The organism is Brevibacillus sedimenti (genome assembly GCF_020923495.1).
GTDB lineage: Bacteria > Bacillota > Bacilli > Brevibacillales > Brevibacillaceae > Brevibacillus > Brevibacillus aydinogluensis.
The window spans coordinates 3,233,871-3,695,243 of record NZ_CP064048.1 but is presented as its reverse complement, the minus strand read 5'-3'; the positions used below and the strand labels follow the sequence as shown (position 1 = coordinate 3,695,243).

The following is a 461,373-nucleotide window of genomic DNA, read 5'->3' as shown; positions in this document are numbered from 1 at the left end:
TTCCTGTTCCAACTGGTGGACGGCCATGCGATCGAGACGGTGATCATGCGGCACAACTACGGCAACAGCGTCTGCGTCACCACTCAGGTGGGCTGCCGCATCGGCTGTACGTTTTGCGCCTCCACTCTGGGCGGTCTGAAGCGCAATCTGGACGCCGGCGAGATCGTCGCCCAGGTGCTGATGGCCCAGCGGAAGCTGGACGAAGAAGGAGAGCGCGCCAGCCACGTCGTCGTCATGGGCATTGGCGAGCCATTCGAGAATTTTGACAACCTGATCGCCTTCCTGCGGATTATCAACGACAACCGCGGACTGAACATCGGGGCCCGTCACATCACCGTATCAACCAGCGGCATCGTGCCCAAGATCTACGAATTTGCGGACAAGGGAGGTCAGGTGAATCTGGCAATCTCCCTGCATGCCCCGAATACGGAACTGCGCTCCAAGCTCATGCCGATCAACCGGGGCTTTCCGCTGGAGAAACTGCTGGAGGCCTGCCGCTACTACATTGCCAAGACAGGCCGCCGCATCAGTTTTGAGTACGGTTTGTTCGGAGGGAAAAACGACCAGCCCGAGCACGCGGAAGAACTGGCCGACCTGATCGGCGACATGCTCTGCCACGTCAACCTGATCCCGGTCAACTACGTGCCGGAACGCGATTACGTGCGTACCCCGCGCAACGAAATCTTCCGCTTCAAACGCATTTTGGAGGAGCGAGGGATCAATGTGACGATCCGCCGCGAGCACGGCAGCGACATTGCAGCTGCATGCGGCCAGCTCCGGGCTCAATACGCAAAGGAAACCGCGGGGTGATCTCATGGAAATTGCGATGAAATCACATGTCGGCCGCGTCCGTCAGGTCAACGAGGACTACTTTGCCTGCATCGCCGACCTGAACGGGCGCGTGCTGGCCGTGGTCGCCGACGGCATGGGCGGCCACCAGGCTGGAGATATTGCCAGCCGTCTCGCCGTTGAGCGAATTGTAAAAGAACTGCGTCATCTGGACGGCGAACTGAGCGATGAAGACGCTCGCGAGCGCTTGATGGACGCGCTCCTCATGGCCAACGAGGAAGTGTACCAATACGCCCAGCAGCATCCGGAGTGCAGCGGCATGGGGACGACGATCGTGGCCGCGCTGTTGGGAGAGACTGGAGGCGTGACGGCGCACATCGGCGACAGCCGCCTGTATCATTTCAACGCGGATGGTCTGCAGTTGAAGACGGAAGACCACTCGCTCGTGCACGAACTGATGAAAAGCGGCCAAATCACCGCCGAGGAAGCCTCGGTTCACCCTCAGCGCAACGTGTTGATGCGCGCCCTCGGCACCGAGCCGGATGTGCGCATCGATCTGGGGCAGTTCAACTGGTCGGAGGGCGACGTGGTGTTGCTGTGCTCTGACGGGTTGAGCAACAAAGTAGATCATTCGGTGATGGTGGAGTGGTTGAAGCGTCCCGTATCGCTGCAGGCACAGGTGGACGGTCTGGTCGAACACGCGCTGGACGCTGGCGGCGAGGACAACATCACATTGGTAGCCGTTCGCAACAAACCCAAGCCCGTCACCGGCAATAGAGAGGGGTGAGCGAGATGGAAGGTCAACGACTGGGGGGACGATACCAACTGGAAGCCCGCATCGGCGGGGGTGGAATGGCTATTGTATACAAGGCGAAGGATCTGGTCCTGAACCGTCAGGTAGCGGTGAAAGTGCTGCGGTCACAGTTCGGAACGGACGAAGATTTCGTCACCCGTTTCCGGCGGGAAGCGCAGGCCGTAGCCAGCTTGTCTCACCCCAATGTGGTCGGCGTGTACGACGTGGGACAGGACGGGGACACCCACTACATGGTGATGGAGTACGTGGAAGGCTCGACGCTGAAAGATCTGATCAACCGCCACGGAGCGCTTCCGGTGGAAGAGGCCGTGCGGATTGCTGCGGAAATTTGCGACGCGCTGGACCACGCCCACCAAAACCAGATCATCCACCGCGATATTAAGCCGCACAACATTCTGATCGGGAAAAACGGACGGGTGAAGGTGACCGACTTTGGCATCGCCCGTGCGGTGACGTCCACCACCATCACGCACACCAACGCCGTGCTCGGTTCGGTCCACTACTTTTCGCCGGAGCAGGCGCGCGGTGGCGTGACGGCGGAAAAGTCGGACATTTACTCACTGGGCATTGTGCTCTACGAAATGGTTACCGGCCAACTGCCGTTTTCCGGCGATTCACCGATTTCCGTCGCTTTGAAGCATTTGCAGGAACCCCTGCCCGAACCGCGTCAGGTCAATCCGAACATTCCGCAAAGCGTGGAAAACGTAATTCTCAAAGCGCTGGTCAAGGACCCGCAAATGCGCTACGCTTCCGCACGGGAAATGATGGAGGACCTGAAGACCTGCCTTCTGCCGGAGCGGCTTAACGAGGAGAAGATTCAGTTCCCGGTAGACGACGAGCAGACGAAGGTGTATCCGGCCATTACACCGGAGATGCTGGAAGCCCAGGGACGTCAGGGGCAGGCCGGGCAGCAGGAGGAGGAAAGCCCGCAGCCGCGCCGATGGTGGGTCAAACCAGCGATGTGGGTCGGGGCAATCGGCTTGTTCATGGTTCTGGCCTTTCTCGGGTTCAACCTGGTGGTAAACCTCTTCCCGTCTGTGCCCGAAGTGCAGGTGCCGCACGTGGAGGGGACGCACCGCACACTGGCAGAGGAGCGCATCCGCGAGTTCAAACTGGTTCCCAAGGTGGTCTACGAGGAGAACGACAGCGTCGAGAAGGACATCGTGATCCGGCAGGACCCGGCGCCGCCGATGCGGTTGAAGGAAAACGGCATTGTGACGATTTACGTCAGCAAAGGACAGGAAGCCATAGAGATGCCCAATCTCGCCAACCTTAGCCGGGAGGATGCGGAAAAGGCTTTGAGGGATAAAGGGTTTGCCATTACGGACAATACCTTTGTGGAAAAAGAGGACGACAAGGTGCCGGCCGGCCATGTGATCGACCAGTCCCCGGCGGCGGGCGAGAAGGTCGTTCCCAACAAGACGGACGTGCGGGTGGAGATCAGCTCGGGACCGCCGCAGGTAACCATTCCGGACGTGCGCGGCTATAACCTGGAACAGGCCCAGATCGAGCTGTTCAAGAAGGGACTTCTGGTCGACCAGCAAAACATCAGGTATGAACCGGCCTATACGGACAAACAGGGCATCGTCATCGGCATGCCTTCGCCGTACGAGCCGAATACCCGGGTGACAAAGGGTACGGCGATTCCGCTGATCGCCAGCAACGGTCAATATCCGGCGGAAGCCCGGTTCGCCTCCCAGCCGATCTACATGGAAGTGCTGGACGGCGAGGGCGAAGTGTCGGTCAGGATTACGGTGAACGACGCGCGCGGCGACAATCAGATTGTCATCGATGAGAAGATCACCGAGAGCAAGGGTTATGACGTGCCGGTAGTGCTGTCGCCGCAGAAAAACGCCGTAATCCGAGTGCACCGCAACGGAATACCGGATTATCAGAAAATCACCATCACCTACGACAGTGTGCCATAAGCAGTTGGGGGGACATGGATGCCAGAAGGACGGATCGTGAAAGCATTAAGCGGATTCTACTACGTGGCCGACGGGGATCGCGTCTACCAGTGCCGGGCCCGGGGACTGTTCAAGAAAAAAGGGGCGAAAGTACATCCGCTCGTCGGCGACTGGGTCGTGTACGACGTCATCAGCGACAGCGAGGGGTACGTGATGGAAGTGGGCGAACGGACGAGCGAGCTGGTTCGCCCGCCCATTGCCAACGTCGATCAGGCTGTGCTCGTCTTTTCCATGGCAGAGCCGGCGTTTAGCCCGTTTTTGCTGGATAAGTTTCTCGTGCATACGGAGCACGCCGGGATCGATGCGGTGATCGTGCTGTCCAAATCGGACATCGCGGCGGACGACGACGTGGAAGCGGTCGTGCGCAAATACGAGAAGATCGGCTACCGCGTCATCCCCACGTCCACCGTGGACATGCGCGGTGTCGAGGCGCTCCGCGAAGCGCTGCGCGACTCCATCTCCGTCTTTGCCGGCCAGTCGGGCGTGGGCAAATCCTCGCTGATCAACGCCTTGTTTCCCGGCATCAGCCTGCAGACTGGCGACGTCAGCCAGAAACTGGGGCGCGGCCGGCATACGACCCGCCACGTGGAGCTGATTCCGCTGCCTGGCGGGGGGTATGTGGCGGACACCCCAGGTTTCAGTTCCCTGGAGTTTATCGGCATCGACGAGCTCGACCTGGCGGAGGCTTTCCGCGACTTTGGCGAACTCAGTGCCTCGTGCAAGTTTCGCGGCTGTCTGCACGTAAGCGAACCCGGCTGCGCCGTCCTCGCGGCACTAGATGCGGGTGAACTGGACACCGAGCGCTACCAGCACTACAAGCAATTTCGCGAGGAACTGAAAGAATACCAACGGAGGAACAAGCCATGGTAAAAATTGCACCCTCTATTCTGTCCGCTGACTTTGCCCGCCTGGGCGAAGAGATTCGGGACGTCGAACGGGGCGGCGCCGACTGGATTCACGTCGACGTGATGGACGGCCGCTTTGTTCCCAACATCACGATCGGACCGCTGATCGTGGAGGCGATTCGCCCCGTGACCAAGCTGCCGCTGGACGTGCATCTGATGATTGAAGAGCCGGACCGCTATATTCCGCAGTTTGCCAAGAGCGGCGCGGACTGGATCACTGTTCACCAGGAGGCATGTCGCCATCTGCACCGCACGCTGTACCTGATCAAGGAACAGGGGGTAAAGGCAGGGGTTGTGCTCAACCCGGCCACCCCGCTGGTGACCATCGAATCGGTGCTGGAAGATCTGGATATGGTGCTGCTGATGACCGTCAACCCCGGTTTTGGCGGCCAGAAGTTCATTCACAGCGTCGTGCCGAAAATCAAAGAACTGCGCCGGATGCTCGACGAGCGCGGACTGAATCATGTTGAAATTGAAGTAGACGGCGGTGTCAACGAACAGACAGCCCGCCTCTGTGAGGAAGCAGGGGCCACGGTGCTCGTCGCCGGAAGCGCCGTCTTCAATCAGTCGGACCGCGCACAAGCCATCGCGGCGATTCGCGGCTGACCCATAACAGCAAAAAGCCATCCTCTTTGTGAGGATGGCTTTTGACGTTGTTGGCTACTGGCCAATGATTACCCGTTCTTTTGGATAATGGTAGCGAATCTGCCGCTCGTCCTTTTTCAGCAGGAGCAGCAGGCTGATGATTCCGATCCGGCCGATTAACATCGTGATGATCAGAATCACCCTGCCGGACGTGCTCAGTTCGGATGTAATCCCCATGGACATCCCCGTCGTTCCGAACGCCGAGCACACTTCAAAGAAGACCTGCTGGATGGGCTGCCCCTCGATCCAGACGAGCAGGACGATTGCGGCAAAGACCAGGCTGACGGCCACAAAGAAGACGAGGAAGGAGCGCATGATGTCGTCTTCCTCCAGCTCCCGGCCAAACACCTTGACGTCTTTCCGACCGCGCATGTAGGCGATGACCGTGGCGATCATGACAAAAAACGTGGTCGTCCGAATCCCGCCCCCACACTGTTGGGAGAGGCCCCGATGAACATCAGGGCAGACAGCATGACCAGTGTGGGTGTGGACAGCACGCTGACATCCATCGTCGTCAGACCGGCGCTGCGTGTGGACAGCGATTGAAACAGCGCAAAAAAGAGCGATTCGTCCCAGCTTTTGTGCGCCAGGAATCCGTCCCATTCAAACAGCAGGAAAAACAGGGCGCCCGCCACGCTCAGGATCAGGTACGTCAGCGTGGTGATCTTGGTAAACAGCGAAAAGGTAAACCGCCGGTTGAGCCGCCGATGCGCGATGTAGTCCTTTACCTCGACCAGCACAGGAAAGCCGATCGCCCCCAGCACCATCAAGACCATGTGGATCAGCTGGAATACGTAGTCGTGGGAAAAGCCGATCAGCGAGTTTCCGTAGATGTCAAACCCGGCGTTGGTGAAGGCGCTGACCGACGCAAAAAAACCGTGAAAATAGGCCGTATACCAATCGGCGTGGTACCCTGCCGCCAGGAAGTAGCTGCCCAGCATGATGGTTCCAGCCAGCTCGATGAAGATGGCGAGCAGGAGGATGCTGCGCATCAGGGAGACGAGTCCGGCAAGCGTGGGGCGGTTGTGGTCGGTCGCGATCCATTTGCGCTGTTCCAGCCCGATTCGCTGCCGCAGAACCAGCCAGAAAAACGTTCCCAGCGTCATGATGCCAATGCCGCCGATCTGAAAAAGCAGCGTGAGCAGGAGAAGCCCCCACTGATTAAACACCTCGTGAATCGCGATCACCGTCAAGCCCGTCACGCTGATGGCACTTGACGCAGTAAACAGCGAGTCGAGAAACGTAAGCCGGGCACCCGGCTGGTGAAAGATCGGCAGCATCAACAGCAGGGTGGAAATCAGCACGGCACTCAGGTAAAAGGATACGATAATTTGTACGGAACTAAAGCGACGTCGTTTGTCGGTCACAGCCAAAGCAACTGCCTCCCGTAAAACATCATACGGACTATCATAGCGAATGGAATGGCGGATCGCAATGCCCAAAAGAGGGCGGGGGCAGCGATGATTTCGTCCCGCCCCTGCCGTGCCGGATCACACCCCTTCTGTCGCTGACGAGCAGAAAAATTGCCAATGACTGGCTGAGATCCCGTAAGTCAGGCGGTCATTACAAGGTGGTGAACAAGCGCAGCAGCAGCGCGATCCGCTGCGGAATCGCATCAATTACGATGTGTTCGTGAGGGGCGTGGGCGCCGTCGCCGACAGGTCCCAGTCCGTCCAGCACGGGCGTGCCGACCGCTGCCGCCACATTGCCGTCGCTGGTGCCGCCGACGCCGGTCTCGGTCAGGTCCAGACCCTCCAGGGCAGCCAACGAACGGGCGTGAAGAAAGAGGCGTTCCGTCTCGCTGGTCCGTTCCATCGGCAGTTTGCTGATGCTCCCCTCTACGTCCAATTCGGCGCCGGGCAAGACGGGGGAAAGCGAACGCATCAGTCGGCTGATTCGTTCCGCTTCCATCGACGTGCTGACGCGTACGTCCACGACCGCTTCCGCACAGTCCGGTACGACATTGGAGGCAATCCCGCCCTTGATCGTGCCTACAGACAGCGTGGTGCCCGCGGTGTAATCGGTCCAGGACTGGACGGTAAGGACGTGATGAGCCAACTCGGCGATGGCGTTGACGCCTGAGGCGTGGTCGTTGCCGGCGTGGGTCGCCCGTCCTTTTGCCCTCAATACGAAATTGCCGCCGCCTTTGCGGCTGGTTTTCAACGACCCGTCTCCCGCCGCAGGCTCCAGCACCAGCACGCATTTGCTCCGCTTCGCTTCCTCTTTGATCAGCGCCTCCGATGACGGGCTGCCGACCTCTTCATCCGTGTTCCAGAAAAAGACCAGTTTGCTTTCCAGCGGCAGGTGTTCTTCAATGATCGCGCGCAGGGCAAAATAGCCGAACACGATGCCCGCCTTCATGTCGTACGTACCAGGGCCCCACGCTTTGCCATCCTCGATGCGCCACGGCTCCCGGCTGAGTGTGCCGATCTCCTTGACCGTGTCATAATGGCCGAGCACGAGCACCTGCTCGCGGCCGCTTCCGTATTCCACACGCAGTTGGCTGCCGTATTCGCGCTGCGGAATCGCCTCAACGCGGCAGCCCAGCTTGCGAAAACGGTCCGAGATGTATGCCCCGAGCTTGTCGACCGCCGCCTTGTCGTGCGTGGGCGACTCCATTTCCACGTAGGTGCGCAGTTCTTCCAGCACATCCGGCAGCAGCCGTCGAAAATATTCAGTCCAATTCCTGTTCATACACGCCCTCCTCGCAACAGTTTCCACCTGCATGATACATCGCAGGGAAGAATTGTGCCAGAGCGGGCGGCTTTTTCAAGAAAAGCGGCGGGACGTCCGACCGCGGCGCAATGCGGTATCACGCTGCCTGTTGTTGTCTGATAAATAAAATTTAGTTGAAATTGTTTCGGTAATGATTAAAATAAGCATTATGATGAATAAATATAAGTTGTCGGAGAAGCAGCCGGCAGCTTGCACTTCCGCAGCCAACGATTTATGGCAAGCGAAGGTACTTTACTCACATCATATCTAGGGGGTATATCAATGAAAAAGACGTCCTTGTTTTCGCTCGCCGTCTCCACGCTGCTGGCGGTAACGGTACTGGCTGGATGTGGCACCGGCGCACAGCCTGCAGGGGAACAGCCGGCCGGACAAGCTTCCTCCGGTGAAGAAAAAACGCTGATCATGGCTACCTCGGCCGACTACAAGCCGTATGAATTCCACGACCTGTCCAGCGGCCAGGATGAGATCGTCGGCTTTGACATTGACATCGCCAAGCACATCGCCAAAGAGCTGGGCTACGAGGTGCAAATCGTCGACATGAACTTTGACGGGTTGATTCCCGCACTGCAAAGCAACCGCGCCGACTTCGTCATGGCGGGCATGACGCCGACGCCGGAACGGCAGAAAAACGTGGACTTTTCCATCATCTACTACGACGCCAAGAACACGATTGTCGCCAAGCAGGAGAGCAAACTGACCAAGCCGGAGCAGCTGGCAGGTAAAAAAGTGGCCGTGCAGACCGGTTCCATCCAGGAAGAAGCGGCAAAGGAACTGGCCAAGACAATTCAGGGAATGGAAATTGTCTCGCTGAACAAGACCGGCGAAATCGTCGAAGAGGTGAAAACGGGCCGCGTCGATGCTGCGATCCTGGAGGACACCGTGGCCAAAGGCTACATCGACGCCAATCCGGGACTCCAGTTCACCACGATAAATGAAGCCGAAAACAACGGTTCTGCGGTGGCCTTCCCGAAAGGTTCTCCGTACGTGGAGGATTTCAACAAGGTGCTTAAACAAATGCAGGAAAACGGTGAGATGGACAAGCTGATCAAGAAGTGGTTCGGCCAATAACCGGGCCCTGACAAGGAGTAGAAAACGGGCATGTTTGATTTTCAACAGATTGTGCCCTATATCCCGTTTATCTTGAACGGGGTAAAGGTCACCTTACAGGTAACGCTCCTCGCGGTGGTGCTGGGGTTTATTTGGGGCTCGATTCTGGCGCTGATCAAGATTTCCAACGTTCGCATACTAAAATGGCTGGCGGTCGCCTACACCTCGGTGTTTCGCGGCACGCCGCTGATTTTGCAGTTGACGTTCGTCTATTTTGCGACACCGCAGATATTCGGCTATAACATTTCGAAGTTCGAGGCAGCCGTGCTCACCTTTACGCTCAACTCCGGCGCGTACATTTCAGAGACGATCCGCGCAGGGATTATGGCTGTCGACAAGGGGCAGTGGGAGGCTGCCAAGGCGCTTGGCGTGCCGTACCGGCAGATGATGATCGACATCATTCTGCCGCAGGCGCTGAAAAACATCCTGCCTGCCCTGGTGAACGAAACGATCGCGTTGTTGAAGGAATCGGCGCTGGTCTCCACGATCGGGCTGGCCGATATCATGCAGAACGCCAACATTGTGAAGGGAACAATCTTCCGCTACTTCGAGCCGTACCTGATTGCCGGTGCGCTGTACTACGTAATGGTCATGCTGCTCACCTGGCTTGCGCACGGTCTGGAGAGGAGGCTCAGACGCAGTGATTAAGATTCAAAACGTAAGCAAGTCGTTCGGATCGCTTGACGTCCTGCACGACATCTCCACCGAGATCGGCCGCGGCGACGTGGTGGCAATCATCGGTCCGTCAGGGTCGGGGAAATCGACGCTGCTGCGCTGCATCAATCTGCTGGAGACCCCGACAAAGGGCAGCATCTTCATCGACGGGGACGAGATTACCGCCCCCAAAGCGGACGTGATGAAGATTCGGCAAAAAATCGGCATGGTGTTTCAGCACTTTTACCTCTTCCCGCACATGACCGTGCTGGACAACCTGACGTACGCGCCGGTCAAGGTGAAGGGCGTGACCAAGGAGGCAGCCGAAGCCAAGGCCCGGGAACTGCTGGCCCGCGTCGGCCTCTCCGACAAGGCCGACGTCTTTCCGGCGCGGCTGTCCGGCGGGCAGAAGCAGCGCGTGGCCATCGCCCGGTCACTGGCAATGGAGCCGGAGATCATGCTGTTTGACGAACCTACCTCGGCACTCGACCCGGAGATGGTCAAGGAGGTGCTGGAGGTTATGAAAGGGTTGGCAGAGTCCGGCATGACGATGGCGATCGTCACGCACGAGATGAACTTCGCCCGGGAAGTAGCCGACCGTATCTGTTTCCTCGACGGGGGACGGCTGGTGGAGGAGGCGCCGCCGGAGGAGTTTTTCACCAGTCCGCGCAGCGAGCGGGCCAAACAGTTTTTGGAAAAAATGCTGTGAGGACGCAGTCCTGAGCAAAGTCGTGTATACGACATTGCCATCGCTTGCGGGCAACCGCAGCAGGGCACACCATGAGGCAAGGAATGAAGCCGCGGATAGTTCCGCGGCTTTTTTTCTCTTCATTTTGACAGACAGGACAGCTTCCGTTAGAATGAGCACAGCCGCTCTTTGGCTGTCGTTCTTATCATTGGTATTTCGGGTAAAGGAGTGAATGCGCATGGCTCGACAACGACTGCTCGTCATGCTGGAAATGGCAATGATGGCAGCGCTTGCGGTTGTGTTCAGCGAAATCAAGGTGTTTGAAATGCCGCAGGGAGGGTCCGTCTCCCTGGTGATGGTGCCGATCGCCCTCATCGCGGTGCGGCGTGGAATTCTGCCGGGCGTGGTCACCGGTTTGATCGTCGGGCTGCTGCAGCTGCTGCTGGGGGGCACGATTGTTGCGCCCATTCAGGTGCTGCTCGACTACCCGCTGGCGTTTGCCGCCCTGGGACTGTCCGGCATGATCCCGCTGTCCGGTCTGCAGGGGACGTCGCGACGGATTGCGGTGCTGTGGAGCGCCCTGTTCGTCGGCGTGGTCGGACGGTTTGTCTGCCACTTTATCTCCGGCGTCGTCTGGTTCGGTCAATACGCGCCGGAGGGGATGCCGGTCGCGCTCTACTCGTTCGTCTACAACATCACCTACTTGCTGCCGGAAATGATCATTGCCGGCATCGTGCTGACGGTGGTGCTGACCAGCGCGCCGCACCTGCTGTTCTCGGCTGGGGGACGGAAGCGCATCGCGTAGCGGGACGCAAAAGATTCAGACAGGGGGCGGCTGCCGTCTCGGCAGGCGGCGTGCCGCACCCATTTTCTCGTCTACGGGGAAAATGGGGTCATATCAGCGGAGCCATCCGCATATGGTATTCAGGCAGCAGCACGTTGCCTGAATTTTTTATTAGTCGACACCGGGAGACGCATGTTTGCCCCGCGGTGGAATATAATGTAATATGCACGTTTGAACAATACACCTGAAGGAGGTGCGGCAGTAAATGGGATTGCGCTCCTTTCGCCTGCGACAGGGGGGCGCCTTGCGACGTGTTCTCGGGGTTGCGTTGGCTGTCGGAGGGATCACCATTTTTCTGTACACGGCACCTCCGTGGGTTTGGTATACCCTGTTGGGATTGGGCCTCGTGGGAGCTGGCTGGTATCTGTATCACGTGAAGTAATTTCGGTAAGGAGGGGTACGCATGCGGTTTTACACCATCAAGTTGCCGAAGTTCTTGGGTGGCATGATTCGCGCCGTCATTGAGGCGTTCAACCGGAAAAAGTGACGGCGGCATCGCTGTGCACAACATCTGATCCCGCCCTCGGAAGAAGCCGGTCTTCCCGGGGAAGCTGTTCTCATGCAGGGGAGACCGGAAGCGGGCGCGCGTGGCGGTACGTCAGCCGTTTCCGGGATGTTTCGCAAAGCGATCGAGGCGCGAGCAGGCAGCGCCCCGTGTTCAGGGGAAGGAAAAACAGCAGGGAAAATGCAAAAAAGCACCTCGCGGGTGCTTTTTTTCGCGTTGTCTCGAATCGCGTTACACGCGGGTAACGAGACCGGATTTCAGCGCTCGGGTGCTGACGTAAACGCGCTTCGGTTTACCATCTACGAGAATGCGCACTTTTTGAACGTTAACACCCCATTTGCGGCGAGTAGCACGCATGGAGTGGGAGCGAGCGTTTCCAGCTTTGCCAGACTTGCCAGTTACAAAGCAACGACGTGCCATTGCGATCCACCTCCCTTAGCTGCATATAAACGGGATACCCGGTGTGAGAAATACAAACACTTGCTTATAGTAGCACACCCCCCTGTCAATTGCAATACTTGACATGGAAATGCCCGTTTTCCGCTTTTCCCCGGAGTGTCCGTCAAAACGCTTCATTTCTCGCTTTTCATGGTGTAGAATTGGGAAGAGCATGGTAATACGTGCCTGACTAGAACGGTGACGCCGTTAAAAGGAGGAGTCCTTGCATGACAGTGGAATTGAGCACACCTCTGGGGAAAGTGAACGTTGCAGAAGAAGTGATTGCGCGGATTGCCGGGGGCGCCGCCATGGAAGTGTTCGGCCTCGTCGGCATGGCTTCCCGGAAGGCGCTGAAAGATGGTATTGCCGAACTGTTGGGGCGGGACAATCTGAGCAAGGGCGTCGTTGTCCACAACCAGAACGGTGAAGTGGTATTGGACATGCATATCATCGTCAGCTACGGCGTGAAGATTTCCGAAGTGGCCGGGAACGTGCAGCGGCGCGTACGGTACACGCTGGAACAGTTGGTTGGCGTCGATTTGGCTGCGATAAATATCTATGTACAGGGAGTACGTACAGACAGGGATACGTAAGGAGGAACATCAGTTGGTACATACGCGTCTCGATGGCGTGCTGTTTAGCCGGATGGTTCATTTCGGGGCCAGGCTGCTGTCAAGCAACGCCAAAGTGGTGGATGGATTAAACGTCTTTCCGGTGCCGGACGGCGATACGGGGACTAACATGAATTTGACACTCATGTCAGGAGTGGAGGAACTGTCGCGCCGGGAATCGGTGTCGATCGGAGAGGCGGCCGCCGCTCTGGCGAGAGGGCTTTTGATGGGCGCTCGGGGGAACTCCGGGGTCATTCTGTCCCAGCTGTTCCGCGGTTTCAGCAAAGCGGTCAGCGGTAAGGACGTGATCAGCGCCCGACAATTCGCCGAGGCGTTGAAAGCCGGGGTTGATTCCGCCTATCAGGCAGTCATGAAGCCGGTGGAAGGGACCATTTTGACCGTTGCCCGTGAGGCAGCGGAGAAAGCCGTTTACACGGCGCGCGCCACAGACGACGTATTGGTGGTCATGGAAAAGACCTACGAACAGGCGCAGGCTGCACTGCTGCGCACACCGGACATGCTGCCGGTACTAAAGGAAGTAGGAGTTGTCGACTCGGGGGGACAAGGGCTGCTGTTTGTTTACGAGGGATTCCTTCGCGCCCTGCGCGGCGAGACGTCGGACGAGCGTGCGGCAGAGGCGAAGCAATCCGCAGCCAAGGTCGATCTGGACGAACTGGTGCACGAGCAGCACAGCGCGCAGGTGCACCTGAAAACAGAGGACATCACCTACGGCTATTGCACGGAGTTCATGATCCGGCTGGTCAACAGCACGGAACCAAACAAAAAGCCGTTTTCGGAAACGGTTTTTCGCCATCATCTGGACCAGATGGGCGATTCCTTGCTGGTCATCTCTGACGACGAACTGGTCAAGGTACATATACACGCCGAACACCCGGGCAGCGTGCTGGAGTACGCCCAGCAGTTTGGCAGCCTGCATCGGATCAAGATCGAAAACATGCGGGAACAGCACGCCAACATCCTCCGTGAAGAGGAGAAAAAGGGGAGTGAGGCGAAAGCCCAGCCAATGGAACCGCTTCCTTACGGTCTGATTGCCGTCGCCGCCGGAGACGGTATTGCCGAGATATACCGCAGCATGGGCGTTCATGTCGTGGTCGAAGGCGGTCAGACGATGAACCCCAGCACGGAAGACTTCGTCAAGGCAGTGGAAGGATTGGACGCCAAGCAGGTGATCATCCTGCCAAACAACAGCAATATCGTCATGGCCGCCCAGCAGGCTGCCGCGCTGGCGGATAAGCCGGTGACCGTGATTCCGAGCAAGAGCATTCCCCAAGGGATGGCCGCACTGGTGGCGTTCAACGCGGGAGCAGACCTGGAAACCAACACCCAGGCGATGACGGCCGCCATCGGCCAGGTCAAGACCGGGCTGGTCACGCGCGCCGTGCGCGACACCCGGATGGGCGATGTGGAGATCAAGGAAGGCGATTTTATCGGCATCGCCGAAAAGGAAATCGTCACCGCCGGCACCGATCTGCTGGAGAGCGCCAAGGCGCTTTTGAACTGTCTCGTTGACGAAGAGACGGGCATCGTCACCATTTTTCTGGGCGAAGGAGCTGAGGAGGAGCAGGCTGAAGCACTTCAGGAGGTGCTGGCTGAAGCACATCCGGACGTGGAAGTGGAAATCCTCGCCGGCGGCCAGCCGCTCTATCCGTTCATCTTTTCCGTGGAATAAGCGCAGCCGTGTGCTGTGAGAGGAGTTTTGCGCAACATGTCTATTGTGATTTTGACCGACAGTGCATCGGACATCGATCAATCGCTGCGCGAGTCTCTCGGGATCGTGTCCGTGCCGCTCAAGGTGATGTTTGGCGAGGAGACCTACACGGACGGGGTCACCATTACCGCTTCCGCTTTTTACGATAAGCTGAAACAGTCCGAGACGCTGCCGACCACATCGCAGCCGTCGCCGCTCGATTTCGCGGAGGCGTACAGGGCGATCATCGACCAGCACGGCAAAGACGTCCAGATTATCGCCATCATGCTGTCCGGCGCAATGTCCGGCACGTACCAGTCCGCGCTGATTGCCCGGTCGATGCTGGAGGAACAGGTGGACATCACGGTGATCGATTCCCGCAAGGCGTCGTTTGTCTACGGCATGATCTGCGTGGAAGCGGCTCGGGCGGCCCGGGAAGGGAAGACCAAGCAGCAGATCCTGGACATGATCGATCACTTTTTACATGAAGTCCGGGTCTACTTCATCGTTGACACGTTGGAGTACCTGCAAAAAGGCGGCCGGATCGGCAAGGCGTCGGCGCTGATCGGCTCGCTGTTAAACATCAAGCCAATCCTCACGCTGGACGAGGCGGGATACGTCGCTCCGTTCGACAAGGTGAGGGGAACGAAAAAGGCGCTGGCACGCGTCTTGGAGGCGCTGAAGGAGTACGCCGGCGACGATCCGGTCAAGATGGCCGTACTGCACAGTGCGATTCCCGACGATGCGGCGGACCTGTTGGCGCGGGTCAAGCAGGAGTTTAACGTGGCCGAAGCCTACCTGCAGCAAATCGGCCCGATCGTCGGCACGCACGCGGGACCGGGTCTGTTAGGCGTCATGATGATAAAAGCGTAAAGGTGACAGCCTCCCTGAACGATACAGGGAGGTTTTTCACTTTTCATTTATGTAGCGCTTTCAAAAGTGGTACGATACAATGAGAGTGTAGCTTGCATATGTGACCCCTTGCCATTCAGGAGGAGAACCGGGTGAAATACAAAAGCGTGTTTGACATCATCGGTCCGATCATGGTCGGGCCATCAAGTTCCCATACAGCCGGCGCGGCGCGCATCGGCCGAGTGGCCCGGAGGCTGTTCGGCCGGCAGCCGAAGCGGGCAGAGATCACCTTTTACGGCTCGTTTGCCAAGACGTACAAGGGACACGGCTCAGACGTGGCTACGGTAGCCGGCATTCTCGACTTCGAGACGTCCGACCTGCGTCTGAAGGACTCGCTTCGCATCGCCAAAGACATGGGCGTCGACGTACAGCTGAAGACGTCCGACGAGCTGACCGGCCATCCCAACACCTCCCGCATCCGGTTGGCCGACGACGATCAGGAAATCGAAGTAGTCGGCGTTTCCATCGGCGGCGGTAAAATCGAAGTCTCGGAGATTAATGGCTTTTCTTTTCAGCTTGGCTTTGACACCCCGACCTTGATGGTGCTCCATGAGGATCGTTTCGGCATGATTGCCGGTGTGGCCAGGGTGCTGACGCAGCACCGCATCAACGTGGGCCATATGGAAGTCTCCCGGCACGACCGCGGCTCGCGCGCCCTGATGGCGATCGAAACCGACGCGGTGGTATCGCCACAGGTGCTGGACGAGATCAGGCAGATTCCCCACATCTTAGACGTTTCCCTGCTTTCGCTTGGCTGAAGCAGGATGAAGAGGAGTGAACCCAACAACATGTTTCGCAACGTGGCCGAACTAGTGGAATTGGCGGAAACCCAAGGGAAAAAGATCTCCCAGGTGATGATCGAGGCGGAAATGGAAGTCTCCCAGCGCAGCCGGGAAGAGATCATGCACGACATGTACACCAATCTGGACGTGATGGAAAAGGCAGTGCGGCGCGGCTTGACAGAAGATATCCGCTCCCACAGCGGGTTGACCGGCGGCGACGCCAAGAAGCTGCAGGAATACATGAAAACCAAGCCGTTTCTTTCCGGCCCGACGCTTTTGAATGCGGTGTCGATGTCGGTGGCCGTAAACGAAGTAAACGCGGCGATGGGCACGATCGTGGCGACGCCGACCGCTGGGGCGTGCGGGATTGTGCCGGGAACGCTGTTTGCCGTCTCTGACCGACTGAAGCCGAGCCGCGAAGAAATGGTCAATTTCCTGTTTACGGCAGGCGCGATCGGCTACTGCATCGCCAACAACGCTTTCATCTCCGGTGCCGCCGGCGGCTGCCAGGCAGAGGTAGGATCGGCAACGGCGATGGCGGCGGCAGCAATCGTGGAAATGGCGGGCGGCACACCGGAGCAGTCGGCTCAGGCTGTCGCGATCGCGCTCAAAAACATGCTCGGTCTGGTGTGTGACCCCGTGGCCGGACTGGTGGAGGTTCCCTGTGTCAAGCGCAATGCGATGGGAGCAGCCATCGCGACTGTGGCGGCGGACATGGCATTGGCCGGGATCAAGAGCGTCGTACCCACGGATGAGGTGATCGAAGCGATGTACCGCATCGGCTGTTCCATGCCGACTGCGCTGAAGGAGACGGCGCAGGGCGGTCTGGCTGCCACTCAAACGGGCCGGCAAATCGAAGCCAAGATTTTCGGTGTGCGGTTGGATGCAAAATGACGGATGTGTATCAAACGCCCGTCTCGCTTCTGCACGGGGTAGGCGAGGAACGGGCAAAAGCACTGGCCGGATTGGGCATACACAGCGTGGGTGACCTGCTGGAGTATTTCCCTTCCCGCTATGAAGATTACCGCGTGCGCGACGTGACAGAAGCAAAGGACGGGGAGAGGGTGACGCTGCAGGGGACGGTGTACGGCGAACCCTCTGTTCGTTTTTACGGCAAGCGAAAGTCTCGCATCGCTGTCAAACTGGTCATCGACAAAGTGGTGGTGACTGCGGTCTGGTTCAACCAAACGTTTGTCAAAAAACGACTGTCTCCCGGAAAGGAGATTCTTGTTACCGGCAAATGGGACAGGCACAAGCTGCAGATCACGGTGAGCGAAATGACAGAGGCGGATTCCGACCGGGCGCAAAAGCGGGGCGAGCTGGCACCGATCTACCCGCTTGGCGGCGACGTCACGCATTCGCTCCTGCGCAGGGCGATCCAGCAGGCGCTGAAGCAGTACGGGACCGAGATTCCCGAGATTCTGCCCGCCGACATCGTCGCCCGCTACCGTCTCATGCCGCGCGCAGAGGCGTTTCACGCGATCCACTTTCCGAGGAGTGCGGAGGACGGACGGCAAGCGCGTCGTCGGATCATGTTTGAAGAACTTTTTTTATTTCAGTTGAAAATGCAGGCGCTGCGGCGCATCACCCGACAGCAGACGGAGGGCAGGGCGCTGGACGTGCCGATTGACGACGTGCGCCAGTTTGTCGCCTCACTGCCGTTTTCGCTGACCGATGCACAGAAGCGGGTCGTCCGGGAGATTCTTGCTGACATGCGCTCCCCCTACGCGATGAATCGGCTGTTGCAGGGAGATGTCGGCTCGGGGAAAACGGTGGTGGCCGCCATCGCCTTGTTTGCCGCTGTCAAGGCGGGGTATCAGGGAGCGCTGATGGTGCCGACGGAGATTCTCGCCGAGCAGCATCTGCAGTCGCTCACGAGCCTGCTTTCTCCGCACGGCATCCAGGTGGCGCTATTGTCCGGTTCGCTTGGGACCAGGCGGCGGCGTGATGTGATTTCCGCCTTGCAGATGGGCTTGATCGACGTAATCGTGGGCACGCACGCGTTGATTCAGGAAGACGTCTTTTTCCGCAACCTGGGGCTGGTCATCACCGACGAGCAGCACCGCTTCGGCGTGGAGCAGCGGCGTATCCTGCGCAGCAAGGGCTTGTCCCCGGATGTGCTCTTCATGACCGCCACGCCCATCCCGCGGACCCTGGCGATCACGGCCTTTGGCGATATGGACGTCTCCACGATCGACCAGATGCCGGCCGGCCGCAAGCCGATCGAAACCACCTGGCGCAAGCACGAGCAGTTTCACCTCGTGCTGGAACAGATGCGCGGCGAGCTGCGCAAGGGACGGCAGGCGTACGTGATCTGCCCGCTGATCGAAGAATCGGAAAAGCTGGACGTGCAAAACGCGATTGACGTTCACGCCCAACTCACGCAGTATTTTCCCGAATACCGCATCGGCCTGATGCACGGCCGCCTGCCGGCAAAGGAAAAAGACGCCGTGATGCAGGCGTTTCTCGCCGGTGAGTACGCTGTGCTTGTCTCCACGACAGTGGTGGAGGTAGGGGTAAACGTACCCAACGCCACCTTTATGGTCGTCTACGACGCGGAGCGCTTTGGCCTCGCTCAACTGCACCAGCTTCGCGGACGTGTCGGCCGCGGCTCTGAGCAGTCCTACTGCGTCCTGATCGCCGATCCCAAGTCGGAGATCGGCAAAGAGCGGATGCGCGTCATGTGCGAAACCACGGACGGCTTTGAGCTGTCCCGGCGCGACTTGGAACTGCGCGGCCCCGGCGACTTTTTCGGTACCAAACAGAGCGGCTTGCCGGAATTCAAGGTGGCCGATCTGTTGAGCGACTACAAGGCGCTGGAAGTGGCCCGTCAGGAAACGGCTCGCCTGGTGGAGGACGAGCAGTTCTGGCAGGACGACCGGTACGCGTGGCTGCGCGGCTACTTGAAGCGCGAGGGCGTGCTGGATGGAATCGTGTTCGATTAAATCAGAGCCTTGCAGCAGCAACCCACCTGCAAACGGACAGGTGGGTTGTGCAATTGGCCCGTGGCTGTCCAGTTTCTGCGGCGTTCACTGGGGAAGTGCGCCGCTCGCATCAGCCTGCCCTCGGCAGGCTTTTCTCTCTTTTGATCGGCAGATTTACGGACCCGTGGAAGCCGCCTCTGCCTCTTGGCGCATGACGGTGACTGTGTAGCTGACGGCCTGGCCGCCCGGTGGGGTGACTGCAATTACGAACGTCGTGTCGGCGGTGTCCAGTGGAATTTCCACGGACGGTTGTTCGTCGGAAAGCGGCACGTCATTTACGATAACCGTCGTCTCTGGAGAAATGGCAGCCGTCAAATTGATAGCGCTTACATCATGTTCAACGCTTAGTGTGTAGTGGGTGATGTCGGGAGAGAAACCGGGACGTAACTTACCCTCATTGAACGTCAGCCCGAGGAGTCCGGCATGCACAGGCTGCTCGTCGCCGGGGCTGTCATCCTGAGGTGCGCCGTCGTCAGGGCTGTCATCCTGGGGTGCCCCGTTATCGGGAATGTCATCCTGAGGTGCGCCGTCATCGGGAATGTCATCCTGAGGAGCCCCGTCGTCAGGGCTGTCATCCTGAGGTGCCCCGTTGTCGGGGATGTCACCCTGACTCGGCGTGTCAGCTCCAGGCTCTTGCGGCGGTTCCGCCGGTGTCTCCTCCGGCGGGTCGTATGCAGACAGCGGTTCCTGCACGTCGTACGCTTTTGCCCAGTAGTATCCGGGTGCGATGATCCGCCGCACGAAAAAGTCTACCAGCCAATCAGCCGGGACCGCTTCGGAGGTGGCCGATCCGATGCCGTTCTCATCCGTCACGATGTCCACAAACCTTCCGGCTCCGTATGCGAACCGGCCGTGGACATTAGCGGACGGGATCGGCTCGTTGGTCTCCATGTCGACAACTCGCAGACTGACCTTGGCGCTGGTGCCGGTATGGGTGATCTCCAAGCCGCGCACGATCATCGGCGCGAGCGGCGTGTCACCGGTGACGGCCGACGTTTCGTCCGAGACGGGGCCGCGATTGCCCCTCACGTCGACAGCGGCCACCCTGTAGTAATAGGTGGTGTTGGGCAGGAGCCCTGTATCGGAGAAGAGAAGGCCTCGTGTACTGCCTGCCAGGTTGGACTCGTCAGGTTCAAAACCGCTCTCGGTGCTGCGGTATACGTAGTATTCCTCCACTTCCGTATTGTCAAAGGCGCGGCCAAAGGTGATGTCGATCCGTTGATGGTCTACCGCGATGGCGGTCGGTTCGACGCTTACGGCAGAAGGAGGGGTGTCGTCGTCCGGCGGCTCCCACGTAATCCGGTCCGGCCCCCAGTCGGAGGGAAGCTGGCGCAGCGAATCGTAGTGGTGCATGGCGATGCCGGCAAAAGCCGGATCGCTCCCGACAGCCTCGTACACTTTGTCCAGTTCCCTTTCCATATACGTGCGGCCTTCTTCACGGAAAGTGATCGTCTCGGGATCGCCGCCGTCGGCAATGTCCAGTGTCTCTACACCGATCACGACGGACCCGGGCTTGCCGATGGCATTGGCGTAGGACAGTTCTCCCAGCGCTGACTGAATGATGCCGGCCGATCCTTCGGCTGTGTCCCGGTAGTCCATGATGGCAATGTAGTCGCTGATGTCCTGGACGTGCTCGGACAGCCATGTCGTCGTTCCCCTCCAGGGGATGTCCCGCGCTTGGTCGGCCGTATCAAACCATCTGGGGATTACGGTGCCAAACGGCAGGTTGATCCCGGCAGCGTCTCTTCGCTGAATCATTTTGGCGAGACCATCCAGGTACTGGATTTGGACGGAAGGCTGGTCGGTTTTGAAATCGGGCAGAAGGTATGGCTCAATGTCCACGTTGACACCGTCAAATCGTTCGTCGGGAGCAGAGGAGAGGTTGTAGTTGATCACGCCTTCCATCGCGCGGACGGCGAACTCGTGGTAGCGGCTGTAAGCGCCCAGGTAGGGCGGGATCGTTCCGCCTGCGATGGTCGCGTGCACCTTGTATCCTTTGGAGTGGGCCCAGGAGATGAACGCCCGCACCTTGTCCGGATCTTCCTGCATCACATGCTTTCCGTGCAGTTGGTCGATGCCGAGGTAAAACGTCGTGACGGGGTCCGAGTCGAAGGTGGCCGTGTCCTGTGCCAGGGCGTCCAGCACCTCCTTGGAGCCGTCGTTGTAAAACAGGTTGTACGACGCCTTTTCCCAGATCCACATGGCCCTATCCTGCGGTTCTAACGTAACGGGTTCGGGTTGGGCGCAGCCAAGGCGGACGTATGTGGTCAGGCTGGTGCCGACATTTCCCCGGCTGTCACGCGCCCGTGCTTCGATCCAGCTGGTGTTGGAAGCCCCGGCCGGCGGATTCCAAAGGTACTTGTAACGGCCTTTTGAGCCGTCTGCCTTGGCCTTCAGCCATTTTCCTCCGTTGATTCTCACTTCCACGGATGAGATCGGGTTTTTTGCCTTCACGGAGATTTGGATCATCACTGGCCCGTTCACATGTGTGCCATCTGCAGGGCTGTTGATGGTGACGACCGGTTTGTTGGCCTCGGGGTTATTCACGTACAATGTGACAAATGGCGACCAGACCCCGTAGCGGGTCCTCGCGTCCCAGCCTCTCACGGCGATCTCGATCGGGCCGTCGTACGGGCTGGTGTCGAGGTCGTAGTACCACGTGCCGGAACCGTCTCCGTCAGGATCGTTCATGTAAACGTCTTCCAGTGTCTCGGCATTGATCACGAGCTTTAGCTCGTACGATCGTGATAGGTAAGGGTGCGTCCTCGCCTGCGCGGGTAGCGCATCGTGTGGAACCCCTTTTCCCCCACGTCACACCGTGCGTGCGGCTTTCACCGCACACGGCGTTCCGCCATGTTCTCCCCAGCGGAGTGCATGGCTATGCCCCTTCGCTCCACAGGCATTACCCTGCTTCCTCGCTACTACGGGCTGCTGTCCTTCGGATTCAACGGCCATTTCCTGCCGTTTCGAAGCATCGCGGTTTGCCCCGCTTGGCATCTTCGTCCGAAGTTCCGACGTTCCCTGTACCCTAGCCTTGCATCTGCTGCCGTAGCCCTCCTCTCTGACCCGTCAGCCGTTCGCCCGCCCGCAGTCGGAGGACGGGGGAACTCCATTCCCTTACCGGAGTGGAACAGAAGGAACGAGGACGAAATTCCTTCCGCGACTGCCCCGCGGTAATGCGGGGAGGAGGGGACCGCGATATCCCCGCCGGACGGGTCGTTCTTCCGAGGATTCGTGCCAACGCCGAAGCGTTCTCCTGGGCATAGCAGCTTTATGGCCCCCCGGCATCTTTTACCTAAGCAAAGACGCCGCACTTCACCGAGCTTCATACGCGTCCGCGGCAAATCGGCCGCGCATGTCGGAGGATTAGGCAGGAATGCCGACTTTCATTCCGGGCGGGCACTTCCCCCGCCGAATCGGGTACAGAGTTAGACTCCCTAAATCGGGGAGCCCCCTGGTTTTGCCACCTATTTCTAAGTGGATTGTTCAGGAACGTCGCGCACCGTCCACGTATGTGCCAGACACCCGGATCGTTCCTCCCATGATTTGTTCTTTGTTCTCGTGTGAGTCGATCGTGATTGAGGCTTCGGCATGAGCGGGAGGAGGAGCGCTAAAAACGGGAAACAAGGCCAACAGCGAAACGAGAAAAAAACGGGCGAAAGGAGGCAAGCCTGCGGTCAACCTGATGTGTCGCATCGTCATGTCAACTCCTTTCTGGATGTACTGCGCGACCAAGGACGGGCCAAAGCCTTGATCGTTTACAACATTGTAATGTTTCCAAACGATTTTCAGTACGGCTTTTCACGTCTCTTTTGCGAGTGAAATTCCCGTTTGTCTCGTTTGTCCGGCAAGGAGCGAAGGGCGGATGATGGTCTACAGGTCACGGCCGCTTAGAATGCGTGGTCAGGAAGGGGAAAAGACGGACGGCTGCTTCCCGGCGTCAGTCCCTGTACTCGGATGAAAGCATCGACAGGATGAGCAGCGACTCGTACCGTTCGCCGGTTTTCAGGCATTCCCGCAGTTTGCCTTCGATGACAAATCCTTCGGACAGGTACAGGTTCAGGGCCCGTTGATTTGCCTCCTTCACGTCCAGCCAAAGGCGGTGAGCCTGCTGTTCCTCAAACGCCCAGCGCTTGACCTGCCGCAGGACCTGGCGGCCGTATCCTTTCCCTTTCGCGGAGATCGTAATGCGCATCAGCTCGATGCTGCCGTGCGGGTTGGTCAGCCCGGCGATGATAACGTAGCCGACCGCTCTGCCGGTCTCCGTTTCCTCCACGATCAGGTGGCGGATGTCTGGATGGGCGAGGGCCTGTCGATGCCGTTCCTCCGTCCATGGGAGGAGAAACGGGCGATTTTCCGCCGCGTGTTCGGTCTCGTACACAAACGGTATGTCGGCCGGACGGGTTGGCCGAAGCTGAATGCTCATGGGCGATGCTCCTTTCTGATCGGGCGGGTTTCCACCGGCTTGCCGCAGCGTGGGGGCATTCGAGATCGGACCCGCATGCCGGATCATGTCCGCCTGGGGCGAAGGGTTCCGTCCCGCGCCGCCCGCCGCCTGCTCCTGGCGCCCCTTTTACAGCCGAGTGGACCGAAGCTGTCCTCTTGGCTTCCTGCTTATCGGGATTCTCTGCCCGTCGCCGTCCTCCCTGCCGTTCGGCAGTTAGTGGGAGAAAAAATTACCAGCGCCTTTTTTGCATGCAGGGAGTATAAAAGCGAACATGTGTTTGCTATACTAAGAGCAGAGTGTAGGAACAAATGTTCTTGTTGGGGGATGAACATCATGACCAAGGACCGGATCATCTTCCTGGCTGACATGCAGAGCTTTTACGCCAGTATTGAAAAGGCGGCCCAGCCACAGCTGCGGGACAAACCGATCGTCGTGGCCGGCGATCCCGAACGGCGCAGCGGTGTGGTTTTGGCCGCCTGTCCCATTGCCAAGTCATACGGCGTCACCACGGCAGAGGCGCTGTGGCAGGCACAGCAAAAGTGCCGGCATCTGGTGGTCGTTCGCCCGCGGATGGAGACGTACCTGCGCGTCTCCGTGCAGATTACCCGCATCTTTGAGTCGTTTACCGATCTGGTGGAGCCGTATTCCATCGACGAGCAGTTTCTGGACGTGACAGGAAGCGTCCGGCTGTTCGGTGACCCCTGGCGGATCGCCGAGGAAATCCGCCGCCGCGTCCGGCTGGAGACCGGGATTAACGCCCGGATCGGCATCGGGGAGAACAAGGTGCTGGCCAAGATGGCCTGTGACAACTTCGCCAAAAAACGGGAAGAGGGGATCTTTTGGCTGAAGCGGGAAGAGCTGGCCGACACGCTTTGGAAGCTGCCGATCGAAAAGCTGTTCGGGGTGGGCTCGCGGATGAAGCGTCACTTTCACCGCATGGGCATCTACCAGATCGGGCAGCTCGCCCGCATGTCTCCGGCAGTGCTCGCCCGCCGCTGGGGCGTAAACGGCGAGGTGCTCTGGCGCACGGCTCACGGTCTGGACAATTCGCCGGTGTCGCCTCAGACCCACGAGACGCAAAAGGGCATCGGCCATCACATGACGCTGCCGCGCGACTATCACACCGCAGCCGAGATCAAGGTGGTGCTCCTGGAGTTGTGCGAGGAGGTATGCCGCCGGGCGCGGAGCAAGCGGCTGATGGGATCGGTCGTCTCGGTCGGATGCCGCGGGGCCGATTTTGATGCCCCTGCCGGCTTTGGGCGGCAGTTGAAGCTGCCGGAGCCAACCCATGACGCGATGACGCTGTACGAAGCGGCCTGCCGCCTGTTCGACCGGCACTGGACGCAGACGCCGGTGCGCAGCGTCGGTGTCAGCCTGGATCAATTGGTGCCTGACAATGTGGTGCAGCTCAACCTGTTTACCGACACACACAGGCAGCGTTCGCTCGCCCGGGCCATGGACGACATCCGCGCCCGCTACGGACAGGATGCCATTTTGCGGGCGGTTTCCCTGCTGGGAGCGGGGCAGGCGCGGGAGCGTGCCCGCAAGATCGGGGGACACTACAAGTGATGGAGCGGGACGGGCAGGCGGCAAAGGGAGAGCAGGAGCTGTTGCGCCTGTACATCCTGTTCGGGCTGCTGTTTCGCGCGGTCATGGCGGATTGGGAGCGGATGCGGCAGGTTCCCTTGAAGCTGTCGTACCACTGGCTTTTCGAGGAACTGTCCCGCTGGGCGGAGCGGCAGCATCACAGACTGCGCCGCCATTTGCGGCAGCGGGGATGCGTCCTGCTGAGCGCCCGCCGGGAGCAAGGCGTCTACGTGGTGCAGTACCGGCTGCGCGGGTACGTGCGGGAAGCGGTCTACTTCATTGAGGTGCTGCGCGCCGAATGCCAGGAATTGGTCCGGCTGTGGATCATGCAGCAGCACGTCCTCCGCCAGGACCCGGGCGCGATGGGGCCGGAGCGTCATGCGCGGCAGATCGGCCGCGAAGAAGAAGGAGAGAAGGCAACATGAAGGAAAAACGCGTGTCGAAGAAGGACAATTTGTTTGCGGCCAGCCGCTTTGTGCTGCCCGAGCATCGGGAGATGTACCTGCGGATCAAGGCCGAAGAGCGGCGCTACATCCCCCCGGAATTGGACGAAGAACAGCTGGCGGCCGTCAGCGAGCAGATCTGGAAAGCGTTCCAGACGGGGGACGTCGTGAGCCTGAGCTACTACGACGGCGAAGCGGCCCGCCGCCTGAGCGGCCGGGTGGTTCACATCGATCCGGCCAGCCGGCAGTTGAAGCTGAAGAGCGGGGAGAAGACGCTGCGGATTCCGTTTGCCCGCCTACTGGACGCCGAACTGACAGCAATCTCCTGAGCAGAAGGGACAGGGTCGGCAAGCAGACGGGCCGTTTTGGCGCGAGTTGGCACGGACATCCAGAAAAAGGCAAGCGGCAAAAAACAGCGTGGCACGGTGAAATGCCGTGCGCGGTGGTGACGTGCTGTTCCTGCGACAGCAGGCGGGGAAAATCAGCATTTTTTCGCTGTTTTTTGCGCGAAATGCTTTTTGCCAGAACGGGATGTTTCAGAGTATCGTAAGGATATCTTTCCGATCAAGACCTGAGGTACGTTAAAGGAGATTGTACATGTTGGCAAAAGAAATGGGTGTCATTTTTACCAGGCACGCGGAGCAGATGACCGCCAAACGCTGGACGGAGTTCATTCAGCAGCTGGAAAACAAGGGACTGTACGTGGTCATCGAAACGGACACGAACGGGCGGGTCATGAGCCCGTTTGGCGGATTGATGCCGATGCCGTGCAAGGACGAGACGCTCCATATCCTGACGGAAGAAGAACTGCAGCAGCGGGGCCTGCCGCGCGGCCATCACATTATCACCAAACCCAAGGCCAAGCACGTCACCACCTAGCGGACAGATCGCACGCCGCTGCACAGAGACGAATACGCACACGCAAACCTTTCTCATCCCGGGAGCGGGACGACGAAAGGTTTTTTGTTTGCGCCGCGGTGGGAGGGACCGACAAACGCCCAGATGCATACGGTGGTAAGAGAAAAAAAGCGCCCGCCGGGCACGTGCGGAGCAAACAAGCTCGCCCTGGCAGAGGCAGCGGGAAGCAAAAGGAGGAGTCTCATGGAGCCCAGCAATGCGCTTCGCAAAATGCAGGAAGTGCAGTTTGCGCTCGTCGAGCTGCAATTGTATCTGGACGTGAACCCCGGAGACCAGCGCGCCGTTCATCAATACAACTGCTTGTCCAAAGAGCTGATCGCCTTGAAAGCGGAGTATGAAACGAAGTGCGGCCCGCTGATGCAGTACGGTTTTTCGTCTTCCCCCAGCCGCTGGGTGTGGAACGCCACGCCGTGGCCGTGGGAAATCGAGTATTGAGGTGAACAGCGATGTGGATTTATGAAAAGAAGCTGGAAATCCCCGTCCGCGTCAGCAGGCCGGACCTGCAAATGGCCAAATTTCTGATCACCCAGTACGGCGGACCGGACGGAGAACTGTCTGCGGCGCTCCGCTACCTGAACCAGCGCTACACGATGCCGAACGAGCGGGCCAAAGCGCTGCTGACGGACATCGGCACGGAAGAACTGGGGCACATGGAAGTGATCGCCACGCTGATCCACAAGCTGGTCAAAGATGCCACGCCGGAGCAGATGAGGGCAGCCGGGTTGGGATCGATGTACGCCGAACACGAAAAGGCGCTGTTCTATACGGATGCCAACGGTAATCCCTGGACGGCGGCGTACATCCAGGCCAAGGGCGACCCGATCGCCGATCTGGCGGAGGACATCGCCGCCGAGGAAAAGGCCCGCGCTACCTACCAGTGGCTGATTAACTTGACGGACGACCCGGATGTGATCCAGGTCTTAAAATACCTGCGCGAGCGGGAAGTGGTCCACTCCCAACGCTTTCGCGAAGTGCTGTGCATCGTGGAAGAAGAGTACAAGACGAAAAAGTATTTTTGACGAAGGAGGGATGCGCGCATGAAGAAGGAACAAGTCCGCCAAGCCGCCGCCAAAGGCAGGCCGCATCCGCTCACCCGGGCAGGCCACTTTCCTCCGCGGGTCGGCTTTTTCCCGCAGGTGACGGGCAGCTATCCGCCCGTAAATTTGCCTCCGGTCAAACCGTATCCGCCCGATCCGTACATGGACCAGTTTTCGCTGCCGGAAGCGCTGGCAGCGGGCACGCTGTTTCGGTGGCTGTATGATTCGTATGAGAATCCGTACCGGATGTAGGATAGCGTTTGGGCATAATGAAGAGCCATCCACGTTTAGGAAGCGGATGGCTTTTTGCATTTGCGGGGACGATTGAAGGACTGTGATACGCGCGTAAGCGGCTACTTGACCAAGAGATGTGAATTGTTTTTCAGGTTCTCGATCAAGCGCTGCAGCTCTTCAATCATTCTGTTGTGATAATCATTGTCGGATTCGTTGTTCCATTTCTTGTGTTCGGCTTTCAGCTTGTTGATGATGTTCAGTCTCACGAGTTCTTCCTCATACCCATCGCGTAAAAAATCAAAGAAAAATTCATCAACGGATAATCCCAGTTCGTCCATCATTCCTTCGATCAGCGGCGATCGGTCTTGCAGGTAGCTGTTTTTGATGTCCTCAATGTGCTGGATGATCTCTTTTTCAGAAGGATACAAGTGGTGTTCCAGCGCATATTTCCTGAGCAAATGTTTCTCGATTACCTTATCCATCGCCTGCTCAGGTGTTAGGGTAACGCCAAAAGCCTGGGAATAGGCGGTATATCTGGCGATTTTATCGTTTAATTCCTCCTGGGTGATGGTCATGTCCGTATTCTTCTGAAGAAAAGCATTAAAGGGGAGGGAGGCTCTGTCCATCTTTACTGTTTCGGTGTATATCTGCGCATATTTTTGCCCTCTCTCAAATTCATCGGGATCCTTTTTTGCCCATGTATGAGAAAGGGTGCCTGCACTTAAGACAAGAACCGTTAACGATGCTACTACAATACGTGTGTACTTCATCATATACACCTCTCTTGTTATTTAATACTCAATGTCAGGTTGTTCGATGTTCCGTAGTATACCCCATCTGCAACTGCACCGGGGGAAGATATTGCTTTTGGTTTGTCAGTAGTACTACTGGAGAATTGTTTTGTATTTCCTCCACCGTATACTGTTTCGCCCGGATTGCTAATGTAATCTCTCAATCTGTCCTTCCATTTCCATTCAAGATCATTGACGGTACCAAATCTTCCATAACTGTCCCGATATTCGTTACTAATTACAAGGTTTACAGGATAAGGATGTCTACCGGTATTACCGATTGCAACTGCATGATGGTGTGTTAAATCAACATCACCGCTATTTTTATCAATATAGTATTCTTCGATCATATGAACTCTGTAAGCAATGTTTCCCCATCCATAATCAGGATGAAACCAATTAGATTTAAAGTCTCCCCATTGGTCTGTTTGTTTTGCTAAAGCCACAGAACTAAGCTGTAGCGAAAAGAAAACTGCAGACAAACACCGCGATATTAACTTTCCTTATCATGATATAAACTCCTTTCACCAATATCTTAAGTGTGGATCGCAGAATTATTATAAATTTCTTTATTATCCAAAGTAGTTACAAATTGGTAAAATTGATTGATATGGAAAAAGGGTGTTAGTTTGTCATTGAAAAAGACGAGTCATTATAGTGGATGCGGTAATGTAGATTTTGGATGGAGGAAAAAATTTTTTGCTTTTAAATGTTTTAAACATACTTCTCATGTTGTTGAGCCTATGTGTGTAGGGAAGCTGTCATGAAAAAGGACCTTGAAATTAAGTGATGCCAACTGCTATATAAGCCGCATCTGAAATGCGTTTCTTTAATGAGTGTCCTGTAGTACGCGTGTCCGTGTCCATGACCGCGGCCATCATGCTGCTTGTGATAGCCGCCGTGCTTGTAATCGCTCCTGCTGTACCGCCGGTATGTACGGGAAGCGGGACGGCTGCCGAGCAGGCTGTTTATCAGTTTTTTGAACAACATGACATGACCTTCAGACTGAGTTATATACTTTTACGAATGAAGAGGTCCATAGTTTCGGGATAAGGATGACATCATTTGAGTACAGGCAAGCTGACCAATCGACTTGCCGAAGCAGTAGCGAGCGAGCCGACGGAAAAACCGCCGGCTCTTTTTTGCGTGTGGGCGGACCCCAGGCGTTTGCCCGCGTCTCGACATTGACCGTGTCATGCCTGTTCTGACAGTCCGGGGCCGGGTAGACAAGAGCCAAATTTGCGCGGCAAGCGGTATGCGTCCAAGTGTCCGTCTGCCGTCAGCATACTATTTAGCAAGCGTTTTGCAGCAGCATGCTGTTTGTCAGCCATGACGGGCAGAGGCTTCAGCCATGAAGTGATTGTGCATGTATAGAAAGGGGGTACCGCGACCATGAACATACTGGTGACAGGCGCCGCCGGCTTCGTCGGTTCCCATCTGTGCGAACGGCTGCTGCAGATGGAGGGAACGGAAGTGGTGGGCCTCGATGTGTTTGTCAATCCGTCGCTCGCTCCTGTCAAACAGAGAAATATCGCCGCGCTCGTCAAAAATCCGCGCTTTCGGTTTATCCAGGAAGACCTGCTCCAGGCTGATCTCCCCGCTCTGCTGCAAGGAGTAGACGTGGTGTATCATCTGGCTGGCATGCCTGGTGTTCGCTCCAGTTGGGGCAGCGATTTTCAGTTGTATGTTACGCACAATATTCTGGCTACCCAGCGGCTGTTGGAGGCGGCCCGCGTCAGTAAGCTGGATCGGTTCATCTATGTTTCCACCTCGTCCGTCTACGGTGAAAAGACCGGACGGGTCCCGGAAGACGCTCCGCCTGTACCGCTTTCCCCATACGGTGTCAGCAAGCTGGCCGGCGAGCATTTATGCCATGTCTATCGGCTCTGCTACGGGGTGCCGATTGTGATATTGCGGTATTTTACCGTGTATGGCCCGCGCCAGCGTTCTGACATGGCGTTCCATTTGTTTATCCACAGCCTGATGAAACACGAGCCGATTACGGTGTTTGGAGACGGTCGGCAGACCCGCGATTTTACGTACGTTGCCGACTGTGTGGAGGCCACAGCTGCAGCGCTGACGGCAAACGGAGTGATCGGCGAGACGATCAACATCGGCGGTTTGGAACGTGCCTCCGTGCTGGACGTCATCGCCATGCTGGAGCGGTTGACAGGAGAGAAAGCGATACTCCGTTTCACGGGAAATCTCCACGGGGAGCCGAGACACACGTGGGCAGACATCTCGAAAGCGGAGCGACTGCTGGGGTACCGGCCTGTTGTTCCCTTGGAAGAGGGACTGGCCCGGCAAATCGCCGCCATCCGTTCCACGCTCTCTGATTGATTGCAGCAATCAGCCCTGGCCGAATCAGTGGATTGTCCCCCCATCGGACAGGAAGAAAAATTCCGCTTTGCAAAGTGGATATCTGCTCAAACCGACCAGCAGACAGGTTCATATAGTGATACAAGTCAAAGGGGAATCCGATGACTATAAGCAAAAATGACACTTGATGGTGGGAGGTCAAAGGCAGATGTCACAAGAAACCTGGTTGGAGCATCTGAGCGAAACGCTGCGGGACGAAAACGGGATCGAGGAATTGGAGGTTGAAATCGAATACGCGGACGGCAACAAAAAGAAACTGATCTACTCGTCCGGCCAAGACCCGATCCTGGAAGAAGAACTGAACGAGGAAGACGACGAAGAAACGGATAGCGTCGTCGCGCAAGCAGATGCAGATGAAGAGGACGACGAAGACGAGGCAGAATCCGAAGAAGGCGATGACGACGAGGAAGAAGACGAAGAAGAAGACGAAGAAGAAGACGCGGAAGTAGACGCAGACGAGTCCGATGAAGACGAAGATGAAGATGAAGATGAAGACGAGACGGAAGATGAAGACGAAACAGAAGACGAAGACGAGACGGAAGAAGAAGACGAGGAAGAAGACGCGGAAGTAGACGCAGATGAGTCCGATGAAGACGAGGAAGAAGACGAAGAAGAAGACGAGGAAGAAGACGAGGACGACTAAAAACAGCATCAACATGCAACGCGTCGAGACGATGCGCCGGGCAGGCGCATCGATTTTTCTTGTTCCGGTGCGGATGAGGGGGCCGTTGGCACGATTTCTCAAGTGCGGATAGATATTTGTCCGTTACGTGATCCTTTCGCTGCGAATACCTTATAAAAGGTTTACGAAAGATTTACACCGATTTACAAAACGTACATCGGAGGGAGACAATGGACCAATACGTTATCAAGCCGTGGGATAACCCAGAGGCAACAGGAAACAAACCTGTTAATTGGGATTTGCAAGTGCCACCGGAGATCGACGCGCTGGCGGAACAAGTGATGACTCACTACGACATGTCTGTCAGCGAGCGCACGTTGATCACATCGAAACCTGACAAGGGTGGTGCGATTTGGCGAATCCAGACCAACAAGGGACCGCGCAGCCTGAAGCTGCTGCACCGTGCTCCGGCGAGGAGCTTGTTTAGTGTCGGGGCGCAAGCGTACATTCGCCAACAGGGGGGCAGAGTTCCCGAGCTCATCCCGGCAAAGGACGGCAAACTGTTTGTTGAAAGTGGCGGAAAACTCTGGATCGTCACCGAATGGGTGGAACCCCTCACGCCGGCGACCAAAATCGACCTCGCTGGAGCCCAGCAATTGTGCTACGGATTGGGTGAGTTTCATCGCTACTCCAAGGGGTACGTCCCTCCGCAAGGGGCGAAGAACGCGTCGCGGCTGCACAAATGGCCCAACTACTACAGGAAGGTGGCCAAAAAGATCGGGTGGCTGCGCGAAGTTGCCAAAGTGTACAACGACATTCCTGCCAGCCAAGCGATACTCTCCGTAGTCGACGAGTTTGAGCGGCAGGCCTGGGATGCGCTGCAAAAGCTGAACGAGTCTCCCTACCGACACATGGTGGCGATGGGCGAACCGTATTGGGGACTGGTTCACCAGGATTACGGATGGTCAAACGGACAGATGGGGCCAGGCGGTCTGTGGGTGATCGACCTGGATGGGGTCGCGTACGATCTCCCTTTTCGCGACCTGCGCAAGTTGATTACGAGCACGATGGATGACATGGGCGTCTGGGATATTACCTGGATGCGCGGAATGATCGAGGCGTACCACGAGGCAAATCCGCTCAGTGCGGAAAGCTTCGACGTCCTGCTGATTGACATGGCCCTCCCCAACGAGTTTTACAAGCATCTCAAAGAAATATTTTACGATCCGGTGACGTTTTTGAGCACGGGAGGAGTGGAAGCTATCCAGCAGCGGATTGTCGCCGCGGACCAGTCCAAGTGGCAGGCGCTGGCGGAACTGGCCAAGGACAGAGCCAAATACAAGGCAGAGAATTACGAACAGTTGGCGGCGCTGCGCCAACCGAGCCGGCCGGCCAGGGAAAGTGTTCCGGATGCAGACAAATGGGTTCTGCAGCAGCCGGCACAAGCAGAGATGCAGCCAGAATCGGCTATGGAAGGCAAACGGGATATGGCTGCTGTGCCTGAACCGCTCGCACAAGGAAAACAGCGTGCGGCAGAAGAGCCTGCAGTTGCTACGAAGCAAGGAAAACAACGTGCGGCAGAAGAGCCTGCAGTTGCTACGAAGCAAGGAAAACAACGTGCGGCAGAAGAGCCTGCAGTTGCTACGAAGCAAGGAAAACAACGTGCGGCAGAAGAGCCTGCAGTTGCTATGAAGCAAGGAAAACGGCGTGCGGCAGAAGAGCCTGCAGTCGCGACAAAGGTAAAGGAACCAGTCGGTGCTGCGCCATCCGAAGCGGAAGCGAAGGAGCCCGCCGTCTCATTGGTGCCTGTCGTGCGGGATAAAGTGCGGATAAAACTCAAAGCCGCAGACGCCAAACGCGTCTACCGCAAGCGTGTTCGCGTTGTGAAACGAGATGAGAGCCGCCCGCAGAAAAAACGTAAGCCTGTGAAAGCGGTGAGGAGCGTGAGCCGGCGCAAACCGGAGAAGGCTCGGACGACGAAGCGCAAATCGATCCAGACGCCTCGGACGACGATCACGCGCAAACTGACACAGTCTGCTTCGCAGGCAGCGAAGCGCAGAGCGAAGCAAAAAAGCAAAACCGGCGTCGTCAAGCTGAAAAAGTTGGCGCGCCGAGCGGCTTCCACGGTGAAGGTCAAACGAAAACAGCAGAAGTCATCCGCATCGGCAAAAAGAACGGTCAAAGTCAAAAAGAAAGCGGTCAAAAACTGAAAACGCCTCTTCGGCCAAACATCGACCACTTGAATTAAGGCGGCCGCAGCTGCCGTCCAAAAGCCGTACGGCTGCAGGCAAGACAGACGGGCCGCCAGCTTGAACCAAGCGGCGAGATGGGAAAGGAGAATTCGGATGAAGGGGTTACTGATCTGTACGGAAAAATTGCCCGTACCGCCAATCCGGGGCGGTGCCATTCAAACCTATATTGCCGGTATCGTCAATATACTTGGCAAGCACCACAACGTAACGGTATTGGGGACGTCCGATCCCTCGCTTCCGCAAGAAGAAACAAGGGAGAATGTTCGGTACGTGCGTGTCAACGGACAGGGCGTCTTTGAGCTGTACGCGAAAGAAGTGGTCCAGTATCTGCGCAACAATTCGTACGACATCATTCACGTATTCAACCGACCGCGCCTGGTTCCGCTGATTCGGGAAGTGTGTCCCCGCGCGCGGATCATTTTAAGCATGCATAACGATATGTTTGATCCAGCCAAAATTGAACCTGACGTCGCTATCAAGGCGATCGAAGAAACGGAGCGGATCATCACCATCAGCAATTACGTCGGCAAGGTGATCTGCGAGTTGTATCCGCAGGCGGCGTCCAAGGTGCGCACCATCTATTCGGGTGTAAATCTGGACGTGTTCGTGCCGTGGGAACGGTCGCAGACGGCCAAGCAAATTCGCAACCAGCTCCGCTCGGAGTACAAACTGAACGGAAAGCAGGTCATCTTGTTCGTCGGACGGCTCACTCCGAAGAAAGGGGCCGACGTCCTGGTCAGGGCGATGAACGAACTGTCGCGCCGCCATTCCGACATTGCGCTCGTCCTGGTCGGGGGTTCCTGGTACAGCGTGGACAAAGTGAGCGATTACGTGGCTTACGTCCGTGCTCTGGCTGCGCGTTCTCCCGTTCCGGTCATCACGACGGGATACGTGCCGGCCGAACAGATTCACCACTGGTTTTGGGCCGGCGATATTTTCGTCTGTCCCTCGCAGTGGGAGGAGCCGCTCGCCCGCGTCCACTATGAAGCGATGGCCGCTGGACTGCCGTTTGTCACGACGCAGCGAGGCGGTAATCCAGAGGTGATCATCAACGGCAACGGCCTGTTGGTCGAACAGCCGGAAAATCCGCAGGCATTTGCCGAAAAGCTGCACACGCTGCTCTCCAACCGCGATTTGCAGCGGAGAATGGGCAACGCCGGCCGGCGTTTGGCCGAGGAACGATTCACGTGGAGCCGGGTGGCAAAGGAAGTGCTGCAGATCTGGAACGGATAGCACCCGTTCATTCGTTCGCCTTGTAAGATGACAGGCCAAAAAGCGCGTCCGTTTGGGAAGCAGACAGGGAGGATATGACCGGTACGTGCCGGAATACGCCTCCCTGTTTCTTTTTTTCAGCGGAGCGTGATCCGTTGCGAAACAGGCTTGTCCACCTGTGGAAAGCAGACACGCCATGGGAGACGATCGGGAAAAACGAAGACCGGCCCAGGCGCGGAACGTGCACGCGACGGCGAAACGATCCAGGGATTTGCCCGAGCCGGCAGGCAGACTCGTCTGCTCCCCACAGACGTTCAGGAGGTCGGGATGACGGCCACGATCCGATTCATGGGAATAATCACACTGCCAGGGACAGCTTCTTCGCTGGGCGCAGGCTTCAATTCGATGATGCCGTCTTCCACGCGAACCAGGTTCCCGAACCGGTAACGGCGACTTTGCGCTCCCCAATCGACGGACAGGATGACTTCAACGGCTTTTTGGTTTTTCATGCAGCGTTCCAGTTCCTTTCGCAGGCTGTTCATGCTGATCGCATCCGCCGTCTCCGGAGAGTCGACATCTACTTTGACGACAGGAGCCGGGATGATGGCGGGCGGGGGTGCGTCCACACGAACCTCGGGTGCCGTGACGTTCACCTGTGGGGTCGGAGTGGTGACATTCACCCGCGGCGGTCGGACATATACGCGCAGCGTCTTGTCATTTTTCTTTATGCGCCGCGTTGTTCTAACGGTGAGAGAACGGGAGCGGGATGCGGAACGGGCTATCCTCTTTTTTGCTGCTTTGGCCGCTTTCATTACTGACACCTCCATCTGTGCATGGTGTAGTATATGCACGGCGGGAATGCAGGAATTGGACAAATATCCAGCAGGTGAAAAAATGAGCCAGTCCTGGCGGAACTCGACACATTTTTCCAAACATAGAGGAATTTTTTAAAAACGTAGGAAAATCGTGTATAATGGTCGGGGAATCGCTAATACATAGGTGGAGGTCTCGTGCATGAATTACTCGCAGTTTAAACCGATGGGAGTGGGAAGCCTGCTGGATCGGAGCTTTTCTCTCTATCGGCATCACTTTGTTCAATTTTTTCTATTGACGTTGCTGCTACTTGGACCATGTCTCCTGATGCAGGAGGTATTAATGACAGATTTTGACAGCGTGCCTCTGGTGAAGAGCGATGAAGAATCGTCGACTTTTTGGGAAATCTGGCAAAACCGCCTGGTTGAGCCCGACCCCGCCCTGAACGACAACGTGGGGGATAACGTGGGGCTCCTGCTGTTGAACCTGCTTGTCATTGTGCCGCTGACGTTGCTGTTTGCCTATCCGCTGACTCTCTCGGCGACACTGCTGATGACCAGAGCGGGGGTGACAGGGGAGACGATCAGCATGAAAGCGGCGCTGAAGCAGGCGCTGAGCCGGGTGTGGCCGCTCGCCGGCAGCACGTTTGTATTTGGACTGTTCATTTCAGGCATCCTGGTTATTTTGACTGTGCTTTTTATGGTGGTCGGCATCAGCATCGTAGGCATGGCGACCGTGGATGACAGCGATCTTTCACCGCTCGCCCTCATCGGTTGGCTAATCGGCGGGTACATCGCACTGATTATCACAGTCGTGCTTGTATCGAGCTTTTTTGTGATTCGTTGGGGGTTTTACCTGCCGGTAGTGTTGCTGGATCATGAAGGGCTTGGTATTGGAAGGAGCTGGAAGATAACAAAGGGCAACTTCTGGCGCCTGGCAGCGCTGTACCTGGTGATGACGGTGATCTACACCATCTTCTCTGGCGGCATTTCCGCCTTGTCGCTCGTCGTTTTTGGCACGTCCATCCTGAGCAAACTGATCCAGGTGCTGGTCTCGTGCCTGCTGATGCCGTGGATGATGATTGTCTACGCTCTTTCCTATCTGGATCTGAAGCTGCGTTATGAAGGAACAGACGTGGAGGCGCTGCTGAAGCGGCAGGCTGCGGCTTCGGCTGCGGCGGAGTTGAATGGCAGCCATGATTGATGCGGATCAACTCTCCCGCGACAAGGAGCGGCTGGCGCAGATATTGTCTGCCGATGAGTATGCCGTTCGGGCAGAGGAGGGAAAAAGCTGGCTGGATGTGCTGATGGAGCCCATCGTGGAGATGATCAGCCGCCTGCTGAAGCACGCTGACGTGTCGCCGGGAGCCGTCAGTACGCTTTCGGGTGTGATCATCATCGCCGCTCTGATCGGCCTGTTCGTGCTGATCATCTGGCTTATCAGCCGGATGGTGCGGACGGTACAGCGAAAAGCAGCGCCGCTTTCGAGAGGGGAACACATCCGCACGCACGCCGATTGCCTGCGGGAAGCCAAGGAGATGGGACAGCGGGGCGAGTGGCGGGAAGGCATGCGCCTCATGTTCCTGTCCCTGCTCTTGTATCTGCAGGAGCAGTCGTGGATCCGGGTGGAAAAGTGGAAGACCAACTGGGAGTATATGGATGAGCTGCGCGAACGCCAGCCGGCTTTGGAACCGCTGTTTCGCCGCCATGCACACGCCTTTGAACAGGTGTGGTACGGCAGGAAGCGCGTGGAGGAGTCGGTCTTTTGGCAGCATGTGAGCGAGCTGGAACAGCAGTGGAACGGGGAGGGACAGCATGGGGACCGTCGCTAAATACCGTCTGGCTCTCGCCGCCGCCGTACTGCTGCTAAGCGTGCTGGGCTGGCTGTTCATCAATCCGGCAGCTCCGTCGTATCCGCCGTACGTCTCGTTTTCGCCCCAGCCAACCGGTCTCAAGGCAGTCGCGACGCTGCTGGGGGAAAAGCGAAGCGGCGTCAAAGAGTGGCGTCAACCGTGGCGCTTTTTGCCGTCGGGCAGCGGCCAGCTGCTGATCGTGGTCGAACCGCTCCAGGTGACGGACATCGAACGGGAGGATATCCTCCGCTGGGTGGAGAGCGGCAACGACCTGGTCGTGTTTGAAAAAAATCCGACCGGATGGGAGGAGGCTGACCTGTCGGCCGTTTCCGCGGGGGAGGCAGGAGATGAGGCAAAAAAAGAGAGGCCCATCTACACCTCTATCCCCGGTCAGAGCGGGACCGGGCTGGTGCATGCGCACAAGCGGCTGGACGACACGCCGGGCATGGAGAAGCTTCTCTCCGACGATCTGGGCATCATCGCCGGACGGACGCAGGTGGGGGCTGGCACAGTCACGCTGTTTCTCGTGCCCGAGTGGCTGACCAACGAGCAGGTGATGAACCACTCCCACTTCGAACTGATCTGGCCGTACTTGCAGGGGGACTGGAGCGTCATCTGGCTGGATGAATACCATCACGGCTATCGGCAGCAGCCGGGCATGCTCGCCGTCTACCCGGGTTGGTTGGTGGCGGCTCTGGCCCAACTGGGGCTGGTGCTCCTGTTTTGGCTGTGGCGGAAGGGCAAACGATTTGGCCCTGTCTACACCCTGCGGGAATGGACGGTTCGCCGTGGGGATGAAACGCTGCTGGCCGTGGCGAGCTGGTACGAACGGCGCCGCCTGACCCTGGATGCCTTGAAAATCCGGGAGGCGTACCTGCGGCAGGTCATGCAGGAGCGCTGGGGGCTTCACACCCGGGCTTCGTCCGCTGAAATCGCGGCGGCAGCCAGGGCGAGGTGGAGCGAAGCGGAGGCGGCCGCGCTCATCAGTCTGCTCGATCGGATCGAGAGGGCAAAGGCGGAGGGGCGCTGCTCGCTCAAGCAGTTGGTGGCCGAAAGCCGCATGCTGGATGACATGACAGAGCGCGTGGAAAAGGAGTGATTTAGACGTGGAACAATTGCTGCAAGAAATGGAGAAACGCGTGTTGGGACAGCGGCACAACATTCGGTTGCTGCTCGCGGCACTGCTTGCCGGCGGTCACGTGTTGCTGGAAGGGGTGCCCGGGATCGGCAAGACGAAAATGGTCCGCACCCTGGCCGGCTTGATCGGCGGCGAATACAGACGGATTCAGTTTACCCCCGACATGATGCCGAGCGACATCATCGGCAACGTCGTGTTCAACATGCAGCAAAACCGGTTTGAAACGGTGAAGGGACCGGTCTTTGCCAACCTGCTTCTGGCTGACGAGATCAACCGCACGCCGCCCAAGACGCAGGCGGCGCTGCTGGAAGCAATGGAAGAGCGGCAGGTGACGATTCACGGCGTCACCTATCCGCTGCCTGATCCGTTTTTTGTCATCGCCACGCAAAACCCGGTGGAGTACGAAGGCACGTACACCCTGCCGGAAGCGCAGTTGGACCGGTTTCTGTTCAAACTGCAGGTCACCTATCCGTCGCATGAGCAGGAAACGCAGATTCTCAGGCAGCACGTGCCATTCTTTGCCGAGCCGGCGGAAGGGAGCGAGCCGGTCATCAGCATGGAGGAGATCGTCCGCGAGCGGCGGAAGCTGGCCGACGTGGTGGTGGAAGATTCGATCATCGAGTACATCGCCACACTGATTCGCAAGACGCGGGAGACCAATCGGCTGCTGCTGGGGGCCAGTTCGCGAGCAGGCATTGCCGTCCTGATGGCGAGCAAGGCCTGGGCTGTTTTGGATCAGCGGACGTACGTCACGCCGGATGACGTCAAGACAGTCGCGCGGCCGGCTCTGCGCCACCGGCTGATTCTTGCGCCGCAAGTGGAATTGGAGGGGGGAACCAGTGACCACATCATTGATGAGACGCTGGCCGCGATTCCGGTTCCTCGCTAGGTTTTTCTTCGACGACTTCATCTTGCCGACCAGGCGGCTGATTCTCCTGGCGCTGTCCGGCTGCCCGCTGGCGGCGCTGGGATACCTGCTCGGCTGGGGGTATGCCGTGTTCTGGATGGTGAACGGGTTGCTCGTCATCGCGAGCGTAATCGACCTGGCATCGCTTCCCAGGCGCAGGGAACTGATCGCGGTGCGTGAACTGCCGCAACAGATTGATCTTGGCCGGGCGCTGCCCGTCTGCATCCACCTGGAAAACAGGAGCGGCCAACTCGTCTGGTACGAACTGCTCGACGATTTGCCGCTCTCATTTGATCGGCTGGAGCCGCTCGCGGGAGAACTGCCGCCGGGCTCCGTCACGGTCCGCTACGAAACCCGCGCCAGGGAGCGGGGGACGTACACGTTGTCTCATCTGTATCTGCGTTACAGGGGGAGCATCGGATTGTGGCAAAAGCAGGCAAAGCTGTCCTGCAAGCAGTCTGTCAAGGTGTATCCCGATCTGTCCGCCGTGCGCGGGTACCTCAACTCGCTCCAGGAAAGCCTGATCGTAGATGGCAGGAAAGTGATGCGTCGGGCCACGTCGGGTTCGGAGTTTCACGCGATCCGCGACTACGTACCGGATGACGATCCCCGCCACATCAACTGGTCGGCCTCTGCGCGGACGCGCCGCCTGATGACCAACCAGTACCGCCCTGAGCAGGGAAAAGTCGTGACGATTCTCCTGGACTGCGGCCGGATGATGGGCGTGGAGCTGAACGGCCGGACAAAGCTGGACTTGTCGTTGGAAGCGGCGCTGACGCTGGCCGCCGTTGCCCTGCGGCAGGGGGATCAGGTGGCGCTGCTCGCCTTTTCCCATGAAACCAAGGTGTACGTGCCGCCGGGCAGAGGGCTTGCCCACCTGCACACCCTGCTGGACGCGGTCTTTGACCTGCAGAGCGACTTCGTCGAATCCAATCCGCTGCAGGCGCTGGAGTACCTGTTTCGGCAGCAGAAGCGGCGCAGCCTGACGGTGCTGTTTTCCGACATGGAAAACTACCTGCTTGAAGATCAGATGGCTGCGTACCTCAGGCGGTTTCGGCGCAGTCACCTGTTGTTATTGCTCTCCCTGGCCGACCCGCTGCTGCACGCCTGGAACAAGGCGGAGACTGTCAGCAGCCGCCTGGCGTATATCAAGGCCTTGGCCCAGCGCTTCCAGCTCGATCGGAAAGCGTTTCAGCAAAACATGATCGGCGCGGGCATCCAGGTTCTGGACGTCCCGGCCGATCAGCTCACGCTGGCGGTAGTGAACCGCTACTTGGAGATCAAGGCGAGAGAAGCGCTGTGACGCTGCCGCTTCAGCCCGTATATGTACCAGCCGACAATGACGATGAGGGTGAGAATCGCCACCGCGTATTTCGCCTCGAGGGAGAGTGCGGAGGGCGTGATGTACCCTTCGATGATACCGGCGACGACAAACAGCGGCAGCGTTCCGAGCAGCAGTTGGGCCGATTCCTTGGCCGCCTGCAGGAACTGGTATTTGCGGTGGTATGGTCCAGGTACGAGCATGCGGTAGCCCATGTGCAGACCGGCCCCGCCGGCGATGAAAATGGCCGTCAGCTCGATCACGCCGTGCGGCAGGATGTAGGCCCAGAACGCGTAGCTGGCGTTCTCCTGCCAGTAGACCGCGGCCAGCGCTCCGACCAGCAGGCCGTTGAACAGCAGCAGATAGAGCGGCACCAGGCCAAGCGTCACACCGCTGATGAAGGCGAGAATCGCTACCTTGATGTTGTTGAGCATGATCTCTGTGGAGATCAACGGACTGTCAATCGCTGCGTGTCCCTGGCCGAGCTGGCTGGGATCGATCCGTTCGGCCATCCCTTCCGGCAGGACGTAGTAGAGATTCAGCGGATCGGCCATGACGGCGGCAAATCCGGAAACGCCGCCGATCAGAAACAGGACGGCCGCCCAGCCGATAAACGGCAGGCGTTTGCGGATCAACTCCAGCAGGTTGACCCAGAAAAAACGGGAGAGCTGTCCGCCGCTGGTCGACTGCTGCTTGTACGCGATGTTGTGGGCACGGGCCACCAGTCGGTTCAAGTAGCGGGTCACCTCATCGTGCGGGTGATAGGTGCGGATGTAGGCCAAATGGGCAGAGGTCTTTTTGTACAGCAGCGTCAGCCGGTCAATGTCAGCCGCGCCAATCTCCCGCGGTCGCTTGTGAAAACGATCCAGCAGCCGCTCCAGTTCGGCCCAGGTGGATTTGTGGGTGTGCCAAAACGACGTCACATTCACGATGAACCCTCCGTTTGCGTGGTCTATTTACAAATAATAGGAATATGAATGGTACTTACTCGTTTCGGAGAAGGGAGAACGTTTTACCCATGAGTGATCAGAAAAGCATCGACCGCCCATACAGAGAAACGGCCATCGTCACTCCCGAGCACGTACAGCTCCGGTTTCAAACGGCCGGGTTGGGCAGCAGGGCGGCGGCCCAGCTGATTGACACGCTGCTCCTTCTCTTGGTTAATCTTACTGTATTTGTGTTGATTGTCATAGTCGTATTTGGCAGTGAAGAGGAATTTTTCCAGGATGAAAATAGCTACGCCCTGGCTATCCTGCTGATCGTCCTGACTGTGTTGAATTTCGCCTATTTTTTGCTGATGGAGTACTTCCGCGGCGGACAGACGCTGGGAAAGAAGTGGATGGGCCTTCGCGTCATCCAGGAAAACGGCCAGTCGCTGACGTTTTTGTCCGCCGTGATTCGCAACTTGTTCCGCATTATTGACAATCTCCCGGCCGGCTACTTTCTCGGCGGATTGGTCGTGTTTTTTCATCCCCGGGACAAACGGATCGGCGACATGGTGGCCGGAACGATTGTCGTGTTGGAAGACGAGGGGATGCGTCTATCCCGAAGACACAAGAAGCGGAAACTTGCCCGCTGGATGGCGGATGCACCGCCCTTTGTGTTGACCGAACAGCAGAAACAGGCAATCACCCGGGAAGACTGGCAGCTTCTCTCCGCCTATGTTGATCGCCTGATGACCATGGCGGAGGACAGGCGAATGATACTGGCCCTGGAAATCACACGACGGCTGTGCGACAGGTTGGATTGGCCTGACCGGAAGACGGCGATGGCTTTTCCGATCGGATTTTTGCTGCAACTGCACGAGCAGCTTCAACATGAGTGGAAGATTGGGCCGTAATCAGAAAGATCGGAGCGTTCCGATCTTTTTTGCAATGCGGTGTCGCCTGCCGTGATTGTGTTATAATAAAATGTCAACTCATGTCGCACAAGAGGAGGGAGAGCAGATGAGCGACAAGTACGTTACCGCTTCATCGACTTCATCGACCACACTGCGCCTCCCGGAACAGGGGAAGCAGGGAGGAAAGCGCAGGAGAAACGGCCTGTTCACCAGTTTGGTGCGGGCGGTCGCTCCCGGGACGGACGATAAGCGCTCGCTTGTGCCCACAGTCATCGCTGTGCTGTTGTGGCTGGGACTGGCCGGCGTCGGATACGCGTTTGCCGTTCACACGCTGGACAAGCAGCAGCAGTTCGTGACCCAGCGCCTTCAAGAGGTGCAGGCTCAGAACGAGCAGCAGATGAAGCAGGTAGAAGAACAACTGGCGCTCGTCCAAAACGAAATGAAACAGGTGCAGAGCGGATTGGCGACGCTCCAGGAAGATCTGCAGCTGACAGGCGAAACCATCGGCGGCACCAACAAGACCAAACAAGCCCTGCAGGATCGGATCGATCAGCTCAACAAGCAGTTGGGTGAGCTGAAGGCGTCGCTGAAAAAACTGGAGGATGCGGCCCGTGCCTGGTAAGATTCACCGCTTCTTCGCGTTTCTTTTGGCACCGGCGGTGGGGTTCCTGCTGGCGTTTTCCCAGGCCAACCCGGTGGACAAGCTGCCGGTGGAGCAGTTGACGCCGCCGGTGGAGGCGACCGGCAATCAGGTGGCGGCGCTGATGAAGCAGCTCGATGACACAAATGACCAACTGCGCGAGGCGTCATCCATCATGGAAGAGCTTCGCAGCCGGGCGGACAAGGAGAAACGGGAGTACGAGGAACAGCACAAATCGATCAACAACCTGTTGGAGACGAGCAAAACGCAGACGCAAAAGTCAGCCGACGTGCTGGACACGATCTTGTCCAGCATGCTGGGCAATCCGGTCGGGCAGAGCTTTGGCCCCAACTCCATCGTCAAAGTGTATTCCCTGGAAGAAGCCGGATACCGCGGTTACATGGCCAAAGTACGGCTGAAAAACCCCAACGCGCTGCGGATGGTGCTGGCGCATGACGCGGTCAAAAGCAAGGGAGAGACGACCAGCAGCGCCGGCAAACGCACGGGAGCGGTGCTGGCGATCAACGCCGGCGGCTTCATGAAGGATAAAAACGGCTATCTGACCCCGCTTGGGATTACTGTCGTTGACGGCAAGATTCGCACCTTTTCGACGAACACCAATCTGAGCTTCGTCGGATTCAACAAGCAAGGGCGGCTGGTCGGCGGCAAAATCACCTCGCAGCAGCAAATCACCCAGCAGGGGATTTTGCAGGGGGCCAGCTTCCTGCCGACGCTCCTCAAGGACGGCAAGCGCATGCCGATTCCGCGCGAATGGGCCAATGCCCGGCAGCCGCGTACGCTGATCGGCCACTTTGACAACGGCGACCTCTTGCTGATCGTCATCGACGGGCGGCGCAAGGGGTGGAGCAACGGCGTCACGCTGGAAGAAGCGCAGCGCAAACTGCAGGAATTCCACGTGGTGGACGCCTACAATCTGGACGGCGGCGGTTCCAGCGCCTTCTACTACAATGGCAAGATTCTGAACAAGCCTTCCGACGGCAGGGAGCGTCCGGTGGTCAGCAATCTGGTGATCATGCCGTAGCTGGACAGCTCGGCAGCGGATGCCGAAAACAGCCTGATTGAACATCGCTTCGAAGAACAGTCACTCGTCATGCGGGTGGCTTTTTTCGTTGGGTTCAGTCCTTTTGTCCCAGATGCACTCGCGCCTTTCTCACGTTGACCGGGCCTAATATTCAGAAATATAATAATTTTCATAGATCACCGGAGGATGAGGAGGGATTCAATGAAAAAGGCAAAAGTGCTTCTTGCGTCCTTGGCGGCGCTGGTGTCGCTGGCAGCGCCGGTGCAGGCGGCCGTGCCGGGAATTCCTGCAGGTGCGGACGGAGCGACACAGGGCATTGTGGCGGTTTCCCACCCGGCGGCGGCACAGGTGGGCCGGGACATTCTGCAAAAAGGCGGCAATGCAGTGGACGCCGCAGCGGCGATCCAATTTGCCCTCAACGTGGTGGAGCCGCACATGTCGGGGATTGGCGGCGGCGGTTTCATGATGATTTACCTCAAGGATCAGGACAAAATCACGGTCATTGACAGCCGGGAAATGGCTCCTCAGGGAGCAGACGCCCGGATGTTTCTGGATGAAAAGGGTGAGCCAATCCCGTTTGCCGAACGGCACACCAACGGCAAGGCGGTCGGGGTGCCCGGCACGCTGCTCGGTGTGGATAAGGCGCTGACATCATACGGCACGATGTCGCTCGCCGAGGTAATCGAGCCGGCGATCGAGCTGGCAGAGAAGGGCGTTGAGGTAAACGGGGTGACCGCCCGATATATCGCCGCCACGAAGGACAAACTGCTGAAGCACAAGACGGCCGGAGAAGTGTTTGTGCCAGGCGGTACGCCCTTGAAAAAAGGCGATCTGCTGATCCAGCCCGATTTGGCGAAGACCTTCCGACTCATCAAGGAAAAGGGGACGGACGCCTTTTACAAGGGAGAAATCGGTGAGGCACTCGTGCGCGAAGTACAGCGGACCGGCGGTTCCATGACCATGGACGATTTGCAGCGGTACGAGGTCAATGAACGCGAGCCGGTGCGCGCCAAGTTCCGCGGCTACGAAGTGGTCTCCATGTCTCCCCCCAGCTCCGGCGGATTGACGGTGATCCAGATTCTCAAGCTGATGGAGGGCTTTGACAACAAAAAGGCCGGGTTTGGCTCGGTGGAATACCTGCACAATCTGATCGAGGCCAACCGTCTGGCTTACGCGGACCGGGCCGCGTACATGGCGGACGAAGACTATTACCCCGTGCCCAAGCAGGGCCTGATCCACGACGACTACATAAAGGAGCGGCGCTCATTGATCCGGCCGGATGCGGCCAACCCTGAGATTACTGCCGGCGATCCCTGGAAGTACGAAACAGACAAGAAGCCGGTGCCGGCCCTGAATCTGACCGACCCCCAACCCGTCAAGCAGACGACCCACTTTGCCGTGATGGACAAATGGGGCAACCTCGTCTCCTACACGACGACGATCGAAGACGTCTTCGGCAGCGGCATCATGGTCCCCGGATACGGATTTATGCTGAACAACGAGCTGACCGACTTTGACGCCGTGCCGGGCGGAGCCAACCAGGTGGAACCGGGTAAGCGTCCGCGCTCCAGCATGAGCCCGACCATCGTGCTGAAGGACGGCAAGCCGTTCATGGCAGTGGGATCGCCCGGAGGCTCCACGATTATCGCCTCCGTGTCGCAGACCATTTTGAACGTGATCGAGCACGGCATGGAGATCCAGGACGCCATCCTCGCACCGCGCATCTTTACCAGCAGCTATCCCAACGTCACCTGGGAGGCGGGCATCGACCAGGACGTCATCCTCCAACTGATGGCCAAGGGGCACGTGTTCAACGATCATCCGGAAGACATCGGAAACGTGCAGGCAATCATATACGACTTTGAGACCGGCAAAATGTACGGAGGAGCCGACAACACGCGGGAAGGAACCGTGCTTGGGGTGGACGCGGTGGCGTATACGTCGGCGGAGCCGGAGCCGCTTCCCCCGGTGGAAAAAGGACCGTTCGTGCTGAAAGTGAACGGCCACGTCTACCCGTACACGGCTGACCAGAAGGCGTTGATCAACGGTACCGCGTACGTCGAGGCGGAAAAACTCCTTCTCGGACTGGGCGGCGATCCCTCCCGCTTCCAACAGGACGTCGTCACAGTGGGCGGCAAAGCGTTTCTGCCGGTGAAAAAAGTGGCCGAAGCGCTCGGTTACACGATTAGCTGGGACGCGAAAGAAGCAGCCGTCCTCCTCAAAAAACCGTAAACAGATTATTCCCTTCGAGGCCCTGCCGAACATGGCAGGGTCTTTTGGTTGTTTGCACATGTGGGAAGAAGCGGTATGACGTATTGGTCAGGCAGGGGTGTATAATTAGGGGGGATTATGCGCGCATCGTCGGCAGGCTGTTTCCCGTTTTGTACGGTTGAGGGAGCAAACCTGGCAAAAAGCGTAACATTTAAGGCTATGATTCCGTCATTCTACATGGTAATGTAGAACAATACACATGTGTGTGCAAGGAACCAGGAGGTATATCGCATGAAAACACGAAAACCCGCCGGTCTAGCAGTTGCAGCCGTACTCTCCGCCGTGCTGTTGGGAGGATGTGAAGGGCTGCAGCCGACCGCTCCGGCGGACTCGCAGCCGACTTCGACGGATGGGGCTAACGCTCCGTCATCCTCATCGATCAGCCTGGCCGCCGTTCCGGACAGCATGGTGCTGGCACCGGGGGCCAAAAAGACCTTACCGTACGGGGATGGCGTCACGTATCATTCTTCTGCGCCCGATGTCGTGATAGTCGGTTCCAACGGGGAGCTTTCCGTATCTTCCCAGGCAAAGGCCGGTTCCACAGCGACCGTTACCGTGGAGTATCAGGGCGAACGCAAAGACGTGACGATCACCGTCAAACCCTCTCTCGCTGCGACCGTGACGATGGTGAACGGAATTCCGACCGTTACCAATCCGGACGATTTGGTCGTGGTGGTCAACAAGGAACGGGCCCTGCCCGCCGATTACGTGCCGCCTCGTCTGGTCGAACCCAACGTGCCGTTCACGTTTTCCGGCAAGGCGGAGAAGCGCCTGTTGCGCGAAGAAGCGGCCCGTGCCCTGGAGGAGCTGTTCGCCAAGGCGAAACAGGATGGCATTCAGTTGTACGGTGTCTCCGGTTACCGTTCGTATCAAACGCAAAAGGGACTGTTCGAAGGTTACGTGAAAACGCAGGGAGCTGAGCACGCGAACCGCTACAGCGCCCAGCCGGGGAAAAGCGAGCATCAGACCGGCCTGGCTATCGACGTAGCAGGCACCGATCCCAGCACCTTGCTGGAGGAGCCGTTTGCCGATACCCGTGAAGGCAAATGGCTGGCGGAGCACTGCGCCGAATTCGGGTTCATCATCCGCTATCTGAAAGGGAAAGAAGAAATCACCGGCTACGCCTACGAACCGTGGCATATCCGCTATGTCGGAAAAGAAGTGGCCAAGGAGATCATGTCCTCTGGTGTTACGTTGGAAGAGTACTTCCAGGACAGCGGTCAGGTGCAGGCTCGTTAGGCATCCGATATACTGACAGATTGACGAAGCGGCTTTCCGCCCCGGATAGGGGACGACGGACAGCCGCTTCTTTCGTCGTCGGTTCGTGCGGCTGCCGGAGTGAGACGACCGCCTGGAACGAATCCCGGCGGTTTTTTATTCTGTAAGAAAAAAATGGCCGCTTGTATCTAACTAAATAGAGAGAAAGGAGGGAGAACGCTGGAACAGAACCATCTGTTGACGGACGGTGCCGTACTGAACCAGACCAGGGATGCCGCATTCGAACAACTGATGCAGACGCAGATGGCTCGGGTGTACCGGCTGTGCTGCTGGTTGGTCAACGACCGGACGGCTGCGGAGGACATCACCCAGGAGGTTTTCCTCAAGGTGTACAAGCATCTGTCTGCGTTTCGGGGAGACAGCCGGATTGAGACATGGCTCTATCGGATTGCGGTCAATGAGTCCAAACGGTACCTGCGCTCTGGGGTGTTTCGCAAACGGTTTTCCGCCTCCCAGGCAAACCGTGTAGCGTGCGCCGACATCGAGAAGGAGGTCATGCGGAAGGACGAACAGGCCGCGTTGTCACGGCTGATCGACACGCTGCCGTTTCGGCACAAACAGGTACTCATTCTCCACTACTACGAAGAACTGAGAGTGGAAACGATCGCCGAAATCCTGGGCATTACACCCGGAGCAGTCTACACCCGCCTGCACAGGGCGCGGGAAAAGCTGAAAGCATTGATGCGCAAGGAGGAGGAGCGATGGATTTAGACAAAAGGCTGCGCGAGCTGGCAGCGGCGAAGCGGATGGCATTTCAACCGTCCAGGGCGGACATGGAGCGGATCGAACGGAACATCCGCGAAAGGATCGGACAAAAACAGGGGAGGTTCCGTCGTGCCGCAGTCTCCATCGCGGCCGTGGCGACAGCCTGCGGGGCGGGCGCGTTCCTCCTGACGCCTGTTGTTATGGACTGGCAGCGCGATGCGGGAGGCGGCCGCGTTCCTGTCGTTGAGCCGGCAGACCCATCTGTTGAGGAGCAGTTCCCGTTTGCTGAGGAATTCATCCGATTCCTGAAGTCGTATACCGACCTGGAGCTCACTCAAATCGAGCCGTCGCCATTTGCAGACGTTTTTGCGGCAACGAATCAAGCCGTTCGGCTGACCACCAACCAAGGGAAGCTGGACGTCGTGTTTTTCCCCAATCCGGGGCAAGCGGAAAAGGTGGAGATCGACGAGGATTTTTCCGTGCCGGGCCACATTACCTTAACCTTCACTGGCGCTGAGCTAAAGACGGGCTTTACTCCGATGAAAGCATCGGGGCCGACCTATGTGTACGCGCATGATAAGCTGTTGCTGCTGACGAACAAGAGCGGATTCCTGCATTCGTTCCAAATCAAGTTGTTTCTCCACGACGTGTACCGGGATGTGTTTGAAAGTTTCGGCATCGATCCGGAGGAGTATGAATTCGACCGAGGGATCAAGCAAGGGAAGCAGGCATCTCACCTGTCGGAAAAAGCGTGGAAAGGATTGGATGCAGCCTGGACACAGGTAGCCGTAAACGGAAAGGTCGGCGACATCATCCCTGGCCTGTTTCTTAAACACGATGGCCAGGAAGCGCTGATTGTCTACAAGTCGTCCGATGCGGTCAATCACCTATACCGTTACGCGTGGGAGGAAGAGCGGGGCGAGTGGGTGCTCACGGCACACGGCAGCAAGCAGGGGAAAACCATCCGGAAACGCCCATGACTGACGATTCCCCGTTTCCTTGCCGTCGCTGTCTGGCGGAATCTGGGATACGTGCGGTTTAAGGAACCTGTTCCAAAACGAAACACAGCTCTCCGCGCAATCCGGACGGGAAACGCGGAGAGCCGTGTGCTGTTCGCGACAGTCAATGTCCGCCGCACCGTGAATGCGGCCGAATCAGTGACGGGTCTGGTAGGTTGGCAGGGGTGACGGCTGCTGCTGCAAGGGAATCTGCTGTGTGACTGACTGCTGCAGCTCCCGCTCCATTTGCTCGCACAGCGTGATCGCGTGCTGCATCTGGCGAATCGCCATGTCATGACCTTGCAGAGCCTGCTGAATCATCTGGACCGCCTGCTGCTCGCGAGCAGCCAACTGCTGCAGCGTGGCGGCGTTTTGCTGTTCCTGCTGCAGAAGCTGGCGGTAGGTGGCGCTTGCTTGCATTGTCTGTTGGATCAACTGCTGGATGGTCTGTTTGCACTGAGACAATTCTTGTTGGGCATGGGTGATCGTATGCACGAAAAAACGACCTCCTGATTGTGGGATTGATGCATGCGATTACCCTTTTATGTTGTGCAACATACGGAAAATTATCAGTCGTGTTGGTCAGATGCGCCCGTGACACCGCATGTGTTGTTCTCATGCAAAAACCAGCATCCCGGCTGCACTTACTTGGGCAGGCGGATGCTGTTCAACGGCCAGTAGACCAGTTCCGCCCGGCCGACCACGTGCTCCAGGCTGACGGGGCCGATGACCCGGCTGTCCATGCTGTTGTTCCGGTTGTCGCCCATGACGAAGACGTGGCCGGGGGGGACGGTGATCGGGCCAAAGTCTTCGGTGAGTGTGATGCCGTTCGCTGCCGCTTTCAACTTGTTGGCGGTGAGGTATTCCTCTTGTACAGGCTGGCCGTTGACATACAGCTGATCGTCTTTCGCCTCCACGGTATCACCCGCGACGGCGACGACTCGCTTGATCCAGTTTTCCCCGCTCGCGTCGGGGTGGATGATCACGATTTCGCCTCTTTTTGGCTGCTGCAGGTAATAGATTGCCTTGTTGACGATCACCCGTTCGCGGTCGTGCAGGGTGCTCTCCATGGAACGCCCTTGAACGACGTAAGGGGCCATCACAAACACATAGATAAAGGCGGTCAAGCCGCCAATCAAGACGAACGATTTCAACCAGTCTGCCAATTCCGTTTTCCATTTTGCCTTTGCCGTGCTTTGCGTATGTTCCATATGCCAATCTCCTATGTATCAGGTTTGTCGGGAGGCCGCCGGTTGGTTTCGAAAACAGGAGGCGCTGCCGTATCTTTTATTATACATACGATACGGACGGAAACGGAAGTTGTTTCGTGGAAATAGGTGGAAAATAGGCTGTATTTCGCCAATTGTCCGTCACGAATTTGTCACGGAACTCGCCCCTTGCATCGTTTGCCATTTTGCGGTAAGATGTCAATGTAAAAAGTTTTACAGTAAAAATATTAAACGGTAAACGTATTGTCCTACTCACATCCCCTTTTTCAGAGGCCGACTGAATAACGCTTGCGCAGACTGTTAACAGCCGATATATTTTTATAGTAAAAGTATGAATTTTTGAAAAAGGGTGATGATGTGAGCGAAATGTCCCGCGCCGGTAAAATCGAGGAACTGGATCAGGTGTTTGTTGAGTTGGCTCGCTTCTTCATCAGCCATTGGCTGCTGGAAGAAGAAGTAATTAGCCCCAAGCAGTTCATCTTGCTGCGGGTGCTCTATGACAGAGAGCGCAGCACGGTGTCCGAATTGGCCGCTCTCTTGAAGCAGTCGAACAGCGCCACCACCATCGCACTGAATCGACTGGTCAAGGCGGGCTACGTCAATCGGCTCCGTGATGAACAGGACCGGCGGGTCGTCTGGGTTACGCTCTCGGACAAAGCGGTTCCGCTGATGGAGCGATTGTTGTCCAGACGGAGGGAACTCCTCACCAAACTGCTGGAAAACCTGACCGACAGCGAACTGGAACAGTTTACACTCTATCTCCGAAAACTGAAGCAAGGCTTGCAGTAACCTACTTGCCGTATCGGAGCAGCGGGCGGGGGATATTTCACAGGACAGCGTGAACCAACAGAAGATGGGAGTGTACGAAAATGAAAAAATCGACAACACTGTTGATGGGAACCATGGTTCTCGGCGCCACTCTGTTCGCGAACGCTGCTTATGCAAACGAAGCTGTTCAGGCTCACGGTTGGATCAACATGCCGGCAGAGGATCAATGGGTAGTCCAGCCGGGAAACAACGCGACTGTCACCAACCAAAGCGGCTGGATCAACATACCGACAGAGGATCAGTGGGTGGTCCTGCCGGGAAGCAACGCGACTGTCACCAACCAAAGCGGCTGGATCAACATGCCGGTTGAGGATCAGTTCGTAGTTCAGTCGAGCGTTACAGCACAAGTAACCACGCAAAACGGCTGGATTGCCATGCCGGTAGAAGATCAAACGATCATCCTGTCGCCCAAAAGCGAGCAACCCACCGGCGTGGCTCACGGTTGGGTGGCTGCTCCGGTAGAGGACAGCGTGATCGTGGTGAAACCGGCTGCCAGCACCAACGATACCACTCAGGCTCACGGCTGGAGTTGGTCGGTGCCGTATGCGAACAACGACAAGTAAACACGCTCTTGCCCCTAACCCCTTCTCGATGCAGAAGGGGTTTTTTGACGCGCTCGCTTTGGCTAAATGGCAGGGAAGCCGCACACACTACGAATTGACCTAAATCAGGAAGGAGGAACTGACATGGCAGATGAGCGCCAAAATGAATTGGACCGCACTGCTGACACATCGATCAGGACATTTGCGTCAGAGTCCAGAGCAGATGCGGAGCAATCCCAGGAGGTGAACATCACCCAAGAGCAGGTAAGCGATATGTACAAAATGGGGACGATCGACGATGCCCAAGGACTGAACTGATGTCCTGATCTCGACCGTCCCCGCTTGCCTGCTGGGCGGGTACAGCAGACGGCAGGCTTGATCGTCTGATCCATCTCCTCTGATCCGTCTCCATCAAACAGCAACAACCCGGACTGCATATTTGTCCGGGTTGTTTGTTATGTCAAAGCGGCAGTCGTCCTTTCCCCTGATCACAATGCGTACCGCTTACGGCCGGTCGTAGACAGCCCGCTCTTCCGCGGGTATCCGGACGCGCCACAGCAGCCAAAAGTTGGCCAGGGAAAAGACGACGGCGGTCACGACGGCGGAAAAAGTGAGCGGCAGGACGAGCAGTTCAATCGACACCACCAGGTAGTTGGGATGGCGCAGGAAGCGGTACGGGCCGCGCCGCACGGGTTCGCTGCCGGGAAGGATGTAGATGCGCGTGTTCCAGCGTTTTCCCAGGCTGACGATGCACCAGTACCGCAGTCCTTGGGCCAGTGCAAATACGGAAAATGTCCAGGCCCACCACGGCGCGGTCCTGCCTTCATGGAGGAGTCCCTCCGCGAGCAGGCTGACAAGAAACAGCACATGCAGGGTGACGATGTACTTGTAGTGTTCGGCCCCTACTTCCCGTCCGCCCGCGGCGAGGATGTGGCGGGCGTTGCGCCGCGCGAGGGCCAGTTCCAGCAGGCGTTGGGCGACGACGACGGTATAGACGGTGACAAAAAAGCTCACGCTCTGCTCACCTCGCTTCCAACAGGATCAACTCCGAACTGAAGCCAGGTCCGAGGGCGGCCAGCAGTCCCTTTTCGCCCGGCTGCCAGTCCTCTTCCATGCACTTTTCCAGCACAAATAAAACGGTGGGCGACGACATGTTGCCAAAGTCGCGGAGGACGTCCTCGGCCAACCGTGTGGCTTCTGCCGGAATCCCCAACGCCTGCCGGTAGGCGGCCAGCACCTTCGCCCCGCCGGGATGGAAGATAAATCGCTGCACGTCCGGGACAGATACGCCAAACGGTCCGAGAAATCCCTCGACGTTGGCCCGCATCGACTGCCGAACCAGGCTGGGAATGTCGCGGGAAAAAATCACTTTCAGGCCCGGTTCGGTCAGTTCCCAGCCCATGATGTCCAGCGTATCCGGCCATGTTGTCGTGCGTGCCCCCATGAAACAGAGGCGGGGCGGAGCAGACGGCCGCTTCACCTCATCACCTTCCACCAGCACGGCAGCGGCTCCGTCAGCAAACAGGCAGGTGGCGACCAGGTTGCTTTTGGACAGGTCTTGTCGGATAAATGTCAATCCGCACAGTTCTACTGCCACCACCAGGACGCGGCTTCTGGGGTACGCCCGGGCGTATTCAAATGCCCGTGTAAGACCCATCGCCCCGCCGACGCATCCCAGTCCCCACAGCGGCACGCGGGCGATGTCCGGCCGCAGGCCCAAGCGGTTGATTAGATGGGCGTCGATGCTTGGGGTGGCGATGCCCGTGCTGGAGACGAAGATCAGGCAGTCAATCTCCGAAGCCGCCGTGTTGGCCTTGTTCAGGCAGCGCCGGGCGGATTCGGCACCAAGGGAGACGGCATGCTCCACGTACAGCCGGTTTTTTTCAGCAAACCCGTGTTCTGTTGTAAACCAGTCGAGCGGCATGCAGAAGTGGCGCTTGCGAATTTGGCTGTTGGCAAAGACGGCGAGCAGGCGATCAATGTCGGGGAAGGCTTGTTGGAAAAACGCACGGGCGACCGCCATGGAATCGTCCTGAGTGATTACATGTTCAGGAACAGTGGTCGCCGTGGCTTCGATGCGGGGCATCGCAATCCCTTCCTTTTCGTCAGGTAAGTAGTTCCAGTTTTCCCTAAACGCAGTTGTCCGATTCGTGACACACGGGAAAACAAAACGAAAGCGGAAGGGAGCGAGAACAGAATCGCTTGAGCTGCAGGCGGTCGTTTTCGGGAAATTGCCAGCCGCCCTTTATGACGCGGCAATCGGAGGCTTGGAACCGTCAAAAGGAGCCGGCTGCCGCTGGCTCATGGCCCGCTTCACCAGCCGGTACTGGAACAGGCCGGCGACGAGCAGGAGGACGGCGAGCAGGGAAAACCAGTAGGCGCCGCCGATGCTGCGGAACGACACGGCGCCAAGCGACGGGCCGATCGCGCCAGTGATGCTCCAGTTGGCCCCGAAAATGGAAAAGTAACGGCCGCGGTACGCTTCCGGCGCCATGACGGAAATTGCCTTTTGGATTTGCGGGCCGTACAGCATCTCGCCCAGCGTAAAGATGGCCTCCGCCACCACCAGCAGGAAAAAGGTGGGGGCCCAGCCGTAGCCGATGCCGACACAGGCGAGGAGCAGGTAGGCCAGCAGGATGACGCGATGGGCCGGAAAACGTTCGGCAAACTTGGCGATCACGATCTGGCAGCATACGACGAGCAGGCCGTTGATCGTGATCAAGGTGGCAAACACGGTCAGGAAATCATCAAAGCGCGTCCGCAGGTGCTGCGGCAGGATGATCTCCACCTGGGAGTACAGGAGCGAGACCGGAACGGCCGCCAGCGTCATCCACAACAGGGTGGTGTGCTCGTGCAGCCGCAGCTTGGGCGCTTTTGGCTTGTCTGCTTGTCCTTGGCTGCCCTGCTTCCGCTTCTCACGGGGGAGTGTCTCCGGTACTTTCCACACGATCAGCAGCATATAGGTGAAGAGTGCGGCCGAACAAATGCCGAAGACGATTGCCGGGTTGATTTTGTACAGCGTAACCCCGATCAGCGGTCCCGCCGCCGCGCCCAGGTTGAGGGCGGTATGCAGCAGGGCGAACACCTCACTGCGCTTTTCCTCCGGAACCACGTCCGTCACCTGTGCGCTGGCTGCCGGCCAGAACAGGGACGAGCCGATTCCGTTCAGAATGGTTAAAGCCGCAAAGTCATAGAGGGACTCCGCCCAGATGTAACCAGCCATGGAGATCGCTTCGATCGCCAGGGCGGCCACCATCAACGGCTTTCGTCCGTAACGGTCAGCCAATCCTCCAGAATAAAGTCCGGCGATCATGCTGGTCAGCGGCTGCAGACTGGTCACCATGGCCGCCACCACCAGATTGTTGTCCATTCTCTCATATAGATAAAAGGCCAGGAAGGGTCGGAGCATGAATCCGGCAAATGTGGTCAGAATCGTCCCGATTACGCGGATCCAGATGGTCGAGTCATAACGTGTAAAGACGGATTGAAGCCATGCCATGTCGTAAATTCCTCGCTTCTGATAAAAGAATTTTTTAGTAGTATACGAATTTTTTGTGAAATGAAAAAGAAGGTTTATACATATCTGAATACTGAGTTTTTCGTTAATGCCTTTTGCGTGAGCACGGCTTCCATGAGAGGGGGCGCGAACGGAGCGAGCGATACGCGAGTCGGTTTACACGTTGTCCCGACACTGCGCTGGCGATTTTTTTCCTTGAACTCACTGGAACAGACAGGTAAAATATTCCTATGAATAAGATAAAAGTCCTATATTTCCCGTGGTTATTTAGGTCTTTTGTATCATATCCAACGCGTTTTTGTGCGAACTACGTCGGAGGGGATATCGTTGGACTTACGTTGGATAGGGTTGGGGATATCCTGCCTGTTTAGCCTGCTGTGGACGGTTGTATACGGACTGCCGTCCCATCAGCTGACGGCCGTACTGGCCGCAGTGGTCGCGGTGATGCAGGCAGCAGCGGGTTACCAGATGGGATTGTATGCCGAGAGACTGAGAGAGGAGGCCAGTCTGGACTCGCTGACAGGTGCTCTTGTCAACCGCCGCTTTTTTGCATTGCTGGAAAAGGAGATAGAGCGGGCCCGCCGCCACGACTATCCGGTTACCTTGCTGTTTATCGACCTGGACAATTTTAAGATATTCAATGACAGCCATGGTCACTTGGCGGGAGACGAGCTGCTGTGCCGCTTTGCCGACATTCTGAAACGCAGCATCCGCGCGCAGGATGCGGTCGGCCGATGGGGCGGCGAGGAGTTTGTCATCATGCTGCCTCATGCGGAAACGCCGCACGGTGTAGCCGTGGGGGAGAGAATCCAGCGCAATGTTCGGGAGGATCTTGGGGGCGTAACGGTCAGCATCGGCATTGCCTCGTTTCCCGCGCACGCGTCCACGGCAACGGAACTGGCGGCGAAGGCAGACACCCTGATGTACGAAGCGAAAAAAAAGAAAGACTGCATTTTGGTAGCGCACCATTGAGGGAAGGAAGCATTTGGAGATAATTGAACACCCGCATCCGGGAATAGGGCGGGTGTTTTTCGCTTGTCATGCGTCTTTACAAAACCTTTACAATATCTTAATGAAAAAAATACGCGTTTGTCCTTGTTTTTAAATTTACCTTTCGAAAGTTGTTCGGTTATAATCGTTGAGGCGCTATTTTTCCAAAGGAGTGACGACGGAACATATGTGGAAATCCAACAAGGACATCTTCTTTGACCTGTTTGAACAGCAAATCGCCAATGTTCACAAAGGCACCCATCTGTTTTACGAGATGATTGGCAACTATCAGGATGTGGAAGCCAAAGTGAAAGCGATTAAAGCGGTTGAAAAAGAAGGGGATGAAATCGTTCGTCGGATCATGAACGAGCTGAACTCCACGTTCATCACCCCGCTGGAGCGGGAGGACATTCACCAGCTCGCGCATACGATGGACGAAATGATTGACTATATCGACGGGGTAGCGGATCGGATGTACCTCTATCAAGTGCACCAGCCCGATCCTCGCGTTCTGGCTCAGGCCAACATTCTGGTGAAATGCTCGGCCAAACTGATCGAGCTGATTCGCACCCTGCGCAAACTGGATCACAAGGTGGTGTCCCAATACGCTTCCGAGATCAAGGAATTGGAGCATGAGTCCGACTCCAACTACCGGAAAATGGTGTCCGACCTGCTCAACGCACCCGACGCCAATCCGATCGAGGCGATCAAGCTGAAGGAGATTTACGACAAGCTGGAAGACTGTGCGGACTTCGCCGAGGATGTTTCCAACCTGGTAGAAGGGATTGTGCTGAAGAATGCTTAGTCTTTCGCCTGACATAATCATACTCATCCTTGTCGTCATCATGGCGCTCAGCTTTGACTTTATCAACGGCTTTCACGACACGGCCAACGCGATCGCCACGTCCGTGTCCACCCGGGCGCTGAGTCCCCGCACGGCCATTCTGATTGCGTCGGTACTGAACCTGATCGGTGCGCTTACCTATACCGGCGTGGCCAAAACGATCGGGGGAAGCATCGCCGACCCGTTCAAGTTGGAGAACGGTCTGGTCATCGTCCTGGCCGCGCTTACGTCCGCCATTCTGTGGAACCTGATCACCTGGTGGTTCGGGATTCCCAGTTCGTCGTCACACGCCCTGATCGGCGGGGTGGCCGGTGCGGTTGTCGGTGCAGCCGGTTTCGACTCCATTAACATGGCAGGCTTTATCAGCATTGTCCAGGCGCTGATTTTCTCACCGATCGTTGCGTTTGTAGTCGGGTTTGTCATTATCAAGCTGGTCTCCGCACTGGTGGCCAACATGCCGTATCATCGTACGAACAGAGGCTTTCGCTTGTTGCAGGTGCTGTCGGCGTCCTGGCAATCGTTCAGCCACGGGGCCAACGACGCTCAGAAGACCATGGGGATCATCACTTTCGCGTTGATCTCCGGCGGCTTTATGACCTCGGAGACGGGTGAAATCACGATTCCGATCTGGGTGAAAATCTCGGCGGCGATCGCAATGGCGCTTGGCACGTCGTTTGGCGGCTGGCGGATCATTAAAACGATGGGTGGCAAGATCATGAAGATCAAGCCGATCAGCGGCTTCTCCGCCGACTTGTCGTCTGCCCTGATTATTACCATTTTTACCATGCTGAAACTGCCCGTCAGCACGACGCACGTGATCACCTCGTCAATTCTGGGCGTGGGAGCGTCGCAAAAATTCTCCGCAGTAAAGTGGGGATTGGCCGGCCGGATCCTGGTGACATGGGTCATTACATTGCCGGCGACAGGATTGCTCGCAGCTGCCTGTTACGTGGTATTCGACGTCTTTTTGTAACGGAATCGAGTTCCCGCCTTTCTCTCCTAACGGGGAGAGGGGCTTTTTTGTTTTACGGGGAAAGCGGATCAGGAAGTGCCGGTCAACCGCTCCCAAAAGCCGGGACGCGGTTTGATCTGCACCATCCGGACCGACGTATACGGGATGTAGGTGAGCGAGCCGTCCGCTGCTTCCAGCAGCAGCCCCGCCGTGCCGTAGTCGTGCAGCTTTCCTTCCTCATAAGCAGACAGGCCTGGCCCGATCATGCCCGGAGCGAAGTGAACGCGCACGTTCCGGTCCAGGTACGCCTCCAACATGTCGTCATCCATGTGATCCTCCTCCTGTTCCTTTCGTCGTTTTCTTTCAGTTATGCCCACCTTTGCGACAATTCAGACCAGAAAAAAACCACCCGACCCACCGGTCAAGCCCCCGTTGAGCAGTCTCGATTCTTCAAAAAAGGGAAACCCCCTCCCACTGCGGAGGGGGTTACAAGGACGTACTTTGCTCAAACTACACACTTTCCATTTGGGTCAGTATCTCTCGAATCCGCTCGATCTGAATCACCTGAATCACGCCGTTGGAGAATTGGATAAAGCCTTGCTGGCGCCATTTCTGGATGATCTTGTTGACCGTGATCCGGGACGTGCCGATGTATCGGGCGAACGACGTCTGGTTGATGGGAATGTTTTCATTCTCATGAATTTGAATCAATTTCAACAAAAAGTGAGCCATTTGGTGTTCGACCGGGCTGTCCAGATAGGAAATGATTTCGGCGAGGAGTCGTACTTTATAGATATGGGAGTTGGTGAAGATCATCGCCGCATGGGGATGATCCTTGCACACTCTTGACAAGGCTTCATCGGAGAAATGATAGAGAATCGAAGGTGTAGTGGTCACCGCGGTTGTCAAATAGGTTCCTCTGTGAGCCCCGTGTTCCCCTAGCAAGGTCCCGATCGGGACGTAGTCAATGACACGCTCGTGGCCGTTATCGGATAGCAGGCTGATTTTCACCCCGCCCTGCCCAAGGTAATAAAAGCCTCTGCCGTTTTCTCCCTGGCGATACACGAACGTATTCTTTTTCAGTTCCAGTTTTTGTCCATATGATAAGAACGGAGTCCACTTGTAGCGAAGGTTTACCATACGATCACCTTTCCTTCCCAACATCATTCTCTGTGCAACATTGGACAGGGAATGAGCGCCCCAGACTAAACCGTTTTCGCTGTCGGTGCAGACAGATTCAACTTCCGCAACACATCCGGACGCTTGATCACAAATTTGCGCTGCTCGATGTCGATCAGTCCGTCTTCTTTCCACTGTTTCAGGATTTTGTATACGGTGATTCGGGTTAATCCGGTGCAGTGCGCCAGGTCCTGTTGGGTGAGGGGGACTTCATAGTTTTTAAACTCATCGCAGATGTTGAGGAGCAGCGCGGCGATCTGCTCTTCGGAAGAAAGCGCTTTCATATTAATCGCATAAAGAAGAATCCGCATTTTTTGATTGACGGTTTGAGCAAACAGGGGCAATAATTCCGGCCGCTCCTTCATCAGTTTCGCAAACTGTTCGCAGGAAAAATGATAGACCACCGAGTCCTTAACGGCGATCGCGGTGGTAAAGTGCGTTTGCCGGTCCATGGTTTGAATCCCGAGCAGTTGGCCGGGCACCACGATGTTCAACAACCGGTCTTTTCCTTTTACCGTGGAGGTGACGATTTTCACCAAGCCCTTGTGAAGGTAATAAAACCCGTCTCCCAGACTTCCCTGGTAGTAAATGACGGATTTTCCTTTCACGAATTGCCTCTTCCCGTACTTCAGAAACGTCTCCCACTTCAGGTCGGTTTCAAAAGGGGATACCATATCGAACACTCCTTTCAATATGGTTGTAAACGATTAACGGCTGTGGTTAGTGGCCGGCTTGGATCTGCGACATCTGCTGCAGCAGGCATGCCTCCTTGGTAACGTCTTGAATGGCGGAAGCCAGTTCCATAATCCCTTCTGTCTGTGCCTTTGCGAGATTTTTTGATGCAAGCACCATTTGTGAAAGAGAGGTGATCTCCTCCTGCAGTGAAGAAAGGCGCTTGGAGATTCCCTTTGCCAAACCGCCGGACGTCGAAGCCAAACGACGCATTTCTCCCGCAACGATCGCAAAGCCTCTGCCATGCTCCCCTGCACGGGCGGCTTCAATCGAGGCGTTCAACCCGAGTATGCCCGACTGCTTGGCGATGTCTGAGATTGATTTCAATACGGAAAAGGTTGTTTCTACTTGCTGCAGCATTCCGGTCATGACCTGATGAAGCTTCTCGCTGTGTGACGACAACGTCTCTGCGCTTGACTGCATCACCACGGACTGGGCGGAAACCTCTTCCACAATGGCCGACAGGTGTTCGGCAATCTGTACTAGCTTATTTTGGCGATCCAGACTGACTCCGAAGACGAGCGCACCGGAAATCCTGCCGTCTTCCTCAATCGGCAGTCCGTCGGCAATGTAAGCGATTCCGTACACCGAGGAATCCATCAGCTTTGTCATCGGTCTTCCCTGCTTGATAATCGTATTGGCCAGACTGCCTTTCTTGATTGGATCATGCGGCGATAATCCGAATTGCAAGGTCTTTACGGGCAGGTAGGTTAAAAATTTCTCCCTATCCGTGATCCCGAGCGTAAAATCATCTTCAAAGCACAAAACCATCCTGTGCATGATGGAAGATACGTGCACGACACTTTCCAGCAGGATCATACCCTTCAAGCCCCTATGTTTCATAAATCTAAATTTTCAGAAACTATCAGCACAATTATAAATGGGCGAAGAGCATATGTACAACGTAATCATTCTCGTCGCGAAAAAAAGTCTGAAAAAATGTTAACTGGTTTACAACCGGCGTGACGGAAGGATTCGAAAAAGGGATTGGAACGTTAAGCGATTTACACAGGGAGGTCCTCCCTTTTAGTACAATCAGTTCACGGCAATTTTAAATATTTAAACAATTATCAGGGGGAGGATATGATGAAAGGGAATCTGCAAATGGATGCGCCCGTTCTCGATCCGTCGTCGAAACCGGCAACCAGGACAATGCCAGCCATCACGCTGCTCGTTGTTGTCATCTGTTGGTTCAGCATGCTGGCAGACGGGTATGATCTCGGCATCTACGGCGCTGTGCTGCCTTCGTTGATGGAGTACAAGGATTGGTCGCTGTCTCCGGCGAAAGCGGGCGCCATTGGAAGCTATGCGCTGGTCGGCATGTTGGTGGGAGCCATCTGTGTCGGAACTGTCACGGACATGATCGGGCGCAAAAAGACATTGGCTTTTTGCGTATCGTTGTTTTCCATCATGATGGGGTTTGCCGCGATGGCACCCTCGCCTGACATGTTCGGTTTGTTTCGTTTTCTTGGAGGTATCGCGCTGGGCGGCGTGATTCCCACGGCGTCCGCCCTCACCATCGAGTATTCGCCGGTGGAACGGCGGTCGTTGATGTACGCCGTGATGTACACAGGGTACCCGGTCGGCGGTCTGCTCGGTGCGCTGCTGTCGATGTATTTCCTGCAGGATTTCGGATGGCGGTTCTTGTTCTGGCTCGGCGCCGTCCCGATTCTCCTCGTGCCGTTCATTCTCACGTATTTGCCCGAATCGATCAGCTTCCTGCTGGCGAAGAACAGACGCGAAGAGGCGGAGCAAATTGCCGCCCGGTACAACATTCCGCTTGATACCATCGGAGCGTACCAACCGGATCAAGCGAACGAGGGAAAGGGTAAATTCGCCTCGGTCGCCGCGCTGTTCGCCAAACAAAACATCCGCGCGACCATCTGTTTCTGGATCGCCTTTTTCATGGGCCTGCTGATGATTTACGGGTTGAGCACATGGCTGCCGAAAATGATGAAGGAGGCCGGGTACCCGCTCGGATCCAGTCTGGGATTCCTGTTCATGCTGAACCTGTCGGCTGCGGTGGGCGCGCTGTTGGCGGGCAGGGCGGCAGACCGGTGGGGATCGCAGAAGATCATCAGCATCTCCTACCTCCTCGCTGGGGTCTCGATGGCCCTCTTGAGTGTAAAATCGTCGATGCCGGTGGTGTACGCCCTGGTCGGCCTCGCCGGTTTCGGGACGATCGGTACCACGTTGATCATGAACGCCTACATTTCCAAGTACTTCTCCGCAGATAACCGGGCGACCGCGCTGGGATGAGCGATCGGGTTCGGTCGGATCGGGGCGATTTCCGGCCCGGTGCTGATCGGATTGTTCATGTCCTGGAACATGGGGCCCTCCTGGAACTTCTATACCTTTGCCATCGCGGGAATCATCGCTTCGGTCATGGTGCTGTTTATTCCGAAGCACCGCGACGGGAACATCTAACCAACGCGTGGGAGGCTGTCGATACTATCGGCAGCCTTTTTTTCTGACGTCACTTCAAAAATCGGGTGAAAACGTTAACCGCACTACAATTTTCAAAATTGTTCAATATTATAATGCAATCACAAGACAGGAACTCATCCTAACCAAGAAAGTAGGGAGGAATTACCATGGGAATCCGAACAGGTGCCCAGTACATCAACGGATTGAAATCCCGGCAGCCGGAGATTTGGCTGTCCGGACGAAAAGTGACCCATGTATGCGGCGAGGTTGTGTTCCAGCAGCCAATACGTGAAATCGCAAAGCTGTACGATATGCAGCACGATCCGGAGTACCAGGACAAGATTACGCACATCTGTACAGAAACCGGGGAACGGGTGAACAATGCGTTTCTGGTCCCGAAAACCCACGAGGATTTGCAGGCTCGCCGGGCGCTGTTTGAAGCGTATGCCAAAGCCACGTTCGGCTTGATGGGCAGAACTCCGGATTTTCTCAATGTTGTGCTTACATCGTTGTTCAGCAACGCTTCCTTTTTGGAAAAATACAATCCGCAGTGGGCGGAAAATATCCGCGCGTATTACCGGTACATCCGCGACAACGATTTGTTCTTGACGCACGCGATTATCAACCCGCAAAACGATCGCAGCAAGTCATCGCATGAACAGCAGGATCCCTTTATCCATTTGGGCACGGTGAAGGAAACGCCGCAAGGACTGATCGTCCGAGGCGCGAAAATGCTCGCCACCCTGGCGCCGATCACGGATGAAGTGATCATCTACACGTTCCCGGGATTCAAGCCCGGCGATGAGCGCTACGCGCTTGCCTTTGCCGTTCCGATTGACACGCCGGGACTGCGGATTCTCTGCCGTGAACCGATGCAGGACGGAACCCGCTCGCTGTTTGACCATCCGCTGGCGTCACGCTTTGAAGAAATGGATGCGGTGCTGGTCTTCCACGATGTATTGGTGCCGTGGGACCGGGTCTTCCTGTACAACAACGTGGAAGCGGCCAACCTGCTGTATCCGAAAACGGGTATCGCGCAGCAGCCGGCGCATCAAACCGGAGTACGCGGGCTGATCAAACTGCAGTTTGCCACGGAAGTAGCGGTCCGTCTGGCCGACTCCATCGGCGTGGATGTCTACCTGAATGTCCAGAACGACCTGGGTGAGTTGATCCAGGCGGTGGAATCGATCAGGGCGCTGTTGCGGATCGCCGAACAGGAGTGCGACGTATTGCCGTCCGGCGAAATCATGCCGGGATGGGTGCCGCTGGAAACGATACGCGGACTGCTGCCGAAGATGTACCCGCGCGCCGTGGAAGTGCTGCAAATCATCGGAGCAGGCGGTCTGCTGATGTCTCCGACGGGGGCCGATTTTGCCAATCCGGAATTGGTGGAAGACATGGAGAAGTATTTCGCCGGTCGAGCGGGTGTCTCCGGGAAGGAACGCGTCCGTTTGTTCAAGCTGGCCTGGGATCTGTGCGGAGAAGCGTTCGGTCAGCGGCTTCTGCAATACGAACGCTACTATACCGGCGATCCGATCCGCAAGCGGGCGATCTTTTTCAACAATTACAAACGGGAGCGCTCGTTTGACCTGGTCGATGACGCGTTGAGCGTGCTTGATCTTAATGAACCGGTCGTGAAAGCGTGAGGAACGGACGGCGCTTCGGACAAAGGAGGAAACGGGATGAAGCTGTTAGGCATATCAGGAACGATTGTGGGGGCAAAAACGCGCATACTCGTGGAAAAGGTTCTCGAGGAAGCGAAGAAGCTGGACCCTGAGCTGGAAGTGGAACTGCTGGATATGAAGCAGTACGATGTCCAGTTCTGTGACGGGCGTGACCCGTCCACCTACACCGGTGACACGAAAACGGTGATCGACATCGTCTCTTCCGCTGATTTCTACATCATCGGCACGCCGATCTTTCAGGGATCGATCACCGGGGTGCTGAAGAACCTGTTCGACCTGGTGCATCCGCAGGCGCTTCGCCATAAAGTGATGGGTTTTGTCGCCAACGGGGGCACGTATCAGCATTATCTGGTGATTGAAAATCAGCTGAAACCCATCGCCGGATACTTCCGGGCGTACGTCGCACCCGGCTATGTGTACGCGCATGCCGACCACTTCAACCGGCAGAATGAACTGGTGGACGAAGACGTGCTGCAGCGGATCAGGAATCTGGCCGAAGAAGTGGTCCATATGCAAAAAGCGTTAAAAGCCGGTGATATTCATGCCTATTCTTGAGATCAAGCTGCTGGAGGGACGAGATCAAGAGGTGAAGGAGCGTTTGATTGCCGATGTAACGAAAACGGTCTCCGAAACCCTGCAGGTCGCACCCGAACGGGTCAGGATCATCCTTTACGAGATTCCGTTGAACCATTGGGCGATTGGCGGAAAGACGGTGAAAGAAAACCAAGCGGAAAAGGAGCGATTGACATGAGTACGACGAGCATGTTCGCACCGATCAATTTGTGGAAATTTATCGAGGAAAACAAGGACCAGCTGAAACCTCCGGTCAACAACAAGGTGATCTGGAAAGACGCGGAGCTGATGGTGATGGTGCTGGGCGGACCGAACAAACGGCGTGACTTCCACGTCGATCCCTCCGAAGAAATTTTCTATCAGCTGAAGGGAGATTGTTATGTAGAGATCATCAACCAGGAAGGCAAACGCGAAGTGATTACCGTGCGGGAAGGAGAAATGTTCCTGCTTCCGGCCAATGTTCCGCACTCGCCGCACCGGGTGGCCGATACCATCGGCATTGTCATCGAGCGAAACAGGGCCCAGGGAGAGCTGGAGGACTTCGTCTGGTTCTGCGATCAATGCGACCATGAAATGCACCGCGTCACCGTTCAGCTGACCAATATCGAAACGCAGGTAAAGCAAGCGATCGAAGGATTCAACGGCAGCCTGGAGCTGCGGACTTGCAAAAACTGCGGATACGTCATGCCGCCGGAAGCGAGCGAATGGAAATGCGAGTAGATTTTCATACCCACATCATCCCGGAAGACCTGCCGAACTTCGCCGAAACATTCAAGGGAGAGCGCTGGCCTGTCCTGCACCGGACATGCGCATGCGGCGCCAATATCCTGGTCGGGGGAAAGGTGTTCCGCGAAGTGACCGACCAGGTATGGGACCCTGCGAAGCGGCTCCAGGATATGGACCGGGAAAAGGTGGACATCCAGGTGCTGTCTCCGATTCCCGTCACGTTCTCCTATTGGGCGCCCGCTGAAGAAGCGGAAGTGATGGCCCGCATCCAAAACGATTTCATTGCGGAAACCGTGAAACAGCATCCCGACCGGTTTATCGGCCTGGGAACGGTTCCTCTGCAGAACACGGCCGTCGCCATCCGTGAAATGGATCGCTGCGTTCACGAACTGGGCCTGAAAGGGATCGAAATCGGTACCAACGTGAACGGAAACAATCTGGATGACCCTGCATTCCTGGAATTTTTCGATATGTGCGAGAAGTGGGACGTGCCGCTGTTTGTCCACCCGTGGGAGACGTTGGGCAGAGAGCGGATGCCTCGCCACAATCTCATGTACACCGTGGGGATGCCGAGCGAGACGGCCCTCGCTGCAGCCAGCCTGATCCTTGGCGGCGTGATCGAGAAATTCCCTCGCCTGCGGATTTGTTTGGCCCACGGCGGGGGATCATTCCCTTACATTCTTCCCCGGCTGGACCAGGGCTGGAAGGTATGGCCCCATCTCCGGCTGCTGGAACAGCCGCCCAGCCATTACGCCAAGAATTTCTATTTTGATTCGTTGGTCTATGATCCGGCGAACATCCAGTACATGATTGACCGCTTTGGCTATGAGCGGATCCTAATGGGCTCCGATTACCCGTTCCTGCTGCGGGAAATTCCCCCGGGCGAAGTCATTGACCAGATGCTGACGGTTACGGAAGAACAGAAGCGGGCGATGCTCGGGGAAAACGCGCTTCGCTTCCTGAATATGAGCCAGGTGAAGGTGAGGTAACGATGACGATACATGCGGCGACACCCGAACAACGATTGCAGGATCTGGGCCTGACGCTGCCTGCGCCGCGGCAGGCGGCGGGAAATTACGTGGGCTGCGTTCGCACCGGCAATCTCCTGTTTCTGGCCGGTCAAGGGACGGACGAGTACCGCGGCAAACTGGGCGAAGACGTCACGGTGGAAGTAGGCTATCTGGCGGCAAGACAGTGCATGCTGAATCTCCTGGCGGTCGTCAAACGGGAGATCGGCGAATTGAGCAAAGTGAAACGGATTGTCAAACTCCTGGGCTTTGTCAACAGCGCTCCTGATTTTACGGATCAACCCAAGGTGATGAACGGCGCCTCCGATTTGCTGGTGCAGATTTTCGGAGAGAAAGGCAAACACGCCCGTTCTGCGGTAGGCATGGCGCAGCTTCCGCACAACAACGCGGTCGAAGTAGAGATGATCGTGGAAATTGAGGAGTAGGGGGGATTCCGATGAGCCAGACTGCACAGGAAAGAGAAAGAAAGTTGAAGGACGCCAAGCTGTTCATCAACGGCGAATACACCGACGCCATCTCCGGCGAGACGTTCGACACGCTCAACCCGGCGACCAATGTCAAGCTTGCTTCGGTGGCCAATGCCGGCGAGGAAGATGTGAACAAGGCGATTGAAGTGGCGCAGCGCACCTTTGAAAGCGGCGTCTGGAGCGATATGCCTGTCGAAGAACGGGCGAAGATTCTCTGCAAAATGTCCGATCTCGTCATGGAACGGGTGAACGATTTGGCCTGGGTGGAAACGCTCGATGTCGGCAAGCCGATCAAGGAGAGCCGCGGTTTTGACATTCCCAGAGCCGCCTGGAACCTGCGCTTTTTTGCAGAGATGGCCAAATACCTGATTCATGAAAACTACGAGATGCGCAAATTCATGTCGTACACGAAATACGCTCCAGCAGGGGTGACCAGCCTGATCATTCCGTGGAATCTGCCGTTCATGCAGATGACCTGGAAAGCTTCCGCGGCCCTGGCAGCCGGCAATACCGTGGTGGTCAAGCCGGCCTCCTATACTCCCCTGAGCGCCGTGATGCTGGGGGAAATCGCCAATGAGGCAGGCCTGCCCCCGGGTGTGTTGAACATCGTGACCGGCCCGGGAGGAACCGTCGGCACGGCGATGACCACGCATCCCTACGTGCGCCGGATTTCGTTTGTCGGTGAGACGACGACAGGCAAGACGGTCATGAAAAACGCCGCTTCCCAACTGATTCCGGTCTCTCTCGAACTGGGAGGAAAGTCGGCAAACATCGTGTTTGAAGACGCCGATCTCGATGAAGCGGTGACGGGGTCCATCGAAGCGATTTACCGCAACCAGGGTGAAATTTGCCTGGCCGGGTCGCGGCTGCTGGTGCAGGAAAGCATTTACGACCGGTTCCTCGACAAATTCGTGAAGGCGGTGCAGCAGATCAAGGTGGGCGATCCGCTCGACCCGGAGACGGATATGGGGGCGCTCGTATCGCGCAGCCACCTGAAAACGGTCGATGACTACGTGCAGATCGGTCTGGCCGAAGGCGCCAAGCTTGCTTACGGCGGCAAGCGAATCACCAGCCTGGGTGACGGAAACTTTTACGAGCCGACCGTCTTTTATGACGTAGACAATAAAATGCGGGTGGCCCAGGAGGAAATTTTCGGTCCGGTTGTCGTCGTCATTCCGTTCAAAACGGAGGAAGAAGCGATTCGCATCGCCAATGACTCCATCTACGGATTGGCCGGGGTGGTCTGGACGAACGACCTGAGACGTGCCCACCGCGTAGCCGCTCAGGTGCAGTCCGGCCTGCTGTGGATCAACTGCTGGTATGTGCGCGACCTGCGCACGCCGTTCGGCGGGGCAAAAGCGAGCGGCATCGGCCGTGAAGGCGGGCGGCACAGCTTCGAATTCTATACGGAAGCAAAGACAGTTACCATGAAACTATGAAATTGGAACGCAGGGAGGTAGCGTCGTTGGACTTGGCAAAAATCACGAAATTTGCCGACCATTTGGCAGAGGCGGAACGAAGCGGTCGCGGGGTAGAGCCGTTAACGGCCCTGGACCCCAATTTGACGACAGAAGAAGCGTACCGCGTGCAGCTGCACACGATTGAGCGAAAGGTGAAGGCCGGCGACGTCGTTGTCGGAAAGAAAATCGGGTTGACTTCGTTAGCCATGCAGACACTGCTTGGGGTCGACCAGCCTGATTACGGTCATTTGCTGGCGGGCATGGCCGTTGAAAACGGAGGGGAGATTCCGTTTCAGCGCGTGATCCAGCCCAAGGTGGAAGGGGAAATTGCCTTCGTGTTAAAGCGCGACTTGCAGGGGCCGCGCGTTACCGCATCAGATGTGCTGCAGGTGACCGATTATCTCCTCCCTGCTCTGGAAATCGTGGACAGCCGGATCGCGGATTGGAAAATCAAGCTGCAGGATACGGTCGCGGACAATGCCTCCTCCGGTTTGTACGTGCTGGGCGGACGCCCCGTGAAGCCGGATCAAATCGACCTCGCACTGGCTGGCATGGCCCTGTACAAAAACGGCGAGTTGGTCAATACCGGTGTAGGAGCAGCGGCGTTGGGCAACCCTGCGAACTGCGTGGCATGGCTAGCCAACAAGCTGTTTGAGTTTGGGATAACGCTGAAAGCCGGGGAAGTGATTCTCTCCGGCGCCCTGTCTGCGGCGGTCAATGCGGCCCCCGGAGACTGTTTCAGCGCGCGAATCGCCCATCTCGGGGAAGTAGGAGTGAGATTTCATGTCTAACGTAAAGGTTGCCATTCTCGGCTCCGGAAACATCGGTACCGATTTGATGATGAAGCTGGGCAGGTCAAGCAAGCTGGAGCTTACCGCGATGATCGGCATCGATCCCGACTCGGAGGGACTGCGCATGGCGAAGCAGCGCGGTTATGAAGTGTTTGACGGCGGACTGAAGCAGTTTTTGGAAAACAGTCCGGAGCTTGCCGATATCGTGTTTGACGCCACGTCTGCGAAAGCGCATATTCGTCACGCCAAGGCTCTTCGGGAAGCGGGCAAGCTTGCCATCGACCTGACTCCGGCCGCAGTCGGCCCATATGTCGTTCCGGCCGTAAATCTCGGTTCCCACCTGCACGAAACAAACATCAATCTGATTACGTGCGGTGGCCAGGCGACGATTCCGATCGTTCATGCGATTAACCGCGTGAGCCCGGTCAACTACGCTGAGATTGTCGCCACCATTTCCAGCAAAAGCGCCGGTCCGGGCACCCGCGCCAACATCGACGAATTTACGGAAACCACCGCCCACGGCATCAAAGCCATTGGCGGCGCGAAGAAAGGCAAGGCGATTATCATCCTGAACCCCGCTGAGCCGCCGATTTTGATGAGGAACACGGTGTATGCGCTGGTTGACGAAGAAACGCTGGATGAACAGGCGATTGCTGCATCCATTGAGCAAACCGCAGGCTATATTCAATCGTACGTACCCGGATACCGTCTCCGTACCGAGCCCATTTTCGACGGCAACAAAGTCACCGTCTTTTTGGAAGTGGAAGGGGCCGGCGATTACCTGCCCACCTACTCCGGCAATTTGGACATCATGACAGCGACGGCGGTGAAAGTGGCGGAGGAATTTGCCGCGCACCACGTGAAGGCAGCATCCGTCTGAAACTGGAAAGGAGACGAAACAGATGAGTGGTAAACGGGATATTCTCATCACGGAAGTGGCGCTTCGCGACGGCAGCCATGCGATTAACCATCAATTTACCGTGGAACAGGTGGTGAGCGTGGCCCGCGCTTTGGACGAGGCGAATGTTCCCTTCATCGAAGTTTCCCATGGAGACGGTCTGGCCGGTTCTTCCTTGCAGTACGGGCTGTCCCGAACGAATGAGATGGAACTGATCGAGGCGGCAGTTGCCGTCTGCAAACAGGCGACGGTAGGTGTGCTCCTCCTGCCGGGAATCGGCACAATCAAGGATTTGAATGCCGCTGTGAAGCTGGGTGTTGGCATGGCGCGGATCGCGACGCACGTTACCGAAGCCGATATTTCCGCTCAACACATTGCCCGCTCCAAAGAACTTGGCCTCTTCACCGTCGGTTTTTTGATGATGTCTCACATGGCACCTCCGGAAAAACTGGTCGAGCAGGCGAAACTGATGGAGAGCTACGGAGCCGATGCGGTGTATGTGGTTGATTCAGCCGGCGCCCTGCTGCCTCATGAAGTGGCCGAACGAATCAGGGCATTAAAGCAAAGCATCGGCGTTGAGATAGGGTTCCACGCGCACAATAATTTGTCCCTGGCGATGGCCAACACGCTGGCGGCGATTCAGGAAGGGGCAACGCGCATCGACGGCAGTGTCCGCTGTTTGGGGGCCGGCGCGGGCAATACGCAAACGGAAGTACTGGTCGCCGTGCTGGAACGGATGGGCATCGAAACCGGCATTGATCTTTACAAAATGATGGATCTGGCGGAAGAGATCGTTGCGCCCATCCTTCAGGTTCCGCAGGAGATTACCCGGGACAGCCTGGTCCTCGGATACGCAGGCGTGTATTCCAGCTTCCGGCTACATGCGGAGCGTGCCGCGAAGAAGTTCGGAATTGATTCCCGCGATATCCTGATTGAGCTCGGGAAGCGAAAAGCAGTAGGCGGTCAGGAAGACATGATCATTGATGTCGCTGCGGAAATCTTGAAGCAGCGCAGTGCAGCGGGACTGCGATAAGGAGGTGGACAGCTCGCTTGCGGAACATTCCTACAGATCATTGGCGCAAAAGCTGGTCGATGCGGAGTTCAACCGGCAGGAAGAGGTGAAACTTACGGCTGAATATCCAGACTTGTCGGTAGAGGATGCGTACCGGATCCAGGATGAGCTGGTTGCCATCAAGCGCGAGCAGGGCCATCGGGTGATCGCGCTGAAAATGGGCTTTACCAGCCGGGCCAAAATGAAGCAGATGAACGTAAACGAGCCGATCTACGGCCATGTGTTTGATTACATGTCCGTTGACAGCGGCGTCCTGTCTTTCCGTGAATTGATTCATCCGAAAGTGGAAGCCGAAATCGCGTTCATCCTCGGCAGGGATATCGAAGGACCGGGAGTGACGGGCGCTCACGTGTTGGCCGCCACGGAATACGTCGTTCCCGCCCTGGAGATTATCGACAGCCGCTACCTGAATTTTCAGTTCACCCTCCCCGACGTGATCGCGGACAACACGTCCGCTTCCCGTGTGTTCATCGGATCGAGGCAGCGCAGACCGGATGAGCTGGAACTGGATCTGGTCGGAGTTACCCTCTCCATCAACGGGGAATTGAAAGATTTGGGCGCAGGGGCGGCAGTGCTGGGACATCCGGCCCATTCCGTCGCCATGTTGGCCAACATGCTGTCTCGCAGAGGGCGCAAGCTGCACGCCGGTCAACTGATCTTGACCGGCGGCATTACCGGAGCGCAGCCACTTGCTGTCGGCGATGTCGTTTCTGCCAAATGGGACGGACTGGGCTCCATTGAGTTTACCGTCAAGGAATGACCGTAATCTGCTAGATGGCCCCGGTACGCGACCGGGGTCGGCTTATTTTGTTTCAACCGTATCTGTTCCGATCAGTCCAGACACGTCCTTATGGATTTCAACTGCTTTCCGGGCGTCTCAGGGACAAGAGCTGTGGGAACGTTTGGCCGTTGACTGTTTGAAAAGAATGAACCCCTAACGTATTGATCGGTCAACCATAGGGGTTCCAACGTCTACGTTTAAGGGGTTCATACTACACGGATCGGTTTTTTGGGCGTATGTATTCGTCATTTCGGCGTTTGCTCGGAGTGATCGGACGGCTGTCTGCTCGCGCGGGCATACACCAGCATGAGCACAACCCCGACGACGATCAGGCTGAGGCTGACAAGCTGGGCGACGCGCAGCGTTTGGCCGAGCATCAGGCTGTCAGTGCGCATGCCCTCAATAAAGAAGCGGCCGAGCGAGTAGAGGATCATGTAGCTGAACAGCACCTGTCCGTCAAAGCGTTTCAACCGGTACAGCATGACCATCAGGATGGCGAAGACCACGAGGTTCCACAGCGATTCGTACAGAAATGTGGGGTGGTAGTACTGGCCGCCTATGTACATCTGTTCGCGGATAAACGCAGGAAAATGCGACATAAACTCCTCGGTGGCCGGCCCGCCGTGGGCTTCCTGGTTGATGAAGTTGCCCCAGCGGCCGAGCGCCTGTCCCAAAATGACGCTGGGCATCAGCACATCTCCCAGCTTGCGCAGCGGAAGATTGTGCTTGCGGACGTACCAGACACCGGCAAGAAAACCGCCGATCAACCCGCCGTGGATGGCCAATCCGCCCTTCCATACGGCAATGACGTCAAACAGATTGTCTTTGTACTGCTCCCACTCAAAAATAACGTAATACAAACGGGCACAAATAATCGCGGCCGGGATGATCAGCACGACCATGTTCAGCACGTGGTCGGGATCGATCCCGGCCCGTTTGGCGTTGTAGCGGGCCAAATACGTGCCCAGAAAAAACGCCAGCCCCATGATTACGCCGTACCAGTGAATCTTGATGGGGCCGAGCGTCAACGCAATCGGATCAATCATGATGAATTCCTCCTTGCCATCAACCATCTGATGCACAGTATAGCACAACCGGCACAGACAGTTCCATTACAGGGAAGGCAGAAGCAAGGAGGGGCGAGGCCGCGTTCTCAACGTGATCATCTCCGCCTGGCGAGAAAGGCGAGAATCGGGTCCAGGGATGCCCGCCGGTTGGGATCGTGGACCGGCGCGAACAAGTCTCCTCGTTCCTTTAGCCGCTGTGGCACGGTATGGACGGTAAAGTCGGTCGGATGAATCCGGGGCACCTCGTCCCACGTGATCGGAGTGGAGACCGTCGCCTGCGGGCGGGCGCGCGTGGAGTAGGGAGCGGGCAGTGTTTTGCCGCGCCAGTGCTGCAAATAATCAATGTACAACTTGGTTCCCCGGTTTTTCACCAGGCGTTCGATCGTGACCAGGCTGGGGTGTTTTTCCGCCAGATAGGTGGCGACGAATTGACCGACTTGACGGGTTTCGTCAAAGCTGTAGCGACGCTCGATCGGGATGTAGACCTGCAGGCCGCTGGCCCCCGATGTCTTGACGAATGAGGGCAGATTCAACCCGTCCAGCACTTCTTTCAACAGCAGCGCCGTCTCGGCTGCCGGTGCGAACTCGGGGGTGGAAGGGTCCAGGTCGAACACCAGCTCGGTCGGCGTTTCATCATGGGCGAGATGAAATGACACGTGCCACTCCAATGCAGCCTGATTGGCCATCCAGACCAGTGTGGCGGTGTCGTTGCACAGCGGATACCGCGTGTTTTCCCAGCGGCTCGTGGCAATCCAGTCCGGCGCGTACGCGGGCAGGTTTTTCTGGTAAAAATGCTTGTCGCCAACGCCGTGCGGATAGCGGATCACGGTCAACAGGCGGTTTTGGGCGTAGCGCAGCAGGGGAGGCGCCACCTCCAACAGGTAGCGGATATAGTCCCATTTGGTGACATTTGCTTCCGGCCATAGCAGTTTGTGCGGGTTGGTGATGGTCAGTTCCCTGCCTTCGACGCTCAATACGAGATCGGTCGCGGCTGTCGGCATCGCTTTGCTACCCTCTTTCCGGAAAAATGTTCGGGATTGCATCCGATGGTTTGCCACTACTATGCCCCGGTGCATGACGGTTATGCGGGCTAAAGCGGGCTGCATATTTTTCCGGTTCGGCACCCATAATACGGATAGCTTGCCAACGGTTGGTGAATGCGATGGCTAAGAACGGAAAGTCAAGCAAGGAAGAATTGATACATACGATCAATACCTGCAGTTTGACCGAGATGGAAGGGGTTCCTCTTTACCCCACCCTGCAGGAAAATGTGCACGTGTTAAAACAGCTGTTTTCCGACTGCTCCGACTTTGTCATCCGCGAGTTCAACATGAAAAACGGCGTCGCAGCGGTGGCTGTATTCGTCGACGGCCTGGTTGATACGAGAGAGGTCAACCAGGCGCTGGAGGCGTTGATGATCCTGGAGAGCGGCGATCGCGACGTCGATGTGATCCAAAAGAAACTGCTGCCGGTTTCGCAAATCGCCAAGGTAAAGGATTACAAAGAGTTTTTACAGGCCGTGCTGTCGGGAGACACCGGCATCGTGGTGGACGGAAACACGGAGGCGCTCACCATGGGCATGCGCGGCCCGGAAAAGCGCTCCGTCGATGAACCGGAGGGGGAGGCGGTGGTGCGCGGCCCGCGGGAGGGCTTCATCGAAAACATTCGGACCAACACCTCCCTGCTGCGGCGCAGACTCAAGACCCCCCGGTTGAAAATGAAATCGTTGGTGATTGGCAGGGAAACCAATACCAACGTGGCGCTCGCGTACCTGGAGGGGATCGCCGACCCGCAATTGGTGGAAGAAGTGACGCGGCGCATCAGTGTGATCGAAACCGACGGAATTTTGGAGTCGGGCTACATCGAAGAATTGATTCAGGACAACATCTATTCTCCTTTTCCCCAGGTCCAGTATACCGAGCGTCCGGATACGGTGGCGGGAGCACTGTTGGAAGGGCGTGTCGCCATTATGGTCGACGGTACGCCTATGGTGCTGATCGTGCCCACCACGTTCTGGATCATGCTGCAGGCGAACGAAGACTACTACGAACGATTCATGCCGGCAACCCTGATCCGCTGGCTGCGTTATTTGTTCCTGCTCATTTCGCTGCTCACGCCCGCCGCCTATGTAGCCATCACCACGTTTCATCAGCAGATGCTGCCCACCACCCTGCTGCTCAGCATCGCGGCGGCGCGGGAGTCGATCCCGTTTCCGGCGATCGTGGAGGCGCTGATCATGGAAATCTCCTTTGAAGCCCTGCGGGAGGCCGGGGTGCGTCTGCCCAAGACAGTCGGCCAGGCGGTCAGCATCCTGGGGGCGCTTGTCGTGGGACAGGCGGCCGTGGAGGCTGGGATTGTGTCAGCGCCGATGGTGATTGTCGTGTCCATCACAGGGATCGCTTCCTTTACCATACCTCATTTCAACGCTTCCATTGCGCTTAGGATGCTGCGTTTTCCGCTGATGATCGCCGCCTCGATTTTGGGCATATACGGCATTCTCGTCGGCATCGTGCTGATTATGGGACACTTGGCCAACCTGCGTTCGATGGGCGTTCCCTACTTGTCCCCGATCGCGCCGATGTCAGTGAGTGACCTGAAGGACGTGCTGATTCGTGCTCCGTGGCCGTTCATGAAAAAACGACCCAGCTTTCTCGGCGTGCAGGACGCCCGGCGGATGCGAACCGGCCAAACCGGCCAACAGCAGCGCAAAGGCCAATCCGGGGCTGTTCGCCAAGGCGGAGGCGGGCATGGCGACAAAGGCCGCACCAAAGGAGAGGGATGAACGAATGAGACGGTGGATGAAGGGTTGTGTCGTCGCTCTCTGCGGACTGCTGATGAGCGGATGTTGGGACCGGACGGAAGTGAACGACATTGCCATCGTGATTGCGTTTTCCATCGACAAGGAGGCCAATGGTGAATATCGTTTGTCCGTTCAGGTTCCGCTGGTAAGCAGTTTGGGCGGACCGACCGGTGGCGGAGGAGGTACCAGCGGGGACAATGTCTATTACGTCGACTCGGCCACTGGCAAGACGCTGCGGGAAGCACACAGCCTGATTCAGGCCAGGATGAGCCGGCAGTTGTACTACGCCCACCATCGCGTGATCGTCATTGGGGAGGCGTTGGCCCGAGATGGACTGAGCGAGGTGCTGGATGTGGTGGCCCGTTTCCCTGAGAACCGGCTGACTGCCTACCTGGTGCTGGCCAAGGGGAAGGGGTTTAACATGCTGCAGGTGCAGCCCAGCTTTGAACGCTTCTCCGGTGAGGCGATGCGGGAACTGATCAAAATGGAATCGGTTCCCGTCACCGTCAAGGACATGGCACAGACGCTGAGCACACCTGGTGTGGACCCCTATCTGCCGTACGTGGCGGCCGTCAATTCCCATCCCAAAGGAAAGTCGAAGGAGATTCAAGTACTTGGGGTGGCCCAATTTCTCCGCGACAAGATGGTGGGGGTGTTCAACCAGGAAGCGGCAGGGGGACTGCGGTGGTTTCACCGTCAGTTTACGCCCTTTTCCACAAAGGTTTCCCTGACAGAAAAGGAAACCGTCAACGTCCGGTTCGACAAGGGAAAGGCGGAAATCAAGCCTGTAATCAAGCAGGGCCGTATCCAGTTTATGATCAATGTGGACGCGTCGGCGTCCGTTATCGAAAACTTGACCGATGCCGATCTGGGCAGGGCGGACAACCTGGCTGCGCTGGAGCGAAAACTGTCCAATCATATTACCGAAACAGTAAAGAAGACGTTGGCTCAGATGAAACGGCAGCGGACGGACACCATCGGGCTGGGCCTGGTGTTGGCTCGAGAGTATCCCCGCGAGTGGCGAAGCCATTTGCGGGATAATTGGAACGAGCGCCTTGCGCAGGCGGAATTCCACGTCCGGACCAAAGCCGAGATCACCAATATCGGCCAGACAACAGAGAACATCACAAAGGAAGATCGCCATGAATAGTGTCGCCCTGGTTTTGTACGTGCTCTTGCTGCTAGCGTCCCTGGTCCAGTTTTTCATGAAGCGAAAAAGCATGCCAGTCAAGCAAAGGCGAGTGATGGGTTTCTTTTACCTGCTCACGATCGGGTTGTTCATAGCACTGCAGTTTCAACTCCACGTGATCATGCCAACCAATTACCTGGCCGACGTCTTTTCCGTTGGCCTGCAGCAGTGGATGGAAAACATCTGGTAAGGAGGGCCTGTCATGATCCATAAACAGGTGATCAATCATCGGCAGATTGCCTGGCTGATCGGCAGCGTCCTGATTACGGGGGCGTTGTTCAGCCAGCCGAAAACACTGGCCCAGATCGCCAAGAATGATGCGTGGTTTGCCTTCATCCTCCCGACGTTTTACGCAATACTGGTAGCCCTGGTCTTCGCGAGGCTGTCCCGGGCCTACCCCGGAAAAAACCTGTTTGAAATCATCTTTCTGGCAGGGGGCAGGTGGATCGGTGGCTTCGTAAACGCCCTCGTTCTGTTTTACCTCTGGCTGTTGTTGGTGGCGGACATCAAGGGGGTCAGCTTGTTCCTGCAAGTGATGCTGCTGCCCCGGACGCCGCTTGAAATCATTTTGTTGGTATTCGTCCTGATGCTGGTGTACTACGGCCGAACAAGCACGGAAGTGGCTGCCCGCGTCAATGAAATGTACTTTCCCGTATTTTTTCTCATCACCATCATGCTGTACTTCACACTGAGCAACGAGTATGCGGTTGAACGGCTGGAGCCGGTGCTGGAGAGCAACATCGCGGCCGTCGGTCTCGGTAATCTCCTCCCGTCAGGGGTGTTTGGCAGCATCTTTTTGTTCGGTGCGTTTCTGCATGCCATTTCCCATCCCCGGCTCCTGTATTCCGCAATGAAACACGGGGCGATCATTGCCGGGTTCTCGCTGACGCTGTTGATGGTGGTTCAGTTGGGCGTGATGGGGTATCTGATCACCAGCAGGTTGACTTTCCCTGTTTACGCGCTAGTGCAGCAGATCCACATTACCGACTTCCTGGACCGCGTGGAAGTGATCGTGTTCAGCATCTGGTTTCCGGCCTTTACAATCAAGGCAGTCGTCACCTACATCGCCTTTCTTGTCGGCGTCGGATCGTTCGCCGGCCAGCAACACTACGCCGCCTCCAATGGGCCGTGCGGCTTGTTCATCGTGGTCTCCTCGCTACTGTCGTTTCCCAATACGGATGACGTGCTGCGCTTCTTCAGCTACGGCATACCGGCAATCACGCTTATCTTCCAACTTCCCCTGCTGGCCTTCCTGTTTGCCGCAGCCCTTCTGCGAGAACGGGGAAGCGGACGTGACTCGCATTCCGCCCATACGAGAGAGTATAGGCGCTGTCAGATCTGGGCCTGGATCAACAAACTGGCGTTAGGTGTGTGTCTCGTGTCGACCGTCGGCGGGGCCTTGCTGGAGAATCAGTACAGAGTGGCCGGCCTGATCAGCGGCGTAGCGTACTTTCTAAGCTTTCTGGTGGCGCTGGTGAGCTCCTATCTGGAAATGCAGGCGGTCAATCACCTGAAACACAAGCAGTCGCAGGGGAATGATACAGCCTCTGCGGACCACTAGCAGATCATCTCATCATCTCCCTGTCCAGCCTGCAGGCGTGCGGCGGTACGTCCACGATTGCCTGAATGGATGGCTGGCGAAGTGATCGCCCTTCTGTCCATTCCGCGTACTTGATTTTGGCCGTCAGCGTGGGGGTCACCCAGAATACGCCATGGTGACGATCGGGCCTGTTTACGAAGGGTTTTTCCCGGATAACTGCAGGCATCAGCCTGTCGGTCAGCTCCCGCCACTCTTGGCGGGACAGTTTGCCCGTTCCCGCATGACCGATGTACCAAAACCGGCCCTGCTCATCGTAGAGGCCCAACAGCACCGCGTTGACGACTCCGCCGTTTAAGGTGAAACCGCCAATGGCGGCTATCACATCCCGGTAGTGTTTGATCTTCAGCCACACGGCTTTTTTCGCACCGATGAGATAGGGGGCATCCAGCCGCTTCATGACGATGCCTTCCATGCCGTGCTGCCGGATCACCTCATACAGGGCGGAACCGTTATCATGGGACGACACCACTTGCACGTGGCTGTTCGGTTCGATCGTTTCGGACAGCAGTTTGAGCCTGTCCTGCAAGGAGCGTTGGTTGATCCATTCCCCGTTTAGGTACAAACAGTCAAAAATCATGTAGGTAACCGGTACAGTTTGCTGCATCCGGGGCACGTTCTGCATGCGGCGAATCCCGTCCCGGCGCATTACTTCATGAAAGGACGGTTTGCCGTCGCTCCCCAGCGCGATCACTTCACCATCCAGGATCACGGAGTCGGCTCGGCAGTACGTTTCAATATCTGCTAGTTCAGGGTAGTGATGGGTGCGCTCGTTTCCCTTTCGATTGAACAGCTGCACGTGTTTGCCGTCATAATAGGTAAGGATGCGAACGCCGTCCCATTTCACCTGGGCAATCCAGCCCGGCTCCTGGGGGATGGTGTCGCTCGCCACTGGCTCCATCGGGATGATCGGTTTCATGTTCCACCTCGTCCAGGTAACGGAATTGGCCGTCAGACGGAAGAAAGGAGCCGTCCGAATCAGCCTCATCCATGATTGTTCCCCATTAGGACGAAGAAGAGGCGATGAGCGGCATCCGTCTCATCGCCTCGGGCTGTTTAGTAGTACGTACTCTCCGTGTACAGGCATTTGCGGCAGGTCATCGAAAGCTGGCCGCGGGCAAAGTCGTGTTCGCATTCGGATTGGAGCTTTGCCAACTGCTGCTTTACCTTCTTCCATTCAGCCTCCAGTCGTTTTGCTTCCGCGAGAAGCTGTTCCGCCTGATTCACGCGATCTCCTCCTCGTCTTGCAGGTGCGCAAGCGGAGCCAGGGAGCGCCGCTTACGTGTAGAGCTGGTTCCCCTGTTTTCGGAAGGCGTTCGCCTGCTTTTTCATCCCTTGTTCCACGGCTTTCTCTACAGTCAGGTTGTTCTGCTGCGCGTACGCGCGGATTTCCTGCGTGATGTTCATGCTGCAAAATTTGGGGCCGCACATCGAGCAGAAGTGCGCTGTTTTCGCCCCTTCCGCCGGGAGTGTCTCGTCGTGGTATTCACGGGCCCGTTCCGGGTCAAGCGACAGGTTGAACTGGTCGTTCCAGCGAAATTCAAACCGCGCTTTGGACAGGGCGTCGTCCCGTTCTTGGGCGCGCGGGTGACCTTTGGCCAGGTCGGCGGCATGTGCGGCAATCTTGTAGGCGATCAGCCCGTTGCGGACGTCTTCCTTGTTCGGCAGGCCAAGGTGCTCCTTGGGCGTCACGTAGCACAGCATCGCCGTGCCAAGCCAGCCGATCATGGCTGCTCCGATCGCGGAGGTGATGTGGTCGTAACCGGGAGCGATGTCAGTGGTAAGCGGCCCCAATGTATAGAAGGGGGCTTCCTGACACACGGTGAGCTGCCGTTCCATGTTCTCACGGATCAGGTGCATCGGCACGTGACCGGGGCCTTCGATCATCACCTGGACATCGTGTTTCCAGGCGATCTTGGTCAGCTCTCCCAGCGTTTCCAACTCGGCAAACTGTGCCTCGTCGTTGGCATCGGCGATGGAACCGGGGCGGAGGCCGTCTCCCAGCGATACGGCGATGTCGTACGTCTTCAGAATTTCGCAAATCTCTTCAAAATGGGTATACAAAAAGTTTTCCTGGTGATGCGCCAGACACCAGGCAGCCATGATGGAACCGCCGCGCGAGACGATGCCGGTCACCCGTTTGGCCGTCAGGGGAATGTAGCGCAGCAGCACGCCGGCGTGGATGGTGAAGTAGTCCACCCCCTGTTCGGCCTGTTCGATCAGCGTGTCGCGGTACACCTCCCAGGACAGCTCCTCCGCCTTGCCGTTCACCTTTTCCAGTGCCTGGTAGATCGGGACGGTGCCGACCGGAACCGGGCTGTTGCGGATGATCCATTCCCGGGTGGTGTGGATGTGTTTGCCCGTAGACAGGTCCATGATCGTGTCTGCCCCCCAGCGGACGGCCCAGATCATTTTTTCCACTTCCTCGCCGATGGAGGAGGTGACGGCGGAGGTGCCGATGTTGGCGTTTACCTTGACGTGAAAATGGCGGCCAATGATCATCGGTTCGCTCTCCGGATGGTTGATGTTGGCAGGGATGATCGCCCGGCCGCTGGCCACTTCCTGACGCACAAATTCCGGCGAGACGCCCTCGCGGATCGCCACAAATTCCATCTCCGGCGTTATGATGCCGCGGCGGGCGTAATGCAGTTGGGTGACGTTTTTCCCCTGGCGGGCGCGCAGCGGCTTCTGTCTTTTGGCGGGAAAGATAGGGACGGATGGTTCCTGCGGGAAGTTCCGGTAGCCGTCGTCCTCCGGCTTGGGCTCGCGGCCCTCGTATTCCTCGGTGTCGCTTCTTTCCGCGATCCAGTTGCGGCGCAGGGCGGGCAGTCCCTTGGTGATGTCGGCGATGTAATCGGGTGCCGTATACTCTCCGCTGGTGTCGTAAACGCGCAGCGGCGGGTTGGGCACTTCGCCGTTCGGGGTAATAGTAGGCTGCTGGGAAATCTCCCGCATCGGCACGCGGATGTCCGGTCTGGAGCCCTGGACGTACGTTTTGCGGCTGCCCGGAAACGGCGGGACGGCCGCTGTGGAGATAAAGGGGAAGGGGGAAGTGGACATGAAAAAAACCTCCTTGTCACGGTTGCACGTGTCGTGAACCCTGCGGGAGGCGGAGAAACTGCGTCACGAAAAAACGCCGCATGAACCCATGCGACGCCAGACGCAGACGAAGAAAGAGCGTGCGCGAACAGACGCACACCGCATTTCTTGGTGTCAACAACATTCCTCCGCTGGCATTACCCAGTTCAGGTTCAACGGTCGACGGCGGATCAGCCATCCTCTCAGCCTGGTTCCCCAAGCTCCCGTGCATATCTGTATTGTTGTACAGCACCAGCTTACCATTTCCAATTCTATCCGGCAAGAGGTTTTGGCAGTGTCCAACTTATTTTCCCTCTGCCTATCATGCTGACCCGGACAAAAACTGTTTCCGTAGACCCACTCGGGAGTCGTCTGGTACGATGAAGGTCGTGTGAGAAGGAATTTTGAGGTGATGCAGGTGGATGTGTACGCGAATCTGAAGCAGGGAGAACGCGGGGTGTGGGTCAGCATCATCGCCTATGTCTGCTGCTCCCTGGTGAAAGTGGGGGTGGCGCTGCTGGCAGGCTCGGAAGCGCTGCTGGCGGACGGACTGAACAACACAACTGACGTGGTCGCGTCCGTCGCCGTACTGATCGGCCTGCGCATCTCTCGCAAACCGCCTGATCACGACCATCCCTATGGCCACTTACGCGCAGAAAGCATCTCAGCTCTTGTCGCATCCTTCATCATGTTGGCGGTCGGGATCGAAGTCCTCAGCCGGGCAATCTCTGCGTTGTTCACCCCGGAGATGAACGCGCCTGACATGCTGGCCGGCTGGACCGCCCTGGCAACCGCTGCCGTCATGTTCGGCGTCTACCGCTACAACCGGCGGCTCGCGCGGGCGACCCACAGCCAGGGCTTGATGGCTGCCGCGGAAGACAACCGCTCCGACGCTCTGGTCAGCGTCGGCACCTTTGCGGGAGTGGCCGGCGCCCAGTTCCAACTGCATTGGCTGGACCCGCTGACCGCGCTCGTGGTGGGCGGGATCATCCTGAAAACGGCGTGGTCCATTTTCCGCGAGGCGGCGCACCGGTTGACGGACGGGTTTGACCGCGGCGAACTGGAAGCGCTGCGCTCCACCATCGCCCAGATCCCCGGCGTCAAGGACATCAAGGACATCAAGGCGCGCTACCACGGAAGCAGCGTGCTGGTCGATGTCGTGATTCACGTGGACCCCACTCTGAACGTGACGGAGAGCCACACGATCACCGAGGATATCGAGGCGCGGATGAGGGCCGCACACAACGTCAACGCCGTGCACATCCACATAGAACCGGAAGGACAGTCCGAGCACTGACGACACGAAAACCTGTCACTGCCCGTTAGGCGGGCAAGGGACAGGTTTTTTTCATCTTTCTGTCTTTGGTATAATGTGGATGAAACAGGATGAACATGGCAATCAGCATGGCAATCAGGGAGACAAAACGAAAGGTTTCAGGAGGTTGTGCACCGTGCGGAAACAGGCTGCAGCAGACATGGAGACAGCGCTGGACGGACTAAGAAAGCGGGCGGTGTCACTGTTTGACATCCCATCGTCGTACCGGCTGCTGATCGAAGATGGGGGGCGTCATAAAAAAGGGAACGCCACGTTTCTCTGGGTCAAGCCCGACAGTGAGGAAGGGATTGCGGTCACGTTCAGTTCGGAGGGAAAGCTGCTTGAATTTACGCAGGATGTTCCCGATGAGTGGGATCATCGCCCGGTGCTGCCGGTTGATGAATTACGGCGGCGGGCGGAACAGTTCGTTTCCAGTCACGATCCCAAGGCGCTGGAAGCATTCTCTCACGTGACGGTGACCACAGAAAAAAACGGCATCTGGGTTCACTTTCGCCAGGAGGCGCTGGGATTGCCGCTGCCGCTGTCAGGCTGCCGCGTCAAGGTGCATCGGAGCGGCGCGGTGACCGATTTTACCTATTTCGGCGTGCAGCCGCTGCCGGAAACGCCCGCGCGGTTGGTGGAGGAGGCGGTGTGCGAGCGTTTCCTGGAAAACGACGTAACGCTTACGCTCGTGCTGAAGCTGCTTCCGGAGAGCGTATTCGCTGGCGGGGGAGGAACGTGGCGGCTGGTGTATGAACCGGAGCCGGTCTGCCTGACTTTTTCGGCGGAAACAGGCCCGCAGGCAAAAGCGGCGGCGGACGAAGAGAATGTGAACTGGCTCCCCCTGTCGGCTGAAGCCGTTTCAGCTTGTGAACAAGGCGTCGAATCGCTGGAGGAACTGATCGGGATTGACCCTGTCCACTACGAACGCATTCAGCAGACCGCGTTGTTCGCCGCGGAGAACCAGACGGCTGTGGTTTGGGGCCGTAGCGACCGTGTCTCGCAGGAGCCCGATCGCCAGGAGCGCTCGATTGAGGAGTTTTTCCGCAGGCGGCAGGAAGAACGTGCGGTAATGGCCCGCATTGATGCGAACACGGAACGTTTGATGAGCTTTTGGTGGTGGGAAGAGGAAGCAGGTACGCTCCGCCTGTCCCGTGAGGAGTGTTTGGAGCGGGCCGTTTCCTTCCTGCGGCGGGCGGTGCCGGAACTGCTGCCCCTGCTGGAACTGGCATCGGATGTCCCGGACGAGGGAGGGGACGAGCGCCGCGAACGGGAACATTTTCGGTTTCGCGTCCGAAGAGGCGGCATCCCCTGCGAACCGGGGTTCCTCTTCGTCACGGTTCATTCCTCAACAGGGCGGATCGAACGTTTTTCCGGGCTCGATGCGCCTCCAAACGGCTTGATTCAGGCGCCGATCATTCCCGCCCTGCCGCCTCGAGAAGCCCTGCGTCGTCTCCGGGAGGAAACCGTATTTCGCCTGCAGTGGGAGCGGTGCCGAGATGGCGGCCAGTCCCTCTACCGCCTGCAGTATGCGGCCGTTCACAAGGAGTCGGGACTGCCGGTCCGCCTCGTTGACGCCTGCAGCGGTGAGGTGATTTGCGAAAGGCGGCACGGTTAGAGCGCTTTGGCAAAGGCGCGCTTCAACATCGGCGGCGTCACCATGGTCGTCACAATCACCACAATCAACAGCGCCGTAAACTGGCCGGCCGGCAGCAGCTTTGTCCAGACCGATGGCGGCCAGAATCAGGGCCACCTCCCCGCGCGACACCATGCCGCTGCCGACGGCGAAGGCGGACGGCCGGGAAAAACCGGTAAGACGTGCGCCCGCTCCGGCGCCGACCAGTTTCGTCAGGACGGCGATGACGGAGAGGATGACGATCTGCCACACCTGGCCGCCGATGCCTGCAAACGATACGGACAGCCCGATGCTGACGAAAAAGACGGGCACGAAGATCGCGTAGGCGATCGGTTCCAGCTTGTGTTCCACCGCCTCCTTGAAATCGGTCCGGGAGATGGACCGCCCGGCGGCAAACGCGCCGATAATGCCGGCTACACCCAGGGATTCGGCCAGCCAGGCAAAAAAGAAGCACACGATCAACCCGGCGCTGATTACCGCCTCTTCCACGCGCAATGGGGCCAGCTTTTTCATCACCCAGGGGACAACCTTCCAGCCCAGCAGGATGATGACGGCAAAAAACGCCGCTTTCTTGCCGAGGACGAGAAGCAGCGGCGTTTCCGCGCCGCCGAGAACACTCATCAGGATCGCCAGGGCTGCGACCACCAGAATGTCGTCCACAATCGCCGCGCCGAGAATGGTCGTGCTTTCGCGCGTGTGCAGCTTGCCCAGCTCCTTTATGGTTTGGACCGAGATGCTTACCGATGTGGCCGACAGCAGCAGGCCGAGAAAGACGGCGTTGATTGGCTCCAGGCCAAAAAAACGGGCAGTCAGATAGCTGCCTGCAAACGGCACCAGCATCCCGCCGACGGCAACGGCCACGGAGGCGTTCCGGTTTTTGTGCAAATCGTCCAGATTGGTTTCCAGTCCAGCGAGGAACATGAGAAGCAGGACGCCTACCTGGCTCAGCTCATGCAGCACTTCCGTACGCTCGATTACCCCCAGCACGGCCGGACCAATCAGGATGCCGCTGAGCAGCTTGCCGAGGACGGCCGGCTGCCCCAGGCGCACACTGTACTCGCCGGCCAGCTTGGTCACCAGCAGGATGATGAACACTTGAAGGGAGAAGAGCACGTTCGCTCATCCTTTCTCCAAGGGAATACGGACGGACATGCGGCGGATCAGGACGACTTCGCCTTTTTGCGCCTCAGTTTCTTGGTGGTCGTCGTGGTGGCGCCGGCAGCCGGATCCTGAGAGGGCTCTTTGCCCGCCGCCGTCCTTTTTTTGGCGGGCGCGGCCGGCGTCGGCTCCGGCTCCAGCTTGGCGGGAGCAGACGCGCCGCCGGTTGCGGCGAGACTCTCCTTCAACGCCTGCATCAAATCGATCACGTTGGCGCGTGGAGCCGCCGGAGCGACAGCCACTTCCTCTCCTTTCCGCTTGCTCTCGATCACCGCCTGCAGTTGGCTGCGGTATTCGTCTTTGTACTTGGCCGGATCAAACGGCGTCGTCATGTTGCGGATCAACTCCGCTGCCATCTTCAGCTCGTTGTCAGCCAGCGAGACGTCCGCTTCGGGCAGCGACGGCACCTGTGAGACGGGGCGAACCTCGTCGGGATAAAAGATGGTTTCCAGCATGATGCAGTGTTCGTACAGCCGGACCACCGCCAGACTTTGCCGGTTGCGCATCGTCACGCGGGCAACGGCAATTTTTCCTGTTTCCTCCATGGCTGCCCGCAGCAGAGCGTACGCTTTTTCTCCGGTTTCCTGGGGGGAGAGAAAGTAGCTTTTGTCAAAGTAAACCGGGTCGATTTCGTGCAGATCGACAAAATCGAGGATCTCGATTGCTCTTCGCGTTTCCGGGGAAATCGCTTCCAGATCCTCGTCGCGAATGATTACAAAATTGCCTTTTTCGTATTCAAATCCCCGCACAATCTCCGACGCGTCCACTTCCCGCTGGCAGTGCGGACACATTTTGGCGTACTTGATCGGCGTGTGGCATTCGCTGTGAAGCTGGCGAAAGCGGATGTCCCGCTCTTCCGTCGCGGTATGCATCCGCACCGGGATATTGACCAGACCAAAACTGATCGAACCTTTCCAGACCGTGTGCATGGCAGTCCTCCTGTCAGGGTTTGCTGTCCGTAGTATTTGCACCCCGTTGGAATTACCAGGAGGGAAATGCAGGTTATTTTGCTCGACAAGGCGCGCTTTCTTTTTGTACAGTGAAAGCAAGAGGGGGAGAGCGATGGAAGAGTTGAAAAGCATGATCGCGGGATTGGGGCAGCAGTTGAGAGGGCTGGACATGCGGATCGGCGGGCTTAAATAGCGCATGGATCGATTCGAGCACCGCTTGGACATCATTGAAAGTGACGTGCGCGAGATCAAGGACCAGGTGATGTTGATCAAAGCGCAGGTCGCCCATAACACGGAGTCGCAGGGGAGCATTCGCGAATTGCAGGAACTGGTGAATTAGCACGACACGGATATTCGCCTGCTCAAAAAAGTGGTGGCCAACCACTAACAGCCCCCGCCTGCACATCGCGGTGAGCAGGGGAGGCGCCCGCCTGGCCATAACAGGAGGAGTGTTATTTCGCATGTTGGAAACGGATCGATTGTTATTTCGCCCGTATTGCCTGGAAGATCTTCCTTTTCTTGCTGGTCTGCTAAAAGACCCGGACGTGGTCCGCTACATCGGGCATGGCAAGCCGAGAACGGATGAAGAGGTCACACGCTTTTACGACTGGGTACAGCAGTCCTACGCTTCCGGTCTGGGGCTGATGGTGGCAGTGCGGAAACAGGACATGCAGCCCATCGGCCATGCGGGACTGGTGCAGCAAATAGTGGACGGGAAGCCGGAGACAGAGATCGGTTACTGGATGGCGAAGGAATACTGGGGAAACGGCTACGCGTCCGAAGCGGCGATGGCGTTTCGCGAGTACGGAGTAGCGGCGAAAGGGCTGAGGAGATTGATCTGCCTGATTCAACCGGGAAACGCTGCATCCGCACGAGTTGCCCAAAAGATCGGAATGTTCCGGGAAAAAGAGACTGTCTTCAAGGAGAAACTGGTGCACGTATACGCGTGGGAACAAACCTGACAAACGCTTTACGAAAGGAACATTTCCCAGGCAGCGGAGCATCATCACCCATCCGATTTTCAATACAAAGCCAGCCGTTTCTTACGTACGGCTGGCTTTCCGTCATTCATTTACTGCCCGTGTTTGATCACTTCGGACTTGTCGGCTTCAGACTGCATGCGGCGCGCCTCTTCCTTGCCGATGCCTGTGCGGTCGGCGAGGGACTGGGCGGCAGCGGCTTCCTGTTTTTGTTTCGACGGCTGTTTTTCTGCCATGGAGTCTGCCTCCTTTTTAACGGATAGTGTGCCGCCCGGATCACAAAAAAATACCTCACCGCCATTGGCGATGAGGCAGCGGTTTAACTTCTCCCTCAGGGAGATCGGCCACGGCATGCTCCTATCAGACACGCAGTGCGCCAAAGTAAACCGCCTTTCAATTATGGGAGAGGAGAAACCGGAGGAAGAGCTTATGGGGAAACGTAAGTCTTCTCCGCGGTTGTCAGCGACACCGTTGCGTCGCTATCCATATTCTTTGCCAGAACTTCCATCTCTTATACATGCACGGCGCAATTTTTTTCCACGGCACAATTTTACGCAGCAGACCGGTTGTGTTAGTATGAAATCATTCTCATTCTCCATACATACAAAGGTGAGGCATTATGCGAGTCATCGCAGGTGTACACAAGGGACGCAGGCTGTTGGCCGTCCCCGGCAAAAGCACGCGGCCCACGACGGACAAGGTGAAGGAATCCATTTTCAATATGATCGGCCCGTACTTTTCCGGCGGCTGGGCGCTCGATCTCTACGCCGGAACCGGCGGGCTGGGGATCGAAGCGCTCAGCAGGGGAGCGGAACGGGCCATTTTTGTGGAACGGGACGCGAAAGCACATGCGGTCGTCAAGCAAAACATCGCTGCCTGCCGGCTGGAAGACCGTTCCGAGCTGTACCGCACGGATGCGTCTCGGGCGCTGAAGGCACTGGGGAGACGCGGGGTTGCGTTTGACCTGGTCTTTCTCGATCCGCCATACGCCCAGCAAAACATCGTCGCGGACATCCGTGTCATGCAGGAACTGGGTTTGCTCGCTGACGGGGCGTGGATCGTGGCGGAACACGACAGCGACATCCGCCTGCCGGAAACGATTGGCCGCTGTGCAGTGGAGCGCGTCGCAACCTATGGGGAGACGACGGTGACGCTCTATGCCCACGAATTGGAAAAAGACGATCAAGCCGAGCAAACGGCGTCGGAAGGAGATGCATCCATCTCATGAACATCGCAGTATGCCCAGGCAGTTTTGACCCTGTGACGAATGGACACCTCGACATCATCACCCGCGGCGCCAACATTTTTGACAAGGTGATCGTAGCGGTGTTGATCAATGCCAAGAAACAGTCCTTGTTCAGTGTGGAAGAACGCATCGAACTGCTGCGCGAGGCGACAGCCGGATTGGACAACGTCGAAGTGGAGTCCTTCAACGGCCTGTTGATCGATTACGTTCGCCAGCGTCAGGCGCGGGCGGTGATCCGCGGACTGCGGGCCGTCAGCGATTTTGAGTACGAGATGCAGATGGCTTCCATCAACAAAAAGCTGGATGACCATGTCGAGACGCTGTTCATGATGACGAGCCATCAGTATTCGTTTCTCAGTTCCAGCATCGTCAAGGAACTGGCCCGATACAGCGCCGACGTGAGCGACCTGGTGCCGCCGGTTGTGGAGCGTGCGCTGCGCGCCAAATTTGCTGCACAACCCTGAGCAATCAGTGTATCTGGTGCCTGTTGGCAAGACGCACGAGCAGGCTGAGCAGGGCCAATGCAGCGAGAATCACGGCCGCGAGCAGTCCGGAGTGCAGCAGCGTATCCCACCAGTCCATGACCGGAATCCCGGACGTAGACGGCAGAAAGACCGGGATGCTGCTACCCTTGAACCAGGAAGATGCGGTGAGCGGTTCCCACGCCAAATAGGTAAGCACAGCCGAAAGGATCGCGTGAATGGCGCGGGCGAGCAGGTACGGCGCCACCCTGAGATCCGTCTGGCTGAGGATGCTGGCCACCTGGGCATGCACGCTCAAGCCGCCCCAGGAGATGACCGCGCTGGCGATGACCGCCTGCCAGATCAGCGGGACGGATGGGGGGACTTCACTTGCGGCCTGTGCGCCAAGCGTGACCTCGAAGAGACCGGCAATGATCCCGTTGGAGAGGGCGGGCGGCAGACCGATTGGACCGAGCAGCACCGCCAGCAGGCTGCTCAAAAACCGGGTCAGGTTGATGGTGGAAAACAGCTGAATCAGGACGGAAAAGACGATAATGAAGCCGCCGATCATCAGCAGCGTGTGCAGGGCAGACTGGACTGCTTCCCCCATCAGCCGCCCAAACGGCCGGCGGTCGCGCAGCCGCGCCCGATGCATCGCCTGCAGCGCCCGGAGTGGGAGAGGGAGCTGGTTCTTTTCCAGCGCCCTGCTCATGGGAGCGTACGGGGAGTAAAAGCGGTACAAGAGCCCGATCAGGACGGCTGAGACGTAATGGCTGAACGCGAGGACGACCCCGACCTGCTCACTGTGAAAGAAGCCGATGGCGACCGCGCCGATGACGAAAAGCGGGTCCCCTGTCGTGGTAAACGACACGAGCCGTTCCCCTTCCGCCTGGGTCACGCTGCCCTGTTCACGCAAGCGGGTCGTCAGCTTGGCCGCGACGGGATAGCCGGAGGCAAAGCCCATCGTCAGGACGAAGCCGCCCGTCCCCGGTACGTTGAAGAGCGGGCGCATCAACGGTTCCAAAAGCACGCCGGCGAAGTGGACGACCCCGACGCCCATCAAAATTTCGGAAAGAACGATAAACGGCAGGGTGGAGGGAAACACCACCTCCCACCAGATTTTCAAACCGCGGAGCGCCGCCTCAAACGACATCTGCGGGTGCGACACCAAAATGACGACGAGGGCAATGGCCGACAAGGCGAGCAGCAGTGTAAGAATCGGAGAGCGGCGTGACATAGCTACCTCCTGTACCAGCGAATGAGCAAAGGGAAACCCGGCAGGTCGTGCATCCGGCCTGGCCGTGCCGCAGTGCTCATGGGCAGCGAGGCAGGTCCGGCGACCGGCCGAGATAGTACATGTCTACGTGAACGAATCAAAAACTATGCTCCGCCCGTCTGCTTTGTCCGAAAGGATTGGCGGTACCCTGCATACGTTTGTGAGAGGGGGAGAGGCGCATGGGAACTACGAGAAAACCGAAAGTGGGACTGGCGCTCGGCTCGGGAGGAGCACGCGGATTGGCCCACATCGGTGTGTTGAAGGCACTGGAGGCACACGGCATTAAAGTTGACATGCTGGCCGGCAGCAGCATGGGCAGCTTGATCGCCGCCGTGTACGCTAACGGCATCGAGCCGCACATGATGGAAAAACTGGCGTTGAATCTGAAGCGAAAACATTGGCTGGATCTAACCGTTCCCGGCATGGGGTTTGTCGCGGGGGAAAAGATCAAGCAGTTGATCCGCCTGCTGACCCATGGCAAACGTATCGAGGAACTGTCCAAGGAGTTGGCTGTGGTCGCGACCGACATCGAGACCGGGGAACGTGTCGTCTTTCGGGAGGGGCCGGTGGATCAGGCTGTGCGGGCGAGCATTTCCATCCCGGGCATTTTTGTGCCCGAACGGGTGGGAGACCGCCTGCTGGTGGACGGCGGGGTCATCGATCGGGTGCCGATCACGGTCATTCGCGACATGGGTGCCGATCTCGTCATCGCTGTCGATGTCGCCCAGTTTGACACGCCGATGAAGGTGACGACGATTTTTGACGTGATCGCCCAGACGATCGACGTCATGGAGCGGGAGATTTTGCGGCATCAGATTTTGGCTGCCGATCTCGTAATCCGTCCCGATGTTGGACATTATAGCAGTATCGCGTACACCGGCGTGGAGGAGATTATCGCCCTCGGCGAACGCGCCGGACTGGACTCTGTGGAACGGATCAAGGAATTGATCGCCGACTGGGAGGCAAAACAATGAGTGAGGAGAGGCTGATTACACGCAACCGGTCGGGCCGGGGGTCCCATTCCATACCCTGGCTGTTTGTGTTGGCCGTCGTCCTGTTGGGCACGGTGTTTTTCGTGCCGACGCCGTACTATGTGACGCGGCCCGGTTCCGCCATTGAACTTGCCCCGATGATTGACGTCGAGGGTGGGAAAAAGGACGAATCAGGGGCGTTTATGTTGACGACGGTCAGGATGGGGGAAGCCAATCTCGCCTGGTATCTCTACGCCCAGCTGTCTCCCAATGCGGAACTGATGAAAAAGGAACTGGTCGTGGGCAGCGGCGAGAGCAACGAAGATTTTACGAGACGGGAATTGGCCGTGATGGACAATTCCCAGAAAATCGCGGAAGCTGTTGCGTTCCGCCTGGCCGGATACGACGTAAAGATCGAGAACCAGGGCGTGTGGGTGATGGGCACGATCGAGGGCATGCCGGCAAAAAACGTGCTGCAGATCGGTGACGTGATCGTGGCGGTGGACGGCCGACCGACGCGCGAAGCCAAGGATCTGCTCCAATACCTGTCGACCAAAAAGCAGGGCGATCAGGTGGAAGTGACGCTGATCCGTGACGGCAGGGAGGAAAAGCGCACGTTGACCCTGGCACCGCTGCCGGATTCCAAAACGCCCGGACTTGGCATCCGTCCCGACAACAAACAGGAAATCATCGTCCCCAAGCAGGTCAGCATCTCTAGCCAAGGCATTGGCGGTCCGTCGGCGGGGCTGATGATGACGCTGGAGATTTACGACCAGTTAAACCAGGAGATTGACTTGACGCGGGGATACAAGGTTGCCGGGACGGGTACAATCTCGCCGGACGGTTCAGTTGGCCGCATCGGCGGCATCAACCACAAGGTCGTGGCTGCGGACGAGGCGGGCGCTGACATCTTCCTGGCGCCGGACGATGCCGAGGGGCCGGTGTCCAATTACCAGGAGGCGCTGGAGACGGCCAAGCGGATCGGATCCCGGATGCGGGTGGTCCCGGTCAAAACCGTGGACGACGCGCTGGCTTTCCTCAAGGCGCAAAAACCAAAGGGCTCGTATAGCGAATGAGCTGTCAAGGAAAAATGGTTGACAAAGCAAAGGGCAAAGGCTATAATCATCCTTGTTGTGCTTGAGGTGAAAAGGTGTGAACATCAAAGTAAGCGATTTGGACCATCTAAAAGGCGAGCCGCTGCCGTTTCGGCTGACGTTGGACGCTGACGAACTGAAGCGCCGCCATCAGGAGATTCGCGGGCTCACCCCTGTCGAAGTGAGCGGCGAGGCAGCCAAACTGGGCAATCTCTATTACGTGAAAGGCGAGTTGAAGTCAGACGTTGACTTTGTCTGCGCGCGATGCCTGAAGCCTTTTACCCGGCACACGGCCGTGCCTTTTGCGGAAACCTTCGCCCCCGCCGATTCAGCGGAGGATGAAGACCAAGACAGCGACATTTTGCCGCTGGAAGGCGACGAGATCGAGTTGAAGCCGCTGCTGCAGGAAGATTTCCTGCTCGCCATCCCTGCTTTTCCCCTCTGCGAGGAGGAATGCAAAGGATTGTGTCCCGAGTGCGGAGTAAACCGGAACGAGCAGGCGTGCGAGTGCAAACATGAGCGGATCGATCCGCGGTTGGCCGGACTGGCTGATTTCTTCAAGGACAGCAAGTAATTGCGTGTGTTTTCAAGATGGGATTGCCGATCCCTCGATCGAGCGTCTCATTTTTGAAGGATGGCGGAAGCGTTCGCGCCTGTACCATCCACCTAATAGAGCTTCTTAGCATGTGCCAATTGAAGGAGGTGTAAGGAAGATGGCAGTACCTTTTCGGAGAACTTCCAAAACCCGTAAAAGAATGCGTCGTACGCACTTCAAATTAGAGATTCCTGGCATGATCAAATGCGATAACTGTGGCGAATACAAGCTTGCGCATCGCGTTTGCCCGAGCTGCGGACACTATAAAGGTGTAAAAGTAGCGAAGTAAGAAAAGGCAGGGTGAGAAATCACCTTGCTTTTTTCATGACGAAGTGTCCAGGAGGGAAGCGCTGCTTTCCATCCGCATGAGAGAGCCGAGCGTCGAATCGCTCATCATGCACATCGGTGGTCGGGGGACATCTGTCCCGATTTAGCCGACTGCGGCGATCTTTGCTTGTCATTCCGCCGCTTCTCCCTTATACTTGATTAGGACCTGGTATTAAAAACTACTCGCAAGTTATGCGATTGAATACGGATGCCGAGGGGGTGTTACCCATCGCCCGCTTGCCAAAAAAAGACCGCCAGACTCGTTTGGTGCAGACGCTTCAGGAAAATCCCTTCGCCACTGACGAGGATCTGGCAGAGTTGTTTCAAGTCAGCATACAAACAATACGGTTGGACCGTTTGGAGCTGGGCATCCCGGAACTGCGGGAGCGAATCAAGTCGGTGGCGGAAAGAAGCCTGGACCCGGTCAAATCACTGGGGATTGACGAAGTGATCGGGGAGATTGTCGACTTGCAGCTCGACGTTCAGGCCATCTCCGTGTTGGAAATCAAAGAAGAACACGTTTTTGCACGGACGCAAATCGCCCGTGGACACTACATATTCGCCCAGGCCAACTCGCTGGCGGTGGCGGTCATCGACGCCGACGTGGCGCTGACCGCTTCTGCCCGCATCCGCTTTATCCGTCCGGTACGGCTGGGGGAAAAGCTGGTGGCTAAGGCCGTTGTGCGCAGCCGAAACGGGGACGAATGCAAAGTGCGGGTGGAGACCAAGGTGCAGGGAGAACTGGTCTTTACCGCTACGTTCCGCGTCGTCGGCATGTCCGATGTCGCAAAGCGAAATGGATGAGAGCATTAAGGAGGAGTCACGGTTGCGAATTGCATTGGATGCGATGGGAGGCGACAACGCGCCGCGCAGCACGGTGCTGGGCGCTTTGCAGGCGGTCAGGGAGAATTCGACACTTGAGATCGTGCTGGTCGGCGACGAGCAGGCGATCCGGCGCGAACTTCCGGGAGAGCTTCCTGCAGGATTGGAAATCCACCCGGCGTCGGAAGTCATTGAACCTGACGACGAACCAGTACGGGCTGTCCGGCGCAAAAAAGGGGCGTCGCTCGTGGTGGCCGTCGAACTGGCCCGGGAAGGAAAAGTGGACGCTGCCATTTCGGCGGGCAATACGGGAGCGTTGATGACGGCCGGCCTGTTGTACGCCGGACGTATGGAAGGAATCGAGCGGCCGGCGCTGGCGGCATTCATCCCCAATATCAAGGGGAGGGCAACGCTGACGCTTGACGTGGGAGCCAACATGGACGCCAAGCCCCATCATCTCTTCCAGTACGCCGTGATGGGCAGCCTGTACGCGGAAAAAGTGCTCGGCTTCGAACGTCCGACGGTCGGTCTCTTGAACGTCGGAACAGAAGAGGGCAAAGGAAACGAACTGACCAAGGCCGTCTTTCCGCTGCTGGCGCAGACCGACCTGCACTTCGTCGGCAACGTGGAGGCGCGCGACGTGATGCAGGGAGCATGCGATGTGTTGGTTTGCGACGGCTTTGTCGGCAATGTGCTGTTGAAAGCGATGGAAGGTACCGCTTCTACCATCTTTTCCTTGCTCAAGCAGGAATTTACTTCCAGCCTGATTAATAAAGTAGGTGCGGCCATGTTGAAACCGAGCCTGGTCCGCTTCAAGCAGCGGATGGATTACGCCGAATACGGTGGCGCTCCGCTGCTGGGACTGCGCCGGCCTGTGATCAAGGCGCACGGATCGTCTGACGAGCGTGCGATCAAAAACGCGATAGCCAGTGCTGTCCGTTTTGTTGCTGAGGATGTGAACGGTTTTATCCAGGACGCACTACAGAAAAACCAATCGGGAGAAAGCGAGTGAAACCAATGAAGGAATTGCGCCCCGTAGGGATTTTGGCGACAGGTTCCTACACGCCGGAGAGAGTGCTGACCAATTTTGATCTGGAAAAAATGGTGGAAACATCTGATGAGTGGATCGTCACTCGCACCGGGATTCGCGAGCGCCGCATCAGCGCACCGGATCAGGCGTCCTCCGATCTGGCGTACGAAGCAGCCAAAAATGCGCTGGCGAAAGCTGGGATCAGTCCGGAAGAGCTGGACATGATCATCGTAGCCACCGTTACACCCGACATGATGTTCCCGTCGACGGCCTGCATCCTGCAGGAGAAACTGGGCGCTTCCCGCGCAGCCGCGCTGGACGTTTCGGCGGCCTGCACCGGGTTCCTTTACGGGATCGCCACGGGCAGCCAGTTCATTGCCAACGGACTGTACCGCTACGTGCTCGTCGTCGGGGTGGAAACCCTGTCCAAAATCACAAACTACAAGGACCGCAACACCTGCGTTCTGTTTGGCGACGGTGCCGGTGCGGCCCTGCTCGGACCGGTGGGCGAGGGCTTCGGATTCCAGGCGTTTGAGCTGGGCGCTGACGGTTCCGGCGGACCGCTCCTGTGTATGCCTGCGGGCGGGTCGCGGATTCCGGCCTCCAGCGAATCGGTGGAAAAAAACCTGCACTACATCTCGATGACCGGCAGTGAAGTGTTCAAATTCGCCGTCCGCGTCATGAATTCGGCGACGGAAGCGGTGCTGGAGAAGTCGGGGACACCGAAAGAAGCGATCGACCTGCTGGTTCCCCACCAGGCCAACAAACGGATTATCGACGCAGCCATCCAGCGCTTCGGCTTGTCGGAGGACAAAGTGGCGATCAACCTGGACCGCTACGGCAACATGTCGTCCGCGTCCATTCCCGTCGCGCTGGACGAAGCGGTGGCAGAGGGGCGCCTGAAAGAAGGCGACAACGTCGTCCTCGTCGGCTTCGGCGGAGGACTGACATGGGGTGCAGCCCTGTTGAAGTGGTCCACCACACCGGCTTAAAGGAGGAAATCGTGCAATGAGCAAAGTGGCTTTTGTCTTCCCGGGACAGGGGTCCCAGTTCGTCGGAATGGGTCGGTCGCTTGCCGAACAGTCCGCAGCTGCCCGCGAAGTGTTTGAACGTGCAGACGAAGCGCTCGGCTTTTCGCTGTCGTCGCTCTGCTTTGAAGGACCGGAAGAAGAGCTGCGGCTGACGGTCAACACGCAGCCGGCAATCCTGACGACCAGCGTCGCGGTTCTGGCCGCGCTTCGCGAGCAACGACCGGACGTGGCGCCCGATTACGTGGCCGGACACAGCCTGGGCGAGTATTCGGCGCTGGTGGCCGCCGAGTCGATGGCATTCGCCGACGCAGTGAAAGTGGTCCGCGCCCGCGGTCAATTCATGGAGGAGGCTGTGCCAGCCGGTCAGGGAGCGATGGCAGCCGTGCTCGGCATGGACCGGCAGGCCCTGCAGGACGTCTGCGAAACGGTGACTGCATCAGGTCACCCCGTCCAGCCCGCCAATATGAACGGCCCCGGACAGATCGTGATCTCCGGTACGGCGGAGGGCGTGCGGCTGGCCGGTGAGCAGGCGAAAGCAGCCGGCGCCAAACGCGTTCTGCCGCTCAACGTCAGCGGCCCGTTCCACTCCAGTCTGATGCAGCCAGCTGCGGAGCGGCTCAAGGGCGTGCTGGCCAACATTGACGTGAAAGACGCTCGAGTGCCGGTGGTGGCAAACGTATCGGCCCGTCCGGAGACGGCGGCGGCGGCAATTGTCGACAACCTCGTGAAGCAGGTGGCCGCTCCGGTACTGTGGGAGGATTCCGTCCGCTGGATGGCGGAACAGGGCGTTACCACCTTTGTGGAGATCGGCCCGGGCAAAGTGCTGGCTGGCCTGATCAAAAAGATTGCGCCGACGGGGACGACGATCGTTTCCGTTCAGGATATGGAATCGTTACATGAACTGTTGAACGGAGGGGTATTATGCTAGCAGGCAAAACCGCGCTGGTCACCGGCGCTTCCCGCGGAATCGGCCGCGCGATTGCACTGCGGCTGGCGGAAGCGGGAGCCAACGTCGTGGTCAACTACGCCGGCAGTGAGGCGGCGGCTGCGGAAACAGTGGCCAAGGTAAAGGAACTGGGGCGCGAGGCGATCATGATCCGCGCCAACGTGGCCAATGCCGAAGAAGTAAACGAGATGTTCAAAGAGGCGCTGGAGCGCTTCGGTACGATTGACATTCTCGTCAACAACGCTGGCATCACGCGCGACAATCTGCTGATGCGGATGAAAGAGGAAGAGTGGGACGAGGTGATCTCCACCAACCTGAAAGGCGTCTTCAACTGCCTGAAAGCGGCCACCCGTCCCATGATGAAACAGCGTTCCGGCAAGATCATCAATATCACTTCTGTCGTCGGCGTGCTGGGCAATCCCGGCCAAGCCAACTACGTGGCAGCCAAGGCCGGCGTAATCGGATTGACGAAGACGGCCGCGCGTGAGCTGGCATCCCGCGGCATTACCGTAAACGCGGTCGCCCCCGGTTTTATCGACACGGACATGACTGCGAACCTGCCCGAGGACGTCAAGGCGTCCATGCTGGGCCAAATTCCGTTGGGCCGACTCGGCCAGGCGGACGACATCGCCGGGGTGGTTCTGTTCCTCGCCTCGGACGCGGCCAACTACATGACCGGCCAAACCCTGCACGTCGACGGCGGCATGTACATGTAAGGCGCACGCGTACAAGCAGCAAGAGCCTGACTCAACTGGTGTTTTGCAGGCTCATCCACTATAATACGGGGAGAGGGGGTGAAGCAAAATGGCAGACACGTTGGAACGTGTGAAGAAAATCATCGTCGATCGTCTGGGTGTAGAGGAATCCAAGGTGACTTTGGAAGCTTCTTTCAAAGATGACCTGGGTGCCGACTCCCTGGATGTAGTGGAACTCGTAATGGAACTGGAAGACGAGTTCGATATGGAAATCTCTGACGAAGACGCTGAAAAAATCACTACTGTTGGTGAGGTTGTAGCTTACATAGAATCTCACAAGTAGTCTGTTCAGTGGAAGTCCCGTGTCACGCGGGACTTCTCCCTTCACACACCCGGCTCGATTTTGCCGCAGAGCTTTCCAACCGTAACCAGGCGAAGAACAAGGAAGCGGAGAGCTGACTTACACATAGAGGTGATCGTAATGAAACGACGAGTGGTGATTACCGGTGTCGGCGTCATCTCCCCCGTGGGTAATGACGCGAAGACCTTCTGGAACAGCTTGCTGGAAGGAAAATCGGGAATCGGGCGCATCACGGCATTTGACGCCTCCGACTACCCTACGCAGATTGCGGGGGAAGTAAAGGATTTCAATCCCGAGGCGTACCTGGACAAGAGGGAAATCCGACGTACAGACCGATTCGTTCAGTTTGCGTTGGCTGCCACCAAAATGGCGATGGAAGACGCCAAGTTGGAGATTACGGCTGAGAATGCGGAACGCGTGGGTGTATACATCGGATCAGGTATCGGCGGTCTGACTACCTGGGAAGAGCAGCACCTGGTGCTGTTGGAAAAGGGACCGCGCCGTGTCAGCCCGTTTTTTATCCCGATGATGATCGCCAACATGGCATCCGGAGCCGTCTCCATCCAGTACGGAGCAAAAGGGCCGACGTCCAGCGCAATTACCGCGTGCGCGACGGGGACGAACGCAATCGGAGATGCCTTCCGGCTGATCCAGCACGGTCACGCCGACGCGATGATCACCGGCGGTGCGGAAGCGACGATCCGGCCGATGGCGTTTGCCGGTTTCTGTTCCGCCAAAGCGATGTCCACCCGCAACGACGAGCCGGAAAAGGCGAGCCGTCCGTTTGACATCGACCGCGACGGGTTCGTCATGGGCGAAGGAGCGGGCGTGCTCATTCTCGAAGAGCTGGAGCACGCGAAAAAGCGGGGAGCAACCATTTTGGCGGAAGTGATCGGCTACGGCATGAGTGCGGACGCCTACCACATCACCGCCCCGTCACCGGAGGGGCAGGCCCGCTGCATGAGAAACGCGCTGCGTGACGCCGGTATTGAACCGACGGATGTGGATTATATTAATGCACACGGCACCTCTACGGATCAAGGTGACATTTCCGAAACGCAGGCGATCAAGAGCGTGTTTGGCGACCATGCCTACAAGCTGGCGGTCAGCTCGACCAAGTCGATGACCGGTCACATGCTCGGGGCGACCGGAGGTGTGGAAGCGATTGCGTCGGCGTTGGCGCTGCGCGATCAGATTCTCCCGCCGACGATCAACCTGGAGAACCCCGATCCGCAGTGCGACCTCGACTACGTACCCAATCAAGCGCGCAAGGCGGACGTGAAGGTAGCCATGTCCAACTCGTTTGGGTTTGGCGGTCACAATGCCACGATCGTCTTGAAGCGGTTTGAGGCATAAATGGTTCCTGCCGGAAAGAAGCGCAGGAAGTCTTCAAGAATGGTGGTGAGCGTCATGAACTTCTCGGAGCTGCAAGAAACCATCGGTATTCGATTTCGCGACGAGAACGTATTGCGGCAAGCCTTCACCCATTCTTCCTATGTCAATGAGCAGCGCGGCAAGCGCATCCAGGACAACGAGCGGCTGGAGTTTCTCGGCGATGCCGTCCTGGAACTGACCGTTTCGCAATTTCTCTACAAGACCTTCCCCAAAATGAGCGAAGGAGAAATGACGAAACTGCGGGCAGCGATTGTCTGCGAGCCGTCATTGGTCAAATTTGCCGAACTGCTAAACTTTGGCGATCTCGTTCTGCTGGGAAAAGGGGAAGAACTGACAGGCGGCCGGCAGCGGCCCGCGCTACTGGCGGACGTGTTTGAGGCGTTTATTGGCGCGCTTTACCTTGATCAGGGACTGGACGCAGTCTTTCACTTCATGGAAAAGTACGTCTATCCGCGAGTGGACAAGGGCGAGTTTGCCCAGGTCACCGACTTCAAGAGTCAGCTTCAGGAGTTCGTCCAGCAGGATAACCTGGGGGAAATTCAGTACCGCATCGTGGAGGAAAAGGGGCCGGCGCACAACCGGGAGTTTGTGTCCGAAGTGCTCCTGAACAACCGTCCGCTCGGCATGGGCAGCGGGCGATCCAAAAAAGAGGCGGAACAGCAGGCGGCTGCCCGGGCGTTGATCAAACTGGGAGCGAAGTAGATCGCCCGCTGATTCGTGAGAAAACCCGTTCTCCCCATGAGGGAAAACGGGTTTTTTTGTTAGGCTTGCTTTTTGGTCATGCCGTACTTTTTTAGCTTGTAGTTGAGATGTTGGCGGGAAATTCCCAGCCGCTCCCCCGCCTTGGTGATGTTTCCGTTGGTTTCGCGCAGGGCCTGGCGGATCAGCTCCTGCTCCAGCCGAGCGACTTGTTGCTCCAGACTGCCGGAGAGGCGAATCGGCGCGGTAACTGCCTGCGGCGCATCCGGAAAAGCGTCAGGGAGCTGCCGGATGATCATCTCGCGAAACGCGTACGGCAGGTGTTCGAACCGGATCGGGCCGTCGTCGTACATGAGATTGAGGCAGCCCTCGATCACGTGCTCCAACTGGCGGACATTGCCCGGCCAGGCGAACGCCAGCAGGTGGCTGTAAACGTCCGGATCGATGCCGGTCACCTTCACGTCAAGCGCTCTGCCATGCTTGGCCAGAAACGCGTCGATCAGGGCCGGAATGTCCTCCCTTCGCTTGCGCAGCGGCGGGATGTACAGGTTGACCACGCTCAGACGGTAAAACAAATCTTCCCGAAGCCGCCCATGCCGGATGGCCTCCAGCGGATCTTCATTGATCGTGGCGATAATCCGCACATCCACGTCCACGACCTTGGCCGATCCCAGCCTTTGACATTTTTTCTCCTGCAAGACGCGCAAAAGCTTTGCCTGCAGATTGGGGCTCATCGCATTCAGTTCGTCCAGCAGCAGCGTGCCGCCGTTGGCCTGCTCAAACAGGCCCGGCCTGTCCACCGCCCCCGTAAAACTGCCCGGAGCGGTCCCAAAGAGCAGACCTTCCAGCAAACCTTCCGGCAGGGCCGCGCAGTTTTGCGCGATAAACGGTGCCGATCGCCGCGGACTTTCGTTGTGAATGCTCTGTGCAAACAACTCCTTTCCCGTGCCCGTCTCGCCGATGATCAGCACGGAGGAAGAAGAGCGTGCCGCCCGTCTCGCCTGTTCCACAATGTGTCCCATCTCGCGGCTGACGTAGACGATGTCCGTGAAACGGAAACGCGTCTGGTTCTGCCTGGGGAGCGGCCGGGGGGAGGCGGGCTTCGTCTCGTCCGCCTTGCGGAGCTGTTGGATGGATTCGGCCAGCTGCTTTTGCTCCGTGATGTCCCGCAAGACCTGAATCGCGCCCCGTTTCTGCTCGCCCACAAACAGGGGAGTGGTGCGGGAGAGCGTGGTCACTGCCCGTCCGTTCGGGGTAAAGTGCGTCTCCCGATGGTGCAGCGTTTTGGACAGTTTCATCGCCACCAATAGCGGGTTGGACTGCTCGTCGAGCGCGGGCCACACGTCAAACATGCGCCTGCCCCTGACTGACGCCGGCTCGCGAAGGTCGATCTCCCCCATCTTCCGGTTGTAAAAGAGGACCCGCCCCTCCGTGTTGACCACACAGACCCCTTCCTCCAGTTCGTCCAGCACGGCGTCGTACAGGAGCTTGACTTCGTTCATGGCTTGCAGCTGGTATTTCAACTGCTGCTGCTGAGTCATGTTCTTGAGAATGATCACATATCGCGTCTGCTCCAGGTCGCGATAGAGCGGGACCACGTTGGCAATCAACTCCTGGGTGCCGATGCAGACGGAGATGCCGGTCGTTTCCTTGTCCGCCTTGAGATACCGGCCAAATGACCTGTCACCCAGCAATTCGCAGAGGGAGACACCGGCGAAATCCCCGGGGCCGAGCGAAAACAAGCGCATGGCCGAACGGTTGAGGTCCAGCACGCTGCCTTCCTCATCGACGATCACCATGCACTCAAAGCAGGCGTTCCACACGTCGTTGAGCGCAATCACAGTCATGGTGAAAAAAGCCCCCCTCTGGCGCAAAATGTTTGTCGTTTGCCGGAAACGCCGTTTCAAAACAGCAGCATTCCTGACTTCACTATAGCTTCACTATAGGATCGTTTATCCAAATATTCAATAGATTCAAAAATATTTTGCGCAAATTTTTTTTCAGCGCTCTTTTTTTGTCGCTTTACTCCCTTGCAAAAACGCCTAAATGCCGAAGGAGCAGCTGGCATGCAGATTGCTTCCCGTAACGTGTGACAGCCCCTGAAAGGAGGATCATGATGACACTGGATCTGCGTCCCATCAAGGCGGTGGACGTCCACTGCCACCCGTATCTGCAGCAGGCATCCCCGCTGTCGCCTGCAGAATTTGTTCGCAAGCTGTCCTTATCCGTTGTTCCCGGCATGTTTCAAACCGTGGAACGCGGCCACCCCAAGCAGCCCGTTCCCGGAACCAACATGTACACGCAGATCACCATTCAGCGCTTGGCAGCGTATTACGGCTGTGATCCGGTGCTGGAAGAGGTGGTGGCCTGTCGCAATCGGCTGGCGAGCGATCCGCGGGAGTATACCCGGGCCTTGTTCCGTGACGCCAACATCGCCGGACTGCTGCTGGATTTCGGCTATCCGCAGCCGCGCCTGTCCGAGGAGGCATACGCCGACATGACGGGCGTGCCGTATTGGGAAGTGTACCGCATCGAGCCGGTCATGGTCAGGCTGCGGGAGGAGTGCAGGGAGTTTGGTTCGTTTGCCGAGCGGTATCGGGCCGATCTGCGCGAGGCGTTGAAAGGGGAGCGCATTCTCGGTTTGAAAACGATCATCGCCTACCGCAGCGGTCTGGAGATCGGCCCGATGGACGAGCGGGCGGCAGCGGAGGAGTACGCGGCATTCTGCTCTGATCCGCGGGCGACCGTTAAGGCGTTGCGCGATTACTGTCTGCACGTCGCCCTGGAAGAATGTACGGCAGCCGACAAGGCGATGCATATCCATACCGGCGTGGGCGACGGCGAGGTCGTGCTGACCAAGGCGAACCCCGCCAGGCTTATGAATCTTCTGCGCGACAAGAAGTACATCGACACAAAGGTGCACCTTGTCCACGGCGGTTATCCGTGGGTGGAGGAGGCAGCCTTTATCGCCAGTGTACTGCCCCGTGTCTATCTGGACATTTCCCTGCAGAATCCGTTTATCGGCCACGGGGTGGAGCGGATTCTCTCGCACGTCTTTGAATTTGCGCCGTTTTCCAAGGTGATGTACGGTTCGGACGCGTTTACCCTGCCGGAGATGAATTGGCTGGGCGTGCACTTGTTCAAGGAGTGCTTCACGCGCGTGCTGGAAGGGTGGATTGCGCGTGACTACATGGATGCCGACGTGGCCCTGCACATTGCCGAAGGGGTGCTGTACCGCAATTTTACCGAGGTGTACGAGATTGCCTGGTGAGGTGGGCTAGCATGATTGAGCAATTCGGTTACAAGCAGGAGTTGAAAAGAGCGCTCAGCTTTTGGGATCTGCTCGTGTACGGCTTGATCTTCATGGTGCCGATTGCGCCATTCGGCGTGTACGGCTACGTTGCCGATGCCTCGAAAGGGATGGTGGCGCTGGCATACCTGATCGGCATGGCCGGGATGATTTTTACGGCGTTGAGCTATGCGCGCATGTCTGAGGCGTTTCCCGTCGCTGGTTCGGTCTACGCGTACGCGCAGCGCGGCATCCACGAAACCGTGGGCTTCTTTTCCGGCTGGGCAATCCTGCTGGACTACATCCTCATCCCTTCCCTCTGTTACGTGGTGAGCGCCAACGCGCTGACTTCCCTGGTTCCGACGATTCCCGCCTGGGTCTGGATCGTGCTGTTTCTCGCCGTCAACACGGTCATCAACGTGCGCGGCGTGGAGTTCACGGCGAGAGCCAACAAGATCATGCTGATCATCCTGTTCGCCGTGCTGGTGTTGTTTTTGATCGCCGGCGTCACCGCGCTGCTGGGGAGCGGCGGTTTTACCGTCAAGCCGATCTATGACGCGGAACATTTTGACCTGAATCTGGTGATGAGTGCAGTCTCCATCGCAGTTCTCTCCTTTCTCGGGTTTGACGCGATATCCACGCTCTCCGAAGAGGTCAAAGGGGGCAGCAAGGCGGTCGGGCGGGCAAGCGTGACAGCACTCTTCACCGTCGGTTTTCTGTTTATCGCGCAGACCTGGGTGGCGAGCGATCTGGGGCGAGGCATGCAGTTTGACAGTCTCGATACGGCTTTCTACGAAATCGCCGGTGCCGCCGGAGGAGTGTGGCTGAAGACGGTGTCCATCCTCGCCACTGTTTTGTCGTGGGGCATCTCTGCGGCGCTGGTGGCGCAGGCGGCCATATCCCGCATTCTGTTTTCGATGGGGCGCGACCGCAAACTTCCCGCTGTTTTGGCCAAGGTCCATCCCCGGTACCAAACGCCCTACGTGAGCACCGTGCTTGTCGCGGTGGTGTCGCTGATCGTCAGTCTCGGCTTTCAAGACCACATGCCGCTGCTCACCAATCTGGTCAACTTCGGGGCGCTCACCAGTTTTGTGGTGCTCCATCTGTCCGTCATTGTCCATTTCACCATTCGCCAAAAATCCCGGCAGGTTGTCGCTCATTTGCTCTGTCCACTGATCGGTATGAGCGTAATCGCCTACGTGCTGACCTCCATGGATCCGCTGGCGATCAAGGCGGGAATCGCCTGGCTGGCGCTGGGGGCAGTGTACCTCTTCATCCGCAGCCGCGTGTTCAAGGACAAGTCAACGACGCTGGAATTGTAAGCCGTTTCGCATGCAGCACCTTACAGGAAAGGAGAGACGCATGATGTACACAGCAGACGATGTCATGAAGATTGTAAAGGAACAGGAGATTGAATTCATTCGCGTGGAGTTTCTGGACTACGCCGGGTTGATCCGAGGCAGAACGATTCGCCCGGACAATTTGCGGGATGCGATGGAGAGAGGCATCAACTTCAGCACGGCCATCATGAGTTTCGACAGCTTCGACGAGTACATTCCCAACCCGATGTACGGGGCCGGGGACGGTGATTTCTTCGCCGTTCCGGATCCAGCTACCTTTGTCATCCTGCCCTACCGCAGAAAAACCGCCCGCATGCTTTGCGACCTGGTGGACGAAAACGGCGACCCCTGGCCGGGCTGTCCCCGCCATGCGCTGAAGCGGCTGCTGAAGGAAGTGGAGTCGGTCATGGGCGGCAGGATGTACATGGCTTACGAGCAGGAGGCCTACCTGTTACGAGAGGAAAACGGCCGGCTCGTCCCCGCCGACGACAGCCACTGTTTTTCTCCTGACGGCGTCGATATCCAGGAGGATTTCGTGCAATCGTTCGTCCACGCGCTGGAGGCGATGGGCGTGAGGACTGAACAGATTTCCAGCGAATACGGACCGGGTCAACTGGAAGTCAACCTGCGCTACACGCATGCTTTACAGGCGACGGATGACCAGGTGACGTTCAAGCAGGTGTTCAAGCAGATCGCGCGCGACAAGGGACTGATCGGCACACTGATGCCCAAGCCGTTCGAGCACCTGGCCGGCAGTGGCCTGCACGTGCACATCAGCCTGTACAACGACGCGGGAGAGAACCTGTTCGCCGACAACACTGACCCGCGTGGACTGGATTTGTCGGAAAAGGCGTACCATTTTATCGGCGGCCTGCTCAAACACGGCCGCTCCCTGATCGCCATCGGAGCGCCGAGCATCAATTCGTACAAGCGGATGCGGCCGGGCACGTGGGCGCCGGCCCACATCTGCTACGGCGCAGGCAATCGCTCCGTCCTGGTGCGCATCCCGGAGAAGCGGCGTACTCGCCGGTTTGAATTCCGCGGGGGAGACGGCACCTGCAATCCATACCTGCTGTCAGCCTGTCTCGTGGCCGCCGGTCTCGACGGCATTCACAACCGCATTCATCCCGGCGAGCCGGCGAGCGATGACGTCAGCTGGCTCACTGAGGCGCAGATGCAGGAACGGGGGATTGCCCGCCTGCCGCGGACGCTGGAAGAGGCGGTGGACAGCCTGAGCCAGGACACCATATTGGCCCAGGCGATCGGCCGCGAGATCTGGGAAGAGTATATCAAGATAAAGCGTACGGAATGGGAGAAATACACCCGGCACGTAAGCGACTGGGAACGCCGGCTGTTTGCGCAGCGGTTTTGACCACAAAGGCATACAGGTGAACGAAACAGGCTCTTCTTCGGCGGGATGCCGGAGAGGAGCTTCTTTGTTCTCGACAAACGGCCGTTCTGTGATAAACTATTACAGTTGCAGGCAAGCCTTAAAAACGCTGCCTGCTTCGCGATCGTCTTTTGGCCATTGACATGCTTCTGTTCCGCAGGCGGGACAAGCGGTGCCAGGGAAGACGGACGACAAGAACCATGCGTTAGGCGAAGACTGTTTTTTTCCGTCCGCCAAAAAACCGGCAGCATCGGGTTTGTCTATGTGCCTGGTGGGGAAAGGTCTTCGTTCGGCTGTTATTCTATGGTACACTAATCTCACATTGGGTTTTATGCAGATGACTTGCTCCTGTTTCCCAGCAGGGGCTTTCTTTCAGGGCCCCCGCCCGGCGGCGACACGGGCCCGCTCGGCAGGCGGCAGCGCCGGACGCAGCGGGTGTGTGATCGCATGCGCCGGACGGGTTTTTAAGGAGGACCATCAGTATGTATTTGAAACGCCTGGAACTGGTTGGGTTCAAATCGTTTGCCGACCGGACCGAGTTGGAATTCGTGCCCGGAGTGACGGCTGTCGTCGGGCCGAACGGAAGCGGCAAGAGCAACGTCTCCGACTCGATCCGCTGGGTGCTTGGCGAACAGAGCGCCAAATCGCTGCGCGGGGCAAAGATGGAAGACATCATCTTTGCCGGAAGCGATACGCGCAAGCCGCTCAACTTCGCAGAAGTGACGTTGACGCTGGACAATACCGACCGTTCTCTCGACGTCGAATATACGGAAGTCTCTGTCACCCGCCGGGTCTACCGTTCCGGTGAGAGTGAATACTACATAAACAACCGGGCCTGCCGGCTCAAGGACATCATGGAGCTGTTCATGGACACGGGTCTCGGCAAAGAGGCCTACTCCATCATCGGACAGGGAAAAATCGAGGAGATCTTAAGCACCAAGGCAGAGGATCGCCGCGGCATTTTTGAGGAAGCGGCCGGCATCGTCAAGTACAAGACCCGCAAGCGGGAAGCGGAGAAGAAGCTGGACGAGACGGAACAAAACCTCGTGCGGATTCACGACATCGTCAGCGAAATCAACGAACAGATCGGTCCGCTGAAGGAACAGGCGGACACTGCGCGCAAATATAACGAACTGCGCCAGACGCTGATGGAACACGAGGTGGCGCTCTACGTCCAGCAGATCGAGGCGGCGCACGCCAAATGGGAGGAAGCAAGCCGCCGCGTGCAGGAGCTTCAAGAGCAGTTGGCCTTACAGACGACCCAGGCCTCGAAGCGGGAAGCCGACTTGGAGCAGGCCCGCTTTCACGTCAGCCAAATCGACCAATCCATCGAGGAATTGCAGCAAGTGCTGCTGTCCGTGAGCGAAGAGACGGAGAAAGTGGAAGGTCAGCGGGAAGTGCTCAAGGAACGGCTGCGCAACCTGGCCGCCAACCGGCAGCAGACGATGGAACAGATGCACCGCATCACGGAAAAGCGGCATGCCGTCGAGGCCGAGCTGGCGGAAGGAGAGCAGCTGGTCGAGGAAACCAAGCAGCGCATGGATGATGCCCAGGCGTCGCTGAAGGAGGCGGAAGACCAGTTTGCCGCCATGCTCCAGTCGCTCAGCGACGATGTCGAGCGATTGAAAGGAGACTACTTTGAAAAACTGAATGAGATGGCCAATCTGCGCAACGAAATCCGCCACCAGCAGCAGTTGAGCCAGACCAGCCAGGCCCGGGCGGAGCGGCTGGAGCTGGAAAAAGAGCGGCTCAATCAGGAAGAGGCGGCCCGCCAGACCAAGCTGGCCGAGCTGAACGTACAGCTTCAGGAGATTGACCTGTCGATTCAGGAGACACTGACGCGTTACAAGGAAACGATCGAGCAGATCCGCGAGGGACAAGCCCGTCTGGAGGCGTCCCGCCGGGAACTGCGTCAGTGGGAGCAGAAGCGGGAAGCGGCCAAATCGCGGCGCGACCTGCTGCGGGAGATGCAGGCGGAATTTGCCGGTTTCCAGCAAGGGGTCAAGGAAATCCTCAAGGCTCGCGAGCGCGGCTTCGCAGGGATTCACGGAGCCGTCGCCGAACTGGTCACGGTGCCGGAAAAGTACGAGACTGCCGTAGAGGTGGCATTGGGCGGCGCCCTGCAGAACGTGGTCGTCGAGGACGAAGCGGCCGGCCGGGCAGCCATCGCCTACCTGAAACAGCACAATGCAGGACGGGCTACCTTCCTGCCGCTTGACGTGATTCGGCCGCGCAGCCTGCAGGCGGACGAAAAACGGCTGTTGAGCAGACAGGACGGCGTGGTCGGCATCGCCAGCGAACTGGTCTCGTTTCAGGAGACGTACCGTCCCATTGTCGAATCCCTGTTGGGCAATGTGATTGTTACAGAAACATTGGAGCAGGCCAACCGCGTGGCGCGGGCGCTGAACTACCGCTGCCGCGTCGTCACGCTGGAAGGGGACATCGTCAACGCCGGCGGTTCCATGACCGGGGGCGCGCTGAAAAAGAATACGACCAATCTGCTGGGCCGCAGCCGTCAGGCGGAAGAGCTGGAGGCGCAGATGGCCGAGATCGAAGAGGCCATTGCCGGGCATACTACGCGTATGGAACAACTGGCCGAAGAACTCAAGCGGATCGAGCAGGAGCAGGAGCGGCTTCGCACACAGGGTGAATCGCTGCGGCTGAAGGAACAGGAAGTAAAGGGGCTGTTGCAGCAAACGGAAGCGGAAGGCCGCTCGCTGGCGGAACGGGCCATGCTCGTCGACCAGGACGTGGCCAGCTACCGCCGCGAGATGGAGGAAGCGGGACGGAAACTGGCAGAACTGGAGGCGGCCTTGGCCGTCATGGAAAAAGAAGAAAAGCAGCTGTCCGAACAGATTACCGCAGCCGAAGCAAAGCGGCAGGAACAGCTCGAATCCAAGGAAGAGATGAATCAGAAGATCACCAGCCTGAAGGTGCTGAACGCTCAGGTGAAGCAGGAACACCAGTCCCGCGTGGAGCACTTGGAGCGGCTCGCGGAACAGCGCGCGTCGCTTCTGCGGGAGTGGGAGGAATTGAACCAAACGCTGGCTTCGCTGGACGAGCTGGAGCGGACCAACGAGTCCTCCAGCGGCGAACTGGAGCAAAAGATCGCCGAACTGCGGCAGGACAAGGAGCGCGTCGCAGGGCTGATCCAGGAGCGGCGCAGCGAGAGAGCCACCCTCTACCATCAGCAGGAGCAGGTGGAGCAAGAGGTCAGGGAAATCCGCAAGCAGGTGAAGGCGCTCGAGGAAGGACTGCATCAGGAAGAGGTGAAGGCCAACCGCTTCGAAGTGGAACTGGATCATCTCCTGAACAAACTCTCCGAAGAATACGAAATCAGCTACGACCTGGCCAGACAAAAGTACCCGCCCCGCGGCGACATGGCGGAGGAGCAGCAGATTGTCAACCGCCTGAAAAAAGAGATTGCCGCGCTGGGGACGGTCAACCTGGGCGCCATCGAAGAGTACGAGCGGCTCAGTGAGCGCCATCAGTTCCTGAGCGCGCAGGAGGCCGATCTGAACGAGGCTAAGACGATGCTCTATCAAGTGATCGAAGAGATGGACACCGAGATGTCCCGCCGTTTCAAAGAGACGTTTGACGCCATCCGGGAACAGTTCCGTGATGTGTTTGTACAGCTGTTCGGCGGAGGCCGCGCCGACCTGATGCTGTCCAATCCGGACAATCTGCTGGAGACAGGGATTGACATTGTCGCACAGCCGCCCGGCAAAAAGCTGCAAAACCTGGCGCTTCTGTCCGGCGGTGAACGGGCGCTGACCGCGATGGCTCTCCTGTTTGCCATTCTTCGGGTCAAGCCGGTGCCGTTTTGCGTGCTGGACGAGGTGGAGGCGGCGCTGGACGAAGCCAACGTCAACCGGTTTGCCGAGTACATGCACCAGTTCAGCAGCCAGACGCAGTTCATCTGCGTCACCCACCGCAAGGGGACGATGGAGAGCGCCGATGTGCTGTACGGGGTGACGATGCAGGAAGGCGGCGTGTCCAAAATCGTCTCGGTCAAGCTGGAAGATACCAAAACATTTATCGAATCCGCTTCGTAAAGGGAGATGACCATGAGTTTTTTCAAACGCCTGCGTGACGCCATCGTGCAAAAGTCGGAGGCAGTTACGCAAAAATTTACCGAAGGCCTGGCCAAAACCAGGGACCTGCTGGTGGAAAAGGTGGAAGACCTGGTTCGCCGGTACAAGAAAATCGACGACGATTTCTTTGACGAGCTGGAAGAGATCCTGATCACGGCCGATGTCGGCGTCAACACCGTGATGGAGCTGATTGACGAACTGCGCGACGAAGTGCGCAAGCAAAAAATCGAGAACGCCATGGATCTGCAGCCGATTCTGTCGGAAAAGCTGGTCGCCCTGCTGAAAAACGACCAGGGCCAGGATGCCGGCCTGAACGTGCAGGACGGGCGGCTGAACGTCATTCTGTTCGTCGGCGTCAACGGCGTGGGCAAGACGACCACGATCGGCAAGATGGCGCACATGTTCAAACAGCAGGGGAAAAAGGTGCTGCTGGCGGCAGGGGACACGTTCCGGGCGGCTGCGATCGAACAACTCGAGGTGTGGGGCGAACGCGTCGGCGTGGATGTGATCAAGCACCAGCAGGGAGCAGACCCCGCAGCGGTCATCTACGACGCCGTACAGGCGGCCAAATCGCGCGGCGTGGACGTGCTTTTGTGCGACACCGCGGGACGCCTGCAAAACAAGGTGAACCTGATGGAAGAGCTGAGCAAGGTGCACCGCGTCGTGCAGCGGGAACTGCCGGGCGCTCCGCATGAAGTGCTGCTCGTGCTGGACGCGACGACGGGGCAAAACGCGCTCTCCCAGGCCAAGACGTTCGGCCAGGCGGCCGGTGTGACGGGCATTGTGCTGACCAAGCTGGACGGGACGGCCAAAGGCGGGATTGTCATCGCCATCCGCAACGAGCTGAACATCCCCGTCAAATACGTCGGCCTCGGGGAAAAGGTGGACGACCTGCAGCCGTTTGACCCTGAGCAGTTTGTGCACGCGCTGTTTGCCGGGTTGATCGCGCAGGAGACTGCGGCGGAAGAGCAGCAGTAACAAGGTGCAGATAGGGACAGGAAACCTGTATTGCTTTCACGGCGATACAGGTTTTTTTCGTATGGGATGAACCGGAAGTGCCCCCATCCGTTTGTATGCCTGTCACCCTCGTAGGAAATACTCCCTATTTAGGGTGCACGAAAAGGCGGTGTGTCACATGAACATTCTTCGAAGGCTGTTCCCTGCCATGTTTTCGGCGTTTCATGCCAAAGACGAACCTGCACACGGGGACGAACAGCCCCCGACCGATTCGTCCCTGACGGTTGAAGAGCTGCAGAAACGGTTCTGTCACGTTCATGATGCCTGTGTGAAAGATTTGCAGGTAAATGCCCAGACAGTCACGCTGTTTTATATTCGCTCCCTGATCGATGCGGACCAGTTGCGAGAGGGGATTCTGCTCCCGTTGGTACACGGGGATTACAACTGCGCTAGCCGCGCCATCATTTCCGATCAGGTCAAGCCGGTTCCCAATCTGGAAAAGGCGATTGAACAAGCCCTGCAGGGCGCCGTTATCGTGTTTGGCGAAGGACGGGTATTTGCCGTGCATATTCCCAGCACCATCAGCCGTTCCATTGAAAGCTCGGAGCAGGAAGCCATCGTCTACGGACCAAAGGACAGCCTGAGCGAGCAGTTGGATCACAATCTGACCATGATCCGCAGGCGTTTGCCCGTGCCGGAACTGAAGTACTGTTTGTTTACCCTGGGAACGTTGAGCAAAACAAACGTCGCGCTGCTATACATCGAGGGAATTGCCAATCCGGAAAACATCCGGCTCGCATTTGAAAAGACATCCAACATTGATTTCGATGTATTTTTTGATTCGTCGCATGTCAGTGCGTTTTTGGAGGATCACATGGGCAGCGTTTTTCCGCAGTTTCAGCAGACGGACACGCCGGACGCGGTAGCCGCCGCACTGGCCAGCGGAAAAATTGTCTGGCTGGTCGCCAATACGCCGTTCGCGCTGATTGCCCCCGTTACGTTTTTTGATCTGTTTCAGTCTCCCGAAGATTACATCCACCGCTGGATGGTCAGCAGCTTCTTGCGGTCCCTTCGTTTCTTTGCCTTTTTGTTTGCCATCGTCCTGACACCGGTGTATGTGGCGCTGACCACGCACCATTACTATTCGATGCCGCTGGAATTGCTGTACCTGCTCATGGAGTCGAGGAGCGAGATTCCCTTTACTCCGATTTGGGAGGCCATGTTCATGCTGCTCACCCTCGAGATTCTGAAGGAGGCCAGCTTGCGGATGCCCACCAAGTCCGGCCAGACGCTCGGGATTGTCGGGGGAATTGTCGTCGGTCAGGCTGCCGTCGAAGCGAATGTCGCGAGCAATATTTTGATCATCCACATTGCCGTCTCCGCCATCGCGTCGTTTCTGGTGCCGAATTACCTGATGACGAATTCCAGCAAATTGATCCAGTTCGCCCTGCTGATCCTTGCCGCCTGGCTGGGGATGTGGGGAATCATTTTCGGAATGGTGTTGGTGCTTATCCATTTAACCGGGCTCACGTCCTTGAAGCAGCCGTATTTTGCTCCCCTTACCCCAATGTATTGGAGAGATTGGAAGGATACGATCGTTCGGCTGCCGTTGAAGTTGATGAAACAGCGGCCTGAGCACCTGCGACCGGTGGCGAAATCGAGAATGAAAAAGGAGATCCGATGAAGAGCAGTTCGTTGTTTGACCATGACAAGCCGCTTCAGCCATGGATGTGGGCTGTTTTGGTGAACAGGATGCAAGTCGGCTACTTCATGCTGATCCTGCCGAACGTGCTGGTTCAACCGTATATGGTCTGGATCATTTTGCTTGCAGGATGTTTGGCTCTTCTCAACATGTGGGTAATCGGAAAGGGCCTGGAAGTCAGTTACCAGCAGCATGAAACGGAAGGATGGCAGCCGTTTATGGGGAGCGTGTGGATGCGCTTGTTGATGGTCCCCTGCCTGGTCATCATGCTGTTGAAATTGATAATTGTCGTGATAGGGTATGTAAGCATCGTGCACCAGATCCTGTTTCCCTCCGTCAATACCGGGACATTCATCGTCTTGATGATGTTCGCCGGATATTATTTGGCGAAACACGGGATGTTGACGGTGCTTCGTTTTGGCGTGATCGCCTTTCTGATGTCCGCCTGGATTCTCGTCCTGTACGGGTATTATTTGCTGCCCCAGGAAGCGAACTATACCCATCTGTATCCGATCATCCCGCTGCAGTGGCCCTCCCACTGGTTCGAATCTCTGTTGTTCGTATGGGCGGCGTTAGCCGGGCCGGAATATTTCGTTGTGTTGGGGCCGTGGACGGGGGGGGGAAGCGGCTGACCAAATACATCCTGACAGGGAACGTTGCGTCACTCTTCGAATACGTGTATTTCTTTTTCGTTTCGCTGCTGTTTTTCGGTTCTTCCTATCTGAAATCCATTGATATTGCGCTGGTCCAACTGGTGCGTTACATCCAACTTCCTTTTTTTTGAACGCGTTGATATGATCGTGGTGCCTGCATACATGGCCCCCATTGTCCTGGTGATCGCGCTGCTGATGCTTTACGTATACGGAGCCCTTCGCATTCTGCTGAAGCAAATCCACAAGCCGCCGCATGCAAGAGAGTTTTTCATGGTGTCATTGGCGGTGGTGGGGTATCTGCTGATTGTCGATCACTGGCTGTGGACATCGGAAACCCAAAGACGAATGTGGGAACAACTGCAGATGGTTGTCGGCGGTGCATCCTTTGCATTGACTCCCGCCCTGTTTCTTGTGCTGCATGCCGTGCAATCAAGGAGGCGAAAAAGTGAAAAAGCGCAGTAACAGCCTGATATTCGTCACGATGCTGCTGATGCTGTCCGGCTGCGGCTCATGGTCGGTGAAAAACAACATCATTGAGGAAATCTCGCCGACAATCCTGCTGTATGTCGGCCGGGGAGCGGACAAACACCTGGAGCAGGCAACCTTGATCCCGCCTCTGGTCGAGGAAAAGAAACGGGTGATCACGGCAAACGTCAGGCTGATGAAGGAAGGACGAATCCAACTGAACCAGAAGTACTACCGCGAGATGAAAAGCGGGCAGCTGCGCATGCTCTTTATTTCCAAAAGTCTCGCCCGGGAAGACATCCTGCCCATTGTCAACACCATGATGATTGATCCCGAAATCTCCGACCGCCTGTATCTGATCGTCGTGGAAGGAGATTTTCTCGCGTACTTGAACAAGCAGGTAGTAAAACAGCAGGAAATGATCGAATTTTATCTGTACAAGATGCTGGCTCACTATGAGCAGCAGGGGGAAATCACGGTGACCAATCTGCACCGTTTTATGGAAGCGTATTTTTCCCCTTATGCAGATCCGAAGATACCGCTGTTCACCACGAACGGAACCGATTTGATCTATAAAGGAACGGCGCTGTTTCACGACGGCAAAATGGTGGGCGAAATCACGACACTTGACGATCCCCTGTTCCAAATTCTCAACCGACCGACGCGATTTCAAAAGTTGCTGTCCCTGCCGGAACAAAGAGTTACGCTGGGGTCGCTGCACACGGAAACAAAGGTGACGGTACAACCTACAGGCGATGTGAAGATTTACATCGAAGGAACCGGAAGGGTGGAAGAATACCAGGGCGAGCGGGACCTGAACCAACCGGAAGCAGCGCAGCAGTTGACGAGGGAGTTGGAAGCGGTTCTGGAACAGAAGGCCGCCCTTCTTGTAAAAAAGCTGCAGCAGTTGAGGATTGACCCGCTGCGGATCGGAGAACGCACCCTGGGCCCCTTTTCTCAGCCGTACACAGAGGAAACATGGAAAGCAGCGTGGCCCACCATGCGAGTCCATGTGGACGTGCATTTGCAGCTGGAAAGTCTGGGATTGCTGAAGATGAAAAAATGACGAAGCCCTTGCATGGCCCGTCGGGAGCAGCAAGGGCTTCTTATCTGTCAATTGCGGCTGCGAATCTCCTGCCGCATGAACAACACGTAGGACGCGGCAAAACACACGGCGGCAGCCGCAAGCAGTCCCGTCACCTGCGGCCAGACCAGCAGCAGGCTTTGCCCAAACGGCAGCGGACTGGGAATCGCGCCGTATATCTGTTCCATCGTCAGCGGCCCCAGGCTGCGGACGGATGGCGTCAGCATCGTCGTGGTGGCCTCGCTGAACAACTGGCTCGGCGACAAGCGGGAGAGGTATAAAATGAACTGCTGATGGGACAGCACGTTCTCCGGCGTCTGCACAGCCGGTGCCGTGGCACTGGCCGTCAGGTTGACCAGCAGCGGAAAAAAGACGCTGAAGAACAGCCAGACGGCAATGCCGGCCAGCGCGGACGTGGCCGCCTGGCGAAAGCGGGTGGAAAACAGGATGCTCACGCTCAGCCAAAAGGCCACGTACAGCACGCTCAGCGCCAGGAAAAAGACCATGCGGGCCAATTCCTCCGGTGTAGGCGGAATGCCGATGGCGATCAGTCCCAGCCCCATGACGAGGAATCCCAGAGCAAACAGCAGGACGGTGATGACGATGAGCGCTGCGACAAATTTGGCGTTGATGACGGTGTCACGGTGCAGCGGTTGGGACAACAGCCGGCTCAGCGTGCCCTTGTTTCGCTCCGAACTGATCGCGTCAAAGCCCATCCCGATCCCCAGCAGCGGGCCGAGAAAGCTGACAAAGGTAATAAACGGCGGCAGCGTGCCGTCTGAGATCGTAAACAGCTTCAAGAACAGAAAGGATGATCCGCCGTCCTGTTTGGGCACCGCCTCCCGGATCGTCGACAGGGCGGTGTACAGCGATCCGATGCAGGTCAGGACCAGGATCGACACCAGGATAACAAAACGCCAGCTGCGCAGGTGGTCGGCCATTTCCTTTTGCACCATCACCCAAAACGGGTGGAGAGATTCCGCGCGGGGACGAACAAACCGGTCAAACACGGACATCCCCCCCTTCAAAATAGCGGTGATAGATCTCGTCCAGCCCGTACGCTTTTGTGTTCAGGCGGTGCAGAGAAGCTCCGGATTGGACAGCCAGCCGGGCGATCTCGGGAGCAGCGTCGGTCCGGCAGGAGAGGAGCAGACTCCCGTCATCCCTGCGTTCGACGCGGCTCACCGGTTCCAGACTGACCAACCGATCGACCAGTTCGTCGCTGACCGGCCGCACATCGACTTCGATCAAGATCGGCTCATCGGCAAACAGTTGGGCTGACAGCTGGGCCAGGGTGCCTTCCGCCAGCAGTCTGCCCGCCACGAACAGCCCGACGCGGTCGCAGATTTGCTGCACCTGGTGCAGATGGTGGGAGGAGAGCAGGACGGTAATTCCCTCGTCTCTGCTCAGCCGCTGGATCAACTGGAGAAAGTCGCGGACGCCCTCCGGGTCAAGCCCCAGCGTCGGCTCGTCGAGGATGATCACTTCGGGCTGTTTCATCAAGACGTCGGCCAGCCCCAGCCGCTGCCGCATCCCCCGGGAAAACGTTCCCGCCCGTTTGTGGCCGTGTTCGCTCAAGCCGACGCGCTCCAGCAGCCGGAGCGCCCGTTCTCTTCCCGTCTCATCGGGTATGCCGTTCAGCCGCGCCGTGAAGAGCAGGTTTTCCAGCCCGCTCATGTCGTCGTAGAAGCCCACGTCGTCCGGCAGGTACCCCACTTTTCGCTTGACGGCCAGCGGATCGCGCGTCGGGTCGTGGCCGGCCACCCGGACGATGCCCGACGTGGGTTCCGTCAATCCCAGCATCATCAGGATCGTCGTCGATTTTCCCGCGCCGTTTGGCCCCAGCAGGCCGAAGATTTCGCCGCGGCGGATGGTCAGGGTCAAGTTGTCCACCGCTTTGAAACTGCCGTACTCTTTCGTCAGGGCAGACAGCGTAATGACGTCTTCCGCCATGTGTTACCGCCTCCCGTAGGTGCGGAACAGGTAGACGACACCACCCGCGACGGCGAGAATGACCAAAACGCCCAACCAGCCCCACAGCACCGAGGTTTCGACAGCGACGCGAAACTCCGCATCCGCAGCGGCCTCCGGCGCGGTGGCGCTGACATCGACGACGTAGTCACCGGCGATTGCCTTGCTGTCTGCCTTGATCGTGGCGGTCACGTCCGCCTTTTGTCCCGCTGCCAGTTTGTCGATTCGCTTCGGTTCAAAGGTCACCTCCCAGTTGACGGGCGTGCTCGCGGAGAGTTCCACGTTGCGCAGATCGGCCGTCCCGGTGTTGCTCACCTGCAGCTGGAGCGTCCGCGTGCCGCCGGCGGTCACGTCTGTGCTCAGCAAGCCGGTCGGAGTGCCGACCTCCAGGCCATATGTGCCGGTAATCACTGCTTCCAGCTCCATCTGGGCAGAAGTGGAGGAGGTGGCCGCCTTCACCGGAAATTTGTACGATCCCGATTTCACTTTTTTCGGCGGACGGATTTCGACGACGATGTCCTTTGAGCCGTTCGCGTCCACCTGCACGGACGTGACTGCTTTTCCGTCCGCCTTAAACTGCACGTCCCATCCTTCCGGTGCTTGCGCGGTCAGGGAGTAGAGCTGCTTTTGCGCAGTCCGGTTGCGCAGGGTGGCGCTGTATTGAAATTGCGAGTCGGCGGGTCCCTCCATGTTTGGCTGCTCGCTTATCAGTTCCGTCTTGAACGAGCCCTGCTGCGAGACGTTGACGGTGAGCGGCAGGACCGCTTTCCCTTTGGCGCTCAGCTCGAAGCGATAGGTCCCCTTGTTCACGTCGAGCGGGACGTCCACCTGCAGGGTGACGGAGCGGGAATCATTGGGCTTGACGGAGATCGTCTGTACGCTCCACCCGTCGGCGGTGATTTCCGCTTCCCACTTGGCCGGCAGGTGTTCCACCTCAAGCTCCGCGCTTTCGATGGCGCTTCCGTTGTTGATCACATCGATGCTGTACTGGATTGACTCACCCGGCGTCACCGTGATGGCAGGATACGGCGTGTACAGGCTCAACGATCCTGCGGCGTCGGCCCGGGCAGAGGCAGCGGCGGCGAGGCCGAGGGCAAGTGCCAGTGCCAGCGCCCACTGCCGGTTCCACTTGCATTTCATGATGACAATTCCCCCTTTTACCGTCGATAGTTGCTTTCACCCCGTATACGCGGAAACATGTGCACGCGGATTTGTCGGCTGGCAAAATTTTTGCTTTCGGCTGGGCCCGGTCAGGGCAATCGCTGCTGCACCCAATTGCGCATGGGCGCCTTTTTTGTTACAAGAAAATTGGGAAAGAGGCATCGGCTAAGGGGGAGGAAGGGCGTGTCGAAACAACACCTGGAAGGGGAGCGCCTGCTCATAGAAATGGGACGCGGCTCACGGGCGGCGTTGGAAGCCTTTTACGAACGGTACGCCGCTTTCGTCTACCGCATCGCTTTGCGGATGCTGCACGATCCCATGGAGGCGGAGGACTTGTGTCACGACATTTTTCTCGAAGCCTACCGGACAGCGGCGCAGTACGACCGGCAGCGGGGCAGTGTCGAGGCGTGGCTCGCGGTAAAAACCAGGTCGCGCTGCATGGACCGCCTGCGCAGGATTCAGGCCAGCCAGCAGCGGGAACAGACGGCGGCCACCCACCAGCTCCAGGATGACTCGGTGGAAGAATCGGTCTTGGCAAAGCTGGAACGAGAAACGGTGCGAAACGTGCTGAACCGCATTCCCGAAGCGCAGCGGCAGGCGGTTTACGGGGCCTATTTTCAGGCGAAAACCCATCGGGAGCTGGCTGAAATCATGGCCCGGCCGATTGGAACGATCAAGTCGCTGATACGCTACGGCTTGCACAACCTGCGAAAGCAGTTGGCGGAGACGGGATGGCACGGAAGCGGCAAGGGAGGCGATAAGCGTGGCTGACAAGCATTGCGGCGTGTACGAGGAAGACGTGATCGACCTGGTGCTCGGCAAACACTCCGCTGAGCGCAGCGAGGAACTGGCGCGGCATCTGCAACACTGTTCCCGCTGTGCCGCACTGCATCGCGAGTGGGCGGTAATTCTGGACAGTAGCGGTGAAGTCGGAGCACCCGCTGAACGCCTTCAGCCAGCGCAGGAAACGAAACCCTCGCCCCGGCTGAAAACGCGGCTGCTTCGCTCCGTCGACATGAACAACAGGCTGCCGCGCCGGCGTGCAGCGGCCCTGTCCTCAGCGGCGGCCTGCGTTCTGCTGGCGGCCATGGCTTTCGTCCCGCTGCGAGGAGACGAGATGGAGCGGGCAGAGCCGTCACCGGTTTTTATCAGTGAACCTGCCACCTCCCTGTTCCTTACGCAAAACCGGATCGTCAACGACCCGAAAACAGTGCTGCATCAGGCGGTGCCCGTGATGCGGACCAACGTCAGGGGATATGTCTGGATCAACGACATGTCCAACGAACTGCTGATCCTGGCGGAAGGACTGGACCCGCTGGAAGAGAAGGATTATCAGGTCTGGTTTATCATCGGAGACAGCAGGGCAAACGCAGGTGTGTTACAATGGAAGGGACGGATGGCACACCTGTATGTCCACGACGGCGATATCCGCCGGGTCACGAACATCGCCGTCAGCATCGAACCGAAAGGGGGCAGTTTTTCCCCAACCGGTCCGGAGGCGATGATTGTGAACATTCGTCCGTAATCTGTGTCAATAAAAAACCTTGACAGTGCATGGAGAATTGGGTAGTATAGTTATCGTGCTGTAAAGGAGAATCACTTTACAGGACATAATCGAGTACCTCTCAGCAAAGGATTGGTTTCATGCTGGAGAAGACCAATCAGGTAAATCTCTTGTTCGACTTTTACGCGCCGCTCTTGAAAGGCAAGCAGCGTGAATATCTGGAGCTGTACTATCTGGATGATTTGTCGCTGGGAGAAATCGCCGAGATGCACGAAGTGAGCAGACAGGCGGTGTACGATCACATCAAGCGGGCGGAGCGGCAGTTGTTTGAGTACGAGGAAAAACTGCTGTTGGCCGCCAAGCACGAACAGCGCCAGGCTCTTCTGGAACGCATCCGGCGGATTGTGGAAGAGCTCGCGGACGGCGAGGCAAGAGAGGAACTGCAAGCTTTGCTCCACCAACTGTCGGAGATGGATTAGGAGGGCTCGCATGGCATTTGAAAACTTGACCAGTCGGCTGCAGAACGCATTTGACAAACTGCGCGGCAGAGGCAAGATTGACGAAACCGTCGTCAATGAAGCGATGCGCGAAGTTCGTCTGGCCCTGCTGGAAGCCGACGTCAACTTTAAAGTCGTCAAAGACTTTATCGCGCGCGTCAAGGAGCGCGCTGTCGGGCAAGAGGTGCTGAAAAGCCTGACGCCCGGCCAGATGGTCATCAAAATCGTCAACGAAGAGCTGATCGAACTGATGGGCGGACAAGTCGCCCAGCTGGCCGTCGCCAACCGGCCGCCGACCGTCGTGATGATGGCGGGGCTGCAGGGTGCCGGTAAGACGACCACGACCGGAAAACTGGCCAAGTATCTGCAAAAGCAGAACCGCAAACCGCTCCTGGTGGCGGCGGACATTTACCGTCCGGCGGCGATCAAGCAGCTGCAGGTGCTGGGCGAACAGTTGAACGTTCCGGTGTTCTCCCTCGGCGACCAGGTCAGTCCGGTGGAGATTGCCAGACAGGCGATCGAGCACGCCAAAGAGAACCATCTCGACTACGTGCTGATCGACACCGCCGGCCGGCTCCACATCGACGAAGCGCTGATGGAGGAGTTAAAGCAGGTTCGCGACGTGGCCAAGCCGGATGAAATTCTGCTCGTCGTCGACGCGATGACCGGTCAGGACGCCGTCAACGTGGCAGAAAGCTTCAACAGCCAGCTCGAACTGACTGGCGTGGTGCTCACCAAGCTGGACGGCGACACGCGCGGCGGTGCCGCATTGTCCGTCAAGGCCGTCACCGGCAAGCCGATCAAGTTTGCGGCGATGGGCGAAAAGCTGGACGCGCTGGAACCCTTCCACCCGGATCGGATGGCATCGCGGATTCTCGGGATGGGCGACGTGCTCAGCCTGATCGAAAAGGCGCAGGCGGCAGTTGACGAGGAAAAGGCGCGGGAAATGGAGAAGCAGATGCGTCAAGGGGAGTTCACCTTTGACATGTTTCTCGAATCCATGCAGCAGCTGCGCAACCTGGGCCCGTTCGAAGACATTCTCGGCATGCTGCCTGGCATGAACAAGCTGAAGGGCCAGCTCAAGGTGGATGAAAAGCAGATTGCCCGCATCGAAGCGATCGTCAAGTCGATGACGAAAGCGGAGAGGGCCAACCCCGAGCTGCTGAACGCCAGCCGACGCAAGCGGATTGCGGCCGGAAGCGGCACGTCGATCCAGGAAGTGAACCGGTTCATCAAGCAGTTCGAAGAAATGAAGAAGATGATGAAACAGTTCACCGGCGTGGCCGACAAGATGAAAAAGAAGGCGAAGAAAAAAGGCTTTGGCCTTCCGTTTCTGGGCAAGGGCGGCGGCAATCCGGGAGGCATGAACTTCCCGTTCAACTTCAAGCCCCCGTTCAAGTGATGTTGTATGATCTCTTCGCGCCCTGCTTTAAGCAGGTGACGCGATGGTTCAGATAAATAGTGACGCCAACGCGACAAGTTGACCGTTGCGTTGATTCATACAGGAGGTGAAACAGCATGGCAGTAAAAATCCGTCTGAAGCGCATGGGTTCCAAGAAAGCCCCGTTCTACCGCGTGGTAGTGGCTGACTCCCGTTCTCCGCGCGACGGCCGTTTCATCGAGGAAATCGGTTACTACAACCCGGTTGCACAACCGGCTGTGGTGAACATCGATACCGAAAAAGCGGTGAAATGGATCCTGAACGGTGCAGCTCCGACTGACACGGTTCGCAACCTGCTGTCCAAAGCAGGCGTTCTGGCGAAAGTACACGAAAGCAAATTCGGCAAGTAAGCCGGTCATCCGGAGGTCCGATGATGAAAGCACTGGTCGAAACGATCGCAAAGGCTCTCGTCGATCACCCTGATGACGTTCGTGTAAACGCTGTGGAAAAAGAGCGCACAATCGTCTACGAACTGTCGGTGCACCCCGATGACATGGGGAAGATCATTGGCAGACAGGGACGAATTGCCAAGGCGCTGCGCTCCGTCGTGATCGCCGCCTCCGTCAATACGGATAAGCGGGTCACGGTTGAGATTGTCTGAGAAAAAGGCTGGGAGCTGTCCCAGTCTTTTTTGATGCTGGCAGCCTTCGAAAGGAGTGTCGGACGTGCTTACCATTTTGCGTACGGTTCAGGTGAAGGTGATCATGACGGAAGCATCCCGCGCCGCATTGGTGGAACAGTACCGCCAACAGATCCGGCGGCGGCAGGAAGAGTGGGAGCAGTGGCAGTTTCAGGCCAAAAAACTGCTCGCGGACGCCCGCAAGCGATCCCCCGAGGCGCTTGAGTTTGTGCAGGAGCGGATCGCCCGGGAGGAACGGCAGCGCAAGGAAAAGTTGGAGCAGCTCCAGTTCCAGCTGCGGCAGGCGGAAAGCCTGCCGGAGGGCAGCGAGATTGAATATGCGACTGTGCAAAGTCCCGTCCAGATTCGCGTCGGAGATGTGTGGGATGAAATCATGTCTGGAACGGAAATCATGGTAAAAGACGGACGGATTTGCGAGATTCGTCAATCGGCCCATCAATAGTTGATGCGCCCGCACATCATCCCCACGAAAGGAGGAGAAGGAGCGTGAGCCAAACGCGTTACTACACCGTGGGAAAAGTGGTCAACACTCACGGGCTGCGGGGAGAGGTCAAGGTGATTTCCACCACTGACTTCCCCGACGTGCGCTTCCGCAAAGGGAGCGAACTGTATCTGTTTCATCCGTCGCTGGCGGAGCCGTTGAAGCTGACGGTGGCCTCCCGCCGTTCCCACAAGGGGACCGAACTCATCAGCTTCCAGGGCTATCCGTCAATCAACGACGTGGAAAAGTTCAAGGGCGGCGAACTGAAGATTCCCGAAGAGGCGCTCCTGGAACTGGAAGAGGACGAGTATTACATCCACCAGCTGGTCGGCTGCCAGGTATTCACCGACGAAGGGGAAGAACTGGGCAGGATCGTGGACGTGCTGCAGCCGGGCGCAAATGATGTGTGGGTGGTAAAAGGAAAGCGCGGCGAAATTTTGCTGCCGTTTATCGACGACTGTATCAAGGAAGTGGACATCGCCGGCAAGCGGGTCGTCTGCCACCTGATGGAAGGCCTGCTGTGAAGGGGGACGGATGGTGAAGATCGACATTTTGACGCTCTTCCCGGAGATGTTTGACGGCGTCCTCAACAGCAGTATCCTGGGGAAAGCGCAGGAGAAGGGGATCGTCCAATTCCAGGTGATCAACTTTCGCGATTACTCCGAAAGCAAGCACGGCACCGTTGACGACACGCCCTACGGCGGGGGAGGCGGCATGGTGCTGAAGCCGGAACCGATCTTTCGCGCCGTGGAGGCCGTGGCTGGCGACGCGAAGCCGCGGGTCATCCTGATGTGCCCCCAGGGCCGGCCGTACGACCAAAAGATGGCAGAGGAGCTGGCCGGGGAGGAGCACCTTGTTTTCATCTGCGGCCACTATGAAGGTTACGATGAACGCATCCGGCAATACCTGGTCACGGACGAAATTTCGATCGGCGACTACGTGCTGACGGGCGGAGAGCTTGCGGCAATGGTGGTGATCGACAGCGTCGTCCGGCTGCAGCCGGGGGCGCTGGGCAATCAGTCGTCGGCGGAGAAGGATTCGTTTACCACCGGCTTGCTGGAGTATCCGCACTACACCCGTCCGGCGGAGTTTCGCGGGTGGAAGGTGCCGGACATCCTGCTCTCCGGCCACCACGCCAATATCGAGCGCTGGCGGCTGAAGGAATCGCTGCGCAGGACCAGAGAACGCAGGCCCGATCTGCTGGAAAAGGGCGAGCTGCCCGATGAGTGGAAAGCACTTCTGGCCGAGCTTGAGGAAGAGGAAAAAAATTCGGGTTCCGAATCGGAATAGCACTTGTGGATTCATGTCCAGTGTGATAATATACTTCTTGTGGCAATTTTGCCCGCTGACTAAGGCGGTCCGCTACCCGGATTTCAGCGTAATGCTGGGTTTTGTGAGGACGGGTATGAACGTCTGAGCGGAAGGAGGGAATTGAGGATGAACCAAGTGATCCGTGAATTGGAAAAAGAACAAATGAAACAGGACATTCCTGCGTTCCGGCCTGGTGACACGGTACGTGTTCACGTAAAGGTTATCGAGGGTCAGCGCGAGCGTATTCAGCTGTTTGAAGGCGTTGTGATCCGTCGTCGCGGCACGGGTGTGAGCGAAACGTTCACCGTTCGTAAGGTTTCTTACGGTGTTGGTGTTGAGCGTACGTTCCCGCTGCACACGCCGAAGATCGACAAGATTGAGGTTGTACGCCGCGGTAAAGTTCGTCGCGCGAAGCTGTACTATCTGCGCGATCGCGTGGGCAAAGCTGCTCGCATCAAGGAAATTCGCAAATAATCGCATGTTATGCATACAAAGGGGGTCTGGTTTGCTTGCCAGCCCTCTTTTTCCCATTATTCCATGCATACACGGACGCATTCCCTGAATCGGGCGTCCGCCAAGGCAAAATGCGGGAGGATCGGACCCATGAGCGAAGAAGTTACCTCCAGCCGCGCCAAAAACGAGACGTGGGAATGGATCAAGGCGCTCGGCATAGCCATCGCATTAGCGTTTCTCATCCGTACCTTCCTGTTCGCCCCGTTCATCGTCGAAGGCGAATCCATGGAATCGACGTTACATAACAACGAAAAACTGGTGGTCAACAAGGCGATCTACCACCTGACGCAACCGAAGCGCGGCGACATCATCGTGTTTCACGCGGAAGAAAGCCGCGATTACATCAAACGGGTTATCGCAGTCGCGGGAGACACGGTGGAGGTGCGCAACGACCAACTCCTGGTCAACGGAAAACCGGTGGACGAGCCGTACCTGGCCAAAAACCGGGAAGAGGCGGCAAAACTGGGCGTTCCGCTGACCAATGACTTTGGACCGATCCAAGTGGGAGAAGGCGAGATTTTCGTGCTTGGGGACAACCGTCTGAACAGCCATGACAGCCGGGCGATCGGCCCGATCAAACTGGACAAGGTCGTGGGACGGGCGGAATTCGTTTTCTGGCCGCTCTCCCAGTTCCGGCTGGCCCGCTGACGACTCCCTTTATCACACACCCGAGGCAGGTGAGACATCATGACGATTCAGTGGTTCCCTGGCCACATGGCAAAGGCCCGCAGACAAGTTACGGAGAGACTGAAGCAGATAGACGTGGTAATCGAACTGCTGGACGCCCGTCTCCCGCTTTCCAGCCGCAATCCGATGATTGACGAGATCATCAGCGGAAAACCCCGACTGATCCTGCTCAACAAGGCCGATCTGGCCGACAGCAAGGTAACGGAAGAGTGGATCAGCTACTTTCGCGAGCAGGGCATCCGCACCCTGCCCATTGACGCCCTGAGCGGAAAAGGCGTGGGCAAGCTGCCGGAGATGTGCCGGGAACTGGCGGGAGAAATGCTGGCCAAGCGGGCGGAGAAGGGCATGCAGGCACGGGCTGTACGGATCATGATCCTCGGCATTCCCAACGTCGGCAAGTCGTCCCTGATCAACCGGCTGGCGAAGCGCTCCGTGGCGCAGACCGGAGACCGTCCCGCAGTGACGAAAGCCCAACAGTGGGTGAAAATGGGCGACACGCTCGAGTTGTTGGATACCCCTGGCATCCTCTGGCCCAAGTTTGAAGATCAAATGGTGGGACTGCGGCTGGCGGCGAGCGGGGCGATCAAGGACGAGCTGATCGATTTTACCGACGTGGCCCTGTTCGCCATCAGCTACATGATGCACTACTACCCGGAGCGGCTGAAGGAGCGCTTCAAACTGCAAACGCTCCCGAACGACCGGGTGGAGATGCTGGAGGAGATCGGGAAAAAGCGGGGGTGCCTGGCATCCCGCGGAGAGATTGACTACGACAAGGCGGCCGAGCTGTTTCTGCGCGACCTGCGCTCGGGCAAACTGGGACCCGTTTCTCTGGAACGCCCCGCCGATTGGGAAATGGAGGAGCCGATCGGAAAGCCGCCCTCTTTGTCCTGAAGGAGCTCGGAAAACCTGTCTATCCACAGCGGATAGGCGGGTTTTTCCTTTCAAACGGACACATTTTGGATACATAAGGAGAAAGCCGTCAATGAATCTCGCGGAACTGTCGATAAAGGAAATACGGGAGCTTATCGAAAAAATGGACGAGCCCCGCAAAGATTTTTTAGAATGGTTGCGTCAGGACAGCCGAAAAGGCGTACAGGATTTGGCGCGCAAGCTGGAAGAGAAAATGGCCCGGCAGGCCAGACTGGCGAAACAGTGGGAAGAGATGACGCAGGTGGAGCGAGCCCTGCGGGAGGAAGGTCACGTGCACCTCTTCGGCATTGACGAAGTGGGTCGCGGCCCGCTGGCAGGGCCGGTCGTCGCCTGTGCCGTCTGCCTGCCGGCTGATTTTTACCTGCCGGGGCTGAACGATTCAAAGAAATTGCCCCCATCCGTACGGGAAGGATTTGCTGACGTAATCAGACGGGACGCATTGGCAGTCGGCATCGGAATCGTGTCTGCCGAGCGGATTGACGAGATCAACATTCTGGAAGCGACGCGTGAAGCAATGCGCTTGGCGATCCAGGATGCGGCGATAAAACCGGACGTATGCCTGATCGATGCCGTACAGCTACCCGGTCTGCCCTATAAACAACTGCCGATCATCGGCGGGGACAGCAAAAGTGTGTCCATCGCCGCCGCCTCCGTCGTCGCCAAGGTGACGCGCGACCGGCTGATGGCGGAATACGCCGAGCAGTACCCCCAATACGGTTTTGACAAAAATGCCGGCTACGGAACGGCGGAACATCTGGCTGCCCTTCAGCAGTACGGGCCGTCGCCGATTCACCGGCGCACGTTTACAGGGGTGAAGGAGCGGGCTTGAGAGGCGTTCCCGTCCGGGTAACAAAGGAGGAAGTTTGCCCATGTTTTCCCCCTCGCAAATGATACAGTCGCTTGTTCAACGCGCTCAGGTCTCCGCGCCCAAACCGATCGAGCTCACACCGGGTCAAGTCTTTATCGGCACTGTGCAACGAACCTACCCCGACAACATGGCGCTGGTCCAGATCGGCGGCATGCAGGTCCAGGCCAGACTGGAGGCCAATCTGGAAGCAGGACAGAGAGCGTGGCTGCAGGTGCAGCCGTCAGCCGGAGTGGTCACGTTGAAAGTGCTGGGAACGACACGGGACGGAGGAGCAGCGGACGCATCGCTGGAAGGGCTGATCCGCTCATTGGGTCTCAACGACACGAAGGAGACTCGGGCGATCGTGCAGGAGCTGGTGCGGGCCAAACTGCCGGTCACCCGCGAGACGGTGCAGGCGTTCACAGCCGTCGCGCAGCGCCTGGGCATGCACAAGGAGACTGTGGACGCTTTTCTTCTCGCGGTAAAACGCAGCTTGCCGCTGACGCCTGATGTTGTAGCCGGACTGCGTGCCTTTTTGTCGAAACAGCCGATCAGTCAGGCGATTCAGGCATTTGTAGCGCAGGCAGAGCAATTTTTACAGACGCACGGGGAGCGTGCGGGAGGACAGGCGGGCAAGCATGGATCGGCCGCGGCGTCTTTCGCTCCGTCCTCGTCAGCTGCTGCTCCGCTCCTTACCCTGGTCAGCCAGTTAAAACAGGCGGTGGCCGGTTTGGCGGTGCTGCTGCCCGATCACCAGGGGGCGGACGAACTGATGGTCCAGCGTGAAACCGCACAGCCTTCGGCGGGGACAGCGAATGCGGCCGGGACAAACGGAAAGGGGCAGGCACCGCTTCCAACCATTGCTGCGGGTAGTACCGTTCAGCCAGCCCCCCATGCAAATACTGCCATCACCGGCACAAGCACGACAATCGGAAAGGAAGCTCTTCGACAGGGGAGTGTTTCAGACGGTTCTTTGACCGGGTCTGCCACTTTGGGTGGCGAGACCGCGAAGTTGGGAGAGGCGCTGGCGCAAAACGGACGTCAGCAAAGCGCTCAGCTGGCTAGCGGCAGCGGTCTGCCCGCGAAAGGAACCGCTGCTGATACAGCGTTACCCCGCAGCGGAGAGCAGACGGCTTCGGCAGCGACGTCAGCTCCGCACGGTGTGGGAGCGCCGAACACCGCTGCAGCGTCGACGGTCAACGGGGCAGCGCGAATGGCACATCCGGCTTTGGTCAATCAGGCAGCGGGAAGCAGCCAATCGTCTGTGCCGTCTGCGGCAAGCAGTGGTACAAACGGGACGAATGCAGCCGCTCCTGCTCAGACAGTTTCGGCGCATGGCCATCCGATTCAGGAGCTGTTTCAGCGCCTGGGGCTTGGGCACGAGCGTGATTTGATGGGTCGTGCGCTGGCTCACGGAATGGATGCCGCAGCCCAGCGGCAGTTGGACAGCGTGAAGGCGATGCTGCTGCAGCTTACTCAAGAGGCGGCCAACGCTGTACCCGCCGCGCTTCGCGACACCGCGGACGCACTGCTTCAGCACATCACCGGCCAGCAGTTGATGCTGGTGCAGCCCTCCAACCAGACGCTGTCGCAGGTGGTCATGCAGATTCCCATTCGGACGCAGCACGGGGATGAGACGGCGTATGTGCAGATTGAAGCCAAGAAGCGCGGAGGAGGTGAGCTGGACCCGGAAAACTGCCGCCTGTTTTTCCATCTGGAACTAAATCAACTCGGAACGACGATGCTTGACGTGGCTATTGTCAACCGAATTGTCAGCATCCAGCTTTTCAACAACACGTCGTGGGTGGAAGCACTGGCTCAGGACATGAAAGAGGACTTTGCCCGCCAACTTCATGAAATGGGATACCACTTGTCCGGACTCCGGGTACAGGACATTCCTTACAGCGAGCCCCAGGCGGCAGCTGCCGTTGCCGGAGGCAGAACCGGGTTTCTGGCCGATTACAAGGGAGTGGACATTCGCGTATGAACGACGCCTCCGATGCGAAAGTGAAGCGCAAACAGGCGGTGGCGCTCCGCTACCAGGCCAAAACGATGGAAGCGCCCGTCGTCGTGGCCAAGGGAAAAGGCTATGTAGCGGACAACATTCTGAAAACTGCAAAGGAACACGGCATCCCTGTTCAGGAAGACCCCTCGCTGGTGGAAGTGTTGGGCAAATTGGACCTCAACCAGCAGATACCGCCCGAACTGTACCAGGTGGTGGCGGAAGTGCTCGCGTTTGTCTACCGCCTCGACAAGGGAGGGCGAAGCGGGCGATGAGCCACAGACGGCGTGCTCTCGGCCAGCGCGGCGAACAAATCGCTGCACTGTTTTTGCAGCAAAAAGGGTACCGCGTTATCGAACGGAATGTGCGCACACGGCAGGGGGAAATCGACCTGATCGCCTGGGATGGAGATGTTCTCGTATTCGTGGAGGTGCGTACGCGGACGAGCACGGCCTACGGCACGGCAGCTGAGTCGGTTACATGGCGCAAGCAGCGAAAATTGCGTGAACTGGCCCTCGCGTACCTGCAGCATTACGAAAAGTCGGTGCCGCGTTTTCGCTTTGACGTTGTGGCGATCTGCTGCCGCCCGGACCAATCGCCGGAGATCGAACACATCACTCACGCCTTTTGAAGCAAAACGGGCGCGAAATCGGCAGGGCACTGGGGATACGTCTACAGCAGATGCCTGTTAAGTCGCGTAGAATGTAGCATACTCGACGCGATGAAACTCCTCCAAGCACCATCACTTGGCCTTCCGGCTTACGCTGGAAGGCGCTTTTTTTGTGTGCACAGCCCGGTGTGAGTGTCCAATTTTCTTGCAGCGGGATGCTGTCTTTTCGTACGGTGAAGCTGAAGCAATGGGAGATGTAGTCGGGGGGATGTCAGATGTATGCACGCAGTTTTGCCGGTACTGTCTACGGTATTGACGGGATGCTCGTGGCAGTGGAAACAGACATCGCCAACGGATTGCCCCAGTTTGATCTGGTCGGGCTGGGCGGCTCCGCTGTGAAGGAAGCGCGCGACCGGGTGAGAGCGGCGCTGCGCAACGGCGGGTTTGATTATCCGATGCAGCGGATTACGGTCAATCTGGCACCTGCCGATCTGCGCAAGGAGGGATCAGGATTTGACCTGGCCATCGCGATCGGCATTTTGCAGGCTTCCAAACAAATCCCGCCGCGCCCGGAAGCCGTGCTGGTGCTCGGCGAACTGGCGCTGGACGGAACGCTGCGCCCGGTTTCCGGCGTGCTGCCCATCTTGCTGGAAGCCAGAAAACAGGGCTTTACCCATGTGATCCTGCCGGAGGAAAACGCCGAAGAAGCGCGCCTGGTGGACATCTGCGTGCTTCCCGCCGCCAATCTGGCTGCTGCCATCGGATACTGGACGGGGGGACTGGAGCCGCCCGCGGCCGAATCGCGCCCCGCTCCTCAAAAATGCTCCGTGCATTCGCAGGCCAACCATTCAGACTTTGGCGATGTCTGCGGGCAGACGTTTGTCAAACGAGGCTTGGAAGTGGCGGCCGCCGGTTTTCACAACGTGCTGCTCGTCGGCCCTCCCGGTTCCGGCAAAACGATGCTCGCCACCTGTTTGCCCTCCATCATGCCGGACATGACCATGGACGAGTCGTATGACGTGACCAAGATTTACAGCATCGCCGGTCAGTTGACGCGAAACAGCGGTCTGATCCGCGAGCGGCCGTTCCGTTCGCCGCACCATACGATCACGGCAGCCGCCCTGATCGGGGGAGGCGGACAGATTCCGCGGCCCGGCGAGTGCAGTCTGGCTCACGGCGGCATTTTGTTTCTGGACGAGCTCCCGGAATTCTCCCGCCACGTCCTGGAGGTGCTCAGACAGCCGTTGGAAGCCGGCGTGGTGACGATCGGGCGTTCGAGACAGGTGTTTACATTCCCGGCCCGCTTTCTTCTTGTATCTTCGATGAATCCGTGCCCCTGCGGGTTTTACGGCTCCCGCGACCAGCGCGAATGCACCTGCACGCCGCAGCAGATCCAAAAGTATCGCTCGAAATTGTCCGGCCCGCTGCTTGACCGGATCGACCTGCATCTGGAAGTCCCCCGAGTGCCGGTAAGTCTGCTGCAGGAGCGGCCGCGAGCGGAGACGTCCGAAGAGATCCGCCGCAGGGTGGAAGCGGCGTGGGCAATTCAATGCGAGCGTTACCGGCATCGCCCCGGTGCCCCCTTCAACAGCGCGATGAGCGGGGAAGAACTGCGCCGGTATGCCAGCCTGGACAGAGAAGGACGAAAGCTGCTGCAGCTCGCCTTTGAGACGCTCGGCCTGAGCGCCCGCGCCTACAACCGGATCGTCAAGGTGGCCCGTACCATTGCCGACCTGGCCGGTTCTGAGCAGATCGAGGCCGCCCATGTGGCGGAAGCCATCCGATATCGCGCATTGGATCGCGGGGTGCTGGGATGAGGAGTGTATCGATTTAGCCGGTAGAGGATACATAGCAGGGTATAGTTATGATAGATATTTGGGGGAACAGCCTACCGACCATGAGAAAGAGTGTGAGAGGAGCAACGATCGCCACACGAATACCGGCTGGACTGGACAAGTAGTAGCCGGTTACGCAAGTGAATTGTTTGCGGAGAAAATGTTGTCTACACACGTGACGTTCTTCCACGATGCGTGGGGAAAAGATTAGCTCATAATGTAAAGAAGCACATAAACAGTAATGTCGCCTTTTCGTAAGCAGAGGCGCATTCGGCGCGGTCGAGGTGGTGCCGCTCGTCCTGATTGGATTCGAGGCCTGTGAAAATTTGCGGAACAGCAAAGTAGTACGCGCGTTCCGCCGAATTTTTGCACCAGCCGCTGCTGCAAAATCTTGTCTGGAGTCGTGCAGCGGGTGACACGATTTTTGCCGCTGCGTGGTCGGTATTGCCATGTTCGTGATCGGTTTGGCAACGGGCCGTTCGTGTGAGAAATCGTCCGCCGCGACAGCCATGTGCAGCCTGATCAAGAGATGGCGTGAGGCTTTTGCCAGGTCTGATGCATACACTCACCCTCGCGTAATGTAAATAAACGATACTGCCATTGGTAATAGTAAGTGTGATTCGTCATCCGGATTGAAATTGACTGGCAGGAGTTGGGGAGAATGAAAGTATACCCACTGTCATTCGAGGAAACATTTATCCAGCCGGTGCTGGATAATGGTGTGTCCAAAGTCGTGAAGTTCTCGTTTCCAAAAGGAAAGGTATTACAGAAGCACAAGACGACCAGCGATATCCTGGTATTTGTGCTGCTAGGAAAAATCCGATTTGTCGCCCATGAAGAAGTGGAACTGGCTCAAGCCAGCATGATCTCCCTCGACAAGCAGGTGGAGCATGCCATCGAAGCATTGGAAGACAGTGTGGTTGTGCTGGTGCTGACACCCAGCCCGGAAGCTCATTCCGTGTTTAAACCGTAACGAAAGCGTTTCAGGCCCGTCGTTAGCGTTCTTCCCGTTCGGATCGGCGGGCCAGCCAACGTTGCAGCACGATGGCCTGGTTGTGGACGGAATCTTTTGCGGAATAGACCAGTGTGACGTTTTGTTCAGCGGTCATGCTGCAAATTCGGTCGGCCAGTTCGTTGCGGAGTGGATCTCCTTCCAGTTCCCGTTCGTAGCGAGCGCTGAATTCGTCAAACCGCTCCGGTTGGTGGCCGAACCACTTGCAAAGTTCGGTGCTCGGGGCAATCTCTTTCATCCACTCGTTGACCGCAGCCCGCTCTTTGGAAATGCCGCGCGGCCAAAGCCGGTCAACCAGAATGCGGACGCCGTCTTCAGGGGAGGGCGCGTCGTAAATGCGCTTCACCAAAATCTGATGCATCATAGGACAATCAGCCTTCTTTCGCAACATGCAGTGATTTGACTGCGGCCATTATATCACTCCGGAGCGAGGAAATGAACCAAGGCCCGATTTACAATACCGTCATGGTGAATCAGTGAGGTGGTGACCGTGAGAGAGCAAAAGCGTTCAGCCCTTCCTCCGCATCTGAATATGTTTCCGGTAACATTCACCTTTTTTGCCGCTGGAGCCTTGTTTTTTCTCGCGGCTCTTCTGTTTGGCTTGGGGAACATGCCCCATCTGGTAACAACATCGGCTTTGCATTCTCCCGAGGGAATCTTGTGGGCGCATATGCTGTTGCTCGGCTGGGCGACGATGATTGCGATGGGAGCCAGCTACCAGGTGACACAGGTGCTGTTGAGAACTTCCACCTATAGCCGGAACCTCGCTTGGCTCCATCTGATCGCTTACGTGACAGGCGTTATTCTCCTCTTGGTCGGCTTTTGGAACTGGAACCGCATCGGAATTGTCAGCGGCGGGGGGCTCATCGTGCTGGGCGTGGCGGTCTACACCTTCAACCTGGGAGCCACTTACGCTCGCGGCAAGCTGTGGACGCCGGTCACCGTTGGAGCTATCCTGAGCCTTCTTGACCTGGGTGTGACCGTTGTGCTCGGTACGACCCTGGGCATCGCCGCCTGGACGGGTTGGTCTCCGACACGATACGAGTTACTGTTTTATACGCATATGTGGTTCGGTCTGGCTGGCTGGTTGGGAGGTCTGATTGCAAGCTACAGCTTGAAGCTGCTTCCCATGTTTTATGTATCAAGGAAGACGGGGACGAAGTTGAACTACGCGATCGTCATCCTGTTCCAGGCGGGAGTATGGCTCGGGGGTGCAGGATGGTGGTCAGATTACCGGATGTTTTCGAGCGCCGGACTGCTGCTTGTTGTCGCGGCACTCGGAATGCTTGTCTGGTTCGTTCGCGATGTTCGGCAACAAAGCAGTGGCAAGCAGCCGATCGGCGCGGTAAAAGTGGCCGATGTACTGTTAACCATTACGTTTCTGGTTGCGTTGGTATGGGTAATCCTGCACGGATGGCATGGTGGCGCTGCCCGTTCCTACACGGTCGTTTCCACCCTGATTCTGTATGTGGTCCTTGGTTGGTTTTCCGCTTCCATCCTTGCGTACTTGTCCAAAATCATCCCGTTTTTATGGTGGGCTCACCGGTTTCGGACCAAAGAGCAGAAAAAGGGCGCCGTCCTGTTGGCAGAAATGGTCCGGCACGACAGGTTGACGTTGGAGCTGTGGGTCTTTCTCTTAGGATTGGGCCTGTTCATCATCGGGAATATGGGCATTCATTCTGCTGTTGCGACGGTCGGCTTGCTGATCATGGTGATCGGAGTCGTGATCTATCTGGCGGAGCTGTCAAGGGTATTTCGCCATTAACGTTGCCCATCGAGGCGGTGCTTCGCGTTAATTATGCTCTTTCCATCGTTTCAGCGCATCCCTGTCCAAAATGATGATTTCCGAACGGTGCGTATCAAGAATGCGTTGCTTTTTCAGTTGGTTTAACAGCCGGTTTACGGTTTCTCTGGTTGTTCCGATCGTATTGGCCAATTCCTGATTGGTCATCGGCAATTCGATGTGAATACGAGATCCTTTTACCTCTCCGTGTTTGTCAGCCAATTGCAACAAAAAGAAAATGATCCGGTCGTGCACGTCGTGGCCGGTAAACTGTTGAAGTTTTTGTTGAAGTTCGCGAATCTTGGCGCCCATGACATCGATGACTTTGATCGCAATGGACGGCATCGCCAAGATGAGCTGCTCAAACGCGCGGACGGGTATGGCCAAAACGTGAGTGTCCACGAGGGCTTCCGTCGTTGCCGGATAAGGCGATTGATTAAAGAAACCGGTATGGGGAAACATATCGCCAGTCTGCAAGAGCGACACGATCTGCTCATGCCCCTCCTCGTCGGTTTTGTATGCTTTGACCAGTCCGTCCTGAATGAAAAAGACCGCTTCTTTTTCGCTACCTTCCATAAAGATGATCGTTTTTTTCCGGATCAGGCGATGGATGGCGATCTGTTCGACGCGGTCCAGTTCCTGCGGGTTCAAATCCCGGAACAAAGGGACCTGCTGCAACATGTTCCGATTTCCCATAAAATAGATCCTTTCCGCTGGTTTTTATTTTGATGATATCAGATCAGAGCGGTCACTTGTAGCGAATACGAGAATGGCACCAGTCCCGTCCGGCGATCGATGCCCGACCAGCAATGCGAACAAAGAACAATGAGACATCCCTTAAAGCCAGGGGAGGGAACCCTGCTTTAGAGGATGTCTTGTTTAATCGTGTGTGTGCTTACGTTTTTTGCAGATTGTCATCCGCGTACGGCAATGGTTGATCCGTAAGCGACCATCCGGTCTTGAGTCCCAGGATGAACCAACCGAGCGCCAGCGCACCGACGGAGAAAATGGTATCACCGATGACGCGCAGCCAGACAAAGATGTGGATGATGTTCTGCGTCATGAACTCAGCAGAGCGGGCGTACCACATCCCATGCTGGACGCTTGCCCAGGTTTGCATCAGCCCGATGGGTAGCAAGCTCAATACCACCATCAACGCCAAACCGATGTTGATGGACCAAAAGGAAAATGCGAGAATTTTTGTTTTCCAGATTCGCTGGGAGGTGAGTCCCCGAAGACAGAAGAGCATCAACCCGATGCCCAACATCCCGTAAACCCCGAACAAGGCGGAGTGTCCGTGCACGGAGGTCGTATTGAGACCTTGCATGTAATATAGAGCGATCGGCGGGTTGATGAAGAAACCGAACAATCCGGCGCCGACCAAATTCCAGAACGCAACGGCGATGAAGTAGTAAATCGGCCACTTGTACGACGAAACCCACGGACGGGCACGACTTAAGGTCAAATTTTCATACGCTTCAAATCCGATCAGAACGAGGGGAACGACCTCCAAGGCGCTGAAGGTTGCCCCGAAAGCCAGCACGCCTGTCGGTGTGCCGCTGAAATACAAGTGGTGGAAGGTGCCGATTATCCCCCCAAACAGAAAGACAATGGTGGAAAAGAGTACAGAGGACGTTGCGGTCCGGATCTGCAACAGCCCCATCCTCGTGAAGAGGAAGGCGATCACCACCGTAGCAAACACCTCGAAGAATCCCTCGACCCACAAATGTACCAACCACCAGCGCCAATATTCGGCGATGGCCAAATGAGTATGTTGTCTCCACAGCAGCGCCGGGATGTAAAATACCGGGATTGCTGCGGAAGCCAGCAGGAACAATGCGAGCAGATGCCGGCTTTCCTTGGATTGGCGGAACGCGGGCCAGAGAGCTCGGCTCATTAAGAACAACCAGAGGAAAAGCCCCACGGTCAGGAATAACTGCCAAAAACGGCCCAAATCCGTATACTCGTATCCTTGATGCCCGAACCAGAAGTTGGTGGACAGATCCAGTTTCTGCATGACAGCAAGCCACTGTCCGGCCATGGAACCGACGACGATGATCAGCAGACAAACGAACAAAAAGTTCACGCCGAATCGTTGATACTTGGGCTCATATCCGGAAACGGCCGGCGCCACGAACAGCCCGGTGGCAAGCCACGCGGTAGCGATCCAGAAGATCCCAAGTTGTGTGTGCCAGGTGCGGGTGACGGCATAAGGAATCCACTGGGCAATTGGAATTCCGTAAAAGCTGCTGCCCTCCACTTGGTAGTGGGCGGTTATGGCTCCCAAGGCCACTTGTATGACCCAAAGCGCCGCAACGACCCAAAAATACTTCAGCGTCGCTTTCATGGAAGGGGTTGGAGACAGTGCGAGTAACGGATCCCGCTCGGGAAAGGCTTCCTCCGATTCGGAGTGTTTCGTTCTGGCGTAATACCAAACCATCCCTCCCACTCCGGCCAGAAGCAACACAAAGCTGACGACCGACCAAACCACCATCGAACCGGTGGCAACGTTCCCGATGAGCGGTTCGTTTGGCCAGTTATTGGTATATGTAATGGTGTCACCAGGCCGGTTTGTCGCGCATGACCAGGTCGCCCACCAGAGAAACGCGTTTAGCGGCGGAACACGGTTTGGATCCCTGATCGCATGCCGTCATTGGTCGCTTTCGTAATACGGACCCTTCCGTGATTGGGCTGAAGGTGGAAAACACCGTCCCCGAAACCGAGGACGGTGCTGCCATGTAAAGCTTTGCTCAACAGAAGCCGAGCCGCTCTTTCGCTTCCTCCGACATCATCTCGGGCGACCATGGCGGATCCCAGACGACATCCACCCTGACGGAGCGAATGCCCGGTTGGCGTTCCAGCAACCGTTCCACTCCCCCCGCGATGGTGTCGTGCATCGGACAGCCCGGGGTCGTCAGCGTCATGCGAACATAGACGTCCCCATCTTCGTTTTGGATCTCGTACACCAGCCCGAGATCGACGATATTGATGCCCAGTTCGGGGTCGTACACCTGTCTCAACAGCTCGCGAATCTCCGCCGTATCCATTCCAATCACCTCCTGTGTCCCGCCGGGTGATCTGCAAATCCTTTCCGATTAACTAACGGGTAAACACCCATCCGATCAAGCACGCGTAAAAGAGCGAGGACAGGGACAGCGCTGCGCCGCTCCAATGTATCAACACCGCGTCGTCCATCCCCAACCCGATGATCAGCATAACCAGACTTGCCGCGGCTAGAGCGAGCCCATAAGCGACGTAACGGTCTTCCAGCAAGTCGGCCATCGCTGGGATCTTTTCTTTGCCGACGCGAGGCCCGTACTTGTGTGTCCACCAAAGGAAGGGGATGATCTTCGACAAATACCCGAGAATGTTCAGAGCGACCCAGCCCCACAGATAAGCCCAACCGAAGATCACGACAGACCGTTCATCCGTGGCCCGTTCGGGAGCGAACAGGGTGTATGCGAGCGCGGCGGTACAGACAACGGCCAGTGCCCGCGTGCTGTAGACAGCCGCCAGCACGCCTGCGCCAGGACTTTTTTTGTGGCGCGCTTTGCGGATCTGTGTCGTGTGCACGTTGTATGCGTACACCGCCAGGGTCAACAAACCGACGGCAGCTCCGACAGCAGGAAAGGGTGCGTCTGTCAGGAATACGGCGGCTCCCGCAAGGACGGCGGCGTTCCACAACCCAAAAACGACGTATGCCATCCGGTTGGACACACCGTGGGCCAAGTAGAACATCGGCAGCATTTTGTGGCTGAAGCCGGTGATCAACAACCCGAACCATCCGATGGTCCCCAGCCACATATGGGTGTAAAACAGCCGTTCATGCCACTCCGGCCACAACCGGAATGCGAAATTGAACCCCATGAAAAGCCCGGCGAGTCCTGTCAGCACGAGGAACAAAATGGAGCCGGCGGTACTGAGCGTGATCGGGTTCCATTGGCCCGCCCGGATCAACGTCACCCCGATGTTTACGGCAAACAGGACGATGCCAATCCAGGCCAGAGCGGCAAACACGGCGATCCATTGCACACGTCCGGCGGAAAACCCGGCCAGCAAACCGACGGTTCCGACGGTATACAGCGCGTAGTGCACGTAACCCAGCTTCCGGCTGAACACGTCCTTTTGAAGCACCACGTTGAGAAGCTGATACACCGCGCCCATGGCGATCATCGTCGCCCACCCGAGTACGAGCAAATGAACATGAAACCATCCCACCGGAATGCGGGGCGGGTGCGCGATCCAGACGGCCGCCTGCGCGAGTGTTGAAAGAGAAAACAGGGCAAAACAGGCCAGCCCCGTGGCAATGAACAGAAAAGGAAGGAGAAACATCGAGGTCCCACCCTTACGTCTTTTGGATTGTAACCCGCGCCGATCCGTCCGGCTGTTCCTCCACTGTATAGGGATATCCCAGTGCCCTCAGCTCTTCAATCAGAAAGACAGGTACCCGGTCATTGTGTATGACGACCCGGTCGCCAGTCCGGCAACCCTCCAGGGCCTTCAGGGTTCGAATCATCGGCTGCGGCGGTTCCAGTCCCCGGTTGTTCAGTTCAATCGTCTGCGGCGCCTCCGGCGAAGCAGTGGAGGGAGCTTCGCCCAAGCGGCTCTCGTCGTCCGGTTCGCTTCCTTCCAATTCGCCTTTGCGGGCCCTGGGAACAAACGTCACTTTCCAGTGATCATTCGCCAGCCGCTCGGTTTTATAGGCAAACCCTTTCGCTTTCATCAGGCCGAGCAGCGGAACGGGCTTGAAGGTGGTGTGCAACACAAACGTATCATCCGGACCAAGCGTCTTGACCGTTTCCATGATCAGTTGGAACGGTTCCAGTTTTTTGCGAAGGTGGGGTCGAACGTCCAATTCCACGATTTGCGGAGAGTCTCCCATTGGCATCATCTCCTTATGGAAGTGTGGCCGATCCTACGCGGAACGCAGTGCTGCCTTTGCCTGTTCGTACAGCGCTGCCATCCCGCCGTAAAGCGTGTAGAAAAACGAATCCGGCGCATCGAGCGAGAATGAGAGATACTGTTTGGGATCGACGCCCAGCATGTGTTCAAACAGAGCTGAGCTGTCGTAGGCGTAAAAACAGAAGTGGACGAAGTGAAACTCCGGCATTTTCTCGTAGATGGTCGTGATGTCTTTGGCGTAGCGCTCCACATTCCGCTCGGCCTCGCGAATCATGGCGAGGGCGTCTTCGAGGTCCACCGCGATCCGGAGCGTCTTTTCGTCTACAACGGTAACCGTCGCCATGGCAAAGGCCTCCCTTACTTTTTCGCGATTTTGACCTGGAATAGGTCGGGGCCTTCCTCGAGGTACTCCCAGGTGAACCCTCCAGGATGCATCGATTCAAACTGGAACCGCAGCGGAATCGGATTGTGGTCGTTGATCAAAAGCAGGGCTTCTCCGGGCTTCAATCGTTCAAACGTCTCAAAGATCACCTTGTGTTTCAGATGCGGCGGGTATTCCGGCACCCGGATGGTGGCGACAAATTCGTTCATCATGATCTCCTCCTTGGGATAATTGGGGGGGATATCTTTATTGTAAGCAGTTTGATCGTTTTCCATTGTGATACGCATCATAGTTGCAAAAACAGAAGGGAGAGGAGTGCCGCTTCCACCAACTGCAAAGATGGATTGTGGAAGGAACGCTCCAGCCGGGGGAAAAGCTGATGGATGCGGAGATCGCGGAGGAGTTGGGGATGATTGAGGATACGTAGCAGGGTATGGCCATGATACATGTATAGGCAACAAGCAGGCTGACTAGAGAAAGAGTGGGGAGAGGCTCCATTCGATAGAAGCCTGCTTTTATTATGGGATCGTACTCCCTTCGATACCATGCTGCTTGACAGCTACTTGTCGACGGGCAGGGACACCTCATGCCGACCAATCCGCTGACACGCGCAAGATAACAGGTAGATCATGCTCACTTGACAAAAAGAAAGGAACGGCGTATTATACCCATACGGGTATATGTATATCAAAATGATCACAAAGGGGGGACATGTGTAAGGCAAAAAGAGACGGATGGGATCAGATCATCGGGAGTGTCGTGCTGGTGGTCTTCTGAGCTGCGTGGTGCGGACCTTGTCCGCATGATGGTTCCGATTTTGGATCATTTGGTTCAAGAAGTCGGCAAACATTGTAATCATGCAAATGAGAGGGGGTTTTATGGAACTGGATCTCGGGTGGATCATCACCTTATTCGCGATCGGCTTTGTCGGTTCCGTGATTTCCGGAATGGTCGGGATCGGCGGTTCCATCGTGAAATATCCGTTGCTGCTGTATATTCCCCCGCTGCTTGGGTTCGCGGCCCTTAGCGCGCAAGAGGTTTCCGCGGTCAGTGCGGTCCAGGTGTTTTTTGCCACACTGGCCGGAATGTTTGCTTACCGCAAAGGCGGGTTTATCAATAAGAAACTGGTTCTCGCCATGGGCATTCCCATCATAGCGGGGAGTTTTATCGGCGGCTTCGGCTCAAAATATTTACCCGATTCCGCGATTAACCTGACGTATGCTGTGATGGCGCTTGTTGCGGCGGTCATGATGTTTTTGCCCAAAAAAGAGGCGGACAGAAGCGATTTTTCCGACATTCGCTTCAACACAACCGTTGCGGTCATTGCCGCGGCAACGGTGGGCCTCCTGTCAGGAATCGTCGGTGCGGCTGGCGCTTTCATCACGGTTCCGATCATGCTGGTCGTATTGAAGATTCCGACCCGTATGGCCATCGCCTCGTCATTGGCGATCACGTTCATTTCCTCAATCGGTACCACGGTCGGGAAAGTGATGGGCGGCCACATGCTGCTGATTCCGTCCCTGGTGATGGTTGCGGCGAGTATTGTTGCTTCGCCGATGGGCGCACATCTCGGCCAAAAAATGAACGTGAAGGTGCTGCAATGGATCCTCGCTGCGCTCATCACGGCAACGGTCATCAAGATTTGGCTGGATATATTGTGACCACTGTACCCTGTGTGAGGAGTATCTGCCGTCCACGGATAAAAAGGGTTGCCAGTATAAACGGCGGCGTGATCGAATACGGAAAATCTACATGCGATCGTAGGGGGTAATGTTGTGAGAAGAGAAATTCACACGGATCATGTGCTTGAATGTGAACAATTGTCATGTCCAATGCCGGTGGTAAAAACCAAGAAAGCCATGGAAGAAATAATGCCGGGGGAAGTTCTCGAAGTGCGGGCGACCGATAAGGGCTCTGTCGCGGATTTGCAGAACTGGGCCAGACGCACCGGCCATCAATATATCGGTCTTATCGAAGAGAACGGGGTTTTCCGCCATTTCTTGAGAAAAGCCTCACTCAACGAAACGAAAGCGGAAGTGAATTTCCCTCACACCATGAGCAACGAGGAATTACATCACAAACTGGCTTCCGGCGAAAGCATCATCGTGTTGGATGTGCGCGAACCTGCAGAATATGCCTTCGAGCACATTCCCGGCGCCATATCCGTACCTTTGGGACAACTGGAGGAAAAAATCCCTCAGTTGGACCCGGGGAAAGAGTATGCCGTGATTTGCCGTACGGGAAGCCGCAGCGACATGGCCTGCCAAATTCTTGCCGAGCACTGTTTTTCCAACGTGAAAAATGTGCTGCCGGGCATGTCTCAGTGGCAGGGAGCCACAGAAAGCGACGAATGAGAAACTTCGAAGAACGTAATGGAACACACAAAAGAGGACTTCGTCGGCTGCAGGGAATTTGGCGGTGCGGCGACATTTTGGAATATGCCTTTGTGGTCCAAGTAACATTGATCTTCTAACAGGAAAGGAGATTACGAATGGAACAAGTTCGATCGATTACGGCGGAAGAGCTTCATCGCAAAATGAGTTCCGGTGAAGATCTCGTGATTCTCGACGTGAGGAATGAAACGGATTACAACGAGTGGAAAATTGAAGGCAAGAATCTGAGAACCATGAACATTCCGTATTTCCACTTTCTGGAGGAGGATGTGCAGGTGTATGCGGGACTGCCGAAGGATGCGGAAATCGTCATTGTTTGCGCAAAAGGCGGAGCATCCCATTATGTAGCGGAAATGTTGATGGAAAAAGGATACAATACCTGCTCGTTACAAGGCGGGATGCTTGCCTGGAGCCAGTTTTACCATCCCACCATCGTATATATGGACGATCAGTTGAAATTGATTCAAATCAACAGGTTGGCGAAAGGCTGTCTGTCTTATGCGGTTATTTCCGATGGAAAAGGCATGATCATCGATCCGAACAAAGAGATTGATGTGTACATCGAACTGGCCAAAACACACCAATTTGAGATCGAACATGTGGTGGATTCCCACATGCATGCCGATCATATCACCGGCGGTCCGCGGCTTGCCAAACAAGTCGGCGCGACATATTACATTTCTTCCGAAGAGGCGAAGGGGACGAATTTGAAGTTTGAACCGCTGGATCGTTACGACCGGATCAAGGTCGGCGATGTTCATGTGGAAGTGTTGTCGATCCCCACGCCGGGCCATACGCCGGGTTCCACCTCTTTCCTCATCGACAACCGGTTTTTGCTGTCCGGGGATACCATCTTTGTCGGCGGTTTGGGAAGACCCGATCTCGGGGGCAAGGCGAAAGAATGGGCTGAGGATTTGTATCACACTGTGTTTTTCAAGCTGAAAGATCTCCCGGATGATTGCCTGGTTTTGCCGGCGCATTACGCCGATATTCAGGAAATCAACGACCGCGGCGTTGTCGGGGAGCTGCTTGGCAAGATTCGCGAAAATAACGAGATTATGCGCAACGTAGACAAAGCATCGTTTACGGAACAAGTGGCCAGCGCAGCTTCCATGGAGAAGCCCCCCAATTTTGAGGAAATCGTGGCCATCAACCGGGGCGAACTGCAGGTCGATCAGGAAAGGGCAATTGAGCTGGAAATCGGTCCCAATCGCTGCGCAGTACACCATCACGGTTAAAAAAAGGAGGAGGACTACGCATGGCGGACGTATTTGTCGACGCAAAGGGCCTGGCTTGCCCGCTGCCGATTGTGAAAGCAAAGAAAGCCATCGATACGCTGCAGTCAGGTCAAATCATGGAGGTGCGCACAACCGACAAAGGCTCCATGAACGACTTCTCAGCGTGGATCAGACAGTCCAACCATGAATTGATCGAAGCAACAGAAGACAACGGTGTGTTTATCTTTATCGTGAAGAAAAAATAGGATGTGCGGAAGATTCCATTGCAGTCGATTCAAGGTCATGCGCCAAGTATGACTGATTTTACTCGCAAAAAATATACCCATACTCGTATATGTAAGGGGTGATTGTATGAGCCAAAAAGAAAAAACCACCATTATCCTGTTCAGCGGTGATCTGGACAAGGCGATCGCCGCCTTTATCATCGCGAACGGAGCGGCTGCATATGGTCATGAAGTGACGATCTTTTTCACCTTCTGGGGGTTGAATACGCTTCGCAAAGATCAGCCTGTTTCGGTTAGGAAAGGGTTTCTCGAGAAAATGTTTGGCAAAATGATGCCGCGCGGAGCGAATAAACTGGGACTTTCCAAAATGAATTTTGCCGGAATCGGTCCGAGATTGATCAAACATGTCATGAAGAAGCACAATGCATTGAGCCTGCCGCAATTGATAGAGCTTGCCCGGGAACAGGGAGTCAAGCTGGTCGCGTGCACGATGACCATGGATTTGCTGGGACTCGCAAAAGAAGAACTGATCGACGGGATCGATTATGCCGGTGTTGCAACCTATTTGGGGGATGCTGCAGAAGCGAAGGTGAACTTGTTTATCTAAGCCTGGTTCCCCGGATATAGGGTATAATATACCTATACACGTATAGTGAATAGGGGGAGATTCCGTACCGATGAAATATGACGAGGATGTGAAAAGAAGGCTGCGCCGCGTGGAAGGACAAGTCCGCGGGGTGCTGAAAATGATGGAGGAAGAGAAAACCTGCAAGGATGTGGTAAGTCAGCTTTCGGCTGTCCGCAACGCGGTTGACAAGGCCATTGCTTACATCGTGGCGGTCAATCTTGAACGGTGCATCTTGGAAGAGAAGGAGGCTGGCAACGATACCAGCAAATTGGTTCAGGAAGCTGTTGCATTATTGATCAAAAGCAGGTAGGGGAAGTAACCTGCGCAGGTGGTCCTGGACAGAGAGGGACAAAAGCTGCTGCAGCTCGCCTTTGGAACGTTCGGCCTGAACGTCAGGAATCGGCGGGCTTGTCGAAGGCGTTGTTGCGATGTCCGACAAACCCGCCTCGTTCCTTATGACGTTGACGACAAATGAGAGCATGCCCAGTATATTCAGCAGGCATGTCCCTGTATTGCATGCTCAGAACGATGAGATTACTTTGTGACTATTCTGAACGCTTAGCGTCTGCTGTGGATGACTCCGTTCCTTCATCGATACAACTTCATTTTCCGTACATACTGTGAGACCTGTTCAAGTCCAGCTTGCAGAACGTCTGTACTGCAAGCATAACCAATACGAACATGTCCTTCCATATCAAAGCACGCACCAGGTGTCAAAAAGGCACCAGTATGAGCAAGCAGATCTGTACAAAACGTCACAGAAGGGACTGGAAAATCATATTTCAACATCGCTGTCGTTCCCGCGCGCGGTTTGACATAGGAAAAGGATTGTTCGTGTTTCACCCATTCATCCAGGAGGGCAAGGTTGTCCCGCAAAATTTTTCGACTTCTGCTTACAATCTTGTCGTAGTTCTTCAGGGCATGGACAGCCAGTACATCGTCCAACATCCCGCAGCTGATCGTTGTGTAGTCCCGGTGCTTCATACATTCCGCAATGACGTCTTGTGGAGCGGCAATCCAACCAAAACGGAGACCTGCAAGCGAGAGTACTTTTGAAACACTGGACGTGCTGATTCCCTTCTCATATAGATCAGCAATTGAAGGAACGTCGGCCTCAGCATCCTGGAGTAAGTCCTGATAGACTTCATCACAAAGTACATAAGCTCCACACGATCGTGCAATCTCCACAATTTGTTCCAGGATATCCCGTTCCATTAAGGCACCAGTTGGGTTATTCGGATTATTAATACAAATCATTTTCGTGTTCGGTCGAATCAGAGACTTCAGCTCGTCAAGATCGGGGAGAAAATGATGTTCAGGGCGCAGCTCCAAAAGGTCTACTGTCGCTCCAAATGATCGAGGAACTTCATAAAGCTGCTGATAGGTCGGATGCACCGCAATAACGTGATCGCCAGGTTCGATAAGAGAGTAATACACTAAAAAGTTGGCGCCGCTTGCCCCATTCATGACGAGAACTTGATGAGGCTCAATGGTTTCGTACAAGTTCGCAACCAGCTGCCTGAACTCGGGAGAACCCTCAATATGACCATAGGTTAGCTTCAGCGGATAGAGGGAGCGAAAAAATTCATCAGGATTTGTACCATCTATCGTAATAAGTTCCTTCAACGTGAGGGAGTCCACACATGTTTCCGCCATATTAATGGTTGCGTTCTTTTCATGGGCATTCATCCATTCTTCTACCAGGAAAGCCTTCATTTTCATGGTTCATATCCTCCCTTACAGGTTCGCGACGATACCGATGCCTTTTGCTTCCGCTTGTTTTAAAATATAATCAGCCGTGATCAAGTCTTGCAGGGCGATCCCTGTGCTGTCAAAGATCGTAATGTCGTCATCTGAAAGACGGCCAGCAGTTGTACCAAGCATCACACTGCCTATTTCCGCAACAATGTTATCTCGTTCTATGACTCCTGTTTTGATCGGTATCTCTGTTTCTCCTACCTGGACAGCCTGGTCAACATCATCGACGAATACTCGTGCAGAAGCGAAAATTCGCTCGTCGATTTCCTGTTTTCCCTCCAGATCTGCCCCAATGCAAGAGAAGTGTGTTCCCGGCCGAACCCATTCTTTTTGAATGATCGGTTGTCGCGAAGGAGTTGCGGTAATAATAATGTCTGCTTCTCCTGTTGCCTTCTGAATCTGGTCAGTTGCCGCAAATTCTACTTGTTCGATGCGAGAAGCGTATCTCTCAAATAACACCGGATTGTCCCGATACGGAGCCAGGAACTTTTCTTTTAATATTGCTGATATCGTAGAGCAAAATGATCTTGCTTTCTCCAATGAATGATGATTGTAAACTGTCACCTTTTTGATATGATCCATGAGCATCAGCGTGGACATAATCAGATAAGGAGCCAAGTGACCTGTTCCGACGATCAATAAATGCTCAGACTCTTTTCGTGCAAGATACTTGGCGCCAATCCCTCCTGCTGCTCCTGTCCGCATTAACGTGATTGCTTCTCCTCCCATCATCCCGATGGGGACGCCTGTTCTGCTGTCGAGCACCAGCACGAAACCAACGAGGGGAGGCAGCTGTTTGGCAGGATTATCCCCAAACCATGACACGAGCTTTAATCCGAAAATATCAGCACCCACCAGATGTCCTGATTTGATGTCCATGTCAGCTTTTCCTGGAGAAAATTCATGGAACATCAGCGGGAATACCGCTGCCTCTTTTTGTGCCTTTAACAAATACGCACGCTCAACCAATTCGATTACCTGTTTCATATCCAATAGTTTCTCTACATTTGGTGGATCAATGACTCGAAATGAAAACAACCCTGCTCCTCCTCTGCATTGAAATCTTGTTGGTCATAATTTACCATAGAGTCTAAATCAAAGAACAATTGATGTATGTTATGGTTACGATTACAAATTTTTAGGTATGGATAAGGGGAAGGGGAAATATGGAACTTCGTACATTGAAAACCTTCCAGGTAGTTGCTACCCATCTTAATCAGACGAAAGCAGCCGAGATTCTTGGATATACGCAGCCGACGATCACAATGCATATACGAAATCTGGAACAGGAGATCGGTCACCCCTTATTTCATCGGGTTGGGAAGAAAACCTATTTGACTCCGGCTGGAAAAGTATTGAAGCAGCATGTAGACAGGATCATGGATTGTGTAGAGGAAATGAACAAAGCGTTAAACCGATTGCATGATCCCTACGGCACGTTGGTTATCGCTGCGCCAGAATACTATTGGACTCATTTTTTGACGATGCTTATCCATACCTTTGTGAAACTTCATCCGCAAGTAAAGTTAAAACTGGTCTCTTGTAACAGTGTAGACGTCATTCAAATGATCACCGCTCGTGAAGCGGATGTGGGGATTATTACCGGAAAAAATAAGAATGAAGATCTGGAGTTCGTTTCGCTTGATGAAGAAGAGCTGTTATTGGTCATCAGAAAAGACCTCCACCAAAATAGTGACCTTTCTGCCATTCTACAAACGTATCCCTTATTCTTTAAAAAATTTTCTTATCTTGATTGGCTGTTTGATCGTTGTATGGAAGAGATCCCCACGCCGATGGCTGTCATTGAAAGTGACAGTGAAGAAGCAATTAAGCAAGCAATTTTAAAAGGGACAGGTGTTGGCATAATCAGTGGTGATTTAATACACGAGGAAATACGAAAGGGAGAACTCATCCCTCTGCATCGCTTTACGCAGACGTTGGATACCTTCTTAATTACACGCAGGGATCGTTCTGATGAAATTACCATTCAGGCATTTGTCGAACTGGTAATGGAAGGGTGGGACGAAGCAGCTGAAGAATCCTTGTAAGCGGAATAGGTACCCGAAAAATATACAGGAGGTTGCATGGCAGTAGCCGCAACCTCCTGTCTTTTATTGCAATTTCTTTCTTAGCTGTTCCGCTGCAGACAGTGCATTCAGGTCCTGTAAAATATCACCTGGTCTGTTTCCTTTTCCAATAACATATCCTTCGAAGGTTGTCCCTACAAAGTCAAAGATATGTTGAAACTGCTGAATCATCGGCAACCCTGTGATGTATGGGTTATCTCCCCCACCGCGATGACATATGCTTTTTTGGCTGCCATTTTTGATTTGAAATCAGGAAAATTCGGGTCTCGTAATGTTTGTGTCACCGCCGGGATATAATTGACCCAGGTTCGCCGGAAAGAAAATGACCCACCCATAGCGAATATATCCCCTTCGTAATTAACGGCCAAGTTAATCTTCGGAGGGAGACACATGCTAAGGAGTGGGATAGTGATATCGTTACATACCATGAGGGCAGAAGGCAAGAGTATTCGTGAAATTGCCCGTCTAACGGGGCATTCTCGAAATACAGTTCGCCGATATCTCCGGGGTGAATTCTCCCCCGAAAAGGGAACCCGTAAATCTCGTGGTTCCAAGCTTGATCCGTATAAACCGTTCCTGCAGGAACGTCTTCAAGAAGGTATCTATAACTGCGAGGTTTTATTCGATCTTCTACGAGAAAAGGGGTATACCGGGGGACGTACCATCTTGAAAGACTATGTGAAGGACTTCCGTCCTCCCAAACAAGTTCCCGCTGTTCTTCGTTACGAGACGAAACCTGGTGAATATGCACAGGTCGACTGGGGACTGTGTGATTACGTAGATTTGGACGGTACAGTCCGAAAAGTGCCGGTATTTGTCATGGTATTGGGGTACTCTCGTTCCACCTATATAGAGTTCACTAAGCGTTGTGACATTCACAGCTTTCTTCGTTGCTTGATTCATGCTTTTGAATATTTTGGGGGCATCCCAAAGGTAATGCTGACCGACCAGATGAAAACCGTCGTACTGGGCATGGGAGATGATCGAAAACCTCGCTGGCATCCGCTTTTTGCCGACTTTGCTGCAGCGATTGGGCTTGTTCCAAAAGTATGCAAAGTTCGACGCCCCGAAACAAAGGGAAAAGTGGAACGAGGCGTTCAATACGTAAAAAACAACTTTCTTCCTGGCAAACGCTTCGTTGATTTACAGGATCTCAATCAACAAGCCCTACACTGGTGCGAGCGGATTAACCGCCGTATTCATGGAACAACCGGCGAACGTCCCATCGACCGACTCCGTGAGGAAAATCTGTCGCCTATCCCTTCAGCTGAACGATGGGAAAAATACTTGCATGAACCGAGACAGGTCAGCCGAGACGGATTTGTTAGCTACGATGGTGTACGATATGGGGTTCCATGGAGGTACAGTGGACGTGAGGGTACCGTGCGAGAAGTGAATGGGTGGGTGGAAATCTGGGCCGACGGCACATGTATTGCTCGACACCAAAAGGTCTATCGATCCCGTGCAACTGTTTTTTGTGAAAACCAGTATGCAGGTCTTACGACTGCTCAAGGATATGCCTATCCACGTCCGCAAGCCCGACAGATTTCATCGCAGCAAGTGGAAGTGCGTTCGCTGGATGTCTATGAGCAGCTGACGGGGGTGGGAGCATGATTGAACTGGAACAGGCACGGCTACGTCTTGAGGAACTTGGGCTTCAGCAAGCGGCTCTACTCTTGGATGCCCATTTGGAAGCGGCAAGTCATGGACAGCCCACCTATCTGTCCTTTCTCAACATGCTTCTAGATGCAGAGATAGCGGAACGTCAAAAACGGAATATGGAGGTACGCACCAAACTCGCACACTTGCCTTACCGAAAAACGCTGGAGGAGTTCGATTTTGCTTTCCAACCCAGCATTGACGAACGGTTGATTCGAGAGCTGGCCACGATGACTTTTGTAACCCGACACGAGAATGTCTTGTTCTTAGGGCCTCCCGGAGTAGGAAAAAGTCATCTGGCGGTGGCGTTGGCTGTAGAAGCCATCTCGCAAGGGATATCCGTTTACTTTGTCAGTCTCTCGCAACTCATCGAAGATCTGCGAAAAGCTTACACGGAAAACAGGCTGGATAAACGCCTACGCATCTATATTCGACCAAAGCTCCTGATTATTGACGAAATTGGTTACTTACCGTTTGACAGTTTGGCAGCTAACCTCTTTTTCCAGGTAGTAAGTGCAAGATACGAGAGAGGGAGTATTCTGTTGACCAGCAACAAGAGTTTCGGTGAATGGGGGGAACTGATGGGCGATCCGATACTTGCTACGGCTATCCTGGATCGGCTCTTACACCATTCCCACATCGTCAATATTAGGGGGAATAGTTACCGACTTCGTGAGAAGATGAGGACTGGAGCCTACGGCTCCCCCTCTACCACCTAACCAACAAAAAATCGCCGGGTGGGTCAATTCTAAACCGGCGATGGTGGGTCAAAATAAAGTCGGCGTTGACAGTTTGTGACCATCGATCAATAAAGTTCTTCATCGTTCCCGTCATGCTATACCAATAGATTGGTGTGGAAAAAATCAGGATATCATGCGGCAGGATACGTTTCATGATGGAATTATAATCATCTTGAACATCCGGAAAACCTTCCTCTGCATGCCGCATATCGATAATCGGTTTAATGACATAATCCTTTAAATAGATTTCTTCTGCATCTATACCTTGGATGGCTAACTTCGTTAACGTTTCTGTGTTCCCGTTTGGACGGGTTCCACCATAAATAACCGCAATTGTCATATGGATTAACTCCTTTTCCTGGGGATCATCTGCATATTGTTCTCGGGATATTCCTATCTTATACTAAGCATCGAAATCGATACAGACGATTATCTTGATTGGATAAATCGAAAATAACGATTTTAAAGAGGTTGCATAATGGAAATTAAACAATTGATTACATTTAAACATGCTGCCGAAAACCTGAACTTTACCCAAACTGCGAAATTGTTGAATTTTGCTCAATCAAGTGTTACGGCTCAAATCAAAGCCCTTGAAGATGAGATTGGCAAACCCTTGTTTGAGCGTTTGGGCAAACGACTGATTTTAACTGAAGCGGGACGTACCTTTAAAACATATGCGGACAAAATCATTGCATTAAGCCAAGAAGCAGTAACAGCAGCGAATGGAGAAGAAGAAATCAGCGGCACGTTAACAATAGGAGCTCAGGAGAGTCAGTGTACGTATCGATTACCGCTGATTCTGAAAGAGTTCAAGAGTGCATTTCCGAAGGTAAAGCTGGTATTTAAACCTGCCCATTCTGATGAAATAGCGAGAAAACAGCTGATGGAAGGATTATTGGATGTTGCTTTTTTTATGGATGCGTGGAAACCTGAAGGATCGTTAAAGGTAGAGCGACTTGTCAAAGAAGAGTTATTGTTAGTCGCCGCGCCAAACCAATCGAAAGCCAATTTTTCAATCGACGATCTGAAGCATGAAACGCTTTTACTCACAGAAGCCGGATGTTCTTATCGAAACATGTTTGAAGAATCTCTAAAATCCCTTGGAATTTATTCATTACATAAAATTGAATTTGCCAGTATCGAGGCCATTAAACAATGTGTGATTGCAGGATTAGGAGTGGCACTGCTGCCTGAAATGGTCGTGAAAAAAGACATTGAAGCAGGGCGAATGAGGGAATTGCCGTGGAAGCCTTGCACACCTCCGCTTTATACTCAAATTGCTTGGCATAAAGATAAATGGATGACACCACCTTTAACTGAATTTATACATGTTACTCGCAAGATGCTCTTGTCAGTGTAAATGCTTGCGGGAAGAGCAACATGATTAACCTTTTTGAGAGTGTCCAGATATGGGCACTCTTTTTTTTCGGAAAACTGTTTTAAGTTCATGCTCATTCAGTCGGAAACTCAACGATACTGAATTCTCCACTCGTTGTAACCGAAATGAAATTGATTCCGCTCATATAAATCGTTACATTAGTGTTGCTGTCTGGATATTTGCAAGAAGGGAACCGCAGAATATAACATTCCGATTCTTATGATTACCGGGAGAGCAGACGTTTGTTTACGGAAAAACCTTTACTTGCCCGGAAAATGAGTGGATACAACTATTCGTTGACATCTTGTTTGCATCTTTATCAAACCTTCGTGACATCCAGGAGCTATATTCTTGCTGAGAATAAGCCAATAAACGGACAAGGATTGAACCAACATGAACAGGGAACATAACCAACCGTTGAAACGCTATATGCCTGGTTTAGACGGCTTGCGAGCAATTTCTGTCCTGGCTGTGATTGGTTACCACCTTGATTGGGAGTCGATGCAAGGTGGGCTGCTGGGAGTAGAGATGTTCTTTGTACTATCCGGCTACCTTATTACGGATCAGATCATATTGGAGTATAAAACAAACAATACGGTTTCTATCTGGAATTTCTGGATAAGAAGAATACGCAGATTGTTGCCTGCGATGATTTGCATGCTTCTGGCGGTGGCTTCATGGCTGAGTATGACCGATTTCTCCAGACTGCGGGCACTGCAGGGTGATTTTCTCTCCTCACTTTTTTACATGAACAATTGGTACCTCATATTTCATGACGTTTCCTATTTTGAGAGTTTTGGTCCAGCTTCTCCAATTGGACATCTGTGGTCGCTTTCCATTGAGGAACAGTTTTACCTCGTTTGGCCAATTCTTTTCTTGATCGGCATAAAACTAGTGCCGCGACGAGGAAAACTAATGCTGCTGATTCTTTTATTGGCCTCCCTATCCGCCAGTGCAATGGCACTCATGTATGAGCCGGGAACGGACCCAAGTCGAGTGTACTACGGGACGGACACCCGTGCATTCGCTATCCTGATTGGAGCAGCATTGGCAATCGTCTGGCCGAGCTGGAAGTTGAATGACAGGATTTCCCCTACTGCTCGAACGTTGCTAGATGTAAAAGGAGTGCTGGGGCTAATTGTTTTACTCGTCATGATCAATGCAGTAAATGAATACGATGATTGGCTGTATCAGGTCGGTTTTCTTATTGTGTCTTTTGTCACCGCAGGTGTCATTGCAGTATTGGCACATCCGGCCAGCCGACTGGGGAAAATCTTGGCGTGCCGACCCCTGACCTGGATTGGGAAACGTTCCTATAGTCTCTATATATGGCATTATCCGGTCATTGTTCTGTCGAGTCCGACAGTCAACACCGAGAAGCCTGGTTTCACACACATTTTGTTGCAATTGATCATGAGTGTAGCTCTGGCAGCTCTATCATACAAGTATGTCGAAGAGCCGATTCGCCGGGGAAATGTTCGTAATCTCGTTCGCAAGCGTTACACTGACAAAACGTTTGGCAGATTAGGACGACTCCTCTGAGTAAAGGCGTGAATTCGTAACAAGGGAATGAATTTCAAAATGAAAGGATGAAATGGAAAAATGAAGAGAAACGTGTGGATGATATGGGGGGTCGTCATCTTCATTTGTGCTGTTGGTTTTCCGGTTCTCCGAGCACAGACCTCGGAAACGCCTGAAAAGGCAGAAATACAAGGCCAACAATTTGAACAATCTCCCAACCCGCAGAGCACTGAAAAGAATTCGGGCGAGACTGAAACAAAGAAAATCGAGACGGAGACGAAGCAAGAGGAACCACTCAATGGGGAAGGGATCACTGTCATCGGGGATTCTGTCATTCTGGGAGTGGAGCCTTACTTGAAGGAAAAGCTGCCGAAAATCACGGTAGATGGAAAGATCGGCAGACAAATGTCGCAAGCCCAGGATGTTGTAAATGGATTAAAACAGCAAGGGAAATTAGGGGACCACATCATTATTGAACTCGGGACGAATGGCCCTTTCAAGAAAGAACACCTGCGCAATTTGTTAACGTCACTTTCTGATGCCAAACAGGTGTTGTTAGTAACAACGCGAGTTCCGAAAAAATGGCAAAATCAGGTTAATCCGACGATCAAGGAAGTCGCCAGTGAATTCAGCAATACGAAAGTAGTAGACTGGTACGCAGCCAGTGAAGGGAAGGGAAATTACTTCTACGAAGACGGGGTACATCTAAAGCCGGACGGCAGCAAGTATTATGCTTCCCTTCTGATTGAAGCCTTACAAGAAAAGTAGGACATAAGCGTACTACAACGACCCAACCGATGGCACACATTTTGATCTTAACCCCGGGGTGCAGGTGCCGGCGATCAGGTATTAGACTATGTTCGTCACCGTCAAGACAGTCGAGGTGTCACATATTATTCGAGCGACTTTGACCGCAGCCGCCGTCAGCAAGAGGTGATGAAAGCAATGACTGAAAAGTTGGTTTCTCTTGGCGAACTGACCAAGATATTCAAACTGCTGGAAGTGGCTGGTGAACATCTCCAGACCGACTTGTCGAAGGCGCAAATAATGGGTTTTGTTATGGGCCTGAAAGATATTTCACCTTCCAACCTGGTCTTTCTGGACAACGGTGCCTATTGGAAGGATGGATATTTGGACAGGGAGAAACTCCTTGCCGTTCGCACTGCACTTCAAAGAGAAATGAATGTGAGAAGCGACCAACGTTCTAAATTAAACAACCCTCCGATCCATGACAGCGATAAAGGCACTGCTGCGAGAACAAATCAATAACCACTCCTTGTAAACAACCTTATTTCGGTCACTTAAATGGAATTCTGTACGCATGTGGAACGTACCTTAAATAAAGGCAATTAGAGGACCAAACTTCTTGCCCGATCTCCACGATGAATGATTGTGTCGACCTCGTGGAATGGGCCGAAAAAATGGTGATGTTTTAAGCTTCACACACCAAACCTAACAAGAAAGGTGTTCTGAGCGATGGAGCATGAACCTGGAAGCATGAAAGAAAATCATTTACGGAGTTACGTAGATTCTCCAGAGATGCAGAATCGGCTATACAAACGAACGTTATTTATCGTATTCGTGGCACAAATTTTTAGTGGTGCAGGTCTGGCAGCAGGTGTCACTGTTGGAGCACTTCTTGCTCAGGATATGTTAGGCACGGAAAGTTTTGCTGGTGTTCCCGTAGCGTTGATTACACTTGGATCTGCGTTGGCTGCAATGCTTGTTGGGCGTCTTTCCCAGCGTTACGGACGTCGCTTGGGGCTCGCAGCAGGATTTATCACAGGCGGTATTGGGGCAATTGGGGTCGTATTTGCGGCTGTTAGCCATAGTGTATTCCTCCTGTTCGCTTCGCTGTTTATCTACGGCGCCGGTACGGCCACAAATTTGCAAGCACGATATGCGGGAACAGATCTGGCAAAGCCAACCCAACGGGCAACAGCTGTCAGCATTGTAATGGTTTCTACTACGTTCGGTGCTGTCGCAGGTCCAAACTTGGCTGATGTAATGGGCAGTTTTGCTTCGTCACACGGTGTTCCTGCCCTTGCTGGGCCGTTTTTACTGGCTGCGGCTGCCTACATCTTGGCCGGTCTTGCCTTTGTGGGTTTCCTTCGCCCTGACCCTTTCGTTGTCGCGAAGGCTATTGCTGAGGCCAAGAAAGAGGAGAGCAGCGGCTTAGATGCGGAAACAAATACGCTGTCAAGAAACAACCGTGGAATCATCGTCGGCGCTGCCGTAATGATCTTAACCCAAATCGTAATGATCGCAATCATGACAATGACTCCCATTCACATGGATCACCATGGTCATGATTTAGGGGATGTCGGATTGGTTATTGGTATTCATATTGGTTCGATGTACCTCCCATCTCTCGTGACAGGCATTCTTGTTGACAAGATTGGCCGCACAGTCATGACGTATGCTTCCGGTGGTACTTTACTTGCTGCTGGCCTTGTCGCAGCAGTAGCACCAGCTGACTCTTTGACAGGAATAATCATCGCGCTGGCTTTGCTGGGGCTTGGTTGGAACTTTGGATTAATTAGCGGAACAGCTCTCATCGTAGATTCAACGGACCTGGCTACGCGTGCAAAAACGCAAGGAGCCATTGACGTATTCATTGCACTATCAGGGGCTTCGGGTGGAGCACTTTCAGGTATGGTTGTAGCACATTCCAGTTATGCAACACTTTCACTTGCCGGGGGATTCCTCTCGCTGCTTCTCATTCCGGTCGTGATTTGGTCACGCAGCGGTCGAAAATCCACGGTAACAGAAAGTACTTCAGCAGGCTCTGGTCAATAGAAGCCTGCTTGTTCTTTTTTTTACGGGGCTCCATAATTTTTACACAGTTTGCTTCTATGATAGGCTTAACAAAAACGGATGGGTCAGGGGAAACTGTGGTCTGGCATACGAATGCAGATTCCCCAACGATTTGACGTCCGTTCTTCCGACTGTTAGGAGGTGATACACGTGTCAACGATTCTTATCGTGGATGACGAACCGCAAATTCTGGAGATCTTGTCATCGTATCTGACCAAGGAAGGCTATCACGTCATGACGGCGGAAAATGGCAGGGATGCCTTGGAACTTGCCGATGCAGCCGATTTGATTGTCCTTGATCTGATGCTGCCGGATATAGGCGGAGAAGATGTGTGCCGGGAGATACGCAAGACGTCCCGGGTACCGATCCTGATGCTGACAGCCAAAAGCGGTGAGTCCGACCGAATTGCGGGATTGGAGATAGGGGCCGATGATTATCTGGTAAAGCCGTTTAGTCCACGTGAGTTGGTGGCCAGAGTCCGGGCAATATTACGTCGGATGGGCGATTACCAGGTGTTGCGCGATCAGGTGGAATTGGGGGACTTGCATGTATCGCTTTGGGAAAAGCGTGTAACGTTGAAGGGAAAGCCGGTTGAATTGACACCGAGTGAGTATCGCTTGTTGACCACGCTGCTCCGATATCCAGGACGCACTTGGACCCGGGAAGAATTGGTGGAAGAAGTGTTGGGATTGGATTTCGCGGGAAGCGACCGAACCATTGACACACACATAAAGAACTTGCGTCACAAGATTGAGAATGACCCGAGACAGCCAGTCTACATAAAAACCGTATACGGATTAGGGTATCGACTCGACAATCCCGCACAGAGTGGGGGCTAACCTATGAAAAGCATTTGGATGAAGCTGGCGCTGGCCTTTATGGCTGTTAGCGCTAGCGGCATTCTGATTTCAACCATCCTTTCCATTAAAGAAATGGATCTTCATTTTTTCTATTACATAAGCGATGTTCATCGAAAACACCAAGCAGATCTTCTGGCCATGCTAAGGGAAGAATATCAACAAGGACACGAGTGGAACGAACGCACGTTTTTGAAATTAGATACCGCGTCACAGCTGCTGAAGTTGAAGATCACGGTATATGACCAGGAAAAGCAGCTGATCCGAACGTTTGGGAACACAACGACTGCTCATACCAAACTTCAGGATGACATGATCCCTGTTCTGGTGCGTGGTACACCGATTGGGTACCTAGGTATCGAGCATGACAACACGGACAGCATTTCCTTGGAGGAACACTTTCAGACAGCCCATACAAATGCCCTGCAGTGGACGATGCTTGCTTTATTGGTCATTGTGTGTACGATCAGTATTTTCATCGCAAAATGGATGTCCAGACCAATTGTCAATATGAGTCGTGCGGCTCTCGCTGTAACGAAAGGAGATTTGTCTGTAAGAGTTCCCCTCCCCAAAGGAAAGGACGAATTGTATGATTTGGTTCAAACGTTTAACAATCTGGTTCACAATCTGCAAAAGCAGGAGGAATTGCGAAAACGGCTTACGTCAGATATTGCACATGAGCTGCGAACTCCATTGAATACGCTGCTTGCCCAGACGGAAGGGATGATCGACGGGATATGGAAAGCAACTCCGGAACATTTGGAGGCTGCCCGTTCCGAAGTGGTGAGGCTGATCCGAATCGTAAGCGATTTGGACCAAGTCATTCAGGCGGAAGCAGGTGCGCTGAGCATCTCCCTTGATGTTATCAACCTGAACCAGGTCGTGGAAAACATTGCAGATTCGATGAATCCATCTTTTCAGCAAAAAGGAATACGATTAACAGTTCGGCTGGACAACGATGTCTGGATTCTGGGGGATAAACAAAGACTGGCGCAAGTTTTTTCCAACTTGCTTACGAATGCACTAAAACATACTCCGGAGAGCGGGGAAGTCATCATTTCCGTTGTAAAAAAAGAACGAAAGGTTGAGGTGAAAGTCATCGACAACGGTGCCGGTATTTCACCAGAGGATTTGCCTTACGTGTTCGAACGGTTTTATCGTGGAGATCGATCGCGCAATCGGGAGAAAGGGGGTACCGGACTCGGATTGACAATCGTGAAAGGGATTGTGGAGGCACATCAAGGAGAAATCTCCATCGAGAGTGAAGTGGGAAAGGGTACGACCGTTACGATAACATTACCTGCGTCAGAAAGCTTCTCTTGACATGGATGTACGGGAAAAGGGCGGAAACGCTTGTTCCTGCCCTTTTTGCATGTCCGTTTAATCCTGGTCATTCTGTTATTCTGGCTTGTTGTTTACGGTTGGATCGACAGTAAAATCAGGTTTGAAACCATCGTACTTCACTTCGGTTACCATTCCCTTGGAAGCGTGGCCGAGGTCATGGCAGTGGAACATCCAGTGCCCCGGATTATCAGCCTTGAAGGCAACGACGTATTCCTCACCAGGCAGAATGTTAAGCGTATCTTTTATCAAAGGAGAGCCCGAAACAGGTTTGCCATTTTTACTCAATACCTGGAAGAAGTGACCATGCAGATGCATCGGGTGAATGTCTTCCGGAGATTTGTTTACCAATTTGACTTTCACCAGATCTCCTTCCTTAACATCAAGCGGGGGAGTGTCTGGGAACGCTTTACCATTAATGGTGAAGGTTCCGTTTTTCATATCTGTTCCCAATTCCAGCGTGTACTGCCAATCATATTTGTCATCCAGTGAGAAGATGCTTTTGGCGGCTTCCCCGTATTTTGTGATATCTACAAGCGGCATCTCTCCTGCATGATCCGATTGCGGAGAAGCGTGCTCAAATCCTTCATAGACGATTGGAATTGCCAGTGATTTTGCCCCCGGAAATGTACTGTGTTCGTCCAACAGCCATTTGCCAGGATGATTGGCGACAAACTCGATATCGTATCGCTCCCCGGGTGCGATGTTCAGCAGCTGTTCGTTTATAACAGGCGGGTTGTGTATCGGTTGGCCATCTGTTGAGACGATCCTAAACTGATGACCAGGCAAGTGCAATTTGTGGGAGAGGTACCCTGCGTTGATCAGGCGGATTCTCACTTTGTCACCCTCTTTTACGGACACGGGTTTGATAGCAGCGCCAGTCCTACCGTTCGCCGAAAAGATCGTGTACATCAGCGGCATCATCTCAGCATCGCTCATCTTACTCATGTCCATCATGGTGTTGTTCGTGTCAGTTCCATGGTTCATGTGTCCGTGGTTCATCTTGCTCATGTCCGCATTCGAGTGGGTGGAGTTGTGCATCTCAGCCATGCTGTCATCTTCCATCCATTCATCGAGGACAATCGTGTAATCATGGTCAACCGGTCGGGATTCTTTTGGTTCGACTACAATGGACCCGTACAATCCTTTATCAACCTGGTTGACACTATCCTGATGGGAGTGATACCAGTAAGTGCCGGGGACATCCACTGTAAACTGATACGTAAAGCTCTCGCCAGGTTTTACAGCATTTTGTGTTACACCAGGAATCCCATCCATATGGTTCGGAACAGGTAGGCCGTGCCAGTGGATCGTTACGGGTTCTGGCAGTTCGTTATTCAATTTGACCTGAATCGTTTCCCCTTGTTTCACCCGCAGCTGTGGTCCAGGCACTGTTCCATTAAAAGTCCACGCCGTTTTCATGGTATTGTTGTCTAGCATGAGCATGCTTTCTTTTGCTGTCAGCGTAAATGTATTTCCAGTCAGAACTTCAAATTTGGGATCTGCTGAGGCTGACATATGCTTCTGTTGTTCATGAGAGCCCGTTGTGGACATGTCATGGCCTTCCGTATGATTGAGGGTATTATTGGAACAAGCAGACAGCACCAATGCGCCGGATAAAATAACCGGAAGCGCAATTCGCTTCTCTTTGGGTATGTTATTGGTCATGGATAATCCTCCTTTTCTTTTTCTAGGGGAAGATTAACATGCGATTGTGAAGAAAAAATGGAGAAGGATGGTGTCTGAGCATAGTTGCAATATGGACGAAGCGGGTCCTCATTATTCAATAGGGGAGTATTCTGGAGGAAAAGCGTGGTGTTTTTCCGATCATAGCTAAAGTGACGCAGAAGTCATGTTCTGCGTCACTTTAAGATTCAACAGTTGACGATATACATTCATATATTCCCCCGGGAAATCCAACGGGGGGTGCTGTTGTTTGTCGAATTTTGAAAAATGAATTCCATAATCAAGTTTCAAATGTGTTGACGTCTTACATGACTGTCCACACAGAGCATATAAAGACAGGATTTGCTTTCCCGTAATCAGTACACTTTATCTCAGGGAGTTGAGCTGGATGGCACTGGTCGAGTCATTGCAGAAAGCGATTGATTATATGGAAGAACATTTGCTTAAGCCGCTGACGATCGAGGAGATTTCCAGACAAGCGAATCTTTCTGCTTTTCATTTTCAACGTACGTTTTTGATCCTGACTGACATTACAGTCGGTGATTATATTCGACGACGGCGGTTAACGCTGGCGGCGCAAGAGTTAATCAGCACAGGGATCAAAATCATCGACCTTGCCTGCAAATACGGCTATGAAACTCCCGAGGCTTTCACCAAAGCCTTCCGGAAACAGCATGGTGTTACTCCAAGTGAAGCCAGAAAAGGAATCGGAAACATTCAATCGTACAACCGCCTGTCGATACAGGTGACGTTGAAAGGAGCAGAACCGATGAAGTACCGTATCGTTAACAGAGAGGCTTTTCAAGTTGTAGGTGTAAAACGCGAATGCCCTTGTGGAGCGAATGCGGAAGGGCCGGGGATTTCGGAATTTTGGGGTGAAATGAATGCAAACGGAACGGTCGACAAGTTAATTCAACTGCTTAATGGCGAGATCAAAGGGTTGATCGGAATGAACGACAATTATAACGCCAAGAAAAACACGGTTGATTACTGGATCGCCGCAGAACATGCGGGGGATGTGCCGGCTGAATTTCTGAGCTTTGATTTCCCTGCAGCGAAATGGATTGTGTTTGAGATAGAGGGGCCTATCCCAACCGCATTAGTGAATGCCTACAAACGAATTTATTCGGAATGGCTCCCTTCTAACGGGTATGTGCCCGCTGAACTGCCGACGATAGAGGCCTATATTAGTCCAGATCTCCATAGTCTTCATTCCCGGAACGAAATCTGGCTTGCCGTTAAATAAAACGAGAAAAATTACGGTTGGAACCGGATCACGAAGGCGGCACCAACTTCAAGACGATTTTTTCGGTATGCTGCCCCGTTTCATCATTCCAGGTGATTTCATAGACCAAGTCCCGGAAAAATATGCTGGCTATCTCTTCTGCATTCATCCCCGCTCGAAACTGTATGGAGTCACGCCCCGGACTTGTGACAAATAATTGAAGCGGTTTACCTTCCTCGATAAGTGGGGAAACCAGCGTACCCCCAGGTTGGCTTGTTACCACGTCTGTCTTATAGGTAAGTTGGGTGACATTCATGGAGGTTAGCGGCTTGATTGTTCCTTCGTAGATCACTTCGTTCCCATCTTCAGAAGGTCTCACAACAAATTGCGCCTCCCAATGCTGGCTGGAGCCTTGAAAAAGGTAAGACCAGGTATGGGAATAGTTGAAAAGAATAGAAAAGCCGACGATGAGAATTAACAAGGCACCAGCGAGTACGTAAAATCGGTTGACCTTATCCAATTCATTTCCCCCCTCGAAAAAATTCCCGCGGTCTGCGCCTGCGAGTTTGATCGGGTTTACTTTATGGGGCCATCGATTCGGCCGCTCTACGGACGCTTGACATTGGTATGATTGAATACCATCATCAACATATAAGGAAAAAGAAGGGGATGCAGATCCTCGGTATTGGCGAAAGGAAAGGCGAATGATTCAAGATTCCCCGCATGAAAGGACAAATAGATGATGAATGACTTACTCATTACCAAACCGACCAGGGAAGATATAACATCAGCTTATGCTGTATTTGAAGCATCGATTACGGATGCCTTTGAGAAAGACGGCCTTGGACATTTAACCAGTGATATTGAATATGAGATTGAGTCTAAAAAGAATCTGCTCACATCTTCACTGGTAAATGCCAAATCGGGAACTTTCTTTCTTGTTGCCAAAATGAATGACAATCTTATCGGAACGGTTTCTTTCGGCCCTTGCAGCAGTGATATTAAGAAATTTACAAATAATCAGCTTGAGGCAATTGGAGAGTTGGGCAGCCTTTACGTCTTGCCCGAATTTCAAGGCAAGGGCGTAGGGTCAGCTCTGATCCATTCGATAATGAAGGTTCTTTATGAATCAGGAGTTAAACAGTTTTGTTTGGATAGCGGCTACAAGCAGGCTCAATCAAAATGGTTACGGAAATTTGGCGAGCCTTATTTCATCGCAAGAGATTACTGGGGAAAAGATCGTCACCACATGGTATGGCTATGTAAAGTAAGTGATTACGTGAAAGGACAGGATTAACGCAGGGGGGATTGCTAAAACGCAAACAAAATGTTGCTTCCTCCGCCAAACAAGAGACCAGTAAAAAATCCTAACCCAATAATAATGGACAACTCCAATAATTTACGCATACGAATATAACACCTAGCTTATTTAATGTATCGCGACTAGGCGATAGGCACACACTCACCATCACAAACATTTTTTGTATACATGCGCAGGCAAATATACACGCCTGGTCGAACTCTTATCAAATGACAAATTTTCTCTGGGGGATTATATGAGCGACTTCAACTACGGAATTGTTGTACTGCTTGAATTTTATCCATCCTGGTTGGCCTTGCCGCGTGAAAAAAGAAGAGAATTGGCAAAAGATCTGTACCACATTATTGGTAAGTATCAAGACCATGTGAAAGTAAAATTCTTTGATGCGGATGCATTAGGCGGCAGATATACGGATTTTGTAATCTGTGAGACCAAGGACATGAAACAATACCACTATATGTGGGAAGAAATCAGGGATACGGTTGCCTATTCTCAAGGGTACTTCAAAATAAAGGATGTGATCATTGGCATCCAGAGTGCTTACCAGCAATTTGAAACTGAGGTATTGAAATTACCTGAAGAGTAGTACACGTTGCCCCGGAAAACGGGGCAATTTTTTCACCGGTGAAGCGGGGGCAAGCACGGGAATAGAGCTTGCATTGGGGTGCAGTGTCGATATCACAACGAACCATGATCCCGCAGTGGTTGCTAGCAATGCATCCAGCAATCCATCCGGCCAGAGCACTACCGCGAATACCACCATGCTCAGTGCGTGCCGGCATTGATCTGAATACATTCACAAGGCACCCAACCAACCTGGTTATCTGCATTGATACAGAGAAACCATCCGCTCTCTTCACACGTGATCGTTACGTCTTCCCCAATGTGCACAGTAAGTTCATACGAGTTGTATTCGTGTTGTACGGTTCCAAGGTTCCCATTTACCTGCAAATAACGTTTGGGCACCCATCCTTCCAGTCCGCTTTCATTCCTGCACCAGACCCATCCGGTCCATTGTTCATCTTCTTTGATGATTTGAAGTATATCTCCTGCGTTACAAACAATGGGGGTGGGATAACTGGTCACATGACGTTTTATGACAGTGCCCTGGATTGGGTTTGACATTAGGAGACCTCCATATCAAGAATTTTGTCTCAGATAGTACCACGACCATTTACTTCAACGCTTGTTTTGATCAATGTTGATTGTCAGGCAGCTTATCTGAAACAACAATAATGAGTGTCGCAATTGGCCCAAGAAATAATGAAAGGAAGAACCAGTTCAGACCACTGCGGTTTTTTGCTTGAGCCAGTCCAGCATTGATGAGTGACAGAGTTCCCCACCCGACAAAAAATTCATTTTCCATCAAGGTCAATCCTCCAAGGTTTATAGACTTACTGGTATTTACGTACTTACGTGGATTGAGTTTCTGTTTCATTAACAAAATGTGTAAAGAGATTTAGGGGAAACCGACATAAGACATAAGTATTTGCGTTAATGTCGATAAGTCATTTGTAACGCTACACGAAATTTTCGGGAGTAAAGAAAACTGTCCTGCTATCGTACAATTTTATTCCCTAACTGTAGTGTGATTTGGCCCAGGTCAGCAATATCGTATCCCCAAGACTTTAATTGAGACTCAATGAGATCAAGATCGCTGTAATATGCAAAGTTCTGGCCCAACCGAAAGGCCCGATCTTCGCTGCTCTCACCTGGCACTCTTTCCATAGAATCATTGTATCTGTCCTGGATGATCCGAATAAGATCGTGCAAGAAGTTTTTCAGTTCCTCACTCATATGAAACACCTCATAAGTAAGCAGCCCTTTGCCATAGCTGAATAACTTTACCAGGGAAATTATAACACGAGCACATCTGATAGGGAGATTAGAAGATTAGCAGCTAGCAAGAGCCGATTCCGGTCCCAACGGGAAAAAAGCCAGCCATAGTCCTGATGAATCCGAAACAAGGAAAAGACAAGTTGGCCCCACTGGCAGAGTATGGCGAAACCGTGGTACTATTTTGTCAGGGAAAGATTGCCAAGGCGGATGATTGGGAAAGTGAGTAGTTCACGTCTCCTGTAATTCTTATTGGAGTTGATGTGTCTTGACTGAGCAAAGAAAATGCCCGAATTGCAATGGTTCGGAGTTCGCGGAAGGCGATGATTTCATGCCGATAAAGCCCATTGACAAAAAAATGTCGTTTGGCTCTCCCAAAGTATATACGTTTTGTTTGAACTGCGGAGAGGTCATATCCATTAGAGTCAAAAATCCCGAAATGTTTCGCAGTTGACTATCCCAAAGCCTGATACCCGGATACGGAAGGCGTCAGATTCACACCTGCTATGGGTATGTTCTGGCGTCTTCTTTTGTTGTGCCATCGTCTTCGTTAATCGAAAATTTGACTAATAATGTACAGAAATGGCAGGAGAAAACCAATAATTCCGAAGACCCTCAGCATAAAAAAGTATTGTTTGGAAGGATAACGGTTCGCCTGCCATTTTCCGAATAGTTCCCAATAACCAACAGGATTTATCGCAATATAGCCAGTTATCACGAGCCAGCCCAGAAAAAATATACTCACGATGATCATGCCCATTAGCGAAAACCTCCTTGTTGCACAATATACAAAAAATTGCGTCTATTGATATGATAACATAGCTTCGTGCGTGAACTCGTAAAAAACTGGCATCGCTGAATATACAGATAACCAATTACACAGGCACTTTTGGCCCCTATTCTCGGGAATTTTAGGAGGGAATTCTTTTGAGCGAATTCACGTTTGCCATGCTTGTGAAGGAAGCAAACAAAAGGAAGATAAGCAGCGCGGTCCGGAAACGCCCTCTATGCAGAGATGGCTGATCGATTCATGGCGGAATACGCGTTTCAACGCATACATATGGATGATCGTATTCTGTTTGGCGGCAAGGCGATCTACCAAGGCAATCGGATGCAGATTGAATTTACACATTTTCCTCAGATAGCCAGTATCGTTACGTATCTGGTCGAGGAGACAGAGAAAAAGTCCTTACAAAAATTTCTATCAGAACACAGAGACATATTACCGGTCGATATCAGAACCGTTCATTTCTCGTTTCAAAATCGGGATGAATTTGTACAGGCGCTGGAGCGTACTTTTGATTTTCTGCATTTTTATTTCAAACAGAAGCAGGCAGATTGACTTATCGTCAGGCAGCGGCGCTGGTGCAGGATGTTGGTCCAGACCAACCTCCTGCACGGGCAGCGTGATGCCTGTAAAACCTTTTGGGACGATTTACAAAAAATTAATGACAACATGATGGAAAATCATCTTCTTTTTTTGCAGGAAATGGTATATAGTGTAATTAGTTGGTTGAATGACTAACTCGATAATATGTTTTCCATACATAATCATTCGGGGTGGAGTAAGGAAACACACTGGAATACACGCAAGGGACTGAGATGAATGGCAAAACCGAACGTCGTTTCCAAACAGGAACTGATTGAAGCAGCCAAGGCGTGCATCGTGGAAAACGGCTTGGAAAAGCTCACGCTGAAAATGGTGGCTGACAAGGCAAATGTATCGCAGGGGACCGTCTATTACCATTTTCACACCAAAAACCAACTGATGTTGGACGTGGTAAAAGATGTGTGCCTTCGTTCCTGGGAGGAGATGTCTCATACGCAATCCGTCGAATTCGCCGTCCCGGAGGCTTTGAATGCCGCCAAGGAACGGTGCCGACCGGACTCGTTTTTCCACCGGCTGTTTTTGTCGCTGGTTGTGTTTAGTTTCAACAACGAAGAAATCAGGCAGGAATTGGGCCATCTGCTCGCGTTTGAAAACAAAGTGCTTTCGGAAAAGATCCTGGAGCTGATCGCAGACAACCACGCCGATTCCAGCGTGGAGGGGACTGCTGTTCAGACTGGCCGGGACAAACGGCTGATGGGGGTTTCCACCGAGACCTGGGCGGTCCTCATCAATGCGTTGATTGACGGCCTGGCGGTTCAATGCCTGGTCTCTCCCGAATTTGACCGGGATAAAGTGTTTGCCGAATTGGGCGTATTCTTTCAGAAGCTGTTGGAAAACAAATCGGATTGAGCAGCCACATCAAGTCTTGGAGGCTGGCTTCATCGTGTGTTCTTCCACACTTACCTCCAAAGACTTTTTTCCAATATATTTCCTCAAATTTAGAAAAGGAGATGAGGGTATGTTCTCAGAAAAACTGGGCCTGACCTTGCTGTTCTCGATCCTGGTCTGGCTGGGGGCGACGTTGTTCTTCGTGTTTTTCGGCAGCATGGTGTTGGTCGACCCGTATCAACAAGACTTTTTCATGAGGTTCCTGTTGTTGGAGATCGCGACAGCAGTGGTCTTGTACATCGTCTTTGTGATCTTTCGCAAGCTGGATCCCAGTCCGTATGCGGTGGTGAAGCTGGGGCTGATCGGCAGTGCAGTCGGCTTGATCATCGATGCCTTCGTGTTGTGGAACCGCGACGTGTTTTTTTCGGGATTGTCCAGTGAACAGCTGCTCGCCTTTACGATCTGGATGTCATTTGCCTATGGACTCTATCTGCTGATCCCGCTGTTCATGCGAAAAGAGAACAAGTAATTCATTTTAGATTAATCTTTGGAGGAGAAGTCGATGAAGCGTCTGAATCCCGTTATCGCGGATTTGCTCACCATTTTCAAGATGGATAAGAAATTTGTCAGGGGTGAAGGGTACTATCTGTACGAAGCAGACGGAACGCGGTATACCGATTTCATCGCCCAGTACGGCGCCATCCCCTTGGGGTACAACCACGAGGCGATCTGGGCGGCCCTGGATCAAATCAGGGCGAACATGCTTCCGAGCCTGTGTCAGCCATCCACACCGATTAAGGCGGTAGAGCTGGCCCAGTTCCTGTTAGACAAAATGCCAAAAAATCTCTCGGTCTGCACGTTTGGCCAAAGCGGGGCGGAAGCAGTGGAAGCCGCGATCAAGCTCGCCAGAGCCGCTACCCGAAAACGCAAGATCGTCAGCACATGGAAAAGCTTTCACGGTAAAACAGCGGGAGCGTTGGCGGCGACCGGGCAGGAAGTCTATCAAAAGCCGTTTTTCATCGATACCTCTGACTACATCAAGATCCCCTACAACGACGAGGCTGCTTTGGAAAAGGTGTTGCAGGAGCAGGGAGATCAAATCGCCGGTTTCCTGGTCGAACCTGTGCAGGGAGAAGGCGGGGTCAACGTACCGTCGCCCACGTATCTGCACAAGGCGCAGGAGCTGTGCCGCCGGTACGGTGTCCTGTTTATCCTCGATGAAATTCAGACAGGTCTGGGCCGGATGGGCAATTGGGCCGTGTGTGTGGAGCAGGGCCTGGAGCCGGATATCCTGCTGCTGTCCAAAGCATTGGGCGGAGGAATTGTCCCGATCGGTGTATGTATGAGCACGTCTGCTCTCTGGGAGGAGGACGATTTCGGGAAAAACCACAGCGCCACGTTTGCCAACAACAATTTTACCTGCTCAATCAGCCTGGCTTATCTCAAGTATTTGGAGCAAAACCAGCATCTGTTCCAACAGGTGAAGCAAAACGGCGCGTACATGCGCGAACGCTTGCTGCAGATTCAGCAAAAGTGGCCCGGTGTCATCAAGGAAGTACGCGGTGAAGCCTATTTGCAAGCCATCGAGTTTGAAGAGATCGATGCAGGAGATTCGTATGAATTTGCGATTCTCTGTTCGCAAGGCGGTCTCGGATACCTGATCAGCGGCTTTTTGCTCAATGTCTACAAACTGAGGATCATGCCGTATCTCAACCAGGAGATGGCTGTGCGGATTGAACCGCCGCTCACGATTTCCAGGGAAGAGATCGACAAACTGCTGCACGCCATCGACCGTACGTGCGAGATTCTCTACTATCGCGATTTCTATCATTTGTACCGTTATACCATTCACGACAATACCATCCCCGAAACAATTACTGACTATCGTTCAAAAAGAAGAGAAATTATTGTTTCTTCGACCACTCGAGAACCTCATCGCAGCTTCGCTTTTATTGCCCACTACCCGCAAACGAGAGACTTGGTCATAAACACACCGTCATTTGAACAATTCATTGATACAGAGCTGTCCGAGATACTGGAATGGCAGGCTGACTACGGAGAGCCGGGAGTAGTTTGCACACTTTCCAAAATCTCCTCGAAACACGGAGATGTCGCTGCCGGCAGCATCATCGCCATTCCCTTCGGGGGACCAAAAGTGTTGGAGCGTCCCAGAAAGGAAGTCGTTTCCGCCATTCGCGCTGCGATCCGCAAAGGGCGAGAAATGGGAGCCACCGTGTTCGGATTGGGTGCGTACACCTCCATCGTCACACGCGGCGGAATCGATGTGCGCGATATGATACTGGATCATGAGATCGTAACGACGGGCAACACGTTTACCGTCATTACATCCGTCAACGCGCTGCTGACAGGCGCAGCCAAGATGGACATCTCTCTCGAAACGTGCAGAGGAGCCGTGATCGGCGCAAATGGATCGATCGGGCGGCTGTGTGCCATTCTTTTGTCTCAAAAGATGGAAAATATCTTATTAATAGGCAGAAAAAGTAATGAAAGAGTAAATATGGAGCGTTTGCGAGAGTTGGCCAATGAAATCTACCTGCATGCCATCTTTTACCACAAGGAACGATCGGGGATCCGAAAGCAGCTGTTATCGCTGCTGGAAAACGAGCTCGTATTCAGCGACGGTCTGTATCAGACACGCGAGCGGCTGTATGAACTGTTCCAGACGGCCGAATCGGCGGAGACAGACAATCTCGAAGAGCAGATGAGTGAAAACATCATTGACGACATCGAGCTGTTGTTCCGACAAGCCGGACACAAGCCTCCGATCGATTACGGCGTCGATATCGATTACTTCCTGCCTGAGCTTGATGTCATCCTGGTCGCTACCAGCAGCATCGGAGAACTCCTGCAGCCGGATTTGATCAAATCTGGGGCAGTCATCTGCGATGTCTCCCGTCCTGCCAACGTAGGCAAAATCGTGCAGGAAAAACGGCCGGATGTATTGGTGATCGAAGGCGGTTTGGTCAAATTTCCGGAAAACCTCGCATTTGGTCAAAACCTGGGTTACAAGCCGGGGGTCAATTTGGCCTGCCTTTCGGAAACGATTCTCTTAACCTTGGAAAATAGCAACCGCAATATGGGCATCGGCGGACGCATCACGATGGACGACATGTACTACATCCAGGGGCTCGCCGAAAAACACGGTTTCACACTGGCCAGCCTGCACAGCTTCGAGAAGGAAATCGATGACAAGTACATCGCGCGGGTCAAAGCGGCGGCCAACAAACAAGTTGTTTCATAATTTTCTAGATATAAAAGGAGGAAAAGAACATGACGACAACTTCCAGCAAGAAAAGAGTCTCTGTCCGCAACTTTACCGCTGAAAAATGGCTGGAGATCGTACCCCACGGCTATCTGAAGGGCATGATTTACGGCCGCTCTCCGCAGTACGACGTGCCCGAGATTCTGCAGGAGGAAGGCAAGCTGCGCCAGGTATGCTTGTACGATTTGGCAATTTTCGCTTCCGCCGAAAAGATTGCCGTGACCACCGCTTCCGGTCTGACCAGCATCGCCGACGACGATTGGAGCCGCGTTTTTCTGGCGACGCAGACGTTTGACGAAGCACGTCATTACGAGGTGTTCGTGGAACGGATGCGCGAGATGGGGCTGTCCGATGAGGCGATCGGCCAGTTGGTCGAGGAAGTGGCCAGTCCGGAATACCGCGCCTTCCAACAGATCATGCTCCAGCAGGTGGACAACAAAGATTTGCTGGGCGGATTGGTCACCCTCAATATCATCCTGGAAGGCATGGCGTTCCCGCTGTACGGCTACGAAGCCCGGTTCTGGAAGCCGTTTGATCCCGGATTGACCGAGATTATTATCGGAGCGTTCAAGGATGAGACGCGCCATGTGGGATTTGCCGAGAAAAAACTGGCGGATGCGATCCAGCAGCGTCCGGAAGAAAAAGAACGGCTGTCGCGCCTGGCTACCGAATGTTCGGTGCGGATGCAAAAAGCGTTTGAAAGCTTTCTCAATCAGTTCGTCGGGCTGTATCAGGAAGCTTGCATGGAGCACAAGGACTTGGTGGGAGATGCCGAGATTGCGCCAGGAATGCGCATGATCGACACGCCGGTAGTGGATCAGGTGAACATGGTGCTGAGCGATATTATCAACGGTCATCGGGAGCGCTTGAAGAAAATCGGACTTGAGTATTTGAACTAACGCAAAGCCAACGGTTGCCCCAGTCTCCTGTGCCTCGGAACACGGAACCTTCGGGAAATCAGGAGGCTGGTTGGCTTCACAGGCGAGCTTGCGCAAACCACACTTTTTCGTAAATGGGGTGTCCCGTGGATGGCAACAGCGATCAAAGAAAAGCCAGCCTCGAAACGAATCATTTATTCCGAGCAAGACAGCATTTACAAAAAAGACTGGATTTTGTACACGACCAGTGATGAAGATTCGTACTCCGAATTAAAAGCGCTGCGCATCCGTCCCAGCGACACTGTGCTGGTGATTACGGGGAGCGGCTGCCGCAGTCTCGCATTGCTCGTCGACGAACCCAAACGACTGATTTCTGTAGATGCCAACCCTACGCAAAACTATCTGCTGGAACTGAAAATCGAAGCCATGCGCCTGCTGCAGCATGACGAGTATCTGCAATTCCTCGGCGTGAAACCGGCCACCTTTTCCAGGATGGACGTATACCGGGAGTTTGAATCCAATTTGACGCCCCAGGCCCAGGCGTACTGGAGCCGCTATCGCGACAAAATCGAGGAAGGCTTGATTTTCCTGGGGAAACACGAGCAATTTTATAAAAAATATATCGGGTCGCTGCTGTTTCGACCCAAGAAAAAACAGTTCCTGCACATGCTTTCGCTCACTTCCCTGGAAGAACAGAGGGCCTATTTTCGTGAGCATTTCAACACGCTGCTATGGCGCTGGTCCATCGAGAACCTGTGCCGCCGCACCGTCTTCAAGTGGACACTCGGGGACCCCAGCTATGACAACGAGGTCGGCCAGCAGCAAAGCATCGGCAACTATATTTTGCAGAGGCTGACCCATACGTTCGAAAATCATCTGGTGCGGGAAAACCACTTTCTTACCTTTTTGTACTGCGGAAAGTACATGAACGAAGAGGCAATGCCCGTCTACTTGCAAAAGCAGCACTACGAGACGATCAAGCGAAACCTGGACAAAGTGGAGATTGTGACGGATCTGATCGACCGGTATCTGGCCCGGGCAAAGGAGCCGTTTATCGACAAGGTGTCGCTTTCGGACATATCCGGCTGGGTTCCCAATGAAACGTTCCAACAGATCCTCACGGAAATCACGAAAAAACTAAGGAAAAACGGAATCATTTGTTATCGGAATTTTTTGGCGAAACGTATGGTAAACCCTGAGCTTTTGCCCCTCTATGAGCGTGATGTGGATATGATCGAGCGGCTGAATCACGAAGACCTGGCCTTTGCCTTTACGTTTGAAGTACTCAAAAAACGGGAGGAGTAATGGATGAATACGTACTATGAAATTACCATGCATGACCCGGAAACGGACACGACGGCGTTTATCGTTATCGATCGCTTGATCGGAGGGATTGCCACAGGAGGCTTGCGCATGTCTCCGACGGTCACGCTGGAAGAAGTGCGGGATTTGGCGGAAGTCATGACTTACAAGCACGGTCTGATGAACCTGCCGCTGGGAGGAGCCAAGGCCGGAATTGTCGGAGATCCGTCAGCGCCTGACAAGGAGAAAAAAATCCAGGCCTTTGCCCGAATGGCTGAACCGCTGTTGAAAAGCTGCCTGTTGTTGGGAGAGGACATGGGGATTTACGCGAAAGATGTAAGAGCGATGTACGCCCACATACAGCTTGACCCGCTGGAGCGAGTGCTGAACCGGCTGCAGGAGCGGGGCGTAAAGTACGAGATTGGTCAGGGTGTCCGGGCACATGACTTGTTGTCTGATCAAAACATGGAGACGACAGCAGGCTTTGGCCTGATGGAGAGCCTGCTGGAGACGGCCGAACTGATTCAGCTTCCGCTGGAGCAGGCGACTGCTGCCGTGCATGGATTCGGCACGGTGGGCAGTGAAATCGCCAAGCTGCTGCACGATCGCGGCGTCACAATTACAGCAGTCGGCGATGCCGAGGGAGCAATCTATCGGGAAGAGGGCCTGGACATCCATCAGCTGCTGTCCATCCGCAAGCCAAACGGCTGCATCGATCGCGAGAAGATCGCTCAGGCGGTAAAGCAGATGACCAACGAAGAGCTGCTGCAGCTGCCGGTCGATTTGCTGATCCCCGCTTCTGTCTCGCAGGTGATCCATGAGGGGAATGCACACTCGATCCGGGCAAAAATCATTGTCGAGGCGGCCAACATGCCGACTACGAATGAAGCCGATGAAATCCTCCGGGAAAAAGGCGTGATCGTGCTCCCCGATTTTATGGTCAACGCGGGTTCGGCATTGTCGTTTGGCTTGATCATTACCGGGGAAGCCCTGCCGCAGGACATGTGGACCGAGTCGGCAAAACGGATACGCCGGATGGTGCGAACAGTGCTGACACAGAGCATGGAGCAGGAGGAGCCGACGCGCATCGTTGCTCTCGCCCTTGCTTCTGCACATTTGCAGCAAATGCTGTACAAGGAACGCTCCGTGAGCGAACTAACCGCTTCGGTGTGACGCGCGATGAAAAAACTGTTTATCCTGTCAGTCATCGTCAGCCTGTTCACTGTGATGCAGGATGGAACGCTGTTGTACGTCCTGCTGCCGCAGATCCAGGAACAATTCGCAACCAGTCTGTCCACAGCGATCTGGATCATGAATCTGTACATTCTGCCGTTCGCTCTGCTCATGGTATTCATGGGCAGAGTGGCGGACCGTTTTGGACACATCCGGGTGTTCCTCAGCGGGTTGGCACTGTATGCAGCAGGCTCTTTCCTCGGGTATTTCAGCAGCTCCTTTCCTTTCCTGTTGACCTGCCGCTTCATTCAGGGTATCGGTTCTTCCATTCTCGTGCCCGTCAGTCTGGTGATCTTGCTGAAGCGGTTTGGGAAACAGCGCTATGGGCAAGCGATCGGCGCCTGGAGCGCCACGTGTGCGCTTGCAGCGGCTTGCGGCCCCATCAGTGCTGGGTTGATCGGTCATTTTGCGACCTGGAGGTTCACCTTTTTGGCAAATGGTACGCTGGTGCTGCTCGCGTTGCTGGCCATGATTGCCTCGCTCAAATCGTCTGCTGTACCTGAGGAGGACCAGGAGACGCAGGCCGTCCCTATGCCGAATCTGTGGAAGGAAAGTGAAACGTACCTGTTGCTTTTCGGCAACTTCTTTGCCGGGTTTGTTCTGAACAGCCTGCTGTACGTACTGCCTTTTATGCTGGGCAATTTTCTCGACTACGACAGCCTGCAAATCGCCTACACCGTCACACCTCTGTGCGCTTCCATCATCGTATCCGTGGGAATCGTCGGGCGGCTGGAGAGAAAAATGCCGCTGGAGATTGTCGTCAGCACAGGATTTTTCTGTCTGCTGGCGAGCCTGTGCCTGTACATGATTCGCGAAGTGCCCCTGTACGTGTACATCGGAGCATCGTTCCTGGCCGGACTTGGGCTTGGGATCGCCATCATTTCCATTACGTCGGCCTGGATGAAGAAATTTACCTATGATCATCTGGGGTTGGGCTCGGCCATATTGAACATGCTGCGATTGGTCGGCGCTGTCATCGGGAGCTCGCTTTCGGCCAGCCTCTTTCGCAGGATGGTCGATACATCGCTGCACACAGGCGGAGTTCCAGCCAATGAATGGCTGGCACGCCTGAAAGCGTCCGGTAACCCGGTTGCGCCCATCGTGTGGGCCAGCGGGTTTTCGCAAGTGGTCGTTGGCGTGTTCACGGTTCTCAGCCTCGTACCCGTCGCCATGATTGTCTGGTATACCGCCCGATATGGGCGGAGGCGCAAGCTTGAGAATCAGGCTTCTCCCGTCCAGGATGGATAGACGCGACGGGCCGAAGCCCTTCTTTTTACAGAAAGGAGAATGTCTGATGAAGCGAAGAACCGCTTTCGTTTGCGATGAGAGTTATTTTTGGCACAATACCGGGAATGGCGCATTGTTTTTGCCCGCTGGCGGCTGGATTGAAACGGATGTGCATTCAGAGAATCCGGCGACCAAACGGCGTGTGAAAAACCTGCTGGAGCGTTCCGGTTTTATCCGTGAACTGGTGTCGATTCCGCCCAGGGCGGCAACAGCAGAAGAGATCGCAGCTGTGCATGATCCGGCGTATATCAAGCGGGTGGAAGCATTGAGCCAGACGACGGGCGATGCAGGTGAACTGGCGGTTGTCGGGTACGGATCGTTTGAAATCGCCTGTCTGTCGGCGGGGGGAGGTCTGCGTGCTGTCGATGCGGTAATGCGCGGCGAAGTGGACAACGCCTATGTGCTGCACCGACCGCCCGGCCATCATGCGGAGCGGGACAAGGGCATGGGATTCTGCCTGTTCAACAACGTCGCCGTCGCAGCCAGATACGCGCAGCGAGCGTATGGTTTGAAACGGATCGCAATCGTCGATTGGGATGTCCATCACGGAAACGGAACGGAAAGCATTTTTTACGATGACCCTGGGGTCTTGTTTGTGTCGCTGCATCAGGAAAACAACTACCCTCCCGGCAGAGGCAGCTTGTCTGATACTGGAGCCGGGGCGGGGGAAGGATACACGATCAATATTCCACTGCCGGCCGGTACTTCTGACGCAGGCTATCTGGAGGCGATCCGCACCATCGTCGCGCCTGTGATCCGCCAGTTTGGCCCCGAGCTGATCTTCGTCTCTGCAGGGCAGGATGCCAGCCTGTTTGACCCGTTGGGCAGAATGATGGTGACCGCGGAAGGGTTTTATCAGATGGCACAGGAAATGCTTGCGCTGGCGGATCAATGCTGTCAGGGCAGGCTGGTTGCCTGTCACGAAGGCGGGTACAGCGCGGCCTACGTTCCGTTTTGCACGCTTCGGGTGATCGAGGCGTTGACCGGTATCAGAAGCGTGGTAGAAGACCCATACGCTCCCACGTTTCAGCATTTGCCGACACAGGTGATTACCCACGATCAACGTCTTTATTTGCAAATGGCCAAGGAGCAGCATGTCAAACGCTGGTCCGTTTTGCAAACGTAATACTGTCTTTTTCCAATCCGGCAGCTCATGTCCCACCCTCCAGACGTTTTTCAAAAAGCAGAAACGTGAAGCGAGGTGAGGTAAAAAAGCAACGGACGGCTTGATGCGGGTGTAAGCTCGGCAAAACTGGCCATGTCAAACACTGCTGGTAAGGGGCGAAAGCTGTGAGCTTGTCGCTCCTATTCTTTTTTCGTTCCTGTCAGTTCCTCACATGATCCAAACAGCCTCTCGTACCCTATGCATGAAAAATAGGCCTCATATTATAATAAAAAAGATGACTCGTGTTTGAGGTGGGCCAGAAAATGAATAAAACCATTGCAGATGTAGCCAAACTTTCAGGAGTGGCCAAAAGCACCGTATCTCGCTACTTAAATGGCGGTTCTGTAAGTGAAGCTACCAAACGAAAAATTGAACGCGCTATTAAAGAAACAGGATATACACCGAATCCTTTTGCCCAAAGTTTAAAGGCGAAGAAAACAGCCTTTATTGGCACGATCGTTCCGCGACTGGATTCCTATGCGGCATCGCATACAATCATCGGGATTGATGAACAATTAAAAGAATTGCATTTTCAATTGTTAATCTCTAATACGAACCAGCAAATTGAACGGGAAATCGAAATGATTTACAGCTTGGCTGGCCAGAAAGTGGCGGGAATTATTTTGCTGGCAACGCAAATCACTCCGGCACATTTGGCTGCGTTTGAAAAGGTGAACATCCCGATTCTTCTTGTTGGGCAAGAACATCCCGACGTACACAGCCTGATTCACAATGATGTGGAAGCAGGCTATGCCATTGGAAAATATGTAGTAGAGAAAGGCCATCGCAAAATTGCCTACTTGGGTGTTAGCGAACAGGATGTCGCAGTGGGCGTAAAACGAAAGGAAGGATTTAAACGGGCGATAGCGGAAGCGGAAGGGTGTGAGGTCCATTATTTTGAAACAGGTTTTAACATGTTTGTTGCACAGCAAGCAGCAGCAGAACTACTGGAACAATTTCGCCCCACTTGCATCGTATGCGCGACAGATAACATTGCACTGGGAGCGTTAAGAGCCGCCCAATTAAAGGGATTGCGCATTCCGCAAGACGTCTCGATTACAGGTTTTGGCGGATATGATGTGACCGAAATTATCCATCCTGGTTTAACAACTGTTAAATTGTTTTTTAAAGAAGCTGGTAAGATGGCTGCACAGCACATTGTGAAGCTGATCAATGAAGAGGAAGTCCCCAAACGAACATTATCAAAATTTGAAATCATTGAACGAGAAAGCGTTGACAGTATCATTCCTCGTCACGTATAATCGGGTTGGAACCGGTTCCAAATCACAAGGATTAGGACCGGTTCTTATTACAACGAATTTGGAACCGGTTCCATCGATGGGTGAGGGAGATGCGATGAAATACGATCAGATTGCCAAAGAACTGTTGGAAGCGATTGGCGGAAAAGAGAATCTTTCTGCCTTGGCTCACTGCGCCACACGTTTACGGCTCGTTTTGCATGATGAAAGCAAAGTAAACCAAGAAGCGCTTGACAAAATGGACGCGGTAAAAGGAACGTTCTCAACTGGCGGACAATTCCAAATTATTCTTGGTGCAGGTCTGGTAAACAATGTGTACCATGAATTAGCCCGATTAACCGGACTTCAGGAAATGTCGACAACAGATGTAAAAGACGCCGGAGCCAAACGTTTAAACCCGCTCCAGCGTTTCGTGAAACTGCTTTCTGATATTTTCGTTCCCATCATTCCGGCTATTGTTGCCGGCGGGCTGCTGATGGGGATCAATAATATTTTGATCGCGAAAGACTTGATCTTCGAGGGCAAGTCGCTCATTGAAGCGTATCCGGAAATCAGTGACTTGGCCGCACTTATTAATACATTTGCCAATGCGGCATTTGTGTTTTTGCCAATTTTAATCGGTTTTTCCGCCACCCAGCGTTTTGGCGGCAATCCGTACCTGGGAGCTGCGCTTGGCATGCTGATGGTTCACCCGGACTTATTAAACGGGTATGACTACGGCAGCGCCTTGACGAGCGGCAGCATTCCTGCCTGGAACATTTTCGGCATGGAAATTGAAAAAGTGGGGTATCAAGGGACGGTACTGCCTGTATTAGCAGCTTCTTTTATTCTGGCAAAAACCGAACAATTTTTACGCAAATATATCCCTTCTGCGCTTGCGAACTTGCTGACACCCCTATTCACGATTTTTATTACAGGCATCTTAACCTTTACAGCCGTAGGACCGTTGACTCGTCTTGCGGGCAACGTACTAACGGACGGACTGGTTTGGTTGTATGACACAGCGGGCGTTATCGGCGGTGCGCTGTTCGGGTTGGGGTATGCCCCGATCGTGATTACCGGGATGCATCATAGCTTTATTGCTGTTGAAACCCAGCTGCTGGCCGATTTCGTGAAAACAGGCGGAACATTTATTTTTCCTGTTGCCGCGATGTCAAACGTTGCCCAAGGCGCTGCAACGTTGGCGGTTTTCCTGATGACGAAAGACAAGAAAGTGAAAGGGATTGCCTCCGCTGCCGGCATTTCGGCCGTTTTAGGCATTACGGAGCCTGCGATGTTCGGTGTCAACCTGAAGCTTCGTTATCCGTTTATTGCCGCGATCATCGGGGCGTCTGTATCAACGGCCTTTATTACCATCTATAAGGTCAAAGCGGTTGCGCTTGGCGCTGCCGGTTTGCCAGGGATTATTTCCATTCGCCCGGATTCCATCGTTCCATACGTCATTGGCATGGTCATTTCGTTTGTCGTTACCTCTGTCATGACGATCATTTTGGCCAAACGCGCAGCAAAAAAAGCAGCTCAATAAAAATAAATGGGGTCTGATCGATAAACGGTCAGACCCTGTATGGACGAGATGAAGGAGTTTGGGTCTATCAATGGAATGGACGAGAGAACAACGCTATCGACGAATCGAAGAAGCAACGATAGAAGAATTAACAGCCCTGCAAGAAAAGGTGAACAACAGCAGGTGGCGACAGAAATATCATATCCAACCAGTCACAGGTCTTTTGAACGATCCAAATGGCTTTTCTTACTTTAACGGAGAATATCACTTGTTTTATCAATGGTTTCCGCTCGGTCCGGTTCATGGATTAAAATATTGGTATTACACCAAATCAAGCGATCTTGTCCACTGGCAAAATGTCGGTATCGCGTTACAACCGGACGATTATTTTGATTCTCACGGGGTTTACTCTGGCAGCGCCATTGTTCATAACCAGACACTTTATTTCATGTATACAGGGAATACGAGGGATGAGAATTGGGTGCGCCATCCTTATCAGTGTTTAGCCTTCATGGATGAAAACGGGCAGATTAAAAAATTACAAGCGCCGGTGATAAACGAAGTGCCAAAAGGCTATACCGATCATTTTCGCGATCCGAAAGTGTGGAAAGTGCATGACACATTTTATGCTGTAATCGGCGCACAGCGGGAAAACGAAACGGGTTGCGTTGTGCTTTATTCATCACCTGATTTAATGCATTGGACGTTTGAAGGTGAGATTCACACCCGGTTACAGCATTTTGGATTCATGTGGGAATGCCCCGACTATTTTGAACTGGATGGAAACGGTGTGCTGATCTTCTGCCCGCAAGGAGTAGTGCCAGCGGGAGAGCAATTTCAATATGTGCATCAATCCGGTTATATCGCAGGAAACAGACTTGATCTCAAGACAAAAATCTTTGAACACGGTGAGTTTGTGAAGTTGGACCGCGGCTTTGACTTTTACGCCCCGCAGACGACCATCGACCATAAGGGACGGCGCTTATTAGTCGGGTGGATGGGTCTTCCCGACATTCCATATCCAACAGATCAGGATGGATGGGCTCATTGTCTCACACTGCCAAGAGAATTGACCATCCAAAACGGAAAGCTGATTCAGCGTCCTGTAAAAGAACTGGAAGCATTGCGGCAAGATGCGGTCCATGTGAAAGACACGCTTCACAATGAGCAAAAAAGGTATGACGGATTCAACGGGACCTGCTATGAACTGATTTGTGAATTTACGAACATGGAAGCAGAGGAAGTGGGGATTGAATTCCGGTCATCTGATGAGGAAAAAACGGTCATCTCCTATAACAGACACAAGCAAAAGGTAACGTTAGACCGCACCTATTCCGGGGAAGTTCCGGCGAAAGAATACGGAACAACAAGCACATGCCACGTGGAAGGAAATGCGGTAAAGCTTCACCTCTTTGTTGATACGTCTTCCGTCGAAATTTTTATCAATGACGGCATGGAAGTGTTCACAAGCCGGATTTTTCCCAGTCCGGAAAGCACAAAGATTTGCTTCTTTGCTCGAAACGGAAACGTTTCATTGGATACGACGATCTATCATCTAACCGCGATGCAAAAAAACGGAGGTGCAGACGATGGGCCGCTTGTTTTCCATTGGTGAAGTGCTCATTGACTTTATTCCGCTGCAAAAAGGAAAAGCATTAAAGGACGTTCACTCTTTCAAACGTGAGCCAGGGGGAGCACCGGCAAACGTGGCGGCAGCTGTAGCGAAATACGGGGCAGAATCGGCAATGATTACAAAGCTGGGAATGGATGCCTTCAGTGACTTTTTGATTGAAGAGTTACAAAAAGTCAGGGTAAAGACCGATAAAATCAAACGAACAACAGAAGCGCATGCAGGATTGGCGTTTGTTTCCTTGCGCGAAGATGGGGAGCGGGACTTTTCCTTCTATCGCAATCCTTCTGCAGATCTATTGCTTTCAGAAGACGAAATTGAAGCAAGCTGGTTTGCGAAAGGCGATATTTTACATTTTTGCTCCGTCGATCTCGTCGAAAGCCCGATGAAAAAAGCCCATGAAAAAGCGATTCATCTGGTGAAAGAAAAAGGAGGGCTGATCAGCTTCGATCCAAACGTTCGACTTCCATTGTGGAACAGCGCAGAGGAATGCAGACAAACGATTGCAGCATTTATTCCAAGAGCGCATCTGATCAAAATATCCGATGAAGAATTGACGTTTATCACCGGAATCACGAATGAACAACAGGCGATTGAACAATTATTCACAGGTGAGGTCAAAGCCGTAATTTGCACAAAAGGAGCAAAGGGAGCCGCCCTTTACACCAAGCATGCCACATATGAATCCACTGGTTTCAACGTGGCGGTGCAGGATACGACTGGCGCAGGAGATGCCTTTATCGGCGGGTTTTTATATAAACTCCTGGAAAAGGGAGGAAATGAGGAAAACTTGCTCGATATATTGCATGAGCACCATCACGAAATCCTCACCTTTGCCAATGCAAGCGGTGCACTCACCACAACAGGACAAGGGGCAATTTCAGCCTTGCCGTCAAAAGAAGAAATCCTTCGCTTTATTAAAACATTTGAAAAGTAATAGATATGAAAGGTAAGGGCACAGACCGCGGTTAAAAACCTTGCTGCTCGTTTTGCAGACATCCCCCTGGCGTAATGGAGAAAGGGGGATGTTTTTTGTTGTCTACCCTGGTCCTTTCAGAGCTAATTATAAAGAAGGTTTAATGAAATTTAATGTTTGCGGACGAAACAAAATTTACTACCCCGATCAGGATAAAGAAGAGAAATGAGGCAGGACGCCTTGCATGGCCGTGAAATAGTGCAAGAGCACGAGGATTTTTTGTAAATCGTAAAGGAACGGAACGAGTATTAAAAGCCCGAAGAATAGCTCTTCGGGCTTTGGAGTATTTAGCCTTTACGGGCGCCTGTAACTGCGGTACGTGGCCCCAGTGTTCGTGCAGCAACAAGTAAATTCAAGCGCCCTTTAGATAATCTAAGCTACAGTCACGATGATCGGCTGATCCTTTGTAATAATGATGGTGTGCTCTTGTTGTGCCGCAAAGCTGCGATCCGGTAAACATAAAGTCCACCCATCCGGCTGCTCAACCACATAATCCGCCCCTGTTGATAAAAAGGGCTCAATCGTAATGACCATTCCTTCTTTCAACACACGTTTATCGTGCCTGTCATAATAAGGGAGAATTTCATTTGGAGATTCGTGCAGAGACCTCCCAACACCGTGACTGCACAAGTTTTGAATGACCTGATAGCCGCCTTTTTTCGCTTCGGTTTGAATAATCCTGCCGATTTCATTCATTTTTACTCCATGCTTGAGTGAAGAGATGACCTTCATCATCGTTTTGTATGTGTAATCACAGAGACGGGTTAAAGCAGGGTTGTAGGGAGGCATGACAAAAGAGTGACCCGCATCCGCAAAATATCCTCCCAGTTCAGCGGAAACATCGATGTTAATCAAGTCACCCGGTTGAATTTTTCGATTTCCCGGGATTCCATGAGCGATTTCATGGTTAATGCTGATACACGTGTTGCCGGGAAAGTTATATACGGTTTTGGGTGCAGGCACGGCCCCGTATTTTTTTAAAATCTGTCCTCCAATATCATCCAGTTCCTTGGTCGTCATTCCGACACGTGCGTGACGCTTCATTTCATTGATTGTCAACCTAACAATTTTGCCGATTTCCTTCAGACCATCGATATCTTTCTGCGATTCCACTGTCATAGACAGCCCTCCATTTTAATTCATAGTAACTCACTCGTATTGGAAAGTATTCCAGATTGAAGATAATCCTAGCTAACGGGGCGGTATGGACTATTACACTGGCATGAATCTTTAACCTGTATCAGCCAAGTTGTCCTTCTTACTAGTATACGAAAAAAATTGATGTGATTCATTAATTGCGGCGAGTCGCCCGTCCACAAGCAAGCGTTCTACCCTCTGTGAACAACGGGGGAAGACAACGCCTTTGTTTACCTAGCCTCGGCTACAGACTACGGTAGAACGCAAGAAGTGGTGCAGAAATGGGTTGCTTCGGAGTCCCGTTCACATGATTTGGTCATAAGACGGACTCACACAACATAATAAAAAATTGAACCAGTCATATCGTCAAGACGTACCTCCTTCAATTCCCCCAATACGGTGGGGGATTATTTTTTTGCTTGTTGAGGCATCATGGTAAAAGGAGGGAGCTGCCCATGTGTGGACGGTTTACGCTAGTCACAGACCCGGAAAAACTGATGAGTCGATTCCACCTGCAGGAGATCCCGTTTGATCTGAAGCCGAGGTACAACATCGCCCCCGGTCAGCAGATCCCGGCCATTCTTGCCGACGGTGGGCGACGCAGAATTGGCCAATTGCGTTGGGGGCTGGTTCCATCTTGGGCACAGGACGATAAAATCGGCTACAAGATGATCAATGCGCGCGCCGAAACGCTGCAGGAGAAGCCGGCTTTTCGGAGGCTGTTTGAGCGCAAGCGCTGTATGATCCCTGCGGACGGCTTTTTCGAGTGGAAGCAGATGGACGGGAGAAAACAGCCGATGCGAATTACCATGCGTGACGGAGAACCCTTTGCCTTTGCCGGTCTGTTTGACACGTGGACAGCGCCTGACGGCCAGAAACTTCACACCTGCACGATCATTACCACCCGACCCAATGAGGTCGTCGCTGACATCCACGACCGGATGCCGGTGATTTTGCGGCCAGAGGATGAAGACCTATGGCTTGATCGGGAGAAATACGATCCCGACTTGCTGCAGTCGCTGCTCGTTCCTTTTGACCCCGGACAGATGCGAGCGTATCCAGTATCTGCGATTGTTGGAAGCCCGAAAAATGATTTCCCTGCGTGCATTGAGGAGGTTGCTTGGGAATAGCGGCAACCTCCTGTTTTTTTATCAAAAATTAAATCGCGTACGAGTTTATGCACATCCGGGAGAGGCATAGATGGTAATGCAAAATAGCCTGGAAAGTATCCAGATATTCCATATATTAATCGCAAGAATCATGTTTTTTCTAGCGTGAATATCTAACGCGTCAACCGCGGTATCATTTTCCCGATGAATCGCGGTTTATAGGTTGATATCTTCACGCGTGTCCGTGTGAATAACATCCTTGGAAAAAGAGTACTTGATGGTAACGGATGCAGGTGGTCGCTTGGTATGCACCTCGTAGATGGTAATGTATGGACCGCTGTCTTTAAGAGCTTCTCCAGGATAATGAATATTATTAAGGAAAATATATTCCACACCAAGTCCTCGCCCAAGTCTTGGGGAATGTTTTTGGATGGGCACTTTCCTTGCAGCGGTCTCCGATATGCCTGTTTTTCCGTGCAAACTCCAACTGGTTTTCGATTGAACCTCGCTCGGCCTGATTGTTTGAGCTTAATAAAATGCAAGTTTGTACATATTATATCACCTCAATAACGAACATTTGTTCATGTTCATTTCATAAAAAAGCCCATAAAGGACTATAATGTGTTACTTTTAGTTTGATTAAAGAATTCAACAAATCGATTTGCTACTAGACCAAGAATTAGAAGATCTATTGCTTTTGAAAACAAAATGTGAATAATTTGAATCGAACTTAACAAAAAACTCTTGTTTATCATCTCTTGAAGCCTAATGAAATTTGAATCACCTGAGAAAGGAATAGCAAAGTGAATTGAAAAAGTAAAATAAAAGGTATTGTAGAAAGCTACAGGAGTTGTTGTGTTAAAAGAATCTCTAATCTCTGTGAAATGTGGAATACCTTTTAAATAACCAAATATTTCTCCTAACAATATTGCAAACGAGTATATAAAACAAAAAACTAAATCAGTTATGAAAATGGTTGCTCCAATTATCACAACTGTTGACGCAAAAAAATTTTTAAAACTCTTTCCTTTAATATTGTCAAACTCAATAATTATTTGATTAATAAGATCTATTAAATTTACTATCGCGAAATAAAGAAATGGTAGCAAGCAAATAATTAAGAATACTATGTTCAGAGTCAAGTTTTCCCCAAAAATTAATACACGCAGTTTACCATGTAATAGAAATATAATAGTCGAAAATAGTACAATCATAACTATTTGAAAGAAAATTCGGGGTACAATAGTCAAAGTAGAATTGGTAGCAACTTTATAGAAGTAAACAGTCAAAAAAAATAATGTAACGAATAGCACTACGTATCCCGGAATTAATGGTAAGCAGAAATATAGCAATAGAAATGAAACCATAGTTAATTGATTATAAGCAAGCCTAAAAAACTCATCTCTCAGTACATTAAATACTTTCATTATAAATTTTCAGTCCATTCCATTCTGATTATCTGCTGTTATTGATTTAGGATAAATTAAATTAATAATGAATAGAAGTTTAGTTTTTGCTTTACCTTCTCCAACCTTTCAACACACAATTCTGGTGTCACCTTGAATTGTTCTTATAATACTTAGATCTTCAATAATTAAAATCCTTAGCATATGTAATGGCAAAAAAGCATATCGGGTGAAATTCCTGGAATCCCACTCTGGAAGCTCTCGGAACGCTTATAGCAGCATGATTTGTCGTCCAGCGTGACGGAGGATATGATAAATCTCATATGGTAAAAGCGTTCCCGTTGAACTTTGGCAGGAAGCCTTTTATTGTAATGCTCCTGAATCGTCCGAATTTGTATGACAGTGAGGGGACGTCCTTATACACAAGAAAGATAATTAAGGCTTTCGCAATTCGGGACTCAACTATATCAATGGGCCCGCGAATACCGAGGGATAGGAGAATCGCGAGACACATGATTCCAACGGAGTAGGGGAATACGGTAAGTTACAAGATCCTTCACCTTGACTGCGAATGTGTTCGCGTTAAAATCAAAAGTAGTGCAATTGAACTATTTGTATTATACTATCTAGTGTAAAATTTTGCTAGGTGTTGTCGCTTATTCAGGAAGGAAACTTTAGTAATAATGGGCAGGCTCTTTTTACAATGAAGTTTTTTAGAATTAAACTTCCATGAGAGGTGATTTCTATGGATTTTGGGGCAATTTTGGGAAAGCTTGGTCCGTTGTTTTTTTCCTTTTTGATGCCCAAAATAAAAAACTCAAAGTTAATTAGAGATCTTCAGGCAAAATGGGTCAAAGATAACTATGCCAAGAAAACGACCTTAATGTTCGAAGCAGCACTTGCTGATGCGAAAGCTACTTTTGATTTGCCCGATGAGTTAATTCGGGATCTAATAGAAGACCGAACTAACAGAGAAGAAATGTTTCGTTGGATATTAGAGGGAGTCCCATATGAGAAATTTACTCGTGAACAGCTAAATCTGGAACCATATATGGAGGCATATCCTTCTTATCAGGACTTTATTGTACCTTTTTTCCAAACTATCTTATTGAAACTAGAAGAATACAAAGTTACTCAATGGGAACCTGAATTTTTGCAAATCCTAAATAGAATTAATTATTTTGAGGACGAAATTAAAGAGGGGTTTAAGAATATTGAGCAAAATCAAATAAAGACTATTCAAATTACAGAAGAAAACAATCGTTTACTAAAACAGGCTCTTACCCCTGTGGGGTTCGAGGATTTAAGTAAACTCATAAAACAGGGAAAAACAAATGTTGCCCGTGAAAAAGCCGAAGAGAGGCTAAAAAGAAGCCTTAAGCAAGAAGAATACTTGGAATTGCATTCCATAATCGCAACAAGTTATATAGTGAGCGGTAAAGAGAACGAGGCAATTCCACATTTATATGCCGCTGTTGCAAATTCTAACGACGAAGCACGTAAAAAGAGACTGCTGGCTTTAATACACATTTTCGAAAATCAATTAGATAAAGCCTTATCTAATATTAGAGAAGCGATTGACATTGAAGGTAAAACAACGAAGAATTTAGAGATTCTGATAAACATTTTTCTCCAACAAAAAAAATATGATGAAGCACTTAAAATATTGCTAGAGAACCCAGACTCCGATTTAGATCAAATAAAGGCACACGTTTTGCTGAACACAAAAAAATACGATCAAGTTACCGAACTATCTGATTACTATTTGAATAATGAACCAAACAATATCAATTGGTTATTAATCAAAATTGAATCAAAAATCCTAAAAATGGAAAATGATATTTCAAATAACGTTTTCGTTGATCCTGAAAAAATTTTACTAGAAGTAATGCCAGTGTTGGATCATTTGGAGAAACAAGACATTGATAATATTGGCATTCTGACCAGGATCAAGGAATTGAAATCGGCACTATATTTTAGAAACAAGCGCTTTTCTGAGGCAAAAATATTGTATGAAGAAGTGTATCGTGACAAAGGAAATATCAATAATCTCATTTCTTGTTGTATATTTGACGGTGATTGGGATAGAGCGATTGATTTACTTCAAGAGAAGATATCCGTTGAAACCCCAAATCTTAATGATCTCATTACCTTAAGTCAAGTTTATGTAGAAGCTGGAAGACCAAATGATGCATTAGCTTTATTAGAGGCTAATAAGTCGCTGGTTGAGACAGAACTCAAGATTCCTTTAAAGTACTACTTCACATATATGGATGCCTTATTCCTAAATGTGAATCATAGCGAAATAAAAAATTTGATTGAAGTACTTAACTTGACAACCTCAGACCGTGAGGGAATCTACGCACTAAAAGCCTATTACGCGATGAAACTTCATGATTGGGAAGAAGCAGTAACCAATTGGGAGTCATGTATTGATCAGTTAGATGGACAAGTTGTAATCGAGTGTAAGATACAACTTAGCATTGCTTATTTGAACAGAGGAACAGAAGCCGATTTAAAAAAGCTGAAGGAATTAATTGTGTCGATACCAAACTGGATGCAACATGAAATCCTTGTCAATCGGTATGTACGTGCTCTATTTCAGTTGGGAGAATATAAACAAATTCTTTCCTTAATTGATCAGTTGACAGAAAAATCAGACTTTTTGCTAAATGTAGTTACAACCATTTATTTTAACTTAGGCTGGTATGAAGTTGCAAAAGTAAACTTTTTGAACCTATACCAAAAGACCCAAGAGTTACATTATCTATTAAGATATGCTGATTGTTTGTTTCGATTAGGAAATGCAAATCATTGTTTAGAAGTTTTGGAGTCAGCGGAGAATAGGGTTAAGAAATCGGGATCAATGGAAGATTTTAATTTGTTAAGCATTGCTTTTATGAATGCGTTGAAGTATCAAAAATCTATGGAGTATGCATATCAAACCTACCTTGCGGGAAAAGAAAACCCGAATGCATGGCGTTTCTTTTTCTGGCAAATGGCACATTTAGGTCAGTTTATAGCAGATCCGGAAAAAGAATGGTTAGAGGCTTATAGTGAAGTTGCGACTCAATTTAATAAAAAATTTCCTGATGAAGAACCCTTATTTAAAGAGTTTAAAGCAATCGAGGAAGGAAAAATCTCGAATCAATTTATTGAAGAACTGAAAAAATCTACAGAATCTATATTACATGTAAAAACCGTTTTTGAAAGATATAAATTGCCTTTAAGTTTTTTGATTAATGCATTGAATAAGGGACCTTTTGAGACATGGGGACATGTTATGAATGAACGGGATATGCGTATCTGGATGCTTCAAGGGGATCAAAGAGAATTATTACGAGGGGCAGAAGCTGCCAAACATGCAAAAGAGGTATTGTGCGATGTAACTACATTACTTACGATTCGTCACCTTGGTCTACTGGACAAGTTAAAGGAAAGATACGACCTGTACATTCATCAAGAGCACTTTGATTTAGTTTTTCAAGAATACCTCAATACTAAGTTAATTAGTGACGATGGACTTAAGACCTTGTCATATGAGAATGACAGATTGGTATTGCGTGAATTTTCGTCAGAACTGGTCAAGGAGTCAGTCAAAAATCAGGAAGAATTCATTGAATGGTTAAATGAAAATTGCAAAAAGGTCGGCAATGTGATTGAAAATGATTTTGATAATAAAAATGATAAAATTGCTTTTCTAAATCATCCAATACGAGTGAGCAAAAACCGTTCATTTACCATGCTAGTGGATAGTTTTGTAACAGGTTGTTACGCAAGAGAAAGCCATGGGGTTAATTATTTTACGACGTTTGATGTGCTGGAGGTTTTTATACTTGAAGGGGTAATAGACAATGACAAGTGGAGTGAATGCATTGGAAAACTGGTTATGATGGGATATGCCTTAATCCCAGTCAATGAAAAGGTATTTACTTATTATCTAAAGAAAAATAATTTTAAAATGAATGAACAAGTAATCGCTTTATTTGACTATCTTAAGCAAGAAGAATTCAGTGAAGATTTCCTGATAAATCTTGTAGCAACAATACTTGGCTGGATCTGGATTGAAAGTATCTCTCCAATAACGAGACAACAATTAACCGATTACTTATGCCACGTGTTAACATTTAAAAGAAACAAATTAATCATAATTGAAAAATTAATAGATCAAACTACAACAAAATTTTCTCCATTGGTGGTTCTTCAAAGGCAAAAAATGAAACGGTGTATCGAGCAATGGCTAAAAAGTCAATCCATAATTTAAAAAAATGGAGAGGAGTAATGTTAACATAAAATATCATTAAAGAAAGGTTCTTTATTTGAAATCACGCGGTCTGACAAACCTAGTGAATTGACTAAGGTTGTGTTAAGAGGTTCTCTAGTTCAGTTTAAGGACGTTCGCTTTTGTTGATGGATGGCGGATCATCGGTACGACCGAGAAGGTAATCCACGGATACACCGAAAAAGTCAGCAAAGAACTGATTACCACCCAGAGACCATTAAATCGAGTCAACAAGTTGCCCCTATGTTAAGACATTCGCTCTTATTTTGAATTTGCAGACGCTAACCAGTTTGCCCCTTTCGAAGTGCAGGTTAGGAAAGTAGCGGAAAACAACGACAATGCTCAAGTAATGGCCACTTCCCAAGCAATAGATTATGGTGAAGATAATCAAATACGTGAAGTTTATGGAGGAATTCTCATATTTACATTGCATAAAACTTCATTTACTTCATGGGATATTGTTGAGGTTGATGAAACGGAGAAAATGCAAAAGGAGGATACTTAGTTTTAATCGTTCCGTACACAATGGTATGAACCTGGATGGATTGGACAAGCGTTTTGACAATTTACCGTTTTAGCTCAAACATATGTTCGTCGCTTGTCCCGTAATTCATGGAGCAGTGAACCGATCCAGCTTGCCGAGACCAGTGACCTTTCGCTGATAGGATTCAGGTTCCTTCTTGTTTAGCCACTTGCAAATGGTTTTTCGATCCCTCCCCATTTCCTGCGCGATCCGAGTAATACTCATGCCACGTTTCCTCATCTCGTGAATCATGTAAAACTCCCCATTCTTTACCATAACTTCTCTCTCCTCCAAGGAGAGAGTCAATGAAAATGGGGAATTTTCAACTGATTCTATTGGGGATTTTATCGCTGATCTTCACAGAGGAAGCGACCAGATGGGTCACCAGTGTCAAAGGGTTCGGTCATGGAACGGATCTTCACACCGTGGCCTTCTAAATTCATTACAGCGTTCAAAATGATGCGTGCCTATTGGCCCAATTGGTCAAGCCGATAAATGAGGAGGAGTTCACAAGGGCTATCCGTTTAATTTGCAATTCTTTCACACATCATCGAGGATCTACGAAATGTTCCCCGGAGAACTGACTGGATAAAGGCTTCCGCTTTGTATTCGAACAAAGCCCGGTTACTTACGTTTGACAGATTTGAAAGCCAAACGATTTTAACAAGGTACTAGAAAAGGAGTTTTTTATGGGCCAACAATAGTAATTGTGAAAGGGGTAACAGATAGGCGGGTAGATACTCGTCATAGCTTGAAAGCAGCATAAAGGCAACATGCAATCTTCCTTGTGACCTCGATATATCTGGCGTATTACCGACATGGAATCGTTAGAATAAGAGACGGACATTGCTGAATATACGTAATTTAAGCATTGAAATACAAAATCTTACCATGGTACTATTTTCACAGGAACAAAGCCCTGAGTAGATACGACTTGGTATCTTTATCGGCCTGCTTCCGCTTTCACCCATTAACTTTGTCATACTAACTTAGTTAAGTCGGTGGATCTTTTTTTTGAAATGTAAGAGCTTTTGCGCATACGCCAAGCTATACTCCCACAACCGGCAGCGGGATTAGCTGTTTTGCTCAGCACCGGCCTGGCGTTAAAAGAAACCGAGATCGTTCGCATCTATGGCATGCATTGGAGCATCGAGGCGTTCTTCAAATTTGCCAGATCGTATCTGAAGCTGGTTACGGAGTTTAAAGGCTGTTCCTATTGCATCTCGTGTTTACGCTTCATCTCGTGATGAAGTAGGAAAGTCGTCAACCAAACGATGCACGTTCGTTTGGAGGACTGTTTTCTTATGCTCTGCAATACCTGATAGGCATTTTCTTGGCGTTCAAGGGAATAAAAGGGATCAGTCTGACGTTCTCTGTCAAAACCTTTTTGTTTCGGGAAAACTGCGAAAGTTTAGTAATTAAACAAATAATGTATTGAGGTGTGGGCCATGCAAAATGCAAAGCCAACTATAAAATCATTTAAAATCTTTGGGTTATATGGGAAGAGAAATGTATATTTAGACTTTAATACAAATATCAAAATATATGTTGGAGAAAATGGAATTGGCAAAACTACAATATTAAACATATTTTATTATACACTTTCCCAACAATTTAATAAGTTGAAAGATATAGAGTTTGATTCGATTGAAGTAGTATTTTCCGACTCTGTTAAGGTTTTTATTAAGAGGGAGTGGCTAATGTTTGAAGAAGACGAAGATTTTTCTTCTTTTGTAAAAAGTGCTGTTAAAAGGCTAAAAAATTTCCTTACAACTGAAGAAATAGAAACTCTAATTAATGAAGTGGTTAAGAAACAATCTATGTCTTTACAAAATTTCCTTGACAAATATCGTTCAATATTTAGAGAGCGTAAGATTCCGGTTCATATCGTCTCGAGAGATATTGAATTTATTACTAAAAATTTTGATATTGGTATTTTGGAGATTGTTTTAAATGATTCTCTCCAGGATATCAGAAGGGTATTGTCTGCTCGTCTAAATGGCAAAATACTCTATTTGCCCACTTATCGTAGAATTGAGGAAGATTTAAGTAAATTAGGCTTAATAGTTTCTACAAATAAGGTTGAAAAAATTGTGACAAGAAATGCATTTGGAAAAGAAACTGTGGATTTTGTACGTAAAAACATTACTACTGACACTGAACTTATTCAGTTTGGTATGGATGATGTACAGAACTTAATCAAGAATTTTACCGAAGAAATTAAGGATTCAGCTATTAAAGGGTACTCTGAAGTTACAGGTAAGATGATTTCTCAACTGGTCCAAGAAAACACAATAACAGAAGAAATGAGGGACAGTATTAAAAACATTGAGTCTCTGAATATAGTATTGGATCGTGTCGGTAGTAACTTAAGTGAAGATGATAAAAGGAGAATTAGGCAATTAATCACTAATAATGATATTTTTCAAGATACAAAAGGGAACTATAACTTATTGATATATTTTTTGTATAACTTAATTAACATTTATAATCAGCAAAGAGATAAAGATAACGCGATTAAAACATTTGCTAAAGTATGTAGCGGTTATATGCTTCCGAATAAGTATGTAGCTTACGACGAGAACCTCGTAAAAATCGCTGTTAAAGATCAAAGAAGTGGTGAAGATGTTGAATTAAGCCAACTATCTTCTGGAGAAAAGCAAATTGTCTCACTTTTTTCTAAATTGTACTTAACTGATTGTGATGAGATTTATTTGTTAATTGATGAACCAGAATTGTCCTTATCTATTGAATGGCAACAAAAATTATTGCCAGATGTGGTTAATTCCGGAAAGTGCAAATTACTACTAGCGGTTACTCACTCGCCATTTATTTACACAGATAATTCTTTAGATGAGTATGCAGATAGTATGGAATTATGTATTGAGGAGATTACATATGAGGAATAATACACAGACGACGAGATTAGAGATAATGAGAGAAAAGTTGGAACAGGTACCAATAGGATATCATCGATTCCTAACTAAGTTTCCAAAATATAAAGACAAGCCTATTTGTTTTGTTGAAGGTTAGTACGAAGCATATTACGGTTTGAGGGTCAAAATACAATGTGAGAACCAAGAACCGTATTTTATAAAATGTAATGGAAAAAAGGGAGTTATTCAAACCTATGAATTAATCAATAAAAGTATGAAATTTAAAGACGGTAAGTTGTTTTATTTTGTAGATCGAGATTTTGATGAGTTAATATCAAATCCACTAATATATGAAACCCCTTGTTATTCAATAGAAAATTTTTATACAACCATTGACACATTCATAAAGATATTAAGAAATAGATTTAAAATCACGGAAGATGATGAGGAGTTTGAAATTTGCATAATGTTGTTTAAAGAGAGGCAAAATGATTTTCATAAAAGTATGCTTATGCTAAACTCCTGGATCAAATGCGTAAAGGAACAAACTGAACGTATAGGGACTCAAAAAGGTCCTTCAATCTCTAATCTAGAGTTAAGGGATTTCGTAAAAATTAGTTTAGAGTCTGTCCAACCTCTGTATGATAAAAAGAAAATAGAAGATCGTTTTTCAGGTAAATATATAGTACCGGATGAAGAATTAGAAAAGAAAATGCGAGAGTTACAATCAGTTGATCCTCAAGCCTTTTTCAGAGGCAAGTTTGAGATAGAGTTTTTAAGACGTTTTTTGGAAAAACTTCAAGAGGAACTTGCTCGTCCGCGATTAGGGTATTTTAACAAACCCAGAAGTATTAGTGGAGGGTTCACTGACATTGTTTCAAGTTTTTCTCAATATGCTGAAACACCAAGTTGCTTGGTCGAATATTTAAAAAGAGTATGGTTTGGTTATGTAAATGCTAGTGCATAATTCAATATTTGTATAGATTGTTAGAACTATAACGGTTGAAAGGCTATATTTAATTGGTGATTCCTCTAAATAATCAGTAAATAAATCAATTATAAACTAACCAGGGGGGTAACAAGATATGAGTCTACCTGAAGATATTAGGTATCTTAGAGAAAAAAGATTAGACGAAGAACAGGGAACCAGACAGGATTTTAGGAGTCCATTCCAAAGAGATTATGGAAGATTAATTCATTCTCCTGCCTTTAGAAGGCTTCAAGGAAAATCGCAAGTTTTTGGGGCTGGATCTGGTGATTACTTTAGGACCAGACTAACTCATTCGATCGAGGTGGCACAAATAGCCCGTCAAGTGGCTTATAAGCTTTTAAACGAGTATGAGGCATTACTGAAATGGCCCACTAATGCCGGTTTAACTATTGATCCAGAAGTAGTTGAATGCGCTGCTCTCGCACATGATTTAGGACATCCACCTTATGGGCATAAAGGAGAACAAGTCCTAGATTCACTACTTAAGGAATACGGTCTACACTACGAAGGAAATGCGCAAAATTTTCGTATATTAATGTTCTTAGAAAAAAGAACAGGGAATCGAAATGGATTAAATTTAACAGCAGCAGTTCTCCTGGCCACAAATAAATATCCTTATGAAATTGGCAAAGACGCTCGAAAAAAAGGAATATACAGTACCGAATGGCATCAAATCAAGTCATTGAGAGATGAGTGGGGTATCCCTTCAGAAAAAATAACTCTTGAGGCACAATTAATGGACTTGTGTGATGATATAGCTTATTCTACACATGATATAGAAGATGGTATAAAAGCTGGAAAAATAAATATTACCTCTGATTTATCAAGAGACACAAAACTGATCCAAGGTATTGTTGAAGAGATAAAGAATGAGGCTCAAAAGTATGAATCAGTTTGGCATAATGTTGATATCAAACAATCAGTAGAGCGCATATTGAAAAATTATCAAGATGACTGGAACAGAACATTAGAGGAAAGTGAAAGAGATATTTCTCGTGCACGCAGAGATATGAAAGCAACCTGGGTTCATAAATTTGCAACTAAAGTAGGAATAATAAAAGAAGATGATTGGTATAAGGTAACATTTATTAGTGATAACAAAGAAGATTTAGATTTATTAAGACAAATGATAGTATTAAAAAAATTAGCTTGGGTTACCATGGTTAAAGATTTACGTGTTCAACGTCTCCAAAAAAGAAGTGAGAAAATATTAAAAGACTTATGGTCTGTATTTATGCAAGATTCAAATGCTAAAGATATTATTCCAATTGATTGGTATCAAAGGTATCTGGAAAATCAGAGTATATGGAGATGGCAGAGAGTTGTTGCTGATTATCTAGCAGGTATGACTGATAGTTACGCTGAGAAAATACATGGTGAACTTTTTGGAAGTAAAATTGGATCTATTTACGAAATGGAATAATTAGCATGGAGTCTGTCAACCATTTTGAGTAAACCCATTTAAACAATAGATAAATATAAAAGCTTCATCACCTAATTTATCCATTCGAGGATGAAGCTTTTATAAGGGTCTGTCAATGATTTTGTGTAAACTCCAATAGCCGTTAGGCTCAGCGGAGATATGGTTGAACTCGCTCCGGAAACTGAACGGACAGTTGTAACAGAATTTGGCCCCAGTTCTGAACTCTCCCCGTCCACTTTCGTAACACATCCATGGTTGCCAGGTAGAGCATTTTGAGCAGGGCTTCGTCTGTAGGGAAAATGGCTTTTCCTTTGGTGACTTTTCTCAGTTGGCGATGGTAGCTCTCAATGACATTGGTTGTGTAGATCAGTTTGCGAATTTCGGGTGAGTACTTGAAGAAGGTGGAGATTTCCGCCCAGTTCGTACGCCAGGAACGGACAATAAGGGGGTACTTTTGTCCCCACGTCTGCTCGAATTGATTCAGTTCTTCCAAGGCGGCCTCTTCCGTGGCCGCTTTATAAATCGGCTGCAGGGCCGACGTGATCTTCTTGATGTCTTTGTAGGAAACGTATTTGATCGAGTTGCGAATCTGGTGGATGATGCACTTCTGGATTTCCGTGATGGGATAGCAAGCGGAAATGGCCTCGGAGAAGCCGCGAAGATTGTCCACACAGGTAATGAGGATGTCTTGCACGCCCCGGTTTTTCAACTCGTTTACGACATGAAGCCAGAACTTTGCCGATTCATTTTCCCCGATCCAGATGCCAAGTACATCTTTGTGGCCTTCCAAGTCAATGCCAATGGCCATGTAGGCGGCTTTGTTGACGATGGCACCGTCTTGTTTCACCTTGAAGTGAATGGCATCCAGGAACACGACCGCATATACAGCCTGCAAAGGACGGTTTTGCCATTCTTTGATCAGCGGGACGATCTTGTTGGTCACGTTGGAGATGAGGGTAGGAGAAACCTCGATGCCGTAGAGCTGCTGCAGGTGATCCTGAATGTCGCGGGTAGAAACACCCTTGGCATACATGGCAATGATTTGGTCTTCGATACCCGTCACGTTCGTTTGGTTCTTTTTGACGATGGTCGGCTCAAACTCACCGGCCCGGTCACGCGGAACCTGAATGTCCACATCGCCGTACTCGGAACGCACCTTTTTCTTGCTGTAGCCGTTCCGGCTGTTGGTGGTTTTCTTGTTTTTCGTGTCGTGCTTGGCGTAGCCAAGAGATGTCTCCAGTTCGGCTTCCAGCATCTCTTGAAGGGTGTCGGCAAACAACTCCTTCAGGGCCGATTGGACGTCTTCCACCGATTGCATGTTCTTTTCCTTGATCCACTGCTTGAGTTGCTCTTTGGTCATCAGGCTCATGGGCTCTCCCAACCTTTCTTAGAATTCATTGTACTCTATTTTGAAGGTTAGGAGTTTACACAAAATAGTTTATAGACTCTTTTATAATGCTGATCGACATTTTGTAAACCCTTAATAGGGGAAACTTTCCAAACAATTGCCCCTTAGGGTCATACTAATTCGTGTTTCAACCTTCAACAGCATCTTGTGGTACGCACGGGACGTGTACTGGTAGCCATGATCGCTGTATCAGTCCATTTACATCCTTTTTTCTTTTCAAATGCTTTCCAAAAGGTCTTCAGGACAAGCGTATTGTCGTTGAAAAAAAGTCTTTCTTGCTGATAAGAAAATTTATTGATCTCCTACACGAAACTGGGTAAAATGGGCACCCATTGCTGGTTCGGTTTCTCGACTGTGAAGTCACGTTCTAGGGGGAGATATCTATAATGAAGGCAACGGAGCGGCTGTTTGAATGTGCAGGCCTTCCGGCCTGGAAACGATGGAAGATCGTTTCCTTGCGGACACTCAATAAAAAACAGTTTGAATTCAGGCAGAAATGGAACCAGTTACGGTTCCATTTCTCTTCACGTTTGCTGGATACCTAATAAGGACGATCGCCGACAATGGCAACGCGTTCAGCTTTACACGGGTGAGGATAACAATCGGATACCGCGTAATGTTGCGTCGCCCGGTAATCCCAGAAGGCAATAGAATTTGGCTCTCAACGAAAGCGCACCTGGTACTCGGGGACATGCGCTTGACGGAATAGATATTGCAGCAGTTTTTCGCTTTCATCTGGATCAAGCCCGAAGATTCGGGTTGTAAAGGATGGATTCACGAAGAGCCCGGTTTCCGGGTGGGTGCGAACCACAGGATGCTCAACTGCCGTGAATTCCGCCTGTCTGGCAGCCAACTCTTCCTCTGTCATGAGATGACTGAACGCAGGCGTAAAATCGTGCAACGCAGTAAGCCCCTGGATTCGCTCCTTCACGTCCTCGGGCTGATACGTTGACACATCAGTTCCGGATAAAACGTACTTCACATCACCCACCTCCAAAAGAAAAGGCACCGCGTGGGTGCCAAGCGTGCTCCTATTCCTCAGAACTTACATTCAAGATAATAAGGAATTCACCTTTATCTACTTTCACTACTTGATGTACTTCCACTTCTGTATTTCCATCATCCTCGAAAGTTTTTATCATCTCGCGTAAATGATCAGAAAACGGGCCGGTTTTCTTATTGATTTTCAAATCGACAAACAGCTGATGACGCTCATTTTTTTCCTTAATCTAAAAATATTGGAATTTGGTGAGCAAGTAACTTATGTCCGCTGGAGTGCAGTACGTCACTCCAAAATGAGGTGTTTGGTTCCTTCGTACCAGATCAGTGCGGAACTGAATAACAAGAAAAGGCTTAACGAGAGCGTAAAAATGAAAGGAATCGCGATGATGGGGGTACGAATGAAGAAGACAACAAAAGCGAATACGGCTGGAAGGACGATATAAAGCACAAGAAACAAGTCCAAAACGTTTAAGGTTTGATGGACAACTGAAAAATACCATACAAGGAAAGCTAGCAAGAAACCTGCCAGTCCGCTTACAATCCTCCAAAAAAGGGAACCTTTTCGAAAAGCATTCATCCGAGAGCTGCACCTCCTGCTCAAAAAGCTGCAAACAAAATAAACCTGTACATACATGTAATACCATATTATCCTTGGAAGAGGAGTGTGTGGCAAGCCGAACATTTTCAGCAACGAAGAGAAATGCGCTTTGGGGATAACACGGATTTCTTTACCCGGCAGCTGGCAATGACGTCCTCTTTCGCAACGTTTAGGAATGTTGATGTTTAAACGCTAACGGAGAAAAGCCGGTGAGTTTGCGAAACACGTGATAAAAATGGGCAGTATCATTGAAGCCTACCAAAAAACAGATTTCCGTATTATTTTTCTCTCCCTGTAACAGTAAACGTTTCGCCTGTTCAATGCGAATGTGGTATAAATACTGTTTTGGACTGATTCCTGTTTGTTTCTTGAACAACCGCTGTAGATGGTACGAACTCATTCCAATCCGTTTGGACAATGTTTGCTGCGTCCATGGTTTATCGTATTCGTTCTCCAAAATGTGTTGTACTTCTTGAATGACTTCGTGATTGGGGTCATACGTGGACTGAGCCAGATCCGGACGGCACCGTTTACAAGGTCTATACCCTTTTTGCAATGCCTCTGCTATATGAAAAAAGAACTCGACATTCTCTTGTTTGGGTGTCTTGGATTTGCATGAGGGGCGGCAGAAGATTCCCGTTGTTTTCACGGCATAGTAGAAGCATCCGTCATACATTGCATTACACTGAACAACGGCTTCCCACATGGTTTCACGTTGAATCTTCATTGCCTTCCTCCTTTGCGTGTTACATATCATTTCGATACTGGATTTTACGTTTTCCTGTCGCTTTCCTGTATAGAAAATACACAACACACACCACAGCGGGGACCAACAAGTGAAAACCCAGAAAAGGAACGGCAAGAACAAGCACGATCAAGGAGACCAGACTGCTCATCCATGGTGTGGTTCTTCTTTTGTACAAGGTGAGGGCGGCAAGCATCGAGATGATATAAACAGAAATACCCAGGGAATTCGGGATGTACAGCAATTGGGTAAAATGAATTTGTAAAAACGCGGTCAGGATGGCCCCCAATCCGGCAAAAATGACGACCAGCCAAACGACGCGCGTAGGCGTCCTGGTTCGGGGGTGTAAATAATGAAACCAGGCAGGCAGCGCTTGATCTCGCCCTAATGCGTAACCGAGTTGAGCCAGACTGGCAACATACGCATTGATCGTACCCGTACATATGATCAAGGCCAACATAGCGGTAATCAGCTGTGCTTCAAATCCCAAAGCGCGATGAATCATGATTCCGATAGGGGATGAATCACTTTCCACATTTCCATACGTTCCACTGCCGATTGTCATAAAACTGAGCAGAAGAAACACGATGCCGATGATCACCGCACTAAGGAGAGCACTGCGCACCAAATCTTTCTCTGGATGTTTGAAGCGGTCAGCCAGACTGCAGATTGCCTCCCAGCCGAAAAAGGACCAAAAAATCATAATCACAGCTGTTCCTACAGGATACCATCCTTTTGGCGCAAAGGGATGGAAGTGATCCCAGCGAACGTATGGCAATGTGACCGCCACTGCAATACACAACAACAGGAGCAAAAGTATACTGAGCACCAAAGACAATTTGCCGCTTATCCGAACACCGAAATGATTGGACAGACCTCCGATAAGCAACATGAAGCAGGCAATCAGGGCATTTTCCATAGCGGAGAAGTCAAAGGCGGCTCCGATGTACGCAGCGCCTGTCAACGACACAATAATCTGTCCGACCGCCGCTGCCAAAAAATAAAACCATCCCACGAGATTTCCGGCATGCTCCCCGAAAGCCATGCGCGCAAACGTCGCTGCGCCCCCGGCGTCGGGGTACGAACGGGATAACGCGGCAAATGTATAGGCGAGCGGGAAGCTGAACAGGACCATCATCATCCAAGCAACAATAGAGGCGGGCCCCGCCACAGTCGCTGTACTCGAAGACAAAAAGAGAGTCCCTGAGCCAAGAATCGCTGTAATATATAGCGCGATGGCTTCGGGTAAAGTAATAGAACGATTCACGTTGGATGAACCTCCCTTGTCGTCACATCACATTTTTTCGCTGTCAAACTTTACTGACGATTCGACTCAAAAACGCGACTGCATAAGGAAAAAGAGCAATCAAATGAAGAACCCCTTTTCATGTAAGTACCTTTTACGTATCACAATCAAATGAAAAGATCGTCTGGTGTTTTTGCGGAGTAATTTTGGGAAATGGCCAAGCCAGGGAGATTGCACGGAGAGTTGGACGATATCGGAAATGGGAGTGAGAAACATGAAATGGCGCTTGCATTGGCGCTCTATCATTATCGTTATCCTCTTAATGGCATTCGCCGTCGGTATAAAGGTTCGGTTCTATCCCAGCCTTGAAAGCGTTAATACGAAGAGGCTTCAAGTAGTGTCCGAAAGTGTGTCACCTGATGGTCATTATGTACTAAAAACGTATGTAATGGGAGGGGTTTTGCTGCGGTCTGACTATAGCTACATCGGAGAAATTGAATATGGCGATCAACGGCGGAATGTATTTTGGATTAGCGGCAATCAATTTGAAGAGCCGAAATGGATTGATGACCGCACAATTGAAATTGACGGCAAGAGAATTGACATCCTGACAGACCATTATGACTTTCGATGGGATTGATCATTCTACCTGCCGCTGTTGCGTGAAGGGGGACTGGTGCTGTCTTACAAGCTGCTGTCCGCGGCGCTGGCCGTCTCCAGTCCGGGAGTCAACGCAGCCCCACGGAAAACATGGAATAGAAGCTGAAAAAGAAGAATTTCCATCACTGCTATTTTATCACATTTCCATTTTCATTAGATTCATAACGAAAGGTTTTCGCCAATACTATGAACCCTAGCGCTCCGGCACTTCGGGTGTTGAATTCGCCGTTGTGCGAATTCCTTCGAAGTATTTTTTGCTTACGGTCTATAATGCAATTTCTCTTTTGCACCATAAATAGGGATTTGTGGAACAATGCAATCCAACAATCGTTCGTATATAATGAAACACTGTAATCAGACATCATCGTTGATGTCAGTGTTCAGTGGTTTCTTTGGGATCTGTCCGGGTGAAGAGCCCGATGGAGAAAAGCAAAACCATAAAGGAGTAGTAATAGCTATGAGCGATAAAATACTTGTTGTGGACGATGAACGGGAAATTGCCGATTTGGTTGAGCTGTACTTGAAAAATGAGAATTATACCGTGTTCAAATGCTATACTGCCAAAGAAGCGTTGGAATGCATCGAGAATACCGTGCTTGACCTCGCGATACTGGATGTTATGCTTCCTGGTTCGAGCGGCCTTTCGATTTGCCAGCAGATACGTGAAAAGCACAACTATCCCATCATCATGCTGACCGCGAAAGATTCAGAGGTGGATAAAATTACCGGGCTGACAATCGGGGCGGACGATTATATCACGAAGCCCTTTCGCCCGCTGGAGTTAATTGCACGGGTCAAGGCGCAGCTGCGCCGTTACAAGAAATACAGCGGAGTTGCGGCGCAACATGAACATGTTATTGTCCACTCTGGCCTCGTTCTTGATATAAACACACACGAATGTTTTTTGAACGAAAAACCTCTATCCCTCACGCCTACTGAATTTTCCATTCTGCGCATTCTTTGTGAAAACAAGGGGAAAGTGGTCAGCTCTGAGGAGTTATTTCACGCGATCTGGGGCGACGAATATTACAGCAAGAGCAACAACACCATTTCCGTGCATATCCGGAATTTGCGCAAAAAAATGAACGAGAACATGGATAATCCGAAGTATATAAAAACCGTATGGGGAGTTGGCTATAAAATTGACAAATAAAAGAATAGATTATTCCCAGCTGACACGAAAACTCTACGTGTATATCCTTTTGAATGCTGTGGCAGCCGTTGGATTGGTGCTGTCTATTCGTTTCCTGATTCAGGGGGAACTTGGGGATTGGATCGTGCGGTTACTGGAAGACATCTTTTACCTGAGGCGTCTGGAAGCGATGATGATTTATCAGTATGTTTTTCGCAACAATATGGAACTCATTATTTTTACGGCGATTGCCATCAGTTTTCTGCTTCTGTGCCGCATCATGATTTCAAAATTCGCAACATACTTCGACGAGATCAATTCCGGCATTGACATCCTGATTCAAAACGAGGACAAGCAAATAGAGCTTTCTCCGGAATTGGGGTTCATGGAACAGAAGCTCAACACATTAAAACAGACGCTGGAAAAGCGGGAGCAGGATGCCAAACTGGCCGAACGACGAAAGAATGAGGTTGTCATGTACCTGGCGCATGATATTAAAACTCCGCTTACATCTGTCATCGGCTATTTGAGCCTGCTAGACGAGGCGCCGGACATGCCGGAGAAGCAGAAGGAAAAGTATGTGCGGATTGCGTTGGACAAGGCGTCTCGCCTCGAACATCTGGTCGACGAGTTTTTTGAGATTACGCGGTATAACCTCCAAACGATTACGCTTACGAAAAAGCACATTGACCTGTACTATATGCTCGTGCAGATGATTGATGAATTTTATCCTCTGCTTGCCGCAAATGGAAAACAGGCGGTTCTGCACGCTCCCGAGGATTTGACTGTATACGGTGATCCCGACAAGCTGGCGAGGGTCTTTAACAACATTTTGAAAAACGCCGTTGCATACAGCGAGCACAACAGCTTGATTGAAATTACAGCGGGTCTCTCCGGGGACAAGGTGTCCATCGCGTTTAAAAACACCGGCAGCATTCCCGAAGACAAGCTTGCTACCATCTTTGAGAAGTTTTACAGGCTGGACAATGCCCGTTCCTCCGATACGGGCGGCGCGGGACTTGGATTGGCGATTGCTAAAGAAATCGTCGTTCAGCACGGCGGACAGATTTACGCGGAAAGTGATGATAACTGCACGACGTTCACGGTAGAGCTCCCGGCCTTGCCAGAATTGGATAAACGGAGTTCCTGAGAAACGAATATGGATTCTTAAGAAAATCTAAAGGTAATCTCCACTTTTTCTTAGGAAAATAACAAGTTCCTATTAAAAAATGGCTCGTTCTTATGCGGTAGACTTAAACCCGTAAGAACGAGCTTTTTCGTTTGGGCACAACAGGTGTTCACAATGGAAAAAGGGTGCCTTTCGCTGAAAGGAGGGGACTTCCTATTGAAACACATGAACATCACCGTTTATGGATGCGAGCAGGATGAGGCAGATGCATTCCGTGCCGTTTCGCCGCGTTTTGGCGTGATTCCCACGATCATTCACGACCCTGTGTCAGAAGCCAACGCAAAATACGCCCATGAATGTATCAGCGTGGGGCACAAAACCGAGGTTTCTGCCTCTATCCTTCTCGCGCTGAAGCGAGCCGGCGTGAAATACATTTCGACCCGAAGCGTCGGCTGCAATCATATCGATACGGCTGCTGCCAAGAGATTGGGCATTGCTGTCGACAATGTGACGTATGCGCCGGATAGCGTAGCCGATTATACCATGATGCTGATGCTCATGGCGGTACGCAACGCGAAATCGCTGATGCGCTCTGTGGAAAAACACGATTTCAGGCTGGACGGCGTCCGCGGCAAGGTGCTGAGCGACATGACGGTCGGCGTGGTGGGGACTGGCTGTATCGGCGAAGCGGTTATGGAGCGGCTGCGGGGATTTGGCTGTCGGGTGCTGGCTTATAGTCGCAGCCAAAAAATCGAGGCGAATTATGTTCCGTTTGATACGCTGCTGCAAACGAGCGACATTGTTACGCTTCATGTACCGCTCAATGCGGATACGCGCCATATGATCGGCCGCGAACAAATACGAAGAATGAAGCAAGGCGCGTTGATTATCAATACAGGGCGCGGTGCGCTCATTGATACCGCTGCGCTGGTTCAAGCGTTGGAAAACGGAAAACTTGGCGGCGCCGCATTGGATGTATTGGAGGGAGAAGAGGGGCTTTTCTACTGCGATTACACCCAAAAACCAATTGACCATCCATTTTTTCAGAAACTGCAGCGGATGCCAAACGTGATTATCACGCCGCATACGGCTTACTATACCGAACAGGCACTGCGTGAAATCGTTGAAAAAACTGTCCAAAACTGTATGGATTTTGAAAGGAGTCTGGCTCATGGATAAAATCAAAGTTGCCATCCTCTTTGGCGGCTGCTCGGAGGAGCATGATGTGTCGGTAAAATCGGCTGTTGAGATCGCCGCCAACATTAATACCGATAAATACGAGCCGATTTTCATCGGCATTACGAAATCGGGTGTTTGGAAACTGTGCGAAAAACCGCGCCCGGACTGGGAAAACGGCAATTGTTGTTCAGCCGTGCTCTCGCCGGATAAACACATGCACGGATTGATTGTGCTAAAGGACAACGAATTTGAAATCCGCCGCGTTGATGCAGCATTTTCGGTTTTGCACGGAAAGTCGGGTGAAGATGGATCAATTCAAGGTTTGTTTGAATTATCCGGAATCCCCTATGTAGGCTGCGATATTCAAAGCTCCGCGATATGTATGGACAAATCGCTGGCATACATCCTTGCCAAAAACGCTGGCATCGCGACTCCTGAATTTTGGATCTTGAATCATGACGAGAGCCTGGCGGCAGAAGCGCTTCCCTATCCGGTTTTTGTGAAGCCGGCGCGTTCAGGCTCATCCTTTGGCGTGACAAAAGTCAACAGTGCGGATGAATTGGACGCGGCCATTGAAACGGCTAGACAATATGACAGCAAAATCTTGATTGAGCAGGCTGTATCGGGCTGTGAGGTCGGCTGTGCCGTATTGGGAAACAGCGCCGAATTGATTGTTGGCGAGGTAGACCAAATCAGGCTGCGGCACGGTTTCTTTCGCATTCATCAGGAAGCCGAACCGGAAAAAGGCTCTGAAAACGCAGAGATCAACGTTCCCGCAGACCTGTCGGCAGAGGAGCGAAGACGGATACAGGAAACGGCCAAACAAATATACAAGGCGCTCGGCTGCAGCGGTCTTGCCCGTGTTGATATGTTTTTACAAGAGAACGGCAGCATTGTGCTTAACGAAGTCAATACCTTGCCCGGCTTCACTTCATACAGCCGATATCCCCGCATGATGGCTGCTGCAGGCATAACGCTTTCCGAATTGATTGACCGCCTGATCGTATTAGCGTTAGAGAGGTGATCAGCATGGAACAGGGATTTGTTTATTTGGATGAAATACTGCCCGGTGTTCGCTGGGACGCCAAATACGCCACGTGGGACAATTTTACGGGAAAACCCGTAGACGGTTATGAAGTCAATCGCATCGTGGGAACACATGCCTTGGCCCTTGCGCTGCTGGAAGCGCAGAAGCGGGCGGCGGCTCTTGGGTACGGTTTGCTGTTATGGGACGGGTACCGGCCCAAGCGTGCGGTAGAGTGCTTCATGCGCTGGTGTGAACAACCGGAAGACTACCGCACAAAAGAAAGATTCTATCCGAATATCGAGCGATCCGAGCTGGTGGCAAAGGGATATATTGCGTCACAATCAAGTCACAGCCGCGGGAGTGCAATTGATCTTACGCTGTACCACTTGGATACGGGTGAACTTGTTTCCATGGGAGGCAGCTTCGATTTGTTGGATGAGCGTTCACATCATGAGGCCAAAGGGATTACAGACATGGAATTGCAAAATCGCAGACTTTTGCGTTCCATTATGGAAAACAGCGGGTTCGAATCCTATCAATTCGAATGGTGGCACTATGTGTTACGAAACGAACCCTATCCCAATACGTATTTTGATTTCCCTGTGAAATAAGCGTAACCGCCTGTTGACAATGGGCGGAGCAAACGGGCGGTGTGAGGTGCCGCCCGTCCATTTATTTCGTCTCCCTTTTCCGCTGAGCACGGGGAGGACAGGCCGTCCTCACCAAGAACAGGCGCGTAGGCCGTCTCACATGCAAGCGCGGCACTCTCAACAAGCGCTCACTTAGGAGGAAGCAAAAGATGAAGAAGTGGGTATTTTTATTGTGTCTCGTTTTAGCCGGTTATGTTTATATAAAGGATTCTCCTTTTTTTCAGGATCGAGGAGCGATTCAACCATTTCACCAAAGGAACAATGTCCACATAGAAACGCGCGGTACAGCTGAGAATAACCTGACAAAAACGATAACCATTGCAAAGGAACAGATTTACCAAGGAAACCTGCTCTTAATCAACAGTACCTATCCTGTTCGCCAGGAGGGGGTACGATCAGATATCGTCAATGTGGCGAAGCATGCTGAATTGCTGGCAGGCTACGGATTACATCATCAAAATATGTATCTGTCAAAAGAAGTCGCACAAAAGTTTTCCGAGATGGTCAAAGATGCCGAAAAGGATGGAGTAAATCATTTCCTGATGAACAGCGGATACCGTACCGTTCATGAGCAAAATCAATTGTATGCAGAAATGGGCCCTGCTCACTCCTTGCCGGGAGGTTACAGCGAACACAATTCAGGCTTGGCACTTGATGTAGGATCAAGTGTAACGAAAATGGAGCGAGCTCCCGAAGGAAAGTGGCTGAAAGAAAATGCCTGGAAATACGGCTTTATCTTACGCTATCCAGAAGATAAAACCGATGTGACCGGCATTCAATATGAACCATGGCATATCCGTTATGTCGGTTGGCCGCACAGTGCGATCATGAACCAGGCGAATTTCGTTCTCGAAGAATATCTGGATTTTTTGAAGGAACAGCAGTCCATTACGGTTACGATCGACAACCAGGTTTATAACATCTATTACTATCCAGTCTCCCAAGCTACCACGATCCCTGTGCCTGAGCATGGCCATTATGAAATCTCAGGCAACAATATGGATGGCGTGATTGTGACAAGTTGTAAAGGTTGTGCATAATGGAGCCGATTCTTGGGATTGGTTGTATTTGGTAAATGAATTTGGCACAAAACGTTTGCCGTCCCGTAATTTCAATGATTTTGGCCATCTTCATAATTGGCAGTTCCATGCTAGAAGGGTAACGAAGCGGCCTTTCCACGGTGATACCACGATACCGGGAAAGGCCGGTTTACTATGTGCAAACCTTAGGTCGACTGTAATTTCCGCTTTTCTGCGAGCAGCAGCTGAAACTCCTTCTCCAATTCCTCTGACGGCTCCAGGCTCAGACGGCTGAGAACGTCAGATATTTTCGTCTCGAGCAGAAGCAGTTGTTCCTCCCTGTTTTTCAGTTCCGTATCCGGCGTTACGTAAGTGAGAAACTGCTCATAGCTGCCTTCGAATACAGTGATCCGGCTGTGGTCAAAAGCCAAAATCCGCTTCGCAATGTTTTTGATAAACCGACGGTCATGGGAAACGAACAACACTGAGCCTTCGTATTCCTGCAGCAGAGATTCCAACGCTTCGATCGTCTCGATATCGAGAAAGTTGGTCGGCTCATCCAGCACCAACGTATTGACGTCGCTGACGAATAACTTGGCCAGCGCGACCTTGACGCGCTCGCCGCCGCTCAATACTGCCACGGGTTTGTAGACATCATCCCGGAAGAAGTGGAGTCGTGCCAATACCGTTCGGATCAATGTTTCATCCTGTGAGGACGTGGAGCGGACGTTATCCAATACAGACTTGTTGATGTCCAGCAGATCGATGTTTTGACTGAAGTAGCCGATTTTGACGGCAGGAGAGAGCGTCACGTGTTCGTTCGGCCGGATGATTGACTTCACCAGCGTCGTCTTGCCGCAGCCGTTCGGGCCGATGATGGCGAGCTTATCGCCGCCGCGCACATTGAAGCTCACCGGCTGCCAGAGGATGCGCTTTTCAATCGTTCCTGACAGGTCGTTCACCCGCATGATGATCCGGCCTTTGAACGTATCTTCGTTCAACAGATTCATTCGGATCGGGGGAAGCTCCCGCCGTTTCTCCACTTTTTCCAGCTTCTCCAGCCGCGTCTCCAGCGCTTTGGCCGTTTTCTGCATCTTTTTTTGCTTTTTGGCAAAGTAGGGCTTGGCGCCGGTGATTTTGCTTTCCGAAGGTGAGACTTTTCGCGGTTTTTTCGTCGCTCGTTCGGCTTTTTCCTCCTTTAATCGTATCGCACGCTCCAGCCGTTTCTTCTCCTGCATGTATTGTTCATATGCTTGATCGTGCTGCCGGTCTTCTAGTTCCCGCTGCTCGGCATACTTCGAATAATTGCCTTTGTACACGTTCAACTTCCCGCCACGGATTTCCCAGATCGATGTGCAGAGTGCATCCAGGAAGGTGCGGTCGTGCGAGACGATGACGAACGCGCCTTGCCAATTCTGCAATTTTTTCTCCAACCACTCGATGTGAGAAGTGTCCAGATTGGTGGTCGGTTCATCGGCAAACAGCAGTTCCGGCTCTTTCAAGAGCGTATTCTGGATGATTTCCTGGGTCAGTTCGCCGCCGCTTTTGGTCGTATCCGTTCGCTTCAATTGCGGAATGAATTCGCATCTGGCGCGGAGCGTCACCATGCCTTCATCCGGTGACTTCATTCCCGCCAGCACTTCCATCAACGTTGTTTTGCCGCTGCCATTGCGTCCGACAAGTCCGATGCGGTCATTCCCACCAATATAAAGGTGTGGAGCTTCAACGAGCAAGCGGTCTTTTACATAAATTTTGATGTGATGTGCCTCTAATAACATCGTGCATCATCCCCATGATTCGGTTGATTAGAGGAGGGGGATCAGATAAAAAAAGCCCCCTTTTCTGCATTCAGAATAGGAGGCATAGATGCACGCCGTTACGGTGCATATTATCCGCAAAGGGTCACGCACTGGGACAAATGCAATATGCTAATCCTATTCTGAAACGCGGTTGAAGGCATAGCAAACCCAAGACCAGTCATGGTCATAAACCGGCATTGGTCGACTAGCGGATCAACAGGGGATCCGAGCCGTGCAGCCTTCCATTGATCGTTTCGTAAGAATAGGATTAGTTGTGCATTGTCTTCATTGTCACCCTTTCCCGTTCGTTACTCTCACCTTACCCAATCGAGCGCGGTTTGTCAAACGCCAAGCCTTTTCTTGTCGGATGAAATGTATTGGAGACTTCCTCCCCCCGGCGGGGACGCTCTTATGCATAAAGATTTATCTGGTGGAAATAATGACTAATGGTAAGTAACTACATGGTCTAGGAGGTTCTTATGCAACGGAAATTGAGCGTAATGATTTTGACAGCGGTGTTACTGCTATCCATGGGCTTCAGCGCTCATGCAGAAACTGGTGCTGCCGGGAATACAGACGCAAATTATGTAAACCAAGGCAACAATATGAACAATATGTATAGAACGACTGCTGCAGACAACGATGTGGACTGGGGATGGGTAGGTCTGTTGGGGCTTGCTGGTCTTGCAGGGCTGGCCGGTCGAAACAGGAATCAAAATCCTGGCAGATAAGATGGACGCACGTTTCCTGTGTGAAACGTAGAAATGATGTACGCCTCTGGTGTGGACAGGCATTTTTGCGTACCAGCCGGCACACGCTGAACATACATCAATGGGTATAAAAAACGGCCTCTTTTCCGATTGGACGAGAGGCCTTGTTTTTTTGACTTACAACCATGCCTGCTGCAAGAGCTTCACACCAAGCTGGATGTCTTCACAAGACAGATTGCTAAACCCCAGTTTTATCATTGGTTTATCGGTGCGATTTTTTATGAAGTAAATGGAGGTAGGGTAAACTTTCACACCGTGCAGGAGCGCTTGCTGGATGAGCCATTCTTCTGAACGATTCAGGTCTGCCTTGACCAGGATGTACAGACCGGACTGCTCGCCGATAATGGATATATGCTGCCCCAAATGATGGCGTAATGCTGAAACCAACTGCTGCATTTTTCGTTTGTAGACAAGCCGCATCCGTTTAATATGGCGATTCCACTCTCCCGCTTCCATAAATGCAGCCATCGTGAGTTGGCTTAAAATGGAAGTGGTGCTCTCGAACCGTTGATAGTAGTTTTTGTAACGGTCCAACAGCGGCTGCGGCAGCACCATATAGCTTAACCGTATCCCTGGCAGAAAGGACTTTGAGAAATTCCCCAGATAAATGACTCTGGCTGAATCGATGGAAGCGAGCGCGGGGAACGGTTGTTGGGTATAGCGAAATTCACTGTCATAATCGTCCTCGATAATATAGCCTTCCTGCTTGTTTGCCCAATGAATGAGCATTTGGCGTTGTTGAATCGGCATGCTTACTCCCAATGGGCTGTGATGGGAAGGGGTTACATAGATCAAGCGTGATGTCATTTGGTCCAATTGAGAAAGATCCGCACCTGTTTCATATACCGGCACGGTTTCAATCGCAAAACGATGGAACTGGAAGGCTTCCCTGGCCCCGTCGTAACCAGGGTCTTCCACGATAATACTCTCAAACTCATCCCTCAGTATATGCCCCAGGTATACAAGCATTTGTTGGGTACTGCTTCCGATAATGATTGACTGTGGATCTGTTAGCACCCCGCGAGCCTGGAGCAGATAGGCTGCAATTTGTTCACGAAGGCACCATTCACCCAATGGATCGCCGTATCGAAAGCAGTCTTTTCGGGTGAGTACCCGATTGGAAATCCTTCTCCACGTCTGTAAAGGGAAATGCGATTGATCGACCACGTCTGCGCGGAAATCAATGCGGACAGGCGGGACTGGCTCTGCTTGCTTCTGCTGAGCAGAACGGGGCGCGTTTTGAAAGAAACGGGGTTCGATTTCATTTACAAAATACCCTTTTCGGTTTTCTACACGGATATACCCTTCCGCGACCAGTTGTTCATACGCCTGTAACGTTGTATTGCGGCTGACGCGCAAGGAATCGGCAAGCTGACGAATGGAGGGCAAGGGTTCATTCGCCTGTAAGTCACCTTGTTCAATAAACGATTTAAATTTTTCGTAGATTTGTTTGTATTTCGGAGTGTTGTCATCCAAGGGAAAAATGGTCGTTTTCAATGCCATCCCTCCTCTGACATGTAGAATTTTTTAAAATTGTACCTTTTAACATGTCAGTTTCGATTATATCATACCGTGTAAAGGATATGTGCTGTCCGTAACAATCAAAAAGGAGGAGAGGAGTGTCATGTATATCCCCGCGCAATTTTTGATCAAAGACGTAACAGTCGCCTACCAGGTCATACAGGAGAACAGTTTTGCCACATTGTTCTCCCTTCATCATGGCATGCCGTTTGCCACTCACTTGCCGCTGCTGCTAAATAAGGAGCAAACCTATCTGTACGGTCATTTTGCCCGTCCGAATCCGCAGTGGCATGATATTCAACAGCAGACGGTCTTGGCCGTTTTCCACGGGCCTCATTGTTATATCTCTCCCGCCTGGTATGAGACCAATCAGGCGGTGCCGACCTGGAATTACGTGACCGTTCATGTTTACGGGCACGTTGAACTAATCGAGGATGAACACGAACTCATGCGTTCCATGCATGACATGGTCGTGAAGTATGAAGCGCCTGACAGTCCGTACCGATTGGAGGATGTAGATGCTGAACTCCTTTCAGCCATGAACAAAGGCGTGCAGGGATTCAAAATCAAAATCGAAAAGATCGAAGGCAAAGCAAAGCTCAGTCAAAACCATTCCAGACACAGACAAGAGCTCGTCATCAAACAGTTGGAACAGATTCCATCTCCAAACTAGCAACAGATTGCCTCCCTGATGAAGGAAAATTTGAAAAACATAGGGTGATCTTGCTTTTCTTCATCACTGAAGGGCCCGCTGTGATCATGGGCAAAACTGCAACAAGGAGCTGCATGACATGGAGTTTTCAACGATTTGGCTATTTGTCATCGCTGCTGCAACGCTGTTACTAATACCTGGACCAGCTGTGTTCTATATTATGGCGAGAAGTATGAATGAAGGGAAGAAAGCAGGCCTGGTATCCGTTCTCGGTGTATCGCTTGGCGGTTCTGTTCACGTGTTGGCTGGTGCGATTGGCGTTTCTGCAATCCTGATGACATCAGCAACCGCCTTTCAACTTGTGAAATACCTGGGTGCTGCGTATCTGATCTATCTGGGGTGCAAGACGTTATGTTCGAAATCTGACAAAACGACTGCGGAAGTTACACAAGTGCCCCGCAAAAAGTTGATCCAGATTTTTTACCAATCAGCGCTCGTAGAAGTAATGAATCCCAAGACAGCCCTCTTTTTTCTCGCGTTCTTTCCGCAATTCATCTCGCCTGCTGCCGGGTCAGTCAGCGTGCAATTTTTGCAATTGGGCGCGATATTTTTGCTCCTGGCGTTTATCAGCGACAGTCTGTATGCACTTCTTGCAGCAAGTATCAGAAAACGGATGAACGTAAATACGGCACTGCAAAATCGGATAACCGGTTATGTCTATATCGTTCTGGGGGTATTCTCCGCCTTTGCGAGCCCCTCCCATTCCAAAACGTGATGACGCCGTTCGTGGCGCAGAAATATCGATTGTACCAAGAGATGATGGCAAAAAGAAATGGAGAGATGTGGCATGACGAGATTTATCATTGAAGATGATTTTTGGTCGTTATTCCCCCAGGCAAAAATCGGCACGGTTATTTGCCAGGGCATCGATAATTCGCGTCGAGATGTGGAAATGTACGAGCAGATGCTGCTGGAGGCGGAGAAAGAAGCACACAAATTCCTGAGTCTGGAGGAATTCAGCAGCAATCCGGTGATTGCGGTATGGCGAGAAGCGTTTCAACAGTTCAAGACCAAGCGAGGGGCAAGGTGTTCCATTGAAGCATTGTTAAAAAGAGTGAAAAACGGCAAGCATATAGGCACGATAAACCCGCTCGTTGACATCTACAACTCGATTTCATTACGCTATGGGCTTCCGTGCGGCGGAGAAGACATCGACACGTTTGCAGGCGATCTGCGGCTGACGAAGGCCAATGGCACTGAACTGTTTATCCCATTGGGAAGTGATGAAAATGAACCGCCATATGAAGGGGAGATTGTGTACAAAGATGATGCCGGCGCAGTTTGCAGATGCTGGAATTGGCGTGAAGCGAAACGGACCATGCTGACCGAAGCGACGACAAATGCATTCTTCTGCATTGAATTGCTGGATGAGACCAGAACCGATGAGTTCCATAAGGCGCTTACAGAACTGTCACGGTTAGTGACCCATCATCTTGGCGGCAGTGTGAGGATAGAGGTGTTGGACATTCAGAAAAGGGACATGACCATCAAGGCGTAAACGAAAAAATTGGTTGCAGCACCTGCAGTAGGTGCTGCTTTTTTGTTGCTGCTGGTTGGACACCACCCTGCTGCAATCTGTCAGGGGAATTAAAAATTTGTTTTTTTGTCAAGGTTTATAGCCCGGTTGAGTCATTTACGAACCCCCCTGGGAGCGATATGTTGGTGGTGGAGTTGACAAGATTTATGGAAAAGGGGGGAGACATCTGTTTGAACGATCAAAGAACCGCACCATTGCTCGCATGCTGTTGGCCGCGGGAATCGCCGGATTTGCGGTCGGGGCCGTTTGTTTCGACCGGGTCAGTGCCGCATCGGTCTCCTTGCAGGAGATCATCGATCGGGCCCAACCGGGAGCCGTCGTCACCGTTCCGGCCGGAAAATACGAGGGGCCGATTCGCATTACCAAACCGATCGTGCTGCAGGCAGAGGGGGGCGTGGAGATTGCCAGTGACGGCAGCAGCCCTGTTTTGTCGGTCCTGACCGACCGTGCCGTCGTCCGGGGAATGACCATCGTGGACAACCGGATCAATGCCGCTGAAGCGTCGGTGGTCATGAAGGGGAACCACAACATTGTGGAGGACCTTGTGATCGAGACGATGGGAACAGGGGTGCAGCTTCGCAATGCCAGCGACAATACGCTGCGCGGCATCCGTGTGATCGGCATGGTAACCGACCCGGACAAGGATGAAAACGGTCTTCACAATCACAGCCAACACGCGCACCATCTGTTGAGACCAGTCAACAAAAATCCGGAGGTAACGCCCAAAAAAGGAAACGGCATCGACTTGAAACACGCTCATCGCAACCAGATCGTATCCAACCGGATCAGCAACGTGTTTGACGGCATCTATGTGGAAAACAGCAACGATAACCGCATCGAGCAAAATGTCGTGGAGAACTCCCGCTACGGTTTCCATTTGATGAGCGCGAATGCCACGAAACTGCTCGGCAACACGGGCAGTGCCAACATGACAGGCGCGATGCTCATGGAATCGGATGGCGCAGTCGTTCAGCATAATCGTTTTGTCAAACAAAGGGAAAATCCCAACGCCCAGGGGATTCTTCTCTACGACGTAACGGGCTCGCAATTCGAGGGGAACCGCATCGAGGGAAACCGTGTCGGAGTGTACGTGGAACGCTCCACAGGGAACCGTCTGGAAGGCAACGAAGTCACGCTGAACTTCGTCGGGATGCAGCTCAAACAAGCCTCAGGGAATGCCATGACGTCCAACCATTTTGTCGCCAATGTCATCCAGGCGCAGGCACAGGACAGCACAGCCAACACGTTGGAGGGGAACTACTGGGACGACATGCAGGGCATTGATCTGGATGCAGACGGCCGCAGCAATATTCCCTATCAGCTCAACCCGTTTTTCCTGGCGTTGACTGACGCAGTGCCGCCTTATCAGATCTTTTTTCAAGCGCCCGGCTTTGTGTTTTTGGAGGGGCTGTTTACTGCCGGGACCGACGCATCGATTCGGGACGGAGCCCCGTTGCTGGCTCCGGCAAAGACGCAAACGGACCAACAGCGGGCGGAACAGCAGACGGTTACAGGCGTACTCAGTGTGCTGCTGTTAAGCGGAAGTTGTTTAATGATGTATAGAGGAGTGAGACGAACATGAAATCGCGAAAGTGGACAATTGGTGCAGTGGTGATGACCTTCTCCATGCTGATGGGAGGATGCGGCAAGGAGGCAGCAAAACCGGTGGACATCGTCGAAGGCGTGGACAAATGCGACGTCTGCCATATGAATGTGCCCAATGACCACAACGCAACGGAAATCGTTTTGCAAAACGGGAAAGTGTTAAAATTTGACGATATCGGATGCATGCACCGCTGGACAAAGGAGCATGAAAACGAACCGGTGGAAGCCAAGTTCGTGCGCGACTACCTCTCCCAGCAATGGGTAAACACCGATCAGGCGACGTATGTCTACGACAAATCGTTCGAGACCCCAATGGGCTATGGCATCTATTCCTTCAAGGACAAGGAAGCGGCGGAAGCGTTCGTCAAGGAAAAGCAAACCGGCCTGGTTATGAGCGTACAGGAACTGGACAAGCACACCTGGGAGAGAAGCATGAAAAAACATGGGAAACATAAGGGCGATTCAGAATCGGATCAGCATGGCTCGAAGGACGACCAGCACGGCATGCAGGATAACCAGCACGGTACGCAAGAAGCACAGCAAACACAAAACTAATAGAGGAAGTGGCACACGTGCACATCATGACGATTGCCAAACGGGAAATACAGATCGGGTTTCGCAATCCGTGGGCGTATTCGTTCACGGCCCTGTTTTCCCTGTTCACGCTGGCCCTGTTGATCATTCAATCCCAGTCCTACATGGAGGGATACACGTATACGACCGGCACTATTCTCAACCTGATCTTGTACCTGCTCCCCTTGATGACCATGCTGCTCGCCTCCTTTTCGGTGACGGCAGAAAAGGAGGAGGGGAGCTGGGAGCTTCTGTCCACCTACGCCGTTACCGCCACGTCGTTTTTGTGGGGGAAGTACGCGGGATTGGCAGCGGTGCTCGTCTCCATCGTGTGTTTTAGTTACGGGTTTGCCGGGCTGTCCGGCACGCTTCTGGGAAAAGGGTTCACCCTTTCCGCCCTGCTGTTTTTCCTGTTGTTTTCCATCTGCATTGTGCTGCTGTTTCTGGGGATCGCCATGGTGGTCGGCTCTCTCAGCCGGAATCGGTGGCAGGCGCTCACGCTCGGGGTCAGCATCTGGTTTTTCTTGGTTCTGGCCTGGCCCACGCTCCTGATCTCGCTCTTGAGCTTTTTGCCGTATACGTGGATCAAACCGGCACTCCAGGTGGCCAGCTGCCTGAATCCCGCTGAGTTGGTGCGCATGTTTTCCGTCGTCAGCCTGGGCGGAGGCGCCATCTTCGGTCCGGAGTACTACAAGTGGGTAACCTGGATGGAATCCCCTTTTGGCATTGCTGGGTTTGCCGCGCTTTGCCTGATGTGGATCGGCGTAACGATGCTGACCGCGATATCGGTGTGGGAAAGAAGGCGATACCGTGACTAAGACCGGACTGCACATGATGCAGGTGGAAAAGGCGATCGGCGGAAAAACCATTGTGCATCCGTTTGATTTGCACGTCGAACCGGGACAGGTTGTTGCCGTTTGCGGGGGCAACGGGGCGGGGAAAAGCACCATTCTCCGCATGATTGTGGGAATTACCCAACCCAGTGCGGGAACGATTGAGCTGAACGGAATAAACTTGAAGCAAGATCGTGTCAATTATTTGCAGCAAATAGGCTATATGCCGGACCACTTCAATTTTCCAGCCGGGCTGACGGCGAGCGAGTGCATGCGGTTTTACGCTTCGCTTCGCGGCAGGACAGCGTCGGAAGCAGATGAGGCGCTCAAGGCGGTAGGTCTTCACGAGGCCCGCAACAAAAAAGTGTCCGTGTTTTCCAAAGGCATGCAGCAGCGTTTGCTGTTTGCCCAGGCCATGTTGGGCAAACCGGCACTGCTTGTGCTGGATGAGCCGACAAACGGATTGGACCCGTACTGGATGGGCGCCTTCGTGGATCTGGTAAATACCCTGAAAAAGGAAGGCATCTCTGTGATTTTCTCCACGCACCAGCTGCAGGCGGCCAACGAAGTGGCGGATCGGGCGCTTTTTGTCATAAACGGAACAATCGTTCGCTCCGCCGCGATGGAGGAATACCGGGCGGAATACGGCGAATTGGCCTTGCACCGTGCGTTTTCCGAACTATTTCCCCGTGAACGGCAGCCAATAAAGCATTCGGAGAAAACCTCCTCAGTGACCGTCACGATTCGCGGGCGTGAGAGCAGGAACGGTAGGGATGCTTGAGAACGCGGTCGGGACGCGGCTTAGGCCCAAGCCGATCAGTGCATAGACAGCGCGCATGAGCGGGATAATGATGGAAGAAACAGTGCAAGGAGGTTGTCATGACCATCAACTGGGGGGAATTTCTCGTCGGCTCGTTTATTGGCGCATGCCTGGCCATTCTCTGTGCGGCTCTGATTGCCATCGCGACTGCCCGGCCCATGATCAAATGGGTGATCGGGCGCTTTACGAAACGGCTGATGGAAGACCGTTACCCGGAAAACATCTGGGAGATGGTCTCGGCGCTGACCAGGACAAGCCCCCGGATTGTCGTGGAAAACAGTATGCGTGCAGCCAGAGGAGACGTCATCAAACGACCGTTTGGCACCCCGCGCCGGTATCTGTTCTATGACAACCTGGTTTTTTCTCCCGCTCAGCTTGCCACGCTGCCCGCATCGGAAAACGCTCCCGTCGACATGATGATTACGATCGGCCCGCAAGCCAAACGGCCGCTCATCCTGAACATCCCCCTGCTGGCCGGAGCGATGGGCTACGGGATCGGGGTGTCCGAAAAGGTGAAAATCGCCATCGCCAAAGGAACGGCTGCGGTCGGAACCGCGACGAACTCAGGTTTAGGCCCTTTGCTGCCCGAAGAGAGGGCCTGCGCCGCCCACTACATCCTGCAGTACCATTCCGGATACTGGGCCAAAGAGACAGAGATTCTCCAGCAAGCGGACGCGATCGAGATTCGTCTCGGCCAAGGGGCGGTTGCAGGGGCCGGGACCGAGATTTCGCCCGAGGATCTGAAGGGAAGGGCCCGTGAACTTATGCATGCTCCGGAAGATGAGGTACTCGTCGTCCCTTCCCGCTTTCCGGAATTGGTCGAACCGAAGGACTTGAAGCCCCTGGTCGAGAAACTGCGCACCATCACCCAAGGCATCCCCATCGGAGTGAAGATGTGTGCCACCGGACAGCTGGAAGCGGATCTGGAAGCCGCTATACAGGCCGGGGTGGATTTTATCAGTCTGGACGGAGGCAATGCCGGCACAAAAGCGGGAGAGCCTATTCTGGAAGACGATTTTGGCCTGCCGACGATTTTTGCCTTGTCCCGTGCCGTGGAATATCTGAAAAAACGGGGCGTAAAAGACCGGATCACCCTCCTTACCGGCGGAGGATATGCCACGCCCGGCCGATGTTTGAAAGCGCTCGCCCTTGGAGCGGACGGCGTCTATATGGGAACGGCCCTGCTGTGGGGGATGGCCCATGATCAGGTGACAAAAGCGATTCCATGGGAGCCGCCCACGCAGCTCGCCTTCTACACGGGAAGCCTGAAAGACGAGTTTGAAGTGGAAAAGGCGGCGCGGTCTTTGGAGAACTTGCTTCGAGCCTTTGCAGAAGAGATGAAAATTGCCATTCGCGCATTGGGGAAAACGTCTGTGAGGGACGTGAATGCGGACGATCTGGTTGCTCTTGACAGATGGACGAGCGCCGTCACGAAAGTGCGGCTGGTCACGCAACCCGATGAGCTCGTCCGGTGAAGTGGACAACAATTGCAGCACCAGTGAAAAGGTGCTGTTTTTTTATGTTCAGCCGATTGCCAGAAAATGACAAAAATATTTTTGCTTGAGTAGATACTTGTTTATTTAGGCTGAAAGAATCATAATGTATCATTGTTCGATGTATTGAGTTCGTCACGGTTATCCGTCAACAACAGGTCAGTCATATGCAGTTACGGAGGGTGTAAGGATGGATGGGATGACGTTTATCCTGTTTGGAGCAACAGGAGATTTGGCCAAAAGAAAAATATATCCTGCCATATACAATCTGTTTCTTGATGACAAGCTGCCGCGCGCGTTTGCTGTCTTTGGTACCGGAAGACGGGAGATGTCCGATGAGGACTTTCGTGCTCATGTGGAACAGTCGGTGAAAACATTCTCCCGTCGCTGGGATGACGATCGTGACCGTGCGGGGCAGTTTTTGCGCATGTTTCACTACTGCGCCATGGACGTGACGCAACCGCAGGATTACGGGAAGCTGGCGCAGCGCATCCGGCAGCGTGAGCAGGACGGGAAGATTCCGGAAAACCGAATCTACTCGTTGTCGGTGGCACCGGAGCTGTTTGGCGTGATTGCCTCCCATATTTCAAACAGTGAGTTGGGTTCGGCAACAGGCTGGAAACGCCTGATCATCGAGAAGCCGTTTGGGCACGATCTCCGGTCAGCCCAGGAACTCAACCGTTCCTTGCGGCAGTTCTTCGACGAAGAGGAGATTTTCCGCATTGATCATTACCTTGGCAAGCCCATGGTGCAGAACCTCGAGGTATTGGAATTTGCCAACCCCATTTTGCGGACGTTGTGGAACAATCAACACATCGCCAATGTCCAGATTACCGCCAGCGAAACAGTCGGGGTGGAAGAACGGGCAGGGTATTACGACAAGGCGGGCGCGATTCGGGACATGTTTCAAAACCACCTGCTCCAACTGCTCATGATGACGGCGATGCAAATGCCCCGGCAGTTTTCCGCCCGGGAAATCCGCAATGAAAAGATCAAGGTGGTAAAAGCGCTGCGTCCGCTGCGTCGGGAAGACGTGGCCAAGCATGTGGTTCGCGGGCAGTACGGAAGCGGATGGATCAACGGGAAGCCGGCAGCGGCGTACCGGGACGAGCCGGGGGTGGACAGGGAGTCGAACACCGATACGTTCGTCGCCGCCCGGCTGTGGATTGACAACGAGATGTGGAGCGGGGTCCCCTTTTATATCCGGACCGGGAAGCGCATGCAGGAGAAGTCGACCCGAATCGTGATCGAATTCAAGAATCCGTTGAGGGAGTCGTATCCCGTCCATGTGAATCCAGCTCCCAATCTGTTGGTCATCCATGTAAATCCGCACGAGGGTGTTTCGTTTCAATTAAACAGCAAGCATCCGGGGAAAGACAGCAGGGTGGAGCCGATCACCATGGAGTTTGCGGCAAATGCCAACGATGTGCCCGAAGCCTATGAGCTGTTGCTCTATGACGCGCTGCGAGGCGACTCTACGTTCTTTGCCCATTGGGAAGAGGTTGAATGGTGCTGGAAGTGGGTGCAGCCCATTCTCGACGCCTTCTCCGATCAGCAAGTTCCGCTTCATTTGTACGAAGCCGGCACGCAGGGTCCCGAAGCCGCTTTTCGCCTGCTGGAGGAAGACGGTTTTTCATGGTGGGAACTCAACCGCCATGCGGAAGAAGGAACGCTGGTGGTTCGCAGGGAAATGCTGTCCGCATCGATGTAGATGCCTTTCCATTGACGTGATGGCGAGATCGGGCACAAACCGGCAGATGCTGTGGAACAGCAGTATTTGCAGTGGAATAGCAGCCATTTTCAAAACATATGTCCAGGCAGGTGACTCCACATGAAAATCTACGATGTAACCGGATCAATTTTTGAAGGCATGGCCGTGTACAAAAACAAACCGGAAAAGCAGCCAAAGCTGAAAACGGTCACGAATGGATATGTAACCGAATCCCGCATCGACATGGATGTGCACACGGGCACGCATATTGACGCGCCGCTGCACATGATGACCGACGGGGACACGTTTGAAAGCATACCGCTCGACAGTCTGGTCGGCATGTGCACTGTGCTGGATCTGACAGGGGTCCACGACCGGATCACAAAGGAGGACTTGGAGCGATTTGCGATTCGCAAGGGCGATTTTGTTCTCTTGAAAACCAGAAACTCCGATGTTGATGAATTCCGTTTTGATTTTGTCTTCCTGGCGCAGGATGGAGCCGAATATCTGGCTCAGCTGGGCGTTCGCGGAATAGGCATTGATGCGCTTGGCATCGAGCGGGATCAGCCGGGCCATCCGACGCATCACATCCTGTTTCAACACGGCGTGATCGTCATGGAAGGCCTTCGCTTGAAAGAAGTGGAAGCAGGCGAGTATTTCATGGTGGCGGCTCCGCTGAAAATCGTGGGGACCGACGCTGCACCTGCACGCGTCCTGCTGTTTACCGGGCTGGCCCCCACGGCATCATAGCCTGTGTCTGCATTTCCCGCTTCCCTTCCCAGAAGAAAGAGCGGGCGCTCGTAACAAAACGCTATGGAAACGAACAGATCGCACCGTGTTGTGAAGCTGCACGGTGCGATCTGCTTTTTTCATGTGCTGCGGCTCCGGCATGCTCCACTGTCATGATGGAATCCATCCGTCTGATTCAGCGGTCATGTCCGCTTTCTTCGGCAGCCATGGCAATTTGTTTGGTTTCATGGACGGTCCCAAACGGATGTTCAGGCGGCGCATAGATCACGTACACTTTCAGCGGTTTGTGACCGGTATTCACGACGTTGTGCCATGTGCCGGCAGGGATCATGATGGCATCGTCCTCATAGGCCATCTGCTGAAAATCCAGGCGATCTCTGCTTGGCCCCATTTGGACAAGTCCCTGTCCTTCTTCAATCCGTATGAATTGATCCGTAGTCGGATGGACTTCCAAACCAATGTCATCGCCCACATTAATGCTCATCACCGTCACCTGGAGGTGCTTTCCTGTCCATATGGCCGTCCGGTACGTCTGGTTTTGTTTGGCCGCCTGTTCAATATTCACGACAAACGGACTGTTGCCATGATCGGTCAGGTTGATCCGTCTGTCATGAGGATAGCGGCTGGGATTCCAATGGGCATAATAGGGATTCCACTGGTAGCTCCACGGATTGGGAGTCCAGTCGTACACGGGAGTATGCCAATATGGGTATCCCCACGGTTGTTGGTACATGCGTATTCGCCTCCCATACATTCATCATGCACCATAGCCTATGCCGTTTGCTGTGCATGGGTGTATAGGAAGCAATCGTTATCCATTCGCGTGCGGTTTTTTCACAACCGGAATCCAAATCTCGCTGCGAAACGTGGGGGAATGGATATCTGCATGCTCGTTCCACAGAATTTCCGGACCTTCTGTTTGTTCATAGTGCGCGGTGGGAAACCATTCGGAATAGATGCGTCCCCAGATATTCTGCAGCGTGTCGGGAAAAGGACCGACTGCTTCAAATACAGCCCAGGTGGAGGCGGGCACTTCCAGCTGCGTGAGACCTTCCGGGCACTCGTTCGTCGTGGCCACGCCAATGTAGTGATCGAGCTCTCCTTTTTCCTCCATTCGCCCTTCCGAAAAGTTGGTGGATGCTTGAATCAGCCCCATTGGCTCGACATTGGAAAGACTTTTGAGTGTTTGGATCGTATGCATGTCCAGACTTTTCCACATGTCGGCGATGGCCGGATTCACTCCTTTGAACATGATGGGCACTCGTTTCATGATCCCCACAATGCGAAATGCCTCTTTTTCTACGATGCGGTAGTTCATTTCGTTTCCCCCTTGAATGGTTAATTGGAAGCTCATTCGAGGATAGGCTTTCAGGGAATGGCCGTTTGTTCTGGCTTCCGACGGTGTGATCCCATGCAGGCTCTGAAATGCGCGGGCAAACGAATCAGGGGAGTTGTACCCGTATTTCATCGCGATGTCGATGACCTTCGCGCTGCTGTTTTGCAGCTCAAACGCAGCAAGTGTCAGGCGCCTGCGGCGAATGTATTCCGACAGGGTAATCCCTGCGAGGAAAGAAAACATCCGTTTGAAGTGATATTCGGAGCATAAAGCCAGCCGTGCCGCTTCCTTGCAATCAATGTCGTTCGTCAGATTGTCTTCGATATACTTGATTGCCTTGTTCCAGTTCGTCAGCACATCCATTGAATTCGCCTCCTTATCCACAGCATAGCAGGTGAGGAATCGACTCACCCGACATTTCGTGCCCAATCCTGCAGGGGATTCGAGTGTGTCGCTGCTTTGTGTACCGGCTCATGAGAGAAAGGCCCGTTTTATGCTGTCATTCTGTATGGTGAACGGACGGAAATCCGCCTGTTTTGACTCTCAAGTAGACGAGAATCGAGACAGGCCGATGATGCCATACATAGTATAACCTGGGTAGGGACAAACACAGGATGCCCTGCTCATGGCGAGATGGAAGGGAGGGAATAACATGAGCGGGAAGCACGGTTTCTTTGGCGGAGGGTTCTTTGGATTGATTCTGATCCTGCTCCTCTTCTTCATTCTCTTTGAGGAAGACCGCTGGTAACAGGAGCGGACAGAGCTGTCAGGATAAAGCGTCCGGAATGGGGTACATTTCTCGGCTTGAACGGTATCGGAAAAATTGTGCTCATTCCATGACACCAGTCTATACCCGTTTCCTTCTTGCGACATAGCATAAATACTGAATCAACAGGAGGAGGTGGATCCAACCATGAGTGGAATCTTCAACGGTTTCGACGAATTTGGGCTGGTCCTGGTACTGTTCATTCTGCTGGTGATCGTGGGTTGTTCTTGCGACTAGGATGGATTCACTTGCGTCGATGGTAAGGCAAAGAGAAAAGCAGCTGCAATTTCTTCCCCTTCACACAGCAGAGGGGAATCGCATAAGCATGTTGACCCGAGAACACTGCAGCATCGCTCTTTCAATCCTTCCCTCAGGTTGGGGGAGGGATTTTTTACGTGCAAAGGGGAGTGCGCCGAACGAAACTGCCCGGAGAAAACAAATTGGGAACCAGCCGCTCACCTGATTCCCAAGAGGAGTATTTGTTTTACAGCTTCTTTTTTTTCTCATTCATCCGGTGTTGAATCGCCAGAATATACTGGTCCAAGCGTTGGCTTAGCTCCACCACGGTATCATTTGACAGGCTGCCCGTCTCCTGAACCAATTGAACCAACTGCCGGCGCAGTTCTTCCGTTATTCCTACGATGTCATAGACATGTGGAAATTTGCTTCTTTCCTGTTCAAATGATTGCATGGTAGACTTTACATATGGAAGTCGTCTCTCTTTTTTTGGGGGCGTTCCTTTGCTCTGGCGAGGAGGAGGAACGTCCTTTTCGTTAATCATTGTGATTATGAGATTCACCTCCTTTTTTTGACAATAAAGGACAATTATTACTATACAATGGTATCCCAAAACTTCCGGGCTGAAAAAAATGGAATAATGAAAAGCACCCCAAAGGGTGCTTTTCATTGCTCAACCGCCGAATCCGTGTGTAAGCATGGTTATAGTTTGACTTGTTTCAATCGGCATCGCAATAGCGCAATATACACTAAATATGACGATAAGCGGAAGGAACAACGTTTTTACATTCATTTGTTGAACCTCCTTTTAAAATTTCTTCAAAGACGCTTAACTGCTGCTTGGATGCTTGGTGTCGGTGCTCCCAGAACAATTCTGTACAACGTTTGAAGGCTTGGTAGTGATTCATCTTATCAGCAAGGGAAAGGCACAGTAACGTTTCTTCGAGAGCTTTGGCAATACGCCCCCTTTTAAACTCATATATAGTTTTACAATAACGAAAATGATAATGTCTGCCAATATTAATTGGGTCTTGATATTGCTTGAAACGGTCAATTTCCTCAGAAAAGCGTTCCAAAATATGGTCAATGGTAATATCATATTTACTGGCTGACTCCATAATGGTTAATAATCCCGCTGGTATTTCGGCGGGGTATTTCATCAGAAAATCCACGTACTCCGGCAGAACGTCGATATTCCCCGTTAACAGATCAAGGGTATAGAGATTGGCTTTCGCCCAGATTCGGAACTTCTCGACTTCCCTTCGCCCAATTTCATCCAAAAGTTGAAACCACCCAAGATCGGCGTATCCCTGCACATACGTTTTGGCCTCTTCGTACCTGCCTTGCATTTGTAATGCCACGCCTTTTGCAAGAAATCCTTGCCCATAGTATACAACCAGGTGCCGCTCTGTTTTTAACGGTTCGAATTCCTTGTTACTTTGCTTTTTTCGCAACTGGTCTTCATATACTGCCATTGCAAGCGCACGCAATTCGTCAGCGTATGTTTCAATCTGCTTCCACTTTTGTAACATAAAGCAAGCATTCGCCAGTTTTAATAGCGCATCTAACTGATACTGTTCAGGCAGCCGCTTTCGATAGGGGGCAAAACGTATGACCGCCTCCCAATGTTCTTCTGCATTTGTACCTTGCAGCGATTGAAAGATCCGATAGTGAGCCAACACAAAACGATCGTTGTGGCTGTCCTTTTCGTTATCTATAACGTGTTGATAAAATGGCACTGCCTCTTTTCGTTTTCCGGTCTCAAATAGCTGCTCGGCCACGGAGAAAAGAATCGACACATGTTTAGGGTTCTCCAGCAATTTGGGGACAATCGACTCAATACAATCCTGCCTTCCGATTTCCGCACAGCGGATCAAATATGGCACCAGTCGTGGGCGTGATACTTTTCCCTCGGAGAAACACTCTTCTTCGTACAAATCGTACAGCCACCCCGGAGCCTGTCCAAAAGCTGTAGCCAAAGCATCCAACTGCCGAATCGTTATTGCCCGAGGAGGATTTCTGTTCAGGATGGCACTTAAATGTCCCTGATTAATGCCAGTTATTTCGCTAAGTTTCCTGAGTGTGTAGCCGTGCTTTTTAATCTGACGCTCAATTTCAGATCGCAAGGACCGGCGCACCTGTTGAAATCCCATAAGCACTCCCCCAAGAAATTAGAGAAATCACCCTTATTTTCCTGTATACTACAATATCATAAGATGATAGACAAGCGCTTTTCCCATCCTGCTCAGAATGTTCGGGTGGCTGGGTGAATAAGATTAGGGCAGCGATCATTTCCGACTGCCCCTTTTTGTTTGGGCATGCTGGGGGTGTGTCGAAAAAAAGTGCACATTTGCGGGCCCACATGGACTTCACGACCAGATGGAAAAAATGTAAGATACAGGGAGAAACTCCTTTTTCCGGCGAGGCTGAACGGAACGAATGGTGCATCGTCAAAAACGGGGTTGAATGGTCGTGCCATATCATGTAATATGTTAGAAAAGTTTCATTTTTATGGAAATTCGGAGGAGAACGTCATGGCAAAAATCGTCTTGATCAACGGCAGCATGAACCCGGAATCGGTGACAAAGCGCGTACTCAATCTGTTCGCAAAGCTGTTGCAAAAACAAGGTCATGAAACGGAACTGATCTGTGTGGCGGAGACAAACTTCCCGCTGTTTAGTTTTACGGTACCGCAAACGGACAAAATGATCGAAATTTCGGAAAAGATCAAACAAGCTGACGCTTTTATCGTGGGTTCGCCCGAGTATCACGGCGGCTACACAGGTGCGCTGAAAAATCTGCTGGACTATCAGGATGGGTCGGGATTCAAACATAAGCCGATTGCGTTATTGGCCGTATCGGGAGGCCTAAAGGCAGGAATTCTGACGCTGATGAGCCTGCGGCAGGTGTTTCGTACGCTGCACGCAAACGTGATTCCGGAAGAGATTGCCATTTCCAGTGAACACGAGCTGGACGAAAACGGGCAGTTGAATGAGGCGTGCCGGAAGCGCGTGCAGAGCGTCATTGCCGGACTGCAGCGGGAGTTAAACGTTTTGTCCCTACGCAATCGTGTGGAAATGGAAAGGAGGTGAGTCCCATGGAACAAGTAAAAAATCAACAAGAAGCAGTGGAAAACAATGAAGATCTGGACCTGGAAGAGCTGGAAGACATTGATTTTCTCCTGGAGGACATCGAAGACAAGATCGCACCGCTTGCGTAGCCTGCGGGTAAGATGATCTATCATCCGCTTGATAGGTCATCTTGCCTTTTCTTTCCGCTTCAGTATCTATTTAAGAATCCTCATGAACAGAGAGGGTGTGTGATGGAAAAAGCGCTCGCAAACGAGTTGATCCAGCAGTTCCTGGCGTACGGGCATGAGGAAGTCGAGATATTTCATGAAGAAAAGCAGGTCCACTCGCTCCGCACGAGGCGGGGCGGCGAAAAGCCAGAGTGGAGAGTGACAGTTGGTCAGGGGGTTGGGGTGCGTATTTCAGGTGAAATGGGAATGAAATACCTCCACTTTCCCATGTCACCTGCCGATCTCCTGGAGCATGTAAAAAGCGGCCGGAACACGGCCTTGTTGAGAGAAGTGCGCAGCGTGAAGCAGGTCGGCGATGAGGAGGATCAACATGTCGGTGTATCCTTATCGGCGATGGCTGCAGCGTTTGAAGAACTGCATGACAGGTGGCAGCGGGGGTTCAGAGCAGCCGGACGGGTGAACAGCCGTTGCATGGAAAGTGTCACCTCGTTTGACCAGCGCATCACCGTGGCCCGATCCGACGGCTTCTACGCTGACGATCACCGCTCCTACTACACGATCGACATCCAGGGGGAATGGACGGAAGAGTCGCGTCCCATGTACATGAGCCGTTCCTGCGGCGGCCTCAATCTGGAAGAACTGCGTGCGGGGTTTGCCGGATTCGTTCAATCGGCACTCGCTGAGTTCGACGATTTGCAACAGTACATAGAGATCGAAGGAGGAGACTGGTGCGTGGTGCTGGGGCCGGGAAACCCTGCGATCCTGATCCACGAAGTGTGCGGGCATGGATTGGAGGGCGATCTGGCTGCCCATCCGGACGCAGTCTACGGGGGAAAATTTGGACAGCCTGTGGCATCGGAGCAGGTGACGTTGGTTGACGACCCGACCATACCGGGTCTGTCCGGCAGTTATCGCGTGGATGACGAAGGGGAAAAGGCCCAATCCACCGTGCTGATCCAGAATGGCCGGCTGCAGGAACTGATGTACGACCGTACGGCCGCCAAGCGGTGGGATACGCATTCGAACGGACACGGGAGGCGTGTGTCGTATCGATACCCGGCGATTCCGCGGATGTCAAACACATTTATTCAAGCAGGCGAGTACACGCCTGAAGAAATTGTGCGTCAAACCTCCCGCGGGCTGTATGTTCGCAAACTTGGCACGGGAGAGACGGAACTGACCACCGGGCGGTTTCGGGTGCGTGTGGTGGAAGGTTTTTTGATCGAGAACGGCCGGATTACGCGTCCGACAGGCGACCTGTGGCTGGTCGGCAACGGTCCGGATCTGCTGTCTTCCATCGACCGTGTCGGCTGCGATCTCCGGATGCATCATTCCCGCCACGCGACGTGCCACAAATTTGACCAGATGAATCTCGCGGTCAGTGTCGGTCAGCCGACGATTCGGATAAAGAAAATCCATGTGGAAACGGGTGCTGGTAGATCATGAACATCGGGGTGATCGATAACGTACGCGTCGACGATTGGGCGGTCCGGCTGGCGGAAAGGGCAGTGGCGGCGGGCGCTGACAACGTGGAGATTTTCCTGCGTGTGGAGGAGATGGTGCGCCTGCACTGGACACCTTACCAAGGAGTCGCATTGAGAAGCGGCGCGGAAAGCAATGTGCATGTGCAGTTGGACGTCGACGGACAGACCGTGACGTTTGTTTCCGACGCGCTGAATGCTGCCGGCATCGAGAGCCGATTGATCCAGACGGTGCGCGAACTGATCCGCACTCCACGAGAGCGGGTGAAGCAGATCACGTGGGTCGATGCGGCCAGGCAGGGGCGGTATGCACACGTTGATTCGGACACGGATGCCGTCGATTTTCTTGCAATCCGCGACATGATGCGGAAATGGCAGGAACGATTCGTCCCTTCCGCCTTTCATCTGCATCGCTGGGAGTGCATCAGCGGGCGCACATTCACGGCGCTGGTTCGCTCAGACGGCCAGATGATGTCGGATGCAGCAAACAAGTACAGTCTCCAGCTCTTGCTGGAGGGGCGACACGGATTTTTGCTCGAAGGAACGTTCGCGCTTCGAGCGGCTGATTTCAGGACGGGTGACCTTGAGGAGCGGATCGGTCAGTTGCTGGCATGGCCGCGGGAAGAGACGACACTTCAACCGGGCACCATTCGGCTGTCCATACCGCCCAGCATCGGGGCTGACATCGCGCGCAAATACGGCATCCTGTTTTCCGGGCCGCGTTTGTTGGGCTCACCGGAGTTGGCGGGTCTGATTGGGAAGCGGCTGGCCAAAAGGCATGTAACGCTGGTCGATGATGCCTGCTTGCCGGGCGGATGGGCAAGTCGTGCGTTTGACGAGGAAGGAACACCGTCGCAACGCACGGTGCTGATTGACAGCGGCGTCATGGCGAAGTTTCTGCACTCGACGGTAACGGCGCAAAGGTGGGGCGTCACCTCCACAGGCAATGGCGTTCGCTCGCGGAACCACTCCGACAGTGTAAGTCCGAGCAATATCTATTTTGTACCTGGCGGGACGGATCACGCGGAATGGAGGAGGCAGACCGATCTGGGCGTGGAGATTGTTCACGCAGTCCAGCCGCCTGAATTTGTCAGCCAAAACGGGATGATCAGGTTTGTTGCCGACGGGTGGCTGATACGCGGCGGCAAGCGCGAACGACAAGTGAGTTCGGTAGCAGTCGCCCTGCATCCGTTCCGCTTTCTCCGCAAACTCTCTTCCTTCGGCAGCGACCTGACGTTCTTTCTTCAGGCAAAGGGCGCCGGATCGCCAACGATCTTTGTTGACGATGCTGAGGTACAGGAGGGGCACATTGTCATCTGAAGCAGAGGAGGATGTTGCTATGGCACACGATCAAGCCGGGTACAAGCAATTGTTCACCATCCCGAATTACGTGTTGGTGTGGATCGGGCAAACGACCGCAAATTTCGGGGACTCCCTGTACCAGATTGCGTTTTTCTGGCTCGCCTACAAAATGACCAATTCCTCATTCGTCGCGGGTCTTGTGGTTCTCGCCACATCGGCACCATACATCTTCTTTGGGCTGCTCGGCGGCGCCTATGCCGATCGCTGGGACCGCAAACGCGTGATGGTGTACGGGGACATCATCCGCCTTGTCTCTCTCCTCACCGTACCCTTTTTCTACTGGCTCGATCTTTTGCACGTATGGAATCTGGCCATTACGGCATTTGTGCTCAGTACGGTACGCTGCTTCTTTTTCCCGGCGATGAGAGCGTCGCTTACGAGCTTTATGCCGAAAGAACTCTGGTCGGCAGGCAACTCATTCATGCAGGCGTCCTTCCAGCTGATGCGCGCCATCGGGCCGATGATCGGAGGCGTGCTGATTGCGCAGACCAGCGCGATTTTCATCTATCTGATCACCGCCGCCAGCTACGTCGTCTCGATTCTGTCCCTGCTGCCGACCAAGATACCGCCGATTGAAAAGAAGAATGTGCAGGTATCAGTATTCCGGGACATTTACGATACTTACCTCTTCGTCAAAACCGTTCGTCCGCTGTTTTGGTCCATCTTTTTCTTTGGCGTGGGTCTTTGTCTGATTGTCGGTCTTGACCGTTTGGGCCTTCCCATTCTGTCCGATCAGGTGTGGGACATGGGCTCCAAGGGGTATGGGATCATTTTGAGCGCGTTTGCGGTCGGCAACTTGCTGATGACGCTTCTGCTCGGCAAAATCCAGATCAAGAAATTCGCAAGGGTCATTTTCAGCGGCTGGGCGCTCTGGGGCTTGTTTTACTTCCTGATCGGCTCCACAGACATGTTTGTCCTGGCGGTCGGCTTCGCCTTCCTGGCCGGCGCGGCGGAATCGTTGATCGATATGCCGCAGATTCTGCTCGTGCAGAACTCCGTGCCCAACGACCGGCTTGGCAAAGTGTTCAGCATGCAATCGACGACCGCCTTTATCGGCGAGTCCGGTTCCAGCCTGCTGGCCGGTGCGTTGATCGGGTGGCTGGGAGCAGCTGACAGTTACAAGGTTGCAGGCGTCGGGCTGATCTTGTGCGGCGTGGTTGGATTGTGGCTGACCCGGACTGCCCACCGTGTTCCATCTTCCGTTTCTACACAGGGATAGGGAAGTGATTTGATGTTGAAAAACAGCCAAGCGGTGCAGACGCATTCGCTGGATACCGGTTGGGAGCTGCTGCAGGATTTCGTGTTTCGTACGACCGGCTTTCCCTTTGAATGGTTGGAAGAGTTGCGGTGCACACAAACGCTGGCGCAAGCGAAGCGGCTGCTCGCACTGGAGCAGGAGCAGGACCGGCTGCGCGATCGCTTTGTGCACGAGCTGTTTCCCCGCCTGATCGCGTATGAACAAGAGCGGGAAGAGGTCGGGTCGGCGGTGTTTCCGACACTGTACAAATTAAGGAAGCGCGTGATGAAAAACCGGACGCTCTCTTTGGACGATGTGGCCTTTTGGAAGAGCCGCCGGTATGAAAACACAGACTGGGAGCACTTTGTGGATGAGTGGAACGAGCTGGAAAGCAGGCGGGCAGAGGCAATAGCGGCGGGGGAGGAGCTGTTTCAAGCGGAGTTGGCCCGCGTGCGCCGCGTCATGATGGCGAAGGTGAACGATCCGCGTTTTCAGGAGGCGGTGTTTCTCAGCAGCCCGTCTTCCTTTCAGCGAGTGATAAAGTACAGCAAGGACTGGGAAGCCAAGCCAGAACCGGACTGGAACAGCACCGCACGAGGTGCCGAGCGAATGATCTTTGCGTACCTGCAGCGCTTTTGTGCCAAGAACGACACGACGTCGTTCTTCGGGCCCGTCAATTACGGAACGTGTAACGTCGCAGAGCCGCGAGCGATTCGACGCGCGTTTCGCGAAGGGAACGTCCTGGGAAAGCGGCGCGTGTTTATCGCCCACTGGTATGTCAAGCTGCTGGCGCAAAAGCTGGCCGGGCGCAACGAAATCCTCCCGCATCTGAAGCCGCGCCCCAATCCGCTGGTGCGCCCCCTGGACAGCCACACGTTTCATTTCCACGGACTCAACCGGACGTTCCGCTTGCCGGATGCGCATGCACGTGTGTTTCTGGCGTTGGACGGCGAGAAGACCGTTTCGCGAGTGGCCGCGGAATTGTCCATGGATGAAATTGCGTTGATCGCGCTTTTGCATGAGCTCAAGAACAAACGGTTGATCGATCTGTCGATTCCCCTCTCTCCGGTGCGCGTAGACGCCTTGGCCGAACTGCGGGACCAACTGGCGGCACTTCCGCCAGCGGCGCGTCAAGCGGGGGAGGAGTTGATCGATAGACTGGAAGGTTTCCGGGTCTTATTGGAACATACCCCGTATCCGGAGCGCGTACAGGTGTGGGAGGATGTGGAAAGGCAGCTCGCTGACCTGGTGGAAGAGGATACGCGGCGAAAGGGCGGAGCCTTGTATGCGGACCGCACCGCGCTGTACGAAGATTGTGCAGGCACGCTCTCCGCGTTGACGATTGGCGGCCCCCTCTATCGGGCGCTGACCGGTTCGTTTTTAACAACATTAAAACTTCTGACAGCCGCTGCCGTCCTGAAATGGATGGATTACCAACAGGCGGGCAGGACATTGTACCGCAAGCTGGCGGCGGACGGGAAAGTGGTCCGCTACATCGACATGATCCCGCTGTTTGAGCAGGGCGAACCGGAGATGAGGTACACCCGTCAATTCCAATCCCGCATCCAAGCGCTGCTGCGCCAGCGGCAGGAGGAACATTCGGGGGCGAACTGCACATCAGCGAGGAAGAGGTCCGCGACCTGTTGGAACCGTTCCAGGAAGAGATCGAACGAGCGCTGGCTCACCTGCAGATGACCCTGCCAAGTCCCGATATCATGGTCGCGGCACCTTCTGCTGATGCGGTCGAGCGAGGGGAGTTCCGGCTGGTGCTCGGTGAACTGCATGATGACTGCTCAACGATTTTCAACGGGTTCATGGCGTACTTTGCGGATGATCCAGAGGCGCTGTGGGCACGGTTTGAACAGCGCATTCAAAGGATGCCGCAGTGGGAGCGCATGGCTACAATCATCACGGAGCGGCGAAACAAGCATGTCACTCCGGAGCTGCCGGGCCATACGATCCTGCTCTCCGCCGTTTCGACCAAAGAGCCTGCCTATGTCATTCCGATCCATCAGGTCGCGGTGCGTGAGATCGACGGGCGGCTCACGCTCTGGGCAAACGGAAAGCCGCTCACCCTCTATCCGGGAGATTTGCACTCGGCCGCGCACGGTTGTTTTTCCCTGCCATGCGTGGTGCCGATCGCAATTACGGTTTCCAGCGAGCAGGAGGAGGCGGATGTGAAACACTCTCCACGCATTGTCGTCGACGGTGTGGTGATGCAGCGTGAACGGTGGGAGATTCCGGCCGAACACATGCGGGCTGATTCCCTGGAACTGAAAGGGTTCCCCTTGTTTGTGCACATGGCTCGCAAGCAGATGCAGTTCGATCTGCCCGACCGCTTTTTTGTGAAATGGAAGGCGGGCGAGAAACCGATGTATGTCGATCTGTCCATCCCCTGGTCGCTTGAGTGGATGGTGCGGGTGGCGGCCCAGACTGACCGCGTGTCGATCAGCGAGATGTATCCGGGCCCGGAGCATCTGTGGTGGCATGATGATATCGGTGTGCATACGTTTGAACTCCGGACAGGTTATGTGTACGACTACTCTGCCGGTTTGAGGCAGAAGCAGGAAGCGAGGATGGATAGGCGATGAACATGATGACGGCCGAAAATCAGGCGGGGACGCAGCCGTTTTCCCCTGATTTTGAATGGCGTTTTTTCCCGCACTACATCATCCGCAGCACCGGATTTCCATTTGAGTGGCTGGAAGCATTGGCGTTTCCCCGCACCAGCGACATGGCACGGCAGATTGTGCAGGTAGAGCGTTCACTGGATGTCCAGACGGCAGCGCTGCTGGAAATCGCCGAACGAAGCGGCGGGTTGCCGAGAAAAAGCAGGCAGAAGCTGTCGCGGTTCTTGCAGCGCCGGGAGACAGGCGCCGCTGCCAAACTGGCCGAACTGGAACTCACCGGCCCGAATGAGCTGCACGACTGCGCGGCAGCCTGGGACCTAATTGCCAAAGACTACCAGGAATTGCTGGCGCTGGTGCCGGAGACGTTTGAGCAGGAGTTGGCCGAAAAACGCGAAAAGCTGCGCCAGCTCGTGAAAGATCGCAAGTACCAGGAAGCGGTCTACCTCTCCTCACCGGACATGTACGCAAACAACGTCCCGAAGTATCTCAGCTACACACCGCTGCCGGACCGAAACGCGGCCGTCAAACGCATGGAGCGGCGCTTCTTCCATTACGTGCAGCGCCTGTGCGGAAAAAACGAGACCTCCAGCTTCTTTGGCCCGCTGAACTACGGCAGCATCGACGATTCTGATTCGTCATACCTCGACGCGCGTTTTCAAACGGGCGACATCATCCGGCATCGCGAAGTATTCCTGGCTTTCTGGGCGATCAAACGCCTGGCGGAAGCCATCAGGCAAGACGATACGCTCCGGCCTCATCTCCCGGTCCACCTGCATCCGATGGTGGAGGCGGTTCCGGAGAAAGGGATTTTGCACCTGCACAACAGCGGAAAAACCGTAACGGTAGGCCGTACGCTGGCCTCCCTGCTCAGGAAGGCGGACGGCACGAAAAGCCTGCCGGAGCTGCTCGCCCCTCTGGACGAGAAGGAGCGCCTGACTGTGGAAAAGCCGCTTTCCCACCTGCTGCAAGCCGGGCTGTTGAAGCAGGAACTGCACGTTCCGTCAACGCTGGGGAACCCGCTCCCCTACGTGATCGAACAAGTAGCGGCGCTGCCGCCGTCCGATCAACGGCAGATGTGGCTGGAGCGCTTGCGCGGTTGGGAGGCATGGCTTGCGCGCATGTCGGCCGAGCAGGATTTGCAGGCCCGCATCGAGCTGATCAGCGAAGGCGAAGCGCGATTCACCGAGCAGACCGGAGAATCGGCCCGCCGGGGCAGCGGCAGTCTCTATGCCGACCGCTACATCTTCTACGAGGAAACAAAAGGGCACATCGAGCGATTTGTCATGGGCAGGCAGTTCCATGAAAAGCTGTGCAAAGACCTGCGCGGGGCGCTGGAATTGAGCGCGTACTACGGCTACGAACTATGGCTGCATGCGCAAAGGCTCGGCAAAGAAGTGTTTGACTCCATCTCCAACGGTGGCGCTCCCGTTCCGTATTACACCTTTGTGAACGCGCTGCGGGACAGGTATCCAGATTCATTGGAACCGTTCAAACCACAAGTCGTCGGGCAAATCGAAGAACTGGTCCGCTGCAAAGCGGCTGACAGCCCGCATTGTGTCGAGCTTTCCAGCGCTGCACTGCCGATTCGCGAAGTCACGATGCCTATGTATAGCTTGCCGGACCTGTTTATCGCCAGTGAAAGCATCGATGCGATGGCGAAGGGAGATTTTCAGGTGGTGCTGGGCAAGCTGCACAGCCACCTGCTCGTGCCAAACTGGATGACCATCTTCTACCCGAACCGGGAAGCACTGCGGGAAGACCTGTGCCGTGAGCTGAATAAAACGGCTGAGTTCCGTCAGCTCGTCGCGCCGGAAGTCGTCCGCCGCAACAAAGGCTTTTACGATTTTCCGGGCCGTGCGATGCAGTTTTCAGAGCTGTCCTTGAAAAAGGGCGACGACGTCATCCCGATGTACGATCTGGAGGTCGTATTGAAGGAAGACGGCACACTCGGGCTGCAAAACGTGAAGAGTGGCGAAGAGATCCGCCTGTACATTCAACTGGCTGATCAGGTAACGTATCTGCCCTTCATGCTGTTTGCCCTGCCGGCTTTGACACACATGCCGATTTCGCTCGGCGACCATACCCCGCGCATCGTCATCGACGGAGCAGTCTACCAGCGGGAACGCTGGGAATGCGGGGCACAGGCGGTCGCGGAACTGCTCGACAAAGACGATGCAGCTGCGTTCCTCAACGTATTCCGCTTTAAAGAAAAGCAGGGCATGCCGGACGTGGTCTACATTCGCGGTTTGTCGGAGCGCAAACCCTATGTGGTGGATTTTCGCAACTTCTTCTGCGTTGAGATGCTGCGCTCGATCGTGCAAAACAATGAGCGGCTCTTGATCGAAGAAATGCTGCCGACGCCGGGTCAGTTGTGGCTGACCAGTGAAGCGGGCCGATATTCCTGCGAATTTCGCATGAACGTGTGGAAGACCAGAACCGAGAACAAAGGAGGCGGACTATGGTAGCCGTTCCTGAAACGTCTGTGAAAGTTGATTGGAACCGCTCGCTGATCGATCAGCTTCAATCCGTGCGAGAGGCGGCAGTGCTCTTGATCGGAGAAGAGCGGCTGGGCGGTGCCATGCTTATGGCACAGGCAGCAGAAGACGTGCACCAGGCAGGTCATCTCGCCGTGTCGATCGACGTAACCGGGCGCATGTCCCACTCTTTTTACGGGCTAAAAGCGATGCTCATGGCGCTGGAACCCGTTTTTCGGCAGGAGGCTGCCGACTTGCTCAAGGCACATGCGGCCGAGTGGACCAGTCTGTTCCCCCATGCCAGGGACGACGAGCTGTTTGCGGGCACCGTCAGGATTGAAGAGATCGCCCTTTCGGCTTCCGAACGGCGTCTCTCGCGGGAAAATGAGCAGGTGTTTCGCCTGATTACAGGCTCCGTAAGCCTCCTTCTACAAGCGATGGAACGCTGCCCTTCACTGGCGGGCAAAACGCTTTGGTTGTTTATTAACCGCCTGGATGAGGCTGACCGGCTCTCCGCTCATGCCTTCCACAATCTGCTGCTGCGCCGCCATCCGCACATCCGCGTCGTCGCCACGATGCGCAGCGTTCCGCAGCCAGCGCCGAAAGCGCAGGAAGGCAATCCGCTCCAGGTATTGTTCGATGTTCGCCTGATTCGCGCGCAGTTCTTGTCTGATCTGGTGGGCGATGTGCAGCCGCGTGTCATGGAACTGCAGGCGTGGACGGAAGACCAGGTGCGCGCGTTCGTGGAAGCGAAGCGCCCCGATCTTGTGGAACGGGTCCCGCAGATGTACAGGCAAAGCGGCGGCATGCCGATGCTGGTGCAGGCACTGCTAGCCGGCGCCGGAGAAGGGCTGGGCACATTCGAATGGACAGCGGAGGAGCAGGCGTTTTTGCGGCTCTATCGCGCCGTGCATGCCAACGAGCACGTATGGACCGCGGCCGGTATTCAGGCGATGACGCGGGACCGACTGCTTCTGGCGGAGCAGCTCGACTCGCCGGAAGCGCCCGGTGAAGAGGAAGTGCAGGCTGCTCACCGCTTGTTGTACGAAAAACTGATAGCGCGTGGATGCCCGTCATACTGGACGGCGGAGGAGTACTACAGCCACCTGGCCTATCACGCTTTAATGGCAGGCCTGACAGCGGATGGTTTCGCACATGTAGAGCAGGCGGTGTCGATTTCTGAACATTGGGGCAACTACGAAAACGTGCTTGCTCTCGTCAAGCTGGCCCTGCGCACGGAAGAATCATTCTCAGTGGAGCAGCGAGTCTACCTGTGGAAGCGCTGCGGGCTGATGCAGGCATACCTGGGGAACTACGACGAGGTGAACGCCGCATACGAACAGGCACTCCGGGTCGCGGATACCCCTACCATGCGCGCCCAGCTGTACGCCTATTTGACGTTGGTGGCCACGAAGCGACAGTTCAACGTGGAGCGCGCCGAAGTCCTGGCGCATCAAGGGTTGCGAGAGATCGACGGCCTGGAGGATGAGGCGACCATGATCGAGCGCGGCTGGCTGCACAACACGCTTGCGCTCACCCGTTTCATGCAAAAGCGGTACAAGGAAGCGTACGAACTGTGCAGGACGGCGTTTCAGTTTCTCAAGAGCCAAAGCAACTCGGAAGCGCTGCATTTGAAGATCAATCTGGTTTCCAATATGAGCGTGGTCGCTGAACAGATGGGCAATCTGGACATGGCCCTGAAGATTTGGCGCCGCTTTGAACAGTTCCTCCGCGGCAGCGGCAGCCGTCTCTTCGCCAAAATCTACTTCTATCGGGAAGCGGCTCTGCTCCTGTGCATGGGCGACGAGGAAGCGGCGTTGCAACAGCTCATCCGGGCGTACGAGGAGGCAGGCGCCATCTCGGATCATTTTCATATGGACGTGATCTCGCGCAACATCAGTTCCCTGTACCGGGAGCGGGGAATGGTGGACGCGTGCATCGACTGGCTTAGCAAGAGCGAACGACACGCGCTGGAAGTAGGCAGCTGCAACCGTGCAGAAGGAGCCAGAATTGCCGCTGCTGCCATCGCGTACGAAACGGGGCGCGGCGGGGAGCAATCGGTGGAAATCCTGAAGCAATTGGAGGCCACTTGTCGCATAGAACGGCGGCGCGACTTGTGCAGACAGCTTCTTCTCGAATGGGAGCAGGGCGGCCGCGATACAACGCAAGCAGTCATTCGTCAGGAGTTGCAGCGGCCGCGCACCAAACTGGGCATGCCGTTTTATCTGATTCATATACCATACGGCCACGTGATAAAAGAGTAGGGGGGACCCGCTGCATGTCAGAATGGAAATATATCTCAAAAATGGTAGTTCGTCGCACCGGTTTTCCCTTTGAATTGCTCTACCGAATCGCGTTTGATAAATCGGCTGCGCACATTGACAAGCAGCTGGAAACGGAGGAGCAGCTGCAACGGGAAATTGGCGTTCTCCTCAGTGAGCGGTTCACCGAACAGGTGAAAATATCCCAGGCAAAACAGGCCCGGCAAGAGCTGAAGCTCCTATCGAAGTATCGCCGAAAAGTGGCGAAGGGGCAGGTGTCGTTGCAGGACCTGGAACACGTGCGACTGTATTGGCCGAATACGCCGTTTTACGAGCAGTTTGCCAAGGTGGTCGCCCTGGCGGAAGAGGTCAGGAAGCTGCATCGGGAAGGAGAGGCAATTCTGGCCGAGGAGCTTGTGCACAAGCGCCGCGATCTGCAGAAACTGGTCGGAGACCCTTTCTTTGCGGAAGCAGTGTTTATCTCCAACCCGGACGTCTACGAAAACTCGTACCTGAAATACATCGCCCACGACGAATTTGAAAAGCGCACAACCCGGTTAAAAATGCTGGAAAAACGGTTCATCGCCTACCTGCAGCGATTCGCCGCGAAGAACGATACGGCGAGCTTCTTTGGCCCGATGAACTACGCCCGCTTCGACCTGGAGCAAACAGAACCGGTCAAGCTGGACATGGTCAGTGGGAAATTCACCAAGCGCGCTGTCTTCTATTCATTCTGGATGACCAACGTTCTGGCCGATGCAATCTCCAAAGAGCCTTCAATCCGTCCCTATCTGGCTCCGCGCCTGCACCCGCTGTGCACCCTGACCGAAGACGGCGTCGAGTACCTGTTTATCGACGGCCGGCGCAAACTGCCCGCTCATCTCCTGCGGCTGCTGCGCGATGTGGACGGCACGACCACGGTAAGGGAGCTGGCAAACCGCTACGACATGCCGGTTGAGGAGCTGATTCAACAGATTGAGCTGTTGGTCAAACAGCGCATGATCTTGTTCGGCATTGAAATCCCGTCTACCATCTTTGGACCGTTTGACTATCTGCACGAGTTCGTTCGTGCCCTGCCGGATCATGTGGAAGCCAAAGCCAAATGGGCAGCCGAACTGGATCAATTCGAACAGCTCCGGGCCGCATTTGAAGGCGGTACGTTTGAACAGCGCGTGGCAATCAGCAAGCGCATGGAGGAACGGTTCGTGGAACTGACCCGGCATGCAACGCGGAGGCTTGCTGGCAAGACGTACGCGGACCGCACGCTTTATTACGAAGAGTGCAAGGGCACCATCCGGAACCTGTCGTTCAACAAGGCGTTTCTTGACGATTTTCATTCGCGGATTGAACCGATCCTCGAGCTTATCGCTTCCTACGGGGAGATGATGCGCGGGTACTATCAGCGGATCGGCAAACAGGTGTTCCGGGAGATCGCACAAGGACAGAGCGAAATTCCGTATGCCCACTTCATTCGCCGCGTCCAGGAGATGGAAGAGCAGGGAAAGATCAACTACGATGACGAGATCTTTAACGAGTTCCATCGGAAGCTTTACGCCGTGGTGAAAGCCAATCAGGAAGGAAACATCGTCCGCCTGACGCAAGCGGACCTCGCGGAACTGATCGCGCACGATGCCGGCGGTTCCCTGCACACGTCGCCGGACCTGATGTTTGCCGCCCGGGATGTGGAGGCGCTCGCCCGCGGTGATTACCAGATCGTGCTGGGTGAGGTGCACCAGTTTGTGTCCATGTGGGGGTCGCAATTCCTGTTTGATTCAGATCGCGAAGCGGTGGAACAGGAGATCGAGCAGGTGATCCAGGAACTGCCTGCGTATCAGAAGCTGTCCACCATTTTGAACACACGCCGGCACAAAGGGCTGCTCTACGAAGCGTTCCCGGGCACGTTGATTCAATTCCTCGGCAAGCCGTCCGATCGTGCCAAACACGTCGTTCCGCTTCGTGATCTGGTGGTGCGCATCGAGCAAGACGAATTGGTGCTCGCCGACCGACATTCCAACAGAACCTTCACGATCTACAACAGCGGCGACGACAACCTGCACTTGTGGGCGTTTGCTGTACCGCGCGTGGCAAGCATCCCGATTGATTTTGGGCAGCATACGCCGCGCATTGAAATCAACGGCGTTGTCTACCAACGGGAACGTTGGGTGCTGCCGTCGAGGGAGTTTATCGGCACGGACCCTGACACAAGCGACTACGACCTGTTCCTCGCGATGCGCCGTGCGAAGCGCCGCCATCAATTGCCGCGCTGGGTGTTCGTGCGTGTGGAGAATGAGAAAAAGCCGTATTACTTCGATTTCGACAGTTTCTTCCTGATCGAACTGCTCCACGGCCACTTGAAGACCAACGACCAGGTGACCATGACAGAGATGTATCCTGGTCCAGAGCATCTCTGGATGCGCGACGAGGACGGCAGCTATTGCATCGAACTGCGCGGCACCGCATTTCGTCCGCCGCTGCCCGGCTCCAGGGAGTATGAATCGACTCGGGAAGAATTGGGGATGAACATATGAACCAGACGGCACTGGCTGCGTCTGTGTGGACGTGGTTTCCGCATTTCGTCCTGCGCAGTACCGGCTTTCCGTTTGAATGGATCGGACGAATGAGGATGGAGGAGACCCAACAGGTGCTGGAGGCTGTGTTCGCGTGGGAAGAAAAACGCCACCGCCTGGTGGAGCAGTGGGAGCGGGACGTGCTGCCGCTCCTTACCGACAAGGCGATTCGCTGGGAGAAACCTCAGCAGAAAGTGCTGGCCAGCGTGTACAGGAAAGTAAAAAAAGCGTGTGCGTTCAACGAAAATGAACGGGCCGGGATTCAAGCGATCGGCCGCTCCGAGCTGAGCGAATGGGCGCACCAATGGCAAGAAACGTTTCAACAGGAGGAGCAGCTCTACCGTCAGGCGGAACAGGTATTTGCCGGCGAATGGGAGCGGGTACGGGAGGAACTGCACACCTGCATTGCGCATCCCCGCTTCCGGGAGGCGGTGTTTCTCTCCAACCCATCCTTCTATGAACGCGGCTTCGCCTATTTTGACCAACACCGTGCCGACCAGACCCGTGACTCGCGCTGGCGGCAGTTGGAGCGTCAATTTTTCACCTATTTGCAGCGGTTTACAGCAAAAAACGAAACGGCCAGCTTCTTTGGCCCTGTCAACTACGGCCGGATCGCGGAAGGGGAGGGTACCGGGACCAACGGCTTGATCACGGCGCAATGGCCCGACACATTTGCGCTAGAAAAGCGGGTTGCGTTCTACGCCTTTTGGGTCTTGCAGGAACTGGCCGCACTGGTTGCGGCCGATCCGGCGTTGGCCGATGTCGTTCCCCTGATGTTTCGGGGAAGCTCCAAGCAGGTGCAGCTTGAACACTTCTCGGAAGGAATGAGCGTGCGTGAATGGGCGAAAGCGACGGGAGCGGCAGTTGAGCAAACCCGTCAGGAGGTTGATCGCTTGATCGCCAACAGCACGCTGCAGCGCATTTTCCCCATTCCGTCTTCCGTGATACACGGACTGGCCGATCTGATCGAACGGATTGGGAGGCTGCAGGCGGAAACGGAAGCGGAGCGCGGCGCAAAAGAACGCTGGCTGTCGGTGCTGAGACAGCTTCAGCGCCTGCAGCATCAATTCGAACAGGGGGACCTGCAAGAACGCATCGCCATCCTGGAGCAGGTGGAGACCATGGTTTCCGACTTGACCCGCCTGGCACCGCGCCGCGGTGAAGGGGAGTTGTTTCGGGACCGCACGGTGCTTTACGAAGACACTCGCGGCAATCTTACCATCTGCCTCGACCGGCGGATGGTTGACCACCTGCTCACGGATTTGTACGGCCCGCTGAAGATCGCCACCGTCTACACGACACTCCGCAAAGAGCGGTACATGAAGATTGCCATGCAGATCTACCGCAGGATGTTTGGCAATCGGCAAGCGGTGCGCTTTGACCAATTTGTCGTCGCATGCCACAAGCTGCTGCCGGAGCTGGCGGACGGCGCGCGGGAGCATGGGGACGCCGATGATCCGCTGGAGGAATTCCTCCGGATCTTTCACCAGTCATGCGACGCTTATCTGGCGGGGCACTCCCCCACGCTGATCTCACCGGAGTTCGCGGCGTTCTTGCACAAGATGAAAGACGACGACCTGTACCTCACGTCCCCCGACCTGCTCGTGATGTTTGATTCGGGCGCAAAAGGAGGGGCGACTGCACCCACATTCGTGCTGGGCGAACTTCATCACGGTATCACGATGGAAGGGTGGATGCTCTCTTTCCATTCTGACGCGGACCGTGTGCGGGAGGAGATTCGGCAGGAAATTGTACGTCATCTCGCAATCGTACAGGAACGGTCGAAACGGAAGATCCTGCCGGCCAACCTGATTTTCAACCGAAAGATGAAAACGGCGCCGCAAGAGTATCCGGGTGTGATGGTGGAAGTGTCGGGATATGCCTCCACGCGCAGACCGGATGCGACGTTTGGTCTGAAAGATCTGGTCGTACGAGTGGACGGGGACGAACTTGTCCTCACGTTGCGCGGAGATGATCGAGCCATTCGTTTTTATCCGCCGGCCTTCGGGTTCACAGATCAGGCGTATGTTCCCTTTGCCCTGTTTTCCTTCCCGATCGTCCAGATGCCGACCTATCGCCGTGAGGGATTCACGCCAAGGATTGAAACGGGGCACCTGGTCGTGCAGCGGGCGCAGTGGACGCTTTCGACGGAAGACCTGCAGACGGTAATCCGGGCAAAAGAGCCGTTTTCCGCCTACGTCGCCGTGCAAAAGGTCAGACGCCAATATTCGCTGCCCCGCCATGTGTTTCTCCGCGTGCCCTCCGAACAGAAACCGGTCTACCTCGATCTGGAAAATCCGTACGCGGTGGAATTGCTGCAGCATCTCGCGGGCAAAAACGAGACGGTCACATTCAGCGAGATGCTGCCGGCCCCCGACCAGTTGTGGCTGCGCGATCGGCACGGCACCTACTGTTCGGAACTGCGCACACTGCTGATGAGGAGTTGAATCGATGAGCGGAGAGTGGAAACTGGCCAATGATTTTATCCTGCGGAGTACCGGGTTCGCCTTTTCTGACATCGAGCGTCTTCGGTTTTCGAGAACAGTGCAGGCCATTGAGGACTTGTTTGAAAAGGAAGAACAGTTGAATCGCGTGCTCAGTTCCTTCCGGGAACACGGCAGTGACTGGCTGAGGGACCGGGATGTCGCACTGCGCTGGAAGAGGCTGAAAAAATCAATCGGCAAAATGCAGGCGATTACCGCGGAGGAGTTGGAATGGATCAGGCAGCACGGCGGACCTGCGGAGACGGCGGCAGACTGGAACCAAAAGCTGGACGCCCTTCACGCTGCCAAGGCGGCCGCTGTCCGTGTGTTTGAAGCAGAACTGCAGGAAAAGCGGCGCGAATTGCGCGCCCTCGTCTCCAACCCGCGTTTTCAGGAGGCGGTCTTCCTCTCCAGTCCCCATATGTACAGAAAAGGGCTGCTGGCCTACTTGCATGCATCGGGTGAAGAACGGAACGCGGAGACCAAACGTTTGGAGCGGCAGCTTGTCGCCTATCTCCAGCGCATGGTCGGCAAAAATGAAACGACCAGTTTCTTTGGACCGATCAACTACGGCTGCTTTGCAGACGACTGCGCCCCGCACGATCCGGACGTCTCCCTAAAGCGGCCCGATATCCGCTACAACTGGACGCCTGCCCTGCAGCACAGGGAGACATTCATGGCCTATTGGGCTGTCCAAACGCTTGCGGAGACGTTTTCCCGCCTGCCAAGTGTGTTTACCCGGCTGAGACCTGTACGCAGCTTTCTCTATCGCCTGCGAGACGATGGAACGATTCAAAACGCGCTGACACAAAAACGATCCAAGCTCCCTTCTGCTGACTACGAGCTGCTGCATCTGGCCGACGGCACGCGGACGGTGGAGCAAATGATGCGGGAAGTGGAGATGTCAGAAGAACAGCTCAGGGAAAGGCTCTTCGGTTTGGAGCAGCAGAAGCTGATCAACCTGGCATGGGAAGTGCCAATCACCGCCACCCGCACGCTCGAATGGCTGATGCACGAGATGCAGTGCGTGCAGACGGATGATCCGGAAGTGGATACGTGGCGCCAATCGGTGCGGCGGCTGCTGGAGCTGAAAAACAAGTATTCGGACGGGGACGTCGCTGCAAAAGAGCAGATGCTGGGAGAGGCAAACAGAATCTTCCAGGAACTGACCGGGCAGGCAACTGAACGCAGTGGCGGTCGCATGTACGCGGACCGTACGCTGTTTTACGAAGAGTGCCGGGGGCAGCTCGCCCATCTGCGGATGAGCGTCGAAACCCGCCGCCAGTGGGAACAGCGGTTGCGCCCCGTGTTGCAGATTGCGGCCAAGCACGCTGTGGAACTGAAACAGCTTCATCGGACGTTCGCGCTAAAGGTATTTCGGGAACTGTACGGCGAGACCGACCGTATGATTCCGTTTATCCGCTTCCTGACCGATGCGATGCGGCATGAAAAATGGGAGCAGTGGACGCGGGAGTTCGCCGCGTTGCAAAGCTCGTTTGCCGAGAAGTTCGGTGAACGGGTCCGCCAGCTTGCCGAACAAAGCGGTGAGCGCGTCGTGGTGCTTGACCCCGACGAGATCGCTGCGCTGGTGGGGGAGGAGGCCCCCGACGTCGAGGACCCGTTGTTCTGCTCCCCGGACTTGATGGTGATACCAGGGGGGGAAGCCGTCGCCGACCAGCTTATTCTCGGGGAAATTCACGATACCGTGCTGCTGTGGGGCTGGGCGTTGTCCTTTCACCCGGAGGAGGAGCAGGTCCGTGAGCGGATGTGGCAGGAACTGGCCGCGATCGTCAGACGGCCGATAGCAAACATGCTCGGCTCCAAGCGTTTGAAGATCATCCCGTTTGAGTTTCCGGGGTACACCATTCAGATGAGAGCGCGGTCTGTCAGCGACCGCCACGACAAAAAGGGAATTGCGGAACTGTACGTCAGTCCGGATGGAGAATTGCAGCTCAAACTGGCGGAGGAACAGGAAGCGATCCGCCTGTACAACGGCGAACTGCACTCCATGGCGCACGAGTGGTTTGCGATCCCGAGAGTCGTTCCCTTTCGGGTGGACCTGGGCGACTGGACGCCGCGCATCGTGTTGGGTGACGTGGTGTACCAGCGCGAACGATGGAAGGTGACCCGCGACGACCGCTGGCGGAAAACCTATGCCGGCACCTCGTTCGAGCTGTTTTACGACATGTTGAAACTGCGCAGGGAATTGAAGATGCCGGAGTATGTGTACGTCAGAGTAAGCACGGAGCCGAAACCGTTCCTGATCGATTTTCACAACTACTTCCTCCTGGAGATGTGGGAGTCCTTTATGCGGGAGGATCAGGTGGCGATCGTCACCGAAATGCTGCCGGGTCCTGAACATCTCTGGCTGCGGGATACGGAGGGGAACCGCTACTGCGCCGAATTTCGGACGTCCGTCTTCTATCATGCCGATGCGGTGGGGGATCAGGAATGAGCAAGTGGCGGATTATGCCGTACGTAATCGTTCGGCGGGCCGGGTTTCCAATCAACTGGCTGGAAAGTCTGCGCTTTACCGAAACGCTTGCGTGCGTAAAAAACGTGCTGGAGATCGAAAAACGGCTGGATGAACAAAGGCTTGCGATCGTGCGTTTGATTGAACACCTGGTAGTGTGCGAAAAAAACGGTCAGGACCGGCGGCACCTCCTCTCGACGATGTCCAAGATCCGCAAAGGGCTCGCAAAGCGGAAAACCTTGCAATGCCCCGCCATCCCGGTGGAAGAAGAGGGGTACGATCAGCTCGGACGCGAGGTAGCAGCCTGGAATGATCTGCTGCAGCAGGCAGCCGAGCAGCAGCGGGCCGGCCGGGAGTGCGCGGAGTCGGAAATGAAAGAAAAGCGCGCCCGATTGCGTCAGTTGCTGCATTCGCCCCGCTTGCGGGAAGCGTTGTGGTCGATGAATCCGCGTTTTGACGAGGCTGTGACGCGCTACCTGGAAAATCCGCGCGGGGAACGCACCTCGGACGACAAGCGATTTGAACGCAGATTGATCACGTATCTGCAGCGGTTGTGCGCGAAAAACGAAACGAACAGCTTTTTTGGTCCGATCGATTACGCCAAGCCCAATCCCGAACAGCAGGCGCCTGTCGTGTACGAATGGGCTGTGCCGTTTGTCAGGGAGCGGCGCGTGTTTTGCAGTTATTGGGCGGCGGAAACGCTTCTCGAGAAGATTTGCTCAGAACCGGGAGCCACCCCCTTTTTACGGCCGCGGCGTCACACGCTGTACAGCCGCGTGAACGATCACGTGCTCCGTTCAGGCTTGAGCGGACGAGAGACCACCCTGTCCGCACTCGCCGCTGCCGTCTACGACCTGGCGGACGGCACGCTCTCGTTTCGCGAGATGGCCGAACGGCTCCGGCAGCCGCTTGACGCGGTTTTGGCGGAGGGGAAACTTCTCGCACAGCAACAAGCGATCATTCTGCACCCGCTCCTGCCCGGGGATGAAGCAGACCCGATCGCCTGGATACTGACGTGGCTAAAGGAACAACCGCAGTCGTTTCCGCAGCGGGATGGCTGGATTGCCAACCTGCTCCGCCTGCAAGAGGAGATCAGGACGCTGGAAGAGACCGGGTGGCCGGAACGAAAGGAGCGGCTGCGCGAGTTGGAGCGGATGTTCGCCCGGTTGACAGCGCGGGATGCGACCCGCGAAGCGGGGGAGATGTACGCGGACCGCAGCATCGTGTTTGAAGATGCGCACGGCCCGCTAGCCATCGAGATCGGCGGAACGCTTTGGGCGCAGCTCGAAGAAAGTCTGCAGCCGATACTGGAGGCAGCGCGTGCCGATGCGATCCAGACATCCCGGCAAGAGCGGCAGGCCGCCGCCCGCCTGTTGGATGAATGGTCCAACGGCCGAGGAACGATGCCTTACCTGCGCTTTCTCCACCATCGCTCCCGGATCGCTGGCGAACAACATCTGCCCGAACCGGCGCTCTCCAGCTTCCAGCGGGCGGCAGCGCAGCGGTTTGAGGAAGGCGATCCTTCCACGCCGATCTGCCTGCAGGCGGCCGATCTGGACGCGGAAGGGACGGGGCAGACGGTGGGAGAGGCGGAAGACGACCTGGATTCGTACTTTCTCTCCGTCGATTTGATGTTCATTCCTACAGACGGTGATGACGTACAGATCGTGGTGGGTGAAGCACATCCGCAATTTTTGACGGCGGTGTTCCCGTCCGCCTGCTTCCACCCGGAACGGGAGCGAATGATGGAAGAGATCGACACGTGGGCCAAACGACAGCGCGCGTATCCGCATATGGCCCAGATCGCCTACCACCGCAAGACAAAAATTTTCCCCTATCGGCTGCCCGGCAAGGTGATTGAATTGCTGCCGCGCCTGCCGGAGATCGACGACCAAGTAATCCCGGCCGGTGAATTGCACGTGTCCAATCGGGAGGGGCAGGTGTACCTGCACGATCAGACGGGCAAGGAGTGGCGCTTGTATCCGCCGCTGCACGCGGAGCCGCTGGACCCGGTCGCCCTGTTTTCGCATCCTCGCCTGGGAATTGGAACAGTGAAGACAGGGAATCGCACACCGCGCATCGTCATGGGGCGTGTACTGCTGCAGCGGGCACGTTGGGAATTGGATGCTGACGCCTGGCGGGTGGAACAAGGAAGCGATCACCCCTTCGATTTGATGCTGCACGTGTATCGCCTCAAGGAGCAGGAAGGCATGCCGGATTGGGTGTTCGTGCGTGTGGAAGGGGAGCGAAAACCATTCTGCATCGATTTCGCGAACGTTTTCCTTTTGGAAATGCTGCAGGGACTGTTGAAGCAATCGCGGACAGCTGTCTTCAGCGAGATGCTGCCCGCACCGAACGACCTGTGGCTGGACGACGGCGGAGAGCGCTATTGCTGCGAATTTCGCACAATGTGCCTCCGCGCATAATGAAAGGGTGAGCCGGATGAAGGTGAAAAGCCAAACGTCGAGATTGAAAGCGCAGCGGGAAATGGATGCACCAACCTTGTGGAAAACGCTCAAGCGGCGTTTGCAGGAGCGAGGCCATGACAGCATGTTCTGGCTGCTGGATGTGGACCATGGCATCGCGGCGGTGAGGGAAAACCTGGCAGACATGGATGTAAAGATTTTCGTCGTGGATGGAACGGAGTCCGATACGCTGGGGTTCAGTTCCCTGATGCCGCTGATTCGGGAAGCCCTTGGCGTGCTGATGGATGACAAGCGGGAAGAGGCATGGCTGAAAAGCGTCGCATCTGAAGTGCTGTACCTGATGCCGGAATTGCGAAGCGACGAGAAGTTTCGCTCCGCACCTGCCCTGGATGCCATCGCTGTGGCTCCGTCGCGCCGCCGACTGCACAAGGAGTCGGAGCAGATGTTCCGCGTCACCCAGATGGTCGTAACGCTTCTGGTGAAATATGCGAGACGTCAGGAGCGGAGCATTTTGTTTCACTTTGAGCATCTGGAGCGGATGGATGAACACACGTTGACGTGCATAGCCCGTCTGGCACAATGCCTCTTCTCCCTCCCGGCTGCCATCACCGCTACAGTGCACGAGGAGGGCGTGCCGGATGTGCTGGCGGCTTCCGGCGCAGGAACAGGACACGTAGCGTTTTTCCCCGTGGCGAAGATCCGCATCGACCTCTTGAACCGGATCGCCGAAAAGACAGGAGCAATCCTCTGCTCGCTAAAGGGCAAAGCGTACCAGGCCCCGGCAAGAGAGAGACAACCGGCGGGCGAGGCGGCTGCGGCGGCAAATGCGGAGCGTGAGAAAACCCGTGCCTTCCGCGAGGCGCTGCAGCGCGGCGATGTGCAGGCGATCGAAACAGCGGTTCTGGAATTGTTGGAAGTTTCCGTATTTACAAAAAATCACGACCACTCCCTGCGGGCGATCGCGCAGGTGTGGCCGATGCTTCCCAGGTTTTCAACAAAAAACCGGGTGGAAGTCATTCATCTGCTCGGCATCCTCTACGCCTATATGGGAGACTTCCCGACAGCGATTGACGTGTTCACATACGGGGGGCAGTTCGTATCGGACCCTGTACAGGCGGCGGAAAACAAATTTTTCCTGGCGTTGTTGTACACGAAACGGCTGAACGACTCCGTCACGGGACGCGACTACATCGCACAGGCTCTGGAGTGCCTCGCCGGCGTGCAGGGAGAACTGGCGGACATTGAGCGGACCTGGTTGAACAACCTGTGCGCCTTGACGTACGTGAACGAGAAAAACAGAAGCGCTGCCTACGAGTGCTGCCTCAAAGCGCTTGACTACATCAAACACGGACACCGCTCGAGCGACGCGATCCACATTAAAATCAACCTGATCTCCAACATCACCGTTCTGCACGAATACGGAAAAGAACTGGATAAGGCGATCGCCAAATGGATGTTCTTTGAAAAGTTTCTCAAAGCGTCCGGACCGGTGTTTGCCAAGCACTACTATTACCGCAAAGGCGGTCTGCAGTACAAGAACCGGCAGGTAGCGGAAGCGATCACATCGCTTACGGCCAGCTATCGGCTTGCCTGGGATCTGCATTCGCTCTTTTACCAGGACGTGATCGCGCGAGGACTGGCCGGCGTGTATTTCTGGGAAGGACAGTACGAAGAAGCCGCCCATTGGTATCAACTGGCGATCGACGCCAAGAAGAAACTGCTGCAGGAAGACAATCTCCCCAAAGTGGCGCTTGGCCGTGCGCTGAGCCTGCGAAAACAGGGACGAACCCTCGAGGCCGAACAAGTGCTCCGCGAAGCGCTGGACCTGCAGCCGACAGGGGACGCGGCGGAAAAAGCGAAAAAGGCGCTGTCCCGCTGGAACGACCTCTCCGCTGAGGAGCTGGAGGAGCTGATTTCGTACGCGATTGACAAACCGGACACCAAACTGAATCGACCGTTTGATCTCACCAATCTCTATTGATTTGCTCCTCCAATGAAAAGAAGACGAAAAGGGGGTGGTATCCCTTGGAACGCACATCTGACGTTATCGTAGTCGGTGCGGGGATTGTCGGCTCGGTACTTGCCTATCTGCTGGCACATAGCGGACGCAGCGTCCGGATGCTCGATCGCGGGCTGCCTGGCGGGGAGGCATCCGGCGCCAGGGCGGGGCTGCTGACCACTGTTGCAGAAGGCAGCGGGAAGGGACCGTATCTCGATCTGTCCGTACAAGGCCTTGCGGAGATGCGAACAATTATTCAACAACTGGAAGACGAAACGGGGATAGACTGCTGGCTGGAATGCCACCCGCTGTACCGGATCGCGACAAATGAGCAGGAACGGGACATGATGTTTGCCCTCTATCAGGAACGTCGCCAACTGGGAGTGCAGGAAGAATGGCTGGAACCAGAGCAGGTGCGGCGGGAACAGCCCCTGTTGTCCCCGCGCGTTACCGGAGCCATGCGCAGTCCACAGGAGTATCACGTCACGCCGGGGTTGTTATTGAAAGCCGTGCTGCAGGCTGCTCGCCAGCGCGGAGTGCTTGTGCAGGAAAACACGGCGGTCACCGCATTCTTGACGGAAGGGCAGCGCGTGATCGGGGTGGCTGCCGGAATGGAGCACTATTACGCGGAGCATGTGATTCTGGCGAACGGAGCGTGGTCACCGGAACTGCTAAAGCTGGTCGGCATTGATTTGCCGGTGACCCCTTTGCGGGGACAGATGCTGGTCGTTTCGCTTGCGGGATTCGCTCTGCCTTGTCTGATAAACACTGCACGCGGCTATCTGGTCCCGAAAAAGGACGGTCGCATCGTCGTCGGGGCGACGCAGGAACACGCCGGCTTTGCCAAGGAAATCACCGTTGCGGGCATCACGCACCTGCTGAAAGTGCTCTCCGCAGCTCCCGCCTTGGTGCAAGCCAGGATTCACGATACATTTGTCGGATTGCGCCCAATGTCCAGCGACGGAATGCCGCTGATCGGCCCCCTGCCCGGGTGGGAGGGACTGCATGTCGCGACGGGTCACGCCCAGCACGGTATCCTGCTCAGCGGAATTACCGGCAGGATGATGACCGCCTACCTGAACGGTGAAGACCCGGGCGAACTCTGGCGGCATTTCCAGGTCCAGCGAGTCTTGACATGTAAAGCGGAAACGGAGGTATGACCATGTTCTCCTTGCAGGTGATCGTTCCCCCTCAGGCCGATCCGTCGAGCGTCCCGTACCGCGCCTCCACGCTTGCCAGGCGCTTGCGGGCGCTGCATCACACTGTTCGGCTTGATGACGACAATCAGCATGCCTACGACTTTTTCCTTGATCCGAAAAGATTGACGGCCTGCCGGCTGGAAGCGGAGCGCACGCTGAACCAGATGGAGGAAGGCAGCAGGCTGTCAACACTTCGGGAAGAGTACCTGTATTACCGAACTGGCCGCGCGCTGCTGTACGGCGCCAATCTGCCCAAGCAGGTGGAACACGCCTGGTCTGTCCTGCAAAACCGGGGTTCCTCTGTCGCGCAGCGCGAGGAGGCAAAACGCATCGTGCAGCACGCCTTGGAAGTAGCGGGACTGTCCGCCTTTCCGTCGCTGATTTCGCTTCATGACCTGAATCTGCCGTATTCCAGCGAATCGTCCGAGCAGTGCCGTCGAGCGGCCGTTGACGATGCGGTTAATCCGTACGTCCCCTTTTGGCGAGAGCGGGTCGGGCAGATCAAATCGGATCGTCCGGATGCGGTCATTCTCTGGATCGAAGTGGATCAGCAGGTGATCCCGTCGCTGACGCTGGCCCGCATGTTAAAGGAAGCAGCAGTCTCTGCCGAGATTGTGTTGGCCGGTCCTTTCGCCCAGTTCATCAGTCGAGCGCTCGGGGGAAGCAATCCGTGGAAGGAGTGGATCGACACCCTCGCATGCGGTCCGGGTCTGTTCTCCGGGATCACAGTGCAGGAGCAGCCATTGCTGGCAGAGGGTACTGACAGCCCGGACCTGTGGACGGTGGAAGGACTGCCGTTGGACCGTTATCTCGGCCAACCTCCCGTGGCGGTGCTCCCGCTTGTGGAGGACGACCCTTTCTTCGATGGAAAGGGGGATAAAGAAACAATTGCCGGCTTGTATCAGCGGATGCGCGCATTGTCGCAAAGCAAACCAACGCTTCGCTTTTACCTCTCCACACCGCTTATCCCGGAATGGCTGTGCGAACTGGCGCGCTTGATGGAAGCGGACGGCTTCCGGCCTGCCTGGGGCAGTCTGGTCTCCTATGGCACCTGGCTGTCTGCGGAACAAGCGGCTCAACTGGCCGCGGCCGGCTGCGAGTTTTTGCACTTCGAGCTGAAAGGATTCCTCGGTTATCCCGATCAGCATACGGCCAAACAGCAGATGACCGATTCCTGGAGAAACGCTCGCGCAGCAGGTTGCAGCGTGCTTTTGTCGGTGGTGTTCGGCCATCCGCTGTCAGATCCGCGGGATTTTGAGGCGTTTGTCTCTTTCCTCAACGAGCACCAATTCGCGTACGATCGGCTGGTTCGCTTTCAACTGTTCCGGCTTACCCCGGGAAGTCGTTTTTGGAACGATCCGGCCGCTTACGGCATCGTCGAGATCGGGGAGGCAGAGCGGGAGCGTGATCTGAAACGCCACTTCCCGTTTGTGTCCAGGCATGGAGTGAACAGTGCGGACCTGTACCCGCTTGCAGCGGATTATATCGCCGGGTTGAAAAGACGTGCGGGTGACCTCCCGACGACCGCCCTGAAACTGGATGATTGGGCATTTCGGGGGGAAGGACGCAGTGCAGTTTCGCAGCAGGCGAACCAATTGCCGGACGAAGGCGGGGAAGCGGTCCTGCAGCTCTCCCCGGACGTGGAGGCCCGCCGCTTTTCTTATCCGTTTGGCACGCTTGAGCAGCGTTGGCGGACATTTCTGATCGGGCAAACTCCCTGGCCGGAAGCAGAGCCGCTTCAACAATCACTTACGTATGTCGTCTATCGAAACGACCGGGGGAAGATGTCGGTGGTAAACAGCGCGGTGTTCAACGTGATCGAGTTGTGCAGACAGCCGGTCAAAGAGGCCGAGCTTCTGGCGAAATTCCCCGCCCGACAGGCGGAGTCACTACGCAGTCTGCTTCGCAAATGGAAAAAAGAAGGGATGGTGCGGGTCTATGCCGAATCCGCAGCCGCTCTCTCCGATTGAGAGCAGCAAATCGTCCGGTTTGCTGGTGCAGGATGGTTCCCGCTTTCGGATCAAGTTTTACCTGCTCTGGGCCTGGTGGCATCTCTGCCTGCTCGTTGTCCCGCGCAGTTCCTCGGCCCGTTTCCATCTCGGCAACGCGTATGCTGCGCAAGGCATGGAGGAGCAGGCGATCAAAAACTGGAAGCGGTGTGTAGAACAGGAACCCGGACATGCAAAGGCATGGCACAATCTCGCTGCGCTGTACATGCAAAAAGAGCGGTGGAGTGAAGCGATGCAGGCATTTGCGCAACTGCGGCGGCTGCATCCCGCGCAGGCGGAACACGCTTTTCACTATGGGCGATGCCTGGAAGAAGCGGGTCAGGTGTCAGAAGCGCTGCAGGCGTACGAGCAAGCACTGGAACAGGCTCCGGAGCAGATCGAGTGGCGCTATGCGGTGGCCAAAAGCCTGCTTCGCCACAAGCGTCTGAAGGAAGCGGCCGAACACCTGCGGCACATCGTCGCGGTGCGCGAAGATCACGTCGGCGCGTATGAACATCTGGGAAAAATCTATCTGGCTCTGAAAAAGTATGAAGCTGCTGAGCGCATGTTCCAGAAGGCGCTCGCCCATGCCGAACATCCCGACCCGCTGTATTACGTGCTGGGGATGGTGGCGGAGCGGCGCGGACAGGTGGAGGAAGCCCGCGCGTATTATGAGCGCATCACGGCACTCAACCTCGTCACTGAAGCAAAAAAAACGCCTCGAAGCGATCCGGCAAGAGCAGGCCAAGGCACAGACAGAGCAGATGCAGGGATGACTTCTGTTCGCCGTCGTCAGCGTGGAGAATGCCAAAAAGGGGTGATTGAGTGGCTGGTCAGTGGTCGTTCTTGTCAGCGTTTATTGTCAGAAGCACGGGTTTTCCCCAGCATCTTATGGATCCGATTGAGTTTTCCGCCACTGTGGAGCAAATGCAGGCGATTTTACGCGCTGAGGCAGAGCTCAAGCGGGAACAGGAACATTTTTTGCAGCAGTTTCCCGCGTGGGTGAAAACGTTGGAGGAAACGCATCCGAAAGGCGATCCGGTTTTCAAGCGGTTGTACAAGTGGCGAAAAGCAGTCGAAAAGGGAAGCGCACTGCCTTTGGAAAACCCGCTGCCTGACGTACTGCCGCTCGTTGAATGGCGCAATCGCTACGAAGCAATCCGTGAGCACAAAATGCGTCTGACGACCGAGTTGGCAGCGATTTTTGAGCGCGAGTGGCCCCAGTGCATGGAGGCGTTCAAACGCGTGCTTTCCCTGCCGCGCGTGCAGGAAGCGGTCGCACACTCCAGTGCGCAGGTCTGGCGGTCGCTGCAGCGCTTTCTAGCCGCCGATGCGAAAAAGTTGAAATCGTCCGGCAAGCGCTATGACAGCCGCACATTGATTCGCTACCTGCAGCGTTTTTTGTTCAAAAATGACACGACGAGCTTTTTTGGTCCGCTCAACTACGGCTTGTTTCGAGACAGTGAACAGCTGCTTACGGTGGAGCGAAGCGGTCCGATTCCGAGACGCCGCCGCAGCTTTTTGACCTATTGGGCGGTGGAGGCACTGGCAGAGCAGGTGAGCCGCCGCAAGGAATGGCGCGAGTACATGCCGATCGCTGTGCACGATGCGTTTTATCTGGTGGAAACAGGGCTGGTTCACGCCCAGACGCAAAAACGGATCCCTCTGCCGTCCGAAGTCGTGCGGGTGCTGCACCGGGCGGATGGTCAAACTCCGGCGCGGGATTTGTTGGCAGGATGCACAGAGACGACGAGGAGTACTTTGGAAAAACTGCGGGACAAAGGAATCATCCTGTGGGAATTCCGTGTTCCGCAAGCGTGCCATGAGGTGCTGGAAGAACTGCTCGCCTTTGTGGACGCTCTCCCGGCCGATGAGGCACAGCAGCAGTGGAGCGCTGATTTGCGGCAGTTCGCTGCGTGGCAAACGGCCTACAGCGCTGCCGACGCGCAAGGCAAAACGGAGATTCTGGAACAGGCGTCCGCACTGTTTGAACGGCTGACCGGACGCGATTCCACCCAACTGCATGGCGAGACGTATGCGGATCGTTCGCTGTTTTGTGAGGAGACGCTGGGCGATGTGCAGGAATTCTTGATTAGCCTGGACATGAAGGAGGACTTGGAGCAAAGGATCAGCCCGCTGCTCGATTGGGGCGCGGCGGTGGCGATGAAAAAGCGGGAGCATGCTCAGCGTCAGGCCAGGCAGATTGTTGCGGCGATGAGGGAAGAGTGGGGCCAGGAGAAACTGCCGTTTCTCGCCGTATTGCCGGAATTGACCAGCCGGATGAGCAGCGAAGGGTTCCATCCTGACTTTTCCGACATTGTAGAGCGGTTGAATGCGAGCGGGAAGCGGGACCAGCGGGTCGTCGAGCTGCCGGACGAGTGGCTCCGCGAACAATCAGCCGGTCACGCTTTCGATCAGCGGCTGTGCGTCTGCTCCCCGGACCTCATGCTGCAAGCGAGAAGCGTGGAACACGTCAATCGCGGCGAGTATCAATGGGTGATTGGCGAAGTACATTGCTGCACGCAGGGCATGAGCAACCTGCTCTATTTCCATCCACAGCGCGAAGCGCAGATCGCCGAGGTGAGGGAGGCATTAAAAGCCTTGCCGAACGGCGAATTTCTGGCAAACGTCGTATTGAAACAGCGGGCAGGCAAAAGCTTCTTTGTCGAAATGTTCGAGCAGACGTTGACGCTACTTGGGCGTTCGCAGAAAGGAGGTGATGCCGTAAGGACATTTTCTGAACTCTGGGTCGTGGAACAAGACGGAGAATTGGTGCTGGTGGATGCGGACGGCAAGCGGTTCATTCCGTACATGGGCGACCCGAATTCACCAGTCGCTTTTGTCTTTGCCGAGCCGAGCATCGAAATTCCCAAAATCAGGACGGAGGGGCACCTGCCCCGTCTGACGTATCGTGGCCTGGTGGTCCAGCGGGAGACATGGAACCTGCCGGCAGCCGACTGGTTGTCCGATTCCACGTTGCCGCATGAACGGTTTCTTCACGTGTGGCGGTTAAAAGAGCATTACGGCATGCCCGACGAGGTGTTCGTGCGTGTGAACAGTGAGTTGAAACCTTTTTATGTCAACTTCCGATCGTATTTTCTGGTCGACCTGCTCCTCACGCATCTGCGGGGAGAAACACGGGTGACGTTCAGTGAACGGCTGCCCGACCGCTCCTCGGAGTGGTTTTCCAACGACGAAGGAGCGTATTGCTGCGAACTTCGCACCAATATCGTAAGGCGTCAACCATCAAACCAATGAGGTGAGAACGATGTTGAAAAACCTGAGTGCGTGCGTCATCCTGCGTGTCCCGGCAGAAGAACCGTTTCTCCATGCGAGTTTGTCTTCGTTCCGTCCGCTGACGGAAGACCTGTACATTCTGGACATGGGGCAGCATGCGTTTGCAGAACGATTTGCGGAAGAATACGGTGCCCGCGTGGTCCGCGTTCACGATCAGCCGCACGAAGCCGCCATGTTGAACATCATGCTGAAGGAAGCCAACAAAGAGTGGCTGATTTGGATGGATGCGGACGAGTTTATCCTGGAAGGCCATGCGTTGATTGGCGAACTGGTGCAGGACGGGAAGACCAAAGCAGCGAGCGTCCGGGCGATTCACTTCGAGGACCCGGTCAGCACGTTTGATGAACCGCGAACTTACCGCCTGCTGAATCTGCAGCCCGACTCCCGCTTTTTGGGAACGATCGATCCGCAGTTGGTCCTTCCGGAAGACCGGGGAGCGGTTGTGGACAGCGAAATCAAAATCGCCCACCGCGCCTACATGCAGGACGAGATCATCATCCAGAAAAACCATCTGCGCGTCAAAAATTTCAGCCGACACCTTGAGGAGCATCCGGATGACCGGTTTGCACGCAACAAACTCGGGTACTATCTGATGGCAATCCGCGAGTGGGGCAAAGCGCTCGAGCAGCAGAACATCCTGATCGAGTCTGATCCGAATGACCCTGAGAATCCGCTGTTTATGCTGCGTGCCGCCACGTGCGCCCTGTCGCTGAATGACAGCGAACTGGCCCTGCAGTACGTCGAGCGGGCAATTGAGCAGCAGCCGAACTTCTCCGACGCTTACTTCATGCTCGGTACGATTCTGGTGCGGCACAACCGCCTGGACGAAGCAAAAGCCGCTCTGCAGCAGGCGCTGGAGCGCAAGGCGAAGACGCCGTATTACCTCTTGGCAGACGAGAGCATGTCTACCTGGAAACCGCTCAACGAACTGGCAGAGATCAGCCGCCGCGAAAACCGGTTGTTGGATGCGGTCCGCTTCCTCGAGCGCAGCCTTGAAGTGTATCCGACCAACTATCGGACCAATCTGATGCTCGCGTCCTTGTACAAACAACTGAACCGACCCGAAGATGCGAAAAAAGCGTACCAAGCGGCAATCACCATCAATCCCGCAATACTGCAAAAGAAAGCAGTGAAGCCTTGAGGCGTGTTGGGCTGCATGGGCAGGCGAGCGCAAAGAGTGCGTCAGGACAGTTGATCCTGGCGCGCTTTTTTTGGCGTGGTCTGGAACAACCACGTGACATGATTTTTCCGCTTATCACATATCTGATAACTGAACAGGGTTCGATTTCCCATCAGGAATGGAGTGAGGACAATGGTGGCGGTAGGAGGACAACAGGTAAACGGAGTGCAGATTGCCGGGACAGTTACGCCGGCGTTTGCTGAGATTTTGACGCCGGAGGCACTGCGGTTTGTCGCCGGGTTGAACCGGGCGTTTGCCGCGCGGCGGGACGCGCTTTTACGGCAGCGGGTCCTGCGGCAGGTGGAACTGGACACCGGTAAAAAGCCCGATTTCCTGCCGGAGACCAAACACATCCGCGACAGTTCGTGGACGATTGCGCCAATTCCATCTGATCTGAAGGATCGCCGGGTGGAAATCACCGGGCCCGCCGGAGACCGAAAGATGGTGATCAATGCCTTGAACTCGGGGGCGAAAGCGTTCATGGCTGATTTGGAAGATGCCAATTCGCCGACGTGGGTCAATACCATCCAGGGGCAGATCAATTTGCGGGACGCGGTCAACCGCACGATCCGGTACTTCAGTCCCGAAGGCAAGACGTATGCCCTGAAGGAACAGGTGGCCACCTTGATCGTGCGGCCGCGCGGCTGGCACCTCGATGAAAAGCACCTGCTGATCGATGGAAAAGCGGCGTCCGGCAGTCTGGTCGACTTCGGACTCTACTTCTTTCACAATGCCAAGACGCTGATCGCAAACGGTTCCGGTCCCTATTTTTACCTGCCCAAACTGGAGAGCCATCTGGAGGCGCGGCTGTGGAACGACGTGTTCGTCTGGGCCCAGGATCAATTGGGGATCCCTCGGGGAACCATCAAGGCGACCGTTTTGATCGAAACGATTTTAGCCGCTTTTGAGATGGACGAAATCATCTGGGAACTGCGGGATCATATGGCCGGACTCAACTGCGGACGCTGGGACTACATTTTTAGCTACATCAAAAAGTTTCGCCGCGACCCGGATGTGATTCTGCCCGATCGATCGGTCGTGACCATGACGGTCCCATTCATGCGGGCCTATTCCCTTCTGACCATCAAGACATGCCACAAGCGCAATGCCCACGCGATGGGCGGTATGGCCGCCCACATTCCGGTGAAACACGATCCGGCTGCAAACGAGGAGGCCCTGAAACAGGTCCGGGCGGATAAACTCCGGGAAGTGCGCGACGGGCACGATGGCACGTGGGTCGCGCATCCGGGATTGGTGCCTGTCGCGATGGATGTGTTCAACCAGCACATGCCGGCCCCCAATCAAGTGGAGAACAAACGGGAAGACGTGCATGTGACAGCCGCAGAGCTGCTGGCGGTTCCCAAAGGGCCGATCACGGAAACGGGGCTTCGGACCAACATCCACGTCGCCATTCGATACATCGCAGCCTGGCTGAACGGTACCGGCGCTGTCCCGATTTTTAATCTGATGGAAGACGCTGCGACTGCGGAAATCTCCCGTGCTCAGGTCTGGCAGTGGATTCGCCATCCGAAAGGCATCCTGGAGGACGGGCGGAAAGTTACGGCGGCATTGACAGAACAAATCCGGGACGAAGAGCTGGAGAAAATCAGGGAGGAAATCGGCCGGGAGGCGTATGAGGCGGGACGCTTCGAGCAGGCTGCCCGGCTGTTTACCGAACTGGTCCTGGCCGATGAATTCGTCGAGTTTTTGACCATCCCCGGCTATGAGATCTTGGAGTAGGGAAGGAGTGAGCAGATGGAAGCGGTCAAAATCGACAGACAGAAGCTTTCTGACAGGGTGGCGCTCCAAATAGAGCAGTGGATTACCGCAGGACATGTACGGCCCGGCGCCAAGCTTCCATCTGTACGGGAATTGTGCCAACTGTTTAACGTGGGCCGTACCGCTGTGCGAGATGCCATCACGACGCTGAAAGGGAAAGGATTGGTGGAAGTCCGACACGGCAACGGCACATTCGTCCGCCAGTCTGACTGTTCTCGTGTCTTTCAAGGCGTGAGCCTCGTGCGCAAAGAGGATATCCACAAGCTCTTTGCGGTGAGGAAAATCCTTGAGGCAGGGACGGCCGAACTGGCGGCGGTTCACCGCGAAACGGACCACCTGAACAGGATGAAGGAGGCGCTGGAGCGTCTGGCCCAGGCGGATACGCTGGAAGGGTGGAGAGCGGATCTCGACTTCCATCTCGCCATCGCGGAAGCCACGCAAAACGAGCACCTCGTGCAGTTGATGCAGACCGTTTCGTCGGCGATCCGCAAGGGGATCATGGACTGCCACCGGATCATTCTGGCTGATGCCGAGCAGGAGCGGGTGATTTTTCACCAGCATGTGGCCGTGTTCGAGGCCATCCGCGATGCAAAACCGGAACAGGCGAGACAGGCGATGGTGGAGCATTTGGCCCATGTGGAAGCCTTGTTGAACGGAACGTTGTGACATTGTGTCCAAGGGAGGGAAGAACATGGACGCGACGCTGATCTCACAGGTCATCGGTACGGGGAGCATACGGCCGGCGGCGAACTCGTCCCACGTTCTCGGCAATCACGGCTTATACGAAGTCTTTCCGGAAACCGAAGAAGAGATCGCAGCAGTGCTGAGAGCGGCGTACGAACAAGGGTGGACCGTCATTCCGATGGGCGGCGGAACGAAAAGAGGTTTTGGCGGTACCGAAGCAAACACAGACATCCTGCTCGGTCTGTCCGCCTTCCGGGGGATTGTCGACTACGCGCCAGGTGACATGACCGTGACGGTCAAGCCCGGAACGACCATCCAGGAGATCAATACGCATCTGGCTGCCCATGGCCAGATGCTTCCGTTCGATCCGTACTGGCCCCGGCATGCGACCGTCGGCGGCGTCGTGGCTGCCAACGACAGCGGGCCGAAGCGCATGCGCTACGGTTCGGTCAGGGACCACGTCATCGGGATGCGCGTCGTCTATCCCAATGGCCGCATTATTCGAACAGGCGGCAAGGTAGTGAAAAATGTAGCCGGCTACGACATGAACAAGCTGTTTATCGGCTCCATGGGGACGCTGGGTGTCATGAGTGAAATCACGCTGAAACTGCGCCCGCTCCCGCCCTTTCAAACCCTGCTGCTCCTCGCATTCTCCCGCTCTGACTTTACCCAGATCCGCTCCTTTGCAGTATCTCTCCTCGATTCCCTAATGGAACCCGTCTCGATGGAATTCCTCAGTCCCGCTGTCAACCAATACATGAGTGGAGGAAACGGGTATGCGCTGGCGATCGCCTTTGAAGATGAAGAGAAAGCGGTCCGCTATCAGGAAGAGTGGGTAAAGGCACGACTGCCGAAAGATACGGAGATTCTGTCTTGGGAGCAGGAGGAAGCTGCAGAGTGGTGGATGCGTTTCGCCCGGCTGCCTCCCTCCGCCCTTTCTTCCGGAGATGGAGAGGAAACGATGGCGATAAAAATTGGCAGTAAAAACCTGGATGTGCTCGAAATCGTCAAGACCTGCCATGAGCTCGGCGAACGGTACGACCTGGCCGTCCAGACCCACGGCGGGGTTGGTCACGGCATTACCCGCGTCTATTTAAGGGGAAACCCGGCGCATTTTGCCGCATACCTGACAGAGATACGCTCGCTGGCCGAAAGCAGGGGAGGCTATGCAGTCATACAGCACGCTACGCTCAAACAGAGGCGAGAGCTGGACGTGTGGGGGAGACAACCTGCCGCCTTTTTCCTGATGGAGGGCATTAAGCGAACCATCGATCCGCGTCGTGTGTTAAACCCAAACCGATTCATAGGGGGGATCTGACGTGAGTGCGCCTGTATCTCATGCAAAAGGCAATTTTCGGTGGGAAGATCCGCCGGACGAAGAGAAGTATTCCGCATGCGTTCACTGCGGGCTCTGTCTGGAGTCGTGCCCCACCTATCTGGAGACAGGGCATGAGCAGCAATCCCCGCGCGGCCGGGTACATCTGATCAAGTCCGTGGCAGAAGGAAAGCTATCGATCAGTGCGGGGATTGAAAACCCTGTCTTTACCTGCCTCGATTGCCGCGCATGTGAGACTGCCTGCCCGTCTGGCGTACAGGTGGGCTCGCTGATTGAGGCCGCTCGCGGACAAATTCGCAAGGCCATTCCGCTCACGGGTTGGAAAGCGTTTCTTCATTCCTTTTTTCTGAGAGGCGTGTTTCCTCATCCATCCCGGCTGCACATGGTGGGAAATCTGTTGAAGATGTACCAGAAAAGCGGTTTGCAGTCGCTCTTCCGAAAAACGGGACTGCTCAACCTGCTCCCGCAGCACCTGCGAGAGATGGAGCGCGTCCTGCCGACCGTCACCGATCCCGTTATGCGTACGCGCCCGGAAGTGATTCCGGCGGCAGGACCGGCCAGGGGGAGAGTCGGCCTGCTCACCGGTTGCGTGATGGATGTGATGTTTGGTGAGATCAACGCAGCGACGATACGCGTGTTGAATCGAAACGGGTACGAAGTGATCGTGCCGCGCGGACAGCGATGCTGCGGAGCGCTTCACATTCACGCGGGCGACCGGGAGCAGGGAAAGGCGCTGGCCAGACAAAACATCGACGCGTTTCTGGCGGTGGATGTGGAGAGCGTGGTGGTAAACGCAGCGGGCTGCGGATGTGCGCTCAAGGAATACCCCGAACTGTTGCGCACCGATCCCGCGTATCACGACAAAGCCGTTCGCTTTGCGGAAAAAGTGGAAGACATCTCCCGGTTCCTGGTTGCCCGCGGTTATCAGAAACCGCGCGGCAGGGTAGAGGCGAGGGTGGCGTATCATGATGCCTGCCATCTCGCCCACGGGCAGGGCATTCGCGACGAGCCGCGGCAGCTTCTGCGCGAGATTCCGGGAGTGGAGTGGATCGAGATGGCGCTTGCGGACCGCTGCTGCGGCAGCGCCGGCATCTACAATCTGACCAATCCCGAGATGGCCGGCAAGATTCTGGACGAGAAAATGAAAGCCGTCCCCGATCAAATTGATCTGCTCGTGATGGGAAATCCCGGCTGCATGTTGCAGATGATGATGGGGGCGAGGAAGCACGGTCGAACGACAACAATCGTCCATACCGTACAACTGCTGGATTGGTCGTACGAGCGGGAAGCGCTGACTGCGAACCAAGCGGAAGCGGGAAGGGGGGAATGATCCATGTCGGCAAACGACCCGATTGTCCATGAACTGGCGCGGATTGTGGGGGCGGATTCCATCCTATATCAACAGGAGGATCTGATGACCTACGAGTGCGACGGCTACACAGTGCACAAACACCCGCCGCGGGCTGTCGTCTTTCCGTCCTGCACCCAAGAAGTTGCCGCAGTGGTGAAGTATCTGCACGACCAAAACATCCCGTTCATCCCCGCGGAGCGGGAACCGGGTTGAGCGGCGGAGCCGTCCCGTTGGGCGGCGAAGTGATCATCAGCCTGGTGAAGATGAAACGGCTGCTTCACGTCGATTACGAAAACCGTCTGGCCGTGGTGGAACCTGGCTTCGTCAATCTGAAACTGACAAATTCCGTAGCGGGCAAAGGCTACTATTACGCACCCGACCCTTCCAGCCAATACGCCTGCACGATCGGCGGCAATGTGGGGGAAAACGCGGGTGGGGCCCATTGCCTCAAATACGGCGTGACCACCAACCATGTGCTCGGCCTTGAGGTGGTGCTGGCAAACGGAGAGATCGTGGAAATCGGCGGCGTTCCCGATGCACCGGGCTACGACCTGATGGGGCTTATAACCGGCTCGGAAGGAACCTTGGGGATCGTCACCCGGATCACGGTGCGCATCTTGAAAAATCCGGAAGGGAAAAAGACGGTGCTGGCTTATTTCGACAGTGTGGAAGAAGCAAGCCAGGCCGTCTCCGACATCGTGGCGGCCGGCATCATACCTGCGGCGCTGGAGATGATGGACAAAACGGCGATCGAGGGCGTGGAAGCAGGCACGTATCCGATCGGGCACCCCAAGGAGGCAGAAGCGGTTCTCTTGATCGAAGTGGACGGGATTGCCGCCGGCATTGACGATCAGATCGCAAAGATCGTGTCCGTTTGCCAGGGCAGAAAGGTGTCGGCGGTAAAGGTGGCCGCGACCGAGGAGGAACGGGCGAGATGGTGGGCCAACCGGAAAACGGCCTTCCCCGCGATGGGTTCCATTTCACCCGATTATCTCGTACAGGATGGCGTCATTCCGCGCAGCCGGCTGCCGGAAGTGCTGGAGAAAATCAGACAGATCAGCGAGCGTTCTGGGCTGAGGATCGCCAATGTATTTCACGCCGGAGACGGCAATCTGCATCCGTTGATCTTGTTTGACAGCAGAATCCCGGGCGAAACAGAACGGGCAGTCCGGGTGGGATCGGAAGTGCTGAAGGTGTGCGCGGACGCGGGAGGCTCAATCACGGGCGAGCATGGAGTAGGCATCGAGAAAAAAGAGGAGATGCGGTACATCTTTACGGATGACGAGCTGGACGCCCAGTTGCAGATTCGCAGCGTATTCAATCCGCGGAATCTGCTCAATCCGGACAAAATATTTCCCAAACCGGGCCGCTGCACGGAAATGAGGACGGCACCGGTTAAAACCTGTTGAATTGCAATGACGATTCTGAATTAAGGGTGTGGCGTTATGATGACGTGGTCACAAATATTCAGCCCGGTGGGAGGGAGTCTGGGCCTCTCCGCCCTGGTTGCAGTGATCCCGATTCTCTATTTTTTCTGGGCGCTGGCCGTAAAACGCATGAAGGGCCATGTGGCCGGTTCGACTACATTGCTGGTGGCTGTGCTGATTGCGATTTTGGTGTACGGGATGCCGGTCGGCATGGCAGTCATGTCGGCCATTCAAGGCGCTGTTTACGGAATCCTGCCGATTGGCTGGATTATTATCGCGTCCGTCTTTTTGTATAAACTGACGGTAAAATCGGGGCAGTTTGACATCATTCGTTCGTCCGTTGTGTCCATCACGGAAGACCGCCGCCTGCAGGCTCTGCTGATCGCCTTCTCGTTCGGGGCCTTTCTGGAAGGAGCGGCCGGCTTTGGAGCGCCGGTCGCCATCTCGGCGGCACTGCTGGCCGGGATTGGTTTTCATCCTCTCTATGCGGCGGGCATTTGCCTGCTCGCCAACACGGCACCGGTCGCCTTTGGTGCCATTGGAACGCCGATCATCGCCGTGTCTGGTCCGACAGGCATTCCGGCAATTGACATTTCCCAGATCGTCGGCCGCCAACTGCCGCTGCTCTCCATCCTCGTTCCGTTTTATCTCGTCGTGCTGATGTGCGGCTTTCGGCGGACCATGGAAGTGCTGCCTGCCATTTTGGTTTCCGGCATTTCGTTTGCCGTCACGCAGTTTTTCACTTCCAACTACATGGGACCGGAACTTCCCGATATTCTCTCCGCCCTGGTTTCGATTGTCTGCCTGACGCTCTTTTTGAAAGTGTGGCAGCCCCGGTCGATCTTCCGCTTTGAAGCAGATCAGACCGAAACAAGAACGGTTGGTGGTGCTGGAGCGACAGGAGGGAAAAACGGGGAAACCCTTTCGGCGGGGCGGGTTCTGTACGCTTGGTCGCCATTTTTGGTGCTGACCGCGCTGATTTCCTTGTGGGGAATTCCAGCGGTAAAATTGGCATTGACCGGCAAATACGAAGGGGGCAACGTGCTCCTGTCCGCCCTCAATTCGATCGGCAAGGCCCTCACCTTTGCACCACCGGTTCCCGGCCTGCACCGGCTAGTCATTGGCGCCAACGGTAAGCCAATCGACGCGGTGTTTAAGCTCGAACTGCTGGTGGCGGCAGGGACGGCCATCCTGTTTGCAGCGGTCATCACCAAGTTCATCTGCCGCCTTTCCTGGAGAGAGTGGGGGAAGACGTTTGGTGAGACCCTGTGCGAACTGCGCTTTGCCATCGTAACGATCGCCTCCGTCGTCGGTTTTGCCTATGTGGCCAACGCATCCGGAATGAGCACGACCCTGGGGATGACCTTGGCGGCGACAGGGATCCTGTTCCCGTTTTTTTCGCCCATCCTGGGTTGGCTGGGGGTATTTCTCACGGGCTCGGACACTTCGTCCAACCTGCTCTTCGGCGGTCTGCAAAAGGTGACGGCCATCCAACTGGGCATGGACCCAGCATTGGCGATCGCCGCCAACAGCAGCGGTGGTGTTACAGGCAAAATGATCTCGCCGCAATCGATCGCCGTCGCCTGTGCGGCGGTGGGGCTGGCTGGAAAAGACGCCGACCTGTTCCGGTTTACGTGTAGGCACAGCGTGTTGCTCCTGCTGATCATCTGCGTGCTGACCTATCTGCAGACAAATATCCTCTCCTGGATGCTGCCGTAAACGAAATCATCCTTCCCCCGAATCGATCCCATTTATATGATAATCGAACATCCTGTAAGCAATACTATACCTAATACCGGATATACGGAAGGACAGCTATCAAACGACCATGAAGTTCAACCTGTTTTGGCGCAAATCGGTGGATAGATCGAAACGGTTCCTGTTACGCGAGACACAAGCGGTGAACACAATCGAGAAGACGCCCCTTCACGCGTCGCTGGTCAAAAACGCGGAGGTGCTGACGGAGCGCCTCGGCCGCAACAGCGATTTCGCCGCCTGCCACTTCACGTGTCTGGACAGGAATGTCAGCCTGTTCTTTCTGCACAGTCTGGCCGATTCCGACCGCCTGAACCGGCAGGTGATCGTTCCCCTCCAGCAGAGAGCGGGCATGTTCCCGACAGCTGTGGAGACGTCTTTGGCCGAGGACGAGGAAAAAAGCCTGATCCTGTTTATCCAGGAGAACATCATATCCGCAAGTGACATACAGCGAGTAGAGGACTGGCAGGCCGCGATTGAGCAGATCCTGCACGGCAAAGCGCTGCTCCTGGTAGAGGGCGAGTCGGTCGGTCTGGCGGTGGGAGTCAAAAAGGAATACAGCCGGAACATCGAGCAGCCGGAAACGGAACAAAGCGTCATCGGACCGAAAGACAGCTTTGTGGAAACGCTCAACACCAATATCGGCCTGGTTCGCCAGCGCTTGCGCGACCCGTATCTGCGGGTGGAATCCATCGTGGTGGGAAGACGGACGAAGCAGGAGACGGCCGTCATCTACCTGGCAGACGTGGCCAATCCGCAGGTCGTGGAAGAAGTAAGGCGGCGTCTTTCCTGCATCGAAACAGACAGCCTGATCGGCCAGATGCAGCTACTGGAATATCTGGAGGACAATTCGTTCTCCCTGTTTCCCCTCATGCGCCCCACGGAACGGCCTGACGTCACCTGTTCCTATCTGATTGAGGGAAACGTGGCGGTCATGGTCGAGGGGACGTCGCATGCGCTGATCCTGCCGATCACGTTTTTTCAAATGCTGGAAACGGTCGACGACTACTACACCAGCTGGCAGTACGCCACGCTGATCCGCATTGTGCGGATGGTCGCCCTGTTTCTCAGCATCACGACGCCCGGGCTGTACCTGTCACTCGTCGCGTACAACCCGGAGCTGATTCCCACCCGGCTGCTCATCTCCATGGACGCCGCACGTGTCAAGGTGGCGTTTCCTATCTTTATGGAAATTTTTATCATGGAATTCATCATAGAGATCATCCGGGAAGCTGGCGTCAAACTGCCCAGGCCGGTCGGACAGGCGGTCAGCATCGTCGGCGGTATTGTGATTGGGCAGGCGGCTGTGAACGCCAATCTGGTCAGTCCCGTGACGGTCGTCATCGTCGCACTGACCGCGATCTCCTCCTTTACGTCGCCTGTGTATTATCTCGGCATCACACACCGGATTCTGCGTTTCTTTCTGCTGATCTGCAGCAGTGTGTTGGGGACGTACGGATTCATCCTGGGCCTGCTCTTCATCCATGCCCATGTGGCCAGGCTGGTTTCGTTCGGGGTTCCCTATCTGGCGCCGTTTTCTCCGCTGCGTTTGCGCGACTGGACGGATATGCTGATTCGCATTCCGATGAAAAAGCTGCGTACGCGTCCAGCGTTTCTGAAAACGCGCAAGCCCAAGAAGGGAGAGGACACCCCGATGGTGCAGCGCGACCGGCGAAACACGTGAAGGGATCGTTGGCGACAAGGGAGTTGACAGGTGCGAAATCAAGCGCGTATCGTGATAAGATAAACGAAAAAAAGTCACGATCGTCGAGCAGAGCAACTGCGTATGCCGGGCAGTTGGTTCCATCGTGTAAAAACGGGAGAGGAGATACACTGTGGAGCACTACGCCAATCAGCCAAGTGGAGTTTTTCCGTCTGTCTGCTCACTGGATTGTCCGGATCAATGCGGTCTCCTTGTACACAAAAAAGATGGAAAGATTGTGAAAATCGAGGGCGATCCCAACCATCCCGTCACCCGGGGAGCTATCTGCAACAAGGTACGAAACATGACAGCGCGAATCTACGACCCCAAACGGCTCTCCTATCCGTTAAAGCGTGTGGGCGTAAAAGGGGAAGGCAAATTTGAACGAATCAGCTGGGACGAAGCGATTGAAACGATTGCTGCCCGCTGGAAGGAATTGATTCGCAGCGAGGGGCCGGAAAGCATCCTGCCGTACAGTTTCTACGGCAACATGGGCAGGCTCAGTGCGGAATCGATGGACCGCCGGTTTTTTCACCGCCTGGGCGCAAGCAGGCTGGAGCAAACGATTTGCAATGCAGCCGGAACAAAAGGGTACGAGTATACCATGGGCGGCAGCTTTGGGACGGACCCCGAGGATACGGTCCATGCCAAGCTGATCATCATGTGGGGGATTAATGCGGTCAGCACAAACATGCACCAGGTGGCGCTTGCCGAGAAAGCGCGCAAAAACGGAGCCCAGGTCGTCGTGATCGATGTGCACAAAAACCAGACCGGACGTTGGGCAGACTGGTTTATTCCGATCATGCCCGGGACGGACAGCGCACTTGCCCTTTGCATAATGCATGTGCTGTTTGCCGAAAACATGGTGGACGAAGATTTTCTCCGCCAGTATACCGTAGGGCATGAGGAGCTTCGGGAGCATGTAAAGCGGTACGAGCCCGCTGCCGTTTCCGCCATTACGGGTGTTCCCGTGGAGGATATTGTCCGGCTGGCCCGCATGTACGGTCAAGTGTCCCCATCTTTTATCCGCATCGGAAACGGGCTGCAGCATCATGACAATGGCGGCATGTGCGTGCGGACGATTGCCTGTCTACCCGCGCTTACCGGCCAATGGCTGAAAAAAGGGGGCGGAGCGATCAAGGGGAACGGAGGGTACCTGCGGTTCAACAAGCAGGCGCTGCAGCGTCCTGATTTGCGCGCCGATAATCAGGCGCGCCTGATCAACATGAATCAGCTGGGGGATGCCCTGCTTGAACTAGACCCGCCGGTGCGTTCGCTGTTTGTGTACAGCAGCAACCCGGCTGTTGTGGCCCCGGAAGCCAACAAGGTGCGCCGCGGGCTGGCCCGCGACGATCTGTTTACCGTCGTGCACGACATGTTTTTGACGGAGACGGCCATGTATGCCGATCTCGTGCTTCCGGCGACATCTTCTTTTGAAAACACGGACTTTTACACCTCGTACTGGCATCACTACATTCAATTGCAGCGGCCAGTGATTCCGCCGTATGGAGAAAGCAGGTCCAATGTGGAAGTGTTCCGCCTGCTGGCGAAAGCGATGGGATTTGATGAACAGGCATTTCAGGACACGGAGGAGGAGCTGATCCGGCAGGCGCTTTCCAACCACCGGAACCCGTATCTGGAAGGCATCGACTATGAAACACTGGTGGAGAAGCAGTATGTCAAGGCAAATGTAAAACCCCTGTTTCCGGGACGCCTTCCTACACCCAGCGGGAAAATCGAGCTGTATTCGGAAAGGATGGAGCGGGAAGGATATCCGCCGCTGCCGACGTATGTACCGCTTGCCGAAGCCGAAGACGGCCATTACCCGTATTGGTTTATTCCGGCGCCCAATCATAATTTTCTCAATTCGACTTTCTCCCATCAAGACAAGCACGTGCAGCTGGAAAAAATGCCTCGACTGCACATGAATGCTGCCGATGCGGCACGGGCCGGAATCAACAACGGGGATAAGGTGCGGGTCTGGAACGAACGTGGCGAGTGTGAACTGGTCGCCGCCGTAGGCGAGAATGTGCTGCCCGGCGTAGTGGTAAGCCAGGGGCTGTGGGCGGATATGACAGGCACGAAACGGTTGGTGAATGCGCTCACGCCGGACCGTCTTGCGGATATGGGCGGCGGAGCCACCTTCTTTTCTGGACGCGTCAACGTGGCAAAAGCCTAGCTTATGGCACAGTGAGAGCCACACCCACTTTGGCGGGATGTGGCTCATTCGTGTATGCTGCTTGCTGTCGGAATCATTACCTGATCACGGCAGCAGCAGCGAGGGCTGCATGCATCTGAGGCACTTAATAACCCCTTCTCCAGGGACGTCGGCAGCATTCCGGGGGACAGCGTCTGCAAAAGTCCGGACAGAATGGCCGGCGCGGCGGACGATATTGCGATGGAGATTGGGCGGGCCAATACGATTGGTCCCACGATTCTGTCGACCAATAAGGCGATTGTGTGGACCATTGTTCGGACGATTGGTCATGCCATTGTCCAGGATAATTGTACATACACATCACCCTCTTTTCTATATTCTGGCATTACCATACCTGTATATTCGCGTGCCGACACGCTTGCATAGGCAAGCAACATTCACAGATGAAAATAGGGTTGCCACCCATCGGAAGATTTGATAGGTAAAAATGGAAAAAGAGAGGGCGGAATCACAGATATGGAAGCGAGTTTGTTGTCGGTGCTGGCAGTTGCGTTTGTATTGGGGATCAAACATGCGATTGAACCGGACCATGTGATCGCGGTATCCACGGTCGCCACGCAGACGAAGCGATTGGGGAATGCGTCGTTGGCCGGTTTGTTCTGGGGAATCGGACATACCGCCACGCTGTTTGTCGTCGGCATGGTTTTTCTTCTGGTAAAGAACGGCATTCCCGAAAAAGTGGCCATGTCGCTTGAGTTCCTCGTCGGGATCATGCTTGTATACCTGGGCGTTACGAGTCTTCGTTCCCGTAAGAAACGGCACATCCAGGTGCATGAGCATGAACATGACGGGGAACTGCACAAAAATGCCTTCTCGCACGTACAGAGCGAGTCCCGCAAACACCTGCAACGGGTGTCGTACGGAAAATCCCTGCTGATCGGACTGGTGCATGGGTTGGCGGGCAGCGCTGCGCTCGTCCTGTGGACAATGGCTGCGGTGAACAGTGTATGGGAAGGCGGCCTGTATATCCTGGTATTTGGGGCCGGCACGATTATCGGTATGCTCCTGACCACGACGATCATCGGGATTCCCTTCGTCATCAGCGCGAAAAACGCTGGAATAAGCCGCGTGCTGACACAATTGACTGGAGGGATCAGTGCCGTGTTTGGCCTGTATTACATGTACAACCTCGGCGTTGTGGAGGGGTTGTTCAGGATGTGGCTGCAATAGGGGCATTCGTATCGTGATGCAAAAGAAATTTTTGTCACCATGGGTACGCGTATAAGCATTTCCTACCTTTTGTACATAGAGTATGACGACTACATGTGCGAAAGGAGGAATTGCATATGGGTATCTTCCATCGTGATGGGTTTGCGCTGGCATTGGTATTGTTCATACTGCTGGTCATCGTCGGGTGTGATTGCGACTGTTAAAGACGGCGATGATTGCGCTGAGGTGCAAAGGGGCTCCCCCTTTGCTTTTTTTCACTTCTCGCAGTGTACGTGCCCATAGACGCTGAGTACACCGTCACGAAAAAGAGGTGATTGCATGCGCAAAATCAAACCAGACGGCGAATACCCTCAGGAATTTCACGATTGGCTCAGAGCCAACAAGGTGCCCAAGCGGGAGCGAAGGAACCCGGAAGCGCTGCAGAAGCACTTTCAGGAATGGAAGAAGATCAATGCGCCTCGCAGGCGATCCTTGTTTGCCTTTCCCAAACTCAACCTCGATTTGGGAACCATTGTCGATCAGGTGAGGACAGTCAGCGAACTGCTGCAGACGCTGCAACAGGCAGGCGAGTTGATTCGTCCTCAGAAAAAACATCACGATGATATGATGTAAAGGGGGCGTACGTCCCTCTTTTTTGTTGATGAGAGGGTTTTCGAAGTCCCCCTGCATGCACACGGACATGAATTCACCCCGCAGGTTGTCTATACTGCGTCACAGCGGAATCGGCGGCGCATGTCCGCTTTTTCGTTGGAACATACTACGAAAAAAGCCGGAAAGGTAGAGGGAGAATGAAGCGAACATGCGTCGTGTTCACGGCGTTTCTGCTCCTGTATCCTGGGCATGCCATTGCTTTCAGTCAGGCAATTTCTCCCATCCATGTGATCATTGATGCGGGACACGGGGGGATTGACGGAGGAACCTCTTACGGAGGCCTGTACGAAAAGGACATCAATTTGGAAATTGCGCGACGAGTGTATCATCAATTGTCCGCCGAAGGGTATCAGGTGATCCTCAATCGCACCGGGGATTATGCGCTGAGTGATGAAAATCGGTGGTCCAAAACGTCATCCCGTCACAAGCGCGACTTGGCGCAGCGGCGGGGCCTGGCTGCCGCATTGGACCCGCAAATCATGGTCAGCCTGCATGTGAACTGGTCTACAAACCCAAACACGCGCGGGGGACTTGTGCTGTATCAGCAAAACCATCAAAGTTTCCTGCTTGCGGACATCCTGCAGCATCACTTAAACGAACTGTATGGCAAAAAGGATGAACCAAAAGCGGGAAAGACGTATTATTTGCTGCGCCACTCCATATGTCCGACTGTGATTGTGGAAATGGGATACATCAGCAATGCGCGGGATCGGGAGCAGATGACGCGTCCGGAAAAGCAGGCCGAACTGTCGAGAGCGATTTGTTCCGGCATTCGCGAATACTTCCTGCTGGTGGGCAGCATGCAGAAGGACGACCTCGAGAAAGCGTCGTGGACTCAATTTTGGAAAGATGTGTGGCAGAAGGGAAAGCAGTTGTGGGAAAAAATTCAGGCGATGTAGCGGCGGACGCACAGCACCGTGGAACGTCAATCAGCAGAGGGAGAGCAGTTGCTCTCCCTTTCAGCGTGTAGACAAAGTCCGTGGCGCATGGGTGATCGGGCCCGCTCGCTCTCTTGACGACCAGCAAAGTAGTGGATATTGTTCGCTACAAAACGCGACGCGGGCAGGGGACAAACATCTGGGCATTTCGACGAAGTGAGACTTGTGTCCCCTGTATTCCCCGCGTCTAGCGTTTTTCCGCTGTGCAGGTCGTCAAAGGAGCTCGCTTGGCCCATCACTCCATGCCGTGTACTTTTTCTCCACCTTCGGTTTGATTAATCTGCAGGCCTTTCGGCCTGACAACGATGAAAGATGGTTTTACATTCGGAACTTCGATCAAAAAAATACAGTTTGTCATCAGTCTGAAAAGGAGAGCAGCTGCTCTCCCTTTGTTCGTTCCCCAGGACGTCGCGTCAACCAATGGCTGGCAGAAGTGAATGCGGACTGCCCATCAGCGAATCGTGGAGGAATATGTACGGATGTGATCTGGATTTTGTCCATGCTGTTTTCTGTATATTGTCCATGTTCATCAAGGGCTTTCGTCCTTAGAATTAGCAATGAGAATCATCCTCAATTACTAGAGAGGTTGCTGAAAGGAGATTTACTGCACATGAAAAAGGGATTAAAGCGTGCAGGGACGGGGTTCGTCGCCCTGCTCATGCTGTTGTTGGCGGCTTGCGGTTCTGCTGACAAGACTGCCACGACGAATGTGAACAACAGCGCGGGTAATGTGGTGCCCGCCGGAAATACGGCTGAACAAACGACGAGAACAGTCCGCTATCTGGACAAGGATTACACCGTCCCGGCCAAAGTGGAACGGATCGTCATCACCGGAAGCCTGGAAGCGATGGAGGACGCCGTCGTGCTTGGCGTGCAACCGGTCGGCGGTATTACCATCGGGGGAAAATTCCCGGACGTATTCAAGGAGATTACCGGGTCGACGGTGTCGATCGGCGAGAAGACGCAGCCGAATTTTGAGACGATTCTCCAATTGAAGCCGGATGTCATCCTGGGCACCTCCAAGTTCAAGCCGGAAGTCATGGAAAAGCTGGTCAAAATTGCGCCGACGTTTCCGTACTCCCACATTTCCACCAACTGGGAGAACAATCTCCGCCTTCTCGCGGAGCTGACGGGCAAACAGGACCTGGCCGAACAGGCGCTTGAGAAATACAAGGCGGATGCGGAAGCGGCCAAGGCACAGCTGGGCGAGAAGCTGAAAGGCAAAAAGGTTGTGGTCATTCGCTACAGACAGGGCAACATCAACATCTACCCGGAGAATGTATACTTCAACGACACGCTGTACAAGGATTTGGGCCTGGAAGTGCCGGAACCGATCAAAGCGGCCAAGGCGCAGGAGACCATTTCCCTGGAAAGGTTCAGCGAAATGAACCCGGATTACGTGTTCGTACAGTTCTCCCTGGATGAAAACGCGCAGCATCCGAAAGCGCTGGAAGAGGTGCAGGCCAATCCGATCTGGCAGAGCATCAATGCAGTCAAAAACAACAGGGTGTATGTGAACGTCGTCGATCCGCTTGCCCAAGGCGGCACAGCGTGGAGCAAAATCAACTTTCTGAAAGCTGCCGTGGAGAAACTGTCCCAGTAATCTTGAACAAGGCGTGTAAACGGACATGAGACGAAACTTTCCACTGCCGGCCCTGATTTTGGGGCTGTCACCGATTGCGATTGCAATCGTCATCCTGACATCCATTCTCTACGGCGCACGGAATATAGAGGCACACGTGGTGTGGGAGGCGTTCGTTCATTTTGACGCCGGCAACGTGAATCATCAGATTGTCATGCACTCGCGGCTGCCGAGAGCAATCGGCGCCATCCTGATCGGCGCATTCCTCGCCATGTCAGGCGCACTCATGCAGGGGATGACAAGGAATTACCTGGCGTCCCCTTCCATTATGGGCGTGACGGACGGTTCGGCGTTCGTCATCACTCTTTGCATGATCCTGCTGCCGGACGCTACGTCCCTGGACATGATCGCGTTTTCGCTGATCGGCTCGGCACTGGGGACGGGGATGGTATTCGGCATGGCCTCCCTGGTGCCAAACGGGATGTCACCGGTGCGCATGGCGATTATCGGCACTGTCATCGGAACGTTTCTGAGCAGCACATCGGCGGCACTTGCGAGTTATTTTCAAGTCTCGCAAAACGTCAGCTTCTGGTACAACGCCCGGCTGCACCAGATCGACCCCGGCATGATCAAGGTGGCCGTGCCCTTTGCCATCGTCGGAATCGTGACGGCCCTGCTCATCTCCCGCTCGATTACCGTGCTTAGTCTGGGCGACGAAACGGCCATCAGCCTGGGACAGCGGACCACCTTGATCAAGGCGGTCGCTACCGCCGCCGTCGTCATCCTGACCGGCATTTCCGTCGCGTTGGCCGGAAAAATCGGATTTGTGGGACTCATCATTCCACACGTGGCCCGATTTCTGGTCGGATTGGACTATCGCTGGATCGTCCCGTGCTCCGGCGTGCTTGGCGCTGTCTTTTTGGGACTTGCCGATGTCCTGAGCCGATTCCTGAATGACCCGTTTGAGACGCCGGTCGGCGTTGTCTGTGCGCTCTTCGGCGTTCCTTTCTTCCTCTACCTGATCCGCACGAGAGGGGGGAAGAAACATGCATAGGAGCATGGAACGGCGCTATTGGATGACGCTCGTCGCCGGCGCAGTCCTTTTGCTTGCCGTCGTCTATGTCAGCCTGACAAACGGCGTATTCAATCTGACCGTCACCGATGTGATCAAAACGTTGCTGCGCATCGATCCGGTGCACGAGCACGACATGGTCGTCTTCGAGTTTCGTCTGCCGCGCATTGTCATCGCCGCGTTTGTCGGCTTTGGTCTCGGGATCGCCGGAACCGTCGTTCAAGGGATTACGAAGAACGGGCTGGCCGATCCTGGCATTCTCGGCATCAATGCGGGAGCGGGATTTGCCGGCGTCCTGTTCATGCTTCTGTTTGAAGGAAAAATGATTGGAGCAAGCCTGCTTTCCATCATGGCGATGCCCATGTTTGGCCTGGCGGGCGGGTTGATGGCTGCCGGTTTCATCTACCTGTTCGCGTGGAGAAACGGCAGACTGGAACCGGGAACGCTGATCCTCGTCGGCATTGCCGTCGGTTCAGGGCTGTCCGCGGCGACGATTTATCTGTCGCTCAAGATGAATCCGCAGGATTACGAGATGGCGGCGGTGTGGTTGACAGGAAGCATTTGGAACGCCAACTGGAACTACGTGCTGTCCATGATTCCGTGGTTTCTTTTGCTCGTCCCGGTCGTTTTCCGAAAAGCGCCGATCCTGGACGTGCTTCAATTGGGAGAAGAGAGCGTGAAAGGTCTGGGCGTGCGAACGGAAAAAGAGAAAAGCGTGCTGTTGATCGCAAGCATCGGACTTGTCAGCGCGTGCGTTTCCGTATCCGGCAGTATCGGGTTTGTCGGACTGCTGTCGCCGCATATCGCCAAACGGCTGGTCGGCCTGCATCATCGGCGCGTGATGCCGATTAGCGGACTGGTCGGCATGCTGCTGGTCGTCATTTCCGATTTTATTGCCAAAACCGTCTTTTCCCCAGCCGAACTGCCGGTGGGAATCGTCATATCCATCGTGGGCGTGCCGTATTTCGTCTATTTGCTGTTCCGGGCAAAAATGTAGGAGGTAACCGCCGTGAAGGGCACAATCATCACTGATCATATCGGAGAGAGGGAACTTGCGATCTATCTGCCGCCCTCGTATCCGGACGGTGCTGCCTCGTTCCCGGTCGTCTACGTGCACGATGGCGGCGATTTGTTTGCAGAACAGGCGGATTCTTCTTTGCGTCCCGCTGCTTCTCTGCAGGAAATCGAGCGGAAGTTTGCCAGCGGAGAACTGGCCGAACTCATCATGGTCGGCATCGCACCGGTCGACCGGATTCATGAGTACACCCCCTGGTTTGCCAAGGCCTTGTCGGAGCGATTCGCTGACTTCGGCGGCAGAGGGGCGGAATACCTCGCGTTTATCGTCGAGCAGGTGAAACCGCATATCGACAGCAGGTACAAAACCAATCGCCGTCCCGATCAAACGGGAATCATCGGCAAATCGCTCGGGGGTCTCATCTCACTGTACGCCGCGTACCTGTACCCCGGTGTGTTCGGCAAAATTGGCTCCATTTCCGGTTCGTTCTGGTACGAAGGGTTTGCAGACTACATGCGCGAGCAAAAGATGGCGCAGACCGGGCTGAGACTCTATCTGGACGTAGGAAGTTTGGAAGGAGAAGGGAAGCAGACCGTGCAGCGGGAAATGGTCGCGCGCACAAAAGAAGCGTATGCCATACTGGCGGCCAGCGGGTTAAACGGGAAACAACTGCGGCTGCATGTGGAGGAGGGCGGACGGCACGAGCTTTCCTGCTTCCGCAGCCGATTCCCCAAGCGCTGTCATGGCTGTTTCAGAAATAGAAGGGAGTGAGTGCTGTGTTCGTGGAAACCAAGAACCTGATCGTGAAAGAAGGCACCTCTGATCTGGTGGTCGAGCGGTTCAAAAGAGAAGGGGCCGTTGAAAAATCGGAAGGATTTATTGATCTGAGCGTGCTCGTCAAACGCAGCAAAAAAGGGGAAGAAGAAGTTATCATCATGATCCGCTGGGAATCCAGAGAGGCATGGAAAAAATGGGAGCTGAGCGAAGCCCATCTGGAAGGCCACAGGCAGGCGAGAGGCAAGCCGAAGCCGGATTATATCATCAGCTCCAGCCATCATCTTTACGATGTGAAAGCATTCAAGAGCGGCAGGAAACAGTCGGATCAACAGTGATAGGAAATATTTACCATACAGGATGCAGATGTTATCATAACATCATCTGCATCCTATTTTTTACAGATGAGGAGGGGGAAAAATGAGACGCGTTCCGCTCGCAGTCATGCTGACCCTTGCCGCGATACTGCTTTCATCATGTGCGGATAACTCCCCATCGCCAGATACAGAAAATACAGCACATGAAGCGGCAAGCTGGCCGTACCCATTTGTGGTTGTCGAAAACCGTGTGTATGTCATTAAAAATGATGAAAACAACGACGAGCTGGTAGCAAAAGAAAAGATCGGGGAACAAATTGGAATCGTGCAGGAGAAATACGAATATCCACGGGATGTAGAACCATCTTCACTTATCATTCACTCAAATTATCTGGAGGAAGGGACAAAGCTGTTCACGATCAAGGACGTTGATCCGAGTGTTCAGATTGCCTTTGAAAAAAGTGAGGGGGTATTCGTCAAGGCCACGGAGAAAAGTGCTGTTCCAAAAACGAACGAATAGCTGGCATGGGCGCTGCTCGCTCTCTTTACGACCGGCAGAGCAGTGGATCGGGTCCGCTCCAAAACGCGGCCCGGGCAGGGGGCAAACATCAGGTTATCCAAGATGTGAGACGTGTGCCCCCTGTTTCCCCCGCGTCTGCGTCCTACGCTTTTTTCCGGAAGAGGCTGATCACCGAGATCAGCAGCGCCAACCCGGAGAGCACCAGCGGCAGCGTGCTGCCGGTCGAAGAAGAACTGTTCTGTGCCGCCGGAGCCGCAGCCTGACCAGCTTCGTTGTTCCCTGAGTTCCCTGCTGCTTTATGCTCATCGGCATGGTCATCGGCGGTTTGGGCCGCTTCCTTAACCGCGACGGTAGGGGCCGGCGTGTCAGACCCTGCGGCACCTGTCCACTCGACGACCGTGCCATCGGCGTACGTCTGAGTTGCATTCCATATCAGCGTGCCCGGTTCGGCGGGGTTTTTGGCGGAGAGGCCGAACTCCATGAATTCATGCGGCTTGATCCCGTCGGCGGTGGCTGTCCAGGTGATCGCCTTGAACCGGCCGTCCGCGTCTTTTTCCCATTCGTAGGTCCAGCCGGGGGCCGGCAGAACCGTACCCACTTTTACACCCGCCGGGAATTCCAGCCGCACCTTGATAGTATTGCTGTCCTTTTCCACCGGGACGCGAACGGTATAGCGTTCATACGAGTTCGCGTTCGTTTCCTTCGGCCAGACCGTGACGTGGGCGCTAGCCGTTCCCGCGAAGGTCAGAAGCGCTCCGGCGACAGCGAGCGAGCTTGCCCATTTGTTCCAGTTCATCTTCATCGTGTTTCTCCTCCTCCTGGTATAAACAGCGTGTCGGTGAATGCTGCATGTGTCCCATCGTGGAAGGCGGCGTCAATCCGATAGGTCCACGTTCCGTACATGGAAAACGGAATGTCCGCCTGATAACGCCCCGTACCTGTCCGCTCAGCAGGGATGGGCTGCCTGTTTATCTCCGCATCCGGCTTGGATACCTGCACCTGGACTTGCCGCGGCTCGGTCATCGGTGCGGGGAACTCGATGGTCATGATCTGCGTGCCGGGTGCCACTCGCGGGATCTTGACCACCACTTGCGCGTCAGCGGCAGGAAAGGTTTTGGCGTAGGACGTCACCGGCAGGGGATAGGCCGACTGGCTCATCCAGACGCCGGCCAGCAGGGCCAGTGCACCCGCCCGCCACTCCCAGCGCAGCAGCGCGGGCGACGTCAGGCGGCCGTGCTTTCGCCACCGCAGGGTCTGCGCGATCGCAAGCGCCAGCATCACGCCGGTCAGCGCCAGCTTGAGGCCAAGCAGCACGCTCCACGTCTGCCCCTTCCACAAGACTGCCCAATCCGTTTGCTGGACGGTCAAGGCAGCGCCGGAGAGCAGGGCAGTGGCGGACGCGAGCAGCGCCAGCCGAACAAAGAACCGGCGGAGCGCCCCCCACTCGATCGCGTCACCGCTTTTCCTCGCCCGGCGCATCGCCAGGACCAGGCCGGTCAGCGCCCCCAGCCAGAGCGCCAGGCCGAACAGATGCAGGATTCGGAACGAGGCGGCCAGCCACACCGGCTGAATGCCCCACGCGTGCCCGCCAAAGGCCAGCGCTCCCACGGCCAGTGCCCACATGACCAGGTACCAGCCTTCCACCATGCCCGGGACGGCGGCGAGCAGCATGCACACAAGCTGCGCCCCGACCATCACGAGGAAGGGGGATTGTCCGAGGAGCGCCCACTGTCCTTTTGCAAACACCGATGTCAGAGCGTTCCCCGGCAGGGACGCCAGGTAGAGAAGCCCTTCGGCAATCAATCCGACGACGATGACGATCCACACCGCCAGCCGCCTGCCTCCGGTTGCGCGCATGTCTGCGGGCCAGCCGCGTCGTCGGCCGAGCCAGGAGATCCAGTGAAGGCCGGCTGCGATCAACAGCGTTCCTTCCACGACGTAGCGGATCACCGCCAGAATGCGGTCGAGCAGGGCGGAAGTTCCATCCGATACGGGGGCGATGGTTCCGGACGCGGAACGCCCGACGGAGAACGTGAAAGACCCGTTGACCGGATGACCGTCTTCGGAGACGACGGACCAGACTGCGGTGTACGTGCCATCGGGCAGTTTCGGCGGTTCAGCCCGCATCCGGGCGGCGTTGCCCGCTGTCAGATGGGGGCCTGTCAGCGCAATCGAACGGCCGTGTTCATCGTACAGCCTGAGATCGATCAGCCCTTCTTCCAACGGCTCGCTGAACTCCAGCGCAATCTCCCCGGGGCTGGCTTGCACGACTTGTCCGTCTTGGGGGATGGTAGCCAAGAGACTGGCATGGGCAAACACAGGGGGAGAGCCCGCGCAAAGCAGCATCAACAGGATAAACCAGCACACAACCATTCGTTTCATGAGATTCACCTGACTTGAAAGTGTGGTCACACCTTTTTTACCCTACCAAGAAAACAGACAGAGGAGAATGGCTCACTCGGGCTATTATGCAGGCATGGAAAATGGCATTTTCATGAACAAAACGTACAGGGACTGCATATGATTGACGCTGCCATGAGAGAGGGTGAGTTTCCCCAAAGCCGGCTTTGAATTCGCGCTGGTCCAGACTCGCTTTGTTGCCAGCTACGACGCGGAAAATCAGTTGGAAGCCATAACGCTTGTGTCCGCCCTTGCAGCAGTCATGCAAAAGATCAAACTCATTGCCGCTGTGCTGCCCGGATTATGGAACCGGGGGTGGTGGCCAAGATGATTTCCACGCTGGACCAGATCAGCCATGGCCGGGCAGCGGTCAATGTGGTCAGCGGGTGGTTCAAAGGCGAATTCCACGCGTTCGGCGAACCGTGGCTGGATCACGATGAACGGTACAGGCGTTCGGAAGAATTCATCTGCGTTCTCAAACAGATGTGGTCCGAAGAAGAGACCGTGTTTCGCGGCGATTTCTACCGGATTAACGGCGGTGCGCTTTGCCGGTCAGGCGTCGCCGGAACGGCAGGGGATGTGGGCGAATTTCGATTTTGTGAATCTCGTGCAGTACAATGACGGGTTCAAGACAGGACTCATCGGAACGGCGGAACAGGTGGCCGATCGGACAATCGAGATGAAAAAGATTGGCGTCGATCTTTACAAAACCTCCCTTCTTTCGTCAAAGGATTCGACAGACGGGCTGTCGAAATGTTGATGCAGGAAACGCAGCGCAGCAAATGCAGCCCGGATTTTTATCACGACGGAGAAAGGGAGGAATCGGGGATGGGCTATGATCCTGTTTTTCTGGGAGAACGGCACGAAGTTCCTCTGCCTGTGCTGCTGGGAAAAACGGCGGAAGACGCGTTGAAAAACGGGAGGGTGTACGACTTTACCCACTTCTCCATTGTGATGAACAAACGGCGAAAGTTTGCGGTTTATTCTGCTGCATGCGTGGATAAAAGCCGATTCGTCAACATACCGCGCACCAACCGGTTGTGGCATCTGGATGACCGCATCGGGGCAATGAATCAGGTCGGGCCGGAATACTATGCGCAAAATGACTATGACAAGGGGCATCTGACGCGCAGAAGAGACGTATGCTGGGGAGAGCGGCACGAAGCGGAAAAAGCCAACCGGGACTCGTTCTGCTATGCCAATATCGTCCTGCAGCACCACAACTTCAACACGGGGGTGTGGAACTGTCTGGAGGATTGGATTCTGAACCGTATGGAAAGCGAGAAAAAATTAATCGTGTATACCGGGCCGATTTTCAGGGAGGACGACGAAGAGTACTGCGGCGTGCGGGGCCAACCGGGCTGCCAGGTGAAAATTCCCTTCGGCTTCTGGAAAAGCGTGTTTTTCGTGGATGGGCAGCACCGGTTGAAAAGTTTGTCGTTTCTCATTCGCCAAAGTCCGGAGCGGTTCAACGACGCCTGTGAGTATCGGCGACTGCAGACGTATCAGGTGCCGCTGACCACCATTACCAGAGAAACGGAGCTGCTGTTCAAACACACGCTCTATGAGGCAAATCCCCTGTACTTCTGGCCGTACCGTCTGGCTGCCGCCGGCTGCTTGGTCACACCGGAGAGACATCTGATTACCCAACCAGCCGACATCATTATGGATCGGAAGAAATCAGTGACGGATTGAATAAAACCGGTCGTTTGTGGACTGTCCCCTGCTCTCGCAGGGGACGGTTTTTTGTCTTCCCGCCAAGGTTATCATCGACACGGTACAGGACGTCAAGATGTCATCCGCTACAATTCCTCAAGGATGTCCGTTGCAATCAGCGAATACCCCGACGGCCGCTTGGCTGCTGCGCGGTCACCGGCGGACCCGTGGAGCCAGACGGCGAGACATGCTGCGTGGTCGGCGGGAAGTCCTTGGGCGAGCAATCCGCCAATCATTCCGGCCAGGACATCGCCGGCGCCGCCGGTCGCCATTCCGGGGTTGCCGGTCGGGTTTATGTACACGCTGCCGTCCGGTGCAGCGACTACCGTACCGGCTCCTTTCAGCACCAGCGTCAGTCGGTGGCGACGGGCATAGGAGCGGGCCAGCTCGATCCGGTTCTGCTGTACCTCGCTTGTCGTCACGTTGGCAAGTCGGGCCATCTCGCCGGGGTGAGGGGTCAGGATGGTGGGGGTTTCGCGCTTCGGCCAGGATGAGAGGTCAGCGTCAGCCAGAATGTTCAAGGCGTCGGCATCCAGGACCAGCGGACTGTTCGTCTCCTCCCACAGCATGCGCAGCCAGTCCGCATCGCCGGGAAAGCGTCCCAGCCCCGGGCCAATGACAGTGACGCAGCGGCTGCGGACCAGTGCGATCAGCTTTGCCCGGGCTTCCGGCAGATTCCACTTCCCGGGAAGCCCGGCCAGCATCACTTCGGGTACATGTCCGATCAGCGCGGGGAGGAGTGCGTCGGGCATTACCCAGGTCACCAGCCCGCTGCCTGCACGAAGCGCTGCTTTGCTGCAGAGCAGCCCGGCCCCGCTCATCTCTCGGCTGCCTGCCACGACAAGCACGTGTCCGTAGGTTCCCTTGTGGGTGTCGGCTTGACGCGGCAATCGCGGATCCAGCCGGAACCGTTCGCGAAACAATTGTTCGCCGAGCAGGAAGGTTTGGATGCCGAATGTGTCGGCAAGTGACGGCCAGATACCGATGGGGCGTACGACGACCTCTCCCGCCTTGTCCAGGCCGCCTGTCTGAACCAGCCCCCGTTTGAGAAAAGCGAGGGCCACCGTGCGCACTGCCCGAATGCAGGGATCGTGGGGCACGCCGGTATCCGCGTCCAGACCGCTGGGAATGTCGGCGGAAATGATCGGCAGCCCGCTCGCGTTCGCTTCCCGGATCAGATCCGCGTAGGGGCCGCGCTGCGCGCCTTTGCTGCCCGTCCCCAACAGCGCGTCGACGATTCCGTCAAATGAGCGCCAATCAACAGGGGAAGTGCCGTACACGATGGAGGGTATCCCCAATCGCCGCGCGATTTCCTGCTGCCGCGCGGCTTCCCCTGTCAACTGTTCCGGCGATTGTGCAAAAAGGAGGGTGACGTCTACGCCGTTTTCCATCAGATGCCGCGCCGCCACCAGTCCGTCACCGCCGTTGTTCCCTTTTCCGACGAGGATCGCCCAGCGGGGGGGTCGTTTCCCTTTGTCAATCCCGTGAGTGCGGGAATACTCCTGAACGTCGCGGGCGATGGCGCTGCCCGCGTTTTCCATCAGTACGGCGGCAGGAATGCCGATAACGTCGATTACATGCCGGTCCATCTTTTGCATCTCTTCGGCGGTTACCACATACATGGATCGCGGACTCCTTTCCCAAAACGACTTCGTGTGACCTCATCATACCACAGGGAAGGGGATTTGATGGTCGATTTTGCCTGTGCGGCGGGTTCTCCTGCAATCGGACGTCAAGGCAAGATTAAATCAAAGGAGTGTGGATCATCCCCGGCGGAAATAGCTGAAGAAAAGGAAAAAAATTCATTGACAGCACCGTGCGAGGCCGATAGTATAAGTATTAACAGAAAATAAAGAATAGACTGAACTGAGAACATGGTTTTATATGATAAAACATGACTGATTCCGCCGCCTGTGCATGGCAAATTTTTTTCTTTGAAAGAATGACAGCGCTTTCCATCGTGCACTGACGGGTGTTTGTGGACATGATGCTGTGCCTGTGTTGTGCCGTTATTGTAAAACATAGTTTTATATTATAAAACAATAAATCCATTCCTGAGGAGGTTGTCCTATGCCATTCCTGTCGCCAAAAGCAGAACACTCCCTACAGGCCAGGCACAATGTTCGCTGGACGGTCGTGGTGTGGTTGTTGATCGGCGGAATCATCAATTACCTGGACAGGGCCAACTTGTCCATCGCCGCGCCGGAAATGATGAAGGAACTGGGGCTGAGCAAAACCGATATCGGGCTTCTGGGAACGGTGTTTTCCTGGTCGTACGCGCTGATGCAGCTTCCTTCGGGATGGCTGGTTGACCGCTTTGGAGCCAAAAAGGTGTATTCCATCGCCGTGATCTGGTGGAGTCTCGCAACGATGATGACAGGTGCCGTGAGCAAACTGTCTTCCCTGATCGGTACCCGCCTGCTGCTCGGCATCGGAGAAGCTCCCTGTTTCCCGACGGCGGCCAAGATCACGTCGTACTGGTTTCCGAAAAAAGAACGCGGCCTGGCTACAGGGATTTGGGACTCCTCGTCCAAATGGGGTCCGGCGATTGCGCCGCCAATCCTCGTGTTCCTGCTGATCAGCTTCGGCTGGAGGGCGCTGTTTTACATCACAGGCTTGCTCGGCATCGTGTTTGTGATCTTCTTCCTCATCTTCTACAAAAATCCGGAGAACAGCCGCAAACTGTCCCCCGAAGAACGTGCCTATATTCAGTCCGACGGAGCCGGAACCGAGCAGGGCATTCAGCAGTCCGGCATCAAATGGCGCACCCTGTTTACATACCGAAGCGTATGGGGGATGATTCTCGGCTTTTTCTGCACCATCTGGATCTGGAACATCTTTCTCATTTTCCTCCCTCTCTATCTGGTAGAAGTTCACCACATCTCACTGACGGAGCTGGGGATATACGCCAGCATTCCATGGATCGGCGGAATCTTCGGCAATATCTTCGGCGGGTATCTGACGAAAAAACTGGCGGACAAGGGAATCGCCGAGCCGATGCACGCCAAACGGATGCTGATCGGCATTTGCGCCCTGGCTGCCGCCGCCGTCGTCGTGATCATTCCATTCGTACACGGCATTGGGACAACGATTACGCTGATGACATTGGCTGTCTGCTTTATCTCGGCGATTACCGGCAGTGCGTGGGCGCTTGCCGGAGATATCGCTCCCCCGTCAATGGTGGCGTCGGTCGGTTCGATTCAAAACTTTGGCGGTTATTTTGGCGGCGCGTTCTCCCCGGTTGTTGCCGGAATGATCGTTGATACGACCGGTTCATATGCGCTCGCCTTTATATCGGGAGGCGTGATCGCCGGATGCGCAGCATTGTGTTACTGGTTGCTTGTCAAAAAACCGATTGGGGAAAAGCAGGCCTGATCGATCGTTTGCATACATCTGCATACATCGCGTGAGGAGGATGGATATGAAGCCGCATGTGTATGTAACTGTGCCGATTCCGGCGCAAGTGGAAGCGTATCTGGCGGAGCACTGCGAATACCGCAAGTGGGAGGGAGAGGCCCCGATTTCCCGCGAGGAGCTGCTGCGGGAGATTGCCGATGCGGAAGGGTTGCTGACAGTCGGCGGGCGGATCGACAGCGAACTGTTGGACCATGCGCCCAGGCTGAAAGTCGTCAGCAATATCTCCGTCGGCTACAACAATTTTGACCTGGCAGCGATGAAACGGCGCGGCGTGATGGGGACAAATACGCCGCATGTACTGGACGAGACGGTGGCAGATCTGGCGTTTGCGCTGATCCTGTCCGCTGCCCGCCGCATCCCCGAGCTGGACCGGCTCGTCAAGGACGGCAAATGGGAGAGGAAGCACGACGAGTGGCTCTTTGGGCTGGATGTGCACGGCAAAACGCTGGGCATCATCGGCCTGGGCCGGATCGGCGAAGCGATCGCCAGGCGGGCTGTACACGGCTTTCGCATGAATGTGCTGTACCACAATCGCCGCCGTAAACCGGAAGCGGAGCAAACGCTGGGGATCACCTACTGTTCCTTGGAAGACCTACTGCGGCAGTCCGATTTCGTCCTGCTGATGGTCCCGCTGACCGAGCAGACGAGGCGCATGATGGGCCGCGAACAGTTTGCGCTGATGAAACCGACCGCGATTTTCATCAACACGTCGCGCGGTGGGACGGTAGACGAGGCCGCCCTGATCGAAGCATTGCAGGAGAAACGGATCTGGGGTGCAGGACTCGACGTCTTTGAAGAAGAGCCGACGCCGCCTGACAATCCGCTGCTGCGCATGCCCAATGTCGTAACGCTGCCGCATATTGGCTCGGCTACACGCGAGACGCGGTTGGCCATGGCAAAGCTGGCGGCGCAAAATCTCGTTGCCGCACTGCTCGGGAAACGGCCGCCCAATCTCGTCACCGAATGAAGGAGTGGCTGCGAGCATGAAATAAAACTTGGTTTTGTCATATCAAACAAGCGATGCTAGGTGGGATGTCAAGTGAAAAAACGTCTGTTGACCCTGTCCATCGCGGCGGCGGTGCTGCTCTCCGGCTGCGGAGCGCAGCAAACGACAGGCAGCGGTTCGCCGGGGGCAGGGAGCGGTGCCAAGACGCACACGTTGAAAGTGGCCAACTACTTCGCGACCGACCATCCGCAGAACGTGGCCCTGCGCGAAAAGTTCAAACCGATGGTGGAAGAAATGTCGGGCGGCACGCTGAAGGTGCAAATCTTCGACAACAGCCAGCTGGGGGCGGAGAAGGAATTTTACGACGGGGTGCGCAACGGCACCATCGAAATGGGAATCCCGGGCTTGATCATGCAGGCGGACATTCCCAAGCTGGCTGTGGGTGAGTGGCCGTTTTTGTTCAAGGATTTTGCCCATGCCAAAGCGGTCTTTACCGGCCCGATCGGCGAAGAGCTGACAGAAGAACTGGAGAGCAAACACGGCGTGCATCCGCTGGCGTGGAGCGCCAACGGTTTTCGGATGTTCTCCAGCAACCGGCCGATCAGCAAGCTGGATGATTTCAAAGGACTGCGTCTGCGCATGCCCAACATCCCCAACTACATTCGGCTGGGCCAACTGCTGGGGGCCAATGTGACGCCGATGCCCATCTCCGAAGTGTTTACGGCGCTGGAACAACGTGTAGTAGACGGACAGGACAACCCGATCGCCACCCTGAGAGCCTCAGGCTGGTACGAAGTTCAGTCGGATGTGCTGGAGTCCCGCCACATGTTCAGCCCCAACCTGTACATCATCAACGCGAAATTGTGGAACGAGCTGACGCCCGAGCAGCGGCAGATCATCGAGCAGGCCGCAAAAGCGTCGGCCGACTACGAGTGGGAGCTGATGGAAAAGAGCTACGAAGCGGACAAAGCCTTTCTCCAGGAACACGGCATCCGCTTCACGACGCCTGACGATTCGTTCCGGCAGGCGATGGAAGCCGCGGCTCAGCCGCTCTATGACGAAATCTATCAGACGTATCCGTGGGCAAAGGAAATGGTAGAAAAAATCAAGGCTGCGGCCAAGTAGGGCGGGCAGGCTGACAAGAGAGGGGGAGGTTTTGTGGAAAATGTCCTGCACTTCTTGAATCGGGTGCTGAATGGCGTCACTGCGGTTTCGCTGGCAGTGATGGCCATTCTCGTATTCGGCAACGTCGTGCTGCGGTATGTCTTTAATTCGGGCATTACCTGGTCCGAAGAAATGTCGCGCTTCCTGTTTGTCTGGATGACGTTTTTGGGGGCCATCAGTGCGTTGAAAGACAATGAACACTTAGGAGTAGACATATTCGTCAAGAAGCTGTCGCCCCGGATGAAAAAAGCGGTGTTTGTGCTGACCAACGGGATCCTGCTCTACGTGCTGTGGCTGGTATTGGACGGCAGTTGGAAAATGACGCTGATCAACATGGACAGTATGGCACCGGCGACGGGATTGCCGCTCGCGTGTGTGTACGGCATCGGGATTGTCACGAGCATCTCAATGGCGGCCATCATCGTGTGCAATCTGTACCGGGTGCTGTTTGGCAAGCGTTCCGTCGAAGAATTTATCCGCGCGCGGGAATCGGAAGAGGAGCTGTTGGTGTCGGGTCAACAGCAGGTGATGTCGGAGGTGTCTGGTAAATGACGCTGAGCGTGTTTCTCGGGTCACTGCTGGGAGTGATGGCACTGGGGATGCCGATTGCGTTTGCCCTGCTGTTCAGCGGCGTCGCCCTGATGATTTACCTCGACATCTTCGACAGCCAAATCATCGCGCAAAACCTGATCAACGGTGCGGACAACTTTCCGCTGATGGCGATTCCGTTTTTCATCCTCGCCGGAGAACTGATGAACGCCGGGGGCATCTCCAAGCGCATCATCCAGTTTGCGCTGGCGCTCGTCGGGCACATCCGCGGCGGATTGGGCTATGTGGCGATCCTGGCAAGCATCATGTTTGCCGGGCTGTCCGGGTCCGCCGTGGCTGACACGGCCGCACTCGGCGCGATCCTGATCCCGATGATGGTGCAGGCGGGGTACGACCGCAACCGCTCCACCGGGTTGATCGCCGCCGGCGGGATTATCGCCCCTGTCATCCCGCCCAGCATTCCGATGATCATCTTTGGCGTGACCAGCGGCCTCTCCATTACAAAACTGTTCATGGCGGGCATTGTGCCGGGACTGCTCATCGGGGTCGGCTTGATGATCACCTGGTGGGTGATCGCCAGAAATGGCCGGTTTGAGACATACCCGCGCCGGTCGCTAAGAGAAATCCTGGCCGCGGCCAAAGGGGCAATCTGGGCACTCCTGCTGCCGGTGATCATCGTCGGGGGGCTTCGCGGTGGTGTGTTTACACCGACGGAAGCCGCGGTTGTCGCCGCTTTTTACGCCCTGCTCGTCGGCTTGGTCTTTTACCGGGAGTTGAAGCTGTCCCAACTGTACGACATTCTGGTATCCGCCGCCAAGACGACCAGCGTCGTGATGTTTCTCGCCGCAGCGGCGATGGTGTCCGCCTGGTTGATCACGGTCGCCAATATCCCGGCAGCGCTGACCGACTTCCTGGGACCGCTGGTTGACAATCCGCTGCTCCTGCTGATTGTGATCAACGCGGTGGTTCTGCTGGTCGGCACAGCCATGGATCTGACCCCGACCATTTTGATTTTGACGCCGGTGCTGATGCCTGTGATCGAACAGGCCGGGATTGATCCGATCTACTTTGGCGTCCTGTTTATCCTGAACAGTTGCATCGGCCTGCTGACCCCTCCCGTCGGCACCGTGCTCAATGTCGCCTGCGGCGTCGGGAAGATCGGCATCGAAGACATCATGAAAGGCGTCTGGCCGTTTTTGCTGGTCGAGGTCATGATTCTCGTCCTGTTGATTCTGTTCCCTGCACTGGTGACGGTTCCATTAGAGTGGTTGACGTAAGGAGGAGCGAACATGCAAAAGTGGAAAGTCGTCGTGACCGATTGGGAGTACAGCGATTTGCGGTATGAAGAAAGCGTGCTGGACAGCGAGCGGTTCGAGCTGGTGCCGGCGCAATGCCGCACGGAGGAAGAGGTGATCGCGGCATGCCGCGATGCCGACGCGCTGATCAACCAGTACGCGCCGATTACGAGCAAGGTGATCGACAGCCTGCAGAAATGCCGGGTGATCACCCGGTACGGCGTAGGGGTCAATACGATTGATCTCGAGGCGGCGACAGACAGCGGGATTTGTGTCGCCAACGTGCCCGATTACTGCATGGACGAAGTGTCCGATCACGCCCTTGCCTTGCTGCTCGCCTGGACGCGCAAGGTGGTTGTCGCCAATTCGCATGTAAAAAGCGGCGTCTGGGATTACAAAGTGACGCAGCCGATCAACCGCCTGCGCGGCAAAGTGCTCGGCTTGATCGGGTTCGGAAAGATTCCGCAGGCGCTGGCGGAGAAAGTGAAGCCGCTCGGGCTGCGCGTGATCGCCCACGATCCGTATGTGCCGCAAACGCTGGCGCAGGCAAAGGGGGTGCAGCTCGTCTCCCTTGATGAGCTGTGCCGGCTGGCCGACTTCATCTCCGTCCATGCTCCGCTGACCAAAGAGACGAAAGGCATGGTGGGCAGCGAGCAGTTTGCCGCGATGAAACCGCACGCGGTCGTGATCAACACGTCGCGCGGGCCGGTCATTGACGAACGCGCGCTAATCGACGCCCTGCGCACAGGCCGGATTGCCGGAGCGGCACTTGACGTGGTCGAGCGGGAGCCGATCTCCCCGGACAATCCCCTGCTGACGATGGAACAGGTGATTCTCACCCCGCATGTCGCCTGGTATTCTGAGGAATCTGCCGCGGAAATGAGGACGAAGGCGGCGATGGGGGTCGTCGATGTTCTGCTGTATGGAAAATATCCGCAATACCTGGTCAACACGCAGGTAAAAGAGAAGGTCCGCTTGAACGAACACGGTCTGGCGAACCGCGATGCGGTTGAAGCGTAAGCGATGGATCAAATGGAAAGGGGAGAAATGGGCATGAAATCATGGATGAAACACGGGATTATCAGCTGTGTCGTGCCGGCGCTGCTGCTGTTGGCCGGGTGCGGCGGCGGCAGCACCGCCTCTTCTGGATCACCGGCGGCCGGCGGGATTCAGGAGCGGACGATCAAGGCGGGAATTGGATTGAACCAGGAACATCCCGAAGGAAAAGGATTGAAAAAATTCGCCGAGCTTGTCAGCCAGAAAAGCGGCGGAAAGCTGAAGGTGCAGCCCTTTTACGATGCCCAGCTCGGCGACGACAAAAAAATGACCGAGGCGCTGCAGGGCGGACTGCAGGAGATTACGATTCCATCCACGTCGCCGCTGGTAGGCATGATCAAGGAATTCGGGATTTTTGACTTTCCGTTTGTGTTTCAAGACGAAAAGGAAGCGGACGCGGTGCTGGACGGTCCGCTCGGCCAAAAACTGCTGGAGAAACTGCCGGAACACAACCTGATCGGCTTGGGCTATTGGGAAAACGGGTTTCGCCACCTGACCAACAGCAAGCATCCGGTAAGGATAGCAGAAGACTTCAAGGGTCTGAAGATTCGCACGATGCAAAACCAGGTTCACCTCGAAGCGTTCCAGGCGCTGGGCGCCAACCCCACCCCGATGGCGTTCTCGGAAGTATTCAGCGCACTGGAGAGCAAAACCGTGGACGGTCAGGAAAATCCGCTGGCGACCATCAAGACGAGCAAATACGACGAAGTGCAGCGGTACCTGAGCCTGACGAAGCACGTCTATACGCCGTTTGTTTTCCTGGTGAGCAAGAAGTTCTGGGATAAGCTGTCCCCGGAAGAGCAGCAGATTTTGAGGGAAGCGGCCGTCGAAGCCGGCACCTACCAGCGCGAGGTGAACCGGGAGGAAAACCGAAAAGCGTTGGAAGAGCTAAAGAATCTCGGGATGGAGGTCAATGAGGTGTCCGATGAAGAACGGGCCAACATGCAGGCGATCATCAAGCCGGTGATCGACAAGTTCGCCAAGGAATTTGGCGAGGATCTCGTCAAGGAGATGTACGACCAGGTGGAAAAGGCGAGACAGTAAAGGAGGAACGGCCATGGGCATCTTGGAAGAACTGCTCCGCGACATCCCCCTTCCCCGGATGGTCAAGGTTCGGCAGCACTTTCACGCGCCGGAGATTGACGATGTGGCGTCTGCGGTTCGCCGGGCGATCACGGAAGCGGGTGTGCTGCGGCGAATCGCGCCGGGGGATCGGGTGGCCATTGCCGTGGGCAGCAGAGGCGTGGCAGACATCCCCACGATCGTCAGGGAGGTGGTGAGGGCGATCGCGTCAGTCGGCGGGCAGCCGTTTCTCGTCCCGGCGATGGGCAGCCACGGGGGAGCGACGGCGGCAGGACAGCGGGAGGTATTGGAATCCCTCGGCGTCACGGAAGCATTTGTCGGGGCTCCGATCATCTCCAGCATGGATGTGGTGGAAGTAGGCAGACTGCCCAACGGCCTGCCGGTCTACACCGACAAGCATGCGTATCACGCGGACAAGATTGTGGTGATCAACCGGATCAAGCCGCACACGGCGTTTCGCGGTCCAGTGGAGAGCGGTTTGCTGAAAATGATCACGATTGGTCTTGGCAAGCAAAAGGGAGCGGAGGCCGCGCACGCCTACAGCTTCAAGTACATGGCCGAGCACGTGCTGGAGATGGCCAAAATGGTGATCGCCAAAGCGCCGATCGTCTTCGGCGTCGGCACGATTGAGAATGCCTATGACCGTCCGGCGAAAATCGTGGCCATCCCGGCGGAAAAGCTGGTGGATGAGGAACCAAAGTTGCTGCTGGAGGCAAAGGCGCTGATGCCGAAAATTGCCTTCTCGCCGCTGGATGTGCTGGTGGTAGACGAGATCGGCAAAGACATTTCCGGGGACGGAATGGACCCGAACATCACCGGCCGGTATGCCACGCCATATGCCAGCGGCGGCGTGGAGGCGGCACGCACGGTCGTGCTCCGTCTGACCGAAAAAACGCACGGCAACGCCAACGGAATCGGATTGGCCGACATCACCACGCGGGCCGTGTTTGAGGCGATCGATTGGGAAAAAGGGTACGCCAACGCCTTGACCAGCACCGTCGTCGGGACGGTCAAACTGCCGATGTTTCTCGATACCGGCGAGCTGGCAGTCAAAGCGGCGATCAAAACGTGCAACGCTTTTGACCTGACCCGTGTCCGGCTCGTCCGCATCAAAAACACGCTGCATTTACAGGACATCTGGATTTCCGAAAGTCTGCTGCACGAGGCAGAGCAGCGGGACGATATCGAGGTCGTAAGCGAGCCGCTGCCGATGGACTTTTCGGCCGATTATCCGTGAAAGCAGGTGAACAGATTGAAGATCACGGCCTTCAAGCTGTATCGGGTGGAACCCCGATGGCTGTTTCTAAAGGTGGAAACCGACGAAGGCATCGTTGGCTGGGGAGAGCCAATTGTCGAAGGCAGGGCGGGTACGGTGGAAGCGTGCGTCCGCGAGCTGAGCGACTACCTGATCGGCCAATCGCCGCTGCGGATCGAAGACCATTGGCAGACGCTGTACCGGGGCGGCTTTTATCGCGGCGGTCCGATCCTGACCAGCGCCATCTCCGGGATCGAGCAGGCGCTGTGGGACATCGCCGGCAAGTACTACAACATGCCCGTCTATCAAATGCTCGGTGGAGCCGCGCGTGACAAGGTACGCGTCTACTCGTGGATCGGCGGAGACCGCCCCCGCGACGTGGCAGCGGCGGCAAAGGAAAAAGTGGAGGCGGGTTATACCGCAGTCAAGATGAACGCCACCGAGGAAATGAACTACATCGACTCGCATGCCAAGGTGGAGGCGGTGGTTGACCGCATCGCCGCTGTGCGGGAAGCAGTCGGTAAGGACGTGGGCATCGGCATTGACTTTCACGGCCGCGTCCACAAGGCGATGGCGAAAGTGCTGGCCAAGGAACTGGAGCCGTACCGTCCGATGTTTTTGGAGGAACCGGTGCTGCCCGAAAACAATGAAGCACTTCGCGAAATCGCCCGCCACACCACCATTCCGATCGCCACAGGCGAACGTCAATACACCCGCTGGGGATTCAAGCAGCTTCTCATGGACGGCTGTGTGGACATCATTCAACCCGATCTGTCCCACGCCGGCGGCATTCTTGAGGTGAAAAAGATCGCCGCGATGGCGGAAGCGTTTGACGTAGCCGTCGCGCCGCACTGCCCGCTCGGTCCCATCGCGCTGGCCTCTTCGCTGCAGGTGGACGCGTGTACCCCAAATGCCGTCATTCAGGAGCAAAGCCTGGGCATCCACTACAACCAAGGCAGCGATCTGCTCGATTATCTGCTCGATCCGAGCGTGTTTACGTACAAGGACGGCTATGTAGAAATTCCGCGCGGCCCCGGTTTGGGGATCGACATCAACGAAGAAAAGGTGGAAGAGGCGGCGCGCAGGGGGCACAACTGGAAAAACCCGGTGTGGCGTCATGAGGACGGCAGTGTGGCCGAATGGTAGAACGATTGGAAGGAGGATATTCCATGTCGCGTCGATTTCCGCCGATCAATAATCAAACCAACCCGTATCGGGACAATGTGCAAGGCAAAGCGAACGAGCCGATTTGCGTTGCGGGACTGCTCGACAGTTCAAAACAGATACTCGGTTCCGCCTACGACGGTCCGGCGCCGGACTGGACGTTGGAAGAAATCTACAACCGGCTGGAGGAAAACGCCCCCCGCATCGCGATTATCGGCGGTTCGCCCGATCACCCGGCTCATATCCTGGATCGGGTGACGATCGCCCGTGCCGCCATCCGCATCTGGCAGAATGGCGGCGTGCCGTTTGCCTTTTCCACGCCGGTGATGTGCGACGGCACCGCGCAGAGCAATCAAGGCATGAGCTATTCGCTGCAAAGCCGCAACGCGGTTGCCCAGATGGTGGTCAACCAGATCGAGGCGCACAGTTACCACGGGGCGTTCGTCATCCAGGGCTGTGATAAACAGCCGCTTGGCGTGGTCAGTGCGCTGGCCCATCTCGACCGGATTCGCCGGTACCGCGGCGAGGCGCCGTTCTTTGCCACTTTTGCTCCTGCCCACGTCCTGAAAGGGGGGACGATCCCGGCCGAGCTGTATGCCGAATTGGAGCAGGTGGCCGCGGCGGCGGAAGAGCGGGGAGCGTCCGACATCGCGCACGATTTGCGCGATGCGATGGCCTACATTTTGCAGTGTTCCTCCAACACCGCGTTTCAGGGCGTGCTGGAACGCGCGGTGGACAGGGGGATCATCAGCAAGGCGGCGCACAAGGAGTACGAAAAGCGGCTGGCTGTGGCCACGTGTGACGCAAACGGCGGGGTCTGCGCCTTCAACGGCACGGGCAACAGTTCCCGCCATCTTGTCGCCGGCCTGGGATTGGTTCATCCGGCCGTGGAGCTGTTGACTGCTCCGCCCAGTCAGGAGCAGGTGAACCAGGCCGTGGACAGCCTTGCCCTGATGATCAACGATCCGGTGTTTGGCGTGGCCAATGTGATGGCAGCCAACATCAAAAACGCGATCCGCATACACAGCGCGTCGGGCGGATCAACCAACCTGATGATGCACCTGGTAGCGGCCATGTTGTATGGCGGCTACAGGTTCAGCCTGTGGGATCTGGACCAGATTCACCACGAATACCCTGTTCCCGACCTGTTTGATTACAGTCTGACGCAGGGACGCGACATTTACGCGCTGGCGGTGCAGTGCTGCAGCGGCAGTATCCGCGGGATGGAGACGCTGTTTTACGAGCTGATGCAAAACGGCGTGCCGATGGATGTGGATGCGCCTACGGTGACGGGAACGACGTGGCGTGAACGGTTGGCTGACCAGGCGCGCCTGCCTGCAGACCGCGTCAAGGACAATCCGATCATTCTCTCCCGGCCGCGCCGGCCGTTCAGCGGGGTGGATGTGCTCACCGGCAACTTTTTTGAATCAGCCGTCGTGAAAATCAGCGGCATGACGACGGCCCAACTTGACGAGTTTGACAAGAAAGTGGCCTTTGTCCTCTATTACGAAAACGAGGATGACGCCAACCGCAATTTGCTGGATTCACATTTGCTGGATACGGTGAAGCGAATGAAATGCTTCGCGGAGGAAAACCTGCGGGCCGTGCTCCGCCACAATGCGCCTCACCGTCTGGAAGATTGGCAGACGCTCGACTACGATGCGCTGTTTGACCGAATGGTGGAGGATGGGGTGCTGAAAATCGCCGTCGTCATCTCCGGGCAGGGGCCGGTCGCGTTCGGGATGCCCGAGATGTTTACGCCGATGCAGCACATCAACGCCAACCGCAACCTGAAACGTCTGGCCACGCTGATCAGCGACGGACGCTATTCCGGCGTCACCTACGGAGCGGCGATCGGGCACATGACCCCGGAAGCCAGCCTGGGCGGAGGCATCCTCTACCTGAAGACGGGCGATCTCCTGTACCTGAATCTGCGTGAGCGGCAGATCCAGTTTGTCAATCAAGCCGCTTTTCGCAGCGGCAGACTCCAGTTTTCCTTTGAGCAGGTCAAAGCGGAGCGGGCGGCCCTGGCGGACAGGCGGCTTGCCACCATCCGGACGCGGCAAAGACAGGTGGCGGCCAGCAACCGCATGACGGGACACACCGATGCGGCACACGGCGTGGTTCCGCTCAGCGTATTCGAGGAAGCCGTGCTCGACTACACTACAGACGTCGTCTATGGATTGCAGAAGAGATCGTAGGGAAAGGGTGGAGACAGAGGTGAAACAAACTCGTGCGGTGTTTGAGAGATTGGGGTTTCCGGCAGGCGATTGTCACGATTTGCCCAGCTCAAAAAAAAACATTTCCGGACGGAGCCCAGTATCGCGTGGAAATTCCCAGCGTGGAAGGGCCAGCCTCGTTTGAAGCGGTGCTGGAAGCGTGTGAAACGTACGGCGTGACGATTCACCGAATCTCACAGGGCAGCGGGATCATGCTCCTGACCGATCGCGAGCTTGAGCAGATGGCGGCGATTGGCCGTCGGGAGAAGCTGGAGGTGAGCCTGTTCGTCGGCCCGCGCGGCACCTGGGACATTACGCCGATGACCTGGGCCAGTGCAGGAAAAATTGCCGGACTGCGGGTGCAGGGTATGGATCAGCTGGCGTATGCGATCGAAGACATCAAGCGGGCCTGCCAGGCGGGCATCCGCAGCATTTTGGTGGCGGACGAGGGGCTCTTGTGGCTGGTCAACGAGTTCAAGAAACTGGGCGAGCTGCCCCCCGACCTGCTCGTAAAGATTTCCGTTCAGATGGGCCAGGCAAATCCCGTATCGATCCGGCTGATGGAACAAATCGGCGCCGGCACGTACAACGTGCCGACGGACCTTTCGCTGCCGCGCCTGGCGGCGATCCGGCAAGCAGTCGACATCCCGATTGACATTTACGTGGAAGCGCCGGACGACATGGGCGGGTTTATCCGCCACTACGACATCCCGGAAATCATCCGGGTGGCGGCTCCCGTCTACATCAAATTCGGCCTGCGCAACTCGCCAAACATCTACCCCTCCGGCAGCCATTTGGAACAGACGTCGATCAGTTTGTGCAGAGAGCGGGTACGCCGCGCCCGGATCGGTCTCGACATCATTCAACGGTACGCGCCCGATCTGAAGATTTCGGAAAAAGGTGCCGCCGGATTGGCCGTTCCTGCCCTGCCGATGAAAGGTGAACACGCATGGACGTAGTCACCTTTGGCGAGACGATGGTGCTGTTTACTCCGGTCTCGGCGGGACCGCTCCGCTCCGCAACCCACTTTGAAAAAACCATCGGCGGTGCCGAGTCCAACGTGGCAATCGCTCTCGCGCGGTTGGGCCATCACGTAAGCTGGGTGAGCCGACTCGGTGACGACGAGTTCGGCTTGTACATCCGCAATGTGATTCGCGGCGAGGGGGTCGATACGTCGCACGTCGTGTTTGACGCCGATCATCCCACGGCCGTCTTTTTCAAAGAGCGGCAAATTGCCCGCGAGTCCAACGTGTACTATTACCGCCGGGGATCGGCAGCCAGCTGCCTCCAGCCGGAGGACGTCCGCGAGGAGTTGATTGCCCGGGCGAAGTTTCTGCACGTCACCGGGATTACGCCGGCGCTCAGTCCATCGTGCCGGGATACCGTGTACATGGCGATTGAAAAAGCGAAACGGCATCGGGTAACCGTCGTATTCGACCCCAACATCCGGCTGAAGCTGTGGCCCGCTGACGAAGCGCGCAACGTGCTGATGGACATCGCCGGCCAATGCGACATCGTCCTGCCCGGATGGGAGGAAGGCCGGCTGCTGACGGGAGAAGACGCTCCCGAGCAAATCGCCGAACGATTGCGGAAAAACGGGGCAGCGGCCGTGGTGGTCAAGCTGGGCGAGCGCGGCGCTTACTATGCGACCGCAGACGAACGCGCGTACGTCGACGGATTTCCCGTCCCGCAGATCGTGGACCCGATTGGGGCCGGAGACGGTTTTGCCGCCGGTTTCCTGTCGGGATTGATCAGAGGCTGGTCGTACCGGGACGCCGTCAGGCTGGGTAACCGCGTCGGAGCTTATGCGCTGACGGTTGTCGGAGACGTCGAAGGATATCCGTACTGGTCGCAGATTGCGGATGAGAAGCCGCACATTCATCGCTGACCAGTAAACATACAAGGAGGGGAGAGAGCCAACCGTGTTGCCGAAAGTCAAGTTGCTGGAACGATTGGTGGAAAGCGGTGTGATCGCCGTGATCCGCCGGATTCCCGAAGACAGGATCGAACAAGTGGCGGACAGTTTGGTGCGGGGAGGCGTTACGGCCCTTGAGATTACGGTGGATTCAGAGAGTGCGTACGCTTCCATTGCCACGCTTAGCCGCCGTTATCAGGGACGTGCGATCATCGGAGCGGGAACAGTGATCGACAGCGAATCCGCCGTGATGGCGATCAAAAGCGGAGCCGATTTCATCTTCAGCCCCAGCCTGCATCAAGGCGTGATTCGTGCCGCCTTGCGTTACGGGAAGATCGCCGTACCGGGCGTGATGACGCCGACCGAAATGATTACGGCGGTGGAGTGGGGGGCCGATTTGGTCAAGCTATTCCCGCGGCCGCGCTCGGGGTGCAGTATCTACAAGATGTCAAAGCGCCGTTTCCACACATTCCGATCATTCCTACCGGAGGCATTGACGAGCACAATGTCGCCGCGTTTATCGAGGCGGGAGCGGCAGCAGTCGGTATTGGCGGAAAACTGCTGGATCGCCGGGCGATTGCCGCCGGTGACTTTGCCGCCGTGGAACAAACGGCCCGAACAATTGTGGACGCCGTTCGCCGTGCCCGTGTTGATTGCGGAAAATCAGCGTAAAGAGTCTCGTTCATAGGTCCCGATTCTATGGTAATATATCTCCAACATCATTTCCGCAATCACATGGGTAAAGGGAGGATACAATGCCGATCATTCAAGCTGTGGAACGTGCTCTGAAAATACTCGACCTTTTTGATGAACAGGTAACCGAACTGAAAATCACCGAAATCAGCGAACGTATGCAGTTGCACAAGAGTACGGTTCATTCCCTGTTAAAGACGCTACAGGTACACGGCTACATTGACCAAAACCCGGAAAACGGCAAATATCGGTTGGGGATGAAGCTGTTTGAACGAGGGCATTATGTCATCCATGGTCTGGATATTCGGAAAATAGCGAAAAGATACCTCGTCGACTTGTCCATGAAGACCGGGCAAACAACGCATCTTGTCATCCTGGACGACAAAGAGGGCGTGTATATCGATAAGGTGGAAGGTCCGATGGCGACGATTTTGTACTCGCGCATCGGCAGGAGAATTCCCGTACATTCCAGCGCGGTGGGCAAGGTGCTGGTCGCCTTCTTGCCGGAGGAAGAACTTCGATACATCTTGGATGGATATCAGTACGTGCCGCAGACGCCAAACACGATCACCAATGAACAGGCGTTTCGGCAGGAACTGGAGAAGGTGCGGCAGGCTGGTTATGCAGTAGACAATCAGGAGAACGAGCCGGGCGTTCGCTGCATCGCTGTTCCCATCCGCAATCACAAGGGGCAGGTGGTGGCTGCTGTCAGCATCTCCACGCTGGTCTCCCGCGTAGATGACCACATGTTGATGGAGTTCCTCGGCATGTTGAAGCCGGCAGCAGAGGAAATGTCGCAGCAGATGGGGTACGGTATCGCCTCACAGCATTCGTAACAAATCGTCTCGCAACTTTCGTGACAAGGAAGTGCACCCGTGGGTGTCAGCATAATTTAAAACATAGTTTTACAATACAAAACAAATGGGAGGGTACCATATGCGGATTATTCGATTCTTGATGGGGGACTCTGTTCCGGTGCTTGCAGCTGTCCTCGATGATTCCCGGGTATATGTGCTGCCGCAGCGCGATTTTCTCGAGCTGGTGAGGGAGGCGGATGAGCGCGGGATCAGCCCGCTTGCCGTGGTGCAGGAAGCCATCGCCGATGCGCAGCCGATTCCGCAGCGAATGGAAGAACTGCCGCTCTTGGTGCCGGTGGAAGCGCCGGAGGTCTGGGCCTGCGGCGTGACGTACGAGCGAAGCCGGGATGCGAGAAACTACGAGGCTACCGGCGGAAAGCTGGACGTCACGACGTTTTACGACAAAGTATATGAGGCGAAACGGCCGGAGATCTTCTTTAAATCGACCGCAGCCCGAACGGTCGGCCCCAATCGGGAATTGTACCTGCGCAGTGACTCCAATTGGCAGATCCCGGAGCCGGAACTTGGCCTGGTTCTCGCCAGTGACGGCAGAATACTCGGATATACGGTCGGCAACGACATGAGCTGCCGTGACATCGAGGGAGAAAACCCGCTTTATCTGCCACAGGCGAAAGTGTGGCGGGGCTCCTGCTCAATTGGCCCGGCGATACGTCTGGCGGAAACGGTGGATGATCCGTACGCCTTCCAGATCACCTGCCGCATCAGCCGGAACGGAACCAAAGTGGTGGAAGGTACAGCAAGCACCGGACAGTTGAAACGGCGGTACGATGATCTGGTCGCGTATCTGCTGCGGGACAACCAGATTTTTGACGGCACCGTGTTGTTGACCGGCACGTGCATCGTCCCGCCGGATGAGTTCACGCTGGCCGACGGTGATCGGATCGAGATTGAGATATCCGGCATCGGCGTGCTGGTCAATCCCGTCAAGAGCCAGGCAGTGAAAAGTGTTACCGTGTAAAACCAGATTCAACCGACAAAAACGGAGCCGGTCATCCGGCTCCGTTCGTGACGCATCCCTACACTTTTCTGCTGTCGGCTACCCTCGCGTCTTTGTCCTGCTGTAACGTTTTCTTGTATTCGACGAGGCCAATCTCGCAGCCGGGGCCGATCGTTACGTTGTTTCCGCGCACGACGCTGGCCTTCGTGTACTCCAGATAGATGTCGTCGCCCTCGATCGTGCCGGCTGTAAGTGAACCGGCGGACGGAGAGAACAATGACTGAAACATTGCGCCAAGGCCCGACCCGAACCCTCTGCGGACACAGATCTGGTCGCCGCCGATTTCCTTGGCTGTGGAATCACCGTACAGGCGGACGTCGACCCTGCCCGCATTCAACAGCCCGCCGACGGTAAAGCTGCCGGTGGCCAAAAACCTCTCAGCCTGGCAGTCGCCTTTTGCCTTGAGCATCCCTTTGATTTCCAGTTCCTCTCCGCTGATATGGCCGTCTACTCGTAACTCTCCGCGAAGCAGGACTTCCTGCAGTTCGGCATTGCCGTGAATGTCCAGATTGCCGGTGATCTTTGCCTTTGCCGCCTGCATGTTTTGTGAAACGATGGCATCCCCGGTGATCTTCGCCGTTTCTGCTTTCAAGCTGCCATAAAACTCGCATCTCCCCATGCAGGTAAATGTGCGGCAGTCCACATCGCCGTCCACTCGGCCTTCTCCGCGCACTTTTACGTCATGGTAGACCCCGCCGGACGCGCTCACTGTACCGGTGATGGTCAAGTCTGATCTGATATTGCCTGGTTCCATTTGTATCCCTCCTTGACACAGCTTGCTTGACACAGCTTGGGCCGTGCGGTCATGGATGCCAGTGGTCAACGGACATGTCTCAGGTCTCCTTCGACGATTACACCTGTTGATGACGGGTCACCTTGGCCTCGGGAGACTGCTCGTATTTGTTGCGGTACTCGACCAGTTCGATGTCGCAGCCCGGACCGATCCGCACGTTGTTTCCGCGAACCACGCCGGCTTGCGTGTATTCCAGATAAATGTCATCACCCTCGATGCTGTCTGCGCTCAGTTTGGACGCAAACGGGGGAAAGAGAAACGCCAGAAATCTGGAAAGGTCGTTTGTCTCTCTGCGAACCGATATCGTTTTGCCGCCCATTTCCCGGATGCGGCTGTGTCCGTACAGCCTGACATCAATCGTTTCCGCGTTGACCAGTCCGTCGATGCGGATACCGCCCTTGATGGTGAGGGTTTCCACCTCGCAGTTTCCGGTGATGTTCGGCATTCCGCTCAGCTCCGCCCGCTCACCGGCAATGTCGCCGCGGACGGTCGCCTTGCCGTTTATGACGACGTGCTCCGCCTTGAGAAAGCCGGCGATGGTGGCCAGCCCGTTTACTTCGATGCTGTCGTCAGCTGTTACGCTGCCGTTAATGTCTGCCTTGCCGTTGCAGAGAAACCTGACGCATGACAGATCGCCGTTTACCTTGCTCATTCCGTCGATTCTGACGTTGTTGAAAACCCCGCCCGACGCGCTTCCCATCCCGCTGATCAGCAGGTTGTGCCGCTTTTCCCTGTCCATAGGCGATTCCTCCCTTACGATAGTTTCAATTTCAGTGTTTCAATAACGTCGGCGATATTGAGCCGTTCCACGATGTTGACGCTCTGCTCGAAGTAGACGTCGCTCGGGCTTGAGACGAGCAGAAAAGCGGACACGCCCATTTTGCGCACGAAGATCAGTTCGCAATTTTTTCCTGCGAATTTGCCGTAGTGTCGGAGCAGCGTGCCGAGCAGGTTTTTGCCTTCGTCGAGGCTGATGACGCCCTGCTGGAGCAGCTTTTCCAGGATGAAGACAGCCAGGATGTAATCGAACGGAAACACCGGTGCATCCCCGAACTGTTCCGTAAACAAGTCCAGTGCCACTTTTGAAACAATGTTACGTTTCAGTAAGTCCTGTTTGCTCAAGGATATGTCCGCAGGCGCGGGCGAGAACATATCGGCCAGTTCGTCGAGCGACAAGTCGTCCTTCATGTTTTTGATCTTGTCAATGCGAGCGAGGATCATTTCGCGGGGAAAAAACGTCTCCTGACCGGTGAAGGTGGATTTGCGGATGAACCACTCTTCGGGAATGAGCTTTTTTCGCTTCCAGCGGTACAGTTGGCCGTATGAGATGCCTGTCAGTTCCAGCAGTTCCTTCTTGGAGATGAGATCCTGTTCCACAACGGGCCCCCCTTTCGCACAATTAGTGTAACATAACAATGTTACGTTGTAAAGACGGCAGCCGCCTGTTCGGGAAACAAGCAGGCGGAAATAGGCATATCACCTAACTGCGCTGCTGTGTCCCGATTTCATGATCGTGCTGTTATGAAATAAATATTGCAATAAATAAAATATGGTGCAATAATTATTTCATAAACGACGTGGGGGGAGTCACCATGAATCTTTCTTCCTTTCAGCAGCACTACCGTGAAAAACGTCCGAAATCAGCGGCGTTTTTTGAGCAGGCACAAATGTTGATTGCCGGTGGAGTGAACGGCAATCTGCGATACTATCAACCCTTTCCCATTACCTTTGCGCAGGCGCGTGATGCCTGGCTGTATGACCTGGACGGCCATGCGTACGTCGACTACTTGCTGTCTTATGGCGCTTTGCTTTTGGGGCATGGTCATCCGGTTGTACAGAAGGCGATTCAACAAGTATGGGAACAGCAGGGGACCAGCAGTTTTGGCGCAACTCATCCGCTGGAGCTGGAAATGGCACAAGAACTGGCCGGTCTGTATCCCAGCTTTGAGGAAGTGCGGTTTACCAATTCCGGTTTGGAAGCGACGCTGTTTGCTCTGCGTCTGGCAATGGCTTACACGGGGAAAACGCATATCGCCAAATTTGAGGGCCATTATCACGGGGCGCACGATCATGTGCTGGTCAGCGTAAATCCGACCTTTGACCGCTTCGGGGATCAAACATCGCCGGCGTCCGTTCCGGAATCCCTGGGGACACCGGATTACTATCTGCAGCATACCGTCGTGCTTCCGTTCAACGATTGGGATGCTTGCGAAAAAATTATGACAGAGAAAAAGGATCAGCTCGCCGCTGTCATCGTGGAACCGATGCAATCCGGATATATCCCGGCCGACCGCCAGTTTATGAAAAATCTGCGGCAGCTGACTGACAACCTCGGAATTATCCTCATTTTTGATGAAGTCAAGACGGGATTTCGCGTTTCCTTGGGGGCGCCCAGGATTACTATGGCGTAACGCCCGATTTAAGCGCATTGGGGAAAGTGGTGGGAGGAGGGTTCCCGATCGGCGTCGTCGGGGGAAAACGCCGCCTTCTCGAGATGTGTTCGCCTCTGCGCTCCCGCAATCGTCAGGAAGTCGTCTTTCACAGCGGCACCTTCAACGGCAATCCCATCTCCCTTGCGGCAGGCCTGGCTACGATTCGGTATTTGCAGGAGCCTGGCCGTTTTGCATCGCTGGTGCAGCGCACACATCAGCTGCGCGACGGAATTCACGAGCTTGCCCGGCGGTATGGCGTCCCCGTAAAAACAATGGGCGTCGGGACCATTTTCAACGTCCTGACTACGGAGGCTGAAGTACGGAATTATCGCGATCTGGGGGCGAACCGCCACGAGCTTCGCCTTGCGCTCGACTATCTGCTGATGGATCACGGTGTCTATTCAAAACCGCTCAATCGCTTTTCGCTCTCAGACGCGCACGGCCCGGCGGAGATTCAGGCGACGCTGGACGCGTTTGAAAAAAGTTTTGCCGCGCTGGGCCAACATGTGACCGCATAGTCGTATTCCGCTGCGTTGTCGCCGCTTCTATCCTTTCGTATACTTAACGGTATTGGATGTACGGGACAACGTATTGAGGTGATCACGATGGAATACGGACCTTCCATTCTCCAGAAGGTGTCACAGTTGTACGCACAGATGAGTCCCTCACAGCAGCGGATTGCCGACGTAATACTGCGGGACCCTGAATCGGCCGCCTTTTACAACGTCGCCGAAATGTCCCGCAAGGCCGGTGTCAGCGAATCGACCGTTACCCGCTTTGCCTCGTTTATCGGCTGTTCGGGCTATCCGGCCCTCTCGCGGGAACTGCAGGAACTGGTCCGATCAAAGTTGACCACCGGCGAGCGCTTCCATCTCTCGCGCGTGGTGGAAAGTGCCGAGCAGCGAACAGTCCTGCAGTATTTCGAAGAGGATGTGCAAAACCTGACGCTGATGATGGAACGAATCGATTTGGAGGCGTTTGGAAGGATCGTCAAACGTCTCGTCGCGGCTCCGCGCATCGGAATCGTTTGTGCGCGAAGCACGCTGTCCATCGGGCTTTTCTTCGAGTTTTACCTGCGTTTTCTGAGCAAGGAGACCGTCTTGCTTACCGGAGAGCCGCGCACGGTTGATCAGCTGCAACGCTTTGGCGCAGACGATGTGATTGTGGGCATCGGCTTTGCGCGATACTCCCGTTTTACGGTCGACTGTCTGGCCTACGGGAAGAAAAAAGGGGTTCATGTCGCAGCCATTACTGACTATCCCTCTTCGCCGCTGGTTCGCCATGCCGACGAGGTGCTCTATACGCCGACAGGAATTGCTTCACACATGGATTCCCTGGTAGCGCCGCTTTCGGTCGTCACTGCCCTGCTGCGAGCGATGACCCAGGCGTCTGCCGAACAGGCCAAGGATGTCCTGCTGGAATTGGAAGAGGTTTGGAGGCACTTTGACAGTTACGTGGAACCCAGGAAATAGACATGTGCGTGACCCTATCAAACTGCACGTGCAAAACACCCTGCCGGCATCGGTAGGGTGTTTTTGCATAATGCAGGATTTTCTACACATACAAACGTTGTTCATGGGAAATGTATGGATATGAAACTGGGGGTTTATGGCGAACACGATGTCTGAGCGCTTACGAACAAGGAGGGATTCATTTGAATCACAGAGAGCATCAAGAAGAGAATCCGTTTTTCAATCTGGTCGAGAACAAGCTCGAGGAGCCCGGGAATGACCAACAGAAGAAGCAGCAGAACGACGAACGACAGCATGGGCAGCAGGACGTACAGCAGGCAATTGAGCAGAAGCGGCAGCAGATAGCGCCGCCAGCCGCGCCTTGTCAGCGGGAGGAGCAGCAGAATCAGGTGAACCATCAAAAAATCAATCAATTTATCCAGGAATCCAAACAAGAACTGCAAGAAGGAGTACTTGGCGATATCTGGCAACAGGAGCAACAGGAGCAACCGCAGCAACAACAAGAACAGCAACAACAGCAACCGCAACATCAACTGCAAGAATCGAAACCTGCATCCGGTATGCAGCAGGGGAGTGCCAGCCAAGGTGCTGTCGGCACGGTGTGAAAAAACGTTTGCAACCGAACAGCTGCCCCAACCGTAATAATAGTAGGAATACGAACTTGATTCATGGGGAGGCAATCACATGCTCATCTCAACCACCAACACCTTGCAGGGCAAAGAAGTTGTGGAGTATCTGGGCATTGTCAGCGGTGAAGTGATTATGGGGGCCAACGTGGTTCGCGATTTTCTGGCAGGGATCACTGACATCATCGGCGGCCGCAGCGGTGCCTATGAGAACAAGCTCGCCGAAGGCAGGGAACTGGCGATCCAGGAAATGAAGGAGAAAGCGAGAGCCCTGGGGGCAAATGCCGTCATCGGCGTGGATTTGGACTTCGAGACGCTGCGCGAAGGCATGATGATGGTAATCGCTACGGGAACAGCGGTACGGGTGAAGTGACAGTCGGGCATCTGCCCGGCTTTCTCTTTGATGCGATCGGGTAGGACAAAACAAGCGGAGCAAAAAATGCTTTACTCCGAATGGGAAGCAATACTATTCTAACAAGTGAACAAGTATTTTCTAAATTGTCAGCAAATAACATACGCTGCCGGCATCCCATTAGGGAGAACGGACTTCCGTAGACGCAGCAGCTCACCCTGCCAAAGAACCAGTAAAAAATAACTACTATAATACATGGCGGCGGCGAGGCCGTTCCCCCAAAACGCCGAAAGCGCGAGATACAAACCTTCATCTGCGGGCATTGCGACAATAATTCCCGCTCTGTCGACCATGGTAGAAAAAACTGGTCAAGACTTGGAGTCCTGCGATAAAATAAGACCTGCGAACTACTGTCTCCATAATGAGGGACCGCTCGTGTACCTTTTTGGCTGTTATCAAAAAGCTGGAAGACCACACCGTGCACGTTGACTTCTACCACCTGTCGAAGCAGCCTCAGCCGTGCGCCTGATGCTGAAGGCAAACGCCAGATTCGTGAAAAAAGACGGGATAATTTCGTCGCGGCCGCCTTCGACGAGGCGGGCGCAGAACCAGTTTGCGGATTGGACAAGCGCGGTGACAAATGCGTCGCGATCCGCACTGTCGATTGGGGCTGTTGCAGGGATGTCTGACAAGCCAGCGATCACGATGGGAGGATACCTGCATGAAAAGGACCTTGCGTGCGTATGTGTTTCCGGTACTGATGGCCGGTCTGTTGCTGGCCGGCTGCTCCGAGGGCGTCAAAGATGCGGAGTCCGACATGAAAAAGCAGTTGGACGCCGATCTGAGAGCCGTGGAAAAGGTAACCGTGCTCTCCACGGACGGTCAGGAAGTTCCTCTTGCTCTCGACGAATTTCTCAAGGAACTTCCCGAGCAGGGAAAAGACCTGCAGGTTTCCCCGCAGCCGCTGAAGCGGGACGAGATTCGCTATACGCTGGTGCTCTACCGGCAGAAGCTGGCCCCGTTGGTGGTGGAAGTGGGCAAGCAAGCAAGCCAGTACGGAGAGAATACATATCGCGGACCGGGTGCCGACCGCTTTTACCAGTGGATCCATCGGAAGGCGGGAAAAGGGCTGCTGCCGACAGCAGTCCAGACGGCGGTGGTCACTGCTGAAGACTTGGGTCAAACGGTTACGCTTGGCACAACCCAGGCGAAATTTCTCCAGGGGGTGCTTGCGGCTGCCACCCCGCTGAGCGACGAGAAGATCGATCAGTACCCGCTGTATCCCAATTACCTGCTGCGCATCGATGCAGGGGATCGTTCCCTGCACGTTTCCATGCTAACGCCGACGCTGGTGTCCATTCCGTTCGGCCGGGAAACGCATTACTACAGCATCCAGGGTTCGCTGTTTTCGCAGCTCACCCAATGGCTGCCGCCGCGGCGGACGGAGGGTGATGCGTTGGACAGGCTGTTTCAAGCGTCGAAAATCCGCATCGAGCCGTCCGGGGATGTAAGCGTGGCGTCTGTCGAGCAAAGCGCGACGGAAACGACGGTGGAGCAGGGGAAAGCACATCAGTGTGTCCGGCTGCTGAAAGGCGGCGTGGCGATTGCCGGTCAGCCAAAGTCGCCGGGCAATGAGCGCTATCGCCTGATCTTTTCCGTCGAACAGGGCGACGTGACCGTGCACGTCTACGATCGCCACATTCGCGTGAACGACACCTGGTATGTCCACGAGCATCTGGACGACAAGCTGCTGACCCTGTTTGGGGGAAAAAAGTAAGCGGAATTCTCATGAAATGTTCGACTTCTGGTCACGCTAGTAGAGAACATGTCAATTCCACTACCACTTTTGCGATTTTTGTCGTAGAATAGTTACGTTGCACTGATAAAGGCAGTTTTGTGTCTGGCGGAACAAACTTTGGGCCGGTGCGAACCTGCCGATCTTTATTTGCCATTAGGAGGATGGAGAATGAACATTCACGAGTATCAAGGCAAAGAGATACTGAAGCAGTACGGTGTAAAGGTTCCCGAAGGACGCGTGGCGTTCACCGTGGATGAAGCGGTGGAAGCGGCCAAGGAACTGGGCACCCAGGTAGTCGTCGTGAAGGCGCAAATCCATGCCGGCGGACGCGGTAAGGCAGGCGGGGTAAAAGTGGCGAAAAGCCTCGACGAAGTCCGTACATATGCGCAAGAGCTGCTTGGCAAGGTTCTGGTTACTCACCAAACCGGTCCGGAAGGCAAAGAAGTAAAACGCCTCCTGATTGAGCAGGGCTGCGACATCAAGAAGGAATACTACGTCGGTCTTGTGGTTGACCGTTCGACTGGCCGTGTCGTTATGATGGCCTCCGAAGAGGGCGGTACTGAAATCGAAGAAGTGGCAGCACGCACCCCGGAAAAAATCTTCAAGGAAGTCATCGATCCGGTTACCGGCCTGACTCCATTCCAAGCGCGCAAGCTGGCGTTTGCGATCAATATTCCGAACGAATTGGTAAACAAAGCCGTCAAGTTCATGATGGGCCTGTACCAAGCATTTGTCGACAAAGATTGCTCCATCGCCGAAATCAACCCGCTCGTGGTTACCGGTGACGGCGAAGTCATGGCGCTTGACGCCAAGCTGAACTTCGACAGCAACGCCCTGTTCCGCCACCCTGAGATCGTGGAACTGCGCGACCTGGATGAAGAGGACGAAAAAGAGATCGAAGCATCCAAATTTGACCTCTCCTACATCGCCCTGGATGGCAACATCGGCTGCATGGTAAACGGTGCCGGCCTGGCCATGGCGACCATGGACATCATCAAATTCTACGGCGGCGAACCTGCCAACTTCCTCGATGTAGGCGGCGGCGCTACCGAAGAAAAAGTAACCGAAGCGTTCAAGATCATCCTGAAAGACCCGAAAGTAAAAGGGATCTTTGTCAACATCTTCGGCGGCATCATGAGATGCGACGTTATCGCAAACGGCGTTGTTGCTGCTGCGAAACAAGTGAAACTGGATCGTCCGCTGGTTGTCCGTCTGGAAGGCACCAACGTGGACCTCGGCAAGAAAATCCTCAGCGAATCCGGGCTCAACATCGTTGCGGCTGACTCCATGGCGGATGGCGCTGAGAAGATCGTAGCGCTGGTTCAATAAGGCACAGTCTCGGACGCACCGGAGAAAAGGCTTTTCGAGAAGTATCTATACGCGATGAAAAAGGTGGGACAATTACGCGATGAGTATTCTCGTGAACAAACATACAAAGGTAATCACCCAGAACATGACTGGTAAAACCGGTATGTTCCATACCAAAGGCGGTCTGGAGTACGGCACGCAAATGGTTGCAGGTGCAGTACCCGGCAAAGGCGGCACCGTAGTCGATTTCACGCTGGACAACGGCAGCACTGTATCGGTTCCGGTATTCAACACGGTAGCAGAAGCAAAAGAAGCGACCGGTGCCAACACATCGGTTATCTACGTTCCGCCGGCGTTTGCGGCTGACGCCATCATGGAAGCGGTTGATGCCGAACTGGATCTGGTCATCTGCATCACCGAAGGCATCCCGGTTCTCGACATGGTGAAAGTAAAACGCTACATGGAAGGCAAAAAGACCAAATTGATCGGCCCCAACTGCCCTGGTATCATCACGCCGGGTGAGTGCAAAATCGGCATCATGCCGGGCTACATTCACACCCCGGGTAAAGTGGGCATCGTATCCCGCTCCGGCACCCTGACCTACGAGGCGGTTCATCAAACCACGACCCGCGGTATCGGTCAGTCCACCGCAGTCGGTATCGGTGGTGACCCGGTAAAAGGCATGGAATTCATCGACGTGCTGAAACTGTTCAACGAAGACCCGGATACCGAAGCGGTTATCATGATCGGGGAAATCGGCGGTACGGCTGAGGAAGAAGCGGCTGAATGGATCGCTGCCAACATGAAGAAGCCGGTCGTAGGCTTTATCGGCGGTCAAACTGCTCCTCCGGGAAAACGTATGGGCCACGCTGGTGCAATCATCTCCGGCGGCAAAGGTACGGCAGCCGAGAAGATCGCCAAGCTGGAAGCGTGCGGCGTGCGCGTGGCAAAAACGCCGGCAGTCATCGGCGAAACGCTGGTGGAAGTGCTCAAAGAGCGCGGTCTGCTGGAAAAAGTAATGAACAAGTAATTCAATCTGGTCGCAGTTTGCGTGCCGAAAGAGGACAAGCATGGACGCTTGCCCTCTTTCTTTTTTTGTGCCCGCCGCTGTCTCCGTGTACAATAGCAGGCGAAACGTCGCGGCAGATGCCGCCGGACAACCACGCACAGATCGGAGGCGGTCGGGTGAAGGTCGGAAGTGATCGATTGGAAGAGCGGGATTGGCTGTATGCGATGATCAAGATGAACGGTCTGGGACGAAAAAAACTTTGGGAGCTGTACGGGCGCTGGGGATCATTCGCGCAAGCTGCCGTCAACTGGAAGACCGTTTTGGAAGAGGGGAACGTACGGGTGAGAACTGTGCAGACCTGGACGGACGCGCTTGCGCCATCCGCTGTGCTGGCAGTGAAGCAGGAACGAATCCGCGCCGGCATCTCGTTCGTATGTTTCTGGGAAGAGGCATTTCCCCCGCTGCTCAGGAACATTCCAGACCCGCCATTAGCCTTGTTTTACAGAGGGGATGTGTCGCTGCTGAAGCAGCCTGCGATCGGTGTCGTGGGCGCCCGCAAGCCGACTGCATATGGACGGGCGGCGTGCCGCCACCTGGTCAAACAGTTGGCCCAAACAGGCATGGTAATCGTCTCCGGGCTGGCGTACGGAATTGACGCTGAAGCGCACAGGGCGGCACTTGACGCCGGAGCGCCTACTGTCGGGGTGATGGGCTGCGGAATCGACCAGGTGTATCCCGTGTTTCATCGGCGTCTCTACGCGGAGATTGGGTCAAGCGGCCTGCTTCTTTCGGAATATCCGCCGGGGACGCCCGCAAAGCCGGGCCTGTTTCCCGAGCGCAACCGGATCATCAGCGGGCTGAGTCTCGGCGTGCTGGTCGTCGAAGCGGCGGAACGCAGCGGATCGCTGATTACGGCCGATTGTGCGCTGGAGCAGGGGCGGGAAGTGTTTGCCGTCCCCGGGCCGATATTTTCCGAGGTGAGCGCGGGTCCGCATAACTTGCTGAAACAAGGTGCAAAGCTAGTAACGAATGCGGCCGACGTGCTGGATGAATTGGGGGTATGGCCTAAGACGCCTGTTGCGGACGATCAGCCAGCCTGTGGAGATGGGGGCAGGCTGGGCGAAACGGAGTGCAAAGTATACGCGCTGATCGGCTGCGAGCCCGTCCACACTGACCAGCTGGCCGAAGCGCTCCCGCCGCGAGAACGGCAGCGGCTGCACCAGACCCTGCTTATGCTGGAAACAGGAGGATTCATTGTCAGCTTGCCCGGAGGCTATTTTGCCAGAAAGTGACCTCGTCCGATTTCCTCTAAGCAATATCAAGCCTTGCAGGTGTTTGACAAATCGGATGAGCATATTTAATAATAGGGGAGATTCCTTACAGAAAGGGGAGGAAATAAGTGGCTGACACGCTTGTGATTGTCGAATCCCCAGCAAAAGCAAAAACGATTGGAAAATATCTGGGAAGCAAATATATGGTGAAAGCGTCCATGGGCCATGTGCGCGACCTCCCAAAAAGCCAAATGGGTGTTGACGTATCGAAAGGATTTGAACCGAAATACATAACCATTCGCGGCAAGGGGGATGTGCTGAAAACCCTTAAGGACGCCGCCAAGAAAGTAAAAAAGGTATACCTGGCGGCGGACCCGGACCGCGAAGGGGAGGCGATTGCCTGGCACTTGGCGCAGTATCTCGGGTTGGACATGAGCCAGCCGCTGCGCGTGGTGTTCAACGAGATTACCAAAGACGCCATCAAGGAGGCGTTCAAACACCCACGTCACATCAACATGGACCTGGTGAACGCCCAGCAGGCGCGGCGAATCCTGGACCGCCTGGTCGGCTACAACATCAGCCCGATCTTGTGGAAAAAGGTGCGCAAAGGGCTGAGTGCCGGGCGCGTTCAGACGGTGACGGTCAAGCTGATCATTGACCGCGAGCGGGAAATCCAGCGGTTTGTGCCGGAGGAGTACTGGACGATCAGCAGTACGCTCTTGAGCAACGGCAAGCCGTTTGAGGCCAAATTCTACGGATACGGCGACGAAAAAAGGGAGCTGAAGTCAGAGGCGGACGTCAATGCGGTGCTGGACCGCATTCAGGGACAGCCGTACGTGGTGCAGAAGGTGACCAAACGGGAGCGCAAGCGCAATCCCGCACCACCGTTTATCACCAGCTCGCTGCAGCAGGAAGCGGCACGCAAGCTGAACTTCCGGGCGGCCAAGACGATGCGGATTGCGCAGGAGCTCTATGAAGGGATTGATCTGGGCGGCAAGGAAGGAACGGTCGGTCTGATCACCTACATGCGTACCGACTCCACGCGCGTTTCCGTGACGGCCCAAGAGGAAGCCAAAGCCTACATCGTGGAACACTTCGGGGCTGATTACGTCCCGGCCGAGCCGCGTGCCCAGGTGAAAAAGGAAAATGCCCAGGATGCCCACGAAGCGATTCGCCCGACGTCGGTCATGCGCACGCCGGACCAGCTCAAGGATGTGCTGAGCCGCGACCAGCTTCGCCTGTACCGGCTGATCTGGGAGCGCTTCCTTGCCAGTCAGATGGCGTCTGCTGTGCTGGACACGATGAGCGTGGACATCGCGGCAGGTGAAGTGACGTTCCGGGCGACCGGTTCCAAGGTAAAGTTCCCCGGCTTCATGAAGGTATATATTGAAGGAAGCGACGACGGCAAGGAAGAGGAAACATTCCTGCCGCCGATTGAAGAGGGACAGACGCTGGAATTGAAGGAAATCGAACCGACCCAGCACTTTACGCAGCCGCCGCCCCGCTACACCGAGGCGCGGCTGGTCAAGACGCTGGAGGAACTGGGGATTGGACGCCCCTCCACTTATGCGCCGACATTGGACACGATCCAGAAACGGGGCTACGTGGCTCTGGAGGAGAAGCGGTTCGTCCCGACCGAACTGGGGGAGATCGTCATTTCCCTGATCGAAGAGTTCTTCCCCGAAATCCTGGATGTGGAGTTTACCGCCCACATGGAATCCGACCTGGACAACATCGAGGAAGGGATTGTCGATTGGGTGAAGGTGCTCGACGCCTTCTACCAGGATTTTTCCAAGCGGCTCGCCGTTGCCGAGGAGCAGATGGAACAAGTAGAGCTGAAGGACGAAGAATCCGACGAGACGTGCGAACTGTGCGGCCGGGTGATGGTGTACAAACTGGGGCGTTTCGGGAAGTTTCTCGCCTGCTCCGGATTTCCCGAATGCCGCAACACCAAACCGATCGTCAAGGAACTCGGCATCCCCTGCCCGCAGTGTGAAACCGGATCGATCATTGAACGTAAATCTAAGAGGAACCGTATTTTTTACGGATGCAACCGTTATCCGGAATGCGATTTTGTTTCCTGGGACAAACCAATTGCGCGTCCTTGTCCGAAGTGCGGCGGGATGCTCGTCGAAAAGAAACGGAAAAAGCAGGGCGTCAGCATTGTCTGCACCAAATGCGATTACCAGGAAGAAGCCGATTCCTGAGGACGTGTGGAGGATACCAGCATGAATGAACAACCGTACGTAACCGTGGTGGGGGCCGGGTTGGCAGGCAGTGAAGCGGCCTGGCAGATCGCCCAATCCGGCGTCCGCGTCAAACTGTATGAAATGCGGCCGAAGACACAGACGCCCGCTCACCATACCGACAAATTTGCGGAGCTGGTCTGCAGCAATTCACTGCGGGCCAATTCGCTGACCAACGCGGTAGGGGTATTAAAGGAAGAAATGCGCCGCTTTGACTCGGTCATCATCGGCGCAGCGGACAAGTGCGCTGTTCCGGCCGGCGGTGCGCTGGCCGTGGATCGGCACGAGTTTGCCCAATATGTGACCGATGCCGTGCGCAACCACCCGCTAATCGAAGTGATCAACGAGGAAGTGACGGAGATTCCCGAGGGCATCGTGGTGATTGCCACCGGCCCGCTCACTTCGCCGGCGCTGTCGGAGAAGCTGAAGGAGTTGACTGGTGAAGAGTACCTGTACTTCTATGACGCGGCGGCGCCCATCATCGAAAAGGACTCCATCGACATGGACAAGGTGTTTGTCGCGTCGCGCTACGACAAGGGAGAAGCAGCCTACCTCAACTGCCCGATGACGGAAGAGGAGTTCAACCGCTTTTACGACGCGCTGATCACGGCGGAGGAAGCCCCGCTCAAGGAGTTTGAGAAGGAGATCTATTTCGAAGGCTGCATGCCGATTGAAGTGATGGCCAAACGGGGACGTCAGACGATGCTGTTCGGTCCGCTGAAACCGGTGGGCTTGATTGATCCGCGCACCGGCAAGCAGCCGTTTGCCGTCGTGCAGCTTCGCCAGGACAACGGAGCGGCCACCCTGTACAACATGGTCGGCTTCCAGACACATCTCAAGTGGCCGGAACAAAAACGGGTCTTTTCGCTCATCCCTGGCTTGGAAAACTGCGAAATCGTCCGCTACGGCGTGATGCATCGCAATACGTTCATCAATTCGCCCAGGCTGCTTCGTCCCACCTATCAGTACAAGGGGCGGGACACGCTGTTTTTCGCCGGACAGATGACCGGCGTGGAAGGATACGTGGAGTCGGCCGCATCGGGATTGCTGGCGGGCATAAACGCGGCCCGGCTGGCCAAGGGAGAGGAACTGCTTGTCCTTCCACCGGAGACGGTGATAGGCAGCATGGCGCGGTACATTACGACCGCAGACCCAAACAACTTTCAACCGATGAATGCCAACTTCGGGCTTGTTCCCGAGCTGCCGAAACGCATTCGCAACAAGCGGGAGAAGAACGAAAAACTCGCTGAGCGGGCGCTAGACACAATTCAGAATTTTACACAAAAAAGACACAAATTAAGTTGATATACGATTTTCGGCTGTGTTACTATATAGGTGCCTTTGAGGAGGGGGCATGCCAGATGGACAAATCGCAGCAGATATCCATAGACATTGAGCTGTTCACCCGTTACTTGCGCGTCGAAAAAAATGCCTCTCCTCATACGGTGAAGCAGTACGTGGCTGATATTAACGAATTCGTCGCCTTTATGGAACAGCACCAAATCCCCGTATTTGCTGCTGTTTCTTATTTACACGGCCGCTCTTTTCTCGCTCATTTGGCGAAAAGGGGGCTGTCACGGCGCAGTATCGCCCGCAAGCTGTCCAGTTTGCGCAGTCTGTACCGTTTTTTGCTGAGGGAAGGCCGGTTGGAGCAAAATCCGTTTCAACTGGTGTCCACGCCCAAGGTGGAAAAAAAGCTCCCTTCGTTCCTATATCCGCATGAACTGCAACCATTTTTTGACCTGCCTGACACACAGACCCCGCTCGGCATGCGCGATCGGCTCATTTTCGAGCTGCTGTATGCGAGCGGGATTCGCGTGTCCGAGCTGGTGACGCTGACGCTGGATGCGGTCCATGTCTCCAGGGGAATCGCCCTGGTGTACGGAAAAGGGGCCAAGGAGCGATATGTGCCGATCGGCAGTTATGCTTGTGACATTCTCCGGCAATACCTAGAATATGGAAGGCCAAAACTGCTATCCGGTAACAGCGACCACGGCTATCTGCTGCTCAACTACAGGGGGGAACCGCTGTCCGACCGGAGCGTCCGCCGCATCGTCGACAAATACGTGGAGCAGCACGCCCTGAACCTGCGCGTGTCGCCGCATACGTTCCGCCACACCTTTGCCACCCATCTGCTGAACGCGGGAGCCGATCTGCGGACCGTTCAGGAGCTGTTGGGCCACGTCAACGTTTCGACGACGCAGGTGTATACGCATGTGACCAAGGAACGGCTGCGCCATGTCTATGACGCGGCCCATCCGCGTGCGACCGCGCGTCATTCCGGGTCCGCCGGAAGTACATAAGCGGGAGGAATCTGCAATGGAACAGTTTCATGCAACGACGATTTTTGCCATACATCACAACGGCGAAGCGGCCATGGCCGGCGACGGACAGGTCACGTTCGGCAACAGCATGGTGATGAAGCACGGGGCAAAAAAAGTGCGCCGACTGTACCGCGGTGAGGTGCTGGCGGGTTTTGCTGGGGCTGTCGCGGATGCGATCACCCTTTTTGAAAAGTTTGAAGGCAAACTGGAAGAGTTCCACGGCAACCTGCAGCGGGCGGCTGTGGAGTTGGCGAAAGAATGGCGCATGGATAAGATCCTGCGCCGCTTGGAAGCGATGATGATCGTGATGAACAAGGAGCATCTGCTGCTCATTTCCGGCAACGGCGAAATCATCGAACCGGATGACGGCATTCTCGCGATCGGCTCGGGAGGCAGTTTCGCATTGGCGGCTGGCAGGGCGCTGAAACGGTACGCGCCTCATCTGAGCGCCAAGGAGATTGCCGAAGCCGCGCTGCGGACGGCTGCTGAGATTTGCGTGTTCACCAACGACAATCTGGTCGTGGATGAGATGAAATGAAAGGAAGGGAGGACTCCCTGTGCTGAACCTTGAGCAGTTAACCCCGCGCAAGATTGTAGAACATCTGGACGTGTACATCGTCGGGCAGGCCCAGGCGAAAAAAGCCATCGCAGTGGCGCTTCGCAACCGGTACCGGCGCAGCCGGCTGCCGGAACATCTGAGGGATGAAGTGGTGCCGAAAAACATCCTGATGATCGGGCCGACCGGCGTGGGGAAAACGGAGATCGCCCGCCGGATCGCCAAATTGACGGGGGCTCCGTTTGTCAAAGTGGAGGCCACCAAATTTACAGAAGTGGGGTATGTGGGCCGCGACGTGGAGTCGATGGTTCGCGACCTCGTCGAGGCGGCCATCCGCACCGTCAAGCAGGAAAAAATGGAGGAAGTCCGGGAGAAGGCGGAGAAGCTGGCAAACGACGCCATCGTCAACATCCTCGTCCCTTCACGCAAACAGCAGCATTCGTTCAAAAACCCGCTGGAGATGCTGTTCGGCGGTCAGCAGCAGCAGACTCAAACGTCCGATGCGGAAGATGCGTCGCTGGAACAGCAGCGCCGGCAGGTGGCCTGGCAGCTCGCGAATGGTCATCTGGAGGACCAGATGATTGAAATCGACGTGGAAGATCAATCCCCGTCCATGTTTGACCTGTTTCAGGTTCCGGGTACGGAGCAAATGGGGATGCAGATGCAGGACATGTTGGGCAACCTGCTCCCCAAGAGGACGAAGAAGCGAAAATTGCGAATAAAAGATGCGCGAAAGGTATTAATTCAACAAGAAGCGCAAAAACTGGTGGATATGGACGAAGTCACGCAGGAGTCGATTTACCGCGCCGAAAACCACGGCATCATCTTTATTGACGAGATCGACAAAATCGCCGGAAAGGACGGTCGGGGACCCGACGTCTCGCGGGAAGGCGTTCAGCGCGACATCCTGCCAATCGTGGAAGGTTCGACAGTGATGACCAAGTACGGGCCGGTCAAGACCGACCACATCCTGTTCATTGCTGCCGGCGCATTTCACATGGCCAAACCGTCCGATCTGATTCCGGAACTGCAGGGGCGTTTCCCCATCCGTGTGGAGCTGACCAGCTTGCGGGCGGAGGACTTTGTCCGGATTTTGACAGAGCCAAAAAATGCGCTCTTGAAGCAGTACAGCGCGCTGCTGGAGACGGAAGGGGTCCGGGTGGAATTTACCCCGGAGGCAATCCAGGAAATCGCCCGTCTGGCAGCCGAGGTGAACCAGTCTACCGACAACATCGGTGCGCGTCGTCTGCACACGATGCTGGAAAAACTGCTGGAAGACCTCTCCTTTGAGGCGCCTGACATTCATTTGGATGTGGTGCAAATCACGCCGGAGTACGTCCGTGACAAACTCGGATCGATTGCCGGCAACAAGGATTTAAGCCAGTACATTCTCTAAATCCGAACGATCACTATTATTGGGAGGAACGTAACAATGGATTTGTTATCAAAAACCAGAAGAATTAACCGCCTGCTGCAAAAATCGGCGGGTCATGCCGTCAACTTCAACGAGATGGCGCAAGTGCTGAGTGATGTCATTGAGGCCAACATTTTCGTCGTCAGCCGCAAAGGCAAACTGCTCGGCTTTTCGATTCACCAGGAAGTGGACAACGATCGCATCCGCAAAATGCTGGAAGAGCGCCGTTTCCCCGAAGAGTACAGCACCGGTCTTCTGAAAGTGGAAGAGACGTCTGCCAACCTGGATGTAGACAGCCCGTACACCATTTTCCCGGTTGAGATGAAAGAAGTATTCCGCTCCGGGTGGACCACCATCGTGCCAATCATCGGCGGTGGCGACCGGCTGGGTACGCTGATTCTCGGCCGCGTCAACAACCAGTTTGTCGACGATGACCTGATCCTGGCCGAAGTGGGCGCGACCGTGGTCGGCATGGAAATCCTGCGGGAACGCTCCGAAGCGATCGAGGAGGAAGCGCGCAGCAAAGCGGTTGTGCAGATGGCCATCGGCTCCCTTTCCTACAGCGAACTGGAAGCCGTGGAGCACATCTTTGAAGAGCTGGAAGGCAAGGAAGGCCTGCTGGTCGCATCCAAAATCGCTGACCGCGTGGGCATTACCCGTTCCGTCATTGTAAACGCCCTGCGCAAACTGGAAAGTGCAGGTGTGATTGAATCTCGTTCACTCGGGATGAAAGGTACCTTCATCAAGGTGCTGAACGAAAAACTGCTGCCGGAACTGGAAAAACTGAAAACTTCATGACTTTTGAAGCCCCTGGAGTCAGGAGATAATGTCTCCAGATGGTGACAATTCTGTGAAGGAAAGGTGTAGCGACAGTGAAAAGCTACACCTTTTTTCATGGGCAAATAGTCCTGTTTATTGAGTGGGACTAACTGGTCTCACGAGCCTAAAATTGGCGAATCTCTGTAAAATTATTGAATTCTAGCAAGGATCGTACCAAAAACTTAGTAATATCAGGAAGGATAAGGGATTTAGTCCCATTGAATCATTTTGAGAAAAGTTGCCACAATAGGGCTTTTTTCGTTATACCAGTTTTGCTATGATGGAGTCGTATTCTTGTGTCGAATAAGCGAGAAATTCCGACATTTATGCGGAAAAAGAGCGGAATGAGGGGGTGGAAAGATGCTGGAAAGCGTTCATTTGCAGGTCCTAGAGCGGTCGTTGGACACCGCCATGCTTCGACAACGAACCATCGCGAACAATATCGCGAATGTAGATACCCCTCAGTTCAAAAGCAAGCGTGTCGTCTTTGAGGAGTTATTGCAGCAGGAACTTGCGGGGACTGCGGGTCTACAGAAGTTGGAGGCGTACCGTACCAATGAGCGGCACATCCCATTTAACCGAATGGGGACACTGCCGATGCCGCAAATCTTGTCGAATGTCGGGAACATGATGCAACACAACGGCAACGATGTAGATCTGGAGTTTGAGATGAATGAGTTGGCCAAGAACCAGATCTGGTACAATGGTCTGACGCAGCTCACGGCAGGATACTTCCAGAAGCTGCGCAGCGTGCTCGAAGGTGGAGGGAGATAGTAGATGAGCCTGTTTCAGGGAATGGATACAAGCGCCTCTGCGCTGACAGCCAACCGCCTGCGGTTGGATACGATCGCGGCGAACATCGCCAACGCCAATACGACCCGCGCCACATTCGTGAACGGGGCCTGGCAGCCGTACAAACGCAAAATGGTGGAACTGTCGCCGGTAAACGGGCAGTCGTTTGACAACCTGCTTCAGGCGGCGATTGGTACGGTGACCGGCCAGACTGAACAAGGCGTACGTGTGACGGCAATCCGCGAAGACAATACGCCGTTCAAACGAATGTACGATCCGACGCATCCGGATGCTGACGCAGAAGGATACGTACTGCTGCCAAACGTCGACGTGATGAAGGAAATGGTGGACATGATCTCTGCTTCGCGTTCCTACGAAGCCAACGTCACTGTCCTGAACGCAGCCAAAAGCATGATGATGAAAGCACTGGAGATCAAGTAAGAGGGGGCGTAAGGAATGGACATTAGCGTGCTTTCCCGAGTGGACGCGATACAGCCAAAATCCGTGACGAAGTCGTATACGCCTGCAGAGGTCACGAAGTCCTTTTCAGCCTATCTCGCGGATGCGCTGGATCAGGTCAATCAGGCACAGGTGGAATCAGCCGTGCTGGCGGACCGGTTTGCAGCCGGACAAGTCCAGGACGTGCATCAGGTCATGATCGCAGGTCAGAAATCCACGATCATGCTGCAAATGGCCTTGCAGGTGCGCAACAAGGTGATTGAGTCCTACCAGGAAATCATGCGCATGCCTATTTAACGTCGTCGGTATTCTTGGTGAGGTGAACCATGAACGAACGTCTTTTACAGTATAAAGAGCAAGTCTTGACGAAATGGAATCAGCTTTCGCCTAAGCGAAGGTGGATGATTTCCGGGATCGTGCTGTTTTTGCTCATCTCGCTCGGCCTATACATATACATTGCCTCACAGCCGGTCTACACGCCCCTCTACAACCAGAGGCTGAGTGAACAGGAAATCGGATTGATCAAGCAGGAACTGGAAAGCAAGAATATTCCATACCGCATCACGAATAACGGGACGAACATCGAGGTTCCGCAAAAGCTGGCTCAAGATGTCATCGTCGATCTGGCCGCTCAAGGAATTCCCAGCCAGGCAGGCATCAACACGGAGATCTTCTCCAACACGCTGGGTGTTACGGACCGTCAGTTTGACGTGATGAAAAAAGAGGCGCTGCAGCAAGAACTGCGCAAGATGCTGGAACGGGTAAACGGTGTCCGAAGCGCTCAGGTGATGATCAACCTGCCGGAGGAAAGCATCTGGATCACGGAAAAGCCTGAATCAGCAACCGCCTCCGTCATCGTAGACGTGGAACCGGGTACCCGGTTGGACCAAAAGCAAATCAACGCGCTGTACCTGTTGGTATCCCGCAGCGTACCCAAACTGCCGCCGGATAACATCACAATTTCCGACCAGTACTCCAATCTGCTGGAGTGGAAGGATGGCACCGAAACGGAAGGCTCGCTGACCAGCTTCGAGCAGCAGGAGAAAATCAGAGCCAACGTCGAGCGCGAGATTCAGCAAAACCTGTACCAACTCCTGGGCACGATGATGGGCAGGGATAAGGTCATCGTCCATACGTTTATCAAGATGAATTTCGACAAGGAAAACCGCGTGGAAAACCTGGTCGAAGCGCCGGATAAGGAAAACAACGAAGGACTTATCATCTCATCCCAAAAATCATCCAAAACGTTCTCCGGGCAGGGTGCTCCTCCTGGCGGAATAGCAGGAACTGGCGAAAATGCCGTCCCCGGTTATCCGGGAAGCTCGCCGCAGGGAAGCAACAGCCAGTACGAAGAACTGAGCGATACGATCAACCGCGAAGTAAACCGAATCACCCGCAACATCACGATGAGCCCGTACAAGATCGAGGACATCACGATCAACGTCGGCGTAGAGCCTCCGGAAGGCGGGCAGTTGGATGATCAGACCATCGAAAGCATCAAGCAGGTACTCCGCAACGTGGTGCGAGTCACGTTAAGCGACAGTGGCGTGCAGTTGACCCAGGAGGAACTGGACCAGCACATCTCTGTCTTGCCGCGTCAGTTCTCCGGCAAGGTGGCAGTTGACAGCTCCACCGACTTGACACCGTATTTGTACGGAGCAGGTGCAATCGCCCTGTTGGCTCTTGGTGCGGTCGCATTCCTTATCTATCGCCGCCGCCAAGCGAAGCTGCAAGAAGAAGAGGTTCCGGACCTGATGCCGCCGCAACCGATGGAGATTCCGGATTTGACCTACCAGGAAGACACGGATCAAGTGGTGGTGCGCAAGCAACTGGAAAAACTAGCGCGCAGCAAGCCGGACGAATTCGTTGTCTTGCTTCGCACGTGGTTAGCTGAAGACTAAGGAGTGAAAACAGTATGGCTCGCGGCGCCAAAGAGTTGACCGGACGACAGAAGGCAGCAATCCTCCTCATCTCGCTCGGGCCGGAAATCTCCGCCCAGGTGTTCAAGCACTTGCGCGAAGATGAGATTGAACAGCTTACGCTGGAAATTGCCAACGTCCGGAAGGTTGATTCCGATGAAAAAGACAAGATTCTTGCTGAGTTTCACCAGATAGCGGTCGCCAAGGAAGTCATTGCCCAAGGCGGAATCACATACGCAAAGGAAATTTTGCAAAAAGCGTTGGGCGAATCGAAAGCGATGGATATTATCAACCGTCTGACCGCCAATCTGCAGGTACGCCCGTTCGACTTTGCCCGCAAAGCGGACCCGGGCCAAATCCTGAACTTTATCCAGAACGAACATCCGCAAACAATTGCCCTGGTGCTCTCCTATCTGGAGCCGCAGCAGGCAGCGATGATTCTCTCCGCGCTGCCGCAGGACCGGCAGGCTGACGTGGCCAAGCGGATCGCGCTGATGGACAGCACGTCACCGGAGGTCATCGCCCAGGTGGAGCAGGTTCTGGAGCAAAAACTGTCCGCAACCGTCACCCAGGATTACACCCAGGCTGGCGGTATCGAAGCGATCGTCGCCGTTCTCAACGGCGTGGACCGCGCAACCGAGCGGACCATTTTGGACTCGCTGGAGATCCAGGACCCCGAACTGGCAGAAGAGATCAAGAAGCGCATGTTTGTCTTCGAAGACATCGCCACGTTGGACAACCGTTCCATCCAACGGGTTATCCGCGACGTGGAAAATACCGATCTTCAGCTCGCGCTCAAGGTGGCCAGCGAGGAAGTCCGCGAAGTCATCTTCCGGAACATGTCCAAACGGATGGCAGACACCTTCAAGGAAGAAATGGAGTTTATGGGTCCTGTTCGTCTGCGCGACGTCGAAGAAGCTCAATCCCGCATCGTCGCAATCATTCGCCGCTTAGAAGAGGCGGGTGAGATCATCATCGCCCGCGGTGGAGGGGATGATATCATTGTCTAGAATCATCAAGCTGTCCCACTACCAGGCTTCAGACGAATCGGTATTCCTTGAATTAAGGACTTCACCATTACAGACGGAGCAAACTTCCGAAAGGTTGCAAGAAAATCATCAATTGGTAAAAAATGCTGAGGAAGAAGCGAAAATTATCCTCCAGGATGCGGAAGAAACCGCGCAGGGCGTGCTTCGCGAGGCCATGGAGCAGGCCGAGGAAATCAAGCGGCAGGCGCTCGCGGAAGTGGAACGCTGGTGGGAGGAAAAACGGCGCGAAGCCGAAGCTCTGTTTCAGGAAACGCGGGAACAGGCGAGCCGGGAAGGATTTGACGCCGGTTACGCAGATGGAAAGCGGCAGGCGTTGGAAGAAGAGACCGCTTGTGTGGAACAAGCCCGTTCCCTTCTGGAGCAGGCGTACGCCGAAAAGGAACGGATCATCGCCGAAGCGGAACCGTTCCTGGTAGAGCTAAGTGTGGACGTAGCACAAAAAGTGATTGGGACGGAGCTGCACAGCTCGCCGGAAACGGTTTTGGAGATGGTGAAAAAATTGCTGCGCCGCTCTCGGGTGCACGGCCACGTGACCGTCTGCGTCAATCACCGCCACTACGCATTTGTCCAGGAGCAGCGCGCCCAACTGCTTGCCCTCCTGGACGGACAGGCGGAGCTCTCCATTTACCCGGATCACACCGTCCAGGACGACGGCTGCGTGATTCGGACGCCGCTGGGAAGTATCGATGCCCGAATTGATACGCAATTGCATGAAATCAAACAGTGTTTGCTGGACATCGCCAGGGGGAGTGAAGTGACATGACGATCCTCGACCTGGGGAAGTACAGGCAGGCGCTGGAGGGTATCGACCCGGTGCGGGTCAACGGAAAGGTTACGCAGGTGGTGGGTCTTACCATCGAGTCGCAGGGCCCGGAAGTGAAGCTGGGAGAAATCTGCCAGATCTTCCCGCAAAGCGGCGAGCCCATCATCGCGGAGGTAGTCGGCTTCCGGGACAACAAGGTGCTGCTGATGCCGCTTGGGGAGCTGACGTCCATCGGGCCGGGCAGTGACGTCGTAGCCACCGGCAGCGCGCTGTCCGTCAAGGTGGGGCCGGAAATCCTCGGCAAGGTGCTGGACGGATTGGGGCGCCCGCTGCAGGGAAGCATCCCGCCTGGCCTTGCCTCCTATCCGACCAACAATGCACCGCCCAATCCGCTGCTTAGGCCGCGCATCAGAGAACCGCTGAGCGTGGGCGTGCGGGCCATCGACGGGCTCTTGACGGTCGGAAAAGGACAGCGTGTGGGGATTTTCGCCGGTTCCGGCGTCGGAAAGAGCACGCTCCTGGGAATGATCGCCCGCAACACGACGGCGGACATCAACGTCATCGCCCTGATCGGGGAACGCGGCCGCGAGGTGATGGAGTTTATCGAGCGGGATCTCGGGGAAGAAGGACTAAAACGGTCGGTCGTCGTTGTCGCCACTTCCGACCAGCCCGCCATGATCCGGATCAAAGGGGCGATGATCGCCACCTCGATCGCCGAGTACTTTCGGGACCGCGGCCTGAACGTCATGTTGATGATGGATTCGGTTACCCGATTTGCCATGGCGCAGCGGGAAATCGGCCTGGCGATCGGCGAACCGCCGGCGACACGCGGTTACACCCCGTCCGTGTTTGCGCTGTTGCCCAAGCTGTTGGAGCGGGCCGGCACGGCGGACAAAGGCAGCATCACCGGTTTTTACACCGTTTTGGTTGATTCTGACGACATGAATGATCCGATCGCGGACGCGGTGCGCGGGATTTTGGACGGGCATATCGTCCTCGACCGAAAAATCGCGCAAAAGGGACACTTTCCGGCGATTGACGTGCTTGCCAGCGTCAGCCGGGTAATGAACGAGATCTGCACCGAACGTCATCTTGAAGCGGTCCGCCAGGTGAAGCGTCATTTCGCCACATTCCGGGAAGCGGAGGACCTGATCAACATCGGCGCCTACAAGCCGGGGACCAACCGGGAGATCGATGCGGCGATCCGCTACAAGGACATTATCCGCGATTTTACGGCGCAGGGAACGCACGAACCGTCCGATCTGGACACCACGATTCAGGCGTTAACCGCCCATTTCGGAGGGGTGAACTAGCGTGAACGTGTTCCGGTTTCAACTGCAAAAAGTGCTGGATGTAAAAGAAAAGGAAAAAGAGCAGGCCGAGTGGGCGTTTGGCAAGTCCGTGCAGCGAAAGAACGAAGAGGAGCTCAAGCTGTTTCGACTGACGGAGCGGCATGAGGCAGTGACCAACATGCTGCACGAGGCGCAAAGCCAAACCTGCAGCGCAGCCCAGTTGATCGAACTCAGCCAGTACCGTCAGGCGGTCGAACAGTCCATTGTCAACCAGCGCCGGACGCTGTACGGGTGTGAACAGGAAGTGGAGCGCTGCCAGCGCAGACTGGCGGAACGGGTGCAGGAGACGCAACTGTGGCAGCGGCTGCGGGAAAAGGCGCTCGGGCAGTTTCTCTACGCGGAAAGACTCAAAGAGCAGAAAGAATTGGACGAGATTGGCACGCAGCTCTATCTTCGCAGGAGCAACTGAGGGAGGTTCACGATGGAAGAGATCCAAGAAGAACGGGAGTACAGCAGGTGGGAATGGTTTTTCTACATGATTGCAATCCCCGCTCTGTTTGCCACTCTCCTCGGAGGCGTGCTTCTCAGCCTGTTGGGATACAACGTGTTGGGCAGCGTGCTCAGTTGGGCCAACACGATTCCGATCGTGGAAAAAATCGTGCCTGACCAGTACGCGATGTCCGATGCAGAAGAGAAGTCAGTCGACATTGGCAAACAGGTGAGCAGCTTGCAGGAGGAGCAGGCGAAAAACAAGCAGACAATCGCCAACCTGCAGAGTGAAACGGCGAAAAAGGACGCCACCATTCAGGCGTTGGAAAAACAGGTGCTGGATCTGCAAAAGCTGCTTGAGGACAAGCGCACCAGCGAGGAAGAGCGGCAAAAGCAGTATCAGGACCTGGCCAAATTGTACGCGACGATGTCGCCGAAAAACGCAGCAGCCATCGTCGAAAACCTCAGCATGAGCGAAGCGGTTTCGGTCATGAGCAAGATGAAAGCGGAGCAGCAGGCGAACATACTGGCCAAGATGGACCCGAAAAAAGCGGCCGACATCTCCATTCAATTAAAGGATACGGTGGTAAACAAGGACGATGACATCGCCGCGCTGCAGGAACGGGTACAAATCTTGACCAAGGCGCTGAGCGAGACGCGAAAGGATACGACCAGCATCGATTCGCTGATCCAGACCTTCTCGCAAATGCCGGCTGCGGATGCCGCTACCGTCATTCGTACGCTGATGGGTACCGACCGCAACCGGGCCATCTCGATTATGGCCGGCCTGTCTCATGACAAACGGGCGCAAATCCTGGCGGCAATCGCCCAGCAGGACAGCCAGCGGAAAGAAAACGTGGCTGCGCGCATCACGAGCGAGTTGCTTCGATAGGCGACGGGCCATACAAGCACCGCGTCTGTCGTTTTCATAAGCAACAATACAATCCGAGGAGGTGAATGAGATGAATGTAGCCAATGTGAAGGGAGCTCCGGCGGCGTCCGCCATCACAGTCGGCGTCTCTGCACAGCCGAATCCGGAGGGTGGAGATCTGTTTGCTGCACAGATTGGCAGCGTGCTGCAAAATGTGCAGGCGGGGGAACCGTCTCAGTCCCTGCCAGGCGAAGCAGGCGCCGAAGACATGGCGCTGCTGGCTGATCTGCTGGCACTGATCCAACAGCTTTTCCCGACGCTTCACATGCAGGATCCCGAAGAGGTTGCCGCTACGTTCACTCAGCGGGGCATCCCGCAGGCGACGGCAGAAAAACTGGCCGAAGCCATCGTATCGTTCGCACGTGCCGAAGGAGGCGCGAAGGTGATCGAATGGCAGCAGGTGGACAAGCAGGTGGAGGCTCTGCTGAAGCAGTTCGGCGAGGAGCTGCGGGCAGCAGCCGGCAAACAGGAAAGTGACACCAGAAAGCAGCCGCTTGTCCTGATCCATGGAAAAGGCGGCATCCGGAGCGCGGAACCATCTGTCGTTCCCATCCGGCACGCGGAAAAGGAACTCACCATGCAGTCCCTTCGCGTCACCCAGGCCCTGTCCAGCTACCAGGCGGAAGCCGCCGTGCAGGTGCGCAGCAGCAGCACACCCGTTCAGCAGACGCTGAATGTGCAGGCTTCGCCGCTGGCGGAATCGGAATCAGTCATCTTGCCTGAGCACGCGGTTGCTCTTCCGTTCCACCAAGTGGTGAATCACGGCAGAATTCCGCAGCAAACGGTGACAGCTCATCCCGTACACGCCCAGCAGTTTGCGCAGCAAGTCACGCAGCTGTTTGTCCAACAGATGAAAATCACCCAGGGGAACGGCGTGCACGAGGCCAAACTGATTCTCCACCCGCAGTCGCTGGGCCAAGTGGACGTGATCATCACCGCTCGTGACGGGGTGATTACGGCTCAGTTTTCCGCGGAAACGGCAGCCGGCAAGGAATTGCTGGACAACCAGCTTCCGCAGCTTCGCGCAGCGTTGACCCAACAAGGTCTGCAGGTGGATCGCCTGGAAGTCAATCAGCATCAGGCAAGTTCGTTTGCCTTCCAGCAGCAGCGGGAGCAGGCACGTCAGCAAGGCGATGGGCGCCAGCGACAGGAACAGCAGGAAGATCAGGTGGAATTTTCGCTGGAAGGACTGCTGGAGGATAGTGATTTTGCCGCGGTTGGGCGGGAATTGGGCCGTGCTGCCTTTACTGGCATTCGCTAGCCGGGCTAGCTGTTCGTGAAAGGGGGGACCGCCATGCACACGTTTTACGTGGGGCAGACCTACTTTCCCAACAAGCCAAAGCGACCAGCTGCTGTTAGCACGACCGGTGCGGAACCGGCAGGCAAATCGTTTCGCCACTACCTCGCCGAGTCTGTTGACAAAGCGAAAGGCCCCAAGCCCCTCACGTTCAGTCAGCACGCACTGATGCGTCTGCGCGAACGGGGGATTTCGCTCAACGAAGCCGAGCTGAACCGACTGCAGTCGGCTGTGCAAAAAGCGGCTGACAAAGGGGCGAAAGAATCGCTGATCTTGATGGACAACGTCGCCTACGTCGTCAGCATCATCAACCGAAAAGTGATTACCGCCGTCGACGACGTCAGCATGAAGGAAAACGTGTTTACCAACATCGACAGCGCGGTCTTTGCATGAATGGATCAGAGGGCTGGACCTCTCGGAGGAAGCCCGTCGGCTGCCGAATGACCGAGGCAGTCGCCAATAGACCCGATACCTGTTTGTGAAGGAGGAATTGTTAATGCTTCGTTCCATGTACTCCGGCATTTCCGGTCTGCGCGGTTTTCAAACCAAACTGGACGTAATCGGCAACAACATTGCCAACGTGAACACGGTAGGATTCAAGAAAGGCCGCGCGATGTTTCAGGACATTCTCAGCCAAAACATTGCCGGTGCGACTGCACCAACCGATGACGGCAAGGGCGGTTCCAACCCGATGCAAGTCGGACTGGGGACGCAGATCGGTTCCATTGACACGGTGTTTACGGCCGGCAGCCCGATGACCACCAACGTGATCACGGATTTGGCGATCGAAGGGGAAGCGTTTTTCATGGTTACGCCGGATGGCGGCGAGACGTACTACTACACCCGTGCCGGCAACTTTACCCGTGACGCGCTTGGTTATTTGGTAAACCCGCAAGGTTTGAAACTGGTAGACGTGAATGGCGAACCGATTCAAATCTCGCGGAACGATGGTATCGTTTCTTACTCCATCGGTAAAGACGGGGTCATCACCACGGTGGATGAGGCTGGAGAGCTGGATTCTTCCATCCAGATCGGGTTGATGACGTTTGACAACCCGGGCGGCCTGAAGAAAATTGGCAACTCCCTGTACGAATATACCGTCAACGCAGGGGCATACGGAGAAGATCCGACCACACCGATTGATGCGGCAACTGCCAAGGTGAACATCATCTCCGGTCAGTTGGAGATGTCCAATGTGGACCTGTCTGAAGAGTTTACCGAGATGATTGTCGCTCAGCGCGGGTTCCAGGCCAACTCCCGCATTATCACCACGTCCGACACCGTGCTGGAAGAACTGGTCAACCTGAAACGATAACGCCTAGCGGATGAATGAGGGGGAGGCGGTCATCCCGCCGCCCCCCATCCCGAAAGGAGCAGCCGATGATCAGACTGACGCGATTTAACGGCGAGGAGTTTTACCTCAACGCTACCCATGTCGAAATGGTGGAATCCACTCCCGACACGGTCATCACGCTGTTTAACGGCAAGAAATACATCGTCAGGGAAAGCGCTGAGGCAGTGGCTTCGCGGATAGTGGACTTTTACAGGCAGACGTTCCCGGCAAGCGCGGCGCCGCGCGTTCCGGACGATTTCATTGAATAGCGGGAGGCACGTGTGATGTTTCAAAACCGGTTGTTTAACATGGCACTTATCATCATCATCGCGATTTCGCTTCTGGGTGTCGTATCCTTCGTTCTCTGGCAGACGTACCTGTCCCCAGCAGCACAAACCGCAAGCCATGGTGAAGAAAAGGGGGTACGGGCTCTCACGGCTAAAGAACTGGAGGCATACTCCGTGGATACCGGAGAAATCACGACCAATCTGCTCTCCGACAACTACATTATTGTTCGCTTTACGATAACGGCGGACAGTTCAGATGCCAAGGAAGAACTGCAGCAGCGCCTGCCCCAGGTCAACCAGATCATCATCAAGACACTGGCCGGCCTGTCCCCCGAAGACATCAAAGGAACAGAAGGCGTCAACAAACTGGAAGCCAAGATCATGAACGAAATCAGTGCGCTCATGCAGGAAGGAAAAATCGTACAGGTGCTGACGACGAAGCGCGTCTTGTCGTAAGCCACGATGGATGTATACATAGCTGGGAGGTGACGACACATGGCCGAGGTTCTCTCACAAAGTGAGATTGACGCGTTGTTGGCCGCGCTCTCGTCGGGAGAGATGGATGCCAACGAGCTGAAAAAAGAAGAGTCTGAGCGAAAGGTAAAAGTATACGACTTTAAACGGGCCTTGCGTTTTTCCAAAGATCAGATCCGCGGCCTGACGCGCATTCACGAAAACTACGCGCGGCTGTTGACGACGTATTTTTCCGCTCAGCTTCGTACCTTCGTGCAAATTACGGTTGCCTCCGTCGACCAATTGCCGTATGACGAGTTTATTCGCTCCATTCCCAAAATGACCATCCTCAACATTTTTGAGGCGCCGCCATTGGAAGGGCGCATGGTATTGGAAGTGAATCCGAACATCGCATACACCATGCTGGATCGGCTTCTCGGCGGACAGGGAACGATTCCGGACAAGATGGGGGCGTTGACGGAAATTGAGACAACTGTCATGGAACGGGTGTTCAGCAAGGCGCTGGATACGTTTCATGAGGCATGGAAGCAGATCATCGAGCTTGATCCGTACATGGAAGGGCTGGAAATGAATCCGCAGTTCATGCAGATCGTTTCCCCCAATGAAATTGTTGCGGTCATCTCGTTCAGCACGAAGATCGGAGACACCACGGGCATGATCAACCTCTGCCTGCCCCATGTCGTGCTGGAGCCGATCATGCCGAAACTGTCCGGGCAGTATTGGTTTTCCAAGCAGAAGAAGAACAGGGACGAAGAAGAGCGGCTGCGCGTGGAGGAGCGGGTGAAGACGGCCAAGCTGCCGGTGATCGCCGAGCTGGGCACGGCCACCATCACGGTGGGCGAGTTCTTGCAGTTGCAGCCGGGTGATGTAATTCAGCTCGACCAGCTCATCGAGAACAAGCTGAAAATCCGGGTGGGCAATCGCCTGAAGTTCCTTGGACAACCCGGTACACATAAAGGGCGTGTAGCCGTGCAGATCGAAGAAGTCCTCGAGGAAGGGGAGGAGAACAATGACTAGAGACATGCTTTCGCAGGAAGAGATTGACGCGCTGCTCCGCGCGAACAATCTGGTTGAGGAGGAAGAGGAAGTAGAAGAAGTTTCGAGCGCTCCCAACGTCGCTGAATTCCTGTCCGAGTTTGAGCAGGACGCGCTCGGTGAAATCGGCAACATCTCCTTCGGAAGCGCTGCAACGGCTCTTTCCACGTTGTTGAACCAAAAAGTGGACATCACCACGCCGACGGTTTCGATGGTTCATGTCCACGACCTGGAGAAGGAATTTCCCATCCCGCACGTCGCCGTTCACGTCGAGTACACAGACGGCTTCAAGGGAATCAATCTGCTGGTGGTGCGGATGGAAGACGCTGCGGTGATCGCCGACCTGATGATGGGCGGTTCCGGCCGGCCAGAGTCCACTGAGTTGACAGAAATGCACATCAGCGCGGTGCAGGAAGCGATGAACCAGATGATGGGGTCAGCCGCCACGTCGATGTCCACCATCTTCAACCAGATGGTGAACATCTCGCCGCCCGGGATTGACATCATGGATTTGGCCAAGGGCAAGGACGGGCATAAATTCACCGAAGATGACACGCCGCTTGTCAAGGTGTCTTTCCGGCTGAAAGTAGGGGAACAAGGTGAGCTGATCGACTCCAACATCATGCAGCTGCTGCCGCTCTCCTTCGCTCGTGAAATGATCAACAGGCTGACCGGCGGTTCTGCAAGCGAGCTGGAAGCGGCCGCGGCTGCGACGGAAATGCCCGCACTGAGCGTGTCGGCTCCACAGCAGGAGGTACAACAGGACGCTCCCGCTGCAGAGCAGATGCCGCCGCAGCAACCGGTGCAACCCCCGCAAGCTCCTCCGGCCGGTTATGCGCCGATGGGATATCCGGGACAGCCCATGTACCCGAACGCTTACCCACAGGGAATGCCCGCAGGCTATCCGCCCTATCCGCCTCAGTATGCAGGGCAGCAAGTGCCGTCCGCCCCGCAGCATCTGGGTGGACAACCGAGCAACCAGGCCAATGTGAAACCGGCCCAATTTGCGCCGTTTGGAGGTGACCCGATGATTTCCGCTGACGGACAAAATCTGAATCTGTTGATGGACATTCCTCTGCAAGTGACCGTTGAACTGGGACGGACGAAAAAACTGATCAAGGAAATTCTCGACCTGTCCGCCGGCTCGATCATCCAACTGGACAAGCTGGCAGGCGAACACGTCGACATCCTGGTCAACAACAAGCTGATTGCCAAAGGGGAGGTCGTCGTGATTGACGAAAATTTTGGCGTGCGCGTCACAGACATCATCAGCCAGTGGGACCGCGTACAAAAATTACAATGAATCATCAAATCACCGGATAAAAAAGGAGGAGCTTACTTATGTCCAACAAAGTACTCGTTGTCGATGACGCAGCGTTCATGCGCATGATGATCAAGGAAATCCTGTCCAAAAACGGATACACCGTGGTAGGCGAAGCGAGCGACGGTGCGCAGGCGGTGGAGAAGTACAAAGAGCTGGGACCGGATCTGGTGACGATGGACATTACCATGCCGGAGATGGACGGCATCACTGCACTGAAGGAGATCAAGAAAATCGATCCGAACGCCCGTGTCATCATGTGCTCGGCAATGGGGCAGCAGGCGATGGTCATTGATGCGATTCAGGCGGGCGCCAAGGATTTTATCGTCAAGCCGTTCCAGGCTGATCGCGTGCTGGAAGCGATCAAGAAAACGCTGGGCTAATGATGAAGTTTTTCCGGAAACCAGGGGCGCGTCTCATCTGGGTGTATTGCATCATCGCTGCGATTGTCGCTTCCCTTCCGGCTTCCGCACTGGCAGAGGAAGACTCCGTAGCAGACGCCCTGCGCAAAGGAACACTCTCTCCCGGTGCGCCCGCCGGCGGCCCAGAGCCGGCGGCCATACCCGGCAGTGAGACAGGCAGCATGTGGGGCTATCTGTTTCAGGTGATCTTTTCACTCGGGGTGATCGTCGTCCTGATCTATCTGCTGCTTCGTTTTCTCGGCCGGCGGCAGATGGGACAGGCGCATGGTCCGATCAAAGTGATCAGTGCGGCTCCGCTGGGCAACGGCAAGACGATCCAACTGGTGATGATCGGGGAGTCGCTGTACCTGCTCGGCGTGGGAGAGAACGTTCAGCTGCTCAAGCAGATTCCACCAGGGGAAGAGGCAGACCTCATCCTGGCAGAAGCGGAGATCAAGCCGCCGCTTGCCGGTTTTTCGCTCGATTGGCTGCCGTTTGGCCGAAAGCGGCAGACAGAAGACGAAGAAATACACCTGTCGGATGCGGACGGGCGTACGTTTGCAGAACTGCTGCGCAAGCAGTGGAACGATCTCGACAAGCGGTCCGATCAGACGGGGACCTGGGTGGAGAAGCAAGGTCATGACAGAGGGGATCGAGGATGAAACAACTATTCCAGCTCCTGGTGATCGCTGCGGTGCTGCTGGCGATACCGGAATGGGCGGCGGCAGCGCCTGCCAATGTGCCGCTCGTACCTACCATCGATCTGAAGATTGGCGGAGGCAGCGGAACGCCGCAAGAAACCTCCTCGGCGGTACAGATTCTGCTGATATTGACGGTCTTGTCCGTAGCGCCTGCCATCCTGCTGTTGATGACCAGCTTCACGCGGATCGTGGTCGTGCTGTCCTTCGTCCGCAACGCGCTGGCTACGCAGCAGATGCCGCCCAATCAGGTGCTGATTTCGCTGGCGCTGTTCATGACGTTTTTCATCATGGCGCCCACGCTGGCAAAGGTAAACGAGACGGCGGTACAACCGTACATGCAGGGCAAAATGACCCAACAGCAAGCGCTGGAAGCGGCGGTCGTTCCGTTCAAGGAATTTATGGCCAAGCAGACGCGGGAAAAAGATTTGGCGCTCTTTTTGTCGTACACGAAAGCAGAAAGGCCCAAGACAATTCAGGACATTCCGCTGAGCGCGCTCGTGCCGGCGTATGCCATCAGCGAATTGAAGACCGCATTTCAAATCGGCTTCATGATTTTCATTCCGTTTCTCGTCATCGACATGATCATTTCCAGCATCCTGATGGGCATGGGGATGATGATGCTGCCCCTGTGATGATTTCGCTGCCGTTCAAGATATTGCTGTTCATCATGGTGGACGGATGGTATTTGGTCGTGAAATCACTATTGGCCAGTTTCTGACATCCGGCCGACAAGCCAGCCTAGGAGGGAGAGCATGACACAAGAATTTTTGATGCAAATCGCCCAAAGCTCCGTATACACCATCCTGCTGGTGACGGCACCGGCGCTGGGCGTCGGCATGCTGGTCGGCTTGCTCGTCAGCATTTTTCAGGCAACCACACAAATTCAAGAACAGACGCTGGCATTCATCCCGAAAATTGTCGCCATCTTCGTCACGATTTTGGCCGTCGGGCCGTGGATGCTGCGGGTGATGCTGGAGTTCACGATGGGGATCTTCGGCAATCTGCACCGCTTTGTGGGATAGATAAAAATGATAGCTGCAATCATGCTTCATCTACCTGTTTTGCTGCTGGTGTTTGTCAGGATGACCGCGTTTTTCGTCTCGGCTCCGTTTTTCTCGGTGCGCGGCGTGCCCAATCCGTACAAGATCGGCCTGGCTTTTGTCCTGGCGCTGATCAGTTTCAGCTACGTGCCGGTCCAGGGGCAGATTCCGCTGGATCTCACCTTTGTGCTCTACGCGGTCAAGGAAGCGCTGGTCGGCCTGATTCTCGGCGTGATATGCGAGCTGATGTACGTCACCGTCCAGGTTGCCGGCGGATTGATGGACATGCAAATGGGGCTGGCGATGGCCAACGTGATCGACCCGCGCACCGGCGCCTACGTGCCGCTGACGGGCAACTTCAAGAACATCCTGGCGATGCTTTATTTGTTGAGCATCAACGGCCATCACGTGTTGATCCAAGGGATTCTTGCCAGCTATCAGGCGATTCCGCTTGACAAGATGTGGGCTGCGTTTGGCAGTGAGCAAGTGATGTGGATGGCCGTCAAGGTGTTTCGCGACATGTTTCTCAGTGCCTTTCTGATTGCAGCGCCGATCGTGGTCGCCATTTTTCTGGTCGATCTCTCTCTTGGAATTATCGCCAAATCGGTCCCGCAATTTAATATCTTTGTGGTGGGATTGCCCATCAAATTGCTCGCCAGCTTTCTGATGCTGATCGTGGTCATGCCCGCATTTTTGCTGACGTTGAACGGCTTGTTTGAAAAAATGTTTCGGGCGCTTGCGGAAATGATGAAGTGGCTCGGAGGCGCAGCATGAAACGACTTGCCTTTTTGTATCCGGTCGATCTGCAGTATTTCAACGGCGAAAAGACGGAAAAGGCGACACCGAAAAAGCGGCAGGACGCGAGAAAGAAAGGGCAGGTCGCCAAAAGCGCGGACTTGTCCCCGTCCGTCAGCCTGACCGCGACGTTTCTCATGCTGATTGTGCTGGGGTCGTCCATGTTTCACACGTTCCAGAATCTGCTGCGGGAGTCGCTCGTCACCTACACGAGCTGGCAGGTGAACGAGGAAAATCTGCGGGTCATTTTCTATCAGCTTGCCTTTGAAGCCGTGAAAATCGTCGGACCGGTTCTGGGCGTGGTGTTTTCCGTCGCCGTTCTCGTCAATTACATGCAGGTGGGCTGGCTGTTTACCACCGAACCGCTGCGGATCAAGCTGGACAAGCTGAATCCCGTACAGGGGCTGAAACGGCTGTTCAGCCTGCGCTCCGTGGTGGAACTGTTCAAATCGCTGTTAAAAATCAGCGCGGGCATTCTCGTTGCGTTCATGATCTTGTGGGAGACCAAGGACGAGCTGGTGCAGCTCTCACTGAAGCCGCTGGGAGCAGCGCTCTCACTGACAGCTTCGGAAGCGACCAAACTGGGGCTGTACATCGGCATGACGCTGGTGGTCCTGGCTGTTCTGGACTACGCGTACCAGCGCTACGAACATGAAAAGAGCCTGCGCATGTCCAAACAGGACATCAAGGATGAATTCAAACAGGCGGAAGGGGACCCCTTGATCAAAGGGAAAATCCGCGAGCGTCAGCGGAGCATGGCCATTCGCCGGATGATGCAGGAGCTGCCGAAAGCGGACGTGGTCATCACCAACCCGACGCACTTCGCTGTTGCCATCCGGTACGACGCAAGCGAGATGAGCGCCCCCACAGTCATCGCCAAAGGGCAGGATTACCTCGCGCTGAAAATCAAGGAAATCGCCCAAAAACATCGCATCATCACCATGGAAAACAAGCCCTTGGCCAGGGCTCTCTACAGTCAAGTCGAGATCGGCCAACAAATTCCCGAAGAGTTGTTCAAAGCGGTCGCGGAAGTTCTCGCGTACGTGTACAAGCTGCAAGGGAAAGTGAAATAAGCAAAAGAAAGGAGGATGCACGGTGGGATTCAGATTCAAAGAGCTGGGTACCGTTTTGTTCGTCATCAGCATTGTCGTCATGATGGTGATCCCACTGCCGTCTGAACTTTTGGATTTGCTCTTGATCCTGAACATCTCCCTTGCATTGACGATTCTGCTCGTCTCGATGTACACAAAGGAAGCCCTGCAATTTTCCATCTTTCCCACGGTGCTCCTGATCACCACGCTCTTCCGCCTGGCGCTGAATGTATCGACGACGCGGAACATTCTCTCGCACGCCGATGGCGGAAAGGTCATCGAAGCGTTCGGCAGTTTCGTCGTCGGCGGCAATCAGGTGGTGGGGTTTGTCGTCTTCCTGATTCTCGTCGTCATCCAGTTCATCGTGATCACCAAAGGCTCGGAGCGCGTGGCGGAAGTGGCCGCCCGCTTCACGCTGGACGCGATGCCGGGGAAACAGATGAGCATTGACGCCGACCTGAACGCCGGGATGATTACCGAGGCGGAAGCGCGCGCCCGCCGCAAAAAGATCGAGGACGAAGCTGACTTTTACGGCGCCATGGACGGTGCCAGCAAATTCGTCAAAGGGGACGCGATCGCCGGCATCATTATTTTCATCGTCAACATCATCGGCGGCTTCATCATCGGGATGGTTATTCACGATCTGAGTTTTGCCGAATCGGCTTCCCGATTCACCACCATGTCCGTCGGCGACGCGCTGGTCAGCCAGATTCCGGCTCTCCTGATTTCGACGGCGACGGGTATCATCGTCACTCGTGCCACTTCCGGCGACGGGCTGGGCGAAGATATTAGCAACCAGTTGTTCAGCTACCCCCGCCTGCTGTTGATCGTGGCTGGCGGCATCACCCTGTTAGGCCTGCTGACGCCAATCGGACTGCTGCCGGTGGTGCCAGTAGCGGGACTGCTCGGGTTCGCCGGATGGAAGATGAACAAGAAGCAGAAAGTGGAGCAGGAAGAGACGGCCCAACAGGAAGAGGAACAGCAGATCGAGGAAGTGCGCAGTCCCGAGAGTGTGGTCAACCTGCTGCAGGTGGACCCGATCGAGTTCGAGTTTGGTTACGGCCTGATTCCGCTTGCCGACGCCAAACAAGGCGGCGACCTGCTGGATCGCGTCATCATGATCCGTCGACAGATCGCGCTGGAACTGGGGATCGTCGTGCCGGTAATCCGCATTCGCGACAATATCCAACTGCGTCCCAACGAGTACATAATCAAAATCAAAGGAAACCAGGTCGCCAAGGGAGAGATCCTCTTGGATCACTATCTGGCGATGAGTCCCGGTTTCGAAGACGATGCGGTTGTCGGTATCGAAACGGTCGAACCGGCGTTTGGACTGCCTGCATTGTGGGTAACAGAAGAAAATAAGGAGATTGCCGAACTGTCCGGTTATACCGTGGTCGATCCGCCGTCCGTCGTCGCCACCCATCTGACGGAAGTGATCAAGCGGCACGCCCACGAGCTGCTCGGCCGCCAGGAGACGCGCTCCCTCATCGACAATGTACGGGAGACGGCGCCTGTGCTGGTGGACGAACTGATTCCGGGCACGCTGTCGATCGGCGACGTGCAGAAAGTGCTGCAAAAACTGCTCCGGGAAAAGGTGTCGATTCGCAATCTGCCGGTCATTTTGGAAGCGCTGGCCGATCACGCGGTCTACACCAAAGATCCGGACGTGCTGACGGAGTACGTGCGCCAAGCGTTGTCCCGCCAACTTACGCTGCAATACACCGAGCCCGGACAGCCGCTGCGGGTGATCACTGCAGGCCCTGGACTGGAAAAGGCCATCTCCGAGCGAATCGAGCAGTCTGAGCAGGGAACCTACCTGGCCATGGACCCGGAGACGTCCCAGCGGATTTACCAGAGCATGTCGGCGGAAGTGAGCAAAATGGTCAATGCCGGCCAGCAGCCGATCATTCTCGCCTCTCCGGCGATTCGCATGTACCTGCGGCAGCTGATGGAGCGGATGATGCCGGATGTGCCTGTCTTGTCTTACAGCGAGCTGGAGCCGCATGTTGAAGTGCAAAGCGTAGGGATGGTGAACCTGACGTGAGAGTGAAGCGCTACGTTGTCGATTCCATGCCGGACGCCCTGGAGAAAATCCGGATTGACCTGGGGAAGGACGCCATCATCCTCAACTCCAAGCCGATCCGAACTGGTGGACTGTTCGGATTGTTCACAAAGCAGCGGATCGAAGTGGTGGCCGCCGTTGATGACAAAGGGGCCGAGCGGGCAGCGAGCGCCTCTCCCGCCAGCCAGCCGGACCCCTCTGCCTTGCCGCAGACAGGCAGCTACGCCGCCAAGCAGGCCTATCAAAAAGCGGCGACGGTGACTGCTGGACAGGCGACAGCAGAATCAGAGCCTCCCGGCATCGATACTCGGCTGACGCATGAAGCGGCTGCTGACTCCGCTCGTCAGGCTGCCTCCCGTCCCGACCACTCGCAGGCAAAGCGAGCCCCTTCCATGGCAGCTGCTGCCGACAGCAAGCAGTTGGCGGACGAAGTGCGGGATATGCGGCAGGTCTTTGACAAGCTGTTGGTCAACGGCCTCAGCAGCCAACTGCCGCCTGCAATCCAGGCGGTTCAGGCGCATCTCGTCAGGCAGGAGGTCGCAGAAGAGGTGACGGCGGACATCATCCGCCAGGTGCTCCTGCACGGTGAGCCGTCTGCTCAGTGGACGGAAGAAGAGGCGAAGCGAGCCGCTGCGCGGATTATCGCTGAACGGGTGGAACAGGCATCGCCTATGCCGTCACGAATCGAGTCTGGCGTCAGGTACGCTTTCTTTTTTGGGCCAACCGGGGTGGGAAAAACCACCACCATTGCCAAACTGGCGGCAGACAGCATGCTGAAAGACAAGCGGCGGATCGGATTCATCACGGCGGACACGTACCGAATTGCCGCCGTCGAGCAGTTGAAGACGTACGCCAACATCTTGAACGTGCCGCTTGAAGTGATCTTCTCGCCAAAAGAAATCGTCCAGGCGAAGGAGCGGTTGAGCGGATGCGATCTGATTTTTGTCGATACGGCCGGCCGCAATTTCCGCAACGACGAATACGTGCAGGGAATTCGGGAGCTGTTGCGGCATGATGCGGACTGCCTCAATTTCCTGGTGCTCAGTCTGACCGCCAAGTACAGCGACATCAAGGCGATCATCCGCAACTTTGATGACGTGCCCGTTTCCAGGGTGATCTTTACGAAGGCGGATGAGACGGAAGCGTACGGGGCGATGTTGAATGTGGCATATGAGACCGGTCTTCCCTTCTCGTACATCACGACAGGTCAAAACGTCCCGGACGACATCGTGGCCGCCACCCCAGCATTGGTAGCCAACATGATCATGGGAGATTAACGCACATGCACGACCAAGCCGAACGACTGCGCGCACGCATGCAACAGAACAACGTCTCCCGGCAGACCCGGCTGATTACGGTCACCAGCGGCAAAGGGGGCGTCGGCAAGTCCAACTTCAGCCTCAACTTTGCCCTCGGCCTGCAAGAAAAGGGACACAAACCAATCCTGTTCGACCTCGATCTGGGATTGGCCAATCTGGATGTGCTGATGGGGATATCGCCCAAGCGGCATTTGCTGCATCTGCTGCAGCCGGACATGACCGTATGGGACATCATGGAAAGGGGACCGGGCGAGCTGGATTTTATCGCCGGCGGGTCCGGCTTTGCCAAGCTCTTGCAGTTGGACGACGCCAAACTTGACCTGCTGTTTGCCCGTCTGCAGCCGCTGCAGGGCTATGCGGACACGATCATCTTTGACACCGGTGCGGGCATCTCCAACGAATCGCTGCGGTTCATGCTGTCGTCCGACGAGGTGATTCTCGTTACGACACCGGAGCCGACGGCGATCACCGATGCCTACGCCGTGATCAAGATGCTTCACTTCTACAATCCCCGCACGACGATCCGGCTGGTGGTCAACCGCGTCACTTCCGCCCGGGAAGGGACGATGACCGCCCAAAAGCTGGTGATGGTGGCCAAACGGTTTCTCAACATGGACGTCCATCCGTTGGGATTTGTACTGGACGACCCTCACGTTTCCAAAGCGGTGAAACTGCAGCGGCCCTTTTTGCTTGCCTTTCCGCACGCGCAGGCGTCCAGGGATATCCGTCATCTTTCGGCCGTCTACCTGGGAAAAGAGGCGGGGGGAAGGCAGTCTCTTCCGGCTGGGATCGGAGGCTTTTTGCAGAAGCTGAGACGCTTTATTCGGTAGGCAACAGGAGAAGGAAGGAGCAGCAGCGGATGAACAAGATTCGAGTTCTCGTCACCGACGATTCTGCCTTTATGCGTAAAGTCATCACAGACATCTTACATAGCGATCCTGACATTGAAGTGGTTGACCGAGCCAAGAACGGACTCGAATGTCTTGAAAAAGTAAAGCAGCTCCATCCCGATGTCGTTACGCTCGACATTGAAATGCCGGTCATGAACGGGCTGGATGCGCTGGAACGTCTGATGAACGAACACCCCGTCCCGGTCGTGATGCTCAGCAGTCTGACCAGGGAAGGGGCGGAAGCGACGATCCACGCGCTGGAACTGGGCGCGGTAGACTTCGTGACCAAACCGTCCGGTCCCATTTCGCTCGATCTGCACAAAGTGGCCGAACGGCTGATCGAAAGGGTGAAAGCGGCGACACAGGTGAACGGGCGTCTGCGAAGACCGCTGGGCAGGCCCGGCACCACGTTCCCTATGCGCTCACCTTTGTTCAAGCAAAAGACAGCGTGGACGCTGGCAGCCCAACCGGGCACAGGCACACCGGGTCGTACGGCTTCGGGCACCAGCCATCCGGGAACGGCTGATTCCCGTGTTACGCCGCCGGCGTCTGCAATCCCGCGCCGAGCGTCAGCCGTCTCCAAGCTGGTTGTACTGGGGACGTCCACAGGGGGGCCAAAAGCGCTGCAAACGGTGTTGACCGCCCTCCCGTCCGACTTTCCGGCGCCGATTCTCATCGTCCAACACATGCCGGCCGGTTTTACCAAATCGCTCGCGCAGCGGCTGGATTCGCTTTGCGCCATCCATGTGACGGAAGCAACAGACGGAGAATGGATACAGCCAGGGACGGCGTATATCGCGCCAGGCGGCTTTCATCTGGAAGTGGTTCAGGTGAGCGGTGGGGGATTGAAAACACGACTGCAACAAGAAGAACCGCGGGGTGGACACCGTCCTTCCGTTGACGTTCTGTTTGAATCGGCCAGCCGATTGACAAATGTAGACAAATGGGCAATCATCATGACAGGCATGGGAAATGATGGGACAAAAGGCCTGGGCCGAATGAGAGAGGCGGGACGCGTGATCAGCATTGTCGAAGACGAGTCGACATGTGTCGTTTTCGGAATGCCGCGGGCTGCCATTCAGGCGGGCCTTGCCGACAACATCGTTCCTTTGGACCGGATAGCCGAAACGTTGTGTAAGCTGTTGCATTGATTATGGGAGGTGGATCACCCGTGGACATGAATCAATACCTGGACATGTTTATCGAAGAGTCAAAGGAACACCTGCAGGCGATCAACGCCAATTTGCTCCTGTTGGAGAATGATCCGGAGAACATCCAGATCGTCAACGAAATCTTCCGTTCCGCCCATACGCTGAAGGGAATGTCGGCCACCATGGGGTTTGAGGACATGGCAAGCCTCACGCATGAGACGGAAAACGTGCTGGACATGATCCGCAACCACAAGCTGACAATTACCAGCGATATCATGGACGTCATCTTTCAGAGCGTCGATTTGATCGAGAGCATGGTGATGAACATCATGGAAGGCGGCGACGGTTCCGCAGATGTTTCCACTCTGGTGAAAAAGCTGCGTGCCATCGTGGCGGGCGATTTTTCCGCTGTGGAGACGGCTGCGGTGGTGGAGGCTGCCCCCGCCGGAAATGAAGCTGCCGGATCAGAGAGGCAGTACGACCTGGACGAGTTTGCCCTCACCGTTTTGAAGCAGTCCAAGGACGTGGGCCACAATCTGTTCTGGATCAAGGTGACGCTTGACGAAGGATGCGTGCTGAAGGCGGCCCGCGCCTACATGGTGTTTGATCAGCTGGAGTCGATGGGCGACGTGATCAAGTCGACGCCGGCGGTGGAAGAGATTGAGAACGAACGGTTTGACCGTTCGTTTGAACTGGTGTACGTCACGATGCAGCCGGCCGACAAGATCCGCCAAACCATCACCAACATTTCAGAAATCAGCGATGTGGAGCTGGAGCCGCTGCAGTTGCAAGAACCGGCTGCCAAAGCCGAGCAGGAAGTAAAGCAGGCGAAAGAGCAGGCGGCAGCCAGTGCAGCGCCGGCGGTTGAGAAAAAACCGGACGCACCGGCAGGCGGTATGAAAAAGGTGTCCGCCGGGGGCAAGACGATTCGCGTGGATATCGAGCGGCTGGATGTGCTGATGAACCTGTTCAGCGAGCTGGTGATTGACAGGGGACGGCTGGAGCAGTTGGCACGCGAGATCGGCAAGAGCGAACTGCAGGAGACCGTCGAACACATGAGCCGCATCAGCGGCGACCTGCAGAACATCATTCTGACCATGCGTATGGTGCCGGTTGAGCAGGTCTTTAACCGCTTCCCGCGGATGGTGCGCGATTTGGCGAAAGAATTAAACAAAAAAGTAAATTTGGAAATTTATGGAGCGGAAACTGAGCTGGACCGCACCGTGATCGACGAGATCGGAGACCCATTGGTGCACCTCCTGCGCAATTCGCTCGACCATGGCATCGAATCGCCGGAGGAACGGAAAAAGGCGGGCAAGCCGGAAGAGGGGACCATCTGCCTTCGCGCGTACCACAGCGGCAACCACGTCTTCATCGAGGTGAAGGACGACGGGGCCGGCATCAACAAGGAGAAGGTTCTGAAAAAAGCGATCGAGCGGGGCATCGTCAATCCCGCCAATGCCGACAACATGACGGACAAGCAGATTTTCGAGCTGCTGTTTGCATCCGGTCTGAGCACGGCTGAGGTCATCTCTGACATCTCCGGCCGAGGAGTCGGCCTGGATGTAGTGAAGTCCAAAATTGAATCGCTGGGCGGCAGCGTCAGCGTTGACTCCGTCCGCGGCCAGGGCACCACGTTCCTCATCCAGCTTCCGCTCACCCTGTCCATCATCTCGGCGATGCTGGTACAGGTGCAAAACGAGAAGTACGCTGTTCCGCTCAGCTCGATCATCGAGACCGCTGTATTCCGCAAAGATGAGATCATGATGGCGCATCAGCAGCAGGTGATCGATTTCCGCGGCAGGGTGGTTCCCCTCGTCTCGCTGAAGGACATCTTCCAGGTGCCCGACGCAGGAGTGGGCAGTGAGGACGAAGTGGCCGTCGTAATCGTTCGCAAGGGAGAAAAAATGGCCGGCCTGGTGGTCGATTCCTTCATCGGTCAGCAGGAGATTGTGCTGAAATCACTGGGCAAATACCTGGTGAACGTCTTTGCCATCTCCGGTGCGACGATCCTCGGCGACGGACAGGTTGCACTGATTATCGATTGCAACGCACTGATCAAGTAAAGGGAGGCGCAGCCCATGCTGGAGCAAAAAGAAATCACAGGCGAAGTAAAAGTCATTGTTTTTCGGTTGAAAGACGAAGAGTACGGCGTTGAGGTGAACCAGGTCAAGTCGATTGAAAAATTGGAGCATATCACTCGAGTTCCGCGCACGCCCAAGTTTGTCAAAGGGGTCATCAACCTGCGCGGCGTGGTGACGCCGATCATTGACCTGCGCAGCCGTTTCGGCCTGGAGGAGACAGCCTACGGCGAATCGACCCGGATCATCATCGTAGGGGTGGGTGAGCTGGAAGTGGGGCTGATCGTCGACGCGGCCAACGACGTGATCGACATCCCGATCGATGCCATCGAGCCGCCGCCGGAAGTGGTCGGCGGCGTGGAAGCGGCATATCTGCGGGGTGTGGCCAAGCTGGAGAAACGCCTCCTGATCCTGCTCAACCTCGACAAGGTGTTGAGCAACGAAGAAATCAGGCAATTGGACGCGCTTGAGGGATAAGTGCGATGAATTACTTTGCCAAGTTTGGAGACTTTCAATTCGACGTGCTGCGCGAGGTGGGCAACATTGGCGCCGGCCATGCCGCTACGGCACTCTCCAAGCTCATACAAAAAGAAATTGACATGAATGTGCCGAAGGTCAGTGTGATCCCGTTTGATGAGGTGGCCGATTGTGTCGGCGGTTCCGAGGCGATTGTCGTGACGGTGTACCTTCGCGTGGAAGGGGATTGCCCCGGCAACATGTTCTTTATCCTGGACATGGAGTCCGCACGCAGCCTGCTGCGGCAGATGACAGGTGCGGATAAGGACGTGTACGAATGGACCGATTTCGAGTATTCCGCCCTGCACGAAATCGGCAATATCCTGACCGGGTCGTATCTGTCGTCGCTGGCCGACTTCACCAATCTGAGCATGCAGCCTTCCGTGCCGGCGCTGGCCATCGACATGGCCGGAGCGATCCTCAGCCACGGGTTGATCGAGCTCGGGCATACGGGTGACGTCGCCCTGACGATAGACACCGCCTTTTTTGAAGGAAACGATCGGGTGAAAGGCCACTTTTTTCTGATACCGGACCCGGATTCGTTGAAAACACTATTTGATTCATTAGGAGTTCCGTTCGATGGAGATCATTAGAATCGGCATGGCAGACTTGGGCGTGGCAAAATCTCCGGACCGGTTGCGCACGACTGGATTGGGATCGTGCGTCGGAGTTGTGCTGTATGACGTCGTGCACAAGGTGGGCGGGATGGCCCATGTGATGCTGCCCGAATCGTCTTTGGGAAAAGGCGGGCAGATCACGGTGGGGAAATACGCGGATACGGCGATTCCCCGATTGATTCAGGAGATGGAGCGGGCAGGCGCGTCGGTCCGCCACATGGTGGCCAAGATGGCGGGCGGTGCGCAGATGTTCGCGGCTTTGGGCAACTGCGATACGATGCGGATTGGTCCGCGCAACGTAGAGGCCTGCAAGAGGGCGCTCCAATCCGCGCAGATCAGGATTGTGGCTGAGGATACTGGCGGCAATTGCGGAAGGACGATCGAATTCGACACGTCTACGGGCATTCTCCAGATTCGGACCGTAAATCAAGGTGTGAAGGAAGTATAGGTATGTGGGGAACCATTTGGCTGAACACAGGAATCGGTTTGCTCGGCTTCGTCATGACGCTGGCCACGGCGTTGGGAGGAAACACCTGGCTTGTCTCGCTGGAGCGGGCCTTTATGGCTTTCATTCTCTTTTTTCTCGTGGCGTTTCCCCTGCGCTGGCTGCTGGCAAGGGGCATGGATACATCGGAGGCCGCCACGGGCAAGGCTGCAGCGGAAGAAACGGATGCCTCACCGGAGAGCGGGGAACAGCGGACCGCTTTGGACGATGAACCGTTTACGCCGCTGAACACAAACCAGATCGACCGAATTGCACCAGTTCAAGATCCCGCTGTCGTTGCGGATGTTGTCAGGCGGTTAACTGATGAGTAAAGGTTGGTGACTGATTCGTGGCACGGCTTACCAATCAGGAGAAGGCAAGACAGTTCGATAAATGGGTGATGTGGAAGCAGGAAGGCAGTCGCGAGGCGGAGGAGGACCTGGTGAACCAGTACCTCCCGCTCGTCGACAAGGTTGCCAGTCGTTTGGCTGGCAACCTGCCGGCCAATGTGGACAAGGACGATCTGATCAGTTACGGCCGCTTTGGCCTGCTGGATGCGCTGGCCAAGTTTGACCATACGCGCGGTCTGCAATTTGAGACCTACGCGATGTGGCGCATTCGCGGCGCAATGATTGATGGACTGCGGGAAAACGACTGGATTCCGCGGACAATTCGGGACAAGGCCAAGAAGATCGAAGAGGCCTATTCCTACCTGGAACAGGAGAAGCTCCGCACGCCCACTGAAGGGGAAGTGTCCCAGTATCTGGGCATCTCCGAGAAGGAACTGCGCCAGGTTCACTACGAGACCTCCCTGGCATCGATGATCTCCATTGATGAAGCGGTCGGCGAAGAAGACGAACAAAAGACCGCACGTCATTCCTACATCATCGATGAAGTGACGCCCAGTCCGGAATACGTGGCGGAAACCGCCGGGTTGAAGGAGGTTCTGGTCGGCGTCATCGACAAGCTGCCGGAAAAAGAACGGTTGGTCGTCTCGCTGTTCTACTTTGAAGAACTGTCCTTGTCAGAGATTGCCGAAGTGATGAATCTCTCTCCGTCCCGCATCTCGCAGCTTCATTCCAAAGCGATTTCCCGCATGCGCTCAGCTCTGTCGCGATGGAAATCGCAGTTGATGTAGGACTGGACAGGAGTGGGGATTGCAGAAAGAGAGCAATCCATGGTTTTGAGGGGGCAATAAAGATGGAAGAGACAGGGAACATCAGACTGGAAGTGAACATCTCTCCCGACAAGCTGGAGGCAAGGGTCACGTTGGTCGTCCCCGACGAGGGGCGGGGTGGCCCTATCCTCATTACGGAAAAAGACGTGCGTGATGCCCTGCACGCGAAAAATGTGACATACGGCGTATTAGACAGCGTCATCAGCGAACTGGTCGGCAATCCTGACAAATTCGCCAATGTTCCGGTCACCGTCGCCCGCGGCACACCGCCGGTTCCCGGGCTCGACGGAAAAATCGAGTATCCATTTCTGACGCTGCTGCATGGTGACAAACGGCCCAAAGAGTTGGATGACGGGCGAGTGGATTACTACAGCATCACCAATATTCCCAACGTGGCCAAAGGACAGTTGCTGGCTGCCAAGACGCCGCCAACACCTGGGACGCCGGGGACGGCCGTGACAGGCGAGCCCATTGCGCCGAAGGACGGCAGGGAAGTCATGATCAAGCCGGGCAAAAACGTGGTGATGAATCAGGAACGGACGCTGCTCTACGCCGCCATCGACGGCCAGGTGTCGTTTACGGAGAACGACAAGGTGAATGTCTTTCCCGTGTTTGAAGTGAACGGAGATGTAGACTTTCACGTCGGCAACATCGACTTCGTGGGAACGGTGGTCATTCGCGGGAACGTCCCGACAGGGTTCAGGGTAAAGGCGTCCGGCGATATCCGCGTGTTCGGCAGCGTGGAGGGAGCTGAGCTGGAGGCAGGGGGCTCGATCGAAATTCGCAACGGCATCGTCGCTCAGGACAAGGGACATGTGGTGGCCGGCTACAATGTAAAGACATCCTATATCCAGAACGCGAACGTCACCGCCGGCAATCAGGTGCTGGTGTCGCAGAGCATCATGTTTTCCCAGGTCCGGGCCGGAAAGCAGATCATCTGCAACGGAACCAAGGGGTTTATCATCGGCGGCCTGCTGCAGGCGGGGGAAAAGATCGCGGCTCGCGTCATCGGCAATGCGAGCGCGACCCCGACCATACTGGAAGTGGGCGTCAAACCGGAGCTCAGAAAGGAACTGTCTTCGATCACCAAGGAACTGCAAAACGTGTACGAAAATTTACGCAAAACGGATCAGGGGCTGGGCGTCCTCAATCAAATGCTGCAGGCCGCCGGCGAACTGCCTCCGGAAAAACGAACGATGCAGATCAAGCTGACCAATACGCGTCTCGTGCTGGAGAAAGAGGTAAAGAAACTGGAGGCGCGAAAAAAAGAACTGGAACAGGAATTGGAAGGGGACGCGTCGGCTGCCGTGGAAGTGTACAACCTGATGTATCCCGGTATCAAGCTGGTGTTTGGCAAACTGGTGCGCTTCATCAAACAGGAGTTCTCCCGTACCCGGTTTATCGCGCTGGAGGGGGAAATCACCACTTCCCATCTCATCTGACGCAGCATGATGGGAAACGGGTTGAAGGAGTTGAGTCCGGATGAGTTTGAAAGCGGTTGAATGGCAGGTGTCAGTGCCGCGGAGCCCGGAGATCGGCCGCATTCAGGAACATGATCAGCAGAGGACCGTGCACCAGCAGCAGTGGCAGACGGATGACCGAAAACTGACGGATCAGCAGATGCGCCAGCGCCCCACTGACGTCAACGAGACGGAAAAAAACATGATTCGGGAACGAGAGCAACAGCAAAAGCGAAAAAAGCAAGCCGATTCCGGCGCGGAACTAAACGAAGCGAAGGATGGGACGGATCAGGGCAGTACGTCGGACGGCGTGCTGATGCGTGATCCGCTGCGCGGAAGGTTTATCGACATCTCATTGTAAACATCCGAGACAAGATGGGAGCACAGGTGACTTCAATGGATCTTCCTTATTATATTCTGATGGGTGCAGGAGCGCTGATTATGGCAGCGGCGTTCCTGAGCAAACGGAAACAGACGGCCGCCTCTGTTGAAACCGCGCCGAACGAGGCGTGGGACAAGGCTGACATGGAAAAAAGCCTGCAGCGGTTTCTGAACCAAATCAGGCACGAACAGAAAGCGACGGAAGGCAGATGGACGCAAGCACATGCGGAACTCGCGAAAGAGGTGGCGGAACTGAAGCAGCACTTGGCCCGTATGGAAAGCGAATGGTCCGCATGGAGCGCTGCGGGACAAGCAGCGGATGCAGAGGCTCCGCGTACAAGTGAAGCGGTAGCAGCCGATGTGTTTGCTCTTCAGGAGCGCTATCGGCGCGTTTTTGAACTGCGGCAGGAGGGATTGTCCTCCGATGAAATCGCCAAAAGGCTGGGAGCCGGGCAGGGCGAGATCGAATTGATTCTCTCGCTGGCCGGTTCTCATGAGCGAGGGAAGGCCGATGAGTAAGCGTGAATGGTTGTTTGGGTTTGGCGCCGGTCTGTTTGTGGCATCGGCCGTTCTGGGAGCGGTGCAACATGCTGCTCCTGCCTCTTCTGCTTCGCTGACCAAGGAACAGGTAAAGCAGGCGGCTGAGGCTTTGCAGATGGTGATCCTGTCCAAAGCCGAGTACGACCGCTTGCGACAGGAGCAGAACGTCTCGCTTCCGTCTGCGGCGTCGCCGAAGCAGCCGCAGACACCCTCTGTAACGGCACCGACACAGCCCAAAACGCAATCGCCTCGACCACCTGAGGACAACAGCGGGCCGCAGCCGCCGTCCACACCCGCCCCGGCTGCTGCCGGTGATTCGTCCAAACCGGGCGGGAACACCGCCAATTCCACTCCGTCGGCACCGAAGCCGCCGGCAGCGACCGTCACGGTTCAGGTCCCGTACAGGGCCACCGCCGAAGGTGTCGCCCGCTCGATGGTGGAAGCGGGTGTTCTCAAGGCCGACAACACACTGGTGGAGACGCTGCGCGCACAGAACAAACTGAACCGGATTCGCGTCGGGACCTATCAGATCCCGGTAGGTGCAAGCGAAGCGGAGATCGTCCGGATTATCACTACACCGCCTGCGAAGTAAGGCGGTGTTTTTTTGGGGGACAGGCCGCCGTCTGCCATCCCGTTTGCGCGCGGCCCGGGCCGGTGCCCGGCGGGCGAATGACGCCTCGAACAGGAGAGGAACAATTTTGCAAAAAACAAAGGAATCGTTTGTTGCATTTGAAAGTGCCATATGATATATTCATTAACGGTGTTGAATTCGCACGTCCACCAATTCCGACAACGGTGCTGCCAATCGGCAGTCTTGTCCGGAAGATGCGGTGAGGCGGAGGTAGGCATCGCTAAAAACCAATCTGAAGGAGGTGTGAAATATGGCAGTTATTTCGATGAAACAGCTGCTCGAGGCTGGTGTTCACTTCGGTCACCAAACTCGTCGCTGGAATCCGAAAATGGCTCGCTATATCTTCACCGAACGCAATGGTATCTACATTATCGACCTGCAAAAAACCGTTAAGAAAGTAGAGGAAGCGTACAACTTCGTGCGTGAACTCGCTGCAAACGGCGGCAAAATGCTCTTCGTGGGCACGAAGAAGCAAGCGCAGGAATCCGTGAAAGAAGAAGCGGAACGCACTGGTCACTACTACATCAACCAACGTTGGTTGGGCGGCACGCTGACCAACTTCGCTACCATCAAAAAGCGTACAGCTCGTCTGGCTGAGCTGAACCGCATGGAAGAAGACGGCACCTTCGACGTACTGCCGAAGAAAGAAGTTATCGTGCTGCGCAAGGAAAAAGAGCGCCTGGAGAAATTCCTCGGCGGTATCGCGAACATGGAAGAACTGCCGGACGCCCTGTTCGTCATCGACCCGCGCAAAGAGCGCATCGCTGTAGCGGAAGCTCGCAAGCTGGGCATCCCGATCGTGGCGATTGTCGATACCAACTGCGATCCGGACGAAATCGACTACGTCATTCCGGGTAACGACGACGCGATCCGCGCCGTGAAACTGCTCACCTCCAAAATGGCTGACGCTCTGCTGGAAGGCAGCCAAGGCGGAGAACAACAAACCACAACAACTGCGTAAGCAAGTGTTAAGAGGGTGGACTGAGGGTTTCAGAACCCCGTCCACCCTTTATTCACCACTATATACTTAGCTCGTCATTTTTCAAGGAGGTTCAACTCATGGCAATCAGTGCACAAGCGGTGAAAGAACTGCGCGAACGCACCGGCGCAGGCATGATGGACTGCAAACGCGCCCTGGAAGAAACCAACGGCGACATGGAAAAGGCGATTGACCTGCTGCGTGAGCGCGGCATCGCCAAAGCAGCGAAAAAAGCGGGCCGCATCGCTGCGGAAGGGCTTACCTCCTACGCGATTGAGGGCAACGTGGCTGCGATCGTGGAAGTTAACTGCGAGACCGACTTCGTGGCGAAAAACCCTGAGTTCCAAACGCTGGTAAAAGACATTGCCGAGCACGTTGTAACACAACGTCCGGCCAGCGTGGAAGTTGCTCTGGAACAGCCGTTTAAAGGCAATGGCGATAAACTCTCCCAAGTGATCAGCGAGAAGATCGCCACCATCGGTGAAAACATCACCTTCCGCCGCTTCTCCATTCTGGAGAAATCCGACAACGGCGTGTTCGGCGCATACCTGCACATGGGCGGTAAAATCGGTGTTCTGGTAGCGCTGGAAGGCACCAAGGACGAAGTGTTGGCAAAAGATCTGGGCATGCACGCTGCTGCATCCAACCCGCGTTATGCCAACCGTGAAGAGGTATCTCAAGAAGAGATCGAACGCGAGCGCGAAGTATTGAAGAACCAGGCACTGGCTGAAGGCAAACCGGCCAACATTGTGGAGAAAATGGTGGAAGGCCGCCTCGGCAAGTTCTTCGAAGAGTTCGTCATGGTTGAACAACCATTCGTGAAAGATCCGGACAAGAAAGTATCCGCTCTCTTGAAAGAGGCAGGCGCTACGCTGAAGGCATTTGTCCGCTTCCAAGTAGGCGAAGGCATCGAGAAAAAACAGGAAGACTTCGCTGCGGAAGTAATGGCGCAAGTGAATAAACAGTAACAATCGAAATAGGGAACACCTGTGTGTTCCCTATTTTGTAAGAGGTTTGGCAAAAGAGAGTTTCACGCGATCTTGTGTGAAACTCTCATCCGCGTAAAAAGAACCAGCCGCCGGCAGGTGCCGGAAGGAATCCGGTGCCGGACAGAGAATGAATCATGAATGGAGGCCGTTTCACATGCCACTTCCTGCCTATAAACGGGTTGTGTTAAAGTTGAGTGGGGAAGCTCTGGCGGGAGAATTAGGGTACGGGATCGACCCGAAAGTGATTTTCTCCATCGCTAATCAGATCAAGGAAATTGTAGAATTGGGTGTACAAGTCGCAGTCGTTGTCGGTGGAGGCAATATCTGGCGCGGACTTTCCGGCAGCTCCAAAGGCATGGATCGGGCCACTGCCGATTACATGGGCATGCTGGCAACGGTCATGAACTCGCTCGCCCTGCAGGATGGATTGGAAAAAGTGAACGTCCCGACTCGCGTACAAACGTCGATTGAAATGAGACAGGTGGCAGAACCGTACATACGCCGCCGGGCGATCCGCCATCTGGAGAAAAAACGGGTCGTGATTTTTGCGGCAGGCACGGGCAATCCGTATTTCTCCACGGATACAACGGCAGCCCTGCGTGCAGCGGAAATCGAGGCCGAAGTGATTTTGATGGCGAAAAACAAGGTGGACGGCGTCTACTCCGCCGACCCCAGCATCGATCCTGCAGCGGTCAAGTATGATGAACTGACGTTCCTCGAGGTGCTCAACAAGGGATTGGGCGTCATGGATTCGACGGCGTCCAGCCTGTGCATGGACAACAACATTCCGTTGATTGTCTTCAACATTTCCGAAGAAGGCAACATTCGCCGTGCCGTAATGGGCGAAAAGATCGGTACACTGGTGAAGGGGGAATCATAATGCCGCAAACCGTGCTGAAAGACATGGAAGAACGCATGAACAAAGCGATTGCCACGCTGAAGAAAGACCTTGCCAGCCTGCGTGCCGGCCGTGCCAATCCGGCGATGCTGGACAAGATCACTGTGGATTACTACGGCACACCGACGCCGATCAGCCAGCTGGCCAACATCAGCGTACCGGAGCCGCGCATGCTGACGATCCAGCCGTGGGACAAATCGGCCCTGAAAGAAATCGATCGCGCAATTCAGCAGTCTGATCTGGGGCTGACGCCTTCCAATGACGGGACCATCATCCGGATCGTCATCCCGCCGCTGACGGAAGAGCGCCGCAAAGAGCTGGTGAAAGTGGCAAACAAGAGCGGTGAGGAAGCGAAAGTAGCGATCCGCAATATCCGCCGCGACGCCAACGAAGAGATCAAGAAGCTGGAAAAGGGCGGCACCATTTCCGAAGACGAGTCCCGCCGTCATCAGGAATCTGTCCAAAAGACCACGGACAAGTTCATCGCGGAAGTGGACAAGATCATCAAGGAAAAAGAGAAGGACATTCTCGAAGTGTAAGCCAGGTATCCCCCTCTGTTGAGGGGGATGTATGTCTATATCTCTCATTGCGGGGGAACACTTTATGTTAGAACATCTGGCGCGCAAGTGGTCGCGCAAGGCACAACAGGCAAACACAACTGAACTGGACCTGTCCGGCCAGATTCCGCATCACGTGGCGGTGATCATGGACGGCAACGGCCGATGGGCCAAAAAGCGCAATTTGCCCCGAGTGGCCGGCCATCGGGCAGGGATGAAAACGGTGAAGGAAGTCGTCAAGGCAGCCGACGAGATTGGCGTACAGTATTTGACGATGTACGCGTTTTCCACCGAGAACTGGAAACGGCCGCGGGACGAAGTGGATTTTCTCATGAGACTTCCCCAGGAGTTTCTGTCGACTGAATTGGAAGAATTGGTTGAACGCAACGTGCGGGTGCGGATGGTCGGCAGCCGGGAGCAGCTGCCGCCGTATACGATTCAGGCGCTGGAAACGGCGGAACAGAGAACGCGCAATAACACCGGCCTGCAGTTGAACTTCGCACTCAATTACGGAGCGCGCAAGGAAATTGTTGAAGCCGTAAAGGATATTGCAGCCCGTCTGCAGGCGGGTGAAATCGACCTGGAACAATTGAATGAAGATGTCATTTCCCGGCATCTCTACACGAGCGAAATCCCTGATCCGGATCTGTTGATCCGCACCAGCGGAGAAATTCGTCTGAGCAACTTCATGTTGTGGCAGTTGGCCTATACGGAATTGTGGTTTACCGAGGTGCTGTGGCCTGATTTTACCCGGGAACATTTCTATCAGGCAATTGTGGAATACCAGGGCCGAGCTCGACGCTACGGGGCGGTTTAAGCCGAGAGGTGGAATCAGTTGAAGCAGCGGATCATTACAGGCCTCATTGGTGGGGCAATCTTCCTGTTCCTCGTCTATCTGGGGAACATGTGGTATTCATTCCTGGTGTTGTTATTGGCCGTCATGGGCCTTTTTGAATTTTTGCGGATGGCGGGACTGCAGCCGTTCAGCACGGCGGGTGTGCTCGCTTATGCGTTGATGGTCAGCATCGTCTGGCCGGCGCTTTCGTTTTCAGCCGGGACCGGTGTTGTTATACCGAATTTGGTGCTGCCAGTCACGCTGCTGCTGCTGGTTTATTCCGTTTTGCGAAAAAACCAGTTTCACATTGAACACGCCGCCCTTACGCTGATAGGGGCGTTATACATAGGCTACGGATTTACTTACATGGCCGCCGTGCGCAACCTCCCGGACGGCTTGATGCTGACGATGCTGGTCATCCTGGGCATCTGGGCGTCCGATTCTGGTGCCTATTTCATCGGCAAGGCCGTGGGCCGGCGAAAACTTTGGCCGGCCATCAGTCCGAACAAAACCGTAGAGGGATCGTTTGGCGGACTGCTCGCTGCGGTCGCAGTCGTGCTGGGCCTCAATGCCGCTTTTGGGCATCTTCCCTTCGGACAGGCTGTGGCCATTGCCGTGGTGGCGGCCGTGGCCGGACAGTTGGGGGATTTGGTAGAATCGGCGATCAAACGCCACTTTGGCGTCAAGGACTCCGGCAGTATCCTGCCTGGCCACGGCGGCGTTCTCGATCGCTGCGACAGTTGGATTATGGTCTTTCCCGTCTTGTATCTGCTAGGCATTGTCTAAATGCGAACGCCATATAGAAAGAGATATAGAGGGTGAAACGATTGAAACGCATATCGCTCTTGGGCTCTACCGGGTCGATCGGCATTAGCACGTTGGACGTAGTGGCCCAGCATCCGGAGGAATTTTCGATAGTGGCCTTGGCGGCAGGGAACAATATAGAACGGTTGGCGGAGCAGGTGAAGCAATTCAAGCCCGAGCTGGTCTCCGTTGGCAGTGAAAAAGCGGTAGGCGAACTAATGGAGCTGCTCGGCAGCGACCATCGTCCGGAGATCGTCTGCGGAACAGACGGATTGGAGCTGGCTGCCCGTCATCCGGACGCAGATGTCGTCGTGACGGCCGTGGTCGGGAGTGTGGGAGTAGCGCCAACGCTGGCCGCGATCAAGGCGGGAAAAGCGATCGCCTTGGCCAACAAGGAGACGCTTGTCAGCGCCGGTCACCTGGTCATGAAAGCTGCGCGCGAACGGGGCGTGCCAATCATCCCGGTAGACAGCGAGCATTCCGCCGTGTTTCAAGCGCTCCAGGGGGAGCGCCGGGAGGACGTAGCCCGTATCATCCTGACGGCTTCCGGCGGCTCGTTCCGTCATCTGAGCCGGGAGGAACTGGCCCACGTGACGGTCGCCGAAGCGCTGAACCACCCCAATTGGAGCATGGGCGCCAAGATCACCGTTGATTCCGCCAGCATGATGAACAAAGGGTTTGAAGTGATCGAAGCCCATTGGCTGTTTGACATGCCGTACGACCAGATCGACTGCATCCTGCACTATGAAAGCATTATTCACTCTATGGTAGAATATAAGGACCGGGCTGTCATGGCTCAACTGGGCACCCCGGACATGCGCGTTCCGATTCAGTACGCGCTCAGCTACCCGAAGCGCATGCCGCTGATGACAGAGCCGCTTGATCTGGTGAAGTGCGGAACCCTGCATTTTGCACCGATGGATTTTGTCCGTTATCCTCTGTTACAATTGGCATATGAGTGCGGAAAACAAGGCGGCACCCATCCCGCCGTCCTCAACGCAGCCAATGAGGTTGCCGTTGCGCGCTTCCTCCAGGGCGAGATCGGCTTCCTGGAGATTGAACGCATCGTGCAGGAAACCTGCGAAATCCATAAAGGAATCAGCCAGCCCTCCCTGGAGGAGATCATGGATGCCGACGAGTGGGCCCGCAATCAGGCGCGATCCCTGTCTGCACGATAATGAAGCTTGACGATAACGTAATGAAAGGTGGCTTTCCCTTGCCTTTTCCCAATCTGGATTCGATCGAATCGATTCTCGCGATCATCATCGTGTTTGGCGTACTCGTGTTTGTGCATGAATTGGGCCATTTCCTGCTGGCCAAACGGGCCGGCATTCTCTGCCGGGAGTTTGCGCTTGGCATGGGGCCGAAAATCTTCAGCATAAAACGGGGAGAAACGGAATACACACTGCGCTTGCTGCCAATCGGGGGAATGGTGCGCATGGCCGGTGAAGATCCGGAGCTGGATATCCTCAAGCCGCACATGGAAGTGAGCGTGGAACGGGATGCAGTGGGAAAAGTGACGCGCATTCTGCTGGACAAAACGGACAGCGGCAGCGTGAACGGGACGATCGTCCGCTATGATTTGGAACACCAACTGACGCTCACCTTGAACGTGGACGGGGAGGAGCAGACGTTCTCCGTACACCCGCAGGCTCACTTGGTCAAGGACGGGCAGGAGGTGCAGATTGCGCCATACAACCGGCAGTTCAGGGGGAAGACGGTCTCTGAGCGCTTCCTGGCTATCTTTGCCGGTCCGGCGGCCAACTTTTTGCTTGCCTTTCTCCTGTTTGTGGCGATCGGACTGTCCTACGGGGTCCCCAGCAACGTGCCGTACCTGGGCGAAGTAAGGCCAGGCGGCCCCGCAGCACAGGCGGGCCTGATGCAGGGAGACCGGGTGATCGCCATTCAGGGGCAGCCGGTATCTACATGGAAGGAAATCGTGCAGATCGTCAGCCAGTCCCCCGACAAGGAACTGCTGTTTGACATCGAGCGGAACGGACAGCGCAAAAGCGTAAAAGTCCGCATCTACAACGACAACAACGTCGGCAAGATCATGGTGACGCAGACGCTGACGTACGCGCCTGGCGAGGTGCTGAAGTACGGAGCCGTCTCCACGTACGAGTTTACCGCGATGATTCTGAAAAGCTTGGGGATGCTGTTTACCGGCGCCGTCGGGTTGAACGACCTGAGCGGACCGGTGGGAATCTTCAAGATGACGGGCGAATTTGCCCAGCAGGGATTGGCGGTCCTGCTGAAGTGGGCAGCGGTGCTGTCCATCAATCTGGGCTTGTTTAACCTCTTGCCGCTGCCGGCACTGGACGGAGGACGGCTGGCGTTTTTGCTGGTGGAAGCTTTGCGCGGCCGGCCGGTCGATCCGCACAAGGAAGGCATGGTGCATTTTCTCGGCTTTGCTTTCCTGATGCTGTTGATCCTGGTCGTGACCTGGAACGATTTGCAACGCTTGTTTTTGCAGTGACGTGTAATCACCGACACAAACAAAAGGATGGTGCTCTATGTACAAGCGCGAGGAGACGAAACCGGTATATGTTGGAGGCGTACAGATCGGCGGACAAAAAAGCGTCGTGATCCAGTCGATGACGACGGCGGACACCCGCGACGTGGAAGCCACGCTGGCACAAATCCAGCGGCTGTATGAAGCCGGCTGCCAAGTCGTCCGCCTGGCGGTGATCAACGAAGACGCGGCGCGCGCCATCAAGGCAATCAAGGAACGCTCCCCGCTTCCGCTCGTCGCCGACATCCATTTTGATTACCGTCTGGCGCTGATCGCCTTGGAAAGCGGCATCGACAAGATTCGCATCAACCCCGGTAACATCGGCTCCAAGGAAAAAACGAAAGCGGTCGTCGAGGCGTGTCGGGAGCGCAACGTTCCGATTCGCATCGGTGTCAACTCCGGTTCCGTGGAAAAACGGCTGTTGGAAAAGTACGGGTATCCGTCACCGGAAGCGATTGTGGAGAGCGCCATGGACCACGTCCACATTCTGGAAGACCTGAACTACGACAACATCGTCATCTCCCTGAAGTCGTCTGACGTGCCGACGATGATTCAGACCTATTCGCTGATGGCGGAGAAGCGCAACTATCCGCTTCACGTCGGCGTTACCGAAGCAGGGACGCAGTTTTCTGGCAGCATCAAGTCGGCGGTCGGCATCGGCACTGTGCTGTCGATGGGCATCGGGGATACGATTCGGGTCTCGTTGACGGCTGACCCGGTCGAGGAGATCAAGGTGGCGAAACAGATTCTCCGCAGCCTGGACATCGTCAACAACGACCCGGTGGTGATTGCCTGCCCGTCGTGTGGACGCTGTGCGATTGACCTGATCGGGTTGGCCACCAGGGTGGAGGATGCCGTTTCCACGCTGAAGGTACCGCTGAAAATTGCCGTCATGGGTTGTGCCGTCAACGGTCCCGGCGAGGCCCGCGAAGCGGATGTGGGCGTCGCCGGGGGCAATGGCGAAGGACTGATTTTCCGCAACGGGGAGATTGTGCGGAAAGTGAAGGAAACGGAACTGTTCGAAGAGCTGATGAAAGAAATTCACGAATTGGTGGAAGAGCGGAAATCTGCCACGGTTGGATAAGAACACGTTCTAACCGGTGACAAACCCACGTGCATAGCGGCGGCCCCTTGCGAGCGGGCGGAGGAAACACCCGCTGCGAGGCTCCCCAGGCACGTGGGTTTGCTTTGCGAAAAAAGTTTGACGACGCAGTTGTGCGATGCATGAAGGAGGACAAGCGTGTGTTTAAGCAAAGTCAGATGTTGATTCCCACCCTGCGGGAAGTGCCTGCGGATGCGGAGATTGCCAGCCACAAGCTGCTGCTTCGGGCGGGCATGGCCCGTCAGCTGGCATCCGGGATTTACACCTACCTGCCGCTGGCGCTGCGCAGCCTGCAGAAAATCCAGACCATTGTGCGCGAAGAGATGAACCGCGCCGGGGCCCAGGAACTGCTGATGCCGGCGATGCAGCCGGCGGAATTGTGGCATCAAACGGGCCGATGGGACGTATACGGTCCCGAACTGGTGCGCCTGCAGGACCGCCACGAACGTTCGTTTGCGCTTGGTCCGACGCATGAAGAAGTGATTACCAGCCTGGTGCGGGACGAAATCAACTCCTACAAAAAACTGCCGATCAACCTGTACCAGATTCAGACGAAGTTTCGCGACGAGGTCAGACCGCGCTTCGGCCTGATCCGCAGCCGCGAGTTCATTATGAAGGACGCCTACTCGTTTGACACCACGCCGGAAGGGCTGGACAAAAACTTCCAGGCGATGTTTGATGCATATACCCGCATTTTCACTCGCGTCGGCCTGAACTTCCGCGCCGTGGAAGCGGACGCGGGAGCGATTGGCGGAAAAGGAACCTACGAATTCATGGCGCTGTGCGACATCGGTGAAGACACGATTGCCTATTCGGAAGAGGGCGATTACGCTGCCAATTTGGAAAAGGCGGAAGTGGTGTACAAGCCTTCCCCCAAACCGGCCGGAGAAACACCTGCGATGGAGAAAATCCACACGCCTGGTGTAAAAACCATTGACCAACTGACGGAAACGCTTGGCGTGGACGCCAGCCGGATCATCAAAAGCCTGATCTATCGGATCGACGACAAGCTGGTGATGGTGCTCGTCCGCGGCGACCACGAGTTGAACGAAGTCAAGCTGAAAAACCTGTTCGACGCGACGCAGGTACGCCTTGCGTCCGCAGAAGAGGTGCTGGCAGTGAGCGGCGCACCGGCAGGCTTTGTCGGGCCGGTCGGTCTCGCTGACGAAAAAACGGAAATCGTCGCCGACAACTTCGTCCAGGACGTCTACGACGGAATCGTGGGCGCCAACGAAGCCGACTACCATCTCATCCATGTGCAGCCGGGCCGGGACTTTACCGTGTCTCGTTACGCCGATCTGCGCAACATCATGGAGGGAGACGTCTGCCCGCGCGGCGGCGGTGTCATCAAATTTGCCCGCGGGGTGGAAGTAGGCCACGTGTTCAAACTGGGCACCAAGTACTCGCAGGCGATGGGCGCCACCTTCCTCGACGAGAACGGGCGCAGCCAGCCGATGATCATGGGCTGCTACGGCATCGGCATCTCCCGTACTCTGGCCGCCGTGATTGAGCAAAACAACGACGAACACGGCATCATTTGGCCCGTGTCCGTGGCGCCGTTCCACGTCCACGTCATTCCGGTCAACACCAAAGTGGAGGAGCAGCGGCGTGCGAGTGAACAGATCACCGAAGCGCTGATGGCGGCTGGCATCGAGGTGCTGTACGACGATCGGCCTGAGCGCGCCGGCGTGAAGTTCAAGGACGCTGACCTGATTGGCCTGCCGCTGCGCATCACCATCTCCGACCGGGCCGCGCAGGAGGGCGTCGTCGAAGTCCGCGTCCGCCGAACTGGTGAAACGCACGAGGTAAAACGCGACGAACTGGTCACCCTTGTGAAAGATCTGCTGACTCGCGTCGACCGGACGGGGGCGGAACTGGTCCACGCGTAAAAAGAAAGCAGGGATTCGGCTGATTTTGTCGAATCAAATCGGGGTACTCCCGTTGAACCGTGGGAGTACCCCCTGTTTTTTTCAGACAGGTTTGTACTGATGGCATGATTGAGGTGGAGAACCGTGAATCGGTTGGAAGAGCAAAAACATCGCTTCTCGCTGTTGGTGAAACAGTTGGATCTGCCGGCAGAGTGGGTGGAGCGATTTTTTCTTGATGGGCACATCGATAAATTGGAACTCTACCGGCAGAACAAGGAGTGGGTGTTTACCTTTACACTGCCCCGGTTGCTGCCGGCGGAGATCTATCAGGCCTTTATGCGCCGTCTGATCCAGAGCTTTTCCCATTTGGCGACAGTGGACGCCCGATTCCGCTACCGCGAACAGCCGAGTGTGGAGCAGGCCGTCAGCCAGTACTGGGACGTGCTGCTGGAGAATCTGGAACAAAAGATCAACTCCTTGGCGGTCACGCTGCGCCAGGCGAAACGGAAAGTGGAGGCGCAGAGCGTAACCGTGTACCTGCCGACGGAGATGGCGGTCGAGATGGCCAAGCGGAAGAAAGCGGACAGCGAACTGGCCGCCGCCTTTGAAAAAGTGACGGCCTGCGTGCCGCGCTTTACGTTTTTGGCCGAAGAGAACGACGAGGCGTACAAGGCGTTCATGGAGCAGCGGGAAGAAGAGGAGCGGGCGCTGATCGAAGAGGTCATGAGCGCGGTCCAGCAGGAGAAAGAGAATAAGGAAAGTGAGAAGACAGAGGCAGTGACCACGCTGATGATCGGCTACGAGATCAAGGACGAGCCGCTACCGATCCGCGAGATCCAGGACGAAGAGCGGCGCGTCACCATCCAGGGCACGGTGTTTGGCGCGGAACTGAAGGAGCTGCGCAGCGGCCGCCATTTGTTGACGTTCAACATCACCGACTACACCGATTCGCTGACGGTCAAGATTTTTTCCCGCGACAAGGAAGACGTCAAAATGCTGGAGGCCGTAAAGGACGGTTTGTGGGTAAAAGTGCGCGGCAGCGTCCAGCATGACACCTTCCTGCGGGAACTGGTAATGGTCGCAAACGACATCAACCAAATCGAACAGGTCGTGCGAAAAGACACAGCCGAGGAGAAGCGGGTAGAACTGCACTGTCATACGCCGATGAGCGCGCTCGATGCCGTCGCCTCCGTCAAGTCGCTCATCAGCACGGCGGCCAAGTGGGGGCACAAAGCGATCGCCATCACTGACCACGGCGTCGTTCAGGCGTTCCCGGAAGCGTACAGCGTCGCCAAAAAGAACAACATCAAGTGCATCCTCGGCATGGAGGCGTACGTGGTGGAAGACGGCGTAGACATCGTCTACAACCTGACTCAGGAGAACAACCTGCCGATCGACGAAAACACCGAGTACGTCGTGTTCGACACGGAGACGACCGGTCTCAACGCAGCGGAGCACACGATCATTGAAATCGCTGCGGTGAAGATGCGCGGCACGGAGATTGTCGACAAGTGGACGGAATTGATCGATCCCCAGATCGAGATTGGCCCCAAGACGACCGAAATTACCGGGATCACCAACGAAATGCTGCGCGGCAAGGAGACGCTGGACGTGGTCCTGCGCCGGTTCAAGGAGTTTACCGGTGACGCTGTGCTCGTGGCGCACAACGCGGAGTTTGACAAGGCGTTCATTAATGCCTGCGCCAAGCGAATCGGGATGGAGCCGTGGAACAACCCCTTCCTGGATACGCTGCCGCTGGCCCGCCTGCTTTACAAGGGCATGCGCAACTACCGCCTGGGCACGCTGGCGAAAAAGTTCAACGTGGAACTGATCAACGCCCACCGCGCACTGGATGACACCGTGGCGCTGGCCCACGTCTTCCAGTACATGCTGAAAGACATCCGGGAGGCGGAGATCAAAACCCTGGCCGATCTGAACGAGCGGAGCAATGCGGAGGCGGACTACAAGAGCGGCCGCCCGTTCCACGCCACGCTGCTGGTAAAAACGAAGGCCGGGCTGAAAAACCTGTATAAACTGGTCAGCCGCTCCCACGTGGAGACGTTTTTCCGCGTCCCTCGCATTCAGCGCAGCCAGCTCGTCAAGTACCGCGACGGGCTCTTGATCGGAACGGCCTGCAAAGAGGGCGAGCTGATGCAGGCGATCCTGCGCGGGAAGACGCGGGACGAGCTGAAAGAAGTAGCCGCCTTCTACGATTTTCTCGAACTGCAACCGCTGGATCACTACGCGCCGCTGCTGCGCAATGAGGAGATTCCCTCACTGGAGACGATGAAGGGATACCACCAGTTGATCGTCGATATCGGAAAGGAACTGGGCAAACCGGTGGTGGCAACGGGGGACGTCCACTTTCTCAATCCGCAGGACGACATCTTCCGAGACGTGTTTTTGCTGTCGCAAGGCTCCCCTGATGCGGGCAACCAGCCGCCGCTTTACCTGCGCACCACGGACGAGATGCTGGAGGCGTTTGCCCACCTCGGCGAGGAGACTGCGCGCGAAGTGGTGGTGACCGCCCCCAACGCGATTGCCGATATGATCGAGGACGTCAGCCCGATCCCTGACCGGTTGTACACGCCGATCATCGAGGGAGCAGATGACGAGCTGCGCCAGATGTGTTACGACAAGGCGAAGAAGCTGTACGGCGATCCGCTGCCGGAGATCGTGGAAAAGCGCCTGGAAAAAGAGCTGAACAGCATTATCACACACGGGTTCGGCGTGATTTACCTGATCTCCCAGCGGCTGGTGACCAAGTCGCTGATGGATGGCTATCTCGTCGGTTCCCGCGGTTCCGTCGGGTCTTCCTTCGTGGCCACGATGGCCGAGATCACCGAGGTCAATCCGCTGCCGCCGCACTATCGCTGTCCAAACTGCAGGCACAGCGAGTTCATCACGGACGGCTCGATCGGTTCCGGTTTCGACCTGCCGGACAAGGATTGTCCCGCCTGCGGACACAAGCTGGCCAAAGACGGACAGGACATTCCGTTCGAGACGTTCCTCGGCTTCAAAGGGGACAAGGTCCCTGATATCGACCTGAACTTCTCGGGCGAATACCAGCCGCGCGCCCACAAGTATACGCAGGAACTGTTCGGCGTGGACAACGTCTACCGCGCGGGAACGATCGGCACGGTTGCGGAAAAGACCGCCTACGGCTACGTGCGCAAATACGCGGATGAGCGCGGCCTGACGCTGCGAAACGCGGAAATCGCCCGGCTGGTAAACGGCTGCACCGGCGTCAAGCGGACGACTGGCCAACACCCGGGCGGAATCATCGTGGTGCCCGACTACATGGAGATCGAGGATTTTTGTCCGATCCAGTACCCGGCGGACGACAGCGAATCGGAGTGGCGGACCACGCATTTTGACTTCCACTCCATCCACGACAACCTGTTGAAGCTGGACATTCTCGGCCACGACGACCCGACCGTAATCCGCATGCTGCAGGATTTGACCGGCATCGATCCGAAGACGATCCCGCTCGACGACAAGGCGACGATGTCGATCTTCAGTTCGACCGAGGCGCTGGGCGTCACGCCGGAGCAGATTCGCACCAATCTGGGGACGCTGGGCATTCCCGAGTTTGGTACCAAATTCGTGCGGCAGATGCTGGAGGACACCAAGCCGACGACGTTTGCCGAGCTGGTGCAGATCTCCGGTCTTTCCCACGGTACGGACGTCTGGCTGAACAACGCGCAGGACTTGATCCGCAGCGGGACGTGCAAGCTGTCCGAGGTGATCGGGTGCCGCGACGACATCATGGTGTACCTGATTTACAAGGGGCTGGAACCGTCCCGCGCCTTCAAGATCATGGAGTCGGTGCGCAAAGGAAAAGGCGTTCCCGAAGAAGACCAGGAAGAAATGCGCCGCAACAACGTGCCGGAATGGTACATCGAGTCCTGCCAGAAGATCAAGTACATGTTCCCGAAGGCGCATGCTACCGCCTACGTGATGATGGCGGTGCGGATCGCCTACTTCAAGGTGCATTACCCGCTTGAGTTTTACGCAACATACTTCACGGTGCGAGCGGACGACTTCGACATTCCGTTGATGGTCAAGGGCTCGTCGGCAATCCGGCAAAGAATCGAGGAAATCGAAGAAAAGGGACACGAGGCGCAGCCCAAGGAGAAGGCGCTGTTGACCGTACTGGAGATGGCGCTGGAGATGGTGGAGCGGGGTTTTCGCTTTGCCAACGTCGACCTCTACCGTTCCGATGCGACCAAATTCCTGATCGACGGCAACAGTTTGATCGCGCCGTTCAACGCTCTGCCCGGTCTGGGGACCAACGCGGCGATCAGCATCGTCAAGGCACGGGAGGAAGGAGAGTTCCTCTCCAAGGAAGACCTCTTGACCCGCGCCCGGATTTCCAAAAGCATCCTGGAATATCTGGAGGAGCAGGGAGCCCTTAAAGGGCTGCCGGAATCCAATCAGCTCTCGCTGTTCTGACGACTCCGGACGAGGAGCGGTCCGGAGGGGCCTGTCGGGATTTGGGTAACACACGGTTGTCAACGACAGGCTGTTATGCTATAATTTTTTTGGAAATACTGGTTATACGCACGCAGAGCGAGAGTGGGGAAACCCACTCTTTCTTTCTGGCCGAACCCCATGCTTCAACGACAAGGAGGTACTTGCTTGAGCAAGGTAACAGACATTGTCACCGAACTGGTTACGCCCATTCTCGACGAACTGGGTCTGGAACTGGTTGACATCGAGTACAAGAAAGAAGGCAGCAACTGGTTTCTGCGCGTGTTCATCGACAATGAAACCGGGAACATCGACATTGATGACTGCGGCCTTGTCAGCGAGCGGCTGAGTCAGCGTCTGGACGAGGTGGACCCTATTCCTACCGCGTACTTCCTGGAGGTGTCGTCACCGGGAGCAGAGCGTCCGCTGCGCAAGGAAAGCGATTTTCGCAAGGCTGTCGGCAGGCATGTACATATCGTAACCAAGGAGCCGCTGGAAGGCTCAACCGTGTTCGAAGGGGAACTGGTATCCTTCGAGGACGGACAGCTGACAGTGAAAGAAGCGAAAAAAACCTACGTCATTTCCCTGGACCAAATCGACGCGGCCCGGATGGCCATCGTCTTCTAATCCCGCGGGTGTGTGTTCGTAAAGGAGGAGGCAACGAAAATCATGAACGCCGATTTTATTGAGGCATTGGAAGCCATTGAGAGAGAGAAAGGAATTTCCAAAGACGTGTTGATCGAGGCCATCGAAGCGGCCCTCATTTCCGGATACAAACGGAATTTCAATTCGGCGCAAAACGTTCGCGTAGACGTGAATCGCCACACCGGCCAGGTGCGTGTGTTTGCCCGCAAAACGGTCGTGGAGGAAGTGCTCGATCCGCGTCTGGAGATTTCTCTGGAAGCGGCGCAGGAGATTGATCCCAACTTCCGGCTGGATGACATCGTCGAGATCGAAGTGACGCCCCGCGACTTTGGCCGCATTGCCGCCCAGACCGCGAAGCAGGTGGTGACCCAGCGCATTCGCGAAGCAGAGCGCGGACTCATCTACAGCGAGTTCATCGAGCGGGAGGACGACATCATCACCGGTGTGGTCCAGCGCATGGATGCCCGCAACTACTACATTGACCTGGGCAAGGCGGAGGCAGTGATGCCGATCACGGAGAAAATGCCGACCGACGACTTCAAGCCCCAGGATCGGGTGAAAGCCTACATCATCAAAGTGGAAAAGACGACCAAAGGGCCGCAGATCATCGTCTCCCGCACGCATCCCGGCCTGTTGAAACGGCTGTTTGAACTGGAAGTGCCGGAAATCTACGACGGCGTGGTGGAGATTAAATCCGTCGCACGTGAGGCCGGCGACCGCTCCAAGATCGCCGTCCATTCGATCAACCCCGACGTCGACCCGGTAGGCGCCTGTGTGGGGCCTAAAGGGATGCGCGTACAGACCATCGTCAACGAGCTGAAGGGCGAGAAGATCGACATCGTGCGCTGGTCGGAAGATCCCGCGGAATACGTGGCCAACGCGCTCAGCCCGGCCAAGGTGCTGCACGTGGAAGTGAACGCTGCCGAGAAAGTGACCCGCGTGATCGTACCGGATTATCAATTGTCGCTGGCAATCGGCAAGCGCGGTCAAAACGCCCGTCTCGCGGCCAAGCTGACCGGTTGGAAGATCGACATCAAGAGCGAGACACAGGCTGAACAGGAAGGCATCGCCTACCCGAAAGCGGGCGATGAGGGGGCTGACCTCGAATAGCCATGAAGCAAAAGAAAATTCCATTGCGGAAATGCATCGTGTGTCAGGAAATGTTTCCGAAAAAAGAACTGGTGCGCGTCGTGCGGACCCCGGACGAAGAGATTATCATCGATCCGACCGGCAAGGCAGCCGGGCGCGGGGCGTACGTGTGCCGTCAGGAAAGCTGTCTGAAGCCGGACACGTTTGCTTCGGGCAAGTGGAAAAAAGTGCTGGAACGCGCACTGAACATGTCCATCACCCAGGAAAAATACGACGCGTTCCGTGAGAAATGGCTGGAGATGATGGGACAATGATCCCCAAGGCAGCGCAAATGCTGGGGTTGGCCATGCGTGCACGCAAGGTGATATCCGGCGAGGAGCTGGTCGTTCAGGCAGTGCGAACCGGTCAGGCCAAGCTGGTGCTGCTCGCGGCCGACGCTTCTGCCAACACGACGAAGAAGGTACGTGACAAGTGCGCCTATTACGGTGTTCCGTGCGTAACGGCCGGCGACCGGTACGCGCTGGGGCACGCCATCGGCAAGGAAGGGCGTGTCACCGTAGCGGTTACGGACGGGAATCTGGCGGACAGCATACTGCGCCTGCTCACCTAATTCAGAAGGGGTGAAGATCACTTGAAGACTCGAGTGTATGAATACGCCAAACAGCATAATATGAGCAGCAAGGAAATCCTCAATTTGTTAAAGCGGCTGAACATAGAAGTGGCAAATCATATGAGTATCATGGATGAAGCAACGATCAAAAAAATTGAAGATCACCTTGCCAAGCTGCGGAGCGGCGGCAAGCCGGAACAACAGCGGCCCGCCGGTCAGGCGGAGGCGAAGCCCAAACAGGAAGGCGACAAGAAGCGGACAGAGGAGTCGAAAGGGAAGCAAAAGCCTCAGCAGCAGCGTCGCAACGAACGCCCGTCTGATCGCGGAGCAAGCCGTCAGGGCGGCGGCCAGCGTGCCGACCAGCAGCGTCCGCAACAAGGAAAAAATCAGGGGAAGAATCAGGAGAGAAAACCGAGCGATATGAAAAGCCAATCCGCAAAACCATTTGATCGCAAGCAGCAGGTTGCCCAACATGAGCCAACGGTCAATGAACATGACGATCCGCGCGCAGGCGACGACTTTGAGGACAAGGTAAAAATCCCGCCCAAAGTTTCCCTGGAAAAGCGGGAAAAAATCAAAAAAGGTGCGGGCGGCAAGAAGGGATTCGACGACAGCAAGAAAAATCAGCCGTTCAAAGGCGGCAACAAACGTCAGGAGAACCGCAAGCAGGGGCGCGAACAGCAACAGCGCCAGCTGCCGGATCCGCCGTCCAAAATTACCTTCACCGAGTCGCTTACCGTCGCAGAACTGGCGAAAAAACTGCGCAGGGAACCGGCGGAAATCATCAAAAAGTTGTTTAATTTGGGCATCATGGCGACGATTAACCAGGATCTCGACCGCGATGCCATCGAGTTGATCTGCTCCGAGTACAACGTCGAAGTGGAAGAGAAGATCGTCATCGACGAAACCAACTTCGAGACGATTGAAGAAGTGGATAACCCGGCCGATCTGGTGGAACGTCCGCCGGTTGTCACCATCATGGGTCACGTCGACCACGGGAAGACCACCCTGTTGGACGCCATCCGCTCCACCAACGTCGTAGCGGGTGAAGCAGGCGGCATCACCCAGCACATCGGTGCGTACCAGGTGGAAGTCAAAGGGAAGAAAATTACGTTCCTGGACACCCCCGGCCACGCGGCGTTTACCACGATGCGTGCCCGCGGTGCGCAAATCACCGACATTACCATTCTCGTCGTAGCAGCGGATGACGGTGTCATGCCGCAAACCGTGGAAGCCATCAGCCACGCCAAGGCAGCAAACGTGCCGATCATCGTCGCCGTGAACAAAGTCGACAAGCCGGAGGCAAACGTCGAGCGCATCAAGCAGGAACTGACCGAGTATGGACTGGTGGCTGAAGAGTGGGGCGGCGACACCATTTTCTGCCCGATCTCCGCAAAACAGCGCATCGGCCTCGAGGAGCTGTTGGAGTACATCCTCCTCGTTGCCGAGGTGCAGGAGTTGAAAGCAAATCCGAACAAGCGCGCCCGCGGTACCGTCGTCGAGGCCGAACTGGACAAGGGGCGCGGACCGGTGGCAACCGTCCTGGTGCAGCATGGTACGCTTAAAGTCGGGGACCCGATCGTCGTGGGCACCGCCTATGGCCGCGTCCGTGCGATGGTAAACGACAAGGGACGCCGTCTGAAGGAAGCAGGACCGTCCACGCCAGTGGAGATTACCGGTCTGAATGACGTTCCGCAGGCGGGCGACCAGTTCATGGTCTTCGAAGACGAGAAAAAGGCCCGCTCCATCGGTGAAGCGCGCGCAGCCAAGCAGCGCGAATCGGAACGGCGCGCCAACACGCGCGTATCCCTGGACGATCTGTTCCAGCACATTCAGGAGGGCGATGTGAAAGAGCTCAACCTGATCGTGAAAGCGGATGTGCAGGGCTCCGTGGAAGCGCTCCGCGGCGCGCTCGAGAAGATCGATGTGAACGGCACGCGCGTCAAGATCATTCACACCGGTGTAGGGGCGATTACGGAGTCCGACATCACCCTGGCCAACGCGTCCAACGCCATCGTGATCGGCTTCAACGTGCGTCCTGAGCCAAATGCCCGCAACATGGCGGAACAGGAGAAAATCGACATTCGCCTGCACCGCGTCATCTACAACGTCATCGACGAGATCGAGCAGGCGCTGAAAGGAATGCTGGACCCGGTCTACAAGGAGACCATCATCGGCCAGGCGGAAATCCGCGAAATCTTCAAGGTCTCCAAAGTGGGCAACATCGCCGGCTGCTACGTCACCGAGGGCAAGATTACCCGCGATGCTGGCGCCCGCGTGATCCGCGAAGGTGTGGTCATCTACGAGGGCAAGCTGGATACGCTCAAGCGGTTCAAGGATGATGTACGCGAAGTGATGAGCGGCTACGAGTGCGGTCTGACCCTGGAGCGCTTCCAGGATATCAAGGTCGGCGACGTGATCGAAGCCTTCATCATGGAGGAAGTGAAGCAGTAATGCTGGCGGGGGCGCGGATCGAACTGTTTCTGCCCGCCTGCCGCAATCTAAAGGAGAAACGGGCCATCGTCAAGAGCATACTTGGCAAGCTGCGGAGCCGCTTCAACGTCTCCGCGGCGGAGTTGGCCTGTCAAGAGCAGTGGCAGCGTACCGTGCTGGGTATCGCTGCCGTTGCTAATGAATGGTCGTTTTTGCAGGAACAAATCCAGGCGGCTGTCCGTCTGGTGGAAAACCATCCCGGCGTGGAGTTGATTCGCGCCGATACGGAATACTACGACTAACGCCAGCGGAGGTGACAGAAATGAACAAGACGAGGATGAGCCGGGTGGGCGAGGAGATCAAGAAAGAACTGAGCGTCCTCTTGCAGCGCGGCCTGAAGGACCCGCGCATCGGCTTCGTCACGGTAACGGATGTGGAAGTGACCAGCGATCTCCAGTTGGCCAAGGTGTTCGTCAGCATTTTCGGCGACGACGAACAGCGCAAGGCGTCCCTGGCCGGGCTGCAAAAGGCAAAGGGCTATCTGCGCACGGAGATCGGCCGGCGTGTAAAGCTGCGCCACGTGCCCGATTTCGTATTCAAACTGGATGAGTCGATCGATTACGGGAACCGGATTGAATCGATTCTCCGTGAAATCTCCACAGAAGGTGCCAAAGGAGACAAGCAGGATGACTGATTATCGCCGTGCCTTGGAGGAAGCGGTCCGGTTCCTGCGGGAACACGATCGCTTCCTGATTCTCTCCCACGTCAACCCGGACGGGGATGCGATCGGTTCTACACTGGCTGTGGCCGCAATGCTGGAACAGTTGGGAAAATCATACGTGCTCGTCAATGAGAGCGGCGCGCCGGACAAATTTTCATTTTTGCCCCGGTTTGAGCGGATTTGCAATCTTTCGCAAGATTTGGCCGGCGACACCTTTTCCGCAGTGATCGCGGTCGACTGCGCCGATGCGTCGCGAATGGGGGACGTGCGTCATCTGTTTGCCCCCGACGCCGCCCTGCTCAATATCGATCACCATCCCACCAACGACGCCTTTGGTGCGGTAAACGTCATTCGCACCGATGCGGCGGCCACGGCAGAGATTCTGTATGACCTGAACGAGGCGGCCGGGCTGCCGATCACCGAAGATTTTGCGCTCTGCATCTACACGGGACTTTTGACCGACACGGGCGGCTTCCGCTACTCCAACACGTCGCCGTACAACATGGAGATCGCCGCCCGCTTGCTGCGGTACGGCGTCAATCCGGGCGACGTGGCGGAGCGGTGTCTTGAAGTCATCACGCTGTCCCATGTCAAGCTGCTCAGGCAGGCGCTGCAGACGCTGCGCATGTCCCATGGCAACCTGGTGGCATCCGTTTTTGTTTCTCGCCAGGATTTGGAAAGTGCAGGGGCCGACCGGGAGGATGCCGGGGGACTGGTAAATTACTGCCGCAACATTAAAGGCGTGGAAGTAGGCGTGTCGTTTGTGGAAGCGGAGCCGGGGACGGTGAAGGTGAGCCTGCGGGCCCGCAGCCGCGTGGACGTGTCGGAGATCGCCAAGCAGCTGGGGGGCGGCGGCCACGCCAAAGCGGCAGGCTGCACGCTTCGCGGAACGCTGGCGGAGGCGCAGGAACGGGTGTGGAACGCCCTGGGGCAGGCGTTGGGAGTGAACGCCGATGAGTAACAAGTGGCATGGCGTCGTCGTGCTGGACAAGCCGGCCGGAATGACCTCCCACGATTGCGTGGCGCGTATCCGCCGCCTGTTTCGCACGAAAAAAGTGGGGCATGCCGGCACCCTGGACCCGGACGTGACCGGTGTGCTGCCTGTCTGTCTGGGGCATGCCACCCGCTTGGTGGAATACCTGCAGGACCTTCCGAAGCGATACGATGTGGTGATGCGCCTCGGTTCCTCCACAACGACCGAGGACGCGGCCGGTGAACGGGTGGAACACGTGCCGGTCGACTCTGCGGAGATCACGACAGAGCGGCTGAATGACGTGTTCAGCCAGTTTCTGGGCGAGATCGAGCAGGTGCCGCCGATGTACTCTGCCGTCAAGATAAACGGCAAGCGGCTGTACCAATTGGCCAGAGAGGGCGAAGTGGTGGAGCGCCCCGCCCGCAAAGTGACGATCTACGAACTGGACCTGCACGACATCCGGCCGGACGGCGACGGCGTAGACGTGCACTTTTCCTGCACGTGTTCCAAAGGCACGTATGTGCGCACCTTGTGTGTTGACCTGGGACGAGCTCTGGGGTATCCTGCCCATATGAAGCAGTTGAGGCGCGTCAAAAGCGGCCCGTTTTCAGAAAGGGACGCCGTGGCGCTGGAGCTGCTGGAAGAAAAAAGCGCGGGCGGTGAGGATTTGTCCCCCTGGTTGGTCCCCTTGTCGCAAGCGGTCTCGTTCTTGCCGAGGTATCAGGTGCCGCCAGAGCGGACAAAAGCGGTGCTGAACGGTTTGTCCACCGCTCTTCCCGGCGTGAAGGCGGAAGAGGGCAGCCTGATCTGCCTGTTTGCAGGCGAACAGCTGCTAGGCATTCACCGCGTCTGCCGCGGCCCCAAAGGTCTTTTTGCCAAGGCTGAAAAAGTCTTTCCCACCGAGGTGTAAACGTGAAAACGATATCCTTGACGTATCCACTGCCGCGGGATTTGCAGCCGGACCCCTGCGCCATTGCCCTGGGGTATTTTGACGGCGTGCATATCGGCCATCGACGCGTGATTCAGAAAGCGATCGACACGGCCAAGATGAACGGATGGAAAAGCGCGATCATGACCTTCGATCCCCATCCGCGCGAGGTGCTGGGGCAGACCGGGTACAGCCAGTATCTCACCCCGCTGGCGGATAAGCTGGAACAACTGGAAAAGATGGGCGTAGATCTGACCTACGTGATGCGTTTTGACATCGCCTTCGCGGCCGTCTACCCGGAGGACTTCATAGCCGAGTGCCTGCTGCCGCTCAACTGCCGCCATGTGGTCGTCGGGTTTGACTACACGTTTGGCTACCGCGGCATGGGTACTGCACAGACGCTGCTGGCATCAAGCGAGGGACGGTACGGCATCGACATCGTCGGACCGGTCAACCGGTTGGGCGAAAAAGTGAGCAGCACGATCATCCGTGAGTATCTGCACCATGGCAACGTGGAGCAGACCCGTCTGCTGCTCGGACGGCCGTACAAGATCAGGGGCGTGGTCGTCCACGGCGACAAGCGCGGCCGCACGATCGGCTTCCCCACAGCCAACGTGCGCCTATCACGCCCGTATCTGATCGGGAAAAACGGGGTGTACGGCGTCCGTTTCAACGTGGACGGGCAAAGCTACCGGGGCGTGATGAACGTGGGCATCAAGCCGACGTTTGAGCTGGAGAAGAAGGAAAAGTCGCTGGAAGTGCACATTTTTGACTTCCAGGGAGACCTGTACGGAAAAGAAGTGGAAGTGGAATTTCTGTTCTTCATCCGCGACGAGCAAAAATTCTCCGGTGTGGACGCGCTGATCGCACAAATTCGGGAAGATGTGGAGTACGCCAAGCGGAAGTTTGCCGAGGCGAACGTGTAAATCTTTTCTTTGCTTTTCCATGAGCGGTATGCTATAATTCAAAACGTTGTACAGATAACCGCAGCTTGGCTGTCCGACACTCACCGGCGGCAGACTCGGCTGACGGGGATAGACAAGAGGGAGGTGAGTCATGATGGCACTGTCTCAAGAACGCAAAGCTCAACTGATTCAAGAGTTCCGCACGCATGAGAACGACACTGGTTCTCCGGAAGTTCAGATCGCTATCCTGACCGAAAACATCAACAACCTGAACGAACATCTGCGCGTTCACAAGAAAGACCACCACAGCCGTCGTGGTCTGCTGAAGATGGTTGGTCAGCGCCGCAATCTGTTGAACTACCTGAAAGAAACGGACATTCAGCGCTATCGCGTACTGATTGACCGTCTCGGTCTGCGTCGCTAATGACATCAGTTGGAAAGCGGGTTCATCCCGCTTTTTCTGCTGTCTGCGCCTCTTTCCGCCAGCGGGGTGACGTTACGAGCTGCAGACCAGTTGCTTCTCGGCGATCCTGCGCCCGGCGACCGCTGGCGAAACTCCATTCTTCCCGTGCAACTGGCACAGGGTGCCATTTAATTTTCAAACAGGCAGGAAATAATACATATAGGTAGAAAAAGATTGTATACGTGTCACTACGTCGTGAAGGAGGACTGCTAGCAACATGGAGCAACAATACCGTACATACGACTTTGACCTGGCAGGCCGCAAACTGACGCTGGAATTCGGCAAGATGGCCAAGCAGGCACAAGGTTCGGTTTTGGTTCGGTACGGCGATACGGCGATTCTCTCCGCTGTGACGGTATCCAAGGAAGCAAAGCCGATTGACTTTTTCCCGCTGACCGTCAACTACGAGGAGCGCCTGTATGCAGTCGGGAAAATTCCCGGAGGGTTTATCAAACGGGAGGGACGTCCCAGCGAAAAGGCGATTTTGGCCAGCCGCCTGATTGACCGTCCGATTCGTCCGTTGTTCCCCGAGGGGTTCCGCAATGAAGTCCAGGTGGTAAACACGGTGCTGTCCGTTGACCAGGACTGCTCGCCGGAGATCGCTGCGATGATCGGTACGTCGGCTGCGCTGTGCGTATCGGAAATTCCGTTTAACGGCCCCATTGCCGGCGTGATCGTCGGGCGCGTAGACGGCCAGTTCGTGATCAACCCGACCGTCGAACAGATGGAAAAGAGCGACATTCATCTGGTCGTGGCCGGTACGCGCGACGCCATCAACATGGTGGAAGCGGGAGCCGACCAGGTGCCGGAAGAAGTGATGCTGGAAGCGATCATGACCGGTCACGAGGTCATCAAGGAACTGGTCGCATTCCAGGATCAGATCGTCGCCGAGATCGGCAAGGAAAAAATGGAAGTCGTGCTGCATGAAGTGGACCCGGAGATTGACCAGGCTGTCCGCAGCTATGCCGAAGCCCGGTTGAAGGAAGCGATCCGCATCGAGGAGAAGCAGGCGCGCTACGACGCAATTGACGCAATTAAGGAAGAAACGCGTCAGCACTTTGCCGAGCTCAATCCGGAGACGTATCCGGAGCAGGAAGCGATGATCAACGAGGTGCTGCACAACATCGTCAAGGAAGAAGTGCGCCGCCTGATCACCGAGGAGAAAATCCGGCCGGATGGACGGGCCCTCAACGAAATTCGTCCGCTGTCCAGCGAAGTGGGCCTGCTGCCTCGCACGCACGGTTCCGGGCTGTTCACACGGGGCCAAACGCAAGCGCTCAGCGTATGTACGCTCGGTGCGCTAGGGGATGTGCAGATCCTGGACGGATTGGGTCTGGAAGAGTCCAAACGCTTCATGCACCACTACAATTTCCCGCCGTACAGTGTAGGGGAAGCACGTCCGTTGCGGGCACCGGGACGCCGCGAAATCGGGCACGGAGCGCTGGGCGAGCGGGCGATCGAACCGATCATCCCGTCTGAGAGCGAGTTCCCGTATACCATCCGGCTTGTTTCCGAGGTGATCGAATCCAACGGTTCCACCTCCCAGGCATCGATTTGCGCCAGCGTGTTGGCTCTGATGGATGCAGGCGTGCCGATCAAGGCGCCGGTTGCCGGTATCGCGATGGGGCTGATCATGGGCAACGACGGCAAGACCTTCTCCATCCTGACTGACATCCAGGGCATGGAAGACCATCTCGGCGACATGGACTTCAAGGTGGCCGGTACGGAAAAAGGGGTTACCGCCATTCAGATGGACATCAAGATTTCCGGCATCAACCGGGAGATTCTGCAGCAGGCGCTGGAACAGGCTCGCGAAGGACGGCTCGTGATTCTCAAGCACATGATGGAAACGATCTCCGCACCGCGGCCGCAGCTTTCTCCATACGCGCCGAAGATTATCACGATGCAGATCAATCCGGACAAGATCCGCGAAGTGATCGGTCCCCAAGGACGCGTCATCAACAAGATCATCGACGAAACGGGCGTCAAAATCGACATCGAACAAGATGGTCGCATCTACATCGCCTCGGTCGATCAGGAAGCCAACCTGCGTGCGAAACAGATCATCGAAGACCTGGTTCGCGAGGTAACCGTTGGCCAGACCTATCTGGGCACCGTGAAGCGCGTGGAAAAATACGGGGCGTTCATCGAACTGTTTGCCGGCAAGGAAGGTCTCTGCCACATTTCCCAACTGGCGGAAGAACGGGTCGCCAAGACCGAAGATGTCGTCTCCATCGGCGACAAAGTGCTCGTCAAGGTTACGGAAATTGACGACCAGGGCCGGATCAACCTGTCCCGCAAGGCCGTGCTGAAGGAACAGGCGGCACAGCGTGCGGCTGCTAAAGCAGAATAACTTACAAGCAAAAGGCTTCGTCACTCGAAGGTATCTTCGCGTACGGAAGCTTTTTCTTTTTGCGTTTTGCGTTTTGCCAACCACGTCGTCTGCACACGGACATCTCTGTTTTGACAGGGATGTTCTTTTTTCGTCTAACCGTTTTTCTCCATACATACACTGGACAAAGAAAGGTTGTACGGCAGAGAAGGAAGGGGGCAACCCTCATGGGTCAAAAGGCAAAACGCTTGTGGTTTATGGGAGGGGGTGCGGTCCTCCTGTTCTTTGTTCTCAGCAACGGTCCGATCGATCAGTACGTTGACACGGTCAAGCGCCAGACCGTGCAGGCAGCGCTTTCCCTGGAAGGGGATGAACGGCTGCGCGCCCTGATCGATCAGTGGAAACAGGGACGGGAAGAGGCACCGATCAATGCCCGGATCGACCCCATCTGGAAAGCGATTCCCGGTTACAACGGACGCGTCGTGGACGTCGAGGCATCCCTGGCCAACATGAAGCGGTCCCGCACGCCAGGCCCGGAGTCGCTGGTGTACAAGGAGGTCCCTCCGGCGGTCACGCTGGAACAATTGGGTGCGCACCCCGTTTACCGGGGGAACGAAAAAAAGCCGGCCATTTCGTTTATGATCAATGTTGCCTGGGGCAACGAGTATCTCGATACCATCCTGGACACGCTGGACAAACACGGGGTGAAGACCACGTTTTTCCTGGACGGGTCGTGGGTCAAACGCTTCCCGGAATGGGCGAAAAAGATTGCTGCCCGGGGTCACGAGATCGGCAACCACGCATACTCCCACCCCGACATGAGCCGGTTGGGCCGTGAGCGCATTCGCCAGGAAATCGGCCACACACAGGAGGTGATCCGCCATACACTAGGGGTAACACCTGTGCTGTTTGCCCCTCCCTCCGGTGCGTTCAATCAAGCGGTCGTCGACATCGCCCGCCACGACTTCCAGATGACGACCATCCTCTGGACAGCGGACACGGTTGACTGGCAAAAGCCGTCGGTCGACGTGCTGATTCGGCGGATCGAGCCCAAAATGGGCAACGGAGTACTGGTTCTGATGCACCCGACCGCGCCCACGGCAGCAGGGCTGGATACGTTGATCAGGATGGCGAAGCAAAAGGGATTGGTCCCCACCACCGTTTCTGGAGTGATTTCCAGCCGGCGCTTGCCCTGAAAGTGCAAGACAATGGGATCATTTATTGTGGAGTCAAGGGAATTTTGCTATAGTTAGACGTGTTTACAAGAGAGTCCCGAAGCGGATAGAGACAGATAGACAACCGAGGAGGATTTGTGTGATTCAACGGCATACATGTGAAAACGGTCTGCGGATCGTGACGGAGAAGATTCCTTCCGTGCGTTCCGTTGCACTGGGCATCTGGGTGGGGACCGGCTCCAAATACGAAACAAAACAGGACAACGGCATTTCCCATTTTCTGGAACACATGTTTTTCAAGGGGACCACATCCCGTTCGGCAAAGGAAATTGCCGAAACCTTTGACGAAATTGGCGGCAATGTGAATGCCTTTACCTCCAAGGAGTACACCTGCTACTACGCGCGGGTGCTGGACCAGCATGCCCCGATAGCGCTTGACGTGTTGGCGGACATGTACTTTCACTCCGTATTTGACGAGGAGGAGCTGGAAAAGGAAAAAAACGTGGTGATCGAAGAGATCAGCATGTACGAGGATACCCCGGACGATCTGGTGCATGATCTGATTGCCCGCGCCAGCTTCGCTGACCATCCGCTGGGGTCCCCCATTCTCGGCACGGAAGAGGTGCTGCGAGCGCTCAAACGTGACGATTTGATCAATTACATTGAACGTCGTTATTTGCCGACCAATACTGTGGTGACGGTGGCGGGCAATTTTGACGACTCCCTGATCGAAGAAATCAAACGGCGCTTCTCTGCGTTTCAGCGTCATGCCCAGCAAATGGACGTGGCCCAACCTGTGTTCGCGGCCAACGCGTTAGCGCAGCACAAGGCCACGGAGCAGGCGCACCTGTGCATTTCGCTGCCTGGTTATCCGGTCGGACACGAGGAGATATACTCGCTCATTCTGCTCAACAACGTGCTCGGCGGCAGCATGAGCTCCCAGCTGTTCCAGGAAATCCGCGAAGAACGCGGGCTTGCGTACTCCGTCTATTCGTACCACTCTTCATACAAAGAGACGGGTACCTTCACGATTTACACCGGGACGGCGCCGGAGCAGGTCGGGCAAGTCTTTGACATCGTCGCCCACGTGCTGCGGGACGTTGCTGAAAACGGCATTACCGACAAGGAACTGAACAAGGGCAAGGAGCAGTTGAAGGGCAGCCTGATGCTCAGCCTGGAAAGCACCAACAGCCGCATGAGCCGGCTGGGCAAAAACGAGCTGCTGCTGGGGCGCCACCTCACACTGGATGAGATTCTCGCCAAGATCGACCGCGTCTCCCATGAGTCGGTCCACGCCGTGGCACGCGAATTGTTCCGCTCCAAACTGGCGCTGGCGATGGTGAGCCCGCTGGACGGTTTCCCGGCCAATGTGAAAAGCGATATTCTCCTGTAGAAAGGGAGGACAAAAAATCCGGCATAGGCCGGATTTTTTCGTATAAGCATGGTGATGACGGGCTGGTGCCCAAACACGGGAAAGATCTGCCGGCGAATGACTGCGGCGGTTCGGAACAAAGGGGGAGACGGCATGCGCTTGAGCGAGTTTGGCGGCAAGGAGATCATCGGGCTGGACAACGGGGAACGGCTGGGCGTGATCGGCGACGCGGATCTGGAGATCAATACGGAGACGGGACAAATCCGTTCGATCATCATACCGCAAGGCGGCTTTTTCGCTTTGGGGAAACGGCGCGAGGACATCGTGATCCCTTGGGAGGCGATCGTCAAAATCGGTCCTGACATGGTGATCATCCAAATGCACAGACGAGAGCCGCAAGCCTCTGAAAAGTAGGGTGAGTGTAACCGAACCTATAAACGGCGAATAGGATGGGGGTAGACCGCAACGATTTCCGTTATCTTTTTCACACGGAAAAACCTTTGCGTTTCGAATCGATTGCAGTAAAATGTGTGGAAAGGGGAACGCAGCATGCTAACGGGCATACATGTTGCCTTTATCGGCGGCGACGCCCGCCAGTTGGAAGTCATCAAGCGGTGCATACAACTGGATGCCAGCGTCACGTTGATTGGCTTTGACAACCTGGAAAGCATCTTCACCGGGGCAACGAAGAGACCATTAACATGCGATGTGTTGCGAGACGTGGATGCCCTCATCTTGCCCGTGGTCGGTACTGATGACGACGGTTACGTGGAAAGCATCTTCTGCTCCAAGCCGCTGCGGCTTTTGGAAGAGCACGCAGCCAGCTTGCAGAAGCACTGCGTCGTGTACACCGGCATGGCGAAGCCCTATCTGAGACAACTGCTGGCAGCCTCGCAGATTACGCTGGTGGAACTATTAGATCGTGATGATGTTGCCATCTACAATTCCATCCCGACGGTGGAGGGAGCGTTGATGATGGCAATTCAACATACGGACATTACGATTCACGGATCACAGGCCATCGTGCTCGGATTGGGGCGGACAGGCATGTCCATGGCGCGGGCGCTGCATGCGCTGGGCGCCCGCGTCAAGGTGGGGGCGAGACGTCAGGAACACTTGGCACGCATTTATGAAATGGGGCTTACCCCTTTTCATTTCAGCGAATTGAAGCAGCAGGTGACCAATGCCGATTTTATATTCAACACCGTGCCTCATCTTGTCCTCACAGCGGAAGTGATTGCCCAGATGCCGCAAACGGCATTTATCCTGGACCTGGCGTCGAAGCCGGGGGGCACTGATTTTCGCTATGCAGAAAAACGAGGCATCAAAGCGCTGCTCGCTCCCGGATTGCCTGGAATCGTCGCACCGAAGACCGCCGGAAAGATCATGGCTCAAACGCTGTCTCGTCTAATTGCGGAACAAACGATCACCAGGGGGAGTCAACATGAGTAAACTGAAGGGAAAGACCATTGGTTTCGGTTTGTCCGGTTCCCACTGCACGTTAGACGAGACGATGCCGCAGATCAAACGGCTGGTGGACGCAGGCGCGAGAGTGATCCCGATCGTCTCACAAACGATCATGACGACGGATACGCGCTTTGGCACTTCGGAAAGCTGGCAGCGCAAGTTGGTGGAGATTACGGGGGAATCGCTGATCGCTTCGATTCCGGAGGCAGAACCGCTGGGGCCGTCGATGCTGCTGGACGTGATGGTGATCGCCCCCTGCACAGGCAGCACGACCAGTCGTCTGGCCAACGCAATCACCGACAGTCCGGTGTTGATGGCAGCCAAGGCGACGATGCGCAACTTGCGTCCGGTCGTCATTGCCATCTCCACCAATGACGGTCTGGGCTTGAATGCAGCCAACATCGCCAAGCTGCTCGCGGCGAAAAACATTTACTTTGTTCCGTTTGGACAGGATGCGCCGGAGAAAAAGCCCAATTCGCTTGTCGCCCGCATGGATTTGATCTTGGAGACGTGTGAAGCTGCTTTGGAAGGCCGACAGTTGCAACCCTTGTTGATAGAAAGATACAACTATTCGTAACAACTGAAAAGCGATTTGGAGGAGAGTAAAAGATGGCGAACCAACTGACCTACACCGTCGCTGTGGTCGGCGCGACCGGCGCAGTCGGACAGCAAATGATCAAGATTCTCGAGGAGCGCGACTTTCCGATCAAGCAGTTGAAACTGCTCGCTTCCGGACGTTCCGCCGGCAAGACCGTCCGCTTCAAGGGACAGGACGTCGTCGTGGAAGAGGCAACGCCGGACAGCTTTGCCGGAGTGGATTTCGCCTTGTTCAGCGCCGGCGGGGCGGTCAGCAAGGAACTGGCTCATCACGCCGTGCGTCACGGTGCCGTGGTAATTGACAACACCAGCGCGTTTCGAATGGACCCGGACGTGCCGCTCGTCGTGCCGGAAGTGAACATGGAGGCCGCGTTCAAGCACAAGGGGATCATTGCCAATCCGAACTGCTCGACGATTCAGATGGTAGCCGCTTTGAAACCCTTGTATGATCGATATGGAATAGATCGCATCATCGTCTCCACGTATCAGGCCGTATCCGGCGCGGGTGCATCTGCCATTCAGGAGCTGTTGACGCAGACCCGCGACGTTCTGGACGGCAAGCAGCCGGAGTGCAAGGTGCTGCCTGTCGGCAAGCTGCCGGTGCATCACCCGATCGCCTTTAACGCCATTCCGCAAATCGACGTGTTCACGGACAACGGCTTCACCTACGAGGAGATGAAAATGGTCAACGAGACCAAAAAGATCCTCGGTGACGACAGTGTGCTGGTTTCCGCAACGTGCGTGCGCATTCCGGTCGTCTACGGTCACAGCGAAGCCGTCTACGTGGAGCTGAAACAGGACTACAACCTGGACGAAGTGAAGTCCCTGCTGGAACAGGCGCCTGGCATCGTGTTGGTGGATCAGCCCGAAGAGCAGCGTTATCCGCTGGCGACCGATGCAGCTGGCAAGCTGGACGTGTTTGTTGGGCGGGTAAGACGCGACCTGCATCACCCCCGCGGCCTGCACATGTGGATCGTTTCCGACAACTTGCTCAAAGGTGCGGCATGGAATACGGTACAAATCGCTGAAGAACTCATCAAAGCACGAGCATAGGGGAGAGGTTTGTGAAAATTCTCGTCCAGAAGTTCGGCGGTTCTTCCCTGACGACGGAAGAGTGCCGAATGAGGGCTATTACGCATATGGAACGAGCGCTCGACGAAGGCTATGCCCTCGTCGTCGTCGTGTCTGCAATGGGGCGCAAAGGTGACCCGTATGCGACCGACACGCTCTTGCAGTTGATTCGCAACAACGGCAACCGCCTGCCCCGCAGGGAGACGGACCTGCTCATGCACACCGGAGAGATCATCTCCGCCACCGTGATGTGCAGCATGCTGAACGCGCGCGGCATCAAGTCCACAATCCTGACGGGCGGGCAGGCCAACATCGTCACGACAGACGAGTTTACCAACGCCCAGATTGAATCGATTGATCCCGGCCGGATTCGCAAGGAACTGGAAGCGGGGAACGTGGTCATCGTTCCCGGTTTTCAGGGGCGCACGGCTGATTGGGAGATTACCACGCTGGGGCGGGGCGGCAGCGACACCACGGCGACAGCGCTTGGTGTCGCCCTCCGCGCCGAAAGGGTGGACATTTTTACTGACGTAAACGGCATCATGACGGCTGATCCGCGGATTGTCGAAGAAGCGCAGCCGCTCAGCACGGTGACGTATACGGAAATTTGCAACATGGCCCACCTGGGGGCCAAAGTGATCCATCCCCGCGCGGTGGAAATTGCGATGCAGGCCAACGTGCCGATTCGGGTGCGTTCCACGTTTTCGGACGCCCCTGGCACGCTGGTGACCACCATGCTGGAAATTGACAAGATGGGTTATACTGTACACGACCGCCTGGTCATGGGCATCGCGCACGTGCCGAACATTACACAGATCAAGGTGGCGAACAAGGACGGAACGTACGACACCCAATTGCAGGTGTTCAAGGCGATGGCCCAGCACAGCATCAGTGTGGACTTTATCAACGTAAATCCGTTGGGCGTGGCGTACACCGTCCATGACGAGATGAGCGAACAAGCAGCGCGGATTCTGACCGACTTGGGATACGAACCGCAGATTCTGCCGCACTGCGCCAAAGTCTCTGTCATTGGTGCGGGGATTGCCGGCGTTCCCGGTGTAATGGCGCAGATTGTGGAGGCGCTGACGCAGGAAGACATCCAGATCTTGCAGTCGGCCGACTCGCATACGACCATCTGGGTGCTGGTTCACGAAGCGGACATGGTGCGCGCTGTTCGCGCCCTGCACAAACAGTTCAAGCTGCACAACGGACACATGTAGCTCCATTTGCCGTGGCAGATGGGGGAACAATCGAAGAGGAGTTGGAGGACGTGGCACGTTTTGGCCGACTGGTTACCGCCATGGTGACCCCGTTTACGGAACAATTGCAAATCGACTACGAGAAAACGGAACGACTGATTGACCATCTGCTGTCTACCGGTACGGAAGCGCTAGTGGTCAGCGGCACGACCGGCGAATCGCCGACGCTGACCCGTTCCGAAAAACTGGACTTGTTCCGGCATGTCGTGGCGTACGCGAAAGGAAAATGCCACATCATCGCCGGGACGGGAAGCAACGATACGGCTGCCAGCATCGAATTCACGCAGGAAGTGGAAAAGATCGGCGTGGACGCCGTGATGCTGGTGGCACCCTACTACAGCCGTCCGTCGCAGGAAGGCTTGTACCGGCATTTCAAGGCGCTGGCAGAAGCAACCAGTCTGCCGGTCATGCTGTACAACGTGCCCGGCCGCACCGGCGTCAACATGGCCGCTGAGACCACCGTGCGGTTGGCGCAGCTGCCCAATGTGGTGTGCATCAAGGAAGCGTCCGGAAACCTGTCGCAAATGGCGCGGATTGTCGAGGAGGCGCCTGAGGGTTTTGAACTGTACAGCGGGGACGACGCGTTGACACTGCCGATTCTATCGATTGGCGGCGTTGGTGTGGTCAGCGTGGCCAGCCACGTCGTGGGCAGCGAGATGGCCGAGATGATGGCGGCGTACTTCGGCGGCGACAACGCCAAGGCTGCCGCCCTTCACCGCAAGCTGCTGCCCGTGTTCGAAGGGCTGTTCAAATACCCGAGCCCCACACCGACGAAGGCGGCATTGGAGAAGCTGGGCGTGCCGGTGGGCGGCGTTCGCCTGCCATTGGTAGAGCTCAACGACGAGGAAAAAGCGTTTGTGCATTCGCTGCTGCAATAACCTGTCGACTGCAGCCAAAAGCTGTCCCGAAGGCAAGAGAAAGTGCCGGACGGGCAGCTTTTTTGCGTCGTGACTGGGCTGCAATCTATTTGGTTGTTTTTTCTTGAGTTCCGCTTTTGCGTTCGGTTATAATGTTACTAAGTGATTTGGGGCGGTTTTTTGAGTGTAATGGACAACTAAATATAGGAGGTTACACGTTTTGGCAAAATCGAAACACTCTGTTCTCATTTTCGCCCTGGGCGGAGTTGGCGAAATTGGGAAGAACATGTACGTGGTGCAGTGCGATGACGACATCGTGGTCATCGACGCCGGATTAAAATTCCCGGAAGAGGAAATGCTGGGAATTGACATGGTCATTCCGGACATCACGTACCTGGAAGAACATCGTGACAAGGTTCGCGGCATCATTATCACGCACGGCCACGAAGACCACATCGGCGGTCTCAGCTATGTGCTCAAACACCTCAATGTGCCCGTTTACGCCACGAAACTTACTATGGGCCTGATTGAAGCCAAGCTGAAGGAAGCGGGTATCTTGGCCGATACCAAGCGGGTTTTGATCAACAGCGACTCGGAGATCGTTCTCGGCAAGATGAAAGCGACGTTTTTCCGCGTCAACCACAGCATCCCGGACAGTGTTGGGGTTTGCCTGGAGACGCCGGAAGGGTACATCGTGCACACCGGGGACTTCAAATTTGACCAGACGCCGGTGAATAATCAACAGGCGGATCTGGCAAAGATGGCAATGATCGGTGAGCGGGGAGTCTTGTGTCTCTTGTCCGACAGTACCAATGCTGAACGGCCGGGATTCACCGGCTCGGAACGTGCTGTCGGCGTGGCAATCAAGGACGTCTTTAGCAAGGCAAGGGGACGCATCATCGTTTCCACGTTTGCGTCCAACGTCCACCGCATTCAGCAGGTGGTGGATGCGGCGATTCAGTTTAACCGCAAGATTACGGTTGTCGGACGGAGCATGCAAAACGTCATTGCCATCAGCAAGGACCTGGGGTATCTGAATGTACCCGAGGGCGTGTTTGTCGAGACGGATGAAGTAAACAAGCTTCCAGCCGATCAAGTAGTCATTCTCTCCACTGGAAGTCAAGGGGAGCCGATGTCTGCGCTCACCCGGATGGCCCGATCCGCCCATCGGAAAATTGACATCCTTCCAGGGGATACGGTCGTGATTGCCGCTACGCCCATTCCGGGCAACGAAAAATACGTGGCGCGCACGATTGACCAATTGTACCGCATTGGCGCAGAGGTAATTTACGGCGGTCACGGACCCAGCGGCACCGTCCACGTTTCCGGTCACGGCAGCCAGGAAGAACTGCGGCTGATGCTCAACCTGATGAAACCCAAGTATTTTATCCCCATTCACGGCGAATACCGCATGCTGCGGATGCACGGCATTCTGGCGGAACAAGTGGGCGTTCCCCGGGAGAACATCTTCCTGCTGGACAACGGCGACACGGTGGAGATTTCCGGCGGCAAAGCCCGTTACGGTCCGAAGGTACACGCAGGCAACGTGCTGATTGACGGTCTTGGCGTCGGCGACGTCGGCAATATTGTACTTAGGGACCGCAAACTGCTCTCTCAAGATGGCATTCTGGTAGTTGTCGTTACACTCAGCAAACAAAATGGTACGATCCTGTCTGGTCCTGACATCATCTCCCGCGGATTCGTCTATGTGCGCGAATCCGAAGAACTGCTGGACGAGGCGAATCGCATAGTAACCCAAACACTTGTCAAATGTATGGAAGAAAATGTAAACGAATGGTCTTCCCTGAAAAACAACGTGAAGGAAGCACTGGGGCGCTTCCTGTACGATCAGACGCGCCGTCGTCCAATGATTCTGCCCATCATCATGGAAGTATAGGAACCCTTGTTCTCACAAGGGTTCCTTTTGTTTAAAAAAACGCCCATAAAGGGCGTAATTTATTGAGCCACATCACTGTTTGCGGCGAGCATTTTGACTTTTTGGATGATTTCAAGTTCAACTTGTTCGTTGTACTTGTCAACACGTTTGCTGAGCAAAAATGCATCAATAATGAACCAAATGGTCGTAGGGATAAAAAAAGTAAACCATCCGATAATCCAAACAAGAATCATGCCGATCGCAATACCTATGTCACCTACGTAAAAGCGATGACCGCCAAATGCGCCAAGGAAAAACCACAATAAATAAGCCATTCCCTTGCTTTTTCTTCTTTTTTCCAGCTCCGAGTTTACAATTAACTGCTGCTCGGTAGTCAGGCCTGATCGTGCCACAATGTTGTTCAAAACACATGGTCCTCCTTCCAAGAATTAGTCTCTTTTATTGTAAAGGCTTGCCATTCTGTCTGCAATAAAATTCCAAGAGAAAAGACCTAAGCTGTTTGAAAATATAGGTCTGACGACACGTGTTTTTTGGCCTGCCCGTTTTGCCTCATTTCCAGAAGTGTATCGTTTTCCCTTGTCCAATCCATACTAACGGAGGAAAGCGAGGAGGATGGTCCATGCCAAACCGACGAATAACCGATTACCTCAACCGCCCCCCTTTTTCAGGACAGGACGTCCCCCCGTCGGCACCGAATGATCAGCCGCGGCCGGCTGCGGCGCCGCCGGAGACTGACGATCAGAAAAAGAAGCTGCTCGATTCGATTACCCAGCTTGGGCAAACCAATGTCCCGCAGTTGGAGAGCAACATCTACTGCTTGACGATTATCGGGCAGGTGGAGGGGCATATCCAACTGCCGCCCCAAAACAAGACCACCAAGTATGAACATATTATTCCGCAGTTGGTGGCAGCCGAGCAAAACAGCAAGGTGGAAGGTGTGTTGGTGATCCTCAACACCGTGGGCGGCGACGTGGAAGCGGGACTGGCCATTGCGGAGATGGTCGCTTCCTTGTCCAAACCGGTCGTCACCCTGGTGCTGGGCGGCGGACACAGCATCGGCGTGCCGATTGCGGTTGCGGGCGATTACTCGTTTATCGCCGAAACGGCGACGATGACGATTCACCCCATCCGCCTGACCGGATTGGTAATCGGCGTGCCGCAGACGTTTGAATACCTGGATAAGATGCAGGACCGGGTGGTCAGTTTTATCGCCCGCCACTCCAAGATTACCGAAGAGAAGTTTCGCGAGCTGATGCTGCGCACCGGCGAACTGACACGCGACATCGGAACCAACGTGATCGGGGCCGATGCCGTCAAGTACGGGCTGATCGACGAAGTGGGCGGATTGGGCCCAGCGCTGAAAAAACTGAATGAGCTGATTGAAAAGGTGCGCAACGGAGAGAAGGTGCTGCAGTGATATTTTACTCGGTCGTTCCGATGGAAATGGTGTTTGCCAACATGGAGCAGGTGGAAAAGCGTCAACTGCGCGAACTGCCGCTGGGCGAGGCCACCATGGTGGTGGAACCGACAGGACCCTACGAGGGACGGATCGTGCGGCTGATCAGCCCCAATCCCCAGGATTACCTCAATCCGCGGCTGGCGCCTGGTGAGACGGTTCGCTTTCTCCCCGATTGGCGCGCATAAGAAGTCCTGTATTTCTATGAATTTCCTGTGTTATACTAGACATGAACGAACAGCAGCCGAACAGCAGACGGCTGCCTTTTTATGCATGACAAAGGAGGCGTGCCATTGAGTAGAAAAGAGAGAAGACAGTCACAAGCGGCATGGGCCTCGGTCGTTAAAGTGGAACTGTTGGGCCTGGTGGTGATTGTGCTCAGCCTGATCGGCTTGTTGGAGAGCGGCACGCTGGGGAAACATGTGCTTGCCTTTTTGTTTCGGTTTGTGGCAGGCTCGTGGGACTTTGTCATCCCGCTGCTAATGATCGGAATGGCCATCCACATGATGTTTACCCGCAAACCGCCGCGGCTCACCTACCGGGTGCTGGGCATTTTGTTTATCTTCCTGGCGATTTTGACGTGGGACCATCTGATGCTGTACAAGCAGGTCACGGCAGACGGCAAATTCGCTGAACAAAGCATCGTCCGCGTCACGTGGGACCGGCTGTGGCTGGACCACAGCCAGAAGGTGTCCACTACCGGTGTTGGCGGCGGCATGGTTGGAGCGCTCTTCTTCGGCCTGTGCAACAGCCTGGTGGGATTGGCCGGAACCGGCCTGATCATCGCCCTGCTGTTTCTGGCCGGCACCATGTTTTTGTTTAACCTTTCGTACGTGGACATCGTAATTTTCATGCGCAACAAAACGTTGCAGCTATACGAAAAATTGAAGGACTCGGTGAAAGATTCCGTACAGCTGTTGCAGGAAGAAAGCGAGAAGCGCAGGCAGGAGAAGGAAAAGCGGAAGGCCCGCGCAGAGCAAAGCGCCAATGAGGAAGGGACCGCTGACCGGCAGGACGGAGCAGCCTCCCCTGCATCGGAGGCTGCCGAGTCACCTGGGACGGCGGGAGCGTCAGTGGACGAGGAGGAAGCACTGCCTGTCGCCCCGTTGATTCGGGACTTTACCGAGCGGGTGGCGAGCGAACACGAACAGGAATCCCCGAATCTGCGGCCGCGCCCGTCCGACCGCCGGCAGAGAGGGAGATTACCTTTTCGCTGGAAGGCGACGAAGAGATTTTTGGCACACTGGAGAACACAGAAGAGCAGTCGGCTGTCCCCTATGTGCTTCCCAGCTTGCAGATGCTGGCCCGGCCCAAAGGTTATACGCCGGGCAAGGATGTGGACCATACATCCAACGCGGCCAAGCTGGTGCAGACGCTGAAAAGCTTTGGCGTCAGCGCGATCGTGTCGGAAGTGCACCGGGGGCCGGCCGTCACCCGCTATGAAGTGCAGCCCGCGACCGGCGTGAAAGTGAGTCGGATCGTCAGCTTGACAGATGATTTGGCGCTGGCGCTGGCGGCCAAGGATATTCGCATCGAGGCGCCGATTCCAGGAAAGTCGGCGATCGGCATCGAGGTGCCCAATGCCGAAGTGGCGGTCGTGTCGCTTCGCGAAGTACTGGAATCGCCGCAATACCAGGAGGCGCCCGGAAAGCTGACGGTGGCGCTCGGCCGGGACATCTCGGGCGAGCCGATCGTGGCCGACCTGGCCAAAATGCCTCACCTGCTGGTGGCTGGCGCGACCGGCAGCGGCAAATCAGTTTGCATCAACGGATTGATCATGAGCATCCTGTTCCGGGCGAAGCCGGATGAAGTGAAGCTGATGATGGTCGATCCGAAAATGGTCGAGCTGAATGTGTACAACGGGATTCCCCATCTGCTCGCGCCGGTGGTGACCGACCCCCGCCGAGCGTCCGTTGCATTGAAAAAAGTGGTCGCGGAGATGGAGCGGCGCTACAACCTGTTTGCCAAAACGGGGAGCCGCAACATCGAGATGTACAACCAGCAGGTGGAAGGAAGCCCGCTGCCGTACATCGTGGTCATCGTCGACGAGTTGGCTGACCTGATGATGGTGGCGCCAGGTGAAGTGGAAGACGCCATCTGCCGCCTGGCCCAGATGGCTCGCGCAGCCGGCATTCACCTGATTATCGCCACGCAGCGTCCGTCGGTGGACGTGATCACCGGCGTGATCAAGGCGAACATCCCGTCGCGGATTGCCTTTGGTGTTTCGTCCATGGCCGACTCTCGCACCATTCTGGACATGGGCGGGGCGGAAAAACTGCTCGGCCGCGGGGACATGCTCTACCTGCCGATGGGGGCTTCCAAGCCGATTCGCGTGCAGGGGGCGTTCGTCTCCGACAAGGAAGTGGAGGACGTCGTCCGCTTTGTCAAGGAACAGCAGGAAGTCCGTTATCAGGAAGAGATGATTCCGGACGAAGTGGCGGACGAGCAGCAGGCCGTCGTCGACGACGAATTGTACGATCAGGCGGTGCAGATTGTCGCCGAGGCGCAGACCGCATCCGCCTCCCTGCTGCAGCGCAGGCTCCGCATCGGGTACACGCGGGCAGCCCGGCTGATCGACATGATGGAAGCACAAGGGGTTGTCGGCCCGTATGAGGGCAGCAAACCCCGCGAAGTGCGCATACCGCGTCCGGCACAGGAGAGCAACATCTCCTGAGCCGGGCGTTTTTTATCGGCCGAATGGGGCAGTCTATGAGCGACTGCTCATCAGACGACTGAAAACGCAAAAAATGGTATAACGACTTCTGAAAATTTGGCTTGCATGATATCTGCCCCTACGGTACAATTTTTACGGGATTCTAGGAAATTGTTGTTATCGTTGCATGTGAATCAGAGGTCTGACGTCCTACCTGTTGGATGGCTGAAGGGAAACAGGAGTGAGTATGGATGAGCATCAAGGGGAATTTCCGGTCGCTGAGCCTCTTGGTCATGGACAAGATCAAGAGTGATATTGATTCCGGCGTGTTTAAACCTGGCGAACGTCTCCCTTCCGAAGCCGAGCTGTCAAAACAGTTGGGTGTGAGTCGGGCGACGTTGCGGGAAGCGCTTCGCCTTCTCGAAGAAGAGAAAATTGTCATCCGTCGTCACGGGGTCGGTACGTTTATTAATTCCCGCCCTGTTTTTACAGGCGGAATTGGGGAACTCTTTAGTGTGACGGATGCAATTGAGCGGCAGGGGTACAAAGCGGGAACAATCCTGATTGGCACCGCGTTCGGTGAGCCTTGCGAGGACGAGCGCAAACACCTGTCCCTCAATCCAGGTGAAGGCGTGCTCATGGTAGAGCGCATTCGCACGGCGGACGGCGACCCGGTCGTCTACTGCTTTGACCGCATTCCAGCTCGCCTGGTCCCTGAAGGGTACACGGCAGAGGGCGAGTCCATCTTCAACTGGCTGGAGAGCAAGACGGGACTGCGCATTGCATACGCAGTGGCTCATATCGAACCGCTGGGCTACTCTGAAAAGGTTTCCAATCTGCTGCAGTGCGACAAAAACGCGACGCTGCTCCTGCTGAAACAGATTCACTACGACGAGAGTGAACGGCCCGTGCTATACTCCCACAATTACTTCCGGGCGGACAAGATTCACTTTCACGTCGTACGCAGACGGTTGTAACAAGCGGGGGAAACCTCGCACAACAATTTCATTCCATCTCATATTAGGGGGTATTTCGGCATGAAAAAGGTACTTTCCGTCTTCTCCGTGGCAGCCCTCAGCCTGTCGCTTGTACTGGCTGGCTGCGGCGGAAAAACAGAAGGACAGCAAGGAGCGGCCGACCAAGGGGGAACGGCTGCGCCGAACGCGAGAATCGGCATGGTGACCGACGTGGGCGGTGTGAACGACAACTCCTTCAACCAAAGCGCGTGGGAAGGTCTGCAAAAACTGCAAAAAGACCTCAACCTCCCGCAAGAAAACGTCAGCTACCTCCAGTCCACCAGTGACGCCGACTACATCCCGAACCTGACCCAGTTCGTCAAGGACCAATGGAATCTGACCTGGGGCATCGGCTTCCTGATGGGCGACCACGTGAAAAAAGTGGCGTCCGAAAACCCGGATGCCAAACTGGCGATCATCGACGCCGAAGTGGATGCGCCAAACGTGGAATCCGTTCTGTTCAAAGAGCATGAAGGGTCCTTCCTGGTTGGCGTAGTCGCCGCGAAAATGAGCAAAACGAAAAAAGTCGGCTTTGTCGGCGGTATGGAAATTCCGGTTATCAAACGCTTTGAAGCTGGCTTCGAAGCAGGTGTGAAAGCTGTTGATCCGAGCATTCAAGTCGTGAAGGTATACACCGCTGCGTTCGACAAACCGGACCAAGGCAAATCCACCGCGTCGCAAATGTACGACCAGGGCGTTGACATCATCTTCCACGCGTCCGGCGCCACCGGCGACGGCGTATTCAACGAAGCCAAGGCCCGCAAGGCAAAAGGTCAACAGGTTTGGGTAATCGGTGTAGACAAGGACCAGTCCCTGACCTTCGGCGACGACATCACCCTCACCTCCATGGTGAAGCGCGTGGACGAAGCCGTGTACCGCGTCTCCAAAGACGTCATCGACGGCAACTTCAAAGGCGGCATCGTATGGCTCGGTCTGAAAGAAAACGGTGTAGGACTAGCCGACACCTCCAGCAAGAACGTGCCGGAAGACGTGCTGAAAGAGGTTGAAGAGTACAAGCAAAAAATTGTAAACGGCGAGATCAAGGTTCCTGAAACACCTCAACAGTAACCCACAGCAGGCTGCATGCGGACAAGGCTAGTTCGAGCAACTAGCCTTGTTCTTTACCTTCACTAAGACCCACAAAAACGGGGGGAACATGGTTGAACTCGGTACAGACAGTTGTTGAAATGCGCGGGATTACCAAACGTTTTCCCGGCATCGTGGCGAACGACAACATCAACCTGGTCGTGAAAAAAGGCGAAATCCACGCCCTCCTGGGGGAGAACGGCGCGGGGAAGTCTACATTAATGAACATCTTGTTTGGTTTGTATCAACCGGATGAGGGGGAAATCCTCATCAATGGGAAACCGGTAAACATCACGAGTCCCAACGTCGCGAACGATCTGGGCATCGGCATGGTGCACCAACATTTCATGCTTGTCGAAACATTTACGGTCACGGAAAACATCGTGTTAGGAAACGAACCGAAAAACGGGTTGAAGATAGATATTCGTCGCGCGGAAAAGGAAGTGGAAGAACTTTCCCGCAAATACGGGCTGAAAGTGGATCCTACTGCCAAAATTGCCGATATTTCCGTAGGCATGCAGCAGCGGGTAGAGATTTTGAAAACGCTTTACCGAGGCGCGGACATCCTCATTTTTGACGAGCCGACCGCCGTCCTGACACCGCAGGAGATTCAGGAACTGATCGAGATCATGCACAATCTGGTAAAAGAGGGCAAGACGATCATCCTAATCACGCACAAGCTGAAAGAGATCATGGCTGTCTGCGACGCGGTCACGATCATACGCCGGGGCAAGGTGATCGATTCGGTCGCCGTCAAGGATACCAACCCGGACGAATTGGCTGCAAAAATGGTGGGGCGCGAAGTTACGTTCAAAGTGGACAAAAAGCCGCCGCAGCCAAAAGAGGTCATCCTCTCGGTCGAAAATATCACCGCCATGGGCAACCGCGGTGTCAACGCGCTGAACGGCATCTCGTTTGAAGTGCGTGCAGGGGAAATCCTCGGCATCGCCGGTGTGGACGGCAACGGTCAAAGCGAACTGATTGAAGTGCTGACAGGATTGCGCAAGGCTTCCGGCGGACGGGTCCTCTTGAAGGGACAGGACATTACCAACCGGCTGCCGCGTGAAATCTCGGAAGCAGGGTTGTCCCACATTCCGGAGGACCGCCACAAGCGCGGGCTTGTGCTCGACTTTACCATGAGCGAAAACATGGTGCTGGAGACGTACTTCCACCCGCGGTTCAACAAAAACGGCTTCCTGGACTACGCAGCAATTGACAAGCATGCATCCAAACTGATCGAGGAGTTCGACGTCCGCACGCCGAGCATCCACACCAAGGCCAGAGCGCTTTCCGGCGGTAACCAGCAGAAGGCGATCATCGCCCGTGAAGTGGACAAGGACCCGGATCTGTTGATTGCGGCACAGCCGACGCGCGGGTTGGACGTAGGGGCGATCGAGTTTATTCACAAACGGCTCGTGGAGCAGCGCGACAAGGGCAAAGCCGTGCTGTTGATCTCGCTCGAGCTGGACGAGGTCATCAACGTCTCTGACCGGATTGCGGTCATCTACGAGGGACAGATCGTCGGCATTGTTGACGCCAAGTCGACGACCGAACAAGAACTGGGCCTGATGATGTCCGGCGGAAAACGGATGCAAGGAGGAGGAAGCGATGAATAGAGTGATTGCTGTTTTTACCAAGGAATCGTTCCTCGTCCCGGCAGCAGCTATCATTCTTGGATTATTGACTGGAGCCGTCGCCATGCTCGCGGGAGGATTCAACCCGATCAAGGCGTACGTGTCCCTTGTGGATAAGGTATTCGGCAATGCGTACAACTTCGGTGAGACGATTCGCCAGATCACCCCGCTGATTTTTACGGGCTTGTCCGTGGCGTTTGCGTTTCGCACCGGGCTGTTTAACATCGGGGCGGAGGGGCAGTTCATCATCGGGATGATCGCCTCTACGGCTGTAGGCGTTTCCCTGGATCTCCCGGCGTACATTCACGCGCCGCTCGCGGTGCTGGCCGGGGCGCTGGCAGGGGGTTTGTGGGGAGCGATCGCCGGCTATCTGAAAGCTGCCCGGGGTGTAAACGAGGTCATTACGACCATCATGCTGAACTGGATTGCCCTCTACTTTGCCAACTACATCCTGACCACTTTTTATGTGCCAGAGGGACAGCAGCGTTCCGAGCTGATCAAGGATTCTGCCTCCATTACGATCGGCTGGCTGTCGCAGATGTTTGACAGTGCCCGGCTGCACTGGGGGACGCTGTTGGCCTTGCTTGCCGCCGTCTTTTTCTACGTCGTCCTGTGGAAGACCAAGACCGGGTTCGAACTGCGCGCAGTCGGTCTGAACCCGCACGCTTCCGAGTACGCCGGCATGAATGTCAACCGCAACGTGGTCAACGCCATGTTTATCGGGGGGATGTTCGCCGGTATCGGCGGCGCGTGCGAAATTCTGGGCGTGCATCACTACCAGTCTGTCATGGCAGGCATGCCGGGGTACGGCTTTGACGGTATTGCCGTTGCGCTGATCGGCGGCAACAGCCCGTTGGGTGTCGTGCTGGCTGCGATTCTGTTCGGCATCCTGACGTTCGGCGCGGCCGGCATGAAGTTTGGCGCCGGTGTTCCGGTCGAACTGATTCGCGTCGTGATCGCCTCCGTCATCTTCTTCGTGGCTGCTCACGGCATCGTAAAAGTATTCCTGAAGCCCATACTGAAGAAAAAGGAGGGTGGAAACTGATGGATTGGGGCATGATTCTCAGCAACCTGATTCACGATACCATCGTGTTTTCCACTGCCTTGATTTTTGCCGCGCTGGGCGGCATGTACTCGGAGCGTTCCGGTGTCGTCAACATCGCACTGGAAGGGATGATGATCATCGGGGCGTTTACCGGTGCCGTGATCACCTTCTTTGCGCAGGACGCGTTTGGCAGCGGCGCGCCGTGGATAGGTTTTGCCGCTGCGATTGTGGCCGGTGCGATTTTTGCCCTGCCGCACGCGGTCGCCTCAATCACGTTCAAGGCCGACCAGGTGGTCAGCGGCGTTGCGTTGAACTTCCTGGCCGCCGGGTTGTCCGTCTACCTGACCAAGATTATCTTCAACGGTGCGGGTCAAACTACGACGCTCGCCCATGTGTTCAGCAAATGGCAGATTCCGCTCTTGGCCGACATCCCGTATGTGGGACACGCACTGTTCGAAGGGTACCCGACCAGCTTTATCGCCTTCGCGCTGGTGGCGCTTTCCTGGTACGTGCTGTTTAAAACGCCGTTCGGTCTGCGGCTGCGGGCGGTCGGTGAGCATCCGCGCGCCGCTGACACTGTGGGCATCAATGTCAAGCGCATGCGCTACACGGCGGTCATGATCAGCGGCGCCCTGGCAGCGATGGGCGGTGCGACGATCGCCCTGACCACGACCAGCAACTTCTCCCACAACACGGTGTCCGGCCAAGGATTTATCGCGCTGGCAGCGTTGATTTTCGGGAAATGGCATCCGGCTGGTGCGATGGGCGCGGCGCTGTTCTTCGGGGTTGCGCAGGCGATCAAATCGCTGGTGCAGATTTTCGGACTGACGCAATACGTACCGACCGGATTCATCTACATGTTCCCGTACATTTTGACCATCCTGGTCCTGGCAGGCGTCGTCGGCCGTTCGAACGCACCTGCTGCACTGGGCAAGCCGTACGAGACTGGCTCCCGCTAAGCATACACAAGCATGCGTCTGGAATCTGGGACTCTTCCTGCACGAGTCGTGTTCTCGTCGAACGATGCAGGAGGAGAAGAGCGATCCGCAGCTCGCTGCAAATGGTGGTCGTTCAAATTGCCCGGACTTCCGGGCGCTTTTTTTATGAAAACAAACCACCAGCAGGTGCGTTGCGCGTAATCCGGCGGGAAATCGGGGCACACTAGACGAGTACAGCACTTTTTCATAAAGGAGGACGTCTAATGTGGACCTGTCCCTACTGCGGCGGCACGCACGGTCTGCCGTTTCATGACAGCCAACTGGATGGGATCCTATGCATGGAACCAGACTGCGGCCGGTTTGTCGACAGAAATTGGGACCCTGACGACCTCAGCGAGTGGGATGACACCGATTTGTAACGACACAAGAAAAAATCCATTCGGTAGTGGTAGGTATCGTCCGGGGTGCATACAGTAACAGCAGAGATCATTTCCACGATGAAAAGGCGGCGACGGTACGGTCCCGCCTTTTCTCGTCTGTTTTGCTGAACGGCCTGCCAATTGGTTACAATAGAAACGATCAAGCCGACCGAGAAGGGAGATTGGAATATGAGCGAGCAGCGGAATGAGATAGCGTTTCACACCTCCTCAGTCAACGGTATTCGCGTACATATCCTGCCGACTGCCAAATTCAAGACGACGACCATCGTAACGATGATTGAACAGGAACTCTCCGAAGCGCACGTGACCAAGACGGCGCTGCTGGCCATGCTAATGAAGCGGGCAACCGCCCGTTTTCCTGAGACCAAGCAGCTTCGTGAACATCTGGACTTTCTTTACGGGGCCACGTTCGACGTGGACGTGGTGAAAAAGGGGGAGCGACAAATCCTCCAAATCTACATGGAAGTGCCCAACGAGAAGTACCTGTCAACTGAAACGTCCCTTTTGGACCAGGCGATTCACTTCGTCGGCGACGTGCTGACCCGTCCCTATCTGGAAGGGGAAGCGTTTGCCGAAAAGTACGTCGCTCAGGAAAAAGAGTCACTGCGCAAGCGGATCGAGAGCCTGATTGACGACAAGATGAAGTACGCCAACCAGCGGGTGACGGCGGAGATGTGCAAAGGGGAGCTGTTCGCCCTGCTTGTTCAGGGGCGTACCGAGGACCTGCCGTCCATTACGGGGGCGGAGCTGTACCGCTATTTCCGTGAGATCACGTCGTGCAATCCGATCGACATCTTCGTGGTCGGGGATGTGCAGCAGGCGGAGGTGGAGCGGGCAATCGGCACTCATGTGACGCTGAAGCGGGCCGATGTGAAAGCGTTCCCGCCAACTGACGTCACCAAGCAAGTAACCCAGGAGCGGGAAGTGATCGAGCGGCTCGATGTCACCCAGGCGAAGCTGAACATCGGCTGCCGGACGCAGATTTCCTTTAAGGACGACGATTACCCGGCGCTTTTGGTCTACAACGGCGTGCTGGGCGGCTTTCCCCATTCCAAACTGTTTGTCAATGTCCGCGAAAAGGCGAGCCTGGCTTACTACGCCGTCTCCCGGCTGGAGAGCCACAAAGGCATCCTGATGATGATGTCCGGCATCGACGTAAACAATTACCGGCGGGCGGTCGACATCATCAAGGAACAGTTGGAGTTGATGCGACAGGGAAGCATCACCGCCGGAGAACTGGAGCAGACGAAAGCGACGCTGACCAACCAGTTCCGTGAACTGCTGGACAGCGCCCGGATGATGATCGACTTTGCCTACAATGGCGTGCTCAGCGGGCGGAAACGGCAGTTGACGGAACTGCTGAACGAGATCAACAGCGTGACAGTGGACGATATCAAGCGCGTGGCAGAACGCGTCGCCATTGATACCATCTATCTGTTGCGGGACAAAAAGGGGGACGTGTAACATGCAGACCACCGTGTTTGAACAGGTGAACGAGACCGTCTATCACGAGACACTGCCGAACGGCCTGCAGGTATACCTGGTGCCCAAGCAGGGATTCAGCAAGACATACGCCGTCTTTACCACGCGGTACGGCTCAATCGACAGCCATTTTCGCACCCGCAACGGGGAGGAAGTGCACGTGCCGGACGGGATCGCTCATTTTCTGGAACATAAAATGTTTGAGAAGCAGGACTGGGATGTCATGCACGAGTTCAGCAAGAACGGCGCCTCCTGCAACGCGTTCACCAGCTTCAACCGCACGGCGTATCTGTTTTCCTGCACTGACAAGCTGGAGGCCAACCTTAACCTGCTGCTGGATTACGTGCAGGAGCCGTACTTTTCCGATGCCAGCGTGGAAAAGGAAAAAGGCATCATCGGGCAGGAAATCACCATGTACGACGACAACCCGGACTGGAAAGTGTACATGAATCTGCTGAAAGCCATGTACCAGCGGTATCCGATCAACATCGAGATCGCCGGCACGATTGACTCCATCTCCAAGATCACCAAGGAGATGCTGTACCAGTGCTACGAAACGTTTTACCACCCGGCCAACATGCTGCTGTTGGTGGTGGGATCGTTTGCGCCGGAAGCAGTGATGGAGTTGATCCGGAACAATCAGGCCGCCAAGCAGTTCCCGCCGGCCCCGAAGATTGAACGCATCTTTCCCGAAGAGCCGGCGGAGGTGGGCAAACAGCGCATCGAACATCATCTGCCCGTGGGGATTCCCAAATGCATGATCGGCTTTAAGGAAAAACAATGCGGGTTGTCTCAAGAGGCCTTGTTAAAACGGGAGCTAGCCACTAAACTGTTGTTGGACATCGCATTTGGCACCAGTTCCGCGCTCTACCAGAAATGGTACGACAGCGGGCTGATCACGGAGAATTTCGATGTCGACTACAGCGGTGAACAGGACTACGGCTACTCCATTATCGGCGCCGATACCCCAGATCCCGACCGCCTGGCCGAGGAAGTCAAGCTGGGGATCGAGACGTTGAAGCAGTCGGGCATCGCGGAGGACGATTTTGAACGCGCCAAGCGGAAAAAAATCGGCCAGTTTTTGCGCTCGCTGAATTCCGTGGAGTTTATCGCCAACCAGTTCACCAGCTACAAATTCAACGGCAACGATCTCTTCTCCGTGGTGCCGATGCTGGAGTCGATCACCCGCGAAGACGTGGAGGAACGCATGAGGGAGCACTTCCTGCCGGAACAAATGTCTGTCTCGATCGTTCGTTCCGCTTCGCCGCAGGAGTAGTGAACACAGATGAATCAACAGACGCCGTGGGCGTTGGTGACAGGGGCGTCCGGCGAGATCGGCCGCGCCATCAGCCTGGCGTTGGCCGCGTCGGGCGTCCCGCTGTACCTTCATTACCATCAATCCTACGACAAACTGGAGCCGGTGCTGAGCGAATGCCGGGCGCTAGGCGTCCCTGCGTATGCCCTGCAGGCCGACTTGCGCGTTGTGAAGCAAATCACCGCCATGTTTCAGGCCATGCCCGTCGCTCCGCTGCTGCTCGTCAACAACGCGTCAGCGGATCACGTCGGCCTTTTTACCGATGTGTCGCCGGAAACGTTTGACGAACTGGTGGCGCTCAACGTCCGCTCCGCCTATTTTGTGACACAGGCGGCGTTGGGCGCGATGCTCTTGGAGCGGTACGGCCGGATCGTCAACATCTCCTCCGTCTGGGGCCTGACGGGCGGCTCCTGCGAAGTGCTTTACTCGCTCACCAAAGGGGCTGTAAACGCCTTTACCAAAGCGCTGGCCAAGGAGCTTGCCCCCAACGGGATCACCGTAAACGCAGTGGCACCGGGAGCGATCCAAGGCGGCATGATGGAGCGGTTTTCTCCCGAAGAACGGGAGATGATCGCGGCCGAGATCCCTGCCGGCCGACTTGGCACGCCGGCGGAGGTGGCTGCGGTCGTTCGCTTTTTGCTGACGGCAGAGGCGAGCTACCTGACCGGTCAGATCATCAGCCCCAACGGTGGCTGGTACGCCTGAGCCGGCATGCATAATTCCCTCTTGATGAAGGCATTCTACCAATATACGGGCACAAACCTAGTCCGTAACGACAGTAAGGAGGGAATAGTACATGTCGGTTCTCGACAATTTCCGCGACTGGAAGCAATTTCTCGGCGAGCGAGTAGAGCAGGCCAAACAGGCAGGCATGGAATCTGACACGATTGAAAATGTGGCGTACCAGATTGGCCATTACCTGGCTGATCAGGTGGATCCGAAAAACGATCAGGAACGCCTGCTGAAACAGCTGTGGGACGCCGGCGACGAACAGCAGCAGCGCGCGCTCGCTTCCATGATGGTCAAGCTGGTGGAGAACGACGCCAATCAAAACAGGTAACTTGCTTGAAAATCCCCTTTTTACGGGGATTTTTCTTTTCTGTCTGAATACTGATTGTCGATTGTATGGAACGTGATATACTACATACGAAGAGAAAATTGGCTGTCGGAGAGGGATAGGGCATGGAAGCGAAAAAAGAATGGTACATGGAATACGAAATCTCCAAAAACCGGCCCGGTCTGCTGGGGGATGTCGCCTCCATCCTGGGTATGCTCAACATCAACATCGTGACGATCAACGGTGTCGACAATATGCGACGCGGCATGCTGCTATTGACGGATGATGACGAAAAAATAGAGGTGCTGCGCAACGTTGTGCAAAAAATGGACAAAATAACCATAACGAGGCTGCGTCCGCCGACGATGCTGGACAGACTGGCTGTTCGCCACGGTCGTTACATCGAGCGCGATAGCGAGGATAAAAAAACTTTCCGCTTTGTGCGCGACGAGCTGGGGCTGCTGGTCGACTTCATGGCGGAGATTTTGAAGCGGGAGGGCCACCAGCTGATCGGCATTCGCGGCATGCCGCGCGTCGGCAAAACCGAGTCGATGATCGCGGCCAGCGTCTCGGCCAACAAGCGCTGGACGTTCATCTCTTCGACGCTGCTGCGGCAGACCGTGCGCAGTTCCCTTGCCGTTGATGAGATGTCGACTGATCATGTATATTTAATAGATGGAATTGTGTCGACGCTGCGCTCTACGGAGAAACATCACGCACTGCTGAGGGAAATCATGAACTTCCCGGCGGCCAAGATCATTGAACACCCCGATATTTTTGTCCGCGAGTCGGAGTATGAACTGTCAGATTTTCACTACATCATCGAGCTGCGTCAGCATCCGGACGAAGAGATTACATACGAGTTGATCAACAACCGCGGCTTCGACCATTTCGACATGAATTAAGGAGGGTAAGCTGTGTCTGAGCTAGGTCAAGTACTACAAAGGGCCCGCGAAGAAAAAGGGATCACGCTCGACGACATTCAACGGATCACCAAGATCCAACGGCGATATTTGGAAGCCATAGAAAGGGGCCATTTTCACGTACTCCCTGGCCACTTTTACGCACGGGCTTTCGTCAAGAGCTACGCGGAAGCCGTCGGTCTTGATCCGAACCACATCATGAGTCACTTCCAGGCAGACCTGCCTGCCCAACCTCCGCAGGAACAAGTGGAACGGCTGCGCCGTCGCCGGGTGGTGGCCGCCAACAACCCGCTGCAGGCCGGAAGATGGTTGACCAAGACGCTGCTGGTGCTGTTTATTGCGCTGATCATCGGGGTGATCTACATCGCTGTCGTCAACAGCGGAATGAACATCCAGCCGGCGCTGCCGGGGGGGAACCTGTCGCCGGGCGCGGAAATCGTGAAACCGGGCCAGGGCGGAAACGCGACGCCAACTCCTTCACCGCAGAGTCAAACGCCTATCCCTCCGTCCACCGATACGGAACCAGACCCCGGCTCGACCGCGGTCAACCCGGAAGTTCCGAGCAGCGAGCAGCAGGCGACGATCACATTCGAGTCGCAGCAGGGGGCCCTGTACAATTACACGCTGAGCGGCGGCGACAAGATCACGGTCAAACTGAAAGTTGTCGACGACAAATGCTGGTACGGGGTGTCCGAGGCGAAGGGCAAGAAGTACGTCAAAGAGGGCACGTTGAAGAAAGACGAGGAAGTCGTCGTCGAACTGGGCAAGACGGCATACATCCGTCTGGGCAAGCCGATGGCTGTAGAGTTGACGGTCAACGGCGCGCATGTAGACACATCCAACATGAAATACATGCCGTCCAACGTCGTCGTTACGATGGCACAATCCCCTACGCAATAGGCAAGCGTCATGCTTGCCAAAGCGTGTAGACAAAGTCCGAGGCGGATGGAGATCGGGCCCGCTCGCTCGCTTGACGCCCAGCACAGAAGCGGATGAAGTCCGCTCCAAAACGAGACGCGGGCAGGGGACAAACATCTGGGTGTTTCGATGAAGTGAGACTTGTGTCCCCTGTGTATCCCCGCGTCTTTCGTTTTTCCGCTGAGCAGGTCGTCAAAGGAGCTCGCTTGGCCCATCCCGCCATGCGATGCACATTGTCTTCAGCCTGAGGCAAGCATCTCGCTTGCCTTTCGTACTTTCTTCACTTTTGACACTCTGTTGGGGCTTATATTATACTGAATAGGTGTAATCTGGGCAGGTGTGACCAATTGGAGGAAAACAAATGACAGAGAAGGTAGGCTCACGTGAAAAAGTAGCGATCGTTACGCTGGGCTGTGAAAAGAATCTTGTCGATTCGGACATGATGGCCCATCTGATAGATGAAAAAGGGTACGAATTGGTTGATAACCCCGAAGAAGCAACGGTCGTCATCGTCAATACCTGCGGATTCATCGACGCCGCCAAGGAAGAATCGGTCAACAAGATTCTTGACATGGCGGAGCTGAAGGAATCCGGCAAGTTGAAATCGCTTGTCGTGGCAGGCTGTCTCACGCAACGGTACAAAGAGGAAATTCTACAGGAGATCCCGGAAGTGGACGGCATTGTCGGAACAGGCGATTTTATGTCGATTACGGACATTATTGCTGAATCGCTCGCGGGCAAGCGGCCCGTCTATGTCGGCAATCCCGTTTTCACGTACGAGGAAGTGGTCAAACGGAAAGTGAAGGCGGGCACTTATTCCTCCTACATCAAGATTGCGGAAGGCTGCGACAACGCCTGTACGTTCTGCAGCATTCCGCTGATGCGCGGAGGATTTCGCAGCCGGACCATCGAATCGATCGTGGAGGAGGCAAAGCATCTCGCCGAACAGGGGATTGTGGAGATCAGCCTGATCGCGCAGGATTCCACCAACTACGGCACGGACATTTACGACGGCAAGCACATGCTGCCCGAATTGCTGAACCGATTGGCCGAAGTGGATGGGATTCAGTGGATCAGACTGCACTATGCGTACCCCGGCTTCTTTACCGACGAGCTGATCGAGGTGTTTGCAACCAACCCCAAAGTGTGCAAATACATCGATATGCCGCTGCAGCACTCCGAGGATCATATCCTGAAAAAGATGCGCCGCCCCGGCCGCCAGCGGGATGTTCGCGAACTGGTGGCGAAGATTCGCGCCCGCGTACCGGACGTCGCCCTGCGCACGTCCCTGATCGTCGGCTTCCCCGGTGAGACGGAAGAGGACTTCCAGCGGCTGTGTGAATTTGTGAAGGAAGTGAAGTTTGACCGGCTGGGCGTCTTCACCTATTCAAATGAAGACGATACGCCGGCAAGCCGACTGCCGGACCACGTCGATGAGGAGACCAAGGAAAAACGGGCCAACATCCTGATGGAGATTCAGCGGGAAGTGGCTGCCGAGCAAAACGGCCGCTTTGTCGGAAAGGTACTGGATGTGCTCATTGAGCGGTACGAAGGGCACAATGACATTTACGTCGGCCGCACCCAGTACGATGCTCCAGAGATTGACGGCGAGGTGTTCGTCACGGGATACAAGGGCGAACTGGGCAAAATCGTAAAGGTGAAGATTACGCACTCCTACGAATACGACTTGGCCGGGGAGGTAGTCTAGGTGAATCTCGCCAACCGCATCACCCTCGCCAGGATCTTCCTGGTGCCGGTAGTCATGTTTTTTCTGCTGGTGCGATACAACATCGGGACGTTTACCATCGGCACCGTGTCGATGACGTACAACGAACTGATTGCGGCATTGGTGTTCATCCTGGCAGCCAGTACGGACGGACTGGACGGCTATATCGCCCGCAAGCGCAAAATCGTGACCAACTTGGGGAAATTCCTTGATCCGTTGGCTGACAAGCTGCTGATTTCCGCTGCGTTGATTTCGCTGGTGGAAATGCATCGGTTGGAAGCGTGGATTGCCATCGTCATCATCAGCCGTGAGTTTGCCGTGACCGGTCTAAGACTGGTCGCAGCGGCGGAAGGACAGGTAATTGCCGCCAGCGCATTGGGCAAACTAAAAACATGGGTGCAGATCGTGGCCATTACGGCGGTGATGGTAAACAATTTTCCGTTTGAGATTTTCGGCATTCCCTTTGATGAAGCAGCGATATGGGCAATGGTGGTGATTACCCTGTACTCCGGGTATGACTACTTTGTCAAAAATCGCAATGTCATCCAATACTCGTGAAAAACGGGTATTGGTCTTCTTTTCTTCCGCGTCAGACAGGAAACGTCCGAGGCGGCCTGACGATGCGTAAGGAAAGGCTTCGCCGGATGGGCTTTGCCGGCAGCGTTACTTTATTCCAAAGAGAGTGGATGAGGGGCATGAGAGCGGAGATAATCGCGGTTGGAACGGAACTGTTGCTTGGGCAGATCGCCAATACGAACGCCCAGTATCTCTCCCAAAAGCTCGCCGAGATTGGTATCGGCGTCTATTTCCACACAGTGGTGGGGGATAACGCCGAACGGCTGGCTAGCGTGATTCGTCAGGCCGCGGCCCGGTCCGAGCTGATCGTGTTCACCGGCGGACTGGGACCGACCCAGGATGACTTGACCAAGGAGACGGTGGCGGAGCACCTGGGCGTCGGGTTGACCATTGATCAGACGGCGATGGCGCGGATCGAGGCGTTTTTCCGCCAGCGTGGCATTACGATGACGGAAAACAACCGCAAGCAGGCACTGGTGCTGGCGGGCAGCCACGTCTTCCCGAACGATCACGGCATGGCACCGGGCATGGCAGCGCAGCGCGACGGACGCACGTTTGTACTGCTGCCGGGGCCGCCCAGTGAACTGTATCCGATGGTAGAGAAATACGTGATGCCGTATCTGATCGGCTTAAAGCCGGAACAGCAAGTGTTTCATTCGCGCGTGCTGCGCTTCTACGGCATCGGCGAATCGGCGCTGGAAGAACGGTTGATCGACCTGATTGAACAGCAGGACAACCCGACCATAGCCCCGTATGCCAAAGAGTTTGAAGTGACGCTGCGGATTACGGCCAGGGCGGCGAACGTAGACGATGCGGAGCGGCTGATTCAACCTGTAGAGCGGGAAATACGTGAGCGGTTGGGCGAGTACATCTACGCGACAGGAGAAACGTCACTGCACGAGGTGCTGGTGGACGAACTGAATCGCAGGGGGGCGACGATCGCCTGTGCGGAAAGTTGTACCGGGGGAACGGTCGCATCCCTCATTACGTCCGTACCCGGCAGCTCTGCCGTCATGCGCGGAGGCGTGGTGTGCTATACCAACGAGGCGAAGCGGCAGATGCTCAACGTGCCGGAAGAAGTCCTGGCAGAGGCAGGGGCCATCAGCGAGCAGACGGCCCGGTTGCTCGCCGAAAATATCAGGGCGACGCTCGGCGCGGACGTCGGCATCTCCGTGACGGGGGTGGCCGGCCCAGACCCTGCGGAAGGCAAACCGGTGGGACTGGTCTACGTTGGCGTTGCCGTGGAAGGACTGCCCACGCTGGTCAAGGAGCTTCGCCTGGCCGGGCGGCGCCAGGCCATCGTCGGCCGGGCAGCGAAATTTGCGTTGTTTTACGCGTTGCAACGACTAAAAGAAAGGTGACAACACATGACGATTTTTTCTGATTTTCCTTTACATAAATCCATTCTGCAAGCCATTTACGACATGGGCTTTGAAGAGCCCAGCCCGATCCAGGCTGCCTGCATCCCGAAAGTACTGGAGGGCGGCGACCTGATCGGTCAGGCGCAAACAGGTACGGGTAAAACCGCCGCGTTCGGGATTCCGCTGATTGAAAAAGTGACGCCGGGCAACCGCGTGCAGGCGATTGTGCTCACGCCCACCCGCGAACTGGCCATCCAAGTGGCAGGCGAGCTTTTGCGCATCTCCAAATACAAAAAGGTGCGGACACTGCCGATCTACGGCGGACAGTCCATCGGCCACCAAATCCGTGCGCTCCGCCAGGGTGTCCAGGTCGTGGTGGGGACCCCCGGCCGCGTGCTTGACCACCTGCGCCGCAAAACGCTGAAGCTGGATCACGTACACACACTGGTCCTGGACGAAGCGGATGAAATGCTGGACATGGGATTCATCGACGACATTGAAACCATTATCAACCACCTCCCGGAAGACCGTCAGACCCTGCTGTTCTCCGCGACCATGCCGCCGGAAATCAAACGCCTGGCGACCCGCTACATGAAACAGCCGCAGACGATCGCCGTCAGCCGCGAAGAAGTGACCGCTCCACTGATCGAGCAGGTGTACTACAAGGTATTTGAACGGAACAAGGTGGAAAGCCTCTGCCGCATTCTGGACAGCGAAGACGTCGAGCTGGGAATCATCTTCTGCCGCACTAAGCGGGGCGTGGACGAGCTGACCGAAGTGCTGCAGGCGCGCGGCTACCTGGCCGACGGTCTGCACGGCGACCTGTCCCAGGCTCAGCGCGACAAGGTGATGAATGCGTTCCGCGAGGGTTCCATCGAACTGTTGATCGCGACCGACGTGGCGGCGCGCGGCATTGACGTCGGCAACGTCTCCCACGTCATCAACTACGACATTCCGCAGGATTCGGAAAGCTACGTGCACCGGATCGGCCGTACGGGCCGCGCCGGCCGCAAAGGCATTGCCATGACGCTGGTGACGCCGCGCGAGATGCGCCAGATGATGTTCATCCAGAAACAGACCAAAGCCCAACTGATCTGCCGCAACGTGCCGTCCCTGGAGGAAGTGGCGGAACGCAAGCAGGAACAGCTGCGGGAACAACTGGTCAACCTGCTGGAGAGCGATGGAGTGGCCGACATGTACCTGAAGGTGGCCAACTCGCTCATCGCTCAGTACCCGGCTGAAAAAATCGCCGCTGCAGCGCTGCACCTAGCGTTCCATACCGAGATCGGCGAGACGGACGATACCGACGCCTACAACTTCGGGGAGACGGGTGCCGCCAAGGGAATGGTGCGTTTCTTCCTCAACGTGGGCCGCAATGTCAACGTACGCCCGCAGGATTTGGTGCGGGAGATTTCCGAGTCCGTCGGAATCCCCGGAAAGGCTGTTGGCCGCATCGACATCTTCGAGAACTTCACCTTCGTGGAAGTTCCCGAAGACGTGGCCCCGTTCGTCTACGAATCGCTGCGTCAAACGCGCATCAACGGCAGACGGATCAATCTGGAGCCGGCAAAACCGCGCGCCAAGCGTTCCTGATACCGACAGCACGCAGACACAGGCCGTCACGTTCCGTTTTCGGGACGGACGGCCTCTTTTTGCGATGCGAATATTTGTTCGCAAAAAATACTTGGCAAACGCTTCTGTCTCGATGTATGATGAAGACAAGCAAATCAGTTACGAGTTGAAAGGGAGTGTACCATTTGTCAGATCGTCGCGCTGCTTTGGAAAACGCATTGCGTCAAATAGAAAAACAGTTCGGGAAAGGGTCCATCATGAAGCTGGGGGACATGGCCAACGTTCAGGTTTCCACGGTCTCCAGCGGTGCGCTTGCCCTCGACATCGCCCTGGGTGTGGGCGGATTCCCGCGTGGACGGATCATCGAAATTTACGGACCGGAATCCTCCGGTAAAACGACGGTTGCCCTTCACGCCATCGCCGAAGTGCAGCGCCAGGGCGGACAAGCTGCGTTTATCGACGCAGAGCACGCACTGGACCCGGTCTACGCGGCAAAATTGGGAGTAAACATTGACGAACTGCTGCTCTCCCAGCCTGACACAGGGGAGCAGGCGCTGGAAATCGCCGAGGCGCTGGTGCGTTCCGGTGCCGTTGACATCATCGTCGTAGACTCGGTAGCCGCGCTCGTGCCAAAAGCAGAGATTGAAGGCGAAATGGGAGACTCCCACGTGGGGCTGCAGGCCCGCCTCATGTCGCAGGCGCTGCGCAAGCTGTCCGGTGCCATCAACAAATCGAAAACCATCGCCATCTTCATCAACCAGCTCCGGGAGAAAGTGGGCGTCATGTTCGGCAATCCGGAGACGACTCCGGGTGGGCGCGCGCTCAAGTTCTACGCGAGCATTCGCTTGGACGTGCGCAAGGCGGAAGCGATCAAGGTGGGCAACGACGTGGTCGGCAGCAAGACCAAGATCAAGGTCGTGAAAAACAAGGTGGCGCCGCCGTTCAAAACTGCCGAAGTGGACATCATGTACGGTGAAGGCATCTCCAAAGAGGGCAGCATTCTCGACATCGGCGCGGAGATTGATGTGGTTCAAAAGAGCGGAGCATGGTACTCCTTCAACGATGAGCGTCTGGGTCAAGGACGGGAGAACGCCAAGCTCTTCCTCAAGGAAAATCCGGAAGTGGCGGCGCAAATCGAAGCCAAAGTACGTGAGTATTACAGCCTCAATCCCAGCTCCATCCCGAGCATGGAGCCGATCAACGATCCGGAGCAGGATGAGGAACCGGTATTTGATTTCGACTAATCGCATGACAGCCTGTCGGCCTGACAGGCTGTTTCATGTTCAAACCGCCCGGTGTGAGGAGCTGCGAGCCGGGCGGTGTTTGCCGTAAAGGGGGAGAGGCGCGATGAAAAGCGGCCGGATTACCGCCGTTCACCGCGACGCGAAAAACCAGCATCGCTATCACATTCAGATCGGCGATGACATTGTCTTTTCCGTTCATGAAGACATCCTCGTCAAGTATCAGCTGTTAAAGGGAACAGAGCTGGACGAGGCGTTTTGCCGGGAAGTGCTTGAGGCGGAAGAAAAGCACAAGGCCTACCTGTTGGCACTCCGCTATCTGGGCATCCGCCCGCGGACGAAAAAACAAGTCGCTTCCTATCTCCGGGAAAAAGGGTATGAAGGGGACGTGGCGGATGAAATCTGCCGCCGCATGGAAGAGCAGGGCTATCTGGACGATGAGCGGTTTGCCCGGCAGTGGGTCGACGAGCGGATGCGGCTCAAGCCGCGCAGCTCGTACATGATGCGGATGGAACTGCAGCAGCGGGGGATTGACAGCGACACGGCGGAGGCGGCCGTGCGCGCCGTTTCCTACGAGGATGAGCTGGAAGCGGCCCGCAGGCTGGTGGAAAAAAAGCGGCGGCACCGGCAAGGGCCGCCGGAACCGGACGAAGAGCGAAAGCTGCTGGCCATGCTGGCGCGCAAGGGGTTCGCCGGCTCAATCGTGCAGAGGATTCGCCGCGAATTGCGCGAGGACGTGGAGTCGTAGGCAGGAGCGGCACACTTGCAGTTCTTGACATTTCTTGTTCACAAATAATAAAATAGATGTGTATTTACTTGGTGCATCATACTATTTCGCTGATTTGATCGCTCGTTGCCAGTGTCACAACTGAACACCCGTACATACCAGTGCGGATTCAGCGGACCGAGTAAAATCGGTCTTGTTTTTTAACTAATACCAGAGCGAAACAACAGCGACACGCCATGAAAACGAATGTGTGGAAAGCGGGGAGATGTCTTACCACAAGGAGGTGAAACAAAAGAGCCTATGGCCATTATGGATCCGATTGTACTGATCGTGCTATTCGCCGTGCTGATTGTCGGTTATGGTGTCGGCTACTTCACGCGCAAATCCATTGCGGAGGCGAAGATCTCCAGCGCCGAGGAAGCGGCGCGGCAGATCGTCGAAGAAGCCAAACGGGACGCCGAAGCCGTCAAAAAGGAAAAGGTGCTGGAAGCCAAGGACGAGGTATTCAAACTGCGCTCCGAGGCCGAAAACGAGCTGCGCGAACGCCGCAACGAAATACAGCGCCAGGAACGCCGCATCCTTCAGAAGGAAGAGGCGTTGGACCGCAAGATGGAACAGCTGGAGCGCAAGGAGAGCGAACTGTCCGAGCGGGACAGAACCATCGCGGAACTGCAAAGCAAGGTAGAGCACTTATATAAAGAACAAGTGGCCGAGCTGGAACGCATCTCCGGACTGACTCAGGAAGAAGCCAAGAACATTATCCTGACCGATGTGGAGAACACCGTTCGCCATGAAATGGCGGTCATGATCAAGGAGATTGAGACACAAGCCAAGGAAGAGGCGGACAAGCGGGCACGCGAGATCATCACCACCGCCATCCAGCGGTGTGCGGCAGACCATGTAGCGGAGACCACCGTTTCCGTGGTAACGCTGCCGAACGATGAGATGAAGGGCCGCATTATCGGACGCGAAGGCCGCAACATCCGCGCGCTGGAAACGCTGACCGGCATTGACTTGATTATCGATGACACGCCGGAAGCGGTCATTCTGTCCGGCTTCGATCCGATTCGTCGGGAGATCGCCAAAACTGCTCTGGACAAGCTTGTTGCCGACGGACGCATCCACCCTGCCCGCATCGAGGAGATGGTGGAAAAAGCGCGTCGGGAAGTGGATGAGCGCATCCGCGAATACGGCGAGCAGGCGACATTTGAAACCGGTGTTCATGGCCTGCATCCGGATTTGATCAAGATTCTCGGCCGTCTGCGCTACCGGACCAGCTACGGGCAAAACGTGCTGAAGCACTCGATGGAAGTGGCCCACCTGGCCGGACTGATGGCAGCCGAACTGCGCGAAGATGTCAAACTGGCAAAACGGGCCGGTCTGCTTCACGACATCGGCAAGGCTATCGACCATGAAGTGGAAGGTTCCCACGTGGAGATCGGCGTGGAACTGGCGAAGAAATACAACGAGCATCCCGTTGTCATCAACAGCATCGCGTCCCATCACGGGGATACCGAGCCGACATCCGTCATTGCGATGCTGGTGGGAGCGGCTGACGCACTTTCCGCCGCCCGGCCGGGAGCTCGCCGCGAAACGCTGGAGACGTACATCAAGCGGCTGGAAAAGCTGGAGGAGATCTCCGAGTCGTTCGACGGCGTGGAAAAATCGTACGCAATTCAGGCCGGCCGCGAAATCCGCGTAATGGTGCAGCCTGAGAAGATTGACGATGCGGAAGCGGCGCGCCTGGCACGCGACATTACCAAACGAATCGAAAATGAACTTGACTACCCGGGTCACATCAAGGTGACCGTCATCCGCGAAACACGGGCAGTCGAGTATGCAAAGTAAAGTGGCTTTGGGCCACTTTACTTTTTTGGTGCGCCCGGCATGGGCGGTAGCTATAGGGTGAAAGTCCCGAACGGGGGTTGGCTGTACCAACCGTTAGCTTAAGGCAAGGGTGTCCGCCGTGAGGCGGAATCTGAAGGAAGCCGGCGGCAAAGTCCTGACCTGAGGTACACGAACCCAATTTGAGGCTGTTGTACTCGGGCGAGCCTGCCGAACAAGGTGAAGCCCCATACAGCCAAGGAGTGCAGCAGTAAATTGGGCAGGTACATGGGACGAAAGTTACCGTCCTTACCCGGGGAGGTCTGCATGATACGCCTACTACCGTTGGCAACCGTCTCCGCGAGGGGGCGCTGAACATGCAGAAGTCAGCAGAGGCCATAGTACTCCGATAGAGGACGCTCGAAGGAGGAAGGGCCGAACATCAAGTCAACACATGTTCTAATCCCTTTCGATACGGTGCGTCGAAGCAGAATTCCGAAATGGAACTTCCTCTGAATAGTAGGGGTGAAGCCCCGAGGGTACAGAGAAGGGCTGAGCATCGTACGGCAAGCTTAGCAACATGTGTGCGAAGAGAGGAGTATCGTCAGGGGCATGCTGGAGAAAGTGCTGTCACGGGATAACCTCATGGCTGCTCTCAAACGAGTGGAGGCCAACAGAGGTGCTGCGGGAATCGACGGTGTTTCAACCGAACAACTGCGCGACTACCTTCGTCAGCACTGGGCGACCATCCGGTCGCAAATCGAGAAGGGAACCTACAAGCCGTCTCCTGTCCGCAGGGTCGAAATCCCGAAACCTGACGGGGGAATACGATTGCTAGGCATCCCTACCGTGGTAGATCGCTTCATCCAGCAGGCCATCCTGCAGGTATTGACTCCCATATTCGACCCAGAGTTCTCCGACTCCAGCTTCGGGTTCCGTCCAGGCCGCCGTGCTCACAGTGCTGTGCGGAAAGCACAACAGTACATCAACGAAGGATTCCGGTATGTGGTCGACATCGACTTGGAGAAGTTCTTCGACCGGGTCAACCATGATATCCTAATGAGCCGGGTTGCCCGCAAGGTGAAGGACAAGCGCCTTCTTAAACTAATTCGCGCTTATCTGCAATCCGGAGTCATGGTCAACGGAGTGTGTGTCACGACGGAAGAGGGCACGCCGCAAGGTGGCCCCTTAAGTCCGCTGTTGGCCAACATTCTGCTAGACGACCTGGACAAGGAGTTGGAGAAAAGGGGACACCGTTTCTGCCGCTATGCGGACGACTGCAACATCTACGTCCGCTCCAAACGTGCGGGTGAACGTGTAAAGGCAAGTGTGGAGCGATACTTGACCAGGGTTCTCAAACTCAAGGTAAATCAACAGAAAAGTGCGGTGGATCGCCCGTGCAATCGGAAGTTTCTCGGCTTTAGCTTTATTCCGGGAAAGGAAGCGCGGATACGTCTGCATCCCAAATCGATCACCTGGTTAAAAGGACGAATTCGCCAATTAACCAACCCACATTGGAGCATGACCATGCAGGAGCGGATTCAAAAACTCAACCAGTACCTCATGGGATGGATCGGGTATTTTGCGCTAGCCGAGGCGAAAACCCATCTCCTGCGAATAGAGGAATGGATTCGCCGAAGGCTCCGACTCTGTCTATGGACGCAGTGGAAACGAGTTCGTACGAGGTACCGCGAACTTCGTTCGCTTGGATTTTCTCACAACAGAGCACTGGAAATCGCAAACACCCGAAAGGGGGCGTGGCGGACAACAAAATCCCCGCACATGCACAAAGCCCTTGGTATTGCCTACTGGCAACAACAAGGGCTGATGAGTTTGATACAGCGATATTTCACACTTCGTCAAGCTTGGTGAACCGCCGTATACCGGTCGGTACGTACGGTGGTGTGAGAGGACGGGGGTTAGCCACCCCCTCCTACTCGATTGCGAAAGAAACGCGGGCGGCCTGCAACCGCTTTTGAACCGGACCGGTTATGGACCAGGCTCAACGCGGTGGGGTGTTAGCTTACGCGCATTTTTCTTCCGTCATTCGGTCGTGTATACTAATGGAGAGGTGAAAAGCCAATGAAACTGCTGTTTATCGGTGACATCATGGGTGCGCCCGGACGGGACATCGTGAAGGCGTATCTGCCGCTGCTGAAGCGAAAATACCAACCTACCTTTCTGGTTGCCAACGGGGAGAATGCCGCCCACGGCAGGGGCATTACCGAGAAGATTGCCAAGGAACTGTTTGAAGGCGGAGTTCAGGCGATCACCCTCGGCAACCATACCTGGGATAACAAAGACATCTTTGAATTCATTGACAGTGAACCTCGTCTGATCCGCCCCGCCAACTTTCCCGCAGGCGCTCCGGGACAAGGGATTACATACATCAAGCAGCCCGAAGGCGAACTGGCTGTGATCAACCTGCAGGGCCGATCCTTTTTGCCGCCGCTGGAGTGTCCGTTCCAGACGGCCGACAAGCTGGTGGAGCAGGCACGCAAGCGGACCAAATACATATTTGTCGACTTCCACGCTGAAGCCACTTCCGAGAAGCAGGCGCTCGCCTGGTATCTGGACGGCCGCGTCAGCGCGGTGGTAGGGACACACACGCATGTGCAGACCGCCGATGAGCGCGTTCTCCCCCAAGGCACGGGCTTTTTGTGCGACGTAGGCATGTGCGGTCCGATGAATGGCATCCTCGGCATGGAGCGGGAAGCGGTCATCCGCAAGTTTCTTACCCAACTGCCCGTACGATTTGAAGTGGCAGGGGAACCGGCCCAGTTGAATGCCGTGCTGATCACGTTGGACAAGGCGACCGGCCACGCGAAAAAACTGGAGCGAATCAGAATTGACGACGACCACCCGTTTATGGAATAATAAGAACGAGATTTGAATTTTTTGAATCTTTGCTGCGCGTAAGCAGGAATTTTTCGGGGTTATGCGAATATCATTCTAATAATGACAGGTATCCTATCAGACGGGAGGTTCAAAAGGATGGAAGTATTAAAAGTTTCAGCAAAGTCTAACCCCAACTCCGTTGCTGGTGCCCTTGCCGGTGTTCTGCGCGAACGCGGCGCCGCCGAGATCCAAGCTATTGGCGCTGGGGCGCTTAACCAAGCTGTGAAGGCTGTAGCTATCGCACGAGGATTCGTAGCGCCGAGTGGAGTTGACCTGATTTGCATTCCAGCCTTTACCGACATCGTGATTGATGGAGAAGAGCGCACAGCGATCAAGCTGATCGTAGAACCCAGATAAATCGATGTGAATACGATTTAACCGGCCTGTTTGTTCGTTGAATGAACAGGTTTTTTTCGTTTGTGGAGGGACAATAATCGAGAGTGCCTGTCGATGCCCCCTCGTCGAGGTTCCTTCACTTCCAGAACACAGAACAGAAACGGGGAGAAACAAATGGTTCCAATATTTGATGCGCATTGCGACGTGTTGTCCAAGCTGTGGGAGCTGCCGGAGCTCGACTTTTACCGCGCAGACGAACGGCTGCACGTAAGTTATCCCGAAATGGTGAAAGGAAACGTAGGCATCCAGGTAATGGCCTGCTACGTTCCCAAATACGTTCCCTACGGCCGCCGTTTTCAGGCCGTGCTGGAGATGCTGGATGTGTTTTACGAACGCGTGGCCAGCGGCAAGATCCGCGCGATTCGCAGTCGCGCCGATCTGGATGCGTGCGTATTAAAGGAAGAAAAAGGGGCTATTCTGTTTGTAGAAGGGGCGCATGCCTTGGAAGAAAGCCTCGTGCAGCTGAGGACCTGGCACCGCCTGGGGGTGCGGGGGATGACGCTGACGTGGAACTACAGCAACGCGGTTGCCTCGGGCTGTCATGAGCCGCATCCGGGCGGGTTGACCTCGTTTGGACGGACGGTCGTCGAAGAGATGAACCGGCTCGGCATGATCATCGACGTGTCGCACGTAGCCGAGCCAGGGTTCTGGGACACGCTGGAACTGTCCAAGATGCCGGTGATCGCTTCCCATTCCAATGTCAAACGGCTGTGCGACCATCCGCGCAACCTGACCGACGATCAGATCAAGGCGCTGATAGCCAATGGCGGTGTGATGGGACTGACGTTCGTCGACTTTTTCGTCACAGCGGAAAAGCGGACCGTTTGGATTGACGACCTGCTGCGCCACCTGGATCACGTCTGTGCCTTGGGCGGTGTCGATCATGTCGGGTTTGGCTCCGACTTTGACGGCATTACCGAGACGTTTGGCGATCTGACCCGGGCAGGAGACTACCACAATCTGGTGGAGGCGCTCCTGAAGCGCTACAAAGAGGCGGACGTGCAGAAATTTGTGCGTGAAAACTGGTTGCGTGTTTTCCGAAACGTGCTACAATAATATTGCAGATTATTAATGTACCAAGTTCATCGTTTAATTCAGATCAATACTAATTTGAGTAAAAGCACTTGCATTTTTGCATAGCTCGGACTACAATTGGTACAGTCTATGCACAATTTTGTCACATCTTATCGGAACCTGTCGGGTAAGGTGGGGCAGCTTTTTCTCACAGTCACTGAAGGGGTGGAATCTGAATGATTAGTCAACTTTCCTGGAAAGTTGGAGGACAGCAAGGGGAGGGTATCGAGAGTACCGGTGAAATCTTCTCCATGGCGATGAACCGGATGGGATACCATCTGTACAGCTATCGTCACTTCTCTTCCCGGATCAAAGGTGGACACACCAACAACAAAATTCGTGTGAGCACCAAACCGATGCGCGCCATTTCCGACGATTTGGACATCCTCGTCGCGTTCGACCAGGAGACAATCGACTTCAACGCGCACGAGCTGCGCGAAGGCGGCATCATCATCGCGGACTCGAAATTTAACCCGAAACTGCCGGAAGGTTTGAAAGCGGTTCGCTTTTTCACGGTGCCGCTGACGGAAATTGCCGACGAGTTGGGAACGTCCCTGATGAAGAACATGGTGTCCATTGGTGCGTCTGCTGCCATCCTCGGCATTCCAGTGGAAAGCTTCCGCAATATTGTTGAAGACATGTTCCTCCGCAAAGGCGAAAAAGTGGTGGAAAAGAACATGGAAGCCATTCGCCGCGGATTTGAATACGTCAATGAACTGACGGGTGGACAACTCCCTGAATTCCAACTGGAGAAGGCTGACGGTCAAAAGCAGCTCTTCATGATCGGCAACGATGCGATCGCACTTGGCGCACTGGCAGCGGGTTGTCGTTTCATGCCGGCTTACCCCATCACCCCGGCTTCCGAGATTATGGAATATCTGATCAAAAAACTGCCGAAGTTTGGCGGTACGGTTATCCAGACCGAAGACGAAATCGCAGCCATCACCATGGCAATCGGCGCCAACTACGGCGGCGTGCGCGCCATGACTGCATCTGCCGGCCCGGGTCTGTCCCTGATGATGGAAGCAATTGGCCTTGCCGGTATCACCGAAACACCGGTGGTCATCGTCAACACCCAACGTGGCGGCCCGTCTACCGGTATGCCGACCAAACAAGAGCAATCCGACGTCAACGCCATGATCTACGGTACGCATGGCGATATTCCGAAAGTGGTGATCGCTCCGAGCACGGTGGAAGAGTGCTTCTATGACACGGCTGAGGCGTTCAACATCGCGGAAGAATTCCAACTGCCGGTTATCGTCTTGACCGACCTGACGCTGTCGCTGGGCAAACAGACGGTTACGCCGTTTGACTACAGCAAAGTGGAAATCCGCCGCGGCAAGCTCCTGGCTGGACAAGAACTTCCGCCGAAAGAGCAAAACGACTTGTTCAAGCGCTACGAAGTGACCGAAGACGGCGTTTCTCCGCGTGTGGTGCCGGGTCAAAAATACGGCCTGCACCATGTGACAGGGGTTGAGCACGATCAAACCGGTCGTCCGTCCGAGAACGCTGCAAACCGCGTGCAGCAAATGGATAAACGGATGCGCAAACTGCAAGGCGTGCTGAAAGCCTTCAAGAACCCGATCACCTTCGACGCTCCGCATGAAGAAGCTGACGTGCTGATCGTGGGCATCAACTCCACCATTGGCACGATCCAGGAAGCAAAAGGTCGTCTGGAACAAGAGGGCGTAAAAGTGAACCACGCACAAATCCGCCTGATCCATCCGTTCCCGGCCGAACAACTGAAACCGTACGTGGAAAAAGCAAAACAAGTAATCGTCGTGGAACACAACGCGCAAGCGCAAGTGGCCAACCTGATCAAACTGAACGTTGGACACGAAGAAAAAATCAAATCCGTGCTGAAATACGACGGGAACCCGTTCTTGCCGAAGGAAATCTATACCGAAGTTAAGGGGCTGATTAAACATGGCGACTATGAAAGAGTTTCGCAATAACGTAAAGCCGAACTGGTGCCCAGGCTGTGGTGACTTTTCCGTGCAGGCGGCCATCCAACGCGCCGCTGCCAACGTGGGCCTGGAACCGGAACAGCTGGCGGTCGTTTCGGGTATTGGATGCTCCGGTCGTATTTCCGGCTACATTAACTGCTACGGATTCCACGGCGTTCACGGCCGCGCCCTGCCGATCGCGCAAGGGCTGAAAATGGCAAACCGCGAACTGACGGTTATTGCTGCCGGCGGTGACGGTGACGGTTTCGCCATCGGGATGGGCCATACGGTTCACGCCATTCGCCGCAACATGGACATTACCTATATCGTGATGGACAACCAAATCTACGGTCTGACCAAAGGGCAAACCTCTCCGCGTTCTGCGACCGGTTTCGTGACCAAGTCCACTCCGAGCGGTTCCATCGAGTCGGCAATCTCGCCGGTTGAGCTGGCGCTGTCCGCAGGCGCAACGTTTGTTGCCCAATCCTTCTCCAGCGACCTGAAAGGCTTGACCGAACTGATCGAAATGGGGATCAAGCACAAAGGCTTCTCCCTGATCAACGTGTTCAGCCCGTGCGTGACCTACAACAAGGTGAACACGTACGACTGGTTCAAGGAAAACATCGTACCGGTGGATACCATCGAAGGCTACGATCCGCATGACCGCATCAAGGCCATGTCCTACTCCATGCAGTACAAAGGCCTGATCACCGGTCTGATCTACCAAAACACCGAACAAAAATCTTACGAGCAATTGGTTCCGGGCTTCAAGGAAGAAGGGCTGGTCAAACAAGACCTCCGCATCTCCGACGAAGATTTCGCCAAACTGGTTGCAGAATTTGCCTAAGCAGCACAATCGTAAGCGAAAGAACCTCTCCCGCGCGGAGAGGTTTTTTTGTCGGGGTTTTTGTCCATACGCGGCCCGGCAGGGTTCAGACAGAGCGGTTCCAGACTTGGCGGACAAAGAGCATGAACAAAAACAGCAGGACAAGCTGGCCAAACAACGGGTACAAAAAGCGCAGTAGCGGCCCGAAGCCGATGAAGCTGACAGCGTAGCAGACGAGCAGGATGACAAAGACCACGACCGGTCTGCGCAGGCCGGTCGTCTTGTTTACCTGTTCCGACAAGCCAAAGACGTTGGCAGACAGCGTCGAAAAGATCTCGGTGTACACCAGCAGGGAAAAGAAAAACGGAATTCCTTTACCCACGCTCTGCAGGAGGGCAATCATCGGCATCTCCGCTTCGCCGATTCCCGGCATTCCTGCTGACAGGGAGGCGTACGAGAGCAGCAAGAGGATGCCGATGCCTGTTCCTCCCAAAATGCCTCCCCAAATCAGCGGCCGTTCGCTCTCGCTCTCCCTGCCGATCGGCACCAACACTGCTTGTGTCAGCGCAACGTTTAAGGCAACATAGTAGAGAGGAGAGCTGAGCCAGACCCACGGACGGATGCTCACCACCTGCGGACCAGTGTCGTTCCACGGCTGCGTGTACAAAAACACGAGCAGGGTGAAGCCGATCAACAGGGGAACAAAGAGACTGTTGACCGAGTGAATGCCAAACAACCCTTTCCGCGCCACGAAAAAGGTCATCACCATGCTGATCCAGATGCCCACCTGCGGCGACAGGCGGAACGATTCCCAGAAGATCGCTCCGGTGGCGGCCAGCATGACGGACGTGGTGCCGAGCAGGACTGTAAGCAGGAGTGTATTGAACACGGTGCCAATGGCCCGTCCGAACAAGTACGTGCTCACATCCTGATAGGAATTGGCCTGAATCCGGTAGGCAATCAGCATGATGCTCACACCTGCCCACACAAACAGCAGCGAGGCGAGCAGGATGCCGATGAAACCCTGCGTGCCGTACCGGACAAAAAATTCGACGATCTCTTTTCCTGAGGCAAAACCGGCGCCTACCACTGTACCAATATACGTAAAGGCGATTTGCAGAGCGGCTTTCCATGATTGCTGCATGTCAAACCTCCTGTCCCACTTAATTCATCCTATGAAAGGAAGCGACGTGAATATGCTGGTAACCGTGTTAGGCTTTCAGTCGCCGTATCCAGGGCCTGGCGGTGCCACCCCCGGGTATCTGGTGCAAACTGATCACACCACCCTGCTGCTCGACTGCGGCAGCGGCGTGCTGGCCAAGTTGGGAGAGTTGCTCCCGATCTACGAGCTGGATGCGCTCCTGCTGTCTCATTTTCATCATGATCATGTGGCAGATGTCGGGGTTTTGCAGTACGGATTGATGGTTCATCAACGGGTGGGCGATCGCTCGCCCGATCAGCCGCTGCCGATCTACGCGCCGGGACAGCCGGCAGAAAAAGCAGCAGGGCTTACTTACCGGGAAGCAACCCGCCTGGTTCCCGTAGACGAAAAGTCGCAAGTGACCGTGGGGGATGTGCAGATCAGCTTTCTTCGCACGGACCACGGGGATGGTGACCCCTGCTATGCCATGCGGTTGGAAGCCGGGGGAAAAACGCTGGTATACGGGGCAGACAGCGGACCGAATACGATGTGGGACCCGTTTGCCCGGCAGGCCGATCTGTTTATCTGCGAGGGAACGTTCTTGGAGCGCTACAAGCCGGCAGAGCCCCATGGTCATCTCACCGTGCGGCAGGCAGCGCAGGTGGCGGAATCGCTGGCCTGCCGATCCTTGTTGATTACCCATCTGTGGCCTGCTTACACGGAGGAGGAAGTGCGGGCGGAAGCGGATGTATACCGGACGGGTACGTGCCACATCGCCCGGTTTGGCCTGCAAATCCGGCTGTAATGCATGAGGAGAGGAGAGAATGACGTTGTTCCCCAACGTATTGGAAGTAGCACGAAAATTGATTCGCGAACGCGTCGGAGAAAATGAGACAGTTATCGACGCGACGATGGGAAACGGCAACGACACCCTGTTTCTCGCCCAACTGGTCGGCGAAAAGGGGAGAGTCATCGCCTACGACATTCAGCCGCTGGCCATGGAAAAGACCCGGCAGCGGCTGGAGCGGGAAGGGGTACTGCAGCGGGTGCAGCTGCAACTGGCCAGCCACGAAGAGATGGCCAACCTGGATGTATCGGCTGCAGCAATCATGTTTAACCTCGGATACCTGCCCGGTGGTGACAAGGCCATCACGACGCAGGCGGCGAGCACGGTCCGGGCGATTGAAGCAGGGCTAAAAATCCTGCGGCCAGGCGGGATCATGACGGTGATGATATACTGGGGCCACCCTGCCGGCCAGGTGGAAAAAGAGGCAGTGGAGGCGTACTGCCAGACACTCAGCCAGCTGGATTACCTGGTATTGAAGTACCAGTACATCAACCAGCAGAATCAGGCGCCGTTTTTGCTGGCGATTGAGCGGCGGCCCGTTACCTAGCGATCGCGTCATTGCGTTTCCCGGGCAAGCGCAGGATACGACAGCGGTGGCGGCATGGGCAAAATCGTGTCGCCTGGCTGTCGGTTGGGCGCGCTCCCGGCAGATCCATTCCCCCGTAATGCACCACGGTGAGCAAAAATAGGCACGCGCTAGCCATGTGTCACTCATATCAATAGGGTGAGGAATGGCAGCAAGGGGGATGACCGTGGACCGAGTAGGCATCATGTTGGATTGGACTGTCTTGCAGAGAGGCATCAGAGGCGACAAGTCTTACGAACGTCTTCCCTATTACGCGGAGATTTGCAAGGAACTGGGGATGGAGCCGGTCTTTTTTCATCCGCGCCATGTGCGGCCAGGCGGACAGACGGTGCTGGGTCATTTTTGGAATGGAAGCCGATTGATTCCCCGCCTGGTGAACGTGCCGAAGGTGATCCACAACCGCGTGCTGTCCAGAAACGGGCGGATACGGGCCACGATCCGCCGGCTGAGCAGGACGCGCACCGTGTTTAACGGGCTGGTGGTGAGGGACAAATGGAGGGTACACCAGATGCTGTGGAAAAATCCCGCCATCCGTACCTACCTGCCGCATACGGTGTTGTTCACACCAGAGAGGCTTCGCATGTTTTTGGACCGGTATCAGACAGTGTACGTCAAACCGGCGATTGGTTCGGTGGGGATTGGCGTTGCCCGCATTGAACGGCACAACAACGCCTACAGGTTTATCGCGTTCAGACGGAACAGAACCTTGTCCCGCAAGAGGCTGATGGCCGAAACGGCCAGGTGGGTGGGCAAAAGGCGGTTTATTATTCAGCAGGGAGTGCCGCTTGCCCGTTACCAGGGCAAGACATTTGACATCCGCGTGTCGGTGCAGAAAAACGGAAATCAGGAGTGGACGGTTAGCGGCCTGGTCGCCAAGGTGGCCAATCGGGCAAACAAATTGAGCAACCTGGCTCGCGGCGGACGTGCCGTTCCCTTATCACGGGCCCTGGGGCCGCTGTTTACCGCCGAGCAGCAGAAAGAGGTGGTTGAGCGGATCAAACGGGCGGCTGTCGAGATTGCCAGGCAGTATCAGCGCCACTTTCCGTCGCTTGCCGATCTGGGACTGGACATGGGCATCGACAGGCAGGGCCACCCGTATCTGATTGAGATAAATGTGCGGGACCAGCGGTATTCGTTTTGCAAAGCGGGAGAACTGGCCATGTTTAAAAAAACCTATCGTCATCCGATGGAATACGCGCGTTCCCTGCTTGCCGGGAATGGAAGGGGCAGGCAGACACGTCCGTAGAGCAAGCAGACCTGGGCCAAACTGGACTAGGTCTGCTTTTTTCATGGCGAGCGGAGTAAATTGTCGCTTACTGTATTCATGAATGATCGGTGAATTGTTTTTCCGCAGCAGGGGAGGGGAGGTTGCGGAAGTGGCGGTAGAGGACCGCGAGAATCGACCTGCGGGTCAGGATGCCCTGAAAAATCCCGGTGTCATCCTCGATGCAGATAAACGGATGATTAATCGACATCTCCAAGGCTTTGAGAAACTCATCTGACTCTTTCATCCGGGGGACTTTGGTGTTCATCACGTCATCGACGGTGTAGTCGGACAGCTTTTCATATTCAAACCGTTCAAGTCCCAATATCTTGTTGACGATCATTGTGGTGCTGATCTGGCCGTGCAGCCGGTAGGAGTGGTCCAGTACGGGTATGGCAGAATATCCGGTTTTGGTAAGCACGAGCAGCGCGTGTTCCAGTGAATTGCCCAACTGCACGTGGGCCACCTTGGTCGAAGCGATGACCAATTCGTTGAGTTTGGTGTGCAGCAATTGCTCAACCTGCTTCAAACAATCCACCACCTTTTTTCGTCTCTGACGGCACGGCAGTACCGTACCCTTGTGGTTCACTTCTATGATACCGTATGGCGTAAGCGTACGGTAGTCCTGCCTGAAAAAAAGCCCGGCAGTATGTCGTACAATCGTTCAAGGCGGGGAACAAGCGGACCTTGTTCGCAGGACCTTGTGCCGTACTCGGGACGTTGGTCGGATGGACGTGTAACCGAATGGCTGGTTCCATCGTATTACAAATGGACGCCTATTGTCTTTTTGTATGTATGCAAGGAGTTGGATAGTCATGCGTAAACCCATCTGGGGAGCGGTCGCCTTGATGATGCTGGTATCGGCCGGAATAGGGCTGTTGGCCGGCCGTTTGCTGATCAAGCCAGCCGGCCACTCGGAGCAGGCATTGGGCACGTCGGCTGTGCCTGCGTGGATGGTGGAAGACATGCGCGAACGGCTGGACACCTCACTGCGCTCCCGCGTAATGCCGGATCGGATACATGTCATGACGCTGCCGACGGTTACACAGAACCAGTCGGCTTCGCAGCCCGTCGATCTGGCCGGTTCACTCACGCTGGACGGTGAAAAAGGCTTGTTCGTCGTGTACGCAAGCGAAGATGGAGACTATCAGCCCGCCTACAGCAAGAATGAACCTCTCTTCAGTCTCCAGCAAGCCGGCGGCGGATACCTGGTGGTGACGACGGTAAAACCGGCCAGCCACGGTCAGGAGCGCACGCTGTACGTGCTGCGAAAAACGTCTTCCGGCTATCAGGAAGTGTGGAGCGGTGTGGCCGCCTACCGGCATAAACAGGGAGAGACGACAGAACTGCTGGACGGTACCGTTCAGATTGACCCCAGGCGCCATACGATGATCTATTTTCAGCTGGAACGTACACTTGATCAAACCGGCTTCTCTTTGATGGAAAAAAGCTCCTACGAACTCTTGCGCTACAATGAGCGGTCTAACCGTTTCGAAAAGTGACGCAAATCAAAAGCGCCTCTCTTTACGAGGCGCTTTTCCCCTGTGCATGGTATGATAGGGGATCAGCCCGGCAAATGCCAGTCGGGCCTGATCAGTTCATCCGCCGTAAACGCGAACAACCCCAACCGCTCGGCGAGATGGTGCCGGGATTCTTCCACCAGTGTCTTGGGCACGGCAAACGGTGCGGGGCTGATCGGCCACTCCCTGCGGATGGCGGTCAGCAGCCGTTCCTTGACGTCCGAGACGGTAACGGGGCGGCCGGTCAATCCGGCGATGCTGCCCACTGTGTTCCCGTCGATGAAGGGAATGGGACGGTGATTGTCCATGTCAGCGAGGCCGGCTTTCGCGTAGAAGCGTTCCATCCACGCACCGCGCGGCTGTTCCTCGACGTTGATGCACAATTGCAGGATCGACCCGAAGCGGGTGCGCCGTTGGGCCATGCCGCCGATTTTTTTGCCGCCAATCGAGAAGTCGTATTCGCCCGCGCAGTAGGAACCAGTCACTTCGCCAAACTGCATGTCGCCGTACTCGCGCAATCCCACATGCAGCATCCGGGCGACGAATTGGAAAAAAGCGTCGATCGCAATCGACGTGTCGGGCAGCAGACAGGCGAGGTTGAGCACGCCCGCGTCCAGCGGCACACAGGCTCCGCCGGACGAGCGCAGCACGCAGCCAAAGCCGTCTTGACCAAATTGGCGCAGCGCCTGTTCCAGCCGCGGCAGTTTGGCGTCGCGGCGGCCCAGGTAGAGCGCCTTGTCGTACACCCACAGGTGGATGACTGGTTGGGCGTCGTCCCGGTTCATGTAAGCAGCCAGCGCTTCGTCGCGAATCAGCGGCTCCAGCGGATTGTCCCGATAGACACCGGAATCCATCCAGCGGAACGGCTGAGTAACAGTAAAGGTCATAGGAAACTCCTTCCCCGGTCAAGAATCGCTACCATTATACAACTGTACCTTGTTCATTTCTAGTGATCTGCACCGCAGCAAGTTTGCCGGGAAAGAAAAAACCGCTTCCGCTCAGGGGTCCCTGGAAACGGAAGCGGTGCGGCGTCACGGCTGTGCTGTAAAGGAGAAGTTATCCAGGTAGGTGATGCTGCGTGGCGCGTCTTTGGTTGCGTTACGCTGCAGATAGAGTCCCAGCTTGGTACCCTCTGGTTTCACTTTTTGCTGTCTGAAGAGGAACTGGTCGTTCATGTAGATGGAGACGCTGTCGCCGTCGACGACCACTTTCAGCCGGTTGCTCGTTTTCAGCTTGTAGGAACCGGACGCGATCACGTCAATGTCGGCGTCCTTGGCGTCTTCCACGCGGGCGAGCGTGACGCGGTCTTTGTTGACGAAGACGACATGGGCTGCGCCGTTCTTGCCGTTGAAGTACACGCCACCCAGCCCATCGGAGCCGCTCACGTTGACATCGACGGTCAATTCGTAACGTTTCGTGTTTTTGTCTTCATCCCAGATGAGCGGCAGGAAATAGTGATGCAGATTTTTCTCGGTGGAAATGGCAGTCACCTGCTTGTTGACGACGCCCCAGGTACCGACGGCATGATCGGTGTCCCAGTTTTTCAGTTCGGTATCGCTGAAGTTGTCGCTTACACTGCGCGGCAGCTCCGGTTTATCCGGGTTGGGGAAAACCACTTTGGTCTCGTCATCGTTTCGGTCCAGAAGCGCACGGTACAGGAGCGAGGCTGCTTCGGCGCGGGTGATCGGATCAAGCGGACGGAACTCGTTGTTGTACCCTTTCATCAGATTGGTCTGGATCGCGATGGCGATGTACGGGCGGAGGTTGGGCGAAATTCGCTCATGGTCGCGGAAACGTTTCAACACGTCCTGGTCCGCCTTGTGCGTGCGGTCGTAGCCGAGCAGGCGAACCAGCGCCACGGCGATGTCTTCCCGGACGGCGTACTGATCCGGCTTGTAGTAGTAGCGGGTGCCCGACTTATAGCCTGTCAGGTATGGCTTGGCATGCTCCACGTAAAGGAACGCCCAATGCGACTTCGGCACATCCACAAACGTTTGACTAACCTTGTTCTTGCGAATGTCCACGCCGGCCGCGGCAATCATGATCTTGGCAAATTCAGCGCGTGTGACCTGATTGTTGGGCCGGAATTTGCCGTCCTCGTACCCCTTGATAATCCCTTTGGCCGCCATCTCGGTGATTTCCTTGTAGGCCCAATGGCTGCGGGGCACATCGGAGAACGCGGGCGCCGCCTGAACGAACGGCACGAGAGTCAGAATCATCAGAACCGCCAGAAAAACAGATAGGACTCGCTTCATGGGAACCTCCTGTTCGGGATATATCGTTTTGCTGCTATTCAGACGGCGGACGGGTCGGCAATGTTGCACGTGGACCAGCCTGATTCAGAAAAATGTGAAAAAAGTCGCAGGAAAATGGTTTTCCAGAAAGATTCACTGGAAGTTCCTGATTTATTCGTTAAAATAAAATGTTCTATGCTATAATGTGTTGATGGTAAACCGTAAAACCAATGCTTACTGAGGTGATAGACAGATGACAATGAAAACTGAGGCGACTACGGACTTAAAATCCGGCAAGTCCCCGAAAACAACAGCAGACTACGCCAAGTACTTCCAGCCCCCTTCCTTGAAAGACGCGAAAAAGCGCGGCAAGGAAGAGGTTAAGGTGCATTACGACTTCGCCATTCCGGAAGACATGAAGGATATCGGGAAAGGCAAGCGCTACTACGTACGCACCTACGGCTGTCAAATGAATGAGCACGACTCCGAGACAATCGCCGGGATTCTTCAGCAAATGGGCTACAGCCCGGCCGAAGAAGCAGAAGATGCGGACGTAGTGCTGTTCAACACCTGTGCGATCCGGGAAAACGCAGAAGACAAGGTGTTTGGCGAACTGGGCAACATGAAGCGGGTGAAAAACAACAACCCCAACCTGATCCTCGGCGTCTGCGGCTGCATGTCGCAGGAGGAAAGCGTGGTCAACAAGATCCTGAAAAGCTTCCCGCATGTTGACCTCATCTTTGGTACGCACAACATTCACCGCCTGCCGGTGCTGCTGCGCGACGCCATGTTCAGCAAGGAAATGGTGATCGAGGTGTGGTCCAAAGAGGGCGACATCATCGAAAACATGCCGAAGATCCGCGAAGGCAACATCAAGGGTTGGGTCAACATCATGTACGGCTGTGACAAGTTCTGTACGTACTGCATCGTGCCGTACACGCGCGGCAAGGAGCGCAGCCGCCGTCCGGAAGACGTGATCGCAGAAGTGCGCGAACTGGCCCGCCAAGGCTTCAAGGAAGTCACCCTGCTCGGTCAAAACGTCAATGCGTATGGAAAGGATTTTCAAGACATCCGGTTTGGCTTCGGCGACCTTTTGGACGAGATCCGCAAGATCGACATTCCGCGCATCCGCTTTACCACCAGCCACCCGCGCGACTTTGACGACCGTCTGATCGAAGTCCTGGCCAAAGGGGGCAATCTGGTGGAACACATCCACCTGCCTGTCCAGTCCGGTTCCAGCGAAGTGCTGAAGCGGATGGCCCGCAAATACACGCGCGAACACTACTTGGAATTGGTGCGTAAAATTAAAGCGGCGATTCCCAACGTGGTGCTTTCCACGGACATTATCGTCGGCTTCCCCGGCGAGACTGATGAGCAATTCGAAGAAACGCTCTCCCTCGTGGAAGAGGTCCGTTACGACTCCGCCTATACCTTCATTTATTCGCCTCGCGAAGGTACGCCGGCTGCCGTCATGGAAGACAACGTGCCGATGGAGGTAAAAAAGGAGCGTCTCTACCGCCTGAACGAGCTGATGGCGAAGATCAGCCTGGAGCAGAACCAGAAGCTGCACAACCAGGTCGTCGAGGTGCTGGTGGAAGGCGAATCGAAAAACAACCCCAATGTGCTGGCTGGCCGCACCCGGTCCAACAAGCTGGTGCACTTCGTCGGCGACAAATCGCTGATTGGTCAGTTCGCTCACGTACGGATCACGGACGTGAAGACGTGGACCCTGCACGGAGAGATCGTGACAAAAGTCGAGGTGTAATGGAGCGATGGAACAAACAAGCCTGTACACACACAACGAGATTTTGGAAAAGGCCCGCGAATTGGCTGTAATGATTGCCCGCACCAAGGAAGTCGATTTCTACAAACGGGCCGAGCAGCAGATCAAACACAACGAACGCGTTCAGGAGCTGATCGCGGAATTAAAGAAGAAACAAAAACAGATGGTCATGTTTGAATCGATGAACAAACCGGAGCTGGCGAAAAAAGTGGAAGCGGAGTACAACCAGCTTCACGAGGAACTGGACGCAATTCCGATCGTTACTGAATTCAAGCAGTCTCAAGTGGACGTGAACGATCTGCTGCAGATGGTCACAAACGTGATCGCCAACACGGTGTCCGAACGCATCATCCTGGACACCGGCGGCAATCCGCTCACCGGCGAAACAGGCGGCGGACCGGAAAAATCCCGCGGCTGCTGTTCGTAACAGGCGAATAAACGGCGCGATCAATTCCCGACAATCCTCCCCAAAATGACAGTGGGTGTTTGCACCCTAGTCGAATGCCCTGCATACAAATGTACAGAAACGTTGTATGGAGGAGGTAAAGAAATGTCGGGTATAGACAAAGACCTGCAGTGCCGGGAACTCATCGCAAAAGCCGTCTGCGGTAAAGGTCATAAATTCTCCCAAACGACCCACACCATCATTCCGTCGCATACTCCTTCGACTGTCCTCGGATGCTGGATGATAAACACGAACTTCCAGGCGGAGCTGGCGGGGGATGCGGTTGAAGTGACTGGTACGTATGACGTCAACCTGTGGTACTCGTTTGCCAATAACACCCAAACCGACGTCACGCGGGAAACCGTCAAGTTCTCCGTACTCGTTCCGCTTACGTTCTTCGACAAACATTGCCGCGGCGACCTGGAAATTATCGCCCGGGCTGTGGAACAGCCGAAGTGCGTCAAAGCCGAACTGAGCGGCGGTGGTACTGTCACGGTGAAAGTGGAAAGTGAATTTGCCGTCGAAATTATTGGCGAAACCAAAGTGTGTGTGGTCGTTTGCAACAACTGCGATGACAAGGACTTCCACCTGCTCGGTGACTACGAAGACAGCAGCGACGAGTTTGACGACTTTGATTCGGCCACATTGCTCGACGAATTGGATTAAGAGGAGAGGCACATCTCCTCTTTTTTCTTTTTTTCGGGTGGTCAGGCGGGGCAACCGTCCCGGCACACACTTTTTTTCACTGGGCCACATAGGCTATAGCAGCAGAGCGGGGGTGATGGATGATGTTTATCCACGTACGTGAAAACGGCAGGCCATCCGGGACAGGCGGACGATACAACACCGAAGTGATGCCGACCAATATCAAGGCGGCCATTAATCGTTTGTCGAAGGGCAACCAGGCCAACAAACTGCTCAAAATGAGCGGCATCGCGACGGCAAAGGCTGGTCCGGAGCCGGGGACACGGATCTATCGCGTCCAACTGTATCAGTTTCATCTCTTGCACCTGGAAAAAAGTCTGGAGAAGGCGCACTGGCTGTCCCAGCCGTGGGGCGAGCAGCACTTCGAGCCGGTGGAGCGGCTGCCGAATGATCCGGAAGCGCAGGTGGCCGTCAAGCTGGCGGTGCGTGCCCTGTACGCCACGGGGCTGGAGTGCGGAGAAGTGCTGCTGACTGCAGCTTCGCCCCATCGTGTCAAAGTGGTGCGGGTATCGCCGTATTGGCCTGCCCAAATGTCCGATCGGTTTATGCGGGAGGCGCGGGACTGGTGGCTGAACCAGAGAAAGAGGCGCAGCGCTGACAGGCTGATGCTGGGAGCGGACCCGGAGTTTGCCCTGAGGGGAGCGGACGGCTCGATGGTACTGGCCTCCGACTACATGGGCAAAGGCGGGGTGGTCGGGTGCGATTCCACCCGGTATCGGGAAGAGCTGGCTCTGCATCAGCATCCGTTGGCCGAACTGCGTCCGGAGCCGTCCGACGACCCGGATGAATTGTTTGCCCGCATCCGGCAGGCGCTCTTGCTCGCCCGCCGCAAGATCACGGACAGGACGGTGGAGTGGCTGGCGGGCGGCATGCCGTTCGACGGCTATCCCGTCGGCGGGCACATCCACTTTAGCGGCGTGGCCCTCGACTTTTCCCTGCTCCGCAAGTTGGACGCCTATCTCGCCCTGCCGTTGGTCATGGTGGAAGACCCCGGCTGCTTGAAGCGGCGCCCCCGATACGGATTCCTCGGAGACATCCGGGAGAAGACGCACGGCGGGTTTGAGTACCGCACCCTGCCCAGTTGGCTGGTCCATCCGGATGTGACGCGAGGCATCCTGCACCTCGCCCGGCTGGTGGCCGCCTGTCACGAGCAGTTGACGGCCCGCCCTCATCTGGATGTGTCGCTCATCAGGGCGTATTACCGCGGCGACAAACAGACGTTGGCACCGTACGTGAAAGCCATATGGGAAGAGCTTTCAAGCCTCGCTTGCTACCGCGACAGCCGGGACCCGCTCGATTGCTATTTTGCCTATCTGCTCGCGGGAGAAACGTGGCCGGCCGGGCAGGATCTGCGCAAGGCCTGGGAAATCGGCTGAGCAACCATATTGACCTGAATGCGAATCGCATCTGATCTGCGGGGAAGAGGTTCAACTTCCCCGGCCGGACGTGCTATAATGTACAGGCGAGATTGCAGGCTAGGAGATTTGAAAACATGGCTCAGTATACCCCAATGATTCAACAGTATCTGGCGATCAAGCGTGAGTACCCGGATACTTTCTTATTTTTTCGTTTAGGTGATTTTTACGAACTGTTTTTCGACGATGCCATCACCGCCTCGCGTGAGCTGGAGATTACGCTGACCGGCCGGGACGGCGGCGGGGACGAGCGTATCCCGATGTGCGGTGTGCCGCATCACTCGGCTGACGCCTATATTGCCGAGCTTTTGAAAAAAGGGTACAAGGTGGCTGTCTGCGAACAGGTGGAAGACCCGAAAGCGGCCAAGGGTGTCGTCCGCCGCGAAGTGACCCGCGTCATTACCCCGGGGACCATGATGGAGGGGAAATGGCTGACGGACAAGGAAAACAACTACATGGCGGCGATCGCCGAAGCGGACGGCCGAATGGGTATTGCCGCCTGTGACATGAGCACGGGCGAGATGTACGTCACCTCGCTGTTTGGCACGGCGGGAGCCGCGCTGGACGAGGCGATGCAGTACCGGCCGAAGGAACTGGTGGTGTGCGGTCTGTCGCAGGACCTGAAGCCCGACATGCCGGTCACGTACATAGAAACCGGGGCGGTGAACGCATTTGCCGTCGATCAGCAGTATCAGGATCAGGCGCGCGAGCTGGATCTGGCGATGCGCCTCGCGGTAAATGCGCTCCTGCACTACATCGGTTCCACGCAGAAGCGAAGTTTGTCCCACATGAGGCTGATCAAGCGCTATGACGCCAAGCAGTACCTGCAGATGGACAACTTTTCCCGGCGCAACCTGGAGCTGACCGAAACCATTCGCGACAAGTCCAAAAAAGGCTCGCTGCTGTGGCTGCTGGACCGTACCGAGACAGCCATGGGCGGACGTCTTCTGCGCCGCTGGATTGAGCGGCCGCTGTTGAACAAAAGCGAACTGGAAGCACGGCTGGATGCGGTGGAACATTTGAAAGGGGATATGCTGCTGCGTTCCGACGTCCGCGCCTGCCTGGATCGGGTCTACGATCTGGAACGCTTGGCGGGACGTGTCTCGTACGGTAACGCCAACGCCCGCGACCTGGTGCAGCTTCGCTTGTCGCTGGAAGCGGTGCCTGAACTGCGGCAGCTTCTGCTGAACGCCGGCTCCCGCGTGCTCACCGAACTGGCCGAAGGGATGGACGAGTGCGCCGACATCGCTGCTTTCCTGCGGTCGGCGCTGGTTGACGACCCGCCGGTTTCCGTGCGCGAAGGCGGTCTGATCCGGCCCGGCTATGACGAGTACCTGGACAAGCTGCACACGGCAAGCCGCGAAGGCAAGAACTGGATTGCCCAACTGGAACAGGCGGAGCGGGAAGCAACCGGCATCCGTTCGCTGAAGGTAGGCTTCAACAAGGTGTTCGGCTACTACATCGAGGTATCCCGTGCCAACCTGGCAAACGTGCCGGCCGGCCGCTACGAGCGCAAACAGACACTGGCCAATGCCGAACGGTTCATCACCCCGGAGCTGAAGGAAAAAGAGGCGCTCATTCTGGAAGCGGAAGAAAAGATGGTGGAGCTGGAGTACCAGCTGTTTACCGCCATCCGCAGCGAAGTGGCCACCCACATTCCCCGCCTGCAGGGGCTGGCTGAACGCATTGCCGCCGTGGACGTGCTGCAGGCATTTGCCACTGTCAGCGAGGAGCGCGGCTATGTGCGGCCCGAACTCGTCACGACCGGCGAGTGCGTCATCCGCGAAGGGCGCCACCCGGTCGTGGAAGCGGTGCTGGATCGGGAAAAATACGTCGCCAACGACGTGGAGATGAACCAGTCGGACAGACAGATCCTGCTCATTACCGGCCCGAACATGGCCGGAAAGAGCACGTATATGCGCCAGATCGCGCTCATCGTCATCATGGCGCAGATCGGCTGCTTTGTTCCGGCGAAAGCGGCGAAATTGTCGCTGGTGGACCAGATTTTTACCCGGATCGGAGCAGCCGACGACCTGGTCGGCGGACACAGCACCTTCATGGTGGAAATGCTGGAGACCAAACACGCCTTGCAAAAAGCGACCGCGCAAAGCCTGATCCTGCTGGACGAGATTGGCCGCGGCACGTCCACCTATGACGGAATGGCGCTGGCGCAGGCAGTGATCGAGTACATTCGCGAAAAGATCGGAGCCAAGACGCTCTTTTCCACGCACTATCACGAGCTGACCGGCCTGGAAGAGTTGCTTCCCGGCGTGGTCAATGTGCACGCCCGCTGCGAAGAGCGTGACGGCAAGCTCTTGTTTCTGCACAAAATCGAGCCGGGACGGGCGGACAAAAGCTACGGTATCCACGTGGCCGAACTGGCGGAGATGCCCGGCCGGGTGATTGAGCGGGCGCGGGAGATTCTCGCCGGACTGGAAGCGAATGCAGCCGCGACATCGGCACAGGAGGTGCAGATGACCTTGGACGCGCTGTGGGCGGCTCCTGTGTCCGCAGCGAAGGAGGAGCCCGTGTCCCGCCTGTCGCCGGATGAAGAAACCGTGATGGCAGAGCTGCGCGAACTGGATTTGAACCAGATGACGCCGATGGAAGCCATGCTGAAGCTGTATGAGTGGAGACAGCGCCTGAAAAAAACGTAACGGGCCGATCCAAGGAGGAGATCGATGGGACACATTCAAGTGCTCGATGAGCATCTCGCCAATATGATCGCTGCCGGTGAAGTGGTGGAGAGGCCGGCTTCGGTCGTGAAAGAACTGGTGGAAAACGCGGTGGACGCCGGAGCTAGCGCGATCGAGGTGCACGTGGAAGAAGGCGGGCTGCAGCTCATCCGCGTGGTGGACAACGGCCACGGCATGGACCGGGAAGACTGCCAGCTGGCCTTTGAACGGCACGCGACCAGCAAGATTCGCACGACACGCGACCTGTTCCGGATTCGCACCCTGGGGTTTCGCGGCGAGGCCCTGCCCAGTATCGCCGCTGTCTCCCGGATGGAACTGACGAGCAGTCCCTCCAGCAGCCAGGTGGGGACGCGCCTGACGATCGAGGGTGGCCAAATTACGAACATTGCCGACGCCGCCACAGTCAAAGGGACGGATATTTGCGTGCGCGACCTGTTTTACAACACGCCGGCCCGGTTGAAGTACATGAAGTCGATCGCCACCGAAATCGGCCATATTTCCGACTACGTCAACCGGCTGGCGCTGACGTACCCGTCCATCGCCTTTACCCTGACGCACAACGGCAAAGTGCTCCTGCAGACCTCCGGTGACGGCAAGCTGCTGCACGTGATGGCGGCGATTTACGGCGTCCAGGTGGCCAAGCTGCTGCTGCCGATCAGCGGGGAGACGCTGGACTTCCGCTGGACCGGCTTCGTCTCCAAGACGGAAGTGACGCGGGCCAACCGCTCCTATCTGTCCACGCTGGTCAACGGCCGGTACGTCCGCCACTTTGGCCTGAACAACGCCATCCTGCGCGGTTATCACACGCTGCTGCCGATCGGGCGCTATCCGATCGTCACGCTTCAGATCGAGATGGACCCGTCGCTCGTCGACGTCAATGTCCATCCCGCCAAGCTGGAGGTTCGGTTCAGCAAGGAAGATCAGCTGCTGGGCGCCATCGAGCGTTCCGTCCGGGAGACGCTGCGTCAGGGGCTGGAGATCGTCCGGCCGATGGCAGCCGAGCGTAAGGCAAAAGTGGTGGAACAGGTGGTGCAGCCGCAGTTTGACCTGCAGCTGCCCAAACCGGGAGCGGCGAGCAGTCAAAGCATCTCCCGTGCCGTCGATCTTGAGGCCAGTCCGCGTCTGCGGGAGTGGTTGGCACGACAGGAGGCCCTGTCACAAGCGCGCTCCCCGCGGCTGGGCGGAGATGCGCCAGCTGACGCCACGGTCGTAAAGGAATCGGGTGGGGAGTACGCGGGTCTAGCACAGGAGCGGCCTGCATCCGTTCCGCTGCAGGGAAATGCGGCAGCGGGAGAATTGACTGCAACTTCAAAAGCACTCGGCACGTCTCATAGAGAGGGCAGCGCGTCGGCCGGTACAGACGGCGGGCTGGAAACACCTGCAGCCGATAATCATTCGGCTTCCCTGGTGCCGGCAGAAACCGCACCGATGACGGCAGATGGCCTGCAGACAGAGCAGCCTGCTGTCCAGTTCCCCGCTCCCGAGGCGGAACCAGCCGCTGCACAGCCTGGCGGCGACAGATCGGCCGTGCCCCTGCTTTTTCCGGTCGGACAGGTACACGGCACCTACATCGTGGCGCAGAACGATAACGGCATGTATCTGATTGACCAGCACGCCGCGCAGGAGCGGATTTTCTACGAGTATTTCATGGAAAAACTGAAGCAGGAGAGCGTCGCCAGCCAGATGCTGCTCTTTCCCCACACCGTGGAGTGCACGGCTCAGGAAGCGGTGAAGCTGGAGAAAAAGCTGTCCCTGCTGCGTTCGTTTGGCCTCGACATCGAGTCGTTTGGCGGTCGAACGTTCATTGTGCGGGGACATCCTCACTGGTTTCCGGAGGGCAGCGAACTGGAAGTGATCGAAGAGCTGATCCAGTTTGTGCTGGAGACGGGCGAGGCGGCTGAAGCAGACATACGGGCGATGCGGGAGAAGGCGGCGATCATGATGTCCTGCAAGGCTGCCATCAAGGCCAACCGCTATCTGACCCATGCGGAGATGGAAAGCTTGCTCAATACGCTCCGCGAAACGACCAGTCCGTTTACATGTCCGCACGGCCGGCCGATCATCATCCACTTCTCCACATACGATTTGGAGAAAATGTTTAAACGGGTGATGTAGATGCTGATTACCACCGGACTGAAACCCAGCGAGGAGACGCGCCGCCACGCAGCTGAACTGGCTGCACAGTTTGGCCTGCCGGTCATCGAGCGGGGCGATTGTTCGATTGAGGAGCTGCGCCGGCGCTACAATGAGGCGGAGGTGCTGATCGTCACCGCCAAAGGGGTCCGCCTGGAAGCAGAGGGAAAGAGCCCGTTCTTTTTTCATCCGAACACGGCCGTCTTTCGTATAAAGCGGATGGAGCGCGGCGATACTGATACTATGCTTGCCGCTTGCCAAATTCAACCAGGTGACAGCGTGCTGGACGCCACACTCGGCCTGGGTGCCGACGCGATCGTCTTTTCCCACGCTGTCGGCCGAACAGGCAGGGTGGTCGGGATTGAATCCGAAAAGCACATCGCGATACTGGTCGCAGACGGATTGCGTCACTATCCGACCGACTCAGAGGCGCTGCGCGAGGCGATGGGCCGGATCGAGGTGAGACACGGGCACCATCTCGACATCCTGAAAGACCTGCCGGACCGATCGTTTGACGTAGTTTACTTCGATCCGATGTTTGAGCGGACGGTACACGACTCCACCGGGATTGCCGGCATTCGCGAGCACGCCAACATGGCCCCGCTGGATGCGGAGGCAGTGGAGGAGGCGCTCAGAGTTGCCAAACGGCGCGTCGTACTGAAGGAAGGCAAAGCGGGACGGCTGTACGAGCGGTTCGGGTTTACCCCGTTTCGCACGCGCGGCCATCAGGTCGTGTACAGCTATAAAGAGACAGATGGAGGGGAGTGACTTTGCCACCAAAGGAAAAACTGGTCGTGATCGTCGGCCCGACCGCCGTGGGCAAGACAGAGCTGAGCCTTGAGCTGGCCGAATGCTTCGACGGCGAAATCATTTCCGGCGATTCCATGCAGGTCTACCGCGGCATGGATATCGGGACGGCCAAGGCGACGCCGGAAGAGCGGGCGCTCGTGCCGCACCACCTGATCGACATTATCGATCCGGATGAAGAGTACTCCGTGGCGCTGTTTCAAAAAGCGGCGACACGGCTGATCACCGAGATAAATGCGCGCGGAAAGCTGCCGTTTATCGTCGGCGGCACCGGCCTCTACATCGAGTCGGTCACCCACAGCTTTCAATTCGCCCAGGCGGAGCAGGACCCGGAACTGCGCAGCCGGCTGCAGCGCCTGGCCGAGACGGAGGGAGCGGAGGCCCTTCATCGACGGCTTGCCGCGATTGATCCGCTGACAGCGGAACGGCTTCACCCCAACGATGTGAAACGGGTGATTCGCGCTTTGGAAATTTATGAATTGACCGGCATCAAAATGTCTGATTTTCAACATCGGGCCGAGCATTCCCCGTACGATCTGCTGATGATCGGATTGACGATGGAGCGGCACGTGCTGTACGAGCGCATCAACCAGCGCGTGGACAAGATGCTGGAAGCCGGTCTGGTGGACGAGGTGCGCCGTCTGTTGGATCAAGGGTACGGCTCGGCGCTGACGTCGATGCAGGGGCTGGGTTACAAGGAATTGATTCCGTATTTGTACGGAGAGATCACGCTGGAGAAGGCGGTCAACGACATCAAGCAGCGGACCCGCCATTTTGCCAAGCGCCAGCTGTCCTGGTTTCGGCGCATGTCGGAGGTGCAGTGGTTTGATCTGACCGATCCCGCCGAGCGTCCGAAGATCATCCAAACAATCAAGCAGATATTGGCAGGAAAGTTTCAGCGATTGCCGAATATATAACATACAAGTCCTTTTAGGGGGTAATGAACATGAAACAGTCGATCAACATTCAAGATACGTTCCTGAACCACTTGCGGAAGGAGAACATCGCTGTCACCATCTACCTGGTAAACGGGTTTCAACTGCGCGGCTACATCAAAGCGTTTGACAACTTTACCATCGTGATTGACAGCGAAGGTAAGCAGCAGCTTGTATACAAGCATGCCATTTCCACGTTCACGCCGCAGCGTCCCGTGTCGCTCATGTCTCAAGACAACAATCAGCAAGCATAGCGTCACACCAACGAAGCCGGGATCTTAGCCATCCGGGCTTTTTTCACTGTCAGGGACAGGTTTGCTGGTTCCGGCACGCAAAAAAACAGGTGCAGCAGACAGGATGAAACAGCCTATAAGTTTACATAAAATATCTTATGGAGAGTGGGTTCTTTGCCGTTCACGTTTGCCCACCCGGCGATCGTGCTGCCCTTCTGGCGCGTTCGCTGGCTGTCTTTTACCGCACTGGTCTTTGGCAGCATGGCGCCCGATTTTGAATACTTTTTCCGGTTGAGGCCGTACAGCGCGGTCAGTCATACCCTGGTCGGCCTGTTTGTGTTTGATCTGCCGCTCAGTTTTCTGTTGGCCTTACTTTTTCACCGCATCGTCAAGCGCCCCCTGGTCGCCTGCCTGCCCGCCCCGTTTGACCGGGGGCTGGGATACGCTGCGGCCAAGCCTTGGATGATCGGTTCGCTGCGCGATGGGCTGGTCTTTTCCTATTCGGCGGTAATCGGCAGTCTCACCCATATCGTCTGGGACGCGTTTACCCATCAGGGGGCGTTCATGGTCAGCCGCCTGCCGCTTCTGCAACAACGGGTGCCGCTTCCTTTGGCGGGCTTGGACATACCCGTCTACAAGCTGCTGCAGCACGGCAGTACGCTCATTGGCTTGTCGCTGATTGCGCTGGCACTCTGGCGGATGGTGCATCGCGGGCAGGCAATGGTGGTCGGCGGGAGACGTCTTTTGGTCCGGATAAAATGGTTGTATTGGCTGGGTGTGGGCGGATGCGGCCTGTTCGCGGCTGTCGCGTGGGTATGGAGCGCTGGCGGCGCATGGACGATGGCGCGTCTGCTGGGCGGCGTCGTGCCGTTTCTCTCCGGGTGCATGGCCGGACTGCTGGTCATGTCATGGTTTTTCAACCGGATTGGCCGGGCGGGTGTCCACAGGTATACGTCCCTGTAGAAAAAAATGGGCAGGTCTGCCAGCCCCATGCGTATACTTAATGTATGACCATGAGGCAGGTGATCGCTGGTGAAACCGTCGGGCAATCAACCGCCGGCTGATTCCGTGACAGACAAGGCTCCTAACCGCATCCAGGTAGTCTTTCGCCGGCCGGAAAAGGTCAAACGTCCGGAAACATTGGCCGACAAGGTACGCACTACCGCACCCGGCAATGTGGCCGCCGCCTTCGACGAGCTGGAGCGACTGATCGGTTTGCGTGAAGCCAAAAAGCTGATGTACGAGATCCACGCGCTGCTGAGGGTAAACAAGGAGCGGGAAAAACACAACCTGAAGCTGGAGAAGCAAGTCTACCACATGGTGTTCAAAGGAAATCCGGGCACCGGCAAGACGACGGTCGCCCGCTTGTTTGGCAAACTCTTTCGCGAAATGGGCATTTTGAGCAAGGGACATCTGATCGAAGTGGAACGGGCCGATCTCGTCGGCGAATTTATCGGCCATACCGCGCAAAAGACGCGCGAGCTCATCAAAAAGGCGCTTGGCGGCATCTTGTTCATCGACGAGGCGTACTCCCTGGCGCGCGGCGGAGAAAAGGATTTTGGCAAGGAAGCAATTGATTGTTTGACAAAGGCACTGGAAGACCACGGCAATGATTTTATCTGCATTCTGGCGGGCTACACCGATGAGATGGATGCATTTCTGGAGCTGAATCCCGGATTGCCTTCCCGCTTTCCCATTCAACTGCGGTTTGCCGACTACACGGTAGACGAACTGATCAGCATTGCCGAGTTGATGGTGGAGGGAAAGGAATACAAGCTGTCACCCTCCGCCAGGGAAAAGTTGCGACACCATCTGATGCGCAAGCGCAACGATGTGTTTGAAGTCAATTTCAGCAACGCCCGCTATGTTCGGAACGCCATTGAACAGGCCATCCGCAGACAGGCAGTGCGGCTATTGGACGTGGCGGAACCGACGCGCGACGAGGTGATGACGCTGCTGCCGGAGGATTTTGTCTGGCCCGCTTCCTGACAACCGGATGAATTGTGGTATGATAGGGTGGGAAAGGACGTGAATACGTGGACGATGTGATCAAACGTGTTGAAACAGCCATTCTGGTCGGCTGTTTTTTGGATAACCGCGATGCGGAGCGGGCACGTCTCTCAATGGAGGAACTGCACGAGCTGGCGCGGACGGCCGGCGTCGACGTGCTTGACGTGGTCACCCAAAACCGCGAGCGCATCGATCCCGCCTGGTATCTGGGCAGCGGCAAGATACAGGAGATCGCCCACCGCGCGCAGGAACTGGACGTGGATCTGGTCATCTTCAACGACGAGCTGTCGCCCAGTCAGACCCGCAACCTGGACACGGTGTTCGACTGCAAGGTAATCGACCGCACCCAGCTGATCCTGGACATTTTTGCCGGACGGGCGCAGTCCCGGGAGGGCAAGATCCAGGTGGAACTGGCCCAGTACAATTACCTGCTGCCGCGCCTGGCGGGACAGGGCAAGCAGCTCTCCCGCCTGGGGGGCGGGATCGGCACGCGCGGGCCCGGGGAGACCAAGCTGGAGAGTGATCGGCGCCACATCAGACGGCGAATCAGCGAACTGAAGCAGCAGCTGGCCGACATCGTGCGCACCCGCCAGCTTCACCGGGAGCGGCGCAAGAAAAACAGCGTCTATCAAATTGCGCTGGTCGGCTACACCAACGCCGGCAAATCCACGCTGTTAAACCGGCTGACCTCCGCGAACACCCTGCAGGAAGACAAACTGTTTGCCACCCTCGACCCGACGACGAGGCAGCTTTCCCTGCCAAGCGGCATGGAGGTGCTGCTCACGGATACCGTCGGGTTTATCCAGGATTTGCCGACAACGCTGGTGGCTGCTTTCCGCTCTACGCTGGAAGGCGTTCAGGAAGCTGATCTGATCCTGCATGTGGTGGACAGCCACCATCCCGATCTGGAAATCCACATGGAAGTGGTGGAGCGCATCCTGCGTGAGCTTGGGGCGAACGAAATCCCGCAGCTCGTGGTGTTCAACAAGGCCGATTTGATCCCCGAGGGCACATACTTGCCGCCGGTGGACGATTCCATTCTCATCTCCGCGCTGCGAGATGAAGACTTGCAGCGGCTGTTGGAGCGCATCGAAACGTACGTCTACGCTTCCTTTGACCGGATCAAGCTGAAAGTGCCGGTAGAGCGCGGAGACATCGTGTCGCTGCTGCACCGCGAAGGTGTCGAGATGGAGCAGACGTTTGACGAAGCGAATGCCGCGTATCTGATTACCGTACGCATCAACCGGGACCATCCCATCTACGGGAAAGTTGTCCCGTTCCTCCTGGACAAGCCAGAGATTGCAGAAGAGAGTTGGTAGGAACGACAATGTTTTCATTATTCACCCATGGAGAACGGCTGCGCCCGATCGTGCAGGAAGTCGAAGCGATGATTGCCGGGCGGCATCAGGAGATTGCCGCCCTGGTCGACTACAACCAGTTGAAGGTGCTCCGTTCGTTTCAGAAGCATGAAGTAAACGAGTTTCACTTTGCGCCGTCGACGGGATACGGCTACGATGACACGGGCCGTGCGACGCTGGAAGCGATTTATGCGGACGTGTTTGGCGGGGAGGCGGCCTTGGTCCGGCCACACATCATCTCCGGCACGCACGCGATCGCCATCTGCCTGTTCGGCCTGCTCCGTCCCGGCGACGAACTGCTGTACATCACCGGCAAACCGTATGACACGCTGGAAGAAGTAGTAGGTGTGCGCGGCGAGGGACAAGGCTCGCTGAAGGACTATGGCATCGGGTACCGCTATGTGCCGCTGACGCCGGAGGGGGAAATTGACTTTGCCGCTGTGGCCGAGGCGATCACCCCGAATACAAAAGTGATCGGCATCCAGCGTTCCCGCGGATACGCTGACCGTCCGTCGTTTACCATCGCCAAGCTGGAAGAGATGATTCGCTTTGTCAAAGGGCGGAATCCGGAACTGATCGTCTTTGTGGACAACTGCTACGGAGAGTTTACCGAGGAGCGGGAGCCGCTGCAGGTGGGCGCGGACATCATGGCAGGTTCGCTGATCAAAAACCCGGGCGGCGGTCTGGTCAAGACCGGCGGATACATCGTCGGCAGACAGGACCTGGTGAAGCTCGCTTCCTACCGGATGGCCGCTCCCGGCATCGGCGCGGAGGGAGGAGCGTCGCTGTACTCCCTGTTGGAAATGTACCAGGGCTTTTTCCTCGCTCCTCATGTGGTTGGCGAAGCGCTCAAAGGGGCGATTTTTTCATCCGCACTCTTGGAGCGGCTGGGCTTTCGGACCAATCCGCTGTGGCACGAGCCGCGCACCGACCTGATCCAATCGGTCGAATTTGGTTCGGCGGAGCGATTGATCGCGTTTTGCCAGGGCATCCAGAAGGCGGCACCGGTCGATTCCCACGTCACCCCTTATCCGAGTGACATGCCCGGATACGCCGATCCGGTCATCATGGCGGCCGGCACGTTCATCCAGGGGGCGAGCATTGAGTTTTCCGCGGACGGCCCGATTCGTCCGCCGTACCTGGGCTTCGTGCAGGGCGGTTTGACCTACTCCCATGTCAAGGTGGGCATCCTGACCGCGCTGGACCTCCTGTTAGAAAAAGGGCTGCTGGAACTGCCGAATGCGTAGGCGTCGCAGACCGGCGTTAACGAGTCAATTGCCCTGCAAACGGGGAGCGTTGCAAGAGACGCTTCCCGTTTTTTCGCGTTGATTTGCCGAAAGATGCATCATTTTGTGTAATCTTTTCTAACATCCATTGACAGGATTCTTAAAAACGCATACAATACAATCAAGGATTGAGAAGAGGAGGGACACGTCATGAGTGATGACATTCGTCGAAACATGGCTCTCTTTCCAATCGGGATCGTCATGAAGTTGACCGATCTGACCGCCCGGCAAATCCGTTATTACGAGCAAAACGGACTGATTCAGCCGGCACGTACGGAAGGGAAGCAGCGACTCTTCTCCTTTAACGACGTCGATCGCTTGCTGGAAATCAAGGCGCTGATCGAAAAAGGACTCAACATCGCCGGCATCAAGCAGGTGCTGCAGATGCAGCAGTCCGCCGCGGAAAAGACGGAGATCACTGCCACTTCCGAGGCCAAGCGGAAGGAAATGTCCGAAAAGGAACTGCATCAGCTTTTGAAGCAGCAAATCTTGTTTAACAACGCGACTCGTCACGGCGAGAATGCGTTGATACGTGGAGAGCTTTCACGCTTCTTCCACTAAATACAAGACAACAAACGCGATAGGAGGAGAGAAACGTGAGCAAGTACACCAAGGAAGACATTATGCGTCTGGCCCAAGAGGAGGATGTCAGGTATATCCGCCTGCAGTTTACCGACCTGATGGGGGTCATCAAAAACGTGGAGATTCCGCTCTCCCAACTGCCCAAGGCACTGGACAACAAAATGATGTTTGACGGTTCGTCCATCGAGGGCTTTGTGCGTATCGAGGAATCCGACATGTACCTGGTGCCGGATCTGGATACCTGGGTGGTTTTCCCGTGGGGGACCGAGCACGGCAAAGTGGCCCGTTTGATCTGTGACGTCTACATGCCAGACGGCACCCCGTTTGAAGGGGACCCGCGCTATATCCTGAAACGTGCGCTGAAGGAAGCAGAAGAGATGGGCTTCACTGCTTTCAATGTCGGTTCGGAACCGGAGTTTTTCCTCTTCAAGATTAACGAGAAAGGGGAACCGACACTCGATCTGAACGACCAGGGCGGTTATTTTGACTTCGCGCCGCTCGACCTTGGTGAAAACTGCCGCCGCGACATTGTGCTTACCCTGGAAAAAATGGGCTTCGAAATTGAAGCATCCCACCATGAAGTAGCACCGGGTCAGCACGAAATTGACTTTAAATACGCCGACGCGCTGCAGGCGGCTGACCAAATCGTCACCTTCAAACTGGTGGTGAAAACCATTGCCCGTCAACACGGCCTGCACGCGACGTTTATGCCCAAACCGCTGTTTGGCGTGAGCGGTTCCGGCATGCACGCTCACCAATCTCTCTTCCGCAACAAAGAAAATGCGTTCTACGACGAATCTGACCCGCTGGGCCTCAGCCAGACGGCAAAACACTACCTGGCCGGCATTCTGCACCATGCACGCGGATTTACGGCCATCACCAACCCACTGGTGAACTCGTACAAGCGTCTGGTGCCCGGCTATGAAGCGCCGTGCTATGTGGCCTGGTCGGCGAAAAACCGCTCCCCGCTGGTACGCATCCCGGCTTCCCGTGGATTGAGCACGCGGATCGAAGTTCGCAGCCCGGACCCGGCTGCCAACCCGTACCTGGCACTGGCTGTCATGCTGAAAGCGGGGCTGGACGGCATAAAGAACAAACTGGAGCTGCCGCCGTCGGTGGACCGCAACATCTACGTGATGACCGAAGAAGAGCGCGAAGCTGCCGGCATCGAAAGCCTGCCGGCTACTCTGAAGGAAGCGATCGACTGCCTGAAGGCCGATCCGGTCATCTGCGACGCGCTGGGTGAACATGCCCTGATCCACTTCACCGAGGCAAAAGAAATCGAATGGGATATGTTCCGTACACGCGTCCACGATTGGGAACGCGAACAATACATGAACACCTACTAATCAGCGAACCCCCTTTGCCTGTTGGGGCGGGGAAGTTCCGGGAGTGGGGCCGAGTGATGGCCCTGCTCCTTTTTGTTGTTTTGCGAATGAGATCGTAAGGGCTCCAGAGAGAGCAAAAAAACAGCAGCCCCATGGCAGGGGCTGCACAGCGTGTAGACAAAGTCCGCGGCGCATGGGAGATCGGGCCCGCTCGCTCGCTTGACGCCCAGCACAGAAGCGAATGATGTCCGCTCCAAAACGAGACGCGGGCAGGGGACAAACATCTGGTTTTTTCGAGGAAGTGAGACTTGTGTCCCCTGTTGATTCCCGCGTCTTCGTTTTTCCGCTGAGCAGGTCGTCAAAGGAGCTCGCTTGGCCCATCCCGCCATGCGATGCACATTGTCTTCCGCTTCGGTTGATGAATAGGCAGGCCTTTCGGCCTGGAGATCATTTTTTGTGGACGCTAACTCAATGAACCGTTTGTCTTCAGTCTGAGCAGCCCCATGGCAGGGGCTGCATTATGATTGTTCGTTTTCCAAACGTTTCTTTCTCACCCATTCATTCCAGTATTCAACTTCCCCAGTTCCTTCATTGGCACCGATGCAATATTCACAGATGTAGTAGATTTCTTCATCGCGGAGAATGGAGCATCTTTCTGGTGACAATTCTTCGATTTCGCACCATAAAAAAAGCTTCTTGCAATGTTCACATCTCACCAAATCATCATCTTCTATCATCTTGTAACCCCTTCCTTATGTGAAAATAGCTATCATTTGTATGGTACAACAGATCTGTTTCCTTTGCTATCTTTGAGCAAATTTCTTCCTTTGATAGCTTGTTTATATTTTTTCTCAAACTCTAATCGATCTCTTTCGGTTTTTTGTAAAAACTCAGAGTAACTAGGGTTAGATCTAATTCTGGGAAAAATTTGCAAGTCGAAATTTCCGCAGTAACGCATATAGTGCAATTCTGCGCTCCTGTCAGCCTGGGGGACGAAGTGAACGTGAAACAGTTCCTGGTCGTCGTAATCATAAATTAAGAATACAGTGTATCCTTTAAGATCTAATCGTTCATTGCGATAAGAGGCATCAGTGATCTTTCTTCCGTTTAAATGATTACCAAGATGTCTGTTAACAGTCGTTTTAAGTGTTGAATTAATGTCATACACCAGTAACACCTGATTTCTGGGGGATTTAGAACTGATATAAATCTCTAAGTCCCCGTCGTTATTTCGATCTCGTTTGATTCGATTTGCAATTTCGTTCACACCTGCAAGTTCGACGTGTCTCGTGGCAGAGGTTTTCACATCCTTGGGTATTCCAGTGAAATCATCCCATTTTTCTAAAGCCTTCTCTTTTGTTCGGACCTCTGCTTTTGCATCTGACGTCCGCTGTCTCTCTTTCAGGATCGCTGTTGCGACGGTTGCTGTACCTGCCGCTACAGTTGCAAATAATGCTGCTTCAAGACTAGCTAATGTTGTGCCACTAATTGCACCAATAGCGAGGGGAACAACCGCTGGAAGTACCCGCGTCTTTCTTGCGTTCTCATCTTTTTTATAAGAATCTGACGCTACGTCAAAGACATCGTTCAGATATTCATCTAAAACAGCACTATCCTCCGTGCCCAGAATGACGTTGGACAAGTGTGTTTGTAAATCTTCATCATTGTAATGATTTTCGATTTTGTTAATGATAAACGTAGTTTCACTAACTGTTTTTTCGTCAACTTCTATTCTTGATTCCCAAAGATATTTGCTTCCTTTTTCGATGATTCTGACGCTATACGAAGCATTCGCTTGTTTGTTTTCAGCAATAAAGTCGAAGAATGCTTCACTATCAGATTGAACGTTAATAGAAATGTCTTGCTTGCTTAGCTCGGCGGAAACAGGAGCAGAATTAGAGAGAGAAAAGGTAAAGAGCAGGCACAGGGTCAGAATGATATTTGTTATTTTTCTGAATCTTGATTTCATACCTACGATCCTTTCAAAAAGTAATAAAGTAATACGGCCGCATTCCGAATAATATGTTATCTGCAATGTAAAGATATGTCAATAGTAAATCATTTAAGGAAATTAAGGGAAAATATACAAATCATTGCTGAATATACTTACTGACCAAGATGAGTCATATGAAAAACGAATCCAGGCAGTGATAAACCAGTAATCCGCTTGCTTTCCAGCACGGATGTGATTATGAAATGGAACCGCATAGGGCCGTGTAATTTTGCAGCCTGGCTGGCTTCTGCAAAAATGTGGATGAGAATATATAGAAGGATGCAACGATTGGCGAGGTAATCCGTATATCCTAAGAGAAAGGAGTGTGCCCGATGGAAATACTGCTGTGGATTGTCATCGTGGCGTTGTTTGTCGCAAGCATCGCCGGTATTTTTCTTCCGGTTTTGCCGGATACGATTTTGCTTTGGGCCGGGTTTTTGCTGTACCACTTTGTCCTCGCCGAACCGGGGGCCGGGCTGCCGGCGTCGTTCTGGTGGGGGATGGTGGTGCTGAGTGTGCTGCTGTACGGAGCCGATTTGCTGACCAACATGTACTTCGTGAAGCGGTACGGCGGTTCCAAGTGGTCGTCGATTGCAGCGGCGGTCGGTATCTTTCTCGGGATTTTCCTGTTCCCGCCGTTCGGGATGCTGATCCTGCCGTTTTTGTTTGTGGTGTTGGTAGAGCTGTTCGTATCCAACCAGCCGTTTGAACGGGCGATTAAGGCGGGGGTGGGATCGCTCGTCGGATTTCTCGGCAGCGCAGTCGTCAAGGTCGTCCTGCAAATCGTGATGATCATTTGGTTTTTCATCGCCGCCCTGTAGATCATGCTCCAAGAGGGCGAGATGCAATTCCTGCACCGGATCGTTCCGGTCTGACAGCGTCATAGAAAAAACAAGCCCGTATCTTTCGACGATGGTCGGAAAAGATACGGGCTATTCGTTTTCCTAGTGAATCAACCGGTACACTCCGATGACTTTTCCCAGAATGGTGACCGAGTCCAGGATGATCGGCTCCATCGTGGAATTCTCCGGCTGCAGGCGGAAGTGGTTTTTTTCCTTGAAGAACCGCTTGACGGTGGCTTCGTCCTCATCGGTCATGGCCACGACAATGTCGCCGTTGTTGGCCACGTTTTGCTGGCGCACGATGACGTAGTCGCCGTCGAGGATGCCTGCCTCGATCATGCTGTCACCCGACACGCGAAGCATGTACACCTTGTCCGAGGTGACAATGTGCTCCGGCAGGGGGAAGTAATCCTCCACGTGTTCCACGGCCGTAATTGGCTGCCCGGCCGTTACCTTCCCGATGACGGGCACGCGCACGACGGATACTTCATAGTCATCCTGATAGCGGTCGCCATCGGTCAACAGCTCAATCGCGCGCGGCTTGGTGGGGTCGCGCCGAATCAATCCTTTCTTTTCCAGACGGGCCAGGTGACCGTGGACGGTGGAGCTGGAGGCCAACCCGACGGCCTCGCCAATTTCACGAACGGACGGCGGATATCCCTTGTCGCGGACTTCCTTGCGAATGAAATCGATAATGGCTTGTTGTCTGCTGGATAGCTTGGACATGGACCACACCCCTGTTTTCTCGAACATGTTTTCTATATTGTACCATGGGATCTTGCGTTCGACAAACGTTAGTTCGATTTCGCTTGACACAAAACACATGTTCGCATATGATGAAAACAAGAATATAGAACGTATGTTTGCAGGGGGATGGTATCATGCATGCTGTATCCGCACACAACCGTTTCACCAAAAAACAGGAGCGCCATAGCCGCACTGGTGTGAGACGCGGTGGGGCATTGATCTTTTTCGTGGTATTCTCTCTCTTTTTTTACTTCCTGACAGAACTTGTGTTCGCATCGGAGTCGTCGTCGATCGTGCCTGTGAAGGTAGTGACCGTTCAGAAGGGTGACAGCTTGTGGAAAATTGCCGTTGAGCACCAGGACGAAGCCGACATGGAGGTGCGCGAACTGGTGTACGCGATCAAAAAGATGAACCGACTGGACAACTCCGACATATACCCCGGACAGCGCCTGGCTGTTCCCGTCGGAGAGTAGACGGCAGCCAAGACAGCGGAGCAGGCCAGCGTATATCCTTTCGCTTGCGTTGTGCCGCCGATGTGTTATAATAGAGCGGCATTACAGAGAGTAGGGGGAGAGGCTGTGGTAACCGACGCGGAAATCAAACGGATCAACGAGTTGGCCAAGAAATCCCGCGAACAAGGCCTGACCGACGAAGAAAAACAGGAGCAGCAGGCACTGCGGCGCAAGTACATCGACGCTGTCAAGGCGTCCCTGCGGGCTAACCTGGAATCGATCCGCTATGTGGAAGATCTTGAGGACAACGGTCCCAAACATTAAGATAACGTGTACTGGCACAAAAAGGCATCCACGCGCTTCGCTTGGATGTCTTTTTCTACGACGAAACGGAGCGAACAGGGAGGAATGCGCATGTCGTGGCTTGCTGTGGCAGTGGGGGGCGCTGTCGGATCCATCGTGCGGTATGGATTGGGCCTGGTGCTGAATCAGCCGGGCTGGCCGGCAGGTACGTGGGGAGCCAATGTTGTCGGCTCGTTTTGCATCGGTCTTTTGTACGCCTGGGGAAAGGAGCGGGGGTTTCTCCCGCCGGAGCTGTACCTGCTTTTTACCACCGGGCTGTTGGGCGGCTTTACGACCTTTTCTACCTTTTCTCTGGAGGTCATCACCTTTTTTGGCGACGGGAACATTGGACGCGGATTGGCGTACGTGCTGCTCAGCGTCGGCATTGGGCTGTTGGCCTGCGGAGCCGGAGTCTGGCTGGGCCGGCATGTGGGCTGACGCCAGCGCGTTTGAAGCGAAGGGAGGATGGACGTGACGATTCGGCATCCCGATTACGAACAGGAACAAAAGCGGCTGGATGAAACGGTGTCCGCCATTGAACGGGAGATCGAGATACTGCGCGAGGAAGTAAGGGAAGTGACCGACGACTACGTGAAGCAGGTGGTCGGGTACAAAAAGGCCAAGGAACTGCGGTATCTGGAAGACCAGGGGAAGGACAAACCTTACTTCGGCCGGGTGGACTTTCTCAAGGATGAGACATACGAACTGGACATCGTCTATATCGGCAAGCGCGGCATTGTCCGCAGCGATACGTTTGATGCGCTGGTCGTGGACTGGCGGGCTCCGATTGCCAGCCTGTACTACAGCGGCGAAAGCAAGGACGCCTTCTACCGGACCGACAAGGGCATCGTCCGTGGAGAAGTTCGCCTGAAGCGCAACTTTGCGATTGAGAAGGGAAAGATTACCGGCATCTACGACGGGGCGGTCAAGGAGACGATCCGCCGGGGTATCGGCCATCCCGACGAGTTTCTCGAGGAAGGGTATATCGATGAGTTCCTCGCCGCCAATCTCAACCAGACCAACGACAGTCGGCTGAAGGACATCGTGGCGACCATCCAGTCCGAACAAAACGACATCATTCGGGCGGACAAAGACCGTCCCATCGTCGTCCAGGGGGTGGCCGGGAGCGGGAAGACCACCATCGCGCTGCACCGCCTCTCCTACCTGATCTACAACTACCAGGATACGATGATGTCGAAAAAATTCATGGTGTTTGCGCCGAACCGCCTGTTTCTGAACTACATATCGGACGTGCTTCCGGAACTGGGGGTGGATGACGTCCAGCAGGCCACGTTTTTGGACTGGGCGGCCAAGCTGGCCAAGCCGCTTCTGCCCAAAGGCTGGCGCATCACCGACCCGCAGAAGCTGCTGCGCCTGTTTTTTGAGGAAGGACAGGACCTGAGGGAACGTGAGATAACGCAGCGCCGCCTGCGGTTTAAAGGTTCGCTCGCCTGCAAGACGGCTTTGGACAACTACCTGCGCTATCTGGCCGAGCAGGAGATCCCGTTTAAAACATTGAGTTTTGTCTACAGCCGGACCCAACAGGTCTTTTCCATCAGCAAAGAGACGATCAGGGAACTGTTTACCACCGTATTCGGCCACCTGCCTTACCGAAAGCGCCTCGAGGCGCTGCGCAAGCATCTGAAGCAGGAGATGAACAAGCAGCTGTTTGCCCATTTGCGCGAGATGCGGATTGATTTGGACAAACAGGGTTTGACAAGGTTTGAGCGGATGATGGAACAGATTCTGGAGAAGTACTTGTCGTCCTTCCCGCAGGTGGATGTATTCGCGGCGTACCGGAAGCTGATCACGGATGAGACGCTGCTCAGACGCCTGGCGCCGGATGACGTGGAGGACAGCGTCATTGCGGACGTCTGTCAATCATCGGAGGCGCTTTTTGCCAACGAGCGGATCGAGCCGGAAGACGTGGCGCCGCTGTTGTACCTGCGCCATCTGGTGGACGGGCTCGAACAGGCGGGGCAGTTCGACCATACGGTGGTGGACGAGGCGCAGGATCTGAGCGCCTTGGAGATTGCCGTGATCGCCCTGGTGACGAAGCGGCAGTCCTTGACCGTGGTGGGCGACATCGCACAGGGCATCCACGGCTACCGGGGCCTGCAGACATGGGACGAATTGACAGGCGGTGTGTTTGTCCAGCCTCCCGCTGCGTATTACACGCTGGCGCAAAGCTATCGGTCCACGATTGAGATCATGCGCTGTGCCAACGAGGTGCTGCGCAGGATTCGCCTGCCCGAGTCGGTGATGGCCAGGCCGGTGCTGCGGCACGGAGAAAAGCCGAAGATGCTGTCGTATGCGGCTCCGGCCGAAAAATGGGAACAAACGGCACGGCTTGTCCGGGAATTGCAAGAAGAAGGCTTTCAGACCGTCGCCATCGTCACCAAGACAGCCGAAGAGAGCAAACAGGCGCACAAGGCGCTGCGCGGCGCGATCAGCGAACTGGTCCTGCTCGGCTCCAAAGACAGCCGATACCCCGGAGGTGTAACGGTCATGCCGGCGTATCTGACCAAAGGGCTGCAGTTTGACGCAGTGATCCTCTTGGATGTGGAGCGATACACGGACAGCGAGTGGGACGCCAAACTGCTGTACGTGGCGATGACCCGTCCCGTTCACCGGCTGTTGATCCTGCACGAAGCGGGTCGAATCAGCCCGCTGCTGTGCGATGTTCCCGACGAGTTGTTGTCCGTTACATCATAGAAACGCGTTGTTCAATTTTGCTAAACAAAGAAAAGAGCTCTCTGCGCAGGTTGTCGTGCAGAGAGCTTTTTCGTTGGAATCAGTGATCCCCGTGATTGCCTTTGGACGGATTGGTGATGACGTAGCCTTCTTCCGGCAGGTACAGGTAGTCAATTTTTACGCCATCCAGCAGCGGCTCGTTTTTGTTGACGATCACGTCGATCTCCTTGTCGGTGGAGACGACCTCGTCGTCGGCACCGGGCTTGTCCAGCGCCAGGCCGTAATGGGCGTGGTCGCCGTGCTTATGCGTGATGTAGACGCGCAGTTTCAGCTCTTTGTCTTCTTCTTGATCCAGCACAGCTTTCAATTGCTTCGCAGCGTTGCGGGTGATTTTTACCTTCATGCGGGGCAGTCTCCTTACTTGTAAAAGTGTCTTCTTCATCTTACCAACAGAAAAATCGCTGTGCAATGCGCAAAGTGTGAAACGTCAGCAAGACGCGTGTGATCAAGCGCATCACCCTGACGAAGCAGCGGCGGAAACGTGCAGCCTGGGTCCATCGTGCTGCACATTTTTTTGCCTGAAACCCACGAGCCCTCTTGATTTGCTTTAAAAAACAGGGTATACTATCACTCGTCACGAATACGGATGGGTGTCCGAGTGGCCGAAGGAGCACGATTGGAAATCGTGTAGGCGGTGTTGAGCCGTCTCGTGGGTTCAAATCCCACCCCATCCGCCATTACGCGTACACCATACGTCTTCCGGAAGCGGGAGGCGTTTTTTTGTTCCTTTTTTTGTTCCTCAGTGTGTAGACAAAGTCTGTGTCGCATGGGTGATGGGGCCCGCCCGCTCTCTTGACGACCAGCAAGGAAGCGGAAAGTGTCCGCTCCAAAACGCGACGCGGGCAGGCGGCAAACAGCTGGGTAGTTCGGTCTCTACCTTTGATCAATGTGCAGGCCTTGCAGCCTGGGACCGATGGGAAGATCAGTTTCTTCCTTAAATATCGTAAAAAAAGGCATGCCCTGATGGACATGCCTTTTTTCTTTATATATCACTGTAGTTCGGTGCTTGCCTGCGGCGAGGGAGTGCTTACTGTCGTCTGTCGCGGCGTCATCACCGGATAGAGCAGCAGCCCGACTGCGTAGAGAGCCAGTCCGAACAGCAGCGTTTTCATGTCGGCTGTCCCCGTCTTGATGACCCAGAGCGAGAACAGCACAGCCAGCACAGCCACCACACCATCAAAGAGGCGTGCGGCCGGCTGCCGTTCATACGTCTGACCGATAACCACCAGCTTCAGCTGGAAAATGGCAGAAGCCAGATAGGGCAGGAGGATGGCCAGTGTTGCCACCGTGATGACAAAGTGGTACGCTTCGGCAATCGTGCCGGAGATCGTCGAAAAAATGAACAGTTGCGACATGAGATTCGTAACGGTCAGCGAGCGAACCGGACTCCCGCTGGCGTTTACCTTGGCAAACGAAGCGGGGAACATGCCGGCGCGGGCCGCTTGAAACGGCGGCTCTGCTCCGATCAGGAGCCAACCGATTGTGCTGCCGATCAGCGAAATGATGGCCAGCACAGCCATGACGATCCCGCCGGTGCTGCCGATGACTTGGGACAAGGCGTCTACCAGCGGCTTGTCCGACACGCGCAGTTGTTCGAGCGGCAGGACCCCCATCGTCAGGAAGGTGATGCCCATGTACAGGACGAGCGAAATCAGCAGCCCGGCGATCGTGGCCGACCGCACGTCACGTTGGGAACGGGCCCGGCCGGAGAGGACCACGGCCGATTCAATCCCGATGAAGGCCCACAGTGTAGCCACCATCGCCATGTTTATCTGACCGGGCAGATCGTACACTGCACCGTTTTTATCCGTGATCGGGGCATAGAAATCGCCCATGTTGGTTGCATTAAAGGCAAACAGGCAGACGACGATAAACAGCACGAATCCCAATACCTTGGTGGCGGTGGACAGGAAGTTCAGCTTGCCGGCGCCGTTCAGCCCCCTCACCAGCAAGGTGTGGAAGCCCCACAACAGCGCGGTGCAGACGAGAAATGTCGTGAACTTTCCTTTTTCCACCGGAAAGGAATAGAGCGAGAACAGGACGGTTTTGTCCTGCATAATCGGGAAAAATGCGGACAGATACCCGGCAAACGTGGTGATAACAGCGACATTGCCCGCCCAGTTTGCCACCCAGTACCCCCAAACCATGCTGAAGCCGGCAACCTTTCCGGCGCGCGGATTATCAAACATGGCGCGGGCGTAGCTCTGCGGGCCGGCAGTCAAATCGGGCCGGCGGACGGACAGGTTGCCGAAGACGAGCGCGATCATCAGCACGCCAAACCCGGTCAGCAGCCAGGCGAACAGCACAGCGAGCGGACTGGACGCTTGCACCAACGTGTTGGGCAGCATGAAAATGCCGGAACCGACCATGTTTCCCACCACGAAGGCGGTCAGCAGCCAGAAGCCCCATTTTTGCGAACTCATTGGAATCCCTCCACAGTCATGAAGTCATACCTTGATGTCAGCCCATCCGTAAAGGCGGGGTCCCGGCCGTACAAAACCGGACAAGCGGGAATGTGTGCAATAGAACAGTGACGTACCCGCTTCCGCATAAGGTTTTACCATTTTACTTGTTTAATTATTTAATTGGATAAAGTAAAACGAACGTTAAAAAGTATAGCAATGTTGAAATTGACCGTCAACAAGAAATGTGCGGGAGGAGGGCGTCCGCTTTCGGGGAGTAAATCGCCCGAAGCGAGCAATACTATAGGTAGCCAACAATAGGGAAAAGAAAGAGGGATGACGATGATTTCCCCCAAACAGCGCCAGTTGGTGCAGCGTCAGATGCAGCGGGACGAAAGCAGGATCGTCAACATTGTGTTGAGTGACGCCAGACAGGTGGCGGGTGAAATTGAAAAAGCCACCCATCAGGGTGTATACCTGACGGATGGCAGCTACTACCCGTATGCGGATATTCGGGAAATCAACGGATTGTACTGAGGGAACGCGACGCCGTTTTTACAGCGGCAGGGCGGGAAAAAAGTGGCGCAGACCGTCCGGCAGTTCCTTTTGCCACAGTCCCCAAACGTGGTTACCCGGTTTTTCGCGATACGACACGGCAGCATGCTTTTCCATGAGCGACTGCCGGGCGGCGCGGTTCCACTCCACAAAATCAAATGTGCCGATATGTGTCTCCACAGCAGTTTCCTCCAGCCCGACCACCATCCAGATGTCCAGCCAGGAGAGAGTGGATTCCTGAGCGATCCGATCCAGAGTCGGCTGGAAAAAAGCGCCGGAGAGAGACAGCACGCGTGTAAACAGATCAGGACGGTCCAGCGCGATGTGCAGGGAGACTGTTCCCCCCAGCGAGTCGCCCGCCAGGACGCGGGATTTTGGATCGCGACGCACCGGATAACGCTCCTCGATGTAGGGGAGCAGTTCGTCTGTAAAGAAGCGTTTGTATCCGTCATGGCGCGAACCGACGGGGGAGTATTCACTCGTCCGTTTGCTTCGTTCCACGGATACGCCGACGATGAGAAACGGCTCCACCCCATCTTCCAGGATCAGTTGATTGGCGATGGTGGCAATCCGGCCCATGGTAAAAAAATCGTTGCCGTCCTGGCAGTAGACGACTGGATATGAGAGCAGTTCGTTGTATCCGGGCGGAAGGTATACCTTGACGGAACGGGGAGTGTCCACGTGAAGGCTGGGCACTTCTTCTTTGACAATTGTACGTTTTACATAGTCGGACATGGCGATCCGCCTCCTAAGTGCAGGAATTTCCGAACTTAGCCTTGAAAAAAACTGATACAGATTTTATAGTAAATGATAACAGCAAGGAAATAAACCCTGTAATATCAATAGTATAACACGTTAAACAGATGATTGTACTGCGATATAACAGGGTGTGCGATCGTGTTTGTAAGCACTTTCAGCACAGGTGAAATTTCCCCAATGTTTTTTAGGCAGTTTTCCCTTTCTGCACGAGCGCGGCTCTGGTTGCGCCGGTGTCGGTGAGGGGCTGTCTCGTTTCCACGATACCAGTGACGAGGTGAAAGTGATGAGTGTGAAAACTGCTGTTGAAAAAACAGGCAACAACACCCCGCTGCAAATCCTTGCTCCAGACGGTAAAGTTGTTCGTCCTGACCTGATGCCCAAGCTCTCCGATGATGAACTGCGTGAACTGATGCGCAGAATGGTCTTTACCCGTGTGTGGGACCAGCGTGCCATCAGCCTGAACCGTCAAGGCCGTCTCGGCTTCTACGCCCCTGTGGCCGGTCAGGAAGCGTGCATGATCGGATCGGAAGCGGCCCTGTCCAAAGAAGACTTCATCCTGCCGAGCTACCGCGACATCCCGCAAATGGTGTGGCACGGCTTCCCGCTGTACAAGGCGTTCCTGTACTCCCGCGGGCATATTGAAGGCGGCCGCATCCCCGAAGACGTCAATGTGCTGATGCCGCAAATCATCATCGCAGCTCAATGTACCCAAGCTGCCGGCGTTGCCATGGGGTACAAGCTGCGCGGCGAAAAGCGCGTGGCCATCACCTACTTTGGCGACGGTGCCACCTCTCAGGGCGACTTCTACGAAGGCATGAACTTTGCCGGCGTCTACAAACTGCCGGTGATCTTCTTCTCGCAAAACAACGGCTACGCCATCTCCGTTCCGTTTGAGAAACAAACCGCTGCTGAGAATATCGCGGTCAAAGCGGTTGCAGCCGGTATCGCCAGCGCGCGTGTAGACGGCATGGACGTCTTGGCCGTTTACCACGCTGTCCAAGAAGCGAAACAGCGCGGCATCAACGGTGAGGGCGCTACTCTGATCGAGGCGCTTACCTACCGCTATGGTCCGCACACCATGGCCGGCGATGACCCGACCCGTTACCGCACCGGGGAAGAGCAAGGCGAATGGGAGCAAAAAGACCCGCTGATCCGCTTCCGCAAGTTCCTGGAAAGCAAAGGTCTGTGGAGCGAAAAAGACGAAGAAGCCGTCATTGAAGAAGCGAAACAGGCGGTTGCCGACGCCATCAAGAAAGCGGACGAAACGCCGAAGATGAAAGTGAGCGAACTGATCGACGTCATGTTTGAAACACTGCCGCCGGCGCTGGAAGAGCAGAAGGCAGAATATCTGGCGAAGGAGTCGAAGTAAGCCATGGCACAAATGACTATGATTCAAGCCATCACGGATGCATTGCGCTGTGAACTGAAGCGCGACGAAACCGTTCTCGTCTTCGGGGAAGACGTAGGGAAAAACGGTGGGGTCTTCCGCGCGACAGAAGGTCTGCAAGCTGAGTTCGGTGAACATCGCGTGTTTGACACGCCGCTGGCAGAGTCCGGTATCGGCGGTCTGGCCGTGGGTCTGTCCGTCAACGGCTTCCGTCCGGTTGCGGAAATCCAGTTCTTTGGTTTTGTGTTTGAAACCTTTGACGCGATCGCGTCCCAGGCTTCCCGGATGCGCTACCGTTCCGGCGGGCGCTTCCACAGCCCGATCACGTTCCGCTCCCCGTTTGGCGGCGGCGTGAAAACTCCGGAGCTGCACGCTGACTCGCTGGAAGGCCTGATTCTGCAGACCCCTGGCGTGAAAGTGGTCATCCCGTCCAACCCGTACGATGCAAAAGGGCTGTTGATCTCCGCGATCCGCGACAACGATCCGGTCGTGTTCCTGGAGCACATGAAACTGTACCGCTCCTTCCGTCAGGAGGTGCCGGAGGGCGAGTACACCATCCCGCTGGGCAAGGCCAATGTGGTGAAGGAAGGCAGCGACGTTACCATCATCACCTATGGCGCCATGGTTCATACCAGTCTGAAAGCGGCGGAAGAGATCGAGAAGGCGCGCGGCGCGAAAGTGGAAGTGATCGACCTGCGCACCATCAATCCGATCGACATCGACACGATCGTGGAATCGGTGAAAAAGACCAACCGTGCCATCGTCGTGCAGGAAGCGCAAAAAACTTCCGGCGTAGCTGCCGAAATCATCGCTCAAATCAACGAACGCGCCATCCTGCACCTGGAAGCGCCGGTGCTTCGCGTGGCCGCGCCGGATACGGTATACCCGTTCGCGCAGGCAGAAGACATCTGGCTGCCTGATGTAAAACGCGTCGTGGACGGCCTGACGCAAGTTCTCGACTTTTAACGATTGAACTGCACATGCGGCGGAAAGATCAGCTTTCCGCCTTCTTTAGGCACACCTGTGAGCGATTACGTCGGAGCGTTTATTTTAAGGAGGAGATAACGTGAGTCGTTTTACATTCAGACTCCCGGAGCTTGGCGAGGGCATCCATGAAGGCGAAATCGTCAAATGGCACGTGAAGCCGGGGGATACCGTTGAAGAAGACCAAGTAATCATGGAAGTGCAAAATGACAAGGCGGTCGTGGAAGTACCGTCTCCGGTCAAAGGGAAAGTGCTGGAACTGAAAGTGACCGAGGGCACTGTTTCCGTCGTCGGCGATCCGCTGATCGAATTTGAAGTCGAAGGCGATCTGCCCAACCTGCCGGATCACGGTCATGGAGAAGCTCCGGCTGCGGCCGAGCCCGCAAAAGAAGACAAGATGGAACCGGGCTGCGACATTGGCTCCCAAGTAAGCGCCAACGCCAACCAGCCGATGGACACGCCGATGGCGCAGGCGACTGCAGCAGCAGCACCTGTAGACCGCAAACACGTGCTGGCAACGCCGTCCGTGCGCAAATACGCGCGGGAAAAAGGCGTTCAGCTCGCACTGGTGCCAGGCACCGGCAAATTGGGCCGCATCACGCGCGAAGACGTAGACCGCTTCCTCGCAGGCGGCGCGGCACCCGCACAAGCTCAAGCTGCCCAAGCGCAGGCTGAAGCGGCTGCACCTGCAGATCAAGCGCCGACCGGCGTACAGCAAGCGGCTGCTGCACCGACCGTACACTACACTGCACAAGCAGGCGAAGTGGAGGAGCGCGTTCCGCTCAAAGGCATTCGCAAAGCCATCGCCAAAGCAATGGTCAAATCGGCGTACACCGCTCCGCACGTTACCATTTTCGACGAAGTGGATGTCACCGAGCTGGTGGCCATGCGCAAGGAAGCCAAACCGCTGGCAGAGGAGCGCGGTGTAAAACTGACCTATCTGCCGTTCATCGTCAAGGCGGTCGTGGCCGGACTGAAAAAGTTCCCGGAACTGAACGCTTCCATCGACGAAGAAAAACAAGAGATCGTCTACAAAAAGTACTATAACATCGGCATTGCCACTTCCACCGACGACGGTCTGTTGGTGCCGGTTGTCAAAGCGGCAGACCGCAAATCCATCTTTGAAATCGCCGGCGAAATCAGTGAACTGGCGAAGAAATCGCGCGAACGCAAGGCGACGGCAGACGAGCTGAAAGGCTCCACCTTCAGCATCACCAATATCGGTTCCGCTGGCGGCATGTTCTTCACGCCGATCATCAACTACCCGGAAGTTGCCATTCTCGGTGTAGGCCGCATCAGCGAAAAACCGGTAGTGAAAAACGGCGAAATCGTGGTCGGACAAGTGCTGTCCCTGTCGCTCAGCTTTGACCACCGCCTGATTGACGGCGAACCGGCGCAGCGTTTCGTCAACTACGTGAAGCAGCTCCTGGAGAATCCGACGCTGCTCGTCATGGAGGGATAACAACAATGGTAGTAGGGGAATTTACCACAGAAGTTGACGTTCTCGTCATCGGCGCCGGTCCGGGCGGTTATGTGGCGGCCATTCGCGCCGCCCAACTGGGCAAATCCGTCGCCGTGGTGGAGAAAGCAGACCTGGGCGGTGTGTGCCTCAATGTCGGCTGCATTCCGTCCAAAGCAATGATTCACGCCGCTCACACGTATGAGCATGCTCAGCACACGGCGAACATGGGCATTACCATGGAAAACGTAAAAGTGGACTTCGCCAAAGTCCAGGAATGGAAAAACGGCATCGTCAAGCAGTTGACCGGCGGCGTTGCTTCGCTGTTCAAGGGCAACAAGATTCAGGTAATCCCCGGCGAAGCGCTGTTTGTCAACGAAAACGAAGTACGGGTCTTCCACGGTTACGACGTGAACCGCTACCGTTTTAACCACTGCATCATCGCGACGGGGTCCCGTCCGATCGAACTGCCGGCGTTCCCGTTTGGCAAGCGCGTGCTCTCCTCGACGGAAGCCCTGTCCCTGACGGAAATTCCGAAGAGCCTGGTCGTAATCGGCGGCGGCTACATCGGAATTGAGCTTGGTACCGTCTTTGCCAAGTTTGGCACGAAGGTAACCATTTTGGAAGGCTCTGACCAAATCCTGCCGGGATTCGAGCCGGAGATGACCCGCCTGGTAGAACGCAAGCTGAAAAAGCTGGGCGTGGACATCAATGTCAAAGCGCTCGCCCAAGGCATGGAGGAAAAGGAAGACGGCGTGGTCGTCACTGCGGAAGTAAAAGGAGAGCAGAAGCAGTTTGATGCAGAATACGTGCTGGTAACCGTCGGCCGCCGTCCCAACACGGACGAACTGGGCGTACGCGACATCGGCATGAACCTGACCGATCGCGGCTACATTGTGGTGGACAAACAGGGCCGCACCAACATCCCCAACGTCTACGCGATCGGGGACATCGTTGCCGGTCCGGCTCTGGCCCACAAGGCGTCCTACGAGGGCAAAGTGGCGGCGGAAGCAATCGCCGGTCTTCCGTCCGAAGTGGACTACAAGGCCATCCCCGCTGTCGTTTTCTCCGATCCGGAGATCGCCAGCGTCGGGATCAGCGAAAGAGAAGCCAAAGAACAGGGCATCGACTACGTGGCGGGCCGCTTCCCGTTTGCCGCGAACGGCCGCGCGCTGTCTGTCAATGCCGGTGAAGGCTTCGTGAAACTGATCGCCGAAAAAGGCACCAACCTGGTGCTGGGCGCCCAGATTGTCGGACCGGAGGCGTCCAACATTATCGCCGAAATTGGTCTGGCCATCGAGATGGGAGCGACGCTGGAAGACATCGAGCTCACCATTCACGCTCACCCGACCCTGGGCGAAGTGACGATGGAAGCTGCGGAACTGGCTCTCGGCCATCCGATTCACGTGCTGAACAAGTAAACGCACAACATGCCCTGCATCAGCAACAGATGCGGGGCTTCCTTTTTTTGATGCGTTCTCGCTGGCATTCTCCTCTTTCCATGCATTATCAATTAATGTAAAATAGTGGTTGACTGAGTCGGTGGGGGTCTGGCAGCATGAAAATTACGCAGAAGAAGATTGATGATCTGCGGCAGCAACTGGAACGCGCAGCCAAAGATGCCGGTTACAATTTTAACGACCCTAAAATTGTGAGGATGAGTCAACAACTGGATCGGTTAATCGTTGCGCACATGCTGCAATACGCAAAACGCCCTTAACAGGGCGTTTTTCATTGTTCAAAACGATAAAGCAGGTGAGCAGTTTCCCCTTTTTTGATGAGAGAAGCAGCGGCAGTGTAAAAATGGCTGGGGGAGAGGACCAACTGCTGGACGGGTTGAGCGCCGGGATCTCCGTTTTCCCATACGAGCTGTTCCTGCTCGTCGTCATAGCGGAAGCGGGGATCGATTATCCGCAAATAGGACGTGATCTCATCCAGTGATCGCAGCGACAGATGGATGCGTTCCGCTTCCCGTACAAACCGGGGCGCCAACGCCTCCCACTGCGAGGCGAAAAAAAGCTGCCAGTAGGTGGAGAGAAACAGATTGAAGCGCCCTTTAACAAACGCAGGGTCTTCCCGAAGGTCAGCTGCCAGCGGAACATCCTCACAGCGAGTCTCCCATGCGTCCAGCATCGGCCGCAGGTTGTCCACAAACGCTTCTTCGGACAGCGTGAAGAAGTAATTGTATTGATCGTCAACGGCCATCACGCCTCGCGTTTGCACAGGATCAAACGCGTCGGGGATGGCGCGGGTAAACATCGGACGGAAGTATTCCCAGTCTGATGAGATGCGGGCGGCACGAAAGCCGGCCAGTACGTCCGCGGCCCAGTCGGCCAGACGCGGGTCGGGCGTTTCCTGAGCCAGTGCGTGGAGGCTTGCCGCCAACTCGTACAAGGGAGAAACACTGTAGCTGATTTTGTGCGGAAGTGGGCTGCCGCCCGAAAGCGGAATGAGAATCATGATTGGTTGACCTCCATCCAAGGATACTGTATTCATGATAGTTCATCCTTGTGGGACAATTCAATCATTTGATTGTAATAAACAGGAAGGCTCGGCGGATCAGCCTTCCCTCGTCTTTACCTGGCGCGAGTGATTCGCCTGCTTTACCTTTTTGGAGCCGGGCATCGGCTCGCCGGTCTGTTCCATGGGTTGGTAGGTGTTGTTGTACATCTGATGGGGATTTTCTTCGCGTACGCGATCC

428 protein-coding genes, 1 tRNA gene, 14 pseudogenes and 1 riboswitch (2 of these 444 running past the window's edge) are annotated in these 461,373 nt (G+C 55.2%); of the genes and pseudogenes, 362 read left to right on the top strand and 81 right to left on the bottom strand.

What is annotated here, in order from left to right:
• The 5 genes in view from rlmN to rpe are tightly spaced (at most 18 nt apart) and all read left to right on the top strand, a layout consistent with a single transcriptional unit that may run on beyond the window.
• Nucleotides 1-810, top strand: the 3' portion of a protein-coding gene (gene rlmN, locus IRT44_RS18085; RefSeq protein WP_212131879.1) for a dual-specificity RNA methyltransferase RlmN. Its footprint begins 261 nt before the window's first position; the window shows 810 of its 1,071 coding nt (coding positions 262-1,071); its start codon lies off the left edge, out of view; the stop codon is at nucleotides 808-810.
• Between the two features lie 4 nt (nucleotides 811-814).
• The gene (locus IRT44_RS18080; protein WP_212131880.1) at nucleotides 815-1,576 is read left to right on the top strand and encodes a Stp1/IreP family PP2C-type Ser/Thr phosphatase; all 762 of its coding nucleotides are present in this window, start codon (nucleotides 815-817) and stop codon (nucleotides 1,574-1,576) included.
• A 5-nt stretch (nucleotides 1,577-1,581) separates the two neighbouring features.
• Complete coding sequence (gene pknB, locus IRT44_RS18075) at nucleotides 1,582-3,531, top strand: Stk1 family PASTA domain-containing Ser/Thr kinase (RefSeq protein WP_230077139.1); 1,950 nt, start codon at nucleotides 1,582-1,584, stop codon at nucleotides 3,529-3,531.
• 18 nt (nucleotides 3,532-3,549) lie between these two features.
• The gene (rsgA, locus tag IRT44_RS18070; RefSeq protein WP_212131881.1) at nucleotides 3,550-4,440 is read left to right on the top strand and encodes a ribosome small subunit-dependent GTPase A; all 891 of its coding nucleotides are present in this window, start codon (nucleotides 3,550-3,552) and stop codon (nucleotides 4,438-4,440) included.
• Nucleotides 4,434-5,081, top strand: coding sequence for a ribulose-phosphate 3-epimerase (rpe, locus tag IRT44_RS18065; protein WP_230077138.1), 648 nt, complete (start codon nucleotides 4,434-4,436; stop codon nucleotides 5,079-5,081). The genes rsgA and rpe overlap by 7 nt, the downstream gene beginning before the upstream one ends.
• 54 nt (nucleotides 5,082-5,135) lie before the next feature.
• On the opposite strand, the pseudogene IRT44_RS18060 reads toward rpe, so the two are convergent.
• A pseudogene (locus tag IRT44_RS18060) lies at nucleotides 5,136-6,493 on the bottom strand (TrkH family potassium uptake protein).
• A 190-nt stretch (nucleotides 6,494-6,683) separates the two neighbouring features.
• Nucleotides 6,684-7,814 (bottom strand): M20 family metallopeptidase, encoded by a 1,131-nt coding sequence (locus IRT44_RS18055; protein WP_230077137.1) that lies wholly within the window; start codon nucleotides 7,812-7,814, stop codon nucleotides 6,684-6,686.
• Between the two features lie 303 nt (nucleotides 7,815-8,117).
• Between IRT44_RS18055 and IRT44_RS18050 the strand changes: the two genes are divergently transcribed.
• From IRT44_RS18050 to spoVM, 5 genes are all read left to right on the top strand, one after another.
• Nucleotides 8,118-8,924 carry a transporter substrate-binding domain-containing protein gene (locus IRT44_RS18050; RefSeq protein WP_212131883.1) on the top strand — a complete coding sequence of 269 codons (807 nt, stop codon included), beginning with the start codon at nucleotides 8,118-8,120 and terminating at the stop codon, nucleotides 8,922-8,924.
• Nucleotides 8,925-8,954: 30 nt separating this feature from the next.
• Nucleotides 8,955-9,611: an amino acid ABC transporter permease gene (locus IRT44_RS18045; protein ID WP_212131884.1), complete on the top strand. Its 657-nt coding sequence runs from the start codon at nucleotides 8,955-8,957 to the stop codon at nucleotides 9,609-9,611.
• Entirely contained in the window at nucleotides 9,604-10,326 is a 723-nt protein-coding gene (locus IRT44_RS18040) for an amino acid ABC transporter ATP-binding protein (protein ID WP_171564280.1), read from the top strand. Before IRT44_RS18045 ends, IRT44_RS18040 begins: the two co-directional genes overlap by 8 nt.
• A 217-nt stretch (nucleotides 10,327-10,543) precedes the next feature.
• A complete protein-coding gene (thiT, locus tag IRT44_RS18035) occupies nucleotides 10,544-11,110 on the top strand; it encodes an energy-coupled thiamine transporter ThiT (RefSeq protein WP_230077136.1) in 567 nt (188 codons plus the stop codon).
• Nucleotides 11,111-11,552: 442 nt separating this feature from the next.
• On the top strand, nucleotides 11,553-11,636 hold the full coding sequence (gene spoVM / locus IRT44_RS18030) for a stage V sporulation protein SpoVM (protein WP_035286689.1): 84 nt from the start codon (nucleotides 11,553-11,555) through the stop codon (nucleotides 11,634-11,636).
• A gap of 249 nt (nucleotides 11,637-11,885) precedes the next feature.
• Here the strand turns inward: spoVM and rpmB are convergent, their stop codons facing one another.
• Nucleotides 11,886-12,074: a 50S ribosomal protein L28 gene (rpmB, locus tag IRT44_RS18025; protein ID WP_081656570.1), complete on the bottom strand. Its 189-nt coding sequence runs from the start codon at nucleotides 12,072-12,074 to the stop codon at nucleotides 11,886-11,888.
• Nucleotides 12,075-12,319: 245 nt separating this feature from the next.
• Between rpmB and IRT44_RS18020 the strand changes: the two genes are divergently transcribed.
• The 6 genes from IRT44_RS18020 to recG all read left to right on the top strand — a co-directional run bounded on the left by IRT44_RS18020 (nucleotide 12,320) and on the right by recG (nucleotide 19,050).
• A complete protein-coding gene (locus IRT44_RS18020; RefSeq protein ID WP_171564277.1) occupies nucleotides 12,320-12,685 on the top strand; it encodes an Asp23/Gls24 family envelope stress response protein in 366 nt (121 codons plus the stop codon).
• Between the two features lie 13 nt (nucleotides 12,686-12,698).
• The gene (locus tag IRT44_RS18015) at nucleotides 12,699-14,393 is read left to right on the top strand and encodes a DAK2 domain-containing protein (RefSeq protein ID WP_230077135.1); all 1,695 of its coding nucleotides are present in this window, start codon (nucleotides 12,699-12,701) and stop codon (nucleotides 14,391-14,393) included.
• A 36-nt stretch (nucleotides 14,394-14,429) separates the two neighbouring features.
• A complete protein-coding gene (locus IRT44_RS18010) occupies nucleotides 14,430-15,284 on the top strand; it encodes a DegV family protein (RefSeq protein WP_171564275.1) in 855 nt (284 codons plus the stop codon).
• 131 nt (nucleotides 15,285-15,415) lie between these two features.
• The gene (gene sdaAB / locus IRT44_RS18005; RefSeq protein WP_171564274.1) at nucleotides 15,416-16,081 is read left to right on the top strand and encodes an L-serine ammonia-lyase, iron-sulfur-dependent subunit beta; all 666 of its coding nucleotides are present in this window, start codon (nucleotides 15,416-15,418) and stop codon (nucleotides 16,079-16,081) included.
• 30 nt (nucleotides 16,082-16,111) lie between these two features.
• Complete coding sequence (gene sdaAA / locus IRT44_RS18000) at nucleotides 16,112-16,999, top strand: L-serine ammonia-lyase, iron-sulfur-dependent, subunit alpha (protein WP_212131887.1); 888 nt, start codon at nucleotides 16,112-16,114, stop codon at nucleotides 16,997-16,999.
• Nucleotides 16,996-19,050, top strand: coding sequence for an ATP-dependent DNA helicase RecG (gene recG / locus IRT44_RS17995; RefSeq protein WP_171564272.1), 2,055 nt, complete (start codon nucleotides 16,996-16,998; stop codon nucleotides 19,048-19,050). Before sdaAA ends, recG begins: the two co-directional genes overlap by 4 nt.
• Nucleotides 19,051-19,203: 153 nt before the next feature.
• On the opposite strand, the gene IRT44_RS17990 is transcribed toward recG, so the two are convergent.
• Nucleotides 19,204-21,780 carry a cadherin-like beta sandwich domain-containing protein gene (locus IRT44_RS17990; RefSeq protein WP_230077134.1) on the bottom strand — a complete coding sequence of 859 codons (2,577 nt, stop codon included), beginning with the start codon at nucleotides 21,778-21,780 and terminating at the stop codon, nucleotides 19,204-19,206.
• Nucleotides 21,781-23,029: 1,249 nt separating this feature from the next.
• On the bottom strand, nucleotides 23,030-23,515 hold the full coding sequence (locus IRT44_RS17985) for a GNAT family N-acetyltransferase (RefSeq protein WP_230077133.1): 486 nt from the start codon (nucleotides 23,513-23,515) through the stop codon (nucleotides 23,030-23,032).
• A gap of 354 nt (nucleotides 23,516-23,869) precedes the next feature.
• On the opposite strand from IRT44_RS17985, the gene IRT44_RS17980 reads away from it, so the two are divergent.
• From IRT44_RS17980 to IRT44_RS17950, 7 genes are all read left to right on the top strand, one after another.
• On the top strand, nucleotides 23,870-25,105 hold the full coding sequence (locus tag IRT44_RS17980; protein ID WP_212131933.1) for a DNA polymerase IV: 1,236 nt from the start codon (nucleotides 23,870-23,872) through the stop codon (nucleotides 25,103-25,105).
• Nucleotides 25,105-25,548, top strand: coding sequence for a YhjD family protein (locus IRT44_RS17975; protein ID WP_230077901.1), 444 nt, complete (start codon nucleotides 25,105-25,107; stop codon nucleotides 25,546-25,548). The genes IRT44_RS17980 and IRT44_RS17975 overlap by 1 nt, the downstream gene beginning before the upstream one ends.
• The gene (locus IRT44_RS17970; RefSeq protein WP_171564267.1) at nucleotides 25,545-25,895 is read left to right on the top strand and encodes a YolD-like family protein; all 351 of its coding nucleotides are present in this window, start codon (nucleotides 25,545-25,547) and stop codon (nucleotides 25,893-25,895) included. The genes IRT44_RS17975 and IRT44_RS17970 overlap by 4 nt, the downstream gene beginning before the upstream one ends.
• A gap of 268 nt (nucleotides 25,896-26,163) precedes the next feature.
• Nucleotides 26,164-26,445 (top strand): hypothetical protein, encoded by a 282-nt coding sequence (locus IRT44_RS17965; RefSeq protein ID WP_171564266.1) that lies wholly within the window; start codon nucleotides 26,164-26,166, stop codon nucleotides 26,443-26,445.
• Between the two features lie 222 nt (nucleotides 26,446-26,667).
• Nucleotides 26,668-26,919, top strand: a complete 252-nt coding sequence (locus tag IRT44_RS17960) for a spore coat protein CotJB (RefSeq protein WP_171564265.1) — start codon at nucleotides 26,668-26,670, stop codon at nucleotides 26,917-26,919.
• Between the two features lie 11 nt (nucleotides 26,920-26,930).
• Nucleotides 26,931-27,503, top strand: a complete 573-nt coding sequence (locus IRT44_RS17955) for a manganese catalase family protein (RefSeq protein WP_171564264.1) — start codon at nucleotides 26,931-26,933, stop codon at nucleotides 27,501-27,503.
• An 18-nt stretch (nucleotides 27,504-27,521) separates the two neighbouring features.
• Nucleotides 27,522-27,773, top strand: coding sequence for a hypothetical protein (locus IRT44_RS17950; RefSeq protein ID WP_230077132.1), 252 nt, complete (start codon nucleotides 27,522-27,524; stop codon nucleotides 27,771-27,773).
• 101 nt (nucleotides 27,774-27,874) lie between these two features.
• On the opposite strand, the gene IRT44_RS17945 is transcribed toward IRT44_RS17950, so the two are convergent.
• Nucleotides 27,875-28,528, bottom strand: coding sequence for a hypothetical protein (locus IRT44_RS17945; RefSeq protein WP_230077131.1), 654 nt, complete (start codon nucleotides 28,526-28,528; stop codon nucleotides 27,875-27,877).
• 14 nt (nucleotides 28,529-28,542) lie between these two features.
• Complete coding sequence (locus IRT44_RS17940) at nucleotides 28,543-28,992, bottom strand: hypothetical protein (protein WP_230077130.1); 450 nt, start codon at nucleotides 28,990-28,992, stop codon at nucleotides 28,543-28,545.
• 946 nt (nucleotides 28,993-29,938) lie between these two features.
• On the opposite strand from IRT44_RS17940, the gene IRT44_RS17935 reads away from it, so the two are divergent.
• The 4 genes from IRT44_RS17935 (at nucleotide 29,939) to IRT44_RS17920 (ending at nucleotide 35,032) form a co-directional block, all read left to right on the top strand.
• The gene (locus IRT44_RS17935; protein WP_171564261.1) at nucleotides 29,939-30,886 is read left to right on the top strand and encodes an NAD-dependent epimerase/dehydratase family protein; all 948 of its coding nucleotides are present in this window, start codon (nucleotides 29,939-29,941) and stop codon (nucleotides 30,884-30,886) included.
• 187 nt (nucleotides 30,887-31,073) lie between these two features.
• Nucleotides 31,074-31,568, top strand: coding sequence for a hypothetical protein (locus tag IRT44_RS17930; RefSeq protein WP_230077129.1), 495 nt, complete (start codon nucleotides 31,074-31,076; stop codon nucleotides 31,566-31,568).
• Between the two features lie 209 nt (nucleotides 31,569-31,777).
• Entirely contained in the window at nucleotides 31,778-33,757 is a 1,980-nt protein-coding gene (locus tag IRT44_RS17925; RefSeq protein ID WP_230077128.1) for a CotS family spore coat protein, read from the top strand.
• 135 nt (nucleotides 33,758-33,892) lie between these two features.
• Complete coding sequence (locus tag IRT44_RS17920) at nucleotides 33,893-35,032, top strand: glycosyltransferase family 4 protein (RefSeq protein ID WP_230077127.1); 1,140 nt, start codon at nucleotides 33,893-33,895, stop codon at nucleotides 35,030-35,032.
• A gap of 293 nt (nucleotides 35,033-35,325) precedes the next feature.
• On the opposite strand, the gene IRT44_RS17915 is transcribed toward IRT44_RS17920, so the two are convergent.
• Nucleotides 35,326-35,823: a hypothetical protein gene (locus tag IRT44_RS17915; protein WP_171564257.1), complete on the bottom strand. Its 498-nt coding sequence runs from the start codon at nucleotides 35,821-35,823 to the stop codon at nucleotides 35,326-35,328.
• Nucleotides 35,824-36,166: 343 nt separating this feature from the next.
• On the opposite strand from IRT44_RS17915, the gene IRT44_RS17910 reads away from it, so the two are divergent.
• From IRT44_RS17910 to IRT44_RS17890, 5 genes are read left to right on the top strand one after another with little or no spacing between them, the layout of a single operon-like run.
• On the top strand, nucleotides 36,167-37,027 hold the full coding sequence (locus tag IRT44_RS17910; protein WP_230077126.1) for a DUF7847 domain-containing protein: 861 nt from the start codon (nucleotides 36,167-36,169) through the stop codon (nucleotides 37,025-37,027).
• Nucleotides 37,011-37,655, top strand: coding sequence for a DUF4129 domain-containing protein (locus tag IRT44_RS17905; RefSeq protein ID WP_230077125.1), 645 nt, complete (start codon nucleotides 37,011-37,013; stop codon nucleotides 37,653-37,655). The genes IRT44_RS17910 and IRT44_RS17905 overlap by 17 nt, the downstream gene beginning before the upstream one ends.
• Nucleotides 37,639-38,775: a DUF4350 domain-containing protein gene (locus IRT44_RS17900; protein ID WP_230077124.1), complete on the top strand. Its 1,137-nt coding sequence runs from the start codon at nucleotides 37,639-37,641 to the stop codon at nucleotides 38,773-38,775. The genes IRT44_RS17905 and IRT44_RS17900 overlap by 17 nt, the downstream gene beginning before the upstream one ends.
• Before the next feature lie 7 nt (nucleotides 38,776-38,782).
• Nucleotides 38,783-39,703 (top strand): AAA family ATPase, encoded by a 921-nt coding sequence (locus tag IRT44_RS17895; RefSeq protein ID WP_230077123.1) that lies wholly within the window; start codon nucleotides 38,783-38,785, stop codon nucleotides 39,701-39,703.
• On the top strand, nucleotides 39,654-41,024 hold the full coding sequence (locus tag IRT44_RS17890; RefSeq protein WP_230077122.1) for a DUF58 domain-containing protein: 1,371 nt from the start codon (nucleotides 39,654-39,656) through the stop codon (nucleotides 41,022-41,024). Before IRT44_RS17895 ends, IRT44_RS17890 begins: the two co-directional genes overlap by 50 nt.
• Here the strand turns inward: IRT44_RS17890 and IRT44_RS17885 are convergent.
• Nucleotides 40,991-41,971: a stage II sporulation protein M gene (locus IRT44_RS17885; protein WP_230077121.1), complete on the bottom strand. Its 981-nt coding sequence runs from the start codon at nucleotides 41,969-41,971 to the stop codon at nucleotides 40,991-40,993. The genes IRT44_RS17890 and IRT44_RS17885 overlap by 34 nt on opposite strands.
• An 89-nt stretch (nucleotides 41,972-42,060) precedes the next feature.
• Between IRT44_RS17885 and IRT44_RS17880 the strand changes: the two genes are divergently transcribed.
• The 7 genes from IRT44_RS17880 to IRT44_RS17850 all read left to right on the top strand — a co-directional run bounded on the left by IRT44_RS17880 (nucleotide 42,061) and on the right by IRT44_RS17850 (nucleotide 49,798).
• Nucleotides 42,061-42,882 (top strand): RDD family protein, encoded by an 822-nt coding sequence (locus IRT44_RS17880; protein WP_171564250.1) that lies wholly within the window; start codon nucleotides 42,061-42,063, stop codon nucleotides 42,880-42,882.
• 106 nt (nucleotides 42,883-42,988) lie between these two features.
• Nucleotides 42,989-43,504 carry a coiled-coil domain-containing protein gene (locus tag IRT44_RS17875; protein WP_171564249.1) on the top strand — a complete coding sequence of 172 codons (516 nt, stop codon included), beginning with the start codon at nucleotides 42,989-42,991 and terminating at the stop codon, nucleotides 43,502-43,504.
• Complete coding sequence (locus tag IRT44_RS17870; RefSeq protein ID WP_171564248.1) at nucleotides 43,485-44,564, top strand: phosphodiester glycosidase family protein; 1,080 nt, start codon at nucleotides 43,485-43,487, stop codon at nucleotides 44,562-44,564. Before IRT44_RS17875 ends, IRT44_RS17870 begins: the two co-directional genes overlap by 20 nt.
• A gap of 201 nt (nucleotides 44,565-44,765) precedes the next feature.
• The gene (gene ggt, locus IRT44_RS17865) at nucleotides 44,766-46,796 is read left to right on the top strand and encodes a gamma-glutamyltransferase (protein ID WP_230077120.1); all 2,031 of its coding nucleotides are present in this window, start codon (nucleotides 44,766-44,768) and stop codon (nucleotides 46,794-46,796) included.
• Between the two features lie 270 nt (nucleotides 46,797-47,066).
• On the top strand, nucleotides 47,067-48,074 hold the full coding sequence (locus tag IRT44_RS17860; RefSeq protein ID WP_230077119.1) for a M15 family metallopeptidase: 1,008 nt from the start codon (nucleotides 47,067-47,069) through the stop codon (nucleotides 48,072-48,074).
• A 216-nt stretch (nucleotides 48,075-48,290) separates the two neighbouring features.
• Nucleotides 48,291-48,824 (top strand): RNA polymerase sigma factor, encoded by a 534-nt coding sequence (locus IRT44_RS17855; RefSeq protein ID WP_230077118.1) that lies wholly within the window; start codon nucleotides 48,291-48,293, stop codon nucleotides 48,822-48,824.
• A complete protein-coding gene (locus tag IRT44_RS17850; RefSeq protein ID WP_171564246.1) occupies nucleotides 48,815-49,798 on the top strand; it encodes a hypothetical protein in 984 nt (327 codons plus the stop codon). Before IRT44_RS17855 ends, IRT44_RS17850 begins: the two co-directional genes overlap by 10 nt.
• A 174-nt stretch (nucleotides 49,799-49,972) precedes the next feature.
• Here IRT44_RS17850 and IRT44_RS17845 read toward each other — a convergent pair whose 3' ends face one another.
• Nucleotides 49,973-50,311, bottom strand: a complete 339-nt coding sequence (locus tag IRT44_RS17845; RefSeq protein WP_171564245.1) for a hypothetical protein — start codon at nucleotides 50,309-50,311, stop codon at nucleotides 49,973-49,975.
• 149 nt (nucleotides 50,312-50,460) lie between these two features.
• Nucleotides 50,461-51,027, bottom strand: a complete 567-nt coding sequence (lepB, locus tag IRT44_RS17840) for a signal peptidase I (RefSeq protein WP_171564244.1) — start codon at nucleotides 51,025-51,027, stop codon at nucleotides 50,461-50,463.
• 384 nt (nucleotides 51,028-51,411) lie between these two features.
• Here lepB (IRT44_RS17840) and IRT44_RS17835 point away from each other — a divergent pair, with 384 nt between their 5' ends.
• From IRT44_RS17835 to IRT44_RS17825, 3 genes are all read left to right on the top strand, one after another.
• On the top strand, nucleotides 51,412-51,834 hold the full coding sequence (locus IRT44_RS17835) for a MarR family winged helix-turn-helix transcriptional regulator (RefSeq protein ID WP_230077900.1): 423 nt from the start codon (nucleotides 51,412-51,414) through the stop codon (nucleotides 51,832-51,834).
• Nucleotides 51,835-51,914: 80 nt separating this feature from the next.
• Nucleotides 51,915-52,436 carry a hypothetical protein gene (locus IRT44_RS17830; protein ID WP_230077117.1) on the top strand — a complete coding sequence of 174 codons (522 nt, stop codon included), beginning with the start codon at nucleotides 51,915-51,917 and terminating at the stop codon, nucleotides 52,434-52,436.
• Between the two features lie 123 nt (nucleotides 52,437-52,559).
• Nucleotides 52,560-52,733, top strand: a complete 174-nt coding sequence (locus IRT44_RS17825) for a DUF4025 domain-containing protein (RefSeq protein ID WP_230077116.1) — start codon at nucleotides 52,560-52,562, stop codon at nucleotides 52,731-52,733.
• A 186-nt stretch (nucleotides 52,734-52,919) separates the two neighbouring features.
• On the opposite strand, the gene IRT44_RS17820 is transcribed toward IRT44_RS17825, so the two are convergent.
• From IRT44_RS17820 to IRT44_RS17810, 3 genes are all read right to left on the bottom strand, one after another.
• Nucleotides 52,920-53,429, bottom strand: coding sequence for an isoprenylcysteine carboxyl methyltransferase family protein (locus IRT44_RS17820; RefSeq protein WP_230077115.1), 510 nt, complete (start codon nucleotides 53,427-53,429; stop codon nucleotides 52,920-52,922).
• Between the two features lie 7 nt (nucleotides 53,430-53,436).
• Complete coding sequence (locus IRT44_RS17815; protein WP_230077114.1) at nucleotides 53,437-54,501, bottom strand: type III polyketide synthase; 1,065 nt, start codon at nucleotides 54,499-54,501, stop codon at nucleotides 53,437-53,439.
• 159 nt (nucleotides 54,502-54,660) lie between these two features.
• Nucleotides 54,661-55,914, bottom strand: coding sequence for an MDR family MFS transporter (locus tag IRT44_RS17810; RefSeq protein ID WP_230077113.1), 1,254 nt, complete (start codon nucleotides 55,912-55,914; stop codon nucleotides 54,661-54,663).
• Between the two features lie 345 nt (nucleotides 55,915-56,259).
• Between IRT44_RS17810 and IRT44_RS17805 the strand changes: the two genes are divergently transcribed.
• From IRT44_RS17805 to IRT44_RS17795, 3 genes are all read left to right on the top strand, one after another.
• A complete protein-coding gene (locus tag IRT44_RS17805; protein WP_171564238.1) occupies nucleotides 56,260-56,904 on the top strand; it encodes a GGDEF domain-containing protein in 645 nt (214 codons plus the stop codon).
• A 205-nt stretch (nucleotides 56,905-57,109) separates the two neighbouring features.
• On the top strand, nucleotides 57,110-57,727 hold the full coding sequence (locus IRT44_RS17800; protein ID WP_171564237.1) for a DUF47 domain-containing protein: 618 nt from the start codon (nucleotides 57,110-57,112) through the stop codon (nucleotides 57,725-57,727).
• Nucleotides 57,720-58,739 (top strand): inorganic phosphate transporter, encoded by a 1,020-nt coding sequence (locus IRT44_RS17795; protein WP_171564236.1) that lies wholly within the window; start codon nucleotides 57,720-57,722, stop codon nucleotides 58,737-58,739. Before IRT44_RS17800 ends, IRT44_RS17795 begins: the two co-directional genes overlap by 8 nt.
• A 68-nt stretch (nucleotides 58,740-58,807) precedes the next feature.
• On the opposite strand, the gene IRT44_RS17790 is transcribed toward IRT44_RS17795, so the two are convergent.
• The 4 genes from IRT44_RS17790 to IRT44_RS19425 all read right to left on the bottom strand — a co-directional run bounded on the left by IRT44_RS17790 (nucleotide 58,808) and on the right by IRT44_RS19425 (nucleotide 61,448).
• A complete protein-coding gene (locus IRT44_RS17790) occupies nucleotides 58,808-59,047 on the bottom strand; it encodes a hypothetical protein (RefSeq protein ID WP_171564235.1) in 240 nt (79 codons plus the stop codon).
• A gap of 181 nt (nucleotides 59,048-59,228) precedes the next feature.
• Entirely contained in the window at nucleotides 59,229-59,858 is a 630-nt protein-coding gene (locus tag IRT44_RS17785; protein WP_171564234.1) for a Crp/Fnr family transcriptional regulator, read from the bottom strand.
• A gap of 65 nt (nucleotides 59,859-59,923) precedes the next feature.
• The gene (locus IRT44_RS17780; RefSeq protein ID WP_212131899.1) at nucleotides 59,924-60,571 is read right to left on the bottom strand and encodes a Crp/Fnr family transcriptional regulator; all 648 of its coding nucleotides are present in this window, start codon (nucleotides 60,569-60,571) and stop codon (nucleotides 59,924-59,926) included.
• 46 nt (nucleotides 60,572-60,617) lie between these two features.
• Nucleotides 60,618-61,448, bottom strand: coding sequence for a methyl-accepting chemotaxis protein (locus tag IRT44_RS19425; RefSeq protein ID WP_326838929.1), 831 nt, complete (start codon nucleotides 61,446-61,448; stop codon nucleotides 60,618-60,620).
• A 285-nt stretch (nucleotides 61,449-61,733) separates the two neighbouring features.
• Between IRT44_RS19425 and IRT44_RS17770 the strand changes: the two are divergent.
• The 12 genes and pseudogenes from IRT44_RS17770 (at nucleotide 61,734) to IRT44_RS17715 (ending at nucleotide 72,516) form a co-directional block, all read left to right on the top strand.
• Nucleotides 61,734-63,056 (top strand): annotated as a pseudogene (locus IRT44_RS17770) (MFS transporter).
• A gap of 167 nt (nucleotides 63,057-63,223) precedes the next feature.
• Nucleotides 63,224-64,702 carry a 4-hydroxyphenylacetate 3-hydroxylase family protein gene (locus tag IRT44_RS17765; protein WP_230077112.1) on the top strand — a complete coding sequence of 493 codons (1,479 nt, stop codon included), beginning with the start codon at nucleotides 63,224-63,226 and terminating at the stop codon, nucleotides 64,700-64,702.
• Between the two features lie 36 nt (nucleotides 64,703-64,738).
• Entirely contained in the window at nucleotides 64,739-65,296 is a 558-nt protein-coding gene (locus tag IRT44_RS17760) for an NADPH-dependent FMN reductase (RefSeq protein WP_171564230.1), read from the top strand.
• Complete coding sequence (locus tag IRT44_RS17755; RefSeq protein WP_212131901.1) at nucleotides 65,283-65,492, top strand: tautomerase family protein; 210 nt, start codon at nucleotides 65,283-65,285, stop codon at nucleotides 65,490-65,492. Before IRT44_RS17760 ends, IRT44_RS17755 begins: the two co-directional genes overlap by 14 nt.
• Nucleotides 65,489-66,034: a 3-hydroxyanthranilate 3,4-dioxygenase gene (locus tag IRT44_RS17750; RefSeq protein WP_171564228.1), complete on the top strand. Its 546-nt coding sequence runs from the start codon at nucleotides 65,489-65,491 to the stop codon at nucleotides 66,032-66,034. The genes IRT44_RS17755 and IRT44_RS17750 overlap by 4 nt, the downstream gene beginning before the upstream one ends.
• Nucleotides 66,019-67,029, top strand: coding sequence for an amidohydrolase family protein (locus tag IRT44_RS17745; protein WP_230077111.1), 1,011 nt, complete (start codon nucleotides 66,019-66,021; stop codon nucleotides 67,027-67,029). The genes IRT44_RS17750 and IRT44_RS17745 overlap by 16 nt, the downstream gene beginning before the upstream one ends.
• Before the next feature lie 2 nt (nucleotides 67,030-67,031).
• Entirely contained in the window at nucleotides 67,032-67,493 is a 462-nt protein-coding gene (locus tag IRT44_RS17740; RefSeq protein ID WP_171564226.1) for a RidA family protein, read from the top strand.
• Nucleotides 67,494-67,504: 11 nt separating this feature from the next.
• Nucleotides 67,505-68,974: an aldehyde dehydrogenase gene (locus IRT44_RS17735; protein ID WP_171564225.1), complete on the top strand. Its 1,470-nt coding sequence runs from the start codon at nucleotides 67,505-67,507 to the stop codon at nucleotides 68,972-68,974.
• A 26-nt stretch (nucleotides 68,975-69,000) separates the two neighbouring features.
• Nucleotides 69,001-69,786, top strand: coding sequence for a 2-keto-4-pentenoate hydratase (locus IRT44_RS17730; protein WP_171564224.1), 786 nt, complete (start codon nucleotides 69,001-69,003; stop codon nucleotides 69,784-69,786).
• Nucleotides 69,779-70,666 carry an acetaldehyde dehydrogenase (acetylating) gene (locus IRT44_RS17725; protein ID WP_230077110.1) on the top strand — a complete coding sequence of 296 codons (888 nt, stop codon included), beginning with the start codon at nucleotides 69,779-69,781 and terminating at the stop codon, nucleotides 70,664-70,666. Before IRT44_RS17730 ends, IRT44_RS17725 begins: the two co-directional genes overlap by 8 nt.
• Before the next feature lie 22 nt (nucleotides 70,667-70,688).
• Nucleotides 70,689-71,717, top strand: a complete 1,029-nt coding sequence (gene dmpG, locus IRT44_RS17720) for a 4-hydroxy-2-oxovalerate aldolase (RefSeq protein WP_065066727.1) — start codon at nucleotides 70,689-70,691, stop codon at nucleotides 71,715-71,717.
• Nucleotides 71,698-72,516 (top strand): 2-keto-4-pentenoate hydratase, encoded by an 819-nt coding sequence (locus IRT44_RS17715; protein WP_230077109.1) that lies wholly within the window; start codon nucleotides 71,698-71,700, stop codon nucleotides 72,514-72,516. The genes dmpG and IRT44_RS17715 overlap by 20 nt, the downstream gene beginning before the upstream one ends.
• Nucleotides 72,517-72,782: 266 nt before the next feature.
• Here IRT44_RS17715 and lgt read toward each other — a convergent pair whose 3' ends face one another.
• Nucleotides 72,783-73,583 carry a prolipoprotein diacylglyceryl transferase gene (lgt, locus tag IRT44_RS17710; RefSeq protein WP_171564221.1) on the bottom strand — a complete coding sequence of 267 codons (801 nt, stop codon included), beginning with the start codon at nucleotides 73,581-73,583 and terminating at the stop codon, nucleotides 72,783-72,785.
• 116 nt (nucleotides 73,584-73,699) lie between these two features.
• Entirely contained in the window at nucleotides 73,700-74,605 is a 906-nt protein-coding gene (gene ligD / locus IRT44_RS17705; protein WP_230077108.1) for a non-homologous end-joining DNA ligase, read from the bottom strand.
• Between the two features lie 161 nt (nucleotides 74,606-74,766).
• On the opposite strand from ligD, the gene IRT44_RS17700 reads away from it, so the two are divergent.
• From IRT44_RS17700 to IRT44_RS17685, 4 genes are read left to right on the top strand one after another with little or no spacing between them, the layout of a single operon-like run.
• A complete protein-coding gene (locus IRT44_RS17700; protein WP_171564219.1) occupies nucleotides 74,767-76,386 on the top strand; it encodes a spore germination protein in 1,620 nt (539 codons plus the stop codon).
• A 4-nt stretch (nucleotides 76,387-76,390) separates the two neighbouring features.
• Nucleotides 76,391-77,554 (top strand): Ger(x)C family spore germination protein, encoded by a 1,164-nt coding sequence (locus IRT44_RS17695; RefSeq protein WP_171564218.1) that lies wholly within the window; start codon nucleotides 76,391-76,393, stop codon nucleotides 77,552-77,554.
• On the top strand, nucleotides 77,547-77,783 hold the full coding sequence (locus IRT44_RS17690) for a hypothetical protein (RefSeq protein ID WP_171564217.1): 237 nt from the start codon (nucleotides 77,547-77,549) through the stop codon (nucleotides 77,781-77,783). The genes IRT44_RS17695 and IRT44_RS17690 overlap by 8 nt, the downstream gene beginning before the upstream one ends.
• Before the next feature lie 12 nt (nucleotides 77,784-77,795).
• Nucleotides 77,796-79,154, top strand: coding sequence for a GerAB/ArcD/ProY family transporter (locus IRT44_RS17685; RefSeq protein WP_230077107.1), 1,359 nt, complete (start codon nucleotides 77,796-77,798; stop codon nucleotides 79,152-79,154).
• A 4-nt stretch (nucleotides 79,155-79,158) separates the two neighbouring features.
• Here the strand turns inward: IRT44_RS17685 and IRT44_RS17680 are convergent, their stop codons facing one another.
• From IRT44_RS17680 to thiC, 3 genes are all read right to left on the bottom strand, one after another.
• A complete protein-coding gene (locus IRT44_RS17680; RefSeq protein WP_230077106.1) occupies nucleotides 79,159-80,109 on the bottom strand; it encodes an ATP-dependent DNA ligase in 951 nt (316 codons plus the stop codon).
• A gap of 137 nt (nucleotides 80,110-80,246) precedes the next feature.
• Nucleotides 80,247-80,417, bottom strand: a complete 171-nt coding sequence (locus IRT44_RS17675; protein WP_171564214.1) for a hypothetical protein — start codon at nucleotides 80,415-80,417, stop codon at nucleotides 80,247-80,249.
• Between the two features lie 51 nt (nucleotides 80,418-80,468).
• Entirely contained in the window at nucleotides 80,469-82,250 is a 1,782-nt protein-coding gene (gene thiC, locus IRT44_RS17670) for a phosphomethylpyrimidine synthase ThiC (protein WP_171564213.1), read from the bottom strand.
• 145 nt (nucleotides 82,251-82,395) lie between these two features.
• A riboswitch (TPP riboswitch) is annotated at nucleotides 82,396-82,506 on the bottom strand.
• A gap of 180 nt (nucleotides 82,507-82,686) precedes the next feature.
• On the opposite strand from thiC, the gene IRT44_RS17665 reads away from it, so the two are divergent.
• Entirely contained in the window at nucleotides 82,687-83,565 is an 879-nt protein-coding gene (locus tag IRT44_RS17665; RefSeq protein ID WP_230077898.1) for a cation diffusion facilitator family transporter, read from the top strand.
• Nucleotides 83,566-83,719: 154 nt separating this feature from the next.
• Nucleotides 83,720-85,201, top strand: a complete 1,482-nt coding sequence (locus IRT44_RS17660; RefSeq protein WP_230077105.1) for a YcdB/YcdC domain-containing protein — start codon at nucleotides 83,720-83,722, stop codon at nucleotides 85,199-85,201.
• Here the strand turns inward: IRT44_RS17660 and IRT44_RS17655 are convergent.
• Nucleotides 85,198-86,332 (bottom strand): annotated as a pseudogene (locus IRT44_RS17655) (cation:proton antiporter). The gene IRT44_RS17660 and the pseudogene IRT44_RS17655 sit on opposite strands and share 4 nt — an antisense overlap.
• 47 nt (nucleotides 86,333-86,379) lie before the next feature.
• Nucleotides 86,380-87,306, bottom strand: a complete 927-nt coding sequence (locus IRT44_RS17650; RefSeq protein ID WP_230077104.1) for a non-homologous end joining protein Ku — start codon at nucleotides 87,304-87,306, stop codon at nucleotides 86,380-86,382.
• Between the two features lie 217 nt (nucleotides 87,307-87,523).
• Between IRT44_RS17650 and IRT44_RS17645 the strand changes: the two genes are divergently transcribed.
• Nucleotides 87,524-87,667 (top strand): hypothetical protein, encoded by a 144-nt coding sequence (locus IRT44_RS17645; protein WP_230077103.1) that lies wholly within the window; start codon nucleotides 87,524-87,526, stop codon nucleotides 87,665-87,667.
• 121 nt (nucleotides 87,668-87,788) lie between these two features.
• A complete protein-coding gene (locus tag IRT44_RS17640) occupies nucleotides 87,789-88,289 on the top strand; it encodes a GNAT family N-acetyltransferase (protein ID WP_230077102.1) in 501 nt (166 codons plus the stop codon).
• 110 nt (nucleotides 88,290-88,399) lie between these two features.
• Here the strand turns inward: IRT44_RS17640 and IRT44_RS17635 are convergent, their stop codons facing one another.
• Nucleotides 88,400-88,543, bottom strand: coding sequence for a hypothetical protein (locus tag IRT44_RS17635; protein ID WP_171566931.1), 144 nt, complete (start codon nucleotides 88,541-88,543; stop codon nucleotides 88,400-88,402).
• A 383-nt stretch (nucleotides 88,544-88,926) separates the two neighbouring features.
• Between IRT44_RS17635 and rsmD the strand changes: the two genes are divergently transcribed.
• Both rsmD and coaD read left to right on the top strand, forming a co-directional pair.
• The gene (gene rsmD / locus IRT44_RS17630) at nucleotides 88,927-89,535 is read left to right on the top strand and encodes a 16S rRNA (guanine(966)-N(2))-methyltransferase RsmD (protein WP_230077101.1); all 609 of its coding nucleotides are present in this window, start codon (nucleotides 88,927-88,929) and stop codon (nucleotides 89,533-89,535) included.
• Nucleotides 89,532-90,017, top strand: coding sequence for a pantetheine-phosphate adenylyltransferase (coaD, locus tag IRT44_RS17625; RefSeq protein ID WP_171566933.1), 486 nt, complete (start codon nucleotides 89,532-89,534; stop codon nucleotides 90,015-90,017). The genes rsmD and coaD overlap by 4 nt, the downstream gene beginning before the upstream one ends.
• Before the next feature lie 4 nt (nucleotides 90,018-90,021).
• Here the strand turns inward: coaD and ylbJ are convergent, their stop codons facing one another.
• Nucleotides 90,022-91,251 carry a sporulation integral membrane protein YlbJ gene (ylbJ, locus tag IRT44_RS17620; RefSeq protein ID WP_230077100.1) on the bottom strand — a complete coding sequence of 410 codons (1,230 nt, stop codon included), beginning with the start codon at nucleotides 91,249-91,251 and terminating at the stop codon, nucleotides 90,022-90,024.
• A gap of 218 nt (nucleotides 91,252-91,469) precedes the next feature.
• Here ylbJ and IRT44_RS17615 point away from each other — a divergent pair, with 218 nt between their 5' ends.
• From IRT44_RS17615 to rnc, 12 genes are all read left to right on the top strand, one after another.
• Entirely contained in the window at nucleotides 91,470-92,264 is a 795-nt protein-coding gene (locus IRT44_RS17615) for a patatin-like phospholipase family protein (protein ID WP_171566935.1), read from the top strand.
• Nucleotides 92,261-93,337, top strand: a complete 1,077-nt coding sequence (locus tag IRT44_RS17610; RefSeq protein WP_171566936.1) for a SepM family pheromone-processing serine protease — start codon at nucleotides 92,261-92,263, stop codon at nucleotides 93,335-93,337. Before IRT44_RS17615 ends, IRT44_RS17610 begins: the two co-directional genes overlap by 4 nt.
• A 76-nt stretch (nucleotides 93,338-93,413) precedes the next feature.
• Nucleotides 93,414-93,929, top strand: coding sequence for a YceD family protein (locus tag IRT44_RS17605; protein WP_230077099.1), 516 nt, complete (start codon nucleotides 93,414-93,416; stop codon nucleotides 93,927-93,929).
• Between the two features lie 139 nt (nucleotides 93,930-94,068).
• The gene (rpmF, locus tag IRT44_RS17600) at nucleotides 94,069-94,239 is read left to right on the top strand and encodes a 50S ribosomal protein L32 (RefSeq protein WP_171566938.1); all 171 of its coding nucleotides are present in this window, start codon (nucleotides 94,069-94,071) and stop codon (nucleotides 94,237-94,239) included.
• A gap of 257 nt (nucleotides 94,240-94,496) precedes the next feature.
• Entirely contained in the window at nucleotides 94,497-95,081 is a 585-nt protein-coding gene (fapR, locus tag IRT44_RS17595) for a transcription factor FapR (RefSeq protein WP_171566939.1), read from the top strand.
• Between the two features lie 22 nt (nucleotides 95,082-95,103).
• Nucleotides 95,104-96,111: a phosphate acyltransferase PlsX gene (plsX, locus tag IRT44_RS17590; RefSeq protein WP_230077098.1), complete on the top strand. Its 1,008-nt coding sequence runs from the start codon at nucleotides 95,104-95,106 to the stop codon at nucleotides 96,109-96,111.
• A gap of 5 nt (nucleotides 96,112-96,116) precedes the next feature.
• Complete coding sequence (locus tag IRT44_RS17585; protein WP_171567013.1) at nucleotides 96,117-97,121, top strand: beta-ketoacyl-ACP synthase III; 1,005 nt, start codon at nucleotides 96,117-96,119, stop codon at nucleotides 97,119-97,121.
• Between the two features lie 16 nt (nucleotides 97,122-97,137).
• Nucleotides 97,138-98,088: an ACP S-malonyltransferase gene (fabD, locus tag IRT44_RS17580; protein WP_171566941.1), complete on the top strand. Its 951-nt coding sequence runs from the start codon at nucleotides 97,138-97,140 to the stop codon at nucleotides 98,086-98,088.
• Nucleotides 98,082-98,822 carry a 3-oxoacyl-[acyl-carrier-protein] reductase gene (gene fabG, locus IRT44_RS17575; RefSeq protein WP_171566942.1) on the top strand — a complete coding sequence of 247 codons (741 nt, stop codon included), beginning with the start codon at nucleotides 98,082-98,084 and terminating at the stop codon, nucleotides 98,820-98,822. The genes fabD and fabG overlap by 7 nt, the downstream gene beginning before the upstream one ends.
• Nucleotides 98,823-98,910: 88 nt before the next feature.
• Nucleotides 98,911-99,144: an acyl carrier protein gene (locus tag IRT44_RS17570; protein ID WP_171566943.1), complete on the top strand. Its 234-nt coding sequence runs from the start codon at nucleotides 98,911-98,913 to the stop codon at nucleotides 99,142-99,144.
• A gap of 138 nt (nucleotides 99,145-99,282) precedes the next feature.
• Nucleotides 99,283-100,518 (top strand): beta-ketoacyl-ACP synthase II, encoded by a 1,236-nt coding sequence (gene fabF / locus IRT44_RS17565; protein WP_230077097.1) that lies wholly within the window; start codon nucleotides 99,283-99,285, stop codon nucleotides 100,516-100,518.
• Between the two features lie 54 nt (nucleotides 100,519-100,572).
• A complete protein-coding gene (gene rnc, locus IRT44_RS17560) occupies nucleotides 100,573-101,259 on the top strand; it encodes a ribonuclease III (RefSeq protein ID WP_305792675.1) in 687 nt (228 codons plus the stop codon).
• 59 nt (nucleotides 101,260-101,318) lie between these two features.
• Here rnc and IRT44_RS17555 read toward each other — a convergent pair whose 3' ends face one another.
• Entirely contained in the window at nucleotides 101,319-103,103 is a 1,785-nt protein-coding gene (locus IRT44_RS17555) for a sigma 54-interacting transcriptional regulator (RefSeq protein WP_212131909.1), read from the bottom strand.
• A gap of 266 nt (nucleotides 103,104-103,369) precedes the next feature.
• Between IRT44_RS17555 and IRT44_RS17550 the strand changes: the two genes are divergently transcribed.
• The 9 genes from IRT44_RS17550 (at nucleotide 103,370) to IRT44_RS17510 (ending at nucleotide 116,212) form a co-directional block, all read left to right on the top strand.
• Complete coding sequence (locus tag IRT44_RS17550) at nucleotides 103,370-104,527, top strand: amidohydrolase family protein (protein ID WP_171566947.1); 1,158 nt, start codon at nucleotides 103,370-103,372, stop codon at nucleotides 104,525-104,527.
• An 11-nt stretch (nucleotides 104,528-104,538) separates the two neighbouring features.
• Nucleotides 104,539-105,867, top strand: coding sequence for an APC family permease (locus IRT44_RS17545; protein ID WP_171566948.1), 1,329 nt, complete (start codon nucleotides 104,539-104,541; stop codon nucleotides 105,865-105,867).
• Nucleotides 105,868-105,907: 40 nt separating this feature from the next.
• Nucleotides 105,908-107,257 (top strand): glutamine synthetase family protein, encoded by a 1,350-nt coding sequence (locus IRT44_RS17540; RefSeq protein WP_230077096.1) that lies wholly within the window; start codon nucleotides 105,908-105,910, stop codon nucleotides 107,255-107,257.
• Nucleotides 107,258-107,757: 500 nt separating this feature from the next.
• Nucleotides 107,758-111,330 carry a chromosome segregation protein SMC gene (gene smc / locus IRT44_RS17535; RefSeq protein WP_230077095.1) on the top strand — a complete coding sequence of 1,191 codons (3,573 nt, stop codon included), beginning with the start codon at nucleotides 107,758-107,760 and terminating at the stop codon, nucleotides 111,328-111,330.
• Nucleotides 111,331-111,342: 12 nt separating this feature from the next.
• On the top strand, nucleotides 111,343-112,347 hold the full coding sequence (gene ftsY / locus IRT44_RS17530) for a signal recognition particle-docking protein FtsY (RefSeq protein ID WP_171566950.1): 1,005 nt from the start codon (nucleotides 111,343-111,345) through the stop codon (nucleotides 112,345-112,347).
• A gap of 157 nt (nucleotides 112,348-112,504) precedes the next feature.
• Nucleotides 112,505-114,010, top strand: coding sequence for a spore germination protein (locus IRT44_RS17525; protein WP_230077094.1), 1,506 nt, complete (start codon nucleotides 112,505-112,507; stop codon nucleotides 114,008-114,010).
• Nucleotides 114,007-114,660 carry a GerAB/ArcD/ProY family transporter gene (locus IRT44_RS17520; protein WP_230077093.1) on the top strand — a complete coding sequence of 218 codons (654 nt, stop codon included), beginning with the start codon at nucleotides 114,007-114,009 and terminating at the stop codon, nucleotides 114,658-114,660. The genes IRT44_RS17525 and IRT44_RS17520 overlap by 4 nt, the downstream gene beginning before the upstream one ends.
• Nucleotides 114,661-114,843: 183 nt before the next feature.
• Nucleotides 114,844-115,143 (top strand): hypothetical protein, encoded by a 300-nt coding sequence (locus tag IRT44_RS17515; protein ID WP_230077092.1) that lies wholly within the window; start codon nucleotides 114,844-114,846, stop codon nucleotides 115,141-115,143.
• A complete protein-coding gene (locus IRT44_RS17510) occupies nucleotides 115,127-116,212 on the top strand; it encodes a Ger(x)C family spore germination protein (protein ID WP_212131912.1) in 1,086 nt (361 codons plus the stop codon). Before IRT44_RS17515 ends, IRT44_RS17510 begins: the two co-directional genes overlap by 17 nt.
• Nucleotides 116,213-116,259: 47 nt before the next feature.
• Here the strand turns inward: IRT44_RS17510 and IRT44_RS17505 are convergent, their stop codons facing one another.
• The 3 genes from IRT44_RS17505 to IRT44_RS17495 are packed head-to-tail and all read right to left on the bottom strand — an operon-like array spanning nucleotide 116,260 to nucleotide 119,341.
• Nucleotides 116,260-117,246: an ABC transporter permease gene (locus IRT44_RS17505; protein ID WP_171566953.1), complete on the bottom strand. Its 987-nt coding sequence runs from the start codon at nucleotides 117,244-117,246 to the stop codon at nucleotides 116,260-116,262.
• Nucleotides 117,233-118,183: an ABC transporter ATP-binding protein gene (locus tag IRT44_RS17500; protein WP_230077091.1), complete on the bottom strand. Its 951-nt coding sequence runs from the start codon at nucleotides 118,181-118,183 to the stop codon at nucleotides 117,233-117,235. The genes IRT44_RS17505 and IRT44_RS17500 overlap by 14 nt, the downstream gene beginning before the upstream one ends.
• Nucleotides 118,184-118,186: 3 nt before the next feature.
• A complete protein-coding gene (locus IRT44_RS17495) occupies nucleotides 118,187-119,341 on the bottom strand; it encodes a COG1470 family protein (protein ID WP_230077090.1) in 1,155 nt (384 codons plus the stop codon).
• Between the two features lie 204 nt (nucleotides 119,342-119,545).
• Here IRT44_RS17495 and IRT44_RS17490 point away from each other — a divergent pair, with 204 nt between their 5' ends.
• The 18 genes from IRT44_RS17490 to IRT44_RS17405 all read left to right on the top strand — a co-directional run bounded on the left by IRT44_RS17490 (nucleotide 119,546) and on the right by IRT44_RS17405 (nucleotide 133,633).
• The gene (locus IRT44_RS17490) at nucleotides 119,546-120,133 is read left to right on the top strand and encodes a sigma-70 family RNA polymerase sigma factor (RefSeq protein ID WP_230077089.1); all 588 of its coding nucleotides are present in this window, start codon (nucleotides 119,546-119,548) and stop codon (nucleotides 120,131-120,133) included.
• Complete coding sequence (locus tag IRT44_RS17485) at nucleotides 120,126-120,887, top strand: anti-sigma factor (protein ID WP_171566956.1); 762 nt, start codon at nucleotides 120,126-120,128, stop codon at nucleotides 120,885-120,887. Before IRT44_RS17490 ends, IRT44_RS17485 begins: the two co-directional genes overlap by 8 nt.
• 119 nt (nucleotides 120,888-121,006) lie before the next feature.
• The gene (locus IRT44_RS17480; protein WP_171566957.1) at nucleotides 121,007-121,345 is read left to right on the top strand and encodes a putative DNA-binding protein; all 339 of its coding nucleotides are present in this window, start codon (nucleotides 121,007-121,009) and stop codon (nucleotides 121,343-121,345) included.
• A 10-nt stretch (nucleotides 121,346-121,355) separates the two neighbouring features.
• Nucleotides 121,356-122,765: a signal recognition particle protein gene (gene ffh / locus IRT44_RS17475; RefSeq protein WP_171566958.1), complete on the top strand. Its 1,410-nt coding sequence runs from the start codon at nucleotides 121,356-121,358 to the stop codon at nucleotides 122,763-122,765.
• A gap of 116 nt (nucleotides 122,766-122,881) precedes the next feature.
• Entirely contained in the window at nucleotides 122,882-123,154 is a 273-nt protein-coding gene (rpsP, locus tag IRT44_RS17470; protein ID WP_171566959.1) for a 30S ribosomal protein S16, read from the top strand.
• 23 nt (nucleotides 123,155-123,177) lie between these two features.
• Nucleotides 123,178-123,405, top strand: a complete 228-nt coding sequence (locus IRT44_RS17465; RefSeq protein ID WP_171566960.1) for a KH domain-containing protein — start codon at nucleotides 123,178-123,180, stop codon at nucleotides 123,403-123,405.
• 64 nt (nucleotides 123,406-123,469) lie between these two features.
• On the top strand, nucleotides 123,470-123,886 hold the full coding sequence (locus IRT44_RS17460; protein ID WP_230077088.1) for a YlqD family protein: 417 nt from the start codon (nucleotides 123,470-123,472) through the stop codon (nucleotides 123,884-123,886).
• 44 nt (nucleotides 123,887-123,930) lie between these two features.
• A complete protein-coding gene (rimM, locus tag IRT44_RS17455) occupies nucleotides 123,931-124,449 on the top strand; it encodes a ribosome maturation factor RimM (protein WP_171566962.1) in 519 nt (172 codons plus the stop codon).
• Nucleotides 124,450-124,462: 13 nt separating this feature from the next.
• Nucleotides 124,463-125,215, top strand: a complete 753-nt coding sequence (gene trmD, locus IRT44_RS17450) for a tRNA (guanosine(37)-N1)-methyltransferase TrmD (RefSeq protein WP_230077087.1) — start codon at nucleotides 124,463-124,465, stop codon at nucleotides 125,213-125,215.
• A 147-nt stretch (nucleotides 125,216-125,362) separates the two neighbouring features.
• The gene (gene rplS, locus IRT44_RS17445; RefSeq protein WP_029100188.1) at nucleotides 125,363-125,710 is read left to right on the top strand and encodes a 50S ribosomal protein L19; all 348 of its coding nucleotides are present in this window, start codon (nucleotides 125,363-125,365) and stop codon (nucleotides 125,708-125,710) included.
• Nucleotides 125,711-125,839: 129 nt separating this feature from the next.
• The gene (gene lepB / locus IRT44_RS17440) at nucleotides 125,840-126,397 is read left to right on the top strand and encodes a signal peptidase I (protein ID WP_171566964.1); all 558 of its coding nucleotides are present in this window, start codon (nucleotides 125,840-125,842) and stop codon (nucleotides 126,395-126,397) included.
• A gap of 39 nt (nucleotides 126,398-126,436) precedes the next feature.
• A complete protein-coding gene (gene ylqF, locus IRT44_RS17435; RefSeq protein WP_171566965.1) occupies nucleotides 126,437-127,327 on the top strand; it encodes a ribosome biogenesis GTPase YlqF in 891 nt (296 codons plus the stop codon).
• Between the two features lie 91 nt (nucleotides 127,328-127,418).
• Nucleotides 127,419-128,195, top strand: coding sequence for a ribonuclease HII (locus IRT44_RS17430; RefSeq protein ID WP_171566966.1), 777 nt, complete (start codon nucleotides 127,419-127,421; stop codon nucleotides 128,193-128,195).
• A 40-nt stretch (nucleotides 128,196-128,235) separates the two neighbouring features.
• Nucleotides 128,236-130,200 carry a hypothetical protein gene (locus IRT44_RS17425; RefSeq protein ID WP_230077086.1) on the top strand — a complete coding sequence of 655 codons (1,965 nt, stop codon included), beginning with the start codon at nucleotides 128,236-128,238 and terminating at the stop codon, nucleotides 130,198-130,200.
• Nucleotides 130,197-130,490, top strand: coding sequence for an EscU/YscU/HrcU family type III secretion system export apparatus switch protein (locus IRT44_RS17420; RefSeq protein WP_171566968.1), 294 nt, complete (start codon nucleotides 130,197-130,199; stop codon nucleotides 130,488-130,490). Before IRT44_RS17425 ends, IRT44_RS17420 begins: the two co-directional genes overlap by 4 nt.
• Complete coding sequence (locus IRT44_RS17415) at nucleotides 130,487-130,846, top strand: YraN family protein (protein WP_212131920.1); 360 nt, start codon at nucleotides 130,487-130,489, stop codon at nucleotides 130,844-130,846. Before IRT44_RS17420 ends, IRT44_RS17415 begins: the two co-directional genes overlap by 4 nt.
• 254 nt (nucleotides 130,847-131,100) lie before the next feature.
• Entirely contained in the window at nucleotides 131,101-132,642 is a 1,542-nt protein-coding gene (locus tag IRT44_RS17410) for a YifB family Mg chelatase-like AAA ATPase (protein WP_230077085.1), read from the top strand.
• A gap of 679 nt (nucleotides 132,643-133,321) precedes the next feature.
• Nucleotides 133,322-133,633: a cupin domain-containing protein gene (locus IRT44_RS17405; protein WP_230077084.1), complete on the top strand. Its 312-nt coding sequence runs from the start codon at nucleotides 133,322-133,324 to the stop codon at nucleotides 133,631-133,633.
• Between the two features lie 22 nt (nucleotides 133,634-133,655).
• Here the strand turns inward: IRT44_RS17405 and IRT44_RS17400 are convergent, their stop codons facing one another.
• Nucleotides 133,656-134,036 (bottom strand): DUF488 domain-containing protein, encoded by a 381-nt coding sequence (locus tag IRT44_RS17400; RefSeq protein ID WP_311837937.1) that lies wholly within the window; start codon nucleotides 134,034-134,036, stop codon nucleotides 133,656-133,658.
• Between the two features lie 306 nt (nucleotides 134,037-134,342).
• Here IRT44_RS17400 and IRT44_RS17395 point away from each other — a divergent pair, with 306 nt between their 5' ends.
• On the top strand, nucleotides 134,343-135,437 hold the full coding sequence (locus tag IRT44_RS17395; RefSeq protein ID WP_230077083.1) for a hypothetical protein: 1,095 nt from the start codon (nucleotides 134,343-134,345) through the stop codon (nucleotides 135,435-135,437).
• A gap of 27 nt (nucleotides 135,438-135,464) precedes the next feature.
• Here the strand turns inward: IRT44_RS17395 and IRT44_RS17390 are convergent, their stop codons facing one another.
• From IRT44_RS17390 to IRT44_RS17360, 8 genes and pseudogenes are all read right to left on the bottom strand, one after another.
• A complete protein-coding gene (locus IRT44_RS17390; RefSeq protein ID WP_230077082.1) occupies nucleotides 135,465-136,136 on the bottom strand; it encodes a Crp/Fnr family transcriptional regulator in 672 nt (223 codons plus the stop codon).
• 214 nt (nucleotides 136,137-136,350) lie between these two features.
• Complete coding sequence (locus tag IRT44_RS17385; protein WP_230077081.1) at nucleotides 136,351-137,895, bottom strand: cbb3-type cytochrome c oxidase subunit I; 1,545 nt, start codon at nucleotides 137,893-137,895, stop codon at nucleotides 136,351-136,353.
• 99 nt (nucleotides 137,896-137,994) lie between these two features.
• Nucleotides 137,995-138,096, bottom strand: a pseudogene (locus IRT44_RS19490) (hypothetical protein); the annotation flags it as partial.
• Nucleotides 138,097-138,205: 109 nt separating this feature from the next.
• The gene (locus tag IRT44_RS17380) at nucleotides 138,206-138,502 is read right to left on the bottom strand and encodes a metal-sulfur cluster assembly factor (RefSeq protein WP_171566975.1); all 297 of its coding nucleotides are present in this window, start codon (nucleotides 138,500-138,502) and stop codon (nucleotides 138,206-138,208) included.
• 52 nt (nucleotides 138,503-138,554) lie between these two features.
• Nucleotides 138,555-139,787, bottom strand: coding sequence for a heme-copper oxidase family protein (locus IRT44_RS17375; RefSeq protein ID WP_230077080.1), 1,233 nt, complete (start codon nucleotides 139,785-139,787; stop codon nucleotides 138,555-138,557).
• Between the two features lie 13 nt (nucleotides 139,788-139,800).
• The gene (locus IRT44_RS17370; protein WP_326838928.1) at nucleotides 139,801-140,337 is read right to left on the bottom strand and encodes a DUF2249 domain-containing protein; all 537 of its coding nucleotides are present in this window, start codon (nucleotides 140,335-140,337) and stop codon (nucleotides 139,801-139,803) included.
• Between the two features lie 33 nt (nucleotides 140,338-140,370).
• Nucleotides 140,371-140,700 (bottom strand): hypothetical protein, encoded by a 330-nt coding sequence (locus tag IRT44_RS17365; protein ID WP_171566978.1) that lies wholly within the window; start codon nucleotides 140,698-140,700, stop codon nucleotides 140,371-140,373.
• A gap of 14 nt (nucleotides 140,701-140,714) precedes the next feature.
• Entirely contained in the window at nucleotides 140,715-140,948 is a 234-nt protein-coding gene (locus IRT44_RS17360) for a DUF2249 domain-containing protein (RefSeq protein WP_171567021.1), read from the bottom strand.
• An 83-nt stretch (nucleotides 140,949-141,031) separates the two neighbouring features.
• Here IRT44_RS17360 and IRT44_RS17355 point away from each other — a divergent pair.
• The 7 genes and pseudogenes from IRT44_RS17355 to IRT44_RS17325 form a co-directional block, all read left to right on the top strand.
• Nucleotides 141,032-141,151: pseudogene (locus IRT44_RS17355) on the top strand (GntR family transcriptional regulator); the annotation flags it as partial.
• Between the two features lie 466 nt (nucleotides 141,152-141,617).
• On the top strand, nucleotides 141,618-142,400 hold the full coding sequence (locus IRT44_RS17350; RefSeq protein ID WP_230077079.1) for a sulfite exporter TauE/SafE family protein: 783 nt from the start codon (nucleotides 141,618-141,620) through the stop codon (nucleotides 142,398-142,400).
• Between the two features lie 114 nt (nucleotides 142,401-142,514).
• Entirely contained in the window at nucleotides 142,515-143,093 is a 579-nt protein-coding gene (locus tag IRT44_RS17345) for a sulfurtransferase TusA family protein (RefSeq protein WP_171566981.1), read from the top strand.
• A 137-nt stretch (nucleotides 143,094-143,230) separates the two neighbouring features.
• The gene (locus tag IRT44_RS17340; RefSeq protein ID WP_171566983.1) at nucleotides 143,231-144,370 is read left to right on the top strand and encodes an MBL fold metallo-hydrolase; all 1,140 of its coding nucleotides are present in this window, start codon (nucleotides 143,231-143,233) and stop codon (nucleotides 144,368-144,370) included.
• Nucleotides 144,371-144,390: 20 nt separating this feature from the next.
• Entirely contained in the window at nucleotides 144,391-144,615 is a 225-nt protein-coding gene (locus IRT44_RS17335; protein ID WP_212133300.1) for a sulfurtransferase TusA family protein, read from the top strand.
• Nucleotides 144,616-144,721: 106 nt separating this feature from the next.
• Nucleotides 144,722-145,201: a DsrE/DsrF/DrsH-like family protein gene (locus IRT44_RS17330; RefSeq protein ID WP_171566986.1), complete on the top strand. Its 480-nt coding sequence runs from the start codon at nucleotides 144,722-144,724 to the stop codon at nucleotides 145,199-145,201.
• A gap of 70 nt (nucleotides 145,202-145,271) precedes the next feature.
• Nucleotides 145,272-145,532 carry a metal-sensitive transcriptional regulator gene (locus tag IRT44_RS17325; protein ID WP_171566988.1) on the top strand — a complete coding sequence of 87 codons (261 nt, stop codon included), beginning with the start codon at nucleotides 145,272-145,274 and terminating at the stop codon, nucleotides 145,530-145,532.
• Nucleotides 145,533-145,810: 278 nt separating this feature from the next.
• Here IRT44_RS17325 and IRT44_RS17320 read toward each other — a convergent pair whose 3' ends face one another.
• Nucleotides 145,811-146,944, bottom strand: coding sequence for an aminotransferase (locus tag IRT44_RS17320; RefSeq protein ID WP_171566990.1), 1,134 nt, complete (start codon nucleotides 146,942-146,944; stop codon nucleotides 145,811-145,813).
• A 15-nt stretch (nucleotides 146,945-146,959) separates the two neighbouring features.
• Entirely contained in the window at nucleotides 146,960-148,018 is a 1,059-nt protein-coding gene (locus IRT44_RS17315; protein WP_212133301.1) for an ornithine cyclodeaminase family protein, read from the bottom strand.
• A 128-nt stretch (nucleotides 148,019-148,146) separates the two neighbouring features.
• On the opposite strand from IRT44_RS17315, the gene IRT44_RS17310 reads away from it, so the two are divergent.
• Nucleotides 148,147-149,028: a LysR family transcriptional regulator gene (locus tag IRT44_RS17310; protein ID WP_171566993.1), complete on the top strand. Its 882-nt coding sequence runs from the start codon at nucleotides 148,147-148,149 to the stop codon at nucleotides 149,026-149,028.
• Between the two features lie 63 nt (nucleotides 149,029-149,091).
• Here IRT44_RS17310 and IRT44_RS17305 read toward each other — a convergent pair.
• Nucleotides 149,092-149,351, bottom strand: a pseudogene (locus IRT44_RS17305) (flavodoxin family protein); the annotation flags it as partial.
• Between the two features lie 106 nt (nucleotides 149,352-149,457).
• On the opposite strand from IRT44_RS17305, the gene istA reads away from it, so the two are divergent.
• Together istA and istB are read left to right on the top strand one after the other, a co-directional pair.
• Nucleotides 149,458-150,681, top strand: coding sequence for an IS21 family transposase (gene istA / locus IRT44_RS17300; RefSeq protein WP_008409807.1), 1,224 nt, complete (start codon nucleotides 149,458-149,460; stop codon nucleotides 150,679-150,681).
• Nucleotides 150,678-151,445, top strand: a complete 768-nt coding sequence (gene istB / locus IRT44_RS17295; protein WP_008409491.1) for an IS21-like element helper ATPase IstB — start codon at nucleotides 150,678-150,680, stop codon at nucleotides 151,443-151,445. The genes istA and istB overlap by 4 nt, the downstream gene beginning before the upstream one ends.
• A gap of 67 nt (nucleotides 151,446-151,512) precedes the next feature.
• Here the strand turns inward: istB and IRT44_RS17290 are convergent.
• Nucleotides 151,513-151,806, bottom strand: a pseudogene (locus IRT44_RS17290) (flavodoxin family protein); the annotation flags it as partial.
• A gap of 138 nt (nucleotides 151,807-151,944) precedes the next feature.
• Here IRT44_RS17290 and IRT44_RS17285 point away from each other — a divergent pair.
• From IRT44_RS17285 to IRT44_RS17255, 7 genes are all read left to right on the top strand, one after another.
• Nucleotides 151,945-152,829 (top strand): LysR family transcriptional regulator, encoded by an 885-nt coding sequence (locus IRT44_RS17285; RefSeq protein ID WP_212133302.1) that lies wholly within the window; start codon nucleotides 151,945-151,947, stop codon nucleotides 152,827-152,829.
• Nucleotides 152,830-153,240: 411 nt separating this feature from the next.
• A complete protein-coding gene (locus IRT44_RS17280) occupies nucleotides 153,241-154,389 on the top strand; it encodes an acyltransferase family protein (protein ID WP_171566998.1) in 1,149 nt (382 codons plus the stop codon).
• 60 nt (nucleotides 154,390-154,449) lie between these two features.
• Entirely contained in the window at nucleotides 154,450-155,136 is a 687-nt protein-coding gene (locus IRT44_RS17275) for an SGNH/GDSL hydrolase family protein (protein ID WP_171566999.1), read from the top strand.
• A gap of 177 nt (nucleotides 155,137-155,313) precedes the next feature.
• Entirely contained in the window at nucleotides 155,314-155,637 is a 324-nt protein-coding gene (locus tag IRT44_RS17270; RefSeq protein WP_230077078.1) for an LCP family protein, read from the top strand.
• Between the two features lie 207 nt (nucleotides 155,638-155,844).
• The gene (locus tag IRT44_RS17265; protein ID WP_230077077.1) at nucleotides 155,845-157,167 is read left to right on the top strand and encodes an MFS transporter; all 1,323 of its coding nucleotides are present in this window, start codon (nucleotides 155,845-155,847) and stop codon (nucleotides 157,165-157,167) included.
• Between the two features lie 168 nt (nucleotides 157,168-157,335).
• Nucleotides 157,336-158,025: a response regulator transcription factor gene (locus IRT44_RS17260; protein ID WP_171567002.1), complete on the top strand. Its 690-nt coding sequence runs from the start codon at nucleotides 157,336-157,338 to the stop codon at nucleotides 158,023-158,025.
• Between the two features lie 3 nt (nucleotides 158,026-158,028).
• Nucleotides 158,029-159,366: a HAMP domain-containing sensor histidine kinase gene (locus IRT44_RS17255; RefSeq protein ID WP_171567004.1), complete on the top strand. Its 1,338-nt coding sequence runs from the start codon at nucleotides 158,029-158,031 to the stop codon at nucleotides 159,364-159,366.
• A 75-nt stretch (nucleotides 159,367-159,441) separates the two neighbouring features.
• Here the strand turns inward: IRT44_RS17255 and IRT44_RS17250 are convergent, their stop codons facing one another.
• Nucleotides 159,442-161,052 carry a multicopper oxidase family protein gene (locus IRT44_RS17250; RefSeq protein ID WP_171567005.1) on the bottom strand — a complete coding sequence of 537 codons (1,611 nt, stop codon included), beginning with the start codon at nucleotides 161,050-161,052 and terminating at the stop codon, nucleotides 159,442-159,444.
• A gap of 406 nt (nucleotides 161,053-161,458) precedes the next feature.
• On the opposite strand from IRT44_RS17250, the gene IRT44_RS17245 reads away from it, so the two are divergent.
• Nucleotides 161,459-162,316: an AraC family transcriptional regulator gene (locus IRT44_RS17245; protein ID WP_171567007.1), complete on the top strand. Its 858-nt coding sequence runs from the start codon at nucleotides 161,459-161,461 to the stop codon at nucleotides 162,314-162,316.
• 28 nt (nucleotides 162,317-162,344) lie between these two features.
• Here IRT44_RS17245 and IRT44_RS17240 read toward each other — a convergent pair whose 3' ends face one another.
• Nucleotides 162,345-162,815 carry a hypothetical protein gene (locus IRT44_RS17240; RefSeq protein WP_171567009.1) on the bottom strand — a complete coding sequence of 157 codons (471 nt, stop codon included), beginning with the start codon at nucleotides 162,813-162,815 and terminating at the stop codon, nucleotides 162,345-162,347.
• 219 nt (nucleotides 162,816-163,034) lie between these two features.
• Here IRT44_RS17240 and IRT44_RS17235 point away from each other — a divergent pair, with 219 nt between their 5' ends.
• Both IRT44_RS17235 and IRT44_RS17230 read left to right on the top strand, forming a co-directional pair.
• Nucleotides 163,035-163,592 (top strand): GNAT family N-acetyltransferase, encoded by a 558-nt coding sequence (locus IRT44_RS17235; protein ID WP_171567011.1) that lies wholly within the window; start codon nucleotides 163,035-163,037, stop codon nucleotides 163,590-163,592.
• A 259-nt stretch (nucleotides 163,593-163,851) separates the two neighbouring features.
• On the top strand, nucleotides 163,852-164,202 hold the full coding sequence (locus IRT44_RS17230; RefSeq protein ID WP_171564518.1) for a darcynin family protein: 351 nt from the start codon (nucleotides 163,852-163,854) through the stop codon (nucleotides 164,200-164,202).
• A gap of 179 nt (nucleotides 164,203-164,381) precedes the next feature.
• On the opposite strand, the gene IRT44_RS17225 is transcribed toward IRT44_RS17230, so the two are convergent.
• The 4 genes from IRT44_RS17225 to IRT44_RS17210 form a co-directional block, all read right to left on the bottom strand.
• Nucleotides 164,382-164,741 (bottom strand): SH3 domain-containing protein, encoded by a 360-nt coding sequence (locus tag IRT44_RS17225; RefSeq protein WP_171564519.1) that lies wholly within the window; start codon nucleotides 164,739-164,741, stop codon nucleotides 164,382-164,384.
• 70 nt (nucleotides 164,742-164,811) lie between these two features.
• Nucleotides 164,812-164,985 carry a hypothetical protein gene (locus IRT44_RS17220; protein ID WP_230077906.1) on the bottom strand — a complete coding sequence of 58 codons (174 nt, stop codon included), beginning with the start codon at nucleotides 164,983-164,985 and terminating at the stop codon, nucleotides 164,812-164,814.
• A 188-nt stretch (nucleotides 164,986-165,173) separates the two neighbouring features.
• Nucleotides 165,174-165,413 carry a hypothetical protein gene (locus tag IRT44_RS17215; RefSeq protein WP_230077076.1) on the bottom strand — a complete coding sequence of 80 codons (240 nt, stop codon included), beginning with the start codon at nucleotides 165,411-165,413 and terminating at the stop codon, nucleotides 165,174-165,176.
• A gap of 589 nt (nucleotides 165,414-166,002) precedes the next feature.
• The gene (locus tag IRT44_RS17210) at nucleotides 166,003-166,212 is read right to left on the bottom strand and encodes a hypothetical protein (protein ID WP_212133311.1); all 210 of its coding nucleotides are present in this window, start codon (nucleotides 166,210-166,212) and stop codon (nucleotides 166,003-166,005) included.
• Between the two features lie 270 nt (nucleotides 166,213-166,482).
• Between IRT44_RS17210 and IRT44_RS17205 the strand changes: the two genes are divergently transcribed.
• From IRT44_RS17205 to IRT44_RS17145, 13 genes are all read left to right on the top strand, one after another.
• Nucleotides 166,483-166,794, top strand: coding sequence for a hypothetical protein (locus tag IRT44_RS17205; RefSeq protein ID WP_230077075.1), 312 nt, complete (start codon nucleotides 166,483-166,485; stop codon nucleotides 166,792-166,794).
• Nucleotides 166,795-167,058: 264 nt separating this feature from the next.
• Nucleotides 167,059-167,691 (top strand): TetR/AcrR family transcriptional regulator, encoded by a 633-nt coding sequence (locus IRT44_RS17200; protein ID WP_230077074.1) that lies wholly within the window; start codon nucleotides 167,059-167,061, stop codon nucleotides 167,689-167,691.
• 109 nt (nucleotides 167,692-167,800) lie between these two features.
• Nucleotides 167,801-168,199, top strand: a complete 399-nt coding sequence (locus IRT44_RS17195) for a hypothetical protein (RefSeq protein WP_171564524.1) — start codon at nucleotides 167,801-167,803, stop codon at nucleotides 168,197-168,199.
• 33 nt (nucleotides 168,200-168,232) lie between these two features.
• Nucleotides 168,233-170,932 carry an aminotransferase class III-fold pyridoxal phosphate-dependent enzyme gene (locus tag IRT44_RS17190; protein ID WP_230077073.1) on the top strand — a complete coding sequence of 900 codons (2,700 nt, stop codon included), beginning with the start codon at nucleotides 168,233-168,235 and terminating at the stop codon, nucleotides 170,930-170,932.
• A 29-nt stretch (nucleotides 170,933-170,961) separates the two neighbouring features.
• Nucleotides 170,962-171,852: a ferritin family protein gene (locus IRT44_RS17185; protein ID WP_171564527.1), complete on the top strand. Its 891-nt coding sequence runs from the start codon at nucleotides 170,962-170,964 to the stop codon at nucleotides 171,850-171,852.
• Between the two features lie 129 nt (nucleotides 171,853-171,981).
• Complete coding sequence (locus IRT44_RS17180; protein ID WP_212133315.1) at nucleotides 171,982-173,136, top strand: DUF3419 family protein; 1,155 nt, start codon at nucleotides 171,982-171,984, stop codon at nucleotides 173,134-173,136.
• Nucleotides 173,137-173,139: 3 nt separating this feature from the next.
• On the top strand, nucleotides 173,140-174,306 hold the full coding sequence (locus IRT44_RS17175) for a Glu/Leu/Phe/Val family dehydrogenase (RefSeq protein WP_212133316.1): 1,167 nt from the start codon (nucleotides 173,140-173,142) through the stop codon (nucleotides 174,304-174,306).
• 6 nt (nucleotides 174,307-174,312) lie between these two features.
• A complete protein-coding gene (locus IRT44_RS17170; RefSeq protein ID WP_230077072.1) occupies nucleotides 174,313-175,614 on the top strand; it encodes an MFS transporter in 1,302 nt (433 codons plus the stop codon).
• Between the two features lie 46 nt (nucleotides 175,615-175,660).
• Nucleotides 175,661-176,779, top strand: a complete 1,119-nt coding sequence (locus IRT44_RS17165; RefSeq protein WP_230077071.1) for a class II histone deacetylase — start codon at nucleotides 175,661-175,663, stop codon at nucleotides 176,777-176,779.
• Between the two features lie 302 nt (nucleotides 176,780-177,081).
• Nucleotides 177,082-178,080, top strand: a complete 999-nt coding sequence (locus IRT44_RS17160; protein WP_171564532.1) for a LacI family DNA-binding transcriptional regulator — start codon at nucleotides 177,082-177,084, stop codon at nucleotides 178,078-178,080.
• A gap of 94 nt (nucleotides 178,081-178,174) precedes the next feature.
• Nucleotides 178,175-179,602: a sucrose-specific PTS transporter subunit IIBC gene (locus tag IRT44_RS17155; protein ID WP_230077070.1), complete on the top strand. Its 1,428-nt coding sequence runs from the start codon at nucleotides 178,175-178,177 to the stop codon at nucleotides 179,600-179,602.
• A gap of 70 nt (nucleotides 179,603-179,672) precedes the next feature.
• Nucleotides 179,673-181,196: a glycoside hydrolase family 32 protein gene (locus tag IRT44_RS17150; protein ID WP_230077069.1), complete on the top strand. Its 1,524-nt coding sequence runs from the start codon at nucleotides 179,673-179,675 to the stop codon at nucleotides 181,194-181,196.
• Nucleotides 181,171-182,148 (top strand): carbohydrate kinase family protein, encoded by a 978-nt coding sequence (locus tag IRT44_RS17145; protein WP_171564535.1) that lies wholly within the window; start codon nucleotides 181,171-181,173, stop codon nucleotides 182,146-182,148. The genes IRT44_RS17150 and IRT44_RS17145 overlap by 26 nt, the downstream gene beginning before the upstream one ends.
• Nucleotides 182,149-182,559: 411 nt before the next feature.
• Here IRT44_RS17145 and map read toward each other — a convergent pair whose 3' ends face one another.
• The gene (gene map, locus IRT44_RS17140; RefSeq protein WP_171564536.1) at nucleotides 182,560-183,306 is read right to left on the bottom strand and encodes a type I methionyl aminopeptidase; all 747 of its coding nucleotides are present in this window, start codon (nucleotides 183,304-183,306) and stop codon (nucleotides 182,560-182,562) included.
• Nucleotides 183,307-183,779: 473 nt separating this feature from the next.
• On the opposite strand from map, the gene IRT44_RS17135 reads away from it, so the two are divergent.
• Both IRT44_RS17135 and IRT44_RS17130 read left to right on the top strand, forming a co-directional pair.
• Complete coding sequence (locus IRT44_RS17135; protein ID WP_230077068.1) at nucleotides 183,780-184,454, top strand: SOS response-associated peptidase; 675 nt, start codon at nucleotides 183,780-183,782, stop codon at nucleotides 184,452-184,454.
• A 2,130-nt stretch (nucleotides 184,455-186,584) separates the two neighbouring features.
• Entirely contained in the window at nucleotides 186,585-190,103 is a 3,519-nt protein-coding gene (locus tag IRT44_RS17130; RefSeq protein WP_171564538.1) for a tetratricopeptide repeat protein, read from the top strand.
• A gap of 628 nt (nucleotides 190,104-190,731) precedes the next feature.
• On the opposite strand, the gene IRT44_RS17125 is transcribed toward IRT44_RS17130, so the two are convergent.
• Complete coding sequence (locus IRT44_RS17125) at nucleotides 190,732-190,884, bottom strand: helix-turn-helix domain-containing protein (RefSeq protein ID WP_256379853.1); 153 nt, start codon at nucleotides 190,882-190,884, stop codon at nucleotides 190,732-190,734.
• A 65-nt stretch (nucleotides 190,885-190,949) separates the two neighbouring features.
• Here IRT44_RS17125 and IRT44_RS19355 point away from each other — a divergent pair, with 65 nt between their 5' ends.
• The 4 genes from IRT44_RS19355 to IRT44_RS17110 all read left to right on the top strand — a co-directional run bounded on the left by IRT44_RS19355 (nucleotide 190,950) and on the right by IRT44_RS17110 (nucleotide 195,934).
• Nucleotides 190,950-191,081, top strand: a complete 132-nt coding sequence (locus IRT44_RS19355; protein WP_256379851.1) for a hypothetical protein — start codon at nucleotides 190,950-190,952, stop codon at nucleotides 191,079-191,081.
• A 1,011-nt stretch (nucleotides 191,082-192,092) separates the two neighbouring features.
• A complete protein-coding gene (locus tag IRT44_RS17120; protein WP_171564539.1) occupies nucleotides 192,093-193,553 on the top strand; it encodes an AAA family ATPase in 1,461 nt (486 codons plus the stop codon).
• Nucleotides 193,554-193,695: 142 nt separating this feature from the next.
• Nucleotides 193,696-194,487 carry a DUF4435 domain-containing protein gene (locus IRT44_RS17115; protein ID WP_230077066.1) on the top strand — a complete coding sequence of 264 codons (792 nt, stop codon included), beginning with the start codon at nucleotides 193,696-193,698 and terminating at the stop codon, nucleotides 194,485-194,487.
• A 118-nt stretch (nucleotides 194,488-194,605) separates the two neighbouring features.
• A complete protein-coding gene (locus tag IRT44_RS17110) occupies nucleotides 194,606-195,934 on the top strand; it encodes a deoxyguanosinetriphosphate triphosphohydrolase family protein (RefSeq protein ID WP_171564541.1) in 1,329 nt (442 codons plus the stop codon).
• Nucleotides 195,935-196,082: 148 nt separating this feature from the next.
• On the opposite strand, the gene IRT44_RS17105 is transcribed toward IRT44_RS17110, so the two are convergent.
• The 4 genes and pseudogenes from IRT44_RS17105 to IRT44_RS17090 all read right to left on the bottom strand — a co-directional run bounded on the left by IRT44_RS17105 (nucleotide 196,083) and on the right by IRT44_RS17090 (nucleotide 200,954).
• Complete coding sequence (locus tag IRT44_RS17105; protein WP_230076618.1) at nucleotides 196,083-197,303, bottom strand: IS256 family transposase; 1,221 nt, start codon at nucleotides 197,301-197,303, stop codon at nucleotides 196,083-196,085.
• Nucleotides 197,304-197,883: 580 nt separating this feature from the next.
• Nucleotides 197,884-198,339: pseudogene (locus IRT44_RS17100) on the bottom strand (TauD/TfdA dioxygenase family protein).
• A 772-nt stretch (nucleotides 198,340-199,111) separates the two neighbouring features.
• Nucleotides 199,112-199,669, bottom strand: a complete 558-nt coding sequence (locus IRT44_RS17095) for a bifunctional transcriptional activator/DNA repair enzyme AdaA (protein WP_230077065.1) — start codon at nucleotides 199,667-199,669, stop codon at nucleotides 199,112-199,114.
• Between the two features lie 19 nt (nucleotides 199,670-199,688).
• A complete protein-coding gene (locus IRT44_RS17090) occupies nucleotides 199,689-200,954 on the bottom strand; it encodes an APC family permease (RefSeq protein WP_230077064.1) in 1,266 nt (421 codons plus the stop codon).
• A gap of 253 nt (nucleotides 200,955-201,207) precedes the next feature.
• Here IRT44_RS17090 and IRT44_RS17085 point away from each other — a divergent pair, with 253 nt between their 5' ends.
• From IRT44_RS17085 to vanY, 7 genes are all read left to right on the top strand, one after another.
• Nucleotides 201,208-201,573, top strand: coding sequence for a DUF5412 family protein (locus tag IRT44_RS17085; protein ID WP_230077063.1), 366 nt, complete (start codon nucleotides 201,208-201,210; stop codon nucleotides 201,571-201,573).
• 477 nt (nucleotides 201,574-202,050) lie between these two features.
• Complete coding sequence (gene vanR / locus IRT44_RS17080) at nucleotides 202,051-202,746, top strand: VanR-ABDEGLN family response regulator transcription factor (RefSeq protein WP_171564545.1); 696 nt, start codon at nucleotides 202,051-202,053, stop codon at nucleotides 202,744-202,746.
• On the top strand, nucleotides 202,724-203,875 hold the full coding sequence (gene vanS, locus IRT44_RS17075; RefSeq protein ID WP_230077062.1) for a vancomycin resistance histidine kinase VanS: 1,152 nt from the start codon (nucleotides 202,724-202,726) through the stop codon (nucleotides 203,873-203,875). Before vanR ends, vanS begins: the two co-directional genes overlap by 23 nt.
• Nucleotides 203,876-204,028: 153 nt before the next feature.
• Nucleotides 204,029-205,033 carry a D-lactate dehydrogenase VanH gene (gene vanH, locus IRT44_RS17070; RefSeq protein ID WP_371808867.1) on the top strand — a complete coding sequence of 335 codons (1,005 nt, stop codon included), beginning with the start codon at nucleotides 204,029-204,031 and terminating at the stop codon, nucleotides 205,031-205,033.
• The gene (gene vanA, locus IRT44_RS17065) at nucleotides 205,026-206,057 is read left to right on the top strand and encodes a D-alanine--(R)-lactate ligase (protein WP_212133175.1); all 1,032 of its coding nucleotides are present in this window, start codon (nucleotides 205,026-205,028) and stop codon (nucleotides 206,055-206,057) included. Before vanH ends, vanA begins: the two co-directional genes overlap by 8 nt.
• Before the next feature lie 5 nt (nucleotides 206,058-206,062).
• Entirely contained in the window at nucleotides 206,063-206,671 is a 609-nt protein-coding gene (gene vanX / locus IRT44_RS17060) for a D-Ala-D-Ala dipeptidase VanX (protein ID WP_171564549.1), read from the top strand.
• Nucleotides 206,672-206,859: 188 nt separating this feature from the next.
• Complete coding sequence (gene vanY / locus IRT44_RS17055) at nucleotides 206,860-207,750, top strand: VanY-A/VanY-F/VanY-M family D-Ala-D-Ala carboxypeptidase (RefSeq protein ID WP_230077061.1); 891 nt, start codon at nucleotides 206,860-206,862, stop codon at nucleotides 207,748-207,750.
• A gap of 185 nt (nucleotides 207,751-207,935) precedes the next feature.
• Here the strand turns inward: vanY and IRT44_RS17050 are convergent, their stop codons facing one another.
• On the bottom strand, nucleotides 207,936-209,507 hold the full coding sequence (locus tag IRT44_RS17050; protein ID WP_230077060.1) for a Vga family ABC-F type ribosomal protection protein: 1,572 nt from the start codon (nucleotides 209,505-209,507) through the stop codon (nucleotides 207,936-207,938).
• A 500-nt stretch (nucleotides 209,508-210,007) separates the two neighbouring features.
• On the opposite strand from IRT44_RS17050, the gene IRT44_RS17045 reads away from it, so the two are divergent.
• Nucleotides 210,008-210,259 carry a WGxxGxxG family protein gene (locus tag IRT44_RS17045; protein WP_171564553.1) on the top strand — a complete coding sequence of 84 codons (252 nt, stop codon included), beginning with the start codon at nucleotides 210,008-210,010 and terminating at the stop codon, nucleotides 210,257-210,259.
• Between the two features lie 156 nt (nucleotides 210,260-210,415).
• Here the strand turns inward: IRT44_RS17045 and IRT44_RS17040 are convergent, their stop codons facing one another.
• The gene (locus IRT44_RS17040; protein ID WP_409978422.1) at nucleotides 210,416-211,795 is read right to left on the bottom strand and encodes a MocR-like pyridoxine biosynthesis transcription factor PdxR; all 1,380 of its coding nucleotides are present in this window, start codon (nucleotides 211,793-211,795) and stop codon (nucleotides 210,416-210,418) included.
• Between the two features lie 127 nt (nucleotides 211,796-211,922).
• Here IRT44_RS17040 and IRT44_RS17035 point away from each other — a divergent pair, with 127 nt between their 5' ends.
• The 10 genes from IRT44_RS17035 to IRT44_RS16990 all read left to right on the top strand — a co-directional run bounded on the left by IRT44_RS17035 (nucleotide 211,923) and on the right by IRT44_RS16990 (nucleotide 221,853).
• Nucleotides 211,923-212,492, top strand: a complete 570-nt coding sequence (locus IRT44_RS17035; RefSeq protein WP_230077058.1) for an FMN-binding negative transcriptional regulator — start codon at nucleotides 211,923-211,925, stop codon at nucleotides 212,490-212,492.
• 118 nt (nucleotides 212,493-212,610) lie between these two features.
• On the top strand, nucleotides 212,611-213,246 hold the full coding sequence (locus IRT44_RS17030; RefSeq protein WP_230077057.1) for a LysE family translocator: 636 nt from the start codon (nucleotides 212,611-212,613) through the stop codon (nucleotides 213,244-213,246).
• Between the two features lie 72 nt (nucleotides 213,247-213,318).
• Complete coding sequence (locus IRT44_RS17025) at nucleotides 213,319-214,029, top strand: B3/B4 domain-containing protein (protein ID WP_230077056.1); 711 nt, start codon at nucleotides 213,319-213,321, stop codon at nucleotides 214,027-214,029.
• A 241-nt stretch (nucleotides 214,030-214,270) separates the two neighbouring features.
• Entirely contained in the window at nucleotides 214,271-215,650 is a 1,380-nt protein-coding gene (locus IRT44_RS17020) for a right-handed parallel beta-helix repeat-containing protein (RefSeq protein ID WP_171564558.1), read from the top strand.
• Nucleotides 215,647-216,228, top strand: a complete 582-nt coding sequence (locus tag IRT44_RS17015; protein ID WP_230077055.1) for a nitrous oxide reductase accessory protein NosL — start codon at nucleotides 215,647-215,649, stop codon at nucleotides 216,226-216,228. Before IRT44_RS17020 ends, IRT44_RS17015 begins: the two co-directional genes overlap by 4 nt.
• Nucleotides 216,229-216,245: 17 nt before the next feature.
• A complete protein-coding gene (locus IRT44_RS17010) occupies nucleotides 216,246-217,064 on the top strand; it encodes an ABC transporter permease (RefSeq protein ID WP_230077054.1) in 819 nt (272 codons plus the stop codon).
• On the top strand, nucleotides 217,057-217,860 hold the full coding sequence (locus tag IRT44_RS17005; RefSeq protein WP_230077053.1) for an ABC transporter ATP-binding protein: 804 nt from the start codon (nucleotides 217,057-217,059) through the stop codon (nucleotides 217,858-217,860). Before IRT44_RS17010 ends, IRT44_RS17005 begins: the two co-directional genes overlap by 8 nt.
• 98 nt (nucleotides 217,861-217,958) lie before the next feature.
• Nucleotides 217,959-219,374, top strand: a complete 1,416-nt coding sequence (locus IRT44_RS17000; RefSeq protein WP_230077052.1) for an FMN-binding glutamate synthase family protein — start codon at nucleotides 217,959-217,961, stop codon at nucleotides 219,372-219,374.
• A gap of 208 nt (nucleotides 219,375-219,582) precedes the next feature.
• Nucleotides 219,583-221,103 (top strand): glucose-6-phosphate dehydrogenase, encoded by a 1,521-nt coding sequence (gene zwf / locus IRT44_RS16995; RefSeq protein ID WP_230077051.1) that lies wholly within the window; start codon nucleotides 219,583-219,585, stop codon nucleotides 221,101-221,103.
• Nucleotides 221,104-221,223: 120 nt separating this feature from the next.
• Entirely contained in the window at nucleotides 221,224-221,853 is a 630-nt protein-coding gene (locus tag IRT44_RS16990; RefSeq protein WP_171564563.1) for a cyclase family protein, read from the top strand.
• Nucleotides 221,854-222,028: 175 nt separating this feature from the next.
• Here the strand turns inward: IRT44_RS16990 and IRT44_RS16985 are convergent, their stop codons facing one another.
• Nucleotides 222,029-222,586 carry a cupin domain-containing protein gene (locus tag IRT44_RS16985; RefSeq protein ID WP_171564564.1) on the bottom strand — a complete coding sequence of 186 codons (558 nt, stop codon included), beginning with the start codon at nucleotides 222,584-222,586 and terminating at the stop codon, nucleotides 222,029-222,031.
• 78 nt (nucleotides 222,587-222,664) lie between these two features.
• Nucleotides 222,665-223,552 (bottom strand): AraC family transcriptional regulator, encoded by an 888-nt coding sequence (locus IRT44_RS16980; RefSeq protein WP_230077050.1) that lies wholly within the window; start codon nucleotides 223,550-223,552, stop codon nucleotides 222,665-222,667.
• A gap of 550 nt (nucleotides 223,553-224,102) precedes the next feature.
• Between IRT44_RS16980 and yjcZ the strand changes: the two genes are divergently transcribed.
• Nucleotides 224,103-224,192, top strand: coding sequence for a sporulation protein YjcZ (gene yjcZ / locus IRT44_RS16975; protein WP_171564566.1), 90 nt, complete (start codon nucleotides 224,103-224,105; stop codon nucleotides 224,190-224,192).
• A gap of 247 nt (nucleotides 224,193-224,439) precedes the next feature.
• Here the strand turns inward: yjcZ and IRT44_RS16970 are convergent, their stop codons facing one another.
• Nucleotides 224,440-224,736, bottom strand: coding sequence for an aspartyl-phosphate phosphatase Spo0E family protein (locus IRT44_RS16970; RefSeq protein ID WP_230077049.1), 297 nt, complete (start codon nucleotides 224,734-224,736; stop codon nucleotides 224,440-224,442).
• A 205-nt stretch (nucleotides 224,737-224,941) separates the two neighbouring features.
• Nucleotides 224,942-226,345: a helix-turn-helix domain-containing protein gene (locus IRT44_RS16965; RefSeq protein ID WP_171564567.1), complete on the bottom strand. Its 1,404-nt coding sequence runs from the start codon at nucleotides 226,343-226,345 to the stop codon at nucleotides 224,942-224,944.
• 381 nt (nucleotides 226,346-226,726) lie between these two features.
• On the opposite strand from IRT44_RS16965, the gene IRT44_RS16960 reads away from it, so the two are divergent.
• From IRT44_RS16960 to IRT44_RS16780, 37 genes and pseudogenes are all read left to right on the top strand, one after another.
• The gene (locus IRT44_RS16960) at nucleotides 226,727-227,284 is read left to right on the top strand and encodes an NADPH-dependent FMN reductase (protein ID WP_171564568.1); all 558 of its coding nucleotides are present in this window, start codon (nucleotides 226,727-226,729) and stop codon (nucleotides 227,282-227,284) included.
• A gap of 5 nt (nucleotides 227,285-227,289) precedes the next feature.
• Nucleotides 227,290-227,412 (top strand): ammosamide/lymphostin RiPP family protein, encoded by a 123-nt coding sequence (locus IRT44_RS16955; RefSeq protein ID WP_143862700.1) that lies wholly within the window; start codon nucleotides 227,290-227,292, stop codon nucleotides 227,410-227,412.
• 102 nt (nucleotides 227,413-227,514) lie between these two features.
• Nucleotides 227,515-228,897, top strand: coding sequence for a TldD/PmbA family protein (locus IRT44_RS16950; RefSeq protein ID WP_212133166.1), 1,383 nt, complete (start codon nucleotides 227,515-227,517; stop codon nucleotides 228,895-228,897).
• Nucleotides 228,894-230,252 carry a metallopeptidase TldD-related protein gene (locus IRT44_RS16945; protein WP_212133165.1) on the top strand — a complete coding sequence of 453 codons (1,359 nt, stop codon included), beginning with the start codon at nucleotides 228,894-228,896 and terminating at the stop codon, nucleotides 230,250-230,252. Before IRT44_RS16950 ends, IRT44_RS16945 begins: the two co-directional genes overlap by 4 nt.
• Nucleotides 230,253-230,271: 19 nt before the next feature.
• Nucleotides 230,272-231,513, top strand: coding sequence for an MFS transporter (locus IRT44_RS16940; RefSeq protein ID WP_212133164.1), 1,242 nt, complete (start codon nucleotides 230,272-230,274; stop codon nucleotides 231,511-231,513).
• Nucleotides 231,514-231,525: 12 nt separating this feature from the next.
• Nucleotides 231,526-233,226, top strand: a complete 1,701-nt coding sequence (locus tag IRT44_RS16935) for a lantibiotic dehydratase family protein (RefSeq protein WP_230077048.1) — start codon at nucleotides 231,526-231,528, stop codon at nucleotides 233,224-233,226.
• Nucleotides 233,175-234,122 carry a lantibiotic dehydratase gene (locus IRT44_RS16930; protein ID WP_230077047.1) on the top strand — a complete coding sequence of 316 codons (948 nt, stop codon included), beginning with the start codon at nucleotides 233,175-233,177 and terminating at the stop codon, nucleotides 234,120-234,122. Before IRT44_RS16935 ends, IRT44_RS16930 begins: the two co-directional genes overlap by 52 nt.
• Entirely contained in the window at nucleotides 234,119-236,626 is a 2,508-nt protein-coding gene (locus IRT44_RS16925) for a lantibiotic dehydratase (RefSeq protein ID WP_230077046.1), read from the top strand. Before IRT44_RS16930 ends, IRT44_RS16925 begins: the two co-directional genes overlap by 4 nt.
• Nucleotides 236,620-238,899 carry a tetratricopeptide repeat protein gene (locus IRT44_RS16920; RefSeq protein ID WP_230077045.1) on the top strand — a complete coding sequence of 760 codons (2,280 nt, stop codon included), beginning with the start codon at nucleotides 236,620-236,622 and terminating at the stop codon, nucleotides 238,897-238,899. The genes IRT44_RS16925 and IRT44_RS16920 overlap by 7 nt, the downstream gene beginning before the upstream one ends.
• Before the next feature lie 14 nt (nucleotides 238,900-238,913).
• Entirely contained in the window at nucleotides 238,914-241,424 is a 2,511-nt protein-coding gene (locus tag IRT44_RS16915) for a lantibiotic dehydratase (RefSeq protein ID WP_230077044.1), read from the top strand.
• Nucleotides 241,421-243,910, top strand: a complete 2,490-nt coding sequence (locus IRT44_RS16910; RefSeq protein WP_212133159.1) for a lantibiotic dehydratase — start codon at nucleotides 241,421-241,423, stop codon at nucleotides 243,908-243,910. The genes IRT44_RS16915 and IRT44_RS16910 overlap by 4 nt, the downstream gene beginning before the upstream one ends.
• 4 nt (nucleotides 243,911-243,914) lie before the next feature.
• A complete protein-coding gene (locus IRT44_RS16905) occupies nucleotides 243,915-246,401 on the top strand; it encodes a lantibiotic dehydratase (RefSeq protein ID WP_212133158.1) in 2,487 nt (828 codons plus the stop codon).
• Nucleotides 246,398-248,845, top strand: a complete 2,448-nt coding sequence (locus IRT44_RS16900; protein ID WP_230077043.1) for a lantibiotic dehydratase — start codon at nucleotides 246,398-246,400, stop codon at nucleotides 248,843-248,845. The genes IRT44_RS16905 and IRT44_RS16900 overlap by 4 nt, the downstream gene beginning before the upstream one ends.
• Nucleotides 248,846-248,861: 16 nt before the next feature.
• Nucleotides 248,862-250,826: a tetratricopeptide repeat protein gene (locus IRT44_RS16895; protein WP_230077042.1), complete on the top strand. Its 1,965-nt coding sequence runs from the start codon at nucleotides 248,862-248,864 to the stop codon at nucleotides 250,824-250,826.
• Nucleotides 250,827-250,870: 44 nt separating this feature from the next.
• Nucleotides 250,871-252,004, top strand: coding sequence for a glycine oxidase ThiO (gene thiO / locus IRT44_RS16890; RefSeq protein WP_212133155.1), 1,134 nt, complete (start codon nucleotides 250,871-250,873; stop codon nucleotides 252,002-252,004).
• Between the two features lie 2 nt (nucleotides 252,005-252,006).
• Nucleotides 252,007-254,013 carry a hypothetical protein gene (locus tag IRT44_RS16885; protein WP_212133154.1) on the top strand — a complete coding sequence of 669 codons (2,007 nt, stop codon included), beginning with the start codon at nucleotides 252,007-252,009 and terminating at the stop codon, nucleotides 254,011-254,013.
• Nucleotides 253,982-255,037, top strand: a complete 1,056-nt coding sequence (locus IRT44_RS16880) for a tetratricopeptide repeat protein (RefSeq protein WP_230077041.1) — start codon at nucleotides 253,982-253,984, stop codon at nucleotides 255,035-255,037. Before IRT44_RS16885 ends, IRT44_RS16880 begins: the two co-directional genes overlap by 32 nt.
• Nucleotides 255,034-257,289, top strand: coding sequence for a lantibiotic dehydratase (locus IRT44_RS16875; RefSeq protein ID WP_230077040.1), 2,256 nt, complete (start codon nucleotides 255,034-255,036; stop codon nucleotides 257,287-257,289). The genes IRT44_RS16880 and IRT44_RS16875 overlap by 4 nt, the downstream gene beginning before the upstream one ends.
• Nucleotides 257,290-257,299: 10 nt before the next feature.
• Nucleotides 257,300-258,469, top strand: a complete 1,170-nt coding sequence (locus IRT44_RS16870) for a tetratricopeptide repeat-containing glycosyltransferase (protein ID WP_171564584.1) — start codon at nucleotides 257,300-257,302, stop codon at nucleotides 258,467-258,469.
• 171 nt (nucleotides 258,470-258,640) lie between these two features.
• A complete protein-coding gene (aceB, locus tag IRT44_RS16865; protein WP_230077039.1) occupies nucleotides 258,641-260,248 on the top strand; it encodes a malate synthase A in 1,608 nt (535 codons plus the stop codon).
• 15 nt (nucleotides 260,249-260,263) lie between these two features.
• Entirely contained in the window at nucleotides 260,264-260,953 is a 690-nt protein-coding gene (locus IRT44_RS16860) for a FadR/GntR family transcriptional regulator (RefSeq protein ID WP_230077038.1), read from the top strand.
• A gap of 25 nt (nucleotides 260,954-260,978) precedes the next feature.
• Nucleotides 260,979-262,289, top strand: a complete 1,311-nt coding sequence (locus IRT44_RS16855) for an FAD-binding oxidoreductase (RefSeq protein WP_171564587.1) — start codon at nucleotides 260,979-260,981, stop codon at nucleotides 262,287-262,289.
• Nucleotide 262,290: 1 nt separating this feature from the next.
• The gene (locus IRT44_RS16850) at nucleotides 262,291-263,637 is read left to right on the top strand and encodes a (Fe-S)-binding protein (RefSeq protein ID WP_230077037.1); all 1,347 of its coding nucleotides are present in this window, start codon (nucleotides 262,291-262,293) and stop codon (nucleotides 263,635-263,637) included.
• 3 nt (nucleotides 263,638-263,640) lie between these two features.
• A pseudogene (locus tag IRT44_RS16845) lies at nucleotides 263,641-265,067 on the top strand (FAD-linked oxidase C-terminal domain-containing protein).
• A gap of 39 nt (nucleotides 265,068-265,106) precedes the next feature.
• The gene (locus tag IRT44_RS16840; RefSeq protein WP_230077895.1) at nucleotides 265,107-266,804 is read left to right on the top strand and encodes an L-lactate permease; all 1,698 of its coding nucleotides are present in this window, start codon (nucleotides 265,107-265,109) and stop codon (nucleotides 266,802-266,804) included.
• A gap of 181 nt (nucleotides 266,805-266,985) precedes the next feature.
• Nucleotides 266,986-268,524 (top strand): spore germination protein, encoded by a 1,539-nt coding sequence (locus IRT44_RS16835; protein WP_230077036.1) that lies wholly within the window; start codon nucleotides 266,986-266,988, stop codon nucleotides 268,522-268,524.
• Between the two features lie 151 nt (nucleotides 268,525-268,675).
• Nucleotides 268,676-270,721: a molybdopterin-containing oxidoreductase family protein gene (locus tag IRT44_RS16830; protein ID WP_230077035.1), complete on the top strand. Its 2,046-nt coding sequence runs from the start codon at nucleotides 268,676-268,678 to the stop codon at nucleotides 270,719-270,721.
• Nucleotides 270,722-271,216: 495 nt separating this feature from the next.
• On the top strand, nucleotides 271,217-271,930 hold the full coding sequence (locus IRT44_RS16825) for an urease accessory protein UreH domain-containing protein (protein ID WP_230077034.1): 714 nt from the start codon (nucleotides 271,217-271,219) through the stop codon (nucleotides 271,928-271,930).
• A gap of 116 nt (nucleotides 271,931-272,046) precedes the next feature.
• Nucleotides 272,047-272,133, top strand: coding sequence for a YjcZ family sporulation protein (locus IRT44_RS16820; protein WP_171564742.1), 87 nt, complete (start codon nucleotides 272,047-272,049; stop codon nucleotides 272,131-272,133).
• Between the two features lie 115 nt (nucleotides 272,134-272,248).
• Nucleotides 272,249-272,542, top strand: a complete 294-nt coding sequence (locus IRT44_RS16815) for a hypothetical protein (RefSeq protein WP_212132484.1) — start codon at nucleotides 272,249-272,251, stop codon at nucleotides 272,540-272,542.
• Between the two features lie 176 nt (nucleotides 272,543-272,718).
• Entirely contained in the window at nucleotides 272,719-273,480 is a 762-nt protein-coding gene (locus IRT44_RS16810; protein WP_171564595.1) for an N-acetylmuramoyl-L-alanine amidase family protein, read from the top strand.
• A gap of 649 nt (nucleotides 273,481-274,129) precedes the next feature.
• Nucleotides 274,130-275,122 carry an iron-hydroxamate ABC transporter substrate-binding protein gene (locus IRT44_RS16805; protein WP_230077033.1) on the top strand — a complete coding sequence of 331 codons (993 nt, stop codon included), beginning with the start codon at nucleotides 274,130-274,132 and terminating at the stop codon, nucleotides 275,120-275,122.
• 25 nt (nucleotides 275,123-275,147) lie between these two features.
• Nucleotides 275,148-276,155 carry a FecCD family ABC transporter permease gene (locus IRT44_RS16800; RefSeq protein ID WP_230077032.1) on the top strand — a complete coding sequence of 336 codons (1,008 nt, stop codon included), beginning with the start codon at nucleotides 275,148-275,150 and terminating at the stop codon, nucleotides 276,153-276,155.
• A gap of 4 nt (nucleotides 276,156-276,159) precedes the next feature.
• Entirely contained in the window at nucleotides 276,160-277,170 is a 1,011-nt protein-coding gene (locus IRT44_RS16795; RefSeq protein WP_212132489.1) for a FecCD family ABC transporter permease, read from the top strand.
• Between the two features lie 12 nt (nucleotides 277,171-277,182).
• Nucleotides 277,183-277,959: an alpha/beta hydrolase gene (locus IRT44_RS16790; protein WP_230077031.1), complete on the top strand. Its 777-nt coding sequence runs from the start codon at nucleotides 277,183-277,185 to the stop codon at nucleotides 277,957-277,959.
• A 5-nt stretch (nucleotides 277,960-277,964) separates the two neighbouring features.
• The gene (locus IRT44_RS16785) at nucleotides 277,965-278,300 is read left to right on the top strand and encodes an antibiotic biosynthesis monooxygenase family protein (RefSeq protein WP_171564600.1); all 336 of its coding nucleotides are present in this window, start codon (nucleotides 277,965-277,967) and stop codon (nucleotides 278,298-278,300) included.
• Nucleotides 278,301-278,382: 82 nt separating this feature from the next.
• Nucleotides 278,383-278,799 (top strand): hypothetical protein, encoded by a 417-nt coding sequence (locus IRT44_RS16780; RefSeq protein WP_171564601.1) that lies wholly within the window; start codon nucleotides 278,383-278,385, stop codon nucleotides 278,797-278,799.
• A gap of 142 nt (nucleotides 278,800-278,941) precedes the next feature.
• Here the strand turns inward: IRT44_RS16780 and IRT44_RS16775 are convergent, their stop codons facing one another.
• Entirely contained in the window at nucleotides 278,942-279,595 is a 654-nt protein-coding gene (locus tag IRT44_RS16775) for a YcnI family copper-binding membrane protein (protein ID WP_171564743.1), read from the bottom strand.
• A gap of 2 nt (nucleotides 279,596-279,597) precedes the next feature.
• Nucleotides 279,598-281,181 (bottom strand): copper resistance CopC/CopD family protein, encoded by a 1,584-nt coding sequence (locus IRT44_RS16770; RefSeq protein WP_171564602.1) that lies wholly within the window; start codon nucleotides 281,179-281,181, stop codon nucleotides 279,598-279,600.
• Between the two features lie 175 nt (nucleotides 281,182-281,356).
• Here IRT44_RS16770 and IRT44_RS16765 point away from each other — a divergent pair.
• Nucleotides 281,357-281,920 (top strand): annotated as a pseudogene (locus IRT44_RS16765) (LLM class flavin-dependent oxidoreductase); the annotation flags it as partial.
• 107 nt (nucleotides 281,921-282,027) lie between these two features.
• Complete coding sequence (locus IRT44_RS16760; protein ID WP_230077030.1) at nucleotides 282,028-282,894, top strand: DNA/RNA non-specific endonuclease; 867 nt, start codon at nucleotides 282,028-282,030, stop codon at nucleotides 282,892-282,894.
• A gap of 107 nt (nucleotides 282,895-283,001) precedes the next feature.
• On the opposite strand, the gene IRT44_RS16755 is transcribed toward IRT44_RS16760, so the two are convergent.
• Nucleotides 283,002-284,537 (bottom strand): NAD(P)H-hydrate dehydratase, encoded by a 1,536-nt coding sequence (locus IRT44_RS16755; protein ID WP_230077029.1) that lies wholly within the window; start codon nucleotides 284,535-284,537, stop codon nucleotides 283,002-283,004.
• A 448-nt stretch (nucleotides 284,538-284,985) separates the two neighbouring features.
• Between IRT44_RS16755 and IRT44_RS16750 the strand changes: the two genes are divergently transcribed.
• The 16 genes and pseudogenes from IRT44_RS16750 (at nucleotide 284,986) to IRT44_RS16675 (ending at nucleotide 301,507) form a co-directional block, all read left to right on the top strand.
• Nucleotides 284,986-286,290 (top strand): MFS transporter, encoded by a 1,305-nt coding sequence (locus tag IRT44_RS16750; RefSeq protein ID WP_171564605.1) that lies wholly within the window; start codon nucleotides 284,986-284,988, stop codon nucleotides 286,288-286,290.
• Between the two features lie 46 nt (nucleotides 286,291-286,336).
• Entirely contained in the window at nucleotides 286,337-287,299 is a 963-nt protein-coding gene (locus IRT44_RS16745) for a 2-hydroxyacid dehydrogenase (RefSeq protein WP_171564606.1), read from the top strand.
• Between the two features lie 72 nt (nucleotides 287,300-287,371).
• Nucleotides 287,372-288,403, top strand: coding sequence for a TRAP transporter substrate-binding protein (locus tag IRT44_RS16740; RefSeq protein WP_171564607.1), 1,032 nt, complete (start codon nucleotides 287,372-287,374; stop codon nucleotides 288,401-288,403).
• A 99-nt stretch (nucleotides 288,404-288,502) separates the two neighbouring features.
• Complete coding sequence (locus IRT44_RS16735) at nucleotides 288,503-288,994, top strand: TRAP transporter small permease (protein ID WP_171564744.1); 492 nt, start codon at nucleotides 288,503-288,505, stop codon at nucleotides 288,992-288,994.
• The gene (locus IRT44_RS16730) at nucleotides 288,991-290,268 is read left to right on the top strand and encodes a TRAP transporter large permease (protein ID WP_171564608.1); all 1,278 of its coding nucleotides are present in this window, start codon (nucleotides 288,991-288,993) and stop codon (nucleotides 290,266-290,268) included. Before IRT44_RS16735 ends, IRT44_RS16730 begins: the two co-directional genes overlap by 4 nt.
• Before the next feature lie 12 nt (nucleotides 290,269-290,280).
• Nucleotides 290,281-291,306, top strand: coding sequence for a C-terminal binding protein (locus tag IRT44_RS16725; RefSeq protein WP_171564609.1), 1,026 nt, complete (start codon nucleotides 290,281-290,283; stop codon nucleotides 291,304-291,306).
• 27 nt (nucleotides 291,307-291,333) lie between these two features.
• On the top strand, nucleotides 291,334-292,386 hold the full coding sequence (locus tag IRT44_RS16720) for a TRAP transporter substrate-binding protein (RefSeq protein ID WP_171564745.1): 1,053 nt from the start codon (nucleotides 291,334-291,336) through the stop codon (nucleotides 292,384-292,386).
• Nucleotides 292,387-292,399: 13 nt separating this feature from the next.
• On the top strand, nucleotides 292,400-293,662 hold the full coding sequence (locus IRT44_RS16715; RefSeq protein ID WP_171564610.1) for a nickel pincer cofactor-dependent isomerase, group 22: 1,263 nt from the start codon (nucleotides 292,400-292,402) through the stop codon (nucleotides 293,660-293,662).
• Nucleotides 293,663-293,677: 15 nt separating this feature from the next.
• Entirely contained in the window at nucleotides 293,678-294,826 is a 1,149-nt protein-coding gene (gene dgoD / locus IRT44_RS16710) for a galactonate dehydratase (RefSeq protein ID WP_171564611.1), read from the top strand.
• 23 nt (nucleotides 294,827-294,849) lie between these two features.
• Complete coding sequence (locus IRT44_RS16705) at nucleotides 294,850-297,045, top strand: dihydroxy-acid dehydratase domain-containing protein (protein WP_230077028.1); 2,196 nt, start codon at nucleotides 294,850-294,852, stop codon at nucleotides 297,043-297,045.
• Nucleotides 297,023-298,022: pseudogene (locus IRT44_RS16700) on the top strand (U32 family peptidase). The gene IRT44_RS16705 and the pseudogene IRT44_RS16700 overlap by 23 nt, the downstream one beginning before the upstream one ends.
• Entirely contained in the window at nucleotides 298,013-298,951 is a 939-nt protein-coding gene (locus IRT44_RS16695; protein ID WP_171564614.1) for a sugar kinase, read from the top strand. Before IRT44_RS16700 ends, IRT44_RS16695 begins: the two are co-directional and overlap by 10 nt.
• A 34-nt stretch (nucleotides 298,952-298,985) precedes the next feature.
• Nucleotides 298,986-299,351: pseudogene (locus IRT44_RS16690) on the top strand (bifunctional 4-hydroxy-2-oxoglutarate aldolase/2-dehydro-3-deoxy-phosphogluconate aldolase); the annotation flags it as partial.
• A gap of 11 nt (nucleotides 299,352-299,362) precedes the next feature.
• Nucleotides 299,363-299,650 carry a hypothetical protein gene (locus IRT44_RS16685; RefSeq protein ID WP_326838952.1) on the top strand — a complete coding sequence of 96 codons (288 nt, stop codon included), beginning with the start codon at nucleotides 299,363-299,365 and terminating at the stop codon, nucleotides 299,648-299,650.
• An 83-nt stretch (nucleotides 299,651-299,733) separates the two neighbouring features.
• Nucleotides 299,734-300,507 (top strand): IclR family transcriptional regulator, encoded by a 774-nt coding sequence (locus tag IRT44_RS16680; protein ID WP_171564616.1) that lies wholly within the window; start codon nucleotides 299,734-299,736, stop codon nucleotides 300,505-300,507.
• Nucleotides 300,508-300,607: 100 nt separating this feature from the next.
• Nucleotides 300,608-301,507, top strand: coding sequence for a fumarylacetoacetate hydrolase family protein (locus IRT44_RS16675; RefSeq protein ID WP_171564617.1), 900 nt, complete (start codon nucleotides 300,608-300,610; stop codon nucleotides 301,505-301,507).
• Between the two features lie 58 nt (nucleotides 301,508-301,565).
• Here the strand turns inward: IRT44_RS16675 and IRT44_RS16670 are convergent, their stop codons facing one another.
• The 3 genes from IRT44_RS16670 to IRT44_RS16660 all read right to left on the bottom strand — a co-directional run bounded on the left by IRT44_RS16670 (nucleotide 301,566) and on the right by IRT44_RS16660 (nucleotide 303,716).
• A complete protein-coding gene (locus tag IRT44_RS16670; RefSeq protein ID WP_268255228.1) occupies nucleotides 301,566-302,333 on the bottom strand; it encodes a polymer-forming cytoskeletal protein in 768 nt (255 codons plus the stop codon).
• 64 nt (nucleotides 302,334-302,397) lie between these two features.
• A complete protein-coding gene (locus IRT44_RS16665) occupies nucleotides 302,398-303,078 on the bottom strand; it encodes a polymer-forming cytoskeletal protein (RefSeq protein WP_230077027.1) in 681 nt (226 codons plus the stop codon).
• Nucleotides 303,079-303,092: 14 nt separating this feature from the next.
• Nucleotides 303,093-303,716, bottom strand: a complete 624-nt coding sequence (locus IRT44_RS16660) for a YhbD family protein (protein WP_212132474.1) — start codon at nucleotides 303,714-303,716, stop codon at nucleotides 303,093-303,095.
• Between the two features lie 215 nt (nucleotides 303,717-303,931).
• Between IRT44_RS16660 and IRT44_RS19420 the strand changes: the two genes are divergently transcribed.
• The 83 genes and pseudogenes from IRT44_RS19420 to IRT44_RS16250 all read left to right on the top strand — a co-directional run bounded on the left by IRT44_RS19420 (nucleotide 303,932) and on the right by IRT44_RS16250 (nucleotide 386,558).
• On the top strand, nucleotides 303,932-304,750 hold the full coding sequence (locus IRT44_RS19420) for an aspartate aminotransferase family protein (protein ID WP_326838926.1): 819 nt from the start codon (nucleotides 303,932-303,934) through the stop codon (nucleotides 304,748-304,750).
• 29 nt (nucleotides 304,751-304,779) lie between these two features.
• Nucleotides 304,780-305,289, top strand: a complete 510-nt coding sequence (locus IRT44_RS19415) for an aminotransferase class III-fold pyridoxal phosphate-dependent enzyme (protein ID WP_326838925.1) — start codon at nucleotides 304,780-304,782, stop codon at nucleotides 305,287-305,289.
• An 87-nt stretch (nucleotides 305,290-305,376) separates the two neighbouring features.
• Nucleotides 305,377-306,243, top strand: coding sequence for a MurR/RpiR family transcriptional regulator (locus tag IRT44_RS16650; RefSeq protein ID WP_230077026.1), 867 nt, complete (start codon nucleotides 305,377-305,379; stop codon nucleotides 306,241-306,243).
• Nucleotides 306,244-306,425: 182 nt separating this feature from the next.
• Entirely contained in the window at nucleotides 306,426-306,848 is a 423-nt protein-coding gene (locus tag IRT44_RS16645) for a hypothetical protein (RefSeq protein WP_230077025.1), read from the top strand.
• A 79-nt stretch (nucleotides 306,849-306,927) separates the two neighbouring features.
• Nucleotides 306,928-307,242: a YbjQ family protein gene (locus IRT44_RS16640; RefSeq protein WP_171564624.1), complete on the top strand. Its 315-nt coding sequence runs from the start codon at nucleotides 306,928-306,930 to the stop codon at nucleotides 307,240-307,242.
• A gap of 700 nt (nucleotides 307,243-307,942) precedes the next feature.
• The gene (locus tag IRT44_RS16635) at nucleotides 307,943-308,998 is read left to right on the top strand and encodes a hypothetical protein (protein WP_171564625.1); all 1,056 of its coding nucleotides are present in this window, start codon (nucleotides 307,943-307,945) and stop codon (nucleotides 308,996-308,998) included.
• A 189-nt stretch (nucleotides 308,999-309,187) separates the two neighbouring features.
• Entirely contained in the window at nucleotides 309,188-310,348 is a 1,161-nt protein-coding gene (gene sucC / locus IRT44_RS16630; protein ID WP_171564626.1) for an ADP-forming succinate--CoA ligase subunit beta, read from the top strand.
• A 79-nt stretch (nucleotides 310,349-310,427) separates the two neighbouring features.
• Nucleotides 310,428-311,357, top strand: coding sequence for a succinate--CoA ligase subunit alpha (gene sucD / locus IRT44_RS16625; protein WP_029098935.1), 930 nt, complete (start codon nucleotides 310,428-310,430; stop codon nucleotides 311,355-311,357).
• Between the two features lie 155 nt (nucleotides 311,358-311,512).
• Nucleotides 311,513-312,628 (top strand): DNA-processing protein DprA, encoded by a 1,116-nt coding sequence (gene dprA, locus IRT44_RS16620; RefSeq protein WP_230077024.1) that lies wholly within the window; start codon nucleotides 311,513-311,515, stop codon nucleotides 312,626-312,628.
• 107 nt (nucleotides 312,629-312,735) lie between these two features.
• Nucleotides 312,736-314,814: a type I DNA topoisomerase gene (gene topA / locus IRT44_RS16615; RefSeq protein WP_212132471.1), complete on the top strand. Its 2,079-nt coding sequence runs from the start codon at nucleotides 312,736-312,738 to the stop codon at nucleotides 314,812-314,814.
• Nucleotides 314,815-314,835: 21 nt separating this feature from the next.
• A complete protein-coding gene (gene trmFO, locus IRT44_RS16610; protein ID WP_171564629.1) occupies nucleotides 314,836-316,158 on the top strand; it encodes an FADH(2)-oxidizing methylenetetrahydrofolate--tRNA-(uracil(54)-C(5))-methyltransferase TrmFO in 1,323 nt (440 codons plus the stop codon).
• Nucleotides 316,159-316,214: 56 nt separating this feature from the next.
• A complete protein-coding gene (gene xerC, locus IRT44_RS16605) occupies nucleotides 316,215-317,156 on the top strand; it encodes a tyrosine recombinase XerC (RefSeq protein ID WP_171564630.1) in 942 nt (313 codons plus the stop codon).
• Between the two features lie 16 nt (nucleotides 317,157-317,172).
• Nucleotides 317,173-317,715: an ATP-dependent protease subunit HslV gene (gene hslV / locus IRT44_RS16600; RefSeq protein ID WP_171564631.1), complete on the top strand. Its 543-nt coding sequence runs from the start codon at nucleotides 317,173-317,175 to the stop codon at nucleotides 317,713-317,715.
• 19 nt (nucleotides 317,716-317,734) lie between these two features.
• Nucleotides 317,735-319,129: an ATP-dependent protease ATPase subunit HslU gene (gene hslU / locus IRT44_RS16595; RefSeq protein WP_304415445.1), complete on the top strand. Its 1,395-nt coding sequence runs from the start codon at nucleotides 317,735-317,737 to the stop codon at nucleotides 319,127-319,129.
• Between the two features lie 36 nt (nucleotides 319,130-319,165).
• The gene (gene codY, locus IRT44_RS16590) at nucleotides 319,166-319,945 is read left to right on the top strand and encodes a GTP-sensing pleiotropic transcriptional regulator CodY (RefSeq protein WP_171564632.1); all 780 of its coding nucleotides are present in this window, start codon (nucleotides 319,166-319,168) and stop codon (nucleotides 319,943-319,945) included.
• 381 nt (nucleotides 319,946-320,326) lie between these two features.
• Nucleotides 320,327-320,740: a flagellar basal body rod protein FlgB gene (gene flgB, locus IRT44_RS16585; RefSeq protein ID WP_171564633.1), complete on the top strand. Its 414-nt coding sequence runs from the start codon at nucleotides 320,327-320,329 to the stop codon at nucleotides 320,738-320,740.
• Between the two features lie 3 nt (nucleotides 320,741-320,743).
• Nucleotides 320,744-321,199: a flagellar basal body rod protein FlgC gene (gene flgC, locus IRT44_RS16580; protein ID WP_171564634.1), complete on the top strand. Its 456-nt coding sequence runs from the start codon at nucleotides 320,744-320,746 to the stop codon at nucleotides 321,197-321,199.
• Between the two features lie 15 nt (nucleotides 321,200-321,214).
• Nucleotides 321,215-321,514 carry a flagellar hook-basal body complex protein FliE gene (gene fliE, locus IRT44_RS16575; protein ID WP_171564635.1) on the top strand — a complete coding sequence of 100 codons (300 nt, stop codon included), beginning with the start codon at nucleotides 321,215-321,217 and terminating at the stop codon, nucleotides 321,512-321,514.
• A gap of 29 nt (nucleotides 321,515-321,543) precedes the next feature.
• Entirely contained in the window at nucleotides 321,544-323,118 is a 1,575-nt protein-coding gene (fliF, locus tag IRT44_RS16570) for a flagellar basal-body MS-ring/collar protein FliF (protein WP_230077023.1), read from the top strand.
• Between the two features lie 14 nt (nucleotides 323,119-323,132).
• A complete protein-coding gene (gene fliG / locus IRT44_RS16565; protein ID WP_171564637.1) occupies nucleotides 323,133-324,146 on the top strand; it encodes a flagellar motor switch protein FliG in 1,014 nt (337 codons plus the stop codon).
• A complete protein-coding gene (gene fliH, locus IRT44_RS16560) occupies nucleotides 324,130-324,948 on the top strand; it encodes a flagellar assembly protein FliH (protein WP_171564638.1) in 819 nt (272 codons plus the stop codon). The genes fliG and fliH overlap by 17 nt, the downstream gene beginning before the upstream one ends.
• A complete protein-coding gene (gene fliI / locus IRT44_RS16555) occupies nucleotides 324,945-326,261 on the top strand; it encodes a flagellar protein export ATPase FliI (protein ID WP_171564639.1) in 1,317 nt (438 codons plus the stop codon). The genes fliH and fliI overlap by 4 nt, the downstream gene beginning before the upstream one ends.
• 1 nt (nucleotide 326,262) lies before the next feature.
• Nucleotides 326,263-326,709, top strand: a complete 447-nt coding sequence (gene fliJ, locus IRT44_RS16550) for a flagellar export protein FliJ (RefSeq protein WP_171564640.1) — start codon at nucleotides 326,263-326,265, stop codon at nucleotides 326,707-326,709.
• A 12-nt stretch (nucleotides 326,710-326,721) separates the two neighbouring features.
• Nucleotides 326,722-327,621, top strand: a complete 900-nt coding sequence (locus tag IRT44_RS16545) for a MotE family protein (RefSeq protein ID WP_171564641.1) — start codon at nucleotides 326,722-326,724, stop codon at nucleotides 327,619-327,621.
• A gap of 70 nt (nucleotides 327,622-327,691) precedes the next feature.
• Nucleotides 327,692-328,921, top strand: coding sequence for a flagellar hook-length control protein FliK (locus tag IRT44_RS16540; RefSeq protein WP_171564642.1), 1,230 nt, complete (start codon nucleotides 327,692-327,694; stop codon nucleotides 328,919-328,921).
• A 33-nt stretch (nucleotides 328,922-328,954) separates the two neighbouring features.
• Nucleotides 328,955-329,350, top strand: coding sequence for a TIGR02530 family flagellar biosynthesis protein (locus IRT44_RS16535; RefSeq protein WP_171564643.1), 396 nt, complete (start codon nucleotides 328,955-328,957; stop codon nucleotides 329,348-329,350).
• A 103-nt stretch (nucleotides 329,351-329,453) separates the two neighbouring features.
• A complete protein-coding gene (gene flgG / locus IRT44_RS16530) occupies nucleotides 329,454-330,272 on the top strand; it encodes a flagellar basal body rod protein FlgG (protein ID WP_171564644.1) in 819 nt (272 codons plus the stop codon).
• A 65-nt stretch (nucleotides 330,273-330,337) separates the two neighbouring features.
• Nucleotides 330,338-330,559, top strand: coding sequence for a flagellar FlbD family protein (locus IRT44_RS16525; RefSeq protein ID WP_171564645.1), 222 nt, complete (start codon nucleotides 330,338-330,340; stop codon nucleotides 330,557-330,559).
• A gap of 15 nt (nucleotides 330,560-330,574) precedes the next feature.
• On the top strand, nucleotides 330,575-331,033 hold the full coding sequence (locus IRT44_RS16520; RefSeq protein WP_171564646.1) for a flagellar basal body-associated FliL family protein: 459 nt from the start codon (nucleotides 330,575-330,577) through the stop codon (nucleotides 331,031-331,033).
• A gap of 39 nt (nucleotides 331,034-331,072) precedes the next feature.
• Nucleotides 331,073-332,068, top strand: a complete 996-nt coding sequence (fliM, locus tag IRT44_RS16515) for a flagellar motor switch protein FliM (RefSeq protein ID WP_171564647.1) — start codon at nucleotides 331,073-331,075, stop codon at nucleotides 332,066-332,068.
• Nucleotides 332,061-333,389, top strand: coding sequence for a flagellar motor switch phosphatase FliY (gene fliY, locus IRT44_RS16510; RefSeq protein WP_171564648.1), 1,329 nt, complete (start codon nucleotides 332,061-332,063; stop codon nucleotides 333,387-333,389). Before fliM ends, fliY begins: the two co-directional genes overlap by 8 nt.
• A 38-nt stretch (nucleotides 333,390-333,427) precedes the next feature.
• Nucleotides 333,428-333,790: a response regulator gene (locus IRT44_RS16505; RefSeq protein WP_029098958.1), complete on the top strand. Its 363-nt coding sequence runs from the start codon at nucleotides 333,428-333,430 to the stop codon at nucleotides 333,788-333,790.
• A 41-nt stretch (nucleotides 333,791-333,831) separates the two neighbouring features.
• A complete protein-coding gene (locus tag IRT44_RS16500; protein WP_230077022.1) occupies nucleotides 333,832-334,470 on the top strand; it encodes a flagellar biosynthetic protein FliO in 639 nt (212 codons plus the stop codon).
• Nucleotides 334,467-335,227: pseudogene (gene fliP / locus IRT44_RS16495) on the top strand (flagellar type III secretion system pore protein FliP). Before IRT44_RS16500 ends, fliP begins: the two are co-directional and overlap by 4 nt.
• Before the next feature lie 34 nt (nucleotides 335,228-335,261).
• Nucleotides 335,262-335,531 carry a flagellar biosynthesis protein FliQ gene (gene fliQ, locus IRT44_RS16490; RefSeq protein ID WP_029098961.1) on the top strand — a complete coding sequence of 90 codons (270 nt, stop codon included), beginning with the start codon at nucleotides 335,262-335,264 and terminating at the stop codon, nucleotides 335,529-335,531.
• Nucleotides 335,532-335,537: 6 nt separating this feature from the next.
• Complete coding sequence (gene fliR, locus IRT44_RS16485) at nucleotides 335,538-336,323, top strand: flagellar biosynthetic protein FliR (RefSeq protein ID WP_216369253.1); 786 nt, start codon at nucleotides 335,538-335,540, stop codon at nucleotides 336,321-336,323.
• Nucleotides 336,320-337,417, top strand: coding sequence for a flagellar biosynthesis protein FlhB (flhB, locus tag IRT44_RS16480; protein ID WP_230077021.1), 1,098 nt, complete (start codon nucleotides 336,320-336,322; stop codon nucleotides 337,415-337,417). The genes fliR and flhB overlap by 4 nt, the downstream gene beginning before the upstream one ends.
• A gap of 22 nt (nucleotides 337,418-337,439) precedes the next feature.
• Nucleotides 337,440-339,482: a flagellar biosynthesis protein FlhA gene (flhA, locus tag IRT44_RS16475; protein WP_171564652.1), complete on the top strand. Its 2,043-nt coding sequence runs from the start codon at nucleotides 337,440-337,442 to the stop codon at nucleotides 339,480-339,482.
• A complete protein-coding gene (gene flhF, locus IRT44_RS16470) occupies nucleotides 339,479-340,777 on the top strand; it encodes a flagellar biosynthesis GTPase FlhF (RefSeq protein ID WP_230077020.1) in 1,299 nt (432 codons plus the stop codon). Before flhA ends, flhF begins: the two co-directional genes overlap by 4 nt.
• A gap of 5 nt (nucleotides 340,778-340,782) precedes the next feature.
• Nucleotides 340,783-341,649 (top strand): MinD/ParA family protein, encoded by an 867-nt coding sequence (locus IRT44_RS16465; protein WP_230077019.1) that lies wholly within the window; start codon nucleotides 340,783-340,785, stop codon nucleotides 341,647-341,649.
• A 29-nt stretch (nucleotides 341,650-341,678) separates the two neighbouring features.
• Nucleotides 341,679-342,860, top strand: coding sequence for a protein-glutamate methylesterase/protein-glutamine glutaminase (locus tag IRT44_RS16460; RefSeq protein WP_230077018.1), 1,182 nt, complete (start codon nucleotides 341,679-341,681; stop codon nucleotides 342,858-342,860).
• A gap of 20 nt (nucleotides 342,861-342,880) precedes the next feature.
• Nucleotides 342,881-344,926, top strand: a complete 2,046-nt coding sequence (locus tag IRT44_RS16455) for a chemotaxis protein CheA (RefSeq protein ID WP_230077017.1) — start codon at nucleotides 342,881-342,883, stop codon at nucleotides 344,924-344,926.
• Between the two features lie 15 nt (nucleotides 344,927-344,941).
• Nucleotides 344,942-345,418, top strand: coding sequence for a chemotaxis protein CheW (locus IRT44_RS16450; protein WP_212132459.1), 477 nt, complete (start codon nucleotides 344,942-344,944; stop codon nucleotides 345,416-345,418).
• Nucleotides 345,419-345,423: 5 nt separating this feature from the next.
• Nucleotides 345,424-346,050: a chemotaxis protein CheC gene (locus tag IRT44_RS16445; RefSeq protein ID WP_171564658.1), complete on the top strand. Its 627-nt coding sequence runs from the start codon at nucleotides 345,424-345,426 to the stop codon at nucleotides 346,048-346,050.
• Entirely contained in the window at nucleotides 346,037-346,522 is a 486-nt protein-coding gene (locus IRT44_RS16440) for a chemotaxis protein CheD (protein WP_230077016.1), read from the top strand. Before IRT44_RS16445 ends, IRT44_RS16440 begins: the two co-directional genes overlap by 14 nt.
• A 2-nt stretch (nucleotides 346,523-346,524) precedes the next feature.
• On the top strand, nucleotides 346,525-346,890 hold the full coding sequence (locus IRT44_RS16435) for a hypothetical protein (RefSeq protein ID WP_230077015.1): 366 nt from the start codon (nucleotides 346,525-346,527) through the stop codon (nucleotides 346,888-346,890).
• A 17-nt stretch (nucleotides 346,891-346,907) separates the two neighbouring features.
• A complete protein-coding gene (locus IRT44_RS16430; protein ID WP_171564661.1) occupies nucleotides 346,908-347,696 on the top strand; it encodes a FliA/WhiG family RNA polymerase sigma factor in 789 nt (262 codons plus the stop codon).
• 62 nt (nucleotides 347,697-347,758) lie between these two features.
• Nucleotides 347,759-349,177: a flagellar assembly protein A gene (locus IRT44_RS16425; protein WP_230077014.1), complete on the top strand. Its 1,419-nt coding sequence runs from the start codon at nucleotides 347,759-347,761 to the stop codon at nucleotides 349,175-349,177.
• A 40-nt stretch (nucleotides 349,178-349,217) separates the two neighbouring features.
• Nucleotides 349,218-349,556 carry a hypothetical protein gene (locus IRT44_RS16420; protein ID WP_212132458.1) on the top strand — a complete coding sequence of 113 codons (339 nt, stop codon included), beginning with the start codon at nucleotides 349,218-349,220 and terminating at the stop codon, nucleotides 349,554-349,556.
• 35 nt (nucleotides 349,557-349,591) lie between these two features.
• Complete coding sequence (locus IRT44_RS16415; RefSeq protein ID WP_230077013.1) at nucleotides 349,592-350,095, top strand: DUF6115 domain-containing protein; 504 nt, start codon at nucleotides 349,592-349,594, stop codon at nucleotides 350,093-350,095.
• Nucleotides 350,088-350,708: a DNA polymerase III subunit gamma/tau gene (locus IRT44_RS16410; RefSeq protein ID WP_212132457.1), complete on the top strand. Its 621-nt coding sequence runs from the start codon at nucleotides 350,088-350,090 to the stop codon at nucleotides 350,706-350,708. Before IRT44_RS16415 ends, IRT44_RS16410 begins: the two co-directional genes overlap by 8 nt.
• Before the next feature lie 289 nt (nucleotides 350,709-350,997).
• Nucleotides 350,998-351,708: a 30S ribosomal protein S2 gene (gene rpsB / locus IRT44_RS16405; protein WP_029098978.1), complete on the top strand. Its 711-nt coding sequence runs from the start codon at nucleotides 350,998-351,000 to the stop codon at nucleotides 351,706-351,708.
• Between the two features lie 98 nt (nucleotides 351,709-351,806).
• Nucleotides 351,807-352,694: a translation elongation factor Ts gene (tsf, locus tag IRT44_RS16400; protein ID WP_230077012.1), complete on the top strand. Its 888-nt coding sequence runs from the start codon at nucleotides 351,807-351,809 to the stop codon at nucleotides 352,692-352,694.
• A gap of 175 nt (nucleotides 352,695-352,869) precedes the next feature.
• The gene (gene pyrH / locus IRT44_RS16395) at nucleotides 352,870-353,595 is read left to right on the top strand and encodes a UMP kinase (RefSeq protein ID WP_171564667.1); all 726 of its coding nucleotides are present in this window, start codon (nucleotides 352,870-352,872) and stop codon (nucleotides 353,593-353,595) included.
• Nucleotides 353,595-354,152 (top strand): ribosome recycling factor, encoded by a 558-nt coding sequence (gene frr, locus IRT44_RS16390; protein WP_171564668.1) that lies wholly within the window; start codon nucleotides 353,595-353,597, stop codon nucleotides 354,150-354,152. Before pyrH ends, frr begins: the two co-directional genes overlap by 1 nt.
• A gap of 64 nt (nucleotides 354,153-354,216) precedes the next feature.
• Nucleotides 354,217-354,987, top strand: a complete 771-nt coding sequence (locus IRT44_RS16385; RefSeq protein ID WP_212132456.1) for an undecaprenyl pyrophosphate synthase — start codon at nucleotides 354,217-354,219, stop codon at nucleotides 354,985-354,987.
• An 18-nt stretch (nucleotides 354,988-355,005) separates the two neighbouring features.
• Entirely contained in the window at nucleotides 355,006-355,791 is a 786-nt protein-coding gene (locus IRT44_RS16380; RefSeq protein WP_171564670.1) for a phosphatidate cytidylyltransferase, read from the top strand.
• Nucleotides 355,792-355,832: 41 nt separating this feature from the next.
• Nucleotides 355,833-356,987, top strand: a complete 1,155-nt coding sequence (locus IRT44_RS16375; RefSeq protein ID WP_212132488.1) for a 1-deoxy-D-xylulose-5-phosphate reductoisomerase — start codon at nucleotides 355,833-355,835, stop codon at nucleotides 356,985-356,987.
• Between the two features lie 38 nt (nucleotides 356,988-357,025).
• Entirely contained in the window at nucleotides 357,026-358,285 is a 1,260-nt protein-coding gene (rseP, locus tag IRT44_RS16370) for an RIP metalloprotease RseP (protein WP_212132455.1), read from the top strand.
• A gap of 37 nt (nucleotides 358,286-358,322) precedes the next feature.
• Entirely contained in the window at nucleotides 358,323-359,405 is a 1,083-nt protein-coding gene (ispG, locus tag IRT44_RS16365; RefSeq protein ID WP_171564672.1) for a flavodoxin-dependent (E)-4-hydroxy-3-methylbut-2-enyl-diphosphate synthase, read from the top strand.
• 176 nt (nucleotides 359,406-359,581) lie between these two features.
• Nucleotides 359,582-361,312 carry a proline--tRNA ligase gene (locus tag IRT44_RS16360; RefSeq protein ID WP_230077893.1) on the top strand — a complete coding sequence of 577 codons (1,731 nt, stop codon included), beginning with the start codon at nucleotides 359,582-359,584 and terminating at the stop codon, nucleotides 361,310-361,312.
• A 123-nt stretch (nucleotides 361,313-361,435) separates the two neighbouring features.
• Nucleotides 361,436-365,746, top strand: coding sequence for a PolC-type DNA polymerase III (locus IRT44_RS16355; protein ID WP_171564674.1), 4,311 nt, complete (start codon nucleotides 361,436-361,438; stop codon nucleotides 365,744-365,746).
• Between the two features lie 186 nt (nucleotides 365,747-365,932).
• On the top strand, nucleotides 365,933-366,391 hold the full coding sequence (gene rimP, locus IRT44_RS16350; RefSeq protein WP_171564675.1) for a ribosome maturation factor RimP: 459 nt from the start codon (nucleotides 365,933-365,935) through the stop codon (nucleotides 366,389-366,391).
• Nucleotides 366,392-366,433: 42 nt separating this feature from the next.
• The gene (gene nusA, locus IRT44_RS16345) at nucleotides 366,434-367,519 is read left to right on the top strand and encodes a transcription termination factor NusA (RefSeq protein ID WP_171564676.1); all 1,086 of its coding nucleotides are present in this window, start codon (nucleotides 366,434-366,436) and stop codon (nucleotides 367,517-367,519) included.
• A gap of 2 nt (nucleotides 367,520-367,521) precedes the next feature.
• The gene (gene rnpM / locus IRT44_RS16340; protein WP_029098991.1) at nucleotides 367,522-367,812 is read left to right on the top strand and encodes an RNase P modulator RnpM; all 291 of its coding nucleotides are present in this window, start codon (nucleotides 367,522-367,524) and stop codon (nucleotides 367,810-367,812) included.
• Nucleotides 367,809-368,108 (top strand): YlxQ family RNA-binding protein, encoded by a 300-nt coding sequence (locus IRT44_RS16335; protein ID WP_171564678.1) that lies wholly within the window; start codon nucleotides 367,809-367,811, stop codon nucleotides 368,106-368,108. Before rnpM ends, IRT44_RS16335 begins: the two co-directional genes overlap by 4 nt.
• A gap of 21 nt (nucleotides 368,109-368,129) precedes the next feature.
• A complete protein-coding gene (infB, locus tag IRT44_RS16330; RefSeq protein ID WP_171564679.1) occupies nucleotides 368,130-370,562 on the top strand; it encodes a translation initiation factor IF-2 in 2,433 nt (810 codons plus the stop codon).
• Nucleotides 370,562-370,843, top strand: a complete 282-nt coding sequence (locus tag IRT44_RS16325; protein ID WP_171564680.1) for a DUF503 domain-containing protein — start codon at nucleotides 370,562-370,564, stop codon at nucleotides 370,841-370,843. Before infB ends, IRT44_RS16325 begins: the two co-directional genes overlap by 1 nt.
• Before the next feature lie 20 nt (nucleotides 370,844-370,863).
• Nucleotides 370,864-371,235: a 30S ribosome-binding factor RbfA gene (gene rbfA, locus IRT44_RS16320; protein ID WP_171564681.1), complete on the top strand. Its 372-nt coding sequence runs from the start codon at nucleotides 370,864-370,866 to the stop codon at nucleotides 371,233-371,235.
• Nucleotides 371,228-372,223, top strand: coding sequence for a DHH family phosphoesterase (locus IRT44_RS16315; RefSeq protein WP_230077011.1), 996 nt, complete (start codon nucleotides 371,228-371,230; stop codon nucleotides 372,221-372,223). The genes rbfA and IRT44_RS16315 overlap by 8 nt, the downstream gene beginning before the upstream one ends.
• The gene (gene truB, locus IRT44_RS16310; protein WP_171564683.1) at nucleotides 372,216-373,145 is read left to right on the top strand and encodes a tRNA pseudouridine(55) synthase TruB; all 930 of its coding nucleotides are present in this window, start codon (nucleotides 372,216-372,218) and stop codon (nucleotides 373,143-373,145) included. Before IRT44_RS16315 ends, truB begins: the two co-directional genes overlap by 8 nt.
• A 2-nt stretch (nucleotides 373,146-373,147) precedes the next feature.
• The gene (locus tag IRT44_RS16305; RefSeq protein ID WP_171564684.1) at nucleotides 373,148-374,089 is read left to right on the top strand and encodes a bifunctional riboflavin kinase/FAD synthetase; all 942 of its coding nucleotides are present in this window, start codon (nucleotides 373,148-373,150) and stop codon (nucleotides 374,087-374,089) included.
• 133 nt (nucleotides 374,090-374,222) lie between these two features.
• Complete coding sequence (gene rpsO / locus IRT44_RS16300; RefSeq protein ID WP_171564749.1) at nucleotides 374,223-374,492, top strand: 30S ribosomal protein S15; 270 nt, start codon at nucleotides 374,223-374,225, stop codon at nucleotides 374,490-374,492.
• Nucleotides 374,493-374,748: 256 nt separating this feature from the next.
• Complete coding sequence (gene pnp, locus IRT44_RS16295; protein ID WP_212132452.1) at nucleotides 374,749-376,884, top strand: polyribonucleotide nucleotidyltransferase; 2,136 nt, start codon at nucleotides 374,749-374,751, stop codon at nucleotides 376,882-376,884.
• A gap of 206 nt (nucleotides 376,885-377,090) precedes the next feature.
• Nucleotides 377,091-378,059 carry a polysaccharide deacetylase family protein gene (locus IRT44_RS16290; protein ID WP_230077010.1) on the top strand — a complete coding sequence of 323 codons (969 nt, stop codon included), beginning with the start codon at nucleotides 377,091-377,093 and terminating at the stop codon, nucleotides 378,057-378,059.
• Nucleotides 378,060-378,177: 118 nt separating this feature from the next.
• Entirely contained in the window at nucleotides 378,178-379,431 is a 1,254-nt protein-coding gene (locus IRT44_RS16285) for a M16 family metallopeptidase (RefSeq protein WP_230077009.1), read from the top strand.
• Nucleotides 379,432-379,563: 132 nt separating this feature from the next.
• A complete protein-coding gene (locus tag IRT44_RS16280; RefSeq protein WP_171564688.1) occupies nucleotides 379,564-379,824 on the top strand; it encodes a YlmC/YmxH family sporulation protein in 261 nt (86 codons plus the stop codon).
• 135 nt (nucleotides 379,825-379,959) lie between these two features.
• Entirely contained in the window at nucleotides 379,960-380,862 is a 903-nt protein-coding gene (gene dpsA / locus IRT44_RS16275) for a dipicolinate synthase subunit DpsA (RefSeq protein WP_171564689.1), read from the top strand.
• Complete coding sequence (locus tag IRT44_RS16270; protein WP_230077008.1) at nucleotides 380,855-381,454, top strand: dipicolinate synthase subunit B; 600 nt, start codon at nucleotides 380,855-380,857, stop codon at nucleotides 381,452-381,454. Before dpsA ends, IRT44_RS16270 begins: the two co-directional genes overlap by 8 nt.
• A gap of 32 nt (nucleotides 381,455-381,486) precedes the next feature.
• The gene (locus IRT44_RS16265) at nucleotides 381,487-382,527 is read left to right on the top strand and encodes an aspartate-semialdehyde dehydrogenase (RefSeq protein WP_230077007.1); all 1,041 of its coding nucleotides are present in this window, start codon (nucleotides 381,487-381,489) and stop codon (nucleotides 382,525-382,527) included.
• An 11-nt stretch (nucleotides 382,528-382,538) separates the two neighbouring features.
• Nucleotides 382,539-383,765, top strand: coding sequence for an aspartate kinase (dapG, locus tag IRT44_RS16260; RefSeq protein WP_230077006.1), 1,227 nt, complete (start codon nucleotides 382,539-382,541; stop codon nucleotides 383,763-383,765).
• Between the two features lie 50 nt (nucleotides 383,766-383,815).
• Complete coding sequence (gene dapA, locus IRT44_RS16255) at nucleotides 383,816-384,682, top strand: 4-hydroxy-tetrahydrodipicolinate synthase (RefSeq protein WP_171564693.1); 867 nt, start codon at nucleotides 383,816-383,818, stop codon at nucleotides 384,680-384,682.
• A gap of 199 nt (nucleotides 384,683-384,881) precedes the next feature.
• Nucleotides 384,882-386,558 carry a ribonuclease J gene (locus IRT44_RS16250; RefSeq protein WP_171564694.1) on the top strand — a complete coding sequence of 559 codons (1,677 nt, stop codon included), beginning with the start codon at nucleotides 384,882-384,884 and terminating at the stop codon, nucleotides 386,556-386,558.
• Nucleotides 386,559-386,617: 59 nt separating this feature from the next.
• Here the strand turns inward: IRT44_RS16250 and IRT44_RS16245 are convergent, their stop codons facing one another.
• Nucleotides 386,618-386,962 carry a TM2 domain-containing protein gene (locus IRT44_RS16245; RefSeq protein WP_171564695.1) on the bottom strand — a complete coding sequence of 115 codons (345 nt, stop codon included), beginning with the start codon at nucleotides 386,960-386,962 and terminating at the stop codon, nucleotides 386,618-386,620.
• Nucleotides 386,963-387,177: 215 nt separating this feature from the next.
• On the opposite strand from IRT44_RS16245, the gene IRT44_RS16240 reads away from it, so the two are divergent.
• The 28 genes and pseudogenes from IRT44_RS16240 (at nucleotide 387,178) to IRT44_RS16105 (ending at nucleotide 418,709) form a co-directional block, all read left to right on the top strand.
• Nucleotides 387,178-387,975 (top strand): ClpP family protease, encoded by a 798-nt coding sequence (locus IRT44_RS16240; RefSeq protein WP_171564696.1) that lies wholly within the window; start codon nucleotides 387,178-387,180, stop codon nucleotides 387,973-387,975.
• Nucleotides 387,972-388,202 carry a YlzJ-like family protein gene (locus tag IRT44_RS16235; protein WP_171564697.1) on the top strand — a complete coding sequence of 77 codons (231 nt, stop codon included), beginning with the start codon at nucleotides 387,972-387,974 and terminating at the stop codon, nucleotides 388,200-388,202. Before IRT44_RS16240 ends, IRT44_RS16235 begins: the two co-directional genes overlap by 4 nt.
• An 81-nt stretch (nucleotides 388,203-388,283) precedes the next feature.
• A pseudogene (locus tag IRT44_RS16230) lies at nucleotides 388,284-390,688 on the top strand (DNA translocase FtsK).
• Nucleotides 390,689-390,918: 230 nt separating this feature from the next.
• Complete coding sequence (locus IRT44_RS16225) at nucleotides 390,919-391,644, top strand: GntR family transcriptional regulator (RefSeq protein WP_171564699.1); 726 nt, start codon at nucleotides 390,919-390,921, stop codon at nucleotides 391,642-391,644.
• Nucleotides 391,645-391,704: 60 nt separating this feature from the next.
• Nucleotides 391,705-392,751: a BMP family lipoprotein gene (locus IRT44_RS16220; protein WP_171564700.1), complete on the top strand. Its 1,047-nt coding sequence runs from the start codon at nucleotides 391,705-391,707 to the stop codon at nucleotides 392,749-392,751.
• 119 nt (nucleotides 392,752-392,870) lie between these two features.
• On the top strand, nucleotides 392,871-394,385 hold the full coding sequence (locus IRT44_RS16215; RefSeq protein ID WP_212132486.1) for an ABC transporter ATP-binding protein: 1,515 nt from the start codon (nucleotides 392,871-392,873) through the stop codon (nucleotides 394,383-394,385).
• Nucleotides 394,378-395,448, top strand: a complete 1,071-nt coding sequence (locus IRT44_RS16210; RefSeq protein ID WP_171564701.1) for an ABC transporter permease — start codon at nucleotides 394,378-394,380, stop codon at nucleotides 395,446-395,448. Before IRT44_RS16215 ends, IRT44_RS16210 begins: the two co-directional genes overlap by 8 nt.
• Nucleotides 395,448-396,407 (top strand): ABC transporter permease, encoded by a 960-nt coding sequence (locus IRT44_RS16205; RefSeq protein WP_171564702.1) that lies wholly within the window; start codon nucleotides 395,448-395,450, stop codon nucleotides 396,405-396,407. The genes IRT44_RS16210 and IRT44_RS16205 overlap by 1 nt, the downstream gene beginning before the upstream one ends.
• Nucleotides 396,408-396,649: 242 nt before the next feature.
• Nucleotides 396,650-396,805: a hypothetical protein gene (locus tag IRT44_RS16200; RefSeq protein ID WP_171564703.1), complete on the top strand. Its 156-nt coding sequence runs from the start codon at nucleotides 396,650-396,652 to the stop codon at nucleotides 396,803-396,805.
• Nucleotides 396,806-396,994: 189 nt separating this feature from the next.
• On the top strand, nucleotides 396,995-398,290 hold the full coding sequence (gene yfmF, locus IRT44_RS16195; protein ID WP_230077005.1) for an EF-P 5-aminopentanol modification-associated protein YfmF: 1,296 nt from the start codon (nucleotides 396,995-396,997) through the stop codon (nucleotides 398,288-398,290).
• Nucleotide 398,291: 1 nt separating this feature from the next.
• Entirely contained in the window at nucleotides 398,292-399,584 is a 1,293-nt protein-coding gene (gene yfmH / locus IRT44_RS16190) for an EF-P 5-aminopentanol modification-associated protein YfmH (protein WP_230077004.1), read from the top strand.
• Between the two features lie 9 nt (nucleotides 399,585-399,593).
• On the top strand, nucleotides 399,594-400,328 hold the full coding sequence (gene ymfI, locus IRT44_RS16185; protein WP_230077003.1) for an elongation factor P 5-aminopentanone reductase: 735 nt from the start codon (nucleotides 399,594-399,596) through the stop codon (nucleotides 400,326-400,328).
• Between the two features lie 91 nt (nucleotides 400,329-400,419).
• A complete protein-coding gene (locus IRT44_RS16180) occupies nucleotides 400,420-400,683 on the top strand; it encodes a DUF3243 domain-containing protein (RefSeq protein WP_171564707.1) in 264 nt (87 codons plus the stop codon).
• Between the two features lie 122 nt (nucleotides 400,684-400,805).
• Entirely contained in the window at nucleotides 400,806-401,585 is a 780-nt protein-coding gene (locus IRT44_RS16175) for a YmfK family protein (RefSeq protein ID WP_171564708.1), read from the top strand.
• A 12-nt stretch (nucleotides 401,586-401,597) separates the two neighbouring features.
• Entirely contained in the window at nucleotides 401,598-402,503 is a 906-nt protein-coding gene (locus tag IRT44_RS16170; RefSeq protein WP_212132444.1) for a helix-turn-helix domain-containing protein, read from the top strand.
• Between the two features lie 379 nt (nucleotides 402,504-402,882).
• Complete coding sequence (gene rimO, locus IRT44_RS16165; protein ID WP_171564710.1) at nucleotides 402,883-404,229, top strand: 30S ribosomal protein S12 methylthiotransferase RimO; 1,347 nt, start codon at nucleotides 402,883-402,885, stop codon at nucleotides 404,227-404,229.
• Nucleotides 404,230-404,805: a CDP-diacylglycerol--glycerol-3-phosphate 3-phosphatidyltransferase gene (gene pgsA, locus IRT44_RS16160; protein ID WP_171564711.1), complete on the top strand. Its 576-nt coding sequence runs from the start codon at nucleotides 404,230-404,232 to the stop codon at nucleotides 404,803-404,805.
• Between the two features lie 137 nt (nucleotides 404,806-404,942).
• Nucleotides 404,943-406,184: a competence/damage-inducible protein A gene (locus tag IRT44_RS16155; RefSeq protein ID WP_212132443.1), complete on the top strand. Its 1,242-nt coding sequence runs from the start codon at nucleotides 404,943-404,945 to the stop codon at nucleotides 406,182-406,184.
• A gap of 6 nt (nucleotides 406,185-406,190) precedes the next feature.
• Nucleotides 406,191-407,777, top strand: coding sequence for a DEAD/DEAH box helicase (locus IRT44_RS16150; RefSeq protein WP_171564712.1), 1,587 nt, complete (start codon nucleotides 406,191-406,193; stop codon nucleotides 407,775-407,777).
• A 164-nt stretch (nucleotides 407,778-407,941) separates the two neighbouring features.
• The gene (gene recA, locus IRT44_RS16145) at nucleotides 407,942-409,000 is read left to right on the top strand and encodes a recombinase RecA (RefSeq protein WP_171564713.1); all 1,059 of its coding nucleotides are present in this window, start codon (nucleotides 407,942-407,944) and stop codon (nucleotides 408,998-409,000) included.
• 103 nt (nucleotides 409,001-409,103) lie between these two features.
• The gene (locus IRT44_RS16140) at nucleotides 409,104-409,745 is read left to right on the top strand and encodes a regulatory protein RecX (protein WP_212132442.1); all 642 of its coding nucleotides are present in this window, start codon (nucleotides 409,104-409,106) and stop codon (nucleotides 409,743-409,745) included.
• A 288-nt stretch (nucleotides 409,746-410,033) separates the two neighbouring features.
• Nucleotides 410,034-411,572 (top strand): ribonuclease Y, encoded by a 1,539-nt coding sequence (gene rny, locus IRT44_RS16135; RefSeq protein WP_230077002.1) that lies wholly within the window; start codon nucleotides 410,034-410,036, stop codon nucleotides 411,570-411,572.
• Between the two features lie 588 nt (nucleotides 411,573-412,160).
• Nucleotides 412,161-413,420 (top strand): group II intron reverse transcriptase/maturase, encoded by a 1,260-nt coding sequence (ltrA, locus tag IRT44_RS16130; protein WP_230077001.1) that lies wholly within the window; start codon nucleotides 412,161-412,163, stop codon nucleotides 413,418-413,420.
• A 210-nt stretch (nucleotides 413,421-413,630) separates the two neighbouring features.
• A complete protein-coding gene (locus tag IRT44_RS16125; protein ID WP_171564715.1) occupies nucleotides 413,631-414,425 on the top strand; it encodes a TIGR00282 family metallophosphoesterase in 795 nt (264 codons plus the stop codon).
• Nucleotides 414,426-414,542: 117 nt separating this feature from the next.
• Entirely contained in the window at nucleotides 414,543-414,803 is a 261-nt protein-coding gene (gene spoVS / locus IRT44_RS16120) for a stage V sporulation protein SpoVS (protein WP_003385776.1), read from the top strand.
• A 153-nt stretch (nucleotides 414,804-414,956) separates the two neighbouring features.
• Nucleotides 414,957-415,898, top strand: coding sequence for a dipeptidase (locus tag IRT44_RS16115; protein WP_212132543.1), 942 nt, complete (start codon nucleotides 414,957-414,959; stop codon nucleotides 415,896-415,898).
• Nucleotides 415,899-416,092: 194 nt separating this feature from the next.
• The gene (locus IRT44_RS16110; protein WP_171564717.1) at nucleotides 416,093-417,871 is read left to right on the top strand and encodes a 2-oxoacid:acceptor oxidoreductase subunit alpha; all 1,779 of its coding nucleotides are present in this window, start codon (nucleotides 416,093-416,095) and stop codon (nucleotides 417,869-417,871) included.
• A complete protein-coding gene (locus tag IRT44_RS16105) occupies nucleotides 417,843-418,709 on the top strand; it encodes a 2-oxoacid:ferredoxin oxidoreductase subunit beta (protein ID WP_171564718.1) in 867 nt (288 codons plus the stop codon). The genes IRT44_RS16110 and IRT44_RS16105 overlap by 29 nt, the downstream gene beginning before the upstream one ends.
• Nucleotides 418,710-418,794: 85 nt before the next feature.
• On the opposite strand, the gene IRT44_RS16100 is transcribed toward IRT44_RS16105, so the two are convergent.
• Nucleotides 418,795-419,832, bottom strand: coding sequence for a YkvI family membrane protein (locus tag IRT44_RS16100; RefSeq protein WP_171564719.1), 1,038 nt, complete (start codon nucleotides 419,830-419,832; stop codon nucleotides 418,795-418,797).
• Between the two features lie 52 nt (nucleotides 419,833-419,884).
• Between IRT44_RS16100 and IRT44_RS16095 the strand changes: the two genes are divergently transcribed.
• From IRT44_RS16095 to IRT44_RS16085, 3 genes are all read left to right on the top strand, one after another.
• Nucleotides 419,885-420,634, top strand: coding sequence for an MBL fold metallo-hydrolase (locus tag IRT44_RS16095; RefSeq protein ID WP_171564720.1), 750 nt, complete (start codon nucleotides 419,885-419,887; stop codon nucleotides 420,632-420,634).
• A 25-nt stretch (nucleotides 420,635-420,659) separates the two neighbouring features.
• Nucleotides 420,660-421,223 (top strand): tRNA 5-(aminomethyl)-2-thiouridylate-methyltransferase MnmM, encoded by a 564-nt coding sequence (locus IRT44_RS16090; protein WP_230077892.1) that lies wholly within the window; start codon nucleotides 420,660-420,662, stop codon nucleotides 421,221-421,223.
• 205 nt (nucleotides 421,224-421,428) lie between these two features.
• Nucleotides 421,429-422,508 carry a YheC/YheD family endospore coat-associated protein gene (locus tag IRT44_RS16085; protein ID WP_230077000.1) on the top strand — a complete coding sequence of 360 codons (1,080 nt, stop codon included), beginning with the start codon at nucleotides 421,429-421,431 and terminating at the stop codon, nucleotides 422,506-422,508.
• 76 nt (nucleotides 422,509-422,584) lie between these two features.
• On the opposite strand, the gene cbpB is transcribed toward IRT44_RS16085, so the two are convergent.
• Nucleotides 422,585-423,055: a cyclic-di-AMP-binding protein CbpB gene (gene cbpB, locus IRT44_RS16080; protein ID WP_171564722.1), complete on the bottom strand. Its 471-nt coding sequence runs from the start codon at nucleotides 423,053-423,055 to the stop codon at nucleotides 422,585-422,587.
• Between the two features lie 286 nt (nucleotides 423,056-423,341).
• Here cbpB and IRT44_RS16075 point away from each other — a divergent pair, with 286 nt between their 5' ends.
• Entirely contained in the window at nucleotides 423,342-424,028 is a 687-nt protein-coding gene (locus IRT44_RS16075) for a hypothetical protein (protein ID WP_212132539.1), read from the top strand.
• 62 nt (nucleotides 424,029-424,090) lie between these two features.
• Here IRT44_RS16075 and IRT44_RS16070 read toward each other — a convergent pair whose 3' ends face one another.
• Nucleotides 424,091-424,933, bottom strand: coding sequence for a lipoate--protein ligase family protein (locus IRT44_RS16070; protein WP_212132538.1), 843 nt, complete (start codon nucleotides 424,931-424,933; stop codon nucleotides 424,091-424,093).
• 144 nt (nucleotides 424,934-425,077) lie between these two features.
• Nucleotides 425,078-426,301, bottom strand: a complete 1,224-nt coding sequence (locus tag IRT44_RS16065; protein WP_230076999.1) for an S-layer homology domain-containing protein — start codon at nucleotides 426,299-426,301, stop codon at nucleotides 425,078-425,080.
• Nucleotides 426,302-426,533: 232 nt separating this feature from the next.
• On the opposite strand from IRT44_RS16065, the gene miaB reads away from it, so the two are divergent.
• The 15 genes from miaB (at nucleotide 426,534) to glnA (ending at nucleotide 444,017) form a co-directional block, all read left to right on the top strand.
• Nucleotides 426,534-428,045 (top strand): tRNA (N6-isopentenyl adenosine(37)-C2)-methylthiotransferase MiaB, encoded by a 1,512-nt coding sequence (gene miaB, locus IRT44_RS16060; RefSeq protein ID WP_230076998.1) that lies wholly within the window; start codon nucleotides 426,534-426,536, stop codon nucleotides 428,043-428,045.
• A 7-nt stretch (nucleotides 428,046-428,052) separates the two neighbouring features.
• Entirely contained in the window at nucleotides 428,053-428,490 is a 438-nt protein-coding gene (locus IRT44_RS16055) for a YlbF/YmcA family competence regulator (protein ID WP_171564727.1), read from the top strand.
• Between the two features lie 123 nt (nucleotides 428,491-428,613).
• Nucleotides 428,614-429,174, top strand: a complete 561-nt coding sequence (gene cotE, locus IRT44_RS16050) for an outer spore coat protein CotE (RefSeq protein WP_171564728.1) — start codon at nucleotides 428,614-428,616, stop codon at nucleotides 429,172-429,174.
• A gap of 119 nt (nucleotides 429,175-429,293) precedes the next feature.
• Complete coding sequence (locus tag IRT44_RS16045; protein ID WP_230076997.1) at nucleotides 429,294-430,589, top strand: putative amidoligase domain-containing protein; 1,296 nt, start codon at nucleotides 429,294-429,296, stop codon at nucleotides 430,587-430,589.
• 116 nt (nucleotides 430,590-430,705) lie between these two features.
• The gene (mutS, locus tag IRT44_RS16040; protein WP_230076996.1) at nucleotides 430,706-433,285 is read left to right on the top strand and encodes a DNA mismatch repair protein MutS; all 2,580 of its coding nucleotides are present in this window, start codon (nucleotides 430,706-430,708) and stop codon (nucleotides 433,283-433,285) included.
• 24 nt (nucleotides 433,286-433,309) lie between these two features.
• Nucleotides 433,310-435,439 (top strand): DNA mismatch repair endonuclease MutL, encoded by a 2,130-nt coding sequence (gene mutL / locus IRT44_RS16035; protein WP_230076995.1) that lies wholly within the window; start codon nucleotides 433,310-433,312, stop codon nucleotides 435,437-435,439.
• The gene (locus IRT44_RS16030) at nucleotides 435,440-436,225 is read left to right on the top strand and encodes a class I SAM-dependent methyltransferase (protein WP_230076994.1); all 786 of its coding nucleotides are present in this window, start codon (nucleotides 435,440-435,442) and stop codon (nucleotides 436,223-436,225) included.
• Nucleotides 436,222-437,181 (top strand): tRNA (adenosine(37)-N6)-dimethylallyltransferase MiaA, encoded by a 960-nt coding sequence (gene miaA, locus IRT44_RS16025; RefSeq protein WP_230076993.1) that lies wholly within the window; start codon nucleotides 436,222-436,224, stop codon nucleotides 437,179-437,181. Before IRT44_RS16030 ends, miaA begins: the two co-directional genes overlap by 4 nt.
• A gap of 29 nt (nucleotides 437,182-437,210) precedes the next feature.
• On the top strand, nucleotides 437,211-437,453 hold the full coding sequence (gene hfq, locus IRT44_RS16020; RefSeq protein ID WP_171564733.1) for an RNA chaperone Hfq: 243 nt from the start codon (nucleotides 437,211-437,213) through the stop codon (nucleotides 437,451-437,453).
• Between the two features lie 153 nt (nucleotides 437,454-437,606).
• Entirely contained in the window at nucleotides 437,607-438,395 is a 789-nt protein-coding gene (locus IRT44_RS16015) for a DUF4184 family protein (RefSeq protein WP_230076992.1), read from the top strand.
• A 69-nt stretch (nucleotides 438,396-438,464) separates the two neighbouring features.
• Nucleotides 438,465-439,421: an AAA family ATPase gene (locus IRT44_RS16010; protein WP_171564735.1), complete on the top strand. Its 957-nt coding sequence runs from the start codon at nucleotides 438,465-438,467 to the stop codon at nucleotides 439,419-439,421.
• Nucleotides 439,422-439,468: 47 nt separating this feature from the next.
• Complete coding sequence (gene hflX / locus IRT44_RS16005; RefSeq protein ID WP_230076991.1) at nucleotides 439,469-440,761, top strand: GTPase HflX; 1,293 nt, start codon at nucleotides 439,469-439,471, stop codon at nucleotides 440,759-440,761.
• Nucleotides 440,762-440,769: 8 nt separating this feature from the next.
• Nucleotides 440,770-442,047 (top strand): methionine gamma-lyase family protein, encoded by a 1,278-nt coding sequence (locus IRT44_RS16000; protein WP_230076990.1) that lies wholly within the window; start codon nucleotides 440,770-440,772, stop codon nucleotides 442,045-442,047.
• Nucleotides 442,048-442,236: 189 nt separating this feature from the next.
• Nucleotides 442,237-442,647: a MerR family transcriptional regulator gene (locus tag IRT44_RS15995; protein ID WP_230076989.1), complete on the top strand. Its 411-nt coding sequence runs from the start codon at nucleotides 442,237-442,239 to the stop codon at nucleotides 442,645-442,647.
• A 35-nt stretch (nucleotides 442,648-442,682) separates the two neighbouring features.
• Entirely contained in the window at nucleotides 442,683-444,017 is a 1,335-nt protein-coding gene (glnA, locus tag IRT44_RS15990) for a type I glutamate--ammonia ligase (protein WP_230076988.1), read from the top strand.
• A 497-nt stretch (nucleotides 444,018-444,514) separates the two neighbouring features.
• Here the strand turns inward: glnA and IRT44_RS15985 are convergent, their stop codons facing one another.
• Complete coding sequence (locus IRT44_RS15985) at nucleotides 444,515-444,733, bottom strand: hypothetical protein (protein ID WP_230076987.1); 219 nt, start codon at nucleotides 444,731-444,733, stop codon at nucleotides 444,515-444,517.
• 32 nt (nucleotides 444,734-444,765) lie between these two features.
• On the bottom strand, nucleotides 444,766-445,965 hold the full coding sequence (locus tag IRT44_RS15980; RefSeq protein WP_230076986.1) for a hypothetical protein: 1,200 nt from the start codon (nucleotides 445,963-445,965) through the stop codon (nucleotides 444,766-444,768).
• Between the two features lie 356 nt (nucleotides 445,966-446,321).
• Between IRT44_RS15980 and IRT44_RS15975 the strand changes: the two genes are divergently transcribed.
• A complete protein-coding gene (locus IRT44_RS15975; RefSeq protein WP_171566704.1) occupies nucleotides 446,322-446,810 on the top strand; it encodes a DUF456 domain-containing protein in 489 nt (162 codons plus the stop codon).
• A gap of 123 nt (nucleotides 446,811-446,933) precedes the next feature.
• Here the strand turns inward: IRT44_RS15975 and lexA are convergent, their stop codons facing one another.
• On the bottom strand, nucleotides 446,934-447,557 hold the full coding sequence (lexA, locus tag IRT44_RS15970; protein WP_171566705.1) for a transcriptional repressor LexA: 624 nt from the start codon (nucleotides 447,555-447,557) through the stop codon (nucleotides 446,934-446,936).
• Between the two features lie 155 nt (nucleotides 447,558-447,712).
• Here lexA and IRT44_RS15965 point away from each other — a divergent pair, with 155 nt between their 5' ends.
• The 4 genes from IRT44_RS15965 (at nucleotide 447,713) to IRT44_RS15950 (ending at nucleotide 451,087) form a co-directional block, all read left to right on the top strand.
• Complete coding sequence (locus IRT44_RS15965) at nucleotides 447,713-448,051, top strand: cell division suppressor protein YneA (protein ID WP_171566706.1); 339 nt, start codon at nucleotides 447,713-447,715, stop codon at nucleotides 448,049-448,051.
• Between the two features lie 105 nt (nucleotides 448,052-448,156).
• Complete coding sequence (locus IRT44_RS15960; protein WP_230076985.1) at nucleotides 448,157-448,354, top strand: DUF896 domain-containing protein; 198 nt, start codon at nucleotides 448,157-448,159, stop codon at nucleotides 448,352-448,354.
• 90 nt (nucleotides 448,355-448,444) lie between these two features.
• Complete coding sequence (gene crcB, locus IRT44_RS15955) at nucleotides 448,445-448,810, top strand: fluoride efflux transporter CrcB (RefSeq protein ID WP_171566708.1); 366 nt, start codon at nucleotides 448,445-448,447, stop codon at nucleotides 448,808-448,810.
• A gap of 33 nt (nucleotides 448,811-448,843) precedes the next feature.
• The gene (locus IRT44_RS15950; RefSeq protein WP_230076984.1) at nucleotides 448,844-451,087 is read left to right on the top strand and encodes a HelD family protein; all 2,244 of its coding nucleotides are present in this window, start codon (nucleotides 448,844-448,846) and stop codon (nucleotides 451,085-451,087) included.
• A 79-nt stretch (nucleotides 451,088-451,166) separates the two neighbouring features.
• Here the strand turns inward: IRT44_RS15950 and IRT44_RS15945 are convergent, their stop codons facing one another.
• Nucleotides 451,167-451,469 carry a HesB/IscA family protein gene (locus tag IRT44_RS15945; RefSeq protein WP_171566710.1) on the bottom strand — a complete coding sequence of 101 codons (303 nt, stop codon included), beginning with the start codon at nucleotides 451,467-451,469 and terminating at the stop codon, nucleotides 451,167-451,169.
• A 241-nt stretch (nucleotides 451,470-451,710) separates the two neighbouring features.
• Here IRT44_RS15945 and IRT44_RS15940 point away from each other — a divergent pair.
• Nucleotides 451,711-451,803, top strand: a tRNA-Ser gene (locus tag IRT44_RS15940).
• A gap of 312 nt (nucleotides 451,804-452,115) precedes the next feature.
• On the opposite strand, the gene IRT44_RS15935 is transcribed toward IRT44_RS15940, so the two are convergent.
• Nucleotides 452,116-453,549 carry an amino acid permease gene (locus IRT44_RS15935; protein WP_230076983.1) on the bottom strand — a complete coding sequence of 478 codons (1,434 nt, stop codon included), beginning with the start codon at nucleotides 453,547-453,549 and terminating at the stop codon, nucleotides 452,116-452,118.
• Nucleotides 453,550-453,870: 321 nt separating this feature from the next.
• Here IRT44_RS15935 and IRT44_RS15930 point away from each other — a divergent pair, with 321 nt between their 5' ends.
• Entirely contained in the window at nucleotides 453,871-454,065 is a 195-nt protein-coding gene (locus tag IRT44_RS15930; protein WP_171566712.1) for a hypothetical protein, read from the top strand.
• A gap of 18 nt (nucleotides 454,066-454,083) precedes the next feature.
• Here the strand turns inward: IRT44_RS15930 and IRT44_RS15925 are convergent, their stop codons facing one another.
• On the bottom strand, nucleotides 454,084-454,818 hold the full coding sequence (locus tag IRT44_RS15925) for an alpha/beta hydrolase (RefSeq protein WP_171566713.1): 735 nt from the start codon (nucleotides 454,816-454,818) through the stop codon (nucleotides 454,084-454,086).
• A gap of 307 nt (nucleotides 454,819-455,125) precedes the next feature.
• Between IRT44_RS15925 and pdhA the strand changes: the two genes are divergently transcribed.
• The 5 genes from pdhA (at nucleotide 455,126) to IRT44_RS15900 (ending at nucleotide 460,392) form a co-directional block, all read left to right on the top strand.
• The gene (gene pdhA, locus IRT44_RS15920; RefSeq protein ID WP_230076982.1) at nucleotides 455,126-456,211 is read left to right on the top strand and encodes a pyruvate dehydrogenase (acetyl-transferring) E1 component subunit alpha; all 1,086 of its coding nucleotides are present in this window, start codon (nucleotides 455,126-455,128) and stop codon (nucleotides 456,209-456,211) included.
• A 3-nt stretch (nucleotides 456,212-456,214) separates the two neighbouring features.
• Nucleotides 456,215-457,195 (top strand): alpha-ketoacid dehydrogenase subunit beta, encoded by a 981-nt coding sequence (locus tag IRT44_RS15915; protein ID WP_171566715.1) that lies wholly within the window; start codon nucleotides 456,215-456,217, stop codon nucleotides 457,193-457,195.
• A 100-nt stretch (nucleotides 457,196-457,295) separates the two neighbouring features.
• The gene (locus tag IRT44_RS15910) at nucleotides 457,296-458,675 is read left to right on the top strand and encodes a dihydrolipoamide acetyltransferase family protein (protein WP_230076981.1); all 1,380 of its coding nucleotides are present in this window, start codon (nucleotides 457,296-457,298) and stop codon (nucleotides 458,673-458,675) included.
• Between the two features lie 5 nt (nucleotides 458,676-458,680).
• On the top strand, nucleotides 458,681-460,093 hold the full coding sequence (lpdA, locus tag IRT44_RS15905) for a dihydrolipoyl dehydrogenase (protein ID WP_212132533.1): 1,413 nt from the start codon (nucleotides 458,681-458,683) through the stop codon (nucleotides 460,091-460,093).
• Between the two features lie 137 nt (nucleotides 460,094-460,230).
• Nucleotides 460,231-460,392, top strand: a complete 162-nt coding sequence (locus tag IRT44_RS15900) for an aspartyl-phosphate phosphatase Spo0E family protein (RefSeq protein ID WP_171566718.1) — start codon at nucleotides 460,231-460,233, stop codon at nucleotides 460,390-460,392.
• 11 nt (nucleotides 460,393-460,403) lie between these two features.
• On the opposite strand, the gene IRT44_RS15895 is transcribed toward IRT44_RS15900, so the two are convergent.
• On the bottom strand, nucleotides 460,404-461,168 hold the full coding sequence (locus IRT44_RS15895) for a DUF5937 family protein (protein ID WP_230076980.1): 765 nt from the start codon (nucleotides 461,166-461,168) through the stop codon (nucleotides 460,404-460,406).
• Nucleotides 461,169-461,231: 63 nt separating this feature from the next.
• On the bottom strand, nucleotides 461,232-461,373 hold the 3' portion of the coding sequence (locus tag IRT44_RS15890; protein WP_230076979.1) for a small acid-soluble spore protein P. It continues 11 nt past the right edge of the window; the window shows 142 of its 153 coding nt (coding positions 12-153); its start codon lies beyond the right edge, outside the window; its stop codon occupies nucleotides 461,232-461,234.

Excerpts from the sequence above, each read along its gene's own strand:
- IRT44_RS17185 (WP_171564527.1), top strand. The coding sequence starts at position 170,962 with ATGACGACAACTTCCAGCAAGAAAAGAGTCTCTGTCCGCAACTTTACC.
- IRT44_RS16335 (WP_171564678.1), top strand. The coding sequence starts at position 367,809 with ATGATCCCCAAGGCAGCGCAAATGCTGGGGTTGGCCATGCGTGCACGC.
- IRT44_RS17280 (WP_171566998.1), top strand. The coding sequence starts at position 153,241 with ATGAACAGGGAACATAACCAACCGTTGAAACGCTATATGCCTGGTTTA.
- IRT44_RS16780 (WP_171564601.1), top strand. The coding sequence starts at position 278,383 with ATGAGACGCGTTCCGCTCGCAGTCATGCTGACCCTTGCCGCGATACTG.
- IRT44_RS17920 (WP_230077127.1), top strand. The coding sequence starts at position 33,893 with ATGAAGGGGTTACTGATCTGTACGGAAAAATTGCCCGTACCGCCAATC.
- IRT44_RS16220 (WP_171564700.1), top strand. The coding sequence starts at position 391,705 with ATGAAAAAGGTACTTTCCGTCTTCTCCGTGGCAGCCCTCAGCCTGTCG.
- rpsB (WP_029098978.1), top strand. The coding sequence starts at position 350,998 with ATGGCAGTTATTTCGATGAAACAGCTGCTCGAGGCTGGTGTTCACTTC.
- IRT44_RS17160 (WP_171564532.1), top strand. The coding sequence starts at position 177,082 with ATGAATAAAACCATTGCAGATGTAGCCAAACTTTCAGGAGTGGCCAAA.
- IRT44_RS16000 (WP_230076990.1), top strand. The coding sequence starts at position 440,770 with ATGTTTTCATTATTCACCCATGGAGAACGGCTGCGCCCGATCGTGCAG.
- IRT44_RS16075 (WP_212132539.1), top strand. The coding sequence starts at position 423,342 with ATGCGTAAACCCATCTGGGGAGCGGTCGCCTTGATGATGCTGGTATCG.
- IRT44_RS16265 (WP_230077007.1), top strand. The coding sequence starts at position 381,487 with ATGGCGAACCAACTGACCTACACCGTCGCTGTGGTCGGCGCGACCGGC.
- istA (WP_008409807.1), top strand. The coding sequence starts at position 149,458 with ATGCTAAGGAGTGGGATAGTGATATCGTTACATACCATGAGGGCAGAA.
- IRT44_RS17410 (WP_230077085.1), top strand. The coding sequence starts at position 131,101 with ATGTATGCACGCAGTTTTGCCGGTACTGTCTACGGTATTGACGGGATG.
- rimO (WP_171564710.1), top strand. The coding sequence starts at position 402,883 with ATGACAGAGAAGGTAGGCTCACGTGAAAAAGTAGCGATCGTTACGCTG.
- IRT44_RS16520 (WP_171564646.1), top strand. The coding sequence starts at position 330,575 with ATGTTTCAAAACCGGTTGTTTAACATGGCACTTATCATCATCATCGCG.
- IRT44_RS17815 (WP_230077114.1), bottom strand. The coding sequence starts at position 54,501 with ATGCCCCGCATCGAAGCCACGGCGACCACTGTTCCTGAACATGTAATC.
- IRT44_RS17105 (WP_230076618.1), bottom strand. The coding sequence starts at position 197,303 with ATGAGCCTGATGACCAAAGAGCAACTCAAGCAGTGGATCAAGGAAAAG.
- vanY (WP_230077061.1), top strand. The coding sequence starts at position 206,860 with ATGAAGAAGTGGGTATTTTTATTGTGTCTCGTTTTAGCCGGTTATGTT.
- IRT44_RS16410 (WP_212132457.1), top strand. The coding sequence starts at position 350,088 with ATGAGTAAGCGTGAATGGTTGTTTGGGTTTGGCGCCGGTCTGTTTGTG.
- IRT44_RS17615 (WP_171566935.1), top strand. The coding sequence starts at position 91,470 with ATGGGAACTACGAGAAAACCGAAAGTGGGACTGGCGCTCGGCTCGGGA.
- IRT44_RS15995 (WP_230076989.1), top strand. The coding sequence starts at position 442,237 with ATGAGTGATGACATTCGTCGAAACATGGCTCTCTTTCCAATCGGGATC.
- IRT44_RS17735 (WP_171564225.1), top strand. The coding sequence starts at position 67,505 with ATGAGCCAGACTGCACAGGAAAGAGAAAGAAAGTTGAAGGACGCCAAG.
- IRT44_RS17175 (WP_212133316.1), top strand. The coding sequence starts at position 173,140 with ATGAATACGTACTATGAAATTACCATGCATGACCCGGAAACGGACACG.
- IRT44_RS15915 (WP_171566715.1), top strand. The coding sequence starts at position 456,215 with ATGGCACAAATGACTATGATTCAAGCCATCACGGATGCATTGCGCTGT.
- IRT44_RS17970 (WP_171564267.1), top strand. The coding sequence starts at position 25,545 with ATGAAGGAAAAACGCGTGTCGAAGAAGGACAATTTGTTTGCGGCCAGC.
- ffh (WP_171566958.1), top strand. The coding sequence starts at position 121,356 with ATGGCATTTGAAAACTTGACCAGTCGGCTGCAGAACGCATTTGACAAA.
- IRT44_RS18050 (WP_212131883.1), top strand. The coding sequence starts at position 8,118 with ATGAAAAAGACGTCCTTGTTTTCGCTCGCCGTCTCCACGCTGCTGGCG.
- lpdA (WP_212132533.1), top strand. The coding sequence starts at position 458,681 with ATGGTAGTAGGGGAATTTACCACAGAAGTTGACGTTCTCGTCATCGGC.
- IRT44_RS17725 (WP_230077110.1), top strand. The coding sequence starts at position 69,779 with ATGTCTAACGTAAAGGTTGCCATTCTCGGCTCCGGAAACATCGGTACC.
- IRT44_RS17205 (WP_230077075.1), top strand. The coding sequence starts at position 166,483 with ATGGCGGAATACGCGTTTCAACGCATACATATGGATGATCGTATTCTG.
- pnp (WP_212132452.1), top strand. The coding sequence starts at position 374,749 with ATGGAGCAACAATACCGTACATACGACTTTGACCTGGCAGGCCGCAAA.
- rpmB (WP_081656570.1), bottom strand. The coding sequence starts at position 12,074 with ATGGCACGTCGTTGCTTTGTAACTGGCAAGTCTGGCAAAGCTGGAAAC.
- IRT44_RS16095 (WP_171564720.1), top strand. The coding sequence starts at position 419,885 with ATGCTGGTAACCGTGTTAGGCTTTCAGTCGCCGTATCCAGGGCCTGGC.
- IRT44_RS15965 (WP_171566706.1), top strand. The coding sequence starts at position 447,713 with ATGCATGCTGTATCCGCACACAACCGTTTCACCAAAAAACAGGAGCGC.
- IRT44_RS16910 (WP_212133159.1), top strand. The coding sequence starts at position 241,421 with ATGAACCAGACGGCACTGGCTGCGTCTGTGTGGACGTGGTTTCCGCAT.
- IRT44_RS16980 (WP_230077050.1), bottom strand. The coding sequence starts at position 223,552 with ATGGATGTGCTGACGAACTGGAACAAGGCAATCAAGTATATCGAAGAC.
- IRT44_RS16200 (WP_171564703.1), top strand. The coding sequence starts at position 396,650 with ATGTGGACCTGTCCCTACTGCGGCGGCACGCACGGTCTGCCGTTTCAT.
- IRT44_RS17945 (WP_230077131.1), bottom strand. The coding sequence starts at position 28,528 with ATGATGAAGTACACACGTATTGTAGTAGCATCGTTAACGGTTCTTGTC.
- IRT44_RS16935 (WP_230077048.1), top strand. The coding sequence starts at position 231,526 with ATGTTGAAAAACAGCCAAGCGGTGCAGACGCATTCGCTGGATACCGGT.
- fabF (WP_230077097.1), top strand. The coding sequence starts at position 99,283 with ATGAAACGACGAGTGGTGATTACCGGTGTCGGCGTCATCTCCCCCGTG.
- IRT44_RS16945 (WP_212133165.1), top strand. The coding sequence starts at position 228,894 with ATGAACATCGGGGTGATCGATAACGTACGCGTCGACGATTGGGCGGTC.
- miaB (WP_230076998.1), top strand. The coding sequence starts at position 426,534 with ATGACAATGAAAACTGAGGCGACTACGGACTTAAAATCCGGCAAGTCC.
- IRT44_RS16180 (WP_171564707.1), top strand. The coding sequence starts at position 400,420 with ATGTCGGTTCTCGACAATTTCCGCGACTGGAAGCAATTTCTCGGCGAG.
- fliM (WP_171564647.1), top strand. The coding sequence starts at position 331,073 with ATGGCCGAGGTTCTCTCACAAAGTGAGATTGACGCGTTGTTGGCCGCG.
- IRT44_RS16100 (WP_171564719.1), bottom strand. The coding sequence starts at position 419,832 with ATGCAGCAATCATGGAAAGCCGCTCTGCAAATCGCCTTTACGTATATT.
- ylbJ (WP_230077100.1), bottom strand. The coding sequence starts at position 91,251 with ATGTCACGCCGCTCTCCGATTCTTACACTGCTGCTCGCCTTGTCGGCC.
- IRT44_RS16635 (WP_171564625.1), top strand. The coding sequence starts at position 307,943 with ATGAAAAGGACCTTGCGTGCGTATGTGTTTCCGGTACTGATGGCCGGT.
- IRT44_RS16070 (WP_212132538.1), bottom strand. The coding sequence starts at position 424,933 with ATGACCTTTACTGTTACTCAGCCGTTCCGCTGGATGGATTCCGGTGTC.
- IRT44_RS17230 (WP_171564518.1), top strand. The coding sequence starts at position 163,852 with ATGAGCGACTTCAACTACGGAATTGTTGTACTGCTTGAATTTTATCCA.
- IRT44_RS16675 (WP_171564617.1), top strand. The coding sequence starts at position 300,608 with ATGCGGATTATTCGATTCTTGATGGGGGACTCTGTTCCGGTGCTTGCA.
- IRT44_RS17255 (WP_171567004.1), top strand. The coding sequence starts at position 158,029 with ATGAAAAGCATTTGGATGAAGCTGGCGCTGGCCTTTATGGCTGTTAGC.
- IRT44_RS17850 (WP_171564246.1), top strand. The coding sequence starts at position 48,815 with ATGGATTTAGACAAAAGGCTGCGCGAGCTGGCAGCGGCGAAGCGGATG.
- IRT44_RS17520 (WP_230077093.1), top strand. The coding sequence starts at position 114,007 with ATGAAGAGCAGTTCGTTGTTTGACCATGACAAGCCGCTTCAGCCATGG.
- ylqF (WP_171566965.1), top strand. The coding sequence starts at position 126,437 with ATGACGATTCAGTGGTTCCCTGGCCACATGGCAAAGGCCCGCAGACAA.
- IRT44_RS17700 (WP_171564219.1), top strand. The coding sequence starts at position 74,767 with ATGGCTAAGAACGGAAAGTCAAGCAAGGAAGAATTGATACATACGATC.
- istB (WP_008409491.1), top strand. The coding sequence starts at position 150,678 with ATGATTGAACTGGAACAGGCACGGCTACGTCTTGAGGAACTTGGGCTT.
- map (WP_171564536.1), bottom strand. The coding sequence starts at position 183,306 with ATGACAGTGGAATCGCAGAAAGATATCGATGGTCTGAAGGAAATCGGC.
- IRT44_RS16110 (WP_171564717.1), top strand. The coding sequence starts at position 416,093 with ATGATTAGTCAACTTTCCTGGAAAGTTGGAGGACAGCAAGGGGAGGGT.
- lepB (WP_171566964.1), top strand. The coding sequence starts at position 125,840 with ATGAGCGAAGAAGTTACCTCCAGCCGCGCCAAAAACGAGACGTGGGAA.
- IRT44_RS17525 (WP_230077094.1), top strand. The coding sequence starts at position 112,505 with ATGAACATTCTTCGAAGGCTGTTCCCTGCCATGTTTTCGGCGTTTCAT.
- smc (WP_230077095.1), top strand. The coding sequence starts at position 107,758 with ATGTATTTGAAACGCCTGGAACTGGTTGGGTTCAAATCGTTTGCCGAC.
- IRT44_RS16125 (WP_171564715.1), top strand. The coding sequence starts at position 413,631 with ATGAAACTGCTGTTTATCGGTGACATCATGGGTGCGCCCGGACGGGAC.
- IRT44_RS16735 (WP_171564744.1), top strand. The coding sequence starts at position 288,503 with ATGGCCATTCTCGTATTCGGCAACGTCGTGCTGCGGTATGTCTTTAAT.
- sdaAA (WP_212131887.1), top strand. The coding sequence starts at position 16,112 with ATGTTTCGCAACGTGGCCGAACTAGTGGAATTGGCGGAAACCCAAGGG.
- IRT44_RS16705 (WP_230077028.1), top strand. The coding sequence starts at position 294,850 with ATGTCGCGTCGATTTCCGCCGATCAATAATCAAACCAACCCGTATCGG.
- IRT44_RS16695 (WP_171564614.1), top strand. The coding sequence starts at position 298,013 with ATGGACGTAGTCACCTTTGGCGAGACGATGGTGCTGTTTACTCCGGTC.
- fliG (WP_171564637.1), top strand. The coding sequence starts at position 323,133 with ATGGCTCGCGGCGCCAAAGAGTTGACCGGACGACAGAAGGCAGCAATC.
- ggt (WP_230077120.1), top strand. The coding sequence starts at position 44,766 with ATGAAAAAGGCAAAAGTGCTTCTTGCGTCCTTGGCGGCGCTGGTGTCG.
- IRT44_RS16965 (WP_171564567.1), bottom strand. The coding sequence starts at position 226,345 with ATGGGATTTCAACAGGTGCGCCGGTCCTTGCGATCTGAAATTGAGCGT.
- IRT44_RS16770 (WP_171564602.1), bottom strand. The coding sequence starts at position 281,181 with ATGAAACGAATGGTTGTGTGCTGGTTTATCCTGTTGATGCTGCTTTGC.
- ispG (WP_171564672.1), top strand. The coding sequence starts at position 358,323 with ATGTACAAGCGCGAGGAGACGAAACCGGTATATGTTGGAGGCGTACAG.
- fabD (WP_171566941.1), top strand. The coding sequence starts at position 97,138 with ATGAGCAAAGTGGCTTTTGTCTTCCCGGGACAGGGGTCCCAGTTCGTC.
- IRT44_RS17570 (WP_171566943.1), top strand. The coding sequence starts at position 98,911 with ATGGCAGACACGTTGGAACGTGTGAAGAAAATCATCGTCGATCGTCTG.
- IRT44_RS17555 (WP_212131909.1), bottom strand. The coding sequence starts at position 103,103 with ATGACTGTGATTGCGCTCAACGACGTGTGGAACGCCTGCTTTGAGTGC.
- IRT44_RS16055 (WP_171564727.1), top strand. The coding sequence starts at position 428,053 with ATGGAACAAACAAGCCTGTACACACACAACGAGATTTTGGAAAAGGCC.
- IRT44_RS17515 (WP_230077092.1), top strand. The coding sequence starts at position 114,844 with ATGGCCCCCATTGTCCTGGTGATCGCGCTGCTGATGCTTTACGTATAC.
- IRT44_RS17180 (WP_212133315.1), top strand. The coding sequence starts at position 171,982 with ATGGCAACAGCGATCAAAGAAAAGCCAGCCTCGAAACGAATCATTTAT.
- IRT44_RS17015 (WP_230077055.1), top strand. The coding sequence starts at position 215,647 with ATGAAATCGCGAAAGTGGACAATTGGTGCAGTGGTGATGACCTTCTCC.
- IRT44_RS17610 (WP_171566936.1), top strand. The coding sequence starts at position 92,261 with ATGAGTGAGGAGAGGCTGATTACACGCAACCGGTCGGGCCGGGGGTCC.
- IRT44_RS16465 (WP_230077019.1), top strand. The coding sequence starts at position 340,783 with ATGCACGACCAAGCCGAACGACTGCGCGCACGCATGCAACAGAACAAC.
- IRT44_RS19420 (WP_326838926.1), top strand. The coding sequence starts at position 303,932 with ATGAATCTTTCTTCCTTTCAGCAGCACTACCGTGAAAAACGTCCGAAA.
- flhB (WP_230077021.1), top strand. The coding sequence starts at position 336,320 with ATGAAACGACTTGCCTTTTTGTATCCGGTCGATCTGCAGTATTTCAAC.
- vanR (WP_171564545.1), top strand. The coding sequence starts at position 202,051 with ATGAGCGATAAAATACTTGTTGTGGACGATGAACGGGAAATTGCCGAT.
- IRT44_RS17640 (WP_230077102.1), top strand. The coding sequence starts at position 87,789 with ATGTTGGAAACGGATCGATTGTTATTTCGCCCGTATTGCCTGGAAGAT.
- IRT44_RS15980 (WP_230076986.1), bottom strand. The coding sequence starts at position 445,965 with ATGAAATCAAGATTCAGAAAAATAACAAATATCATTCTGACCCTGTGC.
- rplS (WP_029100188.1), top strand. The coding sequence starts at position 125,363 with ATGAACCAAGTGATCCGTGAATTGGAAAAAGAACAAATGAAACAGGAC.
- IRT44_RS16065 (WP_230076999.1), bottom strand. The coding sequence starts at position 426,301 with ATGAAGCGAGTCCTATCTGTTTTTCTGGCGGTTCTGATGATTCTGACT.
- IRT44_RS16955 (WP_143862700.1), top strand. The coding sequence starts at position 227,290 with ATGGAACAAGTAAAAAATCAACAAGAAGCAGTGGAAAACAATGAAGAT.
- IRT44_RS17900 (WP_230077124.1), top strand. The coding sequence starts at position 37,639 with ATGGGGACCGTCGCTAAATACCGTCTGGCTCTCGCCGCCGCCGTACTG.
- IRT44_RS18080 (WP_212131880.1), top strand. The coding sequence starts at position 815 with ATGGAAATTGCGATGAAATCACATGTCGGCCGCGTCCGTCAGGTCAAC.
- IRT44_RS17950 (WP_230077132.1), top strand. The coding sequence starts at position 27,522 with ATGAAGAAGGAACAAGTCCGCCAAGCCGCCGCCAAAGGCAGGCCGCAT.
- IRT44_RS16855 (WP_171564587.1), top strand. The coding sequence starts at position 260,979 with ATGGACGCGACGCTGATCTCACAGGTCATCGGTACGGGGAGCATACGG.
- coaD (WP_171566933.1), top strand. The coding sequence starts at position 89,532 with ATGAACATCGCAGTATGCCCAGGCAGTTTTGACCCTGTGACGAATGGA.
- thiT (WP_230077136.1), top strand. The coding sequence starts at position 10,544 with ATGGCTCGACAACGACTGCTCGTCATGCTGGAAATGGCAATGATGGCA.
- IRT44_RS16240 (WP_171564696.1), top strand. The coding sequence starts at position 387,178 with ATGCCAAACCGACGAATAACCGATTACCTCAACCGCCCCCCTTTTTCA.
- IRT44_RS17110 (WP_171564541.1), top strand. The coding sequence starts at position 194,606 with ATGAGTCTACCTGAAGATATTAGGTATCTTAGAGAAAAAAGATTAGAC.
- IRT44_RS17810 (WP_230077113.1), bottom strand. The coding sequence starts at position 55,914 with ATGGCATGGCTTCAATCCGTCTTTACACGTTATGACTCGACCATCTGG.
- IRT44_RS16920 (WP_230077045.1), top strand. The coding sequence starts at position 236,620 with ATGGTAGCCGTTCCTGAAACGTCTGTGAAAGTTGATTGGAACCGCTCG.
- IRT44_RS17495 (WP_230077090.1), bottom strand. The coding sequence starts at position 119,341 with ATGAAATGCAAGTGGAACCGGCAGTGGGCGCTGGCACTGGCACTTGCC.
- IRT44_RS17550 (WP_171566947.1), top strand. The coding sequence starts at position 103,370 with ATGATGACACTGGATCTGCGTCCCATCAAGGCGGTGGACGTCCACTGC.
- IRT44_RS17200 (WP_230077074.1), top strand. The coding sequence starts at position 167,059 with ATGGCAAAACCGAACGTCGTTTCCAAACAGGAACTGATTGAAGCAGCC.
- IRT44_RS17915 (WP_171564257.1), bottom strand. The coding sequence starts at position 35,823 with ATGAAAGCGGCCAAAGCAGCAAAAAAGAGGATAGCCCGTTCCGCATCC.
- IRT44_RS18010 (WP_171564275.1), top strand. The coding sequence starts at position 14,430 with ATGTCTATTGTGATTTTGACCGACAGTGCATCGGACATCGATCAATCG.
- rsmD (WP_230077101.1), top strand. The coding sequence starts at position 88,927 with ATGCGAGTCATCGCAGGTGTACACAAGGGACGCAGGCTGTTGGCCGTC.
- IRT44_RS16960 (WP_171564568.1), top strand. The coding sequence starts at position 226,727 with ATGGCAAAAATCGTCTTGATCAACGGCAGCATGAACCCGGAATCGGTG.
- IRT44_RS18045 (WP_212131884.1), top strand. The coding sequence starts at position 8,955 with ATGTTTGATTTTCAACAGATTGTGCCCTATATCCCGTTTATCTTGAAC.
- IRT44_RS16535 (WP_171564643.1), top strand. The coding sequence starts at position 328,955 with ATGCACACGTTTTACGTGGGGCAGACCTACTTTCCCAACAAGCCAAAG.
- IRT44_RS17400 (WP_311837937.1), bottom strand. The coding sequence starts at position 134,036 with ATGATGCATCAGATTTTGGTGAAGCGCATTTACGACGCGCCCTCCCCT.
- IRT44_RS17740 (WP_171564226.1), top strand. The coding sequence starts at position 67,032 with ATGACGATACATGCGGCGACACCCGAACAACGATTGCAGGATCTGGGC.
- rbfA (WP_171564681.1), top strand. The coding sequence starts at position 370,864 with ATGAACAAGACGAGGATGAGCCGGGTGGGCGAGGAGATCAAGAAAGAA.
- IRT44_RS17190 (WP_230077073.1), top strand. The coding sequence starts at position 168,233 with ATGAAGCGTCTGAATCCCGTTATCGCGGATTTGCTCACCATTTTCAAG.
- IRT44_RS16895 (WP_230077042.1), top strand. The coding sequence starts at position 248,862 with ATGAAGGTGAAAAGCCAAACGTCGAGATTGAAAGCGCAGCGGGAAATG.
- yfmH (WP_230077004.1), top strand. The coding sequence starts at position 398,292 with ATGCAGACCACCGTGTTTGAACAGGTGAACGAGACCGTCTATCACGAG.
- IRT44_RS17935 (WP_171564261.1), top strand. The coding sequence starts at position 29,939 with ATGAACATACTGGTGACAGGCGCCGCCGGCTTCGTCGGTTCCCATCTG.
- IRT44_RS17170 (WP_230077072.1), top strand. The coding sequence starts at position 174,313 with ATGAAAAAACTGTTTATCCTGTCAGTCATCGTCAGCCTGTTCACTGTG.
- IRT44_RS17780 (WP_212131899.1), bottom strand. The coding sequence starts at position 60,571 with ATGGTATCCCCTTTTGAAACCGACCTGAAGTGGGAGACGTTTCTGAAG.
- IRT44_RS17415 (WP_212131920.1), top strand. The coding sequence starts at position 130,487 with ATGAGCCACAGACGGCGTGCTCTCGGCCAGCGCGGCGAACAAATCGCT.
- IRT44_RS16115 (WP_212132543.1), top strand. The coding sequence starts at position 414,957 with ATGGTTCCAATATTTGATGCGCATTGCGACGTGTTGTCCAAGCTGTGG.
- IRT44_RS17800 (WP_171564237.1), top strand. The coding sequence starts at position 57,110 with ATGTGGAAATCCAACAAGGACATCTTCTTTGACCTGTTTGAACAGCAA.
- rnc (WP_305792675.1), top strand. The coding sequence starts at position 100,573 with ATGAACTTCTCGGAGCTGCAAGAAACCATCGGTATTCGATTTCGCGAC.
- IRT44_RS15925 (WP_171566713.1), bottom strand. The coding sequence starts at position 454,818 with ATGTCCGACTATGTAAAACGTACAATTGTCAAAGAAGAAGTGCCCAGC.
- IRT44_RS17235 (WP_171567011.1), top strand. The coding sequence starts at position 163,035 with ATGATGAATGACTTACTCATTACCAAACCGACCAGGGAAGATATAACA.
- IRT44_RS16990 (WP_171564563.1), top strand. The coding sequence starts at position 221,224 with ATGAAAATCTACGATGTAACCGGATCAATTTTTGAAGGCATGGCCGTG.
- IRT44_RS17825 (WP_230077116.1), top strand. The coding sequence starts at position 52,560 with ATGGCAGATGAGCGCCAAAATGAATTGGACCGCACTGCTGACACATCG.
- IRT44_RS17480 (WP_171566957.1), top strand. The coding sequence starts at position 121,007 with ATGCTGGAGAAGACCAATCAGGTAAATCTCTTGTTCGACTTTTACGCG.
- IRT44_RS17350 (WP_230077079.1), top strand. The coding sequence starts at position 141,618 with ATGGAACTGGATCTCGGGTGGATCATCACCTTATTCGCGATCGGCTTT.
- IRT44_RS17085 (WP_230077063.1), top strand. The coding sequence starts at position 201,208 with ATGAAATGGCGCTTGCATTGGCGCTCTATCATTATCGTTATCCTCTTA.
- IRT44_RS16030 (WP_230076994.1), top strand. The coding sequence starts at position 435,440 with ATGCTGATTACCACCGGACTGAAACCCAGCGAGGAGACGCGCCGCCAC.
- tsf (WP_230077012.1), top strand. The coding sequence starts at position 351,807 with ATGGCAATCAGTGCACAAGCGGTGAAAGAACTGCGCGAACGCACCGGC.
- IRT44_RS17135 (WP_230077068.1), top strand. The coding sequence starts at position 183,780 with ATGTGTGGACGGTTTACGCTAGTCACAGACCCGGAAAAACTGATGAGT.
- IRT44_RS16715 (WP_171564610.1), top strand. The coding sequence starts at position 292,400 with ATGGGCATCTTGGAAGAACTGCTCCGCGACATCCCCCTTCCCCGGATG.
- IRT44_RS17930 (WP_230077129.1), top strand. The coding sequence starts at position 31,074 with ATGTCACAAGAAACCTGGTTGGAGCATCTGAGCGAAACGCTGCGGGAC.
- ltrA (WP_230077001.1), top strand. The coding sequence starts at position 412,161 with ATGCTGGAGAAAGTGCTGTCACGGGATAACCTCATGGCTGCTCTCAAA.
- dpsA (WP_171564689.1), top strand. The coding sequence starts at position 379,960 with ATGCTAACGGGCATACATGTTGCCTTTATCGGCGGCGACGCCCGCCAG.
- yjcZ (WP_171564566.1), top strand. The coding sequence starts at position 224,103 with ATGAGTGGAATCTTCAACGGTTTCGACGAATTTGGGCTGGTCCTGGTA.
- IRT44_RS16840 (WP_230077895.1), top strand. The coding sequence starts at position 265,107 with ATGACGTGGTCACAAATATTCAGCCCGGTGGGAGGGAGTCTGGGCCTC.
- IRT44_RS17210 (WP_212133311.1), bottom strand. The coding sequence starts at position 166,212 with ATGGGCATGATCATCGTGAGTATATTTTTTCTGGGCTGGCTCGTGATA.
- lgt (WP_171564221.1), bottom strand. The coding sequence starts at position 73,583 with ATGATTGATCCGATTGCGTTGACGCTCGGCCCCATCAAGATTCACTGG.
- IRT44_RS17680 (WP_230077106.1), bottom strand. The coding sequence starts at position 80,109 with ATGAAACCGATCATCCCGATGGAGCCAGTGGCGAGCGACACCATCCCC.
- xerC (WP_171564630.1), top strand. The coding sequence starts at position 316,215 with ATGGACAAATCGCAGCAGATATCCATAGACATTGAGCTGTTCACCCGT.
- IRT44_RS17250 (WP_171567005.1), bottom strand. The coding sequence starts at position 161,052 with ATGACCAATAACATACCCAAAGAGAAGCGAATTGCGCTTCCGGTTATT.
- IRT44_RS16435 (WP_230077015.1), top strand. The coding sequence starts at position 346,525 with ATGTGGGGAACCATTTGGCTGAACACAGGAATCGGTTTGCTCGGCTTC.
- sucD (WP_029098935.1), top strand. The coding sequence starts at position 310,428 with ATGAGTATTCTCGTGAACAAACATACAAAGGTAATCACCCAGAACATG.
- IRT44_RS17265 (WP_230077077.1), top strand. The coding sequence starts at position 155,845 with ATGGAGCATGAACCTGGAAGCATGAAAGAAAATCATTTACGGAGTTAC.
- IRT44_RS17750 (WP_171564228.1), top strand. The coding sequence starts at position 65,489 with ATGAGTACGACGAGCATGTTCGCACCGATCAATTTGTGGAAATTTATC.
- pknB (WP_230077139.1), top strand. The coding sequence starts at position 1,582 with ATGGAAGGTCAACGACTGGGGGGACGATACCAACTGGAAGCCCGCATC.
- IRT44_RS17375 (WP_230077080.1), bottom strand. The coding sequence starts at position 139,787 with ATGTTTCTCCTTCCTTTTCTGTTCATTGCCACGGGGCTGGCCTGTTTT.
- IRT44_RS17880 (WP_171564250.1), top strand. The coding sequence starts at position 42,061 with ATGAGTGATCAGAAAAGCATCGACCGCCCATACAGAGAAACGGCCATC.
- IRT44_RS17150 (WP_230077069.1), top strand. The coding sequence starts at position 179,673 with ATGGAATGGACGAGAGAACAACGCTATCGACGAATCGAAGAAGCAACG.
- IRT44_RS16725 (WP_171564609.1), top strand. The coding sequence starts at position 290,281 with ATGCAAAAGTGGAAAGTCGTCGTGACCGATTGGGAGTACAGCGATTTG.
- dmpG (WP_065066727.1), top strand. The coding sequence starts at position 70,689 with ATGAGTGGTAAACGGGATATTCTCATCACGGAAGTGGCGCTTCGCGAC.
- IRT44_RS16270 (WP_230077008.1), top strand. The coding sequence starts at position 380,855 with ATGAGTAAACTGAAGGGAAAGACCATTGGTTTCGGTTTGTCCGGTTCC.
- IRT44_RS17785 (WP_171564234.1), bottom strand. The coding sequence starts at position 59,858 with ATGGTAAACCTTCGCTACAAGTGGACTCCGTTCTTATCATATGGACAA.
- IRT44_RS16385 (WP_212132456.1), top strand. The coding sequence starts at position 354,217 with ATGTTAGAACATCTGGCGCGCAAGTGGTCGCGCAAGGCACAACAGGCA.
- crcB (WP_171566708.1), top strand. The coding sequence starts at position 448,445 with ATGTCGTGGCTTGCTGTGGCAGTGGGGGGCGCTGTCGGATCCATCGTG.
- hslV (WP_171564631.1), top strand. The coding sequence starts at position 317,173 with ATGGAACAGTTTCATGCAACGACGATTTTTGCCATACATCACAACGGC.
- lepB (WP_171564244.1), bottom strand. The coding sequence starts at position 51,027 with ATGGAACATACGCAAAGCACGGCAAAGGCAAAATGGAAAACGGAATTG.
- IRT44_RS16150 (WP_171564712.1), top strand. The coding sequence starts at position 406,191 with ATGACGATTTTTTCTGATTTTCCTTTACATAAATCCATTCTGCAAGCC.
- IRT44_RS17985 (WP_230077133.1), bottom strand. The coding sequence starts at position 23,515 with ATGAGCATTCAGCTTCGGCCAACCCGTCCGGCCGACATACCGTTTGTG.
- recG (WP_171564272.1), top strand. The coding sequence starts at position 16,996 with ATGACGGATGTGTATCAAACGCCCGTCTCGCTTCTGCACGGGGTAGGC.
- IRT44_RS15930 (WP_171566712.1), top strand. The coding sequence starts at position 453,871 with ATGATTTCCCCCAAACAGCGCCAGTTGGTGCAGCGTCAGATGCAGCGG.
- IRT44_RS16940 (WP_212133164.1), top strand. The coding sequence starts at position 230,272 with ATGGCACACGATCAAGCCGGGTACAAGCAATTGTTCACCATCCCGAAT.
- ligD (WP_230077108.1), bottom strand. The coding sequence starts at position 74,605 with ATGCCGACAGCCGCGACCGATCTCGTATTGAGCGTCGAAGGCAGGGAA.
- IRT44_RS17690 (WP_171564217.1), top strand. The coding sequence starts at position 77,547 with ATGAATAGTGTCGCCCTGGTTTTGTACGTGCTCTTGCTGCTAGCGTCC.
- zwf (WP_230077051.1), top strand. The coding sequence starts at position 219,583 with ATGGATGGGATGACGTTTATCCTGTTTGGAGCAACAGGAGATTTGGCC.
- IRT44_RS17395 (WP_230077083.1), top strand. The coding sequence starts at position 134,343 with ATGCTGTTGCTCGGCTGGGCGACGATGATTGCGATGGGAGCCAGCTAC.
- IRT44_RS15945 (WP_171566710.1), bottom strand. The coding sequence starts at position 451,469 with ATGAAGGTAAAAATCACCCGCAACGCTGCGAAGCAATTGAAAGCTGTG.
- IRT44_RS17830 (WP_230077117.1), top strand. The coding sequence starts at position 51,915 with ATGAAAAAATCGACAACACTGTTGATGGGAACCATGGTTCTCGGCGCC.
- IRT44_RS15975 (WP_171566704.1), top strand. The coding sequence starts at position 446,322 with ATGGAAATACTGCTGTGGATTGTCATCGTGGCGTTGTTTGTCGCAAGC.
- rpsP (WP_171566959.1), top strand. The coding sequence starts at position 122,882 with ATGGCAGTAAAAATCCGTCTGAAGCGCATGGGTTCCAAGAAAGCCCCG.
- pdhA (WP_230076982.1), top strand. The coding sequence starts at position 455,126 with ATGAGTGTGAAAACTGCTGTTGAAAAAACAGGCAACAACACCCCGCTG.
- IRT44_RS17975 (WP_230077901.1), top strand. The coding sequence starts at position 25,105 with ATGGAGCGGGACGGGCAGGCGGCAAAGGGAGAGCAGGAGCTGTTGCGC.
- IRT44_RS19425 (WP_326838929.1), bottom strand. The coding sequence starts at position 61,448 with ATGATCCTGCTGGAAAGTGTCGTGCACGTATCTTCCATCATGCACAGG.
- flgB (WP_171564633.1), top strand. The coding sequence starts at position 320,327 with ATGCTGGAAAGCGTTCATTTGCAGGTCCTAGAGCGGTCGTTGGACACC.
- IRT44_RS17685 (WP_230077107.1), top strand. The coding sequence starts at position 77,796 with ATGATCCATAAACAGGTGATCAATCATCGGCAGATTGCCTGGCTGATC.
- truB (WP_171564683.1), top strand. The coding sequence starts at position 372,216 with ATGAGTAACAAGTGGCATGGCGTCGTCGTGCTGGACAAGCCGGCCGGA.
- rny (WP_230077002.1), top strand. The coding sequence starts at position 410,034 with ATGGATCCGATTGTACTGATCGTGCTATTCGCCGTGCTGATTGTCGGT.
- IRT44_RS17245 (WP_171567007.1), top strand. The coding sequence starts at position 161,459 with ATGGCACTGGTCGAGTCATTGCAGAAAGCGATTGATTATATGGAAGAA.
- IRT44_RS17960 (WP_171564265.1), top strand. The coding sequence starts at position 26,668 with ATGGAGCCCAGCAATGCGCTTCGCAAAATGCAGGAAGTGCAGTTTGCG.
- IRT44_RS17025 (WP_230077056.1), top strand. The coding sequence starts at position 213,319 with ATGACGAGATTTATCATTGAAGATGATTTTTGGTCGTTATTCCCCCAG.
- IRT44_RS17405 (WP_230077084.1), top strand. The coding sequence starts at position 133,322 with ATGAAAGTATACCCACTGTCATTCGAGGAAACATTTATCCAGCCGGTG.
- sucC (WP_171564626.1), top strand. The coding sequence starts at position 309,188 with ATGAACATTCACGAGTATCAAGGCAAAGAGATACTGAAGCAGTACGGT.
- IRT44_RS17585 (WP_171567013.1), top strand. The coding sequence starts at position 96,117 with ATGAAGGAATTGCGCCCCGTAGGGATTTTGGCGACAGGTTCCTACACG.
- IRT44_RS16970 (WP_230077049.1), bottom strand. The coding sequence starts at position 224,736 with ATGATTAACGAAAAGGACGTTCCTCCTCCTCGCCAGAGCAAAGGAACG.
- IRT44_RS16730 (WP_171564608.1), top strand. The coding sequence starts at position 288,991 with ATGACGCTGAGCGTGTTTCTCGGGTCACTGCTGGGAGTGATGGCACTG.
- IRT44_RS17365 (WP_171566978.1), bottom strand. The coding sequence starts at position 140,700 with ATGGCGACGGTTACCGTTGTAGACGAAAAGACGCTCCGGATCGCGGTG.
- IRT44_RS16680 (WP_171564616.1), top strand. The coding sequence starts at position 299,734 with ATGCCGATCATTCAAGCTGTGGAACGTGCTCTGAAAATACTCGACCTT.
- IRT44_RS16315 (WP_230077011.1), top strand. The coding sequence starts at position 371,228 with ATGACTGATTATCGCCGTGCCTTGGAGGAAGCGGTCCGGTTCCTGCGG.
- IRT44_RS17870 (WP_171564248.1), top strand. The coding sequence starts at position 43,485 with ATGCGGCCCGTGCCTGGTAAGATTCACCGCTTCTTCGCGTTTCTTTTG.
- IRT44_RS17095 (WP_230077065.1), bottom strand. The coding sequence starts at position 199,669 with ATGAAGATTCAACGTGAAACCATGTGGGAAGCCGTTGTTCAGTGTAAT.
- ftsY (WP_171566950.1), top strand. The coding sequence starts at position 111,343 with ATGAGTTTTTTCAAACGCCTGCGTGACGCCATCGTGCAAAAGTCGGAG.
- IRT44_RS17130 (WP_171564538.1), top strand. The coding sequence starts at position 186,585 with ATGGATTTTGGGGCAATTTTGGGAAAGCTTGGTCCGTTGTTTTTTTCC.
- IRT44_RS16880 (WP_230077041.1), top strand. The coding sequence starts at position 253,982 with ATGCCGAATCCGCAGCCGCTCTCTCCGATTGAGAGCAGCAAATCGTCC.
- IRT44_RS16505 (WP_029098958.1), top strand. The coding sequence starts at position 333,428 with ATGTCCAACAAAGTACTCGTTGTCGATGACGCAGCGTTCATGCGCATG.
- IRT44_RS16915 (WP_230077044.1), top strand. The coding sequence starts at position 238,914 with ATGTCAGAATGGAAATATATCTCAAAAATGGTAGTTCGTCGCACCGGT.
- IRT44_RS17425 (WP_230077086.1), top strand. The coding sequence starts at position 128,236 with ATGTTTTCCCCCTCGCAAATGATACAGTCGCTTGTTCAACGCGCTCAG.
- IRT44_RS17695 (WP_171564218.1), top strand. The coding sequence starts at position 76,391 with ATGAGACGGTGGATGAAGGGTTGTGTCGTCGCTCTCTGCGGACTGCTG.
- IRT44_RS17905 (WP_230077125.1), top strand. The coding sequence starts at position 37,011 with ATGGCAGCCATGATTGATGCGGATCAACTCTCCCGCGACAAGGAGCGG.
- IRT44_RS16640 (WP_171564624.1), top strand. The coding sequence starts at position 306,928 with ATGCTCATCTCAACCACCAACACCTTGCAGGGCAAAGAAGTTGTGGAG.
- IRT44_RS17195 (WP_171564524.1), top strand. The coding sequence starts at position 167,801 with ATGTTCTCAGAAAAACTGGGCCTGACCTTGCTGTTCTCGATCCTGGTC.
- IRT44_RS16720 (WP_171564745.1), top strand. The coding sequence starts at position 291,334 with ATGGGCATGAAATCATGGATGAAACACGGGATTATCAGCTGTGTCGTG.
- IRT44_RS17505 (WP_171566953.1), bottom strand. The coding sequence starts at position 117,246 with ATGTCCGTGTTTGACCGGTTTGTTCGTCCCCGCGCGGAATCTCTCCAC.
- IRT44_RS17760 (WP_171564230.1), top strand. The coding sequence starts at position 64,739 with ATGAAGCTGTTAGGCATATCAGGAACGATTGTGGGGGCAAAAACGCGC.
- IRT44_RS16105 (WP_171564718.1), top strand. The coding sequence starts at position 417,843 with ATGGCGACTATGAAAGAGTTTCGCAATAACGTAAAGCCGAACTGGTGC.
- IRT44_RS17370 (WP_326838928.1), bottom strand. The coding sequence starts at position 140,337 with ATGGGAGACTCTCCGCAAATCGTGGAATTGGACGTTCGACCCCACCTT.
- IRT44_RS17285 (WP_212133302.1), top strand. The coding sequence starts at position 151,945 with ATGGAAATTAAACAATTGATTACATTTAAACATGCTGCCGAAAACCTG.
- fabG (WP_171566942.1), top strand. The coding sequence starts at position 98,082 with ATGCTAGCAGGCAAAACCGCGCTGGTCACCGGCGCTTCCCGCGGAATC.
- IRT44_RS16290 (WP_230077010.1), top strand. The coding sequence starts at position 377,091 with ATGGGTCAAAAGGCAAAACGCTTGTGGTTTATGGGAGGGGGTGCGGTC.
- IRT44_RS17980 (WP_212131933.1), top strand. The coding sequence starts at position 23,870 with ATGACCAAGGACCGGATCATCTTCCTGGCTGACATGCAGAGCTTTTAC.
- IRT44_RS17360 (WP_171567021.1), bottom strand. The coding sequence starts at position 140,948 with ATGAACGAATTTGTCGCCACCATCCGGGTGCCGGAATACCCGCCGCAT.
- IRT44_RS16805 (WP_230077033.1), top strand. The coding sequence starts at position 274,130 with ATGAAAAAGGGATTAAAGCGTGCAGGGACGGGGTTCGTCGCCCTGCTC.
- IRT44_RS16140 (WP_212132442.1), top strand. The coding sequence starts at position 409,104 with ATGAAAAGCGGCCGGATTACCGCCGTTCACCGCGACGCGAAAAACCAG.
- pyrH (WP_171564667.1), top strand. The coding sequence starts at position 352,870 with ATGCCACTTCCTGCCTATAAACGGGTTGTGTTAAAGTTGAGTGGGGAA.
- IRT44_RS16325 (WP_171564680.1), top strand. The coding sequence starts at position 370,562 with ATGCTGGCGGGGGCGCGGATCGAACTGTTTCTGCCCGCCTGCCGCAAT.
- rnpM (WP_029098991.1), top strand. The coding sequence starts at position 367,522 with ATGAAGCAAAAGAAAATTCCATTGCGGAAATGCATCGTGTGTCAGGAA.
- fliR (WP_216369253.1), top strand. The coding sequence starts at position 335,538 with ATGATAGCTGCAATCATGCTTCATCTACCTGTTTTGCTGCTGGTGTTT.
- IRT44_RS17165 (WP_230077071.1), top strand. The coding sequence starts at position 175,661 with ATGAAGCGAAGAACCGCTTTCGTTTGCGATGAGAGTTATTTTTGGCAC.
- mutL (WP_230076995.1), top strand. The coding sequence starts at position 433,310 with ATGGGACACATTCAAGTGCTCGATGAGCATCTCGCCAATATGATCGCT.
- IRT44_RS16205 (WP_171564702.1), top strand. The coding sequence starts at position 395,448 with ATGGATTGGGGCATGATTCTCAGCAACCTGATTCACGATACCATCGTG.
- IRT44_RS17420 (WP_171566968.1), top strand. The coding sequence starts at position 130,197 with ATGAACGACGCCTCCGATGCGAAAGTGAAGCGCAAACAGGCGGTGGCG.
- IRT44_RS16175 (WP_171564708.1), top strand. The coding sequence starts at position 400,806 with ATGGAAGCGAAAAAAGAATGGTACATGGAATACGAAATCTCCAAAAAC.
- IRT44_RS17990 (WP_230077134.1), bottom strand. The coding sequence starts at position 21,780 with ATGAACGATCCTGACGGAGACGGTTCCGGCACGTGGTACTACGACCTC.
- IRT44_RS17030 (WP_230077057.1), top strand. The coding sequence starts at position 212,611 with ATGGAGTTTTCAACGATTTGGCTATTTGTCATCGCTGCTGCAACGCTG.
- IRT44_RS16860 (WP_230077038.1), top strand. The coding sequence starts at position 260,264 with ATGGAAGCGGTCAAAATCGACAGACAGAAGCTTTCTGACAGGGTGGCG.
- IRT44_RS17045 (WP_171564553.1), top strand. The coding sequence starts at position 210,008 with ATGCAACGGAAATTGAGCGTAATGATTTTGACAGCGGTGTTACTGCTA.
- IRT44_RS16885 (WP_212133154.1), top strand. The coding sequence starts at position 252,007 with ATGTTCTCCTTGCAGGTGATCGTTCCCCCTCAGGCCGATCCGTCGAGC.
- IRT44_RS17270 (WP_230077078.1), top strand. The coding sequence starts at position 155,314 with ATGACTGAAAAGTTGGTTTCTCTTGGCGAACTGACCAAGATATTCAAA.
- IRT44_RS16280 (WP_171564688.1), top strand. The coding sequence starts at position 379,564 with ATGCGCTTGAGCGAGTTTGGCGGCAAGGAGATCATCGGGCTGGACAAC.
- IRT44_RS16775 (WP_171564743.1), bottom strand. The coding sequence starts at position 279,595 with ATGAACTGGAACAAATGGGCAAGCTCGCTCGCTGTCGCCGGAGCGCTT.
- IRT44_RS15900 (WP_171566718.1), top strand. The coding sequence starts at position 460,231 with ATGAAAATTACGCAGAAGAAGATTGATGATCTGCGGCAGCAACTGGAA.
- fliE (WP_171564635.1), top strand. The coding sequence starts at position 321,215 with ATGGACATTAGCGTGCTTTCCCGAGTGGACGCGATACAGCCAAAATCC.
- fliI (WP_171564639.1), top strand. The coding sequence starts at position 324,945 with ATGACGATCCTCGACCTGGGGAAGTACAGGCAGGCGCTGGAGGGTATC.
- vanH (WP_371808867.1), top strand. The coding sequence starts at position 204,029 with ATGGAAAAAGGGTGCCTTTCGCTGAAAGGAGGGGACTTCCTATTGAAA.
- IRT44_RS16440 (WP_230077016.1), top strand. The coding sequence starts at position 346,037 with ATGGAGATCATTAGAATCGGCATGGCAGACTTGGGCGTGGCAAAATCT.
- IRT44_RS16450 (WP_212132459.1), top strand. The coding sequence starts at position 344,942 with ATGCTGGAGCAAAAAGAAATCACAGGCGAAGTAAAAGTCATTGTTTTT.
- IRT44_RS16525 (WP_171564645.1), top strand. The coding sequence starts at position 330,338 with ATGATCAGACTGACGCGATTTAACGGCGAGGAGTTTTACCTCAACGCT.
- IRT44_RS17390 (WP_230077082.1), bottom strand. The coding sequence starts at position 136,136 with ATGTTGCAGCAGGTCCCTTTGTTCCGGGATTTGAACCCGCAGGAACTG.
- IRT44_RS16900 (WP_230077043.1), top strand. The coding sequence starts at position 246,398 with ATGAGCAAGTGGCGGATTATGCCGTACGTAATCGTTCGGCGGGCCGGG.
- IRT44_RS17330 (WP_171566986.1), top strand. The coding sequence starts at position 144,722 with ATGAGCCAAAAAGAAAAAACCACCATTATCCTGTTCAGCGGTGATCTG.
- vanA (WP_212133175.1), top strand. The coding sequence starts at position 205,026 with ATGGATAAAATCAAAGTTGCCATCCTCTTTGGCGGCTGCTCGGAGGAG.
- aceB (WP_230077039.1), top strand. The coding sequence starts at position 258,641 with ATGGTGGCGGTAGGAGGACAACAGGTAAACGGAGTGCAGATTGCCGGG.
- IRT44_RS17545 (WP_171566948.1), top strand. The coding sequence starts at position 104,539 with ATGATTGAGCAATTCGGTTACAAGCAGGAGTTGAAAAGAGCGCTCAGC.
- IRT44_RS17965 (WP_171564266.1), top strand. The coding sequence starts at position 26,164 with ATGTTGGCAAAAGAAATGGGTGTCATTTTTACCAGGCACGCGGAGCAG.
- IRT44_RS17430 (WP_171566966.1), top strand. The coding sequence starts at position 127,419 with ATGAATCTCGCGGAACTGTCGATAAAGGAAATACGGGAGCTTATCGAA.
- flgC (WP_171564634.1), top strand. The coding sequence starts at position 320,744 with ATGAGCCTGTTTCAGGGAATGGATACAAGCGCCTCTGCGCTGACAGCC.
- IRT44_RS17310 (WP_171566993.1), top strand. The coding sequence starts at position 148,147 with ATGGAACTTCGTACATTGAAAACCTTCCAGGTAGTTGCTACCCATCTT.
- IRT44_RS16800 (WP_230077032.1), top strand. The coding sequence starts at position 275,148 with ATGAGACGAAACTTTCCACTGCCGGCCCTGATTTTGGGGCTGTCACCG.
- IRT44_RS17875 (WP_171564249.1), top strand. The coding sequence starts at position 42,989 with ATGAGCGACAAGTACGTTACCGCTTCATCGACTTCATCGACCACACTG.
- rsgA (WP_212131881.1), top strand. The coding sequence starts at position 3,550 with ATGCCAGAAGGACGGATCGTGAAAGCATTAAGCGGATTCTACTACGTG.
- IRT44_RS16045 (WP_230076997.1), top strand. The coding sequence starts at position 429,294 with ATGATGTTTATCCACGTACGTGAAAACGGCAGGCCATCCGGGACAGGC.
- IRT44_RS17765 (WP_230077112.1), top strand. The coding sequence starts at position 63,224 with ATGGGAATCCGAACAGGTGCCCAGTACATCAACGGATTGAAATCCCGG.
- fliQ (WP_029098961.1), top strand. The coding sequence starts at position 335,262 with ATGACACAAGAATTTTTGATGCAAATCGCCCAAAGCTCCGTATACACC.
- IRT44_RS17385 (WP_230077081.1), bottom strand. The coding sequence starts at position 137,895 with ATGGTTTGGTATTACGCCAGAACGAAACACTCCGAATCGGAGGAAGCC.
- IRT44_RS16155 (WP_212132443.1), top strand. The coding sequence starts at position 404,943 with ATGAGAGCGGAGATAATCGCGGTTGGAACGGAACTGTTGCTTGGGCAG.
- IRT44_RS17340 (WP_171566983.1), top strand. The coding sequence starts at position 143,231 with ATGGAACAAGTTCGATCGATTACGGCGGAAGAGCTTCATCGCAAAATG.
- IRT44_RS16415 (WP_230077013.1), top strand. The coding sequence starts at position 349,592 with ATGGATCTTCCTTATTATATTCTGATGGGTGCAGGAGCGCTGATTATG.
- IRT44_RS16755 (WP_230077029.1), bottom strand. The coding sequence starts at position 284,537 with ATGTATGTGGTAACCGCCGAAGAGATGCAAAAGATGGACCGGCATGTA.
- IRT44_RS17635 (WP_171566931.1), bottom strand. The coding sequence starts at position 88,543 with ATGGCAGAAAAACAGCCGTCGAAACAAAAACAGGAAGCCGCTGCCGCC.
- IRT44_RS16425 (WP_230077014.1), top strand. The coding sequence starts at position 347,759 with ATGGAAGAGACAGGGAACATCAGACTGGAAGTGAACATCTCTCCCGAC.
- IRT44_RS17835 (WP_230077900.1), top strand. The coding sequence starts at position 51,412 with ATGTCCCGCGCCGGTAAAATCGAGGAACTGGATCAGGTGTTTGTTGAG.
- fliH (WP_171564638.1), top strand. The coding sequence starts at position 324,130 with ATGATATCATTGTCTAGAATCATCAAGCTGTCCCACTACCAGGCTTCA.
- IRT44_RS17225 (WP_171564519.1), bottom strand. The coding sequence starts at position 164,741 with ATGTCAAACCCAATCCAGGGCACTGTCATAAAACGTCATGTGACCAGT.
- IRT44_RS16925 (WP_230077046.1), top strand. The coding sequence starts at position 234,119 with ATGAACATGATGACGGCCGAAAATCAGGCGGGGACGCAGCCGTTTTCC.
- trmFO (WP_171564629.1), top strand. The coding sequence starts at position 314,836 with ATGAATGAACAACCGTACGTAACCGTGGTGGGGGCCGGGTTGGCAGGC.
- hfq (WP_171564733.1), top strand. The coding sequence starts at position 437,211 with ATGAAACAGTCGATCAACATTCAAGATACGTTCCTGAACCACTTGCGG.
- IRT44_RS17500 (WP_230077091.1), bottom strand. The coding sequence starts at position 118,183 with ATGGCGGAAGACGTCATTACGCTGTCTGCCCTGACGAAAGAGTACGGC.
- IRT44_RS17910 (WP_230077126.1), top strand. The coding sequence starts at position 36,167 with ATGACAGATTTTGACAGCGTGCCTCTGGTGAAGAGCGATGAAGAATCG.
- IRT44_RS17380 (WP_171566975.1), bottom strand. The coding sequence starts at position 138,502 with ATGGATACGGCGGAGATTCGCGAGCTGTTGAGACAGGTGTACGACCCC.
- IRT44_RS16825 (WP_230077034.1), top strand. The coding sequence starts at position 271,217 with ATGGAAGCGAGTTTGTTGTCGGTGCTGGCAGTTGCGTTTGTATTGGGG.
- IRT44_RS16545 (WP_171564641.1), top strand. The coding sequence starts at position 326,722 with ATGGAAGAGATCCAAGAAGAACGGGAGTACAGCAGGTGGGAATGGTTT.
- thiC (WP_171564213.1), bottom strand. The coding sequence starts at position 82,250 with ATGTCCACTTCCCCCTTCCCCTTTATCTCCACAGCGGCCGTCCCGCCG.
- IRT44_RS17020 (WP_171564558.1), top strand. The coding sequence starts at position 214,271 with ATGCTGTTGGCCGCGGGAATCGCCGGATTTGCGGTCGGGGCCGTTTGT.
- IRT44_RS16650 (WP_230077026.1), top strand. The coding sequence starts at position 305,377 with ATGGAATACGGACCTTCCATTCTCCAGAAGGTGTCACAGTTGTACGCA.
- mutS (WP_230076996.1), top strand. The coding sequence starts at position 430,706 with ATGGCTCAGTATACCCCAATGATTCAACAGTATCTGGCGATCAAGCGT.
- IRT44_RS17955 (WP_171564264.1), top strand. The coding sequence starts at position 26,931 with ATGTGGATTTATGAAAAGAAGCTGGAAATCCCCGTCCGCGTCAGCAGG.
- IRT44_RS15935 (WP_230076983.1), bottom strand. The coding sequence starts at position 453,549 with ATGAGTTCGCAAAAATGGGGCTTCTGGCTGCTGACCGCCTTCGTGGTG.
- lexA (WP_171566705.1), bottom strand. The coding sequence starts at position 447,557 with ATGTCCAAGCTATCCAGCAGACAACAAGCCATTATCGATTTCATTCGC.
- IRT44_RS16745 (WP_171564606.1), top strand. The coding sequence starts at position 286,337 with ATGAAGCCGCATGTGTATGTAACTGTGCCGATTCCGGCGCAAGTGGAA.
- IRT44_RS17650 (WP_230077104.1), bottom strand. The coding sequence starts at position 87,306 with ATGCACACGGTCTGGAAAGGTTCGATCAGTTTTGGTCTGGTCAATATC.
- IRT44_RS16815 (WP_212132484.1), top strand. The coding sequence starts at position 272,249 with ATGCGCAAAATCAAACCAGACGGCGAATACCCTCAGGAATTTCACGAT.
- IRT44_RS17050 (WP_230077060.1), bottom strand. The coding sequence starts at position 209,507 with ATGTTATTAGAGGCACATCACATCAAAATTTATGTAAAAGACCGCTTG.
- flgG (WP_171564644.1), top strand. The coding sequence starts at position 329,454 with ATGCTTCGTTCCATGTACTCCGGCATTTCCGGTCTGCGCGGTTTTCAA.
- IRT44_RS17755 (WP_212131901.1), top strand. The coding sequence starts at position 65,283 with ATGCCTATTCTTGAGATCAAGCTGCTGGAGGGACGAGATCAAGAGGTG.
- IRT44_RS18020 (WP_171564277.1), top strand. The coding sequence starts at position 12,320 with ATGACAGTGGAATTGAGCACACCTCTGGGGAAAGTGAACGTTGCAGAA.
- spoVS (WP_003385776.1), top strand. The coding sequence starts at position 414,543 with ATGGAAGTATTAAAAGTTTCAGCAAAGTCTAACCCCAACTCCGTTGCT.
- fliY (WP_171564648.1), top strand. The coding sequence starts at position 332,061 with ATGACTAGAGACATGCTTTCGCAGGAAGAGATTGACGCGCTGCTCCGC.
- IRT44_RS17795 (WP_171564236.1), top strand. The coding sequence starts at position 57,720 with ATGCTTAGTCTTTCGCCTGACATAATCATACTCATCCTTGTCGTCATC.
- IRT44_RS15895 (WP_230076980.1), bottom strand. The coding sequence starts at position 461,168 with ATGAATACAGTATCCTTGGATGGAGGTCAACCAATCATGATTCTCATT.
- IRT44_RS17335 (WP_212133300.1), top strand. The coding sequence starts at position 144,391 with ATGGCGGACGTATTTGTCGACGCAAAGGGCCTGGCTTGCCCGCTGCCG.
- IRT44_RS16420 (WP_212132458.1), top strand. The coding sequence starts at position 349,218 with ATGAGTTTGAAAGCGGTTGAATGGCAGGTGTCAGTGCCGCGGAGCCCG.
- rpe (WP_230077138.1), top strand. The coding sequence starts at position 4,434 with ATGGTAAAAATTGCACCCTCTATTCTGTCCGCTGACTTTGCCCGCCTG.
- IRT44_RS17925 (WP_230077128.1), top strand. The coding sequence starts at position 31,778 with ATGGACCAATACGTTATCAAGCCGTGGGATAACCCAGAGGCAACAGGA.
- IRT44_RS16460 (WP_230077018.1), top strand. The coding sequence starts at position 341,679 with ATGAACAAGATTCGAGTTCTCGTCACCGACGATTCTGCCTTTATGCGT.
- IRT44_RS16820 (WP_171564742.1), top strand. The coding sequence starts at position 272,047 with ATGGGTATCTTCCATCGTGATGGGTTTGCGCTGGCATTGGTATTGTTC.
- IRT44_RS17125 (WP_256379853.1), bottom strand. The coding sequence starts at position 190,884 with ATGAGGAAACGTGGCATGAGTATTACTCGGATCGCGCAGGAAATGGGG.
- spoVM (WP_035286689.1), top strand. The coding sequence starts at position 11,553 with ATGCGGTTTTACACCATCAAGTTGCCGAAGTTCTTGGGTGGCATGATT.
- rpmF (WP_171566938.1), top strand. The coding sequence starts at position 94,069 with ATGGCAGTACCTTTTCGGAGAACTTCCAAAACCCGTAAAAGAATGCGT.
- IRT44_RS16445 (WP_171564658.1), top strand. The coding sequence starts at position 345,424 with ATGAATTACTTTGCCAAGTTTGGAGACTTTCAATTCGACGTGCTGCGC.
- codY (WP_171564632.1), top strand. The coding sequence starts at position 319,166 with ATGGATTTGTTATCAAAAACCAGAAGAATTAACCGCCTGCTGCAAAAA.
- IRT44_RS17320 (WP_171566990.1), bottom strand. The coding sequence starts at position 146,944 with ATGAAAATGAAGGCTTTCCTGGTAGAAGAATGGATGAATGCCCATGAA.
- ymfI (WP_230077003.1), top strand. The coding sequence starts at position 399,594 with ATGAATCAACAGACGCCGTGGGCGTTGGTGACAGGGGCGTCCGGCGAG.
- IRT44_RS17275 (WP_171566999.1), top strand. The coding sequence starts at position 154,450 with ATGAAGAGAAACGTGTGGATGATATGGGGGGTCGTCATCTTCATTTGT.
- yfmF (WP_230077005.1), top strand. The coding sequence starts at position 396,995 with ATGAGCGAGCAGCGGAATGAGATAGCGTTTCACACCTCCTCAGTCAAC.
- IRT44_RS16795 (WP_212132489.1), top strand. The coding sequence starts at position 276,160 with ATGGAACGGCGCTATTGGATGACGCTCGTCGCCGGCGCAGTCCTTTTG.
- IRT44_RS16215 (WP_212132486.1), top strand. The coding sequence starts at position 392,871 with ATGCGCGGGATTACCAAACGTTTTCCCGGCATCGTGGCGAACGACAAC.
- IRT44_RS19355 (WP_256379851.1), top strand. The coding sequence starts at position 190,950 with ATGAAAATGGGGAATTTTCAACTGATTCTATTGGGGATTTTATCGCTG.
- vanX (WP_171564549.1), top strand. The coding sequence starts at position 206,063 with ATGGAACAGGGATTTGTTTATTTGGATGAAATACTGCCCGGTGTTCGC.
- IRT44_RS17745 (WP_230077111.1), top strand. The coding sequence starts at position 66,019 with ATGGAAATGCGAGTAGATTTTCATACCCACATCATCCCGGAAGACCTG.
- IRT44_RS17645 (WP_230077103.1), top strand. The coding sequence starts at position 87,524 with ATGGATCGATTCGAGCACCGCTTGGACATCATTGAAAGTGACGTGCGC.
- IRT44_RS17465 (WP_171566960.1), top strand. The coding sequence starts at position 123,178 with ATGAAAGCACTGGTCGAAACGATCGCAAAGGCTCTCGTCGATCACCCT.
- IRT44_RS16540 (WP_171564642.1), top strand. The coding sequence starts at position 327,692 with ATGAATGTAGCCAATGTGAAGGGAGCTCCGGCGGCGTCCGCCATCACA.
- fliF (WP_230077023.1), top strand. The coding sequence starts at position 321,544 with ATGAACGAACGTCTTTTACAGTATAAAGAGCAAGTCTTGACGAAATGG.
- rpsO (WP_171564749.1), top strand. The coding sequence starts at position 374,223 with ATGGCACTGTCTCAAGAACGCAAAGCTCAACTGATTCAAGAGTTCCGC.
- IRT44_RS16810 (WP_171564595.1), top strand. The coding sequence starts at position 272,719 with ATGAAGCGAACATGCGTCGTGTTCACGGCGTTTCTGCTCCTGTATCCT.
- IRT44_RS17000 (WP_230077052.1), top strand. The coding sequence starts at position 217,959 with ATGACCATCAACTGGGGGGAATTTCTCGTCGGCTCGTTTATTGGCGCA.
- IRT44_RS17145 (WP_171564535.1), top strand. The coding sequence starts at position 181,171 with ATGGGCCGCTTGTTTTCCATTGGTGAAGTGCTCATTGACTTTATTCCG.
- cotE (WP_171564728.1), top strand. The coding sequence starts at position 428,614 with ATGTCGGGTATAGACAAAGACCTGCAGTGCCGGGAACTCATCGCAAAA.
- frr (WP_171564668.1), top strand. The coding sequence starts at position 353,595 with ATGCCGCAAACCGTGCTGAAAGACATGGAAGAACGCATGAACAAAGCG.
- IRT44_RS17540 (WP_230077096.1), top strand. The coding sequence starts at position 105,908 with ATGATGTACACAGCAGACGATGTCATGAAGATTGTAAAGGAACAGGAG.
- IRT44_RS16210 (WP_171564701.1), top strand. The coding sequence starts at position 394,378 with ATGAATAGAGTGATTGCTGTTTTTACCAAGGAATCGTTCCTCGTCCCG.
- IRT44_RS16225 (WP_171564699.1), top strand. The coding sequence starts at position 390,919 with ATGAGCATCAAGGGGAATTTCCGGTCGCTGAGCCTCTTGGTCATGGAC.
- IRT44_RS16985 (WP_171564564.1), bottom strand. The coding sequence starts at position 222,586 with ATGTACCAACAACCGTGGGGATACCCATATTGGCATACTCCCGTGTAC.
- IRT44_RS17790 (WP_171564235.1), bottom strand. The coding sequence starts at position 59,047 with ATGGATGACGACATGTTGGAGGCGTACCTGGACCGGAACGTGCGCGTT.
- IRT44_RS17215 (WP_230077076.1), bottom strand. The coding sequence starts at position 165,413 with ATGAGTGAGGAACTGAAAAACTTCTTGCACGATCTTATTCGGATCATC.
- IRT44_RS16760 (WP_230077030.1), top strand. The coding sequence starts at position 282,028 with ATGGGCTATGATCCTGTTTTTCTGGGAGAACGGCACGAAGTTCCTCTG.
- IRT44_RS17325 (WP_171566988.1), top strand. The coding sequence starts at position 145,272 with ATGAAATATGACGAGGATGTGAAAAGAAGGCTGCGCCGCGTGGAAGGA.
- IRT44_RS16360 (WP_230077893.1), top strand. The coding sequence starts at position 359,582 with ATGTTGATTCCCACCCTGCGGGAAGTGCCTGCGGATGCGGAGATTGCC.
- IRT44_RS17860 (WP_230077119.1), top strand. The coding sequence starts at position 47,067 with ATGAAAACACGAAAACCCGCCGGTCTAGCAGTTGCAGCCGTACTCTCC.
- IRT44_RS18055 (WP_230077137.1), bottom strand. The coding sequence starts at position 7,814 with ATGAACAGGAATTGGACTGAATATTTTCGACGGCTGCTGCCGGATGTG.
- IRT44_RS16750 (WP_171564605.1), top strand. The coding sequence starts at position 284,986 with ATGCCATTCCTGTCGCCAAAAGCAGAACACTCCCTACAGGCCAGGCAC.
- IRT44_RS17155 (WP_230077070.1), top strand. The coding sequence starts at position 178,175 with ATGAAATACGATCAGATTGCCAAAGAACTGTTGGAAGCGATTGGCGGA.
- IRT44_RS17035 (WP_230077058.1), top strand. The coding sequence starts at position 211,923 with ATGTATATCCCCGCGCAATTTTTGATCAAAGACGTAACAGTCGCCTAC.
- nusA (WP_171564676.1), top strand. The coding sequence starts at position 366,434 with ATGAACGCCGATTTTATTGAGGCATTGGAAGCCATTGAGAGAGAGAAA.
- IRT44_RS15985 (WP_230076987.1), bottom strand. The coding sequence starts at position 444,733 with ATGATAGAAGATGATGATTTGGTGAGATGTGAACATTGCAAGAAGCTT.
- IRT44_RS16950 (WP_212133166.1), top strand. The coding sequence starts at position 227,515 with ATGGAAAAAGCGCTCGCAAACGAGTTGATCCAGCAGTTCCTGGCGTAC.
- IRT44_RS17120 (WP_171564539.1), top strand. The coding sequence starts at position 192,093 with ATGCAAAATGCAAAGCCAACTATAAAATCATTTAAAATCTTTGGGTTA.
- IRT44_RS16870 (WP_171564584.1), top strand. The coding sequence starts at position 257,300 with ATGTTGAAAAACCTGAGTGCGTGCGTCATCCTGCGTGTCCCGGCAGAA.
- IRT44_RS16665 (WP_230077027.1), bottom strand. The coding sequence starts at position 303,078 with ATGGACAGGGAAAAGCGGCACAACCTGCTGATCAGCGGGATGGGAAGC.
- IRT44_RS16905 (WP_212133158.1), top strand. The coding sequence starts at position 243,915 with ATGAGCGGAGAGTGGAAACTGGCCAATGATTTTATCCTGCGGAGTACC.